We start from the raw sequence: 452458 nt of genomic DNA, 5'->3' as shown, positions 1-452458 counted from the left end.
CATCGCGCTCGTGGCCTTCCGGGCAGGGCACCGGGCGATGCTGCGGGTCCTGCGGGTTGCGCTCGCTGAGCGCGCGGATCACGCCGGTCAGCGGCTTGGTCAGCATGAAGTAGAACAGCACCAGCAGGATCAGCGACAGCAGCAGGCTGCGGGCGAAACCGGTCAGCAGGGTCAGCAGGGAGCGCCGCAGAAAGTGGCTGCCGAAGGCATAGGTGTCGACCTCCAGGCGCAGAATGCCCAGCGCCTCATGGGGCGCATGGGAGACGAAGAGCGGGTCCTGGAATTCGCGCTCGGCGCTGAACAGGCTATCGCTGAATACCCTGTAGCGGCTCTCGCTGCGCGGCCGGCTGACGCTGGCCAGCACCAGGCCGCTGTTGTCGATCAGCTCGGCGCGGGTAACCGCTGGCGAGCGCAACAGGCCGAGCACCAGCTCCTGGGCCAGTTCCGCGTCGATGTTGTAGGCGATGCGCGCTGCCGGGTTGTGGCTGATTTCCAGCAGGGCGCGAATCTCTCGGTTGATGGAGGCGTCTTCGCTGGCATAATCGATCGCCACCTGGGTGACGCTCAACAGCGTGCCGAGGATAAACGCCACCAGCACGGTCAGGCCGGCCTGTTTGAATGACAGGCGATTGGTGAGCGAAATATCCATGAATGTGTGCGTGTCTCTGATCCTTGGCGCATGCCAAGCATAGCTGATCGCGACGCTGTATCGGCAGAGCCTGCAACGTGCGGTTCTGCGCAAAAGGAGTAGTCGATCGTGGATTCCCGATTGCTGGACTTTCTGGTCCGCGCCGAGCAGGTGCTGGAACGCCTTGAACCCTTGCTGCCGGCGGTGCGCCCGCACGTGGACTGGAGCCACTGCGTGGCGGCGCGCTGGGTGCGTGATGGCCGCAGTGGTTTCCTGCAGCCGCTGGACGTGTGCCTGGACCTGTCGCTGAGCGATCTGCTGGGGGTGGATGTCCAGCGCGAGCAGCTGGCGCGCAACACCCGTCAGTTCGTCAGCGGCCTGCCGGCCAACCACGCGCTGCTGTGGGGGGCGCGGGGGACGGGCAAGTCATCGCTGGTGCGCGCCCTGCTCGCCGAGCACGCTGCGGCAGGCCTGCGCCTGATCGAGATCGAGCGCGACCACCTGGCCGATCTGCCACGGGTGGTGGAGCTGCTGGCGGGGCAGTCGCAGCGTTTCGTGCTCTTCTGCGACGACCTCTCGTTCGAGGCGGGCGAGGGCGACTACCGGGTGCTCAAGAGCGTGCTCGACGGCTCGCTCGAGCAGGCGCCGGACAATGTATTGCTGTACGCCACCTCCAACCGCCGCCATCTGGTGCCCGAGCGGCAGAGCGATAACGAGAACTGGAAGATGGTCGATGGTGAGCTGCACCCCAGCGAGGCCGTCGAGGACAAGATCGCGCTGTCCGACCGCTTCGGTCTGTGGCTGTCGTTCTATCCCTTCAGCCAGGAGCACTTCCTGATCGTCGTGCGTCATTGGGTCGAGGTACAGGCGCGCCAGGTCGGCCTGCGCTGGAACTGGGACGAGGCGCTGGAAAAGGCCGCCATTCGCTGGGCGCTGGGGCGCGGTAACCGCAACGGCCGTTGCGCCTATCAGTTCGCCCGTCACTGGGTCGGCCTGCAACTGCTGGAGCAACAGGCATGATCGATCTGTCGCAAACCGGCTCCGGTCTCGATGGCTACCGCTTGCTGAGCGCACAGCTGGAGGCGCTGCTCAGCGGCGAGCGGGATTTCATCGCCAATGCCGCGCAGTTCTCCGCCTTCCTCTTCCATGAACTGGCGGACCTGAACTGGGCGGGTTTCTACCTGGTCAAGGACGGCGAACTGGTGCTCGGGCCGTTCCAGGGCAAGGTTGCCTGCGTGCGCATCCCCATCGGCCGTGGCGTCTGTGGCGCCGCTGCTGCCAGCCGGCAGACGCAGCGCATCGAAGACGTGCATGCCTTCGCCGGGCATATCGCCTGCGACAGCGCCTCGAACAGCGAGCTGGTCGTGCCGCTGGTGAAGGATGCCCGACTGATCGGGGTGCTGGACCTGGACAGCCCGTCGCTCGGGCGTTTCAGCGAGGTCGATCAGGCCGGGGTCGAGGCGCTGGCGGCGATCTTCCTGGCAGCCAGCGACTGCTGAGCCGTGACGGGGCACCAGCGGCCGCGCACCTGCGCGGCTGCGTGCCCACGACCGGTGTACCTTGCGCAACGGCTCAGGACAAGCGCTGCTCAAGTCATTAAACTCGCCCGGTTCCCGCCATTCCGGATTTCGCACCATGCAGCACCCCGCCGAACACTCTCCGCTGGGCAAGTCCAGCCAGTACATCGCCGAATACAGCCCCGAACTGCTGTTTCCCATCTCGCGCACGACCAAGTGGGCCGAGCTGGGCCTGGATGGCGCCAACCTGCCGTATCAGGGCGTGGATTACTGGAACTGCTATGAGCTGTCCTGGCTGCTGCCGTCCGGCAAGCCGGTGGTGGCCATCGCCGAATTCGCCATCCCGGCCGATTCGCCGAACATCATCGAGTCGAAGTCGTTCAAGCTCTATCTCAACTCGCTGAACCAGACGATGTTCACCAGTTGGGACGAGGTGCAGGCAACCCTGGCCAGTGATCTGTCTGCGGTGGTCGGCAAGCCGGTGGCCGTACGTCTGCGTTCGCTGGCGGAAGTGGCGGAGGAGGGCGTGGCGACGTTGCCGGGCCAGTGCATCGACGAGCTGGAAATCAGCGTCAGCCAGTACGATCACCCGCAGCCGGAGCTGCTGCGTTGTGACGCCGGACGGGTGGAGGAGGCGTGCCTGCACAGCCACCTGCTCAAATCCAACTGCCCGGTCACCGGTCAGCCGGACTGGGGCAGCCTGGTGGTGCACTACCAGGGCGCGGCGCTGGATCCTGCCAGCCTGCTGGCCTATCTGGTGAGCTTCCGTCAGCACGCCGACTTCCACGAACAGTGCGTGGAGCGCATCTTCCTCGACCTGCAGCGCCTGCTGAACCCGCAGTCGCTGACCGTGTATGCGCGCTATGTGCGCCGTGGGGGACTGGACATCAATCCCTACCGCAGCACGGCGGCGATCACTAGCGAGAACGGTCGTCTCGCGCGTCAGTGATGCCATGAAAAATGCCGCCCTTGGGCGGCATTTTCTGCTGGAGGCGCCGGTGTCATCCGGCGCAGGCTGTTCAGATGCCCATGTTGGCCAGGCTTTGCATGATGTTGCGCAGGGTACCGGCGAGCGTGGGGTGGCTGGCCTCGAAACGCTCCACTGCCAGGTTGACGCCATCGACCAGCGTCGCATCCGGTGCAGCCGCGGCCTCGCGCGCCAGTTGCACCTCGATTTCCTGGGTCAGCAGGTAAAGCGATGCCCGTTCTTCCTCACTGAGCGGCGTGTCCTGGGCCAGGTGTTGCTGTAGGGCGTCCAGTTGCTGCTGCAGGTCGCTTGCTGGCATAGAGTTCTCCTTGTCGAATCGGCATAGGCATTGACCCCAGGCCATGCTGGAAGTTTTCCGCCTGTACCTGAAGGGTACTCCAAGCGCGGCGCTTTTGCCTGACCCGGATCAACCGCTCAGGGTCTTTCGCCCTTGCTGCGGCGCATGCCGATGTCGTCCAGGCTGGCGGCGATTTCGCCCAGGTGATCGACCACCGAATGAGCGCCCAGGCGATAGAGCTGCAGCGTGGCTTCGGCACGCAGGCGCTCCTGCTGGTTGCCGGCCAGCGCCTGCCAGTCGGCCGGGGCATGCCCGCACAAGGGGCCGCAGGCGGCCAGACCGATGGTCCAGCAACCGGCGTTCAGCCCGGCCTGCAGCAGCAGCGGGTTGCCGCTGACCAGGATGCAGCCGTCCAGGCGCTCGACCCCCAGCTGGGTCAGCGCTTGCCAGCAGCTGTCGGGGGCCGGCCAGGCTCTGGCCTGCTGCGGCAGGGCTGCCAGCACCGAGTCCGGCAGCGCCTCGGCCAGGCGCAGGCTGGCATCGCTCGGCAGCCTGTCGAGCCAGGCGCAAGGCACGCCACCGTCGGCCAGGTCATTGAGCAGGCGTTCGGCGCCTGGCGCCAGTTCGGCGTGTTCGCCGGCCACCTCGCTGAGCGTCTCCCGCAGGGCCTGCAGCTGCGCTGGCGTCGCGGGGCGCCCCAGTGAAGCCTCCAGTGCCTGCTGAGGGGTGTCGACAGGCGTTGTCGTGCTGCATTCGGGGTAGAGCCGTTGCAGGGCGACGGGCAGCGTGCGCGCGCCGAAGTCGACCAGGCAGCCGGATAGCTCGAAGAGGAGGGCGGTCGGAGAGGAGGGCATGGCAGCGTCCGTGACAGTGGCCCCGCTCAATCTACTGGTGCTGGATGACCAAAAGATGACCGTCAGGTGACGGTGAACAGCGCACGCACGTGTTCTGGCAGGGCAACGGAACGGCCGCAGGCGTGATCGACCCACACCAGCTTGCAGTAACCTTCGCCGTACAGCGTCTCGGGATCGTCCAGCGTGCTCAGGCGATGCTCGACTACCAGGCTGCTGCGACCAGCCTGGCCGGCGCGCAGCTCGACGATCACGGTCGCCGGGTGGACCACGGGTTTCAGGTAGGTGTGCTGGGTCTGCAGCACGACCGGGCCCTGGGGCACGTTGCTCATGGGCACGCCCGCCAGTTCGAGCCAGGCGACGCGGGCCTCCTCCAGGTATTGCATGTAGATGATGTTGTTGACGTGTCCGTAGCTGTCCATGTCGCCCCAGCGTACGGGGATGTGGGCGGTATGCAGCAGTGTCTTATCGGTCATGGCAATTGTTCGCTATGCTGCCCAAGACGGGCTCCTGGCTTTATACTACGCGGCCTTCGGGCCGCTGGCGGTGGCCACGTTATTTTCCTCAAGGAGAGAATTCAATGCATGTGACCGGTACTCGCTGGATCGCGCGCCTCGGCAGTCTGGTCGCGCTCGTTGGCCTGAGCTGCTTGCCTGTGCTGAGTCAGGCGGCGTCGGAGGATGACCCCTGGGAGGGCTTCAACCGTGCCATGTTCAGCTTCAACGACACGCTCGACACCTACGCGCTGAAGCCGGTCGCACAGGGCTACCAGGCCGTGACGCCGCAGTTCCTCGAAGACGGCGTGCACAATGTCTTCGGCAATATCGGCGATGTCGGCAACCTGGCCAACAACCTGCTGCAGGGCAAGTTCCACGATGCCGGCGTCGATACCGGGCGTCTGCTGTTCAACACCACCTTCGGTCTGCTGGGCTTCTTCGATGTGGCCAAGCACATGGGGCTGCAGAAGAACGACGAAGACTTCGGCCAGACCCTCGGCGCCTGGGGCGTGGGGAGCGGGCCCTACCTGGTGATCCCGTTCCTCGGCCCGAGCACCGTGCGTGATGCCACCGGCCGTGTACCGGACAGCTTCCTGACGCCCTATCCGTACATGGACCACGTGCCGACCCGCAACGTGAGCCGTGGCGTGGAAGTCATCGATACCCGTGCCAGCCTGCTGCAGGCCGAGCGCCTGGTCAGCGGCGACAAGTACATCTTCATCCGCAACGCCTACCTGCAGAGCCGCGAGTTCAAGGTCAAGGACGGTGAGGTCGAGGACGACTTCTGAGCACCTTGGCGGATGCAAAAAAGGCGGCCCTGGGCCGCCTTTTTCGTAAGGGCAGATTTCAGCTCATGGAGAGGATGGCCAGCCCGAGCGACTGACGGCCGTCCTCGAGGTCACTGATGCGCACCACCTCGGCCTGGGCATCGAGGCCCGCCAGCTCGTTGTGTTCGGAGGGGATGTGGACCTTGACCTTGTCGCCCATGCTCAAGGTGACTTCGGCCTCGATTTGCATGCCGGTACTGGAGAGATCCAGGCACATTGCCGGGATTTCCCGGCCAGCATGATGGAGGATGACTGGAGCTTCCAATCGCATGCGGATGTAGTCGCGTTTCTCGCTGTACGCTCGATCGTTCTGACTCATGGACCCTGTCCTCTTCTTATGAGCTCTCCCGCGGCTCTTATAACCCCCGCCGATTTGACCTGTAAAGCCGCCGAACGACGACCGGTCCCGGCTTGAATCGCTGGACAGATGGGAGTACCGTCTGCCCCTTGAAATCGCCCTGGCGCCACCGATGCGGCGCCGCGCTACGGGCAGTGACCAAAAATTGCCCTGGCGCAGTTTGCCTGGATACCCCATGCACAAAACCAGTGCCACTCTGCTGATCATCGACGACGACGACGTCGTGCGTGCAAGCCTCGCGGCCTATCTCGAAGACAGCGGCTTCAAGGTGTTGCAGGCCAATAACGGTTTGCAGGGGCTGGAAGTCTTTCAGCAGGAACACCCCGACCTGATGATCTGTGACCTGCGCATGCCGCAGGTCGACGGACTCGAGCTGATCCGCCGAATCAATGCGCTGGGCATCGAAGTGCCGGTCATCGTGGTGTCCGGGGCCGGCGTGATGAACGATGCCGTCGAGGCCCTGCGCCTGGGTGCGGCCGATTACCTGATCAAGCCCCTGGAAGACCTGGCCGTGCTCGAGCACTCGGTAAACCGAGCGCTCGACCGCTATCGCCTGCGCCAGGAAAACCAGCGCTACCGCGACAAGCTCGAAGCGGCCAACCGCGAGCTGCAGGCCAGCCTGCACCTGCTGCAGGAAGACCAGAACGCCGGGCGCCAGGTGCAGATGAACATGCTGCCGGTGACGCCCTGGCAGGTGGATGACCTGACCTTCGCGCACCAGATCATTCCGTCGCTGTACCTCTCCGGTGACTTCGTCGACTACTTCCGTATCGACGAACGGCGCATCGCCTTCTATCTGGCGGACGTCTCCGGGCACGGCGCGTCCTCCGCGTTCGTCACCGTGCTGCTCAAGTTCATGACCACGCGCCTGCTCTACGAGTGGCGTCGCGGCGGCGGGCTGCCGGAGTTCAAGCCCTCGGACGTGCTCGGCCACATCAACCGTGGGCTGATCAACTGCAAGCTGGGCAAGCACGTGACCATGCTCGGCGGGGTGATCGACCAAGACAGCGGTACGCTGACCTACAGCGTCGGTGGCCACCTACCGCTGCCCGTGCTGTTCGAGAACGGCCAGGCCCGCTATCTGGAAGGGCGTGGTCTGCCGGTCGGCCTGTTCGAAGAGGCCGAATATAACGACCTGGTCATGGCGCTACCCGAGTCGTTCAGCCTGACCCTGTTGTCCGATGGCATCCTCGACCTGTTGCCGGGGGATACCCTGAAAGACAAGGAACTGGTGCTGCCACAACTGCTTAGCCAGGCTGGCGGTACCCTGAGTGGTTTGCGTCAAGTTCTCGGTCTGGCCAATCTGGGCGAGATGCCGGATGATATTGCCTTGCTGGTGTTGAGCAGGAACCTTGCATGAATCCTGGGATGAGCCCCGGTCGCATCCAATTCGCCGAGCAGGACGGTACCTTCGTCCTGAAGTTCGTCGGTGAAGTCCGGCTGACATTGTGTTCAGCGCTGGATGCCACGATTGAAAAGATTTTTACCGCACTGAATTTTTCGGCCATCGTCATCGACCTGACCGAAACCCGCAGTATCGATAGCACCACGCTCGGTTTGCTGGCGAAATTGTCCATTCTGTCCCGGCAGAAGGTTGGCCTGTTGCCCACCGTGGTGACCACGCACGACGATATCACCCGCCTGCTGGAGTCCATGGGCTTCGATCAGGTGTTCAATATCGTCAACCGGCCGATCCCTTGCCCGGAGTGCCTGGACGACCTGCCTTCGCAGGATCAGTCCGAGGAAGTGGTCAAGGCCAAGGTGCTGGAAGCGCACCGTATCCTGATGGGGCTCAACGATTCCAATCGCGAGGCCTTTCACGATCTGGTCAGCGCGCTCGAACGGCACTGACCTCGGACGTAATCGAAAGGGGGGCGTCAGCGTGGCTGACGCCCCCTTTTTTCATTCAGGCCGTGGCGGTCAGCAGCGCCTCGAGCTTTTCCTGGTCGCGGGCGAACAGACGAATGCCCTCGGCCAGTTTCTCGGTGGCCATCGCGTCTTCGTTCAGCGCCCAGCGGAAGGCGCTCTGATCGAGGCTCTGGCGCGGCTCGCCCGCTGCCCCCGGCGCCAGCTGGCGGCTCAGCTGGCCGTCGTCCTCGGCCAGTTTCTGCAGCAGCTCGGGGCTGATGGTCAGGCGGTCGCAGCCAGCCAGTGCTTCGATCTGGCCGAGGTTGCGGAAGCTCGCGCCCATCACCACCGTGTCATAGCCATTGTGCTTGTAGTAGTCGTAGATGCGGGTGACCGACTGCACGCCCGGGTCTTCACTGCCGACGAAGTCGCGGCCTTCGGCCTTCTTGTACCAGTCGTAGATGCGCCCCACGAACGGCGAGATGAGGAACACGCCGGCATCGGCGCAGGCCTGGGCCTGGGCGAAAGTGAACAGCAGGGTCAGGTTGGTCTGTACGCCCGCTTTCTCCAGGCGTTCGGCCGCGCGAATGCCTTCCCAGGTCGAAGCGATCTTGATCAGCACGCGTTCGCGGCCGATCCCCGCTTTTTCATAGAGACCGATCAGGCGTTCAGCACGCTGCAGGGTGGCCTCGGTGTCGAATGACAGGCGTGCGTCGACCTCGGTCGAGATACGCCCCGGGATGACCTTGAGAATCTCCTGACCGACCGCGACGGCAAAGTGATCGCAGGCCAGGCCCAGGTCCCCCTTGCCCGCGTCGACGGCCTGGCGCAGGAGGTCGGCATAGCGGGGCAGGGCCGCGGCCTTGAGCAGCAGCGACGGGTTGGTGGTGGCGTCCACCGGTTGCAGGCGAGCGATGGCGTCGAGGTCGCCGGTGTCGGCGACTACGGTGGTGAACTGCTTGAGTTGTTCCAGCTTGGAGGTCATGACGTGGCCTTGTCGTTGCGGATGGCATGACCTTACCCGAGGCGCTCCGGGCGCTCAACGGTCGGGTCACTGACAAAATTTACCTGCATGGGATGCGCTTTTTGCTCGCTCGTTCGTCTTTATCTATACAGGCGTGGTAGAACGCCCCTGAGTCGGTGGAGTCCGACTTGTAACGAGCAGCCAAGGAACCCGAATTATGTCGACCCAGACCCAGACCTCTCGTTCACTCGAAGCTGTGCCGGACACGCGCCAGTGTCGTGAATGGCTACAGGCGGTCGGGCTGCGCTTCAGCATGCCCCGGCTCAAGGTGGTGGAGGCGCTGTGCGTGGCGGATGAGGAGCAGGGCGTATCCGCCCGCGAGCTGCATCAGCAGCTGTGTGACGCCGGCGAGCCGCTGTCCCTGGTCAGCGTGCGCCAGGTCCTGCGGCGCATGGAAGACAACGGCATGGTCCGGGCGACAGGGCGCAGCCGCTATCGCCTGGTGACGCCGGCTCAGTGTCCGCGCAGCAGTTCGGCTGCCTGATCGAGCAGGCCCAGCGGGTCCTGGACCTTGTTCAGGTCAGTCGACAGCAACTGGCGGAAGCGGCGTGCGCCAGGAAAGCCCTGGGCCAGGCCGAGTACGTGACGGCTGATGTGGTGCAGGGTGCCGCCGTAGCGCAGGTGTTGCTCCACGTAGGGACGCATGGCGAGCAGGGCGTCCAGGCGCGTGATGCCATTGCCTGGCGCGCCGAACAGGCGCTGGTCGACCTGCGCCAGCAGGAAGGGGTTGTGATAGGCCTCGCGGCCGAGCATCACGCCGTCGAACGTCTGCAGGTGCCGCTCGCATTCCTCCAGGGTCTTGATGCCGCCATTGAGGACGATCTCGAGGTCGGGGAAGTCCTGCTTGAGCTGGGCGGCGATGTCGTAGCGCAGCGGCGGAATCTCGCGGTTCTCCTTGGGCGACAGGCCTTCGAGGATGGCGATGCGCGCGTGCACGGTGAAGCTGCGGCAGCCGGCATCACGCACCTGGCCGACGAAGTCGCACAGCTCGGCATAACTGTCGCGACCATTGATGCCGATGCGGTGCTTCACCGTCACCGGGATGCTCACGGCATCCTGCATGGCCTTCACGCAGTCCGCCACCAGCGCCGGGTGGCCCATCAGGCAGGCGCCGATCATGTTGTTCTGCACCCGGTCGCTGGGGCAGCCGACGTTCAGGTTCACCTCGTCATAGCCATGTTCTTCGGCCATCTTCGCGCAGGTCGCCAGGTCCTGCGGGTTGCTGCCGCCCAATTGCAGGGCCAGTGGGTGTTCGCACTCGTTGTAGCGCAGGAAGCGCTCACGATCACCGTGGATCAGCGCACCTGTCGTGACCATCTCGGTGTAGAGCAGGGCATGGCGCGACAGCTGGCGCAGGAAGTAGCGGCAGTGACGGTCCGTCCAGTCCATCATCGGTGCCACGGAGAAGCGGCGGGACAGGGCAGGGCGTGTGGTGGTGGCTTTCAGGTTGGATTCTTGATGCATCGTCGATCAGTGCAGTTGAAACCTGCGCCCGTACCCTCGGCAGCGATGCTGAGGGTACCGGCAGGTGGGCAAGTAATCGGCAATTCTACCAAGAAAGCGCCTGCCCGGCGCAGTCGGACGTCGCCAGGCGCAGCGGCGCTGGTTATCCCCGATGTGCAGAATGCACGAGGGCGGGAAAGTCCCGCCCTCGTGCCGTCACGCAATCAACCGATGTAGCCGAACGCTCTCGGCAGATACAGCGAGAGCGGGGGCCAGTAGGTCGTCACCAGCATGACCGGCAGTGCCGCGAATGCCATGAAGCCGAGGGCCGGGCGCATGACCTGGGACATGCCCACATTGCCTATGCGACAGGTCATGAACAGGATCGGGGCCATAGGCGGGCTGTTGCAGCCGATGACCACGCTGGTGCCGACGATGGCTGCGAACTGAATGGGCTCCACGCCAATGTTCACCATCACCGGCAGCAGCAGCGGGCTGATGATAGCGACGACGCTGACATCGTCCATGATCATGCCGAGCAGGATCAGAAACACGTTCACCACCAGCAGAATGAGCAGCTTGTTCTGGAACAGGTCCATCAGCAGGTCGGTCAGCTGCTGGGGGACGCGTTCGAGGGTGAAGATCCGACTGGCCACGAAGGAGAACACCAGGATGACCATGATCACACCGGTGGTGGTGGCCGCCGCGATGAAGCACTCGGCGAGGCGCTTGAGATCCAGCTCGCGATAGATGAACAGGCCGACGGGGATGGAGTAGACCACCGCGATGGCGGCCGCCTCGGTGGGAGTGAAGACGCCGCCATAGATGCCGCCGAGGATGATCACCGGCAGCAGCAGCGCTGGAAATGCCTTCCACATGGAATTGCCGATCTCTTCGGCGCGCTGGCGGAATCCGACGGGCTGTTGCAGCGGATCGTGACCTGCACGCATCTTGATCCAGTTGATCAGGCACAGCAGCAGGATCAGCAGCATGCCCGGGCCGATGGTCGCAAGGAAGCAGGCGGCGACCGACTGGCGTGTCACCACGGCGAACAGGATCATGGTGATGCTCGGCGGGATGAGCAGGCCCAGCAGCGAGGAAATACCCAGCAGGGCGCTGGTGTATTCGCGCGGATAGCCATGCTTCTCCATCGGGCCGATCATGATGGTGCCGATGGACGCGACTGCTGCAGAGGCCGTGCCGGAGATGGCGCCGAACACGCCACAAGCGACGACCATCGACGAGCCCATGCCGCTTCGCGACTTGCCCACGATGGCCTCGACGAAGTGCACCAGGCGAGCGGCCATGCCCCCCGCCTGCATCAGGTAGCCGGTCATGACGAAAAGAGGGAGGGCCAGCAGGATGACGGAATTGACCGACCAGAAGCCGGTGGTCATCAGCGACGAGATATCGACCCCGTAACTGATGGCCAGCACCAGAGTCATCGCGGCGAATGAGAAGACAACCGGAACTCCGATCATCATCAGCATGATGACGACGACGATAGCAAGTATTGCGCCCATGATAAGTCTCTGTATCTCTTGTAGGTTTATCTGCGAGTGGCGGGTTCTGGATGTTCAGGCCTGTTCTTGATCAGGGCCGCTGCAGGAACGAAAGCTGTTGATGTCGTTCAGGACATCTCGCAGTTGATAGAAGATGAAGAGGATGCTGGCGACGAACAGGCTGCTCTGTGACAGGTACCAGGGCATTTTCAGCACGGTGCTGCTCTGGCCCTTGATGACGGCCCAATAGAGCAGGTCGTAGCTCCAGGAGGCGAAGAAGATCGCCATGACCAGCGATATCAGCGCGGCGACGATACGAAACGCCTGGATCGTCTTCGGGTTCTTGAACATGACCTCGATGAAGTCGGCCGTCAGGTGCGAGCGGTCACGTGAGGCGAGAACGGCGCCCAGCATGTACAGCCACATGGCGCCCAGCAGCACCAGCTCCTCGAGACCGAACACCGGTTTGCCCATCACGGCGCGCGCGAAGATGCCATAGGCCAGGAAAACAGCTACCAGAAAGCTGATTACGACGACGACCGGCTTGATGATGAGCATGAGAAATTTGTCGATCGACACCATCAGTGTCAGCAACTTGTTCATCAAGATGTCCTGCTGTTGTAAATAGAAAAAGGCAACCGTAAGACGCATGGGTTGCCTCAAGGCTGGCGTTATCGCCGGCTAATTATTCGGGGACGGAGGCGTTGGCGCGGATCTTGTCCATGATCTCTTTGCCAAGGGATTTTTCCGCTTCCGGCCATACCTCGGCCCGTACCCGCTTGACCCAGGCCTGCATGTCTGCGGTGGAGGGCTCGATGTACTTCATGCCGGCCTCCTGGGCCTTGGCAATCCACTTGTCGTCCTCGGCCTTGGCGTCCTTGAACTGCTTGTCGATCACGTGTTCTGCCGCCGAGGCGATGATCGACTGATCCTCGGCGTCGAGCGCCTCCCAGGTCGCGTTGTTCATCAGCATGGCGTAGGACGAGAAGTTGTGCTTGGAGTGCACGAAGTAATCGAGTTGGTCGCGGAAGTATTCGTAGTCCCAATAGATGACGTTGCTCGAGTCGCCGTCGACGACCCCGGTCTGAATCGATGTGTAGACTTCGGCCCAGTCGATCGGAACGGCCTGGAAGCCCATGGCCTTCATGGTTTGAGGCAGCGGGAATACGGGCTGCGACCGAACTTTCATGCCGGCGGCATCTTGATAATTGGTGGCATAACGGCCCTTGGTCGCGATGCCCCCGAAACCTTCGGGGTAGGGGCCGAAATACTTCAGGCCAATATCGGCATAGACCGGGTCGAGGATGTTCTTCAGCCAGCCGTCTTTGTCATAGGCTTTCAGCGCGTCGTCCCAGCCCAGGGTGAGGTAGGGGATGTAGTTGACGCCAAGGCGTTCGTCATACGAAGTCTGAGGCCAGGTCAACATCATATCGATATTGCCTTTTACAAGTTGGTCGAACAGTTCCTGTTGGCCACCAAGTTCACCCTGATAATAAATATCGACCTTCATGCGCCCGGCGGACTTTTCCTTTATCTGGTCGGCCCAGAGTTGCATGGATTTGGCCGACGCCGAGTCGCGATCACCGGATTCCAGTGCAAGTTTGAAGCTGTAGTCCTTGTTGCTTGCCAGTGCCCCTGTAGTGCAGCCCAGCGCCAGGGCGGTGGAAATGACGACTGCCTGTGATGCTTTAAATAGCGTTCGGATCGACTGTTTCATTTTTATCTCCGGGACTGTTGTTTGATTGCCGAGTCACGCGCTCTTCAATCTTTGTTGTGTCCAGATGGGTTGTTAACACGCCGGTCTGAACGGTATGTCGGTCGTCACTGAGCGTCAAGAAACAAAACCGGCGAGCAAACGATAACGTCACGTTATGGCAGCTCCCGCTATTCAGGTGCAAGGCGCGCCATTACCTGAAGTTATCGTTTGTGGAACATAAAAGTTGATTGTCGCGTGACGTCGCTTGTCATTAGATCTTGCGTCGTTCGTCTTTGTGTTTTGTTTCGAACCACGACAATTATTAATAGGTGAGGCCTATGCGATTTGAAGGAATCTATACCCCGGTAATTACGCCCTTTCGTGAAGACTTCAGTATCGACTTCGATGCATATATGGCGTCCATTGATTATCTGATCGAGGCCGGGGTGCATGGCGTTGTCGTGGGTGGCACGACGGGCGAGTACTACGTCGAATCTCACGACGAGCGTGTTCGCCTGCTCGAGATCGCGGTGGCGCGCTGTGCGGGGCGTGTGCCGGTGATCTTCGGCACCGGCTCGATCGATCCGAACGAGTCGATTCGCCTGGCCAGGGCGGCCGCCGAGTACAAGGCCGATGCGATCCTGGTCGCCACGCCTCCTTACTCGCTGCCGACCGAGCACGAAGTCGCGCAGCACGTGCTGGCGGTGGACCGCGCCGCCAACCTGCCGGTCATGCTGTACAACTACCCGGCGCGCATGGGCACGGTGATGGGTGAGGCCTGCCTGGACGAGGTGCTCGCTTCGCCGAACATCCGTTCCATCAAGGAAAGCTCGGGCGATATCAACCGCCTGCATCTGCTGATGCAGAAGTATCCCGACCTGCAGACTTCCTGCGGCATGGACGACCAGGCGCTGGAGTACTTCGCCTGGGGCGCCAGGAGCTGGGTCTGCGCAGGTTCCAACTTCCTCGCCGAGGAGCATATCGCCCTGTACGACGCCTGCGTCGTGGAAGGCGACTTCGACAAGGGGCGGCGCATCATGGGCGCGATGATGCCGCTGATGAGCGTGCTGGAGCAGGGTGGCAAGTTCATCCAGAGCGTCAAGCACGGCGTGACCCTGGCGGGTCGATTCGCCGGGGTGACCCGCAAGCCCTTGCTGGGCCTGGACGAGGCCGAGCAACAGCAGCTGGAAACGGTGATTCGCACGTTGAAGGCGAGCATTGCCGCGATCCAGAAGGAGGGCAAGTGATGAGCGACCTGCTGACCCTTGATGAGTATCGTGCCATTGCCGATGGCCTGAAGATCCAGACGCAGAGCTTCATCGGCGGGGCGTTCCGCCCGGCGCTGTCCGGACAGACGCTGCCGACCATCAATCCGGCGACCGGGGCGGTCCTGGCGGAGATCGCGGCCTGTGGCGCCGAGGATGTCGATCTGGCCGTACAGAGCGCCCGCGAGGCGTTCGAGGATGGTCGCTGGAGTCGCCTGCATCCGCGTGAGCGCAAGGAGACCCTGCTTCGTCTCGCCGAGCTGATGGAGCGCGACCGTCGGGCGCTGGCGGTGCTGGAGTGTCTCGATTCCGGCAAGCCCATTGCCGACTGCGAGACCATCGATGTGCCTGAAACCATCCACGTGCTGAAGTGGCATGCGGAGCTCATCGACAAGATCTACGACCAGACCGCGCCGGTCGGCTCGGACGTGGTGGCGATGGTCGTGCGCGAGCCGATCGGCGTGGTCGGCGCCGTGCTGCCATGGAACTTCCCGCTGCTGATGCTCGGCTGGAAGCTGGGGCCGGCGCTGGCTGCGGGCTGCTCGGTAGTGGTCAAGCCGGCGACCCAGACCTCGCTGACGGCGCTGCGTATCGCCGAGCTGGCCAGGGAGGCCGGCCTGCCAGCTGGGGTACTGAACGTCGTCACCGGTTCCGGCTCGGTCGTCGGCGCGGCGCTGGGGCGTCATCCGGATGTCGACATGGTGGCGTTCACCGGTTCGACCGAAACCGGCCGTCGCTTCCTCCACTACGCCGCCGAGTCGAACCTGAAAGAGGTGGTGCTCGAGTGCGGTGGCAAGAACCCCTGCATCGTTCTGGATGACGCCGAGGACCTCGATGCAGTCGCGGACCAGGTGGTCTCGGCGGCATTCTGGAACATGGGCGAGAACTGCTCGGCCGGCTCGCGTCTGATCGTGCATGAAAAGATCAAGGACGAGCTGCTGAGCCGGGTTTGCGCCAAGGCGGCCGAGTGGCGCACGGGCGAGCCGCTGGACCCGAGCAATCAGTTGGGCGCGCTGATCGACGGCGGGCACTTCGCCAAGGTGTGCAGCTATCTGCGCCAGGGCAGGGAGGCCGGCCATCGGTTGCTGCTCGGTGGCGAGGTGCTGGGCGACAACTTCGTGCCGCCGACGATTTTCGATGGTGTGCGCAGCAGTGACGTGCTGGCTCGCGAGGAGATCTTCGGCCCCGTGTTGGCGGTGGTGACCGTGTCCAGCTTCGAGGAGGCGATCGCGGTCGCCAACGACAGCGAATACGGTCTGGCCGCCTCCGTGTTCACCGCCAGTTCGCGCAAGGCCCTGCGGGCCGCGCGGGCCATCCGGGCCGGCACCGTTACCGTCAACTGCTTCGGCGAAGGGGATATCACCACGCCATTCGGTGGTTACAAACAGTCGGGCTTCGGCGGTCGTGACAACTCGATCCATGCGCACGATCAGTACACCGAGCTGAAGACGATCTGGATCAGCCTCGGGGACGAAACGATCGAGGGCTGAGGGCGGGCGCGCTGAGACGCACCGGTCGTCGTGCCCGTGCCCGGCGACTCGCCGATGCCCTGCCTGGGGCATCGGCGAGTCCGCTCGGCGGGCGGCCTGCGTCACGCCACGTTTGCAATTTCCTGCACATTCATGAGGGCGGTACTTGCCCTCTCTACCCAGCTGTCATCCTGGCAGGTCCGTTTATGAGCAAAACAATAAAGGTAAGGCGTCTGCCCAGGGATACAGGCCCTGCGGCATGGAACGCGATACTGTCTTCAGCACCTGTCTACCCGCAGCTCGATGAAGACATCGATGCCGAGTGGGCCGTGGTGGGCGGCGGATTCGCCGGCCTCGCTGCGGCTCGTCGCCTGAACCAGCTGGTGCCTGGGCAGCGAGTCGTGGTGCTGGAGGCCGGCCGGCTCGCCGAGGGGCCGGCGGGGCGTAACAGCGGCTTCATGATCGATCTGCCCCATGAGCTGAATTCCGAAACCTATGCCGGCGCCAAGGATGCCGACCTCAGGCAGATCCGCCTGAATCGGCACGCCATCGAGTTCGCCCGGCACACCGCCGCGGAGGCCGCAATGCCGAAACAGGTGTTCGACCCCTGTGGCAAGGTCACGGGGGCGGCGACGCAGAAAGGTGAGCAGCACATCGATACCTACAGCCGGCACCTGGCCTCGCTGGGTGAAGCGTTCAGGATCATGGATGCGACGGAGATGAAGGCCTGGACAGGCACGGACTTCTACCGTCGTGGCCTGTTCACCCCTCATTCCGTGATGATCCAGCCGGCGGCCTACATCCGCATGTCTGCCGCTGAGCTGAGCCGGCGAGTGTGCATCTATGAGCACAGCCCGGTCGTGTCGATGACCCTCGGTGACCGTCACGTGCTGCAGACGCCGAAGGGCAGGGTGCGCGCACGTCACGTGATCCTCGCGGTGAATGGCCATATCCAGTCGTTCGGCTACTTTGCGCAGCGCCTGCTGCACGTGTTCACATACGCCTCGATGACCAGGCCGCTGAGCGAGGCCGAGGTCAAGCGTCTGGGCGGCGTCCCGGACTGGAGCCTGCTCCCGGCCGATCCGATGGGTACGACGCTGCGCCGGGTGTCGAGCTATGACGGCAGCGGCCACCGCATCACCGTACGCAACCACTTCACCCTGAACCAGTCCATGGAGATCGGCGAGCGCCATATCCGTCGGGCTGCCAGGCTGCATGACCGTGCCTTCTCGGCTCGTTTCCCGATGCTGGACGGCGTGTCGATGGATCATCGCTGGGGCGGGCGTCTGTGCCTGTCGCTGAACTCGGTGGCGGCGTTCGGCGAGCAGGAAGAGCGGGTGTTCTCGGCTGCCTGCCAGAACGGCCTGGGCACCGTGAAGGGGACCTTGTCAGGCCTCCTCGCGGCGGAGCTGGCGCTGAATCAGCGCTCCACCCTGCTCGACGATTTCCAGGCCAGTGCCCAGCCCAGCCGCCTGCCTCCCGAACCCTTCCTGTCGCTCGGCGCCAATATGACCATGCGCTGGAAGGAGTGGCAGGCGGGGATCGAGTTGTAGCGGCCGACGATGCGCTGGCAGCCCACAGTTCACCGATGCGCTGGAGGATGATGTGACGCGACACTGGACGGCATTCTTCGAGGGTGTTCGAGCCCTGCTGCCAATGGTGCCGGGGGTCATTCCCTTCGGCCTGGTCACCGGGGTGATGGCGGTCGAGCAGGGATTCTCTCCGGGCGCCACGCTTGGCATGACCCTGCTGTTCTTCGCCGGGTCGGCGCAGATGGCGGCATTGCAGTTGCTGCGCAGTGATGCGGTCGCACTGGTGATCCTGCTCACGGCGCTGGTGATCAACCTGCGCTTCGTCATGTACAGCGCCTCGCTGGCGCCTTACCTGCATCACTTGCCCCGGCGCTGGAAATGGCCGTTGGCATACATGCTGTCGGATCAGGCCTATGCGCTGAGCATCATGAGGCTGTCGTCGGGTGGCGACCCTGTCCTGGGGTACTGGTTCTATGCCGGCAGTGCCTTGAGCATGTGGCTGAGCTGGCAGCTGTCGGTGATGGCTGGCGTCTTCATCGGCGCCGGGATACCCGCGAGCTGGTCGCTGGAGTTCGCCATTCCCCTGTCTTTCCTGGGGCTGCTGGTGCCGGCGATCCGCAACTGTGCCAGCCTTGCCGCCGCCTGCGTCGGCGGTGTCGTCGCGGTACTGGCTATCGGGCTTCCGTACAACCTGGGGCTGTTGCTCGCGTCTTTCTGTGGTATCTGCACCGGTCTGTTCGTCGGGCGCCGTCGTTCGCCAGCGCCTGCCAGTGCGACCAACAAGGAGGCGCCATGAACACGGATCTGGCGCTCTGGGCGCTGTTCGTCGCCATCGGTCTCGGCACCTTCGCGCTGCGGGTTTCCTTCATCCAGGCGTATGGTCGCCTGCGTATTCCGACGCTGCTCAGCCAGGCGCTCGCCTATGTGCCGGCCAGCGTGCTGGCCGCGCTGGTGTTGCCTGCCGTGACCCATCCCGGCGGCGAGATGGCGCTCGATCCGGGCAATGCCCGCCTGCTCGCGGCTGCGCTGGCTGCACTGGTCGCATGGCGCACGAAGAGCATCCTGCTGACCGCTGGCGAGCGGCATGGGCATGCTCTGGCTGCAACAGTCGCTGATGTAGGGCGCACAGCCGTCGAAGCACTGCAGCGCCGGTCAGAGCTGCTGCATCAGCCAGTCGCGCAGGCGACAGCAGGCATCGTCATCTTCCCGGTCTTCGCGGAACGTCAGGTAGTGCAGGCTCTCGCGATGCACGACCTCTTCGGCCAGCGGTCGTACCAGCAGCCCTTGTTCGATCAGATGCCCCACCAGGTGATGCCAGCCCAGCGCCACGCCCTGATGGCTGAGGACCATCTGGATCAGCATGTTGTAGTCGTTGGCATTGAAGAAGTGGGGGCTGTCGTGAGCACGGGCCTCCATATCGATATCGTTGAATGCCAGCCAGACGCCCCAGTCGACATGCTCGGCGACCTGTGAACGGCCGTAGGGGGTGAGGTTGAGCAGCACGCTGTCACGTAGCCCCTCGAGGCTGTTCAGTTCAGGGTGCTGTTGCAGATAGTGCGGGGTGCAGACGGGGTAGATGATGTCATGGAAGAGCGGCGTGCTGCGGTAGCCATCATGCACCTTGGCCAGCTTGGTGATGAAGATGTCGGGGCGTACGCCTGGCTCCATCGACAGGAAGTTCTGCGTGGTGATCAGGTTCAGGTCGATGTCCGGGTTGGCACTGAAGAAACTCGGCAAACGATGCGCCAACCACAATGCGGAGAAGGCCGGCGAGCAGCACAGCGTCAGTACCCGCTTGCGCGTGTTGTGGCTGCGGATGCGTTCGGCTGCCTGGGCGATATTGACGAAGGACAGTTGCACGGCGTCGTAGAAGATCGAACCGGCGGTGGTCAGCTCCACCGCGCGACCGGCGCGGGTGAACAGTTCCGCACCCAGGTAGCTTTCCAGCTCGCGAATCTGCCGGCTGATGGCCGCCTGGGTCACGCACAGCGCCTCGGCAGCCCTGGTGAAGTTCTGGTACTTGGCTGCGGCGATGAAGGATTTGACCGCTCGCAGCGACGGCATCTTGATCAGCGTCTGATCGGGCTCGGTGTGCATGACCATAACGAAAGGTATTCAACTTCCTGAATAAAAAGTCAATTCTGCAGCGTACGGGCGGGCCCTAGAATTGAAGAGGAAGGCAGGTGCAAACCTGTTCCGACAGACCCCCGAGAGTATCTGAAAGCGCTGGCCAAAGGGAACTGCGCGGGCGTCCTTTCCCGCAGGCCCGTGCCATCCCCGGCGCGGCTGCACGGACCGCGCCCTGAAGGCCTCGCCCGAGGGCGACGGCCACTGACTTCGATGGAGTTGCCAGCACCGTGAAATCCTCCTTCGAGAGTGTCCTGAGGGACAAGAACCGCATGCATCTGCGCCGGCGCCAGGATGACCGGCTTGCAGCCAACGGATTGCCGGTGGCCTTCGTGTTGCTGGAAAACTTTTCGATGATGGCGTTCACCGGAGCGGTGGATGCACTGGTCACTGCCAACCTGATGAACGCCACGGCGCTGTATGACGTACGCGTGGTGGGGTACCAGGACGTCGTCGTCAGCGATCTCGGTATCGCCATCTCGGTCGACTGTCGGCTCGCTGAGCTGAACGAGCGAGAGCAGCACATGATCGTGGTATGCGGCGGCTTCCGTACCGCTCTGCACGCCGAGCCGCTGCTGCGTGGCAAGTTGCGTCAGGCCGAGGCCTGCGGCGCTGTGCTCGGCGGCTTGTGGAACGGCGCCTACTTCCTTGCCGAAGCCGGGCTGCTCGACGGCCACGAGTGCGCCTTCCACCCCGACGGCAGGGTGATGATGAGCGAACTCTTCCCCAGGGTCAGGATGACCAGCCATTCCTATGTCGTTGCGCACAGGCGGATCAGCTGCGCGGGGGCGAACAGCTCGCTGAACATGATGCTGGAGGTGGTGCGGCAGACGGCGGACGCCGAGCTGGTCGGTTCTGTCGAAGAGGTGCTGGGCTGCGACAGGATGCGGCAGACCTACGATGTATCCGTCGCCTCGCTCGACCTGGACCCGCGCCTGCCGGGCTCGCTCAGAACGGCCCTGGAGCTGATGCACAGCAATATCGAAGACCCGATCGAGATCGGTGAGATCGCCCGCTACTCGGGGATTTCGCGTCGTCATCTGGAGCGCCTGTTCTGCCGTCATGTGCAGGCCACGCCTCCGCGCTATTACCTGGAGCTGCGCCTGACCCGGGCAAGGCAGTTGCTGCAGTACACCAACAAGGCGCTGCTCGAAGTCGCAGTCGCTTGCGGCTTCGTGACGCCTTCGCATTTTCAGCGGCGTTTCCGCGAGATGTTTGGCGTTGCACCCGGCAAGTTTCGCAAGAGCACGAGCGCTCTGGAGCCCTAGGTGCTTGTGACGGCGGCGTACCTGACGGAAACGAGCATGCGACCAAGGGTGTAGTGCCCCAGGGCGAAAGAAGGATTGTCCGCTACTGGTGGCGAGCCGAGGATTGTCGGCAGACTGCCCGAGATCGATGATCGATGCCCGAACCGGATGCGCCTGCCGCCCACACCCTGTACCTGGCCAACGGCGCACAGCTGTGCGTGCAGCGGCAGCCCTGGGCGCAGCGCGTCGGCTTGTGCCTGCGGGTGGCGGCTGGCAGCCATGACGAGCCGCCGGAGTATCCTGGCCTGGCGCACTTTCTCGAGCACCTGCTGTTTCTCGGCAGCCGCGATTACCCGGGCGAGCAGGGGCTGATGGTCTTCGCCCAGCGCCATGGCGGCCTGGTCAATGCCTCGACCCGGGCGCGGTATACGGATTTCGTCTGCGAGCTGCCGGCCGCGCAACTGCAGCCGGCGCTGGCCCGCCTGCTGGATATGCTCTGCTGGCCGCTGCTGGAGAGCGAGGCGCAGCTGCGCGAGCGCGACGTGCTGCATGCCGAGTACCAGGCACGCAGCCAGGATGGCGACAGTCGCATCGATCAGGCACTGGGGCAGGCGCTGGCCGCCGGGCATCGTTGTGGCGAGTTCCTGGCCGGGGATCGCCGCACCTTGGCCGTGGAGTCGCCGCATTTTCAGCAGGCGCTGCGGGCGCACCATCGGCGCTACTTCCGGGCCGGGTGCATGCGCCTGACCCTGGTCGGGCCACAACCTGCGGAACAGTTGCTGGCGATCGCCGAGACCTTGCTCGGGGCGCTGCCAGGGGGCGAGGGCGGCGTTGGTTCCGCGTCGCCGGCCGACCTCCTGCCGCTGCGCGCAACGCGCTGGTGTTTGCAGCAGGCGCGCCCTGCGCTGCATCTGGGGTTTGCTGCGCAACTCGCTGCCGGTAGCTGTGAGGTCGCCCTGGCGCTGTTGCTGGACGCGCTGCATGACCCAGCGCCCGGTGGCCTGCTGGCGGCGCTGCGGGAACGGCGGCTGTGCCGGCAATTGCAGGTGCGGGTGCTGTACCAGCACGCGGGGCAGTGTCTGTTGCGCCTCGACCTTGCCGGCGCCACGGCGGAGCAGGGCGGCGTCCTGCGCGCCGTCGTGCAGGATTGGGCCGCGCATCTGCGGGGGCATGCGCACTGGTCGTTGCGCCTGCAGCATCAGCAGCAGGCAGCCGCTCTCAGGTCGCTCGGCCTCGGCCCGCTGGCGCTGGCTCAACACCTGCAGACGCCTGCGCAGGATGACGACCAGACGCTGCGAGACCTGAGCGCTCTGCTGGCGGCCCTGGCGCAGGGTGACGGTCTGTTCGAACTGCACTGCGGCGACCAGGCGCAGCCCCGTTGGCCCGCCATCGGCCTGGCGCTGCCGTTACGGGCACTGGCGGAGCGATCGCCGGTGCCGGCGCCGGCGTACACATGGCAACTGCCTTGTGATGAGCCGTTGCTGGCTGGCGCCAGCGCGGCAGCGGCCGTTCTGCCGGTGGCGGAGCTGCGACATCATCCGGGGCAGGCCGAGGGCGGCCCGGCCGCTCTCCACTGGCGCGGCCCCTGTTCGGTGACGGCAGACGTGGCGGCCCTGGAGGCCACCCTGCAAGCACGCAGCGCCGACCTGCGCTGGCGCGGCGAGCGGCTTGGCATCGGCAGCCAGTTGAGCGTGCAGGCCTCCGGCTGGAGCCTGGCGCTGCATGGGCCCGCAGCGCTGTTGCCTGCATTCAGTGGCCTGCTGCTGCCGGTGTTGCTGGCGCCGCTGGATGAGCTGGCCGAACCGGAGGCTCAGGGCCTGCTATTGCGCGATCTGTTGCTGCGCCTGCCGCAGCTGTGCGAGCTGCCCGCTGCACCCCGGCTGCAAGGGCTGAGCGTCGGCCTGGGGGACGCCGGACAGGCGCAGCTGGCCGGGCTGTGCGCGGCCGTCGAGCCGCTGCCGGACATGCCGCCATGCACGGATGCGGCGCGAGGTCTCGACTGGCAGCGCCTGGCGCAGCCGGGCGCGGATGCGGCGTTGCTGCTGTTCTGTCCGCTGCCTGCCCGCGATGCACGCACCGAGGCGGCCTGGCGCCTGCTCGGGCAGGTGCTGCAGGGGCGTTTTTACCGGCGCCTGCGCGGCGAGCTGCAGCTGGGCTATGCCTTGTTCGCCGGCTTTCGCCAGGTCCAGGGCTGCCGCGGCTTGCTGTTTGCCCTGCAGTCCCCGCGGTGCGATGCGCCAGGCATCTTTGCCCATATCCGCGCGTTTCTCGATGAGCAATGCCAGTCGCTCGCCGTACTGGACGACGCGGCGCTGTCCGCTGAGCGTGATGCATTGCAGCTGGCTCTGGCCCCGGCCACCACCAACCGGGCACGCGCCGAGCAGCTGTGGCAACTGCACCAGGCCGGGCTGCCCGAGGCTCACCCGCAAAGGCTGCAGCGGGCAATGGCTGCATTGACGCCCCGCGATCTGCTGCGCGCGCACCGGCAATTGCTGCGCGCCGATGACTGGCGCGTGCTGGCCAGTGGAGCCGCGACGCCGGTCTAGGCTGCTCCCGTCTTTCCCTCTCCCTATCGAACCCGTGGCCGCTCGGCGAGCCCCGGGCGTTTCCCGTGCGTGCGTTCGCCGCGCCTGGCAGACGCCGTGCGCCGTCGTTCTACATCCAAGGGCTGGCGGGTACTACGACCTTTCTCCTGCTACCGGTAGCAGGCTGGTCGCGAGCCGCCTGAAGCGGGCCGGTCACTCCAGGCCAAAGCAGCAGGCAAACGCTGCCAAGGCAGCGTATGGCCGCCAGGGCGCGCTTTCGATAATCGCCTCCGACACGACTGCCCTGGCGGTCGCCACTCAAGCGGAGAGCGTTATGCACAACAACAAGATCGCCATCACTCGATTTCTGCCCCTGACCCTGGCCACCGCCGTCGCCCTGGCGACCGCGCAGCAGGCTGCCGCCGAGATCGTCCTGTACGACCAGGACGACACCACTTTCTCCACCGACGGTTATATCAACGCCTTCTACGTCAACAGTGACGTGGATCGCGATGGCGACCAGTTCGACCGCCGTCAGTCACGGGTGAAGATGGGTTTCCTGCCCAACTGGATCGGTTTCAACTTCGGCAAGCAGATCGATGACCTCAAGCTGACCGGGCGCTCGTCCTTCTGGGTCACCATCAACGACAGCGAAACCAACGGCACCGATACCGCCATCGACGTTCGCCAGTTCTACGGCACCGTCTCCAACCCGGAATGGGGCGAGGTGCTGGTGGGTAAGGACTTCGGCCTGTTCTCGCGCTCCAACATCTTCCTCGACGAGCTGCTGGCCGGCTACGGCAACGTCTCCGACACCCTGGGCCTGGTGGACGGCAATGGCGTGTCCTTCGGCAACATCGGCACCGGCTACCCGTACCCCTTCCCGACCTCGCAGATCACCTACCGCAACAACAACCTGGCCGAGGGCCTGCGCGTGGCGGTGGGCATCATGGACCCGGTCGACACCAACGACGACAGCGCCACCGGCAAGGCCTACCAGGAGAATCCCCGTTTCGAGTCCGAGGTCAGCTACCAGTTCGAGGTCGGCGGCTCGACCATCTACACCTGGATCAACGGCGCCTACCAGACCTCCGAGAACACCGACGACACCGTCGACACGGTGACCTCCAAGGGCCTCGGTTATGGCGTGCAGGCCAAGTTCGGCGGCCTGTCGCTGACCGGTTCCGGCTTCCAGGCCAAGGGCATCAACCCGTTCTTCACCAACAACCTGGGCGAGCCGACCCTGCGTGACATCGACAGCGATGGCTACCTGCTGCAGGGCTCCTACAGCTGGGGCAGGAACCGCCTGGCGCTGTCCTACGGCAAGACCGAGGACGACGGCAACGGCCTGGGCGTGGCGGCTGACTACGAGACCCGTGGCATCGCCTATTTCCGCACCATCAACGACAATCTCAAGCTGGTCGCCGAGTACAACCAGTACCAGATCGATGCCGCCGCCGGCAGCGGCCTGAACGAGGACACCGACACCTTCGCCGTGGGTGCGGTACTCAGCTGGTAACACGCAGCGTTCGAGGCCGGGCAGGGGGGGCGACCCTCGCCCGGCCTTTTGCCGTCTGTGGCTGCTGCATATCCCTGGCCCTGTAGCCCGGATGAAATCCGGGGCGTTTTCCGTTGCACATCCCGGATTTCATCCGGGCCACGTCGCGGCTGCATGGCTGCTGTGCAAGGCGCACCCTACCTAGGAAGGCCCGATCCAGTACTCAAGTAGCATGGGGCGGGCAAGCTGCGCTTCGTAGAATTTCCACTCGATCAGTAGGTGCATTGGGGCGTGGTATGGCCTTGGAACAGTCGCAAGGGGTGCTCAGGGCGGTATCCAGCACGAAGGACGTGGAACTGGCGGCCCAGGAACTGGCACGCCAGCTGATTCATCCCTATCTGGGCTTCGTGCTGTTCTTCTGCTCGGCCGAATACGACCTCGACGGCCTCGGCCAGGCGCTGGAGGCGCACTTCGGCGGCGTCAGCCTGGTCGGCTGCACCAGCGCCGGCGAGATCACCCCGCAGGGCTACGACCGGGGCTGCGTGGTGGCGCTGGGCTTCGACCTGCGCTGCTTCTCCATCGCCAGTGCGCTGATCGATGAGATGGAGCGCTTCAACCTGCTCGACGCGCAGCACCTGGTGGACGGCCTGGTCAAGGACTGCCGCAGCAACGAGCTGGCCTCGATCAAGGGCCACAGCTTCGCCCTGACCCTGCTCGATGGCCTGTCCAGCCGTGAGGAGCTGGTGCTCGGCGCGCTCAGCGCGGCGCTCGGCAGCATCCCGCACTTCGGCGGCTCGGCGGGCGACGACAACCACCTGACGCATACCCACGTCTATCACGGCGGGCGTTTCCACAGTGGCGCGGCGGTGGTGGTGCTGTTCAACACTTGGCTGGATTTCGAGGTGTTCAGCACCCACCACATCCAGCCCCGCGGCGACAAGCTGGTGGTCACCCGTGCCGACAGCACCAGTCGCCGGGTTTACGAACTCAACGCGATGCCCGCCGCGCAGGAGTACGCCGACCTGATCGGCGTTCCGCTCGATGCCCTCGATCACCGGGTGTTCGCCGCCTATCCGCTGGCGGTGCGCATCAGCGATCACTACTACGTGCGCTCCATCCAGCAGGTGCACGACGACCTCAGCCTGACGTTCTACTGCGCGGTGGAGAACGGCATCGTCCTCACCGCCATGCATCCCGGCCCGTTGCTGCCCAACCTGGAGCAGCTGTTCGCCGGGCTCGAACAGCGCCTGGGGCCGCTGCTGCTGACCATCGGTTGCGACTGTTTCCTGCGGCGCCTGGAAATCGAGAACGACGGCGGCGTCGAGTCGGTCGCCACGCTGCTGCGTCAGCAGGGGGTGATCGGCTTCAACACCTACGGAGAGCAGTTCAATGGCATGCACATCAATCAGACCTTCACCGGTGTCGCCATTGGCCGACCTGTCGGGCGTGGCGAGCGCTGATCTGCAGGCCCGCTGTGCGGCCCTGGAGCAGGAGAACGCCAAGCTCAGGCGCATCAACGCGGCGCTGATCGAACGGGTGGAGTCGATCCACTCCCGGGGGGACGACGCCTACGCGGCGTTCCAGCATTCGGTGGTGCTGTCGGAGCAGGTGCGCGAACGCACCGATGCGCTGAACCAGGCGATGGCCGAACTGAAGTCGAGCAATCAGTTGCTCAGTGACGCGCGCCTGCGTGCCGAGACCGCCCACCAGCACCTGATCGACGCCATCGAGAGCATTTCCGACGCCTTCGTGCTGTTCGACGATCGCCAGCGCATCGTGCTGTTCAACAGCCGCTTCAAGGCCCTGTGGGAACGCAGCCGGGCGCGCATCGGCACCGGTACGCGGCTGGAGGAGATTCGCCGCCTGAGCCGCAGCACCGGGCTGGTGGTGGAAGCGCAACTGGGCCGCGAGGGCGAGCCGAGCCTGTTCCGCCTGCAGGACGGGCGCTGGGTCCAGGTCAGCGAGCGGCCGACCCGTGAGGGCGGGCTGGTGATCCTCTACACCGATATCACCGAGGTGAAACAGAGCGAAGCGCTGCGCCGCGAGCAGGCGCTGGCGCAGAAGTCCCGCCTGCTGCAGCGCGCGGTCGACAACCTGTCGCAGGGCATGGCCATGGTCAATGCCGAAGGGGCGCTGGAGCTGTGGAATCACCGCTTCCTCGAACTCTGCGGCCTGGCACCGATCAATGCCCACCGACCGTTCGCCGAGGTCATGGCCGAGAGCGAGCTGGAGCCGCTGACCCCGGAAAGCCGCGATGCCAATGGCAAGCTGTTGCGCCAGGTGGAAGTGCGCCTGTTCGATGGACGCATGCTCGAGGTGCGCACCCATCCGCTGCCCACCGGCGGCTTCGTCAACAGCTTCACCGATATCACCGAGCGCCATCGGCAGGCGCAGGCGCTGTGCGAGAGCGAGCGCTGGATCCGCCTGATCACCGACCACGTCCCGGCGCTGATCGCCTACCTGTCCGCCGATCTGGTCTACGAGTTCACCAACAAGGTCTACGAGGAGTGGTACTGCTGGCCGCGCGGCGCCATGCTCGGCCAGAGCCTGCGCGAGGTGCACAGCGAGGAGCACTGCCAGCGCCTGGAGCCCTACGTGGAGCTGGCGCTGTCCGGCGAGAGCGTGACCTTCGAGTTCGCCGAGACCAACCACAGTGGCCAGGAGCGCTACATGCTGCGCTCCTACGTGCCCAATCGCCTGGCCAGCGGCGAGGTGGTGGGGATCTTCGTGCTGATCCGCGACATCACCGAGCGCCGGCGTACCGCCGAGGCGCTGCACCAGGCCTATCAGCACCTGGAGCAGCGTGTCCGCGAACGGACCACCGAGCTGACCACGGTCAATGACCAGCTGCGCCGCGAGATCGACGAGCGCACGCAGATGGAGGCGCGCCTGCGCGAGGCCAAGGGCGAGGCGGAGCGGGCCAACCTGTCCAAGACCAAGTTTCTCGCGGCGGTCAGCCATGACCTGCTGCAGCCGCTCAACGCCGCCCGGCTGTTCACCAGCGCGCTGCTGGAGAAGCCGGATCTCTCCGGCTGCGAGCCGCTGGTGCGCAACGTCAGCAACTCGCTGGAGGATGTCGAGAGCCTGCTGGGCACGCTGGTGGACATATCCAAGCTCGATGCCGGGGTGATCAAGCCGGATATCGCGCCCTTCGCCGTCAGCGAGCTGCTGGAGAACCTGGCCACCGAGTACCGCCAGGTCGCCGGCAGCGAGGGGCTGCGCCTGGATTACCTGCCCAGCTCGGCGCTGGTGCGCAGCGACGTGCAGCTGCTGGCGCGGATACTGCGCAACTTCCTCAGCAACGCCATCCGCTACACTGCCAGCGGGCGCGTGCTGCTTGGCTGCCGGCGGCGTGGCAACAGCCTGTCCATCGAGGTCTGGGACAGCGGTATCGGCATTCCTGCGGACAAGCTCGGCGAGATATTCCAGGAGTTCAAGCGCGGCGATACGGTGCAGCGCAAGCAGGATCGCGGGCTCGGCCTGGGGCTGGCCATCGTCGACAAGATCTCGCGCATGCTCGGCCATCGCATCCGCGTGGCCTCGCAGCAGGGTCGTGGCTCGATGTTCGCCGTGGAGGTGCCGCTGACCCGCCGGGCGCCGCGCGTGCGCGCCGTGCAGGACAGCCCGGACCAGCTGATCGAGCGCCTCAGCGGCGCCCGGGTGTGGGTGTTGGATAACGACGCGGCGATCTGCGCCGGCATGCGTACCCTGCTCGAAGGCTGGGGTTGTCGCGTGGTTACCGCACTGTCCGAGGAAGACCTGGCGCGCCAGGTGGACAACTACCATGCCGAGGCCGACCTGCTGATCGCCGACTACCACCTCGACGACGAACGCAACGGCGTCGATGCCGTGGCGCAGATCAACGCCAGGCGCAGCGCACCGCTGCCGGCGCTGATGATCACTGCCAACTACAGTAACGAGCTCAAGCAGCAGATGCGCGAGCTTGGCCACAGTCTGCTGCACAAGCCGGTGCGGCCGATGAAGCTGAAGACGGCGATGAGTCACCTGATGGAGCGCGGGGCAGGGGCTTGAACGCGGGCCATATCCGTAGCGCGCTGCCTGCTCAGCGGGCAGATTTACAGGGCGTGAGTCGCAATCGGACGGTCTTTGTAGGAGCCGGCTTGCCGGCGATCAGGCCATGGATACATGGATCGCCCGAAAGCGGGCTCCTACGACAAGCAGAGCCGTAGGGTGGATGTCGCCTTTTACATCCACCGCAGCGGTGGATCGGTGAAACGTGATCTGCCTGTGATCAATCATCCGCGATCAGGCGCTTGCCCAGGCTCACCGAGGCATCGACCTGGTAGCCAAGCCGCTCGTAGAAGGCCAGTGCGGCCGCGTTGGTGTCGCGCACCTGCAGGCTCAGTTTGGGGCAGCCCATGGCCAGCAGCAGCGTCTCGATATGGGCCATCAGCTGGCGCGCCAGGCCGCGCTGGCGCTGCTGCGGGCAGACCGCCAGGTAGTTGACCCAGCCACGATGGCCTTCGTAGCCGGCCATCGCCGAGGCCACCAGGGTGCCGTCGATCTCGCCGACCAGAAACAGCTCGGGCTGCACCTGCAGCTTGCGCTGGATGTCCTTGTACGGATCGTTCCAGGGGCGAGTCAGGTCGCAGCGTTGCCAGAGGTCGACGACGGCGGCTTCGTCGCTCGGTTGAAAGGGGCGGATCAGCATGGCGGACTCCCGTGAATGAGGCCGCCGTTTTAGCACAAGCGGATGACGCTGGCGCTAGCGTCGCAGGTAGGAGGCGAAGTCGATGTCGCCGGCCGAGAGAATCGCCTGCACCCGGTTGTGCACGCCCAGCTTGCGCAGGATGGCCGAGACATGCGCCTTCACCGTGGTCTCGGCGATATCCAGGCTGTAGGCGATCTGCTTGTTCGACTCGCCCTTGGTCATGCGCTCGAGCACCAGCAGCTGCTTGCGCGTCAGGGCCTGCAGCAGTTCCGGCGGGATGCTGTGGTTGTCGTGATGCGGGCGCGAGCTGCCGCTCTTCTGCGAGCGGATGATGTCCGGCGGCAGGTAGACGTTGCCGTCGAGAATCTGCGCGATGGCGTCGGTCATCTGCGCCCGTGGCGAGGACTTGGTGATGAAACCCACCGCGCCATAGGTGATGGCCTGCAGCACGATCTGCTTGTCCTGTTCGGCGGATACGATCACCACCGGAATGGTCGGCGCCTCGTTGCGCAGGTTCATCAGCCCGCCCAGGCCGTGCATGCCGGGCATGTTCAGGTCGAGCAGGATCAGGTCCAGGTCGTCGTGGTTCTGGGTCAGCTCCAGGGCGCTGTCCAGGTCGGCGGTTTCCATGATCTCGCTACCGGGAAAACCGTCGGCGATGACGTTATGGATGGCTTCACGAAACAGCGGATGGTCGTCGGCAATCAGAATCTTGTACATGGCCTTGCACCTCGTTGTTGTGATTATGGGGTGGCGGTGGGCGTGAGGAAAGCAGCAGGCAGTTCGGCAGGTTGCGCCGGCACCAGGGGCAGGCCGGCCTGCTCCCAGGCGTCGATGCCGTCACGGTACCAGTAGAGCTGGCGGTAGCCCAGGGCATGGGCGCGGCGCGCGGCGTTCCAGCTCAGCCAGCAGTCGGAGCGGCAGTAGAACGCCAGCGGGTGCTGCTGGTCGCCGCCGCTGGCCTGCTCCAGGTAGTGGGCGAAGTAGCGCTGCCACTGGGGCGCGAGGTTGCCATCGCCGGCATTGGCCAGCCACAGGCTGCCGGGGAGGTTGGCGTGGGGCGCATCCTCGATGAAACGACCCTGCAACCAGGGGCGTCGATAGACGTCGATCAGCGTGGTTCGTGGTTGCTCGGCCAGCAGCCGCTGCAGGGCGGGGGTGTCGAGCGTCTGCACGCCTTGCAGCTGTTCCGGCGTGGGGCTGCGGTACTGCGCGCTGCGGTAGCCGTCTGCGTCGAACAGCTCGTCGGACTGCACCAGGCAGACCAGCAGCAGCGAGGCAAGCATCAGGCCTGCACGCAAAGGCAGACGGTACTTCATGGCAAGGCCTCTACTTATAGTTGTCCCGGTATTACAGGCCATGGTCGCAGGCTTGGGAATTCTACGTTGGAGAGGAAAACCAGTACCAAAGTAGTAGAAAGGCCTGGCGGAGCGGCGGCCGACTGCCCGTGGCAGGCGCCAACCGCTCGGGCTGGCGCGCCGTTTCAGCCGGCCTTGCGCAGGGCGGCATGCTGCGGGTTGAAGGTGAGCACGGCGAGCAGTGTCAGCACCAGGCTCAGGCCGATGCAGATCAGCAGTGCCTCCACCTGCAGGCGCAGGTACAGGGCGTTGCGCACCAGCTCCACGGCGTGAGTGAAGGGGTTGAACGCGCACAGCCAGTACAGCCACTCGCTGGACTCGCGCATCTTCCACAGCGGGTAGAGCGCGGACGACAGGAAGAACATGGGGAAGATGACGAAGTTCATCACCCCGGCGAAGTTCTCCAGCTGGCGTATGCCATTGGACAGCAGCAGCCCCAGCGCGCTGAGCAGCAGCGCCACCAGCAGCAGCGCCGGCAGGGCGGCGAGCAGGCCCCAGGCCGGTGGTTGCACGCCGTAGACCCAGGCGATGGCGAGGAAGGCGTACACCTGCAGCAGCGAGATCAGCGCCGTGGCCAGCAGCTTGGCCACCAGCAGGAAGGCGCGTGGCAGCGGGCTGGTGAGCAGCACGCGCATGCTGCCCATCTCGCGGTCGTAGACCATCGACAGCGACCCCTGCATGCCGTTGAACAGCAGGATCATGCAGGCCAGGCCGGGCACGATGTAGGTGTCGTAGGTGATGTAGGTGTCGTAGGGCTCGATGATGGCGATGCCCAGCGCCGCACGAAAGCCGGCGGCGAACACCAGCAGCCAGAGCAGCGGCCGCACCAGGGCGCTGAGAAAACGCGAGCGCTGCAGGACGAAACGCAGCCATTCGCGCAGCACGATGCCGCGCAGGCATTGCCAGTAGGCGCTCATGCTTGCGGCTCCTCGGTGGGGTGTTCGCGGCTGAAGCCGCTTCTGCGGGCCTGGGGATCAAGGTTCGCTCGCAGCGCCTCGCGCACATGGCCACGGCCGAGGGCTTCATCGCCGGTCAGGCGGGCGAAGCTGATGGCCAGGTCATCGCCCAGCTGGCCGGCCTTGCCCCAGGCCACGCGCTGGCCATGATGGAGGATCAGCAAGTCGTCGGAGGGCTCGACCTCGTCGAGCAGATGGGTCGTCCACAGCACGCACAGGCCCTGTTCGCGGCACAGGTTGCGCACGTGCCTGCCCAGCGCCAGGCGGCTGGCCGGGTCGAGCCCGGCGCTGGCCTCGTCGAGCAGCAACAGGCGCGGCTGATGGAGCAGGGCACGGGCGATCTCCACCCGGCGCCGATGGCCGCCATTGAGGGTGCGTACCTTGTCGTGGCGGCGTTCGCCGAGATCCTGGCGCAGCAGCTCCTCTTCGATGCGCGCCTGTGCCTCGCGTCGCGGCATGCCGTGCAGGGCGGCGTGGTAGGCGAGGTTCTGCTGCACCGAGAGGTCGAGGTCCAGCGTGCTCTGCTGGAACACCACGCCCAGCTGGCGCAGCGCCTGGCGCGGGGCGTGGCGCAGGCTGTGACCGAAGATGCGGATATCGCCCTGTTGCAGGTCGTACAGGCGGGTGAGCAGGGCGATCAGCGTGGATTTGCCGGCGCCGTTGGGGCCGAGCAGGGCGCCGAAGCGGCCGGGCGCCAGTTCGAAGGTCAGCTCGTCGAGCGCACGGCGGGCGCCGTAGGCGAAGCCGAGCGCCTCCACCGCCAGGGCCGTCATGGCGTCACCACCACGCCCCAGGGATAACGGCCGACCTTGATCGACCTGGTCACCTTGAGGCTGTCGACGTCGATCACCGAGACATCGCCACTGACGCCATTGGTGGTCAGCAGGCGCTTCTGGTCCGGCGTGAACTCCAGGTGCCAGACACGCCGGCCCACCAGCAGGTAGTCGAGAATCTCGTAGCTTCTGGCATCCACGACCGCGACGTGATTGGCCGGGCCCAGGGCGATGAAGGCGTACTTGCCATCGTCGCTGAGCTTGACCCCGACCGGCTGCACCTTGTCCGGGTGCACGCCCTTGATGGCGAAGTTGAGCACCTTGAGCAGCTGGCGCGAGTCCACGTCGAGCACCGTTACCGTGCCGCCGATCTCGGCCGAGGCCCACAGGCGCTTGCCGTCCTTGTCGAACTCGACATGGCGCGGGCGCTGGTCGACCAGGGTGTTGTCCACCAGTTGCTGGGTGCTGGTGTCGATCCAGTGCAGCATGTTGGTGGTCTCGCTGGTGTTGACCGCCCACTTGCCGTCCGGGCTGACGGCCATGCCTTCGGGCTCCACGCCCACGTCGATCTGCGCCAGTACCTCGTCGCTTTGGGCGTCGACCACGGTGACCAGCGCATCGTCCTCGTTGGAGATGTACAGCCAGCGGTCGTTGGGGTGCAGGGCGAACTGCTCGGGGTCGGCACCGGAGGGCAGCTCCTTGATGATCTTGCGTGTGGCCAGGTCCATCACCTGCACGCGATCCGAGTCGCTGGCGCAGATGTAAAGCAGCCTGTTGTCGGAGGACAGCAGCAAGCCGCGCGGGCGCATGCCCACCTCCAGCGTGGCGCTGACTTCCAGGCTGTCCAGGTCGATCACGCTGATGCTGTCGTCCTTCTCGTTGGACACGTAGGCAGTGGCGGCCAGGGCCGAGTGGCAGGCCAGGCCGAAGGCGACGGCGCAGGCGAGACGGGTCAGGCGCATGGGGGTGATCCTCTTGTTGTAGTTGTTGGCGGAGTCCTGCTTCTGTGGGAGGGGCTTCAGCCGCGACAACTGCTGTTGAAGTCCTCCCACAGGTGTTCTGAGCCCGCTTGCGGGCGATACCTGGCGATGATCGCCGGCAAGCCGGCTCCTACAGAGGCGTGCCTGCCAGATCGCACTTCACTTCCGGGCGGTCGTAGCCGAGGCTGTCCATCTCGTTGTTCGGGTGCAGGAAACCGTCCTGTGGCGAGGTGCTGACCAGCGCGCGGGGGTGTACCAGCGGGATCGGTTGGCGCAGTTCGCCGTTCCACGGGCGGAAGCTCAGCTTGCGTCCCTTGAAACCGTCCAGCGGCAGCTCGGCGGACAGCGCCAGGCGGCGGATGGCCCCGGGCTCGCTGGCGCGCAGCCTGGTCACGGCGGCGGCGATGCTGCGCACGGCCATCCAGGCGGCGAAATCGCGGTCGTTCATCCAGCGCCCGGCCAGCGCCTCGAAGCGCTTCTGCAGCTGCGCGGCGCCGAAGGTTTCCACCGTCTTGTGCCAGGCGGTCGGCGTGAGCCCCTGGGTGCCGGCCACCGGGCGCGGGTACCAGGTGTTGTAGGGCAGGTACTCGCCGAAGTCGCCGCGCTCGTCGGCCACCAGCACCACGTCGTACTCGGTGGCCTGGGTGAACAGCGGCATGTCGGCCTGGGCGCTGCGGCGCTGGTCGTTGTCGAAGCTCCACGGCTTCTCGGCGACGATGCGGTGGCCGAAGCGCTTGGCGGCGCGCCTGAGCGCAGCGGCGTAGGCGAGGTCGTCTTCGCTGCTGCCGGTCACCAGCAGCCAGCGCGTCCATTTGCGCACGGCGAGAAACTGCGCCAGGGCGTCGGCGAGCATGGCGCGACTGGGCAGGGTGTGCAGCACATTGCCGAGACATTGCTCGCGGCGCAGCCTGTCATCGGCGCTGCCGGCATTGAGCAGCAGGCTGTCCGGCAGGCGCTGGCTGAGCTGGCGCAGGGTGTCGGCGGGGGCGTTGACCACGAACAGGCGAATGCCGGCCTGGTGCTGCTGTTCGGCGGTGGCGAGCAGCGCCTGCGCCGTGTCGAGCTCGGCGCTTTGCAGTTCGAAGTGCTGCTTGAGGAAGCGGCCGGTGCTGTTGCTGTCGATGATCGCCAGTTCGGCGCCACGGCGCCCCGCATCGCTCGGTTCGGGGATCACGTTGGACAGCAACGGGCCGCGTGGAGGCTGGTACGCCAGGTAGCCGATGCGCACCTGCAGCGCGTCCGCTGCGACGGCGCTCAGCGAGCCGCAGAGGGCGGCGAGGCAGAACAGCAGGCGGCAACTGATGCGGTGCATGGGGCGACTCCGGCAGAGGATGTCGCCAGCATAGGAAGCGTCGCCGTCGCGGGATATATGCCCAAGGTAGCGACGTACACGTACGAAGGTCGTAGTTCGTCACGCCAGTCCGCACCGGCCATGCGCGGGAAACCTGGCCAAAGTAGCAGGCGCCCGCTACCAAGGTAGTAGAACGGTGCGAGTCATTGCTTCTTAGCATGGCGGGCAACGACCCATAACAATAACGGTGCCTGCCATGCGAACGTTCAAAGCCCTGCTGCTGCCCCTGCTGCTGATCATCAGCCTGCTCGGTGTCGACCAGCTGCACGCCGCCGGTGATCTGACCCGCCGCCCGGTGGCGCTGCCTGACCTGGTGCTGGGCAACGATGACAGCGACTACTTCATGTCGCAGAACGAATACCAGCTGGAGACGGGCCAGGCCTACCAGCTGCGGATCGTCTCCAACGGGCAGAAGGAATACGCCTTCCAGGCACCGGAGTTCGCCACGTCCATCTACCTGCGCAAGGTCGAGGCCGGTGGCGTCGAGGTCAAGGCGGTGACCCTGACCGAGCTGGAGTTCGAGGACGCCGGCGAGGCGGAGATCTTCTTCGTGCCGGTCAAACCGGGCAAGTTCCGCTTCTATGCCAAGGGCCTGGAAGGCAAGGGCATGCTCGGGCATTTCGTGATCAAGTAGATGACCGCGCTCGGCCGCATCAACCTGTGCGTCAGCCTGCTGTTCATGCTGGTGACCCTGGCCGGCCTGGCGCTGCTGCTGCGTCAGGCCAGCCATGACGTGCAGCGCGAGCTGCAGGCCGCCGAGGCGGTGCTGGAGTACCTGGGCGAGGTGGCGCGCAGCAACCCCGACAGCCTGCGGCCCGAGCTGACCGAGAACCTGCGGCATATCCGCGTGAGCTGGCTGCAGCCCGGCGAGCGGCCCAGGCAGCAGAGCGAGAACCTGGTCGAGCACTGGATCGCCAAGCGCCTGCTGGGCTCGGCACTGCTGCTGGCCGACAGCTGGCCGCTGGCCGATGGGCGCCGGCTGCGTATCGCCCTCGATCCCTATGACGAGATCGAGGAAATCTACGATTCGCTGCTGCAACTGCTGCTGCTCAGCAGCTTCGCCCTGATCCTCTGCCTGCTCAGCATCCGCTTCGCCGTGCGCCGTGGCCTGCGCGTACTGGACGAGCTGTTCACCGGCCTGCGAGAGGTCGGCGCCGGCCATTTCGACACCCGCCTGCAGAGCCACGGCATGGCCGAGGCGCAGCGTCTGGCCGGACACTTCAATGACATGGCGACCACCCTGCAGCAGGTCCAGGCGGACAACGCCGAGCTGACCCAGGCGCTGCTGGAGTTGCAGGAGCGCGAGCGCGCCCGTCTCGGCCAGACCCTGCACGATGACCTGGGCCAGTACCTCAGCGGGATCCGCGCCCAGGCCTGCCTGCTCAAAGTGGTTGCCGACCGGCCCTTGCAGGTGCAGGACACCGCGCGCCTGCTGGACGGCAACTGCGAGCGCCTGCAGCAGGGCTTTCGCAGCCTGATCCGCGATCTCTATCCGGTGGTGCTGGAGCGCATGGAACTTGGCGTGGCGCTGCAGCAACTGGCCGTCGACTGGCAGCAGGCGCACGGCATCCGCTGCCGGCTGGTGCTGGGGGCGCACCTGCCCAGCCTGCCGCTGGCGAGCAAGGCGCATCTGTATCGCCTGGTGCAGGAGGCGCTGACCAACGTCGCCCGGCACGCCGAGGCCAGCGAAGTGCGCATTCGCCTGCAACGACGCGGCCAGGGCTTGCGCCTGCTGGTCCGCGACGATGGCCGTGGCACCACGTTGCCATTGCGCCCCGGTATCGGCCTGCGTTCGATGCGTGAACGCAGCCGTAGCCTCGGTGCCGAACTGCGCCTGTACAGCCGGCCGCAGGCAGGCTGGGCGGTGTGCCTGAAGATTCCCCTGGAGGCGAGGCGATGAAAGTGCTGCTGGTGGACGACCATGCCGTGGTGCGCCAGGGCTACGCCAGCCTGTTGCGCGCCCTGTTGCCGGAGGTACAGCTGCGCGAGGCCTGCGATGGCGAGCAGGCCTTGCAGCGCGTGCAGGAGGAGATCCCGAACCTGGTGATCATGGACATCGGCCTGCCTGGCATCAGCGGCCTGGAAACCACCCGGCGCCTGCGCCAGCGCCTGCCGCAGCTGCGCATCCTGTTCTTCAGCATGCATGACGAGCTGCCCCTGGTGCGCCAGGCGCTGGATGCCGGTGCCATCGGCTACCTGACCAAGAACTCGTCGCCGGACGTGCTGGTGGAGGCGGTCCGGCGCACCGCCGCCGGCCACGCCTACATCGAGCAGCAACTGGCCACCCAGCTGGCCTGCAACCCGGCCAGCGCAGGCGGGGTCGACCCGCGCCTGCGCGAACTGACCCAGCGCGAGTTCGAGATCTTCGTCATGCTCGCCCGTGGCCTGCCGCCTCGGCAGATCGCCGAGAAGCTGTGCATCAGCGCCAAGACCCTGTCCAACTACCAGACCCTGGTGAAGAACAAGCTGCAGATCGGCTCGCAGGCCGAACTGGTGCACCTGGCCATCGACAGTGGGGTGGTGCGGGTGGGCATGGAGAGCGCCTGAGATCGCTCCAGCGGAAATCCCGTGCAATCGATCGGCTCGGCACGAGGCAGCGATCCGGTGTAGATTCCGCGGCAGGCTCAGCAGGCCTCGTCTGCTGCAACGCGGCGGACCCCGGTCCGGCCGTGATGGCACGAGGCGCGCTCGACAATCAGGGAGATAGCCATGAACAAAGGGATACCTGTCGCACTCTGCATGCTGGCGTTGGCGGCGAGCGGCGGCGCTTCTGCAGCCGGGAGCGCTGCGTTGCCGCGCCAGGATGGTTCATCCATCACCTACTACCTGGATGGCAACGGCAGTCGGACCTTGCTGGTGCTGATGCAGGGCTCGGACTGCAACAGCGTGGCGCACAACCCGGTCATCAACGAGCAGTTTTCCACCTTGCTCGAGGGGGCCGATGTCCTGACGGTGGAGAAATACGGGCTCACCCGCGCGACTGCCTGGAACCCGGCGGGGGACAGCCCCGACTGCCCCGAGTCGTACTTCAGCCATGATTCGCCGGAGCAGAGAACCCGTGACTACCTGCAGGTGATCGACGCCCTGGCCGGGCAGTACGGCTATGAGCAGCTGGTGCTGCTGGGGGGCAGTGAAGGCGCGGTGGTGGCGGCGCTGGTCGCTTCTCGGCGCGAGGACGTCAGCGCGCTGGTGACCCTCAACGGGGGTGGCCGGTTCTTTCACGACGACGTTCTGTACAGCATGGCTCGCGAGCTTCCCCCGGCGGCACTCGACGAGGCCAGGGCCGGGTTCCTGGGGTTCCGGGACAGAGTGATGAATGCCGAGACGATGGACCTGCGGATGAGTGGCCACGGTTTTCGCTGGTGGAAGAGCATGTTCAGCCTCGACCAGCGCGCCACCTTGCAGCAGGTCGAGGCGCCGTTGCTGATCGTCCAGGCGGAGCGCGACGAAAGCGTGTCGCCTGGCCTGGCGCGCGAGCAGGCGGAGCAGCTGCGCGAGGGCAAGAGTAACGTCGATTTCCTGCTGGTCGAGAATGTCGACCACAAGTTCAGGGACGACGCCGGCGAGAGCCGCACCGACGCGGTGATCGCGTCCGTCCGGGGCTGGCTCGGCCAGCAGCGAGTCGCCTGGAACTAGCCTGGCCAGCGGTGGATGAAGAGAGCGTCATCCACCCTACCCATTGCGTAGGGTGGACAACGCGAAGCTTGTCCACCTTGGCCTGCATCGTGTTACACCTCGATCCCTGCCCTCGGGACGCCACGCCCTGGCGGTTACCAGAGTGTGCCGCTGAGGCTGGCATTCTCCTGCAGGCGGTCCGGACAACGGTATCTTCAGCGGTGGATGAAGAAAGCGTCATCCACCCCACACAATGGGTAGGGTGGACAACGCGAAGCTTGTCCACCTTGGGCCGCATCGTGTCATGCCTCAATCCCAGCCTTTCGGGCAGGCCACGCACCCCGGCATGTTGGCGCCCTGGAAGTTGCCGAAGCGCACCCGTGCGCCGCTGAGGTTGGCATTCTCCAGGTTGGAGCCGCCGAGCTTCACTTCCTGCAAATTGGCATCTTCGAGGTGCGCGCCCTTGAGGTCGGCCTTGCTCAGCCAGGTCATTTCCAGGTTGGCCGCCTGCAGTTGCACGTCGTGCAGCTTGGCCCCGGAAAGACGGGCGAACTCCAGGTTGGCGGCACGCATGTCGGCGCCTTCGAATTGCGCGGCCTGGGCGAACAGGCCCCAGCCGCCGATGGCCACCAGGCTGGCGCCGGAGAGGTCGGCCAGACGCAGGTTGCTCTGCTGCAGGCTGGCGCGGTTGAGGTTGGCGCCGCGCAGCGTGGCTTTTTCCAGATTGGCCAGGTCGAGGTTGACGTGGCGCAGGTCCGCGCCGGACAGGTCGGCACCGGAGAGATCCATGTGGCGCATGTCCAGGTTGCGCAGGTCGGCCCCGCGCAGGTTGGCGTTGGGGCATTTGCTCTCGGGTTCGATGCGGCAGCCGTTGATCAGTGGCACGCCGTCGTTGTCGCTCTCGGCGCCGATGGCGTGGCTGCCGAGCACCAGCAGCAGGGCTGGGACGAGCAGGGGCAGGTGGTTCATGGCGGGTCCTCGGGTGAATTGATGGGGGAGGCGGTCGCGGCTAAAGCCCCTCCCACAGGCGGTGCGCCTGGTGTGTAGTCTGGGTGGAGCGGAGCGAACCCCAGGCAAGGCGCTGAATCGCAATGCCGCCCAGCCACTCCTACGAGTAAGGGCCTGGCGCACCGCGAAGGACGCCAGGCCTGTTGCCGTCAGCGTTGGGCGCTGGCCTTGTCCCAGCTGGGCAGCTTGAACACCCAGAAGGAGCCGCCCTGGGCCACCGGCTTGGTCAGCTCGGCCATATCGCCACCCCACAGCGGAACCGCGCCGCCGTAGCCGGCAGTCACGCCGATGTATTGCTCGCCGTCCTGCTCCCAGGTGATGGGCGGGGAGATGATCCCGGTGCCGACCTGGAACTTCCACAGCTCCTTGCCGTTCTTGGCGTCGAAGGCCTTGAAGTAGCCGTCGCCGGTACCGGTGAACACCAGGTTGCCCCTGGTCGCGAGCACGCCAGCCCACAGCGGCAGGCGCTCCTTGTGTTCCCAGGCGACCTTGCCGGTGGTCGGGTTCATGGCGCGCAGGATGCCGACGTGATCGTCATACAGGCGCTTGATGCGGAAGCCCATGCCCAGGTAGGCGGAGCCCTTCTTGTAGTGCGCTTCCTCGGCCCAGTAGTCCTCCTTCCAGTGGTTGGCCGGCACGTAGAACAGGCCGGTGTCCTGGCTGTAGGCCATGGGGTTCCAGTTCTTGCCGCCGAGGAAGGGGGGCGAGACCTCGACCACGGCACCCTTGGTTTCGCCGGCTTTCGGCTTGGGCGGACGCTGGCCTTCGTTCTCCACCGGGCGCCCGGTCTTCAGGTCGATGTGGCTGGCCCAGGTGATCTTGTCGACGAAGGGGAAGGCGTTCTTCAGCTTGCCGTTGGCGCGGTCGACCACGTAGAAGAAGCCGTTGCGGTCGGCGTGCGCGGTGGCCTTGGTGACCTTGCCGTCCTTGTCCTTGTAGTCGAACAGCACCAGTTCGTTGTTGCCGGAGAAGTCCCAGGCATCGTTCGGCGTGTGCTGGTAGAACCACTTCACCTCACCGGTGGTGGGGTCGACGCCGACTTGGCCGGAGGTGTACAGGCTGTCGTAGTCGTGCGGGTTGCCGCCGTCGCTGGTGCGTGCCCAGCCGTTCCACGGTGCCGGGTTGCCGGCGCCGATGATGATGGTGTTGGTTTCGGCATCGAAACTGGCGCTCTGCCACGGCGCGCCGCCACCCTGGCTCCAGGCTGCCTTCTTGCCGGTGGGGTGGTTGGGGTCATCCGGCCAGCTGGGGGCTTTCACGTCGCCGGTCGGGGTGCTGTCCTGGCCATTGAGACGGCCCATGTGGCCTTCGACGAACGGGCGCATCCAGACTTCCTCGCCGCTGTCGGGGTCGCGGGCGAACAGGCGGCCGACCACGCCGAACTCGTCACCGGAGCTGCCGTGGATCAGCAGTACCTTGCCGGTCTTCTGGTCCTTCACGAGGGTCGGGGCGCCGGTCATGGTGTAGCCGGCGGAGTGATCGCCGAACTTCTTGTTCCACACCACCTTGCCGGTGTCCTTGTTCAGCGCCACGACGCGCGCGTCGAGGGTGCCGAAGTAGATCTTGTCGCCATAGATGGCGGCGCCACGGTTGACCACGTCGCAGCACGGGCGGATGTCGTCGGGCAGGCGGTGGCTGTAGGTCCACAGGCGCTTGCCGGTCTTGGCGTCCAGGGCGAATACCCGCGAGTAGGAGCCGGTCACGTAGACCACGCCGTCGTGGATGATGGCCTGGGACTCCTGGCCGCGCTGCTTCTCGTCACCGAAGGAGTAGCTCCAGGCCGGGGTCAGCTTGAACACGTTGTCGGCGTTCACCTGGGCCAGCGGGCTCCAGCGCTGGGCGTTGGTGCCCATGCCGTACTGCAGCACATTGCTGGTGGTGCTGTGGTCGTTGGCGATGTCGTCCCAGGTGACCGGCTTGGCCAGTGCAGCCTGGCTCAGCGCCAGGCCACCCGCCAGCATCAGGGCAAGCGCCAGGGGGCGTGGGGTGCTGGGTAGGTTTGTTGTTGTCATCGTTGTGCTTCCCATTTGAGGTGGTAGGTCGCCGCAGTGGCACCGCAAGAATGCGGTTCTGGAGATGCCCTGCAGAGGCAAGCCGATGGTGGAACCCGGCCACCTGCGCGCCTACGGAAAAACTCCCGCCTTTGCCGGGAGGATTTCCCGGCCGGCACATGACTTGGCCTTGCTGCCAAGGCACTGGCAGAACCCCCACCCAAGCCCTACTACCAAGGGACTAGAACGCGACCACCAAAGCAGCATTCGATGCTCTGCGCGGCCTTTCTAAGATGGTCGCCACGAGCTCTGAACGGGCTGTCTTGCGTGCATTAGATGAGGTCCTAGCCATGAACAAGAAGATCCACTCCACCCTGGCGCTGCTGTTGCTCGCCGCATCGACCAACCTCTGGGCGCATGGCGATGTGGTCCCGCAGGCGGTCAATACCGACGGACTGGAGCCGCTGGGTGAGGAATGGCTGGAGGAAAACCCTTATCGCGATAACCCGCGGGCAATCGAGATCGGCTCCTCGGCGTACAACCAGAACTGCGCCGCGTGCCATGGCCTGGAGGCCAAATCCGGCGGCATCGCCCCGGACCTGCGTCTGCTGGAGCTGGGTGCCACGGGTGACGAGTGGTTCAAGGAGCGCGTGATCAACGGTGCGGTGCGCGATGGCCGCGTGTACATGCCGAAGATGGCCGACTACCTCAGCCAGGAGGCGCTGTGGGCGGTGCGCAGCTACCTGGAGAGCGTGCACGTCGAGGAGTGAGAGGCGGATGATCGATCTCCTGCACTCGGCCTCGCGCGCTGCGGCGCGACTCACTCATGCACGCGGCGATGCCGGCATGATCGCGGTGGGCGTGCGCCAGCTGATCCTCCTGTGCGGCCTGCTGCTGTCACTGGGGGCGGCCCAGGCGCAGGTGCGTGACTACGACCGCATCCAGGAGGAGGGCGTGCTACGGGTCGCGCTGTACCAGAACTTTCCGCCCTACAGCTTCGAGCAGGACGGCCAGCCGCGTGGCGTCGACTACGAGCTGGTCAAGGCATTGGCCGAGGGTCTGGGCCTGAAGCTGCAGGTGACCTGGGCGCCGCCAGGGGAGAAGCTCGACGACGACCTGCGCGATTACATCTGGCGTGGCCGGGTCACCGCGCAGGGGCAGCTGGCCGACCTGATGATGCGCGTGCCCTATGACCGCGAGTTCGCGCAGCTGCGCAACGAGCTGGGTGAGCTGGTCAATGAGCGGGTGGTGATGTTCGGTCACTATCAGCGCGAACGCTGGCAGCTCGCCTACGACCGGCGTCGCCTGGCCGAGGTGCCGAGCATCAATGCGCTGCAGAACCATCCCGTGGGCGTGGAAGTGGACAGCGTGCCGTCGTTCTACCTCAGTTCGGTGCGCGATGGCTTGCTGCGCTCGCAGGCGCGTCACTATCCGTCGCCGAGCCTGGCGTTCGCCGCCATGCGCACTGGCGAGGTGGACGCGGTGATGGCCCTGCGTGGCGAAGTGGACTGGCTGCTGCATGAGGCGGGGGATGCGCAACTGGCGCTGGCCGACAACGCCTACCCGGACATGGGACGGCAGATCTGGGACGTCGGCATGGCGGTGCATGAGAGCAACCGGCAGCTGGCCTACGCCCTGGAAGAACAACTGGAGAAGCTGATTCTCGATGGCTCGGTCGAGCGCCTGTATGCGCACTATGGCCTGCGCTACGAGAAGCCTGAATCCTATCAATGACGGGCGGAGGTGGACGATGGATTGGCGTAGCCTGGTGATGCTGGCCCTGTTCGCCTGGGCCTGGGAGGTGCGGGCGGCTGCGCCCGATCCGGTCACCTCGGTGATGTGGGACTACTACCATCAGCGCCTGCTCGCGGGGCAGCCCTTTGTCTTCGACGAGCGGATACGCCTCGAGGTGCCGCCGTTCGCCGAGGATGCCCGCCAGGTGCCGATCCGCATCGACGCCAGCGCCTACCGCGGCAAGGTCAGGCGCATCCTGGCCTGGGCCGAGCTCAACCCGATCCCGCGCATTCTCGACTTCAGCCCCGGCAAGCAACTGGAACCGAGCCTGGCCATTCGTATCCGCGTCGAGCAGGCCACGCCGATCCGCGCGGCGGTGCTCACCGAGGATGGCGTCTGGCATGTCGGCTCGGCCCGTATCGAAGCCGCTGGCGGGGGCTGCACGGCGCCCAGCGTGGTGCGTGCCGAAGCCGGCTGGGAGGAGCGCCTCGGTCAGGTGCTGGGCAAACGCTTCGTGCGTGGCGAGGACAGCCGCCTGCGCCTGCAGGTCTCGCACCCGATGGACAATGGCCTGGTCGGCGGTATCCCCGAGTTCTACATCGAGCAGGCCGAACTGCGCAGCGCCGATGGCCAGGTACTGGGGCGCCTCGAGCTGTTTCCGGCGGTCAGCGAGAACCCGACGCTGAGCTTCGACCTGCGCGGTGACCAGCCTGCCGAACTGTGGCTGCGCGACAACAACGGCAACGAGTTCCAGGCGGCGTTCTGAGCACGGCGGCTTGCCACATGCACAACCATTTTGGGGCACGTCCAGAACCGCAGGTGGTTCCTGAGGTGTCCTCCAGGGGGCTTCCATGCGCTGGATACTATTGCTCACCTGTCTGCTCGCCGGCCTGGCGCAGGCGCTCGACTATCAACTGCAGCCGCGACAGATCGCCGAGGGCGTCTGGCTGGTGGAGGGCAGCACCGACAACTTCGCCGCGGAGAATGGCGGCAACATCGTCAACGTCGGCTTCATCGAGACCGCCGTTGGCGTGGTGGTGATCGATACCGGGCCCTCGCGTCGCTACGGCGAGGCATTGCGCCAGCGTATCGAGCAGGTGACCGGCAAGCCGCTGCTGCGCGTGCTGCTCACTCATCACCACCCGGATCACGTGTTGGGCAACCAGGCCTTCAGCGACGTGCCCATCGCCGCGTTGCCGGGTACCACCCGCCTGCTGGCCGAACAGGGCGACGCCATGGCGGAGAACATGTATCGCCTGGTCGGCGACTGGATGCGGGGTACCGAGGTGGTGTTGCCCAGCGAGGCGCTGGAGGACGGTGAGCTGGAGATTGGCGGGCGGCGTCTGCGCCTGCTGGCGCTGCGCGGGCACACCGGCGCCGACCTGGCGATTCTCGATGAGCGCAGCGGCGTGCTGTTCGCCGGCGATCTGCTGTTCTACCAGCGGGCGCTGACCACGCCGAACAGCCCCGGGCTGGACGTGTGGCTGGCCGACCTGGACCGCCTCGAAGCCTTGCCCTGGAAGCAGATCGTGCCTGGCCACGGGCCGCTGGCCACGGATGCGGCGCCTTTCGTGCAGATGCGTGACTACCTGGGGTGGCTCGATGGCGTGCTGCGCCAGGGGGCGGAGCAGGGCGCGGAGATGAACGAGCTGATACGTGCGCCGATCCCCGAGCGCTTCGCCGGGGTCAGCCTGAGCCGCTACGAGCTGATCCGCAGTGTCAGCCACCTCTATCCGCGCTACGAGCGCAATGCCATGGGCCGGGTGGATCGCCAGGAGTAGCGGCGCGCATGCCGCGCGTACCCGCATCGTAGCCCGGATGAAATCCGGGGGGCGTGGGTATGGTTTCCCGGATTCCATCCGGGCTACGGGCTGATCTGGCCAGAGCCACAGGTTGCCCCTGTAGGAGCGGCTTCAGCCGCGATTCACGCACCAGGGCGTCGCCGCTAAAGCGCCTCCCACGGTCAGGTAACCCGGATGAAATCCGGGGGTGTGGGCATGGTTTCCCGGATTTCATCCGGGCTACGGGCCGATCTGACCAGGGCCACAGGTTGCCTCTGTGGGAGGGGCTTTAGCCGCGACCCGCGCGCCAGGGCGTCGCCGCTGAAGCGCCTCCCACGGTCAGTGGTAACCCGGATGAAATCCGGGGGTGTGGGCATGGTTTCCCGGATTTCATCCGGGCTACGGGCTGATCTGACCAGGGTCACAGGTTGCCTCTGTGGGAGGGGCTTTAGCCGCGACCCGCGCGCCAGGGCGTCGCCGCTGAAGCGCCTCCCACGGTCAGTGGTAACCCGGATGAAATCCGGGGGTGTGGGCATGGTTTCCCGGATTTCATCCGGGCTACGGCTGATCTGACCAGGGCCAAGGGGCGCTTCTGTGGGAGGGGCTTCAGCCGCGACCCGCGCACCAGCGCGTCGCCGCTAAAGCGCCTCCCACGCTCAGCAATCAGAGCTCTTCGTCGTCGCGAATCAGTACGTAGTGACGGCCGTGCTCGGTTTCTTCGTGGTCGTAGACGTAGTACATCACCACTTCGCTGAGACTGACCTGCACGGCGACGTAGTCGCCACTCTCGACCATGAAGAAGGCCTTGGTGGCCGGCTTGGCCAGGCACTCGATATGGGCGGTGACGAAGTGCAGCGGGTCTTCCTCGCCGAAGTAGTCCTCGCGTTGGTGTGCGTCCCAGTCGGTCGGCGGCTCGAAGGAGCCGGTGAGCAGGACCTTGCCGTCGCCCAGGTCCTGCTCTTCGGCATCCGGGTCCTGCTCGTCGGGGCGATAGACCGTGCAGTCCAGCGCATCGGGATGATCGAGAATTTCCTGGCGTGGATGGGGCACGGGTGTCTCCGGTCGATGGGGGCGGGGCGGCCAAGTGTCGGGCAAAGCGATTACCACTGCAATCGCGCCGATGCAGGTATTGCTACCAAGGAACGAGGAAAATCGGCTGGGGGTGCAATTGTTGGGGCGCCGGGTCGGGCCAAGAATTTGCGGCAGACCGGGAAAATTTCCCGGCAATAACAATGAACCCGCAGAGGTAGCCGCAATGAAACGTACCGGTCTTCGCCAGCCCTTCCTCCTCACCGCGCTGTGTGCAGCGATGCTGATGCCGTCCGCCGCCGCGCTGGCGGTCACCGACGCCGAGATTCTCAAGGACGCCACCACCACCGACGAGATCGTCACCAATGGCCTCGGCCTGCAGGGCCAGCGCTACAGCCCGCTGAACATCCTCAACGAGCAGAACGTCAAGGAGCTGCGCCCGGTGTGGACCATGTCCTTCGGCGGCGAGAAGCAGCGTGGCCAGCAGGCGCAGCCGATGATCAAGGACGGCGTGATGTACGTCACCGCGTCCTACTCGCGGGTGTTCGCCGTCGATGCGCGCACGGGCCGTGAGCTGTGGCAGTACGAGGCGCGCCTGCCGGACGACATCCGCCCGTGCTGCGACGTGATCAACCGTGGCGTGGCGCTGTACGACGACCTGGTGATCTTCGGCACCCTGGATGCCAAGCTGATCGCCCTGAACAAGGACACCGGCAAGGTGGTCTGGAGCAAGCGCGTGGCCGACCACAAGGCCGGTTACTCGATCACCGCCGCGCCGCTGGTGGTCAACGGCAAGCTGATCACCGGCGTGTCCGGTGGCGAATTCGGTGTGGTCGGCAAGATCGAGGCCTACGATCCGAAGAACGGCCAGGTGCTGTGGAGCCGTCCGACCGTCGAAGGCCACATGGGCTACGTCTACAAGGACGGCAAGGCGGTGGAGAACGGCATCAGCGGCGGCGAGGCCGGTAAGACCTGGCCGGGCGACCTGTGGAAGACCGGCGGCGCCGCGCCGTGGCTCGGCGGCTACTACGACGCCGACACCAACCTGCTGTTCTTCGGCACTGGCAACCCGGCGCCCTGGAACTCGCACCTGCGTCCGGGCGACAACCTGTATTCCTCCTCGCGCCTGGCGCTGAACCCGGACGACGGCACCATCCAGTGGCACTTCCAGACCACTCCGCACGACGGCTGGGACTTCGACGGCGTCAACGAGCTGATCTCCTTCGACTACCAGGATGGCGGCAAGACCGTGAAGGCCGCGGCCACGGCGGACCGCAACGGCTTCTTCTACGTGCTCGACCGCACCAACGGCAAGTTCATCCGTGGTTTCCCCTTCGTCGACAAGATCACCTGGGCCAAGGGCCTGGACAAGAATGGCCGGCCGATCTACGACGACAGCAATCGTCCGGGCTCGCCGAGCGCCAAGGAAAAGGGCAGCAGCGTGTTCTCGGCGCCGGCCTTCCTCGGCGCGAAGAACTGGATGCCCATGGCCTACAACCGTGACACCGGGCTGTTCTACGTGCCGTCCAACGAGTGGGGCATGGACATCTGGAACGAGGACATCGCCTACAAGAAGGGCGCGGCCTATCTCGGTGCCGGTTTCACCATCAAGCCGCTCAACGAGGACTATATCGGCGTGCTGCGCGCCATCGATCCGAAGAGCGGCAAGGAGGTCTGGCGCCAGACCAACTACGCGCCGCTGTGGGGCGGGGTGCTGACCACCAAGGGCAACCTGGTGTTCACCGGCAACCCGGAAGGCTACCTGCAGGCCTTCAATGCCAGGACCGGTGAGAAGGTCTGGGAATTCCAGACCGGCTCCGGGGTGATCGGCTCGCCGGTGACCTGGGAGATGGATGGCGAGCAGTACGTCTCCGTGCTGTCCGGCTGGGGCGGTGCGGTGCCGCTGTGGGGGGGCGAGGTGGCCAAGCGCATCAAGCACCTGAATCAGGGCGGCATGCTGTGGACCTTCAAGCTGCCGAAGGAGCTGGTGGCCAAGCACTGATCGCCGGGCGGCCAGCTCATCGGCCCCCTCGCTCATTGCCGGGAGAGGGGGCTGATCGCGGGCTGCTCCGGATTTCCTGACAACTCGAAGCCGATGGCCGGACCCTGTCCGGCCATCGGCGTTTCCGGGGGCGCGCCAAGCGCACCAGGCTGCTGCGAAATGCCACGGGCGAATTTTCGCCTGCGGGAACGCAAGACGCAGCGAACGGGTCTAGCCTTTAGCTTCCGCAGTCTCGCGCCTCGCTGCCAAAGGCCCATGCCAGAGAGCTTGCCGCTCTACTACCAAATGACTAGGCGATCTGTGCCATGGGCGCATACCGAGGTTCCGGGGGGCTTCCTAAGATCGAACCATGACTCGTTCCAACTACCGGGAGCGGGCTCCGACAACAAGAGAGGTCAGCATCATGATTTACGCGAAACCGGGTACAGCAGGCGCCGTCGTCACCCTCAAGCCGCGCTACGGCAACTACATCGGTGGTGAATTCGTCGCCCCGCTCAGCGGCCAGTACTTCAGCAACACCAGCCCGGTCGACGGCTCAGTGATCGCCGAATTCCCCCGCTCCAACGCCGCCGACATCGACAAGGCGCTGGACGCCGCCCATGCCGCCGCCGATGCCTGGGGCCGCACCAGCGTGCAGGAGCGTTCGCACATCCTGCTGAAGATCGCCGACCGCATCGAAGCCAACCTCGAACTGCTGGCCGTGGCCGAGACCTGGGACAACGGCAAGGCCGTGCGCGAAACCCTCAACGCCGACGTGCCGCTGGCCGCCGACCACTTCCGCTACTTCGCCGGCTGCATCCGCGCCCAGGAAGGCAGCACCGCCGAGATCAACGACGGCACCGTGGCCTATCACTTCCACGAACCGCTGGGCGTGGTCGGGCAGATCATCCCGTGGAACTTCCCGCTGCTGATGGCCGCCTGGAAGCTGGCACCGGCCCTGGCCGCCGGCAACGCCGTCGTGCTCAAGCCGGCCGAGCAGACCCCGCTGTCGATCACCCTGCTGGTCGAACTCGTCGGCGACCTGCTGCCGCCCGGCGTGCTCAACATCGTCCAGGGCTTCGGCCGCGAAGCCGGTGAAGCGCTGGCCACCAGCAAGCGCATCGCCAAGATCGCCTTCACCGGCTCCACCCCGGTCGGCTCGCATATCCTCAAGTGCGCGGCCGAGAACATCATCCCGTCCACCGTCGAGCTGGGCGGCAAGTCGCCGAACATCTTCTTCGCCGACATCATGAACGCCGAGCCGGCCTTCATCGAGAAGGCCGCCGAGGGCCTGGTGCTGGGCTTCTTCAACCAGGGCGAGGTGTGCACCTGCCCGTCGCGCGCGCTGGTGCAGGAGTCGATCTACGAGCCGTTCATGGCCGAGGTGATGAAGAAGGTCAAGCAGATCAAGCGCGGCAACCCGCTGGACACCGACACCATGGTCGGCGCCCAGGCTTCGCAGCAGCAGTTCGACAAGATCCTCAGCTACCTGGAGATCGCCCAGCAGGAAGGCGCCCAGGTGCTCACCGGCGGGGCGGCCGAGCGCCTGGAGGGCGACCTGGCCAGCGGCTATTACATCCAGCCGACGCTGCTCAAGGGCAGCAACGAGATGCGCGTGTTCCAGGAGGAGATCTTCGGCCCGGTGATCGGCGTGACCACCTTCAAGGACGAGGCCGAGGCGCTGGCCATCGCCAACGATACCGAGTTCGGCCTGGGCGCCGGCGTGTGGAGCCGCGACATGAACGTCGCCTACCGCATGGGCCGTGCGATCAAGGCGGGTCGTGTATGGACCAACTGCTACCACCTGTACCCGGCGCATGCTGCCTTCGGCGGCTACAAGAAGTCCGGGGTCGGGCGTGAGACCCACAAGATGATGCTCGATCACTACCAGCAGACCAAGAACCTGCTGGTCAGCTACGACATCAATCCGCTGGGCTTCTTCTGACAGCCAGCACAGGATCTGCTGCTGCATTGGCAGCAGGTCTCCGGCTCGCGGGATCGTGAGCCGGCCATGTACCCAGGGCGGTGCGCTCGCTCCGGCGCGCCGCCCCATTGCCAGGCGAGCAACCCTGTCCGGGTGGGTCTGCAGGCAGCCATGGGCCTGAACGGCAGCAGATCCTTATCGCAACGCGGCTTCGGCCGCGTTTTTTCTGCGCGCCGGTTGCCTGACCCCGGCGTTCCGCTGCTCGACCGTACCTACCAATGTCAGGCGAATCTCCTCCCAAAGTACCATTTGGCCACCTGCCTGGCGGGGGCTTAATGGGGTTGCCGGAATGCCCCGGCTGAATAACAAGAGGACCGCACCATGTGGACTAAACCCGCCTACACCGACCTGCGCATTGGCTTCGAAGTCACCCTGTATTTCGCCAACCGCTGATCGCTCCTGGCCCCGGCTCGACCGGGGCATCCCGCTGGTGACCCGTCATGCATATCCAGATTCTTGGCTCCGCCGCCGGCGGTGGTTTCCCGCAGTGGAACTGCAACTGCCGCAACTGCCGTGGCGTGCGCGCCGGCTCCCTGCGCGCGCAACCGCGCACGCAATCGTCCATTGCCATTTCCGATGATGGCGAGCGCTGGATCCTGTGCAACGCCTCGCCCGATATCCGCGCGCAGATCGAGGCCTTCCCGGCGCTGCAGCCGGCGCGCAAGCTGCGCGACACGGCGATCGCCGGCATCGTCCTGCTCGACAGCCAGATCGATCACTGCACCGGCCTGCTGACCCTGCGCGAAGGCTGCCCGCACGAGGTCTGGTGTACCGAGATGGTCCATCAGGACCTGACCACGGGCTTTCCGCTGTTCAACATGCTCAGCCACTGGAATGGCGGGCTGCAGCATCGCCTGATCGGCCTGGACGCCAAGCCGTTCAGCATTCCGGCCTGCCCGGCACTGAGCCTCACCGCCATCGCCCTGCGCAGCAGCGCACCGCCGTACTCGCCACACCGTGGCAACCCGCATCCGGGCGACAACATCGGCCTGTTCATCGAGGACCGGCGCAGTGGCCGCAGCCTGTTCTACGCCCCGGGCCTCGGCCAGGTGGACGAGCAGCTGCTGAGCTGGATGCGCCGCGCCGACTGCCTGCTGGTCGACGGCACGCTGTGGCGTGACGACGAGATGCGCGTGTGCGAGGTCGGCGACAAGCTCGGCAGCGAGATGGGTCACCTGTGCCAGAGCGGCCCGGGTGGCATGCTCGAGGTCCTCGAAGGCCTGCCGGCGGCGCGCAAGGTCCTCATCCATATCAACAACACCAACCCGATTCTCGACCTCGACTCGCCCGAGCGCGCCGAACTGGATGCGCAGGGTGTCGAGGTCGCATTCGATGGCATGAGCATCACGCTGTAACAGGCCGATGACAACAAGACGGAGTGCCGATGAGCCAACCTGCCATGAGCCCTGCCGAATTCGAGCAGGCGCTGCGCGCCAAGGGCGCGCTGTACCACATTCACCACCCGTTCCATCGCGCCATGTACGAAGGGCGCGCCAGCCGTGGGCAGATCCAGGGCTGGGTGGCCAACCGCTTCTACTACCAGGTGAACATCCCGCTCAAGGATGCGGCGATTCTCGCCAACTGCCCGGATCGCGAGACCCGCCGCGAGTGGGTGCAGCGCATTCTCGACCACGACGGTGCCCCCGGCGAGGAGGGCGGCATCGAGGCCTGGCTGCGCCTGGCCGAAGCGGTCGGCCTGGATCGCCAGCAGGTGCTGTCGCAGGAACTGGTGTTGCCGGGCGTGCGTTTCGCCGTCGATGCCTACGTCAACTTCGCCCGCCGCGCCAGCTGGCAGGAAGCGGCCAGCAGCTCGCTCACCGAACTGTTCGCCCCGCAGATTCACCAGTCGCGCCTGGACAGCTGGCCGCAGCACTACCCGTGGATCGACGGCAGCGGCTACGACTACTTCCGCAAGCGCCTGAAGGAAGCGCGCCGTGATGTCGAGCATGGCCTGCGCATCACCCTCGAGCACTACCGCAGCCGCGATGCCCAGGAGCGCATGCTGCAGATCCTGCAGTTCAAGCTGGATGTGCTGTGGAGCATGCTCGATGCCATGAGCATGGCCTATGAACTGCAACGCCCGCCGTATCACACGGTGACCGAACAGCGCCTCTGGCATCGGGGGATCGCGCCATGAGCCAGATGATGACGGAGCCATCCATGACCGCCTCGATCCTGGCCAACGTACCTGTCATCCGCCGTGGCTTTCGCCTGCAGTTCGAGCCGGCCCAGGGCTGCCACGTAATGCTCTATCCGGAAGGCATGATCAAGCTCAACGACAGCGCCAGCGAGATTCTCCAGCAGGTCGACGGCAAGCGCTCGGTGGCCGAGATCATCGGCAACCTGCACCAGCGCTTCCCGGACGTACCCGGTATCGACGAAGACATCCTCGCCTTCATGGAGGTGGCCCATGCTCAGTTCTGGATCGAGCTTCGCTAAGCCGGGCGTGCAGGTCGGGCCGCCGCTGTGGCTGCTGGCCGAACTGACCTACCGCTGCCCGCTGCAGTGCCCGTACTGCTCCAACCCGCTGGACTTCGCCCGGCAGGGCGCCGAGCTGTCCACTGCCGAATGGATCGAGGTCTTCCGCCAGGCCCGTGAACTGGGCGCCGCGCAGCTGGGTTTCTCCGGCGGCGAGCCACTGGTGCGCCAGGACCTGGCCGAGCTGATCGCGGCGGCCCGTGGCCTGGGCTACTACACCAACCTGATCACCTCCGGCATCGGCTTGAGCGAGGCGCGCATCGCCGAGTTCGCCGAGGCCGGGCTGGATCACATCCAGATCAGCTTCCAGGCCGCCGACGAGGAGGTGAACAACCTGCTCGCCGGCTCGAAGAAGGCCTTCGCCCAGAAGCTGGCCATGGCCCGCGCGGTCAAGGCGCACGGTTACCCGATGGTGCTCAACTTCGTCACCCACCGGCACAACATCGACAACATCGAGCGCATCATCGAACTGTGCCTGGAGCTGGAGGCGGACTTCGTCGAGCTCGCCACCTGCCAGTTCTACGGCTGGGCCGAACTCAACCGTGCCGGGCTGCTGCCGACGCGGGCGCAGCTGGAGCGCGCCGAGCGCATCACCAACCAGTGGCGCGACAAGCTGGCGGCGCAGCAGCACCCGTGCAAGCTGATCTTCGTTACCCCGGACTACTACGAGGAACGCCCGAAGGCCTGCATGAACGGCTGGGGCAACCTGTTTCTCGACATCACCCCCGATGGCACCGCCTTGCCCTGCCACAGCGCGCGGCAGCTGCCGGTGCAGTTTCCCAATGTGCGCGAGCACAGCGTCGAGCATATCTGGCGGCATTCGTTCGGTTTCAATCGCTTTCGCGGCGACGACTGGATGCCCGAGCCGTGCCGCTCGTGCGACGAGAAGCACAAGGACTTCGGCGGCTGTCGCTGCCAGGCCTTCATGCTCACCGGCGACGCCAGCAATGCCGACCCGGTGTGCAGCAAGTCGGCGCGGCATGACCTGATCCTCGCCGCCCGCCAGCAGGCCGAGGCCGCGCCGCTCGGGCTGGACGCCCTGCAGTTTCGCAACGAGAAGGCCTCGCGGATCATATGCAAGGCGTAGGTGAGCGCGACCCCGACTCGCTCTGGAGTGCCGAGCAGGCCGCTGCCGCCAGTGCCGATTTCGCCGAGCTGCAGGCGGCTCATGGTGGCCTGCTGTGGGTGGCCTTCGATCCTGAACGGGCGCGCTGCGGGCTGTTCTTCTGGCGCGATGGTGCGAGCCGGGAACTGACGCCAGCGGGGTTCTCCGTGCGCAGCCGGGTCTACGAGTACGGCGGCGGCGCCTGCTGCGCCACCGATCAGGGTGTGGCGTTGGTCAATGAGGCTGATCAGCAGGTCTACCATCTGCCGCTGGCTCCTGCGCAAGGCGAGCCGCAGGCGCTGACGGCAAACGCCAGTTGCCGCTACGGCGACCTGTGCTTCGTGCCTGCCTGGCAGGCGCTGCTGGCGGTCGAGGAAAGTCATGAAGGCGATGCTGTAGTGCATCGACTGGTGCGCATCGGCCTCACCGGCAAGCGTGACGTGCTGGTGGAGGGCGCCGACTTCTACGCGGCGCCGGTGGCCGATGCCGATGGCCGGCGCCTGGCCTGGATCGAGTGGGACCGCCCCGACCAGCCCTGGATCGCCACGCGCCTGTGCCAGCGTGAGTCCGGCGAGCGCACGCAGGTGATGATGGGAGAGCGTGGCGACCGCTCCCTGCAGCAACCGCGCTTCGATGCCCGGGGCCGTCTGTGGGTCCTGAGTGACCAGGCCGGCTGGTGGCAGCCGGAGTGCGTCGACGAGCGCATGACACTGGGCGTCGCACCTGGCGATCACGCCGCAGCGCCCTGGCAGCTGGGCGGGCGCACCTACCTGGCGCTGGACGATGGCGAGTTCCTGCTGAGCCGTTTCGAGCAGGGCACGGGCGTGCTGGTTGCCTGTGCGCTGGGCGCGAGCGCGACGGGGCACCACGCCGCCGGCGAACGTCGGCTGGCCACGGGCTTCACGCGTTTCCGTGGCCTGAGCGCGGATGCCGAGTATTTCTATTGCATCGCCGCCGCGCCGGATCGGCTGCCGGCGGTACTCGCCATTCGCCGCTGTGATGGCGCCCTGCAGGTCCTTGCCGGTGGGGCGCAGCCCTTGCCCGCGCCGCTGCTTTCCCGCCCCGAGGCCCTGAGTTGCCCGGTGGGGCAGGGCGAGCAGTGCCACGGCTTCTTCTACGCGCCTGTCCCGGCCGTGACGCGTCCGCCGCTGGTGATCTTCCTGCATGGCGGCCCGACCTCCGCCTGCTACCCGGTATTCGACCCGCGCATCGCCTTCTGGACGCTGCGCGGCTACGCCGTGTTCGACCTCAACTACCGTGGCAGCAGCGGCTATGGCCGCGCGTACCGCTTGCGTCTGGCCGGTGGCTGGGGTGAGCTGGAGGTCGAGGACATCCGCGCCGCCATCGATGGCCTGGTCGAGGCCGGGCGCGTCGATCCGCAGCGCGTGTTCGTGCGCGGTGGCAGTGCTGGTGGCTTCAGTGCGTTGCGCGCCCTGGTCGAGCTACCTGCGCTGCGCGGCGGCGCCAGCCTCTACGGTGTCAGCGATCCGCTGGCCCTGCGCAGGCTGACGCACAAGTTCGAGGCCGACTACCTGGACTGGCTGATTGGCGACCCGCAGCAGCATGCCGAACGCTACCGCACGCGCACGCCCCTGTTGCAGGCCGAGCGCATCCGCGTGCCGGTGATCTTCTTTCAGGGTGCCCTGGACGCGGTGGTGGTACCGAGCCAGACCGAAGCCATGGTCGAGGCCCTGCGCCAGCGCGGTTTGCCAGTCGAATACCAGTTGTTCGCCGAAGAACGCCACGGCTTTCGCCAGGCTGCCAATCTGGCCAGCGCATTGCGCGCCGAGCATGCCTTCTACCAGGGTTTGCACTGAACGCTGGTCGCATTGCATTAGCCGAGCAATGCAGTAGGCTGAGCGCCATCCATAACAAGAAACTTCAGGCCGTTGTATGAGCCACGATTTGAGTCAGCTGCGCAAGTTCGTTTCTCCCGAGATCATCTTCGGTGCCGGCTCTCGGCACAATGTCGGCAACTACGCCAAGACCTTCGGTGCACGCAAGGTGCTGGTGGTTTCCGACCCGGGCGTGGTCGCTGCTGGCTGGGCGGGTGACGTGCAGGCGAGCCTGCAGAACCAGGGCATCGACTACTGCCTGTACACCCGCGTGTCGCCCAACCCCCGGGTCGAGGAGGTGATGGAAGGCGCCGAGCTGTACCGCAGCGAGGGCTGCAACGTCATCGTCGCGGTAGGGGGCGGCAGCCCGATGGATTGCGCCAAGGGCATCGGTATCGTCGTCGCTCACGGGCGCAGCATCCTCGAATTCGAGGGGGTGGACACCATCCGCGTGCCCAGCCCGCCGCTGATCCTGATCCCGACCACCGCCGGCACCTCGGCCGACGTGTCGCAGTTCGTGATCATCTCCAACCAGCAGGAGCGGATGAAGTTCTCCATCGTCAGCAAGGCCGTGGTGCCCGATGTGTCGCTGATCGACCCGGAAACCACGCTGAGCATGGACCCCTTCCTCTCCGCCTGTACCGGCATCGACGCCATGGTGCACGCCATCGAAGCCTTCGTATCCACCGGCAACGGCCCGCTGACCGACCCGCACGCGCTGGAGGCCATGCGCCTGATCAACGGCAACCTGGTGGAGATGATCGCCAACCCGCACGACATCGCCCTGCGCGAGAAGATCATGCTCGGCAGCATGCAGGCCGGCCTGGCGTTCTCCAATGCCATCCTCGGCGCGGTGCATGCCATGAGCCACAGCCTGGGCGGTTTCCTCGACCTGCCGCACGGCCTGTGCAATGCGGTGCTGGTCGAGCATGTGGTGGCGTTCAACTACAGCGCGGCACCGGAGCGCTTCAAGGTGATCGCCGAGACCCTCGGCATCGACTGCCGTGGCCTCAACCATGCGCAGATTCGCCAGCGCCTGGTCGAGCACCTGATCGCCTTCAAGCATGCCGTGGGCTTCCGCGAGACCCTGGGGCTGCACGGTGTCGGCACCTCGGACATTCCCTTCCTGTCCAGCCACGCCATGGACGACCCCTGCATTCTCACCAACCCGCGCGAATCCACGCAGCGAGACGTCGAGGTGGTCTATGGCGAGGCGCTCTGACGAGGCGCTGGCCGGGCTGCTCGGTCTTGGCAGCCAGTCGGCGCGCAAGAGCCATTACCCGGAGCTGCTGGCGCGCCTGGAAGAGCTGGAAGTCGAGCGCAATCGCTACAAATGGCTGTTCGAACACGCCGTGCACGGCATCATCCAGGCCAGCCTGCAGGACGGTGTGCTGGCGGCCAATCCGGCGATGGCGCGCATGCTCGGCTATGACGATCCGCTGCAGGTATTGTGGGCACCGGACGACCTGGCCCGGTACCTGTTCGTCGGTGGCTTCGACGAGCTGGCGCTGATCCGCGACCGCCTGAGCCAGGGGCAGGCGTTGCTCGGCTACGAAACGCGCCTGCGCCGTCGTGATGGCAGCACCATCGATGTGCTGATGAACCTGTTGCTCAAGCCCGAGAGCGAAGGAGTCTTCGAGGGCTTCGTCGCCGACATCACCGAGCGCAAGCAGGCCCAGCAGCGCCTGCAGCTGCTCAACGACGAACTGGAGCAGCGCGTGGCCGCACGCACCTTCGAACTGCTCGAATCCAACCGTAACCTGCAGCGCCAGATCGAAGAGCGCGAACGCATCGAACTGGCCCTGCGCGAGGCACGCGATGCCGCCGAGACCGCCAATCGCAGCAAGGACAAGTACCTGGCAGCGGCCAGCCATGACCTGCTGCAGCCGCTGAACGCCGCGCGCCTGCTGATCTCCACGCTGCGTGAGCGGGCGCTGCCGAGCGCCGAGCACAACCTGGTCGAGCGCAGCCACCTGGCACTCGAAGGCGCCGAGGACCTGCTGGCCGATCTGCTGGACATCTCCAAGCTGGATCAGGCGGCGATCAAGCCGGACGTCGACACCTATCGCCTGGAAGAACTGCTGGCGCCGCTGGCCTCGGAGTTCGAGGGTGTTGCCGGGGCCAGTGGTCTGCGCCTGCGCGTGCAGATCGCCGATTGCGCCGTGCACACCGATTTTCGTCTGCTGACGCGCATTCTGCGCAACTTCCTCAGCAACGCCTGTCGCTATACCGAGGCGGGCGGGGTGCTGCTCGGTTCGCGGCGGCGCGGCGACTTCGTCGAACTGCAGGTCTGGGACAGCGGGCGGGGCATCGCCGCCGATCAGCTGGACAGCATCTTCCTCGAATTCAATCAGCTGGACGTCGGCCGCGCGGCGGAGCGCAAGGGGGTCGGCCTCGGCCTGGCCATCGTCGAGCGCATCGCACGCATGCTCGGCTACCCGGTGCAGGTACGCTCGCAGCCGGGGCGCGGCTCGCTGTTCAGCATCCGCGTGCCGCTGGCCCGCCAGCATCCGCTGCGCCAGGTGCAGCCGGCGGCGCAGGCGGTGCTTGGCAATCCGCTGCCGGGGCGGCGCCTGCTGGTGATCGACAACGAAGCGGACATCCTCCACAGCATGGCGGCATTGCTCGGCCAGTGGGGCTGCGAGGTGGTCACCGCGCTGGATCTGCCCGAGGCGCTGGAGAACCTGCAGGGCAGGGCGCCCGAGGTGATCCTCGCCGATTTCCACCTCGATCACGGCGTGCTGGGCTGCGAGGTCATCCAGCAGTTGCGCGAGCGCTTTTCCCGGACGATCCCGGCGCTGATCATCAGCGCCGACCGCAGCGACGCCTGTCGTCGCCAGCTGCAGGTTCTGGGGGCGCCACTGCTGAACAAGCCGGTCAAGCCGGGCAAGCTGCGCGCGGTGCTCAGCCAGCTGCTGCAGGAAACCTGAGCGGCGGCGGACTGGTGGTCTGAACCTGAGCGATTCGGATGCTGTCTATTGGCTACCTCATCCCTCAGGAGATAACCACAATGACAATTTCCATGAACCCCGCCATGCGTCGTCTGGCCGCTGTCACTGCGCTGTTTCATCTGCTGCTGGTCGCGCAGATCCCTGCGGCGAACGCCGCGATGATCGGCACTCAGGAGGTGATCGCCGAGCAGCAGCACCAGGTCGACCAGCAACAGCTGATGGCCATGCTCGATGATCAGCAGGTCAAGGACAAACTGGTCGCCATGGGCGTCGATCGCGAGCAGGTCGAGTCGCGTATCGCCAGCCTGACGCCGGCCGAACTGGCGCAGTTCAACCAGCAGCTCGATCAGGCGCCTGCCGGTGCCGGTGTGGTCGGCATCATCGTGCTGTTTCTGGTGATCTTCATCATCACTGATATGCTGTGCGCCACCAACATCTTCAGTTTCGTCAAATGCATCAATCGCTGATCCGCCTCTGCTGTATCGCATCCGTCGTTCTACTCGCAGCCTGCGCGCGGTCTCCGGTGTTATCGCCGGAGGCCCAGCGCCTGCCTGAACGCGTCGAGTTGACCGATGTGCCCTTCTTCCCGCAGGACGCCTATCAGTGCGGGCCGGCGGCGCTGGCCACCATGCTCAACCAGCGTGGCGTGCTGACGACGCCCGGTGCACTCAAGGACAAGGTCTACCTTCCCGGCCGCGAGGGCAGCCTGCAGGTCGAGATGGTCGCCGCTGCGCGCAACCATGAGCTGCTGGTCTACCCGTTGCAGCCGCGCCTGGAGGCGATACTGGCGGAGGTCGCGGCGGGCAACCCGGTGCTGGTGCTGCAGAACCTGGCGTTCGACTGGTATCCCCAGTGGCACTTCGCGGTGGTGGTGGGCTATGACCGCCGCGAACGCACGCTGGTCCTGCGTTCGGCCACCACGCGACGGCTCGAAGACAGCTTCACCAGCTTCGACAAGACCTGGGCGCGTGGCGGTCGCTGGGCAGTGCTGACGCTGCCGCCGGAGCGGCTGCCGGCGCAGGCCGACATGCATGCCTGGATGCAGGCGGCCAATGACCTGGAGCAGACCGGCAACGCCCAGCCGGCACGCCGTGCCTATCGCCGTGCGGCCGAGGCCTGGCCGGAGCAGGCACTGCCCTGGTTCGCCCTGAGCAACAGCCGCTATGCCGATGGTGACCGCAAGGGCGCCGAGCAGGCCTTGCGCGAGAGCCTCAAGCGCGAGCCCGACTTCGCCGCCGGCTGGTACAACCTGTCCCAGCTGCTGGGGGAGCGCAGCTGTGCGGGCGAGGCGCGCCAGGCCCAGGCATGCGCGCAGCGCCTGGCACCGCAGGACGCGCGCTTCGCCGCGCCGCCAGAGGTCGCCGGTTCGGCCGGACAGTGCCAGGCCTTGCCGGCCTGTCCATGAGACAAACGAAAACGGCGCCCTCGGGCGCCGTTTTCGTCGATGGGCTGGATCAGACGCCCAGCTTGTCGCGCAGCGTGTAGTACCACGCGCCGATGGCACTGAACGGAACCTGGAACAGGCGGCCGCCAGGGAAGGGGTAGTGCGGCAGGTCGGCGAAGGCATCGAAACGCTCGGCCTGGCCGCGCAGCGCCTCGGCCAGCACCTTGCCGGCCAGGTGCGTGTAGGTCACGCCATGGCCGCTGCAGCCCTGGGAGTAGTAGATGTTGTCGCCGATACGACCGACTTGCGGCAGGCGCGACAGGGTCAGCAGGAAGTTGCCGGTCCAGGCGTAATCGATCTTCACGTCTTTCAGTTGCGGGAAGGTCTTGAGCATCTTCGGCCGGATGATGGCTTCGATGTTGGCAGGGTCGCGTGCGCCATAGACCACGCCACCGCCGTAGATCAGACGCTTGTCGCCGGAGAGGCGATAGTAGTCGAGCAGATAGTTGCAGTCCTCGACGCAGTAGTCCTGCGGCAACAGGCTGGCGGCCAGCTCATCGGAGAGCGGCTCGGTGGTGATCACCTGGGTGCCGCAAGGCATCGACTTGGCGGCCAGCTCCGGTACCAGGTTGCCCAGGTAGGCGTTGCCCGCGACCACGACGAACTTGGCCTTGATGCGACCTTCCGGGGTGTGCACCAGCGGGTTGGCGCCGCGCTCGATGCGAATGGCCGGCGACTGTTCGTAGATCACGCCGCCGAGCGATTCGACTGCAGCGGCTTCACCCAGTGCCAGGTTCAGCGGGTGGATATGGCCGCCGCTCATGTCCAGCATGCCGCCGATATAGTTGTCGGTGGCGACCACTTCACGGATGCGCGCTGCGTCCATCAGTTCCAGCTGGGTGTGGCCGTAGCGCTCCCACAGCTTCTTCTGCGCTTCCAGGTGGCCCATCTGCTTGCTGGTCAGTGCGGCGAACACGCCGCCGTCCTTCAGATCGCACTGGATGTCGTACTTGGCGATGCGCTCACGAATGATGCGGCCGCCCTCGAAGGCCATCTGCCCCAGCAGCTGGGCCTGCTTCGGGCCGACAGTGCGTTCGATGACATCGATGTCGCGGCTATAGCTGTTGACGATCTGCCCGCCGTTGCGGCCGGATGCGCCGAAGCCGACCTTGGCCGCCTCCAGGATGCTGACCTTGAAACCGTTCTCCAGCAGGAACAGGGCAGTGGACAGGCCGGTGTAGCCGGCACCGATGATGCACACATCGGTTTCCACTTCTCCCTGCAGGGCGGGGCGTTGAGCGGCCTGGTTGGCAGAAGCGGCGTAATAGGATTGTGGGTATGCCGTGTGCGCCATATTGAACCTCTGTTCTTTATTTTTTACGAATGATCGGATGCTACCTGAGTTGCAAATAGCCGGCTAGTGGCTGTGCAAAATATTCAACGATCCTGCCGAACGTAAAAAATTGGACTATTTCAGTAAGTTAGCGAAAAAACTTGTTGACGCCCGAAAAGATCTGCGTAGAATGCGCACCCATCGAAGGCACATAGCTCAGTTGGTTAGAGCACCACCTTGACATGGTGGGGGTCGTTGGTTCGAGTCCAATTGTGCCTACCAAATCGATAAAAAGGGGTCGCCAAGCGACCCCTTTTTTATTGCCCGGATTTTTCGGGTGCTGCATCGCCTTTTGTGTTCTTTGTTGTTCGCGGCGGCTTGTCAGGGCTCAGGCTTTCTGAAAGCATCCGTACTCTTTACCTCCAGTGACTCTGGTTCGGTCTGGTTGGCCCTCGGGCTCCTGCCATTGTTAGGCAGATATACCGCCGAATCGCTTCCTGGCTCATCCCAACCCACGTGACCTTTGGTAGGGGTCACCACTAGGAGAGGAGGCGCCATGCCCATCATTACTCTTCCCGACGGCAGTCAACGTTCGTTCGATCATCCTGTATCCGTACTGGAAGTCGCTCAATCCATTGGTGCGGGTCTGGCCAAGGCCACCCTGGCTGGCAAGGTCAATGGCAGGCAGGTCGACGCCTGCGACATCATCGATACCGATGCCACCCTGCAGATCATCACGCCGAAGGACGAAGAGGGGCTGGAAATCATCCGCCACTCCTGTGCTCACCTGGTTGGCCATGCGGTCAAGCAGTTGTATCCGAATGCCAAGATGGTGATCGGTCCGGTCATCGATGAAGGCTTCTATTACGACATCGCCATCGACCGTCCCTTCACCCCGGAAGACATGGCGGCCATCGAGAAGCGCATGGCTGAGTTGATCGACAAGGACTACGACGTCATCAAGAAGATGACGCCGCGCGCCGACGTCATCGAGCTGTTCAAGTCCCGTGGCGAGGAGTACAAGCTGCGCCTGATCGACGACATGCCCGATGAAACGGCCATGGGTCTGTACTTCCACGAAGAATACGTCGACATGTGCCGTGGCCCGCACGTGCCGAACACGCGCTTCCTCAAGGCGTTCAAGCTGACCCGGATTTCCGGTGCCTACTGGCGCGGCGACTCGAAGAACGAGCAGCTGCAGCGCGTCTACGGCACCGCCTGGGCGGACAAGAAGCAGCTGGCTGCCTATATCCAGCGCATCGAAGAAGCCGAGAAGCGCGATCACCGTCGTATCGGCAAGCAGCTGGACCTGTTCCACCTGCAGGAAGAAGCGCCGGGCATGGTGTTCTGGCATGCCAATGGCTGGACTGTCTATCAGGTGCTCGAACAGTACATGCGCCAGGTGCAGCGCGAGAACGGCTACCAGGAGATCAAGACGCCGCAGGTGGTCGATCGCATTCTCTGGGAGCGTTCCGGTCACTGGTCCAACTACGCCGAGAACATGTTCACCACGGCCTCGGAAAATCGCGATTACGCGGTCAAGCCGATGAACTGCCCGTGCCACGTGCAGGTGTTCAACCAGGGGCTGAAGTCCTACCGTGACCTGCCGCTGCGCCTGGCCGAGTTCGGTGCCTGCCACCGTAACGAGCCGTCCGGCGCGCTGCACGGCATCATGCGCGTGCGCGGTTTCGTGCAGGACGATGCGCACATCTTCTGCACCGAAGAGCAGGTGAAGAAGGAAGCGGCCGACTTCATCAAGCTGACGCTGGATGTCTACAAGGACTTCGGCTTCACCGACATCGCCATGAAGCTGTCGACTCGTCCGGCCAAGCGCGTGGGTTCCGAAGAGCTGTGGGATCGCGCCGAAGGTGCGCTGGCCGATGCGCTCAACGAATCCGGCCTGGAGTGGGAATACCAGCCGGGCGAGGGCGCTTTCTACGGTCCGAAGATCGAGTTCACGCTGCGTGACTGCCTGGGGCGTAACTGGCAGTGCGGCACCCTGCAGTACGATCCGAACCTGCCCGAGCGTCTGGACGCCAGCTATATCGCCGAAGACAACAATCGCAAGCGCCCGGTCATGCTGCACCGTGCGATCCTCGGTTCCTTCGAGCGTTTCATCGGCATGCTGATCGAACATTACGCCGGTTCCTTCCCGGCCTGGTTGGCGCCGACCCAGGCGGTGATCATGAATATCACCGACAAGCAGGCCGATTTTGCCCGCGAAGCGGAGAAAACTCTCAATCAAAGCGGTTTTCGTGCCAAGGTTGACTTGAGAAACGAGAAGATCGGCTTTAAAATCCGCGAGCATACCTTGCTCAAGGTTCCCTATCTCCTGGTTATCGGGGATCGGGAAGTCGAGACACGATCCGTTGCTGTGCGCACCCGCGAAGGCGTTGACCTGGGGTCAATGCCTCTCGAGCAGTTCGCCGTGCAGTTGCAGCAAGCGGTTTCCCGGCGTGGTCGCCAAGATTTGGAGTAAGAACTATTAAGCGTGATATGAGACAGGACAAGCGGGCCGCCCCCAAGGCGCCGATCAACGAAAACATTACCGCCCGCGAAGTGCGCCTGATTGGCGCAGATGGCGAGCAGATCGGTATTGTTTCGATCGATGAAGCATTGCGCGTGGCTGAAGAAGCCAAGCTAGATCTGGTAGAGATCTCGGCTGATGCAGTACCGCCAGTTTGCCGCATCATGGACTACGGCAAGCACCTGTTCGAGAAGAAAAAACAGGCTGCGATTGCCAAGAAGAACCAGCATCAGCAGCAGATCAAAGAAATCAAGTTTCGTCCAGGGACGGAAGAAGGGGATTATCAGGTAAAACTACGCAACCTGATACGTTTCCTTGAAGATGGGGACAAGGCCAAGGTATCTCTGCGATTCCGCGGCCGTGAGATGGCTCACCAGGAGCTGGGGATGGAGCTGCTCAAACGGGTCGAACAAGACCTGATCGAGCTCGGCACCGTCGAACAGCATCCTAAGCTGGAAGGACGCCAGCTGATGATGGTCATCGCTCCCAAGAAGCGTAAATAACCTCCCGGGCACTGGCAGGCCTGATGGTTATCAGTTGTTAATGAATGCGGAGTACTAAACATGCCAAAAATGAAAACCAAGAGTGGTGCTGCTAAGCGCTTCCTGAAGACTGCTTCGGGTTACAAGCACAAGCACGCTTTCAAGAGCCACATCCTGACCAAGATGTCCACCAAGCGTAAGCGCCAGCTGCGTGGCAGCTCGCTGATCGGTCCGTCGGACGTCGCAAAAGTCGAGCGCATGCTGCGCGTTCGTTAATCGGTCAAGATACTTAGAGGTAATTACTCATGGCTCGTGTTAAGCGTGGCGTTATCGCTCGTGCTCGTCACAAAAAAATCCTGAAGCTCGCCAAGGGCTACTACGGCGCTCGTTCGCGCGTGTTCCGTGTTGCCAAGCAAGCGGTGATCAAGGCAGGCCAGTACGCCTACCGTGACCGTCGTCAGCGCAAGCGTCAGTTCCGTGCACTGTGGATCGCTCGTATCAACGCTGGTGCTCGCGTCAACGGCCTGTCCTATAGCCGTCTGATCGCTGGCCTGAAGAAAGCGTCGATCGAAATCGACCGTAAGGTCCTGGCTGATCTGGCAGTGAACGAAAAAGCGGCGTTTGCTGCGATTGTCGAGAAAGCTAAGGCCGTTCTGGCTTAAGTCCCCCGACAATCACCGGGTTCGCCCGGTGGCAACGTCAAAGATAGGGGAAGAGCCTTAACAGCTCTTCCCCTATTTCGTATCTGGAGTCTGTAAATGGAAAATCTGGATGCATTGGTCTCCCAAGCGCTCGAGGCCGTGCAACAAAGCGAAGATATCAACGCCCTGGAACAGCTCCGGGTTCAGTACCTTGGCAAGAAGGGCGAACTGACTGCCCTGATGCAGACCCTGGGCAAGTTGTCGGCCGAGGAGCGCCCGAAAGCCGGCGCCCTGATCAACACTGCCAAGAGCCAGGTGCAAGACGCCCTGAATGCCCGCAAATCCGTGCTTGAGCAGGCCTTGCTCGCCGAGAAGCTGGCGTCCGAGCGTATCGACGTGACCCTGCCGGGCCGCGGTCAGGCCTCCGGTGGTCTGCACCCGGTGACCCGCACCCTGGAGCGCGTCGAGCAGTTCTTCACCCATATCGGTTACAGCGTTGCCGAAGGCCCGGAAGTCGAAGACGACTACCACAACTTCGAAGCGCTCAACATCCCCGGCCACCACCCGGCGCGGGCGATGCACGACACCTTCTATTTCAATGCGAACATGCTGCTGCGCACCCACACCTCACCGGTCCAGGTGCGCACCATGGAATCGCAGCAGCCGCCGATCCGCATCGTCTGCCCGGGCCGTGTCTATCGCTGCGACTCCGATATCACCCACTCGCCGATGTTCCACCAGGTCGAGGGCCTGCTGGTCGACGAGGGCATCAGCTTCGCCGACCTCAAGGGCACCATCGAGGAATTCCTCCGCGTGTTCTTCGAGAAGCCGCTGGGCGTGCGCTTCCGTCCGTCGTTCTTCCCGTTCACCGAGCCGTCGGCTGAAGTCGACATGCAGTGCGTGATGTGCTCGGGCAAGGGTTGCCGCGTGTGCAAGCAGACCGGCTGGCTGGAAGTCATGGGCTGCGGCATGGTGCATCCGAACGTGCTGCGCATGAGCGGCAGCGACCCGGAAAAATACTCGGGCTTCGCCTTCGGCATGGGTGTCGAGCGCCTGGCCATGCTGCGTTATGGCGTCAATGATCTGCGCCTGTTCTTCGATAACGACCTGCGGTTCCTGGCGCAATTTCGCTAGCGCCGTGCCCTCGTCATCGAATTCGTTTAAGGAGAACAGACAGTATGAAATTCAGTGAACAGTGGCTGCTCGGCTGGGTCAGCCCTGATGTATCGCGTGACGACCTGGTCGCGCGTCTGTCCATGGTCGGCCTGGAAGTCGACGCCGTTCAGCCCGTCGCCGGTGCCTTCAGCGGCATCGTCGTGGGCGAGATCCTCAGTGCCGAGCAGCACCCGGACGCCGACAAGCTGCGCGTCTGCCAGGTGAGCAATGGCGGCGAGACCTTCCAGGTGGTCTGCGGTGCGCCCAATGCCCGCGCCGGCATCAAGGTGCCGTTCGCCATGATCGGCGCCGAACTGCCGGGTGACTTCAAGATCAAGAAGGCCAAGCTGCGCGGTGTGGAATCGCAGGGCATGCTTTGCTCGGCTTCCGAGCTGCAGGTCAGCGATGACAACAGCGGGCTGATGGAGCTGGCGGCCGATGCGCCGGTGGGCCAGAGCCTGCGTGATTATCTCGGCCTGGATGACGTGTGCATCGAGCTGGGGCTGACCCCGAACCGCGGCGACTGCCTGTCCATCGCCGGCCTGGCTCGCGAAGTCGGCGCCATGTACGGTGCTGCGGTCACGCCGGTGGCTATCGATCCGGTGGCGCCGGCGCATGATGAAGTGCGTTCGGTGGACGTGCTGGCCGCGCAGGCCTGCCCGCGCTATCTGGGGCGTGTCATCCGCAACGTCGACCTGTCGCGTCCGACGCCGCTGTGGATGGTGGAGCGCCTGCGCCGTTCCGACGTGCGCAGCATCGATCCGGCTGTCGACATCACCAACTACGTGATGCTCGAACTGGGCCAGCCCATGCATGCGTTCGATCTCGCCGAGATCAACGGTGGCATTCGCGTACGCATGGCGGAAGAGGGCGAGAAGCTGGTGCTGCTCGATGGCCAGGAGGTCAGCCTGCGTGCCGATACGCTGGTGATCGCCGATCATCAGCGCGCCCTGGCCATTGCAGGGGTAATGGGTGGCGAGCACAGCGGCGTGAGCGGCAAGACCCGCGACCTGTTCCTGGAAAGCGCCTTCTTCGACAACATCGCCATCGCCGGCAAGGCGCGTTCCTATGGCCTGCACACCGATTCCTCGCACCGCTTCGAGCGGGGCGTCGACTCGCAACTGGCGCGCCAGGCCATGGAGCGTGCGACCGCATTGCTGCTGGAGATCGTGGGCGGTGAAGCCGGCCCGATCATCGAGGCCTGCAGCGAAGCCGACCTGCCGAACGTCGCTCCTGTGACGCTGCGTGCCGAGCGTATCAGTCAGATGCTGGGCATGGACATGGACGCGAGCGAAGTGGAGCGTCTGCTCACCGCGCTGGGTCTGGGCGTCAGCACCCAGGGCGCCGGTCAGTGGCAGGTCAGTGTGCCGAGCCACCGCTTCGATATCAGCCTGGAAGTCGATCTGATCGAAGAACTGGGCCGACTGTACGGCTACAACCGTCTGCCGGTGCGTTACCCGCAAGCCCGTCTGGCGCCGCAGGCCAAGGCCGAAGCGCGCGCCGAGCTGCCTGCGCTGCGTCGCCTGCTAGTCGCGCGCGGCTACCAGGAAGCGATCACCTACAGCTTCATCGATCCCAAACTGTTTGAGCTCTTCGCCCCGGGTGTCGAGCCGCTGCAGCTGGCCAACCCGATTTCCGCCGACATGGCGGCCATGCGTTCGTCGCTGTGGCCGGGTCTGGTCAAGGCGCTGGAGCACAACCTGAACCGCCAGCAGTCGCGCGTGCGCCTGTTCGAGAGTGGCCTGCGTTTCGTCGGTCAGCTCGAAGGTCTGCAGCAGGAAGCCATGCTGGCCGGCGTGATCAGTGGCAGTCGCCTGCCGGAAGGCTGGGCCAACAGCCGTGACGGCGTCGACTTCTATGACCTCAAGGCCGATGTCGAAGCGCTGCTCGGCTATGCCGGCGCGGTCGATGCCTTCAGCTTCGTGCCTGGCGAGCATCCGGCCTTGCATCCGGGCCAGACCGCGCGCATCGAGCGAGAAGGGCGTCTGGTCGGTTTCATCGGTGCCCTGCACCCGGAGCTGGCCAAGACCCTGGGGCTGGATCAGCCGGTCTATCTCTTCGAACTGGTACTGGCCGAGGTCGCTGCGGGTCGCATGCCGGCGTTCAGCGAACTGTCGCGCTTCCCCGAAGTGCGCCGTGACCTGGCGTTGCTGGTCGATCGCGAGCAACCGGCCGAAGCCGTGCTGGCGGCGATCCGCGAGACAGCGGGTGAATGGCTGACGGACCTCAAGCTATTTGACGTCTATCACGGTAAAGGCATTGATCCGCTTAGAAAAAGCCTTGCCGTCGGCTTGACCTGGCAACATCCATCGCGCACTCTTAATGACGATGAGGTGAGTACTACTACGCAAAATATCCTCACCTGCCTCGAACAAAGGTTCAACGCCACGTTAAGGAAGTAGCGTATGGGGGCTCTGACGAAAGCTGAAATGGCGGAACGTCTGTATGAAGAGCTCGGCCTGAACAAACGGGAAGCCAAGGAACTGGTGGAGCTGTTTTTTGAAGAGATCCGCCAGGCTCTTGAGCTGAACGAACAGGTCAAGCTTTCCGGGTTCGGCAACTTCGACTTGCGCGACAAGCGCCAGCGACCCGGTCGTAACCCGAAAACAGGGGAAGAGATTCCAATCACGGCTCGCCGTGTGGTCACTTTTCGTCCAGGGCAAAAATTGAAAGCCAGGGTCGAGGCCTATGCTGGAACCAAGTCATAACGACGAATTACCGGCAATTCCCGGCAAACGCTACTTCACCATTGGTGAAGTCAGCGAACTCTGCGCGGTCAAACCTCACGTTCTGCGCTACTGGGAGCAGGAATTCCCACAGTTGAACCCGGTCAAGCGGCGGGGCAACCGCCGCTACTATCAGCGCCAGGACGTGCTGATGATCCGGCAGATTCGAGCATTGCTGTACGATCAGGGTTTCACCATTGGCGGGGCGCGCCAGCGCCTCTCCGGTGACGAGGCCAAGGACGACACCACCCAGTATCGTCAGCTGATCAAGCAGATGATTGCGGAGCTCGAGGACGTTTTGCACGTCCTGAAGAAGTAAGGCCAAGAAAAAGTTGCCTTATTTCAAAAGCTTAATGTATAGTTCCTCCCGCTTTCGGTCACCCGGAAGCATCGTCGGGGCGTAGCGCAGCCCGGTAGCGCACTTGCATGGGGTGCAAGGGGTCGAGTGTTCGAATCACTCCGTCCCGACCAAATAACTCCACGACTTAGGCCAGTTCAGAGATGAGCTGGCCTTTTTCGTTTCGGGGACTTTTGCGGGACTTTTCATCCTGCCTTCCTCCTCAGTATCGTCAGCGCCGGCCCTCGCGAGCCCGTCGCCGATATCTTGTTGGCTTCATCGATCAATTTTCCCAGCTCTGCCGCCGAGTAGTGACTGGTGATGCTGCCGTTCTTGTGGCCCAGCAGGGCCCGCCTGTCTTCCTCGGTTACACCGGCTGCCCGGAGCCCTCTCCCGAAGGTGTGCTTCAGGTCGTGGATGCGGATCGAGGCGAATCCCTTCGGTGCCGGCCGCAGGAAGCGTTCCTGGTACTTCTTCGCCGCCCAGATCCGGGCCCTCTTCCAGGCGCTATCGTTCATCCGATGAACCGGTGTCGCCTTACCGTTCCTGTCGGGCATCCCATACGGGAATACCCAGACCGAATCCAGGCCACGCTGCCCCTCGATGACCGATTTGGTCACGTTGTTAAGCACCACGCGCCGCTCGTCGCCGTTTTTGATCCCGGAGCTCTCATGTCGGCCACCAAAATCCGCCGGTATGAAAAATACGCTGGTGCTGAGTTCAGGGATCGGTATCTCCCAATCCCAGCGAAGCTTCACGACCCCTGTTCACGTGAGCCGCTGTTGACCTTGTACAGATTCATACAGCACAAATGAGCGGGTAGCACGGTGAGAAGAATCGACCGTTCTTTGCGAGTAAGGTGTGTAATCCAGTTGCGTGGCTGCAGAGTTGGCTTTGTAGCAGCCTAGAGGGGATTAGCTGGGGGGAAGGAGCTTTTTTAGATGCAACGTAGAGACTCATAGCGGGCATGTTTTACTATTAGTGATTCGAAGAGCGTAGGGCACCCAATGAGTGAGCAAATAATCGAGCTGGGCTTTATCGACAAGCTAGTTGAGCTCAAGTACGCCTACCGCGACGACATCACCGACCGCGCCTCGCTGGAACGCAACTTTCGCGAGAAATTCAACGCACTCAACCGCGTCACTCTGACCGATGGCGAGTTCGCCCGCCTGCTCGACGAAATCGTGACCCCCGATGTGTTCACGGCTGCACGCACCCTGCGCGAGCGCAATGCCTTCACCCGCGAAGATGGCACCCCGCTGAACTACACCCTGGTCAACATCAAAGACTGGTGCAAGAACAGCTTCGAGGTGGTCAATCAACTACGCATCAACACCGACAACAGCCACCACCGCTTCGACGTGCTCATTCTCATCAATGGCGTGCCGTGTGTTCAGGTCGAGCTGAAAACCCTGGGCGTCAACCCGCGTCGCGCCATGGAGCAAATCGTCGAATACAAGAACGACCCCGGCAACGGCTACAGCAAAACCCTGCTGTGCTTCATGCAGATGTTCATTGTCAGCAACCGCGACAACACCTACTACTTCGCCAACAACAACGCCCGGCACTTCTCGTTCAACGCCGATGAACGCTTCCTGCCCATCTATCAGTTCGCCGACGAGGCGAACAAAAAGATCACTTATCTCGACCGCTTTGCCGAGACCTTCCTCGCCAAATGCACGCTTGGCCAGACCATCAGCCGCTACATGGTGCTGATCGCCAGCGAGCAGAAGCTCATGATGATGCGCCCGTATCAGGTCTATGCGGTCAAAGCCATCGTCGAGTGCATCGAGCAGAACTGCGGCAACGGCTACATCTGGCACACCACCGGCAGCGGCAAAACCCTCACGTCCTTCAAGGCCTCCACCCTGCTCAAGGACAACCCCGAGATCGAGAAATGCCTCTTCGTGGTCGACCGTAAAGACCTCGACCGCCAGACCCGTGAGGAATTCAACAAATTCCAGGAAGGTTGCGTCGAGGAGAACACCAACACCGCCGCATTGGTACGCCGCCTGCTGTCCGAGGACTACGCCGACAAGGTGATCGTCACCACCATCCAGAAACTCGGCCTCGCCCTGGATGAAAGCAGCAAGCGCAACAAACAGCGCAAACGTAACGACCAGCCTACCTACAAAGAGCTACTGGCCCCGCTGCGCGACAAACGCATGGTGTTCATCTTCGATGAATGCCACCGCTCCCAGTTCGGCGACAACCACAAGGCCATCAAGGAGTTCTTCCCCAAGGCCCAGCTCTTTGGTTTTACCGGCACGCCCATCTTTGAAGAGAACGCCACACGAGTAAAAGTGGAAGGCGAACAGGCGTCTTACCAAACCACCGATGAGCTGTTCGAGAAGCAGCTCCACGCCTACACCATCACCCACGCGATCGAAGACGCCAGCGTGCTGCGTTTTCATATCGACTACTTCAAACCAGAAGGCAAGAAAACGCCCAAGCCAGGGGAAGCCTTGGCCAAGCGCGCCGTGGTCGAAGCCATTCTCGCCAAACACGATATGGCCACCGCTCAGCGTCGTTTCAATGCCATTCTGGCCACGGCCAGCATCAACGACGCCATCGAATACCACGGCCTGTTTGCCGAGGTGCAACAGGCCAAACGCCAGGCCGACCCTGATTACCAGCCGCTGAATATCGCCTGCGTGTTCTCGCCGCCAGCCGATGACAATGCCGACGTCAAACAGATTCAGGAAGACTTGCCGCAAGAAAAGCAGGACAACGAAGAAGACCCAGAAGGCAAGAAAGCCGCGCTCAAAGCCATCCTGGCCGACTACAACCAGCGCTATGGCAGTAACCACAGCATTGGCGAGTTCGACCTCTACTATCAGGACGTGCAAAAGCGCATCAAAGACCAGCAGTGGCCCAATGCCGACTATCCCCATGCGCAGAAAATCGATATCACCATCGTGGTCGACATGCTGCTAACCGGCTTCGACTCCAAGTACCTGAACACCCTGTACGTGGACAAGAACCTCAAGTACCACGGTTTGATCCAAGCTTTTTCACGTACCAACCGCGTACTTAGTTCCGTTCAATTACCCAACAAGGAACCTACAGGGATAAAACCGTTCGGTAACATCCTCGACTTCCGCTATCAGCAAGAGGCAGTGGATACAGCCATCACTCTCTTTTCTGGAGAAAATTCCAGCCCGCAAGACCGCGAAATTTGGCTGGTGGACAAAGCCCCAGTGGTGATTGAAAAACTCCATACCGCCGTGCAGAAGCTCGACGACTTCATGCGTTCCCAAGGCCTGGCCTGCGCACCGGAAGACGTACACAACCTCAAAGGCGACGATGCCCGCGCCGCGTTTATCGGTCGTTTCAAAGAGGTGCAGCGCCTTAAAACCCAGCTCGACCAATACACCGATCTAACCGCAGACAATGCCGCCACCATCGAACAAATTCTGCCCAAGGAAAGCCTGCTGGGTTTTCGCGGCGCCTATCTGGAAACGGCACAGCGCCTCAAGGCCCAGCAGGAAAAAAACGACAAGGGTGAAGGCGGCAACAACGAAATCGTGGATCAGCTCGACTTCGAGTTCGTGCTCTTCGCCTCTGCAGTGATCGATTATGACTACATCATGGATCTGATGTCGCGTTTCTCGCAGCAAGAGCCGAGCAAGCAGAAGATGAGCCGCGAACAACTGATCGGCCTGATCCAGGCCGATGCGAAGTTCATCAACGAGCGCGACGACATTGCCACCTATATCGCCACCCTCAAGGCAGGCGAAGGCCTGAGCGAAAGCGCGATCCGCGAAGGCTACAGAAACTTCAAGCAACACAAGGACGCCGCCGAAATTGCGGAGATTGCTAGTCGGCACCAGCTCGCACCAGACGCCCTGCAAGCCTTCGTCGAGGGTATTCTGCAACGCATGATCTTCGACGGCGACCAGCTCAGTGACCTGATGGAGCCGCTCGACCTCGGTTGGAAAGCACGCGCCCAGGCAGAGCTGGCATTGATGAAAGAACTGCACAACTTACTAATTAAACGCGCCCAAGGCCGCGAAATCTCAGGGCTTAGCGCGTATGAGCAATAAAACAAAAACTACGAACAGAAAAGAAAATTGTCAGCCAAAATTAGTGCCAAAATTGCGACTCCCTGAATTCAGAAGCAAGGAAGGCTGGCGCATTAGGACACTCAAAGAGTTGTTATTTGAAGCAAAAAAACGAAATAGAGAGTTAGAATTTAGCCATAGCGACGTGCTGTCAGTTTCTGGTGAGTATGGTTGCGTCAATCAAATCGAATTTATGGGGCGTTCATATGCGGGGGTGAGCGTCAAGGACTATCACGTCGTTGAGCACGGCGACATTGTTTACACAAAGAGCCCATTGAAAAGAAACCCTTTCGGCATCATCAAAGCAAACAAAGGGAAGCGAGGCATTGTTTCGACACTATATGCTGTCTATCGGCCTTTTCCTGACTGCTCTACGACCTACTTGGATCATTTTTTTTCCGGAGACCATAACCTAAATTCATATTTGCAGCCCATTGTAAAAAAAGGCCCCAAGAATGACATGAAGGTTAATAACGCAGATGTCCTCAAAGGAGATATCTGCGTCCCAGAGCTGAAAGAGCAACAAAAGATTGCTGAGTTCCTGGACACTGTTGACGAGCTGCTTGCCTCACAATCCAAGAAAGTGGCTGCACTCAAGACCCATAAAAAAGGACTTATGCAGCAGCTTTTCCCCGGAGAAGGCAAAGCCAAACCTCATCTTCGGTTCCCCCAATTCGAAAAGGGGGGGGAATGGATGGAAAGCACCGTCGCAGAAAACGTTTTGACGATCACCCCCCCTAAGAAGCTACAGACCTCAGACTATCTGACGATTGGAAGCTTTCCTATAGTTGACCAATCACAGGATTATATCTGCGGATGGACGAATGACAGCGAGTCGTTGATAGATGTAGGTTTCCCAGTCATCGTCTTTGGTGATCATACATGCGCTCTCAAATATATCGACCGCCCTTTTGCGCAGGGGGCTGATGGCATCAAAATCCTCCGCCCTAGGGGGCAGATTGATACAGCCTTCCTTTTCTACTCTATGCAGGCAAATCCAGTAGTACAGGAAAGCTACAAGCGACACTTCTCTATGCTTCGAGAGAAAAAATTATTATTTCCTGATCCAAAGTCTGGTGAGCAGCAGCGCATCGCCGACTGCCTAGCCTCCCTAGACGATTTCATTACCATGCAAACTCAAAAGCTAGAAGCCCTCAAAACCCACAAAAAAGCACTGATGCAGCAGCTTTTTCTGTCCATGGCGGTGGTTAACGGATGAGCAACAAGCCAAAGGTCAATAGGTACGCCAACCTAAATACACTCGCAAGGAAGCTGCGCGACGATCTAGGCGGGGCAGATCTCATCCTCGTCTACGCCTACAATCGTACCGGCAAGACACGACTTTCGATGGATTTCAAGGATATCGGAAAGCGTAAGACGAAAAAAAATCCGGATGGCATAGCAGATACCCTTTACTTCAATGCGTACACCGAAGATCTGTTCACTTGGGACAATGACATTGAAAACGACACCGCTCGTGGCTTGGTAATAAACCAGGCATCGCGGTTCTTTGATGGATTCAAAAACGAGCCTCTGGAGCCGACCATTGATGAGTACTTGAAGCGCTATGCCGACTTTGACTTTGATTTCAAATTCCAAGAAGTGCAACAGGGCAAAGAATCCTTTTCAAGGCCGGTGTTCGTTAGCTTCCATAAAGGCGAGCAGTCGCACATCAAAATCTCCCGTGGTGAGCAGAATATTTTTATCTGGTGCGTCTTCATGGCCGTCTGTGAACAGCTTTTGAAATATCCCGACGCTTATCCAGCGGTCAAGCACGTCTATATTGACGACCCGATTTCATCGCTGGACGACAACAACGCCATCTCCGTCGCTTGCGACCTCGCCAAATTGCTTCGTCGTGCAGCAAGCAGGACAGGCCAGAATGGCGCAGCGGCTCCTATGAAGATCGTTTTTTCCTCTCACCACGCCCTCTTTTTCAATGTGATGTGCAATGAGATCGGGCGGGCCAAGGAAGGGGAGCCGAAGGTATCTCACAAGCGCTACTATCTGCATCGCGCGAATGGTGATAGTGCCTTTACCCTGCGAGCCACCGAGGACACGCCGTTTTTCCATCACGTCGCAGCCCTCGCCGAACTTCAGGTGGCCGCCAATCACAGCTCTGGCCGACTCTACACCTTTCACTTCAATGCGCTACGCAGCATCATGGAAAAAACGGCCTCGTTCTTTGGCCATGCCGACATTTCCTTCTGCCTTAAAGGGCTCGCGAGTGAAGAAGACACCGCGCTCTACAACCGTGCCCTCCAGCTGCTGAGCCATGGTAAATACGCCATCCATGAGCCGACCGAAATGGGCGAGGACAATAGAAATTTGTTCCGCCGCATTCTCCAAGACTTCATCAGCACATTTAAATTCTCCCTGCCTGACTTATCGGGTGCGAAACCAACTGCAGCGACTACTGCCGCCCCCCCCGAGCCCACAAGCGAAACCAGCACATGAATGACATCAATAGAAAACAACTTGGCCAAACCCTTTGGGCCATTGCTGATCAACTGCGCGGAGCTATGGATGCAGACGATTTCCGCGACTACATGCTGTCCTTCCTCTTCCTGCGCTACCTCTCTGACAACTACGAGATAGCGGCCCAGAAGGAGCTTGGAAAAGACTATCCAGAGTTGCCCATCGACGTTTTGCTAAAAACGGGGGCATCGACTCCTCTGCAAATCTGGTATGAGGAGAACAAAGCGGACATTCCGGCCTTCGAAAAGCAGATGCGCCGCAAGGTGCATTACGTCATTGAGCCGGTACACCTGTGGAACAACATCGCCAATTTGGCCCGCATCCAGGACTATGAACTGCTCTCTACGCTGCAAGCGGGCTTCAAATACATCGAAACCGAGTCCTTTGAAAGCACCTTTCAGGGCCTTTTCTCGGAAATCGATCTGGGCTCTCCCAAGCTGGGCAAGACTTACACGGAGCGCAATGCCAAGCTCTGCAGCATCATCCAAAGGATTGCCGAAGGTCTGACCGACTTTTCAAAAAACATTGATGCACTAGGCGATGCCTACGAATACCTGATCGGCCAGTTTGCCGCGGGCTCGGGCAAGAAGGCGGGCGAGTTCTACACCCCGCAACAAGTGTCCGACATCCTGTCTGCTATCGTCACCCTCGACAGCCAAGACCCAAAGACTGGCACTAAGAAACGTCTGGAAAGCGTGCTGGACTTCGCCTGCGGCTCGGGCTCGCTTCTGCTTAACGTGCGCAAACGCATGGGCGCCCATGGTATCGGCAAGATTTACGGCCAGGAAAAGAACATCACCACCTACAACCTGGCCCGCATGAACATGTTGCTGCATGGGGTCAAGGACGCAGAATTCGAGATTTACCACGGTGACACCCTGAGCAACGATTGGGACATCCTGCGTGAACTGAACCCGGCGAAAAAGCCCGTGTTTGATGCCGTGGTCGCCAATCCGCCCTTCAGTTACCGCTGGGATCCAAGCGATGCCATGGCCGATGATGTGCGCTTCAAGAATCACGGCATGGCGCCAAAATCGGCGGCGGACTTTGCCTTTCTGTTGCACGGCTTTCACTTTTTGAAAGACGAAGGCGTGATGGCCATTATCCTGCCCCATGGTGTGCTGTTCCGGGGCGGCGCCGAGGAGCGCATCCGCACCAAACTGCTCAAGGACGGCCATATCGATACCGTGATCGGCCTGCCCTCCAACCTGTTTTATTCCACGGGCATCCCGGTGTGCATTCTGGTGCTGAAAAAGTGCAAACAGCCGGATGATGTACTTTTCATCAGCGCGGCGGAACACTTCAACAAAGGTAAACGCCAGAACCAACTGACCGAAGAGCACATAGCCAAGATCATCAAGACCTACCAGTACCGCCAGGAAGAACCGCGCTATGCACGCCGGGTGGAAATGGAGGAGATCGAGAAGAATGGCTACAACCTGAATATTTCCCGCTACATCAGCACGGCCAGCGTTGAGAAGGAGATCGACTTAAATGTGGTCAATGCCGAGCTGGTCGAACTGGAAGACAGCATTCGCAAGGCGCGAGATAAACATAATGCCTTCCTAAAAGAGCTGGGCCTGCCGCCTCTAGTCTGAGTTCCGCGCTGTAGATTCGCAAAAAGGCTGCGCCCATAGGCTAGGGACTTTTGCGGGAAATCGTTGAAATCCGTTGGGTAACGTAGAGCATTATCTGCAGCGAGCGCTCAAAATTATCCCATTAAAATCAATGTTTTATGAGATCGACCTCCGGCATGGGGTGCAAAGGGTAGAGTGTTCGAATCATTCCGTCCCGACCAAGCGACTCCAATGGGAGCAGCCAGTTGAGCAATCACTGGCTGTTTTCGTTTTTGAGCTACGAGCATTCCTGGCGATTGAGGTGATATCCAGATCGACGCCGCTTCAGGTCAGGCTTGCGTACTAGGAAAATGAGTCAGCGAGCGTCTGGCTGGCAGCAGACACTGAAGGACGCAGGATCAAAAACCTCGCCAGCAAGCGAGGCTATGACGGGGCCCTCAATCAACCGCTTCCTTGCGTGCCGGCGATAGCGAAAAGTCCAGGGCTTCGGCGAGCAATTCCTGGTCGCGCTCGCCGGTGAGTTGACCGACCAGCTCCCACTGCTGGTCCAGTTCCTCGTTGATGGCTTGCATGCGTTCGATCATGCGTTTGGCAGACTTCTGCACAGTGGCGTCCTGGCTCTGCAGCTGATCGAAGGCCATGGCCGTCAGGTAGGCCGTCATGTGGGTCATGCTGCGAGCCATCAGGCCCAGTAGCTGCAGTAGCTGCTCTTCCTTGGCAGACATTGCGTGCTCCTATCGAGTCCAGGCTCCAGCTTAGCTGAATGGCCCGAAGTTCAGTGACGCATGTGTGTAAGCCTATTTCCATAGTTGAGGTACTACGTTGGCCCCAGTCTATTCGGACTTGTCTGGCGGGGCCGAGGTGTCCGAATAGCCCAGCGCTGATCGGGTCGAATCGACTCGCCGTGGATAGGGGCGTGCAGCTCTGCTTGCCGGCGATAGCGGCTCAGACCCGGCCTAGATGGAGGTCAGCCTCTTTTCCATGGGCTGGAAAATCAGTCCGGCGAACTCGCCAACTTCGCCGGTCAGGATGAATCCATAACGCTCGTAAGCTTTCACCGAAGACAGTGCTGCTCTTACCGTCAGCACGTCGCCTCTGGCATGTTCCATTGCCGCGTCGATCAGGCGCTGGCCGATGCCTTTGCGCTGGCAATGCGGCGCCACAAACAGCATCGCCACATGGCGTCCTTCCTTGAGTTCGATCAGCCCCGTCAGCGCGCCATCCTCCAGGCAGCCGAGCATGAGGTTGTCACCGGCCATGCGCTCGGCGAATGCCGATGCGTCTGCCAGCTTGCTGAAGGTCTCCACGCCCTGGGGCGGCAGCGAGGGCGCGACCGCCGGCATGAATGCGTCCATGCACAGGGTGCTGGCGCTGGGGAGGTCGTCGCGGGTCAGTTCACGGATCTGCATCCTGTTCATCCTTGTCCGGGCGGGTCTGGTTTCAAACACGGGGGCGCTGCTGGCGGGAAGCGGGGCTTGCTGTTCCCGGCGCCTTGCGATTGCGCTCAAGTCGACGTCTTGCCCGCCGACTAAACGGTGTAACGCCGTGCCTGTTCATCTATAACTCAGGGTAGGCATCTGGCGCGGGTATCCTGGCCAGGGCGCTTGTACGCAGATGGCACAGGCGATGGAGTATCGCAGCAACTGATCCTGCTGGTGGAACTAGGAGCGTTCGTAAGCAGTTCTGGTAGCCCCTTGTAGTGTCCCTCCCAAGTAGGAGTAATCGCATGGCTTTGGTCCCCGTTAGACTGTCCCAGCGCTTGACCCTGGGTTGCATCGTGCTTCTGATTCTCACCGCGCTGGCGGTGTTCTCGGTGATGGCCTTGCGTGGGCAACCCCGTGTGGTGGCGGCCAGTGGTGAGCTGATCGAGCAAACCGGTAGCGCCATCGTGCGTCAGTTGGCGCTGCAGCTGGCGCGTATCGAGGGGGTGACGGCCAGCCTCGCGCATCTGGCCGAGGTGCTGCCGCGTGAGGAGGCGCTGTATCGCGATAGCCTGCCCAATCTGATCGACAATCAGGGGGACCGGGCGATCGCCGGTGGTGGCGTCTGGCCCGAGCCAAATGCCTTCAGTGACGGCGTCGAGCGCCGCAGTTTCTTCTGGGCGCGTGGGGCCGATGGTCGCCTGAGCTACTCGGACGATTACAACGCGGCGGACGGGCCTGGCTATCACAACGATGCCTGGTACACCGGCGCCCGTAGCAGCAAGCTCGGCCAGTGCCTCTGGTCGGAGGCCTATCAGGATGCGGTGACGGGGGTGCCGATGGTCACCTGTAGCGTGCCATACCAGCTGAGTGGCCGCTTTGCCGGCGTCGCCACGCTGGATCTGTTGCTGGATGATCTGGCGCGCTTTCTGACCGAGCAGGGCAAAGTCACCGATGGCTATGCCTTCGCGCTCGATCAGGCCGGCAACGTGCTGCATTTTCCGGGCATGACCGGCGGCAAGGGTGGCGCGATGGTCAAGTTCGCCGACCTGGCGCAGCAGCAAGGCTGGCTCAAACCGATTCAGGATGCGTTGAGCGGCAGCAGCGGCGGGGGCATCCGCAACATTGATCTCGAGCAGGATGAACAGCTCAACCAGGCCAGTCGCGTCAGTCTGTTCGTGATGCCGGATACCGGCTGGCTCATCGGCCTGGCGACGCCGCAGGAGCGGGTCACGGGCCTGGCCCATGCGCTGACCTGGGAAATTCTGCTGTTTCTGCTGCCCTTGCTGGCGGTGCTGCTGGCACTGGCCTGGCTGGCAGGGCGCAAGTTGATCGGCCAGCTGGAGGAAACCACTGCGCAGATCGATTCGCTGGGGCGCGGCTCTGCCAGCCGTGATGTCGAGTTGAGCGTGGAGCGCGAAGACGAAATCGGCGCACTGCGCCATGCCGTCAACCGCTACGCCGGGCAGTTGCGTACCATGCTCCAGCGCATTGCCGAGGAAGCCGATCACCTGCAGGCCGAGGCCGCGCAGCTGGGCGGTCTGAGCAGCACCCTGGCGGGGCGTGCCGAACAGCAGCGGCAGGAGAACACGCAATTGGCTGCCGCGATCACCGAGATGTCGTCGAGTGCGCAGGAGGTGGCGCAGAACACCAATGACTGCGCCGACACCGCGCAGAGTTCGCTGGTCATCGTGCAGCAGGGGCAGCAGAAGGTTGCGTCCAACAGTGCGGCGATCAAGGCGCTGTCCACGGAAATGGCGGGTGCAGCCTCGGTGATCAGCCAGCTGGAGAAAGACAGCCAGCAGGTAGGGGCGGTGCTGGATGTGATCAAGGCCATCTCCGAGCAGACCAATCTGCTGGCCCTGAACGCGGCCATCGAGGCTGCGCGTGCCGGCGAGCAAGGCCGTGGATTCGCGGTGGTGGCCGATGAGGTGCGCACCCTGGCGGGCAAGACCCAGTCCTCGGCCAATGAAATCGGCACCATGATCAGTGCGCTGCAGCAGGCGTCACGCCAGGCGGTGCAGGCGATGCAGGCGGGGGAGGCGCGCACGGAGCATGCGGTGGTCGAGGCCGAAGGTGCTGCCTCGGCGCTCTCCAGTTCGGTACAGAGCTTCGACGATATCTCCCAGCGCGCCCAGCAGATCGCCGTGGCGGCGCAGCAGCAGAGCCACGTCACTCAGGAGATCAACGAACTGGCGGTGCGCATCCACAGCATCAGCGAGGAGAACGCTCGCGATGCCCAGGCGCTGGATGAGGTCAGTAGCGCCATGCAGGCGCTGTCGTCCCGCTTGACCGGGTTGAGCCGGGGCTAGTCAGTAGCGTTTCGGGGCTCGGCGCCGGTCCGCAGCCCTGAAGCTCCGCCGAGTTTCTGAAAAAAGCACGACTTGGGCAAAGACCCTCTATTCTTAGAGTGATGCCACCTTAAGGGAATGGCTCAGCAGCGATGGGCTGTCAGCAGTGATCGTCGGCATCTAGGGAAACGCGCTTCATTCGGGCTGCTCTTTCCTGATCGACAACGGTTCTGTGGCCTCGCTATTGGTACGTCCAGATGGACCAGATCCTATCCCTCCTGTCGGAAACCGTTCCCCAGGCCCGCTCCCTGGAGCAGTTGGCTCGCCCTCTGCTGGCGCTGCTCGGCCAGCTCACGGGCATGGAGTCGACCTACCTGACGACCATCAACGTTGAAGAGGGCTTTCAGCGGGTCGAGATTGTTCGCAACACCGGGCAGATGGTCATCCCCGAAGGGCTCGTGGTGCCCTGGGCTGACACCCTGTGCAAGCGGGCTCTGGAGGAGAATCGCCTGTACTCGGACAACGTTTCAGAGTGCTGGGGTGATTCCGACGCCGCCCAGGCGCTGGGGATAAAGACCTACCTGAGTGCGCCCATCCGTTCCCAGGCCGGCCATGTGCTGGGTACGGTCTGCGCGGCAAGTTCGCAGCAGGTCGCCTGTTCGCCCAAGGTCGAACCGGTGCTGTGCTTGCTGTCGACGCTGCTGGGCTACTTTCTGGAGCGCGAGCTGCTGGTCGAGCAACTCCAGGCCGCCAACGCCGAACTGGCCACGCTTGCCCTGACCGACCCTCTCACCGGCCTCGCCAATCGGCGCGCCATCCTGCGCGACCTGGAGCATCTGTATGCCCTGGCGCAGCGGGACAACAGGTACGTGCTGATCGGGGTCATCGACCTGGACGGGTTCAAGCTCATCAATGACGTCTATGGCCACCAGGCCGGCGACCATTTTCTCCAGGGCGTGGCCAGCCAGCTCAAGCGCAGCCTGCGCAACAGTGACAGCGTTGGCCGCGTTGGCGGTGACGAGTTCATCGTCATCGCCCAGGGCGCATCGCCGGACAGCGCGGCCCTGGACCAGGAGCTGAGTACCGCCGCCAGCCTGATGCAGGAGCGCCTGAGTCGCGCGACGATCGGGCGCTACCCGTTGGGCGAAGGCGTGGAAGCCCTCGACTATCAGGGCGCGAGCGTCGGGGTCGCCGCCGTGATGCCCGCCGAAACCAGCGCCGAGGAGGCCATCATTCTGGCGGATGGCGAGATGTATCGCGTCAAGCAGCAACGCAAGCGTCAGCGCTCATAGGCGCGGCGCACCGAGCGACTCCTGCAGCCATCGCGCACCTTGTCCGAAAATGCTGGCAAACTTGCGCTTCGATTCTCGACAGGAGTTAGTCGATGTCCGTCAGCCCGGAGCTGTCGCCAGGCCTCATCGTCATTCACGGTAACCACCTCGAAGAGCTGCGTGCGCTCTCGGTGGCGTGGATGCGCCGCTATCCGCTGCGGCCGCTGGAGAATGAGGTGCTGCTGGTGCAGAGCAACGGCATCGCGCAGTGGCTCAAGCTGGCGCTGGCTGAACGCGATGGCTGCGGGATCGCGGCGGCGCTGGATGTCGACCTGCCTGCGCGCTTTCTCTGGCAGGCCTATCGCAGCGTGCTGGGGCGTGATGCGATTCCCCAGCAGTCGCCGCTGGACAAGGCGCCGCTGACCTGGCGCCTGATGCGTCTGTTGCCGCAGCTGCTGAGCGACGACGCGTTCGCTCCGCTGCGGCGCTTTCTGGCCGATGACCAGGATCTGCGCAAGCGCTACCAGTTGGCCGAGCGCCTGGCGGATCTGTTCGACCAGTATCAGGTCTACCGCGCCGACTGGTTGGAAGACTGGGCCAACGGCCAGGATCGTCTGCGCACGTCGCGGGGCGGCGAGCGCCCCCTGGATGACGCATCGCTCTGGCAACCGGCATTGTGGCGTGCGCTGCTGGCGGATGTCGGGCAGGAACACCTGGCCGAAAGTCGCGCCGGGGTGCACCCGCGCTTCGTCGCCCGCCTGGGGGAACTGGACAGCCGGCCAGCGGGCCTGCCCCGGCGCATCACGGTATTCGGTATTTCCTCGTTGCCCGCGCAGATGCTGGAGGCGCTGGCGGCCATGGCGCGCTTCAGCCAGGTGATGCTCTTCGTGCACAACCCCTGTCAGCATCACTGGGGCGATATCGTCGAGGACAAGGACCTGCTGCGCCACGAGTACCGTCGCCAGCGGCGCAAGGGCAATCCCGCCGGGCAGATCGGCCTGTTCGACGAGGCGGAGATGCACCAGCATGCCCAGCCGCTGCTGGCCGCCTGGGGCAAGCAGGGGCGTGACTACATCAATCTGCTGGATCAGTACGACGAGCCGCAGCGCTACCGCGAGCAGTTCGAGCGCATCGACCTGTTCAGCCCCGCTGCGCAAGACGGCCTGCTGGGTCAGGTGCAGAACGACATCCTCGATCTGCGCCCGCTCGAGGAAAGCCGGCGCACCTGGCCGGCGCTGCGGCCCGGAGAGGATCAGTCGTTGCGTTTCCACGTCGCGCACAGTGCCCAGCGCGAGGTCGAGGTGCTGCACGATCAGCTGCTGGACCGCTTCAGCAGCGACCCGAGCCTGCGTCCGCGCGATGTGATCGTCATGGTGCCCGACGTCAACACCTACGCCCCGCACATTCAGGCGGTGTTCGGCCAGTTCGCCAGCGACGACCCGCGTTTCATTCCCTTCACCCTGGCCGACCAGGGGCTGCGCGGCAAGGAGCCCATGGCGATCGCGCTGGAGCACCTGTTGCGTTTGCCGGAGAGCCGCTTCAGCGTCAGCGAGGTGCTGGACCTGCTGGATGTGGCGGCGCTGCGTGCGCGCTTCGCCATCAGCGAGGAAGCGCTGCCGACCCTGCGCCGCTGGCTGGAGGGCGCTGGCATCCGATGGGGGCTGGACGCCGCGCAGCGCGAGACGCTTGGCGTGGGCCACGGCCTGGAGCAGAACACCTGGCGTTTCGGCCTGCGTCGCATGCTGCTGGGTTACGCGGTCGGGCGTGGCCAGGCCTACGCCGACATCGAGCCGTTCGATGAGATCGGCGGGCTGGATGCCGCGCTGATCGGCCCCCTCAACCGCCTGCTCGATGCGCTCGACGCGTTGCTGGAGAACCTGCGCGAGCCGGCCAGTCCAAGCGCCTGGGGCGAGCGTTTGCGCAGTCTGCTCGAGGCATTCTTCCTCCCCCAGGACGAGCGCGACGAGGTGCTGCGCAATCAGTTGCTGGAGGCGCTGGACACCTGGCTCGAGCTCTGCGAAGGCGCCGCGCTGGAAGAGCCACTGCCGTTGGCGGTGGTGCGCGAAGCCTGGCTCGCCGGGCTGGACCAGGGGCGGCTGAGCCAGCGCTTCCTTGCCGGCGCGGTGAACTTCTGCACGCTGATGCCGATGCGCGCGATTCCGTTTCGGCATGTCTGCCTGCTGGGCATGAACGACGGCGACTACCCGCGCAGCCAGACGCCGCTGGACTTCGATCTGATGGCCGGCGACTACCGCCCTGGCGACCGCTCCCGGCGTGAGGACGATCGCTATCTGTTGCTGGAGGCGCTCCTCGCCGCGCGTGACCACCTCTATATAAGCTGGGTGGGGCGCAGCGTGCGTGACAACAGCGAGCGGCCGCCCTCGGTGCTGATCGGCCAGTTGCGTGATCACCTGGCCAGCGCCTGGCGCCTGGAGGACGGTGGCGATCTGCTGCACGCGCTGACCACCGAGCATCCCTTGCAGCCCTTCAGTCGTCGCTACTTCGCCGGCGATGCGTCGCTCTATAGCTATGCCCATGAATGGGCGGCGCTGCATGGCCAGCTGCCGGAGGCGCAAGGCGCTGATGCGCTGCCGGCCTGGGAGGAGGGCGGCACGCTCACGCCCGAGCTGTTGCAGAGCTTCCTGAGCGACCCGGTCAAATGCTTCTTCACGCGCCGGCTCAAGGTGCACCTGGATGAACAGGCCCAGCGTCAGCTGGACACCGAACCCTTCGCCCTGGACGGCCTGCAGCGCTACCAGTTGCAGGAGCGCCTGCTCAAGGCGGCGCTGCTGGCCGAGGAGGAGGCACCCGAGGCGGCACTGATGGTCGCGGCCGAGCGCTTGCGCCGCAGCGGGGTGTTGCCGCTGGCAGGCTTTGGCGAGCAATACCGGCAGGCGCTCCTGGCGCCACTGCCTGCGCAGGTTCTGCGATATCGCGCGCTGGCTGAACGCTGGCCGCATGCCCTCGAGTCGCCCTTGCCGCTGCATTTCGTTCAGGCCGATGTGCTGCTGGACGGCTGGTTGAACGGCCTGCGCCGCAATGCTGACGGCGCCCTGGCCAGCCTGCAGGCAGTGCCGGGGGCGCTGGCCAAGGAGGGCGCGTGGAAGTGGCACCGCCTGCTGCGGCCTTATGTGATGCATGTGATCGCTGCGGCCTGCGAGCTGCCGCTGACCACCTTGCTCGTCGGGGAAGACCGTTCGCTGGCCTTCGACCCTGTACCTGTCGAGCAGGCTCGCGAGATCCTCACGGCCTGGCTGCAGGGCTGGGGCGAGGGCATGCGCGCGCCGCTGCCGGTCGCGCTGAAAACCTCGCTGGCCTGGCTGCATGACGGCAACGAGGACAAGGCGCGTGCGGTGTACGAGGGGGGATTCAACATGACCGGTGAGGTGGCGGGCAGTGCCAGTCTGACGCGGCAGTTCCCCGATTTCACCTGCCTGACGGCCGATGGCGCGTTTGCCGAGTGGAGCGAGCGCCTGTACCGGCCTTTGCTCGACAGTGCCCCGCGCGCGCTCGAGGAGGTGCAGCCATGAGCGCCGTTCAACGTCCGCTGGCCCTGCGCTTTCCGCTGCACGGCAGTCGCTTGATCGAGGCCAGTGCCGGCACGGGCAAGACCTACACCATTTCCGCCCTGTACCTGCGGCTGATCCTCTGCCATGGCGGTGACGCGGCGTTCGCCGAACCCTTGCTGCCGCCGCAGATCCTGGTGGTGACCTTCACCGACGCCGCCACCCGTGAGCTGCGTGACCGCATCCGTGCGCGCCTGGTGGAGGCGGCGAGTGTGTTCCGCGGCGACGGCCAGGGCGATGCCTTGCTGGCGACGCTGCGCGATGACTTCGACGTCGCCCAGTGGCCCGATTGCGCCCGGCGCCTGGAGCTGGCCGCGCAGTGGATGGACGAGGCGGCCGTCTCCACCATTCATGGCTGGTGCCAGCGCATGCTGCGTGAGCATGCCTTCGACAGCGGCAGCCTGTTCAGCCAGACCTTGGAGACCGATCACAGCGAGCTGCTGGCCGAGGTCGTGCGCGACTACTGGCGGCAGCATTGTTACCCCCTGCAGGGCGCGGCACTGAACTGGGTCGCACAGCAGTGGGGCACGCCGGACGGGCTTGGCGTGCGCCTGCGCCCGTTGCTTGGGGAGGCGGCCGAGGTTTCCCCGCAAACGCTCGGCGTCTTGCTCGACCAGGCATTGAGCGCCCGCGAAGTCGAGCTGGCGGCGCTGAAGGCGCCCTGGCCGGAATGGATCGAAGAGCTGCAGCTGTTGCTCGACCAGGCCGTCGCCGACAAGCAGGTGGACGCGCGCAAGATCCAGGCGCGCTACTACAACCCGTGGCTGCACAAGCTGCGGGAGTGGGCGAGCGGCGAGGAGGCCGTGGTCGATCTGGGAACCGGCTTCAAGCGCCTGACGCCCGATGGCCTGGCGGAAGCCTGGAAGGGCGAGGCGCCGCAGCATCCGGCACTGCTGGCCATGGCCGAGCTGGAGGCGCGCCTGGGCGCACTGAGCGATCCGGGCGAGGCGGCGTTGCGTCATGCCGCCGCCTGGGTGCACGCGCGTTTCGACTGGGAGAAACGCCAGCGCGCCGAGATGGGCTTCGACGACATGCTCACCCGCCTCGATGTCGCGTTGCAGGGCGAGAACGGGCCGCGCCTGGCCGAGGTCATCCGCCGCCAGTTCCCGGTCGCGATGATCGACGAGTTCCAGGACACCGATCCGCTGCAGTACCGCATCTTCGACACCCTCTACCAGGTCGAGGCCAACCGCGAGGACTGCGGGCTGTTCATGATCGGCGACCCCAAGCAGGCCATCTATTCCTTCCGCGGCGCCGACATCCACACCTACCTGCGCGCACGCCGCGCGACTCATGGGCGCCACTACAACCTGGAAACCAACTTCCGCTCCAGCCAGGCCATGGTCGATGCGGTGAATGCGCTGTTCCTGGCAGCGGAGCGACGTGAAACCGGCGCCGGCGCCTTCCTGCTACGTGATGATCTGCCGTTCATCGAGGTCGGTGCGCAGGGCCGCAAGGAATGCTGGACGGTCCAGGGCCAGGAGCAGCCGGCGCTGACACTGTGGCACCTGAGCACGGATGAGCCGCTGTCGAAGAAGGCCTACGTGGAAGCGCTGGCGGGTGCCGCCGCCAGCGAGATCGTCGCGCTGCTCGATCAGGGGCAGAAGCAGCGGGCCGGCTTCCTGCGCGGCGGTGAATTGAGCGCGCTGCAGCCCAGCGACATTGCCGTGCTGGTGCGTGATTTCAGCGAGGCGCAGGCGATTCGCAGTGAGCTGGGCGCGCGCGGGGTGCGCAGCGTCTACCTGTCGGACAAGGATTCGGTATTCGCCGCCCAGGAGGCGCGTGACCTGCTGCTGTGGTTGCGCGCCTGCGCCGAGCCGGATCAGGACCGCCCGCTGCGTGCGGCCCTGGCCAGCGCCACGCTGGGCTTGCCACTGAGCGAGCTGGAGTGCCTCAACCTCGATGAGCGCAGCTGGGAGCGTCGCGTCATGCAGTTTCGCGGCTATCGCCAGTGCTGGCAGCGCCAGGGCGTGTTGCCGATGCTGCGCCTGCTGCTGCAGGACTTCAGCCTGCCGCAACGCCTGATGGGGCAGGACGATGGCGAGCGGGTGCTGACCAACCTGCTGCACCTGGCCGAGCTGTTGCAACAGGCCTCCAGCGAACTGGACGGCGAGCAGGCGCTGATCCGCCACCTCGGCGAGCTGCTGACCGGCGAGGGGCAGGGCGCTGACGAACAGGTATTGCGCCTGGAAAGCGACGAGGCGCTGGTGCGGGTGGTGACCATCCACAAGTCGAAGGGCCTGGAGTATCCCCTGGTATTCCTGCCATTCATCTGCGGCTTCCGCCCGCTGGATGAGAAGAAGCCGCTGCTGGTACAGGACGGTGAACGCCGCCGCGTGCTGCTCAAGGCGGACGAGGAGGCCTTCGAGCGTGCCGAGCGAGAGCGTCTGGGCGAGGACCTGCGCCTGCTCTACGTGGCGCTGACCCGCGCGCGGCATGCCTGCTGGCTGGGTGTGGCGGATCTGAAGATCGGCAACGCCAGGAAGTCGCGGCTACACCAGTCCGCACTCGGCTATCTGTTGGGCGGTGGTGAGGCGCTGGCGCAAAGCGCCGATCTCGAGGGCTGGTTGCGCGCCTTCGGCAGCGCTGCCGGCACTCGTCTGCAGGCGCCGCCCGAGGTGAGCGACACGCGCTATCAGCCACAATCAGCCGCTGCCTTCGAGGCGCAATGGCGAACGCCGGTGCGACGTGCGGCCGAGCACTGGTGGATCGCCTCGTACAGTGCACTGCGCCTGGACGAGGGCGAGCAGCGCAGCGCCCAGCGTCACGAAGATGCGGCGCCGGACAGCGCGGCCATCCAGAACGCCACGGATGATGAAGGCGCGGTGCTGGACCTGTCCGGCATGCCGGTGTCTGCGCAGGGCTTGCACCGTTTCCCGCGCGGGCCCAGCCCAGGCACCTTCCTCCACGGATTGCTCGAGCTGGCCGCCAGCGAAGGGTTCGCGCACTGCCTCGAGCAGCCCGAGGTCATGCGTGACCTGCTGGCCCGACGCTGCCAGCGACGGGGCATGCAGGGCTGGATCGAGCCGTTGCAGCACTGGCTGGCGCAACTGCTGGCGCAGCCCTTGCGCCTGGCCGAAGGCAGCGTGGCCAGCCTGGCGCAGCTGGATGACTACCAGTCGGAGCTGGAGTTCTGGTTCGAGGCGCGCCAGGTCGATGTGCGACGCCTCGATGCGCTGGTGCAGCGCTTCGAGCTGCCCGGCCTGGCCCGCCAGCCGCTGCGGGCCGACACGCTCAATGGCATGTTCAAGGGATTCATCGACCTGACGTTCGAGTATCAGGGGCGTTATTACGTGCTCGATTACAAATCCAACTGGCTGGGCGCTGACGACAGCGCATACACCACCGAGGCGATGGCCGAGGCGGTGGCCAGTCACCGTTACGACCTGCAGTACGTGCTTTATGTGCTCGCCCTGCACCGGCAGCTGCGTTTGCGGCTGGCCGACTACGACTATGACCAGCATCTGGGCGGCGCCCTCTATCTATTCCTGCGCTCGCCGCACAACGGGCAGTACCTGGCCCGTCCGCCACGGGCACTGATCGAGCAGCTCGACGCGCTCTTTGTCGGCGATGCCGGGGAGGTGCCGGCATGAGTGCGGTATTGCAGACGCGGGAGGCGCTCTTCGAGATGCTGGCCCGCTGGAGCGAGCAGGGCTGGCTGCGCGAACTGGACCGTTCACTGGCGCAGTTCTTCGGCGGGCTGGATGAAACGGCTTCGCCGCTCATGTTGCTGGCCACCGCGCTGGCCAGCCATCAGCTGGGCCAGGGGCACGTGTGTCTGGACCTGGCGGTCACCCTGAACGATCCGGACTTCGCACTTTCGCTGCCGCGGGAGGGCGAGGAGGCCGAACAGGGGCTGGCGTTGCCATCGCAGGTGCTGCAGTCGGTAAGCCTGGAGCAGTGGCTGGATGCTTGCCGGGCCAGCGCGCTGCTGGCGCCGGAGCTGGCGGCGCCACTGGTGTTGCGGGGGACCTGCCTGTACCTGCGGCGCTACTGGGACTACGAGCAAAGTGTCGCCGCGCATATCCGCAAGCGCCTGCAGGCCACGGCGCAAGAGCCGGAGCGGCTGGCCGAGCGCCTGGCCCGGTTGTTCCCGGAACCCTTGCAGGTGGCCGGTGAGCGCCAGGCGGACTGGCAGAAGCTGGCCTGCGCCCTGGCTGCATGCGGACGCTTCACCCTGATCACTGGCGGTCCGGGGACTGGCAAGACGACCACTGTCGTGCGCCTGCTGGCCCTGCTGCAAGAGGCTGCGGTGGCCGAGGGTGCTGCGCTGCGCCTGAGCCTGGCGGCGCCGACCGGCAAGGCTGCGGCACGGCTGACCGAGTCCATCGGTGGCCAGGTCGCGTCGCTGCCGCTGGATGACGCCATCAAGCAGCAGATCCCGACCACGGTGACGACCCTGCATCGCCTGCTGGGAAGCCTGCCGGACAGTCGTCATTTCCGCCACGACGCGAGCAACCCCTTGCCGCTGGACGTGCTGGTGGTGGACGAAGCCTCGATGATCGACCTGGAAATGATGGCCAACCTGCTCGATGCGCTGCCGCTGCATGCGCGACTGATTCTTCTGGGAGACAAGGACCAGCTGGCCTCGGTGGAGGCGGGGGCCGTGCTGGGCGATCTCTGCCGAGATGCCGAGCAGGGCGGCTACAGCGCGCAGACCCGGGCCTGGTTGCAGGCGCGCACGGGAGAGCAGCTGAATGATGCGTCGCTGGTCGAGGGGCAGCAGGCGCTGGCGCAGCATATCGTCATGCTGCGTCATTCCAGGCGCTTCGGTAGCGACTCCGGCATCGGCCAGCTGGCACTGGCGGTCAACGCCGGTGACGCGAGCCGTGCCAGGGGCGTGCTGGAGGCGGGGCATGACGATCTGCAGCGGCTGAAACTGGCTGGCGAGCAGGATGCCGCACTGGAACGCTTCATGCTCGATGGCGTCGCTGGCCTGGCACAGGGCTACAGGCACTATCTAGATGTGTTGCATAGGCAGCGCCCGGCCACTGACGCCCCCTCGCCGCAGTGGGACAGCTGGGCCAGGGCGGTACTGGGTGCATTCGACCGTTTCCAGCTGCTCTGCGCGGTGCGCAAGGGAAGCTGGGGCGTCGAGGAAATGAATCTGCGCATCGCCCGGGCCCTGCAGCGAGCTGGTCTGCTGGTTGCCGACCACGGCTGGTACGAGGGGCGGCCGGTGCTGGTGACGCGCAACGACTACAGCCTGGGCCTGATGAATGGCGACATCGGCATTGCACTGAACCTGCCGGATGATGAGCTGGGGCGCCAGGTACTGCGCGTGGTCTTCCCGCGCAACGATGGCAGTGGCGAGTTGCGCCATATATTGCCCAGTCGATTGAGCAGCGTGGAGACCGTGTTCGCCATGACCGTGCACAAGTCGCAGGGCTCGGAGTTCGAGCATTGCGTGCTGCTCATGCCGGATGCGCTTAACCCGGTATTGACCAAGGAGCTGGTGTACACCGGCATCACCCGTGCCCGACGCTGGTTCAGCCTGATCGAAAGCCGTGCCGGTATTTTCGAGCAGGCGGTGCTACGCCGTGTCGAGCGGCGCAGCGGCCTGCGCGAAGCGCTGGAGGCGGCCGAGTAATAAAAGTGCAATTTAAGCTTGACGCGCGTTCTGTGGGTTGTAGAATGCGCGCCACTTCAGCGATGAAGCTCTTCGAAAACTTCTTGTTAATCAATAAGTTAAGTTTAAAAGAGGGGTTGCAAAGCTGGATCGGGTGTGTAGAATGCGCGCCGGTCGACAGGGTGGTGGTTGAGCCCTGTTGGTGATTCGGTCGAGTGGATCGAAAGCGGTAGAAAAGAGGTGGTTGACAGCGGTTTTGAACGCTGTAGAATGCGCCTCCCGCTGGAGAGAAGAAGCTCTGATCGAAAGCGCAAGTGGTTGAGTAGAAAGAAAAAATTCTTCGAAAAACAGCTTGACAGAAACAAAGGCTGCTGTAGAATGCGCGGCCTCGGTTGAGACGAAAGACTTAACCAACTGTTCTTTAACAACTGAATCAAGCAATTCGTGTGGGTGCTTGTGAGGTAAGACTGGTAGTCAACTGATTATCAGCATCACAAGTAACACTCGTGAATTCGAGAGTTTATTTGCGATTGCTGAGCCAAGTTTAGGGTTTTCTCAAAACCCAAGCAGTATTGAACTGAAGAGTTTGATCATGGCTCAGATTGAACGCTGGCGGCAGGCCTAACACATGCAAGTCGAGCGGATGAGGGGAGCTTGCTCCTGGATTCAGCGGCGGACGGGTGAGTAATGCCTAGGAATCTGCCTGGTAGTGGGGGATAACGTTCCGAAAGGAACGCTAATACCGCGTACGTCCTACGGGAGAAAGCAGGGGACCTTCGGGCCTTGCGCTATCAGATGAGCCTAGGTCGGATTAGCTAGTTGGTGAGGTAATGGCTCACCAAGGCGACGATCCGTAACTGGTCTGAGAGGATGATCAGTCACACTGGAACTGAGACACGGTCCAGACTCCTACGGGAGGCAGCAGTGGGGAATATTGGACAATGGGCGAAAGCCTGATCCAGCCATGCCGCGTGTGTGAAGAAGGTCTTCGGATTGTAAAGCACTTTAAGTTGGGAGGAAGGGCTGTAGGCTAATATCCTGCGGTTTTGACGTTACCAACAGAATAAGCACCGGCTAACTTCGTGCCAGCAGCCGCGGTAATACGAAGGGTGCAAGCGTTAATCGGAATTACTGGGCGTAAAGCGCGCGTAGGTGGTTCGTTAAGTTGGATGTGAAAGCCCCGGGCTCAACCTGGGAACTGCATCCAAAACTGGCGAGCTAGAGTACGGTAGAGGGTAGTGGAATTTCCTGTGTAGCGGTGAAATGCGTAGATATAGGAAGGAACACCAGTGGCGAAGGCGACTACCTGGACTGATACTGACACTGAGGTGCGAAAGCGTGGGGAGCAAACAGGATTAGATACCCTGGTAGTCCACGCCGTAAACGATGTCAACTAGCCGTTGGAATCCTTGAGATTTTAGTGGCGCAGCTAACGCATTAAGTTGACCGCCTGGGGAGTACGGCCGCAAGGTTAAAACTCAAATGAATTGACGGGGGCCCGCACAAGCGGTGGAGCATGTGGTTTAATTCGAAGCAACGCGAAGAACCTTACCTGGCCTTGACATGCTGAGAACTTTCCAGAGATGGATTGGTGCCTTCGGGAACTCAGACACAGGTGCTGCATGGCTGTCGTCAGCTCGTGTCGTGAGATGTTGGGTTAAGTCCCGTAACGAGCGCAACCCTTGTCCTTAGTTACCAGCACGTTATGGTGGGCACTCTAAGGAGACTGCCGGTGACAAACCGGAGGAAGGTGGGGATGACGTCAAGTCATCATGGCCCTTACGGCCAGGGCTACACACGTGCTACAATGGTCGGTACAAAGGGTTGCCAAGCCGCGAGGTGGAGCTAATCCCATAAAACCGATCGTAGTCCGGATCGCAGTCTGCAACTCGACTGCGTGAAGTCGGAATCGCTAGTAATCGTGAATCAGAATGTCACGGTGAATACGTTCCCGGGCCTTGTACACACCGCCCGTCACACCATGGGAGTGGGTTGCTCCAGAAGTAGCTAGTCTAACCTTCGGGGGGACGGTTACCACGGAGTGATTCATGACTGGGGTGAAGTCGTAACAAGGTAGCCGTAGGGGAACCTGCGGCTGGATCACCTCCTTAATCGAAGACTTCAGCTTTCTCATAAGCTCCCACACGAATTGCTTGATTCACTGTAGAAGACGATGCTGTAACGCGGCGACCCTGTGATAGGTCTGTAGCTCAGTTGGTTAGAGCGCACCCCTGATAAGGGTGAGGTCGGCAGTTCAAATCTGCCCAGACCTACCAATTCAGGTGCAGATGCTTACGGGGCCATAGCTCAGCTGGGAGAGCGCCTGCTTTGCACGCAGGAGGTCAGCGGTTCGATCCCGCTTGGCTCCACCATTACAGCATGATCGTAGAGAGTTCAGAAATGAGCGCTTCAGGTGATGACCTGTTGAGTGCTGATTTCTGGTCTTTTGACCGGTACAAATCGTTCTTTAAAAATTTGGATATGTGATAGAAGTGACTAACGATGTGTTTCACTGCACATTGTTAATCAAGGCAAAATTTGTAGTTCTCAAGACGCAAATTTTCGGCGATGTCGTCTTCACGATTGAGACAGTAACCAGATTGCTTGGGGTTATATGGTCAAGTGAAGAAGCGCATACGGTGGATGCCTTGGCAGTCAGAGGCGATGAAAGACGTGGTAGCCTGCGAAAAGCTTTGGGGAGTCGGCAAACAGACTGTGATCCAGAGATCTCTGAATGGGGGAACCCACCCGGCATAAGCCGGGTATCTTGTACTGAATCCATAGGTGCAAGAGGCGAACCAGGGGAACTGAAACATCTAAGTACCCTGAGGAAAAGAAATCAACCGAGATTCCCTAAGTAGTGGCGAGCGAACGGGGACTAGCCCTTAAGTTGATTTGAGTGTAGTGGAAGGCTCTGGAAAGTGCCGCCGTAGTGGGTGATAGCCCCGTACACGAAACGCTCTTATCAATGAAATCGAGTAGGACGGGGCACGAGAAACCTTGTCTGAACATGGGGGGACCATCCTCCAAGGCTAAATACTACTGACTGACCGATAGTGAACCAGTACCGTGAGGGAAAGGCGAAAAGAACCCCGGAGAGGGGAGTGAAATAGAACCTGAAACCGTATGCGTACAAGCAGTGGGAGCCTACTTTGTTGGGTGACTGCGTACCTTTTGTATAATGGGTCAGCGACTTATATTCAGTGGCGAGCTTAACCGAATAGGGGAGGCGTAGCGAAAGCGAGTCTTAATAGGGCGCTTTAGTCGCTGGGTATAGACCCGAAACCGGGCGATCTATCCATGGGCAGGTTGAAGGTTAGGTAACACTGACTGGAGGACCGAACCGACTACCGTTGAAAAGTTAGCGGATGACCTGTGGATCGGAGTGAAAGGCTAATCAAGCTCGGAGATAGCTGGTTCTCCTCGAAAGCTATTTAGGTAGCGCCTCGTGTATCACTGCTGGGGGTAGAGCACTGTTTCGGCTAGGGGGTCATCCCGACTTACCAAACCGATGCAAACTCCGAATACCAGCAAGTGTCAGCACGGGAGACACACGGCGGGTGCTAACGTCCGTCGTGAAAAGGGAAACAACCCAGACCGTCAGCTAAGGTCCCAAAGTTATGGTTAAGTGGGAAACGATGTGGGAAGGCTTAGACAGCTAGGAGGTTGGCTTAGAAGCAGCCATCCTTTAAAGAAAGCGTAATAGCTCACTAGTCGAGTCGGCCTGCGCGGAAGATGTAACGGGGCTCAAACCATACACCGAAGCTACGGGTTCATCCTTTGGATGAGCGGTAGAGGAGCGTTCTGTAAGCCTGTGAAGGTGAGTTGAGAAGCTTGCTGGAGGTATCAGAAGTGCGAATGCTGACATGAGTAACGACAATGCGAGTGAAAAACTCGCACGCCGAAAGACCAAGGTTTCCTGCGCAACGTTAATCGACGCAGGGTTAGTCGGCCCCTAAGGCGAGGCAGAAATGCGTAGTCGATGGGAAACGGGTTAATATTCCCGTACTTCTAGTTACTGCGATGGAGGGACGGAGAAGGCTAGGCCAGCACGGCGTTGGTTGTCCGTGTTTAAGGTTGTAGGCTGGTTTCTTAGGTAAATCCGGGAGATCAAGGCCGAGAACTGATGACGAGCGTTCTTTTAGAATGCGAAGTGGTTGATGCCATGCTTCCAGGAAAAGCTTCTAAGCTTCAGGTAACTAGGAACCGTACCCCAAACCGACACAGGTGGTTAGGTAGAGAATACCAAGGCGCTTGAGAGAACTCGGGTGAAGGAACTAGGCAAAATGGCACCGTAACTTCGGGAGAAGGTGCGCCGGTGAGGGTGAAGTATTTACTACGTAAGCCCATGCCGGTCGAAGATACCAGGCCGCTGCGACTGTTTATTAAAAACACAGCACTCTGCAAACACGAAAGTGGACGTATAGGGTGTGACGCCTGCCCGGTGCCGGAAGGTTAATTGATGGGGTTAGCGCAAGCGAAGCTCTTGATCGAAGCCCCGGTAAACGGCGGCCGTAACTATAACGGTCCTAAGGTAGCGAAATTCCTTGTCGGGTAAGTTCCGACCTGCACGAATGGCGTAACGATGGCGGCGCTGTCTCCACCCGAGACTCAGTGAAATTGAAATCGCTGTGAAGATGCAGTGTATCCGCGGCTAGACGGAAAGACCCCGTGAACCTTTACTATAGCTTTGCACTGGACTTTGAGCTTGCTTGTGTAGGATAGGTGGGAGGCTTTGAAGTGGGGACGCCAGTTCTCATGGAGCCATCCTTGAAATACCACCCTGGCAACCTTGAGGTTCTAACTCTGGTCCGTTATCCGGATCGAGGACAGTGTATGGTGGGTAGTTTGACTGGGGCGGTCTCCTCCCAAAGAGTAACGGAGGAGTACGAAGGTGCGCTCAGACCGGTCGGAAATCGGTCGTAGAGTATAAAGGCAAAAGCGCGCTTGACTGCGAGACAGACACGTCGAGCAGGTACGAAAGTAGGTCTTAGTGATCCGGTGGTTCTGTATGGAAGGGCCATCGCTCAACGGATAAAAGGTACTCCGGGGATAACAGGCTGATACCGCCCAAGAGTTCATATCGACGGCGGTGTTTGGCACCTCGATGTCGGCTCATCACATCCTGGGGCTGAAGCCGGTCCCAAGGGTATGGCTGTTCGCCATTTAAAGTGGTACGCGAGCTGGGTTTAGAACGTCGTGAGACAGTTCGGTCCCTATCTGCCGTGGACGTTTGAGATTTGAGAGGGGCTGACCTTAGTACGAGAGGACCGGGTTGGACGAACCTCTGGTGTTCCGGTTGTCACGCCAGTGGCATTGCCGGGTAGCTATGTTCGGAAAAGATAACCGCTGAAAGCATCTAAGCGGGAAACTTGCCTCAAGATGAGATCTCACTGGGAACTTGATTCCCCTAAAGGGCCGTCGAAGACTACGACGTTGATAGGCAGGGTGTGTAAGCGCTGTGAGGCGTTGAGCTAACCTGTACTAATTGCCCGTGAGGCTTGACCATATAACACCCAAACAATCTGCTCTGACAGCAGAGGGTGTCGATGGTGAAGTCGACAGAAAGCCGAAAATTTGCGAGAGCTACAAGCCTCTATCACGTATCCAAGGGATCGCGCCCTACCGCGAGATCCCAACCGAATTGCTTGACGACCATAGAGCGTTGGAACCACCTGATCCCATCCCGAACTCAGTAGTGAAACGACGCATCGCCGATGGTAGTGTGGTGCTTCACCATGTGAGAGTAGGTCATCGTCAAGCTCCTATACGAAACCCCAGATCTCTAACGAGGTCTGGGGTTTCTTCTTTGCGCGGCAGAAAGTCGGGTGTGGACAGCGCCGGGCATGTGGGCGAAGGCTGATCGCCGGCAAGCCGGCTCCTACGCGGCGGCGCCTAGGCCTGAGTGCCACGAAATTCCCGTAGGAGCCCGCTTGCGGGCGATGGCGAGGGGAGAGGGGGCAGCAGGTTATACCGGCAAACCGGCATCCTGCCGGAGCGCGAGCACGTGGCGTATTGGCCACAAACAAAAAGGCCACCTTGCGGTGGCCTTTGTCGTTTCTGCTGTCAGTCGCCGCGGTATTCGCAGCCGCTGGTGCAGGTCTCGTGGATGCGTACCCGCGACAGTTCCGGCAGCAGCGGTTTGACCTGTTGCCAGATCCACTTGGCCAGTACTTCGCTGGTCGGGTTTTCCAGGCCGGGAATGTCGTTCAGGTAGTTGTGGTCGAGCTGTTCGTAGATCGGCTTGAAGATCGCCTTGATCTCGGAGAAGTCGCGAATCCAGCCGGTATAGGGATCGACTTCACCTTCGATGTAGATGGCGACCCGGAAGGAGTGGCCATGCAGACGGCCGCACTTGTGTCCCTCCGGCACGTGGGGCAGGCGGTGGGCCGCCTCGAAGATGAACTCTTTGAACAATTCCACTGAACAGCGCTCGCGTAATGATTTCGCCTGACTGGCGTTTGGCCGCGCAGTTTATCAGGTCTGTCCGTGAGCCTGGGCATTCAGTGGTCGCATGCGGGGCGCTCGATGCGGCAGTGCCCCGTGGCATTGGGCGTCACAGCGGTTGCAGGCGCTCGGCCAGGCGGCCGCTCTCCACCAGTTCGAGAAACTCGTCGCCAAGGCGAGCGCTTTCCGTCATCGCCTGGCGCCAGTAACGCTCGCGCCCGTCGTCGTTGCCCAGGTAGCGCTTGAAGTCGGTACGGTCAGGCAGCTTGCCGTGTGGCAGCTTCGCCAGGTATTCGCGAGAAGGGGCCAGCAGCAGGACATCCTGCAAGCGCGTGCGATCACCGCGGCGCCAGGGCATGCTCTTGTCGAACCAGCCCGGTATCACCCTGTCGGTGAAATGAGGATAGAGGACGATATCGTTCCCGCTGTAGGGCAGGTCGAGGTGATAGTCGAGCAGGCCGCCATCGCGATAGGCGCCGGGTTCCAGGCCGGGAATCTCGCGGATCGCTTCCATCACCATGGGGATCGAGCCGGAAGCCAGCAGGGCATGGCGCAGGTTTTCGGCTGTCAGGGCATGGAAGTGCGAGCGAAAGTCGTTCAGTTCCGCCAGCGGCGTCGTCTGCCGCGCATCATGCAGGATCACCCGGTCGAAATGCCGACCGAGGCGTTGCCGCGCCAGCAGGTTGTTGCCGATGACCGACGACAGACCGAGACTGAGCTTGCCCCGGTGGTCGTGCTGCAGCAGACCGTGGCTCTTCACCACGACGATGTGCAGACGATAGTGCGGGTTGGCGATGATGCTGGCGTCCTGGTCGGCCAGCAGCTCATGCAGCATCTGGCGGCAACTGCCGGATACGTCGGCCATGCTCACGCCCTTGGCGAAGCGCTGACTGGTGTAGAGCTCGCCGAGTCGACGGATACCGGCGGCCGGGTCCGGCAGGCAGGCACTGGCGAAGCGCCAGGAGCCGATGGATGCACCGATCAGCGCGCGTTCGCGAGGTGCGCGAGCCAGCCAGTCACCGAACAGCGCCAGGTCCAGGCCCTGAATGCCGATGCCCTTCGGGCCGCCTGCTGCGCCAGGCAGAATGCCGACATCCGCCGGGCTCAGGCCATGCTGGCGAATGCGTGCCAACGCTCTGGGGCCGGCCTTGAGGGTCAGGGCCGGGGACTTGATCTGGATCGCGCTCATCGATGCCTCCTTTCGCAACCGGCGATTATAAAGCGCCAGGCGGGCAGGCCAAGCGACTTCATGAGCTGAATGACGGCACTGAATTCAGCTTGAATTAAGTGCCTGGGCCTAGAGTGGTGAGTGTTGATTCACTGCTGGAGAGACCCATGAAACGATTGATCGCCCTCACGACACTTGCCACCCTCGCCAGCGCCGCTACCATGGCCCAGGCGCGCGACCTTGGCCCGGACGAGGCGCTGCGCCTGCGTGATGCGGGGACCATTCAGTCCTTCGAACAGCTCAATGAGACTGCCCTGGCGAAACACCCCGGCGCGCGCATCGAAGAAACCGAACTCGAGGACGAATACGGTCGCTACATCTACCAGGTGGAACTGCGCGATGCTCAGGGCGTGCAGTGGGACCTGGAACTGGATGCCAGTACCGGGGACGTGCTCAAGAATCACCAGGACGACTGATGAAGTTTCGACGTACCACCGTGCTCCTGCTGCTACTGGCCGGCGGCTTTGCCAGCATGCCAGGGCAGGCGCGTGATCTCGATCAGGACGAGGCGCTGCGCCTGCGTCGCGAAGGCGTCATCATGCCTTTCGAGCAACTGATGCTGCATGTGGCGCAGGCCTATCCGGATTCCACCCTGCTGGAAGCCGAGCTGGAGGAGGAGGACGGCGTGCTGGTCTACGAGGTGGAGATACTCACCACCGCCGGTGTGGTGCGCGAACTGGAGCTGGATGCCCGCGACGGGCGCGTTCTGAAGGACGAGGAAGACGACTGATGCGCCTGTTGCTGGTGGAAGACCATGTGCCCCTGGCCGATGAGCTGACGAGCAGCCTGAATCACCAGGGCTATGCCGTCGATTGGCTGGCGGATGGCCGCGATGCCGCCTATCAGGGCGCCAGCGAGCCGTATGACCTGATCATTCTCGACCTGGGCTTGCCGGGCAAGCCGGGGCTCGAGGTCCTGCAGGAGTGGCGTGCAGGCGGCCTGACCACGCCGGTGCTGGTGCTGACTGCGCGGGGTTCCTGGGCCGAGCGTATCGAGGGGCTGAAGGCCGGCGCCGACGACTACCTGACCAAGCCCTTTCATCCCGAGGAACTGGCATTGCGCATCCAGGCGCTGTTGCGGCGGGCGCATGGTCTTGCCAACCAGCCGCAGCTCGAGGCGGCCGGCTTGCAGCTGGACGAAAGCCGTCAATGCGTGACGGCTGGCAATGAGGTGGTCGATCTGACGGCCGCCGAGTTTCGTCTGCTGCGTTACTTCATGCTGCATCCCGGACAGATTCTCTCCAAGAGCCACCTGGCCGATCACCTGTACGATGGCGAGACCGAGCGCGACTCCAATGTCATCGAGGTGCATGTCAATCGCTTGCGCGGCAAGCTCGGGCGCAATGTGATCGAAACGCGGCGCGGGCAGGGCTATCGCTTCACCGGAGAACGCGGTTGAGGTCGATCCAGCGTCGGCTCGGCCTCGGCCTGGCCGGCACGCTGCTGCTGGCCGGCCTGGTCCTGGCGCAGGCCAGCCTGTGGGTGTTCGACCGTGGCCTGCGTGCCTACCTGGAGGATTCCTTGCGCGACGAGGCGCAAGGGCTGCTGACCGCCCTGGTGCGGGGGCCTTCAGGCCTGCAGCTGGATGAGCGGCGCCTCGATCCATCGTTCCAGCGGCAGTTTTCCGGGCACTACTTTCGCATCGACTTCTCCGACCGCAGCTGGCGTTCGCGCTCGTTGTGGGACCGCGAGCTGCTCAAGCCAAGCGGCACGGGTATGCAGGCCGAACTGGCCGACGGCCCGCAGGGCCAGCTGCTGCTGATCTACCGTGCCGACTACCGCCGTTATGGCGAGAACCTGTCGATCAGCGTGGCCCAGGACTACCAGCCGATACTGCAGAGCTTCCGCCACATGCAGTGGGTCGGGCTCGGGCTGGGCGGCGCCGCGCTGCTGCTGATGCTGCTGGCTCAGCGTTATACCGTGCGCCGCGCACTGCGCCCGCTGGAGCAGGTCCGCCAGCAGATCGTGCAACTGCAGCAGGGCCGCCGCAGCGATCTGGATGCGCAGGTGCCGGAGGAGCTGGAGTCGCTGGTGGCGCAGATCAACCACCTGCTGGCTCACACCGAGGACACCCTGAAGCGCTCGCGCAACGCCCTGGGCAACCTGGGCCATGCCCTGAAGACCCCGCTGGCGGTGCTGATCAGCCTGGCCGGGCGCGAAGAGCTGGCCGCGCACCCGCAGTTGCGCGCCAGCCTGCGCGAGCAGCTGCAGCAGATCGAGCAGCGCCTCAGCCGTGAGCTGGGCCGCGCGCGGCTGGCGGGGGAGGTGTTGCCGGGGGCGCGTTTCGATTGTGCGCAGGAGCTGCCGGGGCTGTTCGCCACCCTGTCGATGATTCACGACCGCGGGCTGTCCCTGGACTGGCAGGCACCGCCTGGTCTGGTGTTGCCACGTGACCGCGAGGACTTGCTGGAGCTGCTGGGCAACCTGCTCGACAACGCCTGCAAATGGGCCGCGCAGCGGGTGCAGCTGACGGTGGAGGAAGATGCCGACGGCTATCGCCTGTGCGTCGACGATGACGGGCCAGGCATCGCTGCCGAACGCCGCGACGCGGTGCTCGGCCGCGGCACCCGCCTGGACGAGCAGGTGGCGGGGCATGGCCTGGGGCTGGGCATCGTGCGCGACATCATCGAGGCCTGGAATGGGCACATCGAATTGCAGGACAGCCCACTGGGTGGGCTGCGGGTGATGGTCCGTCTGCCCCGGCGTTGAGCGAGGCGCAGGGGGCTCACATACCGTTGGCGAATGCCGGGTTGTCGAAGCTGATCGCCTCGCGCACCGGCTGCAGGGCGTGGCCGTAGCGCACCAGTACGTCGAGCGCATAGTCGATGCGGCCACGGATGCGTTCGTCGGCTTCGTCCACCGCTTGCGGGCCGTTCAGCACCTTCTCGACCTGGCGCACGATCAGGTGCTCCGGCAGGTAGCACAGGCGGCAGTTCTTGTAGCTGGAAGCGCGCAGTTCCGCGATGGGGTAGGCGCCGCCGATGCCGGATGAGACGCCCACCAGCAGGCCGGGCTTGTGCGCCAGTTCGGCCTTGCTGGCATAGATGAAGAAGTTCTTGATCGCCGGGCAGGCCATGCCATTCCACTCGGGGGCAATGATCACCAGCGCATCGGCTGTCGCGAGCTGCTGCCGATACAGGTCCCAGGGGCCGGTGTCTTCCGCCGGCCAGAGCGGCAGTGGTGCCAGCCCCAGGTCGATGACGCTGCTGGACTCGTGGCTGGTGTGGCCCAGCTCGATCAGGCGCTGACGCATTGCGCGAGCGACCTTTCCCGACTGACTGTTGTTGCGGCTGGAGCCGGCGACCAAGGCGATATTGAGCATGCTGCTTCCCCCGAAAAAGAACGCAGGCTAGGCGATTGCCTGCCTGCGTTGCAAGGAAAGCACCGCCAGTTCAGGGATGATTTGGCGTCATACGCGGAACTGGTCCATCAGGCTCTGCTGGTGGTTGGCCAGGCGGTTGAGGTTCTGGCTCACCTGGGCGGATTCGTCTGCCTGAGCGCTGATGGATTCGGTGACATCGCGGATCGAGGCGACGTTGCGGTTGATCTCCTCGGCCACCGAGCTCTGTTCTTCCGCCGCGCTGGCGATCTGCAGGTTCATGTCGGTGATCAGGCTGACCGCCTGGCTGATGCGTTGCAGCGCCGCCACGGCCTGGCTGACCTGGTCCACGCTCCCTTGCGCCTGGCGGTGGCTACTGTGCATGGTGCTGACCACTTCGCGGGTGCCGCTCTGCAGGCCTTCGATGACCTGGCGGATTTCTTCCACCGAGTCCTGGGTGCGCTTGGCCAGGTTGCGCACTTCATCGGCGACCACCGCGAAGCCGCGTCCGGCCTCGCCAGCCCGCGCGGCTTCGATGGCGGCATTGAGGGCGAGGAGGTTGGTCTGCTCGGCGATGGCGCGAATCACTTCGAGCACCGAACCGATCTGTTCGCTGCTGCTGGCCAGGCCTTCGACCTCCTGCATGGCGACGTTCATTTCATTGGCCAGCAGCTCGATGCTGTTGGTGGTCTGGCCGATGACCTGCAGGCCTTCCTGGCTCGCCTGGTCGGCATTGCGCGCGGCTTCGGCGGCCTGCGCGGCATTGTGGGCAACGTCCTGCGCGGTGGCGCTCATTTCCTGGAAGGCGGTGGCCACCTGGTCGACTTCACGGTACTGCTGCTGCATGCCGGCGCTGGTCTGGCTGGCGATGGCGGCAGACTGGTCCGCCGTGCCGCGGGCATCGATCACGCTGTTCTTCACGTCGGCGATGATGGGCTGCAGCTTGTCGAGAAAACGGTTGAACCAGCCGGCCAGCTCACCCAGCTCGTCCTGCCTGGCGTATTCCAGGCGGCGGGTCAGGTCACCTTCGCCGCTGGCGATGTCCTTGAGCATGGCCGCGACGCCGAGGATCGGGCGGGTCACCCCGCGTGCGGTCAGCCACATCAGCAGCAGGCCGGCGACGACCGCGACCAGGCCGATCAGCAGTGCTGCCAGGCTGTCGCGGGCACGGTTGGCATCGAGTTCGGCGCCGAGCGTGATGGCACGCTCCAGCAGCACCGCCTGGGGTACTTCCAGCAGGACGGTCCAGGGCTTGGCCTCGGGAATCGGCTTGAACGGGCTGAGCTCGCGGAGCATCTCGCCATGCTTCAGTTCCGCATCCTTGCCGTCCTGGATCAGGCCGCGCAACTCGCTGGCATGATCCGGGAATGCGCGCTCGACGGCTTGGCTCAGCAGGCTGCCATCGCGACTGTGGCCCGCGAGCAGGGCGCCGGGGCTGAAGATGCTGACGTGGCCCTGTCCGCCATACAGTTCGGCGTTGGCCTCCTGGCTGATCTGCTGCAGGCTGGCGAGGCTGATGTCGAGGCCCATGACCCCGATGATCTTGCCGTTCAGCTCCAGGGGGAAGGCGATGCTGGTCATCAGCGTCTTCTGGCCGCCGACGTCGTCGTAGTAGGGTTCCAGGACGCAGGCCTGGCGGGTGTCGCGGGGGCAGGTGTACCAGGCGTTGTAGGCCACGCCGTTGTCGCCGGGGGTGGTGTCGCCGAGCAGCTCTTCGGTCATCGCCTCGGACTCCAGTTCACCGACCGTGGCTTGCGACCAGTACAGCGCGAAGCGACCGACCTCGTTGCTGCCGAGTTCGGCCTGGTCGGCGAACAGCTCATCCTTGCCATCCAGCGCGTTGGGTTCGAACACCAGGTACAGCCCGAGCAGGCCCGGGTTGGCTTCGAGGCTGGTGCGCACCTGACGTGTGAGGTCTTCGCGCAGGTCGAACGCATCGAGGAAGCGCTTTTCGGCCTGTTCGCGCAGGAACAGGATCTGCCTGGAGAAACCCTTGCCGTACTGATAGGCGTCCATGAAATAGCGCTGGATGCGGATCGCCTGCAGCTCTCCACGGGCCTTCAGGCGCAGCTTGGCGCTTTCTTCCAGCATCCCGGAGCTGGCTTCGCGTACCAGGTTGGCGCTGCGGCTGGACTGGAACTGCGAAGCACCCACCAGCAAGGTGACGATGGCGAGCAGGCACAGGCCGGCGAGCAGGGTGATCTTCCACTGGATCGAAAGACGACTGAACAGCATGGTGCGTTCCTTTCTACATGGACTAATGCGGTTATCGGTGCCCAAGCAGTTTTCTTGACTACTATTTCACCTGGCCGAAATTATGCACGCATTGCTTGAAATTATGAACGACAACCCATTTTGACAGGATAGTCCGCATACGGCAGAGTACGCGGCTTTTTGCGCCGGCCAGGGCCGGCATACCTGCAGGTATACGTTTTATGAACGCTGTAATCGCCGCTGTCGGCATCATGCTGGTCCTCAGTCTCTGCCGCGTCCATGTGGTCGTGGCGCTGATCGTCGGGGCACTGGCCGGGGGACTTCTGGGTGGCCTGGGAATCGAAGGCACGCTGAATGCCTTCAACCAGGGGCTGGGCGGTGGCGCGACCGTCGCCTTGTCCTATGCCTTGCTCGGCGCCTTTGCCGTGGCGATCGCCAAGTCCGGCCTCGCGCATGCCCTCGCGGATCGGGCCCTGGCGCTGGTCGGCAAGCAGCAGGAGGGCAGTGGCGGTGCGCTCAAGTGGGTGCTGATCGGGCTGCTGCTGGCCGTGGCGATCTCGTCGCAGAACCTGCTGCCGATCCATATCGCGTTCATTCCGCTGCTGGTGCCGCCGCTGCTCTATGTGCTGAGCAAGCTGCAACTCGATCGCCGTCTGATCGCCTGCGTGCTGACCTTCGGCCTGATCACCCCGTACATGTTCCTGCCGGTCGGCTTTGGCGGCATCTTCCTCAATGAGATCCTGCTGGCCAACGTCGCCAAGTCCGGCGTCGACGTCAGTGGCATCAACATCAGTCATGCCATGGCCATACCGGCGCTGGGCATGCTCTTCGGCCTGCTCGTGGCCGTACTGTTCAGCTATCGCGGCAAGCGCGTCTATGACCTGGAGCGGGTCGCGCAGACCGAGCGCGTCGACGTGCAATACAACCCGCTGAGCCTGCTGGTCGCGGGGCTGGCCATCGCGGCGGCGTTCGTCGTGCAGCTGTGGCTGGACTCGATGATCATCGGCGCGCTGGCCGGCTTCGTGATCTTCTCCGTGTCCGGCGTGGTGCGCTGGAAAGAGGCGGATGGGCTGTTCACCGAGGGCATGAAGATGATGGCCATGATCGGCTTCATCATGATTGCCGCAGCAGGGTTCGCCGAAGTGATGAAGACCACGGGCGAGGTCAGGACGCTGGTGGACGGGGCGGCGACGCTGATCGGCCACAACAAGGCGGTCGGCGCGCTGCTGATGCTGCTGGTGGGGTTGCTGGTGACCATGGGCATCGGCTCCTCGTTCTCGACCATCCCGATCATCGCCGCGATCTTCGTGCCGCTGGGCGTGCAGCTGGGGTTCAGCCCGCTGGCCATCGTCAGCATCGTCGGCACGGCGGGGGCGCTGGGGGATGCGGGCTCCCCGGCATCGGACTCGACCCTGGGGCCGACCTCGGGGCTGAACGCCGATGGCCAGCACAATCACATCTGGGACAGCGTGGTGCCCACCTTCCTGCACTACAACCTGCCGTTGCTGGTGTTCGGCTGGGCCGCCGCTATGCTGCTGTAAGGGTCTGCACCTGCGCCGGATTAAGTTCTGCGCGCATCCTGTCGCTTAACTCCTGGGCGGGGCTGCCGATATACCCTTGCCCCCGTCTTGGTGTGCCTTCCCTCAAGGACAATAACAATGCGCCTGACATTGAAAACCAAAGTGATACTGCTTGCGCTGGTTCCGGTCATCCTCTTCGCCCTGGTGCTGAGCGGCACTGCGGCCAAGGTGCTGCAGAGCATGGCGGAGAAAGAGATTGCCCAGACGCGTGAGCGCCTGGTGCAGGAGAAGCGCAGCGAACTCGAACACTACATCCAGATCGCCCTCGGCGCTGTCAAGGGGCTCTACGACGGCGCTGCGCAGGGTGACATGGCCAGCCGCGAGCAGGCCATCGCCGTGCTCTCCAAGATCAAGTACGGCGCCGACGGCTACTTCTTCGGCCACGACTCCAACGTCGTGCGCCTGTTCCGCGGCGACAGCCCGGTGGACGTCGGCAAGAGCCTGGCCGACCGGCGCGACCCGAACGGTGTCTACATCAACCGTGAGCTGGTCAACGTCGCCAAGAACAACAGCTACTTCGTCAATTACTCCTCGCCGCTGCCGGGCAACGAGTCGGTGCTGGTGCCCAAGCTCGCTTACAGCTACTACCTGCCGAAGTGGGACATGGCCCTGGGTACCGCACTCAACCTGGATGGCATCGAGGCGCAGGTTGCCCAAGTGGAAACCGAGATCAAGCGCCGCATCGGCACCATCATCACCAGTATCGTGGTGGTCGCCGCCATCCTGCTGGTGGTCTTCGGGGTGATCGGCGTCTGGCTGGGCAATGCCTTCCTGCGCCCGCTGCAACAGATCAAGGCCAACCTCGATGACATCGCCGCCGGCGAGGGCGACCTGACGCGCCGCCTGCCGATCACCAGCGAAGACGAGCTGGGGCAGCTGGCGGGCTCGTTCAACCGTTTCGTCGAGAAGGTGCATGGCCTGGTCCGACAGATCGTCGAGATGACCGGCCAGCTCACCGAGCTGGTCGGCCAGGTGTCCGAGCAGGCGCAGCGTTCCGAACAGGCCATGTCGCAGCAGCGCCATGAGACCGACCAGGTGGCCACGGCGATCAACGAGATGTCGGCTGCCGCCCATGAAGTGGCGAAGAGCGCGCAGAACGCCGCCGAAGCGGCACAGCAGACGGACCGTGAGGGCCAGGCCGCGAAGACGGTGGTCGACGGCAGCATCCAGCGCATCCACTCGCTGGTCGAGGACATCCGCAGCAGCGGGGTGTCGCTGGACAGCCTGCAGCAGGACGTGCAGTCCATCGTCAGCGTGCTCGACGTCATTCGCTCCATCGCCGAGCAGACCAACCTGCTGGCGCTCAACGCGGCCATCGAGGCGGCACGTGCCGGTGAGGCCGGGCGCGGTTTCGCGGTGGTTGCCGACGAGGTCCGTGCGCTGGCCAGCCGGACCCAGCAGAGCACCCAGGAAATCCAGGGCATGATCGATCGCCTGCAGCAGGGCACCCAGGAGTCGGTGACCTCGATGCGGCGTTCCAGCGATGCCGGCGAACTGACCAGCGAGCAGGCCAACAAGGCTGGCGAATCGCTCGACGCCATCGCTCAGCTGATCGGCACCATCAACGCGATGAACGCGCAGATCGCCAGCGCCGCCGAGGAACAGACGGCCGTGGCCGAGGAGATCAACCGCAGCGTGCACCAGATCGCCGTGGCGGTCGACAGCGTGGCGGATGAAACCGAACGTGGCGCGCAGACCGCTCGCAGCCTGGCGGGCCTCGGTGAGCGCCTGGGCGCGCTGGTGCGTCAGTTCCGCATCTGAATCAGAGCGGTAGGTTCCAGCGATTGATCGCTTCGCTCAGGTGTTCGATCCAGGCGCGAACGGCCGGTGACATGCCGCGCCGGTGCGCATAGGCCAGTTGCACGTGCCCCTGTGGCACGTGCCATTGCGGCAGCAACGCGACCAGTCGGCCTGCGCGCAGTTCCTCGTGGCAGAAGGTCGTCGGCAGCATGGTGACACCCAGCCCGGCCAGCGCCGCTGACTTGCGAATGGGGAAGTCATCGATCGCCAGCCGGGCTTCCAGGGCGATCTCGCTGGCCTCCTGCGTCACCTCATGCACGAAGCGCAGGTGGATGCGTCGGTCGGCGCCAACCGCGCCCAGTGCCGGCAGCTGCTGCAGGTCCCGGGGGTGGTTCAGCTGCAGCCCGGCGATCAGGTCCGGGTGGGCCACGACATGAGCGTGCGCCGGCACCAGGCGCCGGGTGATCAGACCGGGTTCCTCGTCATCGGCCATGCGCACGCGCAGGGCCACGTCCACCGCCTCGTTGAGCAGGTCCACACGGCGATTGGTATGCAGCACTTCCAGCTGCACCTTCGGGTAGCGTGCGAGAAAGCTGTTGGTGGCTTCGGACAGCAGCGTCAGCCCGCTGGGGCTGGAGAAGCGCACCCGGCCACGCGGCTCGCTGGTCAGGTTGGCCACGGTTTCCTCGGCCTGTTCGGCTTCCAGCAACATGGCCTGGCAATGGCGCAGGTAGCGTTCGCCGATATCGGTCAGCGCCAGCTTGCGTGTGCTGCGCTGCAGCAGGCGGGCGCCCAGGCGCTGTTCCAGTTCGGCGATGCGCCGTGACAGGCGCGACTTGGGGATGCCCAGAATGCGTCCGGCAGCGGCAAAGCCACCGGCTTCCACTACCTTGGCGAAGTAGAACAGATCGTTGAGGTCATGCATATCATCGTCCTATGAGTGGGACGAACTATCGCATTTATGCCGCCTTATCGGCTATTGGTTTCATGAGTAGCATCTCTCCCATAGTTTTTGCCCTTGCGTCATTATCGGAGAGCTCCATGAAACTACTGCACCTCGATTCCAGCATCCTGGGTGATGCATCCGCTTCCCGTCAGCTCAGCAAGGCCGTGGTCGAGGCCTGGAGCGTCGCGTCCCCGGGCGTTCAGGTGACCTACCGTGACCTCGCCAGCGATGCCCTGAGCCACTTCTCCGCCGCCAGCCTGGTGGCTGCCGGTACCCCGGCCGAACTGCGCGACGCCGCGCAGCGCCATGAAACCGAGCTGGCCGAGCGCACGCTGGAAGAATTCCTCGCCGCTGACGCCATCGTCATCGGCGCGCCGATGTACAACTTCGCCATCCCCAGCCAGCTGAAGGCCTGGATCGACCGCATCGCGGTGGCCGGCAAGACCTTCAAGTACACCGAGAACGGCGTGGTGGGGCTGGCAGGCGGCAAGACCGTGGTGATCGCATCCAGTGCCGGTGGCGTGCATGCCGGCCTGCCATCTGGCCAGGCGCATGAGGACTACCTGGTGCGCATGCTGAACTTCGTCGGCATCGACGATATCGAGATCGTTCGTGCCGAAGGCCTCGCCTATGGCGACGAGCCGCGTGCCGAAGCCATGAAGGGCGCGGCGCAGCGCATCAGCGAGCTGTTCGCCACCGCCTGAGTCGGCAGCGCCAATGAAAGAGCCCGCTTTCGCGGGCTTTTTCATTTTCCGGGGCAGGCTCAGACGATGATGCCCTGGCTGCGCAGGTAGTCGTCGTAGGTGCCGCTGAAGTCGGTCACGCCGGTCTCTGACAGCTCGATGATGCGGGTGGCCAGGGAACCCACGAACTCGCGGTCATGGCTGACGAACAGCAGGGTGCCCGGGTAGTTCTCCAGCGCCAGGTTGAGCGCTTCGATCGATTCCATGTCGAGGTGGTTGGTCGGTTCGTCCATCACCAGCACGTTGGGCTTCTGGCAGGCCAGCTTGCCGAACAGCATGCGACCCTGTTCACCCCCGGAGAGCACCTTGACCGACTTCTGGATCTCGTCGGAGGAGAACAGCATACGGCCCAGAGCGGCGCGGATGTTCTGCTCGCCGCTGGTCCACTGGCCCATCCAGTCGAACAGGGTTTCGTCGGCTTCGAAGTCGTGCGCGTGGTCCTGCGCGTAGTAGCCGACCTCGGCACTGTCGGTCCACTTCACGGCGCCACTGTCCGGGGTCAGCTCACCGACCAGGGTGCGCAGCAGGGTGGTCTTGCCGATGCCGTTGGGGCCGATGATGGCGACGCGTTCGCCAGCTTCGACCAGCAGGCTGAGGTTGCTGAACAGCTGCTTGTCGTCGAAGCCCTTGCTGACTTTCTCCAGGGTCACGGCCTGGCGGTGCAGCTTCTTGTTCTGGTCGAAGCGAATGAACGGGCTGACGCGGCTGGACGGCTTGACCTCTTCGAGCTGGATCTTGTCGATCTGCTTGGCGCGGCTGGTGGCCTGCTTGGCCTTGGAGGCGTTGGCCGAGAAGCGGCTGACGAAGGTCTGCAGCTCGGCGATCTGTGCCTTCTTCTTGGCGTTGTCGGCCAGCAGACGCTCGCGCGCCTGGGTGGAGGCGGTCATGTACTCGTCGTAGTTGCCCGGGAACAGGCGCAGCTCGCCGTAGTCCAGGTCGGCCATGTGGGTGCAGACCGAGTTGAGGAAGTGACGGTCGTGGGAAATGATGATCATGGTGCTGTTGCGCTGCACCAGGACGTTTTCCAGCCAGCGGATGGTGTTGATGTCCAGGTGGTTGGTCGGTTCGTCGAGCAGCAGCACCTCGGGGTCGGAGAACAGCGCCTGCGCCAGCAGCACGCGCAGCTTCCAGCCCGGTGCCACTTCGCTCATCGGGCCGAAGTGCTGTTCCAGCGGAATGCCCAGGCCGAGCAGCAGCTCGCCGGCACGGGATTCGGCGGTGTAGCCGTCCATCTCGGCGAACTCGCCCTCCAGCTCGGCAACCTTCATCCCGTCTTCTTCGCTCATCTCGGCCAGCGAGTAGATGCGGTCGCGCTCGGCCTTGACCTCCCACAGGCGCTGATGGCCCATGATCACCGTGTCGATGACGGTGAACTGCTCGTAGGCGAACTGGTCCTGGCGCAGCTTGCCGAGGCGCACGTTGGGTTCGAGCATGACCTGGCCGGCACTGGGCTCCAGATCGTCGCCGAGGATCTTCATGAAGGTCGACTTGCCACAGCCGTTGGCGCCGATCAGGCCGTAGCGGTTGCCATTGTTGAACTTGACGGAAACATTCTCGAACAGCGGCTTGGCGCCGAACTGCATGGTGATATTGGCGGTGGAAATCAAAGTGCTTACCTATCAATAACTTAGAGGCGCTGATTCTGGTTCGATACCAATTTGATACCGATTTCGAGCTTATCCAGCTCGTCCCAGTCGGATGAGGAGTTGATCCAGCGCGCGTATGTGGTGAGCAGCATCTGCACGGAGTGGCCGAGCTGCTGGGCAATAAAGGCGGGCTTGAGGCCAGACATCAGGCAGATTGTCGCATAGGTGTGCCGGCAGTTGTACGGCGGACGGTATCGGATGCCCAAGGCCTGCAGCGTTGGGCGCCATTGGAAATGGACGTCGGATGTCTGCTTGAGGTGTACCTGGCCCTTCGACGGCAGCAGCACATGCGGCGTTGACGTGACCCGGCCAATACCCAGCAAGCGCCTGTCGGCGTATGCCTTGGCGAACCACAGTGCTCGCAGCGTACGCTGGTTCAGCAGCACGAACCGGTCACTGCCGGTCTTCGTGCGTTCCTCCAACTTTCCAAGCGCCACGGTGCGACGCACATGCTCCGTTCGGTGCGCCCAGTCCACGTCCTGCCAATGCAACGCCAGGGCTTCGGATATGCGCAGGCCGGTGAAGAACAGGAACTCGAACAGAGCCGTATAGATCAGAATTGGCCAGTGCGCAGTCTGGTACAGCCGGTCAATGATCCGTTCGGCCTCTGCCAACTGGAACGGATCGACCTCTTTTCGCGTGCGCTTCGGCAGCTCCAGCGATTCAGCTGGGTTCTTCTGCAGCAGCTGATCGCATGATCGCCGCTAGCTTCACTATGGCGTTGCGCTTCACTCCGGGCGATGTCCACTCTGTGAATCGATGGCATGGAGATGGTGACCAACCACGACGACAGCGTGACGCTGACACGGGAGCGTCAAAGCGAGCGATCTGGTTGTCGAGGCGGAGGAGGAGTTGGCGCCGGTGGAGGAGGAAGCACCATTCTGAGTGGCCACGTTGGACCGCTGGCGGCATAGCTTGGGCATGTCAGGTGCGCGTCGATGCTGCGCGAGGGCCCTCGAGGATGAGAGCTTGCTGGATGATGTAGATGGCGATGATGGGGGTGAGGATGGCGGCAATTCGCCCGATACTATTTCCGATACCCGTGGCCAGGCCAAGTAGCTGGAGTGCAACAAGTGCAACGGTGATGTGCGCCGCAACGGAAGTACGAAGGGCCGCAGCAATACCAGCGCGACCGTTGACAATAATATTCACAGCGAGCAGCGCCAGAAAAACAAAGTAGGAATTTTGTGCGATGACTCCTTGGAAAATCAGTTCCTTGCTCGGTGGAAAGCTGCTGATCAGGTTGTTGATCAGGCTGTTCCAGCTCAGCTGATACTCGTGGCCCGGAGCCGGAAATATGAATGACCTGATTACGAAGTAGATGAAGCAGAATGCAGTAGCGATCAGGGCAATCTTGATGTGATTCAACTTCTGTTCTTTCGAGTCCGCTAGGAGCCAGTCTACTGCTGCGAGTGTCAGGATCATAATTGGGATCGTCTCGCGCTGAATCACCGAAAGTGCAAGAGCAACGACAACAATCCACAGTTTCTGATTCGAGTAGCCATAGAAGCGACGTCTCCCCCGATTTGAGTAGCGCCAAGCTTTAGAGTCCAATCCCAGTACCCAGGAGATTGGACATGAAGAAGCGCTTCACTGAAGAGCAAATCATTGGCTTCCTGCGCGAAGCCGAGGCCGGACTGCCGATCAAGGAGCTGTGTCGTCGGCACGGCTTTTCAGAGGCCAGCTACTACCTTTGGCGCAGCAAGTTCGGCGGGATGAGCGTGTCGGATGCCAAGCGCCTGAAGGAGTTGGAAAGCGAAAACGCCCGACTGAAGAAAATGCTCGCCGAATCGATGCTGGAAATCGAAGTTACCCGCGAGGCGTTGCGAAAAAAGTGGTGAGCGCACCCTCCCGTCGAGAGCTGGTGCGCCACATGACGGCACGTGGCTTGAGTGAGCGTCGGGCGCTTCAGGTGATCCGCATGAGCGCCAGTGCATTGCGCTACCAGCCGAGACCGGATCGCAACCAGAGCCTACGTGAGCGCATTGTGGCCCTAGCGCATCGGCATCGTCGCTATGGCGCCGCGATGATCTATTTAAAGCTGCGCCAGGCTGGCGAAGTGGTTAACCACAAGCGGGTGGAGCGGCTGTATGCCGAAGCCCGCTTGCAGGTGAAACGACGTAAGCGCAAGAAGATCCCGATTGCGGATCGACAACCGCTGGGACGGCCACGTGCAGCTAACCAGGTCTGGTCGATGGACTTTGTGTTTGACCGCACGGCTGAAGGGCGTGTCATCAAGAGCCTGACTGTAGTGGATGACGCCACCCATGAGGCTGTTGCCATCGTGCCGGAGCGAGCCATAGGCGGGCACTCGTTGACGCGCATTTTGGATCGCCTGGCCATGTCACGCGGGCTGCCCAAAGCCATCCGCACGAACAATGGCAAGGAGTTCTGTGGTCGCGCCATGCTGACCTGGGCTTATCAGCGTGGTGTGAAGTTGTTCCTGATTGAGCCAGGAAAACCCAATCAAAACGCCTACATCGAATCGTTTAATGGACGCTTTCGTGATGAGTGCTTGAACGAGCACTGGTTCACCAGCCTGCCGCACGCCAAGGTAGTGATTGAGTCCTGGCGACGGGAATACAACGAAGAGCGACCGAAGAAAGGACTTGGAGGATTAACCCCATCCGCCTATGCCGAGCAACTGGCCTCAAAAGCCATTACATTGATTCAGGACTCTAACGCCAGCTGCTACTGAAGACGGGGAGACGTCGCATTTTGTAGAGCGCCCTGAGTGCTGCCGTGCTCGCTGCATGAGGCGTATATTGTATTAGCTGGCTGAGCGCTTTTGGTAGGTGGAGCCGTATCTATGGGCGGTTGCAGGGTAGTCATCGAAAAACACCGGCAGCTCGCATGGTTCTGCGCCTACGGGGCTACAAGAAGCTGAAGGGCGGCAAGCAGAAGCTGAACGACCTGTCGAGAAACTTCCACCACCTCCTGACGGTGAGCCTGAGGAACCTGCGGCGTGGCAGGGGCTCGACAACGTCGAACAACCGGGCATTGCGCAGGAGGCTCAAGAGTACGCGCGACTCGAAGACCTCGACTTCGTGTTGGAGGATGGCGAGCGGGTTTCAGCGTCTTTTTTCATCCTGAGAATCAATCCACCACCAGAAACAAAAGAGCAATCCAAAGTAAAACCAGCCAATCCACGAAATAAGGCCAGTGTTAAATTTTGCAATTCCACCGATAAAAAGAATTCCTGCGACCAGCGTGCAAACGGAGAGCATTCTGTTGCGATGGTAATATTTAATAATTATACCGATGACGCAAGCAAGGGCCAGCAAGCCTGCCCCTATCCAACATAATACGACAGCCACAGAACTAGTCCTTGGAATTGGTCTTTGAAGCGGCTACCTTGACACCATCAAGAATAGTAACCCCATCGGCAAAGATTAGAACACGATTGCTGGCCTTGTACCCTGGAACAGTAACCCAGTGATGCAATGCTGAGCCTTTATATTTTTCTAGCAGTAAAGGAATCGTGTTTCCTCGTATGACTGCCGCAATACTTACAGAGGCGCGCGCGACATCACCATAGCTCTCGTCGCCGGTGTAGAACTTGGACGCCGAACGATAGGCCTCGCCGACGAAGTCATCGGCAACGCATTGCACTGCAGGCCCATGGTAGATTTTGCTAACGTTGCACATCGCCCCGAGGTAGGTCGAGGTGCCGTCGACCATCATGTAGTTCCCGGCGATCGCGCCACCTGGTACCCGGCTCAGGGCCCATCCGGCATAGACGCTGGCCTCGCCGAGCAACATGTAGCCGGTCTGCTTGCCCAGTTCAAGCACGCTCTCGCCATAGCCGCGCCAGAACTCCTTATCCTGAACCGCGTCGAGAAATGTTGGGTCCTTGTAAGGTGATGACCCCGGCTGAGGGGCAGGAGGAGTGACTGGCTTATCGCTTTTCTCGGGGGGGGCGACGTGGACCATCGGAAGTATAGGCATCGGGTCATGGTCTGTATGACCTAGCGGCCCAGGCTGACGAAAAGTGGTCATGTTCATTCCTTAACTATTCAGTTTCCCTGCGATCAGCGCTGCAAAAGCGCTGGTGAACCTACCACAATTCAAGGGGGGCAGTTGGACGTAGTGCACAAAGCACTCTTGAGTCTAACTGTAGCGAAATGCTGCTTGCATCGAAGGCTGCTTGGGGTGGTTAGTCTCAAGGGTAAAGCGTGCACTCCTTATCCAAGTCGAGATCTTCCTGCATGGAAACTTCCCCATGCCACCGCATCGAACAACAGTGGCGGGACTTTCATCATGACGGCGATTGCCATGCAGAACAGGAGAATGCCGGCCAGGCCAACCAGTAGTCGCCGGTGGTCTGCCAATGCATGGCCAGGCCGCCCAGGAAGAGTGGGCCGACGATGCCGGCGGCCTCTTTCGCGGGCCTCTTCGGGATGAAAGGTTGTAATAAGAATGATTCGCTATTAATGTTCGCGCGGTCGCCATGTCCTGCATGGTGTTTTCAGCCTGGTGGTTTGGGCCGCGCTATGTCTTCGTCTGAAACCGATTCGATCATTCCTCTCGAGGTGCTGTACGGCACGCATCGCGGCTGGCTGCATGGCTGGTTGCGGCGCTCGGTGGGCTGTTCGCAGCAGGCGGCGGACCTGGTTCAGGACACCTTCCTGCGCCTGCTGGTACGTGGTCAGTCGGTCGATGACCGCGCGCCTCGGGCCTTGCTGGCGCGTATCGCGCGTGGGCTGGTGATCGACCACTGGCGACGGGATGCGCTGGAGCGTGCCTACCTCGACGCCCTGACGCAGTTGCCCGAGGCCAGTCACCCGTCACCGGAGGTGCGCTACGAGGCGCTGCAGTCCCTGGAGCGGATCGCGCAGTTGCTCGATGGCCTGAAGCCGGCCGTGCGCGAGGCCTTTCTGCTGTATCAGCTCGGCGGTCTCAACCATGCGCAGGTGGCTCGGCAACTGGGCGTGTCCAGCCGCACGGTCGAGCGCCATGTGGCCAGCGCGCTGCTGCACTGCTATCGCCTGTACTTCGAGTCGCCCAGATGAGCCGGACAGGGCAGCCACCTGAAGCCGTTGTCCGTTCGGCCATCGAGTGGCAGATGCGTCTGCGCGCCGATCCGGCCAGTGCCGAGCTGCAGCGTCAGTTGCATGACTGGCTGGCGCAGGACGAGCTGCATGACCTGGCCTGGCAACGCCTGCAGCAGATGGCCGGGCTGTTTCGCGTGGCGCCGCTGGCAGATGCCGCGCAGACCATCCCGTTGTTGCAGCGGGCCGAGGCTGACCTGAGCCGCCGGCGCATGCTCAAGCTGCTGGGGCTGACGGCGGGCAGTGCCACGCTGCTGGCAGCTACCACGGCGCCGGCATGGCGTGCGGATTTCGCCACGGCCACCGGTGAAACCCGGCGGCTGAGCCTGGCCGGCGATGTCGAGGTGTTGCTCAACACCGGCAGTGCCCTCGACGTGCATGGCCAGCAACTGCTGCTGCGCGGTGGCGAGGCGCTGGTGGAGGGCGCGCAATGGCAGCTGCGCTGCGCTCACGCGGACTGCCTGGGGCTGCACGCGCGGGTGTCGGTGCGTGAACGCGATGGTCGCAGCGAGATACGGGTCGAGCAGGGCGAGGTGCTGGTGCGTGCGGCAGCCGGCCAGCGGCAGTTGCAGGCGGGCGACGGGCTGGCGGTTTCGGCAACCCGCATGAGCGCGCTGGGCGCGGGGGCACTCGATCCCTTTGCCTGGGCACGGGGGCTGCTGGTGGTGCGCGATATTCGTCTGGCGGACTTTCTCGCCGAGGCCGGACGCTATCGGCGTGGCTGGCTGGGGTGCGATCCCGCGGTGGCCGACTTGCGCCTGTCCGGGGTCTTCCGCCTCGCCGAGCCCGAGCTGATGCTGCGCAACATCACCCATCTGCTGCCGGTCGCGCTGGTCGAGCGAACCCGCTGGTGGGTGCGCGTCGTGCCCGTCGCGTAAAAAAGTTGTCGGACTTTCGCCGCTCATCCGGTTTGGGGTGATCACTCCCTGAATGGATACCCTCATGCGTGCTACCCGCTCTCTGCCATCGCCGTTGCCACCCCGCCGGCTGTCCACTGCCATCTGTATCGCCCTGGCGCTGTGCGGCGGTGCCGCGAGTTCGCCACTGATGGCCGCCGAGCCGGCGCCCCGCATGCAGGCCCCGGATGTGCCGGGTGGCGCGCTGGACCAGGTGCTGAGTCTCTACGCCGAGCGCGCCGGCATCACCTTGTCGTATTCCCCGGAGCGGGTCCGTGGCCTGGTCAGCCCGGGCTCGACGGGGGCGCAGTCGGTCGAGGAGGGCCTGGCGCGGGTGCTCGGCGGCACCGGGCTGGTGGCGGAGAAGACCGCTTCCGGCTACGTGGTGCGGCCGGTCACGGCCGATGACAGCTATCAGCTGCAGCCGGTTACCGTCGAAGCCGCGCCGACGCAGAGCGCGTTTGCGCCGGTGCCGGGCTACTTCGCCAGCCATGCCAGCACGGCCAGCAAGACGGATCGCGCGATCCTGGAAACCGCGCAGAGCATCAGCGTGGTCACGGCCGGGCAGATCGCCGATCGCAAGGTCGACCGTGTCGAGGACGCGGTGGCCTACAGCGCGGGTGTGCGTACCGGCGGGTCCGGGCTCGACCCGCGTTTCGACCAGATCAACATCCGTGGCTTCGACACCACCATGTCCGCCGACTTCCTCGACGGCCTGCGCCAGCCCTACAACGGCTGGCTGTCGATCTACGCCACCGAGGCCTTTGCACTGGAGCGCATCGAGGTGCTCAAGGGCCCGGCCTCGGTGCTGTATGGGCAGATCAGCCCGGGGGGCATGGTCAACCGGGTGAGCAAGCGGCCGAGTCTGGACGCCAGGAATCGGGTGGAAATCCAGGCCGGCAATCATGAGCACCGGCAGGGGCAGTTCGATATCGGCGGCAAGCTGGACGAGGAGGGCGACGTGCTGTTCCGCGCCGTCGGTGTCTATCGCGACGCCGAGTACGACATCGAGCAGCTGAACAATGACGTGCGCCTGCTGGCGCCGTCGCTGAGCTGGCAGATCGATGCCGACACCCGCCTGACCCTGCTGGCCCAGTATCAGGAGCGGGAGACCGCTGCTTCGCCGATGCTCTACCACGATGGCAATCGCCTCACCGATTTCTGGCAGGGCGACGAGTACTTCGACAAGCTCGATCAGCGCCAGTGGACGCTGGGCTACGAGTTCGAGCACATCATCAACGACACCTTCAGCCTGCAGCAGAACCTGCGCTACGGCCAGCTGGATACCACCAACCAGTACCTGCAGCCCAACGGCACGATCAGCAACGGGGTGATGGAGCGCTATGCCGTCGGTGTGTACGAAGAGATGGAGTCGGTCAGCAGCGACACCCGCCTGGTCAGCCGCTTCGCCACCGGCACCTTGCAGCACACCCTGCTCAGCGGCTGGGACTACGCCTGGTTCGACAGCTCGGTGCTGTATGCCTCGGGGCCGGCGCCGTCCATCGACATCAGTGCGCCGGACTATCACCAGCCGGTCAGCCGCCCCGGCAACCCGCTGGCCGATCAGGACAACCTGACCCAGCGCAGCGGTCTGTACCTGCAGGATCAGATCGAACTCCAGCGCTGGCGCCTGTCCGCCGGTGTACGCCGCGACTGGGTGCATGTGCGCAACAGCGACAACCTGAGCGACAGCAACCGCCGCACCAGCGATTCCGCCACCACCTACCAGCTCGGCGCACTGTACCTGTTCGACAACGGCCTGGCGCCCTACGCCAGTTACGCCGAGTCCTTCCTGCCGCAGAGCGGGACCAACGCCAATGGTCCGCTCAAGCCCACCGAGGGCACGCAGTACGAGATCGGCCTCAAATACCAGCCGCCAGGCAGCAGCGCCCTGTTCACCGCCTCGCTCTATCACCTGACCCAGCAGAACGTGTCGACCCGTGACCCGCTCGACCCGCTCAACACGGTGCAGACCGGCGAACAGGTGTCACGCGGTCTGGAGCTGGAGGCGGTCGCCGACCTCAGCGAGCGCCTGCACCTGAACGCCAGCTACAGCTACAACGACCCCGAGGTGACCAGGAGCAATGACGGCAACGAGGGCAAGGAGCCGAAGGACACGCCGCGGCACATGGCCGCGTTGTGGCTGGACTACAACCTGCCGTCGGGTCTCGGTTTTGGCGCCGGCGCCCGCTACACCGGCAGCGTATACGGCAATGACATGAACACGGTGAAGAGCGATGACTACACCCTGTTCGACGCTGGCGTGCACTACGACTTCGCCGGTGAGCTGGATGGCGTGCGCCTGGCCGTCAACGCGCGCAACCTGACCGACAAGCAGTACGTCAACTGTCAGGACGGCTACTGCTACCGTGGCGAGGCGCGCAGCCTGATCACCAGCCTGAGCTACAGCTGGTGAGCGCCCTGAACTGGTTGCGCAGCGCTGTGACGGCGCTGCTGCTGGGTGGTCTGGCCGCCGCCCATGCCGAGCCGGTCAACCTGGACGGTAGCGAGCAATGGCTGATGAAAAGCGCCGAGGGCCGCGATTACCGGATCATGCTCAGCCTGCCGGAGGGCGACGTGCCCTATACCGGCGGCTACCCGGTGATCTACCTGCTCGACGGCAATGCCTACTTCCCGGCGTTGCATGCCGCCAAGCGGGCGCAGGAGCGCTGGCGCAAGGCAATCGTCGTCGCCATTGGCTACCCCAGCGATACGCCGCTGGATTTCGAGCGTCGTGCGTTCGACCTGTCGCCGCCGCAACTGCCCGAGCGCAACGATCCGCCGCAGGGCGGCCAGGACCTGTTTCTCGATTTCATCGAGCAGCGCCTGATGCCGCGGGTCAACCAGCGCTTCAAGGTCGATCGGGATCAGGTCAGCCTGGTCGGGCACTCGTTCGGCGGCATGTTCGCCATCTACACGCTGTTCACCCGGCCACAGCTGTTCCAGCACGTGGTCGCCATCAGCCCCAGCCTGTGGTGGCGTGATCGCTACCTGTTGGCGCATGAGCGTGCGTTCGTCGAGCGTGCGCGAGCAGGCGAGCTGGACCTGACCCACCGCAGCCTGAGCATGTGGGTGGGGGACCGGGAGATGCCGCAGGAGATCCAGGACGTGCGTTCGCTGCAGCTGCGCCTGGAGTCGCTGTCGCAGTACGGCCTGCGCAGCGATTTCCAGCTCGAAGCGGGCGAGGATCACATGTCGATTCCGTTTCGCGTCACCCCTCGCGTGCTGGAGGAACTGATGAGCACGCGGCGCTACTGAACCGCGCCCCAGGCAGCCCGCCGCATGCGCGGGCCGCCCCGGCAGATCATCATCTGCGCTGGTGTCCTAGGCTTTGTACGAAAGTCGTCGAGCGAAGGTCAGGCCAGGCGAAATCGCTGTGCTGTAAATGAGCATTCTGAGAGCGATTTCAACGCAGCATCACCGAGCGCAGGCACTATTCGTACAGAGCCTAGAGACGTGGCCGCAGCTTCAATTCCGGTGTGGGCTTGGGCGCACCGATGGCCGGATGGCTGTCGGGATGCTGCTCGATCATCTGGGCAATGCGGCGCAACTGCTCGAGCATGGCCTGGGCCAGGCCGGCCTGGGTACGGTAGAGGCCGGTGTCCGGGTCCTGCTGCAGGTCGTTGAGGCCCTTGAAGGGGTAGCTGTAGTGCCTGGCATCCGTGCTGAAGAAGCGCTGGTAGTCCTGGGGCGTGTCATGCAGCTCGCGGCAGGCTCGCTCCAGGCTCTGCAGCTGTTCGGCGACGCTGGCCAGTTGCAGGCGCAGGCGGATGATCTGGTGGTTCTCCCAGTTCATCGGCGAGGCCTGTGCACCGGGCTGCCAATGCGCCGGGTTACCGAAGCGCAGCACGAACTGCTGGCCGGCTTCGCGGCCGTAGCGGGTCAGCCGTTCGATACGCTCCCTGGGCATGTTCAGGTTGAGCCCACCTTCGTCCGGGGTCAGCTGGATCAGGCCGATGCGGTCGCGGAAGCCGGGCAGCAGCGACAGGGTCTCGTGGTTCCAGTCCTTGGCGACATTGCTGAGCTGGCCGAGAAAGCCGCGCAGGGCGGGCAGGCCGTGCAGCGGAAAGCGCCGCCAGTAGGCCAGCCGGGCGTCGCCGTTGTTGCGCGGAAAACGCACCCGTTGCGCGTCGGCGCCGTCGGTCGGTCCCAGGTCGAGGCCGAAGGTCGGGCGGCGCGGCAGTGCGGCGTCGAAGAAGTGGATGGGAAAGTTGGAGCTGATGCCGCCATCGGTGAACCAGCAGCGCTCCAGCCGCTTGCCGGGCTTGCGGTAGTCCACGGCATGCAGCGGCACGGCGCTGAGCAGCAGGGGGAAGCTCAGGCTCATGCGCACGGCGACGATCACCGGCAGGTCGTCCGGCACCGGCAGGCGCAGATAGCCGTCGTGCCGCTCGCTGTCGCTCGGGCGCTGGTGTGCGCTCATCCAGTCGACCACGCGCCGGGGGAACAGGCGGGCGAACTCCTCCTCGCGGAAATGGAACTGATTGTTCTCGCGCACCTGGTCGTCATCACGGAACGGCAGGCGGAAGGGGCGCGCCATGCTCAGGCAGGTGGTCATGACCTGCAGATCGATACCCTGCTTGCGCAGGTCGCCGAAGGTCAGCGGCCGCTCGCATTCGATGGCCTCGGCCTGGCCCGCGCAGAATGCCTGCTGACCACTGAGGCGATCGAGGTACTGGGTCAGCCAGGTGGTCAGGGCTTCCCCGGGGGCGCTGTCGTCCGTTGCCGGCATACCGGTACACAGGCCGAAACCATTCGCCGGGATTTCCCGCAGCGCAGGCACGAGCAGGCGCAAGACGAGCGCCAGGGTACTGCCAAGCGCCGCGAACAGCGCGACCCAGAGCCACACCAGCAGGCTGTCGCTGGCGATGGCGCTCCACCACAGCGGCCCTCCGGCGAGCAGGGCACCGAGCAGCGCGGCAAGCTTGTGTCGCGCCAGCATGACCTTCAGGGGCGCGACCACCCGTACCCAGGGGCTCTTGCCTTTGCTGTCGAGGATCGCGATGAAGGTGTCGAACAGCGTGCGCAGGGGCGCGACGGGCCTGAACAGCGCCAGCAGCTTGGTGCCGCGGCCACTGGCCGCAGGGGTGCAGAGGTGTTCGGGAAGTCGCTCGATTTCGGCGAAGCCGGCGGGGTCCTGCTGCAGCTGCCCCTGCTGGTAGCGCTGGCGGCCCAGCTCGGCAGCGGCCGCCGCTGCCGCGGCAATGGCACCGGCACTGGTACCGCCGATGCTGCGCAGACGAAATGCCTTGGCAATCTCGGTAATGGCCAGCGGATAGACGATGCCGCTGGTGATACCGCCCTTCATGATCAGGTCGCATTCCTGGGCGAAGACCGCCTGGCGCGAATCGTTCATCTACTGCTCCTAGTCGTCGTGCCGAACGCAGGCGCAGGCATGATAGCGCGGCTTTGCTGTCCATATGCCAGCAGCTTGGAACAGTACTGATCGGTCACGGCGTGTCCGGGGATTCGAGGCGGCGCTGCGGCGCTGGAAGAGCAGCGGCCATGCCATTCGGGCGCTCGAACCTGCCGGCAAGCCTGGGTACTCGGGTCTGGATACACACATGGCTTGCCAGGTCATTGAGATCGACCGCCGATGCTCATAACGTCTATGCCCATTCCGCACGCTGAACCCGACGCCTGGCCACCAGGACAGCGGCGCTCGGCAGAACAATAATCACGACGCCCGCGGCGCGGATGACGGGTGTCGGCAGGAGTCGCAGTTGAAAGCAGCCATCTCTCGTACCCTGACGCGAACGCTCACCAGCCCGACCCTGCGTGACTGGCGATGGCGCCTGGCCGCCGTGCCAAGGCGATTGCAGGGGCAGGAGCCGGTGGTGCATTACTTCCATCAGGCGGATGACCCTTACAGCCACCTGACCGCCTCGTTGCTGCCGCAGCTTCAACAGCGCTACCGGGTGCGGATCGCCAGTCACCTCGTGCCACCGCCCTCGATGGAAAATGCCCCCGACCTCGCGAGGCTTGGCGAGTGGTCGGCGCGCGATGCGCGGCGGCTGGCAGACCACTTCAAGCTGGCGCCCGTCCGCGAGTTTTCCGCGCCCGATGGCGGCGAGCTGCGCCAACGGCTGGGGCACTACCTGGGCGCGACCTTCTACTTCGAGGGCGAGTGGTACTGGGGGATCGATCGCCTGCATCATCTGGAACGCAGGCTGGCAGACGCAGGCCTGGCCGAGGCCGGCCTTCAGCCCCTCGTTGCACCGCCGGATCTGCTGCTGGAGGACGGCGTGAGCAGCACGCAAGCGCCGGTGCTGCATTTCTTCTGCTCGCTGCGCAGCCCTTACACCTGGATTGCCACGCCCCGCATAAGGCAACTGGCCGAGCACTATGGCGCTGAACTCAGGCTGAGATTCGTGCTGCCGATGGTCATGCGCGGTTTGCCCGTCCCCATCGAAAAGCGGCTCTACATCCTTCGCGACACCAAACGCGAGGCGGAACGCCTGGGGCTGCCGTTCGGGACGATTGCCGACCCGCTCGGGGCGCCAACGGAGCGCGGCCTGGCGCTGCTCCAGCATGCCATCGGGCAGGGCAAAGGGCCCGAGTTCCTGGAGTCGTTCCTGAGAGGCGTATTCGCCGAAGGGATCGACGCCGGCTCGGACCGCGGCCTGGCCCGGATCGCCCAGCGTGCAGGGCTGGACCCGGATGAGCTTGCCGTTGCCCTGGCCGACCCGAGCTGGCGGGCAGTCGCCGAGGCCAACCGGAGCGAGATGCTGGGCGAAGGACTCTGGGGTGTACCTTCGTTTCGCATCGATGACTTGCCAGCCCTGTGGGGGCAGGATCGTATCTGGATGCTGGAGCAGGACCTGATAGGTCAACTGACCCGGCGGGGTTGAGGGCGCGTGTGTCGGGTTTCATCCTCGGGTGAGCGTTCGATCTTGGCTGGAGGCAGCCTGTCGTGGAGGGCGGCTTTCGGCCAACAGCTGTCTGTTGCCACTGGGGGGCGTCCACAGTTGCTCGTTCAGCGTCTACGCGAGAGCGTTTCGTTCTCCATGCCCACGACGAAGTAATTCTATCCTATCTTCACTGGTACGGCGTCCCTGGCGGCGGGCGCAGTGCTGCACATGCTGCTACGTTGAGGAATCCCTTGCGAGGCCACAAGAATGAAGATCAGATCCAAGCTGCTGGTGAGTTTTCTGGTTGCAACGCTGATCCCGGTCCTGATCGTGGCGCTGCTGACTATCCGCAATGTCACGGAACAGGCCAGAGAGAATTTTCTGCTATCGAGCAGCCTGGACATGAAACTGGTGAATAGCAGTTTCACCACCTTTTTCGACTCGGTGGGCTACACCGTCTCGGCCTTGGCAGAATACCCGGCAGTCAGGGATGCCGACGGCGGTGCACTGAGTACCTACTTCGCCGAGGCGCGCAAGCCTGGCGAGGTCGCCACGGCCAAGGGCGGGCGCGAGAAGCAGATCTTCGATTACTTCTCCAGTATCGGTAAGAGCAACCCAACGCTTGGCTACGTCTACATGAGTGATACCCAGGGTGGCTACGTGGAGTGGCCGGGTACCGGCGACTACGGCGACTGGGACCCGCGCAAGCGCGAGTGGTACACCAAGGGCCGTGACGCCAACTTCACGCTGGCTCGTCGTGACGGCTACTACTGGGAACCGGACGACGCGGTCTATGTATCGGTGCTCAAGGGCTTCAAGGATAACGCCGGGGCGTTCTCCGGGGTCGTGGCGGTGGACGTGTCGCTCAAGGCGCTGACGGAGATGGCGCAGAAGGTACGCTTCGGCGAAACCGGTTTTCTGATGGTGGCGGAGGGGAGTGGCACCCTGCTCGTGGATGGCCATCAGCCGGACAACAACTTCAAGAAAATCAGCGAGCTGCCGGGTGATTACTTTGCAACTATCGCGAAGACCGACAATGGCCTGGTCGAGCTGGATATCGACGGCGTCGCCTACATGGCCAATGTCTATACGTCACCTGAGCTGGGCTGGAAGTTCGTTGGCCTGAAGCAGGCGGACGAGGTATATGCCAGTGCCCGCGAGCTGACCTGGTTGACCCTTGGGGTTTGCATCGTACTGGTCGCGCTGTTCGGTATCGCCGGGGTGATCATCGCCCAGCGGATCGCCAATCCGATCAACCTGGTGACAGGTGGACTGCGCGTCATCGCGCAGGGGGAAGGGGACCTGACTCGCCGCCTGGCGCGCCTCAGTTCGGACGAAACCGGGGAACTGGCCAGCTGGTTCAATCAGTTCATCGAGTCCATCCAGGGCATGATCCGGGTGATCAAGGACAATGCCGTCAGAATGGATGGCGTCTCCAGTGAGACCAGCAAGCGCACTACCGCGATGTCCGCCACGCTGCAGAGCCAGTTGAGTTCGGTGGAGCAGATCGTCACGGCCGTCACCGAGATGTCCTCGGCCGCCAATGAAGTGGCGAAAACCTGTGTGCAGACCGCCGACGTCTCGGAGCAGGGGTTGGCGGCCACGCGCAATGGCAAGGAGGTCATCGCGCGCAGCACGTCGGGGGTCAACAAGCTCGGCAGCAGCATCCAGAGTTCCAGCAAGGTGATTCAGGAACTGGAGAAGGAAACGGTCAATATCAACAACATCCTCTCGACCATTCAGCAGATCGCCGAGCAGACCAACCTGCTGGCGCTGAACGCGGCCATCGAGGCGGCCCGGGCGGGCGAGCAGGGGAGAGGGTTTGCAGTGGTCGCCGATGAGGTGCGTCATCTTGCCAAGCGCACCCAGGACTCCACCGGGGAGATCAACCATATCCTCAACCTCCTGGTCAGCCGAATCAAGGAAGTGACGGTGAGCATGAATCAGAGCCTGGTCGAGTCGGAGGGCGCCATCAGGTCGTCCGAGGAGGTGCTGGCGGCTTTCGAAAGCATCGAAGGCAAGGTGCAGATGATCCGCGACATGACCATGCAGATTGCGACCGCCACCGAGGAACAGCATCTGGTCACCGAGGAGATCAACCAGAACATCGTGACCATCAACGATGCGGTTGCGCAGATCTCGGCTCAGGCTGCCGAGGTCGAGAGCTACGCCGAAGAGCAAAGCGCGCTGAGCAGTGAGCTGAAGACGCTGGTCGGGCGTTTCCGTACGGATTGAGACGCGCGGGCAACGGTGTCTCGCCTCGACCATCCTGGCGCAGTGCTGTCCGGCCTGAGCTGCCTGCGCCAGCTGGTGTTCAGAGCGACCACGCACAGCGTGTTGATTGCGGAACGACGCGTCAGGCAAAGTCATGGTGGCTTGGGCAACTGTCCGCTTCTGCTTGGAAGCGGACGTCGTTGACTGGTTGCTATCGGCCAGAAGCGGTCCTTGGTCCAAGACGGGACTGGCTTTCACTTCGAATGAGCGAACCGGAAGTCGTCAGCCCGAGTCGGTTATACCGGCTCAGGCTTGCCGTATTTGGATTGCCAAGCGAGCGCCGGTTACTGTGCGAGCCAGCCACCGTCGATGTTCCAGGCGGCGCCCCGCACCTGTTCGGCTGCCTGGCTGCAGAGGAATAGCGTCAGCTCACCCAGCTGCTGTGGAGTGACGAAGGCCTGGGACGGCTGCTTTTCCGCCAGCAGTGCCATGCGTGCGGCATCCGGCGGTTCGCCGGCGGCGACGCGTGCGTCGATCTGCTGTTGCACCAGCGGGGTCAGCACCCAGCCGGGACAGAGGGCATTACAGGTGACGCCGCTCTGCGCGGTTTCCAGCGCCACTACCTTGGTGAGACCGAGCACGCCGTGTTTGGCCGCGACATAGGCCGCTTTGCCGAGGGATCCGACGCTGCCGTGCACCGAGGCAATATTGACGATGCGCCCCCAGTTGTGCGCGCGCATCTCAGGCAGGGCCAGGCGCGTGCAGTGGAACACCGCGCTGAGGTTGAGGGCGAGCACCGAGTCCCAGCGCTCTGTCGGAAAGTTTTCCACCGGTGCCACGTGCTGGATGCCGGCGTTGTTGACCAGGATATCGACCCGGCCGAACTCGCGACGAGCGTAGTTGAACAAGTCCTCGATTTGTGCGGGAGCGCTGAGGTCGGCGGCATGATAGCCGACGCGGCCGCCGTGGCGCGACAGCTGCTCGGCTGCCGTCTGCCAGTCGCCGAAGCCGTTGAGGATGAGGTCGGCGCCGTTGCGCGCCAGCACCTCGGCAATGCCGAGGCCGATGCCGCTGGTCGAACCGGTGACCAGGGCGGTTTTTCCACTGAGCGCCATAGCGTCTCCTGTTGTTGCAATCAATCTAAATGGGGCATTCATGGCCGCGGGTTCCGCGATCCGTTCCGAGTGCAAGGACGGATTGCCGCTTTACCGGGCCGACTTCACTTGTGCTTGCCTGTAGGCAAAAAAGCCGAGCCTATTCGGCCCGGCAAGGCTTCACGACGAGTAATCGCAATGTGCAGGCGTAGCCTTACCAGAGCGGCAGGCTGTAGCTGACGATGAAGCGGTTCTCGTCCAGGTCGCTGCCGAAGTTGCTGCGAGTGGTGGCGTTGCGCAGGCGCAGGCCCAGGTTCTTCAGCGGGCCACTCTGCACTACGTAGGCGATATCGGTGTTGCGCTCCCAAGTCTTGCCTTCGTTCTGCCCGGCGCCGCGGTCAACGTTGTCACCGGACAGGTAGCGGGTCATGAAGGTCAGCCCCGGCACGCCGACACTGGCGAAGTCGAAGTCGTAGCGCAGCTGCCAGGAGCGCTCGTCTTGGTTACCGAAGTCGTTGATCTGCACCAGATTGACCAGCGCGTTGTCGGCTCCGGCGATGTAGGCGAAGCCAGTGTCGCCGGAAAGGTACTGGTAGCCGGCGGTGAAACCCTGGCCGCCGAGGCGATAGGTGAATAACGCGCCGAAGGCGTCGTTGTCGACGTTGCTGCCGCCGTCGTCGGTCGAGCGGGCGTAGCGGATGTCCGACTTGAAGCTCTGGCCTTCACCCAGTGGCAGCTGATGCACCAGGTTGACTAGGTGCTGTTGGTAGATGCCGTCGAGGCCGCCATAGTAGTAGCTGGTGGCGAGTTCCGGGGTCCACTGGTAGCGGCCGCCAGCGAAGAGGAACTCGTCGCTGGTCTTGGCGTTGCCCAGCACGATGTTGCGCTTGCCTCCGTTGAACACGGCCATGTCCTGGTTATCCGAGGAGTCTCGCTGATTGACCTGGTCAATGCGGCCTAGGTCCAGGCTCAGGCCCTCAATTTCGTTGCTGTTCAGCCAGGCGCCGCGGAAGGTCTGTGGCAGCAGGCGGCTGTCGTTGCGCATCACGGCCGGCAGCACCGGCTGCAGGGTGCCGAGCTTGAGGGTGCTATTGGCGAGGCGCAACTTGGCGGTCAGGCCGGCCTCGCCGTATTCGTCCTGGGCGCGCTTGGGCGCCTCGCGATCGCTCTTGAGAATGCCGGTGCCGATCCGGTCCGGGCTGGAGTCGAGCTTGATGCCGAGTAGGCCGATTGCGTCGATGCCGAAGCCGATCGGGCCTTCGGTGTAGCCGGACTCGAAGCGCAGCATGAAGCCCTGGGCCCATTCCTCGGCCTTGCTCTGGGCCGCGCCGTTCTGGCGGAAGTCGCGGTTCATATAGAAGTTGCGCGCATCGAGCGCGGCCTTGCTGTCGTCGACGAAGGCCGCCGAGGCGGAGCTGCTGGCGATCATTACGGCACTGCCGCAAAGAATGCAGTAGAGGGAGCTGTGGTGCAGTCGCATGGTATTTCCTCTTGTTGTTCTAGGCCGCGTTGCGCGACCGCAAGGGGTAGAGCGAGAAGCGTGCCAGCGTTGTTCGGGGCGCTCCTTTCTGACGCAATGTTGCGTGCCAGAGCCTTTTGTCGAGGTTTGATGGCGTTTGGAAGGAGCGCCTGAGGTGTCTTGTTGGCTGGACATGCCTGCTGGTTCCGGCATTGGCTGTCCAGCCCGATGGACGGTGCCGGTCCAGGTGGGACCGGCACCTTGCACTTACCGGTCGCGCTGGCGACTGCGGACGCAGACGAAGCTGCTGGCGGTATTGACGTTGCCTTTGCCGCGGTACTTCGGCCAACCGGGGTATTCGCACAGTGGTCGGGTGCGGCCCGGCACGCCGACGCTGTCGACGACGATCTGCTTGCGCGGCGCGCGGCCGCGCTCGACCCAGTCCTCCAGTGTGCTCAGCGAATCCCAGCTGGCATTGAACACGGTACTGGCGGCATGGCCATAGCCGGGAATTTCGTAGTAGCGCAGAAAATGTCGGGTCTTGCCCGGCCCCATATCGCGCTGGATGCGCTCGTAGTACTCGGCGCTGGCGCGGCTGCTGACCAGTTGGTCGGCGGTGCCGTGGGCGATGAGTAGCTTGCCGCCGTGTTCGGCGAACTCTGTTAGGTCGGTCTGGTTGACGTCCTGGCGCAGCGACAGCTCGCTGATGCGCGGCAGCCAGGGGCCTGGGGCTTGCGGGTCGAAACCGAGGGAGTCGAAAGTCGGGTTACGCGTCACGAAGTGGCGCACCCATTCGTCCCAGAAGCCAGCATGGTAGGGCGCGCCATCGACGAAGCCGGTGCCGTGGACGGGCATCGGGTAGCTCGGCTGCAGGGTATTTAGGCCGAGCCGATTGACCAGCAATTGCAGGCCCTCGCCGGGCCGGCCGAGGTCGCTGCCCCAGGCATTGAAACCCGGGTAGTGGGTCTCGCCGCTGGCCAGCGGGAAATCGAAGCGGATCGGCGTGTTGAACACCCGTAGCGCCTGGATCTGCGCATCGGTGAGGCAGCGTGGCGAGCTGTCGGTGCCACCCGGGCAGCGCAGTGGCTGGCCATCGAGTGTGGCGCTGGCCGGGTCGAAACGCGCATTGCAGGAAACCTGATGGCTGATCACGCGGTCGCGTATGCCATCCAGCCCGTCGCAGGCCTGCAGGGCAGCCTCGAACAGGGCTGCGCGCTGCTCCAGACTGGGGAAGGCGCCGGGTGCGGCCAGGGCGCGGGTGATACGGCCGAATTGCAGGTTCAGCGCCAGGGCGTTATAGGCGGGGTAGAGGGCTATCGCGCCGTTGAAGTCTTTCGGCCACTGCTGCACCACCGCCAGTGCCTCGCGGCCACCAGTCGAGCCACCGGCGAAGTAGCTGCGCTCGGGCCGGCTGCCGTAACGCAGCTCGATCAGGTGCAGGGCGGCGTCGCGGGTCTTCTTCAGTGCGTCATGGGCATAGTTGGCCAGGGCTTCCCCATTCCAGGCAAAGGCGCCGGGGCTGAGCGGGTCGGCGACATGCCCGGAATCGCTGGCGAACACCGCATAGCCGCGGCCCAGTGGGGTGGGACGATCCAGCGGGCCGGCCGGCAGGTTGCCGGCAACGTCTGGCACGCTGCCGTTGTAGCCGCCACCGCCGTACATCATCGCCTTGCGATTCCAGCGCTCGGGTAGCACCAGACGCATGCGGATGGCGGGCGCGACAGGGTCGACCGGACGGATCTCAATGGCTAAGTCGCAATAGGCGCCGAAGGTCTGCGGTGCTCTGCCGCCGGCTGCCATTGGGGTGGCAGACAGCACCAGCGCGCCGCGGCTGGGCAGACCGATGGCCTGCTCCGGCACCTGGACGCCGAGCAGCTCGGCGCAGCCGGCAGCCTGAGTCGCTGGGCTGGCGAGTAGTGCGCTGCTCAACGCGGTTAGGGACAGTAGACAGCGCGACAACGGGTTGAAACGCACAGGGCTCATGGAATTTCCTTTTTCTTGTTTTCGGGACGCTACGTCGAACGGGCGCAGGAGCGCTCAAGCGAATCCCATGCCAGTGCGCTGGAAACAGCGTCTGGCTGGCGCCGATGGCTCTAGGTCGGGTGTGGGCGTGCGGGAGATGGGGGCGGAGGTGGATAACGTATGTCCACAATGCTGGACGTCCGTCCAGACCTCCGGATAGTCACAGCGACAGCGGGCACCGTTCAGGCGGTGCCGCGGCATCCTACTGAGAGATCACAGCTAGCGCTGGTTCAGCCCGTGCTGTTGCAGTTTGCTGTAGAGACTGGCGCGGGAAATGCCTAGCTCGACGGCGGCGCGGCGACGGTTGCCCTTGCAGGCGAGCAGGGTGTTCTGCAGGGCACGGCGTTCGGCCTGGGCGATGGTCTGCGCCAGCGGCTGCAAAGGTTCATCGGTGTCGAGCGCGCTGGGTTCGGCAACGCTGGTGGTCGACGCAAGTGTGCCGGTAATGCCTGCCAAGGCGAGCAGCGGCTGCAGTTGGGCGACATCCAGTAGCGGGCCGTCGCTGTCCAGCTGCGCCCGTTCCAGCAGGTTGCGCAACTCGCGCACGTTGCCTCGCCAGGGCTGCCGACTGAGCAAGGCCAGTCCCTTGCGGCTCAGTTCCATGGGCGCCTGGCCGGAGCGGTTGGCGATATCGTCGAGCAGGTACTCGACCAGTGCCGGAATGTCCTCGCGCCGCTCGCGCAACGGTGGCACGCGCAAGGCCAGGACATTGAGGCGGTAGTAGAGGTCGTCGCGGAACTCGCCGGCGGCGACCTTGGCCTCCAGGTCGATATGGGTGGCGGCGATCACCCGCACGTTCAGCGGCTTGACCTGATTGGAACCGAGCGGCTCGACCTCCTGTTCCTGCAGCACGCGCAGCAGCTTGGCCTGCAACGGCAGTGGCAGGTCACCGATCTCGTCTAGGAACAGGGTGCCGCCATTGGCTACCTCGAACTTGCCTATGCGCGCCTTGCGGTCGGCGCCGGTGAAGGCGCCGGGGGCGGTGCCGAACAGCTCGGCCTCGACCAGGGTTTCCGGAATCGCAGCGACGTTGACTGCGACGAAGGGGGCGTTGGCCCGCGGCGACAGGTTGTGGATGCCCTGGGCCAGCAGCTCCTTGCCGGTGCCGGTCTCGCCGCGCAGCAGCACCGTGGCGTCGAGTTGGGCGGCGCGCCGCGCCTGGCGTTTTACTTCGCTGACCGCTGCACTAGCGCCGATAAAACCGGCGATGGTGTAGCGCGCCCGACGGGCCTTGGCCAGCTCATGCTGGGTGGCGAGCAACTGGCTCTGCAGGTTGCTGTACTTGGCCATCAGCGGCTTGAGATGGCGGGCGCGGTCGAACAGCACGAAACCGAGCGCGCCGACCAGGGTGCCGTCCTCGTCGCGCAGCGGGATGCGGGTGACCACGAAGTGTTCGTCGCCGAAGGCCATCAGATCGAGCATGCTCGGCTGGCCGCTTTCGACCACCTCGCGCAGGCGGCTGGCCGGCAGCACTTCCTCGATCTGCTTGCCGAGCACGCTGCGTGCATCGCGGATGCCGATCTTCTCGGCGTACTTGTCGTTGATCCAGACGATGCGTGCCTGGCGATTGACCGCGATGGTGCCCTCGCACTGTGCGTCGAGGTGGTCGTACAGCAGCGGCATGGCCACCGCGCGGAAGCGCTCGGGGGACACGCCGACGATCAGGCCGTGCTGGTCGAGTTCATCGCGGGAGATGGCCATGGCAGGAGGAAGTCCTCGGAAATATGCACTCGATTATGGGAGCCGTCTGGCCGAGCAGGCAAGGCGGCCGGGATGGTCACGGACCGCCATAAACCTCGGTGGGCAGCCAGGTGGCCAGCGGCTGGAAGCAGAACACCAGGACCAGGCCGAGCAGCTGCAGGGCGATGAATGGCAGTACGCCTAAGTAGACATCGCGGGTGGTGATGCCCGGCGGGCACACACCCTTGATATAGAACAGAGCAAAGCCAACCGGTGGGGTGAGGAAGGAGGTCTGCAGGCACAGGGCGAAGAGGATCGCGAACCACAGTGGGTCCACGCCCATGGAGAACAGCACCGGCGCCACCAGAGGCAGGACGATCAGGGTAATCTCCACCCAGTCGAGGAAGAAGCCCAGCAGGAATGTGATGAACAGCACAGTGAGCAGCACGCCGGTCTGGCCGAACGGCAGGCCGGTCAGCGCTGCGCGCACCACATCGTCGCCGCCGAGGCCGCGCAATACGGCGGCGAATACCGTGGCGCCGATGAAGATGCCGAAGATGAAGGCAGCGGTGCGACTGGTCTGGTACAGCGCATCCTTGAGCACTGCCAGGCTCAGGTGGCGACTGAGGTAGGCCATCAGCACCGCGCCTGCGGCACCCACCGCCGAGGCCTCGGTGGTGGTGGCGATGCCGAAGAAGATCGAGCCGAGCACGGCGAGGATCAGCCCCAGCGGCGGTACCACGGCCCAGAACACATCGATGAGCGCACGAACATCGAGCGGTTGGCGATCCTTGGGGGCTGGTGCGAAGTCCTTCTTCAGCCAGGCGGCTATCAGGATATAGCCTATGTACAGCGCGCCTAGCAGCATGCCGGGGATCAGCGCGCCCATGAACAGCTTGCCCACCGACGCATCGGGGGTGCCTAGGCGGTCTGCCATCAGCACCAGCATGATGCTCGGCGGGATCAGGATGCCCAGAGTACCCACCGAACAAGCGGTGCCGACGGCCAAGCGCTTGTTGTAGTTGGCCTGCAGCATTGGGCCGAGCGAGAGCAACCCGAGCAGCACCACCGAGGCGCCGACGATGCCGGTGGAGGCGGCCAGCAGCACGCCGACGATCACCACGGTAACCGCATAGCCACCGCGCAGCGGGCCGAGCACTCGCACTAGGCTATGCATCAGGCGCTCGGCGATGCCGGAGCGGTCGAGCATGATGCCCATGAAGATGAACAGCGGCAGCGCTACCATCAGCTCGTTGGCAACGATGCCGTAGATGCGCGCATCGAGCACGCCGATGGTGCCGCTCCATGTGAACCACAGATCGGCATCGAAATAGGCCACCAGCACATGGCCGGTGACGGCGAAGACCAGGCCAACGCCTGCCAGGGACCAGGCCACGGGAAAGCCGAGCAGCAGCAAACCCATGAAGCTGGCGAACATGGCGATGACCAGAATTTGTTCCAGACCCATTACTTCAGCCTCGTGATCAGGAGTGTGGGTGAGCGTCAGTGGACTGCTCGGTGGCCCGGGGGAAATTGAGCAGCAGGGTGCTGCAGCGGGTGGCGCGAGCGAACAGAGCAATCGCTGTCAGTGTCAGGCCCAGCGGCAGCACGCTCTTGAACAGGAAGCGGTAGGGCAGGCCGCTCGGTGCCTGCGAGTGCTCTTGGTAGACGAAGGCGGTGTAGGCGTAGGCCAGCAGACTGTCGATCATCAGGGCGATCACCGGCAGGGCCAGCAATGCAATGCCCAGCAGCTCGATCCAGGCTTGCGTTCGCAGGGAGAATTTCTCGCGCAGTACGTCGACGCGAACATGATCATCGCGCACCACGGCGTATGCCAGCGAGAACATGGTAGCGGCACCGAACAGGTGCCAGGAAAGCTCCTCCAGGGCGATTGAACCGCGCGCCAGGATGAAGCGACTGAAGACGTTGCACAGCACCACCAGCAGCACGGCGATCCACAGCCAGGCGCTAGCCTGGCCAATGGCGACGATGCCACGGTCGAGCAGGTGGGACAGGCGGTTGTGCGGCAGCTCGGCGCCAGGCGCATGAGCGGCGGAGGTGGGGGATGGCATCGGAAAACCTCGGACCTATCAGGCAGGAAGACGCAGCGGGCCACAGCGTAGCCGGGCCCGTGCAGGTTCACAGGGCGTGATCAGTTCTGCTGGTCGAAGTCGCGCGGCAGGTAGCCCATGCGGTTCCAGCTGGCGTACTGGGTCATGAAGTCGCGCTGGCTGGTCAGCACACGCTTGAACATGTCGTCCTTGGCGGCCATCTCGTCCAGTACCTCGTTGGTCACCCGCTGCAGTTCATGCAGTACTGGTGCGGGAAGAACCTGGGCCTTTACGCCTTCCTTCTGGTAGTCGGCGAGCGCACCTGGTTGAGCCCACTCGCTTTCGGCGAAGCCCTTGAGGGTGGCCGACTCGCAGCCCATTTCGATCAGCGCGCGGCTCTGCGGCTCCAGCTTGTCCCACACGTCCTGGTTGACCAGCAGATGTGAGGTGGTCAGGGTCTGGTGCCAGCCCGGCATGATGTAGTTCTTGATGATCTGGTCGAGGCCCAGCATCTTGTCGATCGCCGGCTGGGAGAACTCGGTGGCGTCGATGGTTTTGCGTTCCAGCGCCTGGTAGATCTCCCCGCCGGGGATCATCGTGACCGAAGCGCCGAGCCTCTCCAGCACCTTGCCACCGATACCGGCGAAGCGGATGCGTAGGCCATCGAAGTCTTTGGTCTGCTCGATTGGCTTGGCGAACCAGCCGGCGCCTTCCGGGCCGATGATGCTGCACAGCATTGGGTGGATCTTGTGTGGCGCGTAGATCTCTTCCAGCAGCTTCTTGCCGTCGCCCTGGTAGTACCAGGCCAGGTAGGCAGGTGGCTCCATGTTGAACGGTGCACCGGAGTACAGCGGCAGGGCGGGGATACTACCCTGGTCGTAGCCGATCCAGGTGTAGCCGGCGGGGTACTTACCGTTGCTGACGGAATTCATGATCTCGAACGGCGGCACCAGCTCGCCCGGCTCGTAGTAGCGCAAGTTGATGTCACCGCCGGAGATGGTCTTAAGCGATTCGGACAGGTGCTTGATCGGGGTAACCAGGCCGACCAGATGCGAGGGGAAGGCCAGCGGTACCTGCCAGCGGATTTTCTCGGTGGCCATGGCCGGGCTGGCCAGCAGGCTAGTGACGACAACGCCGACGGACAGGCGGGAAAGCGATTGCTTGATGGACATGCTGAGTTCCTTCTTGTTGTATTTGTGGCGAAACGGGGCGCACTGCAGGGGCAGGCAGTTAGCGCCTAATGCAATGCGATCTTCATGCCAATAAAAAATATCTTTATTTATCAAATGCTTATATTTATTTTTGCGTTAGGAGTCGACGTCGTTCCGTAAAGTTGGACATGTCGCGTGAACAGCTTGCTCGACATGTCCAGTAATTCGGACATTGCTGTCTCTGCAGGTGGACAGACAGCACGGGCGACCAGGGTCGCCCGTGGTTTGGCGGAGCATCAGTTGCTGCACTGCCCGGCCTGGAAATAGCCGCTGGCAGTTTCCTTCACCCAGCTGTTCACCCCAGGCAGGCTGCCCAGGTACTGATTGCCGCCCACGGTGTAGTAGCCGTAGTAGGCGCGACCGGCCGTGACGTGGTTGAGGTTGGTGGTGTTCCAGTTCTGGCAGACAAAGCCTCCGCCAGTGCCGCTGCACGCTGCCGGCAACTGCGAATACCACTTGCCGGTTTCGCCTTCGTATAAGGCAACGCTGCTCCAGGTATCGAACGAGCCACCGATGTCCACATTGTCGCCATTAGCGTAAGCGCGCAGGCTGGATACGCCGCCGACATAGGCGCGCCCTGCACCGATATGAGCGTAGGGCGAGGCGCTGATCTTCTGGCAGCTGGCCACCGGCGAGTTCGAATCGACGACGTTCACCACTCGGGTGGCCGTCGTGCTGTTGTTGTCGCTGTCGGTGGCGCTATACAGGCAGCTATAGCTGCCCGCGGCCTGGGTATTCACGGCGCTGCAGTCGGCGCTGACGTTCAGAGAGCCGTCTTCAAGATCGTTGGCCGTGGCGCCGGGATCACTGAAGGCGCTGTTGAGCTCCGCAGTCAGTGGGTTGTCGCCTTGCAGCACAATGACAGGGTGGCCCTGCGGTTGGCTGCCGTTGCGGCTGTGGCGGCTGAAGAAGTCCCAGATGATATCGGGGTAGCTCGGGCCTATCTGCAGTGCCCATTTGCCATTGTTGCCTTCGGCGCCGCCGACCCAGTAGTGGCCGTGATCAGTGTCCTGCGCGTTGGGTGTGGTCAGTGGGCCATCGTAAAAAATGGTTTCCACCAGCGAGCGGGTCGCCGTGGTGCCGTCTTGGGTATAGGCAATGCGGTGGCAACTGTAGTTGTTCTGGTTGTATGGCGAGCAACTGGTGTCCGAGGCCTTGGTCGTGGCCGCAGTCTTGAAGTCGCCACTGCCAAAAACCTGCAGGTGGGCATCGCGCATGTTGTTGGCAGCGGTCTGCAATACGGTGCAGTCGTTCTTGTTCTGCAACAGCAGCAGTGGGATTGGGTAGCCATTGTCTACCTCGCCGGTGAGGTCACTGACCACCTGGCTGACCGCATGGAAGGTGGCCGACCCTGGGCACTGGCCGGACAGCGACACCGAGGAGGAGTCCTCGCTGTAAGGTAGACCTGACGCCGGTGCGGCGGCCGCCCAGTAGTCATTATGAGCGACGGCCGCGGCCATGCTCATCGCTCCGCCGGAAGACAGACCGGTGATGAAACGGCGGTTGGGGTCGATGCTGTAGGCTGCGTCGACCTGCTGGGCGATCTGATGCAGATCCTCGACTTCACCGGCCCCCTGGTGAATATGCTGCTCGAACCAGAAGCCCCAGCAGTTTTCGTTGCGCAGGCCGTCGTAGCTGGTGATGAAGGGCGCCACCAGGATGAAGCCGTAGCGGTCGGCCGCGGCCTTCATGCCCCAGTCGTTAAGCACGTCGTCGTTGGTTTGCTTGCAGCCGTGTAATGCCATGACCATGGGCGCGGGGGTGGTCATTGCACTGGGTACGTAGACCTTGTAGTGGCGCTCACGGGAGCCACTGTAGGCCTGTTGCGGCAGAGTGTAGGAATGGATCTCGGCGGAACTGGCAGGTGTCGGCAGGGACAGGGTCGTTAGCAATGCGAGCAGCGGTGCTGCAAGTTTTCGGCGTGGCAGTGAGCAGGTTTCCATGGGTTACTCCATTCTTGAACTTATTTTCGGAGGTATACGGTTTGGCTGAAGGCGCGCTGCGTCTGTCGCTCAGGCAAACCCACGGACGACTCGATGAAATATCCGTGCCAGGATGTTTTTCTCATTTTATTTCAATCGCTTGACTTTGGTTCTCGGGAAAATTTCGGCTGGCTGTCCAGCATGCTGGACAGCGCCGAGCGGTTAGGACGAGGACTGTTCAGTCGGCAGGACTCGGTTGTCCGGGAAACGAGTCAAAACTGTCCGGCGCAGTCGCCTCGTGCTGCGCCTGGCTGGGTTATTAGCCGTTCCCAAACCTCATTTGGAGCGTTGGTTCAACACTGAGTCGTAGTCTGCTTCTGACCGGAAGCGGTCATTGTCTGCGTACCAGGCTCATCGTGTCTGGCTCCCCTGGCCACCGTCACACAAGAACCGGAAACCTACCCGGTCCGGCGTCGTCTTTCCGGCCCTCCGCCGGGCGTTTCGGGCGCTAGCCCGTTGAGCCGCATGGTTACTGACATGCTCATGTCCGCACGGAGGGGAGGGGGGAGCGACGCATAAATCAGACAGATTCGGGGTATTTACTTGTTGGCGGGCAGCTACACTGAAAAAGCAGGTTGAGCTTCATATCGAATTCTTTCATGAAGGGCTTCCCCATGGTCATGACCGTCTCGTCAGTACTGCTGGATGAATGGCAGGAGCTTGCCAACCAGGCTGCAGAAGCTGCGCAAGTACCTGCTGCCTTGGTGATGCGTGTCTGGCCTGAGCAGATTGAGGTGCTGATCGCCAGCCTCGGGGATGAAAACCCCTATGAGGAACATGAGAAGGCCGATCTTGGGACGGGCCTCTATTGCGAGACCGTCATGGCTACCCATCAGCCTTTGCTGGTGCCTGATGCATTGAGCGATCCGGAATGGGCCAATAATCCTGATATCAAGCTGAACATGATCAGCTACCTGGGAGTGCCATTGGTCTGCCCTGATGACAGCATTTTCGGTACCGTCTGTGTGCTGGACCGACAGCCCAGGCATTACGACACGAAGACGCTGCGCATGCTGGAGTCGTTGAAAGCGATCATCGAGTCAGACTTCCATTCGGTGGTCGCTGGTGATCCCGTTCATGAGGGCAGCCGCAGTGGTTCGGAACGGCGGGCCTTTCAAAACTGCATTGCGGATCTTCGAGCCAGTAATGGTTCGCCATCGCCATCTGCCTGAACCGGGCGACGATGTCCCTGAAGATGATCGCGGGCAATACCCTTGTTCCGCGTCCCTATCTCAAGAAGTGGGCCCGGTGGCTGGCCCAGCTTCAGGAGATCACGCAGGCCGATGCCATTTGGCTGATGAGTCTGCAGGGCGACCGGCTGCAGACCGTACTGGATAGCGCTCAACCCTCGCTTGACCAGCGCACTGCCGCCAGTGAGCTGGCCAATCGCCTGGCTGAGCAGGCCATCACTGCGCGCGCCGTCGTCGAAGAGTATTGCGCTGAGGTGGGCTGCTGCTGCGTGAGTGTCCCGCTTTGTTGGCCGGATGCATCCGTTTATGGCGCACTGGTTCTGATGGCCGGGAAGAACGGCCGCAGCCTTCTGGAATGGCTCCGGCACATGCTCGAGTCGGATTTCCGCACCCTGCATTTCGTGCGTGCCATCGATCAGCATAAAAATCTGCTGGAGACGCGAATTGCCGAGCGGACGGACGATCTGCGCATGGCCAATGAGCGGCTTGCGCAGGAGTTGAGTCTGACCCAGCGCACCGCGCAGCTGTTGCGTCAGATGGTCATTCATGTGCCTGGTGGTGATGAGCATGGCTATTTCCACAAGCTCGTGCAGCAACTGGTTCAGATGCTGCGCGCCGAACATGCGTTTGTTGCCTTGATCGATGATCAAGACCCCAGTCGTGCAAGCACCATCTCCTGCTACAGCGGTAATGACTGGCACGCCAACTTCAACTTCGAAATTGCCAGAACCCCTTGTAGCCATGTGCACAAACGCCGCGGCGTGTTCACCTCATGCGATCTGGACAGCGAATTTCCCGAAACACAGGCCCAGTTCGGATTACAGGCTGAGACCTATCTGGGGGTTCCCCTGCTCGATGAAGCGGGGTGCACGTTGGGGGTCATGGCCGCGATGGGGGGAGGGGACATGCTGGAAGCCCATCTGGCCAATGAGGTCATTGAGCTGCTGGCTGCCCGAACCGGGTCTGAAATCCTCCGCATGCATACCGAGGATGAGCTGCGTCACCTGGCGCTTCACGACTCCTTGACTGGGCTGCCCAACCGTATCCATTTCAGAGGTCGGCTGGAGCAGGCCATTGCTCAGGCGGAACGTGCACATACCCATCTGGCCGTTCTGTTTATCGATCTGGATGAGTTCAAGACCATCAACGATAGCCTGGGGCACGATGTCGGTGACAGGGTGCTGGTACAGGCGAGCAAGCTACTCGAGGCCTCCATGCGCGACATGGATAGCGTGGCCCGGTTGGGGGGTGACGAGTTCGCGGCATTGTTGCCTGGTGCCGACTCTCTTGAGGCAGATGCTGTTTTTCAGCGCATCGCCAAAGCGATGTCCACGCCTCTTCTCAGCGAAGGCATCGAGCTGTTTCTCTCCGCCAGTGTCGGTTGCAGCCTGTACCCTGACGACGGCACTGACTCCGGTAGCTTGTTGCGCTCGGCAGATACCGCGATGTACCGCGCGAAAGCACTCGGCAAGAACCAACTGCAGTTCTACGCGCAACACAGCAAGCAAACGATCCAGCGCGACCTTGTCGTCGGCAATCGTCTACGCAAGGCGATCAATGCTGGTGAGCTCTACGTGGTTTACCAGCCCAAGATCGACCTGAGGGATGGATCGCTGGTCGGCGCTGAGGCCCTGTGCCGCTGGCATGATCAGGAGTTGGGTGAGGTTTCACCGGGTGAGTTCATACCGATCGCGGAGCGAGCCGGGATAATTTCAGACCTGGGTGCGCTGGTGATCAAGCAGGTGATCGCCGACTTGCAGGAGTGGCAGTGCCAGCAGATAGAGGTGCCCAAGGTCGCTGTAAACGTGTCTGCCAAACAGTTGCAAACCACGGAATTTACCCAGTGGCTGGCAGAGAGTGTGCGCAGTGCAGGCCTGAAGCCCCATCACCTCGTCATCGAGTTGACCGAAAGCGTTCTGATGGAGCGAAACGACATCAATCTACCGGTCCTGGCTGAGTTGGTGGCGTGTGGATTCCGGATCAGCGTGGATGACTTTGGCACGGGCTACTCCTCGCTTGCCTATCTCAAGCGGATGCCGATCAGCGAGATCAAGATCGATCGCAGCTTTGTCGAGCACCTGGCCGATGACCAGGGTGATCAGGCCATCGCTGCGGCCATTCTGACGCTCGGTCACACCCTGGGGCATGTTGTCGTCGCTGAAGGGATAGAGAACGAGCAGCAATTACGCGTTCTGCGTGCGTTGCACTGCGATGTGGGCCAGGGTTTTCTTTTCCACCGCCCGCTGTCGCGTACGGCCTTTCATGAGCTGTTGATGCATGAAAGTGGTAGCAAATAGCTCCTGCTTTCATCCTTACACCCAAGTCGCAACGGTGCTTCGCGATAACCAATTCGAGGCTGTTTGCTTCCGGCCAAAAGCAGCCACTGGCGACGATGAAATTATCAATTCACTCCGACCCCATTAGTTTTAGACGCCTGCTTTAGCCAATCCAGAATTGTCTTGGTTGTCTCTTCTGGCTTTTCCTCCTGAATCCAATGGCCTGTGTCCAGGCTGACAACTTCGACGTTTGGCACAAAGGCACTCAGGTTTGGGGACTTTGGGGTCGTATCGCGGTCCCCATAGATCGTTAGGGCGGGATGCGGAACAATCGGGCCCACGTCCGCCAAGAGATGCCAGTTGCGGTCCAGATTTCGATACCAATTGATACTGCCTGCGAAGCCAGAGGCCTCAAACGCGGCGTCGATGACAGACAATTCGGCATCTGTCATGAGCAGCTGTCCCCGCAGCACGCTGCTACGTGAGATTAGTGCGCTGCTAGAACAGGGTTTGTCATTTGTTCTGAGCCTGGTCGCGGCGGGGGACTGCATCTTCACCCATCTTCGGTTTCGCCATCTCTCTCGCCGAAGGTGGCCGCTGCTGCCAGGCATAGAAGCCGCTGCGTGATACCCGCAGCAGCCGGCACATCGGTGCTACGGGATAGCAACCGATCAACGCCTCGATGGCGCGGAACTTCACTTCGTGGGCGGCGAAAAGATGGCGAGCGCCTTTTTTAAAACATTGCGCTCCATGGTGACCTGAGCCAGCTGCTGGCATAGCCGGCGCAACTCAGCACTCTCGCCACGCTGCTTGCCATTGCCCGGAAAGGCATCGTCACCTTGCTGTTCGTACTGGCGCTTCCATTTGCCCAGCAGGCTTTCAGCGATGCCGAGCGTCTCGGCCACATGACGAAGCGGCGTGCCGGCAACCACCTGGTCTACCGCTTCACGTTTGAAAGATTCGGGAAAACGTCTTCTGGTCTGGGTCATGAACACGCCTTGCGGCGGACATTATCCACCTTAAGTCAGTGTCCACTCAGCCTGGGACAGACCACAATGCGCAGCACGAAAGCCCGGCCGGCTTGCCGGCAACCCACAATGGGTTAGGCATCTTCACTGCATCAGGTATTCCAATGTTCCAGCGTCCATAGATACTTCGCTTGGACTTAATCAGGGTGGATTACTGCTCTGACTTTAAGAAAGGTTTAAGATCAAGCCGAGAACGAGAACCATCAGGCAGAATTACTATTACTTCCGTCTCGGGATCATGCTTTATCTGGCGCGCTTGCTCCAATACTTTATTAGCTGCTTGTCGGCGCTCGATCATAGACGGATATTTTGATTCAACAAAAATAACGAACCCAATAACGAATGCCATAACCAACAGCAAGATTTTCCAGTCGCCATTTCCACGTCCATTATCGGGCATGTTATTTACCCCCCAACAGGATTATCTTTGAGCGCACCGGCGTCTTTGCCATGGGGCTTACTTTAAAACAGTAAGCTTGCTTGAACAGCCTTAGCCAACCGAGTGTTCAATTCGCCATTTTGGCGCTGAATTTCTGCCCCTCTACGCGCGGAAACCCTTGAGGTTTAGTAGAGGCATCAGAGCGTATCTGCTTAACTTCTGCCTGCAGCTCGTCACGCGACTTACATAACTCGAAACCTGGACTTCTGCAACAGCAAGGCGATTTAACCTGTCTTTTTTTTCAACTTGGCAAGCTCCTCGCTAGCAGCTTCATGCCGAACATTAGCGGCAGCCAAACGCTCGGCAGCAATTGCAAATTTCTCGGCAGTTACCGTTTCAATAGAGTCAATATCGCGAAGTTGTGCAACGCGAACGGCCGTCAACTCTTGACGCACTAGCCCTGCTTAATCCTGCGCCCCCGCAAGCTCTCTTTGTATTCGTCGTGAGCTACGCGCAGCTCTTCTTTATATTCATCTGCGCGGTGCTCGTTCTCCGTAAGCAGACAGTGACTGCGCGCCGGAAAGCGCTTGGGACACTGTCGTATAGAGACTTGGGCGCGCGGGATCACGAGCAAACACGATAATCCGAATACCCCAAAAACCCGTGCGGACTGATCCGCATGGGTTTTGGTTTGGATGCAGGATTACTGCACGGGGGATAGCGGGTCGTTTGCTGCTGAGGTCGGCACCAGAATGGCTGCCTCGGCCTCATAAGCCCGGTTAATGCGGTAATTTAGCTCTTCCGCTAAATCGTCCATATCGACAAGTTTCCCATCAGCATCGCGCAAACGCCCGTACCTGAAGACAACAATATGCTTACGAAAGGCTCGGCCTTTCGTAGCGCCTGGCTTGTTTAGAAAACTATCGGAACGCCCGTATTGGAAGGTCGGCACCGTTTCGATCTTTTCAGGCGTGATATGGAAGGTGCTGTTGAACTGGATATCCTTGTGCGTACAATAAGTCTCGATTTCAATCCCCTCAATCGAGGTGTACGGCAACATACGGTCAGCATTGAAAAACCATATACCGTCCTCCTTGAGGACCATCAGCGGCCTATCCCCTGCATTACGATTTGACCAGGCAGACGCAAACAACCACGCGGCACCAATCAGGAAAACCACGCCAAGGCCTGTAACGCCAGTCGCCTTTCCTGAGCTGAACGCTGCGATAGCGAGAACGACCAGAACAAGGCCAAGCCCTGCGCCCATAAAGAGAACTCGCCGGCTCTCCGTGAATGTAACGTCACCCTTGTTAATTTCCATGTTCACCCCTTTATCAGCTGCTGTAGCCAGCCACGCCGGCTGTCTGTATTTTCGCGCGCGCGAAAAATCTGTTTAATGCGGCAACGCTCACTGTCCGCCAAACGTCAACTCACCTTGCTTGAATACTTGCCGTGCAACATGCGGCGCCGATGGCGCCAAAATGATGCCCTTGTCAGCCACTTCGACGCGGACATTTGGGTATGTGATCTGTACGAGCTTGAGCGCTCTAAGAAATCCATTTTTGACGTCCAGCACAGCCCTGTCGCCCTTGAAGTTGCTACCAAACTGACCCATTAGCGCCTCCCATGGGATAGGCCGCGTTTTGCGATCGGTGTAGCTCATTCGATACGTTACTCGTGGCCATCCACCGTCTCGGTGCGGTCGCGCTTGATGTGGCTGGTCTCGCCGCGGTAGATGGTCTTGCTGCGGTCGTTGCCGACCCAGTGCGTCTCGTCGTGCTCGACTTCGATGTCCTGGTTCTTGTCTGCGGGATCCACAGCTGCTCTTCGCCCTTCTTGTCCTCGAAGCGCAGGGCCTCGGCGTTCTCGTAGCCGCCGCCGAGGCTCGAACGGATCAGGAAACCCGACTGCATGGCGTTGCCCGGCAGCTGCCACGGCGGCATCTGGAAGGCGTTGTACAGCCGGCTGGTGATCACCGGGCGGTCCGGGTCGTTGAGGTAGTCGACCAGCACTTCCTGGCCTATGCGCGGGATCTGAATGCCGCCGAAGTTCGAGCCCGCCCAGGGCGAAGACACGTGAATCCAGCACGAGCTGTTCTCGTCGCCATCGGACAGGTTGGTGTAGCCGCCGGGGTAGTCGAAGATCTCGTAGCTGCCGTGAGCATGCCCAGGCGACTGGTCGCGGCGGACCGCGAGGTCCGAGCGCGGCATGGTGAAGTTGTAGTCGTGGGTCATGTACTGGCCCGGCTTGAGCCCGCCCCCGGCGGACCAGACGTCCAGGTGGTCCTGGCCGGGGTAGGCCACGTCCGGGGCGGTCATGTTCTGGAAGATGCGGTAGTCGCTGCGCCGCGTGCCATACCACAGCCAGGGCTTGAGCAGGGCCTGGTAGAGGTAGTAGCGACCGTGCTTGCCGACCTGGGCGAACTGCATGCACTGGCCGTTCAGATGGCGCCTGGCGCCGCCGGCCAGCTCCATCTCCAGGGTCACCGGCGTGCCCAGAATGGCCTGCGGGTCGAAGCTCTTCTGCTCGCTCTTGAGCAGCAGCGTCAGTTCGAACAGCCGGGAAATTTCCTCATGCCCGCGCAGCGAGGAAAAACGCAGCGCACTACCAAAAACCGTGGTGACGTTGAACGCACGATTCACAATACAGTTCCCTTGTAATTCCATCCCTTTGGCGGGCGCCCGATTGCCGGAGTGCTGGCCAAGGCGGTACTGTGCCGCTACGCCGGAGGGGGCGACAAGCGCCCGTACGCGTGAAGACGACAGGCATCGCAAAAGAACGACTGTTCTTATTGAAAAATGAGATCGGTTTCGCGTTGCAGGGCGGGTTTCCAGGTGCTCCGTGTGACCTTCTATCCCGCTGCTAATGACAACCGCAGTGGCTACAGAGTCGGCCGGAGCCCCCCCCAAGAAGGCACCACAGATACGGCTCGTATCAGTCCGCTTCCGGCCAAAAGCGGTCATACGACTACTATTAATTCAAAGCACAGGCTGAAACCGAGTCACTCGCAAAAAACATCAACCAATGTCCAAGTTTCGTCGATCACAACAAAGGGGCGAAGCCTTTCAGGAGGCGGTAGAAAGCTGGCGACGGGAGCATTTGCGGACCCTTGAGTGCTTGTCTAGAGTCAAAAGGGAAGCCCCTTACACAAGGAGTCATCGCCATGCACGCGCAGAAGATACTCACTCGACTCGACACCCCCGGTACAACCCCGCTCTGGAAGGAGGGTGTGCAGAATTTTGTGTAACCGGGGTTGGGGTTACTGCTGCGGCAGCCGGTCTTCGTAGCTGATCGTAAAGCGCGTCAGCGCCGCCTTCCAGTCACGGATTGGCATCGTCCATTTCTTGCTGATGTTGCGTAGTGCCAGGTAGAACAGTTTCAGCAGTGCCTCGTCGCTGGGAAACGATCCGCGATTCTTGGTGATCTTGCGCAGGCTCATGTTCACCGATTCGATGGCGTTGGTGGTGTAGATCACCTTGCGAATCTCTGGCGGGAAGTCGAAGAACGGCGTGATACGTGGCCAGTTGCGGCGCCAGGACTGGCCAATCGGCAGGTAGTCGTCATCCCACTTGGCCTCGAACTCACCGAGGCGCAGTTCGGCCTCGTCTGCCGTGCTGGACTGGTAAATTCGCTTCAGGTCAGCAGCCACTTCAGCCCGCCGTTTCCACGACACATAGTTCAGGCTGTGTCTGACCATGTGCACGATGCACAGCTGCACGCTGGTGTGCGGGAACACCGCTTCGATAGCCTCAGGGAAGCCCTTCAGGCCATCCACGCAGGCGACGAAGATGTCCTGCACGCCACGGTTACGCAGCTCGGTTACCACCTGCAACCAGAACTTGGCGCCCTCGTTCTGGGCGATCCATAGGCCGAGGATTTCCTTCTCGCCAGCCAGATTGATGCCCAACGCCAGATACACCGCCTTCACTCGCACGGCGCCTTCGCGCACCTTGGTGTGGATGCAGTCGAGGTAGACGATGGGGTAGACCGCATCGAGCGGGCGCGACTGCCAGGCCTTCACTTCATCGGCTACGGCATCGGTCACCGAGGAGATCAGGCTGGGCGACACCTCGGCACCGTACATTTCCTGCAAGTGCGCCTGGATCTCGCGCACAGTCATGCCGCGGGCATACAGCGAGAGGATCTTGTCGTCGAAACCCGCCCAGCGGGTCTGGTGCTTCTCGACAATCTGCGGATCAAAGGTGCCATGCCGGTCGCGCGGCACTTCGATGGGCAACTCGCCGAACTCACCCTTGAGTTTCTTCTTGCTGAAACCGTTGCGGGTGTTGCCAGTTGGATTGCTTACCGGTTGATGCTTATCGTGGCCCAGGTGGTGGGTCAGCTCAGCATCCAGCGCACGCTCAACCAGCTTCTTGGTCAGTTGCTTGAGGATGCCGTCAGCACCGATCAGGTCTTCAGGATTCTGGTAGTTGGCCAGGGGCTGATCCAGCAGCTCGTCGGTGATGGGATGTTGCGTCTTGCTCATGGTGTCTCCGGTTCGGAGCGACAGTGTCGCTCATGAGCCGGTTACACAAAAATTCGGACACCCTCCACCGGCGCAGTGGCGCAGTGATACACGTACAAGCCCGAGGCCAGCGCCTTGAAGGTGAAGGTTGCTTCATTGCCCGGCGCGATCAAGGTCGGCTCCGCACCACCGCCCGGCCCGGTGACGGCGTGCAGGTCGATGTTGTGCGGCAGCTTGTTGCTGGCCAGGTTCTGCAGGTGCAGCTCCACCGTATCGCCTTCACGCACACGGATCATCTTGCCCGGAACGGTGCCGCCGAAGGTCCAGAACATGTAGCGGGTGCCGGGCGCGATCTCTTTCTCGACCTCCTCCACCGTCAGGTTGACCACCACCCGCGCCGGGGTTTTACGGGTGATCGGCGCCGGCACCGCCGGCGGTGCCACCAACTCCTGCACGATCACCGGCAATGCCGCCTCCGCCGCGTAAACCGCGCTTGCCGAGGCAAGCGCCCAGGCGCAAGAAGCCGCCACCAGTACCTGTTTTGCCCGTGTGTAATTGCGCTCTTTCATCGCTTAGCCCTCATCCATTACGGGTTGCAACACTCATGATTTTTTACGCCTGAGCCGATTAAGCGCCCGCGGCAGAGCATCCGCGCTTGACCAAAATCATTCGCCGGAAAAAAACTTAAGAGCGTGCAGGTTTAAGCCAATGGCACTAACGCAGGGAGCGTTGCAGGCCGTGCTCGCGGTGCGCCGCGTGGCCGTGTTCCAGCGCCTGGCACACGGCGCCGACCAGCAAGCGTCCGGCCGCCGGAACCTCTAGGGAATGAGGGGTAAGGATGATCAGACCGTCGCGATCCATCTGTTCCAGGCGCGGCCAGGCACCGGCGAAATGCGCGCGCAGATCGACGCCGAAGCGCACCTCCAGGGCGGCAAAGTCCAGCTGGAAATCACACAACAGGCGCTCGCTTGCCGCGCGCAACAGCTGCTCTTCGAGGTTGCAGCGCAGGCCGCGGAACAGCGCCAGCTGACCGATGGCCAGTTGCTGCTGGTAGTGCTGCACGTCGCCGATATTCTGCACATGCAGCTCGCCGATCTGGCTGTTGGCCGCCAGGCCCAGGCCGAGGTGGTCACACGCGTGACGGCTGAAGCCCTGGCAGTTGTAATGCAGCTGGCCGTTTTCCTGGGCGACAGCCAGATCATCATCGGCCAGAGCGAACTGTCCCAGGCCGATATAGCCATAGCCGGCCGCCAGCAGTTGCTCCACCGCATGGCGGCGCATGATCCACTTGTCCGCCTGGGCGGCATAGCCGCTGGCCACCAGACGCTGCAAGACGCGGTAGCGACGCGGTGGATGGGCATAGTCGAAGATCCGCACACGGCTGGGTTGCAACTCGATGATGGCCGCCACCTTGCGGGCGAAGCTGCTGGTGGTCTGCCAGGCCCGGCCATAGCCGAGGTCGATGTTCACTGAACGATAACCCAGGGTGCGCGCGGCCTCGATCAGCGAGCGCGTCTGCCGCGGGCTCTGGAAGTCCACCTGGGTCTTGCCATTGGCCGGGTTGATGTCCGGCACGCCGATGTTGGCGTGATTGAAGCCCTGCTCGCGCAGCAGGCCCATGGTCGCCCAGGAGCCATGGGGCAGATCGATGTCGATGCTGTTGTCGCCGCCGGCATAGGGCTGGAAGTTAAAGCGTCGCTGCAGATGCTCCATCAGACGACCGAGCTCGACGGCATTGGGCAGGCTGCCGGCGAGATGAAACTGCTGGACCCGCTGGGTCGCGCCAAGGTGGCAGCCGAGCATATCGATCTCACGCGCCAGGTGCTCCAGGTACACGCCAAGGTCCCCGGCCATCGGCAACTGCACGGCCAGAGACAGCGGGCGCTGTGCCAGACGGCTGCTGCGCATGGCACGCAACAGATCCAGGGCGGCAATGCCGCGATGGAACTGGGTGTTCTCCGGGTAACTGCCACCTGCCCGCGCGGCGTGTCCGTAGCGCTTGATCAGCGGACTGTTCCATTCAATGGCTGCACACATGTCGCGATCCTGGTCGAGCTTCAAGCTGCAGTCTCAGGGTTCGCCGAGAACAACCCATTGACCACCGTCAACTCAAGCGCCTGCCGCAGGCTTACTTCAAGCCCAGTCGTCGCGCCAGTTTATGCAGATTGCTCGGGGCGAGGTCGAGCAGGCGGGCCGTATTGGGTAGTTCGACGATCAGGTCGGCAAGCAAACTGGCTTCTAACATGGTCATTTTTACCCTATACGGTCAAAAGAACCTTGATCAATCAGGGTGAAATTAACCACGTCTTATAAATAATCGTTTAATTTCAATGACTTAATTCTGGCACGAGTCCTGCTATTGACCAGTAACCCTTCATCACTGATCAATTCCCAAGGACATTGCCATGACTCAACAGCTACTGGACCAGTCCCTCGGCGCCCTGGCCTGCGAGATTCCCGGCGCCACGCGGGTATTCCATGCCTTCAATCTGGACTTCTGCTGCGGTGGCCAGCTGAGCCTGAGCGAGGCCGCCAAACGCCGTGGCATCGCGGCGGAAGAAGTCGCCGCCGAACTGCAGGCCCTGCGCGGCCAACCCGGCAACGGCGAGGACTGGCGCCAGGCCCCCGCCGAGCAATTGATTGCCCATATTCTCAGCCGCTTCCACGCCCGCCACCGCGAACAACTGCCGGAGCTGATCCGCCTGGCCAGTCGCGTCGAACAGGTGCATGGTGAGCGCGACAACTGTCCCAACGGTCTGGCCGATCACCTGCGCGAGATGCAGCAGGAGCTGGAAAGCCACATGCTCAAAGAAGAGCGGATTCTCTTTCCGGTGCTGCTCGACGGTCTCGGCGCACGTGCTGCCGCGCCCATCTCGGTGATGCGCATGGAGCATGACCAGCACGGCGAAGCCCTGCAGCGCATCCTCGACCTGACCGACAACATCACCCCGCCGAGCAACGCCTGCAACACCTGGCGCGCCCTCTATCGCGGCCTGGACGAGCTGCGTAACGACCTGATGCAGCACATCCATCTGGAAAACAACGTGCTGTTCGCCAACGCCCTGCATGCCCCGGCCCCGAACCCGGCGTAAGCCAAGCCACGCCCGGCAACGGGCGCACCGACACCAGGAGCCACCGCCATGATCAAACGCGCCCTGCAGCCGCTGCTCTGGTTTTGCCTGCTGACTTTGACCCTGGCCCTGGCCAGCGGCCTGGCCCTCAGCGCCGCCAGCATCACGCCCTAGCTGCATTTCCACATCGCCCGATAGGCCTGACAGCGTCAGGCCCACCATGCCACCAACCACAGGGATGCCTCTCATGGTGTTGCACCGCGTACATCACCAGATTCTTCGCAGCCATCACTTGTTCGAACCGCTGAACGAGGAGCAGATGGACGAGCTGATGAGCACCAGCCAACTGCTCAATGTCGACAAGGGCTCGCCGCTGTTTCGCCAGGGCGAACCGGCCAGCGCGTTTTACTTCGTGATCTCCGGCTCGGTAAAGATCTACCGCCTGACCCCGGACGGCCAGGAAAAGGTCTTCGACGTGATTGGCGAGCGCCAGGCCTTCGCCGAAGCCATGATGCTGATGGACACCCCCAACTATGTGGCCAGCGCCGAAGCCATCGGCCCCACCCAGTTGTACAAGCTGTCCAGCCACACCTATATGCAGCTGCTGCAGAACAACAACCGCCTGGCCTTTGCCCTGCTCGGCCGGCTGTCGGTGCGCCTGCACCAGCGCCTCAACGAAATCGAGACCCTGTCGCTGAAGAACGCCACCCACCGCGTGGTGCGCTACCTGCTGACCCAGATGGCGCCGCTGCACGAGGCCGCCAGCAGCTTCGAACTGCCGATGGCCAAGCAATTGATTGCCGGCCATCTGTCGATCCAGCCGGAAACCTTCTCGCGGATCATCCGGCGCCTCACCGACGAACACATCATCAGCCAGGATGGCCGCCTGATCAGCGTTCTCGACCCCCAGCGCCTGCAAAAATTCGAGTGAGCCACAGGTCTGCGCCAGCGGCCTGACCCCGCCGGCGCAGACGCCACCAGCGAGCACCTGTCATGTCCCAATGCCTGTACTGCCAACGCGACACCCAAGATCCGCAAGCCAATTGCGCCCATTGCGGCATGCCCCTGCCGACCCAGGCCGACAACCTCAACCTGCGCCGCCAGCAACGCTTCATGTGGTTCTGCATCGGCCTGGCGCTGTTCTGTGCGGTCATGATCGTCTGGCTGCCGCGCAGCCTCACTTAGCCCCCAGCCTCCTCAACCAACAAGCCGTAGCCCGGACCACATCCGGGCGCGGCTGTTGGTGCGCGCCGTCCCTAGGGAATCCGCCTGCGGCCCTCGTCACAGCTGGGTCAACTGCCGGTACAGCTGCGGCAGGCGCAGGGGCAGTTGCTGCGGCTGGCGAATCAGGGTGTAGCCGTTGGCGCCGAACATATAGGGCAGGTAATCGCCACCCTGCTGGTCGATGGTGATGCAGAACGGCAACAGCCCGGCGCGACGCGCTTCCAGCACGGCCTCGCGGGTGTCTTCGACGCCGTAACGGCCCTCGTACAGGTCCAGGTCGTTGGGCTTGCCATCGGTGACCAGCAACAACAACTTGCGCTTCTGCTTGCACGAGCCCATCAGCTGCGTGGCCTGGCGGATGGCCGCGCCCATGCGCGTGTAGTAGCCGGGCTTGAGCGCCTGAATGCGTCCACGGGTGTGGTCGTCATAGCGCTGGCTGAAGGATTTCAGCTCCTGCATGCGCACCTGTTGCCGGCGCAGGGACGAGAAGCCGTACAAGGCGAACGGATCGCCCAGGGTCGAGAGGGTTTCACCGAACAGCAGCAGGCTGTCGATAACCACGTCGATGACCCGGTGCTGGTCGTTCAGGTGCGCATCGGTGGACATCGACAGGTCGGCCAGCAACAGGCAGGCCAGGTCGCGACGGGTGGCGCGCTGCTGCATGAACAGGCCGCGCTCGGCGCAGTGGCCGTGCTGGCGCTCGACGTGAAAATCCAGCCAGGCCTGCAGGTCCAGCTCGCTGCCCTGGGTTTGCTGGCGCAGCCACTGGCGATCATTGCGCAGGTGTTCAAACTGCCGGCGCAGACGCTTGGCCAGCGGCGCCAGGCGTGCCGGCAGGGGCTGCGCCTCGCTGCCGCGCGGCAGATACATCTGCAGGTTGACGAAATCCTGGTGCAGGGCCTGCTTGCGGTAATCCCACTCCGGCAACTTGATGCCGTCACCGAGGGGAATGTCGTCGACATCCGCCGGCGGCAGGTCGAGGTCCAGCTTCAGGCCGCCACCCTTGCGCAGGCGTTGTTTGGACAACGCCAGCTCGTCGAGGTCTTCGGCGACCCGCGCGGCGTCCAGGTCTTCGCTGTCATCGCTGCAACGGTCCAGCTCGATATGCTCGGACCAGCTGAACAGGTTCTCCAGACGGAAGATCAGCAGGCCGCCCTTGCTGGTGCTTTCTTCGACCCGCTTGGCCTGCTTGCGCGCCAGTTGCTTCTGCTCGGGGGCGTTCAGCAGCTGGCCGTCGCTCTCCTCGCCCAACTGGCAAGCCTGTGGCTCGCCAAGGTTCTGCGCCGGGTACAGCCACAGCGGCAAGGGCCAGGGCGCTCGTTCGCTGCGGGGAAATTGGTGGACGCTGCCAGGCTCGCGCAGGGCCTGGCACAAGGCCCGCTCCAGCGCCGCCTCGCCGCCAGCCAGCTGGCTCGGATCGGGGCGCAATTGCAGGTGGGCCTCGACCAGCCGCTGGTAACGCGGACGCAGGGCCGGATAGCGCTGTAACAACTCCGCCGTCCAGCGCTGGTTGTCCAGCGCCCAGTGGCGCATGTCGCCGGCCTGCGCGGCGAGCAGGGCCAGCCAGCGATACAGCTCCTGGTTCAGGCCCGCATCCGGGTACACCGCCAGGCTCGGCGGCAGGCGCAGGTTGCTGCTATCGCACCAGGCCACCGGCAGTTGCTTGCAGGTGCCGGCCACTTGCTGCAACAGGTTACGTCGCAGCAGCAATTGGCGTGGGCTGGCGGCCTCCAGGGCAATCCCGCTGGCGCCGCCCATGGCACGAAACAACAGGGCCAGCGGGCGCTGCAGGCTGGCCAGTTCGACCCGCGCCTCGGGAAAGTCCGGGCTGGCACGACGGGTGATAAAGCGGTGCCAGACGCTGCCCACCCACTCTTCCAATTCGACGGTAAAGGCCATGTATTTGCCTCGCGACGGTGTACAAGCAACAACGGCCCGCTGTACCAGCCGGACCGAGTTTCAGTTAGCCCACGACGGCCTTAGCGGCTGGCAGCCGGTGCGCCGGTCAGCACTTCCTGGCCGCGCCGCTTGAAGCTGAACAGGTAGCACGCCAGGCCGATGAAGAAGCCCACCCCGGCCGCCAGACGCAGCCAGAAGAACACCTGCAACTGATCGACGGTATTCATGAACGACAGCGCCGTGCCATCAATATCGGTTGGCAAGCGCTGCAGAATCACCTGCATCACACCGGCAGCGGTGAGGAACAGGGTGATCAGCACCATGGACAGGGTCATCAACCAGAAGCCCCAGATCTCGATGGTTTGCGAACGCTCGTCGGGTGCTTCACCGATCCCGCGCAGACGCGGCATGGCATAGCTGATCAGGGTCATGACGATCATCGCGTAAGCGCCGTAGAAGGCCAGGTGACCGTGAGCGGCGGTGAGCTGCGAGCCGTGGGTGTAGTAGTTCACCGGAGCCAGGGTATGCAGGAAACCCCACACGCCGGCACCGAGGAACGCCGTCACGGTAGTGCCCTTGGCCCACAGGGTCGCGGCGCGGTTCGGATGCTGGCGACGACGCTTGCCGATCATGGTGAAGGCGAACAGCACCATGGCGAAGAAGGGAATCGGTTCCATCGCCGAGAAGATCGAGCCAACCCACAGCCACACCTCAGGCGCACCAATCCAGAAGAAGTGGTGACCGGTACCGAGGATGCCGGTAATCAGCGCCATGGCGATGATCACATACAGCCACTTCTCGACCACTTCGCGGTCCACGCCGGTGATCTTCACCAGGACGAAGGCCAGCATCGCGCCCATGATCAGTTCCCACACGCCTTCGACCCACAGGTGTACGACAAACCACCAGTAGTATTTGTCGCGCGCCAGGTTCTCCGGGTTGTAGAAGGAGAACAGGAAGAACACCGCCAGGCCGATCAGGCCGGTCATCATGACCATGCTGATGGTGGTCTTGCGGCCTTTGAGCAGGGTCATGCCGATGTTGTAGAGGAAGCCCAGGGCCACCACCACAATGCCCATCTTGGTGATGGTCGGCTGCTCAAGGAACTCCCGGCCCATGGTCGGCAGCAGGTCGTTGCCGGTCAGCTTGGCCAGGCCCGCATAAGGCACGAACAGGTAGCCGAGAATGGTCAGCACGCCGGCGGCGGCAAACACCCAGAACAGCACCTTGGCCAGCAGCGGGCTGTGCAGCTCGCGGTCGGCCTCTTCCGGGACCAGGTAGTAAGCCGCACCCATGAAGCCAAACAACAGCCAAACGATCAGCAGGTTGGTGTGCACCATCCGCGCCACGTTGAAGGGGATCAGCGGGAACAGGAAGTCGCCCACCACGTATTGCAGGCCCATGATCAAACCGAACAGGATCTGCCCGAGGAACAGCATCAGGGCAAACACGAAGTAAGGTTTAGCCACGGCTTGCGAGGCGAATTTCAGATGTGGATTTGCAATAGTCATCTATCAGCCCTCCTTGTTTGGCGGCCATTGGTTGGTGTCGATCTTCGAGGTCCACTTGAGGAACTCGGCGATGTCGTCGACCTCCTGCTCGCTCAAATGAAACTGTGGCATCGAACGACGACCCGGCACGCCCAGCGGCTGGATTTTCATCCAGGACTGCAGGAACGGTTTGAAGCCGGCATCTTCACCGCGACGGACAAACACATTGCCCAGCTCAGGTGCGAAGTACGCGCCCTCGCCCAGCAGGCTGTGGCAGCCGATGCAGTTGTTTTGCTCCCAGACCAGCTTGCCGCGCACTACCGCCTCAGTCATCTGTGCGGCATTGGAGCGCTCGGGAAAGGTCTGTTCTGTGTGGTAAGTCAAAGCCAGGAATACCAGGAAGAAGAACACGCTCCCCCCAAAGTAGATATTCCTGGCCATGCTCTTCGTGAAGGTCTCTGACATGGCCGCTTCCTCATTACTTGGCGCGCTCATTGTAGAAAGCGCCCTAACGAAACCCGCTTGATGGCAATCAAGAACATCCGATGGTTATGCTCGGGTATTGGCTTGGCGGCCAATAACTGCGCCAGAAACGGCAGATGGATATAGGAGGGAACTAGGGCGGACTCAGGAACGCAGCAAGCAGTCGCCAGCACGACCAGCCCCGGAAACCGGCCAAGCCTAAGATTGAGATTCGAACGGCGCAGCGCTGAAGGAGCGATTGGGCTGGTGTTGGCGCGGATTTATCCGCGAAATTCGCGGCTGAAGCCGCTCCTACGGCATGTTCCTGCAGCAGTTAACGGGCACATCGCTGTCCTAAACCCCACGCTGCAACCCCAACGTCAGCAGCACCAGCGCCCCCACCAGCAACGGCCAGCCCAGCAGCAGCCCGCGCCACAGCGGCGGCGCATGGCGCAGGTGCATAAAACTGTCGGCAATCAGCCAGGCCTTGACCAGGGCCGCCAGCAAGACCGCCGACGCCAGGGTCAGGCCGGTGCCGGCATTGCCCAGCTGCACACTGCCGACCGAGAGCAGCACCAGACCCAGCCAGGCGCCGATCAATAGCTGCGAAGTGGACATGACAACCTCGTCAATTGAGCACGTATACCAGGGGAAACAGCAGCACCCAGATCAGATCGACCATGTGCCAATAGAGCACGCCCGACTCCAGCACCGCATCGTCGCCGACCTGCTGGCGACGCCAGCAGCGCACCACCAGCCAGGCCAGGATGACCATGCCCAGCAGCACATGCAGGAAGTGAAAACCGGTGAGCAGCCAGTACAGGGTGTAGAAGCTGTTGTGCTCCATCCCCAGCCCCTGGCCAACCAGATGGGCATATTCGCTGAGCTTGAGCCAGACATACACGCTGGCCGACAGCAACGCAGCGAGCAACAGCCAGGCACCGCGCCGCGCCCGCCCGCGCCCCACCTGGACCTGGGCCAGAGCGGCAAGCAGGCCGGCGGTGAGCAAACTCAAGGTCAGGGCCAGGCCGATGGAACTGTCCAGCGCCGCGCGACTGCTGTGGAACAAGGCCGGTTGCAGGGCCTGGGTCACGGCGAAGGTGATAATCAGCAGGGCAAAGACCGTCAGCTCGGCGAGGATGAAAAACCACATGGCCAGATCGCCCGGCAGACGCCTGGCTGGCCGCGGAAGAACCACCTCGGCGCGGGCCTCCTGCGTCTCCCTGCCTCCTGCATCCCTGCAGCCGTGCGTTGCCAGTACCTCAGGCGAAGTGGACATCGACCACGTCCATCAACGCCGCCACCGTTTGCGGGTCATCCGACAGCGGCTCGGCCAGGCAGGCCAGGCAGGCCTCGCGCGGGCTCATGCCGGAGCGGATCATCCGCGCGGTGAAAATCAGCAGGCGGGTCGAGGCCACTTCCTCCAGGTCATGCTGTTCCAGGCGACGCAATGCCTGGCCGAGCTTGACCACCTGGGCCGCCAACGGCGCATCCACCTGGGCCTCGTTGGCCACGATGCGTTCCTCCTCGGCGGCTGCCGGGTAGTCAAAGCGCATGGCCACAAAGCGTTGCCGGGTGCTCGGCTTCATGCCCTTGAGCAGGTTCTGGTAGCCGGGGTTGTACGACACCACCAGCATAAAACCGGGCGGCGCACGCAGCACTTCGCCGGTGCGCTCCAGATAGAGTTCGCGGCGGTCGTCGGCCAGCGGGTGGAGGACCACGGCGGTGTCCTGGCGCGCCTCGACCACCTCATCCAGGTAGCAGATACCGCCCTCGCGCACCGCACGGGTCAGCGGGCCGTCCTGCCACCAGGTACCCTGGGCGCCGATCAGATGGCGCCCGACCAGGTCGGCGGCGCTCAGGTCATCGTGGCAGGCCACGGTGAACAGCGGCAGATTCAAGCGATGGGCCATGTGCTGGACGAAGCGGGTCTTGCCGCAGCCGGTCGGGCCCTTGATCAACACCGGCATGCCGTGCTGCCAGGCCTGCTGGAACAGCACCTCTTCATTGCCCAGCGCCTGATAGAACGGCGCAGCCCGCTCGGTATCGATTACCACTGTGTTTTCCGGCACCTTCACGACTGCTACCTCACCACGGGACTGTTCAGGACTACACGCTACCTGCCGGCAGGCACGCCCCTCAAGTCACCCGCGGGCGCCACTTGATTGCGGTCAAGCGACGGCGCAATCAGCCTGGTTGCAGCTACCAGTGCAGGTAAAACATCGCCTTGGCCAACAACACGATGAGCACCATCTGCGCCAGCACCGCCCAGTGCAGCTGGCGATACAGCGCCGGCGTCATGCGCCCGCTGCGCAGCAGCATGGCCACGGCGCCGAAGCTGAAAAACACACTCAGCGCCAGGGCAATCTTCAGGGTCAGCAAAGTGGCAAAACTGCTGGCCAACGGCGCGCTCAAGGCCTGCCGATGCTGCCAGGCCAGGCCCAGCCCGGCGCCATACACCAGCACCACGACGCCATGCAGCACCGTGCGGGTGCGGGCGCCGAGAGCACGCTCCAAGGTACCCAAGTACTGAGGATCGAGCTGCGGCTTGACCCTGGCGAGAATCGCCACCTCATAGAACAGCGTGCCGATAAAGCCGATGGCGCCGAGCAAATGCAAGACATGCAACAAGCCGTAACTACTCACCCCGATCTCCTCATACCGTGCGCGAGAAGCTGCCCTTCTGCGCCCCACCGATATAGGCATCGAAGGCCATGGCCACGCTGCGCATCATCAACTGGCCCTGGGGCAGCAGCACCAGCGCCTCGTCGTCGATCGTCACCAGCTGATCGGCCACGTGCTCGTCGAGCCGGCCCAGTGCCTCGGCGAAGTACTCCTTGAAGTGGACATTGTGGCGCGCCTCGATGCTGGCGAAGTCGATACGGCCATGGCACATCAGGTCGCTGATCACGTCGCGGCGCAACTGGTCGTCGGCGTTCAGACGATAGCCGCGGTGTACCGGCAACAGGCCCTGATCGAGTCGCGCGTAGTACTGGGAAAGCTCCTTGACGCTCTGGCTGTAGGTATCGCCGACCTTGCCGATCGAGGACACGCCGAGGCCGATCAGGTCACAGTCGGCAAAGGTCGAGTAACCCTGGAAGTTGCGCTGCAGGGTGCCGTCGGCGCGGGCCAGGGCCAGCTCGTCATCCGGCAGGGCGAAGTGGTCCATGCCGATATACACATAGCCGGCTGCGGTCAGGCGGCTGATGGTCAGCTCCAGCAGCTCCATCTTGCGCTCGGGCGGCGGCATATCTTCGCGGCGAATCAGGCGCTGCGCACGCACCAATTCCGGTAGGTGCGCATAGCTGTAGGCGGCGATGCGATCCGGGCGCAGGGCAATGATCTTGCTCAGGGTCACGTCGAAACTGGTCACGGTTTGCAGCGGCAAGCCGTAGATCAGGTCGACACTCACCGACTTGAACTGGGCCGCCCGGGCGGCGGCGACCAGGGCGTAGATCTGCTCCTCGCTCTGCTGGCGATTGACTGCGGCTTGCACGTCCGGGTCGAAGTCCTGCACGCCGAAGCTCAGGCGGTTGAAACCGAGCTGGCGCAGGTGTTCGATCTGTTCAGTGCTGATGGTGCGCGGGTCGACCTCGATGGAGAACTCGTGCTCGTCGCTGTCATCCAGATTGAACGCCTGATGTAGGCAGTCCATCAGTTCGGCCAGCTGCTCGCGGGTCAGGTAGGTCGGCGTCCCGCCACCAAGATGCAACTGGCTGAGTTTGCGCGTGCGGTCGAACAGCGCCGCCTGCATGGCGATCTCGCGCTTGAGGTAGTTGAGGTACTCGACCGCGCGATGGGTCTTCTGGGTGATGATCTTGTTGCAGGCACAGTAATAGCAAAGGCTCTTGCAGAACGGGATATGAATATACAGCGACAGCGCCTTGGGCGCGGCAGCCTGGTTGCTGGCCCGTGCGGCCGCCTGGTAATCGTCCAGGGCAAAAGCCTGATGGAACTGCGGCGCGGTCGGATAGGAGGTATAGCGCGGCCCCGGACGATCATACTTCTCGACCAGCGCGCGATTGAAACTCAGCGATTGATCCACTTCTATCATCTCAAGGCTTGAATAAATGGCGGCCATCGCCACCTGTGAATTGCGGGCTTACGCGGGTTGTACGCCTTGCCCTTGCGGTGACTTGCAGGCAGTGCCACCAATAGCCTAACGGGCAATCCTTCAGCACCCCATCAACAGCTAGCCCTGCTTGTAGCAGGAACCTTATGTCTACACAGCTTCGCTGGTAAGCAACTTTGTCCTGCATGCTAAACGGGGTGAGCAGTGGCGGATATGATACTCGGTAGATCCATAGCATCGCGCGAGGGAGCGTGGCCTGTTGGTTGATCCCACTGCATCCGTAAACTTCTGCTGAAAGATCGGTCGCTATGGAGAAACGTACAGAGCAGTCGAGTGGAAATTTACATGCGAGTCACCGCCATCGACGATGAGCGCTCTCTGGGAGGCCCAGCAACCGCTTGGGGGGTTTTAGATGGTTACGACAGGCCGCTATTGGCCGCGAGCAGCCAGTCGCCTGAATCAGCTTTCGAGCGCAGATGGCCTCCCGGTCAGATCAGGGCGCCCGCTGTCTGCAAACCCCAGCCCCCGACTGCTAGGCGCGGCGGCGTAGGTACAGCACCTGCGCCGTTACGCCGATGACCAGCGCCAGCAGCAGGCCGAGCTGCGTGCCGATCAGCAGCGGTGAATGCAGGTCGGTCACCAGAGGGTGGCCGTCCGGCACGCGGCGCAGCACTTCGGATAGCGTCGGCAGCATCAGCAGGAAGGCGGTCACGCTGAGCAGGATGGTTTCCAGGTACACGGCGGCTCGTCCCGGCAGGCCGATGTGGCCGACCCCGTAGCCTGCCACCAGCAGGACGAGGGTGAGCGCCGCGATGATGTTGCTCGCCGGCTGCCTGGCGATCAGAAAGACCGAGCCGGCGCCCAGCAGCATGAACACCAGGTACGCCATGCCAGGCACGGAGCGGGGCAGGATGCGGCCGTGACGGGCGAACATGTATGCCGCCAGTGGAATGGCCGGCAGGCTGCTCAGCGTATGTACCCAGCCAAGGGTGGAGATTCCGAACATTGGGTGCTTCCTCCGGTTGGATGATCGGCAAAGCCTTTGGCTGCCTGGTCGATGCCTGATCGCTTCAGGTCATGCGCCGTGCTGGGCTATGCTGGTGCGCCTACAGTAGTCAACGCAGCGCCGCCCCGACATGACCGATTCACCGGAACACTTGACCATTCTTCCGGAAATGCAGCTGGAAGGCTTCACCAGCGGAGACCTGCTGTCCCAGGTGCTCGCGCAGATACGCCTGACCGGCGACCGCGTGTATTCCGCTACGCTCGAGCCGGGTGAACGCCTGGCGCTGGAGTGCGGCAGCGCCCACGTATGCCTGCTGCAGACGGGGCAGGTGCAGATCCGGCGTGACGCGGAGGTGGCCATGCAGCTGGCGCCTGGCGATGTGTTCCTGCTGCCCCACGCGCTGGACGACCTGACGCTCACGGCCGCTGAGGGTCCCGCCACGCTCGCCATCTGCCGCTTCTGGTTCGATGCCGGCAGTTTCCGCGCCATGTTGTTCGCCCTGCCATGGCTGATTCATATCCGGCAGGCCGAGGCCGCTGCGTGGTCCGAGGGGCTGTTGCATTTCATGCTGCTGGAAGCCCGTGACGTGCAGCCCGGCGGGGCGCTGATGGTCTCGCGGCTGATCGACCTCACGGTCATCCGCGTGCTGCGCACCTGGGTCCAGCAGGGCGCCGCGTCGGGGTGGCTGGGCGGTCTGTCCGACGCCCGTATCGCACGTGCGCTCAAGGCCATTCATGAACAGCCCAGGCAGCAGTGGCGGATCGAGGCGCTGGCGAAGCTGGCCGGCATGTCACGCTCCAGTTTTTGTGAGCGTTTCAGCACACTGGTGGGGCGCGCGCCCTTGCGTTACCAGAACGAATGGCGACTGACGCTGGCCAGGACCCTCCTGGCCAGCCAGGACAGCCGCATCGGCGACGTGGGTTTTGCGGTCGGCTACGAGTCCGAGGCGGCCTTCAGTCGTGCCTACAAGGCCTTCTTTGGCCGCTCGCCACGGCAGGATCATGGCGCCCGGGCGGCGGCGAACGGAGCAGACCAGCCAGGTGGCTGAGGCATCGTGTGGAGGGCGGGCATGACCAACTGCACCTGCACCAGGCGCACTGAGGCCCGCCAGTCTTGGTGCCGGGCCTGCGCGTTCAGTCCGAGCCGTAGTTCATGATCGACAGCAGGCGGATCGGCACCTTCACCAGCTTCTCCGGGCCGTGCGGCACTTCGCCGTCGAAGGTCAGGCTGTCACCGGCCTGCATGGGGTAGAGCTGGTTGCCATGGCGGTAGACCAGTTCGCCTTCCAGCAGGTGGAGGAACTCGGTGCCGGGGTGGGCGAAGGTCGGAAACTCCTCGCTGGCATCGTCCATGCTCACCATGTAGGCCTCGAAGCTCTTCTTCGGTCCACGGGTGTGGTTGAGCAGGCGGTAGGTATGGCCCTTGTCGGTCCCTCTGCGTACCACTTCGAGGCCTTCGCCGGCCTTGACCAGCAGGGCGCTGCCACCTTGCTGGTCGTACTGGCTGAACAGCTTGGACATGGGCATGCCCAGTACGTCGCAGAGGCGGCTGAGGGTGTCGAGGCTGGTGGAGACCTGGGCATTCTCGATCTTGCTCAGCATGCCCTGGCTGATTCCGGCGATGCGCGCCACGTCGGCGATCTTCAGTTCCTGCGCCTGGCGCTGGCGGCGGATCTGCATGCCCAGGTATTGCTCGAGCTTGAGGCGGGGCGGTTTTTCCGGAGTGGTCGTCATACAGGCTTATTTCTTCTGTGAATAAAAAGTTCGCACCAGGAATGATCGGGCTGCCTTGCTTCGGTGCGTTTTTCGTTCGTGACTTTCCTCCTATGAAAGCATTTTTCCTCGGCAGATAGAAGAAAGACGCGGGTTGCCGGGGCGCCTCGCATGGGCATGACCAGTTGGCAAGCTGCTTGCATTTCTTTTGGGGAAATTAAAATTCCCCAGCGGAATAATGGCGACGCTACCGGAGGCCTTACCCATGTTGCCCAGCGAAACCCAGAAAATCATCGACCAGCATGGCATCAAGTACGTGCTGGCCCAGTTCGTCGATATTCACGGTGCGGCCAAGACCAAGTCGGTGCCGGTCTCGGGCCTCAAGGCGGTGGCCGAGGAGGGCGCCGGTTTCGCCGGCTTCGCCATCTGGGGCATGGGCATGGAACCGCACGGCCCGGATTTCATGGCCCGCGGCGACCTCTCCACGCTGATGCCGGTGCCCTGGCAGCCGGGTTACGGCCGCGTGGTGTGCATCGGTCATGTCAATGGCCAGCCCTGGCCCTACGACACCCGCTACGTGCTGCAGCAGCAGGTGGCACGCCTGAGCGAACGTGGCTGGACGCTGAATACCGGCCTGGAGCCGGAGTTCAGCCTGTTCCGCCGCGATGCCGACGGCAAGCTCTGCTCCGTCGACGCCAGCGACAAGCTGGAGAAGCCCTGCTACGACTACAAGGGGCTGTCGCGTTCGCGCGCCTTCCTCGAGAAGCTCACCGAGTCGCTGCAGCCGGTCGGCTTCGACATCTACCAGATCGACCACGAGGATGCCTGCGGCCAGTTCGAGATCAACTACACCTACAGCGATGCCATGGAGTCGGCGGACCGTTTCACCTTCTTCCGCATGGCCGCCGGTGAGATCGCCAACGACCTGGGCATGATCTGCTCGTTCATGCCCAAGCCGGACCCGCGCCGCGCCGGCAACGGCATGCACTTCCACCTGTCGATCGCCAGTGCCGGCAACAGCAACCTGTTCCACGACGCCAGTGACCCCAGCGGCATGGGCCTGTCGAAGATCGCCTATCACTTCCTGGCCGGCCTGCTCGCGCATGGCCCGGCGCTGTGCGCCTTCGCGGCGCCGACGGTGAATTCCTACAAGCGGCTGGTGGTGGGGCGTTCGCTCTCGGGGGCGACCTGGGCGCCGGCGTTCATCGCCTATGGCGACAACAATCGCTCGGCCATGCTGCGTATCCCCCATGGGCGCATCGAGTTCCGCCTGCCGGATGCGGGCTGCAATCCGTACCTGGTCACCGCCGCGATCATCGCCGCCGGCCTCGATGGCATCGACCGTCAACTGGAGCCGGGCACGGCCTGCAACGAGAACCTCTACAACCTGAGCCTGGAAGCGATTGCCGCACGGGGCATCAAGACCCTGCCGCAATCGCTCAAGGAGGCCTGCGATGCGCTGGAGGCCGACCCGCTGTTCCGCGAGGTGCTGGGGCCGCAGGTCGTCGACGAGTTCCTCAAGCTCAAGCGCATGGAGTGGGTCGAGTACAGCCGCCACGTCTCCGACTGGGAGATCGAGCGCTACACCGAATTCTTCTGAAGCTGCAAGCCACGGGCTTCGAGCCGCACGCAAGAGCGGTTCGAGGTGTTGCACGACATCTGTATCAACTCGGTCAGTTTGCAGCTCGCAGCTTGCAACTCCCGAACGAAGTGAGGACTGCCTTTATGTGTGGAATCGTAGGTCTGTACCTGAAGAACCCGGCGCTGGAGAACCAGCTCGGCGCACTCTTCGAACCCATGCTGCTGGCCATGACCGACCGTGGGCCGGACAGCGCCGGCTTCGCCATCTACGGCGACGAGGTGCAGGCGGGCTGGATCAAGCTGACCCTGCAGAGCACCGAGGCGGGGCATGACTTCAAGGGGCTGATGGGCGAGCTGGAAGGGCGCCTGGGCTGCTCGCTGGAGTGGTTCCAGAACGCCAGCGCCGCCGTGCTCAAGACCGATGCCGACGAAGCGGCGGTGCGCGCGGTGCTGGCCGAACTGGCGCCTGCCGTGCGGGTGATGAGCGTCGGCCAGAGCATCGAGATTCTCAAGGGCATGGGCTTGCCGAAGGACATCACCGAGCGCTTCTCGCTGGCGAAGATGAAGGGCAGCCACATCATCGGCCATACCCGCATGGCCACCGAGAGTGCGGTGACCATGGAGGGCAGCCATCCGTTCTCCACCGGCCAGGACCTGTGCCTGGTGCACAACGGCTCGCTGTCCAACCACTTCCGCCTGCGCCAGGAACTGCGCCGCCACGGCATCGAGTTCGAGACCGAGAACGACACCGAAGTGGCCGCCGGCTACCTGACCTGGCGCCTGCGCCAGGGCGACTCGCTGAAGGAGGCGCTCGACCATTCGCTGGTCGACCTCGACGGCTTCTTCACCTTCGCCATCGGCACGCGCGACGGCTTCGCGGTGATCCGCGACCCGATCGCCTGCAAGCCGGCGATCCTCGCCGAGACCGACGACTACGTGGCCATGGCTTCGGAATACCAGGCGCTGTCCAGCCTTCCGGGTATCGACAAGGCCAGGGTCTGGGAACCGGAGCCGGCCACCATGTACATCTGGGAACGCAGCGCCTGAGTCGTTCCTCGCCCGCTGCGCCCGCCGCCTGCTGCGGCAGAACCTCGCGATCCGCTTGCCGTGCCCCTGGTACCGGCTCGTAGCTCGCTGCGGTTCTCCCGCGCACCCGGCGCGCTGGCGACGGCCTGAACCCGACTCGCTACTTTTTGGGAGACAGCATCATGAAGACCATCGACCTTTCCAGCGCCTCGGTGCGCGACCTGAACCAGGCGCTGCACGAGCAGGCCAAGACCCTCACCGAGCGTGAATGGGTCGTCAGCAATCCCGGCGGCAAGCACAACCTGGCCGTGGGCCTGAACGAGTCGCTGAGCGTGGATATCGACGGCCACGCCGGCTACTACTGCGCCGGCATGAACCAGAAGGCCAGCGTCACCATCCATGGCAACGTCGGCGTTGGCGTGGCCGAGAACATGATGAGCGGCATGGTCCGCATCAAGGGCAGCGCCTCGCAGTCGGCGGGGGCCACCGCCCATGGCGGACTGCTGGTGATCGAGGGCGATGCCGGCGCACGTTGCGGCATCTCGATGAAGGGCGTCGACATCGTGGTCGGCGGCAACATCGGCCACATGAGCTGCTTCATGGGCCAGGCCGGGCGGCTGGTGGTATGCGGCGATGCCGGCGACGCACTGGGCGATTCGCTCTACGAGACACGCATCTACGTCAAGGGCACGGTGAAGTCGCTGGGGTCGGACTGCATCGAGAAGGACATGCGCGCCGAGCACCTCGAGGAGCTCGCCGAGCTGCTCAACCGCGCCGGCTTCGATGAGGACCCGGCCAGCTTCAAGCGCTACGGCTCCGCCCGCCAGCTGTACAACTTCAAGGTCGACAACGCTTCGGCGTACTGATCGCGCACCCTGCCCGACGAGGAACTGCATATGAGCGAGAAAATCACCCCGGTGCTGCGCGAATCCGCCACCTTCGACCGCCTGTCCATCCAGGAAATCCAGCGTGCTGCGGAAACCGGCATCTACGACATTCGCGGCGGCGGCACCAAGCGCAAGCTGCCGCATTTCGACGACCTGCTGCTGCTCGGCGCGTCGATGTCGCGCTATCCGCTGGAGGGCTATCGCGAGAAGTGCGGCACCGACGTGGTACTCGGCAATCGCTTCGCCAAGAAGCCGATCCACCTGAAGATCCCGGTGACCATTGCCGGCATGAGCTTCGGCGCGCTGTCCGCGCAGGCCAAGGAGGCGCTGGGCCGTGGTGCCAGCATAGCCGGCACCAGCACCACCACCGGCGACGGCGGCATGACCCCGGAGGAGCGCGGCCAGTCGCAGCACCTGGTCTATCAGTACCTGCCGTCGCGCTACGGCATGAACCCCGATGACCTGCGCAAGGCCGACGCCATCGAGATCGTCCTCGGCCAGGGCGCCAAGCCGGGCGGCGGCGGCATGCTGCTGGGCATGAAGGTCACCGAGCGCGTCGCCGGCATGCGCACCCTGCCGATCGGTGTCGACCAGCGCAGTGCCTGCCGGCATCCGGACTGGACCGGCCCGGACGACCTGGCGATCAAGATCGCCGAGATCCGCGAGATCACCGACTGGGAGAAGCCCATCTACGTGAAGATCGGTGCCAGCCGCCCGTACTACGACGTCAAGCTGGCGGTGAAGGCCGGCGCCGATGTGATCGTCCTCGATGGCATGCAGGGCGGCACCGCCGCGACCCAGGAGGTGTTCATCGAGCATGTCGGCATCCCGATCCTGTCGGCCATTCCGCAAGCCGTGCAGGCGCTGCAGGAGATGGACATGCACCGCAAGGTGCAACTGATCGTCTCCGGCGGCATCCGTACCGGTGCCGACGTGGCCAAGGCCATGGCCATGGGCGCCGATGCGGTCGCCATCGGCACCGCTGCGCTGATCGCCCTGGGGGACAACCATCCGCGCCTCGACGAGGAACTCAAGGCCATCGATTCGGCGGCGGGCTTCTACGACGACTGGCAGAACGGCAAGGACCCGGCCGGCATCACCACCCAGGACCCGGAGCTGGCCAAGCGCCTCGACCCGGTCGCCGCCGGCCGGCGCCTGGCCAACTACCTGCGCGTGCTGGTGCTGGAGGCGCAGACCATGGCCCGTGCCTGCGGCAAGTCGCACCTGCACAACCTCGACCCCGAGGACCTGGTGGCCCTGACCGTGGAGGCTGCGGCCATGGCCCGCGTGCCGTTGGCCGGCACCAACTGGGTGCCGGGGCAACTGCAGTACTGAGCCCCGGAGCGTCCATCCGAGGGGCCGCAACGCCAGGCGTTGCGGCCCTTTTTTGCGTGGCGCCGGCGCACTAGAGCCAGCGCCGCACCCGCTGGCGGTAGGCGGCGTAGTCGTCGCCGAACAGGCTGGCCAGCGCCCGTTCTTCCGGGCGGATCTGGAAGCGGTTCATGTACAGCACGAAGCCCGCCACGCCAAACAGGAGCAGTGGGGACGCCAGCAGTACGTCCCAGGCCAGCAGCGCGATGGCGAACCCCAGGTACATCGGGTTGCGGCTGTACTGGTAGATGCCGCCGACGACCAGCGCCGAGGCCTGCCCCGGCCGCAGCGGGTTGACGGTGGTGCGGGCGTTGTCGAACGAGCGTATGCCAAGCAGACAGATGGCCGCGCCGAGCAGCAGCACTGGCAGGGCGCCCGCCACCCGCCAGGAGGTAGCCAGGTCGATGCCGGGCAGGAGCGGGGCGGCCAGCCACATGAGCAGGGCGAACAGCAGGGCGATCAGTGGCGGCGGGATGCGTGCGTCCAGTAGGTGCATGGCGAGTCCTTGGCGGGGATGAGCTGGCGACTCTATGGCCTGTAGCCGCTACAGGGTCAAGCGGCAGCCGGCCCGGGCGTTCTTCACCGATGAAGGCGATGCTTCAGAAAGTCTGCGGATGCGCCGTGCCGGCGCGCGCTGCTCCCCGCTTGTGCAGCGTTGCCAGGCGCTGCGGGGGGCTTGTTCTGCCTGGGCCCCGATGCGCCGCAGGTTGCGTGGACATGGCATGGTCCATGCTTTCCTGTTGAGAACAAAAAGTTCCCATCGGGAATTTAACCGAGGCGCTTCGACCCCCGTCTTGCTGTCACCCAGGAGGACTTTCGATGACCAGTTCCAGCGCTGAACCGCTGTTCAGCACCCCGCGCTACGCCGCGACCGCCACGCCGACGCCGGCCAGTCTGCGTCTGCTGGTGGCTCAGGATGCCAGCCGCGCCGGCGGCCTGCTCGATCAACCGGGGCCGATGCGGCTGCTCACCCTGCATGGCGAACTCGCCGCTGCCGAGCAGCAGGAGTGCCTGCCAAGCACCGAGGCGCTGTTCCTGCGCCTGCAGATGCTGCTGGAGCAGGCTCCGGCAGGAACGCGCCTGCAGGTGGCCGGTGACGAGGCCTTTCTCTGGCATGTCTGTCGCCTGGCTCGGCATGCCGGCCTGCTGGCCGACGAGATCGAACTGTTCAAGCTGGGTGAGCGGCGGCGCCTGTACTGCGTGCACTGCAGCGAGATGCAGGATATCGGCAGCGAAACCGAGTGCAGCTGCAGGCACTGCGGGGTGAAGCTGTTCGTGCGCGAGCATTTCTCCCAGCGCCTGGGGGCCTACATGGGGGTGTGCCTCGATCCGGATCGGCCCTACGAGCAGGCGCAAGCCGGGGAGCGGCAGGCATGAGCGCGATGCTGGAGGTACAGGTCACCGCGGTGCGCCAGCTGACGCCGGTGGTGCGCGAATTCACCTTCGCCGCGCTCGACGGCAGCCTGCCGGGCTTTTCCTGCGGCAGCCACGTGCAGGTCGTGTTGCCGACCGAGGGGCGCACGCTGCGCAACGCCTATTCGCTGCTGAGCGACCCGCGCGACCGAGGTACCTACCGCATCGCGGTGCGCCTGCAGGATGACTCGCGTGGGGGATCTCGCTACCTGCATGAGCGGGTCCGGGTCGGCGACCGGCTGCAGATCGGCGTGCCGAGCAACCTGTTCGCGCTGCATTCGCAGGCACGTCATCACATTCTGGTGGCCGGTGGCATCGGCATCACCCCGTTCATGGCCTACCTCAGCGAACTCCAGGGCCAGGGCGCTTCATTCGAGTTGCACTACGCCTATCGCAGCGGCCTGACCGATGCCTATGCCAGTGAGCTGTGCGAGCGCCTGGGCGAGCGCTTCCGCGGTTACGATGCGGCCGCCGGCCAGCGCCTGCACTGCGCCGAGCTGTTCAGCGGCAAGCCGCTCGGCAGCCATCTCTATGTCTGCGGCCCGCAGCGCCTGCTCGATGAGCTCAAGGCGCTGGCCGAATGTCACGGCTGGTCCGCCGGACGCCTGCACTGGGAAGCCTTCGCCGCGCCCGAGCCGGGCGAGCCGTTCACCGTCGAGCTGGCACGCAGCGGCCAGCGTCTGCAGGTAGCGGGTGACCACAGCCTGCTCGAGGCGCTGGAGGCCGCCGGTGTCGAGGTGCCCAACCTCTGCCGTGGCGGCGTTTGCGGGCAGTGCACCACGCGCTACCTGAGCGGGGCGGTGGAGCACCGCGATCACTACCTGGATGAGCAGCAGCGCGGCGCAGCGCTGATGCCCTGTGTTTCCCGTGGTGGCTGCTCCGGCACGCTGCTGCTCGACCTCTGAGGAATCCGCCATGCCCGTCGTGCTCAAGCCCCTGGAAACCTACCGGGACGATTTCACCTTCAGCAACAGCCCCGAGGCCATTGCCCGCTTTCCCTTTCCGTTCCCCGAGGACAGCTACATGTACTCGGTGAACATCGAGCCGGCCACGCCGCGTGAGCCGGGCTCGGTGTTCGAGCACTGGTTCGACATCGACGAGCACTACGTCTCGGAGATGGCCGAGCGCGCCTGCGTCCTGGAGAAGGACCCGGAGCGCTGCCTGGTGATGCCGCACATGGCGCAGGCCGCCTGGGACAGTCTGGAGATGCTGATGGAGCATCTGGCGGCCGATTACCCCGAACACTTCGCCCTGCAGCGCGATGGCGACCAGTGGCTGTGGATCAACCGCCCGCTGGGCATCGAACAGCGCTTCACCTTCGGCGATGCCAGCACGCTGCCGTTCGAGCCACTGGAATACATCACCCGCCAGGCGCAGGGCGATTTCGCCGTGCTCGACCAGCGTGATGGCGACCTGTTCATGGACGCCGGCATGGTCACCTGCCCGGCGGACTGGTCGATCAAGTTCGACGCCGGCATGAGCTTCAAGCAGTGGCACGCGCCGGTGCCCGGTGTGGCACATCAGCTCGGGGTGTTCGAGCGGGCGCTGAAGTACCTGCTGAACATCCAGGTCGGCCAGCCGGTGCGCCGGCTGAACTGGACCATGACCATCAACCCGCGCATGGACACCTCCTCGGAGACTTTCCACGAGTGGGGGCACGAGCGCGGCCTGGTGACGGCGGAGAACGTCGCGCGCCTGGTGCACCTGCGCGTGGAGCTGCAGTTCATGCCGCGCCTGCCGCGCAGCAATGCGCTGCTGTTCGGCATCCGCACCTACCTGATCAGCCTGGAACAACTGGCCAGCAACCCGGCCTGGGCCTGCCGCCTGCACCGCGTGCTGCGCGACCTGCCGGACGAGATCGCCGACTACAAGGGCCTGACCCGCTATCGGCAGACGGTGGTCGACTGGTTGCGCCAGTTCGACCCGCAGGCCCAGGCCGCCTGATTCCATCCCCTGCGTGCGCAGGCCCAACGACGAACAACAGGAGAAACAGACATGGCCAATTCCTGGCGCATTTCCGCCCTTGCCGAGCGTCACCGCGCACTGGGCTCGCAACTCGAAGACTGGAGCGGCATGGGCACGGCCTGGACCTACGCCAGTGACCTGGCCGACGAGCACGAGGCGATCCGCACCCGCGCCGGGCTGATGGACGTGTCCGGGCTGAAGAAGGTGCACTACGTCGGCCCGCATGCCGAAAGCCTGCTGGAGTACGCCACCAGCCGCGATATCTCCAAGGTCTATCCGGGCAAGAGCGTCTACGCCACGATGCTCAACGAGGCCGGCAAGTTCGTCGACGACTGCGTGATCTACCGCACCGGCCCCAACGCCTTCATGGTGGTGCACGGCTCCGGCAACGGCCACGAGATGCTGCTGCGCTCGGCCCAGGGCCGGCAGGTGGCGGTGCTGTTCGACGACGACCTGCACGACCTCTCGCTGCAGGGGCCGCTGGCCGTGGACTTCCTCGCTGAGCAGGTGCCGGGCATTCGCGAGCTGCCTTACTTCCATCACCTGCAGACCCGGCTGTTCGACCGCCCGGTGATGATCTCGCGCACCGGCTACACCGGCGAGCGCGGTTACGAGATCTTCTGCAAGGCTGCCGACGCGCCGCTGATCTGGGACAGCATCCTGGACAAGGGCAGGGACCTGGGCATCATCCCCTGTGCCTTTACCGCGCTGGACTGGCTGCGGGTGGAGAGCTACCTGCTGTTCTTCCCCTACGACAACTCGGAGATGTATCCCTTCGCCGACCAGCCGGCCGGCGACACCCTGTGGGAGCTGGGGCTGGACTTCACCGTGTCGCCGACCAAGGGGGATTTCCGTGGCGCCAGCGAGCATCGGCGCCTGCAGGGCAAGGAGCGCTTCCGGATCTTCGGTGTGCTGCTCGACGGCGACAAGGCGGCCGAGGCCGGCGACACGCTGTGGGCCGGGGGCAAGCAGGTCGGGGTGATCACCTGCGCCATGTATTCGCGGCTGTCCGGCAAGTCCATGGCCATCGCCCGCATGGAGGTGCCGTACGCCGAGCAGGGCGCGGCGCTGGAGGTCAAGGGCAGCCTGGCGGTGAAGGCCATCGCCCACAGCCTGCCGTTCGACGACCCGGAAAAGAAGAAACGCACGGCCAAGGGGTGAGGCCGCTCCCGCGACGGGGAACCGTCGCGGGCACTGCAGTCCAGGGGCAAGGGAGCAGGGCCGCAGGGACGTGGTCCGACCTGCTCGCACAAGGAGCACATCATGGCCTGGTTGAATGGCTGGGGGTTTCTGCTGCTGGCGGGGCTGTGCGAGGTGTTCTACGCCTCGATCATCCCGCGCACCGATGGTTTCACACGCTTATGGCCGAGCCTGTATTGCGGCTTCTTCCTGCTGCTCAGCATCTACCTGCTGAGCCTGTCCGTGCGCGTGCTGCCACTCGGCCTGGCGTATGCGGTGTGGGTCGGTATCGGCACCCTGGGCACGGTGGCCTATGGTGCGATGTTCCTCGGTGAAAGCCTCAACCTGTTGCGCAGCCTGTGCCTGCTGATGATCATCGCCGGCATCGTCGGGCTGAAGCTGTTCAGCCCCGCACCACTGGCCTGAGGCGTTCAGCCATGCGCGTTCAGGTGTTGCAACACGTGCCATTCGAGGATGTCGGCAGCATGGCCGACTGGTTTCGTAGCCGTGGCGCCGAGCTGCACTACAGCCGTTTCTACGAGGCGGATGTGCAGTTGCCCGATCCGGGCAGCTGCGACCTGATCGTCGCCATGGGCGGGCCGATGAGCGTCAACGACGAAGTCGAGCTGCCCTGGCTGGTCACGGAGAAGGCGTTCCTGCGCCATGCCATCGAGGCCGGCACGGCAGTGCTCGGGGTATGCCTGGGCGCGCAACTGATCGCCAGTGCACTGGGGGCTCGGGTTCAGGCCAATGCACTGCCGGAGATCGGCTGGTTCCCGGTATCGCGGGCCGAGTCGGCTGGTGAGGACTGCTTCGCCTTTCCCGAGCGTGTCGAGCTGCTGCACTGGCATGGCGAAACCTTCGAGCTGCCGGCCGGTGCCAGGCTGCTGGCCTCCAGCGAGGCGTGCCGGCACCAGGCGTTCCAACTCGGTCGACGGGTGATCGGCCTGCAGTGCCACCCGGAAATGACTCCGGCCATCGTCAGCGAACTGCTGCGCGAATGCGCCGCCGAGTTGCAGCCGGGGCCCTGGGTGCAGAGTGCAGCGCAACTGGCCGCTGAGCCCGGCCGCTATGCAGCGGGCAACGCGTTGATGGCGCGGCTGCTGGACTACCTGATGGCCGCGCGCTAGCGCCCCGGCTTCAGGTACCAGGCCCAGGGGTCACGGCTTTCGTAGCGGGTGATCTGCTTGGTTTCCAGGTAGTTGTCCAGGCCCCATTCGCCCAGTTCGCGGCCGATGCCGCTGCGCTTCACGCCGCCCCAGGGCAGTTCGCTGAAGGTCGGTTGCGAACAGTTGATCCAGACGATGCCGGCCTGCAGCCTGCGGGCGAGTCGTTCGCAGCGTTCGAGGTCGGCGGACATGACGGCGGCGGCCAGGCCGAACTCACTGTCGTTGGCCAGGCGCAGGGCGTCGGCCTCGCTGTCGAAGGGGTTGACGCAGACCACCGGGCCGAAGATTTCCTCGCGCCACAGGGCACAGTCCAGCGGTACGTCGGCGAACACCGTCGGCTGCATGAACCAGCCCTGCTCGAGACCTGCCGGCGGCTTGCCGCCGCAGACCAGGCGCGCACCATCGGCGATGCCCTGGGCGATCGCGGCGCTGACCTTGGCGTGCTGGCCGGCGCTGACCAGCGGGCCCAACAGCACGCCGTCCTCCAGACCGTTGCCGATGCGGATCTTGTGCGCTTCCTCGCTCAGGCGCTGCAGCAGATCGGGGTACAGCGCGCGTTCCACCAGCACGCGTGACGTGGCGGAGCAGACCTGGCCCTGGTTCCAGAAGATGCCGAACATGATCCATTCCACCGCCGCTTCGATGTCGCTGTCGGCGAAGACCATGAAGGGCGACTTGCCGCCCAGCTCCAGGCTGATGTTCTTCACCTCGCGGGCGGCGGCCTGCATGATCTGGCTGCCGGTGGGCAGGCTGCCGGTGAAGGCGATCTTGTCGACGCCCGGGTGTTCCACCAGCGCCGCGCCGGCTTCGCTGCCGAGGCCAGGCAGCACGTTGAGCACGCCAGGCGGCAGGCCGGCATCGTTGGCGATGCCCGCCAGTTCCAGGGCGCTCAGTGGCGTCAGTTCAGAGGGCTTGAGGACCATGGCGCAGCCGGCGGCCAGGGCCGGGGCGACTTTCCAGGCCGCCATCAGCAGGGGGTAGTTCCAGGGGATGACCGCTGCGGCCACGCCCACGGGTTCGCGCATCACGCTGGCGCGAAAACGAGCATCGCCCAGAGGAACGGTGCGCTCGTCGTCGTCCAGATCGGCGGCGAGGTCGGCGTAGAAGTCGAAGCAGCCGGCGGCGTCGGCGATATCCCATTGCGCCTCGGGTAGTGGCTTGCCGTTGTCACGCACCTCGAGCAGCGCCAGTTCGTCCTGGCGGGCACGGATGCCGTTGGCGATGCGCCTGAGCACGGCGGCGCGCTGGCGACCGCCGAGGCGCGGCCAGTTGCCCGTGTCGAACGCGCGCCGGGCCGCACGCACGGCCAGGTCGACATCGGCGCGGCCGGCGGCGGCAACCCTGGCCAGCAGGCTGGCGTCGCTGGGATCGAATACGTCGAAATGCTCGCCGCTCTGCGCGGCGAGCCACTGGCCATCGATGAACAGGTAGGGGCGCTCGAGCATGTGGGCTCCTTGCCGAAAAAGAGGGAAGGTCGATGTCGCGGGGGAGGGTAGCGCATACCGCCGGGGGCGGCAGGCGCAGGTGGCCGGCGGCGGGCGCCGCCGGCCGGGGGCTTACTTGAGCTTGGGCAGCTTTTCGTCCGGCAGGGCGTAGCTGTGCTTCTCGTGGATCATGGTGGCGATCAGCGCGTAGAGGCTGACGCCGGCCACCAGCAGGCTGATGAAGACCAGGATCGCGGGCTTGTCGGCGAAGGTGAATACGGCGCTGGCGCCTTCGTAGGTCGTGATGCTCATGCTGTGTTCCTCGCAATGGGCCTGGCCGCGTGTGCGGTCAGGCTAGGGAAAGAGTCAGGCGGATTTCGGCTCGGCGGTGGCCAGCGGAGCCGGCTCGCTGCCGCCGACGCTGGTGCTCGGGCCATACATCGAGGTCCATTCCGGGTAGGCCTGGGCCGGTACTTCGGTCAGGTCCAGACCACGCTCCTCGGCATGTGCCGGTACGCGCAGCAGGTCGGCTTTCTTCAGCGCGTAGGACAGCAGGTAGCCAGGGATGAAGCCCAGGGCGGCCATGACCACGGCGCCGCCGAGTTGGCCGAGGAAGCTGATCGGTGGCATGCCGTTCACGTTCGGGTAGCCGGCGAGGAAGATGCCGCTGATGACGATGCCGGCGAAACCGCCGAAACCGTGCACGGCGAAGGCGCCCACGGCGTCGTCGAGGCGGAACTTGAGCAGCAGGTTGTTGACCAGCGGCGCGGTGGCCGACACGGCCATGCCGATCAGGTAGGCCAGGCCGGGGTGGTAGAGATCCAGACCCGGTGCCACGGAGATGATGCCGACCAGGCCGCCGGACATCATCCAGAACGGCTCGCGGGTGGTCAGGTAGGCGCCGATCAGGCCGCCGGCGAAGCCCATCAGGGTGTTGAAGGCGAAGGCCGAGAGGTTGGTCGGCTGGCCGTAGATGTTGATCCACTGCGCGCCCGAGTTGTAGATGATGCAGCCGCCGAGGAAGCCGAAGAAGCCGACGATGATCAGCATCAGGCCGACCACGCTCATCGGCATGCTGTGGCCGACGATGGCATTGGCGCTGCCGTCGGCGTTGAAGCGGCCGATGCGGGCACCGAGGTTCATGACCACCGCCAGGGTGAAGAAGCCGGCGATCATGTGCACGCAGCCTGCCGCGCCGACGTCATGGAAGCCCCATTTGACGGTCAGCCAGCCTTCCGGGTGCCAGCCCCACGCCGCCGCCAGCAGCCAGAGGAAGCCGCCGAGGAAGATGGTCATGATGATGAAGGCGCTCATACGCGTCCGTTCGATCAGCGCACCGGAGAGAATCGAGCCGGTGGTGGCGGCGAACATGGCGAAGGCGGCCCAGAAGATACCGGTGGCGTTGTCGCTGATGTTCGGCCCCATGGACTGGCTCCAGGGCATGCCGGCGAGGATGGCGTCCATGCGCGGCACGATGCCGTCCGGGAAGCCGTTGTAGACCGCCCAGCCGAGCAGGAACACGCTGGGGACGATGAAGCCGAAGGCGAGGATGTTCTTGACGCCGGCGGCCAGCGCATTCTTCAGGCGCGACGCACCGATCTCGTACGACAGGAAGCCCACGTGAATGCAGATCATCAGGGCGATGCACCACCAGTAGAATATTTCCATATTCAGGGTGTTGGTCATCTCTATGAGGGCCTGTAGCTCCTCCAGAGTGGGTGTCTTCTGCTCTTCCATCTATCAATCCTCGATGCTGTTCTTGGAATAGGTGTCGGTCATGGCAGTGCGTTGAAGGGCGCTCGGACGCTTTTATTTATCTGTAGTTATAAAAAATTCCCAAAAAGAATAGGCAATCCTTGTGCCAGAAGTGCCGTCTGGCGCCAGCGCCGGGGACGCTGGCCACGGCTGGAAAGGCTGGTCAAAAAATGCCCCGTTAGTGTTCAGTTAGGGGGCATCACGCCTGAAAATGGGTCGTTCTTCAGCGGTTCTGCTGCAACATGCCCTGGATCTGCTGCACCGATTCCTGGGTGCGCCGGGCCAGGTTGCGGACCTCGTCGGCGACCACCGCGAAGCCGCGTCCCTGTTCGCCCGCGCGCGCGGCTTCGATGGCGGCGTTGAGGGCCAGCAGGTTGGTCTGTTCGGCGATGCTCTTGATCACCCCGGCGACCTGGGCGATCTGCCCGTAGGTGGCCTGGATGCTGGCCTGCTCACGCTCGTGCATGTGCGCGGCGGCTTTCTCGTCGCTGATCTCGCGCACCGCGCCGGTGACGTAGAGCAGCTTGCCCTGGGCATCGCGCAGGCAGCGGCCGCGCTCGCGGAACCAGACTTCGCCCCGTGTCTTGTGCTGCATGCGGTACTCCACGGCGTAGAAGCTGTCGCCGCTCTTGTCCACCATCGAGGCGTTGAAGGCCTGCATCACGGCTTTCAGGTCGTCCTGATTGACCACCTTGAAGTAGCTGTCCCAGCCGTCGGGAAACTCGGCGCGGCTGTAGCCGATCAGTTCGCGGAACTGCTCGGACCAGCGGATGAGGTTCTGCGGGTGGTCCGGGTCGCCATCGACTACGTTCATCGCCCAGCAGCCCTCGGTCAGGGTGCGCTTGGTCAGCTCCCAGACCTGGCGCTCTTCCTCCCAGTGCGCACGCTCTTCCAGGAAGCCCTGGTTGTGCGCCTGGCTGGCGTGCAACTCGTCCTGCAGCCGTGCACTCTGCTGCTCGGCCTGGAGCAGGCGGCGCTGCAACGCCGCATAGTCCTCGGCGCTGCAGGGCGCGGCAGGCTGCTGCTCGCTGTGCTGGCGAATGCGCTGCAGCTCGTCCCAGTCGCGTTGCAGGCGCTCCAGGCTGCCGAGCAACTGCGGCTGCTGCTGCAGGTGCGGGCGGGCGCCTGCCGGTTGGCGGTGGCTGAGCAGGTGCTCGAGCCACTGGTTGAGTTCACTGGCCAGGTTTCGGGTCGTATTGCTGAACCACATCGGCCGATCCTCCTTGGACGTTGACGAAGGTGCTGGGGAGTTGCCAAGCAATTCCCTGTCCAAGTCGCGAGGTCGTCGTTCGCGATGTCGCCGCGAACGGCCGACTTTCAGCCGCGCACACGGCTCTTGTCCGGGTCGAAGGCCACCGTGCCATGGGCGACGCTGGCGCCGATGCGCTTCTGCTGACCGTCGAGCTTGCCGATTTCCACGCGGGTGCCCGGCTCGCAGTAGTCGACCGCCAGGCGGCACAGGGCGATGTTCTTGCCCAGGCTGGGCGAGCGCGTGGCGCTGGTCACCACCCCGACCTGGGCACGGCCGACGTGCACGCAGTCGCCATGCGCAGCCGGCTCGTTGCCGTCCAGCTCGAGGCCGACCAGACGCTGTTGCGGGTGCTCCTTGCGCCGCAGCAGAGCCGCGCGGCCGATGAAGTCGTCCTGCTTGCTCTTGAGGGGCACGCAGAAACCGATGCCGGCCTCGAACGGGTCGGTCTGGTCGCTGAATTCGTAGCCGGCGAAGATCAGTCCGGCCTCGATGCGCAGCATGTCCAGCGCATGCAGCCCCAGTGGCGCCAGGCCCAGCGGCTCGCCGAGCTGCCAGAGGCGCTGCCAGACCTGCATGGCGTGGTCCGGGTGGCACCAGATTTCATAGCCCAGTTCGCCGGTGTAGCCGGTGCGCGACACCATCACGGGCGGGCCGTCATAGTCGTTCAGGCGGCCGATCAGGAAGCGGAACCAGCCCAGCTCCTCCAGCGTCGGCTGGGTCGCGGGCGTCCAGATCATCTGGCTGAGCAGGGCGCGGCTCAGCGGGCCCTGCACGGCGATGTTGTGGATCTGCTCGGAAGCGGACTTGATCCATACCTTCATGCCCAGTTTCGCCGCCTGCTGACGCAGCCACTCGCCGCCGAAGTCCTCGCCGCCGATCCAGCGGAACGCATCCGCGCCGAGGCGCAGCAGCGTGCCGTCGTCGAGCATGCCGCCGTGCTCGTAGCACATGGCGCTGTACACCACCTGGCCGACCGCCAGCTTGCGCACGTCGCGGGTCAGGCAGTGGTTGAGCAGCGCTTCGGCGTCGGGGCCGAGCACCTCGAACTTGCGCAGCGCGGAGAGATCCATCACCGCCACGCGTTCGCGGCAGGCCTGGTATTCCTCCAGGGTGCCGTAGCCGTCGAAGTGGGTCGGCGTCCACCAGCCGCGGTAGTCGATGAACTGGCGGGTGAGGGCGCTGGTGCCAGGGTGAAAGCCGCTCTCCCGGGTCAGCACCGGGTCGGCATCGGGGGTCATGCGGTTGGCCATGGCGATACTGAAGCGCTCCTTGTCGGAATACAGGCGAATGTGGATGTCGGTCGGCTGCCAGCCGTTGGCCGGGTCGATGTCGTCCGGGCACGCGCTGCTGGCGCAGACCAGCTCGCGCATGGCCTTGAGCAGCACATAGTCGCCAGGGCGCGACCAGGGCTCGTCGAGGGTCAGCTGCTGGTGCGCGTCGACCCCGGTGTTGAAGAAGAAGTTGATCGCCGGCCAGCCGCGCCGGCCCTGCACGCCATGGGCGGCGAGGGCACGGCTGATGTTGTCGCTGCAGTTGGCGTGGCCGAAGTAGCCCTGCGTTTCGTAGTAGCGCGCGGTGCAGGCCAGGGCGAAGGTGTCGTGCCGGCCAACGGTGTCGCGCACCACTTCCAGCATCGGCTGCAGATCACGATCGAAGAACTTGCTGAACAGGCCGGGGCCCGGGTAGGCGTTGCCGTTGAGGGTGCGGGTGACGGTGGGGTCGAGGTCGATCTCCCGCCCGGCGTCCAGGCCGCGGCGGTCGAAGGCGACGAAGTCCGAGCATTGCCGCCCGGCGACGTCGAGCACCTGGATGTACTGACCGGGGGCGACGACGTAGTCGCGCGCCGTGCCGGGGGCGAGGGTGAACTCGTCGATCACCTCGCCGAGCGGAGCGGGCAGGGCCGGCAGCAACAGGCTCGCCGGATTGGCGCGCTGGATGATCAGGCGCAGTTCGCTGGCACGTTGCTGCGCGTCCACGGCCACCGGAGCGCCAGGCGCCGCGACCACCACCAGCACTGCCGCGCTGCTGGTGAAGGCGCGGCTGAAGCCGGCAGGCGTGCCCGCTGGCCACAGACGCGCGGCGGGCGGCAGGTGGCGGCAGTCGACCCGGCGTTTGCCCAGGCCGCTGGCGACGTGCAGCGACTCACGGCTGCCGTCGCTGAGCAGGCGGCCGATGAAGTCGGCGCCGGCGCTGCCCTGCAGGCCGAGAGCGGCGAGCGCTTCGCGGCCGTTGTCGTCGAAGGCCAGCAACTCGCCGCACTGATCGCCTTCGCGGTCGATCACCTCCAGGCGGTCGCCGGGTTCCAGGGCGATCACCGTCAGGCCGCCGGGGGCGACGCGATGGCGTTCCAGCCCCGGCGCGCGGGCGAACAGCGCCGGCTCGTGCGGCCGGCTGATCACAGGTTGCAACATGAGAGGCTCCGCAAGGATGGAGGATGAGGCGGCGGTTTTTCGCAGGAGCCGGCGTCAGCTCACGGCCTTGATGGCCGCCTGGGGCGTGTCCGCCAGGTAGGCCGCGAGCGAGTCGTCCAGCGCTTCCAGCCAGGAGGTGTGGTGCGGCGTGGCCAGGGTGCCGGTCATCAGTGAGCGGTGGCACTTGTTGCGGTAGCCCATGATGTCGTCGTACTTGTCGTGCTTCCACTCGAGGAAGGTCTGGTTCACCGCGGCGATGTCGAAGCTCGGGTAGTCGGTGGCATCGATCAGCGTCTGGATGTACTTGCCCTGGAATTCGAACATTTCCTGGGCGTTCTTCAGGGTCAGTTCTTCCTCGCGCCAGGCCAGGTCCTCGGCGTGCATGGCGGCCTGCTCGGGCAGGGCGATGCGCCCGAGGATCACGTCGCGGGCGTACCAGGCCTGGGCATCGAACATGTTGAAGCTGTACCACTGGTCCTGCATGCCGAGGTAGATCAGTTTCGGGTTGTCTTCCCACAGCACGCCCTTGTACAGGTTCAGGGGCCACAGGCGGTTGTCGGTCTTCAGCCGCAGCGCCTCCGCGAGGAAGGGGAAGTGGTGCTTGTAGCCGGTGCACAGGACGATGGCGTCGATGTGCTTGCTGGTGCCGTCGGCGAAGAACGCGCTGCTGCCCTGGACGTGCGTCAGCAGGGGTTTCTCCTCCCAGTTCTCCGGCCACCGGTAGCCCATCGGCGCGGTGCGGTAGCAGCTGGTGATCGAGCGTGCGCCGTACTTGTAGCACTGCGAGCCGATGTCCTCGGCCGAATAGCTGGAGCCGACGATGAGCACGTCCTTGCCCTTGAATTCCAGGGCATCGCGGAAGTCATGGGCGTGCAGCACGCGCCCGGCGAAGCTCTCGAAACCCTCGAAGTAAGGCACGTTGGGCGTGGAGAAGTGGCCGCTGGCGACCACCACGTAGTCGAAGCGCTCGGTGCGGGTGAGGTCCTGGTCATAGCTGTGCACGGTGACGTCGAACTGGCCGCTGGCCTCGTCGAAGCTCACCCCGCGCACGGCAGTGTTGAACTGGATGTAGCGGCGCACGCCGGCCTTCTCGACGCGCCCCTTGATGTAGTCCCACAGCACTTCGCGCGGCGGGTAGGAGCCCATGGGGCGGCCGAAGTGCTCGTCGAAGGTGTAGTCGGCGAACTCCAGGCATTCCTTCGGTCCGTTCGACCACAGGTAGCGGTACATGCTGCCGTGCACGGGTTCGCCATGCTCGTCGAGGCCGGTGCGCCAGGTGTAGTTCCACATGCCACCCCAGTCGCTCTGCTTTTCAAAGCAGACCAGCTCCGGGATGTCCGCGCCTTTGGCCGCAGCGGACTGGAAGGCACGCAACTGGGCCAGGCCGCAGGGGCCGGCGCCGATGATGGCGATGCGAGTGGTCATGGTGGGTCTCCCGTGTCGAGGGTTCTAATGATTTTCAGGAAATAAAAGTTCCTTGTGGGAAATACGATACGGCCCTGACACCGGCCTGCAATTCGCCCGGAAGGAATACCTCCTTGGGGGTAGGCGGACGTCCGACACTGCCCCGCAGCGGGGCTTACCTGCGTCGTGCTGGTGCGGTGCGGCGGCGTCGGTGATTTCTCTCAAGGAAATAATCTTTCTTGTCAGTGCTTTGCAGGGCGGCGTTGGGGCATGGAATTTGCTGGTTCCATCCACCATCACGGGCCATGGCGGAGAGCGCATGCTCCAGTTGCTACTGCGTACCTTCCTGGTCGAGCGTCGACCGCGAGACGTGCCGGAACCGCCGGCCTATCGCCAGGCACTCGCCGCATTGCCCCTGCGTCTGTTGCAGCAGGCCGGTGCCGATGCGCCGTTGCTGGAGCTGCTGCCGCACCTGCAGCGGGCATTGCAGGCGGCGGCCGTGCAGCTGTCGTTGCCGCAGCTCGGCGCACCCGGCTGGCGCCACCTGGGGACAGCGGAGGACTGGGTGGCGGGCGACTGTCCCGCGCACTGCATCGAACCGCCCTTGCCGGGCCGGGTACGCCTCTGCCCGGGCTGTCTGGCCCAGGGCCGCTACCGTGCCCTGGCCGGCCTTTACCAGGAGGACCGGCAGGGGGCGCTGTTGCGGGTGGATTTCCCGCAGCGCCCGCAGCTGTGGCAGCGCGAGCGCCTGCGTGAGATGAGCCGCCCCCTGGGCGAGGCGTTGCAGGCCTTCGCCGAGGAGCGGCGTCTGCGCCGACGCGAGCTGAGCGCCGAGCGCGGCGTACTGGCGCGGGAGCTGCACGATTCGGTGGCGCAGCAGCTCAGTTACCTGCAGATCCGCGCCAGCCGCCTGCAGACCGTGCTGGACGAGCGCCAGCACGATGCCGCGCAGGTCATGCTCGATGACTTGCGCGACGGCCTGCGGGTCATGCACCGGCAGGTGCGCGAACTGATCAGCAGCGCGCGGCTGACCATGGATGGCCGCTCGCTGCGCCAGGCACTGGAAAGCTCGGTGGAGGAGTTCTCGCGCAGCAGCGGCTGCGTCTTCAGCCTGGACAACCGCCTGCCGGCCCATGCGCTGCCGAGCGAGGCGCAATTGCAGGTGCTGCAGATCGTGCGCGAGGCGCTGGCCAACGTCGTGCGCCATTCGCATGCGCGGCAGGTGTGGATCCGCCTGTGGCCACAGGGCAGCGGCGCGGTGGTCGAGGTGCATGACGACGGTGTCGGCTTGCCGGCGCAGCCGCCCGAGGGCGGGCATTTCGGTGTGACGATCATGCGTGAGCGGGCGGCGGCCATTGGCGCGCAGCTGTCGATCGAGTCGGCGCCGGGACGCGGCACCTGCGTGCGCCTGCACTGGGGGCGGACATGAGCGCGCCCTTCAGCCTGCTGTTGATCGACGATCATCCGCTGCTGCGTCGCGGGCTGGCCGAGCTGTTCGAGTCGTCCGGGGAATTCCGCGTGGTCGGCAGCGTTTCCGGCGGCGCCGCAGGCATCGAGCTGGCGCGGCGCGTGGAGCCGCAGATGATCCTGCTCGACCTGCACATGCCCGGTCTGGATGGCCTTGACACCCTGCACATGCTCAAGCTCGACCTGCCGGCCAGCCGGGTCATGGTGCTGACCGCCTCGGCCGCCCGCGACGATCTGCTGGCCGCGTTGCGGGCAGGTGCCGATGGCTATCTGCTCAAGGACCGCGAGCCGGAGGAACTGCTGGATGCGGTGCGGGCCTGTGCCAGTGGGCAGGCGCGGCTCGATCCGGCGCTGTCGGCGCTGCTGGCCGGCGGCATGCGCGATGACGTGTCGCACGAGCCCGCGCGTGTCGAGCTGACCGAACGTGAGCGGCAGACGCTGGCGCTGATCAGCGAGGGTTTCAGCAACAAGCTGATTGCCCGGCAACTGGGTATCAGCGAGGGCACGGTGAAGGTCTACGTGAAGCATCTGCTGAGCAAGCTCAACCTGCGTTCGCGCCTGGAACTGGCGGCCTGGGCGCATCGCAGCCAACTGATCGATGGCGCGGGAGGGCAGTGATGAAGCGGCTGATCCATTATCTGGGCCGCCTGGGTGGCCGCGTGGCCAGGGCCGAGGCCGGCGCGCTGGGTTTCGATGAACTGCCGGTGGCGCTGATCCAGCTGGACGCGGCCGGGGCGATGCTGCGTGGCAATCGTGGCTGGGAGCTGCTCAGCGGGCGGCGCGTGGGCGACTGCCTGGGCCTCGACCACCGCCAGTTCCTGCACATCGAGGATCGCAACCTGTGGCAGCAGGCGATGCAGGGTCTGGAGACAGGCGCGGCACCCTGGGTCGGCAGCCTGCGCTACCTCGGCCCGGCTGGCGAGCTGCACTGGGTCGAGGTGCGCCTGGTCCGGCGGCCGGGTGGCTTTGTCGCCAGCCTGGCCGATATCAGCGCCCAGGTCCCCGTGCACCAGCAGTTGCAGGCGCGCCATCGCAGCCTCAACAACCTGCTCGATGGCCTGCCGCTGATGGTCTACCGCTGCCGCAACAACCGCCACTGGAGCATGGAGTACGTCAGCGCCGGCTGCCTGGAGCTGACCGGCCATGCACCGCAGGCGCTGGTCGACAGCCAGAGCCTGACGTTCAACAGCCTGATTCATCCGCAGGATCGCGAGCGGGTCTGGCGTCGCGTCCAGGAGGGCGTGCGCGTCGCACGACCGTTCGCCTTCGACTATCGCCTGCTGTGCGCCGACGGCAGCGAGAAGGCGGTCAGCGAACGTGGCCGTGGCATCTACTCGGACCTCGGCGATCTGCTCGGGCTCGAGGGGGTGGTGATGCAGCGCGACCTCGACCCCGCCTGCGTGCAGGAGATCGTCGCCGGTTTCTACTGACAGCAAGAACGTTCAAGACCCGACCCGGACCGCCTGGCTAAGCTCGTCTGCCCAAGGAGGTTCCATGTCCCGTCAACACGAGTTCACCCAGGGTGCCCGCGATATGCTGCCCATGCTGCTCGGCGCCATTCCCTTCGGCATCATCTTCGGCAGCCTGGCCGGTTCCGCCGGGCTCGATCCCTGGCAGACGCAGGGGATGTCCCTGCTGGTCTTCGCCGGCTCGGCGCAGTTCATCGCCATCAGCTTGCTGGCGGGCGGTGCCGGCATCACCGTGGTGCTGCTGACCACGTTCGTGGTCAACCTGCGCCATGCCCTGTACAGCGCCAGTATGCAGCCCCACGTGCGCCACCTGCCCAAGCGCTGGCGCATGCCGCTGGCCTTCTGGCTCACCGACGAAGCCTACGCGGTGGTGGTGCAGCGTTATGCGCGGGGTGACCAGGGCGCCCATCGCCACTGGTATTTCCTCGGTGCGGCGCTGGCCATGTACTGCAACTGGCAACTGTGCACGCTGGTCGGCGTGCTGTTCGGCCAGGCCGTGCCGAACATCGGTGCCTGGGGCCTGGACTTCGCCATGCTGGCGACCTTCATCGGCATCGTCGTGCCGATGCTGCGCAACCAGCCACAGGTCGCCGCCGCCCTGGTCGCGGCAGGCGTCGCGCTGGTCTGCCATGCGCTGCCCTACAAGCTTGGGCTGATGGCCGCCGCAGCCAGCGGCATCGTCGTCGGGGTATGGCTGGAGCGGCGTCGGCCGCTGCTGCAGGAGGAGCTGGTCTGATGGATATCTGGTTGCTGATCCTCGGCATGCTGGCGATTACCTTCGTCACCCGCTACAGCCTGTTCGCTTTCCCCGACCTGCGATTCCCGCCCCTGGTCCGGCAAGGGCTGCATTACGTGCCGACCGCCGTGCTGAGCGCCATCGTGGTGCCGGGCATGCTGTTGCCGGACGGGCAACACTGGGCGCTGAGCTGGAACAACGCCTACCTGCTGGCCGGCCTGGCGGCCATCGCCATTGCCGCCTGTACCCGGCATCTGCTGGCGACCATCGGCGGCGGCTTGCTGGTGTTCTTCCTGTTGCGCTGGGCCTTCGGGCAACTGCCCATCTGACGAAGGGCGGCGTCAGCGTCACGCCTCGCGGCCCTCTACACCAGCGCGCTGACCTTCAGTTCGCGCTGGCTCAGGCGCAGGTAGTGTTCGCTGGCCTTGAGCAGCAGGGCCTGGTCATCGACGCTCAGCTCCTGATGTTCACGGCCTTCGGCCTGGCTGCGGTACAGGCTCTCGCCAGGGCGACGCTGCAGGCACTGGTAGCGTTGCTGGCGCGCCTCCACCTTGAGGCTCAGCAGGTCGACGTAGGCGACGCGCATCTCGTCGCTCTGCCCGGTTTCCAGGGCACTGCGTTGCAGCGGCGGCGTGTGGGTGAAGGGCGAGGCCGACAACATGACGTGCTGGCACTCCTGCAGGTCCGGGCGATGCTCGCCGTCGAGCAGCCAGCGGCCACGCAGATCGCGCTGCAGGCAGATGCGGCGCTGGCCGTGGTTGTCGACCTTGAGCCAGAGGCGGCGGAAGCGCCAGCTTGCGTCACAGTCGATCAGGTAGTTGGCAACGATGCTGTTGCCCTTGATCACCTGCATGAGGTGGCTGGTCGCGTGGATGCCGTGGGCATCCTGACTCAGGCGCAGGGTTTCCACGCCGGGGGTGTGCCAGGGTTTCCATACCAGGGTCTGCTGCATCGGTCGACTCCATGCCGAGCGCGAAACAGGAGGGAAGGGCGACTGCGCGCAGAACACGTTCCCTCGTGTTCCATGAGTTGTTATGGCGCGCAGGATAAAGCGATGGCAATGTGATGTCTGTCAGCATTTGCTGACAATTGCGCAATTTTTTGCGCTGCAGCTTCAGGCTTTTCGGGTGAGCGGTTGCTGCTCGAACGCGACGCCTTCCAGGCCGTGGGCCTGCAGTGCGCGAATGTTGCCGTGGTCGCTGCCTTGCGGCGTGGCCAGCACGCTACGGTAGTGCTCGCCGAAGGCGCGCAGCGCTTCTTCCTGGCTGAAGCCTTCCAGCAGTGCCAGGCCCAGGGTCTTGCACGAGCCTTCGTTCTGTCCGGCGGCGTTTTCCACGGCGCCATTACGGAAGGCGCTGGGCTGGTAGTCGTAGTGCTCGGCGACGAAGGCCAGGGTTTCGCTGAAGGCGAAGTCGTCCTGCAGCAGGCGGCTGCGCAGGGCGCTGAGAGCGGTCATCAGTGTTTTCCTTGTTCGAATGCGGCCTTCTGTTCGGCCGATGCTTCTGTCTGGTACTTGGCTTTCCAGTCGGCGTAGGGCATGCCGTACACCGTCTCGCGGGCCTGATCGACGCTGACCTCGAGGCCCTGATCGTCGGCCGCGGCCTTGTACCACTTCGACAGGCAGTTGCGGCAGAAACCGGCCAGGTTCATCAGGTCGATGTTCTGCACGTCAGAGCGCGTGCGCAGGTGCTGCAGCAGGGCGCGAAAGGTTGCGGCTTCCAGTTCCAGACGTTGTTGTTCGGTCATGGCGGGCTCTCCGGGATTAGATGGCGGCGATGATAAGAGCCTCGCCGGGAGGCAGCAAGCCGCCGTCAGCGATGGCCGGCGAGGGTGATGGACACCGATTCGGCGAAGCGCAGGGCATGGGGTTTGTCCACTTCCACCTCGGCGTAGCGCACGGCCTGGTGGGCCATGACCAGGTCGAGAATCTCCTGCGTCAGGCGTTCCAGCAGGGCGAAGCGGTTGCCTTCGACATGGGCGATGATCGCCTTGGTGATGGTGCGGTAGTTGAGGGCGTGGTCGATGTCGTTGACTTCCACGGCATCGACTGCCGGATAGAGGATGGTCAGGTTGATCAACACGTCCTGCTTGTTGTTGATCTCCTCTTCCTTGATGCCAATGTAGGTGCGCAGGCGCAGGTCCTTGACGCGGATGCGCGCCATTCCGGGTTCCAGTCGCGGCATTAGCTGTTCCGTCCGATCAATTGCAGGAATTCGTGACGAGTGTTGCAGGACTCGCGGAAAGCACCAAGCATTACCGAGCTGCTCATCACCGAGTTCTGCTTCTCCACGCCGCGCATCATCATGCACATGTGCTTGGCTTCGATCACCACGGCGACGCCGGCGGCTTTGGTCACGCGGGCAATGGCATCGGCGATCTGCTTGGTCAGGTTTTCCTGGATCTGCAGACGCCGCGCGTACATGTCGACGATGCGCGCCACCTTGGACAGGCCCAGCACCTTGCCGGTGGGGATGTAGGCCACGTGCGCCTTGCCGATGAAGGGCAGCAGGTGGTGCTCGCACAGCGAGTACAGCTCGATGTCCTTGACGATCACCATCTCGTCGTTGTCGGACTCGAACAGCGCGCCGTTGACGATCTCCTCCAGCGACTGCTGATAGCCATGGCAGAGGTACTGCATGGCCTTGGCCGCGCGTTTGGGCGTGTCGAGCAGGCCTTCGCGCTCGGGGTTTTCACCGAGGCCCTTGAGAATTTCGCGGTAGTGCTGGGAAAGGGGTTCGCTCATGGCAGTGTCCTGATGAGTGGGCGCCTCACTTGAGGTGGCGACCACCATTGAGGGTAAGGGTGGTTCCGGTCAGGTAGGGGTTGTCGAGCAGGTAGCGCAGGCTCTGATAGAAGGCCTGTGGGCCGGGCTCGATACCCAGCGCCGATTTCTCCAGGGCCTTGGCGCGATAGGCCTCGTCGTCACCCGCGTTGAACATCAGCAGTGCCGGGGCGATGCCATTGACCTTGATACGGGGGCCCAGGCGCGCGGCGAACGACAGGGTCAGACTCTCCAGGCCGGCCTTGCTGGCGCAATAGGCCGAACGATTGGCGCTGCCCTTGCGCACCACGTCGTCGCTGACGTGGACGATATCCGCCTGTTCGGACTGCAGCAGCAATTCGCTGCAGTGCAGGTTGATCAGGTAGGGCGCGAGCATGTGCACGGTGAACAGCTGGCGGAAGACTTCGGCTTCCGCGCCTGGCGTTTCCGCCAGCCACTGCGAGGCGTTGTGCACGATGGCACGCAGGCCTCGGCACTGGCTCCTGAGCTGTTCGATGAAACGCATGATGCCGGCTTCGTCGCTGAAGTCCGCCTGCATGGCAATGGCGCCACGCTCACGCAACCGCGCGATGCTGTCGCGTTCCTGGCGATAGCTGATGATCACCGGTTGACCCTCGTCGAGCAGGCGCTCGGCGCAGTACAGGCCGACCCGCTGGCCGGCACCGGTGATCAAAATGGGTAAAGAGGCAGCGCTCATGTGCGACTCACGCAGAAAGGGCGAAGGCCTGGCTGTACCGCCCTTGGGTACCTGACCAGTGGCAGGCGGCACGCACCAAGCCATGGACAAAGCTATACCAGAGCTGTCGCTTGTACAACCATGTGAAGCGTGCGGGTTTAGCGTCTGGGTCAGCTGGCTTGCCCATTTTGCTGACTTTAAAGGCTTTTTTGCTCAGTTATGCTTGGCAGCTTGTTGTACTTTATTTGTACATTTATTGTTGCGTGTATAGGTTTTCGGCGGCCAGCGGGCAGAACGCAACCGGCCAGCACAGGGCTGGCCGGTCGTCGAAACGGTCAAGGGTCAGGGTTTGCCGATGCTGGCGGCACGCCTGCTCAGACGCGTCTGATAGTTACCTTGCAGCCAGGGTTCGAGCAGCCGGGTCGAGAGCGGTATGAACAGGTAGGTCATCAGTGGCGTCAGGGCCAGCGTCGACAGCAGTATGCGGGTCACCAGCGACAGGTCCGCCAGCCAGGGGCCGAACAGCAGGTTGAAGGCCAGCGAGACGGGAAAGAAGGCCAGCCAGATGGCCACGCTCTGTTTCCAGCGCGGAGGTTGGCGAAGGCTGCTGCCGAACCAGGCATCGAGGCCGACGGCGCGTTTCTCCTGAGGCTGGGCGAACAGGCCGGCGCCCCGTGCGAGCCAGGCCTGGCGCGAGGCCGAGTGTTCCCAGGAGGCCATGGTCTGCTCGTCGCTGAAGCGGAACACGATCTGGAATTCGTCGTCACCTGGCGGTGGCGCCAGCACGCCGGAACCGAGATAGCCGGGGAAGTCGGTGGCGAGGTGTTCGCCTTCACGCAGCCAGGCGATGAAGTCGTGATAACGACCGTTGGCGACGCGGCGCGCCACCATGAGGGTAACAGGGGACATTGTGTATCTCCTCGAATGTTGCCTTGGCCGGGTGGGGCATCAGGCGCTGTCGGGCACGGGGTGCTGTGCTCGACGAAAAATGCAGCAAGGATTATTCCGGTTTTGTGCAAATTAGCCAGCCCCCTCATATGGCGCGGGCTCACAGCCGCCAGGCGCGCAGGCAGGCACTGTCGAGCTGCACCCAGGCAGGGCGCATGGCGCCGTTGGAGCTGCATTGTTGTGCAGCGCACGGCGTTGTATAGGGTGTGTGCACAGGCTGGGTTACAATGCCGGCCTGTCACTTGCCGCGATGCCCGAAGCCATGTCCGAACTCGCTGGTGTCACTTCACTTGCGTCCAATGCCTTGAAGCAGGAAGAGCTGTTCCCGATCCGCGAGGTGTCGCGTCTGACCGGGGTCAACCCCGTCACCCTGCGTGCCTGGGAGCGGCGCTACGGGCTGATCCAGCCGACGCGTACCGACAGTGGCCATCGCCTCTACTCCCAGGCCGACATCGACGCGGTGCGCAGCATCCTGGCCTGGATCGAGCGCGGTGTTGCGGTCAGCAAGGTCGGTTCCATCCTGGCCAAGAGTGCCAGCAGTCGCACGGCTCCGGCGCCGGCCTACAACGAGGTCAGCGGTGATGACTGGAGCCAGTGGCAGGAGCAGCTGCGCAGTGCCCTACAGCATTTCGACGAGGCCAGCGTGGCGCGCCTGTATGGGCAGATCTTCTCCTGCTACCCCTTGCCGGTGGTGTTCCAGGACATCCTCATGCCGGTCTGGCAGGAGCTGCTGCTGCGCCAGGACGATCCGGGTCAGCGCAGCGAATGGCTGATGCTCGATGCCTTCCTGCGCGGACGTTGCTGGCAGCGCCTGCAGCTGGGGCGCGACGAGTCGCGGCAGCGCGTGCTGCTGGTGGCATTGCCGAATCACTGTCGGGAGCTCGAACTGCTGGTCGCCGCGCTGCTGCTCGGCAGTCATGACATCGACGTGACGGTGATGGGGCCGGGCACGCCGCTGACCGACCTGGCGCTGGTCTGCGAGCGCATGCAGCCGCACGCGCTGGTCATCTTCAGCCAGCAACCGCCTGGCGACGAGCTGCCACGACAACTGACGCGTCTCGCACTGGGGTTGCAATGCCCATTGTTGCTCGCCGGGGAAGGGGCCGATCTGGCCGAGGAGAGCCTGGCCGGCTCGCCAATCGCCTGCCTGGGGAGCGAGGCGCGGCTGATGCAGCGGCGCCTCCGGCAGTTCCTGGCCGGGCATCTCGATACCTGAACGGGGAGCCTGCCGGCGCTGCGTCAGACGATGGCTTCAGGCTGTTGCCGATGCTCGCTGTGCTTCTCGAAGAGATACTGACGCAACGTCTGCTCGTCTTCGGCGTGCAGGGTTTCCACGCTGTAGGCGTAATGCCGACGGTCGACGCGCCGGACCAGGCAGGCGCGCAGCTGCACGCGGCGCTCCATCGGCAGCATCAGTTGCAGCAACTGGTCCTTGGCCGGAGTACCGGCCTTGGCGTACTGCACCAGCATGCCGTTGTTCGACAGCTCCAGCGCCGTCAGTCCACTGGGCTGCTCGTTGCCGTCGAGCAGGGGCAGCGGGCCGGGCAGTTGCAGGCGCCAGGGGCGTTCGTGCAAACCCTGCTCGAAGATCAGCGGGGCGCCAAGCTCCAGGCGTGACTGCGTCTCGCTGTCCTGGACCAGATACAGCGGAAAGCTCAGGTGCTCGTGGTCGCTGTGGGTGTTCAGGCTCAACTGCCGGGCGTCGCTCACGTGGCTCAGCAGTGCGCTCAGCTGCTCGCCGATGGCCAGCTGCGCGACAGCCGCCGAGCGGGGCGCGCGCAGGGGCTGGGAGATGAGTTCCTGGATGAAATCCAGCTCGGCCTGGGTCAGCAGTGGGTCGCGTTGCATGGAATGAGACTACAAGGGGGGTAAACCCTTCGGACTGCGTTACCGGCGGATAGTTTTGTCCGTTCGTCAGCTTTTCAGGCGTGCCAGCTCGGCCTTCAGCTCGGCCACTTCGCTTTCCAGCTCCTTGACGCGCTGCTGGGCCTGTACCTGCTCGGTGACGTCCTTCTGGATGCCGATGTAGTAGGTCAGCTGGTCGCCTTCGTTGAGCACCGGGGTGATCGACAGCTCGTTCCAGAAGGCGCTGCCGTCCTTGCGGTAGTTGCGGATGATCTGGCGGCAGGGCCGTTGCGCCTTGACCGCATCGCGAATCGCCTGCAGGCCGGCCTGTGCGCGGTCGCTGCCCTGCAGGAAACGGCAGTCCTGGTAGAGGATGTCGTCGCTGGCGTAGCCGGTCAGACGCTCGAACGCCGCGTTGGCATAGATGAGGATGTTGTCTTCACCTTCCTGCTCGGCCACCACGATTCCGTCGTTGGAGGCGTCGACTACCAGTTGCAGTAGCTTGGCATTGATCATCGGTTCGATTCCGCAAAGGATATGCAGAGCATTCTAAAACATCGGGTCATGCTGTCTACTTGCGGCATAATGCGCGGCGTTTTTCCTGTTTCTGGAGTTGTCATGAAAGTCGCCATCGTCTCGGGATCGGTCTACGGCACGGCCGAGGAAGTCGCCCGCCACGCCGAGCGTCAGCTCAAGGCTGCCGGGCTGGATGCCTGGCACAAAGCGAACATGAGCCTCGATGAACTGCTGGCGTTCGCCCCCGATGCCTTGCTCACCGTTACCTCCACCACCGGCATGGGCGAGCTGCCGGACAACCTGCTGCCGCTGTACAGCGAGCTGCGTGACCGTCTGCCGGCCATGGCGGGGCGACCCGCCGCAGTGCTGGCGCTGGGCGACTCCAGCTATGACACCTTCTGTGGCGGCGGCGAGCTGATGCGCGAGCTGTATGCCGAGCTGGGCCTGCGCGAGGCGGTCGAGATGCTGCGCCTGGACTCCAGCGAGACGGTCACCCCGGAAAGCGACGCAGAGCCCTGGCTGCAGGCGCTGGCTACTGCGCTGAAGGGCTGACATGCACCCGCGTGCGCGGCAGTTGATCGAGCGCCTCGGCCTCGACGCGCATCCGGAGGGCGGTTTCTACCGGCGGCTGTTCGTTGCCTCGCAGCGCGATGCGCAGGGGCGGGCGGCCTCCAGCGCCATTCTGTTCCTGCTGCCGGGTGGAGTGGTGAGTCGCTGGCACCAGGTCGATGCCGATGAGCTGTGGCATTTCCACGAGGGCGATCCGTTGCAACTGCTGATCGCCGATGCGCCTGGCAGCCCGCGTTGCGAGCTGCTCGGTCCCGTCGAGGGCGAGCAGTTGCCGCAGCGCGCCGTGCCTGCCCATGCCTGGCAGGCCGCCCGTTCGACAGGGCCCTACACCCTGGTCGGCTGCAGCGTGGCACCGGAGTTTCAGTTCGCCGGCTTCCGCTTGCTGGCCGATGATCCGCAGGCTCAGGCGCAGTGGCCGCAGCTGGTGGCCGAGTATCCCGAGCTGCTCTGACACGCCGATCACCACGGCGAATACCCGCTTATCGCCCCTCGGCGCGCCAGCCTCGTGACCCGCAAAGCCATCAAGATGGCTGCCAGGGAGACTACCGCCCGACAAGCGCAGGACTAGACTGCGGACACCACCGACCAACAAGAATATCGAGGTGACCGCCGTGAATGCTCCGCTGAAACTCCCTGCCGTGAAGAATCAGGTCTCCGAGGCCGAATGGCGCACCCGCGTCGACCTCGCGGCGTGCTATCGCCTGATCGCGCTGTACGGTTGGGATGACCTGATCTTCACCCATATCTCGGCCAAGGTGCCGGGCACCGAGGATTTCCTCATCAACCCCTACGGGCTGATGTTCCACGAAATCACCGCGTCGAGCCTGGTCAAGGTCGACCTGGCCGGCAGCAAGCTGATGGACAGCCCGTTCGACATCAATCCGGCCGGCTACACCATCCACAGCGCGGTGCACGAGGTGCGCCACGATGTCGGTTGCGTGCTGCATATCCATACGCCGGCGGGCATCGCCGTGTCGGCGCAGAAACAGGGCCTGTTGCCGCTGTCCCAGCAGTCGCTGTTCGTCCTCGCCAGCCTGGCTTACCACGGGTACGAGGGCGTGGCGCTGAACCATGACGAGAAGGCGCGCCTGCAGGCCGACCTGGGCGACAAGAACTTCATGATCCTGCCCAACCATGGCCTGCTCACCGCCTTCGGCAGCATCGCCGATGCCTTCCTCGGTATGTTCACCCTGCAACGCGCCTGCGAGATCCAGGTCATGGCGCAGGGCGCGGGCACCGAGCTGATCCACATCCCGCAGCAGATTCTCGATGGCGCCAGGGCGATGATCGCCGGGGTGATGAAGACGCAGCAGGGCATGGGCGGCGCATTGCCCTGGCCGGCGCTGCTGCGCAAGCTGGATCAGCAGATGCCGGGCTACGACCAGTGAGCGAACTGCCAGGCATCGACCTGCAGCACTGGCAGGCGCAGGGCCGGACCATGACCTTCGCCGGCCAGCCGATACGCTACTGGCTGGCAGGCGCGGCGGATGCCGAGCCCCTGCTGCTGATCCATGGCTTCCCCACCGCGAGCTGGGACTGGCATCGCCTGTGGGCACCGCTGGCCGGGCGCTACCGGCTGATCGCCTGCGACATGCTCGGTTTCGGTTATTCGGCCAAGCCGCGTGGCCATGCCTACAGCCTGCTGGAGCAGGCCGACCTGCAGCAGGCGCTGCTGGCGCAGGTCGGCGAGCGACGCCCCGTGCACGTGCTGGCGCACGACTATGGCGACAGCGTGGCGCAGGAGCTGATCGCCCGCCATCAGGAGGGGCGCCTGCAACTGGCCAGTTGCGTGTTCCTCAATGGCGGCCTGTTCCCCGAGACCCACCATCCGGTGCGCGTGCAGAAACTGCTGCTGGGCCCCCTGGGGCCGCTGATCGGGCGGCTGTTCTCACGGCGCAAGCTGGCGCAGAGCTTTGCCCGCATCCTCGGTCCGCATACCCAGGCCAGTGAGGCCGAGCTGGATGCGCTGTGGCAACTGATCGAGCACAACAACGGCCCGGCGGTGATGCACCGTCTGATCCGCTACATGCCCGAGCGGCGCCAGCAACGCGAGCGCTGGGTCGCGGCGATGCAGGCGACGCAGGTGCCGATGCGCGTCATCGATGGCGCCGTCGACCCCATCTCCGGTGCGCACATGGTGGCGCGCTACCGCGAGCTGATCACCGCGGCCGATACCGTGCTGCTGGAGGGCATCGGCCATTACCCGCAGCTCGAGGCGCCTGACCAGGTGCTCGCGCATTATCTGCAGTTCCGTGATCTGCCGGAGACCGTGGCATGCAGCGCCGAACACTGCTGAAAGGTACCGCCGTTGCTGGCGTGGCTGCGCTTGGCGCCGGGTTCTGGGCCTTGCCCGGTGGCCCGTGCCCGGCTGCGCTGAGCCTCGCTGCCGCGCAGCAGGTGCTGGCCGATCTGCAGGGCAGGGCGCTGCAGAGCCTGCGCGGCTGGAGCCCGAGCGAGGTGTTCAATCACTGCGCACAGAGCATCGACTACTCCATCGACGGCTACCCCCGGCTCAAGCCGGCCTGGTTTCGCCACAGCCTCGGGCCTGCGGCATTCGCCGTGTTCAGCGCACGCGGCGGCATGCGGCACCCGCTCGACGAGCCGATTCCCGGCGCGGCTGCGCTGCTCGAGCCGGACCGCCAGGAAGCCGCGCTGCAGCGGCTGCGCAGCGCCTTCGTGCGTTTCGCCTCATACCAGGGCGAGTTGCAGCCGCATTTCGCCTACGGTGCGCTGAGCCACGGCGAATATGCCGCCGCGCACGTGATGCACCTGTACGACCACCTGAGTCTGCTGCGCCTCGCATAAGGTCGCATTATCGGCCGTCATTCAGGTGCCGCGCGCGCCTTGTGAAGCGTGCGGGGCTGCCTGACACTCGGGGCATTCACATTCTGCCGAGGGAGCTTTCGATGAGCGATGCCATCCGTTTCGAAGATCAAGTGGTCATAGTCACCGGTGCCGGTGGTGGCCTGGGCCGCGCCCATGCCCTGTTGTTCGCCCGTCACGGGGCCAGGGTGGTGGTCAATGATCTGGGCGGCAGCACCCATGGCGAAGGGGCCAACGCGTCGGCCGCGGACAAGGTGGTGGAAGAGATTCGCGCCTTCGGCGGTACGGCGGTGGCCAACCATGATTCGGTCACCGATGGGGACAAGATCGTGCAGACCGCGCTGGATACCTTCGGCCGCATCGACGTGCTGGTCAACAATGCCGGCATCCTGCGCGACAAGAGCTTCCACAAGATGGAAGACGCCGACTGGGACCTAGTCTACAAGGTCCACGTCGAAGGCGCCTACAAGACCACCCGTGCCGCCTGGCCGCACCTGCGCGAGCAGAATTTCGGGCGGGTGATCTTCACCTCGTCCACCTCGGGCATCTACGGCAACTTCGGCCAGAGCAACTACGGCATGGCCAAGCTCGGCCTCTATGGCCTGACCCGCACGCTGGCCATCGAAGGGCGCAAGAACAACATCCTGATCAACGCCATCGCGCCCACCGGCGCCACGCGCATGACCGAAGGGCTGATCCCGCCGCAGGTGTTCGAGCAGCTCAAGCCCGAGCTGGTCAGCCCGCTGGTGGTGTACCTCGGTAGCGCCGCCTGCCAGGACACCGGCGGCCTCTACGAGGTCGGTGGCGGCTGGATCGGCAAGGTGCGCTGGGAGCGCAGCCTGGGTGTCGGTTTCGATCCGCGCGCCGGTTTCAGCCCTGACGACGTCGCCGCGCAGTGGCAGCGCATCTGCGATTTCGACGGCGCCGCGCATCCGGCGGACAACGTCGAGGCGCTCAAGGAAATGATGGCGAACCTGCAACAGTACGCACTCTGAGCGACACCGGCAGGGACCAGGGCCGACTTCGATGTCGGCCTTTTTCGTCGTGCTTGCGGCCGCTGGCGCATCGGCGAGGTACCGGGCCGCACTTTCGTCGGGTGCCGTCGGCAGGCACTGCGGCTAAGCTCGACGCATCATCATCAGAAGGAATGACCGATGCGTCGTCTGCTGTCGTCGCTGCCCATCGTCCTGCTTGCCGCCTGTTCCACGCCTGGGGCCTTCTTCGGCGCCACCGAGGGTGAAGTCTTCGAGCCGCATGTGCTCAGCGACGAGAATCGCGCCCTGGTCTACCTCTATCGCCCGCGCAACGATTGGGCCGACCAGGAACTGGAGGCGCCGGGGCTGTTTCTCGACAACCAGCTGATCGGCAGCCTGCCGAGCAACGGCTACCTGGCATTCGAATTCGAGGCGGCCAACTACAAGCTGGAAATGCGCCGGCCACTGGCGGGCAGCTTCTGGACCTTGCTGGCCGACGGCCCGCTGGATTTCACCCTGATCTCCAGCTTCACCCTGGATGCTGCCGTCGGCGGCACCTACTACCTGCGTTACGACGAGGACGGCCCGCCACCACAGGGCGGGGCGCTGCAGAGTGGCGGCGATGGCCCCTTGCAACTGGTCTCGGCCGAGTTGGCGCAGCACGAACTCGGGGCGACCCGCCTGGTGCAGCCGATGGCCCGCATCGCCGCCAGCCACCAGGAGCCGGAGCGACCGCAGCGTGGTTTCTGGCGCTCGATCGGCGAAGCGCTGGACAAGGTCGGTATCTGATCGCGTCGGGGAGTAGTACCCGGTTGTTACCTGTCGGAAGCTTTAGGGGCGAATAATGGCCTCGTTCAACCTACCTTCAGGAGACGATCATGGCTGCCAAGAAAATTCTCATGCTGGTCGGCGACTACGCCGAGGACTACGAAACCATGGTGCCGTTCCAGGCCCTGCAGATGGTCGGTCACACGGTGCATGCGGTGTGCCCGGGCAAGGTCGCGGGGCAGACGGTGCGAACCGCCATCCACGACTTCGAGGGCGACCAGACCTACAGCGAGAAGCCCGGGCACAACTTTGCCCTGAACCATGACTTCGACAAGGTCCGCGCCGAGGATTACGACGCGCTGCTGGTGCCCGGTGGCCGTGCGCCCGAATACCTGCGACTGAATGCGGACGTCGTCGCCCTGGTCAAGGCGTTCGCCAGCGCGGACAAGCCCATCGCTGCGGTTTGCCACGGCCCGCAACTGCTGGCGGCCGCCGGTGTGCTGGAAGGACGCGAGTGCAGCGCCTACCCGGCCTGTGCGCCGGAGGTGGGGCTGTCTGGCGGCACCTACGTGGATATTCCGGTGGACCAGGCGCACGTGCAGGGCAAGCTGGTCACGGCGCCGGCCTGGCCTGCGCATCCGGCCTGGCTGGCGGCGTTTCTCAAGGTGCTGGGGACGGAAATCCGTCTGTAGCGCAACGTGGCCCGGAGCGGATTCGGGGTGCATCATGGCGCCATTCCCCGAACGCATCCGGGCCGCAACGCCCGAGAGGAGACAGCGCCGATGTGCGAACTCTATGTGAAGGCCGATCCGATTCTCTACGAGTCGCGCTCACGCTCGCTGCGCATTCGTGGCGTGGTCACCACCTTGCGCCTGGAGAACCAGTTCTGGGACATCCTGCGTGAAATCGCCGAAGTCGATGGCATGACCACCAACCAGCTGATCACCAAGCTCTACGAAGAGGTCATGGACCTGCGTGGCGAGGTGGTCAACTTCGCCTCGTTCCTGCGCGTCAGCTGCACCCGCTACCTGGCGCAGAAGGCCGGGCGGCAGGTGCCGTTGCGGGTGGTGGGCGCGGGCAGCTGAATCAGGGGTACATCCAGAAGTTCGGATGCGCTTCCGCGGGTGTGTCGGCGGTTTGCCGGGCGGGACGGGACGACTGCAGGAAACGTTTGATCAGGCTCATGTCTGGGGCTCCTGGGTGATGGGACGAACAAGCGGCCATGATCGGTGTGGCAGTCTCATTGAGAAACTGGATTGTTTCTATGCTGGCAATTATCAATGGCTATGCCTGAGCGATTGCCCGCCACTTCAGCGGGCAACCGGCGCCTCAGACCAGGCGTCGAGGCAGGCGTACGCTGACCTGCAAGCCACCGAGCGCCGAGTCTTCCAGGCTGATGCTGCCCTGATGCAACTCCACCACCCGGCGTACGATGGACAGCCCCAGCCCCGCACCCTGGCCGTCGCCAAGACGAAAGAAGCGTTCGAACAGGCGCTCGCGCAGTTCCGCCGGTACCCCGGGGCCGCTGTCCTGCACCTGCAGCACCAGCGCCTGCGCGCTGGCCAGCAACTGGACCTGGATGCAGCCACCCGCGGGTGTGTACTGCACTGCGTTGCTCACCAGGTTCTGCAGCAGAATACCCAGGCTTGGCGCGTCGGCGACGAGGTCGTAGTCGCCCTGATCGTCGGCTTCCAGGACCAGGTCCTGCTGGCGGTTCAGGGCCAGCGGGGTGAGTTCGGCCAGTTCGCTGCGCAGAAACGCCAGCAGGTCCGTCTTGCCCATGCTCAGGCGCACGCTGTTGGGGTCGAGGCGCGCCAGGGTCAGCAACTGGGCCACCACGCGGGTGGCGCGGTCGACACCGCCGGCCAGCTGGCGCAGGGCTTCGTCGCGGTCAGCGGCATCCGGCGCTTCCAGGGCGTTCTGCGCGTGGATACGCAGCACCGCCAGCGGCGTGCGCAGTTCGTGCGCGGCATCGGCGATGAAGCGTTTTTCCTGCTCCAGCAACTGGTTGACCTGCAGCAGCAGGCGGTTGAGCGCGGCGGCCATCGGTTCCAGTTCGTTGGGCAGCGGCGGGAAGACCAGCGGCGACAGGTTGTCTGGTGCCCGGCCACGAATGGCGTCGGCCATGCGCTGCAGGGGGCTGAGCCCCCAGCCGACCGCCAGCCACAGCAACAGCCCGACCAGCGGCAGGCCGATCAGCAACGGCTGCAGGCTGCGCTGGGCGATCTTGCCGATCAGCTCGCCGCGCACATCCTCGCGTTCGCCGGCCAGTACCCAGTGGTAGTCGCGGCTGTCATGCAGGACGAATACCCGCCAGCGATGCTCGCCGATGTTCAGCGTGTGGTAGCCGATCAGGTAGCGGGCCAGCTGCGCCAGGCGCTCGCGCATCGGCTGTTCGCCATCGGGCAGGGCCAGGCCGAGCTGCTCGATCATGTCGTTGAGCAACCCCGGCGGGGCGCTGGCGGACTGGAACAGCAGCTCGCCATCGTCGTCGAGCATCTGGAAGGCCAGCTTGCCTTCGTATTCGTGACCGAGCAGGTTCTCCGGGTTGCGCGCGCTGTGCAGCAGCAGCGCCTCGTCGAGCACCGTCTGCATCTCGCGGCGCCCGCTCTCGTCGAGGTCGTGGCGTACCAGCCCCATCAGCAGGCGCGCGGTCTGCGACAGCTGGGCGTCGAACAGCTCGCGTACCTCGTGCACGGAGTCGTTGTAGATCTTGTGGCTGATCAGGCCGAAGCTGGCGGCGAGCATCAGCAGCAACAGAACCAGCAGGCGGGTGCGGATGGAGCCGAAGGTCTTCAGCACCCTCATTTGTCCACCAGATAACCGACGCCACGCACGGTGCGGATCAGCTCCGGGAAGAACTTCTTGCGCAGGTGGTGCACGTGCACTTCCAGGGCGTTGCTTTCCACTTCCTCGTCCCAGCCATACAGCGCCTGCTGCAGCTTGTCGCGGGTCAGCACGCGGCCGGGCTGGATCAGCAATTCGTGCAGGAGGAGGAATTCCTTGCGTGGCAGGTTCACGGTCTGGCCCTGGTACTCGACCATCTGGCTGGCCGGGTCGAGGCGCACGCCGCGGTATTCCAGTGCCGGTTGCGGGCGCTGGAAACTGCGCCGCAACAAGGCCCGCAGGCGCGCCTTGAGTTCGGCCACGTCGAATGGCTTGACCAGGTAATCGTCGGCGCCGGCATCGAGCCCGGCGATGCGGTCGCCGGTGGCATCGCGGGCGGTGAGGATCAGCACCGGCACCGGGTTGGCGGCGGCCCGCAGGTGCTTGAGCACCTGCAGGCCGTCCATGCGCGGCAGACCGAGGTCGAGGATGACCAGTTCGAAGCTTTCGTGGCTCAGGGCGTGCAGGGCGCTGGCGCCGTCCTGCAGCCAGTCCACGGTGTAGCCCTCGGGTTTCAGCGCGGTACGAATGCCTTCGCCCAGGGCCGGGTCGTCTTCGACGAGAAGAATGCGCATGGCAGCTCCTGCAGATGAATTACTTGAGTTTACCCTCGACCTGCTGCAAAAGCGCCTGGGCTTCCGCGCGGCGTCCCTTGTCAGCCAGTTCGCGGCCTGGACGGTCCTTGGCGGCCAGGGCTTTCTGCAGCGCGCCACGGGCTTCTGTGTAGCGCTTCTTGCGCTGCAGGTAGTCAGCGTAGAAGTAGTTCGGGTCGATGCCGTCGGGGTTGATCGCCAGGGCCTGCTTGAGCAGTTTCTCGGCTTCGTCGTCGTCACCGAAACCGATCGGCCAGCCGGGCACCTGGTAGTACAGGCTGCCAAGGCTGGTGTAGGCCGAGCCGGCCAGTGCCTGCGGGTCGATCGCCAGGGCCTGCTCCAGGCTGGACTTGGCCTGCTTGACCAGGCTCAGCGCGCCGAGGCCACCCTTGGCGCCAGCCTGGGTGCTGAGGATGATGCCGCGCCAGATCAGCAGCTCCGGCGCCTTGGGTTCGCCGGCCAGGGCTGCGTCGGCCTGCGTGACCAGCTTGCCGAAGGCTTCTTCGCGCTGCTTCTCCGGCAACTGGTAGTTGATCTCGGCCCAGCGCGTCTGCAACTGGTGCAGCTGGGTCTGGCCGCCCTCGCTCAGGGCGAAGGCGGGCAGGGCGGCACAGCCGAGCGCGGCGATGATCAGGGTGCGAAATGCGTTCACGGGGCAATCTCCTCAGTGCTTGTGACGGGCGAAGCGTTGAATGATCGGCAACTGCTTGCGCAGGGCCTGGTCGACCACCCGCGGCAGCAGGCCGTTGAGGCGCACGAACAGGCGCTCGGGCCAACCCAGGTAACGTTCTTCCTGCTCGTGGCGAATGGCCTGGAGCAGTTCGCCGGCGACCTGCTCGGGGTCGTCCATGGCCACCCCCAACTCGTCGTTCATCGCCACCACGCTGGGCGCGTTCATCGGCGTGCGGGTGGCCCGTGGCGCGAAGTAGAGGACGCCGACGTTGGTGTCGGCCAGTTCGCGGCGCAGTGCTTCGGAGAAACCGCGCAGGGCGAACTTGCTCGCGCAGTAGGCGGCGAAGCCCGGGTAGCCGATGGTGCCGAAGGTGGAGCCGACGTTGATCAGCAGGGCCCGGCGCTGTGCCCGCAGCAGTGGCAGCAGGCGCTGGGTCAGCTGCAGCGTGGCGGTGACGTTGAGACCGATCAGCTCGGCGATCTGCTGCTCGTCCTGCTGGTCGAGCAGGCCGAAGCGATTGACCCCGGCCGCGTTGATCAGGCAGTTGAGCCCGCCGAAGTTCTGCGCCGCGGCGACCAGCGCATCCCGCCCGGCCCGTGTGCCGATGTCGGCCTGGACCAGCTGGATCTGTTGCGGAAAGCGCTTGAGCAGCGGCTCCAGCGGCTCCAGGCGGCGGCCGGCCAGCAGCAGGTGGGCCCCATCACTGGCCAGGCGCTCGGCCAGGGCCTGGCCGATGCCACCACTGGCACCGGTGAGCAGGGCGCGGCAGTCCGTTGGTTGCATGGCGTCACTCCTCCGTGGACAGCGGCAGGCTGCGGAACATGTCGCCGTACAGGCGGTAGACCACCTTGGCGGTGTGCACCACGGCGGCCTTGTCGTCGTCGTTGTCCAGGCGGTTCATCAGCTTCTTGAAGAACTCGATGTGCTCCAGGTCCAGGCTGCCGTGGGAGTTGAGGTAGCTGAACGCCTTGTTCGGCAGTTGCAGCTTGTCCTGGATGATGCCGGCCGCCTGGGTGGCCAGGGCGATGCTGGTGCCTTCGAGGACGTTGACCATGCCGAAGAAACTCACCGGGTTGTGTCGGGCGATGCGGTCGTAGACATAGGCCACCATCAGTTCGGTGGGCAGGCGCGGGGTGCCGTTGCGCACCGCCTCCTGATCGGCGCCACAGGCGGCGATGTCGTTGAGTACCCACTCCTGGTGGCCGTACTCCTCCTCGATGTACTCGGCGATGGCCTCGCGCAGCCACTCCAGACGCTCCGGCAGGCGCGCGCCGCAGGCCATCAGCAGCGGCACGGTGTGCTTGACGTGGTGGTAGGCCTCGGTGAGGAAGGCGATGTAGCTGTGCAGGGCGACCTGGCCGGTCATCGCCTGCTGGATGATCGGTGCGCCGAGCAGGTAGTCGCGTTCGACCTGGGTCTGGGCCAGCAGGGATTCGTAGAAACTCATGCGTGTACTCCTTCGGCCATCAGTTGGGCGATGGCGGCTTGGTAATGGTTGAACAGGGCAGGGCGGCGCAGGCGACCGTTGGCCGTGGCCAGGTCGTTGCTCGCGCTGAAAGGCGTGTCGGCGCGCAGCCAGTGGTGCACGCGGGCGTAGTCCGGCAGTTCCTGGTTGACCGCGTCCACGGCCGCCTGCAACTGCGCGTCGGGGGTGTTGGCAAAGCGTGGCACCAGCACGGCGACGTTCGCCGGCAGCGCCTCGCCATGCAGCCAGGCCTGGGCAATGGGCAGTTGCTGGACCAGCTCGGATTCGACCCACTCCGGGTTGACGTTGCGCCCGTAAGCGGTGATGAACTGATGCTTCTTGCGCCCGTGCAGCACCAGGAAACCCTGCTCGAAATGGCCGAGGTCACCACTGCCCAGCCATTCGCCTTGCGGCGCCGGCTCGCCGAGGTAACCGAGCATGCGTGCGCCCTTCACCAGCACCTCGCCGTCGTCTGCCAGCCTGACCTGCAGGTGCCCGAGCGGCTTGCCGGTGCTGCCGATGCGGCGCGCTTGCGGGGTATTGAGGCAGACCACCGAGGCGCACTCGGACAGGCCGTAGCCCTCGAAGATCGGCAGCTCCAGCGCGTCGGCACGTTCCAGCAGCTGCGCGGAGACCCGGCCGCCACCGACCGCGACGAAGCGCAGCGAGCCCGGCACCGGCAGCCTGCGCTCGGCCGCGCTGACCAGCGCCAGCAACAGCTGCGGCAGCAGGATCAGGCTGTTCGGCTGGGCTGCCTGCAGCGCCTGGAGAAAACGCGCCAGGTCGAAGCCGCTGGCGCCGCTCAGGCCGATCCGCGCCATGGGCATCAGTTCCACCCGGGCGCCGGCCAGCAGCGGCGCATAGACGCCGGCGATGTTCTCCAGCAGGGTGGCCAGCGGCAGGATGCACAGGTGCCGCTGCACGTCACGGCTGGCGCTGGCCTCGACCAGGCTGCCGGCCACCGCCAGTTGCGTGGCCAGGTCCAGGCACACGCCCTTGGGCTGGCCGGTGGTGCCGGAGGTGTAGGTGATCTTGCAGGTGCCGGGGTGCAGCTCGGCCGCGTGCGCCACGCTGCGGCGATGGATGTCACCCTCCAGGCTGGCGAAACCGGGCGCACCGGCGCCGATCAGCAGGTCGATGCCGGCGCTGTCCAGCACGTGGCGCTGCTGGTCGGCGGAAAAGAACGCCGGCAGCGGTACGCAGACCAGGCCGGCATGCAGCGTTGCCAGGTCCCACAGCACCCAGTCGATGCCGTTGTCCAGGGCCAGGGCCACGCGCTGTGCACCCAGCTCGCGCAGGTGCCGGCTGCGGCTGGCCACGGCTGCCAGCAGGCCGTCGTAGGTCAGCTCGTGGCCATCCTCGGCCAGCGCCGTGCGCGGGCCGAAGGTGGCCATGCACGCGAACAGGGATTCAGCTGCAGACCACATCGGGCATGTCCTCCAGGGCATAGAGCGGTTGATGGCCGAGGCGCGGATAGGCGCCCAGCTGCAGCAGACGCTGATGACCGCCATGGATGTCGCCGGCCATGACCAGCGGGCGGTTGTCGTAGTAACGGCCCCAGTCGGCCAGTTCCTCGCCCATGCGCGCCGGATCGGCCTCGCCCAGCGCGATGGGGGTCAGCCCCAGGCGCTGAAAGCTGTTGAGCAGTGTCGGTGTGCCGGTGAAGGTGACCCAGCGAAACCCCAGGGCCACCAGCAGGTCGGTCAGGGCGACGATCAGCAGACGCGCGGCACCCGGGCTGTCGGCAGCCAGGTTGCCCACCTCCACGACCTCGCCGCGGCCAGGCTGGGCGTGGCCCAGGCGTGCGCCGATGGCGTGCTGGATCGGTTCGTCCAGGTAGCGTTCGAGAAACAGCGGGCCGCTGCTGCCGCTGCGCACGCCGACGGCGCCGAGCAGTTGCCCGGCCTGGTTTTCCAGGCCGAACAGGCAGGGCATGAAGTGCCGGATATGTGCGTCGTACTGCACTTCGAAGCGCTGGCGGATGAACTGCTCCAGCGCCGCGCGGCGGGCACTGTCGGGAGAAGCCAGGTGAAGTTCGTAACTGTCGCCACGACCGATGCGGGCAACGGGACGATCATGATGCGCCCAAGGTAGTTCCATGTGTGGAACCTCGCTGATGAACCTGGGAGCGATTGTGTGGAGCCTGGCTTAACGTTGTATTAAGTGATGGAAAAACGCGGGATCACCCGCAAAGGGCGGCGGTGGACGGAGGGGCGGCAGGGGCATGAAGGTGATCACAGTTTGTGCCACTATCGGGCCTGCAACTCTGCTAAAGACTTGCCATGCCCGGAGCACGGTGCTTTGCTGGCCGGCATTCGTGCGCAGACGACACACGACTTCAGATCAAGGATGACCCCCATGCCTGCAAGGCTCATTGCCCGGCGCAGCCTGTTCGCCTGCCTCCTGGCGCTGTTCGCTTCCACCTGCCAGGCGGCTGTGGTGGAGTGCTCGCTGAACACCGACCGATCACAGTTTGGCTCGCAGTTGGAGCTGGCCATCGATGGCGATGCCTGTGCCCAGTTCAGCGTCGGCTTCCTGTTCTATACGCAGCAGGAGTACGAGCAGAGTCGGCTCTGGTATGCCAGTGCGGCAGAGCAAGGTGTCACCCGCGCGGCATTCGAACTCGCCTTGCTGTACCGCGACCATCTGCTGGACGATCCTGGCGCTGAGCGGGTGCGCTGGATGAGCATGGCAGCCGAGCAGGGGCTGGTGCATGCGCAGATCGAGCTGGCGATCGACTACATGGAGAATCCTGGCGATAGCGCTGAGCGGGTCAGGGTCATGTCCTGGCTGGAACAGGCCGCGCAGCAGGGCGACGTCAAAGCCATGTACCTGCTGGGATGGCTCTACGGGAACGACGCCTCGGGCGTTCAGGACATGGCCAGCGACGACGAGCTGGGCATGCACTTCAGTCTGGCCGACGACAAGGCGCTGTACTGGACCTGCCAGGCGGCCGAGAGGGATGATGCCGACGCGCAGATGAGCCTCAGCGATGCCTACAGCTACGGGCGTGGCACCCGCGTCAACCAGGTGCAACGGCGGCTGTGGCTGGAGCGCGCGGCCAGCAACGGCAGCGAGGAGGCCCGTCAGTGGCTGGATACCAGCGACATGGCCTGGTACAGCCGCCTGGAGCGCTGGGTGAAATGGCAACTGGTGGATGAGACGGCGCGTTGCCCGGACGAGGCAATGGCGGCGTTCAGCGAATAGAACAGGCAACTGGCAGGGAGGGAATCCGCATGCGTATCCAACTGGTTTCTGCGTTGTGCGCGCTGAGTCTGGCCGCTCTGGGCGTCCAGGCACGTGACACCAACGAGGTGGTCACCGCCGATCGCCAGGATGCGGCCATTGCCGCCGCGGTGCGCGAGGCGCAGCGTACCCTGGATGACTTCCTGCAACTGGCCGCCGCGCCCCCTGCCGGCACCCAGGGGTTCCGGGTGCAGGTCATGGTCGAGGACGAACATGGCATCGAGACGTTCTGGATCACGCACTTTCGTGTGCTCGATCAGGGCTTCGTCGGCGAGGTGGCCAACGAGCCCCGTGTGGTCAAGAGCGTGACCTGGGGGCAGCAGCTGCGCTTCAGCCGCGAGCAGATCACCGACTGGGGCTACCTGCGCAACGGCCGCCAGGTGGGCAGCTTCACGGTCTGTGCACTGTTCAAGCAGATGCCCGCCGAGCAGGCGGCGTACTACCGCGAGGAGCACGGTTTCGACTGCTGAACGCCCGGCACGCGGCGCTCAACCCACCTGCGCGACCCAGTCGCCCAGGTTGTAGTAGTTGCTGATGCGCGCGACCTTGCCGGCCCTGATCTCGAAGAAGGCGCCGGCCGGCAGCACGTAGGTCTGCCCACTCGCCGGCGGCAGGCCTTCGTCGTCGGCCAGGTATTCGCCGTGGACCACGAATTCGGCTGCGGCGCGGTCGCCGCCGGCGTTCTGCATGATCACGATGTCGCTCAGGCGCTCGCGGTAGCAGCGGTTCATCTTGTCCATGAAGGCGGCGAAGGTGGCCTTGCCGACCTGGCGCTCACCCTGGTTGATGTCGTGCACCACGTCGTCGGCCAGCAGGTCGAGGAAGGCGGGCATGTCCCCGGCGTTGAACGCGTCGTAGTAGGCCTGCACCAGTTCGGTGGCGGTCATGGCTAAGTTCCTTTCGTAGCGTGGTTAGTGGTTTGTCGGCTCGCATGATAAGTTCGCCCCTTCTCGTCGGCATAGCCGCCGGCGTCATCCTGCTGCTGGCGAACGACTGCCGATGGACATCGAATTGCTCCAGGGGCCGCAGATAGCCCCCCACATCGAAGACCTGGCGCGCCTGCGCATCACGGTCTTCCGCGATTTTCCCTACCTCTACGACGGCAGCCTCGACTACGAGGCCGAGTACCTCGACACCTATGTGCGCAGCGCGGGCAGCCTGTGCGTGCTGGTGCGCGACGCGGGACGGGTGGTGGGGGCGTCCACGGGGCTGCCGCTGGTCGACGAGAGCGAAGCCTTTCAGCGCCCCTTCATCGCCGGCGGCTGGGACCCGGCACGCCTGTTCTACTGCGCCGAGTCAGTGCTGTTGCCGGCCTGGCGCGGGCGCGGCCTGGGCGTGCGTTTCTTCGCCGAGCGCGAGGCCCATGCGCGGCGCCTGGGGCATATCGACTGGTGTACCTTCTGCGCGGTGCAGCGAGCGGTCGACCACCCGCGGCGCCCCGAGGGTTATCAGCCGCTGGACGAATTCTGGAAGCGCCGTGGCTATCGCCACCACCCGGAACTGCATACCGAATACCACTGGTGCGACCTGGACGAGACCGAGGAATCGGCCAAGCCCATGTCGTTCTGGCTCAAGGAGCTTGTTGCATGATCAAGGTTGCCGCCTGTCAGTACCACATCGACCTGTTGCCGAGCTGGGAGGCCTATGCCGACCACCTCACCGCACTCTGCGAGGAGGCGGCCGGGCAGGGCGCCGACCTGCTGCTGCTGCCCGAGTACGCCGGGCTGGTGCTGACCGGCCTGTTGCCCGAGGCCGAGCGCGGTGACCTGCACGGCTCCATCGCCGGCATCCAGCCGTTGCTGCCGCGCTGGCTGGCGCTGTGCGAGCAGCTGGCGCGACGCCTGAACGTCCATCTGATGCCGGGCTCGGTGGCGGTGCTGGACGATGATGGCGTCTATCGCAACCGGGCCTGGTTGTTCGGCCCGCAGGGCAACCTGGGTTCTCAGGACAAGCTGATCATGACCCGCTTCGAGGTCGAGCACTGGCACATCGCTGCCGGCAATGGCCTCAAGGTGTTCGACACGGCGCTGGGCAAGCTGGGCATCCTGATCTGCTACGACAACGAATTCCCGCTGCTGGCGCATACCCTGGCCGAGGCCGGCGTGGACCTGATCCTGGCGCCGAGCTGCACCGATACGGTCGCCGGCTTCCACCGCGTGCGCATCGGCGCCCAGGCCCGCGCCCTGGAGAACCAGATCGCCGTGCTGCATTCACCCACCGTCGGCCTGGCGCCCTGGTCGCCGTCGCTGGACGAAGGCTACGGCCGCGCCTCGCTGTACGTGCCTTCGGACTACGGCATGCCGGCCAGCGGCATCGTGGCCGAGAGCGATGAGCTGTGCCCTGAGCGCAGCCACTGGCTGATCTGCGAGCTGGACCTGGACGAGGTGCGCCGCGTGCGCGAGCAGGGGCAGGTGTTCACGCGTCGCGACTGGCCGCGGCAGCTGGACGACGGTCGGCTGGTGCTGCGTTGACCGTCATCGAGCAGGCCCCGGCGGACTCGCCCCAGGCCGCGTACGAGCGGGCGCTGGCCAGCGGTTTCGTCGCCGATGCCGCGCAACAGCGTGCGGTCCTCGCGCTGCAGCATTGCCACGTCGCCCTGCAGCGTGGCGAGCAGCCAGCGGGCGTCTACCTCTGGGGCCCGGTCGGACGCGGCAAGACCTGGCTGATGGACAGCTTCTACAACAGCTTGCGGGTGCCGGCGCGGCGCCAGCATTTCCATCATTTCATGCAGTGGGTGCACCGCCGCCAGTTCCAGCTCACCGGCAATGCCGACCCGTTGCGCCTGCTGGCCGAGGAGCTGGGGCGCGAGGTGCGCGTGCTGTGCTTCGACGAGCTGTTCGTCAGCGACATCGGCGACGCCATGCTGCTCGGCCGCCTGCTCAGCCTGGTGGTGGAGCAGGGCGTGGTGCTGGTGACCACTTCCAACCAGCCACCCGAGCGCCTGTACGAGGGGGGCTACAACCGCGAGCGCTTCCTGCCTGCCATCGCCGCGCTCGAGCAGCACATGCAGGTGGTGGCGGTGGATGGCGACGAGGACCATCGCCTGCACCCCGGTGTGATCGCGCAGCGCTATTGGGTGCGGCAGCCGCAGGCGCTGGCCGAGGCCTTCGCCCGCTTGAGCGCGGGACAGGAGGTGGTGCAAGGGCCGCTGCAGCTGACGCACCGCTGCATCGCGACGCTGGGCCACAGCCCGGCGCTGCTGTGGTGCCGTTTCAGCGAGCTGTGCGAGCAGCCGCTGGCCGCCGCCGACTTCATCGAACTGTGCCAGGGACACACGGCGATCTTTCTCAGCGAGGTGCCGCGCCTGGGCGGGCCGCCACGTGAGGGGCGCATTGCCCGGGGTACCGAGGACGGCGCCGAGCGCGTCGACGCCGGCGACCGGCAGCTGCCGGCACTGGCGCGCAACGACGATGCGGTACGGCGTTTCATCGCCCTGGTCGACGAGTGCTACGACCGCCGCGTGGCGCTGTACATCGATGCCGAGGTGGCGCTGGATGAGCTGTACACCCAGGGCTACCTCGACTTCGCGTTCCAGCGCACCCGCAGCCGGCTGCATGAAATGCAGCTGCAGCGCTTCGGCAGCTGATCAGCCCGCCAGGTACTGCTCGGTCGACAGCACCTGGGCATAGGCGAAGGCCAGCGCGGCCATGTAGGCGGCATGCACCTCGGCGGCGCCGATCGATTGCCCCTCGAACGTCTGCTCGCGTGTCGCGCAGGCGTCGTGCACCACACAGGTGGCGTAGCCGAAGTCGCTGCTGGCGCGCGCCGCGGCATCGATGCACATATGGCTCATGGCGCCCACCAGGGTGACCTGTTCGATCGCGGCCTGATCGAGCAGGGCCTTGAGCTCGGTGTCGAGGAAGGCATTCACGCGGTGCTTGAGCACCACGGCTTCGCCGGCCAGTGGCTGCACGCTGGCGTGGATGCGCGCGCCGTCGGAGGCCGGGGTGAAGAAGGGCGCGTCGGCGCTCTGGAACTCGTGGCGGACGTGGATCACCAGGTCGCCGGCCTGGCGCGCCGCCTCGAGGATGCGCGCCGCGTTGCCCGCAGCCGCGTCCATGTCGTGCAGCGTCCACTTGCCGCCGTTGAAGTAGTCGTTCTGGATGTCGATCAGAATCAGGGCACGCTTGCTCATGTTGCTCTCCATGGGATGATGTGCAGCGAACATTAGCCGTCACGGCGCTGGCCCGGGATGGGCGTGGCCGACAATTTGCGGGGAGAAACTGACAATGAGCGGGCGCTGCCTGGAAATCGGGTTGTTGCTGTATCCCGGCGTGCAACTGGCGGCGGTGTACGGGCTGGGCGACCTGTTCGCGGTGGCCAACCGCATGGCGGCCAGCCCGGAGCGCGAGGGGCTGGGCCGCTTGCGGGTCAGTCACTGGCAGGCGGATGACGATGGCCAGGTCCGGCGGGTGTTCGACAGCCAGCCGCAGGCCGACGGCGCGCCGCAGGTGGTGGTGCTGCCGCCCTGCCTGGATGCCGCCGCCGGCTACGTGCTGCACAGCGCCTACCGCGACTGGCTGGCGCGCCTGCACGGCTCGGGCGTGACCCTGGCGTCGGTCTGCGCCGGCGCCTTTCCCCTGGCAGCCGCCGGCCTGCTCGACGGCCGCACGGTGACCACCCACTGGGCGCTGGCGGGAGAGTTGGCGCAGCGATACCCCAAGGTGCGGGTGCTGCCCGAGCGCATGGTGGTCGACGATGGCGACCTGGTCACCGCCGGCGGGTTGATGGCCTGGACCGACCTGGGACTGGCGCTGGTGACGCGCTTGCTGGGGCCGACCATCGCCGCGGAAACCGCGCGCTATCTGGTGGTGGACCTGAACCGTGAATCGCAGCGCCAGTTCAGCAGCTTCGTGCCCAGTTTCGATCATGGCGACGCGGCGGTATTGAGCGTCCAGCACTGGCTGCAGGGCCAGGCCATGGCCGATGCCAGCCTGAGCGGCATGGCCGAGCGCGCGGGCCTGGGCGAGCGCACGTTCCTGCGGCGCTTCCGTGCCGCCACGGGCCTGAAACCCACCGAGTATTGCCAGCAGGTGCGCGTGACCAGGGCGCGCGAGTTGCTGGAGTTCACCCGTCAGAGCATCGACCAGGTGGCCTGGCAGGTGGGTTATCGCGATGCGGGGGCGTTTCGCAAGGTGTTCACCCGCCTGGTGGGCGTGGCGCCGGGCGACTACCGGCGCCGCTTCGGCAGCGCGGCGCGCTAGAGCGAATCCTCGGCCGCCTTGCCGGCGAGGTTGGCGCGCGTCGGCATGGCGAGAATCTCCGGCAGCTCCTCGCGGGCGAAGACCTCGTGCAGGCGGCGCAGCCGTACCGCCGGTCGTTCAGCGGCCTTTGCCAGATCGGCTCGACCGTCGTCTAATGCCGGCTGTTCTCTGCCCTCGATGAGGAGTGCCCGATGATCCTTGGCAAGTCGCTCGCCCAATGGTGCGCGGAATACCCGCTGCTCGACGAGTTGATCGCGCTGCACGAAACCAGCTGGTTCAATCCGGGCGTGGCGCCTGTCGCGCAGGCACTGGCCGACGTCGGCCTGAGCGCCGCCGATGTAGCCGACGCCAGCGCACGGCTGAAGCGCTTCGCCCCTTATCTGGCGCGGGTGTTTCCGCAGACGGCAGGCAGTGGCGGCATCATCGAGTCGGACATCCTCGCCCTGCCGCGCATGCAGGCGTGGCTGAGCGAGCAGGGCGGCGGCGACGTCGGCGCGCTGTGGCTCAAGCGTGACAGTCATTTGCCGATCTCCGGCTCGATCAAGGCCCGTGGCGGCATCTACGAGGTGCTCAAGCACGCCGAGGAACTGGCCCTGGGCGCCGGACTGCTCGGTCTCGACGACGATTACGCCTGTCTCGACAGTGACGAGCTGCGTGCCTTTTTCGGCGGTTACCAGGTGGCGGTCGGCTCCACCGGCAATCTCGGCCTGTCGATCGGCATCATCAGCGCGCGGCTGGGTTTCCAGGCCACGGTGCACATGTCCGCCGATGCCCGGCAATGGAAGAAGGACAAGCTGCGTGCCCATGGCGTGAGCGTGGTCGAGTACGCCAGCGACTATAGCGTCGCCGTGGAGCAGGGGCGGCGCCAGGCCGAGGGCGACCCGCGTTGTCATTTCGTCGACGACGAGAACTCCAGGCACCTGTTCCTCGGCTACGCCGTGGCCGGTGAGCGCCTCAAGCAGCAGCTGGCGGCCGCCAGCGTCGTGGTCGATGCCGAGCATCCCTTGTTCGTCTACCTGCCGTGCGGCGTCGGTGGAGGGCCGGGCGGCGTGGCCTTCGGCCTGAAGCTGGCGTTTGGCGATGCGGTGCACTGCCTGTTCGCCGAGCCGACGCATTCTCCGTGCATGCTGCTGGGCGTCTACAGCGGCCGGCATGACGAACTGGCGGTGCAGGATTTCGCTATCGACAACCGCACGGCGGCCGATGGCCTGGCGGTTGGCAGGCCGTCCGGTTTCGTCGGACGTGCGATGCAGCGCCTGATCGACGGCTATTACACGGTCAGCGACGATCAGCTGTTCCGCTACCTGGCGCTGCTGGAGGAGACCGAGGGGCAGCGCCTGGAACCTTCCGCCCTGGCTGGCATGCCGGGGCCGTTGCGCGTGCTGGATGAACGGCAGGGCTATCGCCAGCGCATGGGCCTCACGCCGCAGCGCATGGCCCGGGCGACTCACCTGGTCTGGGCCACCGGCGGCAGCATGGTGCCGGAGGCGGAGATGGACAGTTACCAGGCGCGCGGCCGGCAACTGCTGGAGCGCGAACGCCACGCCTGAAAACGCAGAAGCCCGGCACGGGGCCGGGCTTCTCCTTGCAGCTTGCAGCGTATCGCTTGCGGCTGCCTTACTTCACTTCCACCGCCAGGCTTTCAGCGATCTTCTTGTTCCAGATCGCCGGGCCGGTGATGTGCACCGACTCGCCGTTGGTATCGACGGCGACGGTGACCGGCATGTCCTTGACCTCGAACTCGTAGATGGCTTCCATCCCCAGCTCGGGGAAGGCCAGCACCTTGGACTTCTTGATCGCCTGGGCCACGAGGTAAGCGGCACCACCGACAGCCATCAGGTACACGGCCTTGTTGTCCTTGATCGCGTCGATGGCGATCGGACCACGCTCGGACTTGCCGATCATGCCCAGCAGGCCGGTCTGTTCGAGGATCTGACGGGTGAACTTGTCCATGCGCGTGGCGGTCGTCGGACCTGCCGGGCCCACCACTTCGTCACCGACCGGATCGACCGGGCCGACGTAGTAGATGAAGCGGCCCTTCAGGTCCACCGGCAGCGTTTCGCCCTTGTTCAGCATGTCGACCATGCGCTTGTGCGCGGCGTCGCGGCCGGTGAGCATCTTGCCGTTGAGCAGGATGGTCTCGCCCGGCTTCCAGCTCTGCACGTCTTCCGGGGTGATCTCGTCGAGGTTGACGCGGCGTGCGCTCGGGCCGGCTTCCCAGACGATTTCCGGGTAGGCGTCCAGATCCGGCGCTTCCAGTTCGGCAGGGCCGGAACCGTCGAGCACGAAGTGGGCGTGACGGGTGGCGGCGCAGTTGGGGATCATGCACACCGGCAGGCTGGCGGCGTGGGTCGGGTAGTCCATGATCTTGACGTCGAGCACGGTGGTCAGGCCGCCCAGGCCCTGGGCGCCGATGCCCAGCTGGTTGACCTTCTCGAACAGCTCCAGACGCAGCTCTTCGATGCGGTTCTGCGGGCCGCGGGCCTGCAGTTCATGGATGTCGATGTGCTCCATCAGCACTTCCTTGGCCATGACCGCGGCTTTCTCGGCGGTGCCGCCGATGCCGATGCCGAGCATGCCCGGTGGGCACCAGCCGGCGCCCATGGTCGGCACGGTCTTCAGGACCCAGTCGACGATGGAGTCGGACGGGTTGAGCATGGCCATCTTCGACTTGTTCTCGGAGCCGCCGCCCTTGGCCGCGACGTCCACTTCCACCTTGTCACCGGGGACCAGCGAGTAGTGGATGACCGCCGGGGTGTTGTCCTTGGTGTTCTTCCTGCTACCTGCCGGGTCGGCCAGGATCGAAGCGCGCAGGACGTTTTCCGGCAGGTTGTAGGCGCGACGCACGCCTTCGTTGATCATGTCGTCGACGCTCATGGTGGCGCCGTCCCAGCGCACGTCCATGCCGACCTTGACGAACACGGTGACGATACCGGTGTCCTGGCAGATCGGGCGGTGGCCAGTGGCGCACATGCGCGAGTTGATCAGGATCTGCGCCATGGAGTCCTTGGCGGCCGGCGACTCTTCCTTCAGGTAGGCCTCGTGCATGGCCTGGATGAAGTCAACGGGGTGGTAATAGGAGATGAACTGCAGCGCGTCGGCGACGCTCTGGATCAGGTCGTCCTGCTTGATCACGGTCATTGGGGCGCTCCTCTATCAGGGAACATCTATGAGCACGCGCCGGGTCATGACCCGGCGCGACGGCGAAAAGGGCATCTCAAAAAACACCTCGCCGGCGTGTTCTGCACGGCGGCAGTCCTGCGCGCGCAGCGCGGTGTTTTTTCGAGGTGCCCCGAAAAGGCGCGGCAGTATACCGCGACGGCCGCGACCGGCACAGCCGCCGAAGGTCGATGGCAAAGGCGGCGGGTGCTTGTCAGCGGCCTAGGATTTTTGTGATCACAGGGGTAGAGTAAGGCGATATGCCATTATGGGACGGAGCCCATGAGCCCAAGCACTCCTCGGGGAACGCAGCGCAGCCTGCAGAGCCTGTTGCTCAAACGCTTCGCCATGGCCTTCAGCACGTACGTGATGATGGCGCTCGTCTGTTGGTTTGCCGTGTTCAACGGCCTCTTCATCGGTTCCGTATCGACCGCGGCCTGGCTGACGCTGGGCGTCATGGGCAGCCAGCTGGTGTTTCTCTGGCTGTTTCTGTCCGGGCGCAACCTGCGTTTCGACGACCCCAGCCTGACCGAGGCCCAGGTGCTGGTGGCGCTGGCCTGGCAGCCACCGGTACTGGCCTTCTTCGACACTGCGCGTGGCGTCCTCATGGTCTTCTACGTGCTGATCCTGCTGTTCGGTGTGTTCCAGTTGCCGCCCCGGGTGTTCGTGCGCTGCGCGCTGTTCGCCTTCTTCGGCTTCACCGCGATGGTGCTGATCGAGGCCTACCGCATGCTGCTGGTGGACCCGAGCATGGCCTGGCTGCAGGTCTGGGTGCTGTTCATCCTGCTGGTCTGGCTGTGCCTGTTCTCCAGCTACGTGCAGGCGATGCGCAAGCGGGTGCGTCAGCGTCGTTTCGCCCTGCAGGCGCACCAGGACACCCTGCGCGGGATGATGCGGCAGCTGGAGGACCTGGTGGCCACCGACGAACTCACCGGGCTGTTCAACCGCCGGCATTTCCTGCGCCTGGCCGCACGCGAGCTGGAGAACATGGGGCCCGGACGGCAGCATGGCCTGGCGCTGATCGATCTGGACCATTTCAAGCGAATCAACGATGCTCACGGTCACGCTGCCGGTGACCGGGTTCTGCAGACCTTCGCCGCAGTCGCCCGCGCCTGTCTGCGTGATGGTGATGTCATTGCCCGCTACGGCGGTGAGGAGTTCGTCCTGTTGTTGCCCAATACCGATGCCGATCAGTTCACGGCCTGCTGCGAGCGTCTGCGCGAGGCCTTCGCCAGCGCCGAGCCGGTTGGCGTGGTGGTCGACAACCTGAGCCTTTCCGCCGGCATGACCCTGCTGCTCGCCGGGGACGAACTCGATGAAGCCCTGCAGCGCGCCGACCAGGCGCTCTACCAGGCCAAGCGCGGTGGCCGCAACCGTTGCGATGCCAGCTGGGAGCGTGCGGGTGCCTGAGCTGCGCGTGGGGGATCGGCAGTTGCAGGTCGCTGGCCAGAGCAACCTTCTCGATGCGCTGCTCGGTGGTGGTGTGGCGGTGCCCTACAGCTGCCGCGCGGGCAGTTGCCATGCCTGCATGGTGCGTTGCCTGAACGGGGAACCGCTGGATCGTCGGCCGGAGGCGCTGGCCGCGGACAAGCGTGCGCAGGGCTGGCGCCTGGCCTGCCAGTGCCAGGTGGTGGGCGATCTCGAGGTGGAGCCCTTCGATCCGCAGCGCGATGGCCTGGCGGCCAGGGTCGTTGCGCTCGACTGGCCGAGCCCGCAGGTCCTGCGCCTGCGCCTCGAACCGGCCAGGCCGCTGCGCTATCGCCCCGGCCAGCACCTGGTGCTCTGGACCGAGCAGGGGGTAGCGCGTCCCTATTCGCTGGCCAGCGTGCCCGGCGAGGACGACTGGCTGGAGTTCCACATCGATTGCCGCCTGCCTGGCGCCTTCTGCGACGCTGCCCGTCGGCTGCAGCTCGGCGATGGCCTGAGGCTGGGGGAGCTGCGTGGCGGGGCGCTGCACTACGATGCCGACTGGCAGGCACGGCCACTCTGGCTACTGGCCGCCGGCACCGGGCTGGCGCCGTTGTACGGTGTGTTGCGAGAGGCGCTGCGCGAACAGCACCAGGGGGCTATCCGCCTGCTGCACGTGGCGCACGAGGCGGCCGAGCACTACCTGGCTGACGAGTTGCAGGCACTGGCGCAACAGCATGCGAATCTGCAGGTCAGCCTGGTGACGGCGGCGCAGTTGCCGGCTGCTTTGGCCGAACTGCGCCTTGTTTCGCGACAGACCCTCGCCTTACTCTGCGGCCATCCTGAGACGGTCGAAAGTTTCTCGCGACGCCTCTACATGGCCGGTCTGCCGCGCAGCCAGATGCTTGCCGACGTCTTCCTACCCCGCGCCTGAGGTGTACGCCGCCTCCGGCCTGCAGCACGCCAGCCAAGGCCCCGGAGCATTGCATGAACGAACATCTGCATATCGAACGTGATGGTGGTCTGTTGACCCTGCGCATGCAGCGCCCGGACAAGAAGAATGCCCTGACCCGCGCCATGTACGCCGGCATGGCCGAGGTGCTGGACGCAGCCGAGCGCGACGCCAGCGTGCGCGTGGTGCTGCTGACCGGTGGCGAGACCTGCTTCACCAGTGGCAACGACGTCGCCGATTTCATCCAGGCGCCGCCCACCGGTCTGAACAGCGAAGTCTTCCAGTTCATGCGCGCCCTGTTCGATTTCAGCAAGCCGGTGGTCGCCGCCGTGGCCGGGCCTGCGGTCGGCATCGGCACCACCCTGTTGCTACATTGCGACCTGGTCTACGTCAGTGGCGATGCGCAGTTGAAGATGCCCTTCGTCAACCTTGGGCTGTGCCCCGAGTATGGCTCCAGCCTGATCCTGCCGCGCCTGCTGGGCCATGCGCGGGCGGCCGAGCTGCTGCTGCTTGGCCAGGGCTTCAGCGGGGAGCAGGCGGCCGCCTGGGGCATTGCCAATCAGGCGCTCGACGGTGGCGCGGCGACCCTGCGTGCGGCGCATGAGGCGGCGCTGCGTTTTCTCGATCTGGCCCCTTCGGCAGTCGCCGACAGCAAGCGCCTGATGCGTGCACCGGGGCGCGAAGAGCTGCGCAAGGTGATCGAGGAGGAGGGCGCACTGTTCGGCCAGCGCCTGCGTTCGCCCGAGGCCATCGAGGCGCTGTCGGCATTCATGCAACGCAGAAAGCCGGATTTCTCCCGGTTCGCCTGAGGCCCCTGGCCGGAGCACCGGCCCTGCTTGCCCCTGGCGTCGACGCGCCGGCTTCCCGAGAATGGTCGACCGTACGGCATGCGCCGTGATCGACCCGCCTTGAGGACGCGTACATGACAGACCTGGTGATCCGCGAAGCAGCCCCGGAGCAGGTGCCGCTCGAACTGCTGTTGCTGGCCGACCCGAACGAAAGCAAGGTGCGCGCCTATCTGCCCGGCTGCCGTTGCTTCATCGCCGTGCAGAACGAGCAGATACTGGGTGCCTGCGCGGTTACCCGGCCTGTGCATGGGGTGGCGGAGCTGATGAGCATCGCTGTCTGCGCACGCCAGCAGCGCAGTGGTGTCGGCAGTCGATTGCTGCGGGCAGTGATCGATGCCGTGCGCGATTCCGGCGCCCGTGCGCTGGAGGTCGGAACCGGCAGCTTCGGCTACCAGTTGACGTTCTATCAGCGCCAGGGTTTTCGCGTCACGGCCATCGACCGTGATTTCTTCGTGCGCCATTACCCGCAGCCGATCCACGAGGAAGGCATCCAGCTGCGGGACATGCTGCGGCTGACGCTGGAGTTTGCCGAGCAGGCATGAAAAAGGCCGCTCGATGAGCGGCCTTTCCGGTTCAGCTGTGGGTCACACCATCTGATCGCCGACGTGGAGGATCTTCATGGTGTTGGTGCCGCCGGTGCCATGGTAGCTGTCGCCCTTGGTCAGGATGACCCAGTCGCCCGGTTCCACCACGCCACGCTTGAGCAGCTCGTCCACCGCGGCCTGGCTGACCTTGTTGGCCGGCAGCGAGGCGGGGTCGAACGGCACGGTGTAGACGCCGCGGAACAGCGCCACGCGAGCCTGGGTGTCGCGGTGCGGGGTGAAGGCGAAGATCGGGATGTGCGAGCGGATGCGCGACATGATCAGCGGGCTGTAGCCACTCTCGGTCAGGCTGATGATGGCCTTGACGCCAGGGAAGTGGTTGGCGGTGTACATGGTCGCCAGGGCCACGCTCTCGTCGCAGCGCTCGAAGGTACGGCCCAGGCGGTGGCTGGACTTCTGGCTGGTGGGGTGCTTCTCGGCACCCAGGCAGACGCGGGCCATGGCCTGCACGGCTTCCACCGGGTACTCGCCGGCGGCGCTCTCGGCCGACAGCATCACCGCATCGGTGTAGTCCAGCGCGGCGTTGGCCACGTCGGACACTTCGGCGCGGGTCGGCATCGGGCTGTGGATCATCGACTCCATCATCTGCGTGGCGGTGATCACCGCTTTGTTCAGACGACGGGCGTGGGCGATGATCTTCTTCTGGATGCCGACCAGTTCGGCGTCGCCGATTTCCACGGCGAGGTCGCCACGGGCCACCATCACCGCGTCACTGGCGCGGATCAGGCCGTCGAGGGCTTCGTCGTCGGCCACCGCTTCGGCGCGCTCGATCTTGGCCACCAGCCAGGCGCTGCCGCCGGCTTCGCTCAGCAGGCGACGAGCGTATTCCATATCGGCAGCGTCACGCGGGAAGGACACGGCCAGGTAGTCCAGCTCCATTTCGGCGGCGACCTTGATGTCGGCCTTGTCCTTGTCGGTCAGGGCAGGGGCAGTGAGGCCGCCGCCACGGCGGTTGATGCCCTTGTTGTCGGACAGCGGGCCGCCGATCAGCACGCGGCAGTGCAGTTCGTCGGCACCCTTGAGTTCGACGCGCATGACCACGCGACCATCATCGAGCAGCAGGTCATCACCGACGTCGCAGTCCTGGATCAGCGCCGGGTAGTCGATACCGACCACGTCCTGGTTGCCGGCGGTGCGCGAGTGGCTGGAGGACAGGCGGAACAGGTCGCCATCCTTCAGTTCGATACGCTTGTTCTCGAACTTGGCGATGCGGATCTTCGGCCCTTGCAGGTCACCGAGCAGGGCGACGTGACGACCGTGCTTGGCCGCCAGTTCACGGACCAGGGCAGCACGCGCCTTGTGGTCATCCGGCGTGCCGTGGGAGAAGTTCAGGCGGGCCACGTCGAGGCCGGCGATGATCAGTTGCTCCAGCACTTCCGGCGAGCTGCTGGCCGGGCCCAGGGTGGCGACGATTTTGGTGCGGCGAAAGGTCATGCACGAACTCCCTAGTGAACGATGTCGGGGAGGCTACTACGGCGCCAGGCTGTAGTCATTGTTCCTGTGCACTACCCTTTGCCCGCCGGCTTGATCACCAGCAAGTCGCATTCGACCCGCTCCAGCACCCGTTCCGCCGTGTGACCGATCAGCAGGCTGTCCAGATGCCCACGGGCGATGGCGCCCATCAGCAGCAGACCGATATTGTGCTCGCGCACGAACTGCGGGATGACCTCTTCGGCGAAACCGTCCAGCAGGTGAGCGTGCCCGGGGTCGATGGCGTGCCGGGCGATCAGCGCATCGAACGCCTGGCGATGCTCGTGATGGCACTGGGTCACGTAGTCTTCATATTCCTGCGCTACTTCGGCGTCGAACATCAGCGAACGCGGCAGCGGGGCCTGGGCATGCAGATAGTGGGCGTCCAGGCCCAGCCGGGCCTGCAGTGCCTGGCTGGCGGCGATCAGTTGATGGTCGAGGGCGGCGGGCTTGTCGGCGCTATGCAGCGGGTCGAGCGCGACGCACAGGTTGCTGCCTCGCGGTGCGGCGTCGTGCACCAGCCACAACGGCACCGGGCAGCGGCGGATCAGCTGCCAGCTGGCGTCGCCGAACAGCAGGCGGCGCAGGGCGTTGCCAGGGTGGGCCGAGGTGAACAGGATGTCCGGTTGCAGCACGGCGACGCGGGCGAGGATCTCCTCATGGCGGTGTTTGCTCCAGCGCACGTCCACCTCGATCTTGAGGCCTTCCTGGCTCAGGTGGGCGACGCTGGCCAGCAGGTCGGCATGGCGCTGCTGCACGAGGGTGTCGCGGATGCGCTGGAACAGGTGGCCGTCGAGCAGGCCGCCGTCGAGTTTCGGGTGGTAGTCGACCTGCAGCAGGTGCAACTCGGCCCCGGTCTGCCGGGCCAGCTCGGCGGCGCGCAGCAGGGCGGGCTGTTCTGCGTGTTCGGTGTCGATGACGACCAGCAGTCTTTGCAGTTTCATGGCAGCGTCCTCGGCCTGGGTGTCCTGACATTACAGACCCTGGCGCGGCGAACGGCATTGATGTGGGTCAGCGCGCGCCCGGATTCAGGGCCAGGTCGAGGTGGCGGGCGGCCTTGGCGTTCAGCTCGCCTTCGGGGAACTGCACCAGCAGGCGACGCAGGTAGGCGATGGCCTTGTCCCGGTTGGCGGCCGAGTTGTCCGGCGCCATGTGCATCAGGGCCAGTTGGTACAGCGCCTTCTCCTTGATGTCGGCGGGGACGTGCGGGTCCGCTAGGCCCAGCATGTAGAGTTGTTCGGCCTCGTCGACCCGGCCCTTGAGCACGGCGCGGCGCGACAGCAGGGTCATGTCCGGATCGAGGCTGGGCTTGTACAGATCGAGGTTCTGGCTGGGTTGCCAGTGCGCCAGCAGCTCGCGCGATGTCTGGTGGATAGGCGCGTTCTCGCGCTGGCGGATCGTCTCGATACGCTGCTCGGCGCGATTGGCCGCCTGGCTGGCGGGAAATTCGTTGAGCACCCGGTAGAAGTAATTGAGGGCTTTGGGGTCGTCGCGCTGCTCGTTGAAGCGGTTCATGTAGATCAGGCCGATCTGGTACAGGGCGATGGCGCGTACCTCGTCACTCAGCTGGCGGTCACGGTAGCCCTCCAGATACAGTGCTTCGGCCTTGTCGCTATGGGCGTCGCGAATGGCCAGGGCGCTGTAGGTCAGCAGGTCGCCTTCGTCCTCGATGGCCGCCGTCATGCGCTTGGTCTTCAGGGCCTTGTACTCGACCACCTCGTTAGTGGTGACCTGGGCGATGAACAGCGGGGTGGTCGGTGCGCAGGCACTCAGCAGGCAGGCGCCGACGGCGAGGGAAATCAGGCGAACGAACAGCATGCAGGCTCCTTGGCCGGAACGGGCCGATGTCGCGCAGTCTAGTCAGGGCGCTGGGCAGCGCCAAGGCGATGGCGGCAAAACCCATCGGAGGTTTGTCGCTGTTCAGTTTTTCCGGCGCCTGTCGATACACTGCACATCGGAGGAATTACCCATGCGAACCCTGATCATCCTGGCCGTGGCGCTGCTGGCCGCGGGCTGCACCCGTGTATCGCTCGACCACCACCTGAACAACGCCTACCGCGCGTACCACGAGGGTGACTGCTCGCGCGTCGAACTCGAACTGTCACAGGCCGAGCGCAAGAGTCGTTCGCGCACCTACCTGCAGCCGGAAATCTCCCTGCTGCGCGGGCAGTGCCTGGAGCGCGAGAGCCTGTTCGTCGACGCGGCACAGACCTACCAGTTCATCATCGGCCGCTACCCGGCTAGCGAGTATGCCTACCGTGCCCGTGCACGCCTGCAGACGCTCGAGCAGCTAGGCCACTACAATCCGGCCGCGCCCGCCAAGGCCAGCCCGGCGGCGCTGTGAGCCATCGGTCGCGGGTCATTTCGTCGAGCTGCCGCGCGGTATAAGCTGGCGCATGTACCTCTGGAGAATGGCCATGCGCCGCTTGTTGTTGATCGCTGCTCTGCTACCGGCCCTGGCCACGGCGGAGATCTATCGCTGGACCGATGAGCAGGGCCAGGTGCACTTCGGCCAGCGCCCCGTCGCGGGCGCCGAGAGGGTCGAGGTGAAGCCGCAGGTCGTCGAGCGCGACGCGCAGACGCGCGAGCGTGAGGCGCGTAGCCAGCGCTTCTACGACGCCCGGCGCGACGAGCAGCAGCAGGCTGCCGCCGCAGCGGCCAACCAGCGCCAGGAACGGGCCAGCGAATGCCGTGATTTGCGCCGCCGCCTGGCACAGATCCCGGAAGGTTTCTCCTACTACCGCACCGATGCCAATGGCGAGCGCATTTACTACAGTGATGAAGAGACGGATACCGCTCGTCGCCAGCTGCGCGATCGCATCGCCGAACGTTGCGGCTAGGGCTGGCCTAGTGGCCGGGGGCGGGCCATACTCAAGACCCTTTGTAGCGATTCGCCACCATGCGCAGCCAGCGTCGAATCGAACGCCATCAGTTGCCCTACTACCTGAAGGTGTTCAATCGCATCACCGACAAGCCGATGGGCTCCATCGGCAATGTCTCCCTGGACGGCCTGATGCTGATCAGCCAGCTGCCGCTGCTGGTGGGTGCGCGTTTCGACATGCGCCTGAAGATTCCCGGTCAGCAAGGTGTGCGCTTCATCGACGTCTCCGCCACCTGCCAGTGGTGCCGCGAGGATGTCACGCCGGGCTGCTATGACTCCGGCTTCGCGCTGGTCGCGCCCCCCGCCGAGTATGTCGAGATGATCGAGGCGCTACGCTACTACTTCAGCTTCCATGGTCTGCCGGCATCGGCCTGAAGATCACTCGTTTCAGTGCACCGCAGGTGCTCTCTGCAGATTGCGCAGGCGCTGGCTCAGCTGCAGGCGCAGGCCTTCCTCCTCACAGAACAGCAGGGCACGCTCCAGGTCGTAGCGTTCGCCCTGCGGGCAATCGAGCTGCTGGTAAACGTCCGCACGGGCCAGGTGGTCGGCGAGGTTCGGCGGGCCGAGCTGGAGCACGCGCTCGGCATCCTTCAGCGCGGCCATGGGGTCATCATGCTGCAGGTGCAGCTGCCGCAGGTTGCGTGACAGGCGCTGCAGCATGGCCGCTGCATCGGCGGTCTGCAGGTGTACGGCGCTGAGTTCGACCCCCGCACCCTGCTGACGATACAGCTGCTCGCGACAGTCGCGGGTGTACAGGCGGCGGCCGCCACAGGGGTCGAGCAGGTGGTCGGCGCCTGGCACGCGCAGCATGAAATGGCCGGGAAAATTCACCCCTTGCAGCGGAATGTCCAGGCGTCGTGCCAGCTCCAGGGCGATCAGCGCCAACGCCAGTGGCTGGCCACGGCGGCGGCGCAGCACCTCGTGGAGCAGGGCATGGCGTGGGCGTGTCACGCTTTCGTCGTCTTCCTGGTAGTCGAGTTCGGCGAGCCGGCGCAGCAGCGGCTGGGCCAGCTCGCGCGCGGGCAGGGCCGGCAGTCCGGCGCTGACCTGCAGCTGCAGTGCGTGCAGGTCGGCGAGCAGGTTCGCCGGCTGCAACTGTTCGTCATGTTCGGCGGCGATCCACAGCGCTGCCTCGAACAGGGCAGGCGGGTCGCGTTGCAGGCACTGCAGGCAGGCTTGGCGTGGGCTCATCGCATTCTCCGGTGGCTTCTGCTCTTGTAGCCCCTGGTCGAACGCTCGTCCAGTTGCCCTCACCTATACTGTGGCCTGAAGTCAGACCGGGAGCTCGCCCATGTTCAGCATGATGGAAGCCGCCCGCCTCGAGGCCCTGCATCTGGCTGACGATCCCGTCAGTGGCCTCAAGGCCGTTATCGCCATTCACAGTACCCGACTCGGGCCGGCGCTCGGTGGCTGCCGCTACCTGGCCTATCCCGACGAGCAGAGCGCCATCCGCGACGCCATCCGCCTGGCTCAGGGCATGAGCTACAAGGCGGCGCTGGCCGGCATCGACCACGGTGGCGGCAAGGCGGTGCTCATCCGCCCGGCGCACCTGGACAGCCGGGCCGCGCTGTTCGAAGCCTTCGGGCGCTTCATCGAAACGCTGAACGGACGCTATATCACCGCCGTCGACAGTGGCACTTCCAGCGCCGACATGGATTGCATCGCCCTGCATACCCGGCATGCGACCAGCACTTCCAGTGCGGGCGACCCGTCGCCGCATACGGCACTGGGCGTATTCGCCGGTATCCGCGCCACCGCCCAGGCACGGCTGGGTGGGGATGATCTGGAAGGGTTGCGCATCGCCGTGCAGGGGCTGGGTAATGTCGGCTTCGCCCTGGCCGAGGCGTTGCATGCGGCGGGGGCCGAGCTGCTGGTCAGCGACCTGGACGCCGGGCGTGTGCAGCTGGCCGTCGAGCAGCTCGGTGCCCAGCCGATCGCCAGCGAAGCCTTGCTGACCACGCCCTGCGACATCCTCGCGCCCTGTGGCCTTGGCGGTGTGCTGAACCGGCAGAGCGTCGCTCACCTGCGCTGCGCCGCGGTCGCCGGGGCAGCCAACAATCAGCTGGCCAGCCCGGAGATCGCCGACGAGCTGGAGGCTCGCGGCATCCTCTATGCGCCGGATTACGTGCTCAATGCCGGCGGCCTGATCTACGTGGCGTTACGTCACCGCGGCGAGGGGTTGCCGGCCATCACCGCCCACCTGGCGCGGATCAGCCAGCGCCTGACCGACATCTACGCCCACGCTCAGGCGGAGAAGCGCTCGCCCGCCAGGGTCGCCGACCGGTTGGCCGAGCACCTGCTGTACGAACGCTAGCATTCGCTCGCCTGGCCGCGCTGCGGGGCCAGGCGGAAGACCAGCGTCAGGCCCAGCAGGATCGCGGCCATGCCGACCAGGGCATGTGCCGAGAGTCGGTTGCCCAGCAGCAGATAGTCGAGCACGCCGGTGGTGACCGGCACCAGATAGAACAGGCTGGTGACGTTGACCAGGTTGCCGGCCTGGATCAGGCGGTACAGCAGCAGCTGCGCGCCCACCGAGATCACCAGCCCCATCCACAGCAGTGGCAGCAACAGCCCGACATCGTACTCCACGCGCCAGTCCTGGCTCGGCAACAGCAGCAGGCTGGCCAGCAGGCACAGGCCGTACTGCAGCGGCAGTGCGTGCATGGGGCTCTGCCGCAGGTTCTTCTGGGCGATGCTGCCCAGGGTGATGCAGAGCAGGGCGCCGAGGGCGAACAGCATGCCGCTGACCGGCAGTGCGCTGTACAGCAGGCTGTCGCTGACGACGATCGTCAGGCCGCCGAGGGCCGTCAGCAGACCCAGCACGCGCAGCGGGGAGGCGCGCCGCTCCAGCAGCATCAGGGTCAGGATGGGTTGTACGCCCAGCACCGTGGCCAGTACGCCAGGCGTGATGCCCTCGGCCAGGGCCAGCATGTAGCAGATGCTGTAGCCGCCGATCATCAGCAACCCGGCCCTGGCGGTCGAGCAGCGCAGGCCGCGTTGCGGCAACCAGATGCCGGAATGGCTGGCGAGCAACGCCAGGGCCACGCAGGCCAGGGCGAAGCGCAGGACGAGAAAGGCGAACGGGGACGCATGGTCCAGGCCGAGGCGGGCGAATATGGCGCCGGCAGACCAGAGCAGCACGAACAAGGCTGTCGCGCCGTAGCGGGACAGAAGGGTCGAAGGGAAACGCATGATGGAACACCTGTCGATAAATCCGCGTGAGCTCCGTGCGCACGGGCGCAGCTCGGCAAGGCCGATAGGACGGAGCGGGAAGGTGCGGGGTGAACCCGCTTAGACGGCTGCCGGCGGAGGGGGAGTGCCGGCGTGACAGGCAGGTGGCGGCGCACAGCCATCGGCAGCGGCGCGGTAGGCGGCGCTGGCGAGATCGTTCGGGCGATGCGCGAGCAGGGTCATGGAAATGGGGTGACTCGGTTGTTGAGGTCCTGAGGCTAGCCTGAGCGGTCGGCGTGGTCAATCCGCATCGAACTCGCCCTGGTAGCACACTGCCGAACTCGGCGTGTCGCGTCGCAGCAGCTCCTCCTCGAGGAACTCCGCCAGCACGCGTGCGTTGTTGTGCGCCTCATCGCGTGCGGCGTAGAGCAGCGTCAGGGTGCCACCTGCCGCCCAGTGCAGCAGGCGCTGCCAATGCTCGGGGTGGCAGGCCAGTTCGTGGCGGTAGGCAGCGCGAAAGTCGGCGAAGGCAGGGGCGCGATGGCCAAAGCCCTTGCGCAGGGCGGTCGATGGCGCGACATCGGGCAGCCAGGCGTCGCACGCCAGGGCGTCCTTCGCCAGCCCTCTCGGCCACAGGCGGTCGACCAGCACACGCTGCCCGTCGCAGGCTTCGGCTTCCAGGTACACCCGTTTGCAGCGGATCATCAACCGGCTCCTTGCCTGCGGCAACGCTGCACTTGGCGTCGTGCGCGTGCTCGTTTAGCGTGGGGGAGGAGGAATCACCATGGACTATTTCATCATCGTCGTCACTACTGCGACCGGCCTGTACTTTCACTGGTGGCTGTTTCGCCGCATTCGTCAGTGGAGTGACCGCGACCTGGCACTTTCCTTCGCCGAGGGAGACGAGCCCAAGCGCCAGTACATGCTGGAGCAACTGGCCCGTGCCCGGCACGAGGGCATCAGCCGCCGTGAACTGCCCGCCTGGCTGGAGCAGGCAGCGACGCAGTATCGGCCAGGCAGCGCATGACCCCGAGGCCTCGACCGTCGAGCACGGCGAGGCCTACAGGGCTGGTCATTCGCTGGCCGCTTCGGCCTCGAGTTCGTCGAGCGCATCCGGCTGGTTCTTGAAGGCCTTGGCGAACACGTCGCGGTTCTTGGCCATGAAAATGCCGATTTCCTCGCCTTGCTCCTCGTTCAGCGACGGCACTGCCTTGTGCAGCACCTCGGTCAGGCGCTCGGCCAGTTCGAGCATCTTGTCGTAACGATCGGCTTCGGCCTTATCCATGAACAAGCGCTCCGGGTCGCGACTGCTGCGGTACACCACTTCGACGGCCATTCATCACCTCATCTGCCTTCATGCGTGTCTATCGGTAACTGTTTATTTGTACAGTGCTCGAAGCATAAAGAACTCGCTGCCGTTTTGCCAGCAGCGAGTGCCAGGAATTCAGCGGTCGCTACGGATCGGGCTGAATTCGGCGGGTACCCAGGCATAGCCCTGGGTGTCCTTGCGTACGTGGCCGAGGCCGGGGAAGGGCAGGTGCGCGCCGGCAACCCAGAGCTTGTCCCTGGCTGCTTCGGCGAGGAGGCGCTGGCGGGATTCCAGGGCCTTGGCGCTGTCGACGTCGAACTCGATGACCACCTCCGGCCTGGCGAACTGCACGGCATGGTTGTGCACGATGTCGCCCCATACCAGCAGGCTCTGCCCGCCCGACTGGAACAGGTAGGACGTGTGTCCGGGGGTATGCCCGGGGCTGGCCACCAGGCTGACGCCGGGCAGCAGCTCGCCCTGCGCTTCGTAGGGCTTGAGCTTGTTCATCCTGGCGTAGGGCGCAACGGCCTGCTGCGCCAGCTTGAACATGCCCTGCATGCCTTCGGGGGCCTTGGCCATGGTCGCCTCGTCGAGCCAGAAGTCGGCTTCCGCCTGGGGCACTTCCACGGTCGCGTTGGGGTAGGCCGGGCTGCCGTCGGCGTTGACCAGGCCGCAGGCATGGTCCGGATGCAGGTGGGTGAGCAGCACGGTATCGACCTGTTCCGGCTGGTAGCCGGACGCCTTGAGGTTGTTCTGCACCACGCCCAGCGTCGGGCCGAAGCACTGGGCGGCGCCGGTGTCGACCAGCACCAGGTTGTCACCGGTATTGATCAGGTAGGCGTTGACCGCGGTCTGCACGCCGTTCTCGGATGCGACGAACATGCGCGCGAGCAACGACTGCAGGTCCTTGTCGTCGATGCCCTTGAGCAGGCTGGCCGGCAGGTCGGTGTAGCCGTCGTACAGGGCCGTGACCTCGAAGTCCCCGAGCGCCATGCGGTAGTAGCCCGGCACCTGGCTCTTCTGTGGTGCCGGTGCGGCTGCCTGCAACGGCAGGCTGACCAGGGCGAGCATGGCGGATGACAAGGCGGTGCTCAGCGAGAAAAGACGCATGGGGAGATCCTTCGTTGAGTGGGGATGCCGCAGTGTGCGATGCCGGAGGCCGTCTTGGCGAGCCTGTCCTGTGCTTTCCGCGTCGAGCCGCCCGCTCTGGCCGGGCCTTGCGTCACATTGCCGCATCATCCTCGCGTAGGTCTTTTTCCTGCATGATGGTGGCCTGTGAATGCCCGCGGTGGGTGTTCGGGACGTCGTGCCGGGTTTGCTGGGGAGTTGAAGGATGAATTGGGCTGAGCGCTTGCGCGAACACATGCACGGTCTGGCGGAGTCGCTGGGCAACCTGCTGATGGAGGCGTTCCATTATCTGGCGCTGTTCGCCATCGGGGCGATCACTGCCTGGGCCGGGGTGATGGCCTTCATCGGCATGCTGGAGAAGGGCCACATCACGGTCGATGACATCCTGCTGCTGTTCATCTACCTGGAGCTGGCGGCCATGGTGGGGATCTACTTCAAGACCAACCACATGCCGATCCGCTTCATGATCTACGTGGCGATCACCGCGCTGACGCGCCTGATGATCTCCGACATCTCCCACACCCACAAACCAAGCTGGGGCGTGGTGATGGTGTCCGGGGCGATCCTCCTGCTGGCACTGGCGATTCTCGTGGTGCGCTATGCCTCGTCGCGCTTCCCTGCGGCTGCCGGCCCGGTGCCGCGTGGCAAGGTGCGCAACCGCGAGGATGCCGAAGCGGAGCGCGACGATGCCGCCGACTGAGGCGCATGCGCTATTGCAGTGGGGCGAACAGGGCGGCCAGGTCCGCCTCGTCCAGCTGCCACTGTCCCTGGCCACCGCTGCCTAGCACGCCCTCGGCCAGGCTGGCCTTGGCTTGCTGCAGGTGCTGGATCTTCTCCTCGACGCTGCCACGGGCGATCAGCTTGTAGACGAACACCGGCTTGTCCTGGCCGATGCGGTAGGCGCGGTCGCTGGCCTGGGCTTCGGCGGCAGGGTTCCACCAGGGATCGAAATGGATCACGGTGTCCGCTGCGGTGAGGTTCAGGCCGCTGCCGCCGGCCTTGAGGCTGATCAGGAACACCGGGAACTCGCCGGCCTGGAAGCGTTGCACCGGTGTGCGGCGGTCCTGGGTGCTGCCGGTCAGCTTGGCGTAGGCGATCTTGCGTGCCTGCAGCTCCAGTTCGATCAGCGCCAGCATCGAGGTGAACTGCGAGAACAGCAGCACGCGGCGGCCTTCTTCGACCAGCTCCACGAGCATTTCCAGCAGGGCGCTGAGCTTGCCCGAGTCGGCGGCGCTCAGGTCGCTCGCGTCGTCGCCGAGCAGGCGCAGGTCACAGCAGCTCTGGCGCAGGCGCAACAGGGCTTCGAGGATGACGATATGGCTGCGTGCCAGGCCCTGGCGGGCAATCTCGTCGCGTACCTTCTGGTCCATGGCCAGGCGCAGGGTTTCGTAGCGGTCGCGCTGCAGCTGGGTCATCTCGACCCACTGGATGATCTCGGTCTTCGGCGGCAGCTCGCTGGCTACCTGCTCCTTGGTGCGGCGCAGGAGGAAGGGGCGGATGCGCCCGCCCAGGTGCGCCAGGCGCTGGGCATCGCCACGTTTCTCGATGGGCGTGCGGTAGTCGCGGGTGAAGGCCTTGGCGTCGCCCAGCCAGCCGGGCATGAGGAAGTGGAACAGCGACCACAGCTCGCCCAGGTGATTCTCCAGCGGCGTGCCGGTCAGGCACAGGCGCAGGTCGGCCTGTACCTGCGCAGCGGCAGTGGCGGCCTTGCTGCGCGGGTTCTTGATGTTCTGCGCCTCGTCGAGAATCAGCAGGCGATAAGACTGCTGGTTCAGCGCCTTGAGGTCGCGCGGCAGCAGGGCGTAGGTGGTGAGGATCAGGTCGTGCGCGGCGATCTCCTCGAACAGCGCCTTGCGCTTGTTGCCGTGCAGGGCGAGCACGCGCAACTGCGGGGTGAAGCGGGCCGCCTCGTCCTGCCAGTTGGGGATCAGGCTGGTGGGCATGACGATCAGCGCGGGCTTGTCGAGACGTCCGGCCTGCTTTTCGCAGAGCACGTGGGCCAGTGTCTGCAGGGTCTTGCCCAGGCCCATGTCATCGGCCAGCACACCGCCCACGCGCAGTTCGGCGAGGGTCTGCATCCAGTTCAGCCCCTCTAGCTGATAGGCGCGCAGTTCGGCCTGCAGGCCTGCAGGCGCGGCCACTTCTCTGACCTGCAGTCGTTGCAGGCGCTGGGCGAAGCCGCGCAGCTCGTCACCGCCTTGCCAGTTCAGCGCCGGACCCTGCGCCAGTTCCGCCAGGCGTGCGGCATCGGCACGGCCCAGGCGCAGCGGCAGGTGGTCCTCGCCCGGATCGCGGAAATACAGCTCACCCAGCGTCGCCAGCAGCGGCTTGAGGCGGGCGAAGGGCAGGGCGATGCGCTTGCCGCCCTGGGGCAGGTTGACCAGCAGGCGATCCTCGTCGGCACGCTGGGCCAGCGCTTCGGGGGTCAGCAGCCAGGGCGTGCGGCGAATCGCCTGCAGGAGGATCGGCAGCAGGCTCAGGCGCTGACCTTCCACCTCGATGCCGAGCTCCAGGTCGAACCAGTTCTGCTGCGGGTCTTCCTCGACTTCGGCGTACCAGTCCTCGACCTCCGCCAGGTTGTACTGGAAGTCCGGGCGCATGTGGATCTGCCAGCCTTCGGCGCGCAGTTGCGGCAACTGGTTCTGCACGAAGCCGAGCCAGTCGCGCTCGCCCTCCAGCTCGAACGGCTCGCCGGCATCGGCTGGCAGGGCGTCGCTCTGCCGCAGGGCGACCTGCAGGCCAAGCTGTTCCAGGCGCTTGCGCAGCTGCGCCTCGGCGTTCGCATCGCGGATGACGCGCAGGTTCAGGTCGGCCTGGAGGCGCTTGACCAGGTCCTTGGCCGGCTTGCCGAAAGCCAGATGCCCGGCGTAGTCGAAGGCCAGTGCGGCGCGGTGCTGGGTCTGCTCCAGCATGCGCCCCTTGCGTGCATCGAAGTGCACGCGCACGTGGCTGCCCAGGGTCAGCACAGGGACGGGGCTGATGCCCTCCAGGCGCTGTTCGGCGACTTCCTTGCTCGGCACGATCAGCTCGGACAGGTCTGCGCCGCTCTTCTGCACGGTTTCCAGGGTGAGCAGGGCGGCGACCACGTGCTTGCAGTTGAAGCCGACCGGGCAGCTGCAGTGCCCGGTCACGCTCCACTTGCGCCCGTAGGGGTGCAGGGTGATGCGCTGCTGGTAGGTCTGGCCGGAGCCCCGGCAGTTCGCCAGGAGGCTGTGATCCCTGAGGCTGAGCAGCTTGCTGCGCTTTTCCTCGGCGTAGGCGATGCCCCGGCGCAGGTCGCCGGCGCCGAACTCGGAACGCCAGTCTTCCTGGCGCAGATGATGGATGTCGAGGGGCATCAGAACAGCCCCACAGTGGCGAAGGTTTGACGCATGAGCCAGCCGCGTGAATGCAAAGGGACCGATTTTCGCACAGGCGCGGGTGCTTGCGCAGGCACCCATGGTCGGTTCGCGCGTTACTTCCTGGCCTTGACGCAGCCGTGGCGCTGCTCCTTCGACGGCGGATAGCCGAAGAACGAGGCGTAGCACTTGCTGAAGTGGCTGGGGGAGACGAAGCCGCAGGCGAGACCGACATCCACGATTGGCAGCTCGGAGTGCTGCAGCAGGCGGCGGCTCTCGGTGATGCGCAGTTCCATGTAGTAGCGCAGGGGCGTGGTGCCGAGCTGCTCCTGGAACAGCCGTTCGATCTGGCGCGGCGAGCGGCCGGCGTACTGGGCGAGCTGGGCCACCGTCAGCGGCTCCTCGATGTTGCTCGCCATCAGGTTGATCACTTCACGCAGGGGTTCGCTCATCTTCTCGTGCAGCGCCGGCCGCGCGCGGCGGTAGCGGGATTCCTCGAACGCGAGGATATCCACCACGGCGTCGGCCAGGTGACGGCCGTACAGCTGGTTGATCCACTCCAGCACCATGTTGAAGGCGCCGGTCGGGCTGGCGGCGGTGAGCCGGTCACGGTCGACGATGTAGCTTTCGCTGGTGACCTGGCTGTCCTTGGCGATTTCCGCCAGGGCGGCGCGGTGTTCCGGGTGAATGGTGCAGCGGTAGCCGTCGAGCTGGCCGGCGCGGGCCAGGAACCAGGCGCCGTTCCACAGCCCGGACAGGGCGATGCCCTTGTGTTGCGCCTGTTTCAGCAATTGTCCCAGTTCCGGCATGTCGCGCAGCGCGGTGCGCAGGCCGCCGCATACCACCAGCAGGTCCAGTTCCGCCAGACCTTCGCTGCCGGCACGTGCATCGGGGCAGATGACCAGGCCCAGATCGCTGGTCACCGAACCGCCGTCGAGGCTGAGGGTCCGCGTGGCGAAGGCCTGGCTCTGGATCAGGTTGGCGGTGATCAGGGTATCGAGCGCCTGGGTGAAGGCGGGCAGGGAGAAGTGCTCGAGCAGGATGAAGCCGACGCAGGAAGTCTGGATCGTTTCGCGCTTGTCGCCCACGAAACGCACGTTCTGGCCCTGCATCGCCTCGCTGAACTGTCGTCTGGTTACCAATCGCGACCTCGTCGTGCACCCGCGCAGGCACCACCGGCGTGCCTGTCTGTCCGGTGCCGCACTATAACCTGCGTTGGCCGGATCAGGTTGGCTCGAACGCCTGGCGATAGCGGCTGGGGGTATCCCCCAGCGCCTGGCGGAAACGATTGCTGAAATGGCTGGCGCTGGCAAAGCCGCAGGTCATGGCCACCTGCGCCAGGTTCTGGCGGGTGTGGCGCAGCAGATGGCAGGCCAGCGCCATGCGCCTGGCCAGCACGTAGCGGTGCGGCGGCAGGCCGAAGCTGCTCTGGAACATGCGGGCGAAATGGTATTCGGAGAGGCTGCAGAGGCTGGCCAGGATATCCAGCGACAGCGGCTCGGCCAGGTGCTGCTCGATGTAGTCACGCACGCGCCGGCGCACTGCCGGTGCCAGGCCGCCCTTCAGGCGCAGGCCCTGGCGCAGGCCGACCTGGTTGAGCAGGGCATGGTCGAGCAGCTCATGCGCCAGGCTGCTGGCCAGCAGGCGCTCACCGGGCTCCTGCCAGTCGAGTCGGCAGAGCTGGCGAAAGCGCCCGGCCTGCTCGGCGTCCTCGAGGAAGGTCGCCTCTTGCAGCTGCAGGCTGCGCGGCTCACGGTCGAGCAGGGCGACAGCGCCGAGGGCGAACTGCTCCTGCTCGATATAGAGGTGGGCGAGCTGGATTTCGCCGTTGATGATCCAGGCCGACTGGTGCTCGGCGGGCAGGATGCACAGGCGGTCCGGCGCGCCGCGGTTGCCCGGTTGCTCGCGGCGGAAGGTGCCGGTGCCACCGGCCAGGTAGCAGGACAGGGTGTGATGGCTGGGGGCGAGGTAGTCGCGTGCATCGTGGGCGTTGCTCCAGTGCGCCACCGCCAGGCCGTCACCCAGCTCGGCAATGGCGTGCAGCCGCGCATGCGGCGAGCGGCTCATGCTCTGGAATACCTGCAGGTTGTCGAATGTCGCCATCAGCTTCTCCCGGATGCCGTCATGCTACACCCGCCATCCGGTAACGCCAGTCGCCGCGCGAAAAATGCGCAAGTTCGTGCAAGTGGCGGCGGTGCGTCCCGGATTGCGACCGCCTGGCTGCTCGCGTGAAGTACGGGCCGAGGTTTTTTGCGCGCGGCTACGGCGGCGCAGGGCGAGTCGGAGTATCGTGGCGAGCACTCGAACAATGATTCGCATCCCGGATGCCCTTCTCGATGACTGACCTGCGCTCGTTCGCCCTCGCTTCCCTGTTGATCACCCCCGGCCTGCTGGCTGCCGCCCCCTCCATCGATGACAAACCCGCCTTCATCGCCGACCTGGTCAGCCGCATGACCCTGGAAGAGAAGGTCGGTCAGCTGCGCCTGATCAGCATCGGCGGCGACATGCCGCGCGAGCGCATCCGCGAGGAGATGGCGGCCGGGCGCATCGGCGCCACCTTCAACTCGGTGGTGCGCCCGGAGAACCGGCCCATGCAGGAGGCGGCGCTGCGCAGCCGCCTGGGCATTCCGGTGTTCTTCGCCTATGACATCATCCACGGCCATCGCACCACCTTCCCCATCGGCCTGGGTCTGGCGTCGAGCTGGGACATCCCGGCCATCGAGAACAGCGCCCGGGTCGCGGCGTTCGAGGCCAGTGCCGACGGCCTCGACATGACCTTCGCGCCGACCGTCGATATCTCCCGTGATCCGCGCTGGGGGCGTACCTCGGAGGGCTTCGGCGAGGACCCCTATCTGGTCTCGCGCATTGCCGCTGCCATGGTGCGTGGCTATCAGGGCAGCGACCCCAGCGATCCGCAGCGCATCATGGCCAGCGTCAAGCACTTCGCCCTGTATGGCGCCGTGGAGGGCGGGCGCGACTACAACGTGGTCGACATGAGCCCGATGCGCATGTACCAGGATTACCTGCCGCCTTACCGGGCGGCCATCGATGCCGGTGCCGGCGGGGTGATGGTCGCGCTCAATGCCATCAACGGTGTTCCCGCTTCGGCCAACAGCTGGTTGCTGCGCGACCTGCTGCGCCGCGACTGGGGGTTCAAGGGCGTGGCGTTGAGCGACCACGGGGCGATCACCGAGCTGCTGCGCCATGGCGTGGCCAGCGATGGCCGCGAGGCGGCGCGTCTGGCGATCAGCGCCGGCGTGGGCATGAGCATGGCCGACACCCTCTATGACCAGGAATTGCCGGGCCTGGTGCGCAGCGGCGCGGTGCCGCAGCGCGTGCTGGACGAGGCGGTCAGCCATGTCCTGGCCACCAAGTACGACCTCGGCCTGTTCCACGACCCGTTCCGCCGTATCGGTCGCGCCGAGGATGACCCGGCCGACGTCAATGCCGAGAGCCGCCTGCACCGTGCCGATGCGCGGGCGATGGCGCGCGATGCCCTGGTACTGCTGGAAAACCATGGCGACACCCTGCCACTGAAGAAGACGCAGACCGTGGCCCTGATCGGCCCGCTGGCCGACTCGCCGGTGGACATGCTCGGCAGCTGGTCGGCGGTGGGCGTCGCCGAGCAGGCGGTGACCCTGCGCCAGGGCATGCAGGCGGCGCTGCAGGGCCGGGGCAAGCTGCTGTTCGCCCAGGGCGCCAACGTCACCGACGATGCCCATGTGATCGACTACCTCAACCAGCTCAACTGGGATCGCCCGGAGGTCGTGCAGGACAAGCGCACGCCGCAGGCGATGCTGGAGGAGGCGGTCAGGGTCGCCCGCCAGGCGGACGTGATCGTCGCCGCGGTCGGCGAGGCGCGTGGCATGTCCCACGAGTCCTCGAGCCGTACTCGCCTGGACCTGCCTGACAGCCAGCAGGCCTTGCTGCGCGCCCTCAAGGCCACCGGCAAGCCGCTGGTGCTGGTGCTGATGAACGGCCGCCCCCTGGCACTGACCTGGGAGAAGGACAATGCCGACGCCATGCTGGAAACCTGGTACAGCGGCATCGAGGGCGGCCATGCCATCGCCGATGTGCTGTTCGGCGAGCACAACCCGGCGGGCAAGCTGCCGATCACCTTCCCGCGTTCGGTCGGGCAGATCCCCAGCTATTACAACCATCTGCGCCTGGGCCGTCCGTACACCCCCGGCACGCCCGGCAACTACACCTCGCAGTACTTCGAGGAGCCCAATGGCCCGCTCTATCCATTCGGCTACGGCCTGAGCTACAGCGACTTCCAGCTCTCGGCGCCGAAACTCTCGGCACCGCGCATGACGCCGGATGAGCGGATTCGCGTCAGCGTGACCCTGAAGAACGCCGGACCGCGTGCCGGCGCGACCGTCGTGCAGCTGTACCTGCATGACGAGGCCGCCTCGGTGATCCGCCCGGTGAAGGAACTCAAGGATTTTCGCAGGGTCAAGCTTGAGGCAGGCGAGACTCGCGAGCTGAGTTTCGAGATCGACGAAAGCATGCTGCGTTTCTTCGATGCCAGCCTGCGTCATGTCAGCGAGCCGGGTGCCTTCCGTGTCCAGCTGGGGCTGGATTCGCAAAGCGTGCAGGAAGCGCGTTTCGAACTGTTGCCACGCCAGTGAGGGGTGGCCCTAGGAGGCAGAAAATATACTCGCGCGACCACCTGTGCCGGACTTCACGATCTGGTAATAATGCGCAGAAAGAATCCGCGCATGCGCAGGCACCACCGTCCGGTCGGTCGTCCGCATCGCGCTCGCGCTGTCCCATTCGCCTGTTTTCAACTCTCCGTAGCGGTCGCCACCGGGCTGGCCGCTGCCTGTCAGTACGTGTTGCCCTGGAGGCTGTGTGTCGATGAGTCGTTGTTCTGGAGCCCGTATGGGCAAGGCCGGCAAGCTGGCCCTCTGTGTGCTCCCTCTGTTGTTCGCAGCCCAGAGCTGGGCATTCGAGCTGGACGATGTGGCGGTCAAGGCCAAGGCCCTGGCAGCCGAGAAGTACCGCGCGCCGCAGAGCAATCTGCCGGCCTCCCTGCGCGACCTGCCGTTCGCCGGCTATCAGAAGGTGCGCTTCCGTGAAGACAAGGCTTACTGGCGCGACGGCAAGACGCCGTTCCAGCTGTACTTCTTCCACCAGGGCATGCATTTCGACCTGCCGGTGAAGATCAACGAAGTGACCGCCGAGGGCACGCGCGAAATCAAGTACGACCCGGCGATGTTCGACTTCGGCGACCTCGACCTGAAAGCGGAGGACCTCAAGGATCTCGGTTTCGCCGGTTTCAAGGTGATCCACGAGCTGAACGAGGCGGGCCGTCAGGATGAAGTGATGAGCGTGCTGGGCGCCAGCTACTTCCGCATCGTCGGCAAGGGCCAGGTGTTCGGCCTGTCCGCACGCGGGCTGGCCATCGACACCGCGCTGCCGTCGGGCGAGGAGTTCCCGCGGTTCACCGAGTTCTGGATCGAGAAGCCGCAATCCGACCGCGGCACCTTGCTGTTCTATGCGCTGCTCGACTCGCCACGTGCCACCGGTGCCTACCGCATGGAGATCGACCCGGGCCGCGACAGCGTGCTCGACGTGCAGGCCAAGGTCTACCTGCGCGAACCGGTGGAGAAACTCGGCATCGCGCCGCTGACCAGCATGTACCTGTTCGGCGCCAATCAGCCTTCGCCCCGTCACAACTATCGCCCCGAACTGCATGATTCCGACGGCCTGGCCATCCACGCCGGCAATGACGAGTGGCTCTGGCGCCCACTGAACAACCCGCAGCGCCTCAACGTCAGCAGCTACCGCATCGACAACCCGCGTGGTTTCGGCCTGATGCAGCGCAACCGCGATTTCGGCCAGTACCAGGACCTCGACGACCGCTACGAGCTGCGCCCGAGTGGCTGGGTGGAAACCGTCGGCGACTGGGGCACCGGCCATGTCGAGCTGGTGGAGATTCCCACGCCGGACGAGACCAACGACAACATCGTCGCCCTCTGGCGCCCCGACAACCAGCCCGCCGTAGGCGAGGCGCTGGACGTCCACTACCGCCTGCACTTCAGCCGGAACGACGCCAAGCTGCATGACCCGCAGCTGGCCATGGTCACCCAGACCCGCCTGTCCGAGGGCGACGTGAAGCAGGCCAACCTGATTCGTCAGCCCGATGGCAGCACCGCCCTGGTGGTGGACTTCGCCGGCCCGGTGCTGGCCGAACTCGCGGAGGACGCGGCCATCGAGCCGCAGGTGAGTGTCGACGGCAATGCCGAGATCGTGGAGAAGAACCTGCGGTACAACCCGGTGAGCAAAGGCTGGCGCCTGACCCTGCGCATCCTGGTCAAGGACCCGGCACAACCGGTGGAAATGCGTGCTGCCCTGGTGCAGGACGGCAAACCCCTGTCGGAAACCTGGAGCTACCAGCTGCCTGCCCATGAATAACTCCCTCGACGATACGCTGATCCAGGACTACCTGGAGGAACTGCCGCTCGACCCGCAGCGGCAGGAGGACCTGGTTCACCGCCTGGAGGAGGGTGGTGACCTGGCCACCCTGCACCATGCGCTGCAGATGCCGGAGGCGGCCAGCAGCGAGCCCCAGGAGGAAACGCGCGAGCTGCTCGAGTCGGTCCCGGCACGCCTGGCAATGGGCTGGCCGGACGCACTCGAACGCGGTTGCCGCCTCGTCGAGGATCACCAGGGCCGGCCGACCATCGAGTCGACCCCGCCGATCAAGCGCACGCGCATCGTGCCGGAGCCCTGGCAGACCAACATCCTCGACCGTGGCTGGCGACGCCTGAAGGGCGAGAAGCCGACGCCACGCCCGCGTACCCGCGAGACCGAGGATTTCGCCGAGGCGCGCTGGCGGCAGGTCGCGTCGATGCGCCGTGCTGCCCTGTTGCTGCTGATGGTGGCGCAGACGGTGGTCGCCACCTGGTACATGAAATCGGTGCTGCCGTACCAGGGCTGGTCGCTGGTCGACCTGGGCCTGGTCTTCGAGCAGCCGCTGCGCGAGTCGGCGCGACAGATCCTGCCGTACGTGGTGCAGACCAGCATCCTGGCGCTGTTCGCACTGCTGTTCTGCTGGGTTTCGATGGGCTTCTGGACGGCCCTGATGGGCTTCTTCCAGCTGCTGCGCGGGCGTGATCGCTACAGCATCTCGGCCACTGCCTGCGGCAACGAGCCGATCTCGCCGAAGGCGCGCACCGCGCTGGTCATGCCGATCGCCAACGAGCACGTGCCGCGGGTGTTCGCCGGCCTGCGTGCGACCTTCGAGTCGCTGAAGGCCACCGGGCAGCTGGAGCATTTCGATTTCTTCGTGCTCAGCGACAGCAACGACCCGGACATCTGCGTCGCCGAACAGCAGGCCTGGATGGAGCTGTGCCGCGAAGTGGAAGGCTTCGGGCGCATCTTCTATCGCCGCCGGCGGCGCCGGGTGAAGCGCAAGAGCGGCAATATCGACGACTTCTGCCGGCGCTGGGGCAGCAACTACCGCTACATGGTGGTGCTCGATGCCGACAGCGTTATGAGCGGCGACTGCCTGACCAGCCTGGTTCGTCTGATGGAAGCCAACCCCGGCGCCGGGATCATCCAGACCGCGCCCAAGGCGTCCGGCATGGACACCCTCTACGCGCGCCTGCAACAGTTCGCCACCAGCGTGTACGGGCCGCTGTTCACCGCCGGGCTCAACTTCTGGCAGCTGGGTGAGTCGCACTACTGGGGCCACAACGCGATCATCCGCGTCAAACCCTTCATCGAGCACTGCGCCCTGGCGCCCTTGCCGGGCACCGGTGCATTCGCCGGGGCGATCCTCTCCCACGACTTCGTCGAGGCGGCGCTGATGCGCCGTGCCGGCTGGGGCGTGTGGATCGCCTACGATCTGCCGGGCAGCTACGAGGAGCTGCCGCCGAACCTGCTCGACGAGCTCAAGCGCGACCGGCGCTGGTGCCACGGCAACCTGATGAACTTCCGCCTGTTCCTGGTGCGCGGGATGCACGCGGTGCATCGCGTGGTGTTTCTCACTGGGGTCATGTCCTATCTGTCGGCACCGCTGTGGCTGCTGTTCCTGGTGTTGTCCACCTGCCTGCTGGCGATCCACACGCTGATGGTGCCGGAGTACTTCCTGCAGCCCAACCAGCTGTATCCGCTGTGGCCGCGCTGGCAGCCGGAGGAGGCGGTGGCGCTGTTCTCGGCGACCATGACGCTGTTGTTCCTGCCCAAGCTGCTCAGCGTGCTGCTGATCTGGATCCAGGGCGCCGAAGCCTACGGCGGGCGCCTGCGCGTGCTGCTGTCGATGCTGCTGGAGGCTGGCTGTTCGGTGCTGCTGGCACCGGTGCGCATGCTGTTTCACAGCCTGTTCGTCAGCGCAGCCTTCCTCGGCTGGTCAGTGCAGTGGAACTCGCCGCAGCGCGTGGACGATTCCACGCCCTGGAGCGAGGCCTTGCGCCGTCATGGTTCGCAGGTGCTGCTGGGGATCGCCTGGACAGGGCTGGTCGGCTGGCTCAACCCGGACTTCCTCTGGTGGCTGGCGCCGATCGTGGTGTCGCTGATCCTCTCGCCGCTGGTGTCGGTGCTGACCAGCCGCACCGCGCCCGGTCTGGCTACGCGGCGCAGCAAGCTGTTCCTCATCCCGGAGGAGCACGAAGTGCCGCGCGAACTGAGCAACACCGCCGAGTACGAGCGCCTGAACAGCGCGCGTGCGTTGCGCCAGGGCTTCCTGCGGGCGGTGGTCGACCCGCTCTACAACGCCCTGGTCTGCGCCATGGCGCGTGCGCGCCATGCCAAGGTGGTGCCTGCCGCCGAAGCCTTGCGTGACGAGCGGATCGAGGAAATCCTCGCGGCCGGCCCGCAAGGGCATGTCGAGGCCACGCGCTGGCGCCTGCTCAACGACCCCGACGGCATGGCGCGCCTGCATGCGCGAATCTGGCAGGAGCCGCAGCAGCACAGCTGGCGCGAGGCCCGCGACCGCTTGCGCGACGCCTGAGCAATCGACCCTGTGTCGCAGGGTCGCCTGCGACACACTTGCTTACAGCCAGGTTTTTCCATTGCTACCTGCCTCAGTGCACCATGGCGTCTTGCGATGACACGGGCCCTGAGACAGAGCCTTGGCCACCTATCTGGTGAAAACAAGATGGCATGTTCCCGCTCCTCCATCGCAATTGCCGGGCTGTTTCGCTGCGTGCACAGGAGGAGCCGTGCGTGGCGACGCCATTCACCTGACCTGATAGGAACCTGAATATGTCGAGCCTCAATGATTCTGCACAGCGTTACGGCGTTGTGTCTCGTGTTTTGCACTGGGCCATGGCGGCGCTGCTGCTGTGGCAATTTCTCACTGTATTGGCGCCGGAAGACAGTGCTCTGGAGACGCTGATCGGCGGTACGCACAAGTCCGTCGGCCTGCTGCTGATGGTACTGGTGGTCATCCGCCTGGCCTGGGCACTGTACAACCGGGGGCGTCGTCCTGCCGCGTTGAGCCGAGCCGCCAGCCTGGGGCATCGGGTCCTCTATGCGCTGATGCTGGTGATTCCGTTGTTGGCGCTGATGCGCCAGTACGGTTCCGGGCGGGCCTTCGAGGCATTCGGCATGACCATCATGTCCGGCTTCGAGGGTGGCAAGATCGAGTGGATGATTGCCCCGGCCAGCCTGTTGCACGGCAACCTCGGCCAGCTGTTGCTGGTGCTGATCGTCGGGCATGTGGTCATGGCATTCGTCCATCGTCGCCAGGGCGATGTGGATGTGCTCGGGCGCATGCTGGGGCGTTCGTCCTGAGCGCTATGGCGAATGTCTTACACGCCGAAGCGGTAACCGCTGCTGTTGTCGCTTCGGTCAGATCCCTAATCTACACACATCCCCTGCAGCGACGGATCGCTGAGGATCACGGATGATGACCAGGCCACGATGGCTACCGACAGGATGTCGGATGGTTGGGAAGAAACCCGCTTCGGCGGGTTTTTTGTTGCCTGCGCAAAAGTCAGGCCGCTCGCCGGCGCGGGCGGCATCTGGCGTTCAGGGCTCGCGGCTGACGAACAGCAGCAGCCCGAGCAACGGCAACCCTGCGCCCAGCAGCGCCGCACCCTGCCAGCCGAACTGCTCGTAGATCGGGCTGGCCAGCGCCGAGCCGATGGCCCCGCCGATGAAGATGCTGGTCATGTACAGGGCGTTGAGGCGGGCACGACTCTGCGGCTCGAGGGCGTAGATGCTGCGCTGGCCGAGCACCATGCTCATCTGCACGGCGAAGTCGAGGACGATGGCGGTCGCCACCAGGCCGACCCAGCCCAGGCCGTCGCTCAGCAGATCGGGGACGAAGGCCAGCGGCGCCAGCAGCAGTGCGACCAGGCTGGCGCGGTAGGTATGCCCGGCATCGGCCAGGTGCCCGGCGATCGGCGCTGCCACCGCGCCGATGGCGCCGGCCAGGGCGAACAGGGCGATGTCCTGCTGGCTCAGCCCCAGGTGACGGGCCAGCTCCAGCGGTGCCGCGGTCCAGAACAGGCTGAAGCTGGCGAACATCAGGCCCTGGTACAGCGCCCGGCGACGCAGGATCGGGTAGCGGCGCAACAGTTGCACGAGCGAGGCCAGCAACTGGCCGTAGCTGGCGCGGTGAGCGGGCGCATGGCGCGGAATGGTGGTGGCGATCACCAGGCTGATCAGCAGCATCAGGCTGGCGGCCATCAGGTATACCGCGCGCCAGCCGAACTCGCCGGCCACCAGGCTGGCCAACGGCCTGGCCAGCAGGATGCCCAGCAGCAGGCCGCTCATGATGTTGCCGACCACGCGGCCGCGGCTGGCCTCCGGCGCCAGGTTGGCCGCCAGCGGGATCAGCATCTGCACCGACACCGAGCTCAGGCCGATCAGCAGCGCCAGGCCGAGGAACAGGCCGGGCTGGGTGGCGAACGCGGCCGCCAGCAGGCAGAGCAGGGCGGCGGCGGTGGTGATCAGCATCAGCCGGCGGCTTTCCAGCAGGTCGGCCAGCGGCACCAGGAACAGCAGGCCGAGGGCATAGCCGATCTGCGTCCGCGAGACGATCAGGCTGGCCCGCTCGGCGTCGAGGCCGACATCCGGGGCGATCAGCTCAATGATCGGTTGTGCGTAGTAGAGGTTGGCGACGATGGCGCCGCAGCACAGGGCGAACAGCAGCACCAGTGTCTGCGGCAGGGATGGGGACTCGCCCGTGAGCGAGGAGGTCTGGCTGGTCATGCGCTGTTCTCGGTGGCAATGGACGGCAGGCGCAAGAGTAGGGGGCCGGCTGGCTACGGAGAATCCACCGTCCGAGCAACAGTGCGTTGCGTGGCGTGCAACGCCGCTCAGGTCTGCAGCAGGCCTTGCAGGAACGCACTGAAGGCGGCGATCCGCCTGGAGCCCCGATGGTTCGGCAGGTACAGCAGGTGGATGGTGCCTTCGTGAGGCCCGGGTGCCACTTCGTAGTCCGGTAGCAGGCGCTGCAGCTGCCCCTCGGCCACGTCGTCGCGCACCAGCCAGTCCGACAGCAGCGCCACGCCCTGACCCGTCAGGGCCGCCTGGCGCAGGATATCGGCGTTGTTGCTGCGCAGGCGTCCTGTGACCGGCACCTGCAAGGTCGCGCCGTCCTGCTCGAAGCGCCAGTAGTGCGCCGGGCTGCCGTAGTCGTATTGCAGGCAGGCGTGCGCCTGCAGCGCGCTCGGATGCGCGATCGGCGGAGTGCGCGCCAGGTACTCCGGGCTCGCCACCAGCCAGCGGCGGAAGCGGCCAACCTGCTGGCTGATCACGTCATCGCTGACGATGGATGATCCCAGGCGCAGGGCCAGGTCGATGCGTTCGCTGAGCAGATCGACCACCTCGTCGGTGACGCGCAGAGTCAGCTCCAGTCGCGGGTGGCGCTCGAGCAGTTCGCCCAGGTGCGGCGCGATCAGGCGGCGGGCGAACTCCACCGGCACGCTCACTGCCAGGCGACCGCGTACCTCGTCAGCCTTGTCGGCCACTGCGGCGTCGGCCTCGTCGAGGGCGTCGAGTATGGCCAGGGCGCGTTCGAAGTAGTCCCGCCCGGCTGCACTGACGCTGACCTGGCGTGTGTTGCGGTTGAGCAGCACGCAGCCCAGCTCCTGCTCCAGCGCGTTGACCGCGCGGGTCACCGAGGAGGTGGCCAGCCCCAGCTGCCGTGCAGCAGCGGAAAAACCGCCGCAGCGAACGGTGGTGACAAAGGTGCGCAGCGCCAGCAGCTTGTCCATCGAGTGCCCCGGTTGAGAATGTCCGCTGTCAGCTTGCGCGATTGCCAGGCACTAAGCCAGGCATTGTGTGGCGCCCTGTGCCTTGCGCGTGTACCACAGCACCCGGCTGACGCCACGGGTGATGGCCACGTAGGCCAGGCGCCGCGCCTCGTCCTGCATGGCCTGGTCGTAACTGCCGGTGAAGAAGCCGCATTGGGCGTAGAGGGCATTGCGCAGCGGGTGTTTCTCCACGGGCAGGCAGTCGTCGAGGATGATCGCCACCTCGGCCTGCAGGCCCTTGGCGCGGTGGATGGTCAGCGCTCTCACCGGCAGGGCCTTGTCGAGCTGCGCCCGGACCTGCTGCAGCGGCTCGTTGCGGCGGCTGAGCAGCAGCACGGCGGTGCGGTCGGCGCCGGGGCGGCTGGCGACATGCGTGCACTGCGCGCGGATTTCGTCGAGCAGGCGCGGCAGGCCGTTGCCCAGCTCGAAGCGCTGGATCAGCTTCACACCGTGGTCGCCCGGCTGCATGGCCTTGGCCGCGACGCAGGTCTTGGCCTGCTTGCTGCGGACCTCGGCGAGCACTTTCTCGGCGTCGCGCAACACCGGCTCGATGCTGCGGTAGTTGGTGCCCATCAGCAGGGTGGTGCTCCTGCCACGGCCACGGCTGGGGAAGTGCCGGTCGAAGTCGATGAACAGCTCCGGCGAGCTGCCGCGCCAGCCGTAGATCGACTGCCAGTCATCGCCGATGGCCATCAGGCTGATGCGCTCACCGGCGCCGTGCAGGCGGCGATGCACGGCCTGCAGCCACAGCACGATCTGCGGCGAGATGTCCTGGAATTCGTCGATCAGCAGGTGGCCCAGGGCGAGCAGGGCCGGCCCCGGCTTGCCGGCATCGGCACGTTGCAGGCGCTCGCTGAGTTGCGCGAAGGCGCCGTTGAAGCTGATCAGTCCCTGGCTGTGCAACAGGGCCGTGAAATGCTCCTGGAAACGCTGCATGGCCTCGATGAAGTCCCGTTCGCGCGCCGCGCATTGCAGTGTCTTCACGTCCAGGTGGTCGAGGCGGATACCCAGGCTGGCGGCGAAGTCGATCTGCCCGTACAGCAGTTCGAACAGGGGCAGGGCGGCGAATTCGCCGGGCAGCTTGCAGGCGTCCAGTGGCGCCTTGGCGGTTCTGCCCTGCGTCTCCTGCGGCGCGGGTAGCTTGAGCAGGCGATGACTGAGGAGGCGAAAGCGCGCGTCCTCGGCATAGGCGCTCTGGTAGGCCTGCTTGAGCAGGCGCTGCTGGGCCGGGCGCAAGCGTGCGCCGGTCAGCGGGTTGTCCGGCTCCGCGGCGGGCTCGTCGAGCTGCTCGAACCAGCGGGGGCTGCCCAGTTGCTCCTTGGCCAGCGCCGCCATGGCTGCATGAAAGGTACGCACGCACTGGCGGGCATCCTGCCCGTACTGCCAGAAGTCGAGCAGGCGCTGCAGGCGCTCGCGCAGTTCGCTGCACGAGGCGTTGGTGAAGGAAATCACCGTCAGCCGCTGCGGGTCGATCTGCAGGTGGCAGAGCATGAACACCACGCGCAGCACCAGGGTGCTCGACTTGCCCGAGCCGGCGCCGGCGAAGATGCGCGTCAGCGGGGCGCGGCACAGAATCATCGCCCACTGTTCGTCCGACGGTGCGCCGATCAGCCCGGCGCCGACGGCCTGGGCCACCCGCTCGCGCATGGCCTGCACCTGCGCCTCTTCGATCTTCAGGCGGGTGGCGGGGTAGATGCCGGCCGGGCCAGGCTTGCTCCTGGCCGCCTTGCCGCTGCTGCTCTTCTTGCCTCCGCTGGCTTTCTTGCGCGCCTGCTTGCGTGCCGGCTTGCGCGGTTGTGCGGCCTCACGCTCGGCGCGCAGGTAGGCGGTGGTGCGGGGGAAGTAGCGGGCGAGGGCGCTGGACAGCAACTGTTTGTAGCGGGCGACGGCAGAGAGCATGCAGTGAGAACGACTTGTCTGGCAAAAGCCGCATGATAAAGCCTTGGGCGCGATGGCAGGCAGTGATGGCGCAGCGATAAATGCGCAACTTTGTGCAAGCACGAGGCCTGCGCTGCTTCCAGACTGTACGCAGTCTTGGGAGAAACTCGATGAACCTGTCGCTCTACCTGCTTACCGTACTGATCTGGGGCACCACCTGGATCGCCATCAAACTCCAGGTCGGCGAGGTGGCGCTTGCCGCCTCCATCGCCTACCGCTTCGCCCTGGCCTCGCTGGTGCTGTTCGTCATGCTCTGGCTCAGCGGGCGCCTGCAGCCGCTGGATCGCCGCGCCCAGGGGATCTGCGTGGTGCAGGGGCTGTGCCTGTTCTGCCTCAACTTCCTGTGTTTCTACACCGCCAGTCAGTGGATTCCCAGTGGCCTGATCGCGGTGATCTTCTCCACCGCGACCCTGTGGAACGCGATCAATGCGCGGCTGTTCTTCAAGCAGCGCATCGCCAGCAACGTGTTGCTGGGTGGCGCCCTTGGCCTGGGCGGGCTGGGGCTGCTGTTCTGGCCCGAACTGGCCGGCCACCAGGCCACCCGGGAAAGCCTGCTGGGCATCGGCCTGGCGCTGTGCGGCACGCTGTTCTTCTCGGCCGGCAACATGCTCTCCAGCCTGCAGCAGAAGGCCGGTCTCAAGCCGCTGACCACCAACGCCTGGGGCATGCTCTACGGCGCCCTGATGCTGGTGCTGATCTGCCTGGTCAGCGGCACGCCGTTCGCGTTCGACTGGAGCCTGCGCTACGTCGGTTCGCTGCTGTACCTGGCGATTCCCGGATCGGTGATCGGTTTCACCGCCTACCTGACCCTGGTCGGGCGCATGGGGCCGGAGCGTGCGGCCTACTGCACCGTGCTGTTTCCGGTGGTGGCGCTGAACATCTCGGTGTTCGCCGAAGGCTACCAGTGGACGGCCCCGGCGCTGCTCGGCCTGGGCCTGGTGATGCTGGGCAACGTGCTGGTGTTTCGCAAACCCCGGCCGGTGCTGGCGCAGGCCCGCGCCTAGGTGCCGCGAATCAGCTTGCGCAGCATGAAACGATTGGGGTGGCTGGCCTCGGCCACTTCGCGCGGCACCGGCAAGGGCTCGCCGTTCAGCCAGGCGGCGATCAGCTCGCCTGACAGCGGCGCCGTGATCAGCCCGCGCGAGCCATGGCCGTTGTTGATGTACAGGCCGGGCAGCCAGGGGCAGGGTGCGTCCGGCACCTGGCGGGCGTCCCTGGCCAGCACGGCATAGGCCTCGGCGAAGGCCGACTGCTCGGCCAGTGGCCCGACCAGCGGCAGGTAGTCCGGGCTGGTGCAGCGGAAGGCGGCGCGGCCCTGCAGCGTCGCCGGATCGAGCGCCGGCGCACCCAGGCGCTGGCTGAGGTCCGTGGAGATCGCCTCCAGCAGCGCCAGGTTGCCAGCGTGTTCGGCAACGCTGGGCGTGAGGTCGTCACTGTGAAAGTCGAAGCTGGCGCCGAGGGTGTGTTCCCCCTCTCGCGGCGGGGCGACATAACCTTCGGCGCAGACCACCGTGCGCAGCGCGCGGCTGGCATCGCTGGCCGGCAGGCGGCTGATCTGCCCACGAATGCGCTTGAGCGGCAGGTTCGCGGCAGGCAGCAGGCGGCCGATCTCGGCGGCGCAGGCCAGCACCACGACGGGCGCCTCGGCCAGCACACCGTCGGTCCCGCTGACCTGCCAGCGGTCAGCCTGGCGCTGCAGGCCCAGCGCCTCGCGGTAGGTCTGCAGGCTGATCAGCGGGTGCTGCACCAGATGCCGGCACAGCGCCGGCGGGTGCACCCAGCCGGCATCGGGGTAGAACAGACCACCGGCGGGCAGAGCGACAGCGGCGCGCTGCTCGGCTTCGGCCTGGCTCAACGGCTGCAGCAGGTCGGCGGGGAAAGCCGCAGCCAGTTTGCCTTGGCGTTCGCCTTCCTTGGCGTCGAAGGCCAGCTGCAGCACGCCGCAGGCATCCCAGTCCTGGCCGCGCTGCAGGCGTTCGAGCAGGCGCCGGGTGTGGCCGAAACCGGCGACGATCAGGCGCGACAGCGATGTGCCATGGGCCGAGAGCTTGAGGTAGAGCACGCCCTGCGGATTGCCCGAGGCCTCGCGGGCGACGTCGTCCTGGCGTTCCAGCAGGGTCACCCGCCAGCCGCGCGCGGCCAGGCTGGCTGCCGTGGCACAGCCGGCCAGACCGGCGCCGATGACCACGGCATGGCGTTCGGCGCTGGGCGGCTCGGGGCGGGCGAACCAGGGCGCGACGCCCTGGCGGTGGGTGTGCTGGAAAGGCCCGGCGAGCATCTCGCGCTTGTGGCCGAAACCCTTGATGCGAACCATGGCGAAGCCGGCTTCGATCAGCCCGCGGCGGACGAACCCCGCACTGGTGAAGGTGGCCAGGGTGGCGCCGGGTGCGGACAGCCGGGCCAGTTCGGCGAACAGCTCCGGCGTCCACATCTCCGGGTTCTTCGCCGGGGCGAAGCCATCGAGGAACCAGGCGTCGACCTGTGCGTCGAGCTGCGGCAGGCAGTCGAGCACGTCACCGATCATCAGCGTCAGCACCACGCGGCCGCCGTCGAGCAGCAGGCGCTGGAAACCCGGATGAATCGCCCGGTACTGCGCCAGCAGCGGCGTGGCGAAGGGCGCCAGTTCCGGCCACAGGGCCAGGGCACGCTGCAGGTCGGCGGCGCTCAGCGGGAATTTCTCGACGCTGACGAAATGCAGGCGGGCATCGGCCGGCGCGTGTTCGGCGAAGGCCTGCCAAGCGCAGAGAAAGTTCAGCCCGGTGCCGAAGCCGGTCTCGCCGATCACCAGGCTGCCGCCGGCCGGCAGGGCCTGGCAGCGCTCGCTGATACGGTTGTGGGCGAGGAACACGTGGCGGGTTTCCTCCAGGCCGTTGGCGCGGGAGAAGTACACGTCGCCATAGCTGCGTGACAGTGGCTGGCCGTGTTCGTCCCAGTCGAGCTGGGCGTTGTGCAGATCGGGCATGACGGGGTTCCGGGCAGAGCAGGCGGCGATTCTACCCGTTGTGCAGGGTGTTTTCCCGGCCCAGGTCAAGTCGCGACACTTCGGCGTCAGGCAAAGTCGCGGCCTATCCGTTAGGCTGTCATGACCATTCCAGGGAGGTCACTGCATGTTCGAATCCGCCGAAATCGGCCGCACCATCGACAAGGCCACGTTCGAGGCCGAAGAGCCGGCGTTGCGCGAGGCGTTGCTGGAAGCGCAGTACGAGCTGAAGCAGCAGGCGCGCTTTCCGGTGATCGTGCTGATCAATGGTGTCGAAGGGGCCGGCAAGGGCGAGACGGTCAAGCTGCTCAACGAATGGATGGACCCACGGCTGATCCAGGTCAGCACCTTCGATCTGCAGACCGACGAGGAGCTGGCGCGTCCGCCGGCCTGGCGCTACTGGCGGCAGCTTCCGCCCAAGGGGCGCATGGGCGTGTTCTTCGGCAACTGGTACAGCCAGATGCTGCAGGGGCGGGTGCACGGGCGTTTCAAGGATGCCGTGCTGGACCAGGCCATTGATGGTGCCGAGCGCCTGGAGCGCATGCTCTGCGACGAGGGTGCGCTGATCTTCAAGTTCTGGTTTCACCTGTCCAAGAAACAGATGAAATCGCGCCTCGAAGCGCTCAAGGACGATCCGCTGCACAGCTGGCGCATCAGCCCGCTGGACTGGCAGCAGTCGAAGACCTACGACAAGTTCGTGCGCTACGGCGAGCGCATCCTGCGTCGCACCAGCCGTGACTATGCGCCCTGGTACGTGGTCGAGGGCGTCGACCACTACTACCGCAGCCTGACCGTCGGACGCATCCTCCTCGAAGGCCTGCAGGCGGCGTTGGCCAGCCCGCAGGGGACGAAGTTGCAGCCGCATGCCGCGCCGCTGATCTCCAGCCTGGACAATCGCGGCCTGCTGGCCAGCCTGGACATGACCCAGGCACTCGGCAAGGACGACTACAAGGAACAGCTGGCCACCGAGCAGGCGCGTCTGTCCGGCCTGATGCGCGACAAGCGCATGCGCAAGCACGCCCTGCTCGCGGTGTTCGAAGGCAACGACGCGGCGGGCAAGGGGGGCGCGATTCGCCGGGTCACCGGCGCCCTGGACCCGCGCCAGTACCGCATCGTGCCGGTGGCCGCACCAACCGAGGAGGAGCGAGCGCAACCCTATCTGTGGCGGTTCTGGCGGCACATCCCGGCGCGCGGGCACTTCACCATCTTCGACCGCAGCTGGTACGGCCGCGTGCTGGTGGAGCGGGTCGAGGGCTTCTGCAGCGAAGGCGACTGGCTGCGTGCCTACGGCGAGATCAACGACTTCGAGGAAGAGCTGACCAGCGCCGGGGTGATCCTGGTGAAGTTCTGGCTGGCCATCGACCAGCAGACGCAGTTGCAGCGCTTCAAGGAGCGCGAGCAGATCCCGTTCAAGCGCTTCAAGATCACCGAGGAAGACTGGCGCAACCGCGACAAGTGGGATGACTACGCCGATGCGGTGGGCGACATGGTCGACCGCACCAGCACCGAGATCGCTCCCTGGACGCTGATTGAGGCCAACGACAAGCGCTTCGCCCGGGTCAAGGTCCTGCGCACCCTCAACGAGGCCATCGAGGCGGCTTTCGCCAGGGACTGATGCCTGTCGCGGCTGAAGCCCTTCCCACGGTTTCCGTGCGCATCGGCAGGCGCGCTGCGCATGGGCCGGAATGGTGGGGCGTCTGTAGGTACGCATCGGCAGGAACGGCGGAGTGTCTGTGGGAGCGGCTTCAGCCGCGATGCTTTTGATCGTCACGGGTGCCACCTGGGCGACAGGGCCTGGCGAGGGTGTATCGGGCGGCCTTCGCCGCAGGCTCAGGCGCTATCGCGGCTAAAGCCGCTCCTACGGGTTGGTGTATATCGACCGGAACGGTGGATCGTCTGTAGGCGCGCATCGGCAGGCGCGCTGCGCATCTGTGGGAGCGGCTTCAGCCGCGATGCTCTTATGATCGTCATGGACGGCAGCTGTGCTGCGGCCTGGTGAGGGGATCGGGCGGCCTTCGCCGCAGGCTCAGGCTCTATCGCGGCTAAAGCCGCTCCTACGGGATCGTGCGCATTGGCCGGAACGGTGGGGCGTCTGTAGGTACGCATCGGCAGGAACGGCGGAGTATCTGTAGGAGCGGCTTCAGCCGCGATGCTTTTGATCGTCACGGGCGCCATCTGGGCGACGGGGCCTGGCGAGGGTGTATCGGGCGGCCTTCGCCGCAGGCTCAGGCTCTATCGCGGCTAAAGCCGCTCCTACGGGATCGTGCGTATCGGCCGGAACGGTGGAGCGTCAGTAGGTGCGCATCGGCCGGAATGGTGGGGCGTCTGTAGGTACGCATCGGCAGGAACGGCGGAGTGTCTGTGGGAGCGGCTTCAGCCGCGATGCTTTTGATCGTCACGGGCGCCACGTGGGCGACATGGCCTGGCGATGCTCTTGAACAGCGCAACTACCATCCGGGCTGGCCAGTCCCGGGCCATGCTTTCGGTCGAGCGGGCCTCGCCCCTGGCCCCATCGACCCGTATACGCCAGATCAATGATGGTCGCTTCCCGGCAGTAGCTGGATTTATCTTCGGTGCATTCGCCATCCAAATAACAACGAGGTGCGTCATGCGTGAAGTGGTGATCGTCGACAGCGTACGGACTGGCCTGGCCAAGTCCTTCCGCGGCAAGTTCAATATGACCCGGCCGGACGACATGGCCGCCCATTGCGTCGATGCCCTGCTGGTGCGCAACGGCATCGACCCGAAACTGGTCGATGACTGCATCGTCGGGGCGGGCTCCAACGAGGGTGCGCAGGGCATGAACATCGGTCGCAACGTCGCGGCACTCTCGCGCCTGGGCAACCCGGTAGCGGGCATGACGCTCAACCGCTTCTGCTCCTCCGGCCTGCAGGCCATCGCCATCGCCGCCAACCAGGTGGCGTCCGGCTGCAGCGAGATCATCGTCGCTGGTGGCGTCGAGTCCATCACCATGACCCTGAAAAGCATGAACATGGACAACCTGTTCAATCCGCTGTTGCAGCAGGACAACCCCGGCATCTACTACCCCATGGGCAAGACCGCCGAGATCGTGGCCAGCCGTTATGGCGTGACCCGCGAGGCGCAGGACGCCTATGCCCTGCAGAGCCAGCAGCGCACCGCGCGTGCCCAGGCCGCAGGCCTGTATGCCGACGAGATCGTGCCGATGGCGGTGAAGTACCAGGTCGAAGACAAGGCCACGGGCGAGAAGCGGATCGTCGACGGCGTGGTCGAGGCGGATGACTGCAACCGCCCGGACACCACCCTGGAATCCCTGGCCAAGCTGCAACCGGCGTTCGATCCGGCCGGCAGCGTGACGGCAGGCAACGCCTCGCAGCTCTCCGATGGCGCCTCCATGACCCTGGTGATGAGCCTGGACAAGGCCCTGGAGCTGGGCCTCACGCCCAAGGCGTACTTCCGTGGCTTCACCGTTGCCGGTTGCGAGCCGGATGAGATGGGCATCGGCCCGGTGTATTCGGTACCCAAGCTGCTCGCGGCCAAGGGCCTGAGCGTGGCCGACATCGACCTGTGGGAACTGAACGAGGCCTTCGCTTCGCAGTGCCTGTACTGCCGCGACACCTTGGGCATCGACAACGACAAGTACAACGTCAATGGCGGCTCCATCTCCATCGGCCATCCCTTCGGCATGACCGGCTCGCGCCAGGTCGGCCACCTGGTGCGTGAACTGCAGCGGCGTGAGCTGCGCTACGGCATCGTCACCATGTGCGTCGGCGGCGGCATGGGCGCCACCGGGCTGTTCGAGGCGTATCGCGGCTGACGAGGCACTGTTCGGCGCCCGTGTCGCCACGGGCGTCGGAAACGCTGGGCAAGGCGTGCCTTCGGCGCCTGCCGCGTCGGCTTATTTTTTCCTGCCTGCGCTGCCTATAATCGGCCTCCGTCAGCCCCAGCCTGCGAGTCGCCGTCGATGCCCTTTGCCGAGAACCTGATCGCCTTCACCCTGGCAGCCAGCCTGCTGACTCTCACGCCGGGCATCGACACGGCGCTGGTGCTGCGCACGGCTGCCGTCGAGGGGCGGCAGCAGGCCTTGCGCGCCGCCCTCGGTATCAATGCCGGCTGCCTGCTCTGGGGCGCGGCGGTGGCCTTCGGGCTGGGTGCGCTGCTGGCCGTCTCCGAGTTCGCCTACAACCTCCTCAAGTACTGCGGCGCGGCCTATCTGGCCTGGCTCGGGCTGAACATGCTGGTGCGCCCGCGCACCTCGCTGGCAGCGGCGCAGGCCTCCGGCACGCCTGGCGCCAACTGGTTCCTGCGCGGTCTGCTGGGCAATGTGCTCAACCCCAAGGTGGGCATCTTCTACGTGTCCTTCCTGCCGCAGTTCATTCCGCACGGGCAGCCGCTGATTGCCTGGACCTTCGCCCTGGTGGGCATCCACGTGGCGCTCAGCCTGGTCTGGGCGCTGCTGCTGATCGGCGCGACCCGGCCGCTCGGCCACTGGCTGCGCCGTGAGCAGGTGATCAAGTGGATGGATCGCGGCACCGGCCTGGTGTTCGTGCTGTTCGCTGCACGTCTGGCCCTGAGCCGGCGCTGAGTCCCGCCACGGCGGCGGCATGCTTTACTCTGTGCCGGCACAACAGACGACCAGGCGGTGACGATGGATCGGTTTCAGGAAATGAGGGTGCTGCTGGCGGTGACCGAAGCCGAGAGCTTCGCCGGTGGCGCCAAGCTGCTGGGCATCTCGCCACCCAGCGTGACCCGTGCCGTCGCGGCACTGGAGGCACGCCTGGGCACGCTGTTGCTGGCCCGCAGCACGCGCAGCCTGCGCCTGACCGAGGCCGGCCAGCGGTATGTCGAGGACTGCCGGCGCATCCTGCTCGAACTGGAGGAGGCCGAAGAGCTGGCAGCCGGTGGCAGCGTGCGGCCGCGTGGCCGGCTGACGGTGACGGCACCGGTGATGTTCGGCGAGCTGTTCCTGATTCCACGCATCGCCCAGTACCTCGATCTGTACCCGGAGGTGGAGATCAACGCGCTGCTGGTCGACCGCGTGGTGAACATGATGGAGGAGGGCATCGACATCGCCGTGCGCATCGGCTCGTTGCCCGAGGGCGATCACCTGGCACTGCAGGTCGGTCAGGTGCGCCAGGTGCTGTGCGCGTCTCCGGCGTTCCTCGATCGTGTCGGGCGGCCACGCCATCCGGATGAGCTGCGCAGCGCGCCCATCGTCATGCCCAGTGGCAGCGGGCTGCTCAGTCACTGGCAGTTCAGCGCTGCGGACGGCGCCTTCGGTTTCACCCCCACACCGCGTTTCACCGTCAACTCCAACCAGGCGGCGATCAGTGCGGCGCGCCTGGGCTGGGGCTACACCCGTGTGCTGTCCTACCAGGTCGCGGCGGCGGTGGCCCGTGGCGAGGTCGAACTGGTGCTGGAGGCCTTCGAGCCGCCTGCGCTGCCGGTGCACATCATTCATCAGGGCGGTCGCCAGGTCTCGGCCAAGGTGCGTGCCTTCGTCGACCACTGCGCGGCGAGCTTCCGTGCCGACCCGGCCTTGCGGGCGGCCGGCCAGCCCCCGGCGGCATGAACCCGTACCGCGAGATGCAGGTGTTTCTCGCCGTCGTCCAGGCGGGAAGCCTGGCCGCTGCCGCTCGGCAGTTGCAGCTGTCGCCGGCCAGCGTGATGCGCAGCATCGCCGCGCTGGAGCGGCGCCTGGACAGCAGGCTGCTGCTGCGTGGGCCGCGTGGCGTCAGCCCGAGCCCGGCCGGTGAGGACTTCGCCGAGCGCTGCGAGAGCATTCTCCAGCGCCTGGCAGAGGCCGAGCGCTCCGTCTCGGGGCTGCACGCGAACCCGGCCGGGCATCTGCAGGTGGCGCTGCCGTTGCTGATGATCCATCAGGTGCTGACGCCCATCGCCCTGGGTTATCTGGCCGCGTTTCCCGACGTCAGCCTGACCACCCTGGCGCGTGAAGAGCTGCCACGGCTGGTGGAAGAGGGCGTCGACCTGGCGCTGGTGGTCGGCCATCTGCCCAGCTCGTCCGGCTTCGCCGTGCCGCTGGGCCAGGTGCGGCCGCTGGTCTGCGCGGCGCCGGACTACCTGCAGCGCCGGGGCCGGCCGGACACTCCGCAGGCCTTGCACGCGCATCGCATCATCGCCACGTCCTCGACGGGGCATGTCGCCGACTGGCGCTTCGCCAACCAGCAGACGAAGCTTGCGCCGCGCCTGGTCTGCAATACCGCGCAGGCCGCGATTCGGGCGGCCGTTGCCGGTTTCGGCCTGACGCGCTGCCTCAGCTACGAGGTCGATCAGGAGTTGCGCAGTGGTCAGCTGCAGACAGTGCTGGACGACTTCGCCGCCGCGCCCCTGCCGGTGCAGCTGTACTACCGCGAAGGGCGCCGGGCTGCCGCGCGGGTGCGCAGTTTTCTCGATTTCGTCGTGCCGCGCCTGCGTGCCCACCCGGCATTCCGGCCCTGAGCGACTGCTTGATTGCAGAAAGTGAAATAGTGGATTGCCTTGGATGGGGATTCTTTTCATCGATGGATGAGGTGAACATGGCCCCATCGTCGCGAAGGCAAGTCGTCTCGCGGTGACCTTAGCCAACCCCAAGGAGTCATCGCCATGTCCCGTCCCGCTATCAAGCTGTACAACTTTCCCCGTTCCGGCCATGCCCACCGCGCCGAGCTGATGCTCTCGCTGCTGCAACTGCCGACCGAGCTGATCTTCGTCGATCTGGCCAAGGGCGAGCACAAGACGCCAGAGTTCCTCGCGCTCAACCCCTTCGGCCAGGTACCGGTGATCGATGACGGCGGCACCATCATCAGTGACTCCAACGCCATTCTCCTGTACCTGGCCACGCGTTATGGCAATGACGACTGGCTGCCCAAGGAGCCTGCCGCCGCCGCCCGCGTGCAGCGCTGGTTGTCGGTGGCAGCCGGCCAGGTGGCCTTCGGCCCGGCTGCCGCGCGCCTGGTGACGGTATTCGGTTACGCCTTCAACAGCGAAGAGGTGATCAATCGCGCCCATGCCCTGTTCAAGATCATGGAAGGCGAGTTGAGCGACACCCCGTTCCTCACCGGTGACAAGCCGAGCATCGCCGACGTCGCCAACTACTCCTACATCGCTCACGCGCCGGAAGGCAACGTGTCGCTGGAGCCCTACCCGAACATCCGTGCCTGGCTGGCGCGCATCGAGGCGCTGCCGGGTTTCGTGCCCATGCCGCGCACCGCTGCCGGTCTGCAAGCCTGATCCACGCCGGCTGCCGGGTTACCGGCAGCACCTCTGAAGGAGGGCGCAACATGCAACAGCTCCCCAGTCACCGGCACTCGCCCTGGCATGCAGGTGAAAGGCAATTGCAGGAGAAGGTGGGCGTCGCCGAGCGCATGGAAGTGCTCGGGCAGAAGGTTATTCGCGACTACATGCCGGATCAGCATCGCGAGTTCTATCACCAGTTGCCCTTCATGATCGCCGCCGCCGTCGATGGCTCGGGCCAGCCCTGGGCGACCCTGATCGAGGGCGAGGAGGGCTTCGTCACCTCGCCCGATCCACGCAGCCTGTCGTTCGATCTCGACGCCATGGCGCTCGATCCACTCGACCCGGCCACCGCCGGCCTTGCTGCCGGCGAGGCCATCGGCCTGCTCGGCATCGAGCTGCACACGCGGCGGCGCAACCGTATCAACGGGCATATCCAGCGGGCCTCGGCGCAGCGCCTGGAGATCGGCGTGGAGCATTCCTTCGGCAACTGCCCGCAGTACATCCAGCTGCGCCACTACCAGCGGGTGCCCGAGGGGCGGGCCAGCGAGCGCCTGGATGCGCACGAGCTGGATGCGCGCAGCGCCGCGATGATCGCCAGCGCCGATACCTTCTTCGTGGCCAGTTACGTCGAACACGACGATGGCCGGCGCTCGGTGGACGTTTCGCACCGTGGCGGGCGCGCCGGTTTCGTGCGCGTGCAGGGCAATCGCCTGACCATCCCGGACTACGCCGGCAACCTGCACTTCAACACTCTGGGCAACCTCAGCGTCAACCCGCGGGCCGGTCTGCTGTTCGTCGATTTCAGCAGCGGTGACGTGCTGCAGCTGGCCGGGCGTGCCGAGATCATTCTCGACAGCCCGCTGATCAGGCTGTTCGAGGGTGCCGAACGGCTGTGGACCTTCGATGTCGAGCAGGTGGTCCTGCGTCCTGCGGCGGCGTCGCTGCGCTGGGCGTTCGAAGCCTACGCACCGACCAGCCTGATGACCGGCACCTGGGCGCAGGCCGACGCACGGCTGCGCGAGCGCGAGCAGCGCAACGCCTGGCAGCGCTGGCGCGTAAGCAGCGTGCAGCAGGAGAGCGCCGATATCCGCTCACTGGTGCTGGCACCCGAACTGGGCGATGCGCCACGCTTCGCCGCGGGCCAGCATCTGCCGATCCGGATCACCCGCGCCGACGGGCAGCAGCTGCTGCGCACCTACAGCCTGTCCAGCGCGCCATCGGATGCTCACCTGCGTATCAGCGTCAAGGCACAGGGCCAGGTTTCCAGGCACCTGCACGAGCAGGTCCGGGTTGGCGATCTGCTCGAGGTACGGCCACCGCTGGGCAGTTTCACTCTCGATAGCGCCAGCCCCCGTCCCGTGGTGCTGATCGGTGCCGGTGTCGGCATCACGCCACTGCTGTCGATGCTGCGCGAGCAGGTGGCTCTGGAGCAGGGCAAGCGCATCCATTTCTTCCAGGGCGCACGTTGCCTGCGCGACCTGCCGTTCCAGACCGAACTGCGTGAACTGCAGCAACGTGGCAAGGGGCTGTTGCACGTTCACCGCGCATTGAGCGCGCCTGAGGCCGGTGCCGAGCTGGGACGTGACTACGAACAACAGGGGCGGATCGATCTGCAGCAGATCAAGCACGCGCTGTCGTTCGATGACTACGACTTCTACCTGTGCGGGCCGGCGGCCTTCACTCAGACGATCTACGACGGCTTGCGCGACCTCAATGTGGCCGATGAGCGCATCCATGCCGAGGCGTTCGGCCCCTCGACGCTGACGCGCCGCCAGGCCGGAGGGGCCAGTGAAGCGGCCCAGCCGCCTGCGGCGAGCGAGCCGGTGCCGGTGTACTTCACCGCCTCGGCCAAGGAGGCCCGTTGGACACCGGGCAGCGGCAGCCTGCTGGAACTGGCGGAGAGCCGCGGGCTGACGCCTGAGTTCAGTTGCCGTGGCGGTTCCTGCGGTACCTGCAAGACGCGCCTGGTCAGCGGTGCGGTGCACTACCCGAATCCGCCGGCACAGCTGCCGGAGGGCGATAGCGTGTTGATCTGCTGCGCGGTGCCGGCTGCCAGCGAAGAGCGGCAGAGCCTGGTGCTGGACCTCTGAGCGAGGCCTGGGCACCTGTCAGGCCTCGCTGATCATCCTCACGGGCGAGGTGTAGGTCTTGCTGCAGATGCGATCGCGTCCCTCGGCCTTGGCCCTGTATAGCTGCTCGTCGGCCCAGTTCAGGTGCTGCTCCACGCTGGCGCCAGCGTTCGGCGGCAGGGTCGCGCTGCCGATGGACAGGGTCAGGACCGTGGCCACGTCCGAACTGCGGTGTTCGATGGCCAGGCGCTTGATGGCTTCCTGCAGGCGTTCGGCTACCTGGCGCGCGCCGGCTTCGTCGGTATCCGGCAGCAGGGCGGCGAATTCCTCGCCACCGAAGCGCGCGACGAGGTCATAGGGACGGTTCAGGGTGTTGGCCAACGCCTGGGCGACGTCACGCAGGCACTGATCGCCGCGCAGGTGCCCGTACTGGTCGTTGTAGCGCTTGAAGTAGTCGACATCGATCATCAGCAGCGACAGAGGCTTCTGCTCGCGCTGGGCCTGCGCTCTGGCCGCGTCGAAGCGCTCGTTGAAGCCACGGCGGTTGAGAATGCTGGTCAGGCCGTCGATCAGGGCCATCTGACGCAGATAGTCGCTCTGCAGTTTCAGGCGCAGGTGGTTGATCACGCGAGCGCGGACCACCAGCGCGTTGAAGGGCTTGCGGATGTAATCCACCGCGCCGAGCTCGAAGCCCGTGGCTTCATCGTCCTCATGGCTCTTGCCGGTGACGAAGATGATCGGGATCTCGCTGGTTTCGGGGTTGGCCTTGAGGCGCCGACAGACTTCATAGCCGTCCATGCCGGGCATGACCACGTCGAGCAGGATCAGGTCAGGGCGCAGTTCACGGCTGATGGTCAGTGCCTGTTCGCCATGGGTGGCCATGAAGACATCGCACTCGGGACGAAACAGCTCGTGCAGAACCCGGATGTTGATTGGCTGGTCATCGACCACCAGCAGTTTTGGGCGTCCATGGAAAAACGGTTTCAGGCGCTCCAAATCAATCCCCTATGGCAGAGTGCTGTAAATCTTGAAGCAATCGCTTGGCTCGCTCGAAGTCAAGGGAGGTCACGGCCTGACGCAGCGCATCGAACAGGCTGTCGAGATGTTGCGGTGCATGGGCAGCGAGTGCCTGCACGGTCTCCAGCGCTGCAAGGTTGCCCGTATCGAGTTGTACCTTAAGCGCTTCCACCTCCTGCGTCCACAATCCAGTGGTTGCTGGCGCGGCTGGGCTGGCCGGCTCCTCGGGGATGGCGAACATCGCCTGCAGACGGGCGTGGCTCTCCTGCAGCGACTGCTTGAGCTCGCTCAGCCAGTCATCGTCGCCATAGGCGCTGTCCGGGGTCTGGGCGAAACGCCGTTCCAGCTCGGCGAATCGGGCGGACAGCTCCATGGCGCCCATGGTGCCGGAGGTGCCCTTGAGGGTATGCAGGTCCTTGAGCATGGCCGGCAGGTCTCGTGCCTGCCGGTGCGCCTCCAGTTGCGTCAGCTGCTTGTTCAGTTCGTCCGGGAGCAGGACCAGCATCGAGCGCAGCAGATTCAGGTTGCCGCCGAAGCGCTTGAGGATGGCTTCGGCACCTTCCACTTTGCCCGGCGGCTGCGGGTCGCTCGCGGCAGCGTCGTCGAGGCCGCACCAGGTGCGGATCACGGCGACCAGCTTTTCGATGTCGATGGGCTTGCCCACATGGTCGTTCATCCCGGCCGCGAGGCAGGAGTCGCGGTCGCTGTTCGACGCGTTGGCGGTCATGGCGATGATGGGTTGTGCCGGCTGACCCGACTGCTGGCGGATGCGCCGCGTCGCTTCCAGCCCGTCGATATCGGGCATCTGGATGTCCATGAGAATGGCGTCGAATGGCGGCTCGCTGCCCAGCGCCAGTTCGACGCCCTGCAGACCACCTTCCGCCAGGCTGACCTCGGCACCTTCGCCGATCAGCAGTTCACGCGCCACCTGACGGTTGAGGGCGTTGTCCTCGACTACCAGCAGGCGCAGGCCCTGCAGGCGCTGGCCCAGCTTGTAGCCCGGAACGGGCAGGGCGCGGCTGTCGCCATGACGTGCGCTGAGGATGCTGGCGATCAGCTGGCGTGGGGTCACCGGTTTGGTGAGGAAGCCGGCGAACGGGGCGTCGGCCTCGCTGTAGCGATCGGCCAGGACCTCGCGGCCATGGGCGGTGATCATGATCACCGTGGGCGGTGTGCGTTCGTTCCGCCCCTGTGCCCGCAGGCGCTGGGCCGCTTCCAGGCCGTCCATGCCCGGCATGCGCCAGTCCATCAGCACGATGTCGTAGGGCGGCTCGGCCCGCTGCACCTGGTCCAGCGCCTCCTGGCCGCCGACCGCAGTGTCGGCCAGCCAGCCCAGGCTGTGCGCCGTCTGCTGCAACAATTGCCGGGCCAGCGCGTTGTCATCGACGATCAGCAGGCGCAGGCTCTCCGACCGGTCCGCCGGCTCGGCCAGCAGATTCGCCTGCGCGCCGATGCCAAGCTCGATCTCGAACCAGAAGCGGCTGCCTTCACCCTGGCGGCTCTCCACCTGCAGCTCGCCGCCCATCAGTTCCACCAGGCGCTTGCAGATCACCAGGCCCAGCCCGGTGCCGCCGTAGCGCCGGGTGGTCGATGCCTCGGCCTGGGTGAAACCGTCGAAGATACGCTGCAGCTGTGCCTCGCTGATGCCGATGCCGGTGTCGCTGACGGCGATCCGCAGGCGCACCTGGTGCGGCGAACGCGCCACCTGATGCAGGCTGACGACCACCTGGCCGGATTCGGTGAACTTCAGCGCATTGCCGGACAGGTTGATCAGCACCTGCTGCAGGCGCAGGCTGTCGCCGCAGAGCACGTCCGGCAGCGAGGTGTCGACATCGAACATCACCTCGATGTCCTTGTCGCCCTGATTGCCGGCCAGTACCACCGCCAGGTCGCTGAGCATGGGCTCCAGCTCGAAGTCGTGGAGGTCCAGCTGCAGCTTGCCGACCTCGATCTTCGAGTAATCGAGAATGTCGTTGAGCAGGCCCAGCAGCGAGTGAGCCGCTCCCTGGGCCTTGAGGATGTAGTCGAGCTGGCGCGGGTTGAGCTCGGTCGCCTGCACCAGCTGCAGCATGCCCAGTACGGCGTTCATGGGCGTGCGAATCTCGTGGCTCATGTTGGCCAGGAAGGCGCTTTTCGCCGCGCTGGCGGCATCGGCCTGTTCCTTGGCGTGGCGCAGGCGTGATTCGAGCTGCAGCTGGGCGGTGATGTCGCGGTTGATACCCGTCACCTTCGCCGGCCTGCCCATGGCGTCGTACTCGACGTGGGCGCCGGCCTGGATATGCAACACCTGGCCATCGGGCCTGACGATGCGGAACACCACGTCGAAGGTCGAAACCCGGGCGAGGGCCTCCTGCAGGCTGGCCTCCATGGCGGCGCGATCCTCCGGGTGGATGCGTGCCTGCCAGTGCCCATAGCTGAGGCCTTGTTCGCGCTGCGACAGTGGGTAGTCGTAGAGCTCGAACATCCGCTCGTTCCACTGCAGCTGGTCATCGCCCGGGGTCCAGGACCAGATGCCCAGCTCGGCCACCTCGGCTGCCATCGCCACCTGATCCCGCGCGGCGAGCGCTTCGCGGCGCAGCCGCTGTTCTTCGGAGAGGTCGAGCGCGATGCCCAGGTAGCCGGTCAGCTGTCCGCTGGTGTCGCGCATGGCGGTCACCATCAGCGTCACGGCAAGCCTGGAACCGTCCTTGCGGATATAGGACCACTCGCGGCTCTCCGCGCCCTCCAGCTCCGACTTGTGCACGAAGACGCGAAAACCGCTGATCGGCTGGCCGTATTCCTCGCTCAGTTCGCGGCTGCGCGCCTCCACCTCCTCGGGCAGGTGGAACACCGCCGGCTTCTGCTTGCCGATCATCTCCTCGGCGCTGTAGCCCAGCAGGCGTTCCGCGCCGCGATTGAACACGCGGATGGTGCCTTCCAGGTCGGTGGCGATGATCGACACCTCGGAGGCCGACTCCAGTACGTTGTTCAGCAGCAGGTTGAGCTCGCTCAGCTCCTGGGTGCGCTTGCCCACCTGTTCTTCGAGGCTGGCGTTGAGTTCGAGAATGCGTGCCTCGGCGGCTTTCTGCGCCGAGATGTCGCGCACGGTCTTCGACAGGCCGGTCAAGACGCCACTGGCATCGATCAGCGGGGAGATCGAAGCGGAAACGTCTACCAGGCTGCCGTCCTTGCGGTGCCGTTGCGTATCGAAGTTGCCGATCGGCTTGCTCGCCGCAACGTTGGCGAGGATGTTCCGCTCTTCCTGAAAAAGGGCTTCGGGCACGATCAGTTCGATCAGCGTATGGCCGATGGCCTCGTGCGCGGTGTAGCCGAAGATCCGTTCTGCGCCGTGGTTCCAGCTGATCACCGTGCCATCGAGTGACTGACCGATGATGCCGTCGCTGGAGCTTTCCACGATCGCGGCGGAGCGTGCCTGTTCGGCGAGGATCTGCCGATGGCGCTGGCGATTGACCAGCAGCACGCCGGCGAGGCTCGCCAGCAGCAGGCTGACCAGGCTGCCGACCAGCATCACCAGGCGCGGCGAGGCCTGGTGCAGGCCGGCGACGAAACCGGGGTGGGCCAGCAGTTCGACCTGCCAGTCGCGCCCGTAGATATGCCGTGATACCGCGTGTCGAGCGATGACAGGGGCATCGTCGCTGGCTTCGCTGGCGTAGAAATCGACGACATGCCCGGCGTCGGTGACGTCGCTCAGTTGCAACTGCAAGCCGTCGTTGCTCAGTTTCAGGCCTTGCAGGACCTCTTCGGTCAGCAGCGGGGCGTAGCTCCAACCGATGCCCTTGGCCATGCGCTCCTCGACGCTGTCCGGGGTGACGGCACCGCGATAGATCGGCAGCAGGATAAGGAAGGATTGCAGGGGATTGCCGGTCGCCTGCACCAGGGTGATGGGCCCGGTGATACGCACCTCGCCGCTGGTCAGTGCGGCGAGCGCTGCGCTGCGGCGGTTGTTTTCCGAGGCGATGTCCAGGCCGACGGCGGGGAGATTCTGCTCGACCGGCTCGATGTACTGGATGATGAAACGCTCGCCATCGTGTGGCGTCAGCTGGCGAATCTCGAAACCGGGCATGTCGTCGGCGCGGGCCTGGGCGATGAAGCGCTCCTGTTCCGCTGCCGGCACCCGCCGGATGAAGCCGAAACCACGGGCGCCGGGAAACTCGCGATCAACGTCACGCGTCTTGCTGTAGCTGATGAAGCGTTTGCGGGTGATGCCGCCGTCACCGCTGGCCAGCACGGCCCCGCGTGCTCCGCGCAAGCCGTACTGATAGAGCTCGATGCGCTTGGTGACGACGTCCGCAGCGCGTTCCGTGGCTTCGGCAAGTTCATCCCGGGCCTGTTTTTCGTTGGTCTGTTGTACCCAACCGGCCACCAGCGCGGTAGCGGCCATGCCCGTTGCGAAAGTCAGCAGGACGATCAGTCTCAATGTGGTTTCTTCTTTTCTGCGAGGTGATCAGTTGTGCTCGAGTGCCGGTACCAGATCCAGGCTCTTGCGCAGTTGCTCGAAGGGCATGGGGCGGCAGTAGAGGTAACCCTGCATCAACTCGCAGCCCAGTGCGAGCAGTTGCTGCGACTGTTCGCTGCACTCCACGCCCTCGGCGACCAGCTCCAGGTGCAGTGCCTGGCCCATGCGCACGATGGCCTCGATGATCGCAGCATCGCTGCGATCCGTCAGCATGTCGCGCACGAAGCTCTGATCGATCTTCAGCACATCGATCGGCAGGCGCTTGAGGTAGGACAGGCTCGAATAGCCGGTGCCGAAGTCGTCGATGGCGATGCGCACGCCCATGTGCTTGAGCTCGTCGAGCAGGGCCCGGGTCTGGTCCATGTCGCGCGCCAGCACCCCTTCGGTGATCTCCAGTTCCAGCAGTTCCGCTGGCAGGCCGGTGTCGTTGAGCACTTCCTTGATCATGTCGAGGAAGGACTCCTCGCGGAACTGCACCACCGAGATGTTGACCCCGACGCACAGGCGCTTGCCCTGGTCGAGCAGCAGCCTGGCGTCGTGGCAGGCCTGGTGGAGGACCTGCTTGCCGATCGGTACGATCAGGCCGGTTTCTTCCGCCAGCGGGATGAAATCGGCAGGGGAGACCAGTTCGCCGTTGGCTCGGCGCCAGCGGATCAGCGCCTCCATGCCGCAACTCTGCTGACGACTGACATCGAAGCGAAGCTGGTAGAAGACTTCGAAGACCCCCGACTCCAGCGCGCTGCGCATATGGCTTTCGAGCAGGTGGCGGGCTCTGGCATCGCTCTCGATACTCTGGGAGAAGAAGCGATAGCGGTTGCGACCCTCCTGCTTGGCCTGGTACATCGCGGCATCGGCCTGGCGATAGAGGGATTCGAGATCGTCGCCGTCATCCGGAAACACGCTCACGCCGATGCAGGCGGACAGGTCGAAGCGACTGCCTTCGATGTTCATCGGCATCGCGATGACTTCCAGCAAGCGCTCCACGTAGTCGCTGATCACCTCCGAGCGCTGGATATCGGTGACCAGGATGACGAATTCGTCACCGCCCTGGCGGCTGACGGTGTCCAGGTAGCGCGACACCTCGGTCAGGCGTGCGCTGACCTCCTTGAGAATCAGGTCGCCCGTCGAGTGGCCCAGGGTATCGTTGATGCCCTTGAAGTTGTCCAGGTCCAGCAACAGCAGGGCAAGACGGCTGCCGCTGCGCCGTGCTTTCTGCAGCATCTGCTCGGCGCGGTCACGCAGCAGCATGCGATTGGGCAGGTTGGTCAGCGCATCGAAGTAGGCCAGCCGCTTGGCTTCCGTCCGCAGGTTGAGGTGCGCACGGACATGGGCACGCACCACGGGAATGCTCAGCGGTTTCTGGATGAAGTCGATGGCGCCTTGCTCCAGCGCCGCCACTTCGTTCTCCGTCTGGGTGTGCGCGGTGACGAACAGGATGGCGGCATCGCACAGCTTGGCGTCGGCCTTGATCAGGCGGCACAGCTCGAAACCGCTCATGCCGGGCATCTCGATATCCAGCAGGATCACGTCTGGCCGGCAGAATCGAGCGATCTCCAGCGCCATGCGCCCATCATGGGCGATATGCACCTGTGCCAGCTCGTTGACCGCCGCTTGCAGGATCTGCAGGTCGCTGGACTGGTCATCGACGATGAGAATGACGGGAGATGGGTCGAACCTGTTTTCAGACATGCCATAACTCCGGAACTCCACTTTCCTGAGGGTGAGACTAGACCAGTTCATGACATGTGCAGGCCGTTTGCGCCGTGCTTCATGGCAGATAGTCAGCCGGTGTAGGCAAGGCCCGGCGCTGGCGGTGCAGCGGCGGACTGGCTGCTGCGGGGCAGCTGCGAGATTCAGGGCGTTCGGCGCCGGATTGGCCAGGGTTTGGTGGGGGGCGACGCGCCCGGACGAGAGGGTTGCGCTGGGGAAAAAATCGGATGGGCGGTCGCACCGTGGATGGCTGTCGCCAGGTGCGGAAGGGCCCGAGGTGTCGGTTCAGGGCCGACAAGGGCGCTGCGAAGCGGGAAGGCTGCTGCCGTTTTTCACGAAAACGGCAGCAGCCTCGGATCATCCTTGTGGCTGTGCCTCTTCCAGCGATCTGCGGTAGGCGTCGGCTTCGTCCTGCGAGGGGAAGATGCCGACCAGCTCTCCATTCTGGATCACATCCCAGACCACGGCTCCCATGGCGCGGGCTTCACGGGAAAGATGTTCGCTGTCACGCTCGTGCACGATCACGTTCATGCTTGTCTCCTCGAAATACGGATGCGGCGAAATGTCGCATTCCGTTTATACGCTTCGTTAGCAAGCTAATTAAACCGTCGATCTGGCAAAGGACTGTTGCATCCATGCAACGAGCGAAACGGATTTTTCGTTGTCATGGGGCACTCGGCGCCGGCGCGTGGCCGTGGCATGCGGGGTCAGGCACGCCCGTATTGCTGGCGATTTTGCGCGGGCGTCAAGCCGGTCAGCGCCTTGAACAGGCGCCGCAGATTGGTCGCGCGCTGATACTTCAGGATGGCGAAGTGCTGACGTTCTGATCCCGGCCTGCCGCGCGCTGCGTCATCCAGCGCCGGTACTGGCGAGTCCGGAAGATGTCCTTCACCTGCTGCGTCAACAGCGCCCACAGCGGCGACACGCCGGGCTGGCTGTCTCGGCCCTGGCTGAGCTTGTGCAGCTGGTATTTCACCACTGCCATGTTCGCCAGCGAGGCCAGCACCTTGTTCTTCCAGGTGATCGGCGGCAGTTGCGGGGCGCTGCCCAGGCCGAGTTGCCAGTCGCGCGGCAGGTTCGGCTCGATGGCCAGCGCGGTGCCGATGCCGACCATCTCGATGCCACTGGCCAGCACGTCCTGGGCGATCGGTGCGCGACGGATGCCACCGGTGACCATGACCGGCATGCGCGCCACCGCGCGAATCTCGCGGGCGAATTCGAGGAAGTAGGCCTCACGCGCCAGGGTGCGCCCATCGCGCGCCTGGCCCTGCATGGCCGGGGCCTCGTAGCTGCCGCCGGACAGTTCGACCAGGTCCACGTCCAGCTCGTTGAGCAGGCGCACCACCTGTTGTGCGTCGTCGGCACTGAAGCCGCCGCGCTGGAAGTCCGCCGAGTTGAGCTTGACCGCCACGGCGAAGCCGGGTGAGACCACGCCGCGCACTGCCTTGACGATCTCCAGCAGCAGGCGTGCGCGGTTTTCCAGCGAGCCGCCCCACTGGTCGCTGCGCTGGTTGGTCAGGGGCGAGAGGAACTGGTTGAGCAGGTAGCCATGGGCGGCGTGAACTTCCACCCCGGTGAAACCCGCCTGTTCAGCCAGGCGCGCGGTGCGGGCGAAGCGCTCGATCACGTCCTCGATCACCGCCTCGGTCATCGCCTGTGGCGTGGCGAAGCGCTTCGACAGGTTGCCCAGCTCCAGCGGCACCGCCGAGGGCGCCCAGGTCGGTTGGCCCAGGTTGGCCTGCATCTGCCGGCCAGGGTGATTGATCTGCAGCCAGAACTGCGCCCCCTTGGCGCGGCCAATGCGGGCCCAGCGCTGGAAGCGGGCCAGCTGCTGCTCATCCTCCAGCACCACGCCACCCGGCCCGGTCATGGCGCGCCTGTCGACCATCACGTTGCCGCTGATCAGCAGGCCGCTGCCGCCCTCTGCCCAGGCCTCATACAGGCGCAGCAGCGGTTCGGACGGCGCGTGGTCGGCGTCCGCCATGTTTTCTTCCATCGCTGCCTTGGCGATGCGGTTGGGAAGGGTCGAGCCATTGGGCAGGGTGAGACTGTCGAACAGATTCATGGGGGGCATCCTCGGCTGAGCGTGAGGTGACCTTAACGTTAAAGTTCACTTTAATGTCAATGGCCCATTTCATCCCGGAACAGTATTTTTGCAACCCTGAAAAAACAGCGTTCGAGCCGCTTGACCCTGGGTGGCCGGCTCGTCAGCGAATCGGCTGCCTGCCTACCTCTTCACGCGTTTGCCCGGCTCGTTAATCTCCCCCAGATTCATCTTCGACAGCACCCGCTTGGCGTTGGCTGCACAGTCCAGGTCACCGGGTTTGCTCTCGATCTCATGGATCAGCGCGAGCAGGTGCGTCTTGCTCTGAGCGAGCCGCTGCTCCAGCGCTTCGATGTCGCGGACCTTGCCCAGCAGGGTGTCGAGCAGCTTGCCATGCTCCCATTGCGACAGGTCCTGCGGCAGCAGGCTGCGCAGCTCGTCGAGGCTGAAGCCGGCCTGCTGGGCGGTGGTGATCAGGTTGAGCACCAGCACGGCTTCTTCCGGGTAGCTGCGATAGCCGTTCGCCTGACGCTCCACCAGCTTGAGCAGGCCGATGCTCTCGTAGAAGCGGATACGCGAGGCTGCAAGCCCCGTGCGCGTCGCCAGTTCACCAATCTTCATCTCTGTCCCGCCACTCTGAAAGGTCGTCCGATTAAGCCTAACTTTAACCTTCAGGTCTGGCCATGAGCGACCTCGGATGCATGCAGGTTTGGCGAAATGTGCCCGGCAGGGTGCAATGCTTCGCGTCTATGCTTGTCTGACTTTTCAATCCGGCAAGTCTCCGGCTCGCGACAACTTTTTCACCAGGCAGACCATTTGAAGCGTTCGATACTCACCGCAGCCCTGCTTTGTCTGCTCCTGAGCCCGCTGGCCCGCGCGGATGCGTATCGAGTGATCACCGAAGAGTGGGCGCCCTACAACTATCGGGAAAATGGCCGGCTCACGGGCATGGCCACGGAGATCGTGCGGGCGATCATGGCGCTGACCGGTGATGACTTCGAGATCACCCTGCTGCCCAGCATGCGCACCACGCGCACGCTGCAGAGCCAACCGCGCACGATCATGTATTCGCTGTTTCGCACCCGCGAGCGCGAGCCGCTGTACAAGTGGGTGGGGCCGATCCTCGAAGAGTCCATCCATCCCTATCAACGGGCCGATGCGTCACAGCCGATAGACACCCTGGAGCAACTGCTGCAGGCGCCACGTGTCACCACCCGGCATGCCGGCCTGGTTCCCGATGTGTTGCAGTCGCTGGGGTTCACCAACCTGGACAGGAGTGCGGCGGAGAGCTATCAGCTCTACCGCATGCTGCTGGCGGGGCGCACCGAGGTGATAGCGGGGGACACCGATGCCGGCGTGGCGTACTACCGCCGGCAACTGAACATCGCCACCGATGCGCTGCGGCAGATCCCCGTCGAGCTGTATCGCTCGTCGTTGTACATCGCCTTCAGCCGGGACAGCGACGATGCCCTGGTCAGCGCCTGGGCCGATGCCCTGGAGCAGCTGCGCCTGTCGGGAGAGCTCGCCCGTATCCAGAGGCGCTACGAGCAGATGCCGGAGCGCTAGAGCCAGGGCGCAGAGCCAGCAGGGGCTCTGCGCGGGTGGCGGGCTCGCTTCAGATCCAGCGATCGTTCTGCGCCGTGCGCTCGCCACCTTCTTCGCCGGTGTTGAGCACGCCACGGGGTTCGATGAGCATCATCTTCACCTCCTGCGCGGCGTAGGGCTTGTGCTCGACGCCGCGGGGCACCACGTAGAGTTCGCCGGCTTGCAGCAGCACGTGGCCATCGCGAAAGTCGATACGCAGCTGGCCTTCGAGGACGAAGAAGGCTTCGTCGGTGTCGGCATGCGAGTGCCAGATGAAGTCACCTTCGATGCGGACCACCTTGAACTGGTAGTCGTTCATCTCGGCGACCACTCTGGGCGACCAGTGTTCGTCGATCAGCGCCAGCTTCTGCTGCAGGTTGATCGCTTGGGTGGCCGGGGTAGGGGATTGCTGGGTCATGCGGGGGCTCCTCGTTCTGGTTGTCACCAGCCTAGCGAGGCGCCGCGGAGGCTTCTTGTACGATCCTACAGCTTGAGCATGCCGAGCCAGCGTGCCGGTGACAGGCCGAAGGCGCGGATGAAGTGGCGTGTCATGTGGCTCTGGTCGAAGAAGCCGGCGATCAGTGCGGCATCGGCCAGTGCCACGCCGGCATGCATCAGCGCGCGGCAATGGTCGAGGCGACGCAGGGTGACGTAGCGGTAGGGGCTGGTACCGAACAGGGCGCGGAAGTCCCGTGACAGGCTCCAGCGATCCCGGCCGCTGGCGTGTTCCAGGTCGTCCAGGGCGATGTTCGTGTCGAGGTGGGCATGGATGTAGGCACGGGCGCGCTCCGCTGCGACGTAGTCGAAGGCGCGGCGGCCGCGACGCTGGCCGGCCACGGCTTGCAGCGCGTGGGCCAGGTCATAGATGGCGTCGTCTTCCTCCAGCGTTTCGAACGCATGGTCCATGGTCTGCAGGAAGGACTCGCTGGCGTGGCGCAGACGGATGTCGTCGGAGAGGCCGCCGGCGATGAAGGGCAGGGGCCGACCACCGAGCACCCGCTGGATCAGCACCGGGTCGATGTAGAGCATGCGGTAGCGAAAGCCTTCGTCGGTGCCGGCCATGCCATCGTGCACCTCGTCGGGGTGCAGCACCAGCGTGCCGCCAGGCAGGCTGTGGCGCATGGCGCGGCGATAGCGAAAGCTCTGCACGCCGGACAGCGTGCGGCCGATGGCGTAGGTGTCGTGGCGGTGCGGATCGTAGCCGTGGCCGCTGAAATACGCCTCGATGCGTTCGATCCTTCCCGGCATCTGGCTATGCCGGACCCAGTCACGTTCAGCACTGCGTCGACTCACGGACGAGACTCCTGGCCATCGATGCGATGGCGGTTGACCCGCCACATGTTAAGGCAATGGCGTGCGAGAAGGCGATCCGTCGCCACGCTCGGCCTGCCTGCCGAGCATGCAGAACGTCTCGTCAACCTGGCGCCTGCCAGTCGCGCAGTGCATCCAGCACCACGCGGAAGGCGGCCGTCTGCTGGCGCCGGCTCGGGTAGTACAGGTGATAGCCAGGGAAGCTGTCGGACCATGCCCCGAGTACTTCGGTCAGCGCTCCGCTGTCCAGATAGGGCCGTACCTGGGTATCCGGTAGCTGCGCCAGGCCGACGCCGGCCAGGCAGGCATCGAGGATCTGCAGCACGCTGTTCATGATCAGCGGGCCGCCGACACGTACGCGGAATTCGTTCTCGCCGCTGCCGAACTCCCAGGAGTAGAGGCCGCCGTGCGTGGGCAGGCGCAGGTTGATGCAGCGATGCGCGGTCAGCTCCTCCGGACGGCGCGGGGTACCGTACCGCGCCAGATAACCAGGGGTGGCCACGGTGACCATGCGCATCTCGGGACCGATGGGAACGGCGATCATGTCCGCGTCGATGATGCCGCCCAGGCGTATGCCGGCATCGAAGCGTTCGGCAACGATGTCGGTGAGTCCGTAGTCGGTGATCAACTCCACCACCACGTCCGGGTAGGTCTCCAGCAGCGTCGCCAGCTTGGGCCAGACGACGTGGCGGGCAGCGAACTCGTCGGCGGTGATGCGCACCGTACCGGACGGGTGCTGGCGCAGGTCGGAGATGGCGCTCAGGTGCGCGTCGATGCGCTCGAGCAGCGGCGCGATCTCGAGCAGCAGCTTCTCTCCCGCTTCGGTGCGCGTGACGCTGCGGGTCGTGCGCGTCAGCAGGCGCACCCCTAGGCGCTCCTCCAGGCCGCGTATGGTCTGGCTGACTGCCGAAGGCGAGACGCCGAGGCGCGCGGCGGCGCGGGTGAAGTTGCGCTCCCGTGCCACCGCGATGAAAACCACCAGATCATCCATGCCGCCCGTGAACATTGTTAAGTACTGCTTCATACCGAGTTAATTATTTTGCGTATACACGAATCAATCTGCCGTCGCTACCTTTGTCTCCTCGAGCAACGAATGAGGTGACCGACATGAGTGACAGCGATCTGGCCAGTGCCGACATGCAGGTTCACCGCGCAGGGTCGAGCCAGGCCATCGTCGGCCCGGCCGAGTGGTTCACCGGGCGTGTGCGCATCGATCGCATCTTCAACGCGCCGGCTCCTGCGCGGGTTGGCGTCGCGGTGGTCAATTTCGAACCGGGTGCGCGGACCAACTGGCATACCCATCCGCTGGGTCAGGTGCTGCTGGTGACCGATGGCGTGGGCTGGACGCAGTGCGAGGGTGGGCCGAAGACCGAGATTCGCCCCGGTGACCTGATCTGGTGCAACTGCGGCCGCCGCCACTGGCACGGTGCAACCGACAGCAGCGCCATGCAGCACATCGCGATCAACGAGTTGCTCGATGGCAAGCCGGTCGACTGGCTGGCGCCGGTGACGGACGCCGAGTTCCTCGCCGGCCCGGTGAAAAAGGACTGAGCCGCCGTCATTCCCTTCCCCTCAAACAGGAGCCTCTCATGGGCAACTACATTTTCGCGTTGAGTGAGCAGGTGCGCCGCCACCCGGTCAGCTATCGCAATCGCTTCGGCATCGAGCTGGCCGGCGACCTCTACCTGCCCGCTGACTTCCACAGTCGTGACGACTGGCCGGCGCTGATCATCGGCGCGCCTTATGGCGGGGTGAAGGAGCAGGGGCCGGGCGTGTACGCCAACGAGCTGGCCCAGCGCGGTTTCGTGGCACTGACCTTCGATGCCTCGCACAATGGTGAATCCGGCGGTTCGCCGCGGCGTCTGTCGTCGCCTGAGCTGTTCGTCGAGGATTTCCACGCGGGTGTCGACTTTCTCGGCAACCAGGCTGGCATCGCACGTGACGCCATCGGCGTGATCGGCATCTGTGGCTCCGGTGGCTTCGGCCTCAGTGCCGCGCAGGTCGACCCGCGCATCAAGGCCGTGGCCACCGTGAGTCTGTACGACATCTCGCGCCTGCATGCCGAGGGCTTTGCCGGCAGTCTGGACGAAGCCGCACGCAGGGCGACGCTGCAGGCCCTGGCCGAGCAGCGCTGGAGCGAGTTCGCCAGCGGGCGGGCGACGCTGGGCGAGCGCGGAGCACCGTTGCAGATCGATGCCGATACGCACCCGATAGGCCGCGAGTTCGGCGAATTCTATTCACGGCCACGCGGCTATCACGCCAATTCCAGCACCCAGTTCACCCAGACCTCGGCACAGGGCTTCATGAACTTCCCGCTGCTGGACAAGCTGCAGTGGATCTCGCCACGGCCGCTGCTGCTGATCGTCGGCGAGCATGCCCATTCGCGCTTCTACAGCGAGGACATCTACGCCGCTGCCAGCGAGCCGAAGACGCTGCAGGTGGTGCCCGGCAGCAATCACGTCGACCTGTACGACCGTACCGATGTGATTCCTTTCGACCAGCTGCAGGTGTTCTTCCACGACGCCCTGCAATGACCAACCGCCGGCTGACGGGGAGCCCGTCGGCCGACAGGGGTTACACCGCACGTTGACTCAAGGAGATGTGATCCGCATGAACAAGCAGATCTTCACCGCGGCGCTTTGCGTCGCGGCCCTGCAGACCGGCCCAGCCGGTGCTGCAGAAACGGGCGGGGGCGAGCAGCAGATTGTCCGTGCCGGCGCTCAGGCCTCGATCGCCGGCCCGGAGCGGTTCTTCACCGGCCGTGCGCGGATCGACCCGATCTGGCCGGCCGATGAGCACATCAATACCTCCGGTGCGCTGGTTACCTTCGAGCCCGGCGCACGTTCGGCCTGGCATACCCATCCGGCCGGTCAGCGTCTGCTGGTTACCGCCGGCGTCGGCCTGACCCAGGAATGGGGCAAGCCGATCCGGGTAATCCGCCCCGGCGACGTGGTCTGGTGTCCGCCAGGCGTCAAGCACTGGCACGGCGCGGCTCCGGACACGGCGATGACCCATATGGCGATCACCGCGACCCTGGACGGCAAGAACGTCAACTGGCTGGAGAAAGTGAGCGATGAGCAGTATGGCCAAACGCATCGGGACTAGATCGGGCCTGGCCATCGCTGCACTCGGCGTCGTTCTGGGCCTCGGCGAACTGGCGCGCAGCGCCATCGCCGAGGAGAACCCGGAGCAACCCGCCAGCAGCCGCGCAACCCTCGATTCACGTCAGCAGGCCATCGTGCCGATTGCAGCGTTCGCTGCCGCCGGTGATATCGCGAGGCTCAACGGCGCCCTCGAACAGGGCCTCGACCTCGGCGTGAGCATCTGCGACGCCCGCGAGGTGCTGGTACAGCTCTACGCCTATGCGGGTTTTCCGCGCAGTCTCAATGCGCTGTCCGAGCTGATGAGGGTCGTCGAGGCACGCAAGGCCAGGGGCATCGAAGATGCGCTCGGGCGCGAGCCGAGTCAGCCCGTGCCCAAGGGCGATGCGCTGCTGGCTGCCGGCACGGCCAACCAGACCAGGCTGGCCGGAGCAGTGGTCGAGGGGCCGTTGTTCGACTTCGCCCCGGTAGCCAACGAGTACCTGCGCGCTCACCTGTTCGGTGCCATCTTCGAACGTGACAACCTCGACTGGCAGAGCCGTGAACTGGCGACCCTGAGCATGCTCGCGGCACTGCCCGGCGCCGAGGCGCAACTGCAGGCGCACATGCGCATGAGCATGAACATCGGTGTCAGTGCCGCACAGTTACGGCAGCTGAGCGAGGTGCTGGGGGAGCGCGTCACCGTCGAAGCTGCCGAGCGCGCCCAACAGGCGCTGCAGCGCCAGCTGAGCCCGTAACAGGTTTCGGCCCGGCTGGCCTTCGCACAGGCTAGCCGGCGCTCGGCAGATGATCCGCAGGGTCGAAGCGCTCGCCGGTGTCCAGGCGAATTCCGCGCAGGTGCCGGGTGTGCAGGTACGAGGCATGCAGTGCCTCGGCGAAGTAGCTGATCAGGAGCGAGCGGCGACGTGCGCCGCTCGGGTTCAGGCTGCCCGCGTGAATCAGGTCGACATCGAACAGCAGGATGTCACCGGCCAACCCGCAGAGCTGCACGGCGAGGGATTCGTCATTGCTGTCGAATGGCGGCGCTCCCGGCTGCATCCGATGGCTGCCGGGCACGATGCGGGTGGCGCCGTTGTCCTGGCCGTAGTCGTCGAGGTACACCAGGGCATTGGCGATGTCGCCCGGGCGTTGCTGTGACAGATCGCGATGCAGTTGCTGATGGCCACCGCCTGCCAGGGGTTCGCGGCCTTCCACCTGGGCGATGAAGAAACGCTCGCCAATCAACGCACTCACCCCCGCCAGAAGCAGCGGCAGGCGGCAGATGTCCAGGACCTGCGCATCATCGTCGAGCTGAGCGTGGCGCCAGTCCGCACCTCGCGGCACGGGCCACTGATCCGAAGGTCTGACGCGGGCATCGAACAGGCCGCGCAGCGCGTCCAGCCCATCCGCCGGCACGGCCTGGCGCAGCAGCACGTAGCCGTCCTGACGCAGGCGTTCATGGTCGATCATGGCGTTGTCCTTCTACTCGATGGCGGTCACGGGCCGCTCCCGCCGCGATCCTGCAACGGCAAATTCACCCACAGCCCGTGAGCAAGACTGCATACAATGCGCGCCTGATCATTTCGAGCCATGCACATGGCTGCCCCGAACGAGGAATACGCCCCATGGCCTCCCCAGACAAGCAGAAGAAACGCGCCCAGCGGGCCAAGGCCAAGGCCAAGCAGAACCGCATGGGCAAGCCGAAGAGTCATCCCATCCATCCGTTGCTGGCCAACGCGCAGATCGATGAGCCGTTCGATGATGTGGAGATCGACCTGAGCACCTTCGACTTCGCCGACATCAAGGAAAACGGTTTCGACCCGGCGCATTTCGACGACCTGTTCCAGGCGATGGCAGCGGCCGAGGGCATCAGCCTGCTCGCACTGTGCCTGGTGTTCCTGCAATACCCGGTGCTGGAACTGGTGGTTGCCGAAGAGGCGCAGGATGACGCGACCGATTTCATGATGGGCCTGCTGATCGCCTATCGTGCAGCCTTCCACGACGAAGACGAAGAGGCCGCCGTGACCTGGATCGGCAGCGACGCCTTCCAGGCTGCCTACAACGACGCCTCGACTATCCTGCAGCGGAAGAACGCGCGCGGCTGATTCCCCCATCGTTCAGCCTTGCAACGCGGCCTCTATCCTGGCGATGTCGATCTTGCTCATGGTCATCATCGCCTCGAAGGCACGCCGGGCCGCCGCACGGTCCGGGCTGCCGATGGCGGCCGTGAGGATGCGCGGGGTGATCTGCCAGGATATCCCCCACCTGTCCTTGCACCAGCCGCACTCGCTGGCCTGACCGCCGTTGTCGATGATCGCCTGCCACAGGCGATCGGTTTCGGCCTGATCGTCGGTCGCCACCTGGAACGAGAAGGCCTCGTTGTGGCGGAACAGCGGGCCGCCGTTGAGTCCCAGGCAGGGGATACCCATGACGTCGAACCTCACCGTCAGCACATCGCCCTGCTGGCCGGAGGGGTAGTCGCCGGGGGCGTGGTGCACGGCCAGCACGGCGCTGTCGGGAAAGGTCTCGGCATAGAAGGTGGCTGCCTCCAGCGCGTCGCGGTCGTACCAGAGGCAGATGGTGTTCTTGCTGTTCATCCTGAATGTCCACGGTTGCAGCATGGACTCCAGAGTCTAGACGCGCGGCTGCGGATGGCGCATGAACCCGCGTGTTGCTAAAGCCGCGTCAGGAGCGGGTGCTCTTGCTGCTGTCCATCACGATATGACTGGTGATGGACGAGACGTGGGGCAGGGTGCCCAGCACGTTGGTGTGGAAGTCCTTGTAGGCGCCGATGTCGGCCACCTCGACGCGTAGCAGGTATTCAACCGCGCCGGTGATGGTGTGGCACTCCACGACCTCGGGTGCCTCGGCAATGGCCCGTTCGAACGCTTCGAGGCTGGCCTTGGTGTGCTTGGACAGCCCCACCGTGAGATAGACCACGCAGCCGATGCCGAGTCGCGACCTGTCGATCACCGCCTTGTAGCCGGTGATCACGCCGCTGCGCTCCAGTTCCTGCACACGTCTCAGGCAGGCGGAGGGCGACAGCCCCACCTGTTCGGCCAGCTTCACGTTGGTCTGGCGGGCGTCTCTGGAAAGCTCGTGCAATATACGTTGGTCTATTCGATCGATATTGGTCATATCTTGTGTTTCATCAGCTGATGCATCAATGAATTGCAATCGAGTTGCGCGCTAAAGGCAATAAAATTGTGCAATCGAAATCCAGGTGGACATGACCCAGCCAATGACCGATACCAGCGTGCTTCTCTCGTTTCTGCTCTTCTGCGTGGTGATGACCGGCACGCCAGGCCCGAACAATGCGATGGTCCTGCTGGCCGGTGCGCGTGTCGGGGTATGGCGTGCGATGCCGCTGGTGGCGGGCATTTCCGTCGGCGTCGGCCTGCTCCTGGCCGCACTGGGGCTGGGCCTCGGCACGCTGCTGTCGGCCATACCCGGCTTCGATGTGGCGCTGTGTGTCGTCGGCGCAGCCTACATCCTCTGGCTTGCCTGGAAGATCGCCAGCAGTGGCCCGTTGCAGGTTCGTGATGACGACACCGCACCCATGGGGGTCTTCGGCGGGGTGGCATTCCAGTGGGTCAATCCCAAGGCCTGGGCCGTGACCATCAGCGGCGTGGCGACTTACGTGCCAGCTGAGCATCACGCTCAGAACGTCCTCCTCGCGGCCGTGATCCTGCTGTTGGTCTCCGTGCCGTGCGTCGGCATCTGGGCCGTTGGCGGCGCGACGTTTCGCCGTCTGCTGATGCACCCCCGCTATGCGTTGCTGTTCAACCTGGGCATGGCGTTGGTGCTGCTCGTGGCCACGCTGCCGGCGCTCGTGCAAAGCCTGGCGCTGTAGCGCCAGGCTCCGCATTGCGGCGGCGCCTGAGCGGCCTGCCCATGATTAAAAAAGAAGCCGCCCAACGAGGCGGCTCAAAGGGCCAACCCGAAGGGCCGGCAAGCAGGGGAGTAGCCCTGTTGTAGCGCGTGCGTCAGTGCGCCCGCACGCGAAGTCAGCGCACAGCCGCCAGATACAGGCCGCAGGCCAGCGCGATCAGTCCGGCCGGTATTGCCGTCAGCGATATCCTGTCGATCAGTCTGGACTGGGCAATGACATTGCCCAGGTCGTCCCGTTGCGCGGCAGCATGCCGTTGCAGTACCGGCACCAGGCAGATCATGTTGCCCACTACGGCTATTGCACCGGCGACTACTTTCAGCGCGTAGATGCCATCGAAGCGTCCAGGCTCGAAAAGCAGGATGCCGCTCAGCAGCACGACCAGAAAGGCAGGCATTTCGAAGAACAGATCGATCTTGCGATGCAACTGGGCAACGGTGAAGCCGTGACTCCTGCTCTGGGCTCGGGTCCGTTCCAGCAGATATTCCACGGCGACCACCCCCAACCAGAAGGCAACGGCGAACAGGTGAAGCTGAAGCAACTGATAGTGGTTCATCACTTACCCCCTTGGTCTCGAACCAGACCAGGTGTCTGGTTGGGCTCGCCGACCCGGCGATCCGGGTGATCACGCTGAAGAAAACGCCTCAGGCCTTCTCGGGTTTCTTCGTGGTGTATGGACCGGTTGAAACACTCGGCCTCGATGCGTAACCCCTCGGCCAGAGGCTGGCCGAATCCACGCACTGCAGCTTCCTTGTCAGAGCGCATGGCTGGTTGTGGCAGTGCGCAAAGGAAGGTCGCCAGTTCCATCGCGCGGGCCAATGAATGGCCCTTCGCGACGACCTCGTTAGCCAACCCCATGGCCAGCGCTTCGTGCGCGGAAATGACTCGCCCGGTCAGGATGAGCTCCATGGCCCTGCCCATGCCGATTATTCGCGGTAGTCGCTGGCTACCACCGTCAGCGAGTCCGATGTTCCAGCGTCGGCATGTCACGCCGAACGAGGCGTGTTCCTCGGCAATACGGATGTCCGCGAAACAGGCCCATTCCAGGCCCCCGGCGTACGCCACGCCGTTGACTGCCGCGATCACGGGTTTGTAGATGTCGGTCCAGCGGCTGGGGCCGAGAATGCCGGGGCGCTCTCCACGATCGTGTGCTGCGATCTCCTCGGCTGAAGATGGCACCAGGGTCAATCCTGCTTCCAGGTCGCCGCCGGCGCAGAATGCCTTGTCGCCGGCGCCTGTCATGATCGCGACCAGCGCCTCATCGTCGTCGCGAAAGCGGCGCCAGGCCTCGATCAGTTCTTCATGCGTGGTGGGGCCAATGCAGTTGCGTTTCTCGGGACGGTTCAGGCGGATGATCCTGATCGGCCCGAGGGCCTCGTATTCGATTTCGGTAAAGACCATTTCGGCGGCTCTCTTGTTGTTATCGGGACGCTTCAGTACCAGGTGACGCACTGTTCGACAGGGAAGCGTAGCCTGGGAGCGTGGATCGCCCGCTCCCCCGGTTGGCCTACTGCCAGGAGCATGATGGGGATTGCCTGGCGGGGTAGGGGCAGGACCTTCCTCAACCGCTTCTCATCGAAGCCTTCCATGGGGCAGGTGGCGTAGCCATGGCTCTGGAACGCCAGCATCAGGTTCTGCGCCGCCAGTGCGGTGGATTTCACCGCCCAAAGGCGCATCTGGCCCTGGCTGTTGGGTGTGCGCATGACCGCTTTGCGCAAGCCTGTCACGTACGTCAGGCCGCGCTTCAGCAAGCCCCTCCATCCCAGTTGCCCCTGGTTGTACTGGCGTGGCGCGCTCGTCGTGTAGAAGCGCTCGACGGCGGGCGGCACCTCGGTGGCGGGCCAGCGTTGCAGAATCTCCTGGCACGCGAACTTCCAGGTATCGGGGCGTGCCAGAACGGCAATGATCAGGGGCGCTCTGGCTGCACGTTGTCCCAGACAGACCGGGTGCAGGCGTTCGAGCCGCTGCGGGTCTGTGACGACGACGAACGACCATGGCTGAAGGTTGCATGAGCTGGGTGCCAGGACGGCGGTCTCCAGGCAATCCCTGATGACGGCATCGGGCACCTGCTGCTCGGTAAAGCAACGTACCGCACGGCGCCCGTCGACCAGCGCGCGAAAGCCGGCGGCTGTGCTATCTGTCGTCGTGCCGTCCGCCGTGGTCATTGCGCGACGCTCGCATCGGCATATGGGTGGGCGCTGCTATCAGCGCTGATCGCCTGGAACCAGTCGAGCATTTCATCCCAGATGTATGTGGAGGACGCTCTGAAGTAGCCCATGTGGCCGATGGGCTTACCCGTTTCGCCAGGCTTCAGGTCCTGGATCGCCAGGTCTGCATTGCGGTAGCCCTTGACGAACGCGTCCCGCGACGCGGGAGGTGCCCAGGGATCATCGACGGCGTTGGAGAACACGCAGGGCAGGCGAATGTCGGCATATTTCCTGGTCACAGCCTGCATGGACGGGTCGTCAAAGAAGTAGTGGGGGTGCGCGCACCAGCGTTTCCAGTCCTTGTAGACACCCAGCGGCAGGTCATCGCCCATGCCGAGAAGGCTCCAGGCCATATAGCCTTTCCAGGAAACGATCAGCGGCAGGATGGTGGACCACAGGAGGCGAACCTTGAACGCTTCTGCCCTGGGCATCCAGCCGGCCCAGCCGGCACCCGAGCCGAAGCAGTAAGCGGCGCTGACCTTGTGGTGATTGGGCAGCAGGCCGAGGCCATGACCGCCGAACGAGTGTCCCACCCAGTAGAGCGGCAGGTCGTCTGCCATGAACTCCACTGCCGCAGCCAGGTCCTGGAACCCCCAGTCCAGATAGGACATCTCGAAGCCCTTGAGCGACCTGGGTCGTGAGTCGCCGACGCCCCGGTAGTCAAGGGTCAGCACATTGAAACCCTGTGCACTCGCGTGTTCTGCGAAACGCCGATAGAAGCGCTGCTGAACGCCGGTGGCGCCGGCCACGATGAGGTTGCCCTTTTGCCTGCCACAGGCAGCGTAGCGGGTGGCCGCGAGACGATAGCCATCGCTGGCCAGCAGGCTGATCGGCTCGACCATACCGGGATGCTCGGACAGGCGACTCATTGGTTTCGCTCCCGCGCATGGCTTTCGATCAGCGCTTTGCGCAGGACCTTGCCCACGGCGCTCTTGGGCAGTTCGTCGCAAAAGATGATGCGCCGTGGTCGTTTGTAGCTGACCAGGTGTTTTTCGCAGTGTTTCATCACGTGTTGCTCCTCCAGGTAGGGTTGGCGGCGGACGATATAGGCGACAGGCACTTCTCCGGCCTTGTCATCAGGTGTAGGTATCACCGCCGACTCACGGATGCCTGGATGGGCATTGAGGACGCGCTCGACCTCAGAAGGGAAAACCTTGAATCCGGAGCAGATGATCATCTCCTTCTTGCGGTCGATGATGCGGAGATAGCCGTCGGCATCGAAGGTGCCGACGTCACCCGTTCGAAAGAAGCCGTCGGAGGTGAACGCCGAGGCGTTGTCAGCCTCACGTTTCCAGTAGCCGCTCATGATTGCCGGGCTTCTGACGCAGATCTCGCCCTCTCCGATGGTGACCTCGCTGTCGCTCTCGTCACGCAGCGATATCTCGATTCCGCTGACCGGCAGGCCGACCGATCCAGGCCGGGAACGGCCCGCCGGATTACAGGAAATCAACCCGGTTTCGGTCATTCCGTAGGCCTCGGTTATGTGGCACCCGGTAACCTGATGCCAGTGCTTGGCGGTAGCCTCAGAGACGGGCATGCCGGCGCCAAGGCAGATGACCAGCGAGCTGAAATCAAGGGCTCTGAACTCACCGTGCTCGAGCAGAGCGCTGTACAGCGTGTTCACGCCGGGAAAACTGCTGATGCGATGACGTGCCCACTCTCTGGCCAGGGCTGCAGTATCTCGTGGGTTCATCACCGGCACGGCCTTGCCTCCTCGTGCCAGGCTGAACAACAGGTTGCCGAGGCCGAGGATGTGGTAGAGCGGGACGGCCAGCAGCAGGACGTATTCGTGCTCGGCCCGACCGCTCAGATGCTGCCGCAATGCCGAGTACTGCTGTGCCACGTTGTACAGCAGGGCACGATGGCTGATCGGGACGCCCTTGGGTTGTCCCGTCGTTCCGCCGCTATAGATGATGAAGGCGATCTGCCGAGCCTCGGGCCTTGCCATCTGTTCGCTGGCGACGGGGCGGGTCGATGTCACGCGCCGCCAGGACACCGCGTTCTCTACGGCTGCCGATTGTCCTCGAAGGCGTCTCTTGGCGATCCAGTTCACCAGCGGGCGCCTCCATCCCAGCATGTCGCCCGGGGTGACTCGGACCGAGATTGCGATGCCTGCCGCCTGTACTGCATGCTGCATCGGGCCGCTCATGGGGTCGAAAAAGAATACGGCCTTGACGTCGCTGTCCTGGAATATGTGAACCAGTTCCTGCCCGGTGTAGAGCGGGTTTACACATACGGCTGTCAGTCCTGCGCGGATGATGCCCAGGCAGGCAATGGGATGCGCCAGGAGATTGGGCAGGACAACAGCAACGCAGGCGCCTGGCTCGAGCCCCTGACGTGTCAGCCAGGCTGCGATCGAGGCACTCATGGCCTGCAGGTCGGCATAGCTGACATCCACGCCCAGGGCCGAAAGCGCAGCGGCTTCAGGCGCGCGAACAGCACCTCGGCGAAGCAGTTCATCCAGCGTGTCCAATGCCGGTTCATGCAGTTCGTTGTTGTCCTGGGTGCTCACGACCCTCAACCTGCTGTTCTCTTTCTTGTTCGGATGATTCATCGAGGGCTGCTCTGGCTGACCATGTGGGCATTGGCTACGGGTGTACGAGAGGGGCGAGGGCACGCCTCTCTCGCCAGGGCGGGTGCTAGCGGCCTTTGAACAGCGGCTCACGCTTCTGCAGCATGGCCATGACGCCTTCGCGCACGTCTTCGCTGCTGATCAGGCTGAACAGCAATGCGTTGAGCTGCGAAAGCGCTGCGTCATCGCCCTCGTCTCTGGCCTGGAAGGCTGACTGCAGCGTCGCCTTGATCGCGAGAGGCGCTGCCTTGGCGATGCGCTCGGCATACAAGATGGCGCGGGCCAGCTCCTGGCCGGGCTCGACGACCTCGGTCAGCAGGCGCATGTTCAGTGCGTCGTTTGCGCCGAACTCTTCACCCGTCAGCATGTAGCGCATCGCGTTGGTCCAGCCGGCCGCTTGGGTGAAGCGCACCGTGGAGCCACCGGAAGGCGGAATGCCGCGCAGCACCTCCAGGTGCGCAAAGCGCGTGTTCCGGGCGGCGATGGCGATGTCCGCGTTGAGCACCAGCTCTATCCCGGCCGTCCAGCAGGTGCCCTGTACCGCAACGACGACCGGCTTGGTGCGGCGCGGTTTGGACACGCCCCAGGGATCGATGCCTGTGTCCGGGTATTTGAATCCGCCGGAGGCCAGCTTCGGCGTCAGTTCCATCAGGTCAAGCCCGGCCGTGAAGTGCTCGCCGTGAGCGAAGACCACCGCACAACGCAGTTCGTCGTTGCCTTCGTATTCGCCGAGGGCGAGGGCCAGGTCCGTGAGCATGGCGCTGTCGAAAGCGTTCCGTTTCCCGGCCCTGTCCAGACCGACCAGGAACAGGTTGCCGCGTTGTTCACGGGTGACGCGACCTGGGCCGCTATTCGCTTCGCTCATGAGATGCTTCTCCTGCGATGGGTTAGGCAGTGAATTATTACTTACCGAATGTTCGGTTTGAGAAAGCTAACCAAACATTTGGTAAGCGTCAAATTGAGAAGACATGGCTTATGTCGTATGATCAGCCCGCATTATCGAGAGCAGGAAATGTCCGTGCGTCCGTCAAAGATTTCTCGCGAAGAGCTGCTGCAACGTTGCGCCAACACCTTCAAGCGCCTGGGCTATCACGGCACCACGATGGATGCGCTGTCGACGGCCTGCGGCCTGACCAAGGCATCGTTCTATCACCACTACCCCAACAAGGACGCGTTGTTGAAGGACGTCCTGGGGTGGACGCACCAGCGTCTGAAGGTGTCGTTGTTCTCGCTCGCCTATGAAGAGGGGAGCCCTCCCGAGGAGAGGCTGCATGACATGGGACAGAAGGCGAAAAAGCTGTTCCAGGACGACTCCATCGGCTGCCTGATGGGGGTCATCGCCGTTGATGCCAGCTACGGCCGAAAGGAGTTGATGGAGCCGATCCGCGCATTTCTGGACGACTGGATCGCCGCATTCGCCAAGCTCTTCGAGCCAGGAGATGCCGCTGGCGCTGAACCCAAGGCTAGGCAGCTCGTTGCCGATTACGAAGGGGCGATTCTGCTGGCGCGAATCTACAACGACCCGTCCTATATCGACGCGGTAACACGGCGAGCCATCGAACAGCTCAAGCCGACTGACTAGGAACCTTGTCCCCTGGGGTACCAGCGGACTGGGTATTGGTCAGCATCCCTCACCTGAGTGATTCCCTGAACGGTACTGGATATGCAGAAAGCAACGTCGCTGATCGATGAGATTGCCGCAGACCTGAACGGTCTGGAGCAGATGGAAGCGCTGCTTCGCTCACCGAGGAAAGTCGGGATATTCGAGTCATTGAAGCTGGAGTTCGCCGAGGTGACCAAAGGGCGTGTGGTGGTGGCCGGGATCCCCGACGCGCATGCCTACAATCCGATCGGGACGGTGCACGGCGGGTACGCTGCGACGATGCTGGACTCGGTCTGTGGCTGCGCCACCCACACCCTGCTGCAGGCCAACCAGGCCTATACCACCCTGGAGCTGAAAGTGGCATACCACCGTCCCATCACCCGTGACACCGGTCAGGTGCGTGCCATCGGCGAGGTGATGAGCGCCGGCAGGCGAGTGGCCTTTACCGAAGCCCGCATCGTGGACAGCCAGGACAGGCTCCTGGCCTCGGCGACCTCCACGCTGCTGATCATGGAAAAGCCAGCTTCGGGCAAGTGAGTGTCGGCGTCGGGCCTGATCTTTCAGGCCCCTGTGCAGGACTCAAGTCGAGCTCTCCAGCGCCCGCTGGAGTTCCTGCCATATGGCGTTCAGGGGCTCGGCACTTCGCGCGGCACGACACAACGCAACCGAGCCCTCGATCGAGGCGATGACCAGCACTGCCAGGCTCATTGCTCGAGCCTCCGACGCGCCGGAACTCAGCAGCGACTGGCTGATGATGCCTTGCCACTCGCGGAATATGGCGTTGGCCTGGTCCAGCAACTGCTCGTGGATCCGGTGATCCTGTTCCGGGCTGGCATCCCCGCGCTGCTCCGACGAATACTGCTCGACGGCCACGGCGAGCACCGCACAGCCGGCCTGAAAGTCCGTCTCCTCCAGCATCTGCCGCCACCTTGCGACGAAACATTCCAGGCCGACCACGGTGCCGTGCCGGGCGAGAAGTTCTGCCAGCGGAATACTCACCTCACGGCCTGCATGCTCGACCGCCGCCTCGAGTAATTGCTGCTTGCCCCCTGGGAAGTGGTAGGCAATGGACCCCCTTGGCGTAGCGGAGTGGCGGACCACCTCGCGAACGCTGGTGGCGCATACCCCGCGTCGGCGCAGCAGGTCCGCAGCGCCGAGGATCATCCGATCGCGTGTCGATAGAGTCATGTTTTGATTATGCCATCCGTCATATTTGATGTAGTCTCAGTCGTGGCACTATGTCACGTGGCATAGTCGTCTTCCACCCCTGTCCGCATGAGGCGACAACAACATGAATACCCGCCCGCTGCTTCCCAATCCGATTACCTCGATATCCAGAGCGTCGCTCGATACCCCGGATGGCTGGTTGCCATACCCCCTGGGAGACGATGTCCTCGAGGGCCAGCCCGATACCAGGATGAAATTGCTGCGTACCGTGGGTGTGAAAACGCCACACAAGTCGGTGGCTTTTTTCACCTCGCAGCCGGCAAAGTTTCACTGGCGGTTCGACAACGATGAAGCCTTCGTTCTGATCGAGGGAAAGATCGTGATCACCATGGATGATGGCGAGCGCCATGAGATGGGACCTGGGGATGCCATCTCGATTCCGGCCGGGCGAACCGGTGTGTGCGAGGTGCTCGAGTTCAGCCGGAAATTCACGGTCGTCACCAGCGGCGCCCAGGATTGATCGGGTTCACTCCATCGCTTCGTCGATGAGCGATGTGCCGCAGCGCAGGCCACACAGTGCTCGGGCCTGACTTCGGCCTGTATCGACGGCGTTGCTGCTGACCCAGGACGAAGCGATGGGGGCTACCACCGCTTCGTTTCCAGCCAGGCGTTCCTGCAGTCGCCATTCTGCAAGGCCTGGAACAGGCTCTGCTGACGAGGACGGGGAGGTCTCCGGAGCTCAGTCACCATCAGTCAGGCGGCCGTGCTGAAAACATCGAGGGGGCTACCCGTTCGTGCCATCTGTCGGCGAGGGCGAATTGTTCAGGCGGAGGTCCGGGGCATGTGCCCGACGGGCGGCTAAATGCTGAATTGACATATCGGTAAATCTCGATATTATCGCGACATGGACCTGATCAGCATATTCAAAGCCCTGTCGAACCCTACGCGCCTCGAGATCCTCAGAAGGTTGAAGGATCCCGAGAAGGGCTTTCCTCCGCAGGATGAAGGGGACGTGCACACGGTGGGTGTCTGCGTCAGCAGCATCCAGGAAGGTGTCGGTCTGTCGCAGTCGACGGTGTCCGATTACCTGGCGACGCTGCAGCGAGCGGGGCTGGTGGAGGTCCGTCGTGTCGGGCAGTGGACCTACTACAAACGCAACGAAGCGAACATCAGTGCGCTTGCCGAGTTCCTTGGCAAGGAGCTGTAATCTTTTGATCTGATATATCGATATTTCTCGATATCCCTTTTTCGCGAAGTGAGGGTTGAAGATGGCCTGAGAGCAGGAAATTTCGCGAATCTTTTTGCGTTTATATATCGAAAAATCTCGATATCCCTTTTTATCGAAGCGAGGAAATACCATGAAAGCGTTGGTTCTCAACTCATTTGGCGGCCCGCAAGCCTTCGAGCTGCGTGACGTACCCAAGCCAGTGGCGCAGGCAGGGCAGGTACTGGTGCGGGTGCATGCAACGTCCATCAATCCGCTGGACTTCCAGGTCCGGCGCGGTGATTACGCCGATCTGGTGCCATTGCCGGGCATTACCGGGCATGACGTCTCCGGTGTCGTCGAAGCGGTCGGGCCGGGCGTGACGAGCTTCGCGCCGGGCGACGAGGTCTGGTACACGCCACAGATCTTCGACGGTCCGGGAAGCTATGCCGAATATCACGTCGCCGCCGAAGGCATTGTCGGCAAGAAACCGGCGGCGCTGAGTCACCTCGAGGCCGCCAGCCTCACCCTGGTCGGCGGCACGGCCTGGGAAGCACTGGTGGTGCGTGCTGCGCTGAGGGTGGGCGAGCGCACCCTCGTGCATGGCGGTGCCGGTGGCGTCGGCCATGTGGCGATCCAGCTGGCAAAGGCCATGGGCGCCAGGGTGTTCACCACCGTGCGCGAGGCAAACGTCGAGTTCGCCAGAGGGATGGGGGCCGACGTGGTCATCGACTACGAGAAAGAGGACTACGTTGACGCCATCCTGCGGGAAACCAATGGCCAGGGCGTCGATGTGATCCTCGACACCATCGGCGGCGACACGCTGTCGCGCAGCCCCGATGCGCTCGCGCAACTGGGGCGCGTGGTCTCGATCGTGGACATTGCCCAGCCGCAGAACGTCATCCAGGCCTGGGGCAAGAACGCCAGCTATCACTTCGTCTTCACCCGGCAGAACCGCGGCAAGCTCGATGAGCTCCGTGCCCTGGTGGAGCGTGGCCAGCTGCGGCCGCATGTTGGCGCCGTCTATTCGCTTGCGGACGTTCCACGTGCCCATGCGCTGCTGCAGAGCCCCAACAATGGCCTGCGCGGCAAGATCGCGATTGCCATCGAGCCCTCACTGCTTTCGTCAGCGCACTCGACCGTTCAAGCCACCCCGGAGGCAACCCCATGATTCACGAGATTGCGCTGTTGCCCATTCACCGCGAGCGTATCGAGCCGTTCAAGCGCGCCTTCGCCGACGTCGAGTACCTGCTCCGGCGTGCCGAGGGTTACGCCGGCCACTTGCTGGCGCAAGGCATCGAGACGCCGGACGTGTTCAACCTCATCGTGCGCTGGCGTTCACTCGAGGATCACGCGCCGGGCTTCGAGGCGAGTGAGGATCACCGCCTCTTCATGGCGGGGCTGGAGGCGTACTTTGCACAGGAGCCGCAGGTCTACCACGTCGAGGCGGTCATGCCCGGTGAGTCTCCGGCGCCAGGGGCATTCACGTTCGCCGAGTGAGTCGTCGTGGTCGCGCCTCGATCCGGCAGTCGGTTGCTTCCTGCTTCACGGCTGCCGGATCGCTGGCCATGGCCAGGCGCAGCGAACCGAAGAAGAGCGCGAGGGCGTCAGTGGTGGTGCGGGCGCGTGACTTGGCGAATAATCGCGGCCACTCCATCGTCGTCGAGCCATTGTCGGAATGTCCATGAGCACCACCTTGCCGCCCCTCGTTCTGTCGATCCAGTCGCATGTGGCCTGGGGCCATGTCGGTAACGCCGCTGCAGTCTTCCCCTTGCAGCGTCTGGGCTTCGAAGTGCTGCCGATCCATACCGTGCAGTTCTCCAACCACACCGGTTATGGCCAGTTTCGCGGCCAGGTATTCGGTGCCGAACATATCCGCGACGTGCTGCTGGGGTTGCGTGAACGTGGCGTGCTGCCGCGTCTGGCGGCCGTGCTTTCCGGTTATCTGGGGGATGCCGATAGCGGGCGGGTGATTCTCGAGGCGGTGGGTGAGATTCGCCAGCACAACCCGGCGCTGCGCTACCTGTGCGACCCGGTGATGGGCGATGTCGGGCGTGGTGTGTTCGTCAATCCGGCGATTCCCGATTTTCTGCGGGATCAGGCCATTCCCTGCGCCACTATCATCACCCCCAACCAGTTCGAGTTCGAGCTGCTGACCGGCAGCCAGCCGGCCAGCCTGCAGGAGGCCGTCAAGGTCGCCAGGCAGTTGCGCGGACGCGGGCCGGATGTGGTGATCGTCACCAGTCTGGCGACTGCGGACATCCCCGAGGACGAGCTGGGCACCCTGGCGGTGAACGGCGAGGGCGCCTGGCTGGTGACGACACCGCGACTGGCGCTGCACCCCTTGCCAAACGGCATGGGCGATGTGTTCTCCGCCACCTTGCTGGGTCGCCTGCTGGCGGGTCAGGCCCTGCCGCAGGCGCTGGAGCTGGCGACCGCGACGCTCTACGCGCTGGTCGAGCGAACGGCGCAGGGGGCGCGCGACCTGCCGCTGGTCGCGGCGCAGGAGCAGATCGTCGAGCCGGCCCGTGCTTTCCTGGCCAGGCGCTTGCCCTGAACGGGCGTTCGTCGGAATCGGCGTGATCTCAAAGTGATATCGCGGTAATCTGGCCCTGTTTTCGGTCGCGCCTCGAAGCCGTGACCGTTTCTACGGATGGATTTTGACCTTCAACTCCAGCAGGCCACCATCACAGTAGAAGCGTTGTCATGCCGTACCGCCGACTTGTTGCCTCCCTCCTGGCCGTGGCCCTGTGCCTCGTCGCCAATCAGTCTCTCGCTGAGCAGATCAGCGGGCAGCTGCACATCAGTCTGACCATTCTCAAACGCTGCGAAGTATCCGCCGAGCGTGACCAGCAGGCCGTTCGCGTACTCGGCAACGGTTGCGAGCAGGCCGCGTACCAGCTGCAGGACGGGCGCGGGCGGGCGCTGCCGCTGAAGCCCGATGCAGCGGCGGCGTCGGTCTCCACGCAGTCCGTCGCGGATGCCGGCTCGACGCTGGTGGTCTACTGGTAACGCCTCAGTAGTTGATGATCAGCAGCACGTTGTCGGTGTACACGCCGACCGGTGCGTTGGCCTGTGACGGGTCGAGAATCGCCTGGTAGGTGAACGTCTGCGAATCGCCCGTGCCACTGGCGCTCAGTGGCGAGCCGCTGTTCCAGATCAGGCTGCTGCCGTTGTGATAGAGGTTGTAGCGCAGGTAGTCGCTGCCGTTTCTCAGCCGTCGCCAGGGGGCCAGGTAGTTCTGCCCGTCATCGAAGGTCAGCGTATAGCCCTCGGTGCTGGTGCAGGTCACCGCGAAGGTGCGTTGCTGGGCGGAAAACTGGCTGATCAGCGCATTGGCGCCGAAGTCCACGGCAGGCAGCGTGTCGATGCGACAGGCCTTGGTCACGACCAGGGTGATGGTCAGCGTCGCCAGGGAGCCGCTGCCCCAGTTGGTCGGGGCGCCGCAGATGGGCAGGCAGCTCTGGGTCAGTCCGGGGCTGCGGCTCCAGGAACAGAGGTTGAGCGCACCAACGGTGCAGATGGCCCAGTCCCAGCGCAGGGTGATCGTGGCGGTGTAGGTGCCAGCCGGCACATTGGGCCCGGGGTTGGTGCGAAAGTACAGGCCGATGGCGCTGGAGCTGCCGCCCAGTGCGACCAGGTTGATGGCGTCTAGCTGCTGGGGCTGGCCGGCTACCAGCGTCTGGCTGTAGCCGGAGTCGCGGTAGATCGAGAAGGGTATCTGGTTGCCCTGGCCGTCCTGCAGGGCCAGGGTCCCGGCATTCTGCAGCGTGACCCTGACATAGGCGGCGGCCAGTACCTGGAGCACGCCGGGGCAGGAGAGACCCGCACCGGCCGCGGCCTGCTGCTGGGTGGTGCGCAGGCTCAGTGAGTTGCTGCTGCCGAGGCTCACCGACGCCGCATAGATGCCACAGGCATGGGCCGGGGCGACGAGCAGGAGGCAGCAGAGCGTCAGCGCGAGGGCCAGCCAGCGGGTCATGGCCGGGCACCGTCGTACTGGCAGGGAAGCGGGCCGACCAGGGTAATTTCCACGGCGTCATCATCCAGAGTGAACCGGCTGCTGCAGGTCCTGCCATCGGCCAGGCGCACGTCGAGGCGGTTGTCCTTGGCCAGACCTTCGAAGTACAGCAGCCCGTCCCAGCCGATGTAGGTGCGTTGGCCGCTGGGCTGATGGGTCACCTGGCTGCCTCGCGGCAGCGGGCGACCCTGGCCGTCGACCAGCTGGATGCTGGCGGAGAGGGTCATCACCATGGCGAAGTTGAGCAGGGCGCCGCTGCCCTGGTGAACCGCGATGCGCTTCTGGGTTTCGCTCAGGTGCAGGTTGCTGGGCATGTCCAGCAGGTCGACTTCGTACTGTCCGGGGTAGTAGGACGGCACCCAGGGCACCAGCAGATAACCCGCTCTGTCGGTGCGGCCGAGCAACTGGTGCTCGTAGTGCACCGGCACGCCTGACTGGCCTTCGGTGCTGACCAGGACGAAGGCGTCGTCGATGCGGTTGCTGGCGAACAGCTGTCCCTGCATCGCCACCAGGGAGCCGCTGACGCCGCCCCACTGCGTGGTCTGGCCGTCGTTGCTGTAGACACCTGCCTGCACCTGCGCATGGCGCGAGCGCCAGGTCAGGTCAGGTCGGCTTGGCGGAAGTTGCTGTCACCCTCGGCCACGCCCAGGTTCCAGCCCAGGCCACCGTCGCTGGGCGCGTTGCGACTGTAGTTGGCGCGCACGCTCTGCCTACCGTTGTTGTCCCGCTCCACGCCCGTGGTCAGGCTGGAGTAGAGGTCGAAGGGCACGACCAGCTGGGCCTGGATGGCGTGCGTCGCATCGTCCAGCTGACGGTTGAAGGAGAGGTAGAGGCTGCTGTTGCCCCACAGGCTGCGCGACCACGACAGGTTGATCAGGCGGGTCCGCTGGCCACTGTGTTCTTCGCTGGCGAAGTAGCCGATACCGAACGAGCCGAACCCTTCCGGGCTGAAGCTGAAGGTCAGCTGATCCTGCAGTTTGCTCAGCGGGCCGCCCGCGAGGTCGCTGTCCAGCGCCTGGGCGACGCTGAGGTCGGCATAGTCGGCGGTGCGCTGAATGCGCTGGGCGGTGACGCCGAAGCGGCGCCCGTAGTAGCTGTAGCCGAGGCTGTACTGCTGGCCGTTGCCGATGCCAGCGCTATGGCTGATGGAGCTGGTCAGGGTACCGAGCAGGCCGAGCCCGACGGTGGCGCCGATGCCGGCCTGCCTGAGCCCGGCGCCATTCTCGCCGTGCGCCTCCAGGGTGAGGCTGTCGCTCAGACCGTAGCGCAGGCTGCCGCTGCCGACGAGACGGCCGTAGGCGAAATCTTCCACGCCATAGTTGCGGCGCAGCTTGCCCAGCGACAGGGAGAAGTCGGAGAGGCCTTCGCGCAGCAGGCTGTCGGTCACGTAGAAGGGGACGGTCGTCGATACCTGGCGGCCCAGCACGTCGGTGGTGACCAGGGTCGCGGTGCCGGCGCCGCTGATATAGGGCACGGTGTTGAGGGTGAAGGGGCCAGGGCGCAGGTCCTGCTGGCTGACGCGGGCGTCGTCGATGAACAGGTCCACCGTGCTGGGCACCGTGGCATCGCCGTCGAAGCGGGGCAGGGGGTAGGTGATCAGGTCCGGACGCAGGGCAAACTCGCGCGACAGCTGCACGCCACCGAGGCGGACCGCGCTGTTCCAGGTCAGCGCGCCGGTGATCAGGTCGCCGCCGCTCAGGCTGAGCATGCGTTGCTGGTCGTTGAAGCGCCAGGTGGTGTCGTAGCGGGTGTAGCCGTCGCGGTAGCCTGGGCCGGAGAAGCTGTGGCGATACACGCCGGTGTTGGAAATCATGCCGAAGCCTTCGAAGACGCGTTGCTCCAGCCAGGTATTGGCATAGTGGCCGGCGTTCTCGGTGTGGCTGTAGTAGAGGTCGTAGTTGAACAGCGCGCCGAAGGCACTTTGCGCCGGCATCGGTTCGCTCAGGCTGCTGGGACCGAAGCGCTGGTGTGGCAGCCATTCGCTAGGCAGGGTCAGCAGCAGGCGCTGACTTTCCTGCTGATAGTCGCTGTGCAGCGCGTCGATCCGGTCCAGGGCGACCCAGGGCGGCGGCTCGGGGGGCAGGCGAACGCCGGCGGCGAGCAGATCCTCGCGCTGGACGAACAGCCGGCCCTGATGTTCTCTCACTTCCGTTACCTTGCCGCTGGACAGTTGATTGACGATCAGTTCCAGATACAGCACCTGAGCCTGGGCCAGTTGCTCGGCGTCATCGGCATGGGCCGTGCGTATGCAGAGCACGGCTGCCAGTAACAGCAACAGGGGCAGTGAGCTACTCAGTGGCCAGTGCCTGCGCTTGACGACTCTCGTTGATGCGCGCCTGTATGCGCCCGCTGCGAACCCCGCTCGGCATCGGCCAGCGCATCCTGGCGCCGGGCAGGACGTAGCCGAGCAGTCCTTCGGCGACGGGCTGGGGGCCGTTGGCGCGCAGCAGTTCCACCTGCGACAGCCTGGCTGGTGCGGGGCCGACGTTGTGCAGGTGGAGGAAGGTTCCGGCGCGTTCCTCGACGAAGCGGTAGCGCAGGTCCGGCGCCAGTGGCTGACCCTGATCGGGTGCTTCGCGCAAGCCGTCATCCAGATAGGCTCCGGGGCCGACCACGACCAGCGGCACGGAGTAGCGCATCTGGAACTGCACGCCCAGCTGCGACGGATTCGCCCTGGGCGGCAGCACCTCGTCGACCAGTACCCGGTAGGTGCGCAGGGTGCCGGGCGGCGGCGGTTGCAGGTTGACCAGCCTGACCAGCTGGCGCTTGCCCGGTTGCACGGTGGCCATCGGCGGGCTGCCGACCACCTGCTTCTGTTGGCTCAGGCGGTCTGCGAAGGCTTCCTGCTCCCAGGTCATCACCCTGACCTGCAGGTCCACCGGCTCCAGGCCACGATTCTCCAGCCACAGTGCGGCTGACTTCTGGCGATCCGCCTCGATCATCGGGTTGATGGGCCAGATGAGTATGGAGGTGGCCGCCTGCACGGCGACGCTGAGCATCGCTGTCGCCAGCAGGCAGCCGAGCAGCAGGGCGCGCGTGCACATGGCTCAGTAGCTCACGGTAACGGTGACGGTATCGGTGTAGAGGCCGGCCGAGGGCATCGGGCTGACGCTGAACAGGCGGGCGTACACCGGGTAGGTCTGGCTGCCGCCGCCACTGGGGAAGTTGATGCTCATGCGCGTGCCTCCGTTGCTGTCGTCGCCCCAGATGATGCTGCGGGCGGCATCCTGATAGAGCTGGTAGCGCAGGCGCTCGCTGCCCAGGGCGAGGTAGCGGCCCAGGCCGACGCTGCTGGCGTTGAGCCCGGCATTGAGCGAGACGCTGATCGAGGTGCCGGGAGAGCACTGCAGGACGATGGAACCGTTGCCCGGCGTGCTGGCGATGTCCAGGTTGACTGGCAGGCTGCTGACCTGGCCGAACGACAGGTTGCCGAACGAGGTGGCGTCGCTGGCGCCGCTGCCAAGCAGGCAGCCCGCCACGATTTCCGCGCGCAGCTGGAAGCTCTGGCTGACGATCTGGTCGTTGACCCCGGTATCGCCGAGGACCGGCACCACGGGTGCAGCCAGCAGGGTCAGGCAGGCGAGGCCGGCTGTCGTGGGCGAAAGGGCTCGGCACGGCATCACCAGCTCACCGTGACGGTCAGGGTATCGCTGTAGTTGCCCGGCAGCGGCGCGCCCTGGGCCGGTACTCGGGCATAGACCGGCAGCCACTGGTCCTGGCCGTTGCCCATGGCGCTGACGCCGGTCGTATCGTCCCAGACCGTGGCGTGGTCGGCGCTGGTGTAGAGGTTGTAGCTCACCACGTCGGCGCCAGGCCCCGCCATCTGCCGGTTGCTGGTGGTGCCGCTGTGGCCGGCGTTGATCAGCACGCGATAGGGAATGTTCTGCTGGCAGTTGATGCGCAGGGCGCCTGCTCCGGGCTGGCCCACGCGCTCGATGAGGTTGTCGAGCCTGAGGTGGGTACCGAAATCCAGGGTGCCGAAGCTGACCCCGGAACCGCTGTCGCCGCCTGCCTGGCAGGCCGGCAGTACCTCCACGCTGAGGCCGACCGTGGCGGTCTTGTCGACCGCAGGCAGAACGCCCGGGGTCAGCAGGAGTAGCAGGGCGATCAGGCGGTGCATGGCGATTCTTCCTTGGTAGGCGTGACGTCCTCTTGCACGGGCCGTGAGGGATTACCAGGCGATGGTCACCTGCACGGTGTCGGTGTAGGTGCCGGCGACGGGCGTGGTCTGCGCGGGTACGCGGCCGTAGACGACCACTTCTTCGTCATTGCCGGTACCGGTGCCGGAAAGCACGTTGCCGGTGGCGCCGCCATCGCCCCAGGACTGCGTGCGACCGGCATCCTGGTAGAGGTTGTAGTCGATCAGGACGCCGCCGCTGTTCATGCGTCGTTGTCCGCCGCTGGCGTTCTGCCCGGCGTTCAGCGCGATGGTGTAGGGCGTGTTCTGCGTGCACTGCAGGCCGAACGAGCTGCCGCCGGAGTTGCCGAGGGAGCGGCCGTCGATCAGGTTGTTGAGGTCGTTGTAGTCACCGAATGACAGCGAGCCGAGGGTGTTGCCGCTGCCACTGGGACTGCCGTTGGTGACCGTACAGCCACTGCCGATGGTGATCTGGATGTTCAGTTGACCTTGCAACTCGCCGGCCGAGAATGCCGGTGCGGAGAAGAAGAAGAGGGTCAGTACCGCGCTTCTCATGACGCACTTCATCGCTCGAGTCCCTTCCAAACGGAGTTGCTTGGACCATAGTTCAAGCTCGTCGGAGGCTCAAAGACGGCCCGCCCCGTCCGGTTGGCGCAGGCAACGAATATTGCGAATAAATGACTGATTGGTCAGGAGAATTTGTCCGTGTAAGCAATAACCGGAATGACGAACCGGTGATGGCTTACAGGGTTTTCAGAATGCAGCGTCCGGGCCGGATTGCCCGGCCTGGCGCTTTACAGCCGGCTCACTCCGGCAATCACCGGGGTACCGCTCAGCGGGTCGCTCAGCAGTGTGCAGCGCACGCCGTACAGGCGTTCCACCAGCTGCGGCGTGACGATGTCGTTCGGGCTGCCGCTGGCAACGATCCGCCCCTGGTGCATGGCGATCAGGTGATCGGCGTAGCGGCAGGCGCTGGACAGGTCATGCACCACCATGACGATGGTCTTGCCGGCCGCGGCCAACTCGCGGATCAGCTCGAACACCTCGATCTGATGGCCCAGGTCGAGCGCCGAGGTGGGCTCGTCGAGCAGCAGCAGCGGCGTGGTCTGCGCGATGGCCATGGCCAGCCAGGCACGCTGGCGCTGGCCCCCGGACATGGACTCCAGAGGCCGATCGGCCAGTTCGACCAGGTCCGCCGCAGCCAGCGCGGCGTCGACGATCGCCTGATCCTCCTCGCTCCATTGGCGTAGCAGGCTCTGGTGCGGCTGACGGCCGAAGCGGATCAGCTCGCTGACGGTCAAGCCATCCGGCGCGCTGGCATCCTGGGGCAGCAGGGCCAGCCGCCGTGCGACCTCGCGCGAGGGAAGGCTGCCGATCGCCTTGCCGTCGAGCAGCACGCTGCCGGCGCTGGGCTTGTGCAGGCGGGCCAGGCCGGCAAGCAGGGTGGACTTGCCGCAGCCATTGGGGCCGACGATGGCGCTGACCTGGCCGCTGGGGATCGTCAGGTTGAGCGTGTCGATGATCAGGCTCTGGGCATAGCCCATGCTCAGTTCACGGGCTTCCAGGCTCACGTCCGTCGGTCTGGCGTCGGCGAGCAGGGAGGAAAGGTGGGTCATGTCGAACTCCGTGAGGGCTGGCGCAGCAGAATCCACAGCAGGTAGGGGCCGCCGACCACGGCGGCGATGATGCCCACCGGAATCTCGATGGGGGCCAGCAGGGTGCGCCCGACCCAGTCGGCGAGGATCATCATCAGCGCGCCGCACAGCGCGGCATTGAGCACCGGCACGCCGTGCCGGCGGCCCAGGTGACGTGCCATCTCCGGTGCCGCCAGGGCGATCAGGCCGACCGGGCCGACGACGGCAACAGCCAGGGCCGTGAGCCAGACGCAGAGGATCAGGGTGAGCAGGCGCATCAGCTGCAGGCGCACGCCGAGGCCGATGGCGACGCTGTCGGAAAAGCGCATCAGGCTCAGCGCGTTGATCAGCAGCTTGGCCAGGGGCAGGCCAAGCGCCAGGCCGATGCCGAGCAGCAGCACCGAGTCGGCCGGGCGCGCATTGAGGCTGCCGACGGTCCAGGGGTAGGCCGCGTTGGCCGCGTCCATGTCGCTGCGCGCCAGCATGAGATTGGTCAGTGCGCCGAACAGCGCGCCGATGGCGATACCGACGACGATGAAGCGGTAGCCACGCGCGCCGCCGCCTGCGGCCAGGGCGAAGGTCAGCACGGCGGCGGTGGCGGCCCCGCTCAGGGCCAGCGCCGAGGGGGCAAGGCTGGTCGGCACCGCCACGATGGAGGCGACCGCGAAGGCGGTGGCGCCGTTGTCGATGCCGATCACCCCCGGCGTGGCGAGGCGGTTGCGCGCCAGGGTCTGCAGCAGGCAGCCGGCGGCCCCGAGGGCGGCGCCACTGAGCAGGCCGGCGACGAGGCGCGGCAGGCGCAGCTCCTGGATCAGGAACACCTGCAACGGCTCACCCTGGCCAAAGGCGGCCTGCAGTGTCTTCCAGGGCGTGAGGGCGTCATCGCCACTGGCCAGGAGCCAGGTGCTGACGGCGACCAGCAGGGCCCCCAGAATCAGGCCGACCGCCAGGCTGCGTCGATGCAGCAGCAGGCTGCATTCGCCCAGGCGTAGCAGGGAGTGGCCACTGGGGGCGAGGCGGGGGCGTGCGGATAGATGCTTCATGTCACAAGGTCGGCAGGCGATGGTTGCGCACCACGGCGATCAGGATCGGTGCACCGACGAAGGCGCTCACCACCCCCACCGGCAGTTCGTAAGGCTGCACCAGCAGGCGCGAGATGACGTCGGCCAGGAGCAGGACGCAAGGCCCCAGCAACATGCTCAGCGCCAGCGTGCGACGGATGTCGGAGCCGACCAGGCGCCGCGCGATGTAGGGCACGATCAGGCCGATGAAGGCGATGGGGCCGGCTGCAGCCGTTGCCGTGCCCACCAGGATCGCCACGGCCAGCAGCGTGCCCAGGCGGGTCAGTTGCGGGTGGTGGCCAAGGCCGCTGGCAACGCGTTCACCCAGGGCCAGTGCCGCCAGTGGACGGACGACGATCAGTGCCAGCAACACGCCGGCGAGCAGCCCGGGCATGCTCCACTCGAGCGTGTCGAGGGGGCGTCCGGCGAGGGCGCCGATGACCCAGAAACGCATCTCGTCGGCGGTGCGCTGATCCCACAACAGCAACAGGCTGCTGAGTGCGCCGAGCATGCCGGAGAAAGCGGCGCCGGCCAGCACCAGGCGCACCGGGTCATCGCCCACACCGCGCAGACGGGTGACCAGCAGCACCAGCAGGCAACCCAGCAACGCGCCGAGCATGGCGACGCCCAGGTGCAGGCTGGCGGCGGAGGCGCCGAGGTTGATGGCCAGCACCACGGCGAAGGAGGCGCCGGCACTGACGCCCAGCAGGCCCGGTTCGGCCAGTGGATTGCGGGTCACGGCCTGGAGCAGCACCCCGGCCGCGCCGAGGGCGACGCCCACCAGCAGAGCCAGCTCCGTGCGTACCCAGCGCAGCTCGAAGACGATGAAGCGGGCGTCGTCATCCTGGCCGCCCAGCAGCGCATGGAAACTGGGCAGGATGCCGATGTCACCGGCCCCGAGCAGCAGGCTGGCGCCACATAAAAGCAAAAGGCACAGGGCGGCGAAGCCTAGTGCCTTGGCAACGGTCAGGCGTGAGGCGGGCATCAGTCGAGCAGTGCCTTCTCCACGTCATCGAGCACCTGCTGGGCCGCCAGGTAGCCGGAGCTGCTGCTCCAGATCTGCCCATCCACGGTCATCACCTGATCGTCGGCGACGGCTTTCAGGCGCGTGAAGGCCGGCTGCTTGCGGGCATCGTCCAGGGCCTTGCGGCCGTCGGGGTTGAGCGTGGCGAGGAAGATCCAGTCGGCATTGATGCGCGACAGGTTTTCCAGGCTGAGCACGTCGCTGTGTGGCTTCTTCTCCTGGGCGGCCGCCAGCGCGTTGGGGCGCAGGCCGAGGTCAGCGAGCAGCTGACCGACGAACAGGTGGCTGGACATGATCACCGGCCCTTGCGGGTTCCAGCGCACCACGCTGATCGCCTGGCCCTGTGGCAGGCGCTGGCGCAGGGCAGCGCTGCGCGCGTCGATTTCGGCGATGCGCTGCTGGCCTTGCTGCGCCTTGTCGAGCGCCTGGGCGTAGGTCGCGTAGGTGATGCGCCAGTCCTCGAAGCTGTTGCCCTTGGGCACCACGGTCGGGGCCATCAGGCTCAGCTTGGCGTACAGCTCGGGCGACAGTTCGCTCGAGGCCAGGACCAGGTCGGGCTGCAGGCGCAGGATCGCCTCCAGGTTGGGTTCGCGCACGCTGCCCACCAGGGTGATCGCGCCAGCCTTGGCCTTCAGATAGTCCGGCACGTCGTTGCCACCCCGGCTGGCCAGCGTGCCGACGGGTTGCACGCCCAGCGACAAGGCGGCATCCAGCGCGCTATCGCCCAGTGCGACCACGCGCTGCGGCGTGCCGCTGAGTGTCAGCGGGCCATTGGCGCTGTCCAGCGTGCGTTCGCTGGCTTGCAGGGGAAGGTTGAACAGCAGCGTGGCGGCGAACGCCAGCGCAGTGCGTTGCACGAAAGAGGGGATGGACATGCAGGACTCCAGGCCGAAAGGGCTGCAATGACGCCGCCCCATACAGGATCGAAAGCAAGCTATCTTTTACCCTCAAGCGTAATGAAAATCCATTGCGTTTACGAAGTTTTTACAAGGACATCGCTCAAGCTCCGCCTGTGACAGGTGTCTGCAGGGTGGTCATTTTCATTTCTGCTTTGAAACTCCTAGCGCGTTCATCGGCTTCTTTCATGCATTCGAATGCTGCAGACTAGCGCGCATTTCCTTCCCTCCATCGATCAGGAGAGTGTTCATGAGCCCCGTTTCCTTCGCCCGCCAGCGCTACACCACCAAGGCTTACGATGCCAGTCGCCAGGTGGACCAGGCGATCATCGACGAGCTGCTCGAACTGCTGCGCCTGGCCCCGTCGTCGGTCAATTCGCAGCCGTGGCACTTCGTCGTGGCCAGCACCGCCGAGGGCAAGGCGCGCCTGGCCAAGGGCGCCCAGGATGGCTTCGCCTACAACCAGCCGAAGATCCTCAACGCCTCGCACGTGATCCTGATCTGCGCGCGTCGCGACATCGACGACGCCTACCTGGCCGACGTGCTGCAACAGGAAGCCGACGATGGCCGCTTCCGTGACGATGCGGCCCGCACCGGCCAGCACAACACGCGCAGCAGCTACGTCGAACTGCATCGCGGGCTCGGCGACATGCCGCACTGGACGGAGAAACAGGCCTATCTGGCACTGGGCACCCTGCTGCTGGGCGCGGCTGCCAAGGGTGTGGATGCCACGCCGATGGAGGGTATCGACCGGGCGGCGCTGGACGAGGAACTGGGCCTGGCTGCCCAGGGGCTGAGCAGTGTCGTCGCCGTGGCTCTGGGCTACCACAGCGACGGCGACTTCAATGCGGCGCTGCCGAAGTCGCGCCTGCCGGCCGAGCGCGTCTTCACTCACCTCTGAGCACACGGCCCCTGCGCAGGGGCCGCGTCGCCATCATTCCGGCAGCTTGGCGATCACCTTGATCTCGAAGTCGAAGCCGGCCAGCCAGGTCACGCCGATGGCCGTCGCGGTCGAGTAGGGGGCTTCGCCCCAGTACTCGGCCGCGACTTCCCAGATGGTCTCGAAGCGCGAATGCGGGTCGACCATGAAGATGGTGGTGTCCACCACATCGTCGAAGCTGCTGCCCGCCGCGGCAAGAATCGCATTGAGGTTGCTGAAGGCCAGGCGCACCTGCTCTTCGAGAACCGGTTCCGGCGAGCCGTCCTTGCGACTGCCGACCTGGCCGGAGACGAACAGGAATCCATTGGAGCGCACCGCCGGCGAGTAGCGGTGAAGTTCATAGAGCGCATGGCGATCGGCCGGGAAGACCACGTCACGTTTGGGGTTCATTGCACACCTCCATCTGGGCTGCGCTGCAGCCGTTGTTAACGATGGAGTCACTGTAAGAAGACGCCTGGCCTGGATAAACGCGCAACTCTGGTCATGACTGTTTGTAGAATCCAAACAATCAACAGTCGAGAGAGACGCGAAATGGACCGTTTCGATGCGATGCAGGCGTTCGCGCGCGTGGTCGAGACCGGCAGCTTCACCAAGGCTGCCAGCACCCTGCACATGAGCAAGACCAGCGTGACCCAGCTCGTCCAGCAACTCGAGGCGCGCCTGCGCGTGCGTCTGCTCAACCGCACCACGCGCAAGGTCAATGTCACCGCCGACGGCGCGGCCTATTACGAACGCGTGGTGCGCCTGCTGGCCGATGTCGACGACGCCGAGACCAGCCTGTCCAGCGCGGCGATGGCGCCCCGTGGACGCCTGCGGGTCGACGTGCCCAGCCCCTTTGCGCGGATGCTGCTGATTCCGGCACTGCCGGCGTTCTACGCGCGCTATCCGGAGATTCAGCTGACCCTGGGGGTGAGCGACCGCATCGTCGACATCATCGGCGAGAACGTCGACTGCGTGGTGCGTGGCGGCGAGATCACCGACCAGTCGCTGATCGCCCGCCACGTGGGCGACCTGCAGCTGGGCATCTACGCCACGCCAGGCTATCTGCAGCGCAGCGGAACGCCGGGCCACCCGCGCGAACTGGAAGAGGCGGGGCACAGCACCGTGGGTTTTCTCTGGTCGCGGACCGGCAGGGCCTTGCCCTACGCCATGCAGCGGGGTGGCGAGCGCATCGAGGCGCAAGGTCGGCCGCTGCTGACCGTCGATGATGGCAATGCCTATCTCGCGGCCGGCCTGGCGGGCCTGGGCATGCTCTGGCTGCCGCATTACATGGCCGCGCCACACCTGGCCAGCGGCGAGCTGGTGCGCCTGTTCGAGGACTGGCAGATGGCGCCGATGCCGATGTACCTGGCATTCGCGCCGAACCGCCACGTCAGCGCCAAGCTGCGGGTGTTCATCGACTGGGTGGTGGCGCTGATGGCCGAGCATACCCCGCTGTCGGCGCGGCGCTGAGCCTAGAGGGCCGCCGTCCCCGAGGCTGACGAGCGGGCAGCAAAGAATTGTCTTGACCGCAGAGAATGATCGTTCTACCTTGCTGAGAACGATCATTCTCTGCAGTGCCTGAACCATGCTCGAAGATGCTTCCATCCAGCAGCGCCTGCTGCAGACCACCGAAAGCCTGATCTACGCCGGGGGCATCAACGCCACCGGCATGGATGCCATCGTCAAGGCCTCGGGGGTGGCGCGCAAAAGCATCTATCGCCTGTATCCGACCAAGGAGGCCCTGGTGGCGGCGGCGCTGCGTGCCCGTGACGAGCGCTGGATGCGCTGGTTCATCGATGGCACGTCCAGCGGCGAGCCGCGTGCGCGGCTGCTGGCGATCTTCCCGCTGCTGCGCAGCTGGTTCGAGTCAGCGGACTTTCGCGGCTGCGCGTTCATCAATGCGGCTGGCGAGACCGGCGATCCGAGCAGCGAGATTCGCGCCGTGGCGCGGCTGCACAAGCAGCGCCTGCTCGGCTACCTGAACGAAATCACCGCCGCCTGTGGCCTGGCCGACGCTGCCGGCGTGGCCAGGCAACTGCTGTTGTTGATCGACGGCGCTACCGCCGTTGCCATGGTCACCGGCCAGGCCGATGCCGCCGACTGTGCCGGCCAGACCGCGTCGATGCTGTTGCAGACCCCGAATGCCCAGTGATGGGCGCCATTCCCTGAAAGCAAGAGGTGCCGTTATGTCGTCCAATGATGAAATCCGTCCGCCGCTACCGCCGTTCACCCGCGAGAGTGCCATCGAGAAGGTCCGTCTCGCCGAGGATGGCTGGAACAGCCGGGATGCGGCCAAGGTCGCCAAGGCTTACAGCCTGGATACGCGCTGGCGCAACCGCGCCGAGTTCGTCGACGGGCGCGGTCAGGCGCAGGCCTTCCTCGAGCGCAAATGGGCCAAGGAGCTGGAGTACCGTCTGATCAAGGAACTCTGGGCGTTCACCGACAACCGCATCGCCGTGCGCTATGCCTACGAGTGGCGTGACGACTCGGGCAACTGGTTCCGCTCCTACGGCAACGAGAACTGGGAGTTCGGCGCTGACGGCCTGATGGTCAATCGCTACGCCTGCATCAATGACCTGCCGATCACCGAGGCCGAGCGCAAGTTCCGCTGGCCACAGGGGCGCCGTCCGGATGATCATCCGGGTCTGTCCGAACTGGGGCTCTGAACGGCTCGCAGGCACGGGACTTGCTGCTTGAATGCGTCGATGACCCCGAACTCCAAGGATGCCGAATGAATCGCAACGATCTGCGCCGTGTCGACCTGAACCTGCTGGTGATCTTCGAGACCCTGATGTTCGAGAAGAACCTGACGCGGGCTGCGGAGAAGCTGTTCCTCGGCCAGCCGGCAGTCAGTGCGGCGCTGGCGCGCCTGCGCGACCTGTTCGACGACCCGCTGCTGGTGCGCAACGGCCGGGGTTTCGAGCCGACGGCGCGGGCCCTGGCGATTCTCCGGGAGCTGCAGCCGGCGATGGACACCATCTCGGGCGCGGTGAGCCGTGCCCGGGAATTCAACCCTGCGACCAATCGCGACACCTTCCGCATCGGTCTGTCGGACGATGCCGAGTTCGGGCTGTTTCCGGCGCTGCTCAATCAGCTCCGTGAGGAGGCGCCGGAGGTGGTGATCGTGGTGCGGCGGGTCAACTTCCTGCTGATGTCATCGATGCTGGCGTCGGGGGAGATCTCCGTCGGCGTCAGCTACACCACCGAGCTGCCGGCCAATGCCAAGCGCCGCAAGCTGCGCGAGATGCGCGTCAAGGTGCTGCGCGGCGATGATCGGCCAGGGCCGCTGACGCTGGACGAGTACTGCGCCCGGCCGCATGCGCTGGTGTCCTTCTCGGGCGACCTGTGCGGCAACATCGACAACGATCTGGCGCGCCTCGACCGTTCGCGGCGCGTGGTGCTGGCAGTGCCACAGTTCAGTGGCTTGCGCTCGATCATCGCGGGGACGGAAATGCTCGCCACGGTGCCGGATTTCGCGGCGGCAGCCCTGATCGAAGGCACCAGCCTGCGCGCGGATGACCCGCCATTCGAGCTGGTCAACTCGGACCTGTCCATGGTCTGGAGCGGGGTGACCGACAACGATCCGGCCGAGCGCTGGATCAGGAGCAAGATCGTCGAGTTCATGGGCGAGCCGGGCGCCTGAGCGGGGCTCAGTCGCGGTAGAACACCTGGATCAGGTGATAGCCGAACTGGGTCTTCACCGGGCCGTGCACCTCGCGCAGGGCCTTCTTGAAAATCACCTGGTCCACCGCGCGGACCATCTGTCCGGGACGGACTTCGCCCAGGTCGCCACCTTTCTTGCCCGACGGGCAGGTGGAGTGCTTGCGCGCCAGCACATCGAAGGCTTCGCCGGCGGCGATGCGCTTCTTCAGAGCCGCCGCTTCCGCTTCGGTCTTGACCAGGATGTGGCGGGCCATTGCCTTTGCCATTGATGGGCTCCTCAATTCTGTCAGCGCGCTATTGTGCCAGCATTCGCTGCGCCAGCAGAATGACGTCAATTTTATGGGTCGTGCGTTGTCCGCACTGCAGGTAATCATGGCCTATGGTATTTCAATCGCTGTTGACGGAAGCGCCGCCATGGATCTCCCTGCAATGCTGAAAGTCCTGTCCACGCAGGACGGTTCCGATCTCTATCTCTCCACCGGCGCGCCGCCCTGTGCCAAGTTCAATGGCGTGCTCAAGGCGCTCAGCCAGGAGCCGCTGAAGGCGGGGGACGTGGCCGCCATCGCGGATTCGGTCATGGATAGCGCGCAGCGCGAGGAGTTCGAGCGCGAACTGGAGATGAACCTGGCGATCTCGCTGGCCGGGGTCGGTCGTTTCCGCATCAACATCTTCAAGCAGCGCAACGAGGTGTCCATCGTTGCGCGCAACATCAAGATGGAGATTCCACGCTTCGAAGACCTCAAGCTGCCCGAGGTCCTGCTCAGCACGGTGATGGAGAAGCGCGGCCTGGTGCTGTTCGTCGGCGGCACCGGTTCGGGCAAGTCGACCTCGCTGGCTGCGCTGATCGATTACCGCAACCGCAACAGCGGTGGCCATATCATCACCATCGAAGACCCGGTGGAGTACGTGCACCGGCACAAGAAGTCGATCATCAACCAGCGCGAGGTGGGCGTGGATACACGCAGCTTCCATGCAGCGCTGAAGAACACCCTGCGCCAGGCGCCGGACGTGATCCTGATCGGCGAGATCCGCGACCGCGAGACCATGGAGCACGCACTGGCCTTCGCCGACACCGGGCACCTGGCGATTTCTACCCTGCATGCCAACAACGCCAACCAGGCGCTGGACCGCATCATCAACTTCTTCCCTGAAGAGCGTCGCCCGCAGTTGCTAAATGACCTGGGCAACAACCTCAAGGCCTTCGTTTCCCAGCGCCTGGTCAAGACCATCGACGGCAAGCGCCGCGCGGCGGTGGAGGTGATGCTGGGGACGCCGACGGTGCGTGATCTGATCAAGCGCAACGAATTCTCCGAGCTCAAGGAGATCATGGAGAAGTCGAAGAACCTCGGCATGCAGACCTTCGACCAGGCGCTGATCGACCTGGTGCACGACGGCGCCATCGACGAGGAGGAGGCGGTGAAGAACGCCGACTCGGCGAACAACGTGCGCCTGAAGCTCAAGCTCTACCGCGACAACCCGGCCAATGCCAAGCCCGCGCCCGTCGCAGCGGCTCCGGTGGCGGCACCGGCTGCAGCGCCGAAGGTTGCCGAGGCGGGCGACTGGGGGCTGGAACTGAAGCTGGAGGACATCGAGGAAGAGCAGCCGCCGGAGGATCCGGGGCGCCAGGGTATCTAGGGCGTGGGCCAGAGCATTGGGCGGTAGGCCTGGCGTAACCGCTGGCTGACGCCGTCGTGGTCGAGCTGGGCGATGGCGTCGCGCAGCTGCGTCACCAGCTGGCGGTCGCAGTCGAGCGAGCAGGCCAGGTAGAGGTCGGTGCTTGCCAGGGGTGGGCTCATGCGCAGCTCGTGCCGGCGCGCCGCCGATTTGTGCCAGATGTACAGCGCCTCGTCGATGCCGGTGAACCAGGCATCGATGCGCCGCAGTTCGAGCAGGCGGGCCGGGTTCTCGCCAAGCCGGATCTGCACGATCTGCTGCTCGGCGAAGCCCTCGCGGCGCAGCGTCTCCACCTGTGCGGTGCCCAGCCCGACACCGATGCGCTGGTAGCGCCGGCGCGCCTCGGCGAAGCTGGCCACTGGCTCGTCGAGGCTGAAGAAGGCGCGCTCGAGCAGCATGATCGGGGCTATCCAGGTGTAGCGCGCCTCGCGCTGCGGGGTTCGTGACAGCGGGATGATCAGCAGGTCCTTGCCCTTGCTCACGGTGGCCTGCGCCCGCAACCAGGGCTCGGCGATGATTTCGGTCAGGCGACCGCTGCGGGCGGCGGCGGCCAGCACCACGTCACCGACCATGCCGTTGCCGCCTTCATAGTCGTGAAAGGTCAGCGGCGGGGCGTCGGGCAGGTACAGCTTTACCGGCCCTGCTGCGGCTGCACAGACGGCAGCGCTCAACGTCAGGACAAACAGCAGGTGTTTGAAATGAGGCACGGTGAACATCCTGTTGTTCAGTGAAAAAACAATAGACGCAAGCGGCTATTACCCTGAGGTCCGTGAGTCTCCGTGACTGGCAGGTGGTGCGGCCGGGCAGGTGCTCGTCGGGAAAATGGCGTCATTATAATGAGCAAATATGCCTGAAGGCTAATTGCCATTATTCGGTGCGCTTGCCTGTGTTGCGCGAAGGCTCTGGCACGGGGATTTGCCGGCATTCGCCCGTTCGGCTGGTGTGTTCGCGCCGTGCTGCGCGCTGCAGACTGATGCGGGGTTTCAGTTCTGCAGCTGCGCCAGATCGCGATACAGCTCCAGGGCCTTGGGGTTGGCCAGCGCATCGGTGTTCTTCACCGGCCGCCCATGAACGACATTGCGCACGGCCAGTTCGACGATCTTGCCGCTGATGGTGCGGGGAATGTCAGCGACCTGAACGATTCGCGCCGGTACATGGCGTGGCGTGGTGTTGGCGCGGATCACCTGGCGAATCTCGTCACACAGGGCGTCGTCCAGGGTCGCGCCATCGCGCAGGCGCACGAACAGCACGACGCGCACATCGCCATCCCACTCCTGGCCGATGGCGATGGACTCCAGCACGCTCGGTACCTTTTCCACCTGGCGGTAGATTTCCGCGGTGCCGATGCGCACCCCGCCGGGGTTGAGCACGGCATCGGAGCGACCGTGGATGATCAGGCCGCCGTGCGCGGTTTCTTCTGCGTAGTCGCCGTGCGCCCAGACGCCGGGGAAGGTGGTGAAGTAGGCCGAGCGGAATTTTTCGCCGTCGGCATCGTTCCAGAAGCCGAGCGGCATCGACGGAAAGTGCCGGGCGCAGACCAGCTCGCCCTTGGCGCCATGCAGCGGCCGGGCGTCCTCGTCCCATACCTGCACGTCCATGCCCAGGCCCTTGCACTGCAGTTCGCCGCGCCATACCGGCAGGGTCGGGTTGCCCAGGGCGAAGCAGGAGACGATGTCGGTGCCACCGGAGATCGAGGACAGGCAGACATCGCGCTTCACGTCGCGATAGACGTAGTCGAAGCTCTCGTGCGTCAGCGGCGAGCCGGTGGACAGCAGGGTCCTGAGTGTCGTCAGGCGATGGCTTTCCCGTGGTTTGACGCCGGCCTTCTCCAGCGCGGCGATGAACTTGGCGCTGCTGCCGAACACGGAGATGCCCTCGGCGTCGATCAGGTCGATCAGGCGGGTGGGCTCGGGGTACAGCGGCGATCCATCGTAGAGCACCAGGGTGGCGCCCAGTGCCAGGCCGGATACCAGCCAGTTCCACATCATCCAGCCGCAGGTGGTGTAGTAGAACAGGGTGTCGTTGGCGCCCAGGTCGGTATGCAGGCCCAGTTCCTTGAGGTGTTGCAGGAGCGTGCCACCGACGCCATGGACGATGCACTTGGGCACACCGGTGGTACCGCTGGAGTAAAGGATGTACAGCGGCTGGGAGAAGGCGAGCGGGACGAACTGCGGCGCGCCGCCGGGCTGGTAGAAGTCCTGCCACAGGCTGATCTGCGCGGATGACCTGTAATCCTCGGGGCTGGCCTGCAGGCGCGTGTACGGCACGATCAGCAGCTGCTCCAGGCTGGGCAGCCGTTCGAGGATCTCGCCCAGCTTGGCACTCAGGTCCAGCTCCTTGCCGGCATAGCGGTAGCCGGCAGCGGCGATCAGCACCTTGGGCTCGATCTGGCCGAAACGGTCGATCACGCCCTGGGTGCCGAAGTCGGGCGAGCAGCTTGACCAGGTGGCGCCCAGGCTGGCACTGGCCAGCATGCCCACCACCGTTTGCCAGGTATTGGGCATGAACGCCGCCACCCGGTCGCCGACACCGACGCCGGCATCGCGCAGGCTGCGTTGCAGGCCGGCGACATGGGCGGCCAGTTGCGCGTAGCTGAGCTGCTCGCGGCGACCGTCCTCAGCCACGGCCACCAGCGCCGGGTGGCCGTCGCGACGGCGCAGCAGGTGTTCGGCGAAGTTCAGGGTGGCGCCGGGAAACCACTGCGCATCCGGCATGGCCGGGCCTTCGTGCAACACGCACTCGGCGCGCGCATACCAGCGCACGTCGAAGACATCGGCGATGGCCTGCCAGAACGCCTCGCGCTGCGCGACGCTCCAGGCGTGCAGGGCGGGGTAGTCGGCCAGCTGCAGGGCATGGCGGTGGTTGACGAAGTGGCGCAGGGCTTCCATGCGGCTGGCCGCGACACGTTCGGCGCAGGGTCTCCACAGAGGTTGCGGCATGATGAGTCCTCGTGGTCGTCGTGCTCAGCCTTCAGCTTAGCTCGACCGCCGGGCCTCATCGTCTCCCGGCGCTAGTGACTCAGGCGCGCGCGTGCCACGCGTGAACCGTTGGCCTTGCCCAGTACCTGGCAGATGCGCTGGCCAGCGGCGATCAACCTGTCCATGTCCACGCCGGTGTCGATGCCCAGGCCTTGCAGCAGGTAGAGCACATCCTCGCTGGCGACGTTGCCGGTGGCGCCCTTGGCGTAGGGGCAGCCACCGAGCCCGGCGACCGAGCTGTCGAACACGCTGATGCCTTCGAGCAGGCTGGCGTAGATGTTGGCCAGGGCCTGGCCGTAGGTGTCATGGAAGTGCCCGGCCAGCCGTTCACGCGGAACGTCGCGGCTGACCACGTCGAGCAGCGCGCGGGTCTTGCCCGCGGTGCCGGTGCCGATGGTATCGCCCAGCGAAACCTCGTAGCAGCCCATGGCATGAAGCTCGCGTGCCACTGCGGCGACCTGCTGCGGGGCGACGTCGCCGTCGTAGGGACAGCCCAGCACGCAGGAGACGTAGCCACGCACGCGCACCTTGGCGGCCTTGGCCGCCTCCAGCAGCGGCACGAAGCGCTGCAGGCTGTCGGCGATGGAGCAGTTGATGTTCTTCTGCGAGAAGGTTTCGCTGGCCGCGGCGAACACCGCCACTTCCTCCACCTTCGCCTCCAGCGCGGCCTCGAAGCCCTTGAGGTTGGGGGTGAGCGCCGCATAGGTGATGCCTGGCCGGCGCTGGATGCCGCTGAACACCTCGGCGGAGCCGGCCATCTGCGGCACCCATTTGGGCGAGACGAAGCTGCCGACTTCGATATAGAGCAGGCCGGCGGCGCTCAGGTCATCGACCAGGCGCACCTTGTCGGCGACGCTGATCGGCTGTTTCTCGTTCTGCAGGCCGTCGCGCGGGCCGACTTCGACCAGGCGCACGGAGTGGGGCAGGTTCATCGGTTTTCCTCGTCGGTATCCGGTTGTAACGCATGGAGTGGACATCGTTTTGCATGTCCACCTCGATACGGGTGGGTGCCCTTGTGGTGGATCGATACAGCGTGATCCACCCTACGGTTCGCGTTCAATCCGTGCGTAGGGTGGACATCGCCTTTCATGTCCACCTCGATGCGGGTGGGTGCCCTTGTGGTGGATCGATACAGCGTGATCCACCCTACGGTTCGCGTTCAATCAGTGCGTAGGGTGGACATCGCTTTTCATGTCTACCTCGATGCGGGTGGGTGCCCTTATGCTGGATCGATACAGCGTGATCCACCCTACGGCTCGTGTTCAATCCGTGCGTAGGGTGGACATCGCCTTTCATGTCCACCTCGATGCGGGAGAGCGCCCTGATGGTGGATCGGTGCAGCGTGATCCACCCTACGGTTCGCGTTCAATCCGTGCGTAGGGTGGACATCGCCTTTCATGTCCACCTCGATGCGGGTGGGTGCCCTTGTGGTGGATCGATACAGCGTGATCCACCCTACGACTCGAGTTCCACCAGCACTGTGCCTTCGCTGACCATTTCCCCTTCGCAGCAATACAGCGCCTTGACCGTGCCAGCTTCGGGCGCGCGGATGCTGTGCTCCATCTTCATCGCCTCCAGCACCACCAGGGCGGTGCCGGCCTCGACCGTCTGGCCGGCCTCGACCAGCACACGGACGATGCTGCCGTTCATGGGCGCGCCCAGGCCGCCGTGCTGGGCATGGCTGGCCTCGGCCGCCGCGATGGGGTCGAAGCGGGTGATGGCATGCAACTCGCCATGCCATTGCAGGTAGAGGGTATCGCCACGGCGCATGCAGCGCAGGCGCTGGCGCGTGCCCTCGATATCCGCCTGCAGGGTGTCGTCACCGAAATGCGCCTGGTTGCCGGCGCGCACCTTGCGGTTTGTGCCCTGGCAGCTCAGGTGCAGGTCGACTTCTGCCGCCCCGGCGCTGCGCCAGCCACTGCGGTTGGCCCAGGGCGAGTGGCTGTCGTCGGTACGCTGCAGGGCCGCCTCTGTCTGCACCCAGGCGTCGGCGGCGAGCTGCCAGAAGCGCTCCGGCAGTTCGCCGGGGCTGGGCAGCAGCTGCTGCTGGTGGCGGGGGATGAAACCGGTATCCAGTTCGCAGGCGGCGAACGCCGGATGGGAGAGGATGCGGCGCAGGAATGCGAGGTTGGTCCTGACGCCGCCGACCAGGGTTTCGTCGAGCATGGTCAGCAGGCGCAGGCGTGCCTGTTCGCGGTCCTCGCCCCAGGCGATCAGCTTGCCCAGCATGGGGTCGTAGAAGGGCGAAACGCTGTCGCCCTCGGCCACGCCGCTGTCGAAGCGGCGACCGTCGCCGGCCGCACCTTCGCGGTAGAGCGCCAGGGTGCCGGTGGCCGGCAGGAAGTCATGATCCGGGTCTTCGGCATACAAGCGCACCTCGATGGCGTGGCCGTTCAGCGGCACCTGTTGCTGGCTGATCGGCAGTGGCTCGCCACGGGCGACACGAATCTGCCAGGCCACCAGGTCGAGGCCGGTGATGGCCTCGGTGACCGGGTGCTCGACCTGCAGGCGCGTGTTCATTTCCATGAAGAAGAAGTCGCCGCGCTCGTCGAGCAGGAACTCCACCGTACCTGCACCGACATAGCCGATGGCCTGCGCGGCCTTGACCGCTGCCTCGCCCATGGCACGCCGCAATTCGGTGCTCAGGCCGGGGGCGGGGGCTTCCTCGACCACCTTCTGATGGCGCCGCTGGATCGAGCAGTCGCGTTCGTTGAGGTACAGGCAGTTGCCATGTCGGTCGGCGAAAACCTGGATTTCCACATGGCGGGGTTTGAGCACGTACTTCTCCACCAGCATGCGCGAATCGCCGAAGGCCGACTGCGCCTCGCGCTGGGCGGATGCCAGGGTTTCGCCCAGTTGCGCCTCCGACTCGGCGACCTTCATGCCCTTGCCGCCGCCGCCGGCAGCCGCCTTGAGCAGCACCGGGTAGCCGATGCGTGCGGCGGCCTCGCGGAAGGTCTCGAGGTCCTGCTTGTCGCCATGGTAACCGGGCACCAGCGGCACGCCGGCCGCTTCCATCAGCGACTTGGCGGCCGACTTGCTGCCCATCGCCTCGATGGCCGAGGCGGGCGGGCCGAGAAAGACCAGCCCGGCCTGCTCGATGGCCTGGGCAAAACCGGCGTTCTCCGAGAGGAAGCCATAGCCGGGGTGGATGGCCTGGGCACCGCTGGCCTTGGCGGCGGCGATGATCCGGTCGATCAGCAGGTAGCTGTCGGCGGGCTTGGCGCCGCCGAGATCGACCGCCATATCGGCTTCCCGGACATGCCGTGCCTCGGCGTCGATGGCGCTGTGCACGGCCACGGTGCGGATGCCCATGGCCTTGGCCGTGCGCATCACCCGGCAGGCGATCTCGCCCCGGTTGGCGACCAGCAGGGTATCGATATGGGTGGGCTTCATGCTTGCGGCTCCTGCCAGGCGGGCGTGCGTTTTTCCAGGAAGGCTCGGAGTCCTTCCTGGCCCTCGGGGCTGATGCGGATCCGGGCGATGGCATTCTCGGTGTAGCGACGCAGGGCCGGGGTCAGCTCACCGCTGGCCACTTCGCGCAGCAGGTCCTTGCTGGCGCGCATGGCCTGCGGGCTGTTCAGCAGCAGGTTGGCGACCCAGGCGTCGACCTGCGCCTCCAGTTCATCAGCGGGGTAGCACTCGGCGAGCAGGCCCAGTTCGCGGGCGCGCTTGCCGTCGAAGCGCTCGGCAGTCAGGGCATAGCGCCTGGCCGCGCGTTCGCCGATGGCCTGCACCACGAACGGGCTGATCACCGCCGGGGCCAGGCCGATGCGCACTTCGGAGAGGGAGAACAGCGCGTCCTCGCTACCGATGGCCAGGTCGCAGCAACTGGTCAGGCCCACCGCGCCGCCGAACGCCGCCCCCTGCACCACGGCGAGGGTGGGAATCTTCAGTGCGGCGAGGTTGTACATCAGCTCCGCCAGCTCGCGCGCGTCATTCAGGTTGGCGTTGTAGTCGAGCCCGGCCGCTTGCTGCATCCAGGCCAGGTCGGCGCCGGCCGAGAAGTGCTTGCCGCGGCCACGCAGGAGGAGGAAGCGCAGGCTCTTGTCTTCGCCCACGGCATCGAGGGCGAGGATCAGCTCGCGAATCATCTCGGCGTTGAAGGCGTTGTTCTTTTCCGCCCGGTTCAGCCACAGGGTGGCGAAGCCGCGTGTATCGGTTTCAAGCTGTACGGTGGTGAAGTCGGTCATATCTCGTCGCTCTCAGATCTGCGGTGTAGGAGCCGGCTTGCCGGCGATGCTGCTGATCGCCCGCAAGCGGGCTCCTACCGGCTGCTTTACATGCGGAACACGCCGAAACGGGTCGGCTCGATCGGCGCATTGAGGCTGGCGGACAGCGCCAGGGCCAGCACGTCGCGGGTCTGTGCCGGGTCGATCACGCCGTCATCCCACAGCCGGGCACTGGAGTAGAAGGCGTGCGCCTGGTGCTCGTACTGCTCGACGATGGGCTGCTTCAGGCGCTGTTCCTCGTCATCGCCGAAAGGCTGCCCGGCGCGTTGCGCCTGTTCGCGCTTGACCTGCACCAGCACGCCAGCGGCCTGTTGCGCGCCCATCACGCCGATGCGTGCGTTGGGCCACATCCACAGGAAGCGTGGGTCGTAGGCGCGGCCGCACATGCCGTAGTTGCCGGCGCCGAAGCTGCCACCGATGATCACGGTGAACTTCGGCACCTGGGCACAAGCCACGGCGGTGACCAGCTTGGCGCCATGCTTGGCGATGCCGCCTTCCTCGTACTTCTTGCCCACCATGAAGCCGGTGATGTTCTGCAGGAACAGCAGCGGGATGCCGCGCTGGCAGGCCAGCTCGACGAAGTGCGCGCCTTTCTGCGCCGATTCGGCGAAGAGAATGCCGTTGTTCGCCAGGATCGCCACCGGGTAGCCGTTGATGCGGGCGAAACCGCACACCAGCGTGGTGCCGAACAGCGCCTTGAACTCATCCAGCTGCGAGTCGTCGACGATACGGGCGATGACTTCGCGCACGTCGAACGGCTGCTTGGCATCGGCCGGAATCACCCCGTACAGCTCCTCGGCCGCATGGCGAGGGGCGATGGGCGCGCGGCTGTCCAGCTGGCCGAGCTTGCGCCAGTTCAGGTTGGCGATGCTGCGCCGGGCCAGGGCCAGGGCATGTTCGTCGTCCTCGGCATAGTGGTCGGCCACGCCGCTGGTCTTGCAGTGCACGTCGGCGCCGCCCAGTTCTTCGGCGCTGACCACCTCACCGGTGGCGGCCTTCACCAGTGGCGGGCCGGCGAGGAAGATGGTGGCCTGCTCGCGGACCATGATGGTCTCGTCGCTCATTGCCGGCACATAGGCGCCGCCAGCGGTGCAGGAGCCCATCACGACCGCGATTTGAGGAATCCCCATTGCGCTCATGTTGGCCTGGTTGAAGAAGATGCGGCCGAAGTGCTCGCGATCCGGGAACACCTCGTCCTGGCGCGGCAGGTTGGCGCCGCCGGAGTCCACCAGGTAGATGCACGGCAGGCGGTTCTCGCGGGCGATGGCCTGGGCGCGCAGGTGCTTCTTCACCGTCAGCGGGTAGTAGGAGCCGCCTTTCACCGTAGCGTCGTTGGCCACGATCATGCATTCCACGCCCTCTACACGGCCGATGCCGGCGATCACCCCGGCTGCCGGCACGTCCTCGCCGTAGACGTCATGGGCGGCGAGCTGGCCGATCTCGAGGAAGGGCGAGCCGGCATCGAGCAGGCGGTTGATGCGTTCGCGCGGTAGCAGCTTGCCGCGCGCGGTATGGCGCTCCTGCGCCTTGGTTCCGCCGCCCTGCTGAACGCGGGCGAGCAGGGCGCGCAGGTCGTCCACCTGGGCGAGCATGGCGGCCTGGTTGGCGGCGAACTCCGGCGAGCGGGTGTTGATCTGGGTGTGCAGGATGGCCATTGGCGCACTCCGAATTGCAGGCTTTAGCTCCCCTCTCCCGTTCACGGGAGAGGGGCTGGGGGAGAGGGTGGTGCTAGCACCTCCGGCCCTCTCCCTAACCCTCTCCCACAAGTGGGAGAGGGGACTGTCCGCGCTGTTTGAGGGTTATTTGGTTTCGTTGAACAGCTCGCGGCCGATCAGCATGCGGCGGATTTCGCTGGTGCCGGCGCCGATCTCGTAGAGCTTGGCGTCACGCAGCAGGCGGCCGGCCGGGTACTCGTTGGTGTAGCCGTTGCCGCCGAGCAGCTGGATGGTGTCCAGCGCCATCCTGGTGGCCATCTCGGCGGTGTAGAGGATCACCGCGGCGGCGTCCTTGCGCGATTCCTCGCCACGGTCACAGGCACGGGCGACGTTGTACAGGTAGGACTTGGAGGCGTTCATGCCGGCGTACATGTCGGCCAGCTTGCCCTGCACCAGCTGGAATTCGCCGATCGACTGTTTGAACTGCTGGCGCTCGTGCACGTAGGGCAGCACCACGTCCATGCAGGCGCTCATGATCCCGGTCGGCCCGCCGGACAGCACGGTACGTTCGTAGTCCAGGCCGCTCATCAGCACGCGCACGCCACCGCCCTCGGCGCCGAGCACGTTCTCCTCCGGCACTTCGCAGTCCTCGAACAGCAGCTCGCAGGTGTTGGAACCGCGCATGCCCAGCTTGTCCAGTTTCTGGTGACGGGAGAAGCCCTTGAAGTCGCGCTCGACGATGAACGCGGTCATGCCGCGCGAGCCGGCGTTGACGTCGGTCTTGGCGTAGATCACGTAAGTGTGGGCATCCGGACCGTTGGTGATCCACATCTTGTTGCCGTTGAGCACGTAGCGGTCGCCGCGCTTCTCGGCGCGCAGCTTCATCGACACCACGTCGGAGCCGGCATTGGGCTCGCTCATGGCCAGGGCGCCGACATGTTCGCCGGAGCACAGGCCGGGCAGGTACTTGAGCTTCTGCTCGTGGCTGCCATTTTTGTGGATCTGGTTGACGCACAGGTTGGAGTGCGCGCCGTAGGACAGGCCGACGGAGGCCGATGCACGGCTGATCTCTTCCATTGCCACGACGTGGGCCAGGTAACCCATGTTGGTGCCGCCGTACTGCTCGTCGACGGTCATGCCGAGCAGGCCCATGTCGCCGAACTTGCGCCACATGTCCATGGGGAACTCGTTGTCGCGGTCGATCTGTGCGGCGCGCGGGGCCAGCTCCACCTGGGCGAAGTGGTGCACGGCATCGCGCAGCATGTCGATGGTCTCGCCGAGGCCGAAATTCAGGGTTGGGTAGCTCATGGTTCCACCTGTGTCTTGTATTTGTTGAAAGGGGATCAGCTGTTCGTCTCGGCGAGTGCCGCCAGACAGCGTTCCTCCGCGGTATCCAGTTCGAGCTGCATCTGCTGGATGTCGAGCAACTGCTGCTCGAGCTGGGCGCGGCGGGCGGCGATCTTGTTCATGAAGGTTTCCAGCTGCTTGCGGTTGCCGCCGCTGGGGTCGTAGAGGTCGATCAGTTCCTTGCACTCGGCCAGCGAGAAACCGATGCGTTTGCCGCGCAGGATCAGCTTCAGGGCGACCAGGTCCTTGGGCGAGTAGATGCGTTCCTGGCCACGCCGCTCGGGACTGAGCATGCCTTGCTCTTCATAGAAGCGGATGGCGCGGGTGGTGACGTCCAGCTCGCGGGCCAGATCGGAGATCGAAAAAGTCGTGGGCATGGGGTTGTCTCGTTTACCTTTACGTTAACGTAAGCTTGTGCGAATCTTCCTGTCAACACCCCCGAGGGGCCCGACTGTGGCATCACTTGTGCTTGCCAGGGCAGGCACCCTTTACGGGCTCGAGTCCTGGGTGTAGACCTTTACCGGTGCACGAGGCTGCCGAGTTGGAGCGAGATATGGCGCAGAGCTTCCAGACAGACCCACTCAAGGATTCACGACAGGCTCGCCTGCGCCTGGTCGCCGATGGCCAGCTTCCGCCAGGCGTACTGCGCGAAGAGATCGACGCGTCGTGGCGGCGCAGCCTGGGCCATGGGCTCGACTGCCTGGAGGGCGAGCGCAGCGATTTCTTCCACGACCTGCGCTTGCTGCTCGACGACAATCGCATGCTCATCGATGCCGCGACTCCGGAGATGGAGTACCTGGTGACGCAGCAGGGGCGCGCTGGCCTGGTGATACTGGGTGATGCCCAGGCCAATGTCCTGGCCATCGAAGGCCCTGACGACTACCTCAAGCAACCGGGGCTGCGTGACCTGCGTCCCGGCAGTTGCTGGAGCGAAACCCTGTGTGGCACCAACGCCATCGGCACGGCCGTCGTCGAGGGCCGGCCGACGCTGATCAACTGTGGCGAGCATTACCTCGATCGCCTGAGCCCTTTCTCCTGCACCTCGGTGCCGTTGCGTGACCCCCAGGGACGGATCGTCGGTGTTCTGGACGTGACCCGCGAAGGCATCATGGCGCAACCCCAGGACAGCCTGACCATGCTGATGCTGGCGGCCGGCAACATCGAAAGCCGGCTGTTCGGCCTGTGCTATCCGGACCATCTGGTACTGGCCTTCCACAGCCGCCCGCAATACCTCGGCAGCGCCTGGCATGGCCTGCTGGCACTGAGCCTGGATGGCGAGGTCCTCGCTGCCAACGAGCGGGCGTGCGAGTTGCTCCAGCTGTCGCGTGAGACACTCACCGGGCGTCGCGCCAGCGAGCTGATCGGCGAGCGCTCGCCGCAGTTCATCGCGCGCCTGCTCCAGGGTGGCATCAGCAGCGTGCAGACCGCCAAGGGCGAGTTCTTCTTCCGCACATTGCAGGTTCCCCGACCTGCCAGCCCGGGTACGGGAGTACCGCCGCGTACCCGCCCGGGTGCCGTTGCCCGACCGCTGGAAGACCTGGCCGGGCAGGACACCCGTTACGCACGAGCCTTGCGCATGGCGCGCCAGGGCCTGGCCAGCGACTTGCCCGTGCTGTTGCTGGGCGAGACCGGTACCGGCAAGGAGGTGGTGGCCCGTGCCCTGCACCAGTCGGGGCGGCGGGCGGACAAACCCTTCGTCGCGGTGAACTGCGCCGCGATCCCCGAGGGACTGATCGAATCCGAACTGTTCGGTTACCGCGAGGGCGCCTTCACCGGCTCGCGCCGTGGCGGCATGGTCGGGCGCCTGATGCAGGCCCAGGGCGGCACGCTGTTTCTCGATGAGATCGGTGACATGCCGCTGGCCTTGCAGGCGCGTCTGCTGCGCGTCCTGCAGGAGCGCAAGGTGGCGCCGCTGGGCGCCGCTGAAGAACAGGACATCGACGTGGCGCTGATCTGCGCGACCCACCATGACCTCAAGCGCCTGGTGCTGGAAAAGCACTTCCGTGAAGACCTCTACTACCGTATCAACGGCGTCAGCCTGCGCCTGCCGGCCCTGCGCGAGCGAAGCGACCTGGAGCAGATGGTGGCGAGCGTGCTGCACAGGCATGGAGCCGCACATGTGACCCTGGACAGGCCGCTGGCCGAGCTGCTCGGCAGCTACGACTGGCCGGGCAACATCCGCCAGCTGGAAATGGTCCTGCGCGCGGCGCTGGCGATGCGCGAGGAGGGCGAAACGGTGATCGGCCTGGATCACCTCACGGACAGCCTGCTCGATGAACTGACCGGCAGCTGCCGGCAGAGTGGCAGCATCCGCGAGAACGAGATGGAGCTGATCCGCACCAGCCTGGAGCGCCACCAGGGCAATGTCTCCGCCGCGGCCGATGCCCTGGGCATCAGCCGGGCGACCCTGTATCGCAAGCTCAAGCAGATGGGCAAATGATGGCTCGCCCCCTTGCTGCGGGTGCTGTAGCGGGGCGGCCATGCCCAGATTGCTGACCCGGCTGGTCGATACCCACGACCCCGAACTGTTGCGCCGATCGCTGGCCTGGCTGTTCGGCTTCGTCAGGCCGCATCGGCGTGCCATCGCGGCCTTGCTCGGGCTGTCGCTGTGCGCCTCGCTGCTGGTGCTGGCGCAGCCGTGGCTGACCAAGAGCCTGATCGACGACGGCTTGCTGGCCAGGGACTTCCCGCGCCTGCTGCAGGTGGCGCTGGCCATGGTAGCGGTCGGCATCCTCGGTACCCTGTTGTCCGGTATCAATCGTTACCTGCATACAGGTTTGTCCGGGCGCATCCTGTTCGCTCTGCGCGATGACCTGTATCGCCACCTGCAGCAGCTGTCGCCGGCCTTCTACGGGCGCAAGCGGCTGGGCGACATCCTTTCGCGGCTCGATGGCGACGTGGCGGAAATCCAGCGTTTTGCCGTGGACTCGCTGTTCTCCGCCGTCTCCAGCGTCATCGGCCTGCTCGGCGCGGTGGCGTTGATGCTGGTCCTGTCCTGGCAGCTGTCGTTGCTGCTGGCGCTGCTGATCCCCCTCGAGGTTCTCTGGTTGCGCTGGATGCGGCGCAAGGTCGAGCGCGAGGTGCGCAGCCTGCGCGAGCGCTCGGCGGATGTCTCGTCGTTCCTAGTCGAGACCCTGCCGGCGATGAAGTTCATCCAGGCCAGCGCTGCCGAGCAGCGTGAGTCTGCGCGCCTGGAGGGGCTGGGCCAGGGCTACATGCGCCAGTTGCTCAAGGTGCAGGTGACGGAGTTCTTCACCCACGCGCTGCCCGGCACCCTGACCTCGTTGTCACGCGCCTGCGCCTTTCTGATCGGTGGCTACTGGGTCATCCAGGGCACCTGGCAGGTGGGCGCGCTGATTGCGTTCTCCACCTACCTGGGGATGGCCGTCGGGCCGGTGCAGAGCCTGCTGGGCCTGTATGTGGCCTTGCAGCGCATGACCGTCAGCCTCGGCCGGGTCATGGAACTGCAGCAGGAACCGGTCAGCGTGCGCCAGCCCGCTGCGCCGTCACCCCTTGCCGAGGGGGGCGGGGAACTGCGCCTGGAGGACGTGCACTTCAGCCATGAGCAGCGCAGCGGTGCAGTGTTGAGGGGCGTCGACCTGGTGATCCCGGCGGGGCTCAAGGTGGCGATCAGCGGCGCGTCCGGGGTGGGCAAGTCGACCCTGATCGATCTGCTGCAGCGTTTCTATGATCCTGACCAGGGCCGGGTGCTGCTCGATGGCGTCGACCTGCGCGAGCTGGACCTGTTCGCCCTGCGCCGCAGTATCGCGGTGGTCAGCCAGGATATCGTGCTGTTTCGCGGCACTTTGGCAGAAAACCTTTCCTACAGCGCACCGAGCGCCAGCCGCGAGGCGCTGCAACGGGTTGCCCGGCTGGCGCGCCTGGACGAGCTGATCGCCAGCCTGCCACAGGGCCTGGACAGTCCGCTGGGCGAGCGTGGCCAGCAGCTCTCCGGCGGCCAGCGGCAGCGCATCGCCATTGCCCGCGCGCTGCTGCAGGAGCCGCGCATCCTGGTGCTCGACGAGGCCACCTCGGCGGTGGACGAGACCACCGAGCGCGAGGTGATCGCCGCCATCGACCAGCTCTTCGCCGGGCGCACGCGCATCCTGATCAGCCACCGGCCATCGACGCTGCGCGAGGCCGACCTCAGCCTGTGTCTGCAGCAGGGCCGGTTGCAGCGCCTGGAACCGGCATGAGCATGGACAGCACGCTGCGCATCGGCTTCGTCGACAGTGGATTCGCCCCGCATCAGGCCACCCGCGTCAGCCATGCCCGGCGCTTCTGGCTGCAGCACGAGGTACTGGAGCAGGGCGAGCCCCTGCCCGATGCCCTGGGGCATGGCACTGCGGTGTTCGATGCGCTGTCCTCACCGGCAGAGCGGGCTTGCATCTATAGCGCTCAGGTGTTCGCCGGGCATTGGCAGACCAGTCCGCTGCAGATTGCGGCGGCTTTGTACTGGCTGCTGGAGCAGGACGTGCGCCTGATCAACCTGAGCCTGGGCCTGCGCAGTGATCGCCCGGTGCTGCGCGAGACCTGTGCCGAACTGCAGGCCGCCGGCGTGATCCTCTGCGCCGCCAGCCCGGCGCAGGGCGAGCCGGTCTACCCGGCCAGCTATCCCGGGGTCATCCGTATCAGTGGCGACGCCCGTTGTCAGGCCGGACAGTGGTCCTGGCTGAACAGCGCCCAGGCCGATTTCGGCGCCCAGGTTCGCGGTCCTTCGGGACTGGCCGGGGCCAGCCTGGCCTGCGCGGCGCTCAGCGGGCAGATCGCCGGCTACCTGGCGCAGCATCGCAGCGCCGATCGGCAGGCGGTGTACGACTGGCTGCGCCATGAGGCGGCGCATCTCGGCCCGGAGCGGCGCCGGTGAACGCGCCACGGATCGCGGTGCTCGGCGCAGGGCCCGCCGGCTGCGCGGTGGCGCTGGGCTTGCAGCGTCTGGGCTACCGGGTCTGGGTGATCAGCGAGTGGCGTCGTTTCGCTGCGGTGGAAGGGGTGTCCGCACGGGTGCTGGAGGGGTTGCGTCAGGTCGGCCTGCACCAGGCGCTGGCCAGTGCGGCGCCGCCGACGCCGCGTCGGGTACGCTGGAGCGGTGTGGACCAGCTGCTCAACGACGAGCGCCTGTTAGATCGCCCGCTGTTCGACGCGGCCCTGCGCCGCGACCTGGCGGACGCCGGTGTCGAGCTGCTGCAGGGGCGGATACGCCAGCTCGGGCAACAGGGCGAGCAGCAGCGGATCGTGCTGGAGGATGGCCGGTCGCTGCTGGCGGACTTTCTGGTGGAAGCCCGGGGACGTCAGGCACCGTTGGGCGAAGGGCGCCTGCGTGGGCCGGAGACCCTCAGTCTGCTCAGCAGCTGGCAGGCTGAGCCGGGCCGTGCAGGTTCGGCCGTCGAGAGCCTGGCAGATGGCTGGGCCTGGATGGCGGCGCTGGCCGATGGCCGTTGCTACTGGCAGATCACCCTGGACGCCGCTGCCGCCGAACTGCCCCCACGCGACGAGCTGCTAGCCTATTGCGCGGCGCGGCGCCAGGCATCGGCGCTGGTTCAGGCCTTGTTCGGCGATTCGGCCAACGCCGCTGCGCCGGTGCATGCGCGCAGCAGCACGGCGATTCTGCCCCGGCAGGTGGTGGGACCGGGCTGGATTCGCGTTGGCGATGCGGCGATGGCGGTCGATCCGTTATCGGGCAACGGTGTGTTCCAGTCGCTGTCCTCGGCGTTGCAGGCCCCGGCGGTGATCAACACCCTGCTGCAGCACCCCGAACGCACGCAACTGGCCTGCCGCTTTCACCAGCAGCGCATCGAGCATCTGTTCATGCGTTTCGCCCGGACCGGGCGTGACTTCTATACGGCGGAGCCGCGCTGGGCCGATGCTGCGTTCTGGCGCGCGCGGCGTGGCTGGCCGGACGCACAGCCACTGCATGTCGACGCCGATATCGCCCGGCTGCAGGTGGCGAGCATGCCGGTGCTCAACGATGGCCTGATCGATGAGGCCGAGGTGGTGCTGACGGCCGATCAGCCGCTGGGGATCTGGCACATCGACGGCGTGGCACTGGCGCCCATCGTGCGCAGCCTGCAGGCGGGGCGCCTGGAGGCTGCGCTGGCCGCTCTGGCACCCGCATCGCGGCGGACTGTCCAGGGCTGGCTGCTGCAGCAGGGCTACCGGCCCTGATCGGGCCGGACCATGTCACAGCTTGATCAGCACCGATTTCAGCTCGGTGTAGTGGTCGATGGCGGCTGCGCCCATTTCCCGGCCGACGCCGGAGAGCTTGTAGCCGCCGAACGGCAGGGCCGGATCGAGCGCGCTGTGGCAGTTGACCCAGACCGAGCCGGACTTGATGCGCGGAATCATCCGGTGCACCGAGGCCAGGTCGTTGGACCAGATGCTGGCGCCGAGGCCGTAGGGGTTGTCGTTGGCCAGGCGCACGACCTCGTCGACGTCCTCGAACGGCATGGCGACCAGCACCGGGCCGAAGATCTCCTCCTGCACCAGGCGATGCTGCTGGTCGACGTCGACGATCACCGTCGGCTTGACGAAGTAGCCTGGGCCGAAGCCCTCGCCACCACAGGCGATGGTGGCACCCAGTTCGCGGCCGAGGTCGATGTAGCCGGTGACGCGCTCCTGCTGCCTGGCGGAGATCAGCGGGCCCATCTGCACGTTGGGGTCGAGGCCGTTGCCCAGTTTCATGCCGTTGGCGATGCCGGCGATGTCGGCAACCACATTGTCGAAGTGCTTGCGGTGCACGTACAGGCGCGAGCCGGCGCAGCAGACCTGGCCCTGGTTGAAGAAGATCGCGCTGGCAGCGCCGGCCGCGGCTTCGGCGAGGTTGGCGTCGGGCATGACGATGGTCGGTGACTTGCCGCCCAGTTCCAGGGTCACGCGGGTCATGTTGTCCATGGCGGCCTTGCCGATCTGCTTGCCCACTTCGGTCGAACCGGTGAAGGTCAGCTTGTCCACACCCGGATGGCGGGTGAGGGCGACGCCGGCATTGAGGCCGGTGCCGGTGACCACGTTGAACACCCCGGCCGGGTAGCCGGCCTCGAGCACCAACTCGGCCAGCTTGAGAGCGGTCAGCGGCGTTTCATCGGCAGGCTTGAGCACCAGGGTGCAGCCGGTGGCCAGCGCCGGGCCGAGCTTCCAGCAGGCCAGCAGCAAGGGGAAGTTCCAGGCGACGATGGCGCCCACCACGCCGACGGCTTCGCGGCGGATGAAGCCATGGAAGTCCTCGCCCGGCATCAGCGGCAGCGAGGGCTCGACCGTGCTGCCTTCGATCTTGGTGGCCCAGCCGGCCATGTAGCGGAGGAAGTCGATGGCCAGTTGCACGTCCATGACCTGAGCCACGGCGGCGCTCTTGCCGTTGTTCAGACACTCCAGCTCGGCCAGCTGCTGCGCATCGCGCTCCATCAGCTCGGCCAGGCGCCACAGCAGGTTCTGGCGGTCGCGCGGGCGCATGCGGCTCCAGGCCGAGTCATCGAAAGCCTGGCGGGCGGCGCGGACGGCGCGGTCGACGTCGTCGGCACTGGCCGAGGGCACCTGACCGATGATCTCGCCGGTGGCCGGGTTGCGAAAGTCCAGGGTGGCCCCGCTGATGGCGTCGCACCATTCGGCGCCGATCAGCATCTGCAGCTTGCGGTTGAGGAAGGCGTGGGTCTGGGGCAGGACGGGCAGGTCGGCAAACATTGGGGGTACCTCTGCTTATTGGAGTCGCGGTGACCTTTCGCAACCCTCGTGCCAATGCTCGATCCGCGAGGTAAGAGATTGATATGGAAAGAAAAGGTTCGGAGATTCGTGCTCTGTCGCAGCAGCCCGCTGTTGCAGATTGAGACGGCCTGAGACGGGCCTGGGACGGCCTCGGCGTCCCGCATCGGAGAAGCCTGGGTGCGTTCGTCTCAAGCTGGAACAGCCTGTCGCGAATTTAGACGCCGCAGGCTCGATCCCGTCGGCCAGAAAACCCTCGTTTTACCGCTAAGTCCTTGCTGCGAATGCATTTGTCCCTGTGTGGCACGCAATGTGTATTTGCTCTGGCCAGGCGCACCTGCTCGGGGTGCGGATCATAAGAACAACACCGTGGAGGTCTGACCTTGAAGACGACTCGACTCCGGCAGCGTGCGGGCATCCTGGCTCTGGCCATGACCTCGCTGATGCTCGCCCAGGCCCAGGCAGCGCAGGAGGGGCAAGCCCTCCTCGAGTCCAAATGCGTGGGCTGCCATATTCCCGAAGGCGGCGACGCCATCAGTCGTATCAGCCACCAGCGCAAGACCCCCGAGGGCTGGCTGATGAGCATCGCGCGCATGCAGCTGATGCATGGCCTGAACATCGCCGATGACGAGCGCCGCACCCTGGTCAAGTACCTGGCCGACAAGCAGGGCCTGGCCCCGGATGAAACCGAGGGGGTGCGCTACGCCATGGAGCGTCGCCTGAACACGGTCGAGACGTTCGACGAGCAGTTGAGCCAGACCTGTGGGCGTTGCCACTCCGGGGCCCGCGTCGCCCTGCAGCGCCGGCCGGCCAAGGAGTGGGAGCATCTCGTCCACTTCCATCTGGGGCAGTGGCCGTCGCTCGAGTACCAGGCGCAGGCCCGTGACCGTGACTGGCTCGATCTCGCCCTCGCGGAGATGGTGCCGGAGCTGGCCAAGCGCTACCCGCTGGACAGCCAGGCCTGGTCCGAATGGCAGAAGGCCAAACCCGAGGCCAAGGTGCTGCTGGGCCAATGGGCGTTCAGTGGGCACATGCTGGCCAAGGGTGATGTGCGTGGCGTAATGACGGTGAGCGCCGACACGGGTGACACCTTCAAGGTCGAGGTCAACGGCCAGTACGCCGATGGCACGCCCTTCGTCGGTGGCGGTTCGGCCATTCTCTACAACGGCTACGAATGGCGCGGCAACGTGAAGATCGGTGACACCCGCATGCGCCAGGTCTTCGCGGCCCTGAACGGCGAGATGAAAGGGCGCATGTTCGATGCCGAGCATGACGAGCGTGGTCTGGACTTCAGTGCCGCCCAGCAAGGCCAGGCCAGGTTGCTGGCCGTGCAGCCGGCTTATGTCAGGGCCGGTAGCGAAGTCGAGCTGACCCTGGTGGGCAGCGGCTTGCAGGGCCGCGCGCAGCTCGGTGCGGGCCTCGAGGTGGTGAAGGTGCTCGAGGCCACCCCGACGCAGGTGCGGTTGCGGGTCAAGGCCGCAGCCACGGCTGCGCCGGGCCGTCGCAGCGTCGTACTGGGCGATCTCGGGGGCGTCGACCTGGCGGTGTACAAGGACATCGCCGAAGTGAAAGTGGTGCCCGCGTTCTCCATCGCCCGTGTGGGCGAGAACGGTGGTTCGACGCCCAAGGTGCAGGGCCGCTTCGAGGCCGAGGCCTGGGGCAGGGATGACGAAGGTCAGCCCTACCGGATCGGCTACCTGCCGGCCAAGTGGTCGGTACAGCCCTTCGATGAGCGCGCCAGGGAAGACGAGGACGTGAAGTTCGCCGGGCAGATGCAGAAGGACGGCGTGTTCGTCCCTGGCGCTGCTGGTCCCAACCCGCAGCGCAAGATGATGACCAACAACGCCGGCAACCTGAAGGTGATCGCCGAGCTGGAGGAGGGTGGCCAGAAGGGTGAAGGCCAGCTGATCGTCACCGTACAGCGTTGGAACAACCCGCCGCTGCCCTGAGGGGCAACGGCCCGGGCGGGGCCACGCCCTGCCCGGATTCGCAACGACGATTGGGAAAACTTCCGGGAGGTCGCCATGGGCGCAATATTGAATCTGGTCGAGCGCAACCTGCACGAAGTGCGAGTGGATGCCGACCGCATGCTGTTCCACATTCCGAGCAGTTCGCTGTTCGCCGCCGATGACGTGACGGGCGGCATCATCGACGCGCTGCGTCAGCAGAGCTGCTCGTCCGAAGACCTGGTGCGGCGTCTGGCCGACCGTTTCGCCGGGCAGGCCATCGATGAAACGCTGCGCGAGCTGATCGCGCTGGAAGTGGTCAGCGACGGCTCGCCACTGACGCCGGAAATCGGCATCGCCAGGGTCGAACGCACGGCGCTGAACACCGTGGTGCTGAACGTCAACACCGGCTGCAACCTGAGCTGCACCTACTGCTACAAGGAAGACCTGGACAAGCCCTCGGCCGGCAAGAAGATGCAGGTGCAGACCGCCGAGGCCTCGGTGGAGATGCTGCTCAAGGAGTCGCCGGACGAGCAACGTTACAGCGTGGTGTTCTTCGGCGGCGAGCCGCTCTCCAACCGGGCACTGATCGAGCACATGGTGGACTACTGCGAGCGGCGTTTCGCCGAGGCGGGCAAGCAGGTGGAGTTCATCATGACCACCAATGCCACATTGCTCACCGAAGAGATCATCGACTACCTCAATGCCCATCGCTTCGGGTTGTCGATCAGCATCGACGGGCCGAAGACGGTGCACGATCGCAACCGCATCACCGTGGGCGGGCAGGGCACCTACGACGTGGTGCGGCGCAAGGTCGACCTGCTGCTGTCGCGCTATCGCAGCCGTCCTGTGGGGGCGCGGGTGACCCTGACGCGCGGTATCACCGATGTCGAGACCATCTGGAACCACCTGTTCAACGAACTGGGTTTCGCCGAAGTCGGCTTCGCGCCGGTCACCTCGGGAGACATGGCCGACTACAACCTGACCGCTGAGGAACTGGTCGAGGTCTTCGCCAACATGAAGGCCCTCGGCCGGCGCTACCTGGACGCGGCGCTGGAACACCGCAACATCGGCTTCTCCAACCTGCACCAGCTGATCACCGACATCCATGAAGGACACAAGAAGGCGCTGCCCTGCGGCGCCGGCCTGAAGATGCTGGCGGTGGACCACAAGGGCGAGCTGAACCTCTGCCACCGTTTCACCGGTTCCAGCATGCCGACCTTCGGCAATGTGCACAGCGGCGTGAAGCAGGTCGAGCTCAACGACTTCCTGTCCCAGCGCCTGGATCGCTCGGGCACCGGCTGCGACAGCTGCCGCATTCGCAACCTGTGCTCCGGCGGCTGTTATCACGAGAGCTACGCCCGCTACGGCGACCCGACTCACCCGACCTATCACTACTGCGAGCTGATGCGCGACTGGGTGGACTTCGGCATCGAGGTCTACAGCCGCATCATGGCCGTCAATCCGGCCTTCATCAGCAGCTACATCTCTCCGCGGAAGGCGCACTGACATGAAACATCTGAAGCCGCTCAACAACAAAGCACAACTGCTCGAACAAGCTGCAGCCGAAGATCGTATCGAAGAGGTCGTGGCCATGAGCGCCGTGGCCGGCTGCACCGCCACCACCGATCCGGGCTGGGAGGTGGACGCCTTCGGCGGTGTGAGCTCCCTCTGTCAGCCGATGGAGGCCGACCTCTACGGATGCTCCGACCCTTGCTGGTGGCCGGCCCAGGTGCCCGACATGATGAGCACCTATCAGGACTGGAACGCCACTGCCCAGGATTCGTCGCAGGACTGGCGCAACCTCAACACCGTATTCCCGAAAGACAAATGACCGGCGCGCAGAACAAGAGGGGACAGCGTATGAAACTCCAAACCATCGCCAGCCTGGCGACCGTCGTCGCCGGGCTCGCCCTGGGCAGTCATGCCAATGCTGCGGCGCAGGCCGGCCCGGCGCTGAAGGTCGGTCAGGAATACCTGATCGCCACCAACTATCCGAACAACCTGCATGTGGTCGATCTGGCCAGCGACACCCTGTACAAGACGTGCCAGCTACCCGATGCGTTCGGCCCCGGTACCGCGATGATGGCGCCGGACAACAGGACGGCGTACTTGCTCAACAACCACTACGGTGACCTCTACGGCATCGATCTGGACGATTGTCGCACGGTGTTCCACGCCCGGCTGTCGCGCAGCCCGGGGGAAAAGGTGCGCTCGATGTTCTCCTTCGCCCTCAGCCCGGATGGCAAGGAGCTGTACACCACGGTCAACCCGACGCAGATGATGAGCGATCACTATGTGGTCAAGCCGCCGCGTCTGGAGGTGTTCGATACCGCCGCCGGGCTCGATGCCCAGCCGCTGCGCAGCTTCCCGATGCCGCGCCAGGTGTACCTGATGCGCGCCGCCGATGACGGTTCGCTGTTCGTCGCCGGGCCGGACATCTACAAGATGGACGTGCACACCGGCCAGTACGAGGTGGCGGTGCCCCTGCGCAACTGGCAGCGGCCGCTCTACAGTGCACCGGACGTGCTGTACTTCTGGCCACACCAGACCGCGATGCACGATTTTTCGATGCTCTACACGGCGGCCCGCTTCCAGGATGATACGCAGGACCTGGCGAGCGCCGACTACCGCTACGGCTACCTGAGCATCGACCTGAAGACCGGCAAGGCGGTCGTGGAGGATTTCGCCTCGCTGACCGAGCTGTACTTCACCGGCCTGCGCTCGCCCAAGGATGCCAACCAGATGTTCGGCGTACTCAACCGCCTGGCCAAGTACGACATCAAGGAACAGAAGCTGATCAAGGCTGCCAACCTGGAGCACACCTACTACTGCATCGCCTTCAACACCGAGGGTAGCAAGCTGTACCTGGCCGGCACCTTCAACGACATCGCGGTGTTCGACCCGGATACGCTGGAGAAGATCAAGAACATCAAGCTGCCAGGTGGCGACATGGCGATCACCACCACTCAGGTATTTACTCGATAAGGTTGCTCGCAGTGGCGAAGGTCGCATACCCAGGCGACCTTCCGCTGTGATAATCGACAGGTTTCGCGGCCCGTGCCCCAATGGCTGGCCGCCTGTTCAGCGACGATCCCATTACAAAGACAAGAAGGGAAAGCCATGAATCACCCGAGTTACACCCGTGGGCGGCAGGACAAGGACTTGCTCGCCATGACCATCGGCGCGGCGTTCGACGCCACGGTCGCCCGGTTCCCCGAGCGTGAGGCGCTGGTCGTGCGCCATCAGGGCCTGCGTTACAGCTGGCGAGAGCTGGCCGAGGTGGTCGAACGCCATGCCCGCGCCCTGCTCGCCCTCGGCATCGAGAGCGGCGACCGCCTGGGAATCTGGGCACCGAACTGCGCCGAGTGGTGCATCACCCAGTTCGCCAGCGCCAAGATCGGCGCCATCCTGGTCAACATCAATCCCGCCTATCGCAGCAGCGAGCTGGAGTACGCGCTGAAGCAGTCCGGCTGTCGCTGGGTGATCTGCGCCGATGCCTTCAAGACCTCCGACTACCATGCGATGTTGCTCGGCCTGGTGCCGGAGCTGGCGGACGCCGAGCCGGGCCGGCTGCAGTGCGAGCGCCTGCCGGAATTGCGTGGCGTGGTCAGCCTCGCGGCCAATCCGCCGGCTGCATTCCTGTCCTGGGCCAGCCTGCAGGCAAGCGCCGCGTCGGTCCCTGTCGAGGCGCTGGTCGAGCGCCAGGCCAGCCTGCAGTTCGATGACCCGATCAACATCCAGTACACCTCCGGCACCACCGGCTTCCCCAAGGGGGCCACGCTGAGTCACTACAACATCCTCAACAACGGCTACATGGTGGGCGAGAGCCTCGGCCTCACCGAGCACGACCGCCTGGTGATCCCGGTGCCGCTGTACCACTGCTTCGGCATGGTGATGGGCAACCTGGGCTGCGTGACCCATGGCTCGACCATGATCTACCCGAGCGATGCCTTCGATCCGCTGACCACCCTGCAGACCGTGGCCGAGGAAAAGGCCACTGCCCTGTATGGCGTGCCGACCATGTTCATCGCCGAACTGGACCATCCGCGACGCGGCGAATTCGACCTGTCCAGCCTGCGCACCGGCATCATGGCCGGCGCGACCTGTCCGATCGAGGTGATGCGCCGGGTCATCAGGGAAATGCACATGAGCGAGGTGCAGATCGCCTACGGCATGACCGAGACCAGCCCGGTATCGCTGCAGACGGGCCCCGAGGACGAGCTGGAGTTGCGCGTGACCACCGTCGGCCGCACCCAGCCCCAGCTGGAGAGCAAGATCGTCGACGGCGACGGCAGGATAGTGCCGCGCGGCACCATCGGCGAGCTGTGCACGCGCGGCTACAGCGTGATGCTCGGTTACTGGAACAACCCGCAGGCCACGGCCGATGCCATCGACCCCGGGCGCTGGATGCACACCGGTGACCTGGCGTCGATGGACGACAATGGCTACGTCTGCATCGTCGGGCGCAGCAAGGACATGATCATCCGCGGCGGCGAGAACATCTATCCGCGCGAGCTCGAGGAGTTCTTCTTCACCCACCCGGCAGTGGCCGACGTGCAGGTGATCGGCATCCCCTGCGAGCGCTACGGCGAGGAGATCGTCGCCTGGGTCATGCTGCACCCCGGCCATGAACTCGACGAGGAACAGCTGCGTGCCTGGGCCCGGGAGCGCATCGCGCACTTCAAGGTCCCGCGTCACTTCCACTTCGTGGACGGCTTCCCGATGACGGTCACCGGCAAGATCCAGAAATTCCGCATGCGCGAGATCAGCATCGAGCGCCTGGCCCAGGTACAGAGCGGCTGAGTGACGGTGGCGATTGCCAGCGCGGTGTTGCCCTGCGACAGTGGCGGCTCGTCAGGCGTTGCAGGGAAAGACATGACGGCCATCGTCGCCGAGAAAGGCACCATCTCCGTCCAGCTGGTGGCCGAGGCACTGCTCGAGTGGCGCCGCCGCGGCCTGCCGGAGGCGCCGTTGCTGGCGCAAGCCGGCATCACACCGGGGCAGCTGCTGCGACCTTATGCGCGGGTCTCGGCATCGGCCTACGCCCAGCTGTGGCGGGCCATCGCCCTGGCCATGGACGACGAGTTCTTCGGCATGAATGCGCGGCGCATGAAGTCTGGCAGCTTCGCCTTCATGGCCCGCACGGCGCTGCGCGAGGCCGACCTGGGCAGTGCACTGGAGAGCATGCTGGGCTTTCTCGGCCTGATCTTCGATGACCTGCGGCCGCGCCTGGAGCGTCAGGGCAGCCTGGCGCAGATCGTCCTCGACGAGTCTGGCGAAGTGCCGGGGCGGGCATTCTCCAGCTTCACCCTGTGGCTGATGTTGCACGGCCTGGCCTGCTGGCTGGTGGGGCGGCGCATCGCCATTCTCAGCGTCGAACTGCGCTGCGCCATGCCGGATTACTGCGGTGATTACCGGGTGATGTTCAGCGACAATCTGCGCTTCGGGCGCGCCAGCAATCGCCTGCTGTTCAACGCCGACTGCCTGGAATTGCCGCTGCGTCGCAGTGAGCGCGAGCTGCGCCGCTTTCTCGCCGGTGCGCCGGGCAACATCCTGGTGCGCTATCGCGACCCGCAGAGCCTCGGCGCGCGCATCAAGGCCTACCTGCGCAGCCTCAACGCCGGGCGCTGGCCCGATCTCGACGCCCTGTCCGGGCACTTCTACATGGCCCCTTCGACCCTGCGCCGCAAGCTGGCCCAGGAAGGCCAGTCCTATCAGGGGCTCAAGGACCAGGTGCGTCGTGACCTGGCCATCGCGCGCCTGGACGAGGGCGCCAGCCACTTCGCCGAGCTGGCCTACGAGCTGGGGTTCGCCGACACCAGCGCCTTCTACAAGGCCTTCAAGAAGTGGACCGGCACCACCCCGGGACAGTACCGCGCCCTGGAGGGCGTGGACTGAGCGGCGCTGTCAAAAACGCTCGCTTCGATCGACCTGTTTCGACATTGCCGCCTTGCGGCCCCTGGCGCGACCATCGTGGCACTCCAACAACAAGAACACCGGAGGCTACCCGATGCGCGACTACTTCACCGCTGCCCGCGAGTTCGATTACGCCAGTGCCGCTTCCAGCACCCTGGCCGGCGACCTCGACGCCCTGAATGCCTGTGTCGAATGCTGCGACCGCCACGCCCAGCCAGGGCGCGTCGCGCTGCTCTGGGAGGGGCGCAACGGCGAGCGTGCCGAGTGGACCTTCGCCGCCCTCAAGGACGCCGCGTCGCGTTTTGCCAACCTGCTCCAGGCCCGTGGCGTGGGCCCCGGCGATTGTGTCTCGGGCATGCTGCCGCGCACGCCGGAACTGCTGATCACCATCCTCGGAACCTGGCGCGCGGGCGCGGTGTACCAGCCGCTGTTCACCGCCTTCGGGCCCAAGGCCATCGAACACCGCGTGCGCAGCGCCGGCAGCAAGCTGGTCGTCACCGATCTGGTCAATCGCGCCAAGTTCGACGAGGTAGCGGACGCGCCGCCGGTGCTGACGGTGGGTGACGATTTCCAGGCCGAACTGCAGCGCCAGCCGGAACACTTCGAAGCGGTCATGCGCAAGGGGTCCGATCCCTTCCTGCTGATGTTCACCTCCGGCACCACCGGCCTGGCGAAACCGCTGGCGGTGCCGCTGAAGGCCATCGTCGCCTTCGTCAGCTACATGCGCGAGGCGGTCGACCTGCGCGCCGAGGACCGATTCTGGAACCTGGCCGATCCAGGCTGGGCCTACGGTCTCTACTACGCGGTGACCGGGCCGTTGGCGATGGGCCATGCCACGCTCTTCTACGAAGGCGGTTTCAGCGTCGAAAGCACCTGCCGGATCATCCGCGACTACGGCATCAGCAACCTGGCCGGCTCGCCCACCGCCTACCGCCTGCTGCTGGCGGGCAAGGGCGAGGTGGAAGCCGCGATCAAGGGGCAGTTGCGCGCCGTCAGCAGCGCTGGCGAGCCGCTGACCCCGGAGGTGATCCGCTGGTTCGCCGAAGGGCTCGGCTGCGTCATCCATGACCACTACGGGCAGACCGAGCTGGGCATGGTGCTGTGCAACCACCACGCGCTGCAGCACCCGGTGCGCCTGGGCGCCGCCGGGTTCGCGATGCCTGGCCACCGTGTCGTGGTGCTGGACGAGCAGCAGCGCGAACTGGCGGTCGGCCAGCCTGGCATCCTCGCCCTGGACATGCCGCGTTCGCCACTGTTCTGGTTCTCCGGTTATCAGGGCCTGGAAACCCGCGCCTTCGTCGGCGACTACTATCTGAGTGGTGACACCGTCGAGCTCAATGCGGATGGCAGCATCAGTTTCGTCGGCCGCGCCGATGACGTGATCACCACCTCCGGCTACCGCGTCGGTCCCTTCGATGTGGAGAGCGCGCTGATCGAACACCCGGCGGTGATAGAGGCCGCCGTGGTCGGCAAGCCCGACCCGGAGCGCACCGAGCTGGTCAAGGCCTTCGTCGTGCTGCATGCCGGCCATGCCGCCGACGCCGAATTGGCCGAGGGGTTGCAGCAGTATGTGCGCCAGCGCCTGTCCGCCCATGCCTATCCGCGCGAGATCGAGTTCGTCGCGGAGCTACCCAAGACCCCGAGCGGCAAGATCCAGCGCTTCCTGTTGCGCAACCAGGAAATCGCCAAGGCCCAGGAGGCCGCCGCTCACTGATTCGAAGGAGTAAAGAACGTGCGTATCGAGAATTCCGTTTTCCTGGTGACCGGTGGCAGCTCCGGTCTGGGCCTGGCCACCGCCCGCGAACTGCTGGGGCAGGGCGGCAAGGTGGTGCTGGTGGACATCAACGCCGAGGCTGGCGCCGCGCGTGCCGAGGAACTGGGCAGCAACGCCCGCTTCGTGAAAGCGGACATCACCCGCGAGGAGGATGCCCGCGCTGCGGTGAATGCCGCTGCGGAAGCCTTCGGTGGCCTGCAGGGCCTGGTCAACTGCGCCGGGGTCGCGCCGGCCGAGAAGGTCATCGGCCGCAATGGCGTGCATGGCCTGGAGAGCTTCGCCCGCACGGTCAGCGTCAACCTGGTCGGCAGCTTCAACATGCTGCGCCTGGCCGTCGAGTGCATGGCCCAGGGCCAGGCCAATGCCGATGGCGAGCGTGGCGTGATCATCAACACGGCCTCGGTCGCGGCCTTCGATGGGCAGATCGGCCAGGCTGCGTATGCGGCCTCGAAGGGCGGCGTGGTCGGCATGACCCTGCCGATTGCCCGCGAACTGGCTCGCCACGGCATCCGCGTGATGTGCATCGCGCCCGGCATCTTCGAGACCCCGATGATGGCCGGCATGCCCCAGGAGGTCCGCGATGCCCTCGGCGCCGCCGTGCCGTTCCCGCCGCGCCTTGGCCGGCCGGCAGAGTACGCGGCACTGGTGCGCCATATCGTCGAGAACGCCATGCTCAACGGCGAGGTGATTCGCCTTGACGGTGCGATACGCATGGCCGCGAAGTGAGGAGACCGTCATGAACAAGGATTCCATCGTCATCGTCAGTGCCGCCCGTACCGCCATGGGTGGCTTCCTGGGGGACTTCAGGGAGATGAGCGCGGCCCAGCTCGGCGCCGCTGCCAACCTCGCGGCTCTGGAGCGGGCCGGCATCGCCGGCGACGCCGTCGACGAGGTGATCATGGGCTGCGTACTGCAGGCCGGCCAGGGCCAGGCGCCGGCGCGTCAGGCCGCACTGGGGGCCGGGCTGCCACAGTCGGTGGTCTGCTCGACGCTGAACAAGATGTGTGGCTCGGGGATGAAGGCCGTGATGCTGGGCCACGACCTGCTGCGGGCTGGCAGCGCCGACGTGGTACTGGCCGGTGGCATGGAGAGCATGTCCAACGCGCCCTACCTGCTGGAGCGCGCGCGTGGCGGCTATCGCATGGGCCACGGCAAGGTGCTCGACCACATGTTCCTCGATGGCCTGGAGGATGCCTACGACAAGGGACGTCTGATGGGCACCTTCGCCGAAGACTGCGCCCAGGCCTACGGCTTCACCCGTGAGCAGCAGGATGCCTTCGCCATCGCCTCGCTGACCCGTGCGCAGAAGGCCATGCGCGAGGGCCGTTTCGCCGCCGAGATCGTCCCGGTACAGGCCCGCTGCGGTCACGAGTGGATGACTGTCAGCGAGGACGAGCAGCCGCCCAAGGCGCGCATGGACAAGATTCCCGGCCTCAAGCCGGCCTTCCGCGAGGGCGGCACGGTGACGGCGGCCAACGCCAGCTCCATCTCCGATGGCGCCGCGGCGCTGCTGCTGATGCGCCTGGAGGAGGCGGAGAAGCGTGGCCTGCAACCGCTGGCGCGGATCGCCGGGCATGCCTCCTTCGCCCATGCGCCGAACCTGTTCACCACCGCGCCCGTCGGCTCTATCCAGCGTCTGCTGGCGCGCACGGGCTGGAGCCTGGGCGAGGTGGACCTGTTCGAGGTCAACGAAGCCTTCGCCGTGGTGCCCATGGTGGCGATGCGCGACCTCGACATCCCCCACGACAAACTCAACGTCCACGGTGGCGCCTGCGCCCTGGGTCACCCCATCGGCGCTTCCGGCGCGCGCGTGCTGGTGACGCTGCTCAATGCGCTGGGGCAATACGGCCTCAAGCGCGGCGTGGCCTCCCTGTGCATCGGCGGCGGCGAGGCCACGGCGGTGGCGGTCGAGCGCCTGTAAGGAGAACGAGATGATTCCGAACGAAGATGAAATCCTCATCCGCGACATGGCTCGCCAGTTCTCCCAGGAACGCCTGAAGCCCTTTGCCGCCGACTGGGACCGCGAGCATCGCTTCCCTGCGGAGGCCATCGCCGAGATGGGGCAGCTCGGCTTCATGGGCATGCTGGTGCCGCAGCAATGGGGTGGCGCCGAGACCGGCCACCTGGCCTACGCCATGGCGCTGGAGGAGGTGGCCGCCGGTGACGGCGCCTGCTCGACCATCATGAGCGTGCACAACTCGGTGGGCTGCATGCCGATTCTCAAGTACGGCAGCGAGGAGCAGAAGCAGCGCTTTCTCCGCCCGCTGGCCGAAGGCAGCATGCTCGGCGCCTTCGCCCTGACCGAGCCTCAGGCCGGGTCCGATGCCAGCGACCTGCGCACCCGCGCGCGGCGCGATGGCGATCATTACCTGCTCAGCGGCGCCAAGCAGTTCATCACCTCCGGCAACCAGGCCAGCATGGTCATCGTCTTCGCCGTCACCGATGCCCAGGCGGGCAAGCGGGGCATCAGCGCCTTCATCGTGCCGACCGACACCCCGGGGTTCTCGGTGGTGCGGGTGGAGGACAAGCTTGGCCAGCATGCCTCCGACACCTGCCAGATCCAGCTCGACGAAGTGCGCATTCCGGCGAGCCTGCGCCTGGGCGAGGAGGGCGAGGGCTACCGTATCGCCCTGGCCAACCTGGAAGGTGGGCGCATCGGTATCGCCGCGCAGTCGGTGGGCATGGCCCGTGCCGCATTCGAGGCGGCGCGGGACTACGCTCACGAGCGGGTGACCTTCGGCAAGCCGATCATCGAGCACCAGGCGGTGGCCTTCCGCCTCGCCGACATGGCCACGCAGATCGCCGTGGCGCGGCAGATGGTGCATCACGCCGCCAGCCTGCGCGAGGCGGGTCAGCCATGCCTGACCGAGGCGTCGATGGCCAAGCTGTTCGCCTCGGAAATGGCCGAGAAGGTCTGCTCGGCGGCGATCCAGACGCTGGGCGGCTATGGCTACCTGAAGGACTTCCCGGTCGAACGCATCTACCGCGACGTGCGTGTCTGCCAGATCTACGAAGGCACCAGCGACGTGCAGCGAATGGTGATCGCGCGCAGTCTCTGACTGATGGTTTGTTCATTGTAGGAGCCGGCTTGCCGGCGATCATTACTTAAAAAGCATCGCCGGCAAGCCGGCTCCTACGAAGGCAGCGTTCAATCGAGCTGATACTGCACGCCCGCGCCGACGTACCAGGCGCGCTCCGGGCCGGGCTCGTAGTAGCGACCGTTGCCGTCACCGACGATCACCGAGCCGATGTAGTCGCGGTCCAGCAGGTTGTCGATGCGCAGGACCTGGTTGAAGGTCAGTGCGCCGACCCTCTGCTCGAAACGTGCCTGCCAGTTGAACAGCGCGTAGCTCGGCGCGCTCCTGGCGCTGTTGCTGTCTTCGACGTACAGCTCGCTGCGGTACATCGCCTCGATGGCCGTGCTGACGCCTGATGCCGGTTGCCAGTTCAGCTCGCCATACAGGCTGTGCGCGGGAATGCCCGGCAGGTGATTGCCCGCGTCGATCATCCGGCCGTTGCTGCTGAACGCCTGGCTGTAGGTGGCGTCGATCCGGGTATAGGCGAGGTGGGCGCGCAGGGTCTCGCTCAGACGGCTCTCCAGCGCCAGCTCGATGCCGCGCCGGCGGGTCTGCGCCGCGTTCTGGAAGCGCGAGCGACCACCGCTGGCCGACGCCACCACCAGTTCGTCGTCGGTATCGATCTGGAACAGCGCCAGCTGCAGGCGGGTGCTGGCGGCCAGGCGCGCCTTCAGGCCGACTTCGATCTGCTCGCTGGTGGCCGGTTTCAGGTCGAAGCCGAAACCGCCGTTGGCGCCGGAATAGGACAGCTCGTTGAGCGTCGGTGTCTCCAGTCCCTGGCCCCAGCTGGCATAGACACTCAGTGCCGGCAGCAGGGCGTAGCTGGCGCCCAGGGTCGGCGTCAGCTCGCGGTAGGTGACCGAGCCGCTGTCGTCGCCGTTGCCGAGGAAGCGGTCGTCCACCTCGAACTCGACCTGGTTGTGGCGCAGGCCCGCCTGCAGATCCAGCTTGCCCAGCTGCCAGGCGGCCTGGACGTAGGGCGACAGGCTGGTCACCCGGTTGCGCTCGTCGCGGCGCAAGGCGCCTTTGACACCGAGCGTGCTGCCGTTGAAGTTCTCGTAGCCCTGGCGATCGTCGCGGGATTGGTCGTAGTCCACCCCGGCCGTGAGGGTAAGCAGACTGCCACCCAGGTCGAAGGGCTGAATCCAGCGGTTGCCGATGCCGTGAAAGCGCCGCTCGAAGTCGATCACGCCGCCGGAGTGGGTGGGGTTGCCCTGTACCGCAGGCGGAATCGACTGGTACTGAATCACCCGGCGCGTACCGCTGTAAAGCGTGCTCTGCCAGGTACCGGCGGCGAAGCTGCGCTCATAGTTGAGGGCCAGCTGGCGGTGGTCGATGCTCTTGCGCGTATCGAACAGCAGGGCACTGGGCGCTGCCGCGCGGCGGTCACTCTGCACCTGCGCCCAGGTCAGGCCTTGCGGGTCCTGGGTGTCGTCCTGGTCCAGCTCGCTGACGCTCAGGCTGAGCGTGCTGAGGTCGTCGGGGTGGAGGGTCAGCTTGGCGAAGGTCTTGTCGAGGATGGCGCCGCTGTGGTCGCGGTAGCCGTCGGTCTCGAAGTGCGAGCGGTTGATGATGAAACCGGCCTGTGCGTTGCCGCCTTCGGCACTCAGGCGCGTGCGGCGGGTGCCGTAGGCGGCCTGGGAGGTGTCGGCGGAGACCCTGGGCGCGCCCTGGCCGTCACGCGAGAACAGCTGGATCACCCCGCCGGAGTTGCTGCCGTAGACACTGGCGAAGGGCCCGCGCAGGACCTCGATGCGCTCCAGGGTGTCGAGGTCGAAGGTGGCCGCCTGGCCCTGGCCGTCGGGATTGGACAGCGGCACGCCGTCGGCCAGCAGCTTGATGCCACGGATGCCGAACGCGGCGCGGGCGCCGAAGCCGCGCGAGGAAATCTGCAGGTCCTGCGCATGGTTCTGGCGGTTCTGCACCACCAGGCCGGGCACGCTGCCCAGTGCCTCCGAGAGATTGACGCCGGGCTTGCCCAGCGTGGCCTGCTCGGCGTCGATGCGGTTGACGGAGAAGGGCAGCCGCCAGCCGCTGGCCTGGTAGCGGCTACCGGTGACGACCAGGGGCTCGGCCTGGTAGCGGGTGTCTTCGGCCTGCGCGGCCAGTGGCAGGAACAGCGTGGGCAGCCACAGGCGAGGGCTTGGCCGGTGCATGAGCGAAAGGTCTCCCAGGAAGCAGGTGGATGATCTTGGCTTGGTCGATCAGTGGCGACCAGTGACAAGCCGCAGGCGGCGACAGAAATGCTCTACGAAATGTTGCCGGGGAGGGTTGTCGGATGTTTTGGATAGCGCTAACATCCGGCGCAAACAATGAGCGGCCCACATCGATGGTGCCCTGGAGTTTCCATGCAACAGCAGCCTTCCGTACCGCCTGCCCGCACCGCCCTGGTGGTCATGGGCGTCAGTGGCTCCGGCAAGAGCGATATCAGCCAGGCGGTCGCCACCGCGCTGGGCTGGCGCCATATCGAGGCCGATCATTTCCATCCTGCCGAGAACGTCGCGCGCATGCGCGCCGGTATCCCGCTGAGCGATGCTGACCGCCGCCAGTGGCTGGATGCCCTGTGCGAGCAGATGCAGGCGGCGCAGGCCGCAGGCGAGGGCTTCGTGCTGGCCTGCTCGGCGCTCAAGGGCGCCTATCGCGAGCGTCTGCGCGGCGCGGTGGCGGGGTTGCAGTTCGCGCACCTGCATATCGATCACGCCACCGCCTTGCAGCGCGTGGGCGCACGGCCCGGGCATTTCATGCCGACATCGCTGGTCGACAGCCAGTTCGCTACCCTCGAATCGCCCGCTGACGAGCCGCTGGTACGGGTGCTGGATGCCCGGCAGTCGCGGCAGGCGCTGGTCGAACAGATCACCGCCTGGGTGTGGCGCGACCTGCCGGAGATTGACGCAGGTGACGCCGCCGGCATTCTCGAGACTGAGATTGATAGCGCTAACCAAGAGGCGCAGCTGGGCGCTGAGCCCATCTATGAAGGACGTGTGGCACGCCTCTTCGATCGCCTGACCGACGGCCTGATGGCCGCACTGATGGCGTTCATGGTGGTGGCGGTGTTCGCCAACGTGGTGTTGCGCTACGTGTTCGGCACCGGTTGGCCGGGCGCGGAAGAACTGTCGCGCCTGGCGTTCGTCTGGCTGGTGTTCGTCGGCGTGGCCTCGAGCATGCGCCGCGGCGAGCTGATGACCTTTCGCATGATTCGCGACCGCTTCCCCGTACTGGCGCAGCGCCTGCTGGATTCGCTCAGCTGGATCCTGGTGGCCGGCGCCAGCCTGCTCTCGGCCTGGGGCGCCTGGAACCAGGTGCAGTTCGGCTGGGGCAATGTCAGCACGGTGGTCGGCTACCCGGTGGTGCTGGCCATGTTCCCGGTGCTGGCGAGCATGCTGGTGCTGGCGATCCTGGCGTTCGTGCAACTAATCAACCTCTGGCGCCGCATCCCCGAGCGCTCGCTGAACCGGGCGCTGGCCGAATGATGCCGGGCCCACTCCAACAAGACGGGCAGTGCCCAACGAGGATGCGCCGATGACTGTCGCAGTGTTTCTTTCCTCCCTGCTCGGGTTCATGGCGTTCGGCATGCCCATTGCCTTCGCCCTGATCCTCACGGCGGCAGTGCTGATGTGGTACCTGGATTTCTGGGACGTGCAGCTGCTGGCGCAGAACCTGCTGGCGGGTGCCGACAGCTTCCCGCTGCTGGCCGTGCCGTTCTTCATCCTGGCCGGCGAGCTGATGAACGCGGGCGGCATCTCGCGGCGCATCATCGCCATGGCCCAGGCCTATTTCGGGCACCTGCGCGGTGGCCTCGGCTATGTCGCCATCGCCGCAGCGGTACTGTTGGCCAGCATGTCCGGTTCGGCGTTGGCCGACACCGCCGCGCTGGCGACGCTGCTGCTGCCGATGATGCGCCAGCGTGGCTATCCGCTGCATTCGTCGGCGGGCCTGGTCGCGGCGGGCGGCATCATCGCGCCGATCATTCCGCCGTCGATGCCGTTCGTGATCTATGGCGTGGTCACCAACACCTCCATCAGCCAGCTGTTCATGGCCGGCCTGGTGCCGGGGCTGATCATGGGCGGCGGCCTGATCATCGCCTGGACCCTGATCGCCCGCGGTTTCACCGAGCCGACACCGGAGAAGGCCAGTGCGGCCGAGCGCCGTCGCGTGCTGGTCGACGGCGCGGCTGCGCTGATGCTGCCGGTGATCATCGTCGGCGGCCTGCGCCTCGGCATCTTCACGCCCACCGAGGCGGCGGTGGTCGCGGCGGTCTATGCGTTGGCGGTTTCCACCTTGCTGTACCGCGAGCTGGACTGGGCAGGGCTGATGGAAACCCTGACGCGCGCCAGCCGCACCACGGCGTCGGTGATGTTCCTCTGCGCTGCGGCAACGGTATCGGCCTACATGATCACCCTGGCGCAGCTGCCCGACGAGATCGGCGCCATGCTCGGGCCGCTGGCCGAACACCCGCGTCTGCTGATGCTGGCGATCATGTTGTTGATGATCGCGGTGGGCATGGTCCTCGACCTGACGCCGACCATCCTGATCCTGGCACCGGTGCTGGCGCCGATCGCGATCAAGGCCGGGGTCGATCCGGTGTACTTCGGCGTGATGTTCGTGCTGATCGGCTCGATTGGCCTGATCACCCCGCCGGTCGGCACCGTGCTCAACGTGGTCGGCGGCATCGGCAAGTTGCGCATGGAGATCCTGGTGCGCGGCGTGTTGCCGTTCTTCCTGATCTACCTGGGCATCGTCGCCTTGCTGGTGGCGTTCCCGGCTGTCGTCACCGTGCCGCTGGCCTGGTTGCGCTGAGTTGACCCACCGGCACTGGCACGCCGGTTTCATTCACAACAATAAGAGGTAGTCCCGATGAAACGTCCACTGCTCGCCGTCCTCACCGCTGCCATGCTGTGCAGCCCGCTGGCCAGCCTGAGCGCGCATGCCGATGACGTGCGCTCGCGCATGATCCGCTTCGGCTATGGCCTCAACGAGAACAGCAACCAGGGCCGCGCGGCCAAGCTGTTCGCCGAGGAGGTGGCCAAGGCCTCCGAGGGCAAGCTCAAGGTGCGCACCTTCGGTGCCGCCAGCCTGGGCTCCGACGACCAGATGCAGAGCGCGCTGATCGGTGGCGCGCAGGAGATGATGGTCGGCTCCACCGCGACCCTGGTGGGCATCACCCGGGAAATGGCGGTCTGGGATACGCCGTTCCTGTTCAGCAGCGCCGAGCAGGCCGATGCCGTGCTCGACGGGCCGGTCGGTCGCCAGGTGATGGACAAGCTGGAGGAAAAGGGGCTGGTCGGCCTGGTCTACTGGGAGAACGGTTTCCGCAACCTGACCAACAACACCCGGGCGATCAACCGGCTGGAAGACTTCTCCGGCGTCAAGCTGCGGGTCATGCCCAATCCGGTGTTCCTCGAAACCTTCAAACTGATGGGCGCCAATGCCGTGCCGCTGCCGTTCTCCGAGCTGTTCACCGCCCTGGAGACCAAGGCCGTCGACGGTCAGGAAAACCCGTTCAATACCATTCTCTCCTCGAAGTTCTATGAAGTGCAGAAGTACCTCACCGTGACCAACCACGTGTACAGCCCGTGGATCGTCACCGTGTCCAAGCGCTGGTGGGACGGCCTGTCGCAGACCGAGCAGCAGATCCTCCTGGAGGCGGCGCAGAAAGCCCGCGATTTCGAGCGCCAGGACACCCGTGAGGAGGCCGCCCGTGCGCTGGCGCAGCTGAAGGACAAGGGCATGCAGATCAACGAAGTGGCCCCCGCCGAGGTGCAGCGTATGCGTGAGCAGGCTGCCCCGGCGATCGCCAAGGTGGTCGATACGGTGGGGCAGCAACTGTTCGATCAGGTCCAGGCCGAGGTCGACAAGGCTGCACGGTAAGAGCCGGCCCGTGCACGACTGACGGGCCGACTCGAGGTTTCGCGGGGCACGCAGGTGGCAACGCTCCTTGCATGGTGGCGTTGCCCCGGGCGGCGTGTCCCGCGCTTTATTCATCGGCAGGGCTGGTAGAATTGCCCGCTGATCATCAATGGAGGCGCTATGAGCCAACGCCGTCGCCGCTCTGCCGAGCGTGTCACCCTGTCCGATGTCGCCAAGGCCGCGGGGTGTTCGCTGATGTCCGCGTCGCGCGCTCTCTCGCAGCCGGGGCGGGTGTCCGATGCGTTGCGCGAGCAGGTGATGCGTGCGGCCCAGGCGCTCGGGTACGTGCCCAACCCGGCGGCGCGGGCATTGGCCAGTTCGCGCTCGAACCTGGTGGCGGTGGTGATTCCCTCGCTGTCGAACTCGGTGTTCGTCGATACCGTCGAGGCGATCCAGCGGGTGCTGATGCCCGCCGGCTTCGAGATGATGATCGGCGTCAGCCATTACCGGGTCGAGGAGGACGAACGCCTGCTGCGCTCCTACCTGGCGCACCAGCCGGCCGGCCTGCTGGTGACCGGATTCGAGCGCAGTGACGCGGCCCGCGAGATTCTCGGTGCCAGTACCTGTCCGCTGGTGACGCTGATGGAACTGAGCGAGGAGCCGGAGGACTACTGCGTCGGCTTCTCCCAGATCGAGGCCGGTGCGGCGATGACCCGTGCCCTGGTGCAGCGCGGCTATCGGCATATCGCCTTCGCCGCCGCGCAGCTCGACCCGCGCACCTTGCAGCGGGCCGAAGGGTACCGCCAGGTGATGCGCTATCTGCAGCGTCACGACCCGGCACTGGAGCTGCTGACGCCGGAGCTGTCGTCCATCGGCCTGGGCGCCGAGCTGCTCGACCGCCTGCTGGCGCAACAGCCGCAGATCGATGCGGTGTTCTTCAACAACGACGACCTGGCCATGGGGGCCTTGTTCCGTGCGCGTCAGCTGGGCCTGGATGTGCCGGGGCGGTTGGCCATCGCCGGTTTCAACGACCTGCCGGCGGCGGCCTGGATGCACCCGGCGCTGAGCACCGTGCGCACCACCCGTGGGCAGATCGGCGAGCTGGCGGCGAACATGCTGCTGGCGCTGATGCGTGGCGAGACGCCCGAGCAGCACTGCGTCGACGTCGGCTTCGAGCTGGTGATGCGCGACAGCGCCTGACGCGATTACTGGCCCTTGTTCGCGGCGGCCAGTTGCTCGGCCGCTTCCAGGCGCAGGCGCTCACGTTCGTCGAAGCGTTCCGTTGCCAGCGCGTCGATGGCGGCGCGCTTGTCAGCGCTGCTGAGCCCCGGGTTGGCTTCGATCTGCGCCTTGGCGGCGAGATAGGCCTCCAGGCGCCTTTGCCAGTTCTGTCTCTGACCGTCCAGCGTCTCCAGGCGGGCAGTGGCCTCGGCGCCGACCAGTTGCTGGCGCATCTGGCGAATCTGCGCCGCGCTGGCGCCCTGCGCCTGCAGGCGCGCGGTGTTCTGGCGCAGCTCCTGCTGCAGTTGCGGCAGCACGGCGTCCTGCAGCGCTTCCGGCAACGATGCCCGCAGCCTGTCGATGGCGGCGCCTTTCTCCTCGGCGCTCATGCCGGCGTCGTGCTGGATGGCCAGGCGTTCCAGGGTGAAACGGTTGTAGCCTTCCTCGCGGCCGAAGAAGGCCTGGTGGGTTTCGTCATCGAAAAGCCGCGCCCGCAGGGCCTGCACCGCGCTTTCGCGTTGGCGCAGCGCATCGAGGCTGGCCATCTGCGGCAGGTCACGCTCCAGCAGCACCAGTTCGCGCTTGTAGTTCAGGTACTGGTCCAGCAATGCCTGGGCACGGGCGCGCGCAGGCTCCTGCAGCTGTGCGTCGATGTAGCCGCGCAGGCGTGACACGCTGGCGTCCAGGCTCTCTTCGCCGATGCTGGCGAGAAAGTAGTCGAAGATGCGGCGGATATCCTCGCTGATGATCAGGTTGCCGGCGGCATCGACGCGAAAGCGGCCGTCGACCTCGGTGCCGACGAAGGAGCCGGGCAGGGCCAGGCTCGCGGTTCTTTCGGGGGCGGGTGGGGACATGGCAAGGGTGTCCGCCGACGTCGCAGGCGCAGCGATCTGCGGCGCGGCAGGCGCTGTGCTGGCTGCGCTGGGCAAGGGCCCCTGGTGTGCGGGTTGCAGGTAGAACATCAGCGCCAGGCTGGCGCCAATCAGCAGCGGCAGGGCATAGAGGATTTTCTTCACATGTGACTCGATGCGTCAGGGAGGGGGTGTGCCATGGGCATCGATGTCGCGATGCCCATGGCTCGGGTGGAGCACTCGGTCAGCCTAGAGCCCGGCGTTCTTCAGGCGGTTGGCGTGCTGGCGGTAGACGGTGACCGGGTCGGTCTCGAACAGGCTGGTCAACCCCAGGGTCTGGTTGACCTCGTCGAGATGGTTCATCCGGTAGTTGTCGCGGATCACCTGGCCCATGCGGGAGCTGCAACGGCCCACCAGGCCATCGTTGGCTTCGCTGCCGAAGGTCAGCGAGGAGGCGCCCATCAGCAGGTCGCTGGGGTCGAGCAGGTTGGTCAGCGGGCTGGTGCCGCTCCAGGAGTAGTAGCGCACGCCATTGACGCTGTAGGCGCCTTCGCCACAGGCGCTGGTGGGCAGGCCCTGCGGGAACTTGGCGTTGAAGCGCGCGGCGCCTTCGCTGTTGAGCGACTCCAGCGAGCCGAGTGCATTCTGCGGCGTGGTGCTGGAGCTGCCGGAGAGGAAGTTGATCAGCGTGCCCAGGCCGTTGACGATACCGGCCAGCAGAGGGGTGGCCACCGGCCCGGCAGGCCCGTCGCTGATGCCCTTGAGGAAGTCGGCGGCGGCGGAGCCCTTGTGTGGCGCGCCGACGCTGGTGACCGAGGCGACCAGGTCCGGACGCACTGCGGCGACGTAGCGAGTGGTCGGCCCGCCGTGGCTGTGGCCGATCAGGTTGACCTTGCCTTTGCCGCTGATGGCGACGATCTCCTCGACCTGCTGCAGCAGCTGTTCGCCGCGCGCTTCGGAGGTGTCCAGCTGGCTGACCTCGGTGACGTACACGCTGGCACCGTCACGCCGCAGGGCAGCCGGGATGCCGTACCAGTAGTCGATGCCGAGGATGCTGTCGAAGCCGAGCATGCCGTGGCCGAGGACGATGGGGTACTTGGTCTGGGTATAGCCGGAGGAACCGAACCAGAATGCCTGGGTCTGGCCGCTGGCGAGCAGGCCGGCACCGAGGCAGAGGGCGAGCAGGGTTTTATTGTTCTTCATGGGCGCTCTCGTGGTTTGTTGGGCAGTCAAGTGCTTCCTGCAAGCGGATCGCGCCCATCCCGTGGCGCGTACGGCGCAAGAACGATGGCAGGAAACATGCCAGTGCCGTCGATTGGCGCGGGACGCCTCTATTCCGGTCGTTCGCCACGGATCGCCGCATGCCTCGGGTGCATTTCGCTGTTACGGGTCGACACGTCCAGGCGAGTAAATGCTGTGGGCTGGCAGCATGCGGAGGGCTGCAACGGCGCCGCGAAGACGGGTGGAGGCGCTGTCGAACGCCGGGATGCCCTCTCGGCCAATCGAAGGTTGGGGTCGGGCTCAGAAGCGCCTTGACAGTTTGTCGTGGGCTTCTCTAGGATTCGCCCTGCGCCGATTTAAACAGCTACTTGCGGGGCGCCTCAGGGTGTTGTCATCGACACCTGAAATTCCGCTAAAGCGCTGGTTCGGTGTCGCCTCTCACCGCTGCCCAGCGGGATTCTCGAGGCGGAGACTCGACCATGATCTGTCCCCAACCCCTTATTCGCCTGGCGCCCATCACTTCGGGCCTGCTGCTGCGCAATCCGCGCGTGCTGCTTGGCGGCAGCCATCAACCCACCTTGTTACGTTATCTCGAAGGCTGGCCCAAGCGCTGGTCGGGGTCGCGTGCGTTTCGCATCCAGTTCGTGCAGAACGGCGAGTCGCTGAGCCGTTTCGCCCGCGACAGCTTCGATCTGGCCGTGATCCAGGCACCCAGCGCCGAGCAGCTCGAGCAGACCGTTGGCGAACTGGTAAGGGTGGCGCGTCAGGGCCTGATCACCCGGCGCTAGCAACGACTCTTCGTTATCCGAGGCCGCCGACCGCCCCTGCGGCAGGGGCGCCGGTCGCGCGCCGTCGATTCACGGATAGTCGATCTCGACGATGTAGCAGGTCTTCTCGCCGCCCGGGCTGTGTACCCGAACCTCGGCATCCAGCGGTTTGCCCACCAGAGCGCGCGCCAGTGGCGAGTCGATGCTGATCTGGCCCTGCTTGAGGTCGAACTCGTCCGGGCCGACGATGCGGTAGCGCGACTGTTCGCCGTCCTCGTCCTCGATGGTGACCCAGGCGCCGAAGTACACCTTGTTCGGGTCCGAGGGCCTGTCGCTGACGACCTTGAGCTTCTCCAGACGCTTGGTGAGAAAGCGCACGCGGCTGTCGATCTCGCGCAGCATCTTCTTGCCGTAGGTGTACTCGGCGTTCTCCGAGCGGTCGCCCTGCGCCGCCGCCTCGCTGACCGACTGGGTCACCTGTGGCCGGCGCACATGCCACAGCTCGTGCAGTTCGGCGCGCATGCGCGCTTCGCCCTCCGGGGTAATCAGGGGCGTACCGGCGGGGCGAGGGGGGCGATAGCGGCTCATGGTGGCTCTGTGGGCTGGAGGGGGCGCCAGTCTAGCAAACCCCTCCGGCGCTGCTCAGCCTTCGCGTAGCACGCTGAGCGGACTGGCGTTGAGGGCGCGGCGGGTTCCCAGTACCCCGGCCAGGCCGATCAGCAGGGCGCCGATCAGCGGCAGCAGAAGCAGCCAGGGGTGCGGTTGCCAGCTCATGTCGAAGGCATAGCGATAGAGCAGGAAGCTCACCAGCTCGCAGCCCAGCGCGGCAAGCAGGCCGGCGGCGGCGCCGAGCAGACCGAACTCCGCGCGGCGGGCGCTGACCAGCAGGCTGCGCTCGGCGCCCAGCGCCCGCAGCAGGGCGCCCTGGCGGATGCGCTCGTCCAGCGTCGCCTGCAGCCCCGCCAGCAGCACGGTGAGGCCGGCAGCGAGAACGAACAGCAGCACGTATTCGATGGCCAGGGTGACCTGCGCCAGGATGCTGCGCAGCTGCGCCAGCAGGGCGTCCACCTGCAGCAGGGTGACGCTGGGGAAGGCGCGGCTCAGGGCGATCAGCTCGGCATCGTGGCCGGGCGGCAGATAGAAGCTGGTCAGGTAGGTGGCGGGCAGGTCCTGCAGGGTCTGTGGCTCGAAGATCATGTAGAAGTTGGGCTGGAAGCTGTCCCAGTCCACCTGGCGCAGGCTGCTTACCTGGGCCTCGCGCTCGATGCCGCCGACGTTGAAGCGCAGGCGGTCGCCCAGCTTCAGCTGCAGACTTTCGGCCAGTTCGGCCTCGACGGATACGCCGGGCAGTTCGCTGGCATGGGCAGCGCCCCACCAGCTGCCGGCGGCGATCAGGTTGTCGGCGGGCAACTGCTCGGCCCAGGTCAGGCTCAGGTCGCGTTGGATGGCGCGTTCGCCGCGGCTCTCCTTGGTCACCAGTTGCCGCACCGGCTCATCGTTGATCATGATCAGTCGGCCCGGTACCACGGGGTACAGCGGGGCGGGGTGCGGCGACAACTCGGCCAGTCGGGCGGCGAAGGCATCGCGCTCGGCGGGCAGCACGTTGAGGGCGAAGTGATTGGGCGCATCCTCGGGCAGCTGATCCTGCCAGGTATCGAGCAACTCGCCACGCAGCAGGGCGATCAGCGCCATGGCCAGCAGGATCAGGCCGAAGGCCAGCGACTGACCGGCGGCGGCCAGCGGGTGACGCAACAGCTGGCCAAGGCCCAGGCGCCAGGGCAGGGCGGCTTTCTGCAGGAGCCGACGCAGGCTCTGCAAGCCCAGCAGAAGCAGGCCGCCGAGCAGCGCAGCAGCGAGCATGCCACCGCCCAGCAGGGCGAGGGTCAGGCGCAGGTCCAGGCTCAGTCGCCACATGATCACGCCCAGCGCCACCAGTGCCGCGCCATAGACCAGCCAGGAGCTGGCCGGTACCGGCAGCATGTCGCGGCGCAGCACGCGCAGCGGCGGCACGCGACCCAGCGCTGCCAGTGGCGGCAGGGCGAAGCCGGCCAGCGCCACCAGGCCGGTGGCCATGCCGGCCAGTGCCGGCCAGATGTCGGCGGGTGGCAGGTCGGCGGGAATCAGCCCGCGCAGCAGATGGAACAGAATGTACTGACCGGCCCAGCCGAGCAGGGCGCCCAGCACACAGGCGATCAGCCCGAGCAAGGCGAGCTGCAGGGTGAAGAGGGTCAGCGCTTCGCGTCGCGACAGGCCGAGGCAACGCAGCAGCGCACTGGCATCGAAGCGCCGCGCGGCAAAGCGTGCTGCCGACAGTGCCACGGCCACGCCGGCGAGCAGAACGGCGGCGAGGCTGGCCAGGTTCAGGTAGCGCTCGGCGCGGCCCAGCGCACCGCCAACCTGGCGGTTGCCGTCGCGCGGGTCGTCCAGGCGCTGGTTCGGTTGCAGGCCCGCTTCGACGGCCTGGCGGTAGGCGGCCAGGGCCTCGGCATCGCCGCGCCAGAGCTCGCGAAAGCGCACGCGGCTGCCCGGTTGAACCACCTCGGTGGCGGCGAGATCGTCGAGATTGATCAGCACGCGCGGCGTCAGGCTGTAGAAGTCGCCAGCGGTGTCCGGGTCGTAGGTGAGCACGCGGCTCAGGCGCAGGCTCTTGGCGCCGATCTCGATCTCGTCGCCGACCTTCAGGTTCAGCGCCACCATCAGACGGGCTTCGGCCCAGGCCTCTCCAGGTCCTGGCCCGGAACCCACTTCTTCCGCCGCATAAGGCTCGGGCGCACTGCGCAGCTCGCCGCGCAACGGGTAGCCCGCGCTGGCGGCCTTGACGCTGGCCAGCTGGATGCCGTCCTGAGCGGCGACCACGCTGGAGAACTCCACCGCACGCGCATGCTCGAGACCTAGTTCGAGGCCGGCATCGATCTGCGTCTGATCCGCCGGTGTGCTCCCGCTCAGGCGCAGGTCGGCGGCGAGGAACTCGCTGGCGCGCAGCAGCATGGCGTCGTTCAGGCGTGCACTGAAGTAGCCGATGGCACTGCTGGCGGCCACCGCGACGAGCAGGGCGAAGAACAGCACGCGCAACTCGCCGGCACGGGCGTCACGCAGCAGCTGGCGGGCAGCGAGCGAAAGCAGGCGGACAGCGGGGACGCGATTCATCAGGGCTCCACGCGGTCGATCAGGTGCCCGGCCTCCAGGCGGATCAGGCGCTGGCAGCGATGCGCCAGGCGCTCGTCATGGGTGACCAGCACCAGCGTGGTGCCACGCTCCTGGTTGAGCTGGAACAGCAGGTCGCTGATGCGTTCACCCGTGTGGCTGTCGAGGTTGCCGGTCGGCTCGTCGGCGAACAGCACGTCCGGATCGGCGGCAAAGGCGCGGGCAATGGCGACGCGCTGCTGTTCGCCGCCGGACAGTTGCCGCGGGTAGTGGGTCAGGCGTTGCCCCAGACCGACACGTTCGAGCAGGGCGCGTGCGCGCGAGCGGGCATCGACGTGGCCTTCGAGCTCCAGCGGCAGCATCACGTTTTCCAGGGCGTTGAGGCTGTCGAGCAACTGAAAGGACTGGAAGACGAAACCGACATGCTCGGCGCGCAGGCGTGCGCGCTGGTCTTCGTCGAGTTCGCCGAGGTTCTTGCCGGCCAGCAGCACGGCGCCGCCGCTGGGCAGATCGAGACCGGCCAGCAGGCCGAGCAGGGTGGATTTCCCTGAGCCGGAACTGCCGACGATGGCCAGGCTGTCACCCTTTGCCAGGTCGAGATCGAGGTCGTGGAGGATCGTCAGCTCGCCTTCCGTGCTGCTGACCACTTTGCTAAGGTTCCGCGCAGCGAGAATGCTCGAAGTCATGGAGATTCCAAATGCGTGCATGGTGGCTCAGTGGTGCCTTGGCCCTGATGTTCTGGGCTCAGGGAGCGGTTGCAGGCACCCTGCTTGTGGTCGGCGATAGTATCAGCGCCGCTTTTGGCCTGGATAGCCGCCAGGGATGGGTCGCCCTGCTGGAAAAACGCCTCGAACAGGAGGGCGTCGAGCACTCGGTGGTCAATGCCTCGATCAGTGGCGACACCAGCGCAGGCGGCGCCGCACGGCTCTCTGCGCTGCTTGCGGAGCATCAGCCGGCGCTGGTCATCATCGAGCTGGGTGGTAACGATGGCCTGCGCGGCCAGCCGCCTGCGCAATTGCAACAGAATCTTGCGTCGATGGTCGAGAAGTCGCGGCAGGCCGGGGCCAAGGTGCTGTTGCTGGGTATGCGCCTGCCGCCGAATTACGGGGTGCGCTATACCACGGCCTTCGCCCAGGTCTATGTAGATGTGGCGGCGCAGGAGCAGGTCGACCTGGTGCCCTTCTTTCTCGAGGGTGTCGGTGGCGTGCCGGGGATGATGCAGGCCGATGGCATCCACCCGGGCGAGCCAGCGCAGGCGCTGTTGCTGGACAACGTCTGGCCCAGTCTCGAGCCACTGCTGTGAGCCTGGCCCACGCCTGAACCGAGTGCGGGCCGAGGCTTTTCCGGCTCGTGCCTTTCGGCTAATGTGGCCGACCTTCCACGGAGCTCCAGATGCCGCGTCCCGCCTGGTCCTTGTATGCCTACCACCTGATCGAGCCAGACGAACAGCTGGACCTGTTCGCCTGTCGCGAGGTGCGCGTGCATCTGGTGGCCCGGCAACTGCGCCTGGGCGGCCATGCCGATCGCACGCTCTGTGGTGGGCTGCTTCCGGCGCAGCCGCGCTGGCACCAGCTGGACAAGGCCTGGCTGCGTGATCGGCGCCTGTGCCCGGATTGCCGTGCGACCTTCGAGGCGCAGCGGCAGGGGCTGTGCTCCAACTGGGCGGATGGCTGACGTCTGCCCGGCTGTCGAATGGCGGTGTACAATCGCCGCAACATCACTCAACTCTTCAAGGACATCCCGGATGTTGTCGCGCTTCTCTGCGGTCAACCGCTGTCTGACTCTGCTCGCGCTGTGCTCCAGTGCAACCGTTCAGGCGCTCGAATTTCCCTTGCCCGCGCCTGGTGAGGACGTGGTCGGCCAGGTGCAGGTGATCAAGGCCAAGTACGAAGACACCTTTGCAGATCTGGGAACCGCCAACGACCTGGGCTATCTGGAAATGGTCGCGGCCAACCCGGGCGTCGACCCCTGGTTGCCGGGTGAGGGCGCCGAAGTCATTCTGCCAACCCGTTACGTGCTGCCGTCCGGGCCGCGCGAAGGCATCGTGATCAACCTGGCCGAATACCGCCTGTACTACTTCCCGAAGGGGCAGGACGTCGTGCACACCTTCCCCCTGGGTATCGGTCGTGAAGGCTGGGGCTCGCCGCTGGGGGCCGGTCGCGTGACCGTGAAGACGCCGAACCCGGCCTGGTACCCGCCCAAGTCGATTCGCGAGGAGCACGCCGCCGAAGGTGACCACCTGCCGACCTTGGTGCCGCCAGGTCCGGACAACCCGCTGGGCCCGTACAAGCTGACGCTGTCGTTCCCCGGTTACCTGATCCATGGCTCGAACAAGAAGTTCGGCATCGGCATGCGTGTCAGCCATGGATGCTTCCGCATGCTCAACCACAATGTCCTGGAGCTTGCCGCGATGGTGCCGGTGGGTACGCCGGTGCGCATCGTCAACGAGCCCTACAAGTTCGGAGTGAGCGACGGCAAGGTATACCTGGAAGCGCATGCGCCCCTGGACGACGAGGGCAACGCCTCCGTCGTCGACAAGCACACGGCAGTGATCAACGCGCTGCTCAAGCGTGACGAACTCAGTGGCCTGCGCCTGGACTGGGAGATGGTGCGCGAAGTGGTCGCCGCCGAAGATGGCATGCCGGTGCCCATCGCCGCGCAGGTCGACAACGCGGTAGCCAGCAATTCGACGTCACTCTGATTCGTTGCTGACCGAGCCCGCCCGCATTCGTGCCGGCGGGCTTTTCATTGCCTGCGGGGCGGTTGTCGCGGCAATAAAAAAGGTTCTTCGCGGAGTCTGGGGGAAGAGCGCATTGACAGTCAGGGAAGTGGGTAAATTGGCAGTCGCCAAACGAACCAACCCCCACGCCCTGCTGCCACCGTGCATCCTATTGATCTTGCCCAGTTCTGGCCAGGCTACGCAGTCGTCGCCTGTCGCCCCTCTGCCGACAACATCCTGTTGATCGAACTCAAGCCTCAAGCCGACGCCATCCCCGAATGTGGGCGCTGCGGCCAAGCTTGTCCGCTGATCCACGAGCGCCGACTGCGTCGGATACGCGATCGGGATTTGTTGGATCAGCGCGTTCTGCTCCAGGTGCCTGTGCGCCGCGTTGACTGCCTGCGCTGTGGGCGGGTGACCGAGCGGATCGCCTGGCTGGAGCCGGCGTCACGTCTGACGCGGCGCTTGCAGGCCTGGCTCGAGGCTTTGCTGCAACTGCTGCCGATCAGCCACGTCAGCCGCCTCACCGGCATACACTGGCACACGCTCAAGCAACTCGACAAACGTCGGCTGGATGCCGCCGTCGGCACCTTCGAGCCGGGTGATGTGCGTTGCCTGGTGATGGACGAGTTCGCCCTGCACAAAGGCCATCGCTACGCCACGGTGATCATGGATGCCGAGCGCACGCGGGTGCTATGGGTCGGTCATGGCAACAGCCGCGAGGCGATCCGCCCATTCTTTGAGTTACTGGGCGAGCGCTGCCAACGGATCGAAGCGGTGGCGATGGACATGAACACCGCCTTCGATTTGGAGGTGAAGCGGCACTGCCCTCAAGCCGAAGTGGTGTACGACCTGTTCCATGTGGTGGCGCGCTACGGGCGTGAGGTGATCGACCGTATCCGCGTCGACCAGGCCAATCTCCTGCGCGATGACAAACCGGCACGCAAGGTGGTCAAGCAGAGCCGCTGGCTGTTGCTGCGCAATCGCGAAAACCTGAAGGACGGCCAAGCCGTGCAGTTGCAAGAGTTGCTCGCCGCCAACCAGCCATTGGCCACGGTCTACGTGCTCAAGGATGCGTTAAAGGAAGTCTGGTACGCCCCCAATGTGCGGGAGGGCTGGCGGCGCTGGCGAAGTTGGCTGCGGCATGCTCGGGACAGCGGTCTGGCGCCGCTCCAACGCTTTGCCCGGAATCTGCGCAAATACGCCCGTGGCATCCTCGCAAGCGCCCGCTTCCCCCTGCACACCAGCGTCCTGGAAGGCGTGAACAACCGCATCAAGGTGATCAAGCGGATGGCCTATGGCTTCCGGGACTCTGACTACTTCTTCCTGAAAATCAAGGCCGCCTTCCCCGGGAAAGCGCGATGAACCATAAAAAAGCCGGCCCAGTGAACTGGGCCGGCTTTCGAAAAACCGAGTCGCGAATTACTTGCGGCTGGCTTTTTCCAGCATGCGCAGAGCGCGCTCGTTGGCTTCGTCAGCGGTCTGCTGAGCTTTCTGAGCGGCAGCCATGGCTTCATCAGCCTTGCGGTAGGCTTCGTCGGCACGGGCTTGGGCGCGAGCAGCTGCGTCTTCGGTAGCAGTCAGACGAGCTTCGGTTTCTTTGGACATGCTGCTGCAACCGGTAGCCAGAACTGCGGCCAGAGCCAGAGCAGAGAATTTCAGAACGTTGTTCATCGTGTTCCCCTTGAGGTGGAGTTTTCCATAAAAAGCAATTTCCCAACTGCGGGAAATTAGCCGGCCTACATACTACCTATTACTTTTAGTAAGTAAACGGAGCTGGAGCAAGAGTTGCACTTTTTTTTTCCGTTATGTGAGGCTGAAAGCTAGAAAGTATGGGGGTTGCTTAAAAAACAGCCAGTTTTGCCGCAGTGGCGGCACAGGGCCTGTACGAACTGTTATAACTGTCTCGTCTTCAGAACTAAAACAATAAAGTGGGGTATGCAGATGCTGGGGAATTTGGGGCTGTTACTGGGCTTGGCGCTACTTATCTTCATGGCGCTGCGCGGGGTGAACATCTTTATCGCCGCGCTGTCGTGTTCGATCCTGGTCGCGCTGAGCAACGACGTGGCGGTGCCCAAGGCCCTGCTAGAGCATTTCCCGTTCGGCCCGCTGGGAGCATTCACCTTCGCCGGCAAGTTCTTCGTGCTGTTTCTCTGCGGCGCCATCTTCGGCAAGGTGATGGCAGCGAGTCAGGCGGCCAGCAGCATCGCTCAGGCGATCACTCAGGGACTGGGCACGCAGCGCACGCTCTGGGTGGCGATGCTGGTGTGTGCGGTGCTGACCTACGGCGGCGTCGTCGTGTTCGTGGTGATCTTCACCATGTATCCGCTGGGTATCACCCTGATGCGCGAGGCCAACCTGCCCAAGCGTCTGTTCTGCGCGGCCATCGCCCTGGGGGCCGGAACCTTCACCATGACGGCGCTGCCCGGTTCGCCGTCCATCCATAACGTGATCGCCGCCAGTGCCCTGGGCACCGACCTGTTCGCGGGAGCGTGGATCGGCCTGTTCGCCTCGCTGGTGATGATCGGCCTGGGGATGGCCTACCTGCAGCGCGAGTGGCGCCTGGCCCGTGAACGCGGCGAGGGCTTCGAGGCCAATGCCCAGGACGAGCGTATGCAGCAGTTGGCGGGCGTGCCGGGCAGCGGGCCGCATTGGGGTGTCGCGCTGGTGCCGATCGTCGTGGTGCTGGGGGTGATTCTGCTGCCGCGCCTGCTCGCGCTCTCCGGCCTGGCGACTGCCGGCGAGGGCGCGTTCGCTCGGTTGCTGGCATTCAGTCTGGCGCAGCCGATCCTCTGGCCGAGCCTGGCCCTGGTGATCGCCACGGGCGTGGCGGTGCTGCTGTTTCCCGCATTGCGTCGCAATACCCTTGGCCTGCTGGGGCAGGGCGCGGACGACGCGATCATGCCGTTGCTCAATACGGCTGCGGTGATCGGCTTTGGCGGTGTGGTCACGCAGACGGCGGGCTTCGCGCAGTTCGCCCAGTGGGTGCTGGCGGTGGAGCTACCGCCGCTGTTGTCCGTGTTTGCCTCCGTCAGCGTGGTCTCGGGCATCGTCGGTTCGTCTTCCGGCGGCCTGCAGATATTCATGCAGACGCTGGCGCCGCGCTACCTGGAAATGGGGTTGGAGCCCGAAGTGCTGCACCGTATCGCCACTATCACCGCCGGTGGGCTGGACTCGCTGCCGCACTGTGGCGCGGTGATCGCCATGCTGATGATCATGGGCCTGACTCACAAGCAGGCCTACAAGGACATCTTCGTCATCACGGTGCTGATTCCGGTGCTGGCCGCGCTGCTCTGCATCGGGCTGCTGAGCCTCTGATTGGCGGGTTTGGCCTGTGTTAGACTTGTCAGCTTGCAGTCGTTCAGGCAGGAATCGCATTTGCGCTTTTGCCGAAGCGCCGGTATGAAGTAAAGATGTGTCGCGAGTGTTTCGCGGCTAGAGGAGAGAAGATGAGCGAAGGGTTGTCCATTCACCATGACCAGGCGAGTCATCAGTTCGTGACCACCGTCGAAGGTGATCGTGCCTATCTGGCCTATATGGATCTGGGCAAGCAGACGCTGGACATCTATCGAACCTTCGTACCCAACGCACTGCGCGGCCGCGGTATCGCTGCGGCACTGACCGAACATGCCCTGCGCTACGCCGAAGGCCAGGGTTACACGGTGATTCCGTCCTGCTCCTACGTCGAGCGCTACATGGAGCGTCGTCAACGCCATCAGGCCAGTTGAGCGCGTAGCGTCGATAGCAAAACGCCGGGCATTGCCCGGCGTTTTCGTTACTGCTGTGGCGATCAGCCGCGTTGACGCTTGGGCAGCACATCCTTGAGCTTGGCGTGCATGCTGCGCAGGGTCTTCTCGGTGGTGTCCCAGTCGATGCAGGCATCGGTGATGGAAACCCCGTACTTGAGATCGTCCAGGTTCTTCGGAATCGACTGGTTGCCCCAGCCCAGATGACTTTCCACCATCAGGCCGACGATGGACTGGTTGCCTTCGAGAATCTGGTTGGCCACGTTCTCCAGCACCAGCGGTTGCAGAGCCGGGTCCTTGTTGGAGTTGGCATGGCTGCAGTCGACCATGATGTTCGGGCGGATGCCGGCTTTTGTCAGTTCCTGCTCACAAATGGCGACGCTGACCGAGTCGTAGTTCGGCTTGCCGTTGCCGCCACGCAGCACGACGTGACCGTAGGCGTTGCCCTTGGTGGTGACGATGGATACGCCGCCTTCCTGGTTGATGCCGAGGAAACGGTGCGGGCTGGAGACCGACTGCAGGGCGTTGATCGCCACGGTCAGGCCGCCGTCGGTACCGTTCTTGAAACCGACTGCCGAGGACAGGCCCGAAGCCATTTCCCGGTGCGTCTGCGATTCGGTGGTGCGGGCGCCGATGGCCGACCAGCTGATCAGGTCCTGCAGGTACTGCGGCGAGATCGGGTCGAGCGCTTCGGTGGCGGTGGGCAGGCCCATCTCGGCCAGGTCACGCAGCAGCTGGCGGCCGATGTGCAGGCCGTCCTGAATCTTGAACGAGTCGTCCAGGTAGGGGTCGTTGATCAGGCCTTTCCAGCCGACCGTGGTGCGTGGCTTCTCGAAGTACACGCGCATGACCAGGAACAGGCTGTCGGACAGTTCGGCGGCCAGCACCTTGAGGCGCTCGGCATATTCGTGAGCTGCCTTGATGTCGTGGATGGAGCAGGGGCCGACTACCACGAACAAGCGATGATCCTTGCCATCGAGAATGTCGCGTACCACCTGGCGACCATGGGATACGGTCTGCAGGGCGGCATCGGTCAGGGGAATCTCGCGTTTCAGCTGATCGGGGGTGATCAGGGTTTCGTTGGAAGCGACGTTGAGGTCGTCGATCGGTAAATCAGCCATCGTGCTACTCATCGGGTCAGGTCGTCGGGTCACGGGTGCCGGCCGCCAGGGGCCCCCTGAGGCGGTGCACAGCTAGTTTGTGCAGGGGGAGCCGAACCTTAGCGCGTACGCGGCTGCGCGACAATGGGCGATGAGTCCAATGAGCGTCATAGAGGCGGCGTATCGCTGCGAGAGGGTGTTGCGCTTCCTGCGTGTCCGGGAGGGCGGAACACCGTCAGGCGAGGTAGGGGAATTCGGCGGCGTGCTTGGCGATCCAGTCCTGGGCGCACTGCTCGATGGCGACGGCGTGGCCCGATTCCTGTTCCAGTTGCTGTCGATAGTGCTGGATATGGCACACCTGTTCGACCATGCGTGCGCGAAACAGGGTGTCTTCGTCAATGAAGGCGATGCCCACCAGGTAGCCGTTCTCCAGGCGTCGGCACCAGGCCACGACGCCGGGGTAGCGCGCCAGCTCGCCCAGCAGCGGAATGCGCAGCTCGACCGATGTGCCGCGGCGAAAGCCGCGCGTCGAGTTGCATGCCACCCCGCCCAGGCTGATATTGTTCAACCGCTGCCTGGGTATGCAGGCCTTCTTGCGCAACACCAGTTCCACCGGCATGTCGCTTGGATGACGCAGAAACTTACGCATGAACACCGACCTCGAATGCAGGCAAACTGATATCAGTGAATTCAGTATAGCGACGCAACTGGAACTGACCGACCTGGATGCCGACCGCCGCCTGCTCGATCTTTCCGGTACGTCGCTTGTCGTGTTCACAAGCACGGGCTGTGCCAGTTGCCGCTGGGCGCGTCAGGTGCTGCCTGGCCTGGGCTTGCCGATCGAGCGTCTGTGCTGGATCGACGCTGGGCATAACGCCGGATTGGTGACGCGCTACGAGGTTTTTCACCTGCCGGCGCTGTTTCTGGTTCGCGATGGCCATTTCTTTGGCGCGTTGCGCGCCCGTCTCACTCATTCCGATCTGATCACCGCCATGGACGAGGCTCTGCGTCGTCCGGCTGAGGAGCTACCTTGATGTCTCAAACCCCAGCACCGCGCATCGGCGTCATCGGCACGGGGGCCATCGGCGGCTTCTACGGGCTGCTGCTGGCCAAGGCCGGACATGACGTGCATTTCCTGCTGCGCAGCGAATATGCCGCGGTGGCCGAACAGGGCCTGCGCCTGAACAGCAGCGTGCACGGCGCGCTGACCCTGGCGCCGGCGCAGGCCTACCGGCGAATCGAGGACATGCCACCCTGCGACTGGCTGCTGGTGGGGGCGAAGACCACGGCCAACGCCGAGCTGGCTCCGCTCATCGCCAGGGCTGCCGCTCCCGGCGCCAGGGTCGTGCTGTTGCAGAACGGCCTGGCGGTGGAGGACGAGTTGCGTCCACTGCTGCCGGACGGCCTGCACCTGCTCGGCGGCCTCTGCTACATCTGTGTCCATCGCAGTGCGCCTGGCGTGATCGAGCATCAGGCGCTGGGCGCGATCAACCTGGCGTACCACTCCGGGCCGGCAGGTGACGAGGCGTCGCGTCTGGAGCTGGTGGAAGAGGGCGCGAACCTGCTGCGCAGCGCCGGGCTGGACTCGACGCCGATGCGTGACCTGACCCAGACGCGCTGGCAGAAACTGGTGTGGAACGTGCCCTACAACGGTCTTTCCGTGCTGCTCGATGCCGACACGCGGCGCCTGATGGCCAACCCCGACAGCCGCGCCTTGATCGGCGACATCATGCAGGAGGTGGTGCAGGCCGCGCAGGCACTCGGCCACGGCATGCCGGAGCAGTACGCAAGCAAGCTGCTGGCCGCTACCGAGCGGATGCCCGACTACCTGCCGAGCATGTACCACGACTTCGCCCAGGGCCGCCCGGCAGAGCTGCATGCCATCTACGCAGCACCTCTGGCTGCGGCCGACGCCGCTGGCGTCGACATGCCCAAGGTGCGCGCGCTGTATCAGGCACTGCGTTTCATCCAGGCGCGCGGGGAGGCCTGAGCATATGGGCAAGGGGTTGGGCGACAAGCTGGTGCTGGCGATTTCCTCGCGGGCATTGTTCGATCTGAGCGAGAGCCACCAGATCTATGAAAGCGAGGGGGTGGAAGCCTATCGCCGTTATCAGATCGAGCACGAGGACGAGGTCCTGATGCCGGGTGACGCCTTCCCCCTGGTGGAGAAACTGCTGGGCCTCAATCAGCGCCTCAGCGAGCAGCGCGTCGAGGTGATCCTGGTGTCGCGCAACAGCGCCGACACGGGGCTGCGCGCCTTCAACTCGATCCAGCACTACGGCCTCGGCATCTCGCGCGCGGCGTTCGTCGGTGGACGCAGCCCCGACCCTTACCTGGCAGCCTTTGGTTGCCATCTGTTTCTCTCCACCCATGCCGATGACGTGCGCAATGCGCTCAAGGCCGGCTTCGGTGCCGCCACGCTGCTCTCGGGTGGCACGCGGCGGGCGAACAGCAACGAGCTGCGCATCGCCTTCGACGGCGACGCCGTGCTGTTCTCCGATGACTCCGAGCGCGTCTACCAGAGCGCTGGCCTGCATGCGTTCCAGAGCCACGAGCGCGAGGCGGCGCGGCAGGCGCTGCCTGGCGGGCCGTTCAAGCCGTTTCTCGCGGCGCTGCACAGCCTGCAGCAGGAGTTTCCCGAGACGGACTGCCCGATTCGCACCGCACTGGTGACCGCACGCTCGGCGCCGGCGCATGAGCGGGTGATCCGCACCTTACGCGAATGGAACATCCGCCTGGACGAGTCCTTCTTCCTCGGCGGGCTGGACAAGTCGGCGGTGCTCGAGGCGTTCGCGGCCGACGTGTTCTTCGATGACCAGACCGGGCACTGCGAGAAGGCCCGCCAGGTAGTGGCCACGGGGCACGTGCCGCACGGGGTGAGCAACGAGTCGCAGCCTTGAATCTGGTGGCCGCTGCCACCTTGCATATAGCCATTCGTCCTAAATAACGCCGCCGACCTTGCTTTGTCTGATGCGCTGCTAAGCTCAAACAAGGGCCTGCGTCTGCAGTCAAGGAGGCCGCGTGATTCGCTCGATACTCTATGCCACCGATCTGGGGCTTTATGCCTCCTACGTCTTGCAGCACGCCCTGGCGGTGAGCCGCAGTTTCAAGGCCGATCTCTATGTCGTCCATGCCGTCGAACCCATGGGGCTGTTCGCCGAGTCCGTGCTGCAGACCTACCTGGATGAAGACACCCTGGACGAGTTGCGCCGCAACGGCCTCGGTACGGTCATGGCCAGCATCGAGCAGCGTGTTCTGGAAGGCTTTCGGGATGAGCTGGGGGACGGGCTTCAGGACCTGCATCTGATTCGCGCGGTGCGAGTGCTGCAGGGCGATCCGCCAACGGTGATTCTCGAGGAGGCGCAGAAACTTGGGGTGGATCTGCTGGTCGTAGGCAGTCACAGCCATGGCGCGGATCTCGCGGTGCCGCTGGGGCGTACGGCCGCGCGTATCGTGCAGTTATCGGAGGCACCGGTGTACCTGGTGCCCATGTTGCAGCATCGCGGACATGGTGACTTGTAGGAGGGTGTAACTAATAAAACGATCTATGCTGATGTATTAGACCAATAATATGGTTATATAAGGCGTTGACAGGCTGCTGGCCTGCCTTACTGCTCTGAGGGAAATCTATGAAGCTTCAGCAACTGCGCTACATCTGGGAAGTCGCGCACCACGACCTCAACGTATCGGCTACCGCTCAAAGCCTTTACACCTCGCAACCAGGGATCAGCAAGCAGATTCGCTTGCTCGAGGATGAGCTGGGCGTGGAAGTCTTCGCCCGCAGTGGCAAGCACCTGACCCGTGTCACCCCCGCCGGAGAGCGGATCATCACCACCGCAGGAGAGATTCTGCGCAAGGTGGAAAGCATCAAGCAGATCGCCCAGGAATTCTCCAACGAGAAGAAGGGCACCCTGTCCATCGCCACCACGCACACCCAGGCGCGCTACGCCTTGCCGCCGGTGATCAGTGCCTTCATCAAGCAGTACCCGGACGTCTCGTTGCACATGCACCAGGGCACGCCGACGCAGATCGCCGAGATGGCCGCCGATGGCAGCGTCGACTTCGCCATCGCCACCGAGGGCCTGGAGCTGTTCAACGACCTGATCATGATGCCGTGCTACCGCTGGAATCGCTGCGTGGTGGTGCCGCAGGGGCATCCGCTGGCCAAGCTGCCGAAGCTGACGCTCGAAGCGCTCGCCGAACATCCCATCGTGACCTACGTGTTCGGTTTCACCGGGCGCTCGAAGCTGGACGAGGCCTTCAGTCACCGTGGGCTGACGCCCAAGGTGGTGTTCACCGCAGCCGACGCCGACGTGATCAAGACCTATGTGCGCCTCAATCTGGGCGTGGGCATCGTGGCCAAGATGGCCGTCGACAGCAAACTCGATCAGGACCTGGTGGTGCTGGACGCCGACGAGCTGTTCGAGCCCAGCGTGACCAAGATCGGTTTTCGCCGGGGCACCTTCCTGCGTGGCTTCATGTGCGATTTCATCGAGAAGTTCGCCCCCCACCTCAGCCGTGAGATGCTGGCCAAGGCGGTGCAGTGCCACAACAAGTCCGAACTCGAAGAGCTGTTCGAGGGCGTGAAGCTACCGGTGCACTGAGCCTGCGATGCAAACGAAACATGGCGCCCTGGGGCGCCATGTTTCGTTTCAGCTACCTGCCACTCAGTGGCTGAGGTGCAGGCCGCACTCGCGGTTGTCCTCGCCCTTGGTCGGGTCGAAGTAGTCGAACTCGTTCGGCAGGTCATGGGCGACCAGGTACTGGTACAGGTCCTTGGAGGTCCAGTGCAGCAGCGGTGCGACCTTGATCAGGCCGTCCGGGTTGATGCTCACCGGGTCCATCTGCGCGCGGACGGCGGTATCGGTGGCACGCAGGGCAGTGAACCAGACGCTGGGCGCCGTTTCGCGCAGGGCTCGGGCGAAGGGCTCGAGCTTCACCTCTTCGGTGAATGCGGCGTGACGCGGATCGTCCAGTGCCGGGACCGGGCCGTCGATGGCCTCGCGGTGAGCGCGCGAGCGCTTGGGCAGGTAGGTGATCAGGTTGAGGTTGAGCTTGCGGGCCACCTCGTCAGCGAAGCGGTAGGTCGCCTCGGTGTTGTAGCCGCTGTCCATCCAGACCACCGGAATGTCCGGCTTGACCTGGCTGACCATGTGCAGGATCACCGCTTCGAACGGGCGGAAGTTGGTGGTGCAGATGGCGGGTTTGCCCAGCCCGATGGCCCACTGAACCAGCTTTTCAGGCTGGTTGCCGAATTCGGCATTGAGCGCGTCCAGGTCGAGTTCCATGCTGAGGACTCCAGATCGTGTGCGTGAGGGCGCGATCTTAACAAAGGCTGGTTATGCTTCTAAATAACAAGCTACTTCTATGACCTTTCATGCAGTTATAAGCCGCGCGGATTGCGTGACCACCGCCCACTCGTTAGAGTGCCGGCTCCCTTTTTGGCTCAACCGAGGAGTGTCCTGTGGAAATCGCGTGTCTCGACCTGGAAGGTGTACTGGTCCCGGAAATCTGGATCGCCTTTGCGGAAAAAACCGGCATCGAGTCGCTCAAGGCGACCACCCGCGACATTCCCGACTACGACGTGCTGATGCAGCAGCGCCTGCGTATCCTCGACGAGCATGGCCTGAAACTGAAGGACATCCAGGACGTGATCGCCACGCTCGAGCCGCTGGAAGGCGCCGTGGAGTTCGTCGACTGGCTGCGTGAGCGTTTCCAGGTGGTGATTCTCTCCGACACCTTCTACGAGTTCTCCCAGCCGCTGATGCGTCAGCTCGGCTTTCCGACGTTGCTGTGCCATCGCCTGATCACCGATGAGCATGATCGCGTGGTCAGCTACCAGCTGCGCCAGAAGGATCCCAAGCGCCAGTCGGTCATCGCCTTCAAGAGCCTGTACTACCGCGTGATCGCCGCGGGCGACTCGTACAACGACACCACCATGCTCAGCGAAGCCCACGCCGGCATCCTGTTCCATGCCCCGGACAACGTGATCCGCGAGTTTCCGCAGTTCCCGGCGGTGCACAGCTATGCCGACCTCAAGCAGGAATTCCTCAAGGCGTCGAATCGCACGCTGAGCCTGTGACCGCCCAACTGCTGTCTTGAAAACGCCGCGATTTCCGTGAGAAATCGCGGCGTTTTTCTTGCTGCTCGCGTTGGGCTACAGGCGTTCCAGCGTTTCCAGCAGGACCTTCACCTTGGTCACCGACTCCTGGTACTCGGCCTGCCAGGCCGAGTCGGCGACGATGCCGCCACCGCCCCAGCAACTGACCTTGCCATCCTTGACCAGCAGGCTGCGGATGGCGATGGAGCTGTCCATTTCGCCGCGCACGTCCAGGTACAGCAATGAGCCGCAGTAGAGGCCGCGCCGGCTGGGCTCCAGTTCGTCGATGATCTGCATGGCGCGGATCTTCGGGGCCCCGGTGATCGAACCGCCGGGAAAGCTGCCGGCGATCAGGTCCAGTGCGTCCTTGCCGGGCGCCAGCTCGGCGGTCACGCAACTGACCAGGTGGTGCACGTTGGGGTAGCTCTCCAGGGCGAACAGTTCAGGTACCTTCACCGAGCCGATACGGCAACTGCGGCCGAGGTCATTGCGCAGCAGGTCGACGATCATCAGGTTCTCGGCGCGATCCTTGCGGCTGGCCAGCAGCTCCTCGGCCTGGGCCAGGTCGTCCACGGCATCGACGCCGCGACGGCGGGTGCCCTTGATCGGACGGGTTTCCACCTGGCCCTCGCTGACCTTGAGGAAGCGCTCCGGCGAGAGGCTGAGGATGGCGTTGCCATCGCCCAGGTTCTGGAAGCCCGAGAACGGTGTCGGGCAGGCCTGGCGCAGCGCCAGGTAGGCCGCCCATGGGTCGCCTTCGCAGGGGGCCTGAAAGCGCTGGGCGAAGTTCACCTGGTAGCAGTCGCCAGCCAGGATGTACTGCTGGATGCGCTCGATCGCCTGGCGGTAGTGATTCTCGTCGATGTCGGCCTGGAACGGCTGGGACAGCCGGAAGCTCGCCTGGTCCTCGCGGCTCGGGGCCTCGAACAGTGCCAGCAGACGCTGCCGTTCGGCCTGCGGCAGTGCGGGGTGGAACAGCAGGTGGCTGGTGCCGAGCTGGTGATCGCTGATCAGCGCCCAGGCATACAGGCCGAAGCGCGCATCCTGCAGGGCGAGGTCATCGACGCTGTGTGCGGGCAGCGCTTCCAGGCGCCGACCGAAGTCGTAGGAGAGGTAGCCGATCAAGCCGCCGACGAATGGCAGCTCCATTGCGCTCGGCGCCTCGGCGTTGCCGAGGCTGTGCAACGCGCCACGCAGGCGTTGCAGAAAAGCGTTGGCCGATTCGTCGTGCGCGGGCGCCAGTTCTGCCAATGGCCATGCGCTCATAAGGTCATAGCGTCCTCGCTTGGCACTCGGGCGTCCGGCGTCCAGCAACACGGCGCCGGGGGCCTGGCGGATGCGCTGGAAATAGTCGCCAGGGTCCGTCCGGTAGGGAAGAGGGTGCAGAGAACAACTGGGCATGCGGGCAGTCGGGAATTGGCTGAAAGGGCGATTGTAGTCTGCCGCTAACATTCATCCTAGAGCTTCTGCCGGGTTTACTCCGGCGCACAGGGCTGATTAGTATGGAGTGCTTGCGGAACGTTGAACCGTTGTACCAGAACAATAATTAATGAAGGGATCCTGGCTATGGATGAAGTCATAGGTCCAGCCGCTGGAAGCCTGCAGCGTTCGAAACTTTCGCCGCCCCAGGCATCCACCGAGTATCTGCTAAGACCCCAGGTGGAGGCTGCGCTGTCAGCCCATCCCCATGCCCGCCTCGTGCTTTTTTCCGCGCCTGCCGGCTTCGGCAAGACCACTGCCCTGATGGTGCTGGCCGAGCGACACCGCGAGGCTGGTGGTGCCGTGGCCTGGGTATCGCTGAGCGCCGATGATGACGATCCCGTGCGCTTCTTCCAGCAACTGATCGACGCGCTGGGGCGTGCCTTGCCGGGCCTCGGCGAGGATGCGCTGGGCTATCTGCGCAATACCATGCGCGTGCCGGTCGAGGCCGTGATGGAGAGCCTGCTGGCGGAAATGGCGCAGCGCAGCGAGCCGCTGCTGCTGGTGCTCGATGACCTGCACCTGCTCCAGGACCCGGAGCTGCTCGCCGCTCTCAACCGCCTGGCCAAGCTGGCGCCGGCGAGCTTCACCCTGGCCATCGGCAGTCGTTCGCAGCCGGCCCTGAGCCTGGCCACCCTGCGTGCCAAGGGCATGCTGCTGGAGTTCGGTGCCGACGAGCTGCGCCTCAATCCCGAGGAGGTGCGCAGCTATCTCGAGCGCAGCGGCCTGCAGCTGGAGCCTGACGCACTCAAGGCCCTGTACAGCCACACCGAGGGCTGGATGGTGGGCGTGCACCTGGCCAGCCTGTGGCTCAGGCACCATCCGCAGCCCGCCCAGCGGATGGCGGAGCTGGGCGCCGACCAGACGGCGGTAGGCGACTACCTGCTGCGCTCGGTGTTCGAACAGTTGCCGCAGGCGCGGCAGGAGCAATTGCTGGCGCTGGGTATCGCCCAGCAGCTCAGCGGTGATCTGGCCAACGCCTTGTGCGGGCGTCAGGATGGCCAGCAGCTGCTGGAGGAACTGGAAGCCATGCAGCTGTTCCTCCTGCCGCTGGACCGTGAGCGGCAGTGGTACCGCTTCCACAACCTGTTCGCCGAATTTCTCCGCGCGCGTCTCAAGGAGCGCGATCCCGAACGCTTCAAACAGCTGCATTTCAACGCCAGCCTGTGGTTCACCAACCACCACATGCAGAACCTGGCCATCGAGCACGCCTGCCTCGCCGAGGATGCCGAGATGCTCGCGGCATTGCTCGACGGCTGCGGTCTGGAGCTGATCAACCGTGGGCAGTTGAACCTGATCTACAAATGGCGCCAGCACGTACCGGACGACATCGCCCTGCGTTTCCCGGTGCTGGTGCTCGCCGATGTCTGGGCGCGGGCTGCCGAGCTGGGTTTGAACGAAGCCAATCGCATGCTCGACGAGCTGCTCGAGCGCTGGGGCGAGTCGCGCAGCAGCGGGCCGCTCAGCGACAAGCTGCTCGCGACCCTGGCGATCAAGGCGGTGATTGCCCTGCAGAAGGACGACCTGGATACCTGCGTCAGCCTGGCGCGTCGCATCGAGGCGCAGCTTGGTCAGCACACCGCCTTCCTCGAGGTGGCGATACTCACCGTCGGCGCGCTGGCCAACGTCATGCTTGGCCAGGCGGAGCAGGCGCGCAAGCTGCTGGCGCTGGCGCAGCAGCGCAACCACTTCCTCGAAGGCCGCTACCTGGACATGCAGCTGGCCAACGTGGAAATCCTGCTGTGTCTGGAACAGGGGCGGGTCAAGCAGGCGCAGCTGCTGTTCGAGCAGTTGCGGGCGCGGATGATGCCCTGGTTCGGCGAGCGCTCGCGTGCGCTGGTCCTGCCGACCATCAGCGAATGCCTGATCGCCTACCAGCAGGGGCGCCTGGACGGCCTGCAGGATCGACTGCGCTGGGCGCTGGCGACCGTCGACGTGATCAACCCCATCGATCTCTACGCCCAGGCCATGCTCTGCCTGGCGCGGGTGCAACGTCTGCAGGATGCGCCCAAGGAGGCCAGCGCGACGCTGGTGCTGATGCAGAACCTGGCTGCGCGCAACAATTCCTGGCGCTTCTACGTGCAGGCGGTTGCCGACGAGATCGCGCTGACCCTGCAGGAGCCGACGGCAGACCGCAGCAAGCGCGCCGAGCAGCGCCTGAAATCGGTCGACTGGAACAAGCTGGCCGCGCACTACACCCAGCGCAGCTTCAACCCGGTGCTCTGGGCGCTCGGCCTCAGCCGCATTCGCCTGCAGCAGGCACGCGGACACTTCAGCGAGGCCCTGCACGAGATCACCCAGTTGCGCAGCCAGTTGCAGAACGGCTGGCACGGTCTGCACCGCCTGCGCCTGGATCTGCTGGCGGCCCTGAGCTACCAGCGGCTCGGCTATCAGGAGCGTGCGCAGAGCCTGCTGGTGCAGTGCCTGATCGGCGCCGAACGGGAAGAGGCGCGCAGCCTGTTCATCGAGGAGGGCGAGGCGATTCGCCAACTGCTCCAGCAGCTGGAGTCGGCCGAGCGCCAGCCAGCGCTGCAGGCCTTCATTCGCAGCCTGCTGTCCGCCTGGCCCGGGCAGGCGTCACGCCAGGCGCTGGACACGCTGGAGGAGGGGCTGACCGAGCGTGAACGCGAGGTGGTCTGTCTGGCGGCCAAGGGCATGTCCAACGAGGAGATAGGTCAGCAGCTGTCCCTGGCCCTGGGGACGGTCAAATGGCACCTGCACAACATCTACGAAAAACTCAAGGTGCGTAACCGCACTCAAGCCATCCGCCGTGCTCGCGAGCTGAGTCTACTGGAATCATGAACAGCCATAATCCCGTGTGCCAGGTCAGTGTGCCGTTGCTGCGCACCAAGCTTTATCCGGTTCATGCCGAGGGCGCGCTGCTGCTGGAGCGCTCGGCATTGCTCGAGCGTCTGCTGGAGGCGCGCGAGCAGCGTCTGATCGTCCTCAGCGCTCCTGCCGGGTTCGGCAAGAGCACCGTGCTGAGCCAGCTGCGCGGTCGTCTGCAGCAGAACGGCGCGAGAGTCGCGTGGCTGTCCTGCGATGAAAGCGACAGTGAACCGGCGAGGTTCCTGCAGTATCTCGTGGCCGCCGTGCAGGCCGCCTGTCCCGGATTCGGCGGCAGCGCCTCGGCGTTGTTGCAGGGCGAGATCAGCTGGCCGCTGGAAGCGGTCATCGATGCCTTTCTCGATGACCTGAAGGCGCTGCGGGAAGACCTCTACCTGATGCTCGACGACTTCCACCGCATTCGTCATCCATCCCTTGGCCAGGGCTCGCGCTACCTGATCGAGCGCCTGCCCAGGCATGTGCGGCTGGTGGTCAGCACGCGCTATCAACCCCGTTTTCTCGAAGAGCCGCCATCGCTTGGCGCCTGGGCGTTCTGGCTCAAGGCGGAAGACCTGCGCCTGACCCGTGCGGAAACCGCCGCGTATTTCCGTGACATCAAGCGCCTTGCCCTGGAGGAGAGTGAGCTCAACCAGCTGTACGCCCGCACCGAAGGCTGGATCACCGCGCTGCATCTGGCGGCACTGGCCTTGCCACGGCAGCGTGATCGGGCAGCCTTTCTTGCCGGATTGTCGGGCGCCGAGCGCAACATCGCCGATTACCTGGCCGAGGACGTCGTCGCCAGCCTGCCGGAACCCGTGCAGCTGTTTCTCGACCAGACCTCGGTGCTCGACGAGTTCAACGCGCCACTGTGCAATGCCCTGACGGGTCGCCAGGACGGCGCCGAGATGCTGCGCCGCCTGCAGGGCGAGCAGCTGTTCGTGATCCCGCTGGACGAGCAGGGCGAATGGTTCCGCTATCACCACCTGTTCGCCGAGTTCCTGCAGGGGCGCCTGGCCAGGCGCGGCGATCCCGCACACCTGCTGCATGCGGCTGCGCGCTGGTGCGAAGGGCGTGACCTGGCCGACAAGTCGATCAAGTACGCCCTGCGCGCCCGTGACTACGGCTTTGCCGCCGAGCTTCTGGAGCGCCAGGGCGCGCGCCTGATCGCCGGCAACCGGGTCTACGGCATCCTCGCCATTCTCAAGGACATTCCCCCGGTGGTGATCGCCGAGCAGCCAGTGTTCCAGATCTTCTATGCCTGGCAGCTGGCCTTCGAGCAGAAGTTCGCCGAATCCGAGGCGTTGATCGAGGAGGTCAGCACGCGCCTGACCCAGGGCCGCGGCAAGGGCATGCATTTCGGTCTGATCGAGCTGCTGGCGGCTGCCCAGGTGCTCAAGGCGCTGGTGCTGCTGTATCAGGACAAGCTCGAAGCCTGCCTCAAGGTCGCCGGCCACTGGCTGGCCCTGGTGCCGCAGAACCAGCCGGTGTTCCGCGCCAGCCTGGCCTGCGTGCAGGCGGCGGCATTCGCGCTGCTGGGCGAGTTCGGCGAGGCGGCCAAGGCGATTGCCGTGGCCCGCGAGAATCTGCGTCAGTGCGAGAGCGAGTACCTGCACGTGATGGCCAGCCTGATCGAGGCGCTGATCTGCAAGGAATATGGCGAGCTGGAGCGCGGCCGGGCCCTCGCCGAAACCGCACGCGCCCGTGTGGAACAGGTGTTCGGCCGCCGCAGTCGGGTCGGTGGTCCGCTGGGACTGGCCTATGCCGATCTGCTGTACGAGCAGGACCGGCATGGCGCGATACTCGCCGAATTGCCGCTGGCCACGACCTGGCGCGACGTGGCGACACCGGTGGAGCTGATCAGTCGCGGCAAGCTGGTCATGGCGCGGGCACGCTTCTTCGCCGGGGCTGCCGAGCAGGGTCTGGAAGAGCTGGACGAATGGCTGGCGGGCTTGCAGGGGCCGGGCTATGAACGGGTGTTCGCCATCGGCATGGGCTGCAAGGTGCAGTTTCTCCTGTGGCTGCGCCGGCCCAACGAGGCGCAGCGCATCTATCTGCAGCTGGAGCGCCACCTGGCGGCGCTGCCCATCGAGCGTTACGGCGACGCGCACACCGCGCTGGCACTGAGTCAGGCGCGCCTGGCATTGAGCGATCGGCGCGTGGACAAGGCACAAGCCAGCCTGGAGGCCTGCCTGGCCAAACAGGGGGCCGAGCATCAGCGTGACCGGCGCTTGCGCCTGAGCTTGTTACTTTCTGTGGCGTACTGGCGCAAAGGTAACAGCGACAAGGCCTTCACCCTGCTGCGCGCGACCCTTGAAGAGGCCTGGCAATGTGGCTACCGCCGTCTGTTCCAGGACGACGCCATCTGGTTGCTGCCGCTCTGGGAAGCCTGGCACGAGGCCGAGCCGAAGCCGGCTGCGGCCTGGCAGGGCGTGGCCGAGATGCTTCGCGAGCAGTGTCGCCGGCTGTCCATCGATCCTGAAAGTTTCGAGGAAAATCAGGATGTTAGCCACCGCGAGCGGGAGATCCTGCGGCTCGTGGCCGCCGGCCTCTCCAACCGCGACATCGCCCAGGCGGTGCACCTGTCCGAGGCCACCATCAAATGGCATCTGCACAACCTGTTTTCCAAGTTGGGGGTACGCAGTCGTACCCAGGCCGTGCTCAAGGGCAAGAGCCTGGGATTGCTTAGTGAGGCATGACGGGAATTGAGGACCGTCCTACCTGCTCCATCCCTTGGATGGGCTGGCAGGGGCAGGGTGGATCAGTAGCTTGTAGCCATCTCGGAGCGCCATGCGCTGCGTGAATCCAAACCTGGCGTACCTAGGGAAGCCGCGACAGGTCTGGTGATCGGCATGAGCCGATCAGGCTGCTCGTGACAGGACGTCACCGGCAGAGCCCGGGGCCCCCCCATTTGAACTGTGGAGATAACAACAATGATGACCCTGAAAAAACTCGCTCTTGCCGCCGCCGTCATGGCTGTTCCGTTCGTGGCCCAGGCCGACCTGAAAGCGCTGGATGACTCCGACCTGGCCGGCGTCACCGGTCAGGCTGGTATCAGCATCGCCGGTAACTTCGATGCCACCATCGGTTCGATCGTCTACACCGATACCGAAACCGGTGTCAGCGACGGCAGCAACAGCCTGAGCCTGAACACCGTCACCCTGTCCGGCTTCAACATCGACGAAGCCAACCCGCTGACCGTCGACGTGGTCGACAACAAGCTGGAAATCGGCCTGCCGGGCATCAACGGCGGTGTCGCCGTGGACGCCGTGAAGATCGGCAACGGCACCATTGGTGGCGTCGCCATCAACGGTCTCGACATGGCCGGCTCCACCGTCAAGATCTGGGGGCATTGATCCTCGCTTGAGCTGATCCGCAGGAGCTCTGCCGCTGTTCGCGGCCGGGCTCCTGTCTCGTTGTATGCAGTCGCGGATTGACCAATGATCGAAATTCTCGTGGGCAGCCTGATCGGTTTGTACGGTTTCACCGAGGCTGTCGACACCAAGCCGCAGCCAGCCGGGACGGTGAACATCACCCAGCCGCTGCTGCCCAATGGCCCGCTGCGCGAGTCGGTGGTGCTGGAGCCGATGAGTCAGTTGCAGTTTCGCAACGTGATTCGCCAGGCCTACGACTACAGCTGCGGGTCCGCGGCTCTGACCACGCTGCTCGACTACTTCCTGGGGCGCAACCTGGAAGAGCGCCAGGTGATGGAGGGGCTGCTGCATTTCGGCGAGGCGGAAAAGATCGTCGAGCGGCGCGGTTTTTCGTTGCTCGACATGAAGCGCTTCGTCACCGCCCTGGGCTACAAGAGCGGCGGTTTCCGGGCTGCGTTCGATGACCTTGCGCAGCTCGAACACCCGGCCATCGTGCCGATCGAGTACGCCGGCTTCAAACATTTCGTGGTGGTGCGCGATGTCTACAACGACCACGTGTTCATCGCCGACCCGGCGCTGGGCAACATCAGTTTCACCCGCGTGCGTTTCGAGGAGATATGGGATCAGAACGTCCTGTTCGTGATCTTTCCCAGTGGCAATGAGCCGGCCAACGCCATGGCGCTGACCGACCGTGACCTGCGCATCATCGATGACCGCACCATCAGCATGCTGGCTTTCCGCGAGTTTCCGCAGATGGCCAAGTTCACCACGAATCAGGCCGACCGCTTAGGGTCGGGAGGCGACATCCAGTACATTCGCCGCAAGTGATTCACCCGGCATAACAACAACGATCTGGGGATAGCGTCATGGGAGTTTGGGGGTACGCATGGCTGGCCATGCTGGCGCTTGCTGCAGCACAACCGGTCCTGGCCGAGGAGGCCACGGTCGACGATGCGCGTGATGCGCTGACCAAGAAGGACGATGACGCCGACAGCGCCAAAGCGCTGGAAGAGGTGTTCCAGGCCGCCGAGAAGAGCTACACGCTGCTCAAGAAGGGCGAGCGTACGCTGACCTACGGCTTCGACTACTCGTTGCTGCGCGATACGCAGATCCAGACCGTGCGCACCGGGGAGAACGTCTACAGCGTGATCGGCCAGAGCGAGGCGCAGCACACCTTCACCAACTCCTTCACCTTCGACTACGGCGTCTGGGACAACCTCACCTTCAGCATGCGTGTGCCGTTCCTGGCCAAGTACGACACCGAGCGCGACCTCAGCACCTACAGCCTTGGCGACGTCTCCGCCAGCCTGCGCTGGCAACCCTGGTCGTCCGAGCGCGGCCGGCCGGTCACCACCCTGTTCGCCACCCTCGGCCTGCCGACGGGGGACAGCCCCTACGACGTCAGCCTCGACGATGGCCTGGCCACCGGAAACGGCTACTACAGCCTGGGCGTCGGCGCCAACATGTCCTACGTGATCGACCCGGTGGTGCTGTTCGGTTCGCTGGGTTACACCTACAACCTGCCGATCCGCGATGCCGACCAGGTGCGTGGCGGCCGCCTGCTGGAAGAGGTCGAGCCCGGCTCCAGCCTGTCGCTGAGCATGGGCTTCGCCTACGCGCTGTCCTACGACGTCTCGCTGGCGACATCGCTGCAGATGGCGCACAACCTGGCGCCGACGTTCAAGTTCAGCGACGTCACGCTGGAAGGGAACGAACAGACCAGTGCGGTGATGAACTTCTCGCTGGGCCTGCGCACCGCGCCGAACACCATCGTCAACGTCAATGCCGGTTTCGGCATGACCGAAGATTCGCCCGATGTCCTGCTCGGGATCTCCATGCCCCTTGATATCAAGGGCCTCAAGGCCGAGTAAGCAGCGAGCGAACCGGATATGAATCATCTTGCCAAGCTGCAGGCGCTGCTGCTGGTCGGGTTGGTCGCAGCTTGCGTCCTGCCCGCACAGGCGCAGTTGGCCAACAACCTGACCATCGGCAACCCCAAGGCCATGGCCATGGGCAACGCCGTGACCGCCGACTCCACCGGCATCGATGCCGTGCACTACAACCCGGCCGCCCTGAGCAAGCTCAAGGGGCGGCAGACGACGGTCAAGCTGCTCAGTGGGGTGATGGACATTCGCGCCAAGTTCGAGGCCCGCGAAGGCTATGGCTTCATGGGCTACGACGACGACCCGTTCAAGAACTCCAGCAGCCGCACGCTGACGCCTACCATGTACCTGCCCGGCGTCGGCGGGATGACCGAACTGCCGCTCCTGGTGGCGCCGCTGGCGGGGTTGTCGATCAACCCGCCAGGCTCGAAGTTCACCTTCGCCACCAATGTCTACGCACCGATGGCGCTGGGCTATTCACGAGACTCGGACGACGATCCGGGCCGTTTCCAGGGGCGCCAGGTGTCGTTGCAGCGCATCACCTACTTCTCGCCGTCGCTGGCCTACCAGGTCAACGACGAGCTGTCCCTGGGCTTGTCCATCGGCTTCTCTCACCAGGCGGTGGCGCTCAACCAGGACTTCCGCAACCCTGGCATGCTCACCGGTCTGACCCGCGTTCTCAACGAAGCGCTGTGCCTGCCGGGGCTGGATGACTTCATCGGCGCGCTCATCAATGTCTGCAGCGGCAAGATCGGCCCGTTCGACTCGCTGGCCAACCTCGATCTCGACCTCGAACAGAGCCTGTCGCCGAGCTACAACCTGGGTATTCTCTGGGAGCCGACCGACTGGTTCGCCTGGGGGGCGACCTACCAGAGCGAGGCGCGGATGAACCTCAAGGGCAAGTACCGCATCGACTACAGCGAGGACTGGGCAGGCTTCTGGTCGGGCCTGCAAGGCTCGCTGTTTGGCCAGATACTCAACCCGATCTTCCCTTATGGGGTCGACCAGGAGGCCGGCAACGCGTCCTTGAAACTGACCTATCCGGACGCCTTCAGCACCGGTATCAAGGTGCGCCCCTTCGACAAGTGGCAGTTCAACCTGGACCTGCGCTGGGTCGATTACAGTGACTGGAACAAGTTCGAGATCGAGTTCGACCGCGAGCTGGATCTGCTGCGCATCGCCACGACCTTCGGTGGCGGTAACGCCACCAGTCGCAGCATCATTCTCGACCGTGGCTATCGTGACACCTGGAGCTGGGGTGTCGGCGTGCAGTACGACGTCAATGATCGCCTGGCCTTGCGCGCCGGCTACGAGTACCGCCCCTCGGCCATTCCCGAGAACAAGGCAGACGTGCTGGCGCCGGTCGGCGATGCCGATCTCTACGGCCTGGGTCTGGGGTACCGCTGGGACAAGGACAGCACCATCGATATCGGCTTTAACTACTTCGTTTCCAAGCAAAACATTCCGGCGGGCAGCAGTTGCAACGTCAGCTGCGAAGGCCTGGACAACCTGGTCTACAACCCTTACGCCGGGCTCAACGTGGAAACCACGGTCAAGGCCTACATCTTCTCCATGACCTACACCTCGAGGTTCTGAGACCATGCGCAGGCTCGCGTTCGCTCTGTTGCTCCTGCCCGTCGCCTGGCAGGCCGACGCCAGCAGCCGTTATCTGACCTGGGTCGACGAGCAGGGCCGGGTGCACAACACCTTCGTCGATACACGCTTCGCCGAGCAGCAACGTCAGGCGAGGCTGCATGCGGAAAAAAGCGACCAGGCCCGCCTGGGCGAGGGCGGCACCTGGCCGGGGAGTGCGCCGAGCACCGGGGAGAGCAAGCGCCGCTATTTCACCTGGGTCGATGGCAATGGCCAGCTGCAGAACAGCTTCTATGCCGGTGCACAGGTCGCTGGCGCGTCCGGGAACGACCACGTGCTGGCCAGTGGCGAGCGGGCAGGGGACTACATCGACTCGGAGGTGCTGGAAGGTCGTGGTTTCTCCCGGGGTACCTCCGACAGCCCTTACTACACCTGGGTCGACGAGCAGGGGCGCATGCACAACTCATCCGTCCCGACGCGCTCTGGCCGCTCCGACGTCGAGGCGCCCTCCAGCGTTCGTTACAGCGAAGGCCGGCAGATCGAGTTCGAGCGCAGCAAGCCGGCGCTCCCCATGCTCGACGGGCAACCGACCGCCGCCATGCAGGCGTTGCTCGCCGGCAGCCAGTCGCGTGGTGACGGGCTGTACAGTGAATTGTCGACACGCTGCTGTGGCCAGTTGCGCGACAGCGATTTCACCGTGCTTTCGGCCGAAGAGCCGCGTTACGAGGAGCTGGACCGCTTCTCGCCGAGCTTCGATTTTCCCATGGGACGCAGCTACTACGCGGCCGTGAAACTGCCGGCATCACGGCGCAGCTATGGCTTGCGGGTGCGCAGTTTCGCCAATCGCCAGGTGGTCTATCCGTCACTGCTGTTTCTCGATGAAGCCAAGCAGCCGACCCGGCTGGTCAGCGATGCGGTGTATCAGCTGCACCCGGAAACCTGGTACCGCTACGCCTTCATCGAGGGGACGGTGCAGGTGCGTGCCGAACGCGGCGAGCGCTACGTGCTGCTGATCACCACCGACGAGGACCGCAGCCTGCAGACGCTCGACAACAAACCGTTCAAGCGCCCCTTGCAGGCGCTGGCGGTGGATGAGGCGGGCATGCAGCGCCATGCGCATGCCGATGAAGGGGCCTTCGAGCTGGCGATCATGCGCTAAGGGGAGGTGTGGGGGGCTACCCGCCATGCGCGGGCGGGCAGCAGCCTCCCTGCAAGACAGGGAGGCTTGGGCGTCAGACTTCCTTGCTGACGACGTGGCCGAACAAGCCCTGGGAGAAGCGTACGCGTTCCTCGGCGTCTTCCTGCAGACCCTTGGCTTTCAGCTCTTCCAGGTGGGCCTCCACCGCGTGGGCGCGATGGGTCAGACCGCAGTCGTTGGCGATCTGGATGTTCAGGCCCGGGCGGGCGTTGAGTTCGAGGATCAACGGCCCCTTGTCCTGGTCCAGGACCATGTCCACGCCGATGTAGCCCAGGCCGCAGAGCTCGTAGCAGCCGGCGGCGAGCTTCATGAAGCCATCCCAGTTCGGCAGTTGCACGCCATCCACCGCGTTGGTGGTGTCCGGGTGCTTGCTGATCTTGTTGTTCAGCCAGGTGCCGCGCAGGGTGACGCCGGTGGCCAGGTCGACACCGACGCCGATGGCGCCCTGGTGCAGGTTGGCCTTGCCGCTGGACTGCCGTGTTGGCAGGCGCAGCATCGCCATCACCGGGTAGCCCATCAGCACGATGATGCGGATATCCGGTACGCCCTCGTAGCTGATGCTCTTGAAGATGGTGTCCGGGGTCACGCGGTACTCGATCAGCGCGCGATCGCGGTGGCCACCGAGCGAGTACAGCCCGGAGAGGATGCTGGAAATCTGCTGTTCCAGCTCCTCATGGCTGACGATCTTGCCGGAGACGGTCTTGAAGCGATCCTCGAAGCGGTCCGCGATCACCATGATGCCGTCACCGCCAGCGCCCTGCGCCGGCTTGATGACGAAGTCGTTGCGCCCGGCGATGATCTGGTCGAGCTTGTCGATGCCTTTCTCGGTATCGATGATGCCGTACAGCTCCGGTACATCGATACCGGCTTCGATGGCGCGTTCCTTGGTGATGATCTTGTCGTCGACGATGGGGTACAGGTGCCGTTTGTTGTACTTCAGCACGTAGTCCGCATTGCGTCGGTTGATGCCCATGATGCCTTTGGCTTCAAGGGCCTTCCACGTCTTGATCAGGCCGAACATGGTCTTAGTCCTTGAGGAAGGCTTTGAAACGGAACAGTTCGGTCAGGCGATAGCCGCGGTAACGACCCATCGCCAGCATGAAGCCCACCAGGATCAGCAGGATCGCCGGGAAGGTGAACACGAAGTACACCAGCTCCGGAACCATCATCAGCAGGTGTGCGACGGTGGCGGCGAACAGGGTACCGATGGCGACCTTGAAGGCATGGCCGCCGCCGCGCTCTTCCCAGGTGATCGACAGGCGTTCGATGGTCATGGTCAGGATCACCATCGGGAACAGGGCGACGGACAGGCCGCGCTCCAGACCCAGCTTGTGGCTGAACAGGCTGATGGCGGCGATCAGCACCACCACGAAGGTCAGCACCACCGACAGGCGTGGCAGCATCTGCAGCTTCAGGTGTTCCAGGTAGGAGCGCAACGACAGGCCGAGCGCCGTGATCACGGTGAACAGGAAGATGCCGAAGCCCAGCTGGGTTTCGCGGAAGGCCAGGGCGATCAGCACCGGGGTAAAGGTCCCCAGGGTCTGCAGGCCACCCAGGTTGCGCAGGATGAGGATCACCAGTACGCCGATCGGGATCATGACCATGATCATGAAGGTCTGCTGGGTCTGCAGGGGCAGGCCGTACAGCGAGTACTCGAGGAAGCTGGCGTCGGTGTTCTCGTCGGTCAGCTTGGCCAGGCGGATGGCATTCATCTCGCTGTTGTTCAGGCTGAAGCTGACCTGGGCCTGACGACCCCCTTCGAGGTTGACCAGCTCTTCGTCACCGATCCACCAGACCAGGCGATCGGCAGGCAGACCCTGCTCGCCGGATTCGGGATTGAAGTACAGCCATTTCTGGCCATTGAAGCTGCGCAGCCACAGCTCGGGCGACTGGGCGACCTCGGCCTGCAGGCGAATGGTGTGCACGCGTTCCATCGGCACGTGAGCGATGGACAGCAGCAGCTCGACGACCTTGGCCTTGTTGACGGTGGACGCGTCGCCGCCGAGCAGCAGCTTGACGTTGTCGTCGTTGGCGTTGTTGACGCGCTTGATGGTCTCGCTGATGAAGGTCTCGACATCCGCGGAGTGCTGGCGGATCGGCGCGAGCAGCGCTTCTGCAGCGATCTTCTCCGGGCCTTCCACGGCAATGCTGTCACGGAAGATCGGCCCCTTGGCAGGTGCCTGCTCGCCGCTGTAACGCTTGGTCAGCACCAGGCGGTAGTAGAGGGTCTGCTTGCCGTTGGCGCGACGGGCCGACCAGGTGACGCGGCGATTGCCGTCGACACGGTTGACGCTGACGCCATAGTTGTTGGAGATGAAACTCTCGTTGAGGCTCACGTAATCCTGGTTCAGCGGCGGTACGAACATCTGCAGCTTGACCGGCTCACGCGGGCTGGCCTGAAACTCGACCTTGGCGTCGATGTTCCACAGATCGTCGGTCTCGTCCTCGGTCACCGGGATGCCGAGAATGAAGATTTGGTATGCCGTAATCAGAACGCCCAGGGTCACCAGCAGGGTGATCAGGACTTTCAGATGCAGGTTCAGAGAGCGCATGGGAATTACTCGCCAGGGGTTGCGTCATCGGTGCAGCCGGGTTTTCCAGCTGCATATTTTAGGCTTGGATCGACCATGGCACCGAAATGCTTGAGGGCTTCGGAGCCGATCAGAAGCGGGTATTGGAATGCACTTCGGTCGGTCAAGTTCACTTCAATTGTGCGCAGGGCCTGCCCCATGCACAGTTCAAGGTCGATTACAGGGCGCGCGGTGTAGGTCTTGCCCTCGTCCGGATCGTAGTCGCCGGCACGGCGTTTGATCTTGCTGATACGCGCCAGAGGGCGCTCGATCGTGCGCTCGTGGGTGTCGTCGATGGCCAGCACGAAACGCACCCAGGTTTCCCCGTCGCGTTTGAAGCGTTCGATGTCTCGGGCGCTGAGCGAGGCGGTCTTGGCGCCGGTGTCGAGCTTGGCTGCCACCTGGAGGTCGAGCTCTTCGATGTAGATGTATTCGTTCAGGCCATAGACAGACTTGCCCATGGCCAGAGCAGGGCAGGACAGGGTCAACAGGCAGAGCAGCAAGGAGAAGGGTTTCAGTCTCATGAGTCCTTGAGAGGTCTTGCCAGAAGAGGGTGATGAACAGCGCCTGGAGGCATCCTGCCAGACACTTGTCCGCCATGAAGTCTAGCAGGCGAGGCAGCGGACGCTGGCCGGGCTTGAGTTCGGCGAATTCTAGCATGGGGATTTTCCATGCTGACAGACGCTTATGTAGCTTTCTGCAAGTAAGGTCGCGCTTTTCAGACCTGGCTGAGTTGAAAATATTGTCGACAATACTTTGGTCTGCTTTGACTGGTTCGGCTTTTGAGCGTAGTTTTGCACCTATAGAAATGCTCTGGTGTCGACAATCATGCTGCTCGAATCGAATGAACTGGTCACGCCTCAGGCGGATTCGGAAACACTTTCCGAGCATGTCTTTCGCTTGATCCAGGCGGCCATCGTCAAGGGCGAGATCGCTCCTGGCAGCAAGATCTCCGAGCCGGAGCTGGCGCGTACCTATGGCATCAGTCGCGGCCCGTTGCGCGAGGCGATTCACCGCCTGGAGGGACAGAAGCTGCTGGTGCGCGTCCCGCACGTGGGGGCGCGGGTCGTATCGCTGAGCCATGCCGAGCTGATCGAGCTGTACGAGATCCGCGAATCGCTGGAAGGCATGGCCTGCCGCCTGGCTGCCGAACGCATGACGCAGACGGAAATCGACGAGCTGCGCCGGGTGCTGGAACTGCACGAGCAGGACGCCGCCTTCAAGGCGGGGGTCGGCTACTACCAGCAGGAAGGCGACTTCGACTTCCACTACCGGATCATCCAGGGCAGCGGCAATCGCACCCTGGCCAAGCTGCTCTGCGACGAGCTGTATCAGCTGGTGCGCATGTACCGCCTGCAGTTTTCCGCGACGCCCAACCGGCCGCGCCAGGCGTTCGCCGAGCATCACCGCATTCTCGATGCCATCGCCGAGCGTGACGGCGAACTGGCTGAACTGCTGATGCGCCGTCATATCGGCGCCTCCAAGCGCAACATCGAGCGCCACTACGTTGCCCAGAACGGGCAGGGCGCGCTCACCACTCCATCCAAGACCCGAGGTGATTCATGACTCAGCTTTCCGCCGGCCAGCGTTTCCGCCAGGCCCTCGCCATCGAGAGTCCGCTGCAGGTAATCGGTGCGATCAATGCCAACCACGCGCTGCTGGCCAAGCGCGCGGGCTTTCGCGCCATCTATCTGTCCGGCGGTGGTGTGGCGGCCGGCTCCCTCGGTTTGCCGGACCTGGGCATCAACACCCTGGATGACGTGCTGACCGACGTGCGGCGCATCACCGATGTCTGCGACCTGCCGCTGCTGGTGGACATCGATACCGGCTTCGGTCCCAGCGCCTTCAACATCGAGCGCACCATCAAGAACCTGATCAAGGCCGGTGCCGCCGCAGCGCACATCGAGGACCAGGTCGGCGCCAAGCGCTGCGGTCACCGTCCGGGCAAGGAAATCGTCTCCTGCGAAGAAATGGTCGACCGCGTGCGTGCCGCCGCAGACGCCAGGACCGACCCCGATTTCTTCCTCATCGCCCGTACCGACGCCATCCAGGCCGAAGGCGTGGACGCCGCCATCGAGCGCTGCCAGGCCTACGTCGAGGCCGGTGCCGACGGCATCTTCGCCGAGGCAGCGTACGACCTGCCGACCTACAAGCGTTTCGTCGATGCGCTGAACGTACCGGTACTGGCCAACATCACCGAGTTCGGTGCCACGCCGCTGTTCACCCGCGACGAACTGGCCTCGGTCGGCGTCGCCATCCAGCTCTATCCGCTGTCCGCCTTCCGCGCGGCGAACAAGGCAGCCGAGAGTGTCTACACCTCGATTCGCCAGAACGGCCATCAGAAGGACGTGATCGAGCTGATGCAGACCCGTGCCGAGCTCTATGACCGCATCGGCTACCACGCCTTCGAGCAGAAGCTCGATGCGCTGTTCGCCGCCGGCAAGAAATAAAGACAAGAACAAGGATTCGAGGAGATAACCATGAGTGCCACTGAAACCACCCCTGGCTTCAAACCGAAGAAGTCCGTCGCCCTGAGCGGCACCGCCGCCGGCAACACCGCGCTGTGCACCGTTGGCCGCACCGGTAACGACCTGCACTACCGCGGCTATGACGTGCTCGATTTCGCCAATCGCTGCGAATTCGAGGAAATCGCCCACCTGCTGGTCCACGGCAAGTTGCCGAACGTCGCCGAGCTGGCCGGATACAAGGCCAAGCTCAAGGCGCTGCGTGGCCTGCCGGCCGGGGTGAAGGCCGCGCTGGAGCAGCTGCCGCCGTCGGCGCATCCGATGGATGTGATGCGTACCGCGGTGTCCGTGCTCGGTTGCCTGGCGCCGGAGAAGGACGATCACAACCATCCGGGTGCCCGCGACATCGCCGACAAGCTGATGGCCTCGCTGGGTTCGGCGCTGCTGTACTGGTACCACTACAGCCACAACGGCAAGCGTATCGAGGTGGACACCGACGATGACTCCATCGGCGGCCACTTCCTCCATCTGCTGCACGGCGAGAAACCGCGCGAGTCCTGGGTGCGTGCCATGCACACCTCGCTCAACCTGTACGCCGAGCACGAGTTCAATGCCTCGACCTTCACCTCGCGGGTGATCGCCGGCACCGGCTCGGACCTGTTCTCCTGCATCGCCGGCTCCATCGGTGCACTGCGCGGGCCGAAGCACGGCGGCGCCAATGAGGTGGCCTTCGAAGTGCAGAAGCGCTACGACAGCCCGGACGAAGCCGAGGCCGACATCCGTGCCCGGGTCGAGCGCAAGGAGGTGGTGATCGGCTTCGGTCACCCGGTCTATACCGTCAGCGACCCGCGCAATAAGGTGATCAAGGAAGTGGCTCGCGAGCTCTCGGTGGAGCAGGGCAACAGCAAGATGTACGACATCGCCGAGCGCCTGGAGAGCGTGATGTGGGACATCAAGAAGATGTTCCCCAACCTCGACTGGTTCAGCGCCGTCAGCTACCACATGATGGGGGTGCCCACCGCGATGTTCACCCCGTTGTTCGTCATCGCCCGCACCGCCGGCTGGTCCGCGCACGTCATCGAGCAGCGCATCGACGGCAAGATCATCCGCCCGAGCGCCAACTACACAGGCCCCGAAGACCTGAAGTTCGTGCCGCTCAAGGATCGTAAATAATCATGACCGACACCGTGAATAGCCAATACCGCAAGCGCTTGCCCGGTACCGCGCTGGATTACTTCGACGCCCGTGAGGCGGTCGAGGCGATCCAGGCCGGCGCCTGGAGCAAGCTGCCCTACACCTCGCGCGTGCTCGCCGAGCAGCTGGTGCGCCGCTGCGAGTCGCAGGACCTGACGGCGTCGCTGGAGCAATTGGTCTATCGCCGGCGCGACCTGGACTTCCCCTGGTATCCGGCGCGCGTGGTGTGCCACGACATCCTGGGCCAGACCGCGCTGGTCGACCTGGCCGGCCTGCGCGATGCCATCGCCGACAAGGGCGGCGACCCGGCCAAGGTCAACCCGGTGGTACCGACGCAACTGATCGTCGACCACTCCCTGGCCGTGGAGGCAGCGGGGTTCGATCCGGATGCGTTCGAGAAGAACCGCGCCATCGAGGACCGTCGTAACGAGGATCGCTTCCACTTCATCGACTGGACCAAGACCGCGTTCAAGAACGTCGATGTGATCCCGGCCGGCAACGGCATCATGCACCAGATCAACCTGGAGAAAATGAGCCCGGTGATCCAGGCGCGTGGCGGCATCGCGTTCCCCGACACCTGCGTCGGCACCGACTCGCACACGCCGCACGTCGATGCGCTGGGCGTGATCGCCATCGGCGTCGGCGGCCTGGAGGCCGAGACCGTGATGCTCGGCCATCCATCGATGATGCGCCTGCCCGATATCGTCGGCGTCGAGCTGACCGGCAAACGCCAGCCGGGCATCACCGCCACCGATATCGTCCTGGCTCTGACCGAATTCCTGCGCAAGGAGCGCGTGGTGGGTGCCTACGTCGAGTTCTTCGGCGAAGGGGCCGACAGCCTGTCCATCGGCGACCGCGCGACGATCTCCAACATGTGCCCGGAATACGGTGCCACGGCCTCGATGTTCTACATCGACGAGCAGACCATCGACTACCTCAAGCTCACCGGTCGCGAGCCGGAGCAGGTGGCGCTGGTCGAGCACTACGCCAGGACCCTGGGGCTGTGGAGCGATGCGCTGACAAGCGCGGAGTACGAGCGGGTACTGCGTTTCGATCTGGGCAGCGTGGTGCGCAACATGGCGGGGCCGTCCAACCCGCATCGACGCCTGCCGACCTCGGCCCTGGCCGAGCGCGGCATCGCCGATGAAGCCAAGCTGCAGTCCGGCAAGGGCGAGGAAGCCGAGGGGCTGATGCCCGACGGCGCGGTGATCATCGCGGCCATCACCAGTTGCACCAACACCTCCAACCCGCGCAACGTCGTCGCGGCCGGTCTGGTGGCGAAGAAGGCCAATGCCCTGGGGCTGGTACGCAAGCCCTGGGTGAAGACCTCGTTCGCGCCAGGCTCGAAGGTCGCCAGGCTGTATCTGGAAGAGGCCGGCCTGCTGCCGGAGCTGGAGAAGCTCGGCTTCGGCATCGTCGCCTACGCCTGCACCACCTGCAACGGCATGTCCGGTGCGCTCGATCCGCAGATCCAGAAGGAGATCATCGACCGCGACCTGTACGCCACCGCCGTGCTCTCGGGCAACCGCAATTTCGACGGGCGCATCCATCCCTATGCCAAGCAGGCCTTCCTCGCTTCGCCGCCGCTGGTGGTGGCCTACGCCATCGCCGGCACCGTGCGCTTCGATATCGAGCAGGACGCGCTGGGTACCGATGCCAACGGCAATCCGGTCACCCTGAAGGACCTCTGGCCGAGCGACGAGGAGATCGACGCCATCGTCGCCGCCAGCGTGAAGCCGGAGCAGTTCCGCCAGATCTACATTCCGATGTTCGACCTCGGTAGCGTGCAGGAGGCGGAAAGCCCGCTGTACGACTGGCGACCGATGTCCACCTACATCCGTCGTCCGCCGTACTGGGAAGGCGCGCTGGCTGGCGAGCGCACGCTCAAGGGCATGCGTCCGCTGGCGATCCTGCCGGACAACATCACCACCGACCACCTGTCGCCATCCAACGCCATCCTGGCGGACTCGGCGGCGGGCGAGTACCTGGCGAAGATGGGCCTGCCGGAGGAGGACTTCAACTCCTACGCCACCCACCGTGGCGATCACCTGACCGCGCAGCGTGCCACCTTCGCCAACCCGCAGCTGGTCAACGAGATGGTCGTGGTCGACGGGCAGGTCAAGAAGGGCTCGCTGGCCCGCGTGGAGCCGGAAGGCAAGGTCATGCGCATGTGGGAGGCGATCGAAACCTACATGAACCGCAAGCAGAACCTGATCATCGTTGCCGGTGCCGACTACGGCCAGGGCAGCTCGCGCGACTGGGCGGCCAAGGGCGTGCGCCTGGCTGGCGTGGAAGTGATCGTCGCCGAAGGCTTCGAACGCATCCACCGTACCAACCTGGTGGGCATGGGCGTGCTGCCGGTGGAGTTCAAGCCGGGCACCACGCGCCTGACCCTGGGCCTGGACGGTACCGAGACCTACGACATCGAAGGCGAGATCTCGCCGCGTTGCGAGCTGACCCTGGTGGTCAACCGCCATGACGGTGAAGTGCTCAAGGTGCCGGTGACCTGCCGCCTGGATACCGCTGCCGATGTCAGCGTGTACAAGGCCGGTGGTGTGCTGCAGCGCTTTGCCAAGGACTTCCTCGAAGGCGCGGTGGCCTGACCTCGCAGGGTGGATCACGGCTCATTCATCTACCGTGGAATCCGCCACGGTGGATGGAAAGCGCCATCCACCCGGCGTCTGGCACGTAGCCCGGATGCAATCCGGGCATGACCAAATCTGCTTGCCCCGGATTGCATCCGGGCCACTTTTTCAGGACTGCACTCATGGCTCATCTGCCGCAAGTGAAAATCCCCGCTACCTATATCCGTGGCGGTACCAGCAAGGGCGTGTTCTTTCGCCTGCAGGATCTGCCCGAGCGCTGCCAGGTGCCGGGCGAGGCGCGTGACCGGTTGTTCATGCGCGTCATCGGCAGTCCTGATCCCTATTCGGCGCATATCGATGGCATGGGCGGTGCGACCTCGTCCACGTCGAAATGCGTGATTCTGTCGGCCAGCAGTCAGCCGGAGCACGATGTCGATTACCTCTATGGCCAGGTCTCCATCGACAAGGCCTTCGTCGACTGGAGCGGCAACTGCGGCAACCTGTCCACGGCAGCGGGGGCGTTCGCCATCCATGCCGGCCTCGTGGACCCTGCGCGGATCCCGCAGAACGGCACCTGCGTGGTGCGCATCTGGCAGGCCAACATTCACAAGACCATCATCGCCCATGTGCCGATCAGCAACGGCCAGGTACAGGAAACCGGCGATTTCGAGCTGGATGGCGTGACCTTTCCGGCGGCGGAGATCGTGCTGGAGTTCCTCGACCCGTCCGACGATGGCGAGGAGGGGGGCTCGATGTTCCCCACCGGCAACCTCGTCGACGACCTGGAGGTGCCTGGCATCGGCACCTTCAAGGCGACCCTGATCAGCGCCGGTATCCCCACGGTGTTCGTCAATGCCGAGGACATCGGCTACCAGGGCACCGAGCTGCGCGAGGCCATCAATGGCGACCCGGCGCAGCTGGCGCGTTTCGAGCAGATCCGCATCGCCGGTGCGCTGCGCATGGGCCTGATCGCGACTGCCGAGGAGGCTGCGACCCGTCAACACACGCCGAAGATCGCCTTCGTCAGCCCGCCCAAGGATTACCGCACCTCCAGCGGCAAGCAGGTGCAGGCCGGCGAGATCGACCTGCTGGTGCGTGCGCTGTCGATGGGCAAGCTGCACCACGCCATGATGGGCACCTGTGCGGTGGCCATCGGCACGGCGGCGGCGGTGCCGGGGACCCTGGTCAACCTGGCCGCCGGAGGTGGTGAGCGTGAAGCGGTGCGCTTCGGCCATCCGTCCGGCACCTTGCGCGTCGGTGCCGAGGCCCGGCAGGTCGAGGGTCAGTGGGCGGTGACCAAGGCGGTGATGAGCCGCAGCGCGCGCATCCTGATGGAAGGCTGGGTACGGGTGCCGGGCGACAGCTTCTGAGTCGCTCAGTGCTGGCTGGTACCCAGCAACAGGCCGCCGGCGCCGACGAAGAAGGCGCCGGTGGTGCGGTTCAGGTTGCGCACGCCACGGGCACTGCGGATCAGGCGGCGAATCTGCAGGCCGAACAGCGCATAGAGCAGCGAAGCGGCGTACTCCGCCAGCAGATAGGTCGTGCCCAGGTAGAGAAACTGCTCGGCGGCAGGCTGATCGGGGCGGATGAACTGCGGGAAGATCGCCGCGAACAACAGGATGGCCTTGGGGTTGCTGATGCCGATGAGAAATTCCTGGCGCGTCGCCAGCCACAGGGTGCGCCTGGGTTGCGTCAGACCTTGCTGTTCGTCCAGGGCGAAGGCGCGGCTGCGCCAGGCGCTGACACCCAGGTAGAGCAGGTAGGCGGCGCCGATCCACTTGATCGCGGTGAACAGCTGTTCGGAGGCCATCAGCATGGCGCCGAGGCCGACCGCCGAAATGAGCAGGAAGAAAGCGAATGCGATAACCCGCCCGGTGGTCGCCAGTACGGCGGTCGTCACACCATGACGGATACCGTTGTTCATCGCGCAGAAGTTGTTGGGCCCCGGGGTGATGGCGATCAGCAGGGCGATCGGGGCGAACAGCACGGCATCGTTGAGCGTCATGGCGGGCTCGCGGCAGGTTATTTGAGACGGCGTTCCACGCCTTTTTCCACCAGGATCTTGGCGGAAATCTCTTCCACGGAGAAGTGCGTGGAGTTGATGAAGGCGATGTTCTCGCGGCGGAACAGGCTCTCCACCTCGCGCACCTCGAACTCGCACTGCGCATAGCTGGCGTAGCGGCTGTTGGGTTTGCGCTCGTGGCGGATGGCGGTGAGGCGATCCGGGTCGATGGTCAGGCCGAACAGCTTGTCGCGGTACTTCTTCAGCGACTCGGGCAGCTGCAGGCGCTCCATGTCGTCTTCCGTCAGCGGATAGTTGGCGGCGCGGATGCCGTACTGCATGGCCATGTACAGGCAGGTGGGCGTTTTGCCGCAGCGTGACACGCCGACCAGAATCAGGTCGGCCTTGTCGTAATAGTGGGTGCGGGCGCCATCGTCGTTGTCCAGGGCGAAGTTCACCGCCTCGATGCGCTCCATGTAGTTGGAGTTCTGGCCGATGGAGTGCGACTTGCCGACGGAATAGGAGGAGTGCGAACTCAACTCCTGCTCCAGCGGCGAGAGAAAGGTGGAGAAGATGTCGATCATGAAACCATTCGCGGTATCGAGGATCGCACGAATGTCACGGTTGACGATGGTGTCGAAGATGATCGGGCGCATGCCGTCTCTTTCGGCAGCGGCATCGATTTGTTGTACCATGGCGCGCGCTTTTTCGACGCTGTCGATATAAGGGCGGGTCAGTTTGGTGAATTGAATGTTCTCGAACTGCGCGAGCAGGCTCTGGCCCAGGGTTTCGGCCGTGATGCCGGTGCCGTCGGAGATGAAGAAAGCGGTTCGTTTCATTTGCGCCAAAGGCCTTAAGCTGAGTTCGATTCTTGGCTATGATAGGCCGCGTTTTTCGCCGGCCCCATGGGGTCTGGCATTGTTACTTATTCAAGGGCAAGGCCACAATCTTGCGGCAACCTGTCGCCGGAGCGTCCAGCCCCCCGAGAATTTGCGTGAAGGCTGCCAGCTGGAGCCCTGCAGGGCCTAAGTGCAGCGGGCTTCACGCGAGTTCTGAGCTTTTCCAACATTCTAGTGGAGAGATCACCTTGGTAGAGTACGTAGTTTCCCTCGATAAGCTCGGCGTCCACGATGTAGAGCATGTGGGGGGCAAAAACGCATCCCTCGGCGAGATGATCAGTAATCTGGCGGGTGCCGGCGTCTCGGTTCCCGGTGGTTTCGCCACGACCGCCCAGGCCTATCGCGATTTCCTCGAGCAGAGCGGCCTGAACGAGCGCATCCACGCCGCACTGGATGCGCTGGACGTCGATGACGTCAACGCCCTGGCCAAGACCGGCGCAGAAATCCGCCAATGGGTGATGGACGCCGAATTCCCGGCCCGTCTCGATGCCGAGATCCGCGAAGCCTTCGCCGCCATGAGCGCCGGCAACGACAACATGGCGGTTGCCGTGCGTTCCTCCGCTACCGCCGAAGACCTGCCGGACGCGTCCTTCGCCGGCCAGCAGGAGACCTTCCTCAACATCCGTGGCGTGGACAACGTGATCCGCGCCGCCAAGGAGGTGTTCGCCTCCCTGTTCAACGACCGCGCCATCGCCTACCGCGTGCACCAGGGCTTCGACCACAAGCTGGTCGCCCTGTCCGCCGGCGTGCAGCGCATGGTGCGTTCGGAAACCGGCACCGCCGGCGTGATGTTCACCCTCGATACCGAGTCCGGCTTCCGTGACGTGGTGTTCATCACCGGCGCCTACGGCCTCGGCGAGACCGTGGTCCAGGGTGCGGTCAACCCGGACGAGTTCTACGTGCACAAGCCGACCCTGGAAGCCGGTCGCCCGGCGATCCTGCGTCGCAACCTGGGCAGCAAGGCGATCAAGATGGTCTATGGCGACGAAGCCAAGGCCGGCCGCTCGGTCAAGACCGTGGAAGTCGACCGCGCCGAGCGCGCCCGTTTCTGCATCAGCGATGCCGAGGTCAGCGAGCTGGCCAAGCAGGCCCTGATCATCGAGAAGCACTACGGCCGCCCAATGGACATCGAGTGGGCCAAGGACGGTGACGACGGCAAGCTGTACATCGTGCAGGCCCGTCCGGAAACCGTGAAGAGCCGTTCCAGCGCCACCGTGATGGAGCGCTACCTGCTGAAAGAGAAGGGCACCGTGCTGGTGGAAGGTCGCGCCATCGGTCAGCGCATCGGCGCCGGCAAGGTCCGCGTGATCCACGACGTCTCCGAGATGGACAAGGTCCAGCCGGGCGACGTGCTGGTCTCCGACATGACCGACCCGGACTGGGAGCCGGTGATGAAGCGCGCCAGCGCCATCGTCACCAACCGTGGCGGGCGTACCTGCCACGCGGCGATCATCGCCCGTGAACTGGGCATTCCGGCCGTGGTTGGCTGCGGCAACGCGACCAGCGTGCTGAAGGACGGCCAGGGCGTCACCGTTTCCTGCGCCGAAGGCGACACCGGTTTCATCTTCGAAGGCGAACTGGGCTTCGACATTCGCAAGAACTCGGTCGACGCCATGCCGGACCTGCCGTTCAAGATCATGATGAACGTCGGTAACCCGGACCGCGCCTTCGACTTCGCCCAACTGCCCAACGAGGGCGTGGGCCTGGCCCGCCTGGAATTCATCATCAACCGCATGATCGGCGTGCACCCGAAAGCGCTGCTGAACTTCGCCGGCCTGCCGCCGGAGATCAAGGACAGCGTCGAGAAGCGCATCGCCGGCTACGGTGACCCGGTCGACTTCTACGTCGAGAAACTGGTCGAGGGCATCAGCACCCTGGCCGCCGCGTTCTGGCCGAAGAAGGTCATCGTGCGCCTGTCGGACTTCAAGTCCAACGAATACGCCAACCTGATCGGCGGCAAGCTGTACGAGCCGGAAGAAGAGAACCCGATGCTCGGCTTCCGTGGTGCCTCGCGCTACATCAGCGAGTCGTTCCGCGACTGCTTCGAGCTGGAGTGCCGCGCACTGAAGAAAGTGCGCAACGAGATGGGCCTGACCAACGTCGAGATCATGGTGCCGTTCGTGCGTACCCTCGGCGAAGCCAGCCAGGTGGTCGAGCTGCTGGCCAGCAATGGTCTGTCCCGTGGTCAGGATGGCCTGAAGGTCATCATGATGTGCGAGCTGCCGTCCAACGCCCTGCTGGCCGATGAGTTCCTGGAGTTCTTCGATGGTTTCTCCATCGGTTCCAACGACCTCACCCAGCTGACCCTGGGCCTGGATCGCGACTCCGGCATCGTCGCGCACCTGTTCGATGAACGTAACCCGGCGGTGAAGAAGCTGCTGGCCAACGCCATTGCCGCCTGCAACAAGGCGGGCAAGTACATCGGCATCTGCGGTCAGGGCCCGTCGGACCACCCGGACCTGGCGCGCTGGCTGATGGAGCAGGGCATCGAGAGCGTGTCGCTGAACCCGGATTCGGTACTCGACACCTGGTTCTTCCTGGCCGAGGCCCAACCGGCCTAAGCCTCGCGATCGACCGAAGAAGGGCGGGTTGATCCCGCCCTTTTTTTGCTTTTCAGGCCGTCGAAAGCGATCGTGCAGACGCTCCCGACGGTTTTCGTTGCCTGCCATCCGAGCAGGCAGCCCCCTGGTCCGTCGCTGACGGCGGCATGAATTGCTTTCGGCAGTTCTTTCGCATGCCGTTCAGCGCCATTGTGGTCTCCGTGGTCCATGCAGAGCAGTAGTGAGCTTTTCCCGGTATCTCTGATCAGCGCCGAGTTGCGTGGCGACCTCAGTGAGGACATCTACCTTCTCAAGCCCAACAACAGCCCGGACCCGAGTGTCGAGCTGGCGCTCACGCGTCTCGGGCCGGCCCGCCACGAGGGTGGCCGTGGGGTGCCCGTGGTGCTGCTGCATGGCAGCTTCTCCAACCGACGCTTCTGGTACTCGCCCAAGGGCATCGGCCTGGGCGCGCACCTGGCGCGGGCCGGTTTCGATGTGTGGATCGCCGAAATGCGCGGTCATGGCCTGTCGCCGCGCAACGAGTGCTACAGCAGCAACAGCGTGGCCCAGTACGTACGTTACGACCTGCCGGCCATCGCCGACTTCATCTTCGAGCAGAGTGGTCAGGTGCCGCACTGGATCGGTCACTCGCTGGGCGGGGTGATCCTGGCCGCCGCCTTGGGCGGTGGCTATCTCGACGAGGCACGGGCGCGCTCGGCGGCACTGTTCGGCAGTCAGATCAGTCGCATCTACTGGCCGCTTAAGATCCCGCCGGTGGAGTGGGGCAGCCGCCTGTTGTTGCGTGCCTTTCCCTACCTGTCCGGGCGGCGTCTCAAACGCGGTCCCGAGGACGAGCCCGTCGGGCTGGCGTTGGAAACCCTGCGCTGGTTGCGCCTGTTCGGGCGTTTCGCCGACGACGAGCGGGACTGGTGGGCCGGGCTTGCCGAGGTGCGCCTGCCGCTGCTCGCGGTGAGTGCCGCCGGCGACCACCAGGACCCTGCCTGGGCTTGTCGCAAGCTGCTCGAGCAGTGCTCGGCGGCGGACTCGGAGTTTCTCCTGCTGGCCAAGACGGCTGGCTTCTCCAGCGATTTCGGCCATATCGAGATGCTGGTCAGCAAGGAGGCGCAGCGCGAGGTATGGCCGCTCGCCGAATACTGGTTGCAGCACCTGCGATTGCCCGATGGCTTCGCCGAGCGAGGCGCCAGCCAGGACGCTTGAGGGGTTGCGGGCGTTTCTTCATGGCGCGCTTGACGCTAATATGTGACGCATCAGGCGCAGCCGGTCATTTTCAGGATTTGTTGCCAGTCACTCGTTCGCCGGGCGCAGCCGCATTGCGCTGAATTGTCCCGGCGAGCGCGGGTCAATGAAGGTGACCCCGGCGCCAGCCGCCCTTGCTTATCCAATGTCGAAAGGAGTTCTGTCATGCACTACGTCACCCCCGATCTGTGCGATGCGTACCCGGAGCTGGTTCAGGTGGTCGAGCCGATGTTCGCCAACTATGGCGGCCGCGATTCCTTCGGTGGCCAGATCGTCACGATCAAGTGCCACGAAGACAACTCCCTGGTGAAGGAGCAGGTCGACCTGCCTGGTCAGGGCAAGGTACTGGTGGTGGACGGTGGCGGCTCCCTGCGCCGTGCGCTGCTCGGCGACATGCTCGCCGAGAAGGCGGCCAAGAACGGCTGGGAAGGCATCGTGGTGTATGGCTGCATCCGTGACGTCGACGTGATCGCGCAGACCGATCTCGGCGTGCAGGCGCTGGCCAGCCACCCGATGAAGACCGACAAGCGCGGTATCGGCGACCTCAACGTGGCCGTGACCTTCGGTGGCGTCACCTTCAAACCGGGCGAGTATCTGTACGCCGACAACAACGGCGTCATCGTGTCGCCGCAAGCGCTGAACATGCCGGAGTGAGTGCGATGCCGGGGCCGAATGCCGCGCTGCTGCATGCCTTCGTGCTCGACGGGCAGGGCGGCGCGCGCAGCATCGAGCGCAGCCAGCTGGACAGCCTGCAACTGGCCGAGCAGGAAAGCCTCTGGCTGCACTGGGATCGTAGCCAGGAGCAGGCGCAGCGCTGGCTGCGCGAGAGCAGCGGGTTGGACGAATTCAGCTGCGACCTGCTGCTGGAGGAGAACACCAGGCCGCGCCTGCTGCCCTTGCCGGACCATGAGCTGCTGGTGTTTCTACGGGGTATCAACCGCAACCCAGGGGCCGAGCCGGAGGACATGGTCTCGGTGCGCATCTTCGCCGATGCCAGGCGCATCATTTCCCTGCGTCTGCGTCCGCTGCTGGCGACCGATGCGCTGATCGCCGATCTGCAGGCCGGCAAGGGTCCCAGAACCTCCTCCGAGCTGCTGCTGGAGCTGGCGCGCCACCTGACCAGTCGCGTCGACGATCTGGTGACCGAGCTGAGCGAGCAACTGGATGACGAGGAAGACCGTCTCGACGAAGACGAATGCTACCGCCCGGATCACGGCCTGATGCTGCAGGTGCGCCGACGCGCTGCCAGCCTGCGCCGGTTCCTGGCGCCGCAGCGTGACCTGTATGCGCAGCTGGCACGCAACAAGCAGCCGTGGTTCGTCGAGGACGACGATGACTACTGGAACGAGCTCAACAACAGGCTGACGCGCTACCTGGAGGAGCTGGAGCTGATCCGTGAGCGGGTCGGCCTGGTGCTCGAGGCGGAAAGCAGCCGGCTTGGCGAACGCATGAATCGGATCATGTACCGCTTCACGGTGATTACCGGCCTGTTCCTGCCGCTGAGCTTCCTGACCGGGCTGCTGGGCATCAACGTCGGCGGCATTCCCGGGGCTGACAATCCCACCGGTTTCTTCGTCGCCTGCGGCCTGATGCTGCTGCTGGCGGTGGGGCAGTTGTTGCTTTTCCGCCGCTGGCGCTGGCTGTGATGTGTGACTCATTGCCCGGCCATGACGTCTAGCCGTGACATCCCGTGAGGTGCGCATGCACGATCCATTTGAAGAATCTCTACGCGATTTGCTCAAGTCCTCGCCGTCCAGCCATGACGACGATGCCTGTCTGCACCGGGTTCTCAAGACCGCCAACCGGCAAGTCGGTGCGGGCGATCTGTTCAGCCTGATGGGGCACTGGGCACAGGCCTTGATGATCGCCCTGAACAACGGTTCGGCGCATGTGGCGCCGGTTTCGCGCCGTACCCAATCCTCTGCTGCTGCTGATAAGGCTGATTGAAATGGAACTCGACCCCTGGACCCAAAGCCTGATTTCCGCGATGACCGCACTCTGGACCAAGGTTGCCGGCTTCATTCCCAACCTGTTCGTTGCGCTGGTGCTGGTGCTGCTCGGCTTCGTCGTCGCCAAGCTGCTCGATACCCTGCTGTCCAAGCTGCTGGGCAAGGTCGGCCTTGATCGCCTGATGACCGGCACTGGCCTGACCAAGATGCTGGCCCGCGTGGGCATTCACGCCTCGGTGTCGACCCTGATCGGCAAGATCGTCTACTGGTTCGTGCTGCTGATCTTCCTGGTCTCGGCCGCGGAGTCCCTCGGCCTGCAGCGGGTTTCCGCCACGCTCGACGTGCTGGCGCTGTATCTGCCCAAGGTGTTCGGTGCCGCGCTGGTGCTGCTCGCCGGCGTGCTGCTGGCGCAACTGGTCAGTAGCCTGGTACGTGGCGCCGCAGAAGGCGTGGGTCTGGAGTACGCGCACGGTCTCGGTCGCGTGGCCCAGGGCCTGGTGATCATCATCAGCATTTCCGTGGCCATCGGTCAGCTGGAAGTCAAGACCGACCTGCTCAACAACGTCATCGCCATCGTCCTGATTTCCGTCGGGCTGGCGGTTGCACTGGCCCTGGGCCTGGGTAGTCGGGATATCGCCAGCCAGATCCTGGCAGGCATTTATGTGCGCGAGTTGTACCAGGTCGGGCAACAAGTGCAGGTGGGTGATGTCGAAGGGCAGATCGAAGAGATCGGCACGGTGAAAACCACCTTGCTCACCGACAGCGGTGAGCTGGTATCCGTCGCGAATCGAGTGATGCTCGAGCAACGCGTGAACAGTCGCTGACGCCAATCTGTTATTTTATGTAGCTGCCCGGCAAGGTGTGACCTGTCGGGCACTTTTCGTCCTGACCGTCGGCCCGACCCGTTTTGAACAAAGTTCAGCCACTGCCCAAGCGCTACGACCCCCGCGAGCTCACCGATGAAGAGCTGGTGACGCGCGCCCATGACGAGCTGTTTCACATCACGCGTGCTTACGAAGAGCTGATGCGTCGCTACCAGCGCACGTTATTCAATGTGTGCGCACGTTATTTAGGGAACGAAAGGGACGCTGATGATGTCTGTCAGGAAGTCATGCTTAAAGTGCTCTATGGCCTGAAGAACTTCGAAGGCAAGTCCAAGTTCAAGACCTGGCTGTACAGCATTACCTACAACGAGTGCATTACGCAGTATCGAAAAGAGCGGCGTAAGCGTCGATTGATTGACGCCTTAAGTTTGGACCCACTTGAAGAAGCGTCCGACGAAAAGACTCCCAAGGTCGAGGAGCGAGGCGGTCTGGACCGCTGGCTGGTCCATGTCAATCCGATCGACCGAGAGATTCTCGTGTTGCGTTTTGTTGCAGAACTCGAGTTTCAAGAGATTGCAGACATCATGCACATGGGCTTGAGCGCGACGAAGATGCGCTACAAGCGAGCATTGGATCGGTTGCGGGATAAATTTTCGGAAACTTCCGAAACTTAGTTCAGCTTTCCGACCACTAAGGGGATGGCGAGACCTGATAAAATCGCCGCCAAGTTGCCGACTGATTTACCTGGCAACTGACTAACCACCAAGATGGGGATTTAACGGATGAAAGTAAAAAACACCTTGGGCGTTGTGATTGGCTCTATCGTTGCCGCAACTTCCTTCGGCGCGCTGGCGCAAGGCCAAGGCGCTGTCGAGGTGGAGGGTTTCGTCAATCGCTACTTCGCCGACTCTCAGCGTGACTTCGCTCACGACGAAGGCAACCTGTTCGGCGGCAGCATCGGCTACTACCTGACCGACGACGTCGAGCTGGCACTGTCCTATGGCGAGTACCACGACCTGCGTGGCGAAGGTTCTGCCGGTAGCAAGAACATCAAGGGCAACCTGACCGACCTGAAGGCCATCTACCACTTCGGCCAGCCGACTGCCGGTCTGCGTCCGTACGTGTCTGCCGGTTTCGGCCATCAGAGCATCGGCGACGCCAACGGCAGTGGTCGTAACCACTCCACCCTGGCTATCGCAGGCGCTGGCGCCAAGTACTACTTCACCGAGATGTTCTATGCCCGCGCTGGCGTGGACGCTCTGTACAACATCGACCAGGGCGACACCGAGTGGCAAGCCGGCGTCGGTGTGGGTCTGAACTTCGGTGGTGGCAGCAAGCCGGCTCCGGCTCCGGTCGTCGCCGCTGTCGAGCCGACTCCCGAGCCTGCTCCGGAACCGGCCATGGAAACCGTTCGTGTCGAGCTGGACGTCAAGTTCGACTTCGACAAGGACCGCGTGAAAGAAGAAAGCTACGGTGACATCAAGAACCTGGCTGACTTCATGAACCAGTACCCGCAGACCACCACCACCGTTGAAGGTCACACCGACTCCGTCGGTAGCGATGCTTACAACCAGGGGCTGTCCGAGCGTCGTGCCAACGCCGTGCGTAACGTGCTGGTCAACCAGTACGGTGTGGACGGTGAGCGCGTGAACGCTGTTGGCTACGGCGAGACTCGCCCGGTTGCCGACAACGCCAGCGACTCCGGCCGCGCCATCAACCGTCGCGTTGAAGCCGAAGTGGAAGCCCAGATCAAGCAGTAATGCATCTGGCGCTCTGAGAAAACCCGGCTTCGGCCGGGTTTTTCTTTTTCTGCGCGCTCATCCGTGCGCCAGCTGCGCAAGATCCAGCGTGGCGCGTTGTTGCACGACCTCGCCGATGACCAGGATCGCCGGGCTCTTCAGGGCGAAGGCTGCCGCATCGTCGAGCATGCTGGTGAGGCGGCTGCGGCATTCGCGCTGCTGTGGCAACGAGGCGCTCTCGATCATCGCCACCGGTATCTCGCTCGGCATGCCGCCGGCGAGCAGTCCCGTGCGGATGTCCGCCAGTTTCGCCACGCCCATGTAGATCACCAGCGTCGTGCCGCTCTGCGCCAGCGCGGCCCAGTTCAATGCGCTGTCGTCCTGGGTGTGGGCGGTCAGCAGGGTCACGCCACGGGCCGTGCCACGCAGGGTCAGGGGGATGCCGCAGCTGGTTGCGCCTGCCAGGCCGGCGGTGATGCCGTTGACGATCTCCACCTCGATGCCTCGTGCGGCCAGCCAGTCCGCTTCTTCGCTGCCGCGGCCGAAGATGCACGGGTCGCCACCTTTCAGGCGTACCACGCATTTGCCCTGGCGGGCGTAGCGCAGCATCAGGCGATGAATGAAGGTCTGTGGCGTGGAACGGCATCCGCCACGCTTGCCCACCGGGATGATGCGCGCTGCGTGGCTGTGTTCGAGCACGGCCGGGTTGACCAGATCGTCGATCAGGACGATCTCGGCCTGCCGCAGTGCCTTGACCGCCTTGAGGGTGAGCAGCTCCGGGTCACCGGGGCCTGCGCCTACCAGCCAGACTTTTGCACTCATGTCAGGTTCCTCACAGGGTTTGCGCAACTGGCCGGGTGGCCAGCAGGCGCTTGATTTCGGGGACGCAGGAGCCGCAGCTGGTGCCGCAACCGAGCGTCTGCTTCAGGTCGGCCAGGTCGAGACCCTTGGCAATGCCGGCGCGGACCTTGGCCTCGCTGACGTTCAGGCAATTGCACAGGACCTTGCTGGGCGCTGCGCCGACGTTGCCGGGTGGCGCCGACAGGGGGGCGAGCAGCCAGCGCTGCTGGTCGCCTGTGAGTCGTCCGTCCTGCCACACGCTGCGTAGCCACTGGCCGGCGAGCGTTTCGCCGGCCAGTCGGAAACCGCTGATTCGGCCTTCGTCCAGGCGTACGCGCTTGCTGATGGATCGGCTCGGATCGTCATAGGCCAGGATCGGTCCGCTGCTGAGCTGCAGCAGCTGATCGATCCGCTCGAGCAGCTCCGAGGCAGGAGGCTCGGCACTGGCTGCACGGATCAGCAGTGCCGGTCGTTCGCGGCCGGTCGGTACCAGGCTGGCGTAGGCGAACGCCTCGAACAGCGGGCGCAGGGCCTGCAAGCGGCTCTGCACCTCGCCCTCGACCAGCGCGACGAGGCGCCAGGGCAGCTGGGCCTTGCTGACTTCGACGCTGGCATGCTTGAGCTCGGGCTGCCTGGACAGCGGATCGACGGCGGGCAGGGTCAGTGCGTTGCTCCCCAGTCCCTTGAGAAAGCGCTTGCCCCAGTGCATGGGCAGCCAGGCCTGGCCAGGTCGCAGGGCATCGTCTGCCTGCACCGGCAGGATCAGGCTGCCGCGGCGGCTGCTCAGTGTGATCAGGTCGCCGTCCTGCAGCTGGCGGCGCTGCAGATCCTCGGGGTGCAGGCTCAGTGTCGCGGCTTCGACATGGCCGAACAGGCGGGAGGCCGTGCTGGTGCGGCTCATGCCGTGCCACTGGTCGCGCAGGCGCCCGCTATTGAGGATCAGCGGGTAGTCGGGGGTGCAGGGCTCCTGGGGCGCCAGGTAGGGATCGGCATGGAAGCGGGCGCGGCCGGAGTCGTGCGGAAAGCGTCCATCCGTGTAGAGGCGCATGGTGCCTTGATCAGCGCCGGGCGGAAATGGCCACTGCTGCGGGCCCAGTTCGTCCAGGCGTGCGTAGCTCAGCCCGGACAGGTCGAGGTCGCGCCCTCGGGTCAGTGATTTGTATTCCTCGAACAAGGCCTCGGCGCTGCTGAAGTCGAACAGGCTGGGGCGTTCGGGGTGCAGGCGCTTCTCCAGGCGTCGGGCGAAGTCGCAGGTGATCGACCAGTCGGCGCGAGCCTGGCCCGGGGCCGGCACGGCAGGGCGTACATGGCTGACGCGGCGCTCGGAATTGGTCACCGTGCCTTCCTTCTCGCCCCAGCTGGCGGCGGGCAGCAGCAGGTCGGCATGCTCGCATGTCTCGGTGTGGCGAAAGGCTTCCTGGACCACCACGAACGGGCAGGCGGCCAGGGCCTCGTGCACCCTGCGCTGGTTGGGCAGCGACTGGGCCGGGTTGGTGCAGGCGATCCACAGCGCCTTGATGCGCCCGGCGTGCAACGCATCGAACAGCTCGATGGCAGGCAGGCCCGCAGTGCTCGGCAGCTGTTCGATGCCCCAGTAGGCGGCCACTTCGGCGCGGTGCTCGGGGTTGGCCGCATCGCGGTGTCCCGGCAGCAGGTTGCTCAGGCTACCGGTCTCACGGCCGCCCATGGCATTCGGCTGGCCGGTGAGGGAGAAGGGCCCGGCACCGGTCTTGCCGATCTGCCCGGTGGCCAGGTGCAGGTTGATCAGTGCGCTGTTCTTGGCGCTGCCGGCGCTGGACTGGTTCAGCCCCATGCACCACAGCGAGAGGAAGCTCGGCGACTGGCCGATCCAGCGCGCGCAGGTGAGCAGGTCGTCGCGGCTGATCTGGCAGAGCTCCGCGACCCTGGCCGGCGGATAGTCGTGTACATGTCGCTCCAGGGCGGCGAAGCCTTCGGTATGCGCGTCGATGAAGTGCCGATCGATCCAGCCTTCCTGCAGCAGCACATGGAGGATGCCGTGAAACAGCGCGACGTCGCTGCCCGGCTGCAGCGCCAGGTGCAGGTCGGCCAGCTCGCAGGTCTCGGTACGCCGGGGGTCGACGACGATGATCTTCATCTGTGGGCGTCTGGCCTTGGCCTCCTCCAGGCGACGGAACAGCACGGGATGGGCGTAGGCCATGTTGGAGCCGGCGATCAGCAGGCAGTCGCTCTGCTCGATGTCGCTGTAGGAGCAGGGCGGTGCATCGCTGCCGAGGCTGCGCTTGTAGCCGACGACGGCAGAACTCATGCACAGGCGCGAGTTGGAGTCGATGTTGTGGGTGCCGACCACGGCGCGGGCCAGCTTGTTGAAGGCGTAGTAGTCCTCGGTGAGCAACTGCCCGGATATGTAGAATGCGACGCTGTCGGGGCCGTGCTGGCGGATGGTCTCGGCGAATACCGTGGCGGCATGATCCAGCGCGCTGTCCCAGTCCGTGCGCGAGCGCGCCAGGCTCTTGCCCAGGCGCAGCTCGGGGTAGAGTGCGCGGGCATCGAGGTCGCCGGTCAGGTGCAGGGTCGAGCCCTTGCTGCACAGCCGACCGTAGTTGGCGGGATGCTCCGGATCACCGCTGACGCCGAGAATCCGTGCGCCGTCGTGTTCGATCAGTACCCCGCAGCCGACGCCGCAGTAGCAGCAGGTGGAGGCGGTGACGTGATGGCTGGTCATTGCTGACACTCCTTGCGGGCGGCCGCCGGGCCGCTCAGGCGCATTGCCTGGTGGGCTCGCGGGTCTGGCTGTGGGCGGACTGGCTGCGTGTCGCGAGTTCACCGAACATCAGTGCGTCGCGGAGCTCGCCGATGTGGCGTTTCTCGTGGATCAGCCGCAGATACCAGGCGCTATCGGCGGTGTCGCCGTACAGGCAGGCGCCGACCAGCAGGTCATCCTCGATCACCAGTTTCTTGTAGATGCCGTTGAGCGGGTCGCGGAGCGTGATGCTCTCGGTGCCTGGTGCGCCCATGAAGTCGCCGGCCGAGAACAGCTCGATGCCGGTGACCTTGAGCCGGGTGGCTGTCACGGAGCCCGGGTAGCGCGCGAAACCCAGCTGTGCCAGGTGATTGGCGCAGACCCTGGCCTGTTCGTAGAGCGGTGCCACCAGGCCATAGGCGACGCCGCGATGAGCCGCGCATTCACCGATGGCGTAGATGCGCGGGTCGTAGGTCTGCAGCGTGTCGTCGACGACGATGCCGCGATTGCAGGCAAGGCCGGCGCTCTGCGCCAGTTCGATGTTGGGGCGGATGCCGGCAGCCATCACCACCAGGTCGGCGGGGATTTCCTGGCCATCCGCGAGCTTCACGGCGCGCACGCGGCCGGCGCCGTTGTCCAGCAGCTCGGCGGTCTGCCTGCCCAGCAGCAGATTCAGCCCTCGCGCCTGCAGCGACGCCTGCAGCAGCGCTGCGGCGCTTCGATCCAGCTGACGATCCAGCAGCCATTCGCCGATGTGCACCACACTCGTTTGCATGCCGCGCAGCTTGAGGCCATTGGCGGCCTCGAGGCCGAGCAGGCCGCCACCGATGACCACGGCATGTCGATGGGTCCTGGCGGTGTCCATCATCATGCGTGCATCGGCCATGTCGCGGTAACCGATGACCCCTTCGAGCCGGTTGCCAGGGATCGGCAGCATGAACGGGCTGGAGCCGGTGGCGATCAGCAGGCGGTCGTAGGGCGCCTGGCTGCCGTCATCGGCCACTACCCGGCGTGCCTGGCGATCGATCTTCACCACTTTGCGCCCCAGTTGCAGGCGGACGCCGTTCTTCGCATACCAGTCGAGGTCATTGAGAATGATGTCCTCGAAGCCCTGCTCGCCCGCCAGCACCGGCGACAGCAGGATGCGGTTGTAGTTGGGCCGAGGTTCGGCACCGAACACGGTGATGTCATACAGCCCCGGCGCCAGCTTGAGCAGCTCCTCGAGGGTGCGTACACCTGCCATGCCGTTGCCGATCATCACCAGCTTGAGTCTTTCCACGCCGGTTCTCCCGAATGCGCCATCACGTAACGCTGGCTGCCCATCGGGCGTGCCAGGGTAAGCAACTTGCCGGGAGCGGTTTGCCGCTCGCCGGGCTTGGAAGGTCGCCGCCAGGAATGACAGGCAACAAAAAAGGCGTCCCGCTAGTTACCTAGCGAGGACGCCTTTGTCCAAGTCCCGAGTCTCCGGGAAGTGCGGCGCTCTTCGTTGAGCGTCGCGCTTTGATCAAGTTGTGCCTTCAGTAATGCAGCGCTTGTGCCAAGTCGCCCGAGCCGCTGCTGTCGGGCGTTTCAGGGCAGGGTGGTGGCTCGCCTCGTGGCGCGGGTGCACTGTTTCAACGCCGGATGCGCTGATCTGGTGCGCGGCGCCGTCGGCTTCAGCGAATGGAATCGATCTGGCGCGCCGGACTTGCCAGTGCTGCGACGACTCCGCAGAACGCACTCGCCGATGCCGAAGTGGCGTGCGTAGGCAGGGGCAGTGCGAGCAGGGACCAGGCCGAGAGGCTGGCGATCAGAGCCGTGCGTTGAGCGCGCTTGCGTATGGCTGGCATTGCGGTTCCTCCCAAGGTCAGCCTGGCATGCTGCCGATTCGTCGATGAACCTAGCATGACAGGCTGTTTATCGTTATGCCCTAAGGCGTAGCAGAGGATTCAGCAACTGTCACGCCAACAGGTCAGTTATCCGACCACACGATTGACCTTAGGGAACTTGGCGCCGAATTCCTGCGGCATCTGCACGACCTTCGACTGACGGTAATCGAAGAACACGAAGCCGGACTTGGCCATGGCCACCAGCGTGCCGTCGGCAGGGCGGGTGATGCGAAAGGTGATATCGCCGCCGTACTTGTTGAAGTCCATGACGCCCACTTCGAACAGCAACTGGTCGCGTGCATGCGCCTCGGCGCGGTAGGTCGTCGCCAGGTCGGTGACGATGATGCCCACGCCATTGCCGTCGCTCTCGCGGATGCCGAATTCGAACAGGAAGCGTGCACGGGCCTCGGAAATCATCGAGATCATCGAGTCATTGCCCAGGTGGTTGGCGCCGTTGATGTCGGTAACGCGAACGGTGAGATGGGTGCTGTAGCAGTACTGGTCTTCGGGAAAATCGAGGGTCAGGCGCGCCATGATCGTGTCACTGTCGGGGAAAGTGGCGATTGTAAGCGCCTGGCCAGCTCATCGGTGCAAGCTGTTGAGGTGGTAGAAGGTCACACGACCGCCTTCGCTGTCCGGCCCCGAGTTGTCCTGGATATAGGCGCCTGCCTTGAAGTAGAGGTACTGGGTGTCCCAGCTGCTGCTCAACTGGCGGTAGTAGGAGCCAGCATCGCCGTCCTTGCTGGACACGCTGATACCGATGCGCCCGCTGGGGGTGACGCGCAGGTCGTAGCCAAAGCGCTCGCCCAGCTGCACGTTCTCGGCCAGCAGGATGTTCTTCACTTCACTGTCGCCCGGCCGGGCGCGCAGCAGCAGTTCGATGCGGCCGACACCGCGAAGGTAGTGATACTGCAGCTTGAGCAGCGGATCGTTCTGGCTGCCGGGTACGTCCGTGCTGTGGATCTGCCCGATCACCACCTTGTTGCGACTCGGCACCTGGTCGACCTGCAGCACCGCGCTCAGGTAGCTGTCCGAACTGGCGTGCAGCCAGTTGTCGAGGCTGCCGTCGCGCAGGGTCTCGCGCAGCTCGCTACGCGGGTAGCGGGCATCGGCCGTGCGTGAGCCGGTCACCGGTACCCAGAAGGTCACGCTGCCGTCGGCGTTGCGCCGGAAGTAGCGGCTCTCGTAGCCATTGTTCAGGCGCTCGGTGCTGATGGTGGTCGGCGTCGGGTCGGTGGGAATCGACAGGTTCCAGGTGGTGAGATCTAGCACGGGACTCTCTGCTCGTCGGTTGAAGGCACTTCTTCGTCCCCCTCACGGGCCAGAGGTTCAACCGCGCCGACCCTCGAGCCGGCGCGGCAGAGCCACGTCAGGCCGCAGGGCGCTGCTGACGCTGGTAGAGGAATTCCAGTACCGCGGCCCGGTAGGCGTGGTACTGGCTGTCGTGCGCCAGCGCCATGCGCTGCCGAGGCCGCTCGAGATCGACCTGGAGGATTTCACCGACGGTGGCCGCCGGGCCGTTGCTCATCATCACGATGCGGTCGGACAGCAGCACGGCTTCGTCCACGTCGTGGGTGATCATGATCACCGTGTTGCCCAGTTCGGCGTGAATCTCCATCAGCGAATCCTGCAGGTGCGCGCGGGTGAGGGCGTCGAGCGCTCCGAACGGCTCGTCCATCAGCAGCACCTTGGGTTGCATGGCCAGGGCGCGCGCGATGCCGATGCGCTGCTTCATGCCGCCGGATATCTCGCCGGGGCGTTTGTCGCGCGCGTGCGTCATGTGCACCAGGGCCAGGTTGTGTTCGATCCAGTCACGCATTTCCGCGCGCGTCTTCTGCCTGCGAAATACCTGGCGTACGGCCAGTTCGACGTTCTCGTAACAGGTCAGCCAGGGCAGCAGGCTATGGTTCTGGAACACCACGGCGCGTTCGGGGCCGGGTTCGTTGACTTCCCGGCCATCGAGGATGATGCCGCCGGCCGTGGCCTGATGAAGCCCGGCGACGATGTTCAACACGGTGGACTTGCCGCAACCGGAATGGCCGATCAGCGAGACGAACTCGCCTTTGGCGATCTTCAGATTGACGTTCTGCAGGGCGCGGAACAGGCCTTTATCGGTGGGGAAATCGATGCCGACATTGGTCAGTTCGAGGTGGGCGTGGCTCATGGCGGTTCTCCTGGGTCAGCGCAGTACGGCATTCTTGTCCCAGCTGAACAGGCGCTGGAGCAGAAGCATCAGACGGTCGAGGGCAAAGCCGATCAGGCCGATGACGATCACCGCCACCATGATCCGCCCGAGTGAATTGGAGCTGCCGTTCTGGAACTCGTCCCAGATGAATTTGCCCAGCCCCGGGTTCTGCGCGAGCATCTCGGCGGCGATCAGCACCATCCAGCCAGTGGCGAGCGACAGGCGCAGACCGGTGAAGATCATCGGCAGCGCCGCTGGCAGAACGATGCGCCGCACATGGCTGAGCGGCGACAGACGCAGCACCTTGCTGACGTTGTTGAGGTCCTTGTCGATGCCGGCCACGCCCACGGTGGTGTTGATCACCGTTGGCCACAGGCAGCACAGCGCCACGGTGAGGGCCGAGGTCAGGAACGACTTGGCGAACAGCGGATCGTCACTGACATACAAGGCGCTGACCAGCATGGTCACCAACGGCAGCCAGGCCAGTGGCGATACCGGCTTGAACACCTGGATCAGCGGGTTGAGCGCGCTGTACAGCGATTTGCTGAGGCCGCAGACGATGCCCAGGGGGATGGCCACCAGCGAGGCGATGACGAACCCGGCCGCCACGGTATAGAGACTGGTGAAGATCTGCTGGATGAAGGTCGGCTTGCCGGTGTAGGGGCGGATCTTCACCTCGGCGGCCGGATTGCTGGCCAGCAGCCTGGCGTTGCGTTCGTCCTGGCGCTGGTAGAACGCGGCGGCCTTCTCCTGCTCGCGCTGATGGGCGGCGATCAGCCCGGAGAACTGCTCGCTGACCTGCAACGGGCCGGGAAACTGGCCCAGGCTGGTCTGGATGTGATTGGCCAGCCCCTGCCAGCACAGCAGGAACAGGGCGATGCCCAGTGCCGGCAGGATCAGGCTGCTGGCCAGGCGCTTGAGCAAGACGCTGTGACGCGCCGTCTTGAGGGTCTGCTGAATCGGAGTGGCGACGTTCGGGTTGCTCATCGTCCTGTCCTCGGGTCGGTTGAGGCCGCGACCAGGCGCGGCCGCTGGTGCCTTAGAGCGTGCGGTCGCCTTTCAGGCCGATGCTGAACTGCTGCAGGTAGGCGTTGGGCTGATGGCCGTCGTAGACCACGCCGTCGATGGTGTCGGCCAGCGGTTCACGGAAGCCATCCTCGTCGGCCGGCGGGAAATCGCTGGCCTGCGCGTGGCCTTCGGCGACCAGCTCGGCAGCGGCCTGGCGATAGATCTCCGGGAGGAACACGCGCTTGGCCGTTTGCACGTACCAGTCGTCCGGCTTGGCGTCGGCAATCTGCCCCCAGCGACGCATCTGCGTCAGGTACCAGATGGCGTCGGAGTAGTAGGGGTAGGTGGCGTGGTAGCGGAAGAACACGTTGAAGTCCGGAACCTCGCGCTTGTCGCCTTTCTCGAACTCGAAGGTGCCGGTCATCGAGTTGGCGATGACCTTGGCATCGGCGCCGACGTACTCTGGACGCGAGAGAATCTCCACCGCCTCGGCGCGATTGGCGTTGCCGTCCGCATCCAGCCATTTGCCGGCGCGGATCAGCGCCTTGATCAGGCGCTTGTGAGTCTCCGGATTGGCTTGCGCCCAGCTGCGCGAGACGCCGAAGACCTTCTCCGACATGTTCCTGCGAATCGCGTAGTCGGCCACCACCGGCACGCCGATACCCTTGAACACGGCTGCCTGGTTCCAGGGCTCGCCGACGCTGTAACCGCTGATGGTGCCGGCTTCGAGTGTCGCCGGCATCTGCGGCGGCGGCGTCACCGAGAGCAGTGCCTGGGCATCGATCTGGCCGCTGATGTCGCCCTTGTTCGGGGCGTAGTAACCGGGGTTGATACCGCCAGCCGCGAGCCAGTAGCGCAACTCGTAGTTGTGCGTCGACACCGGAAACACCATGCCCAGGTTGAAGGGCTTGCCGGCGGCGGCGTACTGCTCGATCACCGGCTTGAGCGCGTCGGCCTTGATCGGGTGCACGGGTTTGCCATCGGCCATTGGCACCTGTGGCTTCATTGCCTGCCAGACCTCGTTGGAAACCGTGATGGCATTGCCATTGAGGTCCATGGTAAAGGCCGTGACCACATCCGCCTTGGTGCCGAAGCCGATGGTGGCCCCCAGTGGCTGGCCGGAGAGCATGTGCGCGCCGTCCAGTTCACCGTCGATCACCCGGTCCAGCAACACCTTCCAGTTGGCCTGCGCCTCGAGCGTGACATACAGCCCTTCGTCCTCGAAGTAGCCCTTCTCGTAGGCAATGGCCAGTGGCGCCATGTCGGTGAGCTTGATGAACCCCAGTTTCAGTTCGGCTTTCTCCGGTTCAGCGGCGTGCAGCAACGGCGCGCTCAGCAGACTCAGGGCAAGACCCAGCGAAGACAGGCGGCGGGGCGATAGGCGATGGAGCATGGCATTTCCTCGACTGACAGAAACGAAAAAAGACGTCGCAGACAACCTGCTGCCGATGGCAACGAGGAGTCTTTGACGTCTTTGTCGGTGTGCCCGAATCGCCGCCGTTGGCGATCTGGAGCGTGGTCAGGGTTTCCTTAGCAAGGCCTTTGCCAGCTTTCGCCGTGACTGCCCTGGGATACGGATAAATCCATATCTTTCAAGGACCTGGCTCTTCAGTGGCGGCTCCGTCAGGGTGCTCGTTCCTGCTGCGGACTGCCCAAAGACTGTGCAGCAGGATGATCGCTGGCCGATTTCGGAGCGTGGCGCGCGCCTCAGTGACAGGACTGCTGTTGTTTCAACTCGACGAAGTCACGCAGCCAGTGCAGCACCTCGACGGCCTCCCAGCGGGCGGGGTCGAAGAGCGCATAGGCTAGGCCCTGGTAACCGACCACATCGAGCTGGCGGTGATAACCGGCACGCTGCAGCAGGGCTTCGATTTCGGCGAAGCAGGTATTGAAGTGCTGACGATTGAAGGGCGTGCGGTTCTCCGTGACGATGCCTTCGAGCAACAGCTCATCGACCATGTCGCGTACGCGTTCCAGCGGCATGCGGTTCACTCGGTGTTTCAGCTGTAGTACGTCCAGCATGGTGGCGCTCCTGTGCAGTCGATCGTTTACCTGCCCAATAGGGTAATCGAAAAATACTGTACAAATAAACAGTATTGGGTGATAGTGGCCTCATTCCGGCGACGACAACCTGCTCACTCTGCGAAGCGAGCACCTTGCAAGGGGTATTGGCAATGCAACAGATGCTGATGACGATTGTGCTATTGGTCCTGCTGAGCGGATGCGCCCAACCTCAGGTCGAACGGCCCCAGGCCAATGGCGCTTACCTGGTCATAGAGGGCGAGCAGGCCTGGGCGGTGCTGGTGTCCAATGGCCGCCGGGTCGAAGAGGCGGGCAGGGTGCTGGATGTGGTCCGTCTGCCGAGCCCCCACTCCAATATCGCGGCCAGTTATGTCATCGAAACGCCCAACTGCGGCAAGCTGCAGTGGTTGACCGAGCGGCACGGCATGGCGGAAGGCGATACGACCTTGCTGCCCGCAGCGTTCAACGAGCAGTTGAGCAATCCTGACTGCGTGCTGGCGCAGGGTTTGAGCCGCGCCTGGACCGCACTGGATTACTCCAGCTGAGCAGGGCGCCTCGATCAGGGCACAAAAAAACGCCGCGACTATAGAAGTCGCGGCGTTTTCTTTTGCAGCATGAGTCCTTCGTGGGACTACATCAGGTGTTGCTTGTCCATCTCGATGGCGGCATCGAGCGTTTCCAGCAAGGCCTTGCGCACCTTCAGCTTGGTGTTCTTGTGCGCGGTCATGTTGATCTTCTTCATCTGCTGGGCTGCGGCCTGAGCGGTAGCCAGCAGCTGCTCGCCGGGCACGACCTTGTCCAGGAAGCCGGCATCGACTGCACCTGCCGGGTCGAACATTTCGCCATTGATCACCGAGCGGTGGAATGCCGACTTGCGCAGGCGATCACGTGCCAGTTCGATGCCGACATGGTGCATGGTCATGCCGATCTGCACTTCGTTCAGGCCAATGTTGAACGGGCCCTCGACACCGATGCGGTAATCGGCAGACAGCAGGATGAACGCGCCTTTGGCCACAGCGTGGCCTGGGCAGGCGACGATGATCGGGTAGGGGTGAGCGAGCATGCGCCGCGCCAGCGTGGAACCTGCCGCCACTAGGTTGACGGCGTTCTGCGGGCCGGAGGTCATCACCTTCAGGTCGTAGCCGCCGGAGAGGATGCCTGGCTGGCCTGTGATGATGACGATGGCGCGATCCTGTTCCGCACGGTCGAGTGCGGCATTGAAGGCAGCGATCACGTCAGGGGAGATGGCGTTCACCTTGCCATTGCTCAGGGTCAGGGTGGCGATGCCATCTTCGAGTTGATAGCTGATCAGGTCGCTCATGGCAGTTTTCCTTGTTGGCGCCGCGGGGCTGAATGTGGGCAGAAGGTACTCAGCCGAACCGCTCTGGTAAAGCGCTGTGACTGACCGGCTGGTCAGTGTTTCTGCCTATCGCGGCGATGCCGAATGGCAATTGGTCGTGCATGGAGGCTGACATTTAAGGTAGGCCGCATATCCGAGGAGCGCCCATGAACAGCCTTTACTCCACCCTCTATCTGATTGCCGTGCTCGGCTTGCTGCTGGCAGCCGTCGTGCTCAGCGACAGCCTCTATCTGCGCAGCCCGTCCGGCGTCCTGATGCTGTTCGGCATCGGGCTGTTCCTATCCCTCGGTTTTCTGCTGTTTGGCCACATCCGTTTCGACGAACCCCCCTCCGGCGAGCCCCAGGAAAACCGCTTGCGCTCTTAAGCGCATGAATCCTTTAAAAAAATTTGCCATTCGTAAAACATTCGACTACATTAGCGCACCTCGACGGGCTGCACGCCAAAACGTCGAGATCCGGTGAAGTGTCCGAGTGGTTGAAGGAGCACGCCTGGAAAGTGTGTATACGGGAAACCGTATCAAGAGTTCGAATCTCTTCTTCACCGCCACTTTCGCAAAGCCCCTGAGAGAGCAGTCTCTCAGGGGCTTTTGCTTTCTGCTTTCTGCTTTCAGATTTTTGCGTGATCCCGTCGCCAGGCCGCGCGCGGCTATATCCCTTCGTGAATTCGCTTCCCTCTACCAGCCCGTGCCAAGTGCCATTGGCAATGGCCATGGTCACTATCGAGAGCACTGATTTCCGCTCGCCAGGGCATCGGCCTACTGTTGGCTCCAATACAGATAGCGTTGAGTTGGAGGTCATCATGCCCCGTATCGATGTGGTTTCCCTGGTTGGCAGCGCCGTACCTGCCGAGCTTCGTTCCGATGGTCTCATGGCGTGCTGGCTGTTGATGGTTGACGGTCAGCCCAAGGCGGTCCCTTTGCGTCGCGAGACGCTGCGCTTGCCTGCCAGGCTGTCTGGATGCTGAGCAACATTGCTCGCCCTGAGGGCGACCCGCTTCTGGCCTGACACCGCTTTACCCCGCGCTCGCTCCAGCGCTCCCTTGGCCCGCCTCTGGCGGGCATTTTCTTGTCCGGCAGGTACAATGGCGATCATTTTTCGAGGGGCGCGGCGTGGCCAGGTGGGACATTTTCTGCAGCGTGGTGGATAACTACGGTGACATCGGTGTGACCTGGCGGCTGGCCCGGCAACTGGTGGCCGAGCAGGGGCATGCCGTGCGCCTGTGGGTCGACGAGTTGCCTGCCTTCGTGCGCTTGTGTCCAGGCGCTAGCGCCAGTGCCGACTGTCAGTACCATGCAGGCGTCGAGGTGCGGCGCTGGTCGCAACCTTTTCCCGCTGTGGAGCCGGCGGATGTGGTGATCGAGGCATTCGCCTGCCAGTTGCCAACGACTTATATAGCGGCCATGAGTGGCGACGCCGTGACGCGACTCTGGTTGAACCTGGAGTACCTCAGTGCCGAGGACTGGGTTGCCGGTTGTCATGCCTTGCCGTCGCCGCAGGCGGGTGGGCTGCAGAAGTTTTTCTTCTTCCCGGGATTCACGCAGGGCACTGGTGGGCTGCTGCGCGAGACGGATCTGTTGGCCCGTAGGCGGGCGTTTCAGGCCGATCCAATGGCTCAGCAGGTATTTCTAGAGGGCCTTGGCGTAGTGCGTGATCCAGACGCTCGGCTGGTTTCCCTGTTCGCCTATGAAAATGCCGGGCTGGCCAACTGGCTCGACGCCATGGCTGGCGACTCACGCGCGACCCAGTTGTTGGTGCCGCAGGGCAAGGTGCTCGTGGATCTGCAGCATTGGCTCGGTGAAACGCAGTTGATACCAGGCGACCAGCGCCGCTGCGGTAGCCTGCATGTGCAGGTACTGCCTTTCGTGGCGCAGGACGATTACGATCGCCTGTTGTGGTGCTGCGACTTCAATGCCGTGCGCGGCGAAGATTCGTTCGTGCGTGCGCAGTGGGCCGGTCGGCCTCTGCTCTGGCATATCTACCCGCAGGAGGAAGGCGCGCACTGGGACAAGCTGGAGGCTTTCCTGGCGCTGTATTGTGTCGATCTGAGCCCTCGGGCTGCGGCTGCGCAAGCCGAACTCTGGCGGGCATGGAATGCCGGGCGGGGGATGAATGACGCCTGGTCGGAGGCGCTCGAGTGCTGGCCGGAGCTGTCGGGGCATGCCGAGCGCTGGTGCGCCCGACAGGCTGCTCAAGCGGATCTTGCCACGGCGCTGGAACAGTTTTACCGAAATTGGCTATCATACGCGGCCTAGATTTCTGTACCTCCCGCATATTTCGGATATCCGCATGAAAACTGCACAAGAAATGAGAGTCAACAGCGTGGCCCTGATCGATGGCCAGCCGTGGCTGATCCAGAAGGCCGAGTTCACCAAGTCCGGTCGTAACAGCGCCATCGTCAAGATGAAGCTGAAGAATCTGCTCAACGGCTCCAAGACCGAGACCGTCTACAAAGCCGACGACAAGATGGAGCCGGTGATTCTCGAGCGCAAGGAAGTGAACCTGTCCTACATCAGCGGTGAGGACTACGTGTTCATGGATCCGGAGTACAACTCCTACGAACTGCGTGCCGAAGACCTGGAAAGCGTTCTGCCGTTCATCGAAGAAGGCATGAACGATGTCTGCGAAGCCGTGTTCTTCGAAGGTAAGGTGATCTCCGTCGACCTGCCGACCACCATCGTGCGTCAGGTTGTCTACACCGAGAACGCCGCCCGTGGCGACACCTCCGGCAAGGTGATGAAGCCTGCCAAGCTGCGCAACGGTACCGAGATCAAGGTTGCCGAGTTCGTCGATATCGACGACTGGATCGAGATCGATACCCGTGACGGCTCCTACAAGGGCCGCACCCAGGCGCCGCAAGCCTAAGCTTGAGCGTCACCAGAAAACCCGGCCTTCGCGCCGGGTTTTTTATGGTCTGTGTTCGCCTGTGCAACAGGTCATTGCTGCGGCGCTGCCAGGCTGGCCAGCAGGACCTGATCCCAGGGGGGCGGAAAGCCGAAGCGCTGCTTGAGGAAGCTCAGCAGCAGGCGGGTGCGCGGGCTGGCCTCGCGCTCCAGGCGCAGGGCATAGATGCTGACCGGCTCCACCGCAGGCAAGCCGTTCTCGCAGAACAGGGGAATCAGCTCGCCACGCTGCAGGTGCTCGCTGCTCATCCAGGTCGGCAGGTGCGCCACCCCTAGGCCGGCGAGGGCACTGAACAGCAGGGTCTCGGCATTGTTGCTGGTCTGCCGCAGGCGCTTGGGCTTGCATTGCTGCAGCTTGCCGTCGACCTCGAAGCGCCATGCATAAGGCGGTGCCAGGCTGTCCCAGTCGAGACCGTCGTGCTGCTCCAGCTCCAGCGGGCTGCGTGGGATTCCGCGGCGGCGCAGGTAGTCCGGGCTGGCGCAGACGATACGTGTCATCGAAGCCAGTGGCGTAGCCACCAGGCGGCTGTCGGGCAGTGGTCCGATGCGCACCACGATATCCACTTCACCCAGGTGCTCGCCCTGCAGGTCGATGAAGCTGTCGATCAGGCGCAGCTGTACGTCCAGCCCGGGATTGGCCCGCAGGAAGTCGGCGATCGCAGGCGCCAGGTGGCGCCGGCCAAAGGGAGTGGGCGCGTCGATGCGAATCAGCCCTTCCGGGGCGCTGCTCAGCGACACCGCCTCAGCGCGGGCCAGGTGCAGCTCGGCAAGGATGCGCCTGGCCCGTTCGGCGAACGCCAGGCCGGCCGGGGTGACGCGCACCGCGTGGGTACTGCGGCTGAACAGGCCGCTGCCCAGGGCGCGTTCCAGGGCATCGATTCGCCGGGCGACCGCCGAGGGGGTCAGCGGGTGGCGTCTGGCCGCAGCGGAGAAACTGCCGGTTTCCAGGACGTCGAGAAATAGCTCCAGCTGGTCGGTCAGGGCATCGGGATTCATGCGGTGTTCTGCTTGTGCGTGAATGGCAAAGCCATTTTGCATTCTTGTGCGTTTCCATACTAGCTGCGCCTCTCTAAGATGCGCCCTGGCATGGAGGTGTCATGAGCCTGATCGATCTGTTATTGAATCTTGTCCTGGGCGCTGCTCTGGGAACCGTGGGTGGGCTGTTCGGTATCGGCGGCGGCCTGATCGCCATTCCGGTGCTGGGCGTGCTGTTCGGTCTGGATCAGCAACTGGCTCAGGGCACGGCCCTGGTCATGGTGGTGCCCAACGTGATGCTGGCGATCTGGCGCTACAACCAGCGCAACCGCATCGATTTGCGTCACGCCTTGCTGCTTGGCATCACCAGCCTGGTGTGTGCCTGGCTCGCTTCGCTGTACGCCGTGGAGCTGGACTCGCGCACCATGCGCTGGGCCTTCATCGGTTTCCTGCTCGCCCTGGCCGCTTACAACCTGGTACGCATGATGATGGCGCAGGCGCCGAGCAGCAGCGAGCTGCGTCATCCCTGGGGCTGGTTCGGGGTGCTCGGCGGTGTGTCCGGTGCCATGGGCGGTCTGTTCGGCGTGGGCGGCGCAGTAGTCGCCACGCCGGTGCTGACCAGTGTGTTCGGCACCACGCAGGTGGTGGCGCAGGGGCTGTCCCTGTCCCTGGCGCTGCCCAGTACCGGGGTCACGCTGCTGACGTACGCGTTGCATGATCACGTCAACTGGTGGATGGGTGTTCCCCTGGCGGTTGGCGGTCTGCTCAGCATCAGCTGGGGCGTGCGTCTGGCCCACTCGCTGCCGGAGCGTCTGCTGCGCAGCCTGTTCTGCGTGTTCCTGCTGATCTGCGCACTGATGCTGGGCCTCGAAGCCAGCGGGCTATAGGCGAAACCCCTCGACGATGTGGTCGGCCAGGCACTCGGTGACGGGGGACTGGCTGCTCTCGTTGCGCAGCAGCACGATGCTGGTCAGCGGCAGCAGTGGCAGGCCCTCGGCTTCACCGAGGATGCGCAGGTCCGGGGTGATCAGGCTCTGCAGCTGTGCGGTGACGGCCAGGCCCGCGCGCACGACGGCGAACAGCGCCGACAGGCTGGGGCTGGTGTAGGCGATGCGGTAGGGACGCGCCATGGCATCGAGCGCGTTGCAGGCCCACTCCCGGCAGAAGCAGTCAGCATTGAACATCGCCAGGGGCATGGGGTTCTGCTCGTGCGGGCAGAAGCCCTGAGCGACGGCCCAGGCAAAGCGCTCCTGGCGCAGCAGTTGGCCAATTTCCTTGCCCGGCTGACGAGTGACGATGGTCAGGTCGAGGTCCTGGCGCAGCAGCAGCTGACCCGAGGGTTCACAGTGAACCTCGACCTGCACCAGCGGATAGGCCTGGGCGAAGCGCGAAAGAATCTCCGGTAGAAAACGCATGACGTAGTCATCCGGCGTACCGATACGCACGGAGCCGACCATGTGCGGCTCACGCAGGGTATTGAGAACTTCACCGTGCAGCTTCAGGATACGGCGCGCATAGCCGAGCAACACCTGGCCCTCGGGGGTCAGGCGAACCTGGCGGCCATCGCGCTCGAACAGCGCGCGCTGCACCACGTCTTCCTCCAGCCGCTTCATCTGCATGCTCACTGCCGATTGCGTGCGATTGACCGTTTCGGCGGCGCGTGTGAAGCCGCCGGTGTCGGCAATGGCGACGAAACTGCGCAGCAATTCGGTATCGATACTGGGGTGGAAGGCCATTCATCAATCCTCGAGATGGATTCCATAAGAAACATTCGTTGGATTGATCTTAATCCTGGCTCGACACTGATGCCAACCCCACAGGGAGGGCATCGAGATGAAAGGTCAAAAAGGTTATGCGTTGGCTCAGGCTATCCACTTCGACCGTCTGCCATCGCTGGCAGAAATGTGGCGTGTACTGCGGCGCTGGCGTCAACTGGCTCGAGAGCGTCAGCAACTGGCGCGTCTGGATGGAGCGGCGCTGAAGGACCTCGGTCTATCCCGGGCCGATGCGTTGCAGGAGGCCGAGCGGCCGTTCTGGGATGACCCGCTGAGAAAGTGAGTCGTGATCATTGGAGTGACTGAATGACCGCTGTACGCAAGGGTGCGGACTTTTTCCTGTTTCAACTGATGTTGCTGCTGTGCGCCATATGGGGCAGCCAGCAGGTCGCCATCAAGCTGGCGGCCGAGGACATCGCGCCGATGTTGCAGGTGGCATTGCGCTCGGGCATCGCTGCCGTGTTGGTTGGCATTCTGTTGCTCTGGCAGCGCGGTTGGCGGGGCTGGCTGGGAAGTACCTGGCTGGCAGGGATGCTGGCTGGCGTGCTGTTCGCCCTGGAGTTCTTCTTCATCGCCCTGGGGCTGCGTTACACCTCGGCCTCGCACATGGCGGTATTCCTCTATACCGCGCCGATTTTCTCGGCGCTGGGGCTGCACCTGATGCTGCCCAGCGAGCGCCTGCGCCGCTTGCAGTGGCTGGGCATCGCGCTGTGCTTCGGCGGCGTGGTGATGGCCTTTGGCGTGGGCGGCGAGTGGAGCGAGATAGACGCCGACGTTCTGCTTGGCGATGCACTCGGGCTCTGTGCAGGCATGGCCTGGGGCGCCACTACCGTGGTCGTGCGCGGTTCACGCCTGTCCGAGGCGCCGGCGGGGCTCACCCTGTTCTATCAGTTGACGGTGGCCTTCGTCCTGCTGCTCGGCTATGCCCTGGCGATGGTCGATCTCGGGCAGGTGCGCTGGACGCCGCTGGCCATCGGCAGCGTTCTGCTGCAGGGCGTGGTGGTGTCGTTCTTCACCTATCTGGCCTGGTTCTGGCTGTTGCGTCGTTATCTGGCTTCGAACATGGCGGTGTTCTCGTTCATGACGCCACTGTTTGGCGTGACGTTCGGTGTGCTGGTTCTGGATGAACCGCTCACCCTCAACTTCATCATCGGCGCCGCGCTGGTGCTGGCGGGGATCATGCTGGTCAGCAGCGAGCGCTGGCTGAAGCGATACCTTGCCGGCCTGCGCGGCCAGTAGCGGTCTGGAGGCAGTTCGTGTCCGTTCATCATTTGGCTCAGCTCAACATCGCGGCAATGAAGGCGCCCCTGGAGTCGGCGGAGATGGCGGACTTCGTCGCCAACCTGGAGCGGATCAACACACTGGCCGAGGCGGCGCCGGGCTTCGTCTGGCGACTGCAGGACGAGGCGGGGGATGCCACGGCGATCAGGCCGTTCGGGGATGAGGTACTGGTCAACATGTCGGTCTGGCAGGATGTCCAGTCGCTCAGCGACTACGTGTACAAATCCGCGCATACCGAGATGCTCAAGCGCCGACGCGAATGGTTCGGGCGCATCGAGCAGGCCCACCAGGTACTGTGGTGGGTGCCGTCGGGGCATCGTCCAGACGTGGTGGAAGCGGCCGAGCGCCTTGCGCACCTGCGCGAGCATGGCGCGACGGCGCATGCCTTCACCTTCCGCCATGCGTTCGCGGCGCCGGCCTGATAGGCTGGCGCGTCATGACTCTCTCACTCTCTCTCGCCGAGGCACGTCGCCTGGCCCTGTCTGCCCAGGGCTTCGGTCGTGTGTCACGTGGCGCCATCGCTCATCGGCAACTGCAGGCGCAGATCGAGCGTCTGGGTGTGCTGCAGATCGATTCGGTCAACGCCGTTGTGCGCTCGCATTACCTGCCGGCGTTTTCCCGCCTTGGCCACTACCAGGCCGAGCACCTCGACGAGCTGGCCTGGGGGCGCACGCGGCGTCGGCGTCTGTTCGAGTACTGGGGGCACGAAGCGTCACTGCTGCCTCTGGAGCTCTATCCACTGCTGCGCTGGCGCATGCGCCGCGCCGCGGACGGCCAGGGTATCTATGGCCAACTGGCGAAGTTCGGGGTCGAGCGGCGCGACGTGATCGACTCGGTGCTGCAGGCGGTGCGCGAACGCGGCGCACTGGGCGCTGGCAGTCTCAGCACACGCAGCGAGAAGGCCGGGCCCTGGTGGGACTGGAGCGCGGAGAAGACCGCGCTGGAGTGGCTGTTCGCTGCGGGTGAGGTAACAGTGGCCGGGCGTCGTGGCTTCGAGCGCCTGTACGATCTGCCGGAGCGGGTGATCCCCGGCGAGCTGCTCGATCAGGCCGAGCTGGATGAGGATGAAGCGCAGCGTCGCCTGCTGCTGCGCTCCGCCGATGCCCTCGGGGTGGCCAGCGAAAAGGATCTGCGCGACTACTACCGACTGAACGCGGGCGACAGCAAGCGCCGAGTCGCCGAGCTGGTGGAAGAGGGCGCGTTGCTGCCGGTGGCGGTGCAGGGCTGGCAGCAGCCGGGCTATTGCCGCGGCGAGCCGCGCATTCCGAGACGCATACGCCACAGTGCACTGCTGTCACCCTTCGACTCGCTGATCTGGGCGCGCGAGCGGACCGAGCGGTTGTTCGGTTTTCGCTATCGCCTGGAAATCTACACGCCACAGGCCAAGCGGGTGTATGGCTACTACGTGCTGCCGTTCCTGCATAACGAGCGCCTGCTGGCGCGGGTGGATCTGCGCAGCGAGCGCGCGGCGGGGCGTCTGGCGGTGCATGCCGTGCATCTAGAGGAGCGCGAGTTGAGTGAGGCTGCACGGTTGGCGTTGCTGCAGTCACTGCAGGCGCTTGCGCAATGGTTGAGGCTGGAACGGGTCAGCCCCGCGCCTTCTGCGGCCAGGATTCTGCTTGAGTAGACGCTGCCTGCGCCAGAGCGGCGCAGGCAGGCAGGGGGCTTACTACTTGTCTGCCGCGATACGCTGGCGGATATGTGCAGCGCGGTCGGCGGAGCCAGGGTGGGAATCGAACATGCTGCTGTCACCGCCACCAAGCTTGGCCAGCTTGTCGAATGCGGTGGCCAGGCCTTCACGCGCAATACCGCGTTTCTTCAGCAGATCGTAGGAGAAATCGTCGGCATCGCTCTCCTGCGACTGGGAGAACTGAGCATTGACCAGCGCCTCACCCAGTGCGCCCAGCTGTGAGCTGGAGAGGGCGGCGACAGCACTGTTGCCGGAGGCGGCAGCAGCGTCACGGGCAACCGAGGTGGCATAGGCAGTCTGCATTGCCTTCTTGCTGTGGCCAAGGGCTACGTGACCCATTTCATGCCCCAGCACACCTTCGACTTCGTTGTCGTTCATACGGTCCATCAGGCCGCTGTAGACGCGAACGCAACCGTTGGCCATGGCCCAGGCGTTGATGTCGTTGGTCAGGTAGACCTTATAGTTGACCGGGATGCCGCCGGCGTCGCTGCCGAGGTTGGCGGCGATCTTCTTCAGGCGCTTGCTGTATTTACTGCTGGCCGGGGCGATCTTCGCCTGTGAGTCCATGTGCGCGCAGGACTCATCGGACATGGCCTTGACATCGGCGTCGCTGAGTGTGGCGGCCTGGAAAGCTTTCATGCCAGTGCTGAGCATGGAGTCAGCGCTCATGTTCTGGCAGCCGGTGAGCAGGGTAGCAAGTGCGAGGGCGGAGAGAGAATACTGCAGCTTCATGGCATCGTCCTTAAACGTTAGCGGTTGGCAATTCATCTGGCACCGGCTTCCAGCCGGCGCGCTATTGTCGATGATCCGCCACGCGATTAAACGTGAACCGATTGGCATTCTGAACGACTGCCCGGTCAAGTGGCCATCATTCGCCCTGGGGCGCTGACCGCCAAGGCATCTAGCTACCGATGCGCGCCTCCTTGAGGGTTTCCGCGATCATGAACGCCAGCTCCAGCGACTGGTCGGCATTCATGCGTGGGTCGCAGTGCGTGTGGTAGCGATCGGACAGGCCGTCCTCGGTGATCGGTCGCGAGCCGCCGATGCATTCGGTGACGTTCTGCCCGGTCATTTCGATGTGGATGCCGCCGGCGTGAGTGCCTTCGGCCTGGTGCACGGCGAAGAACTGCCGCACCTCGGCCAGAATCTGCGCGAAGTCACGCGTCTTGTAGCCGCTGCTGGCCTTGATGGTGTTGCCATGCATCGGGTCGGAGCTCCACAGCACCTGGCGACCTTCGCTCTGCGCCTTGCGCAGCAGACGCGGGAAGTGGGCTTCGACCTTGTCTGCGCCCATGCGCACGATCAGGTTGAGGCGGCCCGGATCGTTCTCCGGGTTGAGGGTGTCGATCAGGCGGATCAGTTCATCCGGGTCCATGCTCGGACCGACCTTGACCCCGATGGGGTTCTCGATGCCGCGCATGAACTCGACGTGGGCACCATCGAGCTGGCGGGTGCGATCGCCGATCCACAGCATGTGCGCGGAGCAGTCGTACCAGCGGCCGGTCAGGCTGTCCTTGCGCACGAAGGCCTGCTCGTAGTTCAGCAGCAGCGCTTCGTGGGCGGTGAAGAAGCTGGTCTCGCGCAGTTGCGGTGCGCTGTCCATGCCCACGGCGCGCATGAACGACAGGGTTTCATCGATACGCCCGGCGAGCTGGTGGTACTTCTCCGACAGCGCCGAGTTGGCGATGAAGTCGAGGTTCCACTGGTGCACCTGGTGCAGGTCGGCAAAGCCGCCCTGGGCGAAGGCGCGCAGCAGGTTGAGGCTGGCCGTGGCCTGGTGGTAGGCCTGCAGCAGGCGCTCCGGGTCGGGAACGCGGCTTGTCGCATCGAAACCGATGCCGTTGACGATGTCGCCACGGTAGGCCGGCAGGGTCACGCCGTCGATGGTCTCGCTGCCGGCAGAACGCGGCTTGGCGAACTGACCCGCCATGCGCCCGACCTTGACCACCGGGCAGCCGGCGGCGAAGGTCATGACGATGGCCATCTGCAGCAGCACCTTGAAGGTGTCGCGAATCTTCGCCGCAGAGAATTCGGCGAAGCTTTCGGCGCAGTCGCCACCTTGCAGCAGGAAGGCACGCCCCTGGGTCACCTCGGCGAACTGGCGGCGCAGCTCGCGCGCTTCGCCCGCGAAGACCAGCGGCGGGTAACCTGCCAGGGTCTGTTCGACACGGGCGAGGTGGCTGGCGTCAGGGTATTCAGGCTGCTGCTGGATGGGCTTGGCCCTCCAGCTTTCGGGGCTCCAGGCGTGCGGCATGCGACATCTCTAACGTTGATCGGGCGGAGGCGCATGGTAACCGATAAGCCCTGCTGCCCGTACGTGTATCGACGGCGCCACGGCTCATGACGCCGTGGCGGGCTGCAGGTCGCGCGCTGGCGACGTTCGTGGCAGCACCTCGCGCCCCGGCAGGAAGCGTCCATAGTGCCGCGCCGTGCCCAGGTCCTGCGGGTACTCCAGGCCACGGCGATAGGCGATCCGCCCGTTGATCAGGGTCAGCTCGACGGCGGCGTCGTTGCGCTTGACCACGCGCTGCAGGCCCAGCACCTCCATGGGCGCCTCGTGCAGCGCATCGAGGCTGTCGTCGAGTCCCTGCGGATTGATCAGCACCAGGTCGGCGCGATCACCGACACGCAGGTAGCCGGCATCGACGCCGATGAAGTCGGCCAGCTCGGCGCTACAGCGGCGTACCGCCTGGCCCAGGGGCATGAAGGGCTCGCCCGCCAGTTCGGCGTCACGCACGTACTTGAGAAAGCGCAGCGGGAAGTTGTACTGGGCGATGGAGCGCAGGTGCGCGCCGGAGTCGGCGAAGCCGGGGTGGGTCCAGGGACTGGCCAGCAGCTGGCGCATGATCGCTTCGCGCTGGTTGCCGTAGCAGGTCGTCCACTTCAGCGCCTCGCGGTACTGGCAGGCCAGTTCGAAATAGGCGTCCACCGCGTCCAGTCCGCGAGCCTGGCCCAGTTGCTTGAAGTTCTTGCCTACCAGGCTGGCGTCCGGGCATTCGCTCACCCAGCAGTCGGAGAAGTCGCGGTGCCACAGCCCCTTGCTCAGTACCGCCTTGACCTGCTTCTTGAACAGCGCGCGGAACGCCGGCTCCCGGACCTTGGCATAGAGTTCGTCCGGGTCCTTGATGTCGCGCAGCACTTCGCCGGCGCCGAACTCTTCGAAGGTGTTCACGTTGAGGCCCTCGAGGCGCAGGGTGAAGGGGGCTGGCAGCGTCTGCCAGCGGAAGTGACCGCGCAGGACCTTGTTCGCCAGCCAGCCGGACAGCCGCGTGAAACGATGCAACAGCGGCTGCGACTTGAGGTCGAGGGCGGTGAGCATGGTGCATTTCAGCGGCTTCCTGAACCAGCCGTGGGCCTGCCACAGAAAGGCGAAGACGTTGACCTTGGTCACCGCGTTCGGCGCTCCCTGCAGTACCGCGCCGCGCCGCCGCAGCACGGCGAACAGGCGCGAGAATTCCTTCCAGCTGGCGAAGGTGGACGGTAGCGGGCTGGACCAGGCGCGGTCGCCGTCCATCTTGTCCAGGCGGGTGGTCATCACCGACAGTCCGATGCAGCCGGCATCCAGCGCCTCCTCCAGCAGCTGCTCCATGCGTGCGAGTTCGTCTTCGCTCGGCTTCACCCGGCGGGTGGCGCGTTGCAGGCCCATCACCGCCACGCGCAGCTCGGAGTGACCGAGGAAGGAGTTGACGTTCGGCCCCATTGGCAACTGATCGTAAAAGGCGCGATAGCCCCTGGCGTCTCGCCAGGTCTTCTTCTCCTGCAGGATCGGCAGCACGTACTCGCGCGGGACCGCCTCGACACGGGTGAACAGGTCGGAGCAGTCCTCGGCTTCCGCCAGCACCATGCTGATGGAGCAGGAGCCAATGGTCACGCTGGTGACGCCATGGCGCACCGACTCTTTCAGCGCCGGCGCCGCGATGACTTCGGCATCGTAGTGCGAGTGGATCTCCAGAAAGCCCGGGGTGACCCAGTGGCCCTCGGCGTCTATCACTTCGCCGCAACCGTCTTCGTTCAGCGGGCTGAGGGCGAGCACGTCGATCTTGCCGTCCCTGATGCCGATATGGCGCAGTGCGCCGGGGGCACCGCTGCCGTCGAAATACAGGCCGTTCTTGATGATGATGTCGTAGCTCATGGCAGTCTCCAGGGCGCCAGCAGCAAGAGGCCGGTGACCAGTAGCAGGAAGTGGATGGCGATGCGGAAGTGCCGCTCATCGACGCGTCGGTGCAGCTGCTCGCCGAGCCACACGCCGAGAGGCAGCAGCGGGGCGTAGCTCAGCACCTGTGGCAGCGCCGGCAACAGGCGGCCGTCGCAGAGAAAGGCCAGGGTGAGCAGGCTGTTGAGGGTGAACCAGACGCTGATCAGCGTGGCGCGCAGGCGCGCCTTGTCCAGCTCGGCGCCGGCCAGGCCGTAGACCAGCAGCGGGCCGCCGGACGCGAACAGGCCGTGGCTGACGCCGGCGCACAGGGTGATGAGGCGGGTGGCCCAGGTTGGGCGCTGCGCCAGCCTGTATGTCCGGCGCAGGCGCCATAGCTCGCGTCCGGCGAAGCAGAGGATCAGCGCGCCAAACGCGGTCTTCAACAGCTGGACGTCCAGATAGGGCAGCAGGCAGTAGCCGAGCAACGTGCCGGCGAGCATGCCTGGCAGGATGTTGCCAAGCAGCAGGCGCCGGTCGATCAGGCGCCGATGGCGCTGCACCAGGTAGCCGGTCATGCAGACGTTCAGCGGTACCAGGATCGGCAGCAACTGTTCGATGGGCAGCAGCAGGGCACCCAGCGAGAGGGCGATGACCACGCTGCCGAAGCCGGTGATCGCCTCCAGGGTGTAGGCCAGCAGGATGAAGGCGCCGAGGGCATAGGGGGCCGCCGTGATCACCTCAGTTCTCCGGCGAAGCGCCGGCTCATCTGCCGGTAATACAGCGCTGGCGCCAGCCGCCAGAGCAGGCTCGCCAGCCAGCTGCCGCGATCGGGGAAAAGGCGTTCGCGGCGCTGGTGGAGCGCAACGAGGATCGCCTCGGCCATCCACTCGGCGCTGCGCACGTTGCCGATGGTCGAGCGTGCGTGGCGAGCCGGCTGGCCATCTGCACCCAGCGCATTGCGGTCGATGGGGGTATCGAGAAAGCTCGGGTAGACCAGCAGCAGGCCGATGCCGTCAAGGCCGATCTCGGCGCGCAATACCTCGAAGGCCTGGCTCAGCGCGCTTTTCGCTGCACAGTAGCCTGCGCGCCCCAGCACCGGCATCCAGCCGGCCATGGAACCGATGGCCGCGACCTGGCCACGGCTTTCACGCAGCAGGGGCAGGGCGGCCAGGGTCAGTTCCAGCGGTGCGTGATAATCCACGGCCATGACCTTGCGAAACACCGCCGGCGTGGTACGCACCGTGGGTGAGCGGTGGGTGATGCCGGCATTGTTGAGCAGCACATCCAGGCGCCCGAAACGTTGGCGGCAGGTCTCCAGCAGGTGCTGATGCAGCGCCGGGTCGGTGATGTCGCCGGGTACGCCGAGGACGCGCTCGGTGCCCAGCGTGTCGACACGTGCGGCGAGGCCCTGGCTGTCGATATCGGTCAGCAGCAAGGCGTCGCCCCGGGCATGGCAGGCGCGCGCAAGCTGCCAGCCGAGGCCGCTGGCGGCGCCGGTGATCAGAACCACTCGCATCATTTTTCTCCGAGGTTGGCCAGCGGCGTCAGCAGCGCGTCGGGCTGGAGGGGGTGGCGTGACCAGAGCCAGGCCAGGCCGAGGCCGGATATCAGGTGCCAGCAACCCCAGAAGGCGGCGATCAGCAGCATGCCGCCGGCCTGCGGGAAGAAGGTGAAGATGATCACCAGGCCCAATGCCGAGTTCTGGATGCCGACTTCGAGGGTCAGCGCCCGTCGGTCGGCGGGCGGCAGGCCGCTCAGTCGCGCGCTCAGATAGCCGGTGCCCAGCGCCAGCGCGTTGTGTGCCACCACCAGCCAGAAGAACAGGTGGAAGTGTTGCGTGAACTGCTGCAGGTTGCGGCTGAAGGCCAGTGCCACGAACGCCAGCATCACCAGCAGGGCGATCAGTCGCAGCGGCTTCTCCACTTTCAGTGTCAGTTGCGGGAAACGCCGGCCGACCCACATGCCCGCCAGCAGCGGCACGCCCAGTACCAGCAGCACGAGCAGGAGCAGGCTCAGCGGATCGAGGGCGATCTGCGTCAGGAGCGGGCGCGTGTGCGGGTTGAGCCAGGCGTAGAAGGCGAAGTTGAGTGGCGTCAGGACGCTGGCCGCGACGCTGGACACCGCAGTCATGCTTACCGACAGCGCGACGTTGCCACGGGCCATCCAGGTCATGATGTTGGAGAAGCTGCCGCCCGGGCAGGCCGCGATCAGCGTCATGCCCAGGGCCAGCTCCGGCTGGATGGCCAATGCCCAGCAGGCCAGGCAGGTCAGCGCCGGCAGCAACAGGAACTGCGCCAGCAGGCCGATCACCGGCGCCCTGGGGGCTCGGGCAATGCGCCGGAAGTCCTCGGCGCGCAGGTCGAGCGAGACGCCGAACATCATCAGCGCGACGATCAGGTTGATCAGCACCAGGCTGCTGGGGTCGAAAGCGATATTGACCTGCTCCACGTTCATGCCCCCTGTGTCGCGGGTGTGACGTCGCCGGCCAGTTCGCGGCGCAGCGCCGCGCTGTGTTCGGCGATGCGTCTACGATAGCTGTCCTTGTGCACGTAGTAGGCCATGCGCTCCAGTTGCAGGTACTGGTAGCCGCCGTCCAGGCGTTGGCCGGCCTGGGCGCGGATGGTTTGGCGCAGGGCCTGCGCGGCAGGGCTGCCGGCCTGCAGCTGGCGGATGTACAGAGAGACCAGCTCGGCCTGCTCGTCACGCCCCTGCCAGCCCAGGCCGGAGGCTTCGACCATACCGAGCATGAACAGGTCGTCGTGTTCGGGGTGAAAGACGTTGAGGTACAGCTGTGGCGCGCCGGCATCCTCCGGCCAGTTCAATTCGCTGCGGGCGATGAAGGGGTAGTCCAGCCGGTAGCCGGTGGCCATCAGGATCAGGTCGTACTCCGCCTGCTCGCCGTTGGCGAAGGTCACGCAGTGGCCGCTCACCGCGTGGATGTCGCCACGGGGGCGGATATCGCCGTGACCGATATGGTGCAGCACCAGCGAGTTCATCACCGGGTGCGATTCGTACAGGCGGTAGTCGGGATCTGGCAGGCCGTACTGCGAGGGTTTTCCCACCAGGGCGCGCACCAGCAGGCCGTCGATCGTCTGCTTGAGGCGGCGCGGCAGCCTGATCGCGCCGCCGAAGGTGTCGGTGGGCTTGCCGAGGATGAACTTGGGCAGGAAGTAGTAGCCGCGGCGTACCGACAGGTCCACCGAGGCGGCACGGTGCACGGCGTCCACGGCGATGTCGCAGGCCGAATTGCCGCAGCCGAGCACCAGCACGCGCTTGTCGGCGAAGATATCGGCACGCTTGTAGGCGCTCGAGTGCAGCAGCTCACCCTGGAAGTCACCGGGCAGTTGCGCCAGGTTGGGGGTGTGCAGGGTGCCGTTGGCGATCAGCACGCCCTCGAAGTGCCATTCGCGCTGTTCGCCGTCACGCTCGCTGGTCAGTCGCCAGCCCTGTGCGAGGCGCTCCAGCTTCACCACGCGGGTATCGAACTGGTAGTGCTCGTAGAGGCGGAAGTGTCCGGCGTAGTCGCGGAAATAGCGGCGCATCTCACTGTGATGCGGATAGGGCGCAACATTGGCGCGCATGGGGAATTCGCTGAACTCGGTGGTGCCCTTGGAAGAGATCAGGTGGGCCGAGTGGTACATGGTGCTGTGCGGATTGTCGATGTCCCACAGACCGCCGACGTCGCTGTGCAGCTCGAAGCCGACGAAGTCGATACCCTGTTTCTTCAGATGCCGGGCCGTGCACAGGCCCATGGGGCCGGCGCCTATGATGGCGTACATGGCGAACCTCGTTATTGTTATGAGTAGCAGCGCAAGTGGTGGAATTATCGCGTGACCTGGGGCGACTGCTTCAATGACAATTGGCGCCGTTAGCCCGCCTCTTGTGGTACGGGATGTCACTGTTGGAGAGGGAGCCATGCCAGGATTGCCGTCGAGCGAAGAATTGCAGTTGCAGGACGAGGTGCTGCTGACCGAGGTGCGTGACGCCTTCGGGGTGATTCGCGTGGTGCAGATTGGCGCCTACCGTTTTCTCGAGTTTGGCGACGCGATCGAGCAGAGCTGCGTATTCGTCGGTGATCCCAGCTGGCTGGAGTACGACTACACCCGCGCCATGCTGCTGGGCGCGCTTTGCCACGACGCGCCGGAGACCGCGCTGTTTCTCGGCCTGGGCGCCGGCAACCTGACCCAGGCGTGCCTGAAGTTTCTGCCGCTGGAGGATGTCGAGGCCATCGAACTGCGCCCCGACGTGCCGCGCCTGGCCATGGAGTTCCTCGGCCTGGACGACGACCCGCGCCTGACCATCCGCATCGGCGACGCCACCGACCTGCTCGACAGTGCGGAAAGCGCTGACCTGATCTTCCTCGACCTCTACACCGACCAGGGGCCTGGCGTCGGGCACCTGGCCTGGCGTTTTCTCGAACAGTGCCAGGCCAAGCTCAATCCCGGCGGCTGGCTGATCATCAACCAGTGGGCCAGCAACGACGGCAAGCCCCTGGGGGCGGCGCTGTTGCGCGGCCTCTACCATCGGCACTACTGGGAATGCCCGGTGAAGGAGGGCAACGTGGTGCTGCTGATCCCGGCCGACCTCGACCAACGCTTGAACATGGGGCGCCTGCAGGCGCGGGCCGGTGAGCTGGCGCCGCGCCTGGGCTATGCGCTGCAACCGCTGATCGAGGCGATGCGTCCGGCTACCTGATGCACCGCTGAGCGGTTCGCTGCCCGAGAAAGCGCAAAAACCAGCACCTGGGTCAGGATTTTCCGGTATAGTGCGCGCCGGCCAAATTTCCGGCCACGTTCAGGTAGTGCAATTCGCCCGGGGCTCGACTCCGGCAGCCAGTCCCGCTGCGGACTATCCTTGACGATTCACTTTCATCACGTTTTCGCAAATCCCCGCCGAACCAGGCTGCCAGGGTGACCCACAAGGTCTTGCACGGCATGCGCAGCTTTGGAACATGGGTCTTTGCGGATGCACTTGAGGCAGACCCATGACCCAGGAAACCGGCGGCTTCGCCGCGCTCGGACTTCATCCCCATATTCTCGCCGCTCTGACCGCCGTCGGTTACGAAGAGCCGTCGCCGATCCAGGCGCAGGCCATTCCGGTGATCCTCGCGGGCCACGACATGATCGGCCAGGCGCAGACCGGTACCGGCAAGACGGCCGCATTCGCACTGCCGCTGCTGTCCAAGATCGACACGGCCAAGCGTGAGCCGCAGGTCCTGATCCTGGCGCCGACCCGCGAGCTGGCCCTGCAGGTGGCCACCGCCTTCGAAACCTACTCCAAGCAGATGCCGGGCGTGAACGTCGTTGCCGTCTACGGTGGCGCACCGATGGGCCCGCAGCTCAAGGCCATTCGCCAGGGCGCGCAGGTCATCGTCGCCACCCCGGGCCGTCTGGTCGACCACCTGCGTCGTGACGAGAAAGTGCTGTCCACCATTCAGCACCTGGTCCTCGACGAAGCCGACGAGATGCTCAAGCTGGGCTTCATGGACGATCTGGAAATCATCTTCGAAGCCATGCCGGAAAGCCGCCAGAGCGTGCTGTTCTCCGCCACGCTGCCGCACTCGATTCGCGCCATCGCCGAGAAGCACCTGCGCGAGCCGCAGCACATCAAGATCGCGGCCAAGACCCAGACCGTCTCGCGTATCGAGCAGGCGCACCTGATGATCCACGCCGATCAGAAGACCAACGCCGTGCTGCGCCTGCTGGAGGTCGAAGAATTCGACGCGCTGATCGCCTTCGTGCGTACCAAGCAGGCCACCCTGGACCTGGCCGCCGCGCTGGAAGCCAAGGGTTTCAAGGCTGCCGCATTGAACGGCGATATCGCCCAGGCACAGCGTGAGCGCGTGATCGACTCGCTCAAGGACGGTCGCCTGGACATCGTCGTCGCCACCGACGTGGCGGCGCGTGGTATCGACGTACCGCGCATCACCCACGTGTTCAACGTCGACATGCCGTACGACCCGGAGTCCTACGTGCACCGTATCGGTCGTACCGGCCGTGCTGGTCGCGATGGCCGTGCGCTGCTGCTGGTCACGCCGCGTGAGCGTCGCATGCTGCAGGTGATCGAGCGTGTCACCGGGCAGAAGGTCGGCGAGGTCAAGCTGCCCAACCCGCAGCAGGTGCTGGATGCCCGCATCAAGAAGCTGACCGCCAGCCTGGCGCCGCTGGTTGCCGATGCCGAGGCCAGCCATGGCGATCTGCTCGACCGTCTGACCGCCGATATCGGCTGCAGCCCGCGTGCCCTGGCGGCAGCGCTGCTGAAGAAGGCCACCAATGGCCAGGCCTTGGATCTGGCCAGTGTCGAGCGTGAACAGCCGCTGGTGCCGGGTGTGGGCGCACCGCGCGAGCGCCGTGAGCGCGATACCGATCGCGGTGGCGAGCGTGGCGAATACCGCGAGCGTCGTGCGCCGATGCCGCTGGCCGAGGGTCGCGTGCGTTGCCGTACCGCACTGGGCAACCGTGACGGCATCGCCGCCAAGAACCTGCTGGGCGCGATCCTCAACGAGGGCGGCCTGGCCCGTGAAGCCATCGGCCGTATCCAGATCCGCGAAACCTTCAGCCTGGTCGAACTGCCGGAAGAGGGCCTGGATCGCCTGCTCGGCAAGCTCAAGGACACCCGCGTGGCCGGCAAGGCGCTGAAGCTGCGTCGCTACCGCGAGGACTGATTCGGGACGGGCTTGCCGCCCGGTTTCGAGCGCCATGAAACGCCGCATCCCATTCCGGGATGCGGCGTTTTCGTTTGTGTACCTCGGGTCGTCCTAGCGGCGGGCGGTTTCGCCGCGTGTGGCCTTGGTGGCGAGGCGTTCGAAGACCTCGGGGGTGAACGCGGCTTCACCGGCTTCGTCGAGTACTTCTCGCGGATGCTCGCTGCCGGGAATGCTGCTGTCGAGCATGCTCAGCAGCTGCGTGCCGCGCCCGGTCAGGACAAAGTTCTCGCCATTGCCGCCTTCGCTCTCCGGGCGTGGCTCGATGAAGCCGTTTTCCAGCAGGCGCGCTTCGTAGCGGGTCGCCTGGGTGCGCAGGTGGTCGAGGTCGACTGTTGCAGACAGGCCCTGCTCATCGGCCAGGTCTTGCGCGTACTGGCGCGGGGCGAAGGGTTTGCCGGCGCAGTTCTGCGCCTCATGCAGCAGGCGTTCGACCAGATCCCAATTGTGCGTCATGGCAGTGTCTCCTCAAGCGATGGGCTCAATGAGTCCGACTGCACGGGGAGGTGACGGTTCGAATGGATTGCACGGGCGGTAGCCCGGAAACGAAAACGCCCCGAACCAGTCGGGGCGTTTCTCGTCGGCGCGCTCAGGCGCGGCGGCGGAACAGCGGTTGCGGCTGGTCGGCCGAGGCCTGATAGACCTCGCTGTAGTCCTCGAAGGCTTTCAGCGCATCGACCGGGTCCTTGTCGGCACGCAGGGCGAAGGCATCGAAGCCGACGCGGCGCAGTGCGAACAGCTGGTCGCGGAGGATGTCGCCGATGGCACGCACCTCACCCTTGTAGCCATAGCGGGTGCGCAGCAGGTAAGCGGTGGAAGAGTGGCGGCCGTCGGTGAAGGCGGGGAAGTTCAGGGCGATGACCTGGAAGTGCGCCAGGTCGTCGGCGATCTCTTCGATTTCCTCGCCAGCCTCCAGCCACACACCCAGGCCGCCATCGCGGGCTTTCAGTGCATGGCCATGCTCGACCCACAGTGCCAGCGGCACGATGACGTCGTCGCAATTGGGGATGGCGTCCAGGGTCACGTCCTTGGCCAGCAGGTGCCAGGTCTCGTCGATGACCTGGTCGTTCTTAATGATTCGCTGCATAGACGCGCTCCTTGAACGGGTCGATACCGATGCGGCGGTAGGTATCGAGGAAGCTTTCTTCTTCGGTGCGTTGCTCGACGTAGACCTTGATGATCTTGTCGACCACGTCCGGCATGTCGTCCTGGGCGAAGGACGGGCCGAGAATCTGCGCCAGGCTGGCATCACGGCCGGCGTTGCCGCCGAGCGACACCTGGTAGAACTCCTGGCCTTTCTTGTCCACGCCGAGAATGCCGATATGGCCGACATGGTGGTGACCACAGGCGTTCATGCAGCCGGAGATGTTCAGGTCGATGTCGCCGATGTCGAACAGGTAGTCGAGATCGTCGAAGCGGCGCTGGATGGCTTCGGCCACCGGGATCGACTTGGCATTGGCCAGCGAGCAGAAATCGCCGCCGGGGCAGCAGATGATGTCGGTCAGCAGGCCCACGTTCGGCGTGGCGAAACCCTGTTCACGCAGCTCGCCCCACAGGGTGAACAGCTGACGCTGTTCGACGTCGGCGAGGATGATGTTCTGGTTGTGGCTGTTGCGCACTTCACCGAAGCAGTAGCGATCGGCCAGGTCGGCGATGGCGTCGAGCTGCTTGTCGGTGACGTCGCCCGGTGCCACGCCGGTGGGCTTGAGCGACAGGGTCACGGCCACATAGCCCGGCTTCTTGTGGGCGAAGGTGTTGCGCTGGCGCCAGCGGGCGAAACCAGGGTGTTCGGCATCTTGCTGGGCGAGCAGGGCGTCTTCGTCCTGCAGGGCCTGATAGGCCGGGTCGACGAAGTGCGTGGCAACGCGTGCGACTTCGGCGTCGGTCAGCGTCATCGGGCCATCCTTCAGGTGCGCCCACTCGGCGTCGACGCGCTCGGCGAAGACTTCGGGGGTCAGCGCCTTGACCAGGATCTTGATGCGCGCCTTGTACTTGTTGTCACGACGGCCATAGCGGTTGTACACGCGCAGGATGGCATCGAGATAGGAAATCAGGTGCTGCCACGGCAGGAACTCGTTGATGAAGCTGCCGACGATCGGGGTACGGCCCAGGCCGCCGCCGACGGATACACGGAAGCCCAGCTCGCCGTCGTCGTTCTTCACCGCTTCCAGGCCGATGTCGTGCACCTCGATGGCCGCGCGGTCGCTGACGGCACCGTTGACGGCGATCTTGAACTTGCGCGGCAGGTGGCTGAACTCGGGGTGGAAGGTCGACCACTGACGGATGATCTCGCACCAGGGGCGCGGATCGACCACTTCATCCTTGGCCACGCCGGCGAACTGGTCGGTGGTGGTGTTGCGGATGCAGTTGCCGCTGGTCTGGATCGCGTGCATCTGCACGGTGGCCAGCTCGGCAAGGATCTCCGGTACGTCTTCCAGCTCCGGCCAGTTGTACTGCACGTTCTGCCGGGTGCTGATGTGCGCGTAACCCTTGTCGTAGTCGCGGGCGATGCGCGCCAGCACGCGAACCTGGGCAGACGACAGCAGGCCGTAAGGCACCGCGACACGCAGCATGGGCGCGAAGCGCTGGATATACAGGCCATTCTGCAGGCGCAGCGGGCGGAATTCCTCGCCGCTCAGCTCTCCGGCGAGGTAGCGGCGGGTTTGATCGCGGAACTGCTTGACGCGATCCTCGACGATCTGTTGATCGTACTGGTCATATACGTACATGAAGGGTCCTGTTTTCAGGCTACTTACTGCCAATCAGCGCGCACGGCCGCGCACTCCCCGAGGAGCCGGGGCACGATACCAGCTCAGGTTTATGCGTAAAAGTGATGTTTGAATATATAAACCTGACTTTAAGGAATAAGACGGGCCCAGAGCATAACCAGAAGGTTTGAGCGAACCGCAAGGCTGGTCTTAAATGCACTGTGCGGTACCCACAAGCACAAGAAGAGGGGGAGCCATGAGCGAGCACAGCGAAGTCGAAAATGCCGACAGCGTCATCGATGCCTGGGCAATCTTCAGCCTGATCCTGATCGCGGTCGGTACAGCGATCTTCTGGGTCAGCGGACAGTAAGGATCGGGGCCGACACGCATCAGCGGTCGGCCTTTTGCCACTGGAGCCCTATACTGCGCCCGATGTTTTTTCGGAGGCGCGCTGTGATCAAGTGGATGATGGGGCTATGGCTGGTGCTGTGCGGCGTACAGGCGCTGGCGCAGGTGCGAGCGCCCTCCGTCGTGTTCCTCAATCCGGGGCATTCCGATGAGCCGTTCTGGCGCGAGTATTCCCGCTACATGCAGGATGCTGCGCAAGACCTCGGCCTCGAGCTGAGAGTGCTCTACGGTGAGCGCGACCCGGCGCGCATGCTGGGCAACGCTCATGAAGTCCTGCGGGGGGATCACCCCGATTACCTGATCTTCACCAACGAACAGTTCCAGGCCCCCGCGCTGTTGCGCCTGCTCGAAGGCAGCAATATCCAGCTGTTCGCCCTGCACAGCACCCTGACTCCGGAGCAGCAGGCGCTGCTCGGCGGCAGCCGCGAGCGCCACGGTAACTGGCTGGGGAGCCTGGTGCCCAATGACGAGGAAGCGGGTCACCTGATGGGGCGGGAGCTGATCGCCCTGAGCGAGGGGCGGCCGGCCGAGCTGCTGGCCTTTTCCGGGGTCAAGCAGACGCCGTCTTCCGAGTTGCGCCTGGCCGGGCTGCATCGCGCACTGGCCGAGGCGCCGCACGTGCGCCTGGTGCAGGCCGTGCATGGTGAATGGCAACAGCAGCGCGCCTACGAGCAGGCGGCCAGCCTGCTGCCTCGTTACCCTGACGTGAGCCTGATCTGGGCCGCCAACGATGAAATGGCCTTCGGTGTCATGCGCGCAGCCGGAGAGCTAGGCAGGGCACTGCGCTATGCCGCCCTGAACAACTCCGAGCGGGCGCTGCAGGCGCGCATCGACGGCCGGATCGAGGTGCTGGCGGCAGGGCACTTTCTTCTTGGCGCCTGCGCGCTGGTGATGCTCAACGATCACGCCAGGGGCTTCGACTTCATCGAGCGTGGTGGCAAGGACCAGGTGGCGCATCTGCTGCGCCTGATCGACCGGGCGCAGGCGCGGACGCTGCTCGAGCGCCTGTCTCGCGCCGAGATCGGCATGGATTTCCGGCGCTTCAGCAGCGAGCTGCAGCCGAAACAGCAGCGCTACGACTGTTCGGTTGCCCGCCTGCTGGACTGATCAGCCGACAGCCAGGTGCAGGATCAGCTTCACTGTCGCCAGCAGGATGACGACGAACAGTACGGTGAACAGCACGCCCAGCATGATGAAGTGGCCGGGCTTGCCACGGCTGAAGTCGCGGCTGCGGTTCTTGCCGCTCTGCACGCCGAGCGCGGCAGCCAGCACGCTCTGCAACATTTCCCGAAACGTCAGCGGTGCCTGTTCGGGGTCTTTCTCCTGATCGCTCATGGTCAGCCTCTCCGTCGCTGCAGCAAGCATAGTCCGCCGCTGGCGAATCGGCACACCGGCCTAGGCTGGCTCGAGCGAATCAGGCAATCTGACAGGGCGCCGACAACCGATACCGACCATGCCCGAGAACCTCTTCCCCGACGATGCCGCGCAGACCGAGCGCACCCGCGAGACCATCCTGCGCTACCACCTGAGCTGGAAACACCGTGACCTCGAGGCGGTGATGGCCCTGTACCACCCGGACATCGAATACAACGACTTCTATCAGCAGCGCTGCATGCGCCTGGCGGACCTGCGTGAGTACGTGGAAAACAACCTGCCGCGCCGTCCGGGCGAGCTGCTGGAGCATGTCGATCGCATCCGTATCGACGGCCATACCGCGTTCATTCAGTACTGCACCAGCTTGCAGGGTGGGGAAGGGCTGGTGTCATTCCGCACGGGCGAGGCCATTACCGTGCGCGACGGCCTGATCTGGCGTATCAACGAATACGCGACCCTGGTGCGTGAGGCGCGCGGGGCGGGTGAGGGTGGTGCTTCACGGCCCGCGATCAGTCGCCTGGGCCTGTCGACTCGTCAGCTCGGGCAACTGGCGCAGGACCTGCAGGAGTACTTCCAGAGCAGCCAGCCGTTTCTCGACCCCGAGCTGGACCTGCAACAGGTGGCGGCCGCCACCGGCTATAGCCGCAACCAGATTTCCCATTTGCTCAACCAGGTGCTCGGCGAAAGCTTCTACCGCTACGTCAACCGCGCCCGCCTGCAATACCTGCTCGACGGGTTGCAGGTCGGCAGCGACCTCAAACGCATCGACGAACTGGCCTTTGCGGCGGGCTTCAACTCGCTGTCGGCGTTCTACACCTGCTTCAAGCGGCATACCGGGCTGTCGCCGAAAGCCTATCTACGACATCTTATGACCACGAGCTAGCAAGAGCATCAGGCGCTGCCTGGCGGCTCGCTGACTCATCCATGAACGATGAAACGGCCCGCGAGTAGCTGGCACTTCCACTCCAGCATATTGCAGCAACCTCAACTGCAGAGTGCCCGGCGCTACGACTGATGAATTGATTGCCGCGCCTCATGAACAGCCACGTTTCTTGCTCACCTGGATCGAGGATATCGGGCAGATCGGCAATTTTCCTCGCGGGCACGCACGCAAGACAGCGACCGTTCGACGCCTCTAGCCTTGGGCCATCGATTGATGACGGAGGCGAGGATGAATTCCTGGCGCAACATCAGCCTGTGGATGGATCAGCTCGACGAGCCCCTGCAGGCCCGAGCCGCCTTGCAGGCGGACCTGCAGGCGGACGTGGCGATCATCGGCGCGGGCTATACCGGGCTGTGGACGGCCTACTACCTCAAGCGCCAGGCGCCGCAGCTGCGCGTGGTGATCCTGGAGGCCGAGACCGCAGGCTTCGGTGCTTCCGGGCGCAACGGTGGCTGGCTGATGGGCAATCTGCTCGGCGAGGATCGCATGCTGGCCGCCTTGCCCGCGGCCGAACGCAAGGCCTCGTTCGACCTGCTGCACGGCATTCCCGATGAGGTGGCGGCGGTGGTCGAGCGCGAGGGCATCGACTGCGACCTGCGCAAGGGCGGGGTGCTCTATTGCGCCGCGCGTTACCCGGAGCAGGAGGTACGCTTGCGCGAGTATCTCGCCGAGCTGCGCGCCCTGGGCCTGGGCGAGGAGGACTATCGCTGGCTGGCACCGAGCGAGCTGGGCGAGCAGTTGCGCATGGCCAATGCCTACGGTGCGCTGTACAGCCCGCACTGCGCGACCATTCAGCCCGCCAGGCTGGTGCGCGGGTTGGCCCGCTGCGTCGAGGGCATGGGCGTCGAGCTGTATGAACGCAGCCCGGTGATCGACTGGCAGCCCGGCGCGGTGCGCACGGCCCAGGGCCGCGTCACGGCCGACTGGGTGGTGCCGGCCATCGAGGGCTATGCCGCGACCCTGCCGCCGCTGGGCAATCACCAGTTACCGGTGCAGAGCCTGATCGTCGCCACCGACCCCCTGCCTGCGGATGTATGGGCGGGAATCGGCCTGGAGCGTGGCCAGGCGTTCAGCGAGTTCAGCCGGCAGGTCACCTACGGCCAGCGCAGCCTGGATGATCGGCTGATCTTCGGCGCGCGTGGCGGCTATCGCTTCGGCGGGCGCCTGCGTAGTGACTTCAGCCTGACCCGGGACGAACTGGACCTGCGTCGCTACCTGATGGGGGAGATCTTCCCGCAGCTGCGCAACCTGCGCTTCACCCACTCATGGGGCGGCAACCTCGGCATGGCGCGGCGCTTCCAGCCGCACATGTTGCGCGATGCGCGCAACCGGATTGCCCTGGCCGGCGGTTACGGTGGCGAGGGCGTGGGGGCCACCAACCTGGCCGGGCGAACCCTGGCCGACCTGATTCTCGGACATGACAGCGAGCTGCTGCGACAGCCCTGGGTGCTGGCCGACAGCCCGGTTTCCCGTCTGCGCCGCTGGGAGCCCGAGCCATGCCGCTGGCTCGGCTACAACGCGATCATCCGCAGCTTCGTCCACGAGGACGAGGTGCTCGCCAACCCGCGCAGCCCGGCCTGGCGACGACGCCTGGCGCAAGCCGTGGCGGGGCGCATGGAAAGCCTGATGAGCTGAGCGAGTGCCTGGCTCTCACCGAACTTCAACCTGGAGCTCACATGAACATCACCCATTTCCGCAATACCCCGGACATCGTCCTGGAGGAGTCCAACCCGGTGGCCGTGCCGCTGAGCGAGCCGGTGGCGGTGGCCTCGACCACCAGCGTCGAACGCAGCGATGGCGTCGAGACTGGCGTCTGGGAGTGCACGCCAGGGCGTTGGCGCCGGCAGATCGTGCAGCAGGAGTTCTGCCACTTCATCGCCGGGCGCTGCACCTTCACCCCGGATGGCGGCGCACCGATCGAGATCGCAGCAGGTGACGCACTGATGTTGCCGGCCAACACCCTGGGCATCTGGGACATACAAGAAACGCTGCGCAAGACCTATGTGCTGATCTTCTGATCCGGCGCTTTTTTCAGTGACTGCCTAGAACAACAACTCACGAGGTAACCCATGCTGAAGAAACTTCTACCGTGCCTGTTGCTGGCCGGTACCGCCCACGCCGCCGACAGCGTGCGCATCTACAACTGGACCGACTACATCGCCCCGGACACGCTCAAGCAGTTCGAGCAGAGCAGCGGCCTGGCGACGCACTACGATGTCTACGACAGCAACGAGACGCTGGACGCCAAGCTGATGGCCGGGCGTTCAGGCTATGACGTGGTGTTTCCCTCCAACCACTTCATGGCCCGGCAGATTCAGGGAGGTGCGCTGAAGAAGCTGGACCGCAGCAAGCTGCCCAACTGGAGCAACCTCAACCCGGTGCTGATGAAGGCGCTGGAGGTGAACGACCCCGGCAACGCGCATGGCTTCCCCTATCTGTGGGGCAGCACCGGCATCGGCTACAACGTCGACAAGGTGCGTGAGGTGCTGGGCGACGATGCGGCGATGGACAGCTGGGACGTGTTGTTCGACCCGAGCAAGCTGGCCAGGCTCAGCCAGTGTGGCGTGGCGATTCTGGACAACGGCCCGGAGATGCTGCCCATTGCCCTGCATCACCTGGGCTTGCCCCATCACAGCAAGAACCCTGACGACTACAAGCGTGCCGAGGCACTGCTGATGGAGATGCGCAAGAACGTGCGTTATTTCCACTCGTCCAAGTACGTCGGCGACCTGGCCAATGGCGAGATCTGCATGGCCGTGGGTTTCTCCGGCGACATCATGCAGGCCGGCGCGCGAGCCGCCGAGGCAGGCAACGGGGTGAAGATCCGCTATGAGATCCCCAAGGAGGGCGCGCCGATCTGGTTCGACATGGTGGCAATGCCGGTCGACGCCAGCAACGAGGAGGGCGCCTACGCCTTCATGAACTACCTGCTGCAGCCGGAAGTGATGGCGGCCATCAGCAACCACGTGAAGTATGCCAATGGCAACGCCAAGGCCGATGCGCTGGTCCAGCCGGCCCTGAAGGCCGACCCGACCGTGTATCCGCCGGAGTCGGTGATGGACAAGCTGTACACGCTGGAGGCCATGCCGCTGAAGATCGACCGGGTGCGCACGCGCATCTGGAGCAAGGTCAAGAGCGGCGTCTGATCACCACCCGCCCTGGATAGCACAAACGCCGCGAGCCTCTGCAGGCTCGCGGCGTTTTCCTGTGCTTCGCTGGCAGCCGGGCGCTGCCTGCCCAGACGTCAGACCTTGAAGCGCCCCAGCAGGCTGTCCTGCTGGCCAACCTGTTCCACCATCGAGGCGCACTGGCGCACCTGTTGCTCGGCGCCGCCAGCCAGCTCATGACTGATGTCGCGGATGTTGGTGGTGTTGCGGTTGATTTCCTCGGTGGTTGCGCTCTGTTCCTCGGCCGCCGTGGCAATCTGCAGGTTCATGTCGTTGATGCGGGTGATCGCCTCGCGGATGCGGCCGAGCATGTCGTTGGCCGCGCCGGCTTCTTCGGCGGTCTTGCTGGCCGTATCACGGCTCTGCTGCATGCGGCTCTCCGCCTGGCGTACGCCGCCCTGCAGCTGGTCGATCATCTGGCGGATTTCCTGAGTCGCCTGCTGCGTGCGCGAAGCCAGCGAGCGAACCTCGTCGGCGACCACGGCGAAGCCGCGTCCGGACTCGCCGGCACGCGCGGCCTCGATGGCGGCGTTGAGGGCCAGCAGGTTGGTCTGCTCGGCGATGCTGGTGATCACCTGCAGGATCGACTCGATGTTGTGGCTGAGCTTGGCCAGTTCGTTGATCGCGTGGCTGGTCTGGTCCATCTCGTCGGCCAGGTGGCGAATCGCCGAACTCGACTGCGAGACCACGCGCACGCCGCTTTCGGTCTCCTCGTTGGCCGCGACGGCCGCCTGGGCTGCTGCCTGGGCGTTGCGCGCCACTTCCTCGGCGGTGGAGGCCATCTCCTGCATGGCGGTGGCCAGCTGGTCGAGTTCCTGCAGTTGCTCCTGCAGGCGGCGGGCCGCCTGTTCCGACTCCTGCGATGTCAGCGCGGTGCTTTCGCGCACCTGGTGCGAGCTGCCCATCACATCGCCGATCAGCGTCTGCAGGGTTTGCAGGAAACGGTTGAACTCCAGCGACAGCTCGCCGATCTCGTCATTGCTGGTGATCGCCAGGCGCCGGGTCAGGTCGCCTTCGCCGCTGTTGATCTCGCGCAGCGAGGTGCTGAGCAGGCCGAGCGGCTTGAGCAGGCTGTTCATCAGCAGGCCGAGCACCACCAGGCTGATGGCCACGCCTACCACGGTGCCGCCCACGGCCAGCCAGGTCAGGCGATCGGCCTCGGCCATCACCACGCTCTCGTCGAGCACCACGCCGATGTACCAGTCCATGCCGCGCAGATTGGGCAGGGGGGTGAAGGACACCAGCAGGCTCTTGCCGTCGGCATCGACCTCGTGCAGTTCCTTGCCCAGGGCCGGGCTCTGGCCATCGAACAGCTCGCTGTAGGCCTTGCCGTTGTAGCTGGCGTCCGGGTGGGAAATGATGTTGCCCGAGCGGCTGAGCAGGAAGGCGTAGCCGGCGCCGTTGAAGTCCAGGGTGTTGACCGCGTCGGCGACCGACTGCAGGCGGATGTCGCCGCCGAATACGCCGAGGAACTTGCCCGCATCGCTGATCCGGGCGACGGCGGAGATGAGAATCTCGTTGGTGGTGGAGTCGACGTAGGGTTCGGTCAGCACGGCCTGGCTGCCGGCCTTACCGGTGGCGTACCACGGGCGTTTGCGGCCATCCCAGTCGGCGCTGGGCTTCCACTCGTCACTGTTCTTGATCGGCTTGCCGTCCGCTTCCAGTGCGCCGAACACCAGAATGAACTCGTTCTTCAGCAGCGGGGCATCGAAGACCCGCTGGTTTTCTTCCGGGCTGTAGCTGCTGTCGATGGTCTGTGCCATCAGGTCGATCAGGCGCAACTTGGCGTTGAGCCAGTTCTCGATCTGCCTGGCGAGCGCGTTGCTCGACTCGGTGATACTGGATTCGACCTGACTGCGCAGGGTGTCGCGCACCTGGCTGACCTGGGACAGCGACAGCAGGCTGGTAGTAAGGAACAGCACGGTAGCGGCAGCGATACCGACCTTGTGGGCAATCTTCATGAATGGGCTCCTGAGCGCCAAAACGACGGGGCTGCATCCATGCAATGCGGCTTGTGGCAAACCTATTACAGTGCCGGTATTTCACCGACAGGACGTGTGGTCTCTCTGTAGAGGGGCTATCGGCTGGCGGATGCCATTCTTGAGCGTCAGGCGCGACTTCTGTGCAGGCGACTGGTGTTGACCACGTCCACGGCGCGGGCACGCAGCTGGCCACAGCCGCCGTCGACATCCTGGCCGGCCGAGTTGCGCACCTTGGTCAGCACGCCCCGGCTGTGCAGGTAGCGGACGATCTCGACGATACGCTCGCCATCGGGGCGCTGGTACTCGTCGGCTTCCAGGCTGTTGTACGGGATCAGGTTGAGCACCGCGAACTTGCCCTTGAACAGACGCAGGATGTTGTCCAGCTCCGCCTGGCTGTCGTTGATGCCTCTGAGCAGCGTCCACTGGTACTGGATCGGATAATCGATGGTGCGGGCGTAGGCCTCGCCCAGCTCCATCAGCCGTTCGGGGTCGATGCGCGGGGCTCTCGGCAGCAGGCGCTGGCGCAGCTCGGCATCGGTGGTGTGCAGCGACAGCGCCAGGGCAGGGCGCACGCGTTGCTGCGGCAGGCGCTCGAACACACGCGGGTCACCGACGGTGGAGAACACCAGGTTGCGGTGGCCGATTCCTCCTTCGGTGCCAAGCAGATCGATGGCTTCGAGCACGTTGTCGAGGTTGTGCGCGGGCTCGCCCATGCCCATGAACACGACTTTCTTCACGGCGCGGCGGCGCCGGCCCAGCACCACCTGGGCGACCATTTCGGCACTGCTGAGCTGACGCAGCAGGCCGCTCTTGCCGGTCATGCAGAAGGTGCAACCCACGGCGCAGCCCACCTGGCTGGAGATGCACAGGCCGTCACGCGGCAGCAGCACGCTCTCGACCATCTGCCGGTCGGCCAGCTCCACCAGCAGGCGTGACGAACCGTCGGCCCCAGGGTGCTCGGTGCTGACCCTGGCCAGTTGCTCGAGGCTGGCGGCGATTGCCGGCAAGCCTTCGCGCACCGTCAGCGGCAGGAAGTTCTCGGTCTTCTGGTGCTTGGTCCCGGCATCCAGCGGCTTGCCCTGCAGCCAGGCACGGGTGATGCGCCCGATATGCTGGGGTTTGGCGCCAAGGTCGGCGAGACGGCGAGAAAGTTCGGTGAGCTGCATGGGGCGCGCATGCTACCACCGCCGCGCGCCCGTGCGTAGGGCGTTTCAGCGCGCCGCGAGGAACTGGCCGTAGCCCCGCGCGTGGCCCAGCTCGGTGGCGATGCGTTCGTCGTCCACGGCCAGGCGGCCATTGATCAGCACATGGCTGACGCAGCCGGGATTGCGGCAGACCATGCGCGGGATGCCGAAGCCCTGCATCTCGTCCCAGTTCTCCTGCTCCAGGTTCTGCCGCAGGCCCTCGGGGTCGAGCAGCACCAGGTCGGCGCGGTCACCCAGACGGATGTAGCCGGCGTCGATACCGAGCCAGTCGGCTTGTTCGCCGGTCAGGCGATGGACCGCCTGTTCCAGGCTCATCACCGGCTGGCCCTCGTCATGGCTGTCCTTGACCAGCTTGAGAAAACGCAGCGGCAGGTTGTAGAAGGCCATGTTGCGGATGTGGGCCCCGGCGTCGGAGAAGGTGATCAGGGTGTTGGGGCTGCGCACCATCTCGCGCAGCTTGTCGCGGCGGTGATTGCCGATCACGGTGAACCAGCGTAGCTGGCGGCCGTGCTGCACCACCATGTCGAGAAACAGGTCGACGACATGCAGGCCGCGTTCGCGGGCCACGTCGGCGAAGTTCCTGCCCACCAGCGAGGTGTCCGGGCAGCCGAGGATCACCGCGTCGCCGAAGTCGCGCTGCCACACCCGTGGCGACAGTTTGTCGGCGTAGTACTTGCGGAAGGTGCGGCGGTACTGCTCGTCCTGCAGCAGCTTGTTGCGCTCCAGCTGGTCCTTGACGTCCAGGGCCATCTCGCCCGCGCCGAATTCCTCGAACAGCACGATATCCATGCCGTCGGCGTAGATGGCGAAGGGCGTGGGCAGCAGTTGCCAGCGGAAGTCGCCGCCCAGGCGATTGGTCAGCCAGGCGGAAACACGGGCAAGCAGCGCCAGGCTGCGGTTGCCCTTGAGGTCGAGCAGGGAAATCAGCGTGGTCTTCAGCGGCTTGCGCAACAGGCCGATGGCCTCGCCGAGGTACTGGGTGATCTGCAACGGGTTGGCGGCGTTGGGCGCGCCCTGGTGCACCCGGCCGCGCTGGCGCAGCAGGCGGTTCAGGCGACGTATCTCGCGCCAGCGTGCATAGGTGCTGGGCAGGCTTTTCGACCATTCGCGGTCGCCGTCGATCTTGTCCCATTTCAGGCACATAGTGGACAGCCCGAGAAAGCCGCAATCCAGCGCCTCTTCGAGTACGGCTTCCATGCGCTGCTGTTCCGCTGCGCTGGGCACGACCTGGCGGTCGGTGGCGCGGTGCAGGCCCATCACCGCCACGCGCAGGTCGCTGTGGCCAAGGAAACTGATCAGGTTCGGCCCCAGGGGGTGCTGGTCGATGAACTCGCGCCACTGCCGTGGGCCGCTCCAGGTCTTGCGTGTCTGCAGGATCGGCAGCACCTTCTCGCGCGGTACGGTTTCTACGCGGGTGAAGATGTCGGATGCATCCTCGGCCTGGCTGCAGACCATGCTCAGCGAGCAGCTACCGACCAGTACCGTGGTCACCCCGTGACGCACTGACTCCGACAGACCGGGGGCGACGATCAGCTCGGCATCGTAATGGGTGTGGGTGTCGAGGAAGCCGGGGGTGATCCACTTGCCACGGGCATCGATGACGCGCTCGGCCAGGTGCTCGTCCAGCGGCTCGGCGCTGATCAGGGCGACCCGACCATCCTTGATGGCCAGGCTGCGAATGGAGGAGGGGGCTGCGCTACCGTCGAAGTAGCGGCCGCTTTGCACAATCAGGTCGTACTGAGCCACGGATCACCTCGGATTTTTTGTTGTTGTGGGGTGAGACTAAGCCGCTGGCGAGCGTGCGACTTGTCATGACACGACAAACACCGCATCTTCGTCGGGCAAGCCCTTCACGGAGTGGCCATGAGCATTCGCTACGAGGTACGCAGCGCCGCATTGACCGGATTGCCGGCCGAGGTGACGGCACTGGGCGGCAACCTGGATGACCTGCTGGCGGCGGTTGGGCTGAACCGCACGGCGCTGGCCGACGGCGACCGGCTGATCCGTATCGAGCAGGTGATCCGCCTGCTCTGCGAAGCGGCGCGGCAGCTCGCCTGTCCCGACCTCGGCCTGCGCGTGGCTGGCCACCAGGGGCTGCAGATGCTCGGGCCACTCGGTCGCCTGCTGGCGCGTGAGGCCGACCTGCACGGTGCCTTTTCTGCTGCGCAGCGCTATCTGGCCTTGCACAACAAGGCCGAGCACTGGCGCCTGTCGGCCATCGGTGACCAGGTTGAGGTGCGCCGTATCGAACATTTCTTCGCCGAGGAGGGCGGCCAGCAGTACCGGGAAATGGCCATCGCCGCCTGTGCCCGCATGGTGCGCGCCATGGGCGGGGCCAACCTGCATCCGTTGCGAATCGCGTTCAGCCACAGCCCCGTCGCGTCGCTCGCCTGCTACCGGCGGCACCTGGGCTGCGAGGTGCTGTTCGACCAGGAGCACGACTGCCTGATTTACACCGCCAGCGTGCTGCAGCGTCCGGTGCTGGCCATGGCCAGGCGCGATGAGCAGCATCTCGACGACTACCTGCGTACGCTGCTCGACGGCCTGCAGGACAGCCTCGAACTGCAGGTGCGCAGCCTGATCACGCAGACTCTCGGCATGCGTCAGCATTCGCTCGGCCACATCGCGCAGCTGTTATGCCTGCATCCACGCACTTTGCAGCGCCAGCTGCAGGCGGAGGGGTTGCACTTCAAGCAGCTGGTGCACCGGGTGAAGATGGATACCGCGAGCTGGCACGTACAGGCATCGAACATGCCCCTGACCCTGCTCGCCGACGTACTCGGCTATGCCGATCTGGCTGCCTTCTCCAAGGCCTTTCGCAACGAGTTCGGGCAGTCGCCGTCGGCCTGGCGACAGCTGCATGGCAACCTGCCGGACAGATAGCCTCGCTCAGTGCGGCGCCGCCGCGACCACCTCGAAGCGCAGCACGCCGATCATCTGCCCGGCTTCGGTGACGACCCGCACCTGCCAGCGACCTTCGGGCGCGCCGGGGAAGTTGAGCTTGTGCGTCCAGGCGCGATAACCCTCCTTGCGGCCGCCGTGGATATCCAGGGCGATGCGCTCGACTTCGCGGCCATCGTGCTGCCAGACGTGATAGATGCGTTCGTTCAGTCCGCGAGGCGCGTTGATCGAGGTGTAGGCATAGATGCCGTTGGCGCGCAGCTGCTCGGCGGTGATGCGTTGCAGGCTCTCGCCCGGGGTGCGCTGCGTGCCGTCGAAACGGTCGCTGATCGCCACTTCGGTCAGCCACAGGGTGGCGGGCGGCACCCACACCCGCGCCATCCAGCCCGCGCCGGCCATCACCAGCGGCAGCGCGGCCAGCAGGACGATGCGCCGCCAGCCGGCGAAACCGATCAGCCCCGGCAGGCTGGGCAGTGCCAGCACCGTGGCGACCAGCAGGGCGATGCGGTAGCTCTCCGGCGTGCTGAGGTGAAAGATGATCGGCAGCGCCGTGAGCATGACCGCGAACAGCGCCAGGCTGTGCAACATCAGCAGCAGCCAGCGCCGTGGCGCCAGCCAGCGGTAGTAGATGGGGTCGGTGATCGAGGCCAGCGCCGCGACGCCGAGCAGGCCGCTGAACAGCAGTTGCCCGCTGTTCCAGGTGGTGGTGATGAAGAAGAACGGCAGGACGAAGAACAGGCTCTCCTGGTGGATCATCTGCGTCGCGTAGCGCAGCAGCGGCAGGGGCAGCTCGAAGCCGAAACGCCGGGCGATGCGTTCACGCAGCAGGCTCTCCATCATCAGCCACAACCAACTGACCAGCAGCACGACACCGAGGACCTTGGCCAGATGGGCCTGGCGGTCGACCAGTACGAAGCTGGCCACGCCGGAGCAGAAGCCGAACAGGGCGACGAGGCCGGGATAACGCTGGATCCAGGCAATCAGCGTGGGCACGCGATCGAGCAGGGCTTTCATGGGAGCGACGCGCTACTGTGATGGGCGGGCATCCTAGGTAGTGCGGGCCCCGGGTGCAAGCGAATCGTCGGCGCTGCTGGCGATCAGGCGCGGCTTGCGGCACTATTGCGCCCCCGTTTCACCACCGAGTCCGATCACGATGAAATTCATCCATCAACGCGAGCAACTGGAAGAGGGCGATCTGGTGGTCATCCAGTGTTCGCAACCCTGCAACATCCGCCTGATGAACGACGCCAACTTCCGCGCCTTCAAGAACCGTGGCCGGCACAGCTATCACGGCGGCGCCTTTATCAAGTTTCCGGCGAAGATCAGCGTGCCTTCCAGCGGCTTCTGGAACATCACCATCGACACCGTCAGCCGCAAGGCCGTCAGCGTGACGCGCAAGCCACAGCTCGAATACAGCATCACCATCAAGCGCCAGCGCCGCGCCGGCATCTAGTTGCCGCCCCGAGGGGCGCTCGCAGTACCGGCAAGGTACCCGGCGGCTGCGCCGCTCGGGTACCGCTGAACCCGCGCCGTCGCCTCAGTCGTCGTAGCCGAGATTGGGCATCAGCCAGCGTTCGCTGACGCCGATGTCCTGCCCCTTGCGCTTGCTGTACTGCTCGATCTGGTCCTTGTCCACCTTGCCGACGGCGAAGTACTGCGCCTCGGGATGCGCGAAGTACCAGCCGGATACCGCCGCCGCCGGGAACATGGCGTAGTGCTCGGTGAGGAACACACCGCTACGGCCGGCCTTGTGGTAGTCGGCCTCGGGGTCGAGCAGCTTGAACAGCGTGGCTTTCTCGGTGTGATCCGGGCACGCCGGGTAGCCGGGCGCCGGGCGGATGCCGTTGTACTGCTCGCGAATCAGCGCTTCGTTGTCCAGTTGCTCGCCTGCGGCGTAGCCCCAGTACTCCTTGCGCACACGTTCGTGCAGCCACTCGGCGCAGGCTTCGGCCAGACGGTCGGCCAGCGCCTTGACCATGATCGAGTTGTAGTCGTCGCCCTTGGCCTCGTAGGCCTTTGCCACTTCCTCGGCGCCGATGCCGGCGGTGGTGATGAAGCCGCCGACATAATCGGTCTTGCCGCTTTCCTTCGGCGCGACGAAGTCGGCCAGGGACAGGTTCGGCTTGCCGTCCGGCTTGATGGTCTGCTGGCGCAGGTGATGCAGGGTGGCCAGTTTCTCGCCGCCGTCGCCGTAGACCTCGATGTCGTCGTGGGCGACCTGGTTGGCCGGCCAGAAACCGAACACAGCGCGAGCCTTGATCAGTTTCTCGTCGATCAGCTTCTTCAGCAGCGCCTGGGCGTCGTTGAACAGGCTGGTGGCCGCTTCGCCGACGACCTCGTCGGTGAGAATGCGCGGGTACTTGCCGGCCAGGTCCCAGGAGATGAAGAACGGCGTCCAGTCGATGTACTCGACCAGGGTCGCCAGATCGATGTCGTCCAGCACGCGGGCACCGGTGAAGCCTGGCTTCGGTGCTACGTAGCTGGCCCAGTCGAAGGCCGGCTTGTTGGCGATGGCGTCGGCATAGCCCAGGCGCTCGGTGCGCGAGGCGCGGGCCGAGGTGCGCTCACGCACCACCACGTATTCGTCGCGGGTCTTCTGCACGAAGTCGCTCTTCAGCTCCTTCGACAGCAACTGGGTCGCCACGCCCACGGCACGCGAGGCGTCGGTGACATAGACCACGGCGTCGTTGCTGTACTGCGGGTCGATCTTCACCGCAGTGTGCGCCTTGGAGGTGGTGGCGCCGCCGATCATCAGCGGCAGGTTGAAGCCCTGGCGCTGCATCTCCTTGGCCACGTGCACCATCTCGTCCAGCGACGGGGTGATCAGGCCGGAGAGGCCGATGATGTCGCACTTCTCATCCCTGGCGGTCTGCAGGATCTTCTCCGCCGGCACCATCACGCCGAGGTCGACGATGTCGTAGCCGTTGCAGCCGAGTACCACGCCGACGATGTTCTTGCCGATGTCGTGCACGTCGCCCTTGACCGTGGCCATGAGGATCTTGCCCTTGGCCTCCGGCTTGTCGCCTTTTTCCGCTTCGATGAAGGGGATCAGGTGCGCCACCGCCTGCTTCATCACGCGGGCGGACTTGACCACCTGCGGCAGGAACATCTTGCCCGAGCCGAACAGGTCGCCGACCACGTTCATGCCGCTCATCAGCGGACCTTCGATGACTTCGATGGGGCGCGCGCACTGCTGGCGGCATTCCTCGGTGTCCTCGACGATGAAGGCGGTGATGCCCTTGACCAGCGCGTGCTCCAGGCGCTTGCCGACCGGCAGCGAGCGCCATTCCTCGTTCTCCACTTCCTTGGCTGTGCCGTCGCCTTTGAACTTGTCGGCGATGGCCAGCAGCGCCTCGGTGGCGCCGTCGTTGCGGTTGAGCACCACGTCCTCGACCGCGTCACGCAGCTCTCTCGGAATCTCGTCGTAGATTTCCAGCTGGCCGGCGTTGACGATGCCCATGGTCAGGCCGTTCTGGATCGCGTAGTAGAGGAACACCGAGTGGATCGCTTCGCGCACCGGGTTGTTGCCGCGGAAGGAGAACGACACGTTGGACACACCGCCGGAGCTGAGCGCGTAGGGCAGCTCGTCACGTATATAGGCGCAGGCCTCGATGAAGTCCACCGCGTAGTTGTTGTGCTCCTCGATGCCGGTGGCGACGGCGAAGATGTTCGGGTCGAAGATGATGTCTTCCGGCGGGAAGCCCACTTCATTGACCAGGATGTCGTAGCTGCGCTGGCAGATTTCCCTCTTGCGCGCAGCGGTATCGGCCTGGCCGACCTCGTCGAAGGCCATGACCACCACGGCGGCACCGTAGCGCTTGCACAGGCGGGCGTGGTGCTTGAATGCCTCGACGCCTTCCTTCATGGAGATGGAGTTGACGATGCCCTTGCCCTGGATGCACTTGAGGCCCGCTTCGATCACCTCCCACTTGGAGGAGTCGATCATGATCGGTACGCGCGAGATGTCCGGCTCACCGGCGATCAGGTTGAGGAAACGGACCATGGCCGCCTGGGAATCGAGCATCCCTTCGTCCATGTTGATGTCGATCACCTGGGCGCCGGCTTCCACCTGCTGCAGGGCGACCTCCAGGGCTTCGGTGTAGTTCTCCTCGCGGATCAGCCGGGCGAACTTGGCCGAACCGGTGATGTTGGTACGCTCGCCGACGTTGACGAACAGCGAGCTGCGATCGATGGTGAAGGGCTCCAGGCCGGACAGGCGGCAGGCCTTGGGAATCTCCGGGATGACGCGCGGGGCATGCTTGGCCACCGCCTCGGCGATCGCCTTGATGTGCGGCGGGGTGGTGCCGCAGCAGCCGCCGATGATGTTGAGCAGGCCGCTGGCGGCGAACTCCTCGACCACCGCTGCCATCTGCTCCGGGGTCTCGTCGTACTCACCGAAGGCATTGGGCAGGCCGGCGTTGGGGTGAGCGGAAACCTGGGTGTCGGCCTTGGCGGCCAGTTCGGCCAGGTACGGCCGCAGCTCCTTGGCACCGAGGGCGCAGTTCAGGCCGACGGAGATCGGCTTGGCGTGGCGCACCGAGTTCCAGAAGGCTTCGGTGGTCTGCCCGGACAGGGTCCGGCCGGACGCGTCGGTGATGGTGCCGGAGATCATGATCGGCAGTTCGACGCCATCTTCCTCGAACACCTGCTGCACGGCGAAGATCGCCGCCTTGGCGTTCAGGGTGTCGAAGATGGTCTCGATCAGGATCAGGTCGGCGCCGCCCTCGATCAGGCCGCGCGTGGCTTCGGTGTAGTTGTCCACCAGCTCGTCGAAGGTGACGTTGCGGTAGCCGGGGTCATTGACGTCCGGGGAGATCGAGCAGGTGCGGCTGGTCGGGCCGAGCACGCCGGCCACGAAGCGCGGGCGATCCGGCGTTTCCAGGGTCTTGGCATCGCAGACCTCACGGGCCACGCGGGCGCCGGCCACGTTCAGTTCGTAGACCAGCGACTCCATGCCGTAGTCGGCCTGCGACACCTGGGTAGCGTTGAAGGTGTTGGTTTCCAGGATATCGGCGCCGGCATCCAGGTAGGCCTTCTCGATCTCGGCGATGACCTTCGGCTGGGTCAGCAGCAGCAGGTCGTTGTTGCCCTTGACGTCGCTCGGCCAGTCGGCGAAGCGCTCGCCACGGTAATCGGCTTCTTCCAGCTTGTAGCTCTGGATCATGGTGCCCATGCCACCATCGAGGATCAGGATGCGCTCCTTCAGTGCTTGCTGGAGGGCTTGTAGGCGGGCGCTGCGATCGGACATGGGTAACTACCTGAGCAAAGCGGAAACAAAGGTGCGCGATGATAGCAAAGCTGCAGGGTTCTGGAGCGCCGGCGCCATGTCCATGAATTTCATTCATGTTGCCGGTGGCGAGCTGTCGTTAGAATCGCGTCACCGCCATCAAGGATGCTGTCATGCTCAAGCCCGCTGTTCTGTTGTTCCTGTCACTTGCAGCCGGCGGCCTGGCCCGCGCTGAGCCGATCTCCTACAGCGATGACGTCGAGCCGATCCTCACCCACAAATGCGTGGCCTGCCATACCTGCTACGACGCCCCCTGCCAGCTCAACCTCGGCAGTGGCGAGGGCATCCTGCGCGGTGCCAGCAAGCAGCTGGTGTACGACGGCACGCGTACCAAGGCGCAGGCGACCACGCGGCTGTACCTGGATGCCCAGGGCGAGGAAGCCTGGCGCAAGCGTGACTTCCACTCGGTGCTCGATGCGCAGAATGGCCAGGCGGCGCTGATCAAGCGCATGCTCGAACTCGGTCGCAGCCAGCCGCTGGAGCCCAATGCCAAGCTGCCTGACAACCTGGATATCGCCATCACGCGCAGCAACACCTGCCCGACACCGGGCGAGTTCGCGGACTACGCACAGAAGAACCCTCACGGCGGCATGCCATTCGCGGTGACCGGGCTGGAAGACGCCGAGTACGCGACGCTGGAACAGTGGCTGGAGCAGGGCGCGCAGGTTTCCGAGCGGGCCGTGCAGCCCAGCGTCGAGGAGCTGCGCCAGGTCGAGACCTGGGAGGCGTTCCTGAACGCGCCGGGCGCCCGGCAGAACCTGGTCTCGCGCTGGCTGTACGAGCACCTGTTCCTGGCCCATCTGCACTTCGACGGCGGCGAGCCGGGGCATTTCTTCCAGATGGTGCGTTCGCGAACGCCCAGTGGCCAGGCCATCGACCCGATCGCCACGCGGCGCCCCAATGACGATCCCGGTACCGAGTTCTACTACCGCCTGTGGCCGATCCAGGGCGTGATCGTGCACAAGACCCACATCACCTATCCGCTGGGCGAGGAGAAGCTGGCGCGGGTCAAGGCGCTGTTCTTCGCCGACGACTGGACGCTCGACGCGGTGCCCGGCTATGGCGCGCAGCGGCGTGCCAATCCCTTCGAGACCTTCGCCGCGATTCCGGCACGGGCGCGCTATCAGTTCATGCTGGATAACGCCGAGTATTTCGTGCGCACCTTCATCCGTGGCCCGGTGTGCCGCGGGCAGATTGCCACCGACGTGATTCGCGACAACTTCTGGGCGCTGTTCCAGGACCCCGAGCATGATCTCTATGTCACCGATGCCGAGTACCGGCGCGAGGCCACGCCACTGCTGGCGATGCCGGGGCAGTTCGACGACATCGGCGATCTGCTCGGGCTGTGGCGCAACTACCGCGACAAGCGCAACGAGTACGAAGACCTGCGCCAGGACGCCTACGCCGATGCACCGCCAGCGGACTGGGCGCACATCTGGAGCGGCAATGACAATGCACTGCTGTCGATCTTCCGTCAGCATGACAGCGCTTCGGTGCGCAAAGGCCTGCTCGGCGAAATTCCACAGACCCTCTGGTGGATGGACTACCCGCTGCTGGAACGCACCTATTACCAGCTGGTGGTCAATTTCGACGTGTTCGGCAACGTCTCGCACCAGGCGCAGACGCGCCTGTACTTCGACCTGATTCGCAATGGCGCCGAGGTGAACTTCCTGCGCCTGCTGCCGGCGGAATCACGCGAGGGCTACCTGGACGACTGGTACCAGAACAGCGGCAAGCTGAAGATGCTGCTGGACTACACCTCGGTCGATCACCGCAGCCCGAGTGCGCTGAACCTGGCCGGGCGGGACCCCAAGCAGCAGTTCGCCGAACAGCTGCTGGCGCGTTACGCCACGCTCAATGCGCGGCCCGACCCGATCAATCGCTGCAAGGGCGCGCGCTGCTACCGCGAAGGCCTGTCGAAAGACTTGCAGCACGTCGAGCAGACCCTGGCGCGCCTGACCAGCCGCCCGGCGGGTGGCTTGAAGGTCATCGACCAGTTGCCCGAGGCGACGATGCTGCGCGTGGAGCTCGACGATGGCTCGCGCGAGATCTACAGCGTGCTGCGCAATCGCGCGCACAGTAACGTGGCCTTCATGCTGGGCGAGGAGCTGCGTTACCAGCCGCGCCTGGACACCCTGACCATCTACCCGGAGGTGCTGAGCAGCTACCCGAACTTCCTTTTCAGGCTGCCAGCCAGCGATATCGATGAGTTCGTCAGACAGATGGAGGGCGTGACCGACCAGGCATCGTTCGAGCGCATCGTCGAGCGCTGGGGCATACGCCGCAGTCACCCCGAGTTCTGGCGCTACTTCCATGACCTGAGCGAGCACATCCGTGCAACCCAGCCCCTGGAGGCGGGGGTGCTCGACATGAATCGCTACGAGAACCTCTGACGCCATGCCGACCTCTCGCCGCTCGCTGGGATGCGGGCGGGCGAGGGGGCAGTCTCTATCCTGAGTAAATTAGTAGGACTATATTCAGGGCGTCAGTTGGCGTACACTTCGCTCCATGACCGTGAGGAGTTGCCATGAGCACTATTACCATTACCGATGCCGCGCATGACTACCTGGCCGAGCTGCTGAGCAAGCAGGACACTCCGGGTATCGGCATTCGTATCTTCATCACCCAGCCGGGTACGCCTTACGCGGAAACCTGCATTGCCTACTGCAAGCCGGGTGAGCAGAAGCCGGAAGACAACGCCGTTGGCCTGGCCAGTTTCACGGCCTGGATCGATGGCGTCAGTGAGCCGTTCCTGGAGGACGCGGTGGTGGATTATGCCACCGACCGCATGGGCGGCCAGCTGACCATCAAGGCGCCGAACGCCAAGGTGCCGATGGTCAACGAGGACAGCCCGCTCAACGAGCGCATCAACTACTACCTGCAGACCGAGATCAACCCGGGGCTGGCCAGCCATGGCGGTCAGGTAAGCCTGGTCGACGTGGTCGACGAAGGCATTGCGGTGCTGCAGTTCGGTGGTGGTTGCCAGGGCTGTGGTCAGGCCGACTACACCCTCAAGGAAGGCATCGAGAAAACCTTGCTGGAACGCATTCCCGAACTCAAGGGCGTGCGCGACGTGACCGACCACAGCAATCGCGAGAACGCGTACTACTGAGTCCGCGTCAGGCGTAGCGAAGGGGCGACCAGAGTCGCCCCTTCGTCGTTTCAGGCCTTGTGAACGCGCTGGGTGGAAGCGGGGAAGCGCTCGAGCTTCTCGGCGGGGCGAATCGGCCGCTTGACCAGCTCGCCGCCGCAATTGGGGCAGCGCAGCGCCAGCGCCTGCTCGGCGCACGTGCGGCAGAAGGTGCATTCGAAGGAGCAGATCAGGGCGTCGACACTGGCGGCAGGGAGATCGCAGTCGCAGCGTTCGCAGTTGGGGCGCAGCTCAAGCATGGCGATGGGCTCGGCAGAGGATCGATTCGTCCAGTCTGCAAGCGGCGGTGGCTGCGCGCAAGATGCTCAATCCAGGCAGGGGCGCCAGGGCGCCCCGAGCGCGGACGACTTACTCCGGCATGCTCCACGGCGCCAGGTCGAAGCCCTGGCTGCGCAGCTCGTCACGAGAGCGCTGCAGGGCATCTTCCAGCTGCTGCGGGTCGCTGTAGGTCGCGCTGGAAAGCTGGCGGCCAAGCAGGCGAGTGCTGGTGCGGTCGATGACGCTGATGCTGACGACGCCGGTGCCATCCTGCGGAGCCCAGGCCACGCACTGGAACGGGCGGAAGGCACGATCGGCAATCAGCAGGGCTTCGTTGAAACGCAGCGGTGTGTTCATGGGGTCGGTTTCTCCGAGTTGATCCCAACAGTTAATTGCGGCCAGTCCATTATCGACTTGGCCTTTCGTTACTGTTGATGAACTCAGTGCACCCATAAGTCACAGGTTGCTGAAAAAAGTTTTTATTGCCTGTGCGGCGTGTCCTGGCGAGAACTTTGTGCGTCTCGCCATTACAACTTTCTACTGCGAAAGTTCCGTACCCGTTTCTTCTTCATCGACCTGAGACGCACTGTTCTCGGGGCCTGCAGCGGCCGGCGCAGCGTTGCGTTGATGGCGATAGGCGCTCACCGCTTCATATACCGACTTGCGCAAACGGTTGATGCCGCCAATAGGGCGGTGCGCTGCAAGTGCATGCCAGGGGTTGAAGGACAAATTGTCGCAGAAGAGATTCTGTTCGCGGCTGTCGAAGTCCTGAGGCGGCACGGTAATACGGGCCACACTTTCAAACGGCGACAGTTTTTCATCCCATTCGACGGAGGGGTCCTCGATGGGCATGTAGTACTGCGCCTCCTGTTTTTGCACCTGCAGTTCGAAACAGGCGGGCGCGCGGTCCAGCGACAGTTGCTGGTACAACGCGTTGCGCAGGAAGTTGGGCAGTGCGGTGTTCTGCTCCGGCAACTGATAGGGCGGGCAGTTCTGCGGCGCGGGCACTACGCGGTATTTGATGTTCAGGTCGCCAAGCTTGAACGGCGCGATGGAGTTGTAGGTGGTATCAACCGGGCTCTCCGGCGCCGGTGAAAGCGTCTTCAGGGCGATGACCAGATGGCGCACTTCCCAGGTGCGAGGATCCCAGCTGGGGAAGAAGGCCTGTACTTTCTGGCCGTCGGCCTGGGCCGCGAAGTTGCTGCGGTATTCGGCCACGTCGCGAACGAAGAAAGCGGGGTGGTTGAACATCACGAAGTCCTGCTCGCCGGCATGTTGCGGGCTCTTCATGAGTTTCTCGCCGGGCACGTCGAGCAGCTTGATCGCCATGCCGCGCGCATCGCGGGCGCGGTCGAACTGCGGGTAGGCATTGCCATTGGACAGGCGCATCCAGGCCTGCCAGACATGCCCGGGCTCGCTGAACACGCCCTGGCGCAGCGACGCGTCCAGGTCTGCCAGGACCTGCACGTCCGCCCTGACGCAACCGTGAGCCTTGGCATGGGCGTCGCGCAGCACGCGGGTATTGTCACGGTGCTGCTCGACGATGCGCACGGCATCCTCGATGATCAGGCGGGTCAGCGCCGCCTCGTCCGCAGGGATCTGCTCCTGCGTCGACACCGGGCCGGAGAACTTCCAGGCGTAGTAGAGTTCACCGGCGCCCCAGCCAACGAGGCCGATCAGCGCGACGGTGAGCAACAGTTTACCCAGCAGACGACCCAGCCAGAGCCAGAGACCTTTCAACATCGTTGCAATCCTTGTTCTAGAACGTATCGGTTGAAATCAGCCTTCGCAGCTCGGGCCTGGTGTCCAGGGGCGCACGGCGACATCGCTGAGCTGGTTTTCCAGCGCGCTGTTGCCGAGCACCTTGAGGTACTCGATCAGCGCGAGACGCTCGTCCGGCGACAGGGCGCGGCCGATCACACCTTCCTGGCGGCAGCCATCGCGGAACTCGTGGCCGCCATTGCCATTGCCGGTTACCCGGGTGTCGAGCAGGAAGCCGCCGCTGAAGGCCTCGCTGCGATACCCCACGCGTACCGGGTCGAATTCGAAGTTGCCGACCCAGAACTGGCTTTGCCGCTCGTAGACCGGCGAGAGCAACTCGAACAGGTTGGGCACCGAGCCATTGTGCAGGAACGGCGGGGTCGCCCAGATGCCGTCGAGTGGCCGGGCCTTGTAGCCGCGTTTTTCCTGCACGCCGATGGCTAGGCCATAGCCATCCATGTCGTAGCGCTGGCGCGGGCCGATACCGGCATCCTGGTAAGCGCGGTTCTCCACGTAGGCGGTGATGTAGGCCAGGCCCTTGGCGCTGGAGATGCTCTTGAAGTCGACGTCCTCCAGGCTGGCGCCGAACAGCTTGACGTCCAGGCGCGACAGCTCGGCCTTGGTCCAGCCCAGGCGGCTGATATCGAAGCGGTGATCGGCGATGTTGTCGGCGGTGGTCGGGTCGGTGCCGACGATGCTGGTCGGGACGATGCGCATCCGCCATTCGGGATCACGCGAGGGCGCCAGGCGCTGGTCGCGTGGCTTGGGATCGGGAGCATGGCAATAGGCACAGTTTTCCAGATACAGCGCCTTGCCACGGCTGGCCAGCGGCAGGTCCACCTTGCCGAACACGGCTTCCGGCCACTTCGGCGGCTGCAGCTGTTTCAGCGTTTCCTCCAGGGTGTGGAGGTCATGCACGCGCACGCTGGAGGCATAACGATCGGCCTCGGCAACGCCCTTGCCGTGCTCGTCGAGCAGGTCCAGGCTGGCGCCGACGCCAAGGGCCTCGCCGACATTGCGCGCCATGGGCTGCATGGCCGAGCCGTTCCATTGCACCCAGTCGAACTTCCAGATGTCCCAGAGTTGCGGGTAGCTCACCGGGGCATTGGCGACGCGATAGTTGGCTTCATCCAGCACGTCGCCGAACACGGTATTGGCGATGCGGCCGAACGCGTCGGTGCGTCCAAAGCCTTCTTCGGTCGGATACAGGCCGCGATGCCAGTCGTTCATCGCCGTGGCCAGCAGGCGGTCGAGCACTTGCTTGAAATCCTCCCGCAGCTGATCCCGGCCCTGCGGATACTGCTCGCCCAGCACTTGCTGGGCGAAGCGACGAAACTTCAGCGGGTTGTAGTAGGTGAAGGCCATGCTCATGCCCAGTGCCTGGCCGAAGCCGCCACCACGCAGCGTGGGTACGGTGGACGCCAGGGAGTGCAGGGCGGCGCCGCCATCGATGCGCACTGCCTGGCCCTTGTAACGCAGCTCGCCGGTATGGCAGGCGGCGCAACTGATATCGAGGAAGCGCTCGCCGCTCTCGTCGTCCTGATGACGGGTGAAACCGACGGGCAGGTTGCCGGGGTTGAGGTCGCTGGCCTGCTGGTTCGGATCGGTCAGGAAGCCGAAGCGGGCGAGGTAGTCGAGGCGAGCGAACTTCTCCTTGCCGAAGGGCATCTCCAGCGCCGTGAACCAGTCGTAGCGCAGGCCCTTAACCGTGGTGCCCTGGGGGGTGTAGTAGTAAGTCTGGCGCTGCTCGTCGTTCCACTGCTGCAGATAGTGCAGCTCCTTCGGCGGATCGAAGCTCGGCAAGTTGGGGTTGGCCACGTAGTACAGCGCGACTGCCAGCCCGATCAGTGCCAGCAACACAATGAGCTTCAGGGTATGACGGAGCAGACGCATCCAGGACTTCCTTGTGGCGTTCTTATTGATCGGCTTGTTATG

Annotated in this window: 409 protein-coding genes, 5 tRNA genes, 3 rRNA genes and 7 pseudogenes (1 of these 424 running past the window's edge); 229 read left to right on the top strand and 195 right to left on the bottom strand. The window is 64.8% G+C overall.

The window, feature by feature from the left end; genetic code table 11:
* A protein-coding gene (locus tag JLK41_RS15595) for a response regulator (RefSeq protein WP_210389315.1) crosses the window boundary here: on the bottom strand, positions 1–649 show its 5' end (the start). 1673 nt of this gene lie to the left of the window's left edge; 649 of the gene's 2322 nt are visible here — the first part of the coding sequence; it begins with the start codon at positions 647–649; its stop codon lies off the left edge, out of view.
* A 108-nt stretch (positions 650–757) separates the two neighbouring features.
* Here JLK41_RS15595 and JLK41_RS15590 point away from each other — a divergent pair, with 108 nt between their 5' ends.
* The 3 genes from JLK41_RS15590 (at position 758) to queF (ending at position 3094) form a co-directional block, all read left to right on the top strand.
* Positions 758–1648, top strand: a complete 891-nt coding sequence (locus JLK41_RS15590; protein WP_210389314.1) for an ATP-binding protein — start codon at positions 758–760, stop codon at positions 1646–1648.
* A complete protein-coding gene (locus JLK41_RS15585) occupies positions 1645–2127 on the top strand; it encodes a GAF domain-containing protein (protein ID WP_210389313.1) in 483 nt (160 codons plus the stop codon). The genes JLK41_RS15590 and JLK41_RS15585 overlap by 4 nt, the downstream gene beginning before the upstream one ends.
* 136 nt (positions 2128–2263) lie before the next feature.
* A complete protein-coding gene (gene queF, locus JLK41_RS15580; protein WP_210389312.1) occupies positions 2264–3094 on the top strand; it encodes an NADPH-dependent 7-cyano-7-deazaguanine reductase QueF in 831 nt (276 codons plus the stop codon).
* A gap of 70 nt (positions 3095–3164) precedes the next feature.
* Here the strand turns inward: queF and JLK41_RS15575 are convergent, their stop codons facing one another.
* The 3 genes from JLK41_RS15575 to JLK41_RS15565 form a co-directional block, all read right to left on the bottom strand.
* A complete protein-coding gene (locus JLK41_RS15575; RefSeq protein WP_047591445.1) occupies positions 3165–3431 on the bottom strand; it encodes a DUF4404 family protein in 267 nt (88 codons plus the stop codon).
* A gap of 116 nt (positions 3432–3547) precedes the next feature.
* Entirely contained in the window at positions 3548–4264 is a 717-nt protein-coding gene (gene pcrP / locus JLK41_RS15570; protein WP_037050681.1) for an HAD superfamily inactivated hydrolase PcrP, read from the bottom strand.
* A 62-nt stretch (positions 4265–4326) separates the two neighbouring features.
* A complete protein-coding gene (locus JLK41_RS15565) occupies positions 4327–4737 on the bottom strand; it encodes an acyl-CoA thioesterase (protein ID WP_210389311.1) in 411 nt (136 codons plus the stop codon).
* A gap of 104 nt (positions 4738–4841) precedes the next feature.
* Here JLK41_RS15565 and JLK41_RS15560 point away from each other — a divergent pair, with 104 nt between their 5' ends.
* Positions 4842–5546, top strand: a complete 705-nt coding sequence (locus JLK41_RS15560) for an MlaA family lipoprotein (RefSeq protein ID WP_175253793.1) — start codon at positions 4842–4844, stop codon at positions 5544–5546.
* A gap of 58 nt (positions 5547–5604) precedes the next feature.
* On the opposite strand, the gene JLK41_RS15555 is transcribed toward JLK41_RS15560, so the two are convergent.
* Complete coding sequence (locus tag JLK41_RS15555; RefSeq protein WP_037050688.1) at positions 5605–5904, bottom strand: PilZ domain-containing protein; 300 nt, start codon at positions 5902–5904, stop codon at positions 5605–5607.
* Positions 5905–6118: 214 nt separating this feature from the next.
* Here JLK41_RS15555 and rssB point away from each other — a divergent pair, with 214 nt between their 5' ends.
* Positions 6119–7303: a two-component system response regulator RssB gene (gene rssB, locus JLK41_RS15550; protein WP_037050690.1), complete on the top strand. Its 1185-nt coding sequence runs from the start codon at positions 6119–6121 to the stop codon at positions 7301–7303.
* A gap of 8 nt (positions 7304–7311) precedes the next feature.
* Positions 7312–7794 carry an anti-sigma factor antagonist RssC gene (gene rssC, locus JLK41_RS15545; protein WP_037050692.1) on the top strand — a complete coding sequence of 161 codons (483 nt, stop codon included), beginning with the start codon at positions 7312–7314 and terminating at the stop codon, positions 7792–7794.
* A 55-nt stretch (positions 7795–7849) separates the two neighbouring features.
* On the opposite strand, the gene tal is transcribed toward rssC, so the two are convergent.
* Positions 7850–8776, bottom strand: coding sequence for a transaldolase (gene tal, locus JLK41_RS15540; RefSeq protein WP_150605644.1), 927 nt, complete (start codon positions 8774–8776; stop codon positions 7850–7852).
* Positions 8777–8972: 196 nt separating this feature from the next.
* Between tal and JLK41_RS15535 the strand changes: the two genes are divergently transcribed.
* Entirely contained in the window at positions 8973–9299 is a 327-nt protein-coding gene (locus JLK41_RS15535; RefSeq protein WP_037050700.1) for a transcriptional repressor, read from the top strand.
* Here JLK41_RS15535 and dusA read toward each other — a convergent pair.
* The 4 genes from dusA to dctP form a co-directional block, all read right to left on the bottom strand.
* Positions 9269–10207, bottom strand: coding sequence for a tRNA dihydrouridine(20/20a) synthase DusA (gene dusA, locus JLK41_RS15530; protein WP_425321858.1), 939 nt, complete (start codon positions 10205–10207; stop codon positions 9269–9271). The genes JLK41_RS15535 and dusA overlap by 31 nt on opposite strands.
* Positions 10208–10482: 275 nt before the next feature.
* Positions 10483–11781, bottom strand: coding sequence for a TRAP transporter large permease (locus tag JLK41_RS15525; protein ID WP_134675585.1), 1299 nt, complete (start codon positions 11779–11781; stop codon positions 10483–10485).
* 54 nt (positions 11782–11835) lie between these two features.
* Complete coding sequence (locus tag JLK41_RS15520; protein WP_175253789.1) at positions 11836–12363, bottom strand: TRAP transporter small permease; 528 nt, start codon at positions 12361–12363, stop codon at positions 11836–11838.
* A gap of 82 nt (positions 12364–12445) precedes the next feature.
* Positions 12446–13477: a TRAP transporter substrate-binding protein DctP gene (gene dctP / locus JLK41_RS15515; RefSeq protein WP_080757095.1), complete on the bottom strand. Its 1032-nt coding sequence runs from the start codon at positions 13475–13477 to the stop codon at positions 12446–12448.
* A 317-nt stretch (positions 13478–13794) separates the two neighbouring features.
* On the opposite strand from dctP, the gene JLK41_RS15510 reads away from it, so the two are divergent.
* From JLK41_RS15510 to JLK41_RS15490, 5 genes and pseudogenes are all read left to right on the top strand, one after another.
* Positions 13795–14703: a dihydrodipicolinate synthase family protein gene (locus tag JLK41_RS15510; RefSeq protein ID WP_047591431.1), complete on the top strand. Its 909-nt coding sequence runs from the start codon at positions 13795–13797 to the stop codon at positions 14701–14703.
* The gene (locus JLK41_RS15505; protein WP_210389309.1) at positions 14703–16211 is read left to right on the top strand and encodes an aldehyde dehydrogenase; all 1509 of its coding nucleotides are present in this window, start codon (positions 14703–14705) and stop codon (positions 16209–16211) included. Before JLK41_RS15510 ends, JLK41_RS15505 begins: the two co-directional genes overlap by 1 nt.
* Before the next feature lie 185 nt (positions 16212–16396).
* Positions 16397–17743: an NAD(P)/FAD-dependent oxidoreductase gene (locus JLK41_RS15500; RefSeq protein ID WP_047591428.1), complete on the top strand. Its 1347-nt coding sequence runs from the start codon at positions 16397–16399 to the stop codon at positions 17741–17743.
* Positions 17744–17846: 103 nt separating this feature from the next.
* Positions 17847–18518, top strand: a complete 672-nt coding sequence (locus JLK41_RS15495; RefSeq protein WP_210391243.1) for an AzlC family ABC transporter permease — start codon at positions 17847–17849, stop codon at positions 18516–18518.
* Positions 18515–18842, top strand: a pseudogene (locus tag JLK41_RS15490) (AzlD domain-containing protein). Before JLK41_RS15495 ends, JLK41_RS15490 begins: the two are co-directional and overlap by 4 nt.
* 32 nt (positions 18843–18874) lie before the next feature.
* On the opposite strand, the gene JLK41_RS15485 reads toward JLK41_RS15490, so the two are convergent.
* The gene (locus JLK41_RS15485; protein ID WP_210389308.1) at positions 18875–19825 is read right to left on the bottom strand and encodes a LysR substrate-binding domain-containing protein; all 951 of its coding nucleotides are present in this window, start codon (positions 19823–19825) and stop codon (positions 18875–18877) included.
* A gap of 254 nt (positions 19826–20079) precedes the next feature.
* Here JLK41_RS15485 and JLK41_RS15480 point away from each other — a divergent pair, with 254 nt between their 5' ends.
* The 5 genes from JLK41_RS15480 to nahK all read left to right on the top strand — a co-directional run bounded on the left by JLK41_RS15480 (position 20080) and on the right by nahK (position 29151).
* Positions 20080–21117, top strand: a complete 1038-nt coding sequence (locus JLK41_RS15480) for a GlxA family transcriptional regulator (RefSeq protein ID WP_210389307.1) — start codon at positions 20080–20082, stop codon at positions 21115–21117.
* Positions 21118–21251: 134 nt separating this feature from the next.
* Positions 21252–23642, top strand: a complete 2391-nt coding sequence (pqqF, locus tag JLK41_RS15475) for a pyrroloquinoline quinone biosynthesis protein PqqF (protein ID WP_210389306.1) — start codon at positions 21252–21254, stop codon at positions 23640–23642.
* Between the two features lie 313 nt (positions 23643–23955).
* Positions 23956–25140: a porin gene (locus JLK41_RS15470; RefSeq protein WP_150605627.1), complete on the top strand. Its 1185-nt coding sequence runs from the start codon at positions 23956–23958 to the stop codon at positions 25138–25140.
* Positions 25141–25415: 275 nt separating this feature from the next.
* Positions 25416–26579 (top strand): nitric oxide-sensing protein NosP, encoded by a 1164-nt coding sequence (gene nosP / locus JLK41_RS15465; RefSeq protein ID WP_175253781.1) that lies wholly within the window; start codon positions 25416–25418, stop codon positions 26577–26579.
* Positions 26509–29151, top strand: coding sequence for a hybrid sensor histidine kinase/response regulator NahK/ErcS' (nahK, locus tag JLK41_RS15460; RefSeq protein ID WP_167519177.1), 2643 nt, complete (start codon positions 26509–26511; stop codon positions 29149–29151). Before nosP ends, nahK begins: the two co-directional genes overlap by 71 nt.
* Positions 29152–29371: 220 nt before the next feature.
* Here nahK and JLK41_RS15455 read toward each other — a convergent pair whose 3' ends face one another.
* The 7 genes from JLK41_RS15455 to JLK41_RS15425 form a co-directional block, all read right to left on the bottom strand.
* On the bottom strand, positions 29372–29791 hold the full coding sequence (locus JLK41_RS15455) for a GNAT family acetyltransferase (protein ID WP_047589423.1): 420 nt from the start codon (positions 29789–29791) through the stop codon (positions 29372–29374).
* Between the two features lie 54 nt (positions 29792–29845).
* Positions 29846–30511, bottom strand: a complete 666-nt coding sequence (locus JLK41_RS15450) for a response regulator transcription factor (RefSeq protein ID WP_037057181.1) — start codon at positions 30509–30511, stop codon at positions 29846–29848.
* 23 nt (positions 30512–30534) lie between these two features.
* Positions 30535–31110 carry a PQQ-dependent catabolism-associated CXXCW motif protein gene (locus JLK41_RS15445; protein WP_175253098.1) on the bottom strand — a complete coding sequence of 192 codons (576 nt, stop codon included), beginning with the start codon at positions 31108–31110 and terminating at the stop codon, positions 30535–30537.
* A gap of 164 nt (positions 31111–31274) precedes the next feature.
* On the bottom strand, positions 31275–32066 hold the full coding sequence (locus JLK41_RS15440) for an ABC transporter permease (RefSeq protein WP_047589417.1): 792 nt from the start codon (positions 32064–32066) through the stop codon (positions 31275–31277).
* Positions 32063–32878 (bottom strand): ABC transporter ATP-binding protein, encoded by an 816-nt coding sequence (locus JLK41_RS15435; protein ID WP_152489032.1) that lies wholly within the window; start codon positions 32876–32878, stop codon positions 32063–32065. The genes JLK41_RS15440 and JLK41_RS15435 overlap by 4 nt, the downstream gene beginning before the upstream one ends.
* Positions 32875–33840 (bottom strand): YVTN family beta-propeller repeat protein, encoded by a 966-nt coding sequence (locus JLK41_RS15430; RefSeq protein WP_210389305.1) that lies wholly within the window; start codon positions 33838–33840, stop codon positions 32875–32877. Before JLK41_RS15430 ends, JLK41_RS15435 begins: the two co-directional genes overlap by 4 nt.
* Before the next feature lie 148 nt (positions 33841–33988).
* On the bottom strand, positions 33989–35170 hold the full coding sequence (locus JLK41_RS15425; protein WP_134675600.1) for an ABC transporter substrate-binding protein: 1182 nt from the start codon (positions 35168–35170) through the stop codon (positions 33989–33991).
* Positions 35171–35405: 235 nt separating this feature from the next.
* Between JLK41_RS15425 and JLK41_RS15420 the strand changes: the two genes are divergently transcribed.
* The 4 genes from JLK41_RS15420 to JLK41_RS15405 all read left to right on the top strand — a co-directional run bounded on the left by JLK41_RS15420 (position 35406) and on the right by JLK41_RS15405 (position 38845).
* The gene (locus JLK41_RS15420; protein WP_037057201.1) at positions 35406–35843 is read left to right on the top strand and encodes a cupredoxin domain-containing protein; all 438 of its coding nucleotides are present in this window, start codon (positions 35406–35408) and stop codon (positions 35841–35843) included.
* Complete coding sequence (locus tag JLK41_RS15415; protein ID WP_210389304.1) at positions 35844–37109, top strand: HAMP domain-containing sensor histidine kinase; 1266 nt, start codon at positions 35844–35846, stop codon at positions 37107–37109. It begins immediately after the preceding gene.
* Positions 37106–37756 (top strand): response regulator transcription factor, encoded by a 651-nt coding sequence (locus JLK41_RS15410; RefSeq protein ID WP_210389303.1) that lies wholly within the window; start codon positions 37106–37108, stop codon positions 37754–37756. The genes JLK41_RS15415 and JLK41_RS15410 overlap by 4 nt, the downstream gene beginning before the upstream one ends.
* Before the next feature lie 162 nt (positions 37757–37918).
* Positions 37919–38845 carry an alpha/beta fold hydrolase gene (locus JLK41_RS15405; RefSeq protein ID WP_210389302.1) on the top strand — a complete coding sequence of 309 codons (927 nt, stop codon included), beginning with the start codon at positions 37919–37921 and terminating at the stop codon, positions 38843–38845.
* Positions 38846–39133: 288 nt separating this feature from the next.
* Here the strand turns inward: JLK41_RS15405 and JLK41_RS15400 are convergent, their stop codons facing one another.
* Together JLK41_RS15400 and exaA are read right to left on the bottom strand one after the other, a co-directional pair.
* Positions 39134–39793 carry a pentapeptide repeat-containing protein gene (locus JLK41_RS15400; protein WP_037057212.1) on the bottom strand — a complete coding sequence of 220 codons (660 nt, stop codon included), beginning with the start codon at positions 39791–39793 and terminating at the stop codon, positions 39134–39136.
* Between the two features lie 188 nt (positions 39794–39981).
* Positions 39982–41844 carry a quinoprotein ethanol dehydrogenase gene (gene exaA, locus JLK41_RS15395; RefSeq protein WP_152489027.1) on the bottom strand — a complete coding sequence of 621 codons (1863 nt, stop codon included), beginning with the start codon at positions 41842–41844 and terminating at the stop codon, positions 39982–39984.
* A 329-nt stretch (positions 41845–42173) separates the two neighbouring features.
* Here exaA and pedF point away from each other — a divergent pair, with 329 nt between their 5' ends.
* The 4 genes from pedF to JLK41_RS15375 all read left to right on the top strand — a co-directional run bounded on the left by pedF (position 42174) and on the right by JLK41_RS15375 (position 45338).
* A complete protein-coding gene (gene pedF / locus JLK41_RS15390; RefSeq protein ID WP_175253104.1) occupies positions 42174–42593 on the top strand; it encodes a cytochrome c-550 PedF in 420 nt (139 codons plus the stop codon).
* A gap of 91 nt (positions 42594–42684) precedes the next feature.
* Positions 42685–43557, top strand: coding sequence for a substrate-binding periplasmic protein (locus JLK41_RS15385; RefSeq protein WP_210391242.1), 873 nt, complete (start codon positions 42685–42687; stop codon positions 43555–43557).
* A gap of 16 nt (positions 43558–43573) precedes the next feature.
* Complete coding sequence (locus JLK41_RS15380; protein WP_210389301.1) at positions 43574–44323, top strand: quinoprotein dehydrogenase-associated SoxYZ-like carrier; 750 nt, start codon at positions 43574–43576, stop codon at positions 44321–44323.
* Positions 44324–44408: 85 nt separating this feature from the next.
* Positions 44409–45338, top strand: coding sequence for a quinoprotein relay system zinc metallohydrolase 1 (locus tag JLK41_RS15375; protein ID WP_210389300.1), 930 nt, complete (start codon positions 44409–44411; stop codon positions 45336–45338).
* 663 nt (positions 45339–46001) lie between these two features.
* Here JLK41_RS15375 and JLK41_RS15370 read toward each other — a convergent pair.
* Positions 46002–46388, bottom strand: coding sequence for a hypothetical protein (locus JLK41_RS15370; protein WP_037057534.1), 387 nt, complete (start codon positions 46386–46388; stop codon positions 46002–46004).
* A gap of 205 nt (positions 46389–46593) precedes the next feature.
* On the opposite strand from JLK41_RS15370, the gene JLK41_RS15365 reads away from it, so the two are divergent.
* The 12 genes from JLK41_RS15365 to JLK41_RS15310 all read left to right on the top strand — a co-directional run bounded on the left by JLK41_RS15365 (position 46594) and on the right by JLK41_RS15310 (position 60106).
* On the top strand, positions 46594–48369 hold the full coding sequence (locus tag JLK41_RS15365; protein WP_134675608.1) for a methanol/ethanol family PQQ-dependent dehydrogenase: 1776 nt from the start codon (positions 46594–46596) through the stop codon (positions 48367–48369).
* Between the two features lie 403 nt (positions 48370–48772).
* Positions 48773–50293, top strand: a complete 1521-nt coding sequence (gene exaC, locus JLK41_RS15360) for an acetaldehyde dehydrogenase ExaC (protein WP_210389299.1) — start codon at positions 48773–48775, stop codon at positions 50291–50293.
* Between the two features lie 360 nt (positions 50294–50653).
* The gene (gene pqqA / locus JLK41_RS15355; protein ID WP_080756929.1) at positions 50654–50725 is read left to right on the top strand and encodes a pyrroloquinoline quinone precursor peptide PqqA; all 72 of its coding nucleotides are present in this window, start codon (positions 50654–50656) and stop codon (positions 50723–50725) included.
* A 47-nt stretch (positions 50726–50772) separates the two neighbouring features.
* A complete protein-coding gene (gene pqqB / locus JLK41_RS15350; protein ID WP_134678045.1) occupies positions 50773–51687 on the top strand; it encodes a pyrroloquinoline quinone biosynthesis protein PqqB in 915 nt (304 codons plus the stop codon).
* Positions 51688–51716: 29 nt separating this feature from the next.
* Positions 51717–52469 (top strand): pyrroloquinoline-quinone synthase PqqC, encoded by a 753-nt coding sequence (gene pqqC / locus JLK41_RS15345; RefSeq protein ID WP_210389298.1) that lies wholly within the window; start codon positions 51717–51719, stop codon positions 52467–52469.
* 23 nt (positions 52470–52492) lie between these two features.
* The gene (gene pqqD / locus JLK41_RS15340; protein WP_210389297.1) at positions 52493–52771 is read left to right on the top strand and encodes a pyrroloquinoline quinone biosynthesis peptide chaperone PqqD; all 279 of its coding nucleotides are present in this window, start codon (positions 52493–52495) and stop codon (positions 52769–52771) included.
* On the top strand, positions 52743–53897 hold the full coding sequence (gene pqqE, locus JLK41_RS15335) for a pyrroloquinoline quinone biosynthesis protein PqqE (RefSeq protein WP_210389296.1): 1155 nt from the start codon (positions 52743–52745) through the stop codon (positions 53895–53897). Before pqqD ends, pqqE begins: the two co-directional genes overlap by 29 nt.
* Positions 53885–55732: an alpha/beta hydrolase family protein gene (locus tag JLK41_RS15330; protein WP_210389295.1), complete on the top strand. Its 1848-nt coding sequence runs from the start codon at positions 53885–53887 to the stop codon at positions 55730–55732. The genes pqqE and JLK41_RS15330 overlap by 13 nt, the downstream gene beginning before the upstream one ends.
* Before the next feature lie 76 nt (positions 55733–55808).
* Complete coding sequence (gene ercA / locus JLK41_RS15325) at positions 55809–56972, top strand: alcohol dehydrogenase-like regulatory protein ErcA (RefSeq protein WP_047587443.1); 1164 nt, start codon at positions 55809–55811, stop codon at positions 56970–56972.
* Complete coding sequence (locus JLK41_RS15320; RefSeq protein ID WP_210389294.1) at positions 56956–58680, top strand: hybrid sensor histidine kinase/response regulator; 1725 nt, start codon at positions 56956–56958, stop codon at positions 58678–58680. The genes ercA and JLK41_RS15320 overlap by 17 nt, the downstream gene beginning before the upstream one ends.
* Before the next feature lie 80 nt (positions 58681–58760).
* Complete coding sequence (locus JLK41_RS15315; RefSeq protein ID WP_037055091.1) at positions 58761–59168, top strand: PA2779 family protein; 408 nt, start codon at positions 58761–58763, stop codon at positions 59166–59168.
* Positions 59153–60106 carry a PA2778 family cysteine peptidase gene (locus JLK41_RS15310; protein WP_210389293.1) on the top strand — a complete coding sequence of 318 codons (954 nt, stop codon included), beginning with the start codon at positions 59153–59155 and terminating at the stop codon, positions 60104–60106. Before JLK41_RS15315 ends, JLK41_RS15310 begins: the two co-directional genes overlap by 16 nt.
* A gap of 49 nt (positions 60107–60155) precedes the next feature.
* Here the strand turns inward: JLK41_RS15310 and JLK41_RS15305 are convergent, their stop codons facing one another.
* Complete coding sequence (locus tag JLK41_RS15305; RefSeq protein WP_037055095.1) at positions 60156–61439, bottom strand: NAD(P)/FAD-dependent oxidoreductase; 1284 nt, start codon at positions 61437–61439, stop codon at positions 60156–60158.
* Positions 61440–61623: 184 nt separating this feature from the next.
* On the opposite strand from JLK41_RS15305, the gene JLK41_RS15300 reads away from it, so the two are divergent.
* The 10 genes from JLK41_RS15300 to JLK41_RS15255 all read left to right on the top strand — a co-directional run bounded on the left by JLK41_RS15300 (position 61624) and on the right by JLK41_RS15255 (position 69420).
* Positions 61624–61700: transfer RNA gene (locus tag JLK41_RS15300), tRNA-Val, on the top strand.
* A 274-nt stretch (positions 61701–61974) separates the two neighbouring features.
* Complete coding sequence (thrS, locus tag JLK41_RS15295; protein ID WP_037055096.1) at positions 61975–63897, top strand: threonine--tRNA ligase; 1923 nt, start codon at positions 61975–61977, stop codon at positions 63895–63897.
* A gap of 17 nt (positions 63898–63914) precedes the next feature.
* Complete coding sequence (infC, locus tag JLK41_RS15290; protein ID WP_037055100.1) at positions 63915–64448, top strand: translation initiation factor IF-3; 534 nt, start codon at positions 63915–63917, stop codon at positions 64446–64448.
* A 60-nt stretch (positions 64449–64508) separates the two neighbouring features.
* Entirely contained in the window at positions 64509–64703 is a 195-nt protein-coding gene (gene rpmI / locus JLK41_RS15285; protein ID WP_003243407.1) for a 50S ribosomal protein L35, read from the top strand.
* A gap of 29 nt (positions 64704–64732) precedes the next feature.
* Positions 64733–65089 carry a 50S ribosomal protein L20 gene (rplT, locus tag JLK41_RS15280; RefSeq protein ID WP_003243409.1) on the top strand — a complete coding sequence of 119 codons (357 nt, stop codon included), beginning with the start codon at positions 64733–64735 and terminating at the stop codon, positions 65087–65089.
* A 96-nt stretch (positions 65090–65185) separates the two neighbouring features.
* Positions 65186–66202: a phenylalanine--tRNA ligase subunit alpha gene (gene pheS / locus JLK41_RS15275; RefSeq protein WP_210389292.1), complete on the top strand. Its 1017-nt coding sequence runs from the start codon at positions 65186–65188 to the stop codon at positions 66200–66202.
* A 44-nt stretch (positions 66203–66246) separates the two neighbouring features.
* Positions 66247–68625, top strand: coding sequence for a phenylalanine--tRNA ligase subunit beta (gene pheT, locus JLK41_RS15270; protein ID WP_210389291.1), 2379 nt, complete (start codon positions 66247–66249; stop codon positions 68623–68625).
* A 3-nt stretch (positions 68626–68628) separates the two neighbouring features.
* Positions 68629–68931, top strand: a complete 303-nt coding sequence (ihfA, locus tag JLK41_RS15265; RefSeq protein ID WP_003243414.1) for an integration host factor subunit alpha — start codon at positions 68629–68631, stop codon at positions 68929–68931.
* A complete protein-coding gene (locus JLK41_RS15260; protein WP_013716019.1) occupies positions 68912–69268 on the top strand; it encodes a MerR family transcriptional regulator in 357 nt (118 codons plus the stop codon). The genes ihfA and JLK41_RS15260 overlap by 20 nt, the downstream gene beginning before the upstream one ends.
* 75 nt (positions 69269–69343) lie before the next feature.
* Positions 69344–69420: transfer RNA gene (locus JLK41_RS15255), tRNA-Pro, on the top strand.
* Between the two features lie 72 nt (positions 69421–69492).
* Here JLK41_RS15255 and JLK41_RS15250 read toward each other — a convergent pair.
* Positions 69493–70133 (bottom strand): annotated as a pseudogene (locus tag JLK41_RS15250) (tyrosine-type recombinase/integrase); the annotation flags it as partial.
* A 160-nt stretch (positions 70134–70293) separates the two neighbouring features.
* Between JLK41_RS15250 and JLK41_RS15245 the strand changes: the two are divergent.
* The 4 genes from JLK41_RS15245 to JLK41_RS15230 are packed head-to-tail and all read left to right on the top strand — an operon-like array spanning position 70294 to position 77426.
* Entirely contained in the window at positions 70294–73332 is a 3039-nt protein-coding gene (locus JLK41_RS15245) for a type I restriction endonuclease subunit R (RefSeq protein WP_210389290.1), read from the top strand.
* Positions 73322–74569 carry a restriction endonuclease subunit S gene (locus JLK41_RS15240; protein WP_210389289.1) on the top strand — a complete coding sequence of 416 codons (1248 nt, stop codon included), beginning with the start codon at positions 73322–73324 and terminating at the stop codon, positions 74567–74569. The genes JLK41_RS15245 and JLK41_RS15240 overlap by 11 nt, the downstream gene beginning before the upstream one ends.
* Positions 74566–75807 (top strand): AAA family ATPase, encoded by a 1242-nt coding sequence (locus JLK41_RS15235; RefSeq protein ID WP_210389288.1) that lies wholly within the window; start codon positions 74566–74568, stop codon positions 75805–75807. The genes JLK41_RS15240 and JLK41_RS15235 overlap by 4 nt, the downstream gene beginning before the upstream one ends.
* The gene (locus tag JLK41_RS15230; protein WP_210389287.1) at positions 75804–77426 is read left to right on the top strand and encodes a type I restriction-modification system subunit M; all 1623 of its coding nucleotides are present in this window, start codon (positions 75804–75806) and stop codon (positions 77424–77426) included. The genes JLK41_RS15235 and JLK41_RS15230 overlap by 4 nt, the downstream gene beginning before the upstream one ends.
* A gap of 416 nt (positions 77427–77842) precedes the next feature.
* On the opposite strand, the gene JLK41_RS15225 is transcribed toward JLK41_RS15230, so the two are convergent.
* Positions 77843–78130, bottom strand: coding sequence for a hypothetical protein (locus JLK41_RS15225; RefSeq protein WP_210389286.1), 288 nt, complete (start codon positions 78128–78130; stop codon positions 77843–77845).
* Positions 78131–78361: 231 nt separating this feature from the next.
* On the bottom strand, positions 78362–78814 hold the full coding sequence (locus JLK41_RS15220) for a GNAT family N-acetyltransferase (protein WP_210391241.1): 453 nt from the start codon (positions 78812–78814) through the stop codon (positions 78362–78364).
* 368 nt (positions 78815–79182) lie between these two features.
* Between JLK41_RS15220 and JLK41_RS15215 the strand changes: the two genes are divergently transcribed.
* The 10 genes from JLK41_RS15215 (at position 79183) to rrf (ending at position 97286) form a co-directional block, all read left to right on the top strand.
* Entirely contained in the window at positions 79183–81138 is a 1956-nt protein-coding gene (locus JLK41_RS15215) for a methyl-accepting chemotaxis protein (RefSeq protein ID WP_244976430.1), read from the top strand.
* 236 nt (positions 81139–81374) lie between these two features.
* Positions 81375–82409, top strand: coding sequence for a sensor domain-containing diguanylate cyclase (locus JLK41_RS15210; protein WP_210389284.1), 1035 nt, complete (start codon positions 81375–81377; stop codon positions 82407–82409).
* A gap of 92 nt (positions 82410–82501) precedes the next feature.
* A complete protein-coding gene (recC, locus tag JLK41_RS15205) occupies positions 82502–85918 on the top strand; it encodes an exodeoxyribonuclease V subunit gamma (protein WP_210389283.1) in 3417 nt (1138 codons plus the stop codon).
* Positions 85915–89547 carry an exodeoxyribonuclease V subunit beta gene (gene recB, locus JLK41_RS15200; RefSeq protein ID WP_210389282.1) on the top strand — a complete coding sequence of 1211 codons (3633 nt, stop codon included), beginning with the start codon at positions 85915–85917 and terminating at the stop codon, positions 89545–89547. Before recC ends, recB begins: the two co-directional genes overlap by 4 nt.
* Positions 89544–91544, top strand: coding sequence for an exodeoxyribonuclease V subunit alpha (gene recD, locus JLK41_RS15195; protein ID WP_210389281.1), 2001 nt, complete (start codon positions 89544–89546; stop codon positions 91542–91544). The genes recB and recD overlap by 4 nt, the downstream gene beginning before the upstream one ends.
* Before the next feature lie 553 nt (positions 91545–92097).
* Positions 92098–93634 (top strand): 16S ribosomal RNA (locus JLK41_RS15190).
* A gap of 88 nt (positions 93635–93722) precedes the next feature.
* Positions 93723–93799: transfer RNA gene (locus JLK41_RS15185), tRNA-Ile, on the top strand.
* 20 nt (positions 93800–93819) lie between these two features.
* Positions 93820–93895, top strand: a tRNA-Ala gene (locus JLK41_RS15180).
* Between the two features lie 244 nt (positions 93896–94139).
* Positions 94140–97032 (top strand): 23S ribosomal RNA (locus tag JLK41_RS15175).
* 138 nt (positions 97033–97170) lie between these two features.
* A 5S ribosomal RNA gene (gene rrf / locus JLK41_RS15170) occupies positions 97171–97286 on the top strand.
* The 16S, 23S and 5S rRNA genes sit together here with 2 tRNA genes alongside, the layout of an rRNA operon.
* Positions 97287–97589: 303 nt before the next feature.
* On the opposite strand, the gene queD is transcribed toward rrf, so the two are convergent.
* Together queD and JLK41_RS15160 are read right to left on the bottom strand one after the other, a co-directional pair.
* Positions 97590–97946 carry a 6-carboxytetrahydropterin synthase QueD gene (gene queD, locus JLK41_RS15165; RefSeq protein ID WP_003461315.1) on the bottom strand — a complete coding sequence of 119 codons (357 nt, stop codon included), beginning with the start codon at positions 97944–97946 and terminating at the stop codon, positions 97590–97592.
* Positions 97947–98079: 133 nt separating this feature from the next.
* Positions 98080–99159: a patatin-like phospholipase domain-containing protein gene (locus JLK41_RS15160; protein WP_150605592.1), complete on the bottom strand. Its 1080-nt coding sequence runs from the start codon at positions 99157–99159 to the stop codon at positions 98080–98082.
* Positions 99160–99305: 146 nt separating this feature from the next.
* Between JLK41_RS15160 and JLK41_RS15155 the strand changes: the two genes are divergently transcribed.
* Genes JLK41_RS15155 through JLK41_RS15140 form a run of 4 tightly spaced genes read left to right on the top strand, consistent with a single transcriptional unit; the run spans position 99306 to position 101906 of the window.
* Positions 99306–99614 carry a PepSY domain-containing protein gene (locus JLK41_RS15155; RefSeq protein WP_150605591.1) on the top strand — a complete coding sequence of 103 codons (309 nt, stop codon included), beginning with the start codon at positions 99306–99308 and terminating at the stop codon, positions 99612–99614.
* Positions 99614–99928, top strand: coding sequence for a PepSY domain-containing protein (locus JLK41_RS15150; protein WP_134676841.1), 315 nt, complete (start codon positions 99614–99616; stop codon positions 99926–99928). Before JLK41_RS15155 ends, JLK41_RS15150 begins: the two co-directional genes overlap by 1 nt.
* Entirely contained in the window at positions 99928–100596 is a 669-nt protein-coding gene (locus JLK41_RS15145; RefSeq protein ID WP_150605590.1) for a response regulator transcription factor, read from the top strand. Before JLK41_RS15150 ends, JLK41_RS15145 begins: the two co-directional genes overlap by 1 nt.
* Entirely contained in the window at positions 100593–101906 is a 1314-nt protein-coding gene (locus tag JLK41_RS15140; protein ID WP_037048299.1) for an ATP-binding protein, read from the top strand. The genes JLK41_RS15145 and JLK41_RS15140 overlap by 4 nt, the downstream gene beginning before the upstream one ends.
* A gap of 16 nt (positions 101907–101922) precedes the next feature.
* On the opposite strand, the gene JLK41_RS15135 is transcribed toward JLK41_RS15140, so the two are convergent.
* Entirely contained in the window at positions 101923–102519 is a 597-nt protein-coding gene (locus JLK41_RS15135) for an NADPH-dependent FMN reductase (RefSeq protein ID WP_210389280.1), read from the bottom strand.
* 87 nt (positions 102520–102606) lie between these two features.
* Entirely contained in the window at positions 102607–104751 is a 2145-nt protein-coding gene (locus JLK41_RS15130; protein ID WP_210389279.1) for a methyl-accepting chemotaxis protein, read from the bottom strand.
* Between the two features lie 200 nt (positions 104752–104951).
* Between JLK41_RS15130 and JLK41_RS15125 the strand changes: the two genes are divergently transcribed.
* Entirely contained in the window at positions 104952–106271 is a 1320-nt protein-coding gene (locus tag JLK41_RS15125; protein ID WP_047588499.1) for a Na+/H+ antiporter family protein, read from the top strand.
* 117 nt (positions 106272–106388) lie between these two features.
* Positions 106389–108071 (top strand): methyl-accepting chemotaxis protein, encoded by a 1683-nt coding sequence (locus JLK41_RS15120; protein ID WP_037048287.1) that lies wholly within the window; start codon positions 106389–106391, stop codon positions 108069–108071.
* Position 108072: 1 nt separating this feature from the next.
* Here JLK41_RS15120 and JLK41_RS15115 read toward each other — a convergent pair whose 3' ends face one another.
* A complete protein-coding gene (locus JLK41_RS15115; protein ID WP_179554362.1) occupies positions 108073–108975 on the bottom strand; it encodes a LysR substrate-binding domain-containing protein in 903 nt (300 codons plus the stop codon).
* Positions 108976–109091: 116 nt separating this feature from the next.
* Here JLK41_RS15115 and JLK41_RS15110 point away from each other — a divergent pair, with 116 nt between their 5' ends.
* Entirely contained in the window at positions 109092–109700 is a 609-nt protein-coding gene (locus tag JLK41_RS15110) for an FMN-dependent NADH-azoreductase (protein ID WP_037048282.1), read from the top strand.
* Between the two features lie 59 nt (positions 109701–109759).
* On the opposite strand, the gene JLK41_RS15105 is transcribed toward JLK41_RS15110, so the two are convergent.
* The 3 genes and pseudogenes from JLK41_RS15105 to JLK41_RS15095 all read right to left on the bottom strand — a co-directional run bounded on the left by JLK41_RS15105 (position 109760) and on the right by JLK41_RS15095 (position 112810).
* A complete protein-coding gene (locus JLK41_RS15105; RefSeq protein WP_047584975.1) occupies positions 109760–111346 on the bottom strand; it encodes an ABC-F family ATPase in 1587 nt (528 codons plus the stop codon).
* Between the two features lie 20 nt (positions 111347–111366).
* A pseudogene (locus JLK41_RS15100) lies at positions 111367–112135 on the bottom strand (tyrosine-type recombinase/integrase); the annotation flags it as partial.
* A gap of 174 nt (positions 112136–112309) precedes the next feature.
* Positions 112310–112810, bottom strand: coding sequence for a hypothetical protein (locus JLK41_RS15095; RefSeq protein ID WP_210389278.1), 501 nt, complete (start codon positions 112808–112810; stop codon positions 112310–112312).
* A 152-nt stretch (positions 112811–112962) separates the two neighbouring features.
* Between JLK41_RS15095 and JLK41_RS15090 the strand changes: the two genes are divergently transcribed.
* Positions 112963–114083, top strand: a protein-coding gene (locus JLK41_RS15090) for an IS3 family transposase (RefSeq protein WP_210389110.1) whose coding sequence is annotated in 2 segments (ribosomal slippage) — positions 112963–113221 and positions 113221–114083 — 1122 coding nt in all. Because the reading frame shifts where the segments join, the coding sequence is not laid out codon by codon here.
* A gap of 373 nt (positions 114084–114456) precedes the next feature.
* Here JLK41_RS15090 and JLK41_RS15085 read toward each other — a convergent pair.
* Together JLK41_RS15085 and JLK41_RS15080 are read right to left on the bottom strand one after the other, a co-directional pair.
* Positions 114457–114702, bottom strand: a complete 246-nt coding sequence (locus JLK41_RS15085) for a hypothetical protein (protein ID WP_210389277.1) — start codon at positions 114700–114702, stop codon at positions 114457–114459.
* 4 nt (positions 114703–114706) lie between these two features.
* Entirely contained in the window at positions 114707–115384 is a 678-nt protein-coding gene (locus tag JLK41_RS15080) for a hypothetical protein (protein ID WP_179554353.1), read from the bottom strand.
* 494 nt (positions 115385–115878) lie between these two features.
* Between JLK41_RS15080 and JLK41_RS15075 the strand changes: the two genes are divergently transcribed.
* The 4 genes from JLK41_RS15075 to JLK41_RS15060 all read left to right on the top strand — a co-directional run bounded on the left by JLK41_RS15075 (position 115879) and on the right by JLK41_RS15060 (position 120590).
* A complete protein-coding gene (locus JLK41_RS15075) occupies positions 115879–116397 on the top strand; it encodes a sigma-70 family RNA polymerase sigma factor (protein WP_037048278.1) in 519 nt (172 codons plus the stop codon).
* The gene (locus JLK41_RS15070) at positions 116394–117314 is read left to right on the top strand and encodes a DUF4880 domain-containing protein (RefSeq protein ID WP_210389276.1); all 921 of its coding nucleotides are present in this window, start codon (positions 116394–116396) and stop codon (positions 117312–117314) included. The genes JLK41_RS15075 and JLK41_RS15070 overlap by 4 nt, the downstream gene beginning before the upstream one ends.
* Positions 117315–117378: 64 nt before the next feature.
* On the top strand, positions 117379–119748 hold the full coding sequence (locus JLK41_RS15065) for a TonB-dependent siderophore receptor (RefSeq protein ID WP_244976428.1): 2370 nt from the start codon (positions 117379–117381) through the stop codon (positions 119746–119748).
* Complete coding sequence (locus tag JLK41_RS15060) at positions 119745–120590, top strand: alpha/beta hydrolase (RefSeq protein ID WP_150605585.1); 846 nt, start codon at positions 119745–119747, stop codon at positions 120588–120590. The genes JLK41_RS15065 and JLK41_RS15060 overlap by 4 nt, the downstream gene beginning before the upstream one ends.
* Positions 120591–120780: 190 nt before the next feature.
* On the opposite strand, the gene JLK41_RS15055 is transcribed toward JLK41_RS15060, so the two are convergent.
* Positions 120781–122688 (bottom strand): patatin-like phospholipase family protein, encoded by a 1908-nt coding sequence (locus tag JLK41_RS15055; RefSeq protein WP_210389275.1) that lies wholly within the window; start codon positions 122686–122688, stop codon positions 120781–120783.
* 367 nt (positions 122689–123055) lie between these two features.
* Here JLK41_RS15055 and JLK41_RS15050 point away from each other — a divergent pair, with 367 nt between their 5' ends.
* Positions 123056–124183 (top strand): 2-hydroxychromene-2-carboxylate isomerase, encoded by a 1128-nt coding sequence (locus JLK41_RS15050; protein WP_210389274.1) that lies wholly within the window; start codon positions 123056–123058, stop codon positions 124181–124183.
* Between the two features lie 267 nt (positions 124184–124450).
* Positions 124451–126418, top strand: a complete 1968-nt coding sequence (locus tag JLK41_RS15045) for a methyl-accepting chemotaxis protein (protein WP_210389273.1) — start codon at positions 124451–124453, stop codon at positions 126416–126418.
* A gap of 323 nt (positions 126419–126741) precedes the next feature.
* On the opposite strand, the gene JLK41_RS15040 is transcribed toward JLK41_RS15045, so the two are convergent.
* From JLK41_RS15040 to JLK41_RS15005, 8 genes are all read right to left on the bottom strand, one after another.
* Positions 126742–127512, bottom strand: a complete 771-nt coding sequence (locus JLK41_RS15040) for a 3-hydroxybutyrate dehydrogenase (protein WP_210389272.1) — start codon at positions 127510–127512, stop codon at positions 126742–126744.
* Positions 127513–127705: 193 nt separating this feature from the next.
* The gene (locus JLK41_RS15035; RefSeq protein ID WP_210389271.1) at positions 127706–128971 is read right to left on the bottom strand and encodes an OprD family porin; all 1266 of its coding nucleotides are present in this window, start codon (positions 128969–128971) and stop codon (positions 127706–127708) included.
* A gap of 246 nt (positions 128972–129217) precedes the next feature.
* The gene (locus JLK41_RS15030; RefSeq protein WP_210389270.1) at positions 129218–130933 is read right to left on the bottom strand and encodes a tannase/feruloyl esterase family alpha/beta hydrolase; all 1716 of its coding nucleotides are present in this window, start codon (positions 130931–130933) and stop codon (positions 129218–129220) included.
* 258 nt (positions 130934–131191) lie between these two features.
* Entirely contained in the window at positions 131192–132673 is a 1482-nt protein-coding gene (locus tag JLK41_RS15025; RefSeq protein ID WP_210389269.1) for a sigma-54 interaction domain-containing protein, read from the bottom strand.
* A gap of 76 nt (positions 132674–132749) precedes the next feature.
* Positions 132750–134120, bottom strand: coding sequence for a TRAP transporter large permease (locus JLK41_RS15020; RefSeq protein WP_210389268.1), 1371 nt, complete (start codon positions 134118–134120; stop codon positions 132750–132752).
* A gap of 16 nt (positions 134121–134136) precedes the next feature.
* A complete protein-coding gene (locus JLK41_RS15015; protein ID WP_210389267.1) occupies positions 134137–134724 on the bottom strand; it encodes a TRAP transporter small permease subunit in 588 nt (195 codons plus the stop codon).
* A gap of 80 nt (positions 134725–134804) precedes the next feature.
* The gene (locus JLK41_RS15010) at positions 134805–135875 is read right to left on the bottom strand and encodes a TRAP transporter substrate-binding protein (RefSeq protein WP_210389266.1); all 1071 of its coding nucleotides are present in this window, start codon (positions 135873–135875) and stop codon (positions 134805–134807) included.
* Between the two features lie 275 nt (positions 135876–136150).
* Positions 136151–137857 (bottom strand): extracellular catalytic domain type 1 short-chain-length polyhydroxyalkanoate depolymerase, encoded by a 1707-nt coding sequence (locus JLK41_RS15005; RefSeq protein WP_210389265.1) that lies wholly within the window; start codon positions 137855–137857, stop codon positions 136151–136153.
* Between the two features lie 638 nt (positions 137858–138495).
* Between JLK41_RS15005 and JLK41_RS15000 the strand changes: the two genes are divergently transcribed.
* Together JLK41_RS15000 and JLK41_RS14995 are read left to right on the top strand one after the other, a co-directional pair.
* On the top strand, positions 138496–139068 hold the full coding sequence (locus tag JLK41_RS15000) for a GAF domain-containing protein (RefSeq protein WP_047593032.1): 573 nt from the start codon (positions 138496–138498) through the stop codon (positions 139066–139068).
* 11 nt (positions 139069–139079) lie between these two features.
* Complete coding sequence (locus JLK41_RS14995; RefSeq protein WP_210389264.1) at positions 139080–141383, top strand: putative bifunctional diguanylate cyclase/phosphodiesterase; 2304 nt, start codon at positions 139080–139082, stop codon at positions 141381–141383.
* A 104-nt stretch (positions 141384–141487) separates the two neighbouring features.
* On the opposite strand, the gene JLK41_RS14990 is transcribed toward JLK41_RS14995, so the two are convergent.
* The 11 genes and pseudogenes from JLK41_RS14990 to JLK41_RS14945 all read right to left on the bottom strand — a co-directional run bounded on the left by JLK41_RS14990 (position 141488) and on the right by JLK41_RS14945 (position 149271).
* Positions 141488–141814 (bottom strand): alpha/beta fold hydrolase, encoded by a 327-nt coding sequence (locus JLK41_RS14990; protein ID WP_196250634.1) that lies wholly within the window; start codon positions 141812–141814, stop codon positions 141488–141490.
* A gap of 243 nt (positions 141815–142057) precedes the next feature.
* Complete coding sequence (locus tag JLK41_RS14985) at positions 142058–142351, bottom strand: transposase (protein ID WP_210389263.1); 294 nt, start codon at positions 142349–142351, stop codon at positions 142058–142060.
* Between the two features lie 190 nt (positions 142352–142541).
* Positions 142542–142790, bottom strand: coding sequence for a hypothetical protein (locus JLK41_RS14980; protein WP_210389262.1), 249 nt, complete (start codon positions 142788–142790; stop codon positions 142542–142544).
* 263 nt (positions 142791–143053) lie between these two features.
* Positions 143054–143224: a hypothetical protein gene (locus JLK41_RS14975; RefSeq protein ID WP_210389261.1), complete on the bottom strand. Its 171-nt coding sequence runs from the start codon at positions 143222–143224 to the stop codon at positions 143054–143056.
* 248 nt (positions 143225–143472) lie between these two features.
* The gene (locus JLK41_RS14970; protein WP_210389260.1) at positions 143473–144090 is read right to left on the bottom strand and encodes a hypothetical protein; all 618 of its coding nucleotides are present in this window, start codon (positions 144088–144090) and stop codon (positions 143473–143475) included.
* 87 nt (positions 144091–144177) lie between these two features.
* Positions 144178–144432, bottom strand: coding sequence for a hypothetical protein (locus JLK41_RS14965; RefSeq protein WP_425321825.1), 255 nt, complete (start codon positions 144430–144432; stop codon positions 144178–144180).
* Positions 144433–144443: 11 nt separating this feature from the next.
* A pseudogene (locus JLK41_RS25580) lies at positions 144444–144871 on the bottom strand (bacteriophage T4 gp5 trimerisation domain-containing protein); the annotation flags it as partial.
* Positions 144872–144925: 54 nt separating this feature from the next.
* A pseudogene (locus JLK41_RS25575) lies at positions 144926–145435 on the bottom strand (contractile injection system protein, VgrG/Pvc8 family); the annotation flags it as partial.
* Positions 145436–146028: 593 nt separating this feature from the next.
* Positions 146029–147255 (bottom strand): IS256-like element ISPa46 family transposase, encoded by a 1227-nt coding sequence (locus JLK41_RS14955; protein ID WP_210389258.1) that lies wholly within the window; start codon positions 147253–147255, stop codon positions 146029–146031.
* 41 nt (positions 147256–147296) lie between these two features.
* Positions 147297–147803, bottom strand: a complete 507-nt coding sequence (locus tag JLK41_RS14950; RefSeq protein WP_210389257.1) for a multicopper oxidase domain-containing protein — start codon at positions 147801–147803, stop codon at positions 147297–147299.
* Between the two features lie 145 nt (positions 147804–147948).
* Entirely contained in the window at positions 147949–149271 is a 1323-nt protein-coding gene (locus tag JLK41_RS14945; protein ID WP_210389256.1) for an oxygen-independent coproporphyrinogen III oxidase, read from the bottom strand.
* Positions 149272–149639: 368 nt separating this feature from the next.
* On the opposite strand from JLK41_RS14945, the gene ytfE reads away from it, so the two are divergent.
* The 3 genes from ytfE (at position 149640) to JLK41_RS14930 (ending at position 151490) form a co-directional block, all read left to right on the top strand.
* Positions 149640–150326, top strand: a complete 687-nt coding sequence (ytfE, locus tag JLK41_RS14940) for an iron-sulfur cluster repair protein YtfE (protein ID WP_047585456.1) — start codon at positions 149640–149642, stop codon at positions 150324–150326.
* A gap of 226 nt (positions 150327–150552) precedes the next feature.
* On the top strand, positions 150553–151236 hold the full coding sequence (locus JLK41_RS14935; RefSeq protein WP_047585457.1) for a Crp/Fnr family transcriptional regulator: 684 nt from the start codon (positions 150553–150555) through the stop codon (positions 151234–151236).
* Positions 151237–151298: 62 nt separating this feature from the next.
* Entirely contained in the window at positions 151299–151490 is a 192-nt protein-coding gene (locus JLK41_RS14930) for a hypothetical protein (protein WP_047585459.1), read from the top strand.
* Positions 151491–151586: 96 nt separating this feature from the next.
* Here the strand turns inward: JLK41_RS14930 and JLK41_RS14925 are convergent, their stop codons facing one another.
* The 9 genes from JLK41_RS14925 to JLK41_RS14885 all read right to left on the bottom strand — a co-directional run bounded on the left by JLK41_RS14925 (position 151587) and on the right by JLK41_RS14885 (position 160458).
* Positions 151587–153428: a nitric oxide reductase activation protein NorD gene (locus tag JLK41_RS14925; protein WP_210389255.1), complete on the bottom strand. Its 1842-nt coding sequence runs from the start codon at positions 153426–153428 to the stop codon at positions 151587–151589.
* Positions 153429–153508: 80 nt separating this feature from the next.
* Entirely contained in the window at positions 153509–154939 is a 1431-nt protein-coding gene (locus JLK41_RS14920) for a cbb3-type cytochrome c oxidase subunit I (protein WP_047585463.1), read from the bottom strand.
* Positions 154940–154942: 3 nt separating this feature from the next.
* The gene (locus tag JLK41_RS14915; RefSeq protein WP_047585465.1) at positions 154943–155383 is read right to left on the bottom strand and encodes a c-type cytochrome; all 441 of its coding nucleotides are present in this window, start codon (positions 155381–155383) and stop codon (positions 154943–154945) included.
* Between the two features lie 351 nt (positions 155384–155734).
* Complete coding sequence (locus JLK41_RS14910) at positions 155735–155998, bottom strand: cytochrome C oxidase subunit IV family protein (protein ID WP_047585467.1); 264 nt, start codon at positions 155996–155998, stop codon at positions 155735–155737.
* Positions 155999–156008: 10 nt separating this feature from the next.
* Positions 156009–156533: a cytochrome c oxidase subunit 3 gene (locus tag JLK41_RS14905; RefSeq protein WP_052178170.1), complete on the bottom strand. Its 525-nt coding sequence runs from the start codon at positions 156531–156533 to the stop codon at positions 156009–156011.
* A gap of 109 nt (positions 156534–156642) precedes the next feature.
* The gene (locus JLK41_RS14900) at positions 156643–157437 is read right to left on the bottom strand and encodes a CbbQ/NirQ/NorQ/GpvN family protein (protein ID WP_047585471.1); all 795 of its coding nucleotides are present in this window, start codon (positions 157435–157437) and stop codon (positions 156643–156645) included.
* Between the two features lie 145 nt (positions 157438–157582).
* A complete protein-coding gene (locus JLK41_RS14895; protein ID WP_244976427.1) occupies positions 157583–157993 on the bottom strand; it encodes a CopD family copper resistance protein in 411 nt (136 codons plus the stop codon).
* Positions 157994–158036: 43 nt separating this feature from the next.
* Positions 158037–159425, bottom strand: coding sequence for an oxygen-independent coproporphyrinogen III oxidase (gene hemN, locus JLK41_RS14890; protein ID WP_210389254.1), 1389 nt, complete (start codon positions 159423–159425; stop codon positions 158037–158039).
* A 559-nt stretch (positions 159426–159984) separates the two neighbouring features.
* Positions 159985–160458: a hypothetical protein gene (locus JLK41_RS14885; protein ID WP_210389253.1), complete on the bottom strand. Its 474-nt coding sequence runs from the start codon at positions 160456–160458 to the stop codon at positions 159985–159987.
* Positions 160459–160588: 130 nt separating this feature from the next.
* Between JLK41_RS14885 and JLK41_RS14880 the strand changes: the two genes are divergently transcribed.
* Positions 160589–161506, top strand: coding sequence for an AraC family transcriptional regulator (locus JLK41_RS14880; RefSeq protein ID WP_210389252.1), 918 nt, complete (start codon positions 160589–160591; stop codon positions 161504–161506).
* Between the two features lie 85 nt (positions 161507–161591).
* Here the strand turns inward: JLK41_RS14880 and JLK41_RS14875 are convergent, their stop codons facing one another.
* On the bottom strand, positions 161592–162191 hold the full coding sequence (locus tag JLK41_RS14875) for a helix-turn-helix domain-containing protein (RefSeq protein ID WP_037048203.1): 600 nt from the start codon (positions 162189–162191) through the stop codon (positions 161592–161594).
* A gap of 244 nt (positions 162192–162435) precedes the next feature.
* Here JLK41_RS14875 and glnT point away from each other — a divergent pair, with 244 nt between their 5' ends.
* The 4 genes from glnT to JLK41_RS14855 all read left to right on the top strand — a co-directional run bounded on the left by glnT (position 162436) and on the right by JLK41_RS14855 (position 166999).
* Positions 162436–163770, top strand: coding sequence for a type III glutamate--ammonia ligase (gene glnT / locus JLK41_RS14870; protein ID WP_037048201.1), 1335 nt, complete (start codon positions 162436–162438; stop codon positions 163768–163770).
* A gap of 125 nt (positions 163771–163895) precedes the next feature.
* On the top strand, positions 163896–164798 hold the full coding sequence (locus tag JLK41_RS14865; RefSeq protein ID WP_210389251.1) for a class II glutamine amidotransferase: 903 nt from the start codon (positions 163896–163898) through the stop codon (positions 164796–164798).
* A gap of 161 nt (positions 164799–164959) precedes the next feature.
* Positions 164960–165643: a GltB/FmdC/FwdC-like GXGXG domain-containing protein gene (locus JLK41_RS14860; RefSeq protein ID WP_037048195.1), complete on the top strand. Its 684-nt coding sequence runs from the start codon at positions 164960–164962 to the stop codon at positions 165641–165643.
* A 30-nt stretch (positions 165644–165673) separates the two neighbouring features.
* Positions 165674–166999, top strand: coding sequence for an FMN-binding glutamate synthase family protein (locus tag JLK41_RS14855; RefSeq protein ID WP_037048194.1), 1326 nt, complete (start codon positions 165674–165676; stop codon positions 166997–166999).
* Positions 167000–167069: 70 nt separating this feature from the next.
* Here JLK41_RS14855 and JLK41_RS14850 read toward each other — a convergent pair whose 3' ends face one another.
* Positions 167070–167531: a methyltransferase family protein gene (locus JLK41_RS14850; protein ID WP_210389250.1), complete on the bottom strand. Its 462-nt coding sequence runs from the start codon at positions 167529–167531 to the stop codon at positions 167070–167072.
* A 323-nt stretch (positions 167532–167854) separates the two neighbouring features.
* Here JLK41_RS14850 and JLK41_RS14845 point away from each other — a divergent pair, with 323 nt between their 5' ends.
* The 6 genes from JLK41_RS14845 to JLK41_RS14820 all read left to right on the top strand — a co-directional run bounded on the left by JLK41_RS14845 (position 167855) and on the right by JLK41_RS14820 (position 172722).
* Positions 167855–168412, top strand: coding sequence for a dimethylamine monooxygenase subunit DmmA family protein (locus tag JLK41_RS14845; RefSeq protein WP_134676788.1), 558 nt, complete (start codon positions 167855–167857; stop codon positions 168410–168412).
* Entirely contained in the window at positions 168409–169353 is a 945-nt protein-coding gene (locus JLK41_RS14840; protein ID WP_210389249.1) for a PDR/VanB family oxidoreductase, read from the top strand. Before JLK41_RS14845 ends, JLK41_RS14840 begins: the two co-directional genes overlap by 4 nt.
* Positions 169354–169363: 10 nt before the next feature.
* Positions 169364–170392, top strand: a complete 1029-nt coding sequence (locus tag JLK41_RS14835) for a heme-dependent oxidative N-demethylase family protein (protein WP_037048189.1) — start codon at positions 169364–169366, stop codon at positions 170390–170392.
* A gap of 51 nt (positions 170393–170443) precedes the next feature.
* Complete coding sequence (locus tag JLK41_RS14830) at positions 170444–171574, top strand: aminomethyl transferase family protein (RefSeq protein ID WP_037048188.1); 1131 nt, start codon at positions 170444–170446, stop codon at positions 171572–171574.
* Positions 171575–171676: 102 nt separating this feature from the next.
* Complete coding sequence (locus tag JLK41_RS14825; protein ID WP_037048187.1) at positions 171677–172018, top strand: DMT family transporter; 342 nt, start codon at positions 171677–171679, stop codon at positions 172016–172018.
* Between the two features lie 11 nt (positions 172019–172029).
* Complete coding sequence (locus JLK41_RS14820; RefSeq protein WP_210389248.1) at positions 172030–172722, top strand: type 1 glutamine amidotransferase; 693 nt, start codon at positions 172030–172032, stop codon at positions 172720–172722.
* Here JLK41_RS14820 and JLK41_RS14815 read toward each other — a convergent pair.
* The 6 genes from JLK41_RS14815 to JLK41_RS14790 all read right to left on the bottom strand — a co-directional run bounded on the left by JLK41_RS14815 (position 172719) and on the right by JLK41_RS14790 (position 181028).
* A complete protein-coding gene (locus JLK41_RS14815) occupies positions 172719–174206 on the bottom strand; it encodes an aldehyde dehydrogenase family protein (RefSeq protein ID WP_210389247.1) in 1488 nt (495 codons plus the stop codon). The two genes, JLK41_RS14820 and JLK41_RS14815, sit on opposite strands and share 4 nt — an antisense overlap.
* Positions 174207–174317: 111 nt before the next feature.
* Positions 174318–174497, bottom strand: a complete 180-nt coding sequence (locus JLK41_RS14810) for a hypothetical protein (RefSeq protein ID WP_037048173.1) — start codon at positions 174495–174497, stop codon at positions 174318–174320.
* Between the two features lie 54 nt (positions 174498–174551).
* A complete protein-coding gene (locus JLK41_RS14805) occupies positions 174552–175922 on the bottom strand; it encodes an ammonium transporter (protein WP_037048171.1) in 1371 nt (456 codons plus the stop codon).
* 241 nt (positions 175923–176163) lie between these two features.
* Positions 176164–177150, bottom strand: coding sequence for a methyl-accepting chemotaxis protein (locus JLK41_RS25570; RefSeq protein ID WP_210389246.1), 987 nt, complete (start codon positions 177148–177150; stop codon positions 176164–176166).
* Between the two features lie 107 nt (positions 177151–177257).
* Positions 177258–179603 (bottom strand): trimethylamine N-oxide demethylase, encoded by a 2346-nt coding sequence (locus JLK41_RS14795; protein ID WP_210389245.1) that lies wholly within the window; start codon positions 179601–179603, stop codon positions 177258–177260.
* Positions 179604–179657: 54 nt separating this feature from the next.
* Positions 179658–181028 (bottom strand): NAD(P)-binding domain-containing protein, encoded by a 1371-nt coding sequence (locus JLK41_RS14790; RefSeq protein ID WP_210389244.1) that lies wholly within the window; start codon positions 181026–181028, stop codon positions 179658–179660.
* A gap of 298 nt (positions 181029–181326) precedes the next feature.
* Between JLK41_RS14790 and JLK41_RS14785 the strand changes: the two genes are divergently transcribed.
* The 5 genes from JLK41_RS14785 to JLK41_RS14765 all read left to right on the top strand — a co-directional run bounded on the left by JLK41_RS14785 (position 181327) and on the right by JLK41_RS14765 (position 185008).
* Entirely contained in the window at positions 181327–182436 is a 1110-nt protein-coding gene (locus JLK41_RS14785; protein WP_051800532.1) for a sensor histidine kinase, read from the top strand.
* Entirely contained in the window at positions 182433–183092 is a 660-nt protein-coding gene (locus JLK41_RS14780) for a response regulator (RefSeq protein ID WP_037048164.1), read from the top strand. Before JLK41_RS14785 ends, JLK41_RS14780 begins: the two co-directional genes overlap by 4 nt.
* Positions 183092–183904, top strand: coding sequence for a PAS domain-containing protein (locus JLK41_RS14775; protein ID WP_210389243.1), 813 nt, complete (start codon positions 183092–183094; stop codon positions 183902–183904). Before JLK41_RS14780 ends, JLK41_RS14775 begins: the two co-directional genes overlap by 1 nt.
* A 64-nt stretch (positions 183905–183968) precedes the next feature.
* Positions 183969–184679 (top strand): AzlC family ABC transporter permease, encoded by a 711-nt coding sequence (locus JLK41_RS14770; protein ID WP_210389242.1) that lies wholly within the window; start codon positions 183969–183971, stop codon positions 184677–184679.
* The gene (locus JLK41_RS14765; protein WP_047591165.1) at positions 184679–185008 is read left to right on the top strand and encodes an AzlD domain-containing protein; all 330 of its coding nucleotides are present in this window, start codon (positions 184679–184681) and stop codon (positions 185006–185008) included. The genes JLK41_RS14770 and JLK41_RS14765 overlap by 1 nt, the downstream gene beginning before the upstream one ends.
* Positions 185009–185043: 35 nt before the next feature.
* On the opposite strand, the gene JLK41_RS14760 is transcribed toward JLK41_RS14765, so the two are convergent.
* From JLK41_RS14760 to JLK41_RS14730, 7 genes are all read right to left on the bottom strand, one after another.
* Entirely contained in the window at positions 185044–185631 is a 588-nt protein-coding gene (locus JLK41_RS14760; protein ID WP_210389241.1) for a putative glycolipid-binding domain-containing protein, read from the bottom strand.
* 162 nt (positions 185632–185793) lie between these two features.
* Positions 185794–186135 (bottom strand): HopJ type III effector protein, encoded by a 342-nt coding sequence (locus JLK41_RS14755; protein ID WP_210389240.1) that lies wholly within the window; start codon positions 186133–186135, stop codon positions 185794–185796.
* On the bottom strand, positions 186135–186425 hold the full coding sequence (locus JLK41_RS14750) for a DUF1244 domain-containing protein (RefSeq protein ID WP_037048150.1): 291 nt from the start codon (positions 186423–186425) through the stop codon (positions 186135–186137). Before JLK41_RS14750 ends, JLK41_RS14755 begins: the two co-directional genes overlap by 1 nt.
* A 65-nt stretch (positions 186426–186490) precedes the next feature.
* Positions 186491–186862, bottom strand: a complete 372-nt coding sequence (gene folX, locus JLK41_RS14745; RefSeq protein WP_037048148.1) for a dihydroneopterin triphosphate 2'-epimerase — start codon at positions 186860–186862, stop codon at positions 186491–186493.
* Complete coding sequence (gene folE, locus JLK41_RS14740) at positions 186862–187422, bottom strand: GTP cyclohydrolase I FolE (protein ID WP_210389239.1); 561 nt, start codon at positions 187420–187422, stop codon at positions 186862–186864. Before folE ends, folX begins: the two co-directional genes overlap by 1 nt.
* Positions 187423–187447: 25 nt before the next feature.
* Positions 187448–188158 carry a dihydromonapterin reductase gene (gene folM / locus JLK41_RS14735; protein WP_210389238.1) on the bottom strand — a complete coding sequence of 237 codons (711 nt, stop codon included), beginning with the start codon at positions 188156–188158 and terminating at the stop codon, positions 187448–187450.
* A gap of 321 nt (positions 188159–188479) precedes the next feature.
* Positions 188480–189046: an antibiotic biosynthesis monooxygenase gene (locus JLK41_RS14730; protein ID WP_037048141.1), complete on the bottom strand. Its 567-nt coding sequence runs from the start codon at positions 189044–189046 to the stop codon at positions 188480–188482.
* A gap of 301 nt (positions 189047–189347) precedes the next feature.
* Here JLK41_RS14730 and JLK41_RS14725 point away from each other — a divergent pair, with 301 nt between their 5' ends.
* On the top strand, positions 189348–190301 hold the full coding sequence (locus JLK41_RS14725) for a MerR family transcriptional regulator (protein ID WP_210389237.1): 954 nt from the start codon (positions 189348–189350) through the stop codon (positions 190299–190301).
* 23 nt (positions 190302–190324) lie between these two features.
* On the opposite strand, the gene JLK41_RS14720 is transcribed toward JLK41_RS14725, so the two are convergent.
* Positions 190325–190933, bottom strand: a complete 609-nt coding sequence (locus tag JLK41_RS14720; protein WP_150605546.1) for a PilZ domain-containing protein — start codon at positions 190931–190933, stop codon at positions 190325–190327.
* Positions 190934–190999: 66 nt separating this feature from the next.
* On the bottom strand, positions 191000–191446 hold the full coding sequence (locus tag JLK41_RS14715; RefSeq protein WP_037048127.1) for a PAS sensor domain-containing protein: 447 nt from the start codon (positions 191444–191446) through the stop codon (positions 191000–191002).
* Between the two features lie 102 nt (positions 191447–191548).
* Here JLK41_RS14715 and JLK41_RS14710 point away from each other — a divergent pair, with 102 nt between their 5' ends.
* From JLK41_RS14710 to JLK41_RS14670, 9 genes are all read left to right on the top strand, one after another.
* Positions 191549–191998 carry a flavodoxin gene (locus JLK41_RS14710; protein WP_037048125.1) on the top strand — a complete coding sequence of 150 codons (450 nt, stop codon included), beginning with the start codon at positions 191549–191551 and terminating at the stop codon, positions 191996–191998.
* Position 191999: 1 nt separating this feature from the next.
* On the top strand, positions 192000–192467 hold the full coding sequence (locus JLK41_RS14705; RefSeq protein WP_210389236.1) for a cupin domain-containing protein: 468 nt from the start codon (positions 192000–192002) through the stop codon (positions 192465–192467).
* 160 nt (positions 192468–192627) lie between these two features.
* Positions 192628–193404 carry a class II aldolase/adducin family protein gene (locus JLK41_RS14700; protein ID WP_371923158.1) on the top strand — a complete coding sequence of 259 codons (777 nt, stop codon included), beginning with the start codon at positions 192628–192630 and terminating at the stop codon, positions 193402–193404.
* On the top strand, positions 193401–194312 hold the full coding sequence (locus JLK41_RS14695) for an alpha/beta fold hydrolase (RefSeq protein ID WP_210389235.1): 912 nt from the start codon (positions 193401–193403) through the stop codon (positions 194310–194312). The genes JLK41_RS14700 and JLK41_RS14695 overlap by 4 nt, the downstream gene beginning before the upstream one ends.
* A complete protein-coding gene (locus JLK41_RS14690) occupies positions 194291–194821 on the top strand; it encodes a DUF1569 domain-containing protein (protein WP_210389234.1) in 531 nt (176 codons plus the stop codon). The genes JLK41_RS14695 and JLK41_RS14690 overlap by 22 nt, the downstream gene beginning before the upstream one ends.
* Before the next feature lie 101 nt (positions 194822–194922).
* Entirely contained in the window at positions 194923–195834 is a 912-nt protein-coding gene (locus JLK41_RS14685) for an SDR family oxidoreductase (RefSeq protein WP_037048115.1), read from the top strand.
* Between the two features lie 159 nt (positions 195835–195993).
* The gene (locus tag JLK41_RS14680; protein WP_047591144.1) at positions 195994–196602 is read left to right on the top strand and encodes a DUF2846 domain-containing protein; all 609 of its coding nucleotides are present in this window, start codon (positions 195994–195996) and stop codon (positions 196600–196602) included.
* A gap of 89 nt (positions 196603–196691) precedes the next feature.
* A complete protein-coding gene (locus JLK41_RS14675) occupies positions 196692–197273 on the top strand; it encodes a DJ-1/PfpI family protein (protein WP_047591142.1) in 582 nt (193 codons plus the stop codon).
* Between the two features lie 90 nt (positions 197274–197363).
* On the top strand, positions 197364–197666 hold the full coding sequence (locus JLK41_RS14670) for a ribbon-helix-helix domain-containing protein (RefSeq protein WP_037048108.1): 303 nt from the start codon (positions 197364–197366) through the stop codon (positions 197664–197666).
* Between the two features lie 244 nt (positions 197667–197910).
* Here the strand turns inward: JLK41_RS14670 and JLK41_RS14665 are convergent, their stop codons facing one another.
* From JLK41_RS14665 to JLK41_RS14635, 7 genes are read right to left on the bottom strand one after another with little or no spacing between them, the layout of a single operon-like run.
* The gene (locus JLK41_RS14665; RefSeq protein WP_179554304.1) at positions 197911–199389 is read right to left on the bottom strand and encodes a sensor histidine kinase; all 1479 of its coding nucleotides are present in this window, start codon (positions 199387–199389) and stop codon (positions 197911–197913) included.
* Entirely contained in the window at positions 199386–200042 is a 657-nt protein-coding gene (locus JLK41_RS14660; protein ID WP_037048103.1) for a response regulator transcription factor, read from the bottom strand. The genes JLK41_RS14665 and JLK41_RS14660 overlap by 4 nt, the downstream gene beginning before the upstream one ends.
* A 19-nt stretch (positions 200043–200061) precedes the next feature.
* A complete protein-coding gene (locus tag JLK41_RS14655; RefSeq protein WP_052178376.1) occupies positions 200062–200712 on the bottom strand; it encodes a tetratricopeptide repeat protein in 651 nt (216 codons plus the stop codon).
* 12 nt (positions 200713–200724) lie between these two features.
* Positions 200725–201516, bottom strand: coding sequence for an SDR family oxidoreductase (locus JLK41_RS14650; RefSeq protein ID WP_210389233.1), 792 nt, complete (start codon positions 201514–201516; stop codon positions 200725–200727).
* 4 nt (positions 201517–201520) lie between these two features.
* The gene (locus JLK41_RS14645; RefSeq protein ID WP_210389232.1) at positions 201521–202180 is read right to left on the bottom strand and encodes an iron-containing redox enzyme family protein; all 660 of its coding nucleotides are present in this window, start codon (positions 202178–202180) and stop codon (positions 201521–201523) included.
* Entirely contained in the window at positions 202177–203625 is a 1449-nt protein-coding gene (locus JLK41_RS14640; RefSeq protein ID WP_210389231.1) for an AMP-binding protein, read from the bottom strand. The genes JLK41_RS14645 and JLK41_RS14640 overlap by 4 nt, the downstream gene beginning before the upstream one ends.
* Entirely contained in the window at positions 203609–204298 is a 690-nt protein-coding gene (locus JLK41_RS14635) for a thermostable hemolysin (protein WP_037048097.1), read from the bottom strand. Before JLK41_RS14635 ends, JLK41_RS14640 begins: the two co-directional genes overlap by 17 nt.
* Before the next feature lie 258 nt (positions 204299–204556).
* Here JLK41_RS14635 and JLK41_RS14630 point away from each other — a divergent pair, with 258 nt between their 5' ends.
* Positions 204557–205405, top strand: a complete 849-nt coding sequence (locus tag JLK41_RS14630; protein WP_210389230.1) for a tetratricopeptide repeat protein — start codon at positions 204557–204559, stop codon at positions 205403–205405.
* A gap of 29 nt (positions 205406–205434) precedes the next feature.
* Complete coding sequence (locus JLK41_RS14625; RefSeq protein WP_051800529.1) at positions 205435–205914, top strand: YegJ family protein; 480 nt, start codon at positions 205435–205437, stop codon at positions 205912–205914.
* An 18-nt stretch (positions 205915–205932) separates the two neighbouring features.
* Here JLK41_RS14625 and JLK41_RS14620 read toward each other — a convergent pair whose 3' ends face one another.
* Entirely contained in the window at positions 205933–206331 is a 399-nt protein-coding gene (locus JLK41_RS14620; RefSeq protein ID WP_037048092.1) for a nuclear transport factor 2 family protein, read from the bottom strand.
* 112 nt (positions 206332–206443) lie between these two features.
* On the opposite strand from JLK41_RS14620, the gene JLK41_RS14615 reads away from it, so the two are divergent.
* The 3 genes from JLK41_RS14615 to zapE are packed head-to-tail and all read left to right on the top strand — an operon-like array spanning position 206444 to position 209030.
* Positions 206444–207034 carry an acetyltransferase gene (locus JLK41_RS14615; RefSeq protein ID WP_037048089.1) on the top strand — a complete coding sequence of 197 codons (591 nt, stop codon included), beginning with the start codon at positions 206444–206446 and terminating at the stop codon, positions 207032–207034.
* Complete coding sequence (locus JLK41_RS14610) at positions 207031–207915, top strand: carbon-nitrogen hydrolase family protein (protein ID WP_150609955.1); 885 nt, start codon at positions 207031–207033, stop codon at positions 207913–207915. The genes JLK41_RS14615 and JLK41_RS14610 overlap by 4 nt, the downstream gene beginning before the upstream one ends.
* The gene (zapE, locus tag JLK41_RS14605; RefSeq protein WP_244976426.1) at positions 207912–209030 is read left to right on the top strand and encodes a cell division protein ZapE; all 1119 of its coding nucleotides are present in this window, start codon (positions 207912–207914) and stop codon (positions 209028–209030) included. The genes JLK41_RS14610 and zapE overlap by 4 nt, the downstream gene beginning before the upstream one ends.
* Here the strand turns inward: zapE and JLK41_RS14600 are convergent, their stop codons facing one another.
* On the bottom strand, positions 209031–209579 hold the full coding sequence (locus JLK41_RS14600) for a cysteine hydrolase family protein (RefSeq protein ID WP_210389229.1): 549 nt from the start codon (positions 209577–209579) through the stop codon (positions 209031–209033).
* 94 nt (positions 209580–209673) lie between these two features.
* On the opposite strand from JLK41_RS14600, the gene JLK41_RS14595 reads away from it, so the two are divergent.
* Together JLK41_RS14595 and dsdA are read left to right on the top strand one after the other, a co-directional pair.
* A complete protein-coding gene (locus JLK41_RS14595) occupies positions 209674–210648 on the top strand; it encodes a GlxA family transcriptional regulator (protein WP_152488873.1) in 975 nt (324 codons plus the stop codon).
* 191 nt (positions 210649–210839) lie between these two features.
* Entirely contained in the window at positions 210840–212198 is a 1359-nt protein-coding gene (gene dsdA, locus JLK41_RS14590) for a D-serine ammonia-lyase (protein ID WP_210389228.1), read from the top strand.
* 67 nt (positions 212199–212265) lie between these two features.
* On the opposite strand, the gene JLK41_RS14585 is transcribed toward dsdA, so the two are convergent.
* The gene (locus JLK41_RS14585) at positions 212266–213789 is read right to left on the bottom strand and encodes a fumarate hydratase (RefSeq protein WP_037048077.1); all 1524 of its coding nucleotides are present in this window, start codon (positions 213787–213789) and stop codon (positions 212266–212268) included.
* Positions 213790–214089: 300 nt separating this feature from the next.
* Between JLK41_RS14585 and JLK41_RS14580 the strand changes: the two genes are divergently transcribed.
* The 4 genes from JLK41_RS14580 to JLK41_RS14565 all read left to right on the top strand — a co-directional run bounded on the left by JLK41_RS14580 (position 214090) and on the right by JLK41_RS14565 (position 217556).
* A complete protein-coding gene (locus JLK41_RS14580; protein WP_037048075.1) occupies positions 214090–215217 on the top strand; it encodes a GGDEF domain-containing protein in 1128 nt (375 codons plus the stop codon).
* The gene (locus JLK41_RS14575) at positions 215210–216148 is read left to right on the top strand and encodes an iron-sulfur-binding ferredoxin reductase (RefSeq protein WP_210389227.1); all 939 of its coding nucleotides are present in this window, start codon (positions 215210–215212) and stop codon (positions 216146–216148) included. The genes JLK41_RS14580 and JLK41_RS14575 overlap by 8 nt, the downstream gene beginning before the upstream one ends.
* Before the next feature lie 53 nt (positions 216149–216201).
* Entirely contained in the window at positions 216202–216975 is a 774-nt protein-coding gene (locus JLK41_RS14570; RefSeq protein WP_037048071.1) for an enoyl-CoA hydratase, read from the top strand.
* A gap of 113 nt (positions 216976–217088) precedes the next feature.
* Positions 217089–217556 carry a GNAT family N-acetyltransferase gene (locus tag JLK41_RS14565; protein ID WP_210389226.1) on the top strand — a complete coding sequence of 156 codons (468 nt, stop codon included), beginning with the start codon at positions 217089–217091 and terminating at the stop codon, positions 217554–217556.
* Positions 217557–217598: 42 nt separating this feature from the next.
* On the opposite strand, the gene pyk is transcribed toward JLK41_RS14565, so the two are convergent.
* From pyk to JLK41_RS14550, 3 genes are all read right to left on the bottom strand, one after another.
* The gene (pyk, locus tag JLK41_RS14560) at positions 217599–219050 is read right to left on the bottom strand and encodes a pyruvate kinase (RefSeq protein ID WP_047592946.1); all 1452 of its coding nucleotides are present in this window, start codon (positions 219048–219050) and stop codon (positions 217599–217601) included.
* Positions 219051–219121: 71 nt separating this feature from the next.
* Positions 219122–220030, bottom strand: coding sequence for a universal stress protein (locus JLK41_RS14555; RefSeq protein ID WP_210389225.1), 909 nt, complete (start codon positions 220028–220030; stop codon positions 219122–219124).
* 67 nt (positions 220031–220097) lie between these two features.
* The gene (locus JLK41_RS14550) at positions 220098–220904 is read right to left on the bottom strand and encodes a tetratricopeptide repeat protein (RefSeq protein WP_210389224.1); all 807 of its coding nucleotides are present in this window, start codon (positions 220902–220904) and stop codon (positions 220098–220100) included.
* Between the two features lie 151 nt (positions 220905–221055).
* Between JLK41_RS14550 and JLK41_RS14545 the strand changes: the two genes are divergently transcribed.
* The 3 genes from JLK41_RS14545 to JLK41_RS14535 all read left to right on the top strand — a co-directional run bounded on the left by JLK41_RS14545 (position 221056) and on the right by JLK41_RS14535 (position 222342).
* Positions 221056–221430, top strand: coding sequence for a tetratricopeptide repeat protein (locus tag JLK41_RS14545; RefSeq protein ID WP_037048058.1), 375 nt, complete (start codon positions 221056–221058; stop codon positions 221428–221430).
* A gap of 73 nt (positions 221431–221503) precedes the next feature.
* On the top strand, positions 221504–221926 hold the full coding sequence (locus tag JLK41_RS14540) for a DUF4124 domain-containing protein (protein WP_175253929.1): 423 nt from the start codon (positions 221504–221506) through the stop codon (positions 221924–221926).
* 59 nt (positions 221927–221985) lie between these two features.
* Positions 221986–222342, top strand: a complete 357-nt coding sequence (locus tag JLK41_RS14535) for a PilZ domain-containing protein (protein ID WP_037048051.1) — start codon at positions 221986–221988, stop codon at positions 222340–222342.
* A 12-nt stretch (positions 222343–222354) separates the two neighbouring features.
* Here the strand turns inward: JLK41_RS14535 and JLK41_RS14530 are convergent, their stop codons facing one another.
* A complete protein-coding gene (locus tag JLK41_RS14530; protein ID WP_037048048.1) occupies positions 222355–223158 on the bottom strand; it encodes a SirB1 family protein in 804 nt (267 codons plus the stop codon).
* Between the two features lie 100 nt (positions 223159–223258).
* Here JLK41_RS14530 and JLK41_RS14525 point away from each other — a divergent pair, with 100 nt between their 5' ends.
* The gene (locus JLK41_RS14525) at positions 223259–224281 is read left to right on the top strand and encodes a Leu/Phe/Val dehydrogenase (protein WP_037048046.1); all 1023 of its coding nucleotides are present in this window, start codon (positions 223259–223261) and stop codon (positions 224279–224281) included.
* On the opposite strand, the gene JLK41_RS14520 is transcribed toward JLK41_RS14525, so the two are convergent.
* Positions 224278–225159, bottom strand: a complete 882-nt coding sequence (locus JLK41_RS14520; protein ID WP_210389223.1) for a DMT family transporter — start codon at positions 225157–225159, stop codon at positions 224278–224280. The genes JLK41_RS14525 and JLK41_RS14520 overlap by 4 nt on opposite strands.
* 279 nt (positions 225160–225438) lie before the next feature.
* Entirely contained in the window at positions 225439–225843 is a 405-nt protein-coding gene (locus tag JLK41_RS14515) for a DUF488 domain-containing protein (RefSeq protein ID WP_210389222.1), read from the bottom strand.
* 79 nt (positions 225844–225922) lie between these two features.
* Between JLK41_RS14515 and JLK41_RS14510 the strand changes: the two genes are divergently transcribed.
* Positions 225923–226165, top strand: coding sequence for a hypothetical protein (locus tag JLK41_RS14510; RefSeq protein WP_210389221.1), 243 nt, complete (start codon positions 225923–225925; stop codon positions 226163–226165).
* A 45-nt stretch (positions 226166–226210) separates the two neighbouring features.
* On the opposite strand, the gene JLK41_RS14505 is transcribed toward JLK41_RS14510, so the two are convergent.
* Together JLK41_RS14505 and JLK41_RS14500 are read right to left on the bottom strand one after the other, a co-directional pair.
* A complete protein-coding gene (locus JLK41_RS14505; protein WP_037048038.1) occupies positions 226211–226474 on the bottom strand; it encodes a YebG family protein in 264 nt (87 codons plus the stop codon).
* Positions 226475–226582: 108 nt separating this feature from the next.
* Positions 226583–227557 carry an MBL fold metallo-hydrolase gene (locus JLK41_RS14500; protein WP_210389220.1) on the bottom strand — a complete coding sequence of 325 codons (975 nt, stop codon included), beginning with the start codon at positions 227555–227557 and terminating at the stop codon, positions 226583–226585.
* 223 nt (positions 227558–227780) lie between these two features.
* Between JLK41_RS14500 and JLK41_RS14495 the strand changes: the two genes are divergently transcribed.
* Positions 227781–228275, top strand: coding sequence for a phosphate-starvation-inducible protein PsiE (locus JLK41_RS14495; RefSeq protein WP_037048030.1), 495 nt, complete (start codon positions 227781–227783; stop codon positions 228273–228275).
* A gap of 10 nt (positions 228276–228285) precedes the next feature.
* On the opposite strand, the gene JLK41_RS14490 is transcribed toward JLK41_RS14495, so the two are convergent.
* The 3 genes from JLK41_RS14490 to JLK41_RS14480 all read right to left on the bottom strand — a co-directional run bounded on the left by JLK41_RS14490 (position 228286) and on the right by JLK41_RS14480 (position 233016).
* The gene (locus tag JLK41_RS14490; RefSeq protein ID WP_210389219.1) at positions 228286–230913 is read right to left on the bottom strand and encodes a DEAD/DEAH box helicase; all 2628 of its coding nucleotides are present in this window, start codon (positions 230911–230913) and stop codon (positions 228286–228288) included.
* 116 nt (positions 230914–231029) lie between these two features.
* On the bottom strand, positions 231030–232025 hold the full coding sequence (locus JLK41_RS14485) for a GlxA family transcriptional regulator (RefSeq protein WP_210391240.1): 996 nt from the start codon (positions 232023–232025) through the stop codon (positions 231030–231032).
* Positions 232026–232137: 112 nt separating this feature from the next.
* Complete coding sequence (locus tag JLK41_RS14480; protein ID WP_210389218.1) at positions 232138–233016, bottom strand: helix-turn-helix domain-containing protein; 879 nt, start codon at positions 233014–233016, stop codon at positions 232138–232140.
* A gap of 233 nt (positions 233017–233249) precedes the next feature.
* Here JLK41_RS14480 and bglX point away from each other — a divergent pair, with 233 nt between their 5' ends.
* The 4 genes from bglX to JLK41_RS14460 all read left to right on the top strand — a co-directional run bounded on the left by bglX (position 233250) and on the right by JLK41_RS14460 (position 240657).
* A complete protein-coding gene (gene bglX / locus JLK41_RS14475; protein WP_425321824.1) occupies positions 233250–235544 on the top strand; it encodes a beta-glucosidase BglX in 2295 nt (764 codons plus the stop codon).
* A gap of 253 nt (positions 235545–235797) precedes the next feature.
* Positions 235798–237333 (top strand): glucan biosynthesis protein G, encoded by a 1536-nt coding sequence (locus JLK41_RS14470; RefSeq protein WP_210391239.1) that lies wholly within the window; start codon positions 235798–235800, stop codon positions 237331–237333.
* Complete coding sequence (gene mdoH, locus JLK41_RS14465; RefSeq protein WP_210389216.1) at positions 237326–239872, top strand: glucans biosynthesis glucosyltransferase MdoH; 2547 nt, start codon at positions 237326–237328, stop codon at positions 239870–239872. Before JLK41_RS14470 ends, mdoH begins: the two co-directional genes overlap by 8 nt.
* 254 nt (positions 239873–240126) lie before the next feature.
* Positions 240127–240657: a cytochrome b gene (locus JLK41_RS14460; RefSeq protein WP_134676748.1), complete on the top strand. Its 531-nt coding sequence runs from the start codon at positions 240127–240129 to the stop codon at positions 240655–240657.
* A 237-nt stretch (positions 240658–240894) separates the two neighbouring features.
* Here the strand turns inward: JLK41_RS14460 and JLK41_RS14455 are convergent, their stop codons facing one another.
* The 3 genes from JLK41_RS14455 to JLK41_RS14445 all read right to left on the bottom strand — a co-directional run bounded on the left by JLK41_RS14455 (position 240895) and on the right by JLK41_RS14445 (position 245027).
* Entirely contained in the window at positions 240895–242082 is a 1188-nt protein-coding gene (locus tag JLK41_RS14455; protein ID WP_210389215.1) for an MFS transporter, read from the bottom strand.
* 107 nt (positions 242083–242189) lie between these two features.
* Positions 242190–243089, bottom strand: a complete 900-nt coding sequence (locus tag JLK41_RS14450; RefSeq protein ID WP_210389214.1) for a LysR family transcriptional regulator — start codon at positions 243087–243089, stop codon at positions 242190–242192.
* Positions 243090–243140: 51 nt separating this feature from the next.
* The gene (locus JLK41_RS14445; RefSeq protein ID WP_210389213.1) at positions 243141–245027 is read right to left on the bottom strand and encodes a DEAD/DEAH box helicase; all 1887 of its coding nucleotides are present in this window, start codon (positions 245025–245027) and stop codon (positions 243141–243143) included.
* A gap of 149 nt (positions 245028–245176) precedes the next feature.
* Between JLK41_RS14445 and JLK41_RS14440 the strand changes: the two genes are divergently transcribed.
* Positions 245177–246070, top strand: a complete 894-nt coding sequence (locus JLK41_RS14440) for a DMT family transporter (protein WP_037048004.1) — start codon at positions 245177–245179, stop codon at positions 246068–246070.
* Here the strand turns inward: JLK41_RS14440 and mnmC are convergent.
* Positions 246067–248028 carry a bifunctional tRNA (5-methylaminomethyl-2-thiouridine)(34)-methyltransferase MnmC2/FAD-dependent 5-carboxymethylaminomethyl-2-thiouridine(34) oxidoreductase MnmC1 gene (gene mnmC / locus JLK41_RS14435; RefSeq protein WP_210389212.1) on the bottom strand — a complete coding sequence of 654 codons (1962 nt, stop codon included), beginning with the start codon at positions 248026–248028 and terminating at the stop codon, positions 246067–246069. The genes JLK41_RS14440 and mnmC overlap by 4 nt on opposite strands.
* 145 nt (positions 248029–248173) lie before the next feature.
* On the opposite strand from mnmC, the gene pap reads away from it, so the two are divergent.
* The 7 genes from pap to JLK41_RS14400 all read left to right on the top strand — a co-directional run bounded on the left by pap (position 248174) and on the right by JLK41_RS14400 (position 257351).
* Entirely contained in the window at positions 248174–249661 is a 1488-nt protein-coding gene (gene pap / locus JLK41_RS14430) for a polyphosphate:AMP phosphotransferase (protein WP_037047998.1), read from the top strand.
* A 993-nt stretch (positions 249662–250654) separates the two neighbouring features.
* Positions 250655–251842, top strand: coding sequence for a thiolase family protein (locus JLK41_RS14425; RefSeq protein ID WP_037047996.1), 1188 nt, complete (start codon positions 250655–250657; stop codon positions 251840–251842).
* A 147-nt stretch (positions 251843–251989) separates the two neighbouring features.
* Positions 251990–252610, top strand: a complete 621-nt coding sequence (locus tag JLK41_RS14420) for a LysE family translocator (RefSeq protein ID WP_210389211.1) — start codon at positions 251990–251992, stop codon at positions 252608–252610.
* Positions 252611–252673: 63 nt separating this feature from the next.
* Positions 252674–253597 carry a LysR family transcriptional regulator gene (locus JLK41_RS14415; RefSeq protein WP_210389210.1) on the top strand — a complete coding sequence of 308 codons (924 nt, stop codon included), beginning with the start codon at positions 252674–252676 and terminating at the stop codon, positions 253595–253597.
* Positions 253594–254484, top strand: coding sequence for a LysR family transcriptional regulator (locus JLK41_RS14410; RefSeq protein ID WP_210389209.1), 891 nt, complete (start codon positions 253594–253596; stop codon positions 254482–254484). The genes JLK41_RS14415 and JLK41_RS14410 overlap by 4 nt, the downstream gene beginning before the upstream one ends.
* A gap of 144 nt (positions 254485–254628) precedes the next feature.
* Positions 254629–255255 carry a glutathione S-transferase family protein gene (locus tag JLK41_RS14405; protein WP_152488847.1) on the top strand — a complete coding sequence of 209 codons (627 nt, stop codon included), beginning with the start codon at positions 254629–254631 and terminating at the stop codon, positions 255253–255255.
* Between the two features lie 50 nt (positions 255256–255305).
* Entirely contained in the window at positions 255306–257351 is a 2046-nt protein-coding gene (locus JLK41_RS14400) for a pyridoxamine 5'-phosphate oxidase family protein (RefSeq protein ID WP_210389208.1), read from the top strand.
* 18 nt (positions 257352–257369) lie between these two features.
* Here the strand turns inward: JLK41_RS14400 and JLK41_RS14395 are convergent, their stop codons facing one another.
* The 6 genes from JLK41_RS14395 to JLK41_RS14370 all read right to left on the bottom strand — a co-directional run bounded on the left by JLK41_RS14395 (position 257370) and on the right by JLK41_RS14370 (position 267178).
* Positions 257370–258326, bottom strand: a complete 957-nt coding sequence (locus tag JLK41_RS14395; protein ID WP_244976425.1) for a diguanylate cyclase domain-containing protein — start codon at positions 258324–258326, stop codon at positions 257370–257372.
* 1 nt (position 258327) lies between these two features.
* The gene (locus tag JLK41_RS14390; protein WP_210391238.1) at positions 258328–262728 is read right to left on the bottom strand and encodes a CHASE domain-containing protein; all 4401 of its coding nucleotides are present in this window, start codon (positions 262726–262728) and stop codon (positions 258328–258330) included.
* Between the two features lie 63 nt (positions 262729–262791).
* Entirely contained in the window at positions 262792–264492 is a 1701-nt protein-coding gene (locus JLK41_RS14385) for a putative bifunctional diguanylate cyclase/phosphodiesterase (protein ID WP_210389207.1), read from the bottom strand.
* Between the two features lie 378 nt (positions 264493–264870).
* Positions 264871–265044: a hypothetical protein gene (locus tag JLK41_RS14380; RefSeq protein ID WP_167494343.1), complete on the bottom strand. Its 174-nt coding sequence runs from the start codon at positions 265042–265044 to the stop codon at positions 264871–264873.
* Positions 265045–265312: 268 nt separating this feature from the next.
* The gene (locus JLK41_RS14375) at positions 265313–266578 is read right to left on the bottom strand and encodes an NADH:flavin oxidoreductase/NADH oxidase family protein (protein ID WP_210389206.1); all 1266 of its coding nucleotides are present in this window, start codon (positions 266576–266578) and stop codon (positions 265313–265315) included.
* Positions 266579–266740: 162 nt separating this feature from the next.
* Complete coding sequence (locus JLK41_RS14370; RefSeq protein WP_210389205.1) at positions 266741–267178, bottom strand: MerR family transcriptional regulator; 438 nt, start codon at positions 267176–267178, stop codon at positions 266741–266743.
* A 195-nt stretch (positions 267179–267373) separates the two neighbouring features.
* On the opposite strand from JLK41_RS14370, the gene JLK41_RS14365 reads away from it, so the two are divergent.
* Positions 267374–268123 (top strand): substrate-binding periplasmic protein, encoded by a 750-nt coding sequence (locus JLK41_RS14365; RefSeq protein WP_210389204.1) that lies wholly within the window; start codon positions 267374–267376, stop codon positions 268121–268123.
* Positions 268124–268172: 49 nt separating this feature from the next.
* On the opposite strand, the gene JLK41_RS14360 is transcribed toward JLK41_RS14365, so the two are convergent.
* The 3 genes from JLK41_RS14360 to JLK41_RS14350 all read right to left on the bottom strand — a co-directional run bounded on the left by JLK41_RS14360 (position 268173) and on the right by JLK41_RS14350 (position 270458).
* Positions 268173–268559, bottom strand: coding sequence for a cupin domain-containing protein (locus JLK41_RS14360; protein WP_037047959.1), 387 nt, complete (start codon positions 268557–268559; stop codon positions 268173–268175).
* A gap of 65 nt (positions 268560–268624) precedes the next feature.
* The gene (locus tag JLK41_RS14355) at positions 268625–269434 is read right to left on the bottom strand and encodes an AraC family transcriptional regulator (protein ID WP_425321823.1); all 810 of its coding nucleotides are present in this window, start codon (positions 269432–269434) and stop codon (positions 268625–268627) included.
* 121 nt (positions 269435–269555) lie between these two features.
* The gene (locus JLK41_RS14350; protein WP_210389203.1) at positions 269556–270458 is read right to left on the bottom strand and encodes a LysR family transcriptional regulator; all 903 of its coding nucleotides are present in this window, start codon (positions 270456–270458) and stop codon (positions 269556–269558) included.
* Between the two features lie 101 nt (positions 270459–270559).
* Between JLK41_RS14350 and JLK41_RS14345 the strand changes: the two genes are divergently transcribed.
* The 4 genes from JLK41_RS14345 (at position 270560) to JLK41_RS14330 (ending at position 273290) form a co-directional block, all read left to right on the top strand.
* Positions 270560–271003, top strand: a complete 444-nt coding sequence (locus tag JLK41_RS14345; protein ID WP_210389202.1) for a (R)-mandelonitrile lyase — start codon at positions 270560–270562, stop codon at positions 271001–271003.
* 38 nt (positions 271004–271041) lie between these two features.
* Positions 271042–271986, top strand: a complete 945-nt coding sequence (locus JLK41_RS14340) for an alpha/beta hydrolase (RefSeq protein ID WP_210389201.1) — start codon at positions 271042–271044, stop codon at positions 271984–271986.
* A gap of 76 nt (positions 271987–272062) precedes the next feature.
* Positions 272063–272557: a (R)-mandelonitrile lyase gene (locus JLK41_RS14335; RefSeq protein WP_210389200.1), complete on the top strand. Its 495-nt coding sequence runs from the start codon at positions 272063–272065 to the stop codon at positions 272555–272557.
* On the top strand, positions 272526–273290 hold the full coding sequence (locus JLK41_RS14330) for a carboxymuconolactone decarboxylase family protein (protein ID WP_210389199.1): 765 nt from the start codon (positions 272526–272528) through the stop codon (positions 273288–273290). The genes JLK41_RS14335 and JLK41_RS14330 overlap by 32 nt, the downstream gene beginning before the upstream one ends.
* Before the next feature lie 31 nt (positions 273291–273321).
* Here the strand turns inward: JLK41_RS14330 and JLK41_RS14325 are convergent, their stop codons facing one another.
* Positions 273322–274002 (bottom strand): phytanoyl-CoA dioxygenase family protein, encoded by a 681-nt coding sequence (locus tag JLK41_RS14325; protein WP_210389198.1) that lies wholly within the window; start codon positions 274000–274002, stop codon positions 273322–273324.
* Between the two features lie 155 nt (positions 274003–274157).
* Here JLK41_RS14325 and JLK41_RS14320 point away from each other — a divergent pair, with 155 nt between their 5' ends.
* Positions 274158–274637, top strand: a complete 480-nt coding sequence (locus JLK41_RS14320) for a hypothetical protein (protein ID WP_037047946.1) — start codon at positions 274158–274160, stop codon at positions 274635–274637.
* 12 nt (positions 274638–274649) lie between these two features.
* Here JLK41_RS14320 and JLK41_RS14315 read toward each other — a convergent pair whose 3' ends face one another.
* Both JLK41_RS14315 and JLK41_RS14310 read right to left on the bottom strand, forming a co-directional pair.
* Positions 274650–275129, bottom strand: coding sequence for a VOC family protein (locus JLK41_RS14315; RefSeq protein ID WP_037047943.1), 480 nt, complete (start codon positions 275127–275129; stop codon positions 274650–274652).
* A gap of 88 nt (positions 275130–275217) precedes the next feature.
* Positions 275218–275670 carry an Lrp/AsnC family transcriptional regulator gene (locus JLK41_RS14310; RefSeq protein WP_037047941.1) on the bottom strand — a complete coding sequence of 151 codons (453 nt, stop codon included), beginning with the start codon at positions 275668–275670 and terminating at the stop codon, positions 275218–275220.
* 103 nt (positions 275671–275773) lie between these two features.
* Between JLK41_RS14310 and JLK41_RS14305 the strand changes: the two genes are divergently transcribed.
* The gene (locus tag JLK41_RS14305; protein ID WP_210389197.1) at positions 275774–276385 is read left to right on the top strand and encodes a LysE family translocator; all 612 of its coding nucleotides are present in this window, start codon (positions 275774–275776) and stop codon (positions 276383–276385) included.
* Positions 276386–276539: 154 nt separating this feature from the next.
* Here JLK41_RS14305 and JLK41_RS14300 read toward each other — a convergent pair whose 3' ends face one another.
* The 6 genes from JLK41_RS14300 to JLK41_RS14275 form a co-directional block, all read right to left on the bottom strand.
* Positions 276540–276977 carry a hypothetical protein gene (locus tag JLK41_RS14300; protein WP_037047938.1) on the bottom strand — a complete coding sequence of 146 codons (438 nt, stop codon included), beginning with the start codon at positions 276975–276977 and terminating at the stop codon, positions 276540–276542.
* Entirely contained in the window at positions 276977–277822 is an 846-nt protein-coding gene (locus JLK41_RS14295; protein ID WP_037047935.1) for an enoyl-CoA hydratase/isomerase family protein, read from the bottom strand. Before JLK41_RS14295 ends, JLK41_RS14300 begins: the two co-directional genes overlap by 1 nt.
* Positions 277823–277854: 32 nt before the next feature.
* Positions 277855–278586: a nitroreductase family protein gene (locus JLK41_RS14290; RefSeq protein WP_210389196.1), complete on the bottom strand. Its 732-nt coding sequence runs from the start codon at positions 278584–278586 to the stop codon at positions 277855–277857.
* Positions 278583–279497 (bottom strand): alpha/beta hydrolase family protein, encoded by a 915-nt coding sequence (locus JLK41_RS14285; RefSeq protein ID WP_210389195.1) that lies wholly within the window; start codon positions 279495–279497, stop codon positions 278583–278585. Before JLK41_RS14285 ends, JLK41_RS14290 begins: the two co-directional genes overlap by 4 nt.
* Entirely contained in the window at positions 279494–281182 is a 1689-nt protein-coding gene (locus JLK41_RS14280; protein ID WP_210389194.1) for an AMP-binding protein, read from the bottom strand. Before JLK41_RS14280 ends, JLK41_RS14285 begins: the two co-directional genes overlap by 4 nt.
* 85 nt (positions 281183–281267) lie before the next feature.
* Entirely contained in the window at positions 281268–282065 is a 798-nt protein-coding gene (locus tag JLK41_RS14275; RefSeq protein WP_210389193.1) for a crotonase/enoyl-CoA hydratase family protein, read from the bottom strand.
* Positions 282066–282218: 153 nt separating this feature from the next.
* Here JLK41_RS14275 and JLK41_RS14270 point away from each other — a divergent pair, with 153 nt between their 5' ends.
* Together JLK41_RS14270 and JLK41_RS14265 are read left to right on the top strand one after the other, a co-directional pair.
* Positions 282219–282782: a TetR/AcrR family transcriptional regulator gene (locus tag JLK41_RS14270; protein WP_037048355.1), complete on the top strand. Its 564-nt coding sequence runs from the start codon at positions 282219–282221 to the stop codon at positions 282780–282782.
* A gap of 81 nt (positions 282783–282863) precedes the next feature.
* Entirely contained in the window at positions 282864–283340 is a 477-nt protein-coding gene (locus JLK41_RS14265; protein ID WP_037047925.1) for a PaaI family thioesterase, read from the top strand.
* Between the two features lie 42 nt (positions 283341–283382).
* Here the strand turns inward: JLK41_RS14265 and JLK41_RS14260 are convergent, their stop codons facing one another.
* A complete protein-coding gene (locus tag JLK41_RS14260) occupies positions 283383–283967 on the bottom strand; it encodes a TetR/AcrR family transcriptional regulator (protein WP_081876427.1) in 585 nt (194 codons plus the stop codon).
* Positions 283968–284094: 127 nt separating this feature from the next.
* Between JLK41_RS14260 and JLK41_RS14255 the strand changes: the two genes are divergently transcribed.
* From JLK41_RS14255 to JLK41_RS14230, 6 genes are all read left to right on the top strand, one after another.
* Positions 284095–284490 carry a cupin domain-containing protein gene (locus tag JLK41_RS14255; protein WP_051800527.1) on the top strand — a complete coding sequence of 132 codons (396 nt, stop codon included), beginning with the start codon at positions 284095–284097 and terminating at the stop codon, positions 284488–284490.
* Between the two features lie 384 nt (positions 284491–284874).
* A complete protein-coding gene (locus JLK41_RS14250; RefSeq protein ID WP_037047921.1) occupies positions 284875–285177 on the top strand; it encodes an ArsR/SmtB family transcription factor in 303 nt (100 codons plus the stop codon).
* A gap of 151 nt (positions 285178–285328) precedes the next feature.
* Entirely contained in the window at positions 285329–286345 is a 1017-nt protein-coding gene (locus JLK41_RS14245) for a zinc-dependent alcohol dehydrogenase family protein (protein WP_210389192.1), read from the top strand.
* Positions 286342–286674 carry an antibiotic biosynthesis monooxygenase family protein gene (locus JLK41_RS14240; RefSeq protein WP_210389191.1) on the top strand — a complete coding sequence of 111 codons (333 nt, stop codon included), beginning with the start codon at positions 286342–286344 and terminating at the stop codon, positions 286672–286674. The genes JLK41_RS14245 and JLK41_RS14240 overlap by 4 nt, the downstream gene beginning before the upstream one ends.
* 184 nt (positions 286675–286858) lie before the next feature.
* Positions 286859–287731: a pyridoxal kinase PdxY gene (gene pdxY, locus JLK41_RS14235; RefSeq protein WP_047592586.1), complete on the top strand. Its 873-nt coding sequence runs from the start codon at positions 286859–286861 to the stop codon at positions 287729–287731.
* Between the two features lie 149 nt (positions 287732–287880).
* The gene (locus tag JLK41_RS14230; RefSeq protein WP_210389190.1) at positions 287881–288186 is read left to right on the top strand and encodes a hypothetical protein; all 306 of its coding nucleotides are present in this window, start codon (positions 287881–287883) and stop codon (positions 288184–288186) included.
* Between the two features lie 4 nt (positions 288187–288190).
* Here the strand turns inward: JLK41_RS14230 and JLK41_RS14225 are convergent, their stop codons facing one another.
* The 10 genes and pseudogenes from JLK41_RS14225 to JLK41_RS14180 all read right to left on the bottom strand — a co-directional run bounded on the left by JLK41_RS14225 (position 288191) and on the right by JLK41_RS14180 (position 297924).
* Positions 288191–289153 carry a Csu type fimbrial protein gene (locus JLK41_RS14225; protein ID WP_210389189.1) on the bottom strand — a complete coding sequence of 321 codons (963 nt, stop codon included), beginning with the start codon at positions 289151–289153 and terminating at the stop codon, positions 288191–288193.
* Positions 289150–291467 (bottom strand): annotated as a pseudogene (locus tag JLK41_RS25370) (fimbria/pilus outer membrane usher protein). Before JLK41_RS25370 ends, JLK41_RS14225 begins: the two are co-directional and overlap by 4 nt.
* Before the next feature lie 13 nt (positions 291468–291480).
* On the bottom strand, positions 291481–292236 hold the full coding sequence (locus tag JLK41_RS14215) for a fimbrial biogenesis chaperone (protein WP_210389188.1): 756 nt from the start codon (positions 292234–292236) through the stop codon (positions 291481–291483).
* A 3-nt stretch (positions 292237–292239) separates the two neighbouring features.
* A complete protein-coding gene (locus JLK41_RS14210) occupies positions 292240–292812 on the bottom strand; it encodes a Csu type fimbrial protein (RefSeq protein WP_179554265.1) in 573 nt (190 codons plus the stop codon).
* Complete coding sequence (locus JLK41_RS14205; protein ID WP_037047900.1) at positions 292812–293312, bottom strand: Csu type fimbrial protein; 501 nt, start codon at positions 293310–293312, stop codon at positions 292812–292814. The genes JLK41_RS14210 and JLK41_RS14205 overlap by 1 nt, the downstream gene beginning before the upstream one ends.
* Before the next feature lie 51 nt (positions 293313–293363).
* Positions 293364–293885 carry a Csu type fimbrial protein gene (locus tag JLK41_RS14200; RefSeq protein ID WP_179554264.1) on the bottom strand — a complete coding sequence of 174 codons (522 nt, stop codon included), beginning with the start codon at positions 293883–293885 and terminating at the stop codon, positions 293364–293366.
* Between the two features lie 239 nt (positions 293886–294124).
* Entirely contained in the window at positions 294125–294946 is an 822-nt protein-coding gene (locus JLK41_RS14195; protein ID WP_047592577.1) for an ABC transporter ATP-binding protein, read from the bottom strand.
* Entirely contained in the window at positions 294943–296007 is a 1065-nt protein-coding gene (locus tag JLK41_RS14190) for a FecCD family ABC transporter permease (RefSeq protein ID WP_210389187.1), read from the bottom strand. Before JLK41_RS14190 ends, JLK41_RS14195 begins: the two co-directional genes overlap by 4 nt.
* Position 296008: 1 nt before the next feature.
* Complete coding sequence (locus tag JLK41_RS14185; protein ID WP_037047890.1) at positions 296009–297010, bottom strand: FecCD family ABC transporter permease; 1002 nt, start codon at positions 297008–297010, stop codon at positions 296009–296011.
* Positions 297010–297924 carry an ABC transporter substrate-binding protein gene (locus JLK41_RS14180; RefSeq protein ID WP_210389186.1) on the bottom strand — a complete coding sequence of 305 codons (915 nt, stop codon included), beginning with the start codon at positions 297922–297924 and terminating at the stop codon, positions 297010–297012. Before JLK41_RS14180 ends, JLK41_RS14185 begins: the two co-directional genes overlap by 1 nt.
* A gap of 271 nt (positions 297925–298195) precedes the next feature.
* Between JLK41_RS14180 and nfsB the strand changes: the two genes are divergently transcribed.
* Positions 298196–298846, top strand: a complete 651-nt coding sequence (gene nfsB / locus JLK41_RS14175) for an oxygen-insensitive NAD(P)H nitroreductase (protein ID WP_210389185.1) — start codon at positions 298196–298198, stop codon at positions 298844–298846.
* 33 nt (positions 298847–298879) lie between these two features.
* Here the strand turns inward: nfsB and JLK41_RS14170 are convergent, their stop codons facing one another.
* Entirely contained in the window at positions 298880–299275 is a 396-nt protein-coding gene (locus JLK41_RS14170) for a RidA family protein (protein WP_037047879.1), read from the bottom strand.
* Positions 299276–299416: 141 nt separating this feature from the next.
* Between JLK41_RS14170 and JLK41_RS14165 the strand changes: the two genes are divergently transcribed.
* From JLK41_RS14165 to JLK41_RS14150, 4 genes are all read left to right on the top strand, one after another.
* Positions 299417–300337 carry a LysR family transcriptional regulator gene (locus tag JLK41_RS14165; RefSeq protein WP_210389184.1) on the top strand — a complete coding sequence of 307 codons (921 nt, stop codon included), beginning with the start codon at positions 299417–299419 and terminating at the stop codon, positions 300335–300337.
* 115 nt (positions 300338–300452) lie between these two features.
* Positions 300453–301019, top strand: a complete 567-nt coding sequence (locus JLK41_RS14160) for a TetR/AcrR family transcriptional regulator (RefSeq protein ID WP_037047867.1) — start codon at positions 300453–300455, stop codon at positions 301017–301019.
* Between the two features lie 34 nt (positions 301020–301053).
* Complete coding sequence (locus JLK41_RS14155; protein WP_047591574.1) at positions 301054–301533, top strand: nuclear transport factor 2 family protein; 480 nt, start codon at positions 301054–301056, stop codon at positions 301531–301533.
* Between the two features lie 65 nt (positions 301534–301598).
* A complete protein-coding gene (locus JLK41_RS14150; protein WP_175253972.1) occupies positions 301599–302510 on the top strand; it encodes a LysR family transcriptional regulator in 912 nt (303 codons plus the stop codon).
* A gap of 7 nt (positions 302511–302517) precedes the next feature.
* Here the strand turns inward: JLK41_RS14150 and JLK41_RS14145 are convergent, their stop codons facing one another.
* A complete protein-coding gene (locus JLK41_RS14145; RefSeq protein ID WP_017362973.1) occupies positions 302518–302796 on the bottom strand; it encodes a peptidylprolyl isomerase in 279 nt (92 codons plus the stop codon).
* A 148-nt stretch (positions 302797–302944) separates the two neighbouring features.
* On the opposite strand from JLK41_RS14145, the gene JLK41_RS14140 reads away from it, so the two are divergent.
* Entirely contained in the window at positions 302945–304165 is a 1221-nt protein-coding gene (locus JLK41_RS14140; RefSeq protein ID WP_172979150.1) for a PilT/PilU family type 4a pilus ATPase, read from the top strand.
* Here the strand turns inward: JLK41_RS14140 and JLK41_RS14135 are convergent.
* The 8 genes from JLK41_RS14135 to JLK41_RS14100 form a co-directional block, all read right to left on the bottom strand.
* Entirely contained in the window at positions 304162–304920 is a 759-nt protein-coding gene (locus tag JLK41_RS14135; RefSeq protein ID WP_210389183.1) for a substrate-binding periplasmic protein, read from the bottom strand. The two genes, JLK41_RS14140 and JLK41_RS14135, sit on opposite strands and share 4 nt — an antisense overlap.
* Before the next feature lie 267 nt (positions 304921–305187).
* Positions 305188–307143 carry an acetoacetate--CoA ligase gene (locus JLK41_RS14130; RefSeq protein ID WP_210389182.1) on the bottom strand — a complete coding sequence of 652 codons (1956 nt, stop codon included), beginning with the start codon at positions 307141–307143 and terminating at the stop codon, positions 305188–305190.
* 71 nt (positions 307144–307214) lie between these two features.
* Positions 307215–308114 (bottom strand): hydroxymethylglutaryl-CoA lyase, encoded by a 900-nt coding sequence (locus JLK41_RS14125; protein ID WP_210389181.1) that lies wholly within the window; start codon positions 308112–308114, stop codon positions 307215–307217.
* Between the two features lie 523 nt (positions 308115–308637).
* A complete protein-coding gene (locus JLK41_RS14120) occupies positions 308638–310578 on the bottom strand; it encodes an acetyl/propionyl/methylcrotonyl-CoA carboxylase subunit alpha (RefSeq protein ID WP_134676709.1) in 1941 nt (646 codons plus the stop codon).
* Entirely contained in the window at positions 310575–311375 is an 801-nt protein-coding gene (locus JLK41_RS14115; protein ID WP_037047837.1) for a gamma-carboxygeranoyl-CoA hydratase, read from the bottom strand. Before JLK41_RS14115 ends, JLK41_RS14120 begins: the two co-directional genes overlap by 4 nt.
* Positions 311376–311461: 86 nt before the next feature.
* Positions 311462–313069 (bottom strand): carboxyl transferase domain-containing protein, encoded by a 1608-nt coding sequence (locus tag JLK41_RS14110; RefSeq protein ID WP_037047834.1) that lies wholly within the window; start codon positions 313067–313069, stop codon positions 311462–311464.
* Between the two features lie 144 nt (positions 313070–313213).
* A complete protein-coding gene (locus JLK41_RS14105) occupies positions 313214–314377 on the bottom strand; it encodes an isovaleryl-CoA dehydrogenase (protein ID WP_037047830.1) in 1164 nt (387 codons plus the stop codon).
* A 35-nt stretch (positions 314378–314412) separates the two neighbouring features.
* Entirely contained in the window at positions 314413–314793 is a 381-nt protein-coding gene (locus tag JLK41_RS14100; protein ID WP_037047828.1) for a MerR family transcriptional regulator, read from the bottom strand.
* Positions 314794–314969: 176 nt separating this feature from the next.
* Between JLK41_RS14100 and JLK41_RS14095 the strand changes: the two genes are divergently transcribed.
* The 4 genes from JLK41_RS14095 to qhpG are packed head-to-tail and all read left to right on the top strand — an operon-like array spanning position 314970 to position 320581.
* Positions 314970–316856: a sigma-54-dependent Fis family transcriptional regulator gene (locus JLK41_RS14095; RefSeq protein WP_134676706.1), complete on the top strand. Its 1887-nt coding sequence runs from the start codon at positions 314970–314972 to the stop codon at positions 316854–316856.
* A 40-nt stretch (positions 316857–316896) separates the two neighbouring features.
* Entirely contained in the window at positions 316897–318612 is a 1716-nt protein-coding gene (locus JLK41_RS14090; RefSeq protein WP_210389180.1) for an ABC transporter ATP-binding protein, read from the top strand.
* A 2-nt stretch (positions 318613–318614) separates the two neighbouring features.
* Positions 318615–319283 (top strand): subtilisin-like serine protease QhpE, encoded by a 669-nt coding sequence (gene qhpE / locus JLK41_RS14085; RefSeq protein ID WP_210391236.1) that lies wholly within the window; start codon positions 318615–318617, stop codon positions 319281–319283.
* The gene (qhpG, locus tag JLK41_RS14080; protein ID WP_210389179.1) at positions 319280–320581 is read left to right on the top strand and encodes a flavin-dependent monooxygenase QhpG; all 1302 of its coding nucleotides are present in this window, start codon (positions 319280–319282) and stop codon (positions 320579–320581) included. Before qhpE ends, qhpG begins: the two co-directional genes overlap by 4 nt.
* A 15-nt stretch (positions 320582–320596) precedes the next feature.
* Here qhpG and JLK41_RS14075 read toward each other — a convergent pair whose 3' ends face one another.
* The gene (locus JLK41_RS14075; RefSeq protein WP_210389178.1) at positions 320597–322090 is read right to left on the bottom strand and encodes an aldehyde dehydrogenase family protein; all 1494 of its coding nucleotides are present in this window, start codon (positions 322088–322090) and stop codon (positions 320597–320599) included.
* Positions 322091–322491: 401 nt separating this feature from the next.
* Here JLK41_RS14075 and peaA point away from each other — a divergent pair, with 401 nt between their 5' ends.
* The 10 genes from peaA (at position 322492) to JLK41_RS14025 (ending at position 334806) form a co-directional block, all read left to right on the top strand.
* Positions 322492–324057, top strand: a complete 1566-nt coding sequence (peaA, locus tag JLK41_RS14070; protein WP_210389177.1) for a quinohemoprotein amine dehydrogenase subunit alpha — start codon at positions 322492–322494, stop codon at positions 324055–324057.
* A gap of 75 nt (positions 324058–324132) precedes the next feature.
* Positions 324133–325563, top strand: coding sequence for a quinohemoprotein amine dehydrogenase maturation protein (gene peaB / locus JLK41_RS14065; protein WP_210389176.1), 1431 nt, complete (start codon positions 324133–324135; stop codon positions 325561–325563).
* A 1-nt stretch (position 325564) separates the two neighbouring features.
* Complete coding sequence (gene qhpC, locus JLK41_RS14060) at positions 325565–325888, top strand: quinohemoprotein amine dehydrogenase subunit gamma (RefSeq protein WP_037047810.1); 324 nt, start codon at positions 325565–325567, stop codon at positions 325886–325888.
* Between the two features lie 29 nt (positions 325889–325917).
* A complete protein-coding gene (peaD, locus tag JLK41_RS14055) occupies positions 325918–327042 on the top strand; it encodes a quinohemoprotein amine dehydrogenase subunit beta (protein WP_037047807.1) in 1125 nt (374 codons plus the stop codon).
* 135 nt (positions 327043–327177) lie between these two features.
* Positions 327178–328860, top strand: a complete 1683-nt coding sequence (locus JLK41_RS14050) for an AMP-binding protein (RefSeq protein ID WP_210389175.1) — start codon at positions 327178–327180, stop codon at positions 328858–328860.
* Between the two features lie 72 nt (positions 328861–328932).
* Positions 328933–329955: an AraC family transcriptional regulator gene (locus JLK41_RS14045; protein ID WP_210391235.1), complete on the top strand. Its 1023-nt coding sequence runs from the start codon at positions 328933–328935 to the stop codon at positions 329953–329955.
* A gap of 112 nt (positions 329956–330067) precedes the next feature.
* The gene (locus JLK41_RS14040; RefSeq protein WP_210389174.1) at positions 330068–331687 is read left to right on the top strand and encodes an acyl-CoA synthetase; all 1620 of its coding nucleotides are present in this window, start codon (positions 330068–330070) and stop codon (positions 331685–331687) included.
* 18 nt (positions 331688–331705) lie between these two features.
* Entirely contained in the window at positions 331706–332473 is a 768-nt protein-coding gene (locus tag JLK41_RS14035) for a 3-hydroxyacyl-CoA dehydrogenase (protein ID WP_210389173.1), read from the top strand.
* Positions 332474–332483: 10 nt separating this feature from the next.
* Positions 332484–333668 carry an acetyl-CoA C-acyltransferase gene (locus JLK41_RS14030; RefSeq protein ID WP_210389172.1) on the top strand — a complete coding sequence of 395 codons (1185 nt, stop codon included), beginning with the start codon at positions 332484–332486 and terminating at the stop codon, positions 333666–333668.
* 10 nt (positions 333669–333678) lie between these two features.
* On the top strand, positions 333679–334806 hold the full coding sequence (locus JLK41_RS14025) for an acyl-CoA dehydrogenase family protein (protein WP_210389171.1): 1128 nt from the start codon (positions 333679–333681) through the stop codon (positions 334804–334806).
* Positions 334807–334895: 89 nt separating this feature from the next.
* Here the strand turns inward: JLK41_RS14025 and JLK41_RS14020 are convergent, their stop codons facing one another.
* A complete protein-coding gene (locus JLK41_RS14020; RefSeq protein WP_210389170.1) occupies positions 334896–336980 on the bottom strand; it encodes a TonB-dependent receptor family protein in 2085 nt (694 codons plus the stop codon).
* A 192-nt stretch (positions 336981–337172) separates the two neighbouring features.
* Here JLK41_RS14020 and JLK41_RS14015 point away from each other — a divergent pair, with 192 nt between their 5' ends.
* The 4 genes from JLK41_RS14015 (at position 337173) to gntR (ending at position 341871) form a co-directional block, all read left to right on the top strand.
* Positions 337173–338294 carry a gluconokinase, GntK/IdnK-type gene (locus JLK41_RS14015; RefSeq protein WP_210389169.1) on the top strand — a complete coding sequence of 374 codons (1122 nt, stop codon included), beginning with the start codon at positions 337173–337175 and terminating at the stop codon, positions 338292–338294.
* A gap of 49 nt (positions 338295–338343) precedes the next feature.
* Positions 338344–339621 carry a TRAP transporter large permease gene (locus JLK41_RS14010; protein ID WP_210389168.1) on the top strand — a complete coding sequence of 426 codons (1278 nt, stop codon included), beginning with the start codon at positions 338344–338346 and terminating at the stop codon, positions 339619–339621.
* A 57-nt stretch (positions 339622–339678) separates the two neighbouring features.
* A complete protein-coding gene (locus JLK41_RS14005; protein WP_037047775.1) occupies positions 339679–340692 on the top strand; it encodes a TRAP transporter substrate-binding protein in 1014 nt (337 codons plus the stop codon).
* A gap of 159 nt (positions 340693–340851) precedes the next feature.
* Positions 340852–341871, top strand: coding sequence for an HTH-type transcriptional regulator GntR (gntR, locus tag JLK41_RS14000; RefSeq protein WP_037047772.1), 1020 nt, complete (start codon positions 340852–340854; stop codon positions 341869–341871).
* Positions 341872–341876: 5 nt separating this feature from the next.
* Here the strand turns inward: gntR and JLK41_RS13995 are convergent, their stop codons facing one another.
* Positions 341877–342908 carry a lipase secretion chaperone gene (locus JLK41_RS13995; RefSeq protein ID WP_210389167.1) on the bottom strand — a complete coding sequence of 344 codons (1032 nt, stop codon included), beginning with the start codon at positions 342906–342908 and terminating at the stop codon, positions 341877–341879.
* An 84-nt stretch (positions 342909–342992) separates the two neighbouring features.
* The gene (locus JLK41_RS13990) at positions 342993–343946 is read right to left on the bottom strand and encodes a triacylglycerol lipase (RefSeq protein WP_134676691.1); all 954 of its coding nucleotides are present in this window, start codon (positions 343944–343946) and stop codon (positions 342993–342995) included.
* Between the two features lie 497 nt (positions 343947–344443).
* Here JLK41_RS13990 and JLK41_RS13985 point away from each other — a divergent pair, with 497 nt between their 5' ends.
* Entirely contained in the window at positions 344444–344752 is a 309-nt protein-coding gene (locus tag JLK41_RS13985) for a hypothetical protein (RefSeq protein WP_037047763.1), read from the top strand.
* Positions 344753–344821: 69 nt separating this feature from the next.
* Here JLK41_RS13985 and greB read toward each other — a convergent pair whose 3' ends face one another.
* The 3 genes from greB to JLK41_RS13970 are packed head-to-tail and all read right to left on the bottom strand — an operon-like array spanning position 344822 to position 348561.
* Positions 344822–345319, bottom strand: coding sequence for a transcription elongation factor GreB (gene greB, locus JLK41_RS13980; RefSeq protein ID WP_152488807.1), 498 nt, complete (start codon positions 345317–345319; stop codon positions 344822–344824).
* 54 nt (positions 345320–345373) lie between these two features.
* Positions 345374–347878, bottom strand: coding sequence for an ABC transporter permease (locus tag JLK41_RS13975; RefSeq protein WP_210389166.1), 2505 nt, complete (start codon positions 347876–347878; stop codon positions 345374–345376).
* Complete coding sequence (locus JLK41_RS13970) at positions 347878–348561, bottom strand: ABC transporter ATP-binding protein (protein ID WP_210389165.1); 684 nt, start codon at positions 348559–348561, stop codon at positions 347878–347880. Before JLK41_RS13970 ends, JLK41_RS13975 begins: the two co-directional genes overlap by 1 nt.
* An 11-nt stretch (positions 348562–348572) precedes the next feature.
* Between JLK41_RS13970 and JLK41_RS13965 the strand changes: the two genes are divergently transcribed.
* The 4 genes from JLK41_RS13965 to JLK41_RS13950 all read left to right on the top strand — a co-directional run bounded on the left by JLK41_RS13965 (position 348573) and on the right by JLK41_RS13950 (position 351959).
* Positions 348573–349178 carry an arylesterase gene (locus JLK41_RS13965; protein WP_210389164.1) on the top strand — a complete coding sequence of 202 codons (606 nt, stop codon included), beginning with the start codon at positions 348573–348575 and terminating at the stop codon, positions 349176–349178.
* A gap of 89 nt (positions 349179–349267) precedes the next feature.
* Positions 349268–349549, top strand: a complete 282-nt coding sequence (locus JLK41_RS13960; protein WP_037047753.1) for a hypothetical protein — start codon at positions 349268–349270, stop codon at positions 349547–349549.
* A gap of 70 nt (positions 349550–349619) precedes the next feature.
* Positions 349620–350576, top strand: a complete 957-nt coding sequence (locus tag JLK41_RS13955) for a L,D-transpeptidase family protein (protein WP_210389163.1) — start codon at positions 349620–349622, stop codon at positions 350574–350576.
* A 180-nt stretch (positions 350577–350756) separates the two neighbouring features.
* Positions 350757–351959, top strand: coding sequence for an ISL3 family transposase (locus tag JLK41_RS13950; protein ID WP_179553486.1), 1203 nt, complete (start codon positions 350757–350759; stop codon positions 351957–351959).
* 57 nt (positions 351960–352016) lie between these two features.
* Here JLK41_RS13950 and oprI read toward each other — a convergent pair whose 3' ends face one another.
* Positions 352017–352268, bottom strand: a complete 252-nt coding sequence (gene oprI / locus JLK41_RS13945; RefSeq protein ID WP_037003984.1) for an outer membrane lipoprotei OprI — start codon at positions 352266–352268, stop codon at positions 352017–352019.
* Positions 352269–352538: 270 nt separating this feature from the next.
* On the opposite strand from oprI, the gene JLK41_RS13940 reads away from it, so the two are divergent.
* Together JLK41_RS13940 and JLK41_RS13935 are read left to right on the top strand one after the other, a co-directional pair.
* Positions 352539–353912, top strand: coding sequence for a GntP family permease (locus JLK41_RS13940; RefSeq protein ID WP_210389162.1), 1374 nt, complete (start codon positions 352539–352541; stop codon positions 353910–353912).
* Positions 353913–354043: 131 nt separating this feature from the next.
* On the top strand, positions 354044–354322 hold the full coding sequence (locus JLK41_RS13935) for a GNAT family N-acetyltransferase (protein WP_037047751.1): 279 nt from the start codon (positions 354044–354046) through the stop codon (positions 354320–354322).
* 62 nt (positions 354323–354384) lie between these two features.
* Here JLK41_RS13935 and JLK41_RS13930 read toward each other — a convergent pair whose 3' ends face one another.
* Positions 354385–355461, bottom strand: a complete 1077-nt coding sequence (locus tag JLK41_RS13930) for a 3-deoxy-7-phosphoheptulonate synthase (protein ID WP_037047749.1) — start codon at positions 355459–355461, stop codon at positions 354385–354387.
* A 214-nt stretch (positions 355462–355675) separates the two neighbouring features.
* Positions 355676–356089, bottom strand: a complete 414-nt coding sequence (locus tag JLK41_RS13925; protein ID WP_037047747.1) for a PilZ domain-containing protein — start codon at positions 356087–356089, stop codon at positions 355676–355678.
* Between JLK41_RS13925 and JLK41_RS13920 the strand changes: the two genes are divergently transcribed.
* From JLK41_RS13920 to cysB, 5 genes are all read left to right on the top strand, one after another.
* Positions 356088–356474 carry a YbbN family protein gene (locus tag JLK41_RS13920; RefSeq protein WP_037047746.1) on the top strand — a complete coding sequence of 129 codons (387 nt, stop codon included), beginning with the start codon at positions 356088–356090 and terminating at the stop codon, positions 356472–356474. The genes JLK41_RS13925 and JLK41_RS13920 overlap by 2 nt on opposite strands.
* On the top strand, positions 356474–357430 hold the full coding sequence (locus JLK41_RS13915) for a putative 2-dehydropantoate 2-reductase (RefSeq protein ID WP_210389161.1): 957 nt from the start codon (positions 356474–356476) through the stop codon (positions 357428–357430). The genes JLK41_RS13920 and JLK41_RS13915 overlap by 1 nt, the downstream gene beginning before the upstream one ends.
* Positions 357431–357434: 4 nt before the next feature.
* Positions 357435–358340, top strand: a complete 906-nt coding sequence (locus tag JLK41_RS13910; RefSeq protein WP_210389160.1) for a 5'-nucleotidase — start codon at positions 357435–357437, stop codon at positions 358338–358340.
* 121 nt (positions 358341–358461) lie between these two features.
* Entirely contained in the window at positions 358462–358962 is a 501-nt protein-coding gene (locus tag JLK41_RS13905) for a universal stress protein (protein WP_037047740.1), read from the top strand.
* Between the two features lie 107 nt (positions 358963–359069).
* A complete protein-coding gene (gene cysB / locus JLK41_RS13900; RefSeq protein WP_037047738.1) occupies positions 359070–360044 on the top strand; it encodes an HTH-type transcriptional regulator CysB in 975 nt (324 codons plus the stop codon).
* A 63-nt stretch (positions 360045–360107) separates the two neighbouring features.
* On the opposite strand, the gene JLK41_RS13895 is transcribed toward cysB, so the two are convergent.
* Complete coding sequence (locus JLK41_RS13895; protein ID WP_037047737.1) at positions 360108–360728, bottom strand: phosphoadenosine phosphosulfate reductase domain-containing protein; 621 nt, start codon at positions 360726–360728, stop codon at positions 360108–360110.
* Between the two features lie 176 nt (positions 360729–360904).
* On the opposite strand from JLK41_RS13895, the gene thrH reads away from it, so the two are divergent.
* On the top strand, positions 360905–361522 hold the full coding sequence (gene thrH / locus JLK41_RS13890) for a bifunctional phosphoserine phosphatase/homoserine phosphotransferase ThrH (RefSeq protein ID WP_047593108.1): 618 nt from the start codon (positions 360905–360907) through the stop codon (positions 361520–361522).
* 75 nt (positions 361523–361597) lie between these two features.
* Here thrH and pabB read toward each other — a convergent pair whose 3' ends face one another.
* A complete protein-coding gene (gene pabB / locus JLK41_RS13885) occupies positions 361598–362941 on the bottom strand; it encodes an aminodeoxychorismate synthase component I (protein ID WP_210389159.1) in 1344 nt (447 codons plus the stop codon).
* Positions 362942–363106: 165 nt separating this feature from the next.
* Between pabB and JLK41_RS13880 the strand changes: the two genes are divergently transcribed.
* The 7 genes from JLK41_RS13880 to JLK41_RS13850 all read left to right on the top strand — a co-directional run bounded on the left by JLK41_RS13880 (position 363107) and on the right by JLK41_RS13850 (position 373851).
* Entirely contained in the window at positions 363107–365821 is a 2715-nt protein-coding gene (locus JLK41_RS13880; protein ID WP_210389158.1) for a winged helix-turn-helix domain-containing protein, read from the top strand.
* On the top strand, positions 365818–368541 hold the full coding sequence (locus JLK41_RS13875) for a helix-turn-helix transcriptional regulator (RefSeq protein WP_210389157.1): 2724 nt from the start codon (positions 365818–365820) through the stop codon (positions 368539–368541). The genes JLK41_RS13880 and JLK41_RS13875 overlap by 4 nt, the downstream gene beginning before the upstream one ends.
* Before the next feature lie 234 nt (positions 368542–368775).
* Complete coding sequence (locus JLK41_RS13870) at positions 368776–369198, top strand: DUF6160 family protein (RefSeq protein WP_037047726.1); 423 nt, start codon at positions 368776–368778, stop codon at positions 369196–369198.
* Positions 369199–369282: 84 nt separating this feature from the next.
* Positions 369283–370044, top strand: a complete 762-nt coding sequence (locus JLK41_RS13865) for a C39 family peptidase (RefSeq protein ID WP_037047722.1) — start codon at positions 369283–369285, stop codon at positions 370042–370044.
* A gap of 38 nt (positions 370045–370082) precedes the next feature.
* Entirely contained in the window at positions 370083–371087 is a 1005-nt protein-coding gene (locus JLK41_RS13860) for a transporter (RefSeq protein ID WP_047593118.1), read from the top strand.
* A gap of 18 nt (positions 371088–371105) precedes the next feature.
* The gene (locus JLK41_RS13855; RefSeq protein WP_210389156.1) at positions 371106–372695 is read left to right on the top strand and encodes an outer membrane protein transport protein; all 1590 of its coding nucleotides are present in this window, start codon (positions 371106–371108) and stop codon (positions 372693–372695) included.
* Between the two features lie 4 nt (positions 372696–372699).
* Positions 372700–373851, top strand: coding sequence for a MalM family protein (locus tag JLK41_RS13850; protein ID WP_210389155.1), 1152 nt, complete (start codon positions 372700–372702; stop codon positions 373849–373851).
* A 73-nt stretch (positions 373852–373924) separates the two neighbouring features.
* Here JLK41_RS13850 and JLK41_RS13845 read toward each other — a convergent pair whose 3' ends face one another.
* Genes JLK41_RS13845 through rloA form a run of 3 tightly spaced genes read right to left on the bottom strand, consistent with a single transcriptional unit; the run spans position 373925 to position 376984 of the window.
* Entirely contained in the window at positions 373925–374911 is a 987-nt protein-coding gene (locus JLK41_RS13845; protein ID WP_037047711.1) for an alpha-L-glutamate ligase-like protein, read from the bottom strand.
* Between the two features lie 4 nt (positions 374912–374915).
* A complete protein-coding gene (gene rloB, locus JLK41_RS13840) occupies positions 374916–376442 on the bottom strand; it encodes an osmotic stress tolerance membrane protein RloB (protein WP_037047708.1) in 1527 nt (508 codons plus the stop codon).
* Between the two features lie 5 nt (positions 376443–376447).
* Entirely contained in the window at positions 376448–376984 is a 537-nt protein-coding gene (rloA, locus tag JLK41_RS13835) for a retropepsin-like aspartic peptidase RloA (protein WP_037047706.1), read from the bottom strand.
* 304 nt (positions 376985–377288) lie between these two features.
* On the opposite strand from rloA, the gene JLK41_RS13830 reads away from it, so the two are divergent.
* The 5 genes from JLK41_RS13830 to prpF all read left to right on the top strand — a co-directional run bounded on the left by JLK41_RS13830 (position 377289) and on the right by prpF (position 384074).
* Positions 377289–378026, top strand: a complete 738-nt coding sequence (locus JLK41_RS13830) for a GntR family transcriptional regulator (RefSeq protein WP_037047704.1) — start codon at positions 377289–377291, stop codon at positions 378024–378026.
* On the top strand, positions 378023–378910 hold the full coding sequence (gene prpB, locus JLK41_RS13825) for a methylisocitrate lyase (protein ID WP_037047702.1): 888 nt from the start codon (positions 378023–378025) through the stop codon (positions 378908–378910). Before JLK41_RS13830 ends, prpB begins: the two co-directional genes overlap by 4 nt.
* Positions 378911–378940: 30 nt before the next feature.
* Positions 378941–380098, top strand: a complete 1158-nt coding sequence (gene prpC, locus JLK41_RS13820) for a bifunctional 2-methylcitrate synthase/citrate synthase (RefSeq protein ID WP_037047700.1) — start codon at positions 378941–378943, stop codon at positions 380096–380098.
* Positions 380099–380100: 2 nt separating this feature from the next.
* The gene (gene acnD / locus JLK41_RS13815; protein ID WP_425321822.1) at positions 380101–382722 is read left to right on the top strand and encodes a Fe/S-dependent 2-methylisocitrate dehydratase AcnD; all 2622 of its coding nucleotides are present in this window, start codon (positions 380101–380103) and stop codon (positions 382720–382722) included.
* Between the two features lie 164 nt (positions 382723–382886).
* Entirely contained in the window at positions 382887–384074 is a 1188-nt protein-coding gene (prpF, locus tag JLK41_RS13810) for a 2-methylaconitate cis-trans isomerase PrpF (protein WP_179554232.1), read from the top strand.
* A 5-nt stretch (positions 384075–384079) separates the two neighbouring features.
* On the opposite strand, the gene JLK41_RS13805 is transcribed toward prpF, so the two are convergent.
* The 3 genes from JLK41_RS13805 to JLK41_RS25565 form a co-directional block, all read right to left on the bottom strand.
* Positions 384080–384709: a LysE family translocator gene (locus JLK41_RS13805; RefSeq protein WP_134677892.1), complete on the bottom strand. Its 630-nt coding sequence runs from the start codon at positions 384707–384709 to the stop codon at positions 384080–384082.
* Positions 384710–384726: 17 nt separating this feature from the next.
* Positions 384727–385545 (bottom strand): posphoenolpyruvate synthetase regulatory kinase/phosphorylase PpsR, encoded by an 819-nt coding sequence (gene ppsR / locus JLK41_RS13800; RefSeq protein WP_037047682.1) that lies wholly within the window; start codon positions 385543–385545, stop codon positions 384727–384729.
* A gap of 86 nt (positions 385546–385631) precedes the next feature.
* Entirely contained in the window at positions 385632–385847 is a 216-nt protein-coding gene (locus tag JLK41_RS25565) for a hypothetical protein (RefSeq protein ID WP_371923154.1), read from the bottom strand.
* On the opposite strand from JLK41_RS25565, the gene ppsA reads away from it, so the two are divergent.
* The 8 genes from ppsA (at position 385794) to JLK41_RS13760 (ending at position 393935) form a co-directional block, all read left to right on the top strand.
* A complete protein-coding gene (gene ppsA, locus JLK41_RS13795) occupies positions 385794–388166 on the top strand; it encodes a phosphoenolpyruvate synthase (protein ID WP_037047680.1) in 2373 nt (790 codons plus the stop codon). The two genes, JLK41_RS25565 and ppsA, sit on opposite strands and share 54 nt — an antisense overlap.
* 207 nt (positions 388167–388373) lie before the next feature.
* Complete coding sequence (locus tag JLK41_RS13790) at positions 388374–389363, top strand: alpha/beta fold hydrolase (RefSeq protein WP_210389154.1); 990 nt, start codon at positions 388374–388376, stop codon at positions 389361–389363.
* Positions 389364–389567: 204 nt separating this feature from the next.
* Positions 389568–390056, top strand: coding sequence for a ribonuclease E activity regulator RraA (rraA, locus tag JLK41_RS13785; RefSeq protein WP_037047675.1), 489 nt, complete (start codon positions 389568–389570; stop codon positions 390054–390056).
* A gap of 5 nt (positions 390057–390061) precedes the next feature.
* Positions 390062–391048 (top strand): zinc transporter ZntB, encoded by a 987-nt coding sequence (locus JLK41_RS13780; protein WP_150609783.1) that lies wholly within the window; start codon positions 390062–390064, stop codon positions 391046–391048.
* Positions 391049–391103: 55 nt separating this feature from the next.
* Positions 391104–391349: a hypothetical protein gene (locus JLK41_RS13775; RefSeq protein ID WP_047593145.1), complete on the top strand. Its 246-nt coding sequence runs from the start codon at positions 391104–391106 to the stop codon at positions 391347–391349.
* A gap of 1 nt (position 391350) precedes the next feature.
* Positions 391351–392175: a mechanosensitive ion channel family protein gene (locus JLK41_RS13770; RefSeq protein WP_037047666.1), complete on the top strand. Its 825-nt coding sequence runs from the start codon at positions 391351–391353 to the stop codon at positions 392173–392175.
* A gap of 83 nt (positions 392176–392258) precedes the next feature.
* Entirely contained in the window at positions 392259–392849 is a 591-nt protein-coding gene (sigX, locus tag JLK41_RS13765) for an RNA polymerase sigma factor SigX (protein ID WP_037047663.1), read from the top strand.
* Positions 392850–392957: 108 nt separating this feature from the next.
* Positions 392958–393935 (top strand): OmpA family protein, encoded by a 978-nt coding sequence (locus JLK41_RS13760; RefSeq protein ID WP_037047661.1) that lies wholly within the window; start codon positions 392958–392960, stop codon positions 393933–393935.
* A 57-nt stretch (positions 393936–393992) separates the two neighbouring features.
* Here JLK41_RS13760 and cobA read toward each other — a convergent pair whose 3' ends face one another.
* The 9 genes and pseudogenes from cobA to JLK41_RS13715 form a co-directional block, all read right to left on the bottom strand.
* Positions 393993–394736, bottom strand: a complete 744-nt coding sequence (gene cobA / locus JLK41_RS13755; protein WP_210389153.1) for a uroporphyrinogen-III C-methyltransferase — start codon at positions 394734–394736, stop codon at positions 393993–393995.
* A gap of 10 nt (positions 394737–394746) precedes the next feature.
* Entirely contained in the window at positions 394747–397458 is a 2712-nt protein-coding gene (locus JLK41_RS13750) for a nitrate reductase (RefSeq protein ID WP_210389152.1), read from the bottom strand.
* 91 nt (positions 397459–397549) lie between these two features.
* Positions 397550–398755 (bottom strand): annotated as a pseudogene (locus tag JLK41_RS13745) (NAD(P)/FAD-dependent oxidoreductase); the annotation flags it as partial.
* Positions 398756–399431: 676 nt separating this feature from the next.
* Positions 399432–399878, bottom strand: coding sequence for a thioesterase family protein (locus JLK41_RS13740; RefSeq protein ID WP_037047655.1), 447 nt, complete (start codon positions 399876–399878; stop codon positions 399432–399434).
* A gap of 48 nt (positions 399879–399926) precedes the next feature.
* Positions 399927–400616, bottom strand: coding sequence for a polysaccharide lyase family 7 protein (locus tag JLK41_RS13735; protein ID WP_210389150.1), 690 nt, complete (start codon positions 400614–400616; stop codon positions 399927–399929).
* A 97-nt stretch (positions 400617–400713) separates the two neighbouring features.
* The gene (locus JLK41_RS13730) at positions 400714–401508 is read right to left on the bottom strand and encodes an ABC transporter ATP-binding protein (protein ID WP_037047650.1); all 795 of its coding nucleotides are present in this window, start codon (positions 401506–401508) and stop codon (positions 400714–400716) included.
* Positions 401509–401523: 15 nt separating this feature from the next.
* Complete coding sequence (locus tag JLK41_RS13725; protein WP_210389149.1) at positions 401524–402516, bottom strand: ABC transporter permease; 993 nt, start codon at positions 402514–402516, stop codon at positions 401524–401526.
* 52 nt (positions 402517–402568) lie between these two features.
* The gene (locus JLK41_RS13720) at positions 402569–403930 is read right to left on the bottom strand and encodes a CmpA/NrtA family ABC transporter substrate-binding protein (RefSeq protein ID WP_244976422.1); all 1362 of its coding nucleotides are present in this window, start codon (positions 403928–403930) and stop codon (positions 402569–402571) included.
* A gap of 314 nt (positions 403931–404244) precedes the next feature.
* Complete coding sequence (locus JLK41_RS13715; RefSeq protein ID WP_037047631.1) at positions 404245–404559, bottom strand: hypothetical protein; 315 nt, start codon at positions 404557–404559, stop codon at positions 404245–404247.
* A 152-nt stretch (positions 404560–404711) separates the two neighbouring features.
* Between JLK41_RS13715 and JLK41_RS13710 the strand changes: the two genes are divergently transcribed.
* On the top strand, positions 404712–405104 hold the full coding sequence (locus JLK41_RS13710) for a hypothetical protein (protein ID WP_037047628.1): 393 nt from the start codon (positions 404712–404714) through the stop codon (positions 405102–405104).
* Positions 405105–405190: 86 nt separating this feature from the next.
* On the opposite strand, the gene JLK41_RS13705 is transcribed toward JLK41_RS13710, so the two are convergent.
* Positions 405191–405880 (bottom strand): crotonase/enoyl-CoA hydratase family protein, encoded by a 690-nt coding sequence (locus JLK41_RS13705; protein ID WP_037047625.1) that lies wholly within the window; start codon positions 405878–405880, stop codon positions 405191–405193.
* A gap of 185 nt (positions 405881–406065) precedes the next feature.
* Between JLK41_RS13705 and JLK41_RS13700 the strand changes: the two genes are divergently transcribed.
* The 5 genes from JLK41_RS13700 to efp all read left to right on the top strand — a co-directional run bounded on the left by JLK41_RS13700 (position 406066) and on the right by efp (position 408781).
* Positions 406066–406284, top strand: coding sequence for a hypothetical protein (locus tag JLK41_RS13700; protein WP_210389148.1), 219 nt, complete (start codon positions 406066–406068; stop codon positions 406282–406284).
* A 92-nt stretch (positions 406285–406376) separates the two neighbouring features.
* Positions 406377–406466: transfer RNA gene (locus JLK41_RS13695), tRNA-Ser, on the top strand.
* A 252-nt stretch (positions 406467–406718) separates the two neighbouring features.
* Positions 406719–406883, top strand: a complete 165-nt coding sequence (locus tag JLK41_RS13690; RefSeq protein WP_244976421.1) for a hypothetical protein — start codon at positions 406719–406721, stop codon at positions 406881–406883.
* A gap of 145 nt (positions 406884–407028) precedes the next feature.
* Positions 407029–408171, top strand: coding sequence for an elongation factor P maturation arginine rhamnosyltransferase EarP (gene earP, locus JLK41_RS13685; protein WP_210389147.1), 1143 nt, complete (start codon positions 407029–407031; stop codon positions 408169–408171).
* A gap of 34 nt (positions 408172–408205) precedes the next feature.
* Positions 408206–408781, top strand: a complete 576-nt coding sequence (gene efp / locus JLK41_RS13680; RefSeq protein ID WP_037047597.1) for an elongation factor P — start codon at positions 408206–408208, stop codon at positions 408779–408781.
* A gap of 71 nt (positions 408782–408852) precedes the next feature.
* Here the strand turns inward: efp and JLK41_RS13675 are convergent, their stop codons facing one another.
* Positions 408853–409815 carry a LysR family transcriptional regulator gene (locus tag JLK41_RS13675; protein ID WP_210389146.1) on the bottom strand — a complete coding sequence of 321 codons (963 nt, stop codon included), beginning with the start codon at positions 409813–409815 and terminating at the stop codon, positions 408853–408855.
* A gap of 101 nt (positions 409816–409916) precedes the next feature.
* On the opposite strand from JLK41_RS13675, the gene JLK41_RS13670 reads away from it, so the two are divergent.
* Positions 409917–410681: a sulfite exporter TauE/SafE family protein gene (locus JLK41_RS13670; protein WP_210389145.1), complete on the top strand. Its 765-nt coding sequence runs from the start codon at positions 409917–409919 to the stop codon at positions 410679–410681.
* Here the strand turns inward: JLK41_RS13670 and JLK41_RS13665 are convergent.
* On the bottom strand, positions 410676–411530 hold the full coding sequence (locus JLK41_RS13665; protein ID WP_037047591.1) for a LysR family transcriptional regulator: 855 nt from the start codon (positions 411528–411530) through the stop codon (positions 410676–410678). The genes JLK41_RS13670 and JLK41_RS13665 overlap by 6 nt on opposite strands.
* A 97-nt stretch (positions 411531–411627) precedes the next feature.
* On the opposite strand from JLK41_RS13665, the gene JLK41_RS13660 reads away from it, so the two are divergent.
* From JLK41_RS13660 to JLK41_RS13645, 4 genes are read left to right on the top strand one after another with little or no spacing between them, the layout of a single operon-like run.
* Positions 411628–411852: a DUF1127 domain-containing protein gene (locus JLK41_RS13660; protein WP_037047589.1), complete on the top strand. Its 225-nt coding sequence runs from the start codon at positions 411628–411630 to the stop codon at positions 411850–411852.
* Between the two features lie 23 nt (positions 411853–411875).
* Complete coding sequence (locus tag JLK41_RS13655; protein ID WP_210389144.1) at positions 411876–412808, top strand: DMT family transporter; 933 nt, start codon at positions 411876–411878, stop codon at positions 412806–412808.
* A gap of 17 nt (positions 412809–412825) precedes the next feature.
* Positions 412826–413272, top strand: a complete 447-nt coding sequence (locus JLK41_RS13650; protein WP_210389143.1) for a DUF3291 domain-containing protein — start codon at positions 412826–412828, stop codon at positions 413270–413272.
* Between the two features lie 14 nt (positions 413273–413286).
* Positions 413287–414477, top strand: a complete 1191-nt coding sequence (locus JLK41_RS13645; RefSeq protein WP_210389142.1) for a winged helix-turn-helix domain-containing protein — start codon at positions 413287–413289, stop codon at positions 414475–414477.
* Positions 414478–414519: 42 nt separating this feature from the next.
* Here the strand turns inward: JLK41_RS13645 and loiP are convergent, their stop codons facing one another.
* The 7 genes from loiP to JLK41_RS13610 all read right to left on the bottom strand — a co-directional run bounded on the left by loiP (position 414520) and on the right by JLK41_RS13610 (position 422454).
* Positions 414520–415272, bottom strand: coding sequence for a metalloprotease LoiP (gene loiP, locus JLK41_RS13640; RefSeq protein ID WP_210389141.1), 753 nt, complete (start codon positions 415270–415272; stop codon positions 414520–414522).
* A 169-nt stretch (positions 415273–415441) separates the two neighbouring features.
* Complete coding sequence (locus JLK41_RS13635) at positions 415442–416794, bottom strand: class II 3-deoxy-7-phosphoheptulonate synthase (protein ID WP_210389140.1); 1353 nt, start codon at positions 416792–416794, stop codon at positions 415442–415444.
* Positions 416795–416878: 84 nt separating this feature from the next.
* On the bottom strand, positions 416879–418672 hold the full coding sequence (locus JLK41_RS13630) for an N-acyl-D-amino-acid deacylase family protein (RefSeq protein ID WP_210389139.1): 1794 nt from the start codon (positions 418670–418672) through the stop codon (positions 416879–416881).
* Positions 418669–419409 carry a sulfite exporter TauE/SafE family protein gene (locus JLK41_RS13625; protein WP_210391233.1) on the bottom strand — a complete coding sequence of 247 codons (741 nt, stop codon included), beginning with the start codon at positions 419407–419409 and terminating at the stop codon, positions 418669–418671. The genes JLK41_RS13630 and JLK41_RS13625 overlap by 4 nt, the downstream gene beginning before the upstream one ends.
* Positions 419409–420191 carry an SDR family NAD(P)-dependent oxidoreductase gene (locus JLK41_RS13620; RefSeq protein WP_210389138.1) on the bottom strand — a complete coding sequence of 261 codons (783 nt, stop codon included), beginning with the start codon at positions 420189–420191 and terminating at the stop codon, positions 419409–419411. The genes JLK41_RS13625 and JLK41_RS13620 overlap by 1 nt, the downstream gene beginning before the upstream one ends.
* Positions 420191–421129 carry a bile acid:sodium symporter family protein gene (locus tag JLK41_RS13615; RefSeq protein ID WP_210389137.1) on the bottom strand — a complete coding sequence of 313 codons (939 nt, stop codon included), beginning with the start codon at positions 421127–421129 and terminating at the stop codon, positions 420191–420193. Before JLK41_RS13615 ends, JLK41_RS13620 begins: the two co-directional genes overlap by 1 nt.
* On the bottom strand, positions 421126–422454 hold the full coding sequence (locus tag JLK41_RS13610; RefSeq protein WP_210389136.1) for a flavin-containing monooxygenase: 1329 nt from the start codon (positions 422452–422454) through the stop codon (positions 421126–421128). The genes JLK41_RS13615 and JLK41_RS13610 overlap by 4 nt, the downstream gene beginning before the upstream one ends.
* 136 nt (positions 422455–422590) lie before the next feature.
* Here JLK41_RS13610 and JLK41_RS13605 point away from each other — a divergent pair, with 136 nt between their 5' ends.
* Both JLK41_RS13605 and JLK41_RS13600 read left to right on the top strand, forming a co-directional pair.
* A complete protein-coding gene (locus JLK41_RS13605; protein ID WP_210389135.1) occupies positions 422591–423370 on the top strand; it encodes a spermidine synthase in 780 nt (259 codons plus the stop codon).
* Positions 423371–423659: 289 nt separating this feature from the next.
* A complete protein-coding gene (locus JLK41_RS13600; RefSeq protein ID WP_210389134.1) occupies positions 423660–425339 on the top strand; it encodes a DEAD/DEAH box helicase in 1680 nt (559 codons plus the stop codon).
* A 93-nt stretch (positions 425340–425432) separates the two neighbouring features.
* Here the strand turns inward: JLK41_RS13600 and JLK41_RS13595 are convergent, their stop codons facing one another.
* The 3 genes from JLK41_RS13595 to JLK41_RS13585 form a co-directional block, all read right to left on the bottom strand.
* A complete protein-coding gene (locus JLK41_RS13595) occupies positions 425433–425834 on the bottom strand; it encodes a transcriptional regulator (protein WP_210389133.1) in 402 nt (133 codons plus the stop codon).
* Positions 425835–425967: 133 nt separating this feature from the next.
* A complete protein-coding gene (locus JLK41_RS13590) occupies positions 425968–426465 on the bottom strand; it encodes a DUF934 domain-containing protein (RefSeq protein WP_047585640.1) in 498 nt (165 codons plus the stop codon).
* Positions 426449–428107: a nitrite/sulfite reductase gene (locus JLK41_RS13585; RefSeq protein ID WP_210389132.1), complete on the bottom strand. Its 1659-nt coding sequence runs from the start codon at positions 428105–428107 to the stop codon at positions 426449–426451. The genes JLK41_RS13590 and JLK41_RS13585 overlap by 17 nt, the downstream gene beginning before the upstream one ends.
* A gap of 447 nt (positions 428108–428554) precedes the next feature.
* Between JLK41_RS13585 and JLK41_RS13580 the strand changes: the two genes are divergently transcribed.
* Positions 428555–429601: an ABC transporter substrate-binding protein gene (locus JLK41_RS13580; protein ID WP_244976522.1), complete on the top strand. Its 1047-nt coding sequence runs from the start codon at positions 428555–428557 to the stop codon at positions 429599–429601.
* Here the strand turns inward: JLK41_RS13580 and JLK41_RS13575 are convergent, their stop codons facing one another.
* Positions 429602–429829, bottom strand: a complete 228-nt coding sequence (locus JLK41_RS13575; RefSeq protein WP_037047556.1) for a DUF2970 domain-containing protein — start codon at positions 429827–429829, stop codon at positions 429602–429604.
* Between the two features lie 118 nt (positions 429830–429947).
* Between JLK41_RS13575 and JLK41_RS13570 the strand changes: the two genes are divergently transcribed.
* From JLK41_RS13570 to JLK41_RS13555, 4 genes are all read left to right on the top strand, one after another.
* Complete coding sequence (locus JLK41_RS13570) at positions 429948–430751, top strand: AraC family transcriptional regulator (protein WP_210389131.1); 804 nt, start codon at positions 429948–429950, stop codon at positions 430749–430751.
* A 288-nt stretch (positions 430752–431039) separates the two neighbouring features.
* Complete coding sequence (locus JLK41_RS13565) at positions 431040–432446, top strand: NAD(P)/FAD-dependent oxidoreductase (RefSeq protein ID WP_210389130.1); 1407 nt, start codon at positions 431040–431042, stop codon at positions 432444–432446.
* Positions 432447–432487: 41 nt separating this feature from the next.
* The gene (locus JLK41_RS13560; RefSeq protein WP_210389129.1) at positions 432488–432829 is read left to right on the top strand and encodes a cupin domain-containing protein; all 342 of its coding nucleotides are present in this window, start codon (positions 432488–432490) and stop codon (positions 432827–432829) included.
* A gap of 51 nt (positions 432830–432880) precedes the next feature.
* Positions 432881–433957 (top strand): polyamine ABC transporter substrate-binding protein, encoded by a 1077-nt coding sequence (locus tag JLK41_RS13555; RefSeq protein WP_210389128.1) that lies wholly within the window; start codon positions 432881–432883, stop codon positions 433955–433957.
* A 98-nt stretch (positions 433958–434055) separates the two neighbouring features.
* Here the strand turns inward: JLK41_RS13555 and JLK41_RS13550 are convergent, their stop codons facing one another.
* The 3 genes from JLK41_RS13550 to JLK41_RS13540 all read right to left on the bottom strand — a co-directional run bounded on the left by JLK41_RS13550 (position 434056) and on the right by JLK41_RS13540 (position 438911).
* A complete protein-coding gene (locus JLK41_RS13550) occupies positions 434056–435939 on the bottom strand; it encodes a methyl-accepting chemotaxis protein (protein WP_047591053.1) in 1884 nt (627 codons plus the stop codon).
* A 146-nt stretch (positions 435940–436085) separates the two neighbouring features.
* Complete coding sequence (locus JLK41_RS13545; protein WP_037047532.1) at positions 436086–437126, bottom strand: RNA methyltransferase; 1041 nt, start codon at positions 437124–437126, stop codon at positions 436086–436088.
* Positions 437127–437171: 45 nt separating this feature from the next.
* Positions 437172–438911 carry an N-acyl-D-amino-acid deacylase family protein gene (locus JLK41_RS13540; RefSeq protein WP_210389127.1) on the bottom strand — a complete coding sequence of 580 codons (1740 nt, stop codon included), beginning with the start codon at positions 438909–438911 and terminating at the stop codon, positions 437172–437174.
* Positions 438912–439028: 117 nt separating this feature from the next.
* Between JLK41_RS13540 and JLK41_RS13535 the strand changes: the two genes are divergently transcribed.
* On the top strand, positions 439029–440048 hold the full coding sequence (locus JLK41_RS13535) for an AraC family transcriptional regulator (protein ID WP_210389126.1): 1020 nt from the start codon (positions 439029–439031) through the stop codon (positions 440046–440048).
* A 6-nt stretch (positions 440049–440054) separates the two neighbouring features.
* On the opposite strand, the gene JLK41_RS13530 is transcribed toward JLK41_RS13535, so the two are convergent.
* Entirely contained in the window at positions 440055–441080 is a 1026-nt protein-coding gene (locus tag JLK41_RS13530; protein WP_037047529.1) for a DUF5924 family protein, read from the bottom strand.
* Between the two features lie 139 nt (positions 441081–441219).
* Here JLK41_RS13530 and JLK41_RS13525 point away from each other — a divergent pair, with 139 nt between their 5' ends.
* Positions 441220–441519, top strand: coding sequence for a DUF1883 domain-containing protein (locus tag JLK41_RS13525; protein ID WP_152488738.1), 300 nt, complete (start codon positions 441220–441222; stop codon positions 441517–441519).
* 84 nt (positions 441520–441603) lie between these two features.
* Here JLK41_RS13525 and metH read toward each other — a convergent pair whose 3' ends face one another.
* Positions 441604–445314: a methionine synthase gene (gene metH / locus JLK41_RS13520; RefSeq protein ID WP_210389125.1), complete on the bottom strand. Its 3711-nt coding sequence runs from the start codon at positions 445312–445314 to the stop codon at positions 441604–441606.
* Positions 445315–445466: 152 nt separating this feature from the next.
* Between metH and JLK41_RS13515 the strand changes: the two genes are divergently transcribed.
* Positions 445467–447746, top strand: a complete 2280-nt coding sequence (locus tag JLK41_RS13515) for a fatty acid cis/trans isomerase (RefSeq protein ID WP_210389124.1) — start codon at positions 445467–445469, stop codon at positions 447744–447746.
* 134 nt (positions 447747–447880) lie between these two features.
* Entirely contained in the window at positions 447881–448465 is a 585-nt protein-coding gene (gene nfuA / locus JLK41_RS13510) for a Fe-S biogenesis protein NfuA (RefSeq protein ID WP_037047521.1), read from the top strand.
* Positions 448466–448515: 50 nt separating this feature from the next.
* Here nfuA and JLK41_RS13505 read toward each other — a convergent pair whose 3' ends face one another.
* From JLK41_RS13505 to JLK41_RS13490, 4 genes are all read right to left on the bottom strand, one after another.
* Positions 448516–448743, bottom strand: coding sequence for a DUF1272 domain-containing protein (locus JLK41_RS13505; protein WP_210389123.1), 228 nt, complete (start codon positions 448741–448743; stop codon positions 448516–448518).
* 109 nt (positions 448744–448852) lie between these two features.
* Positions 448853–449119, bottom strand: coding sequence for a hypothetical protein (locus JLK41_RS13500; protein ID WP_037047516.1), 267 nt, complete (start codon positions 449117–449119; stop codon positions 448853–448855).
* A 180-nt stretch (positions 449120–449299) separates the two neighbouring features.
* The gene (locus JLK41_RS13495) at positions 449300–450505 is read right to left on the bottom strand and encodes a catalase family protein (protein ID WP_210389122.1); all 1206 of its coding nucleotides are present in this window, start codon (positions 450503–450505) and stop codon (positions 449300–449302) included.
* A gap of 36 nt (positions 450506–450541) precedes the next feature.
* A complete protein-coding gene (locus JLK41_RS13490) occupies positions 450542–452416 on the bottom strand; it encodes a di-heme-cytochrome C peroxidase (RefSeq protein ID WP_150609684.1) in 1875 nt (624 codons plus the stop codon).
* Positions 452417–452458: the final 42 nt, after the last annotated feature.

The sequence above is a fragment of the Ectopseudomonas khazarica genome (genome assembly GCF_017915135.1).
Taxonomy (GTDB): Bacteria; Pseudomonadota; Gammaproteobacteria; order Pseudomonadales; family Pseudomonadaceae; genus Aquipseudomonas; species Aquipseudomonas khazarica.
The sequence above is the reverse complement of the archived record's forward strand: the minus strand, read 5'-3'. Positions and strand labels throughout refer to the sequence as shown.

Bases quoted from the DNA above. Each gene is read 5' to 3' on its own strand.
- JLK41_RS15585 (WP_210389313.1), top strand. From the start codon at position 1,645: ATGATCGATCTGTCGCAAACCGGCTCCGGTCTCGATGGCTACCGCTTG.
- queF (WP_210389312.1), top strand. From the start codon at position 2,264: ATGCAGCACCCCGCCGAACACTCTCCGCTGGGCAAGTCCAGCCAGTAC.
- JLK41_RS15575 (WP_047591445.1), bottom strand. From the start codon at position 3,431: ATGCCAGCAAGCGACCTGCAGCAGCAACTGGACGCCCTACAGCAACAC.
- pcrP (WP_037050681.1), bottom strand. From the start codon at position 4,264: ATGCCCTCCTCTCCGACCGCCCTCCTCTTCGAGCTATCCGGCTGCCTG.
- JLK41_RS15565 (WP_210389311.1), bottom strand. From the start codon at position 4,737: ATGACCGATAAGACACTGCTGCATACCGCCCACATCCCCGTACGCTGG.
- JLK41_RS15560 (WP_175253793.1), top strand. From the start codon at position 4,842: ATGCATGTGACCGGTACTCGCTGGATCGCGCGCCTCGGCAGTCTGGTC.
- JLK41_RS15555 (WP_037050688.1), bottom strand. From the start codon at position 5,904: ATGAGTCAGAACGATCGAGCGTACAGCGAGAAACGCGACTACATCCGC.
- rssB (WP_037050690.1), top strand. From the start codon at position 6,119: ATGCACAAAACCAGTGCCACTCTGCTGATCATCGACGACGACGACGTC.
- rssC (WP_037050692.1), top strand. From the start codon at position 7,312: ATGAGCCCCGGTCGCATCCAATTCGCCGAGCAGGACGGTACCTTCGTC.
- tal (WP_150605644.1), bottom strand. From the start codon at position 8,776: ATGACCTCCAAGCTGGAACAACTCAAGCAGTTCACCACCGTAGTCGCC.
- JLK41_RS15535 (WP_037050700.1), top strand. From the start codon at position 8,973: ATGTCGACCCAGACCCAGACCTCTCGTTCACTCGAAGCTGTGCCGGAC.
- dusA (WP_425321858.1), bottom strand. From the start codon at position 10,207: ATGATGGACTGGACGGACCGTCACTGCCGCTACTTCCTGCGCCAGCTG.
- JLK41_RS15525 (WP_134675585.1), bottom strand. From the start codon at position 11,781: ATGGGCGCAATACTTGCTATCGTCGTCGTCATCATGCTGATGATGATC.
- JLK41_RS15520 (WP_175253789.1), bottom strand. From the start codon at position 12,363: ATGAACAAGTTGCTGACACTGATGGTGTCGATCGACAAATTTCTCATG.
- dctP (WP_080757095.1), bottom strand. From the start codon at position 13,477: ATGAAACAGTCGATCCGAACGCTATTTAAAGCATCACAGGCAGTCGTC.
- JLK41_RS15510 (WP_047591431.1), top strand. From the start codon at position 13,795: ATGCGATTTGAAGGAATCTATACCCCGGTAATTACGCCCTTTCGTGAA.
- JLK41_RS15505 (WP_210389309.1), top strand. From the start codon at position 14,703: ATGAGCGACCTGCTGACCCTTGATGAGTATCGTGCCATTGCCGATGGC.
- JLK41_RS15500 (WP_047591428.1), top strand. From the start codon at position 16,397: ATGAGCAAAACAATAAAGGTAAGGCGTCTGCCCAGGGATACAGGCCCT.
- JLK41_RS15495 (WP_210391243.1), top strand. From the start codon at position 17,847: ATGGTGCCGGGGGTCATTCCCTTCGGCCTGGTCACCGGGGTGATGGCG.
- JLK41_RS15485 (WP_210389308.1), bottom strand. From the start codon at position 19,825: ATGGTCATGCACACCGAGCCCGATCAGACGCTGATCAAGATGCCGTCG.
- pqqF (WP_210389306.1), top strand. From the start codon at position 21,252: ATGCCCGAACCGGATGCGCCTGCCGCCCACACCCTGTACCTGGCCAAC.
- JLK41_RS15470 (WP_150605627.1), top strand. From the start codon at position 23,956: ATGCACAACAACAAGATCGCCATCACTCGATTTCTGCCCCTGACCCTG.
- nosP (WP_175253781.1), top strand. From the start codon at position 25,416: ATGGCCTTGGAACAGTCGCAAGGGGTGCTCAGGGCGGTATCCAGCACG.
- nahK (WP_167519177.1), top strand. From the start codon at position 26,509: ATGGCATGCACATCAATCAGACCTTCACCGGTGTCGCCATTGGCCGAC.
- JLK41_RS15455 (WP_047589423.1), bottom strand. From the start codon at position 29,791: ATGCTGATCCGCCCCTTTCAACCGAGCGACGAAGCCGCCGTCGTCGAC.
- JLK41_RS15450 (WP_037057181.1), bottom strand. From the start codon at position 30,511: ATGTACAAGATTCTGATTGCCGACGACCATCCGCTGTTTCGTGAAGCC.
- JLK41_RS15445 (WP_175253098.1), bottom strand. From the start codon at position 31,110: ATGAAGTACCGTCTGCCTTTGCGTGCAGGCCTGATGCTTGCCTCGCTG.
- JLK41_RS15440 (WP_047589417.1), bottom strand. From the start codon at position 32,066: ATGAGCGCCTACTGGCAATGCCTGCGCGGCATCGTGCTGCGCGAATGG.
- JLK41_RS15435 (WP_152489032.1), bottom strand. From the start codon at position 32,878: ATGACGGCCCTGGCGGTGGAGGCGCTCGGCTTCGCCTACGGCGCCCGC.
- JLK41_RS15430 (WP_210389305.1), bottom strand. From the start codon at position 33,840: ATGCGCCTGACCCGTCTCGCCTGCGCCGTCGCCTTCGGCCTGGCCTGC.
- JLK41_RS15425 (WP_134675600.1), bottom strand. From the start codon at position 35,170: ATGCACCGCATCAGTTGCCGCCTGCTGTTCTGCCTCGCCGCCCTCTGC.
- JLK41_RS15420 (WP_037057201.1), top strand. From the start codon at position 35,406: ATGCGAACGTTCAAAGCCCTGCTGCTGCCCCTGCTGCTGATCATCAGC.
- JLK41_RS15415 (WP_210389304.1), top strand. From the start codon at position 35,844: ATGACCGCGCTCGGCCGCATCAACCTGTGCGTCAGCCTGCTGTTCATG.
- JLK41_RS15410 (WP_210389303.1), top strand. From the start codon at position 37,106: ATGAAAGTGCTGCTGGTGGACGACCATGCCGTGGTGCGCCAGGGCTAC.
- JLK41_RS15405 (WP_210389302.1), top strand. From the start codon at position 37,919: ATGAACAAAGGGATACCTGTCGCACTCTGCATGCTGGCGTTGGCGGCG.
- JLK41_RS15400 (WP_037057212.1), bottom strand. From the start codon at position 39,793: ATGAACCACCTGCCCCTGCTCGTCCCAGCCCTGCTGCTGGTGCTCGGC.
- exaA (WP_152489027.1), bottom strand. From the start codon at position 41,844: ATGACAACAACAAACCTACCCAGCACCCCACGCCCCCTGGCGCTTGCC.
- pedF (WP_175253104.1), top strand. From the start codon at position 42,174: ATGAACAAGAAGATCCACTCCACCCTGGCGCTGCTGTTGCTCGCCGCA.
- JLK41_RS15380 (WP_210389301.1), top strand. From the start codon at position 43,574: ATGGATTGGCGTAGCCTGGTGATGCTGGCCCTGTTCGCCTGGGCCTGG.
- JLK41_RS15375 (WP_210389300.1), top strand. From the start codon at position 44,409: ATGCGCTGGATACTATTGCTCACCTGTCTGCTCGCCGGCCTGGCGCAG.
- JLK41_RS15365 (WP_134675608.1), top strand. From the start codon at position 46,594: ATGAAACGTACCGGTCTTCGCCAGCCCTTCCTCCTCACCGCGCTGTGT.
- exaC (WP_210389299.1), top strand. From the start codon at position 48,773: ATGATTTACGCGAAACCGGGTACAGCAGGCGCCGTCGTCACCCTCAAG.
- pqqB (WP_134678045.1), top strand. From the start codon at position 50,773: ATGCATATCCAGATTCTTGGCTCCGCCGCCGGCGGTGGTTTCCCGCAG.
- pqqC (WP_210389298.1), top strand. From the start codon at position 51,717: ATGAGCCAACCTGCCATGAGCCCTGCCGAATTCGAGCAGGCGCTGCGC.
- pqqD (WP_210389297.1), top strand. From the start codon at position 52,493: ATGACCGCCTCGATCCTGGCCAACGTACCTGTCATCCGCCGTGGCTTT.
- pqqE (WP_210389296.1), top strand. From the start codon at position 52,743: ATGCTCAGTTCTGGATCGAGCTTCGCTAAGCCGGGCGTGCAGGTCGGG.
- JLK41_RS15330 (WP_210389295.1), top strand. From the start codon at position 53,885: ATGCAAGGCGTAGGTGAGCGCGACCCCGACTCGCTCTGGAGTGCCGAG.
- ercA (WP_047587443.1), top strand. From the start codon at position 55,809: ATGAGCCACGATTTGAGTCAGCTGCGCAAGTTCGTTTCTCCCGAGATC.
- JLK41_RS15320 (WP_210389294.1), top strand. From the start codon at position 56,956: ATGGCGAGGCGCTCTGACGAGGCGCTGGCCGGGCTGCTCGGTCTTGGC.
- JLK41_RS15315 (WP_037055091.1), top strand. From the start codon at position 58,761: ATGACAATTTCCATGAACCCCGCCATGCGTCGTCTGGCCGCTGTCACT.
- JLK41_RS15310 (WP_210389293.1), top strand. From the start codon at position 59,153: ATGCATCAATCGCTGATCCGCCTCTGCTGTATCGCATCCGTCGTTCTA.
- JLK41_RS15305 (WP_037055095.1), bottom strand. From the start codon at position 61,439: ATGGCGCACACGGCATACCCACAATCCTATTACGCCGCTTCTGCCAAC.
- thrS (WP_037055096.1), top strand. From the start codon at position 61,975: ATGCCCATCATTACTCTTCCCGACGGCAGTCAACGTTCGTTCGATCAT.
- infC (WP_037055100.1), top strand. From the start codon at position 63,915: ATGAGACAGGACAAGCGGGCCGCCCCCAAGGCGCCGATCAACGAAAAC.
- rpmI (WP_003243407.1), top strand. From the start codon at position 64,509: ATGCCAAAAATGAAAACCAAGAGTGGTGCTGCTAAGCGCTTCCTGAAG.
- rplT (WP_003243409.1), top strand. From the start codon at position 64,733: ATGGCTCGTGTTAAGCGTGGCGTTATCGCTCGTGCTCGTCACAAAAAA.
- pheS (WP_210389292.1), top strand. From the start codon at position 65,186: ATGGAAAATCTGGATGCATTGGTCTCCCAAGCGCTCGAGGCCGTGCAA.
- pheT (WP_210389291.1), top strand. From the start codon at position 66,247: ATGAAATTCAGTGAACAGTGGCTGCTCGGCTGGGTCAGCCCTGATGTA.
- ihfA (WP_003243414.1), top strand. From the start codon at position 68,629: ATGGGGGCTCTGACGAAAGCTGAAATGGCGGAACGTCTGTATGAAGAG.
- JLK41_RS15260 (WP_013716019.1), top strand. From the start codon at position 68,912: ATGCTGGAACCAAGTCATAACGACGAATTACCGGCAATTCCCGGCAAA.
- JLK41_RS15245 (WP_210389290.1), top strand. From the start codon at position 70,294: ATGAGTGAGCAAATAATCGAGCTGGGCTTTATCGACAAGCTAGTTGAG.
- JLK41_RS15240 (WP_210389289.1), top strand. From the start codon at position 73,322: ATGAGCAATAAAACAAAAACTACGAACAGAAAAGAAAATTGTCAGCCA.
- JLK41_RS15235 (WP_210389288.1), top strand. From the start codon at position 74,566: ATGAGCAACAAGCCAAAGGTCAATAGGTACGCCAACCTAAATACACTC.
- JLK41_RS15230 (WP_210389287.1), top strand. From the start codon at position 75,804: ATGAATGACATCAATAGAAAACAACTTGGCCAAACCCTTTGGGCCATT.
- JLK41_RS15225 (WP_210389286.1), bottom strand. From the start codon at position 78,130: ATGTCTGCCAAGGAAGAGCAGCTACTGCAGCTACTGGGCCTGATGGCT.
- JLK41_RS15220 (WP_210391241.1), bottom strand. From the start codon at position 78,814: ATGCAGATCCGTGAACTGACCCGCGACGACCTCCCCAGCGCCAGCACC.
- JLK41_RS15210 (WP_210389284.1), top strand. From the start codon at position 81,375: ATGGACCAGATCCTATCCCTCCTGTCGGAAACCGTTCCCCAGGCCCGC.
- recC (WP_210389283.1), top strand. From the start codon at position 82,502: ATGTCCGTCAGCCCGGAGCTGTCGCCAGGCCTCATCGTCATTCACGGT.
- recB (WP_210389282.1), top strand. From the start codon at position 85,915: ATGAGCGCCGTTCAACGTCCGCTGGCCCTGCGCTTTCCGCTGCACGGC.
- recD (WP_210389281.1), top strand. From the start codon at position 89,544: ATGAGTGCGGTATTGCAGACGCGGGAGGCGCTCTTCGAGATGCTGGCC.
- JLK41_RS15160 (WP_150605592.1), bottom strand. From the start codon at position 99,159: ATGAGCGCGATCCAGATCAAGTCCCCGGCCCTGACCCTCAAGGCCGGC.
- JLK41_RS15155 (WP_150605591.1), top strand. From the start codon at position 99,306: ATGAAACGATTGATCGCCCTCACGACACTTGCCACCCTCGCCAGCGCC.
- JLK41_RS15150 (WP_134676841.1), top strand. From the start codon at position 99,614: ATGAAGTTTCGACGTACCACCGTGCTCCTGCTGCTACTGGCCGGCGGC.
- JLK41_RS15145 (WP_150605590.1), top strand. From the start codon at position 99,928: ATGCGCCTGTTGCTGGTGGAAGACCATGTGCCCCTGGCCGATGAGCTG.
- JLK41_RS15135 (WP_210389280.1), bottom strand. From the start codon at position 102,519: ATGCTCAATATCGCCTTGGTCGCCGGCTCCAGCCGCAACAACAGTCAG.
- JLK41_RS15130 (WP_210389279.1), bottom strand. From the start codon at position 104,751: ATGCTGTTCAGTCGTCTTTCGATCCAGTGGAAGATCACCCTGCTCGCC.
- JLK41_RS15125 (WP_047588499.1), top strand. From the start codon at position 104,952: ATGAACGCTGTAATCGCCGCTGTCGGCATCATGCTGGTCCTCAGTCTC.
- JLK41_RS15120 (WP_037048287.1), top strand. From the start codon at position 106,389: ATGCGCCTGACATTGAAAACCAAAGTGATACTGCTTGCGCTGGTTCCG.
- JLK41_RS15115 (WP_179554362.1), bottom strand. From the start codon at position 108,975: ATGCATGACCTCAACGATCTGTTCTACTTCGCCAAGGTAGTGGAAGCC.
- JLK41_RS15110 (WP_037048282.1), top strand. From the start codon at position 109,092: ATGAAACTACTGCACCTCGATTCCAGCATCCTGGGTGATGCATCCGCT.
- JLK41_RS15095 (WP_210389278.1), bottom strand. From the start codon at position 112,810: ATGATCCTGACACTCGCAGCAGTAGACTGGCTCCTAGCGGACTCGAAA.
- JLK41_RS15080 (WP_179554353.1), bottom strand. From the start codon at position 115,384: ATGACCACTTTTCGTCAGCCTGGGCCGCTAGGTCATACAGACCATGAC.
- JLK41_RS15075 (WP_037048278.1), top strand. From the start codon at position 115,879: ATGTCTTCGTCTGAAACCGATTCGATCATTCCTCTCGAGGTGCTGTAC.
- JLK41_RS15070 (WP_210389276.1), top strand. From the start codon at position 116,394: ATGAGCCGGACAGGGCAGCCACCTGAAGCCGTTGTCCGTTCGGCCATC.
- JLK41_RS15065 (WP_244976428.1), top strand. From the start codon at position 117,379: ATGCGTGCTACCCGCTCTCTGCCATCGCCGTTGCCACCCCGCCGGCTG.
- JLK41_RS15055 (WP_210389275.1), bottom strand. From the start codon at position 122,688: ATGAACGATTCGCGCCAGGCGGTCTTCGCCCAGGAATGCGACCTGATC.
- JLK41_RS15045 (WP_210389273.1), top strand. From the start codon at position 124,451: ATGAAGATCAGATCCAAGCTGCTGGTGAGTTTTCTGGTTGCAACGCTG.
- JLK41_RS15040 (WP_210389272.1), bottom strand. From the start codon at position 127,512: ATGGCGCTCAGTGGAAAAACCGCCCTGGTCACCGGTTCGACCAGCGGC.
- JLK41_RS15035 (WP_210389271.1), bottom strand. From the start codon at position 128,971: ATGCGACTGCACCACAGCTCCCTCTACTGCATTCTTTGCGGCAGTGCC.
- JLK41_RS15030 (WP_210389270.1), bottom strand. From the start codon at position 130,933: ATGAGCCCTGTGCGTTTCAACCCGTTGTCGCGCTGTCTACTGTCCCTA.
- JLK41_RS15025 (WP_210389269.1), bottom strand. From the start codon at position 132,673: ATGGCCATCTCCCGCGATGAACTCGACCAGCACGGCCTGATCGTCGGC.
- JLK41_RS15020 (WP_210389268.1), bottom strand. From the start codon at position 134,120: ATGGGTCTGGAACAAATTCTGGTCATCGCCATGTTCGCCAGCTTCATG.
- JLK41_RS15015 (WP_210389267.1), bottom strand. From the start codon at position 134,724: ATGCCATCCCCCACCTCCGCCGCTCATGCGCCTGGCGCCGAGCTGCCG.
- JLK41_RS15010 (WP_210389266.1), bottom strand. From the start codon at position 135,875: ATGTCCATCAAGCAATCGCTTTCCCGCCTGTCCGTCGGCGTTGTCGTC.
- JLK41_RS15005 (WP_210389265.1), bottom strand. From the start codon at position 137,857: ATGGAAACCTGCTCACTGCCACGCCGAAAACTTGCAGCACCGCTGCTC.
- JLK41_RS15000 (WP_047593032.1), top strand. From the start codon at position 138,496: ATGAAGGGCTTCCCCATGGTCATGACCGTCTCGTCAGTACTGCTGGAT.
- JLK41_RS14995 (WP_210389264.1), top strand. From the start codon at position 139,080: ATGTCCCTGAAGATGATCGCGGGCAATACCCTTGTTCCGCGTCCCTAT.
- JLK41_RS14990 (WP_196250634.1), bottom strand. From the start codon at position 141,814: ATGACAGATGCCGAATTGTCTGTCATCGACGCCGCGTTTGAGGCCTCT.
- JLK41_RS14985 (WP_210389263.1), bottom strand. From the start codon at position 142,351: ATGACCCAGACCAGAAGACGTTTTCCCGAATCTTTCAAACGTGAAGCG.
- JLK41_RS14980 (WP_210389262.1), bottom strand. From the start codon at position 142,790: ATGCCCGATAATGGACGTGGAAATGGCGACTGGAAAATCTTGCTGTTG.
- JLK41_RS14970 (WP_210389260.1), bottom strand. From the start codon at position 144,090: ATGGAAATTAACAAGGGTGACGTTACATTCACGGAGAGCCGGCGAGTT.
- JLK41_RS14965 (WP_425321825.1), bottom strand. From the start codon at position 144,432: ATGAGCTACACCGATCGCAAAACGCGGCCTATCCCATGGGAGGCGCTA.
- JLK41_RS14955 (WP_210389258.1), bottom strand. From the start codon at position 147,255: ATGAGCAAGACGCAACATCCCATCACCGACGAGCTGCTGGATCAGCCC.
- JLK41_RS14950 (WP_210389257.1), bottom strand. From the start codon at position 147,803: ATGAAAGAGCGCAATTACACACGGGCAAAACAGGTACTGGTGGCGGCT.
- JLK41_RS14945 (WP_210389256.1), bottom strand. From the start codon at position 149,271: ATGTGTGCAGCCATTGAATGGAACAGTCCGCTGATCAAGCGCTACGGA.
- ytfE (WP_047585456.1), top strand. From the start codon at position 149,640: ATGACTCAACAGCTACTGGACCAGTCCCTCGGCGCCCTGGCCTGCGAG.
- JLK41_RS14935 (WP_047585457.1), top strand. From the start codon at position 150,553: ATGGTGTTGCACCGCGTACATCACCAGATTCTTCGCAGCCATCACTTG.
- JLK41_RS14930 (WP_047585459.1), top strand. From the start codon at position 151,299: ATGTCCCAATGCCTGTACTGCCAACGCGACACCCAAGATCCGCAAGCC.
- JLK41_RS14925 (WP_210389255.1), bottom strand. From the start codon at position 153,428: ATGGCCTTTACCGTCGAATTGGAAGAGTGGGTGGGCAGCGTCTGGCAC.
- JLK41_RS14920 (WP_047585463.1), bottom strand. From the start codon at position 154,939: ATGACTATTGCAAATCCACATCTGAAATTCGCCTCGCAAGCCGTGGCT.
- JLK41_RS14915 (WP_047585465.1), bottom strand. From the start codon at position 155,383: ATGTCAGAGACCTTCACGAAGAGCATGGCCAGGAATATCTACTTTGGG.
- JLK41_RS14910 (WP_047585467.1), bottom strand. From the start codon at position 155,998: ATGTCCACTTCGCAGCTATTGATCGGCGCCTGGCTGGGTCTGGTGCTG.
- JLK41_RS14905 (WP_052178170.1), bottom strand. From the start codon at position 156,533: ATGTGGTTTTTCATCCTCGCCGAGCTGACGGTCTTTGCCCTGCTGATT.
- JLK41_RS14885 (WP_210389253.1), bottom strand. From the start codon at position 160,458: ATGTTCGGAATCTCCACCCTTGGCTGGGTACATACGCTGAGCAGCCTG.
- JLK41_RS14880 (WP_210389252.1), top strand. From the start codon at position 160,589: ATGACCGATTCACCGGAACACTTGACCATTCTTCCGGAAATGCAGCTG.
- JLK41_RS14875 (WP_037048203.1), bottom strand. From the start codon at position 162,191: ATGACGACCACTCCGGAAAAACCGCCCCGCCTCAAGCTCGAGCAATAC.
- glnT (WP_037048201.1), top strand. From the start codon at position 162,436: ATGTTGCCCAGCGAAACCCAGAAAATCATCGACCAGCATGGCATCAAG.
- JLK41_RS14865 (WP_210389251.1), top strand. From the start codon at position 163,896: ATGTGTGGAATCGTAGGTCTGTACCTGAAGAACCCGGCGCTGGAGAAC.
- JLK41_RS14860 (WP_037048195.1), top strand. From the start codon at position 164,960: ATGAAGACCATCGACCTTTCCAGCGCCTCGGTGCGCGACCTGAACCAG.
- JLK41_RS14855 (WP_037048194.1), top strand. From the start codon at position 165,674: ATGAGCGAGAAAATCACCCCGGTGCTGCGCGAATCCGCCACCTTCGAC.
- JLK41_RS14850 (WP_210389250.1), bottom strand. From the start codon at position 167,531: ATGCACCTACTGGACGCACGCATCCCGCCGCCACTGATCGCCCTGCTG.
- JLK41_RS14845 (WP_134676788.1), top strand. From the start codon at position 167,855: ATGACCAGTTCCAGCGCTGAACCGCTGTTCAGCACCCCGCGCTACGCC.
- JLK41_RS14840 (WP_210389249.1), top strand. From the start codon at position 168,409: ATGAGCGCGATGCTGGAGGTACAGGTCACCGCGGTGCGCCAGCTGACG.
- JLK41_RS14835 (WP_037048189.1), top strand. From the start codon at position 169,364: ATGCCCGTCGTGCTCAAGCCCCTGGAAACCTACCGGGACGATTTCACC.
- JLK41_RS14830 (WP_037048188.1), top strand. From the start codon at position 170,444: ATGGCCAATTCCTGGCGCATTTCCGCCCTTGCCGAGCGTCACCGCGCA.
- JLK41_RS14825 (WP_037048187.1), top strand. From the start codon at position 171,677: ATGGCCTGGTTGAATGGCTGGGGGTTTCTGCTGCTGGCGGGGCTGTGC.
- JLK41_RS14820 (WP_210389248.1), top strand. From the start codon at position 172,030: ATGCGCGTTCAGGTGTTGCAACACGTGCCATTCGAGGATGTCGGCAGC.
- JLK41_RS14815 (WP_210389247.1), bottom strand. From the start codon at position 174,206: ATGCTCGAGCGCCCCTACCTGTTCATCGATGGCCAGTGGCTCGCCGCG.
- JLK41_RS14810 (WP_037048173.1), bottom strand. From the start codon at position 174,497: ATGAGCATCACGACCTACGAAGGCGCCAGCGCCGTATTCACCTTCGCC.
- JLK41_RS14805 (WP_037048171.1), bottom strand. From the start codon at position 175,922: ATGGAAGAGCAGAAGACACCCACTCTGGAGGAGCTACAGGCCCTCATA.
- JLK41_RS25570 (WP_210389246.1), bottom strand. From the start codon at position 177,150: ATGTGGTTCAGCAATACGACCCGAAACCTGGCCAGTGAACTCAACCAG.
- JLK41_RS14795 (WP_210389245.1), bottom strand. From the start codon at position 179,603: ATGTTGCAACCTGTGATCAGCCGGCCGCACGAGCCGGCGCTGTTCGCC.
- JLK41_RS14790 (WP_210389244.1), bottom strand. From the start codon at position 181,028: ATGACCACTCGCATCGCCATCATCGGCGCCGGCCCCTGCGGCCTGGCC.
- JLK41_RS14785 (WP_051800532.1), top strand. From the start codon at position 181,327: ATGCTCCAGTTGCTACTGCGTACCTTCCTGGTCGAGCGTCGACCGCGA.
- JLK41_RS14780 (WP_037048164.1), top strand. From the start codon at position 182,433: ATGAGCGCGCCCTTCAGCCTGCTGTTGATCGACGATCATCCGCTGCTG.
- JLK41_RS14775 (WP_210389243.1), top strand. From the start codon at position 183,092: ATGAAGCGGCTGATCCATTATCTGGGCCGCCTGGGTGGCCGCGTGGCC.
- JLK41_RS14770 (WP_210389242.1), top strand. From the start codon at position 183,969: ATGTCCCGTCAACACGAGTTCACCCAGGGTGCCCGCGATATGCTGCCC.
- JLK41_RS14765 (WP_047591165.1), top strand. From the start codon at position 184,679: ATGGATATCTGGTTGCTGATCCTCGGCATGCTGGCGATTACCTTCGTC.
- JLK41_RS14760 (WP_210389241.1), bottom strand. From the start codon at position 185,631: ATGCAGCAGACCCTGGTATGGAAACCCTGGCACACCCCCGGCGTGGAA.
- JLK41_RS14755 (WP_210389240.1), bottom strand. From the start codon at position 186,135: ATGACCGCTCTCAGCGCCCTGCGCAGCCGCCTGCTGCAGGACGACTTC.
- JLK41_RS14750 (WP_037048150.1), bottom strand. From the start codon at position 186,425: ATGACCGAACAACAACGTCTGGAACTGGAAGCCGCAACCTTTCGCGCC.
- folX (WP_037048148.1), bottom strand. From the start codon at position 186,862: ATGCCGCGACTGGAACCCGGAATGGCGCGCATCCGCGTCAAGGACCTG.
- folE (WP_210389239.1), bottom strand. From the start codon at position 187,422: ATGAGCGAACCCCTTTCCCAGCACTACCGCGAAATTCTCAAGGGCCTC.
- folM (WP_210389238.1), bottom strand. From the start codon at position 188,158: ATGAGCGCTGCCTCTTTACCCATTTTGATCACCGGTGCCGGCCAGCGG.
- JLK41_RS14730 (WP_037048141.1), bottom strand. From the start codon at position 189,046: ATGTCCCCTGTTACCCTCATGGTGGCGCGCCGCGTCGCCAACGGTCGT.
- JLK41_RS14725 (WP_210389237.1), top strand. From the start codon at position 189,348: ATGTCCGAACTCGCTGGTGTCACTTCACTTGCGTCCAATGCCTTGAAG.
- JLK41_RS14720 (WP_150605546.1), bottom strand. From the start codon at position 190,933: ATGCAACGCGACCCACTGCTGACCCAGGCCGAGCTGGATTTCATCCAG.
- JLK41_RS14715 (WP_037048127.1), bottom strand. From the start codon at position 191,446: ATGATCAATGCCAAGCTACTGCAACTGGTAGTCGACGCCTCCAACGAC.
- JLK41_RS14710 (WP_037048125.1), top strand. From the start codon at position 191,549: ATGAAAGTCGCCATCGTCTCGGGATCGGTCTACGGCACGGCCGAGGAA.
- JLK41_RS14705 (WP_210389236.1), top strand. From the start codon at position 192,000: ATGCACCCGCGTGCGCGGCAGTTGATCGAGCGCCTCGGCCTCGACGCG.
- JLK41_RS14690 (WP_210389234.1), top strand. From the start codon at position 194,291: ATGCAGCGCCGAACACTGCTGAAAGGTACCGCCGTTGCTGGCGTGGCT.
- JLK41_RS14685 (WP_037048115.1), top strand. From the start codon at position 194,923: ATGAGCGATGCCATCCGTTTCGAAGATCAAGTGGTCATAGTCACCGGT.
- JLK41_RS14680 (WP_047591144.1), top strand. From the start codon at position 195,994: ATGCGTCGTCTGCTGTCGTCGCTGCCCATCGTCCTGCTTGCCGCCTGT.
- JLK41_RS14675 (WP_047591142.1), top strand. From the start codon at position 196,692: ATGGCTGCCAAGAAAATTCTCATGCTGGTCGGCGACTACGCCGAGGAC.
- JLK41_RS14670 (WP_037048108.1), top strand. From the start codon at position 197,364: ATGTGCGAACTCTATGTGAAGGCCGATCCGATTCTCTACGAGTCGCGC.
- JLK41_RS14665 (WP_179554304.1), bottom strand. From the start codon at position 199,389: ATGAGGGTGCTGAAGACCTTCGGCTCCATCCGCACCCGCCTGCTGGTT.
- JLK41_RS14660 (WP_037048103.1), bottom strand. From the start codon at position 200,042: ATGCGCATTCTTCTCGTCGAAGACGACCCGGCCCTGGGCGAAGGCATT.
- JLK41_RS14650 (WP_210389233.1), bottom strand. From the start codon at position 201,516: ATGCAACCAACGGACTGCCGCGCCCTGCTCACCGGTGCCAGTGGTGGC.
- JLK41_RS14645 (WP_210389232.1), bottom strand. From the start codon at position 202,180: ATGAGTTTCTACGAATCCCTGCTGGCCCAGACCCAGGTCGAACGCGAC.
- JLK41_RS14640 (WP_210389231.1), bottom strand. From the start codon at position 203,625: ATGTGGTCTGCAGCTGAATCCCTGTTCGCGTGCATGGCCACCTTCGGC.
- JLK41_RS14635 (WP_037048097.1), bottom strand. From the start codon at position 204,298: ATGGAACTACCTTGGGCGCATCATGATCGTCCCGTTGCCCGCATCGGT.
- JLK41_RS14630 (WP_210389230.1), top strand. From the start codon at position 204,557: ATGCCTGCAAGGCTCATTGCCCGGCGCAGCCTGTTCGCCTGCCTCCTG.
- JLK41_RS14625 (WP_051800529.1), top strand. From the start codon at position 205,435: ATGCGTATCCAACTGGTTTCTGCGTTGTGCGCGCTGAGTCTGGCCGCT.
- JLK41_RS14620 (WP_037048092.1), bottom strand. From the start codon at position 206,331: ATGACCGCCACCGAACTGGTGCAGGCCTACTACGACGCGTTCAACGCC.
- JLK41_RS14615 (WP_037048089.1), top strand. From the start codon at position 206,444: ATGGACATCGAATTGCTCCAGGGGCCGCAGATAGCCCCCCACATCGAA.
- JLK41_RS14610 (WP_150609955.1), top strand. From the start codon at position 207,031: ATGATCAAGGTTGCCGCCTGTCAGTACCACATCGACCTGTTGCCGAGC.
- JLK41_RS14600 (WP_210389229.1), bottom strand. From the start codon at position 209,579: ATGAGCAAGCGTGCCCTGATTCTGATCGACATCCAGAACGACTACTTC.
- JLK41_RS14595 (WP_152488873.1), top strand. From the start codon at position 209,674: ATGAGCGGGCGCTGCCTGGAAATCGGGTTGTTGCTGTATCCCGGCGTG.
- dsdA (WP_210389228.1), top strand. From the start codon at position 210,840: ATGATCCTTGGCAAGTCGCTCGCCCAATGGTGCGCGGAATACCCGCTG.
- JLK41_RS14585 (WP_037048077.1), bottom strand. From the start codon at position 213,789: ATGACCGTGATCAAGCAGGACGACCTGATCCAGAGCGTCGCCGACGCG.
- JLK41_RS14580 (WP_037048075.1), top strand. From the start codon at position 214,090: ATGAGCCCAAGCACTCCTCGGGGAACGCAGCGCAGCCTGCAGAGCCTG.
- JLK41_RS14570 (WP_037048071.1), top strand. From the start codon at position 216,202: ATGAACGAACATCTGCATATCGAACGTGATGGTGGTCTGTTGACCCTG.
- JLK41_RS14565 (WP_210389226.1), top strand. From the start codon at position 217,089: ATGACAGACCTGGTGATCCGCGAAGCAGCCCCGGAGCAGGTGCCGCTC.
- pyk (WP_047592946.1), bottom strand. From the start codon at position 219,050: ATGACCTTTCGCCGCACCAAAATCGTCGCCACCCTGGGCCCGGCCAGC.
- JLK41_RS14555 (WP_210389225.1), bottom strand. From the start codon at position 220,030: ATGAAACTGCAAAGACTGCTGGTCGTCATCGACACCGAACACGCAGAA.
- JLK41_RS14550 (WP_210389224.1), bottom strand. From the start codon at position 220,904: ATGCTGTTCGTTCGCCTGATTTCCCTCGCCGTCGGCGCCTGCCTGCTG.
- JLK41_RS14545 (WP_037048058.1), top strand. From the start codon at position 221,056: ATGCGAACCCTGATCATCCTGGCCGTGGCGCTGCTGGCCGCGGGCTGC.
- JLK41_RS14540 (WP_175253929.1), top strand. From the start codon at position 221,504: ATGCGCCGCTTGTTGTTGATCGCTGCTCTGCTACCGGCCCTGGCCACG.
- JLK41_RS14535 (WP_037048051.1), top strand. From the start codon at position 221,986: ATGCGCAGCCAGCGTCGAATCGAACGCCATCAGTTGCCCTACTACCTG.
- JLK41_RS14530 (WP_037048048.1), bottom strand. From the start codon at position 223,158: ATGAGCCCACGCCAAGCCTGCCTGCAGTGCCTGCAACGCGACCCGCCT.
- JLK41_RS14525 (WP_037048046.1), top strand. From the start codon at position 223,259: ATGTTCAGCATGATGGAAGCCGCCCGCCTCGAGGCCCTGCATCTGGCT.
- JLK41_RS14520 (WP_210389223.1), bottom strand. From the start codon at position 225,159: ATGCGTTTCCCTTCGACCCTTCTGTCCCGCTACGGCGCGACAGCCTTG.
- JLK41_RS14515 (WP_210389222.1), bottom strand. From the start codon at position 225,843: ATGATCCGCTGCAAACGGGTGTACCTGGAAGCCGAAGCCTGCGACGGG.
- JLK41_RS14510 (WP_210389221.1), top strand. From the start codon at position 225,923: ATGGACTATTTCATCATCGTCGTCACTACTGCGACCGGCCTGTACTTT.
- JLK41_RS14505 (WP_037048038.1), bottom strand. From the start codon at position 226,474: ATGGCCGTCGAAGTGGTGTACCGCAGCAGTCGCGACCCGGAGCGCTTG.
- JLK41_RS14500 (WP_210389220.1), bottom strand. From the start codon at position 227,557: ATGCGTCTTTTCTCGCTGAGCACCGCCTTGTCATCCGCCATGCTCGCC.
- JLK41_RS14495 (WP_037048030.1), top strand. From the start codon at position 227,781: ATGAATTGGGCTGAGCGCTTGCGCGAACACATGCACGGTCTGGCGGAG.
- JLK41_RS14490 (WP_210389219.1), bottom strand. From the start codon at position 230,913: ATGCCCCTCGACATCCATCATCTGCGCCAGGAAGACTGGCGTTCCGAG.
- JLK41_RS14485 (WP_210391240.1), bottom strand. From the start codon at position 232,025: ATGCAGGGCCAGAACGTGCGTTTCGTGGGCGACAAGCGCGAAACGATC.
- JLK41_RS14480 (WP_210389218.1), bottom strand. From the start codon at position 233,016: ATGGCGACATTCGACAACCTGCAGGTATTCCAGAGCATGAGCCGCTCG.
- bglX (WP_425321824.1), top strand. From the start codon at position 233,250: ATGACTGACCTGCGCTCGTTCGCCCTCGCTTCCCTGTTGATCACCCCC.
- JLK41_RS14470 (WP_210391239.1), top strand. From the start codon at position 235,798: ATGGGCAAGGCCGGCAAGCTGGCCCTCTGTGTGCTCCCTCTGTTGTTC.
- mdoH (WP_210389216.1), top strand. From the start codon at position 237,326: ATGAATAACTCCCTCGACGATACGCTGATCCAGGACTACCTGGAGGAA.
- JLK41_RS14460 (WP_134676748.1), top strand. From the start codon at position 240,127: ATGTCGAGCCTCAATGATTCTGCACAGCGTTACGGCGTTGTGTCTCGT.
- JLK41_RS14455 (WP_210389215.1), bottom strand. From the start codon at position 242,082: ATGACCAGCCAGACCTCCTCGCTCACGGGCGAGTCCCCATCCCTGCCG.
- JLK41_RS14450 (WP_210389214.1), bottom strand. From the start codon at position 243,089: ATGGACAAGCTGCTGGCGCTGCGCACCTTTGTCACCACCGTTCGCTGC.
- JLK41_RS14445 (WP_210389213.1), bottom strand. From the start codon at position 245,027: ATGCTCTCTGCCGTCGCCCGCTACAAACAGTTGCTGTCCAGCGCCCTC.
- JLK41_RS14440 (WP_037048004.1), top strand. From the start codon at position 245,177: ATGAACCTGTCGCTCTACCTGCTTACCGTACTGATCTGGGGCACCACC.
- mnmC (WP_210389212.1), bottom strand. From the start codon at position 248,028: ATGCCCGATCTGCACAACGCCCAGCTCGACTGGGACGAACACGGCCAG.
- pap (WP_037047998.1), top strand. From the start codon at position 248,174: ATGTTCGAATCCGCCGAAATCGGCCGCACCATCGACAAGGCCACGTTC.
- JLK41_RS14425 (WP_037047996.1), top strand. From the start codon at position 250,655: ATGCGTGAAGTGGTGATCGTCGACAGCGTACGGACTGGCCTGGCCAAG.
- JLK41_RS14420 (WP_210389211.1), top strand. From the start codon at position 251,990: ATGCCCTTTGCCGAGAACCTGATCGCCTTCACCCTGGCAGCCAGCCTG.
- JLK41_RS14415 (WP_210389210.1), top strand. From the start codon at position 252,674: ATGGATCGGTTTCAGGAAATGAGGGTGCTGCTGGCGGTGACCGAAGCC.
- JLK41_RS14410 (WP_210389209.1), top strand. From the start codon at position 253,594: ATGAACCCGTACCGCGAGATGCAGGTGTTTCTCGCCGTCGTCCAGGCG.
- JLK41_RS14405 (WP_152488847.1), top strand. From the start codon at position 254,629: ATGTCCCGTCCCGCTATCAAGCTGTACAACTTTCCCCGTTCCGGCCAT.
- JLK41_RS14400 (WP_210389208.1), top strand. From the start codon at position 255,306: ATGCAACAGCTCCCCAGTCACCGGCACTCGCCCTGGCATGCAGGTGAA.
- JLK41_RS14390 (WP_210391238.1), bottom strand. From the start codon at position 262,728: ATGGCCGCTACCGCGCTGGTGGCCGGTTGGGTACAACAGACCAACGAA.
- JLK41_RS14385 (WP_210389207.1), bottom strand. From the start codon at position 264,492: ATGTCTGAAAACAGGTTCGACCCATCTCCCGTCATTCTCATCGTCGAT.
- JLK41_RS14380 (WP_167494343.1), bottom strand. From the start codon at position 265,044: ATGAACGTGATCGTGCACGAGCGTGACAGCGAACATCTTTCCCGTGAA.
- JLK41_RS14375 (WP_210389206.1), bottom strand. From the start codon at position 266,578: ATGAATCTGTTCGACAGTCTCACCCTGCCCAATGGCTCGACCCTTCCC.
- JLK41_RS14370 (WP_210389205.1), bottom strand. From the start codon at position 267,178: ATGAAGATTGGTGAACTGGCGACGCGCACGGGGCTTGCAGCCTCGCGT.
- JLK41_RS14360 (WP_037047959.1), bottom strand. From the start codon at position 268,559: ATGACCCAGCAATCCCCTACCCCGGCCACCCAAGCGATCAACCTGCAG.
- JLK41_RS14350 (WP_210389203.1), bottom strand. From the start codon at position 270,458: ATGTTCACGGGCGGCATGGATGATCTGGTGGTTTTCATCGCGGTGGCA.
- JLK41_RS14345 (WP_210389202.1), top strand. From the start codon at position 270,560: ATGAGTGACAGCGATCTGGCCAGTGCCGACATGCAGGTTCACCGCGCA.
- JLK41_RS14340 (WP_210389201.1), top strand. From the start codon at position 271,042: ATGGGCAACTACATTTTCGCGTTGAGTGAGCAGGTGCGCCGCCACCCG.
- JLK41_RS14335 (WP_210389200.1), top strand. From the start codon at position 272,063: ATGAACAAGCAGATCTTCACCGCGGCGCTTTGCGTCGCGGCCCTGCAG.
- JLK41_RS14330 (WP_210389199.1), top strand. From the start codon at position 272,526: ATGAGCAGTATGGCCAAACGCATCGGGACTAGATCGGGCCTGGCCATC.
- JLK41_RS14325 (WP_210389198.1), bottom strand. From the start codon at position 274,002: ATGATCGACCATGAACGCCTGCGTCAGGACGGCTACGTGCTGCTGCGC.
- JLK41_RS14320 (WP_037047946.1), top strand. From the start codon at position 274,158: ATGGCCTCCCCAGACAAGCAGAAGAAACGCGCCCAGCGGGCCAAGGCC.
- JLK41_RS14315 (WP_037047943.1), bottom strand. From the start codon at position 275,129: ATGAACAGCAAGAACACCATCTGCCTCTGGTACGACCGCGACGCGCTG.
- JLK41_RS14310 (WP_037047941.1), bottom strand. From the start codon at position 275,670: ATGACCAATATCGATCGAATAGACCAACGTATATTGCACGAGCTTTCC.
- JLK41_RS14305 (WP_210389197.1), top strand. From the start codon at position 275,774: ATGACCGATACCAGCGTGCTTCTCTCGTTTCTGCTCTTCTGCGTGGTG.
- JLK41_RS14300 (WP_037047938.1), bottom strand. From the start codon at position 276,977: ATGAACCACTATCAGTTGCTTCAGCTTCACCTGTTCGCCGTTGCCTTC.
- JLK41_RS14295 (WP_037047935.1), bottom strand. From the start codon at position 277,822: ATGGTCTTTACCGAAATCGAATACGAGGCCCTCGGGCCGATCAGGATC.
- JLK41_RS14290 (WP_210389196.1), bottom strand. From the start codon at position 278,586: ATGACCACGGCGGACGGCACGACGACAGATAGCACAGCCGCCGGCTTT.
- JLK41_RS14285 (WP_210389195.1), bottom strand. From the start codon at position 279,497: ATGAGTCGCCTGTCCGAGCATCCCGGTATGGTCGAGCCGATCAGCCTG.
- JLK41_RS14280 (WP_210389194.1), bottom strand. From the start codon at position 281,182: ATGAATCATCCGAACAAGAAAGAGAACAGCAGGTTGAGGGTCGTGAGC.
- JLK41_RS14275 (WP_210389193.1), bottom strand. From the start codon at position 282,065: ATGAGCGAAGCGAATAGCGGCCCAGGTCGCGTCACCCGTGAACAACGC.
- JLK41_RS14265 (WP_037047925.1), top strand. From the start codon at position 282,864: ATGCAGAAAGCAACGTCGCTGATCGATGAGATTGCCGCAGACCTGAAC.
- JLK41_RS14260 (WP_081876427.1), bottom strand. From the start codon at position 283,967: ATGATCCTCGGCGCTGCGGACCTGCTGCGCCGACGCGGGGTATGCGCC.
- JLK41_RS14255 (WP_051800527.1), top strand. From the start codon at position 284,095: ATGAATACCCGCCCGCTGCTTCCCAATCCGATTACCTCGATATCCAGA.
- JLK41_RS14250 (WP_037047921.1), top strand. From the start codon at position 284,875: ATGGACCTGATCAGCATATTCAAAGCCCTGTCGAACCCTACGCGCCTC.
- JLK41_RS14245 (WP_210389192.1), top strand. From the start codon at position 285,329: ATGAAAGCGTTGGTTCTCAACTCATTTGGCGGCCCGCAAGCCTTCGAG.
- JLK41_RS14240 (WP_210389191.1), top strand. From the start codon at position 286,342: ATGATTCACGAGATTGCGCTGTTGCCCATTCACCGCGAGCGTATCGAG.
- pdxY (WP_047592586.1), top strand. From the start codon at position 286,859: ATGAGCACCACCTTGCCGCCCCTCGTTCTGTCGATCCAGTCGCATGTG.
- JLK41_RS14230 (WP_210389190.1), top strand. From the start codon at position 287,881: ATGCCGTACCGCCGACTTGTTGCCTCCCTCCTGGCCGTGGCCCTGTGC.
- JLK41_RS14225 (WP_210389189.1), bottom strand. From the start codon at position 289,153: ATGACCCGCTGGCTGGCCCTCGCGCTGACGCTCTGCTGCCTCCTGCTC.
- JLK41_RS14215 (WP_210389188.1), bottom strand. From the start codon at position 292,236: ATGTGCACGCGCGCCCTGCTGCTCGGCTGCCTGCTGGCGACAGCGATG.
- JLK41_RS14210 (WP_179554265.1), bottom strand. From the start codon at position 292,812: ATGCCGTGCCGAGCCCTTTCGCCCACGACAGCCGGCCTCGCCTGCCTG.
- JLK41_RS14205 (WP_037047900.1), bottom strand. From the start codon at position 293,312: ATGCACCGCCTGATCGCCCTGCTACTCCTGCTGACCCCGGGCGTTCTG.
- JLK41_RS14200 (WP_179554264.1), bottom strand. From the start codon at position 293,885: ATGAGAAGCGCGGTACTGACCCTCTTCTTCTTCTCCGCACCGGCATTC.
- JLK41_RS14195 (WP_047592577.1), bottom strand. From the start codon at position 294,946: ATGACCCACCTTTCCTCCCTGCTCGCCGACGCCAGACCGACGGACGTG.
- JLK41_RS14190 (WP_210389187.1), bottom strand. From the start codon at position 296,007: ATGAAGCATCTATCCGCACGCCCCCGCCTCGCCCCCAGTGGCCACTCC.
- JLK41_RS14185 (WP_037047890.1), bottom strand. From the start codon at position 297,010: ATGCCCGCCTCACGCCTGACCGTTGCCAAGGCACTAGGCTTCGCCGCC.
- JLK41_RS14180 (WP_210389186.1), bottom strand. From the start codon at position 297,924: ATGTCCATCCCCTCTTTCGTGCAACGCACTGCGCTGGCGTTCGCCGCC.
- nfsB (WP_210389185.1), top strand. From the start codon at position 298,196: ATGAGCCCCGTTTCCTTCGCCCGCCAGCGCTACACCACCAAGGCTTAC.
- JLK41_RS14170 (WP_037047879.1), bottom strand. From the start codon at position 299,275: ATGAACCCCAAACGTGACGTGGTCTTCCCGGCCGATCGCCATGCGCTC.
- JLK41_RS14165 (WP_210389184.1), top strand. From the start codon at position 299,417: ATGGACCGTTTCGATGCGATGCAGGCGTTCGCGCGCGTGGTCGAGACC.
- JLK41_RS14160 (WP_037047867.1), top strand. From the start codon at position 300,453: ATGCTCGAAGATGCTTCCATCCAGCAGCGCCTGCTGCAGACCACCGAA.
- JLK41_RS14155 (WP_047591574.1), top strand. From the start codon at position 301,054: ATGTCGTCCAATGATGAAATCCGTCCGCCGCTACCGCCGTTCACCCGC.
- JLK41_RS14150 (WP_175253972.1), top strand. From the start codon at position 301,599: ATGAATCGCAACGATCTGCGCCGTGTCGACCTGAACCTGCTGGTGATC.
- JLK41_RS14145 (WP_017362973.1), bottom strand. From the start codon at position 302,796: ATGGCAAAGGCAATGGCCCGCCACATCCTGGTCAAGACCGAAGCGGAA.
- JLK41_RS14140 (WP_172979150.1), top strand. From the start codon at position 302,945: ATGGATCTCCCTGCAATGCTGAAAGTCCTGTCCACGCAGGACGGTTCC.
- JLK41_RS14135 (WP_210389183.1), bottom strand. From the start codon at position 304,920: ATGTTCACCGTGCCTCATTTCAAACACCTGCTGTTTGTCCTGACGTTG.
- JLK41_RS14130 (WP_210389182.1), bottom strand. From the start codon at position 307,143: ATGCCGCAACCTCTGTGGAGACCCTGCGCCGAACGTGTCGCGGCCAGC.
- JLK41_RS14125 (WP_210389181.1), bottom strand. From the start codon at position 308,114: ATGAACCTGCCCCACTCCGTGCGCCTGGTCGAAGTCGGCCCGCGCGAC.
- JLK41_RS14120 (WP_134676709.1), bottom strand. From the start codon at position 310,578: ATGAAGCCCACCCATATCGATACCCTGCTGGTCGCCAACCGGGGCGAG.
- JLK41_RS14115 (WP_037047837.1), bottom strand. From the start codon at position 311,375: ATGACCGACTTCACCACCGTACAGCTTGAAACCGATACACGCGGCTTC.
- JLK41_RS14110 (WP_037047834.1), bottom strand. From the start codon at position 313,069: ATGGCCATCCTGCACACCCAGATCAACACCCGCTCGCCGGAGTTCGCC.
- JLK41_RS14105 (WP_037047830.1), bottom strand. From the start codon at position 314,377: ATGAGCTACCCAACCCTGAATTTCGGCCTCGGCGAGACCATCGACATG.
- JLK41_RS14100 (WP_037047828.1), bottom strand. From the start codon at position 314,793: ATGCCCACGACTTTTTCGATCTCCGATCTGGCCCGCGAGCTGGACGTC.
- JLK41_RS14095 (WP_134676706.1), top strand. From the start codon at position 314,970: ATGGCGCAGAGCTTCCAGACAGACCCACTCAAGGATTCACGACAGGCT.
- JLK41_RS14090 (WP_210389180.1), top strand. From the start codon at position 316,897: ATGCCCAGATTGCTGACCCGGCTGGTCGATACCCACGACCCCGAACTG.
- qhpE (WP_210391236.1), top strand. From the start codon at position 318,615: ATGGACAGCACGCTGCGCATCGGCTTCGTCGACAGTGGATTCGCCCCG.
- JLK41_RS14075 (WP_210389178.1), bottom strand. From the start codon at position 322,090: ATGTTTGCCGACCTGCCCGTCCTGCCCCAGACCCACGCCTTCCTCAAC.
- peaB (WP_210389176.1), top strand. From the start codon at position 324,133: ATGGGCGCAATATTGAATCTGGTCGAGCGCAACCTGCACGAAGTGCGA.
- qhpC (WP_037047810.1), top strand. From the start codon at position 325,565: ATGAAACATCTGAAGCCGCTCAACAACAAAGCACAACTGCTCGAACAA.
- peaD (WP_037047807.1), top strand. From the start codon at position 325,918: ATGAAACTCCAAACCATCGCCAGCCTGGCGACCGTCGTCGCCGGGCTC.
- JLK41_RS14050 (WP_210389175.1), top strand. From the start codon at position 327,178: ATGAATCACCCGAGTTACACCCGTGGGCGGCAGGACAAGGACTTGCTC.
- JLK41_RS14045 (WP_210391235.1), top strand. From the start codon at position 328,933: ATGACGGCCATCGTCGCCGAGAAAGGCACCATCTCCGTCCAGCTGGTG.
- JLK41_RS14040 (WP_210389174.1), top strand. From the start codon at position 330,068: ATGCGCGACTACTTCACCGCTGCCCGCGAGTTCGATTACGCCAGTGCC.
- JLK41_RS14030 (WP_210389172.1), top strand. From the start codon at position 332,484: ATGAACAAGGATTCCATCGTCATCGTCAGTGCCGCCCGTACCGCCATG.
- JLK41_RS14025 (WP_210389171.1), top strand. From the start codon at position 333,679: ATGATTCCGAACGAAGATGAAATCCTCATCCGCGACATGGCTCGCCAG.
- JLK41_RS14020 (WP_210389170.1), bottom strand. From the start codon at position 336,980: ATGCACCGGCCAAGCCCTCGCCTGTGGCTGCCCACGCTGTTCCTGCCA.
- JLK41_RS14015 (WP_210389169.1), top strand. From the start codon at position 337,173: ATGCAACAGCAGCCTTCCGTACCGCCTGCCCGCACCGCCCTGGTGGTC.
- JLK41_RS14010 (WP_210389168.1), top strand. From the start codon at position 338,344: ATGACTGTCGCAGTGTTTCTTTCCTCCCTGCTCGGGTTCATGGCGTTC.
- JLK41_RS14005 (WP_037047775.1), top strand. From the start codon at position 339,679: ATGAAACGTCCACTGCTCGCCGTCCTCACCGCTGCCATGCTGTGCAGC.
- gntR (WP_037047772.1), top strand. From the start codon at position 340,852: ATGAGCCAACGCCGTCGCCGCTCTGCCGAGCGTGTCACCCTGTCCGAT.
- JLK41_RS13990 (WP_134676691.1), bottom strand. From the start codon at position 343,946: ATGAAGAACAATAAAACCCTGCTCGCCCTCTGCCTCGGTGCCGGCCTG.
- JLK41_RS13985 (WP_037047763.1), top strand. From the start codon at position 344,444: ATGATCTGTCCCCAACCCCTTATTCGCCTGGCGCCCATCACTTCGGGC.
- greB (WP_152488807.1), bottom strand. From the start codon at position 345,319: ATGAGCCGCTATCGCCCCCCTCGCCCCGCCGGTACGCCCCTGATTACC.
- JLK41_RS13975 (WP_210389166.1), bottom strand. From the start codon at position 347,878: ATGAATCGCGTCCCCGCTGTCCGCCTGCTTTCGCTCGCTGCCCGCCAG.
- JLK41_RS13970 (WP_210389165.1), bottom strand. From the start codon at position 348,561: ATGACTTCGAGCATTCTCGCTGCGCGGAACCTTAGCAAAGTGGTCAGC.
- JLK41_RS13965 (WP_210389164.1), top strand. From the start codon at position 348,573: ATGCGTGCATGGTGGCTCAGTGGTGCCTTGGCCCTGATGTTCTGGGCT.
- JLK41_RS13960 (WP_037047753.1), top strand. From the start codon at position 349,268: ATGCCGCGTCCCGCCTGGTCCTTGTATGCCTACCACCTGATCGAGCCA.
- JLK41_RS13955 (WP_210389163.1), top strand. From the start codon at position 349,620: ATGTTGTCGCGCTTCTCTGCGGTCAACCGCTGTCTGACTCTGCTCGCG.
- oprI (WP_037003984.1), bottom strand. From the start codon at position 352,268: ATGAACAACGTTCTGAAATTCTCTGCTCTGGCTCTGGCCGCAGTTCTG.
- JLK41_RS13940 (WP_210389162.1), top strand. From the start codon at position 352,539: ATGCTGGGGAATTTGGGGCTGTTACTGGGCTTGGCGCTACTTATCTTC.
- JLK41_RS13935 (WP_037047751.1), top strand. From the start codon at position 354,044: ATGAGCGAAGGGTTGTCCATTCACCATGACCAGGCGAGTCATCAGTTC.
- JLK41_RS13930 (WP_037047749.1), bottom strand. From the start codon at position 355,461: ATGGCTGATTTACCGATCGACGACCTCAACGTCGCTTCCAACGAAACC.
- JLK41_RS13920 (WP_037047746.1), top strand. From the start codon at position 356,088: ATGAACACCGACCTCGAATGCAGGCAAACTGATATCAGTGAATTCAGT.
- JLK41_RS13925 (WP_037047747.1), bottom strand. From the start codon at position 356,089: ATGCGTAAGTTTCTGCGTCATCCAAGCGACATGCCGGTGGAACTGGTG.
- JLK41_RS13915 (WP_210389161.1), top strand. From the start codon at position 356,474: ATGTCTCAAACCCCAGCACCGCGCATCGGCGTCATCGGCACGGGGGCC.
- JLK41_RS13910 (WP_210389160.1), top strand. From the start codon at position 357,435: ATGGGCAAGGGGTTGGGCGACAAGCTGGTGCTGGCGATTTCCTCGCGG.
- cysB (WP_037047738.1), top strand. From the start codon at position 359,070: ATGAAGCTTCAGCAACTGCGCTACATCTGGGAAGTCGCGCACCACGAC.
- JLK41_RS13895 (WP_037047737.1), bottom strand. From the start codon at position 360,728: ATGGAACTCGACCTGGACGCGCTCAATGCCGAATTCGGCAACCAGCCT.
- pabB (WP_210389159.1), bottom strand. From the start codon at position 362,941: ATGCCCAGTTGTTCTCTGCACCCTCTTCCCTACCGGACGGACCCTGGC.
- JLK41_RS13880 (WP_210389158.1), top strand. From the start codon at position 363,107: ATGGATGAAGTCATAGGTCCAGCCGCTGGAAGCCTGCAGCGTTCGAAA.
- JLK41_RS13875 (WP_210389157.1), top strand. From the start codon at position 365,818: ATGAACAGCCATAATCCCGTGTGCCAGGTCAGTGTGCCGTTGCTGCGC.
- JLK41_RS13870 (WP_037047726.1), top strand. From the start codon at position 368,776: ATGATGACCCTGAAAAAACTCGCTCTTGCCGCCGCCGTCATGGCTGTT.
- JLK41_RS13865 (WP_037047722.1), top strand. From the start codon at position 369,283: ATGATCGAAATTCTCGTGGGCAGCCTGATCGGTTTGTACGGTTTCACC.
- JLK41_RS13860 (WP_047593118.1), top strand. From the start codon at position 370,083: ATGGGAGTTTGGGGGTACGCATGGCTGGCCATGCTGGCGCTTGCTGCA.
- JLK41_RS13855 (WP_210389156.1), top strand. From the start codon at position 371,106: ATGAATCATCTTGCCAAGCTGCAGGCGCTGCTGCTGGTCGGGTTGGTC.
- JLK41_RS13850 (WP_210389155.1), top strand. From the start codon at position 372,700: ATGCGCAGGCTCGCGTTCGCTCTGTTGCTCCTGCCCGTCGCCTGGCAG.
- JLK41_RS13845 (WP_037047711.1), bottom strand. From the start codon at position 374,911: ATGTTCGGCCTGATCAAGACGTGGAAGGCCCTTGAAGCCAAAGGCATC.
- rloB (WP_037047708.1), bottom strand. From the start codon at position 376,442: ATGCGCTCTCTGAACCTGCATCTGAAAGTCCTGATCACCCTGCTGGTG.
- rloA (WP_037047706.1), bottom strand. From the start codon at position 376,984: ATGAGACTGAAACCCTTCTCCTTGCTGCTCTGCCTGTTGACCCTGTCC.
- JLK41_RS13830 (WP_037047704.1), top strand. From the start codon at position 377,289: ATGCTGCTCGAATCGAATGAACTGGTCACGCCTCAGGCGGATTCGGAA.
- prpB (WP_037047702.1), top strand. From the start codon at position 378,023: ATGACTCAGCTTTCCGCCGGCCAGCGTTTCCGCCAGGCCCTCGCCATC.
- prpC (WP_037047700.1), top strand. From the start codon at position 378,941: ATGAGTGCCACTGAAACCACCCCTGGCTTCAAACCGAAGAAGTCCGTC.
- acnD (WP_425321822.1), top strand. From the start codon at position 380,101: ATGACCGACACCGTGAATAGCCAATACCGCAAGCGCTTGCCCGGTACC.
- prpF (WP_179554232.1), top strand. From the start codon at position 382,887: ATGGCTCATCTGCCGCAAGTGAAAATCCCCGCTACCTATATCCGTGGC.
- JLK41_RS13805 (WP_134677892.1), bottom strand. From the start codon at position 384,709: ATGACGCTCAACGATGCCGTGCTGTTCGCCCCGATCGCCCTGCTGATC.
- ppsR (WP_037047682.1), bottom strand. From the start codon at position 385,545: ATGAAACGAACCGCTTTCTTCATCTCCGACGGCACCGGCATCACGGCC.
- JLK41_RS25565 (WP_371923154.1), bottom strand. From the start codon at position 385,847: ATGCTCTACATCGTGGACGCCGAGCTTATCGAGGGAAACTACGTACTC.
- JLK41_RS13790 (WP_210389154.1), top strand. From the start codon at position 388,374: ATGCAGAGCAGTAGTGAGCTTTTCCCGGTATCTCTGATCAGCGCCGAG.
- rraA (WP_037047675.1), top strand. From the start codon at position 389,568: ATGCACTACGTCACCCCCGATCTGTGCGATGCGTACCCGGAGCTGGTT.
- JLK41_RS13780 (WP_150609783.1), top strand. From the start codon at position 390,062: ATGCCGGGGCCGAATGCCGCGCTGCTGCATGCCTTCGTGCTCGACGGG.
- JLK41_RS13775 (WP_047593145.1), top strand. From the start codon at position 391,104: ATGCACGATCCATTTGAAGAATCTCTACGCGATTTGCTCAAGTCCTCG.
- JLK41_RS13770 (WP_037047666.1), top strand. From the start codon at position 391,351: ATGGAACTCGACCCCTGGACCCAAAGCCTGATTTCCGCGATGACCGCA.
- JLK41_RS13760 (WP_037047661.1), top strand. From the start codon at position 392,958: ATGAAAGTAAAAAACACCTTGGGCGTTGTGATTGGCTCTATCGTTGCC.
- cobA (WP_210389153.1), bottom strand. From the start codon at position 394,736: ATGAGTGCAAAAGTCTGGCTGGTAGGCGCAGGCCCCGGTGACCCGGAG.
- JLK41_RS13750 (WP_210389152.1), bottom strand. From the start codon at position 397,458: ATGACCAGCCATCACGTCACCGCCTCCACCTGCTGCTACTGCGGCGTC.
- JLK41_RS13740 (WP_037047655.1), bottom strand. From the start codon at position 399,878: ATGGCGCGCCTGACCCTCGATTTTCCCGAAGACCAGTACTGCTACAGC.
- JLK41_RS13730 (WP_037047650.1), bottom strand. From the start codon at position 401,508: ATGAGCCACGCCCACCTCGAACTGACCAATGTCGGCATCGATTTCCCC.
- JLK41_RS13725 (WP_210389149.1), bottom strand. From the start codon at position 402,516: ATGAGCAACCCGAACGTCGCCACTCCGATTCAGCAGACCCTCAAGACG.
- JLK41_RS13720 (WP_244976422.1), bottom strand. From the start codon at position 403,930: ATGCTCCATCGCCTATCGCCCCGCCGCCTGTCTTCGCTGGGTCTTGCC.
- JLK41_RS13715 (WP_037047631.1), bottom strand. From the start codon at position 404,559: ATGCTGGACGTACTACAGCTGAAACACCGAGTGAACCGCATGCCGCTG.
- JLK41_RS13710 (WP_037047628.1), top strand. From the start codon at position 404,712: ATGCAACAGATGCTGATGACGATTGTGCTATTGGTCCTGCTGAGCGGA.
- JLK41_RS13705 (WP_037047625.1), bottom strand. From the start codon at position 405,880: ATGAGCGACCTGATCAGCTATCAACTCGAAGATGGCATCGCCACCCTG.
- JLK41_RS13700 (WP_210389148.1), top strand. From the start codon at position 406,066: ATGAACAGCCTTTACTCCACCCTCTATCTGATTGCCGTGCTCGGCTTG.
- JLK41_RS13690 (WP_244976421.1), top strand. From the start codon at position 406,719: ATGCCCCGTATCGATGTGGTTTCCCTGGTTGGCAGCGCCGTACCTGCC.
- efp (WP_037047597.1), top strand. From the start codon at position 408,206: ATGAAAACTGCACAAGAAATGAGAGTCAACAGCGTGGCCCTGATCGAT.
- JLK41_RS13675 (WP_210389146.1), bottom strand. From the start codon at position 409,815: ATGAATCCCGATGCCCTGACCGACCAGCTGGAGCTATTTCTCGACGTC.
- JLK41_RS13670 (WP_210389145.1), top strand. From the start codon at position 409,917: ATGAGCCTGATCGATCTGTTATTGAATCTTGTCCTGGGCGCTGCTCTG.
- JLK41_RS13665 (WP_037047591.1), bottom strand. From the start codon at position 411,530: ATGGCCTTCCACCCCAGTATCGATACCGAATTGCTGCGCAGTTTCGTC.
- JLK41_RS13660 (WP_037047589.1), top strand. From the start codon at position 411,628: ATGAAAGGTCAAAAAGGTTATGCGTTGGCTCAGGCTATCCACTTCGAC.
- JLK41_RS13655 (WP_210389144.1), top strand. From the start codon at position 411,876: ATGACCGCTGTACGCAAGGGTGCGGACTTTTTCCTGTTTCAACTGATG.
- JLK41_RS13645 (WP_210389142.1), top strand. From the start codon at position 413,287: ATGACTCTCTCACTCTCTCTCGCCGAGGCACGTCGCCTGGCCCTGTCT.
- loiP (WP_210389141.1), bottom strand. From the start codon at position 415,272: ATGAAGCTGCAGTATTCTCTCTCCGCCCTCGCACTTGCTACCCTGCTC.
- JLK41_RS13635 (WP_210389140.1), bottom strand. From the start codon at position 416,794: ATGCCGCACGCCTGGAGCCCCGAAAGCTGGAGGGCCAAGCCCATCCAG.
- JLK41_RS13630 (WP_210389139.1), bottom strand. From the start codon at position 418,672: ATGAGCTACGACATCATCATCAAGAACGGCCTGTATTTCGACGGCAGC.
- JLK41_RS13620 (WP_210389138.1), bottom strand. From the start codon at position 420,191: ATGCGAGTGGTTCTGATCACCGGCGCCGCCAGCGGCCTCGGCTGGCAG.
- JLK41_RS13615 (WP_210389137.1), bottom strand. From the start codon at position 421,129: ATGAACGTGGAGCAGGTCAATATCGCTTTCGACCCCAGCAGCCTGGTG.
- JLK41_RS13610 (WP_210389136.1), bottom strand. From the start codon at position 422,454: ATGTACGCCATCATAGGCGCCGGCCCCATGGGCCTGTGCACGGCCCGG.
- JLK41_RS13605 (WP_210389135.1), top strand. From the start codon at position 422,591: ATGCCAGGATTGCCGTCGAGCGAAGAATTGCAGTTGCAGGACGAGGTG.
- JLK41_RS13600 (WP_210389134.1), top strand. From the start codon at position 423,660: ATGACCCAGGAAACCGGCGGCTTCGCCGCGCTCGGACTTCATCCCCAT.
- JLK41_RS13595 (WP_210389133.1), bottom strand. From the start codon at position 425,834: ATGACGCACAATTGGGATCTGGTCGAACGCCTGCTGCATGAGGCGCAG.
- JLK41_RS13590 (WP_047585640.1), bottom strand. From the start codon at position 426,465: ATGCAGCGAATCATTAAGAACGACCAGGTCATCGACGAGACCTGGCAC.
- JLK41_RS13585 (WP_210389132.1), bottom strand. From the start codon at position 428,107: ATGTACGTATATGACCAGTACGATCAACAGATCGTCGAGGATCGCGTC.
- JLK41_RS13580 (WP_244976522.1), top strand. From the start codon at position 428,555: ATGGGGCTATGGCTGGTGCTGTGCGGCGTACAGGCGCTGGCGCAGGTG.
- JLK41_RS13575 (WP_037047556.1), bottom strand. From the start codon at position 429,829: ATGAGCGATCAGGAGAAAGACCCCGAACAGGCACCGCTGACGTTTCGG.
- JLK41_RS13570 (WP_210389131.1), top strand. From the start codon at position 429,948: ATGCCCGAGAACCTCTTCCCCGACGATGCCGCGCAGACCGAGCGCACC.
- JLK41_RS13565 (WP_210389130.1), top strand. From the start codon at position 431,040: ATGAATTCCTGGCGCAACATCAGCCTGTGGATGGATCAGCTCGACGAG.
- JLK41_RS13560 (WP_210389129.1), top strand. From the start codon at position 432,488: ATGAACATCACCCATTTCCGCAATACCCCGGACATCGTCCTGGAGGAG.
- JLK41_RS13555 (WP_210389128.1), top strand. From the start codon at position 432,881: ATGCTGAAGAAACTTCTACCGTGCCTGTTGCTGGCCGGTACCGCCCAC.
- JLK41_RS13550 (WP_047591053.1), bottom strand. From the start codon at position 435,939: ATGAAGATTGCCCACAAGGTCGGTATCGCTGCCGCTACCGTGCTGTTC.
- JLK41_RS13545 (WP_037047532.1), bottom strand. From the start codon at position 437,126: ATGCAGCTCACCGAACTTTCTCGCCGTCTCGCCGACCTTGGCGCCAAA.
- JLK41_RS13535 (WP_210389126.1), top strand. From the start codon at position 439,029: ATGAGCATTCGCTACGAGGTACGCAGCGCCGCATTGACCGGATTGCCG.
- JLK41_RS13530 (WP_037047529.1), bottom strand. From the start codon at position 441,080: ATGAAAGCCCTGCTCGATCGCGTGCCCACGCTGATTGCCTGGATCCAG.
- JLK41_RS13525 (WP_152488738.1), top strand. From the start codon at position 441,220: ATGAAATTCATCCATCAACGCGAGCAACTGGAAGAGGGCGATCTGGTG.
- metH (WP_210389125.1), bottom strand. From the start codon at position 445,314: ATGTCCGATCGCAGCGCCCGCCTACAAGCCCTCCAGCAAGCACTGAAG.
- JLK41_RS13515 (WP_210389124.1), top strand. From the start codon at position 445,467: ATGCTCAAGCCCGCTGTTCTGTTGTTCCTGTCACTTGCAGCCGGCGGC.
- nfuA (WP_037047521.1), top strand. From the start codon at position 447,881: ATGAGCACTATTACCATTACCGATGCCGCGCATGACTACCTGGCCGAG.
- JLK41_RS13505 (WP_210389123.1), bottom strand. From the start codon at position 448,743: ATGCTTGAGCTGCGCCCCAACTGCGAACGCTGCGACTGCGATCTCCCT.
- JLK41_RS13500 (WP_037047516.1), bottom strand. From the start codon at position 449,119: ATGAACACACCGCTGCGTTTCAACGAAGCCCTGCTGATTGCCGATCGT.
- JLK41_RS13495 (WP_210389122.1), bottom strand. From the start codon at position 450,505: ATGTTGAAAGGTCTCTGGCTCTGGCTGGGTCGTCTGCTGGGTAAACTG.
- JLK41_RS13490 (WP_150609684.1), bottom strand. From the start codon at position 452,416: ATGCGTCTGCTCCGTCATACCCTGAAGCTCATTGTGTTGCTGGCACTG.